The 456082-nt window shown below is 66.2% G+C and carries 415 protein-coding genes, 5 tRNA genes, 1 other RNA gene and 1 pseudogene (1 of these 422 only partly in view); 226 read left to right on the top strand and 196 right to left on the bottom strand.

The window, feature by feature from the left end:
- The 8 genes from RRU_RS19190 to RRU_RS19155 all read right to left on the bottom strand — a co-directional run.
- Positions 1 to 430, bottom strand: the 5' end (the start) of a protein-coding gene (locus tag RRU_RS19190) for a hypothetical protein (protein WP_011391465.1). Its footprint begins 959 nt before the window's first position; only the first 430 of its 1389 coding nucleotides appear in the window; the start codon lies at positions 428 to 430; its stop codon lies beyond the left edge, outside the window.
- Positions 427 to 1212, bottom strand: coding sequence for a WecB/TagA/CpsF family glycosyltransferase (locus tag RRU_RS19185; protein ID WP_011391464.1), 786 nt, complete (start codon positions 1210 to 1212; stop codon positions 427 to 429). The genes RRU_RS19190 and RRU_RS19185 overlap by 4 nt, the downstream gene beginning before the upstream one ends.
- Complete coding sequence (locus RRU_RS19180) at positions 1209 to 1934, bottom strand: polysaccharide biosynthesis/export family protein (protein ID WP_011391463.1); 726 nt, start codon at positions 1932 to 1934, stop codon at positions 1209 to 1211. Before RRU_RS19180 ends, RRU_RS19185 begins: the two co-directional genes overlap by 4 nt.
- The gene (locus RRU_RS19175) at positions 1925 to 3940 is read right to left on the bottom strand and encodes a GumC family protein (protein ID WP_242601292.1); all 2016 of its coding nucleotides are present in this window, start codon (positions 3938 to 3940) and stop codon (positions 1925 to 1927) included. The genes RRU_RS19180 and RRU_RS19175 overlap by 10 nt, the downstream gene beginning before the upstream one ends.
- Before the next feature lie 199 nt (positions 3941 to 4139).
- Positions 4140 to 4517: a hypothetical protein gene (locus tag RRU_RS19170; RefSeq protein ID WP_011391461.1), complete on the bottom strand. Its 378-nt coding sequence runs from the start codon at positions 4515 to 4517 to the stop codon at positions 4140 to 4142.
- A gap of 166 nt (positions 4518 to 4683) precedes the next feature.
- Entirely contained in the window at positions 4684 to 5358 is a 675-nt protein-coding gene (locus tag RRU_RS19165; protein ID WP_011391460.1) for an SOS response-associated peptidase, read from the bottom strand.
- Positions 5359 to 5446: 88 nt separating this feature from the next.
- Positions 5447 to 6082: a LysE family translocator gene (locus RRU_RS19160; protein WP_011391459.1), complete on the bottom strand. Its 636-nt coding sequence runs from the start codon at positions 6080 to 6082 to the stop codon at positions 5447 to 5449.
- 118 nt (positions 6083 to 6200) lie between these two features.
- A tRNA-Gly gene (locus RRU_RS19155) sits at positions 6201 to 6275 on the bottom strand.
- 269 nt (positions 6276 to 6544) lie between these two features.
- Between RRU_RS19155 and RRU_RS19150 the strand changes: the two genes are divergently transcribed.
- The 4 genes from RRU_RS19150 (at position 6545) to RRU_RS19135 (ending at position 9795) form a co-directional block, all read left to right on the top strand.
- Positions 6545 to 7483 (top strand): thioredoxin family protein, encoded by a 939-nt coding sequence (locus RRU_RS19150; protein WP_011391458.1) that lies wholly within the window; start codon positions 6545 to 6547, stop codon positions 7481 to 7483.
- Between the two features lie 58 nt (positions 7484 to 7541).
- On the top strand, positions 7542 to 8198 hold the full coding sequence (locus RRU_RS19145) for an LON peptidase substrate-binding domain-containing protein (protein ID WP_011391457.1): 657 nt from the start codon (positions 7542 to 7544) through the stop codon (positions 8196 to 8198).
- A gap of 55 nt (positions 8199 to 8253) precedes the next feature.
- The gene (locus RRU_RS19140; RefSeq protein WP_011391456.1) at positions 8254 to 8448 is read left to right on the top strand and encodes a Trm112 family protein; all 195 of its coding nucleotides are present in this window, start codon (positions 8254 to 8256) and stop codon (positions 8446 to 8448) included.
- A gap of 189 nt (positions 8449 to 8637) precedes the next feature.
- On the top strand, positions 8638 to 9795 hold the full coding sequence (locus tag RRU_RS19135) for an acyltransferase family protein (protein ID WP_011391455.1): 1158 nt from the start codon (positions 8638 to 8640) through the stop codon (positions 9793 to 9795).
- A gap of 61 nt (positions 9796 to 9856) precedes the next feature.
- On the opposite strand, the gene RRU_RS19130 is transcribed toward RRU_RS19135, so the two are convergent.
- Positions 9857 to 11146, bottom strand: a complete 1290-nt coding sequence (locus RRU_RS19130; RefSeq protein ID WP_011391454.1) for a UbiH/UbiF/VisC/COQ6 family ubiquinone biosynthesis hydroxylase — start codon at positions 11144 to 11146, stop codon at positions 9857 to 9859.
- Positions 11147 to 11410: 264 nt separating this feature from the next.
- Between RRU_RS19130 and RRU_RS19125 the strand changes: the two genes are divergently transcribed.
- Both RRU_RS19125 and RRU_RS19120 read left to right on the top strand, forming a co-directional pair.
- A complete protein-coding gene (locus tag RRU_RS19125) occupies positions 11411 to 12613 on the top strand; it encodes an aminotransferase class I/II-fold pyridoxal phosphate-dependent enzyme (protein WP_014626642.1) in 1203 nt (400 codons plus the stop codon).
- Between the two features lie 23 nt (positions 12614 to 12636).
- A complete protein-coding gene (locus tag RRU_RS19120; protein ID WP_011391452.1) occupies positions 12637 to 15186 on the top strand; it encodes an FtsK/SpoIIIE family DNA translocase in 2550 nt (849 codons plus the stop codon).
- Positions 15187 to 15246: 60 nt separating this feature from the next.
- Here the strand turns inward: RRU_RS19120 and RRU_RS19115 are convergent, their stop codons facing one another.
- From RRU_RS19115 to RRU_RS19100, 4 genes are all read right to left on the bottom strand, one after another.
- Entirely contained in the window at positions 15247 to 16197 is a 951-nt protein-coding gene (locus RRU_RS19115) for a metal ABC transporter substrate-binding protein (RefSeq protein WP_011391451.1), read from the bottom strand.
- 64 nt (positions 16198 to 16261) lie between these two features.
- Positions 16262 to 17134: a metal ABC transporter permease gene (locus RRU_RS19110; protein ID WP_011391450.1), complete on the bottom strand. Its 873-nt coding sequence runs from the start codon at positions 17132 to 17134 to the stop codon at positions 16262 to 16264.
- Positions 17131 to 17907, bottom strand: coding sequence for a metal ABC transporter ATP-binding protein (locus RRU_RS19105; protein WP_011391449.1), 777 nt, complete (start codon positions 17905 to 17907; stop codon positions 17131 to 17133). Before RRU_RS19105 ends, RRU_RS19110 begins: the two co-directional genes overlap by 4 nt.
- Positions 17904 to 18047: a hypothetical protein gene (locus RRU_RS19100; RefSeq protein WP_014626640.1), complete on the bottom strand. Its 144-nt coding sequence runs from the start codon at positions 18045 to 18047 to the stop codon at positions 17904 to 17906. Before RRU_RS19100 ends, RRU_RS19105 begins: the two co-directional genes overlap by 4 nt.
- 189 nt (positions 18048 to 18236) lie before the next feature.
- Between RRU_RS19100 and RRU_RS19095 the strand changes: the two genes are divergently transcribed.
- The 6 genes from RRU_RS19095 to RRU_RS19070 all read left to right on the top strand — a co-directional run bounded on the left by RRU_RS19095 (position 18237) and on the right by RRU_RS19070 (position 25839).
- Positions 18237 to 18773, top strand: coding sequence for a TetR/AcrR family transcriptional regulator (locus tag RRU_RS19095; RefSeq protein WP_011391448.1), 537 nt, complete (start codon positions 18237 to 18239; stop codon positions 18771 to 18773).
- A gap of 34 nt (positions 18774 to 18807) precedes the next feature.
- Entirely contained in the window at positions 18808 to 19953 is a 1146-nt protein-coding gene (locus tag RRU_RS19090; protein ID WP_011391447.1) for an efflux RND transporter periplasmic adaptor subunit, read from the top strand.
- Complete coding sequence (locus RRU_RS19085; RefSeq protein WP_011391446.1) at positions 19950 to 23039, top strand: efflux RND transporter permease subunit; 3090 nt, start codon at positions 19950 to 19952, stop codon at positions 23037 to 23039. The genes RRU_RS19090 and RRU_RS19085 overlap by 4 nt, the downstream gene beginning before the upstream one ends.
- Positions 23040 to 23259: 220 nt before the next feature.
- Positions 23260 to 23925: a LolA family protein gene (locus RRU_RS19080; protein ID WP_011391445.1), complete on the top strand. Its 666-nt coding sequence runs from the start codon at positions 23260 to 23262 to the stop codon at positions 23923 to 23925.
- 388 nt (positions 23926 to 24313) lie between these two features.
- Positions 24314 to 25015: a fumarylacetoacetate hydrolase family protein gene (locus RRU_RS19075; protein WP_011391444.1), complete on the top strand. Its 702-nt coding sequence runs from the start codon at positions 24314 to 24316 to the stop codon at positions 25013 to 25015.
- Positions 25016 to 25038: 23 nt separating this feature from the next.
- Positions 25039 to 25839: an exodeoxyribonuclease III gene (locus RRU_RS19070; protein ID WP_042440290.1), complete on the top strand. Its 801-nt coding sequence runs from the start codon at positions 25039 to 25041 to the stop codon at positions 25837 to 25839.
- 3 nt (positions 25840 to 25842) lie between these two features.
- Here RRU_RS19070 and RRU_RS19065 read toward each other — a convergent pair whose 3' ends face one another.
- Both RRU_RS19065 and RRU_RS19060 read right to left on the bottom strand, forming a co-directional pair.
- On the bottom strand, positions 25843 to 27849 hold the full coding sequence (locus RRU_RS19065) for an acetoacetate--CoA ligase (protein WP_011391442.1): 2007 nt from the start codon (positions 27847 to 27849) through the stop codon (positions 25843 to 25845).
- A gap of 114 nt (positions 27850 to 27963) precedes the next feature.
- Entirely contained in the window at positions 27964 to 29061 is a 1098-nt protein-coding gene (locus RRU_RS19060; protein ID WP_014626639.1) for a penicillin-binding protein activator, read from the bottom strand.
- A gap of 212 nt (positions 29062 to 29273) precedes the next feature.
- On the opposite strand from RRU_RS19060, the gene rsmI reads away from it, so the two are divergent.
- From rsmI to RRU_RS19025, 7 genes are all read left to right on the top strand, one after another.
- Positions 29274 to 30143: a 16S rRNA (cytidine(1402)-2'-O)-methyltransferase gene (gene rsmI, locus RRU_RS19055; RefSeq protein WP_014626638.1), complete on the top strand. Its 870-nt coding sequence runs from the start codon at positions 29274 to 29276 to the stop codon at positions 30141 to 30143.
- The gene (locus RRU_RS19050; protein WP_011391439.1) at positions 30140 to 30517 is read left to right on the top strand and encodes a YraN family protein; all 378 of its coding nucleotides are present in this window, start codon (positions 30140 to 30142) and stop codon (positions 30515 to 30517) included. The genes rsmI and RRU_RS19050 overlap by 4 nt, the downstream gene beginning before the upstream one ends.
- 143 nt (positions 30518 to 30660) lie before the next feature.
- Positions 30661 to 31182, top strand: a complete 522-nt coding sequence (locus RRU_RS19045; RefSeq protein ID WP_162470637.1) for a BON domain-containing protein — start codon at positions 30661 to 30663, stop codon at positions 31180 to 31182.
- Positions 31183 to 31365: 183 nt separating this feature from the next.
- Positions 31366 to 32322: a glutathione synthase gene (gene gshB / locus RRU_RS19040; RefSeq protein WP_011391437.1), complete on the top strand. Its 957-nt coding sequence runs from the start codon at positions 31366 to 31368 to the stop codon at positions 32320 to 32322.
- Positions 32319 to 32771: a MaoC family dehydratase gene (locus RRU_RS19035; protein WP_011391436.1), complete on the top strand. Its 453-nt coding sequence runs from the start codon at positions 32319 to 32321 to the stop codon at positions 32769 to 32771. Before gshB ends, RRU_RS19035 begins: the two co-directional genes overlap by 4 nt.
- A complete protein-coding gene (locus RRU_RS19030; RefSeq protein WP_011391435.1) occupies positions 32768 to 33469 on the top strand; it encodes an energy-coupling factor ABC transporter ATP-binding protein in 702 nt (233 codons plus the stop codon). Before RRU_RS19035 ends, RRU_RS19030 begins: the two co-directional genes overlap by 4 nt.
- Entirely contained in the window at positions 33466 to 34098 is a 633-nt protein-coding gene (locus RRU_RS19025) for an energy-coupling factor transporter transmembrane component T family protein (RefSeq protein ID WP_011391434.1), read from the top strand. Before RRU_RS19030 ends, RRU_RS19025 begins: the two co-directional genes overlap by 4 nt.
- Positions 34099 to 34147: 49 nt before the next feature.
- On the opposite strand, the gene ald is transcribed toward RRU_RS19025, so the two are convergent.
- Positions 34148 to 35266, bottom strand: coding sequence for an alanine dehydrogenase (ald, locus tag RRU_RS19020; protein WP_011391433.1), 1119 nt, complete (start codon positions 35264 to 35266; stop codon positions 34148 to 34150).
- A 156-nt stretch (positions 35267 to 35422) separates the two neighbouring features.
- Between ald and RRU_RS19015 the strand changes: the two genes are divergently transcribed.
- Both RRU_RS19015 and RRU_RS19010 read left to right on the top strand, forming a co-directional pair.
- Positions 35423 to 35890, top strand: a complete 468-nt coding sequence (locus RRU_RS19015) for an Lrp/AsnC family transcriptional regulator (protein ID WP_014626636.1) — start codon at positions 35423 to 35425, stop codon at positions 35888 to 35890.
- 46 nt (positions 35891 to 35936) lie between these two features.
- On the top strand, positions 35937 to 37565 hold the full coding sequence (locus tag RRU_RS19010) for a tetratricopeptide repeat-containing sulfotransferase family protein (RefSeq protein ID WP_011391431.1): 1629 nt from the start codon (positions 35937 to 35939) through the stop codon (positions 37563 to 37565).
- A 7-nt stretch (positions 37566 to 37572) separates the two neighbouring features.
- Here RRU_RS19010 and RRU_RS19005 read toward each other — a convergent pair whose 3' ends face one another.
- The 3 genes from RRU_RS19005 to RRU_RS18995 are packed head-to-tail and all read right to left on the bottom strand — an operon-like array spanning position 37573 to position 39363.
- Entirely contained in the window at positions 37573 to 38151 is a 579-nt protein-coding gene (locus RRU_RS19005; RefSeq protein ID WP_011391430.1) for a YceI family protein, read from the bottom strand.
- A 12-nt stretch (positions 38152 to 38163) separates the two neighbouring features.
- Positions 38164 to 38730: a cytochrome b gene (locus RRU_RS19000; RefSeq protein WP_011391429.1), complete on the bottom strand. Its 567-nt coding sequence runs from the start codon at positions 38728 to 38730 to the stop codon at positions 38164 to 38166.
- Positions 38731 to 38757: 27 nt separating this feature from the next.
- Positions 38758 to 39363, bottom strand: coding sequence for a YceI family protein (locus tag RRU_RS18995; protein ID WP_011391428.1), 606 nt, complete (start codon positions 39361 to 39363; stop codon positions 38758 to 38760).
- 326 nt (positions 39364 to 39689) lie between these two features.
- On the opposite strand from RRU_RS18995, the gene RRU_RS18990 reads away from it, so the two are divergent.
- The 10 genes from RRU_RS18990 to secD all read left to right on the top strand — a co-directional run bounded on the left by RRU_RS18990 (position 39690) and on the right by secD (position 50776).
- Positions 39690 to 40682 (top strand): TerC family protein, encoded by a 993-nt coding sequence (locus RRU_RS18990; RefSeq protein WP_011391427.1) that lies wholly within the window; start codon positions 39690 to 39692, stop codon positions 40680 to 40682.
- A 61-nt stretch (positions 40683 to 40743) separates the two neighbouring features.
- Entirely contained in the window at positions 40744 to 41874 is a 1131-nt protein-coding gene (gene rodA, locus RRU_RS18985; RefSeq protein WP_011391426.1) for a rod shape-determining protein RodA, read from the top strand.
- Between the two features lie 206 nt (positions 41875 to 42080).
- Positions 42081 to 43058: a TRAP transporter substrate-binding protein gene (locus tag RRU_RS18980; protein ID WP_014626635.1), complete on the top strand. Its 978-nt coding sequence runs from the start codon at positions 42081 to 42083 to the stop codon at positions 43056 to 43058.
- Positions 43059 to 43187: 129 nt separating this feature from the next.
- Complete coding sequence (locus RRU_RS18975; protein ID WP_011391424.1) at positions 43188 to 43913, top strand: TRAP transporter small permease; 726 nt, start codon at positions 43188 to 43190, stop codon at positions 43911 to 43913.
- Positions 43910 to 45193: a TRAP transporter large permease gene (locus RRU_RS18970; RefSeq protein ID WP_011391423.1), complete on the top strand. Its 1284-nt coding sequence runs from the start codon at positions 43910 to 43912 to the stop codon at positions 45191 to 45193. Before RRU_RS18975 ends, RRU_RS18970 begins: the two co-directional genes overlap by 4 nt.
- Before the next feature lie 128 nt (positions 45194 to 45321).
- Positions 45322 to 45984, top strand: coding sequence for a glutathione S-transferase family protein (locus RRU_RS18965; protein WP_011391422.1), 663 nt, complete (start codon positions 45322 to 45324; stop codon positions 45982 to 45984).
- A 189-nt stretch (positions 45985 to 46173) separates the two neighbouring features.
- Positions 46174 to 46335 (top strand): hypothetical protein, encoded by a 162-nt coding sequence (locus tag RRU_RS19875; protein WP_011391421.1) that lies wholly within the window; start codon positions 46174 to 46176, stop codon positions 46333 to 46335.
- A gap of 190 nt (positions 46336 to 46525) precedes the next feature.
- Complete coding sequence (locus RRU_RS18960; RefSeq protein ID WP_011391420.1) at positions 46526 to 47656, top strand: sodium ion-translocating decarboxylase subunit beta; 1131 nt, start codon at positions 46526 to 46528, stop codon at positions 47654 to 47656.
- A gap of 89 nt (positions 47657 to 47745) precedes the next feature.
- A complete protein-coding gene (locus RRU_RS18955) occupies positions 47746 to 48105 on the top strand; it encodes a hypothetical protein (protein WP_011391419.1) in 360 nt (119 codons plus the stop codon).
- Between the two features lie 109 nt (positions 48106 to 48214).
- Entirely contained in the window at positions 48215 to 50776 is a 2562-nt protein-coding gene (secD, locus tag RRU_RS18950) for a protein translocase subunit SecD (protein ID WP_011391418.1), read from the top strand.
- 68 nt (positions 50777 to 50844) lie between these two features.
- On the opposite strand, the gene ybaL is transcribed toward secD, so the two are convergent.
- A complete protein-coding gene (gene ybaL, locus RRU_RS18945) occupies positions 50845 to 52575 on the bottom strand; it encodes a YbaL family putative K(+) efflux transporter (RefSeq protein ID WP_011391417.1) in 1731 nt (576 codons plus the stop codon).
- A 209-nt stretch (positions 52576 to 52784) separates the two neighbouring features.
- Here ybaL and RRU_RS18940 point away from each other — a divergent pair, with 209 nt between their 5' ends.
- Positions 52785 to 53285 carry a TIGR00645 family protein gene (locus tag RRU_RS18940; RefSeq protein ID WP_011391416.1) on the top strand — a complete coding sequence of 167 codons (501 nt, stop codon included), beginning with the start codon at positions 52785 to 52787 and terminating at the stop codon, positions 53283 to 53285.
- A 59-nt stretch (positions 53286 to 53344) separates the two neighbouring features.
- Here RRU_RS18940 and ybaK read toward each other — a convergent pair whose 3' ends face one another.
- Together ybaK and RRU_RS18930 are read right to left on the bottom strand one after the other, a co-directional pair.
- The gene (ybaK, locus tag RRU_RS18935) at positions 53345 to 53818 is read right to left on the bottom strand and encodes a Cys-tRNA(Pro) deacylase (RefSeq protein WP_011391415.1); all 474 of its coding nucleotides are present in this window, start codon (positions 53816 to 53818) and stop codon (positions 53345 to 53347) included.
- Positions 53819 to 53904: 86 nt separating this feature from the next.
- Positions 53905 to 54759, bottom strand: coding sequence for an SDR family oxidoreductase (locus RRU_RS18930; protein WP_011391414.1), 855 nt, complete (start codon positions 54757 to 54759; stop codon positions 53905 to 53907).
- 178 nt (positions 54760 to 54937) lie between these two features.
- Here RRU_RS18930 and RRU_RS18925 point away from each other — a divergent pair, with 178 nt between their 5' ends.
- Positions 54938 to 56137: a cache domain-containing protein gene (locus RRU_RS18925; RefSeq protein WP_014626634.1), complete on the top strand. Its 1200-nt coding sequence runs from the start codon at positions 54938 to 54940 to the stop codon at positions 56135 to 56137.
- On the opposite strand, the gene RRU_RS18920 is transcribed toward RRU_RS18925, so the two are convergent.
- On the bottom strand, positions 56128 to 57810 hold the full coding sequence (locus tag RRU_RS18920) for a methyl-accepting chemotaxis protein (RefSeq protein ID WP_014626633.1): 1683 nt from the start codon (positions 57808 to 57810) through the stop codon (positions 56128 to 56130). The two genes, RRU_RS18925 and RRU_RS18920, sit on opposite strands and share 10 nt — an antisense overlap.
- A gap of 166 nt (positions 57811 to 57976) precedes the next feature.
- Positions 57977 to 58669: an ABC transporter ATP-binding protein gene (locus RRU_RS18915; protein ID WP_011391411.1), complete on the bottom strand. Its 693-nt coding sequence runs from the start codon at positions 58667 to 58669 to the stop codon at positions 57977 to 57979.
- A gap of 125 nt (positions 58670 to 58794) precedes the next feature.
- On the opposite strand from RRU_RS18915, the gene RRU_RS18910 reads away from it, so the two are divergent.
- From RRU_RS18910 to RRU_RS18865, 10 genes are all read left to right on the top strand, one after another.
- Positions 58795 to 63672 carry an NAD-glutamate dehydrogenase gene (locus RRU_RS18910; protein WP_011391410.1) on the top strand — a complete coding sequence of 1626 codons (4878 nt, stop codon included), beginning with the start codon at positions 58795 to 58797 and terminating at the stop codon, positions 63670 to 63672.
- Positions 63673 to 63676: 4 nt separating this feature from the next.
- Positions 63677 to 64036: a hypothetical protein gene (locus RRU_RS18905; protein ID WP_011391409.1), complete on the top strand. Its 360-nt coding sequence runs from the start codon at positions 63677 to 63679 to the stop codon at positions 64034 to 64036.
- 20 nt (positions 64037 to 64056) lie between these two features.
- Positions 64057 to 65337 (top strand): MFS transporter, encoded by a 1281-nt coding sequence (locus RRU_RS18900; protein ID WP_011391408.1) that lies wholly within the window; start codon positions 64057 to 64059, stop codon positions 65335 to 65337.
- Between the two features lie 75 nt (positions 65338 to 65412).
- Positions 65413 to 66729 carry an RsmB/NOP family class I SAM-dependent RNA methyltransferase gene (locus tag RRU_RS18895; protein ID WP_011391407.1) on the top strand — a complete coding sequence of 439 codons (1317 nt, stop codon included), beginning with the start codon at positions 65413 to 65415 and terminating at the stop codon, positions 66727 to 66729.
- On the top strand, positions 66726 to 68330 hold the full coding sequence (locus tag RRU_RS18890; protein ID WP_011391406.1) for a glycosyltransferase family 39 protein: 1605 nt from the start codon (positions 66726 to 66728) through the stop codon (positions 68328 to 68330). Before RRU_RS18895 ends, RRU_RS18890 begins: the two co-directional genes overlap by 4 nt.
- 20 nt (positions 68331 to 68350) lie before the next feature.
- On the top strand, positions 68351 to 69487 hold the full coding sequence (locus RRU_RS18885) for a glycosyltransferase family 4 protein (protein WP_237703806.1): 1137 nt from the start codon (positions 68351 to 68353) through the stop codon (positions 69485 to 69487).
- Positions 69488 to 69548: 61 nt separating this feature from the next.
- Positions 69549 to 70562, top strand: coding sequence for an MraY family glycosyltransferase (locus RRU_RS18880; protein ID WP_011391404.1), 1014 nt, complete (start codon positions 69549 to 69551; stop codon positions 70560 to 70562).
- Positions 70563 to 70564: 2 nt separating this feature from the next.
- The gene (locus tag RRU_RS18875; protein WP_011391403.1) at positions 70565 to 72523 is read left to right on the top strand and encodes a polysaccharide biosynthesis protein; all 1959 of its coding nucleotides are present in this window, start codon (positions 70565 to 70567) and stop codon (positions 72521 to 72523) included.
- Between the two features lie 59 nt (positions 72524 to 72582).
- Positions 72583 to 74163, top strand: coding sequence for a bifunctional phosphoribosylaminoimidazolecarboxamide formyltransferase/IMP cyclohydrolase (purH, locus tag RRU_RS18870; RefSeq protein ID WP_011391402.1), 1581 nt, complete (start codon positions 72583 to 72585; stop codon positions 74161 to 74163).
- A gap of 157 nt (positions 74164 to 74320) precedes the next feature.
- Complete coding sequence (locus RRU_RS18865; protein WP_042440518.1) at positions 74321 to 74644, top strand: heavy metal-binding domain-containing protein; 324 nt, start codon at positions 74321 to 74323, stop codon at positions 74642 to 74644.
- Between the two features lie 141 nt (positions 74645 to 74785).
- On the opposite strand, the gene RRU_RS18860 is transcribed toward RRU_RS18865, so the two are convergent.
- From RRU_RS18860 to RRU_RS18850, 3 genes are read right to left on the bottom strand one after another with little or no spacing between them, the layout of a single operon-like run.
- The gene (locus RRU_RS18860; protein ID WP_011391400.1) at positions 74786 to 77329 is read right to left on the bottom strand and encodes an ABC transporter permease; all 2544 of its coding nucleotides are present in this window, start codon (positions 77327 to 77329) and stop codon (positions 74786 to 74788) included.
- A complete protein-coding gene (locus RRU_RS18855) occupies positions 77326 to 78057 on the bottom strand; it encodes a class I SAM-dependent methyltransferase (protein WP_011391399.1) in 732 nt (243 codons plus the stop codon). The genes RRU_RS18860 and RRU_RS18855 overlap by 4 nt, the downstream gene beginning before the upstream one ends.
- The gene (locus RRU_RS18850) at positions 78054 to 78794 is read right to left on the bottom strand and encodes an ABC transporter ATP-binding protein (RefSeq protein WP_014626632.1); all 741 of its coding nucleotides are present in this window, start codon (positions 78792 to 78794) and stop codon (positions 78054 to 78056) included. Before RRU_RS18850 ends, RRU_RS18855 begins: the two co-directional genes overlap by 4 nt.
- Between RRU_RS18850 and RRU_RS18845 the strand changes: the two genes are divergently transcribed.
- Both RRU_RS18845 and thpR read left to right on the top strand, forming a co-directional pair.
- Positions 78793 to 79488: an arylesterase gene (locus tag RRU_RS18845; protein WP_014626631.1), complete on the top strand. Its 696-nt coding sequence runs from the start codon at positions 78793 to 78795 to the stop codon at positions 79486 to 79488. The genes RRU_RS18850 and RRU_RS18845 overlap by 2 nt on opposite strands.
- Before the next feature lie 27 nt (positions 79489 to 79515).
- Complete coding sequence (thpR, locus tag RRU_RS18840) at positions 79516 to 80115, top strand: RNA 2',3'-cyclic phosphodiesterase (RefSeq protein WP_011391396.1); 600 nt, start codon at positions 79516 to 79518, stop codon at positions 80113 to 80115.
- A 76-nt stretch (positions 80116 to 80191) separates the two neighbouring features.
- Here thpR and RRU_RS18835 read toward each other — a convergent pair whose 3' ends face one another.
- On the bottom strand, positions 80192 to 81046 hold the full coding sequence (locus RRU_RS18835; protein ID WP_011391395.1) for a fructosamine kinase family protein: 855 nt from the start codon (positions 81044 to 81046) through the stop codon (positions 80192 to 80194).
- Between the two features lie 101 nt (positions 81047 to 81147).
- On the opposite strand from RRU_RS18835, the gene RRU_RS18830 reads away from it, so the two are divergent.
- Positions 81148 to 81762, top strand: a complete 615-nt coding sequence (locus RRU_RS18830) for a tetratricopeptide repeat protein (RefSeq protein WP_011391394.1) — start codon at positions 81148 to 81150, stop codon at positions 81760 to 81762.
- Between the two features lie 13 nt (positions 81763 to 81775).
- On the opposite strand, the gene RRU_RS18825 is transcribed toward RRU_RS18830, so the two are convergent.
- A complete protein-coding gene (locus RRU_RS18825) occupies positions 81776 to 82267 on the bottom strand; it encodes a low molecular weight protein-tyrosine-phosphatase (RefSeq protein WP_011391393.1) in 492 nt (163 codons plus the stop codon).
- Positions 82268 to 82352: 85 nt separating this feature from the next.
- On the opposite strand from RRU_RS18825, the gene cobB reads away from it, so the two are divergent.
- Entirely contained in the window at positions 82353 to 83084 is a 732-nt protein-coding gene (gene cobB / locus RRU_RS18820) for a Sir2 family NAD+-dependent deacetylase (RefSeq protein WP_011391392.1), read from the top strand.
- A complete protein-coding gene (locus tag RRU_RS18815) occupies positions 83081 to 83680 on the top strand; it encodes a uracil-DNA glycosylase family protein (RefSeq protein ID WP_011391391.1) in 600 nt (199 codons plus the stop codon). Before cobB ends, RRU_RS18815 begins: the two co-directional genes overlap by 4 nt.
- Before the next feature lie 128 nt (positions 83681 to 83808).
- Here the strand turns inward: RRU_RS18815 and RRU_RS18810 are convergent, their stop codons facing one another.
- Positions 83809 to 84474, bottom strand: a complete 666-nt coding sequence (locus tag RRU_RS18810) for a nucleotide exchange factor GrpE (RefSeq protein ID WP_011391390.1) — start codon at positions 84472 to 84474, stop codon at positions 83809 to 83811.
- Between the two features lie 48 nt (positions 84475 to 84522).
- Positions 84523 to 85581, bottom strand: coding sequence for a heat-inducible transcriptional repressor HrcA (hrcA, locus tag RRU_RS18805; protein ID WP_011391389.1), 1059 nt, complete (start codon positions 85579 to 85581; stop codon positions 84523 to 84525).
- 201 nt (positions 85582 to 85782) lie between these two features.
- Here hrcA and rph point away from each other — a divergent pair, with 201 nt between their 5' ends.
- Genes rph through hemW form a run of 3 tightly spaced genes read left to right on the top strand, consistent with a single transcriptional unit; the run spans position 85783 to position 88370 of the window.
- The gene (rph, locus tag RRU_RS18800; protein WP_011391388.1) at positions 85783 to 86505 is read left to right on the top strand and encodes a ribonuclease PH; all 723 of its coding nucleotides are present in this window, start codon (positions 85783 to 85785) and stop codon (positions 86503 to 86505) included.
- A 30-nt stretch (positions 86506 to 86535) separates the two neighbouring features.
- Complete coding sequence (rdgB, locus tag RRU_RS18795; protein ID WP_011391387.1) at positions 86536 to 87141, top strand: RdgB/HAM1 family non-canonical purine NTP pyrophosphatase; 606 nt, start codon at positions 86536 to 86538, stop codon at positions 87139 to 87141.
- The gene (hemW, locus tag RRU_RS18790; protein WP_011391386.1) at positions 87126 to 88370 is read left to right on the top strand and encodes a radical SAM family heme chaperone HemW; all 1245 of its coding nucleotides are present in this window, start codon (positions 87126 to 87128) and stop codon (positions 88368 to 88370) included. The genes rdgB and hemW overlap by 16 nt, the downstream gene beginning before the upstream one ends.
- Here hemW and RRU_RS18785 read toward each other — a convergent pair.
- The gene (locus RRU_RS18785; protein ID WP_014626630.1) at positions 88352 to 89041 is read right to left on the bottom strand and encodes a winged helix-turn-helix domain-containing protein; all 690 of its coding nucleotides are present in this window, start codon (positions 89039 to 89041) and stop codon (positions 88352 to 88354) included. The two genes, hemW and RRU_RS18785, sit on opposite strands and share 19 nt — an antisense overlap.
- Before the next feature lie 212 nt (positions 89042 to 89253).
- Between RRU_RS18785 and ribA the strand changes: the two genes are divergently transcribed.
- From ribA to RRU_RS18770, 3 genes are all read left to right on the top strand, one after another.
- Entirely contained in the window at positions 89254 to 90408 is a 1155-nt protein-coding gene (gene ribA, locus RRU_RS18780; protein ID WP_011391384.1) for a GTP cyclohydrolase II, read from the top strand.
- A 264-nt stretch (positions 90409 to 90672) separates the two neighbouring features.
- Positions 90673 to 92067 carry a hypothetical protein gene (locus tag RRU_RS18775; RefSeq protein ID WP_011391383.1) on the top strand — a complete coding sequence of 465 codons (1395 nt, stop codon included), beginning with the start codon at positions 90673 to 90675 and terminating at the stop codon, positions 92065 to 92067.
- A 25-nt stretch (positions 92068 to 92092) separates the two neighbouring features.
- Positions 92093 to 92596: a L,D-transpeptidase family protein gene (locus tag RRU_RS18770; RefSeq protein WP_011391382.1), complete on the top strand. Its 504-nt coding sequence runs from the start codon at positions 92093 to 92095 to the stop codon at positions 92594 to 92596.
- Here the strand turns inward: RRU_RS18770 and RRU_RS18765 are convergent.
- Entirely contained in the window at positions 92593 to 93309 is a 717-nt protein-coding gene (locus RRU_RS18765) for a YggS family pyridoxal phosphate-dependent enzyme (RefSeq protein ID WP_014626629.1), read from the bottom strand. The genes RRU_RS18770 and RRU_RS18765 overlap by 4 nt on opposite strands.
- A 122-nt stretch (positions 93310 to 93431) precedes the next feature.
- Between RRU_RS18765 and RRU_RS18760 the strand changes: the two genes are divergently transcribed.
- The 5 genes from RRU_RS18760 to holA all read left to right on the top strand — a co-directional run bounded on the left by RRU_RS18760 (position 93432) and on the right by holA (position 99138).
- Complete coding sequence (locus RRU_RS18760; protein WP_014626628.1) at positions 93432 to 94211, top strand: thiamine phosphate synthase; 780 nt, start codon at positions 93432 to 93434, stop codon at positions 94209 to 94211.
- A gap of 51 nt (positions 94212 to 94262) precedes the next feature.
- On the top strand, positions 94263 to 94868 hold the full coding sequence (locus RRU_RS18755) for a DUF3576 domain-containing protein (protein WP_011391379.1): 606 nt from the start codon (positions 94263 to 94265) through the stop codon (positions 94866 to 94868).
- A gap of 94 nt (positions 94869 to 94962) precedes the next feature.
- Positions 94963 to 97551, top strand: coding sequence for a leucine--tRNA ligase (leuS, locus tag RRU_RS18750; RefSeq protein ID WP_011391378.1), 2589 nt, complete (start codon positions 94963 to 94965; stop codon positions 97549 to 97551).
- The gene (gene lptE, locus RRU_RS18745) at positions 97538 to 98101 is read left to right on the top strand and encodes an LPS assembly lipoprotein LptE (RefSeq protein WP_011391377.1); all 564 of its coding nucleotides are present in this window, start codon (positions 97538 to 97540) and stop codon (positions 98099 to 98101) included. The genes leuS and lptE overlap by 14 nt, the downstream gene beginning before the upstream one ends.
- Positions 98102 to 98109: 8 nt before the next feature.
- Positions 98110 to 99138 carry a DNA polymerase III subunit delta gene (gene holA / locus RRU_RS18740; RefSeq protein WP_011391376.1) on the top strand — a complete coding sequence of 343 codons (1029 nt, stop codon included), beginning with the start codon at positions 98110 to 98112 and terminating at the stop codon, positions 99136 to 99138.
- A 314-nt stretch (positions 99139 to 99452) separates the two neighbouring features.
- Here the strand turns inward: holA and RRU_RS18735 are convergent, their stop codons facing one another.
- The 6 genes from RRU_RS18735 to RRU_RS18710 form a co-directional block, all read right to left on the bottom strand.
- The gene (locus tag RRU_RS18735; protein ID WP_011391375.1) at positions 99453 to 100433 is read right to left on the bottom strand and encodes a ParB/RepB/Spo0J family partition protein; all 981 of its coding nucleotides are present in this window, start codon (positions 100431 to 100433) and stop codon (positions 99453 to 99455) included.
- Entirely contained in the window at positions 100430 to 101260 is an 831-nt protein-coding gene (locus RRU_RS18730; RefSeq protein ID WP_011391374.1) for a ParA family protein, read from the bottom strand. The genes RRU_RS18735 and RRU_RS18730 overlap by 4 nt, the downstream gene beginning before the upstream one ends.
- Entirely contained in the window at positions 101253 to 101858 is a 606-nt protein-coding gene (gene rsmG / locus RRU_RS18725; protein WP_011391373.1) for a 16S rRNA (guanine(527)-N(7))-methyltransferase RsmG, read from the bottom strand. Before rsmG ends, RRU_RS18730 begins: the two co-directional genes overlap by 8 nt.
- A 63-nt stretch (positions 101859 to 101921) precedes the next feature.
- Positions 101922 to 103811 (bottom strand): tRNA uridine-5-carboxymethylaminomethyl(34) synthesis enzyme MnmG, encoded by a 1890-nt coding sequence (gene mnmG, locus RRU_RS18720; protein ID WP_011391372.1) that lies wholly within the window; start codon positions 103809 to 103811, stop codon positions 101922 to 101924.
- A gap of 59 nt (positions 103812 to 103870) precedes the next feature.
- Positions 103871 to 105238 carry a tRNA uridine-5-carboxymethylaminomethyl(34) synthesis GTPase MnmE gene (gene mnmE / locus RRU_RS18715; RefSeq protein ID WP_011391371.1) on the bottom strand — a complete coding sequence of 456 codons (1368 nt, stop codon included), beginning with the start codon at positions 105236 to 105238 and terminating at the stop codon, positions 103871 to 103873.
- A gap of 29 nt (positions 105239 to 105267) precedes the next feature.
- Positions 105268 to 105543: a DUF6489 family protein gene (locus RRU_RS18710; protein ID WP_011391370.1), complete on the bottom strand. Its 276-nt coding sequence runs from the start codon at positions 105541 to 105543 to the stop codon at positions 105268 to 105270.
- Between the two features lie 200 nt (positions 105544 to 105743).
- On the opposite strand from RRU_RS18710, the gene RRU_RS18705 reads away from it, so the two are divergent.
- The 3 genes from RRU_RS18705 to RRU_RS18695 are packed head-to-tail and all read left to right on the top strand — an operon-like array spanning position 105744 to position 109312.
- On the top strand, positions 105744 to 107786 hold the full coding sequence (locus RRU_RS18705) for a thioredoxin domain-containing protein (RefSeq protein ID WP_011391369.1): 2043 nt from the start codon (positions 105744 to 105746) through the stop codon (positions 107784 to 107786).
- 30 nt (positions 107787 to 107816) lie between these two features.
- Positions 107817 to 108314 (top strand): methylated-DNA--[protein]-cysteine S-methyltransferase, encoded by a 498-nt coding sequence (locus tag RRU_RS18700; RefSeq protein WP_011391368.1) that lies wholly within the window; start codon positions 107817 to 107819, stop codon positions 108312 to 108314.
- Between the two features lie 23 nt (positions 108315 to 108337).
- Positions 108338 to 109312: a quinone oxidoreductase family protein gene (locus RRU_RS18695; RefSeq protein ID WP_011391367.1), complete on the top strand. Its 975-nt coding sequence runs from the start codon at positions 108338 to 108340 to the stop codon at positions 109310 to 109312.
- 102 nt (positions 109313 to 109414) lie between these two features.
- On the opposite strand, the gene rho is transcribed toward RRU_RS18695, so the two are convergent.
- The 4 genes from rho to hemE form a co-directional block, all read right to left on the bottom strand.
- A complete protein-coding gene (gene rho, locus RRU_RS18690; RefSeq protein ID WP_011391366.1) occupies positions 109415 to 110671 on the bottom strand; it encodes a transcription termination factor Rho in 1257 nt (418 codons plus the stop codon).
- Between the two features lie 382 nt (positions 110672 to 111053).
- Positions 111054 to 111500 (bottom strand): protoporphyrinogen oxidase HemJ, encoded by a 447-nt coding sequence (gene hemJ, locus RRU_RS18685; protein WP_011391365.1) that lies wholly within the window; start codon positions 111498 to 111500, stop codon positions 111054 to 111056.
- 141 nt (positions 111501 to 111641) lie between these two features.
- Positions 111642 to 112730 carry a ferrochelatase gene (hemH, locus tag RRU_RS18680; protein ID WP_011391364.1) on the bottom strand — a complete coding sequence of 363 codons (1089 nt, stop codon included), beginning with the start codon at positions 112728 to 112730 and terminating at the stop codon, positions 111642 to 111644.
- Positions 112731 to 112855: 125 nt separating this feature from the next.
- Entirely contained in the window at positions 112856 to 113902 is a 1047-nt protein-coding gene (gene hemE, locus RRU_RS18675; RefSeq protein ID WP_011391363.1) for a uroporphyrinogen decarboxylase, read from the bottom strand.
- A gap of 491 nt (positions 113903 to 114393) precedes the next feature.
- Between hemE and RRU_RS18670 the strand changes: the two genes are divergently transcribed.
- The 5 genes from RRU_RS18670 to dnaQ are packed head-to-tail and all read left to right on the top strand — an operon-like array spanning position 114394 to position 118066.
- Positions 114394 to 115221: a pyruvate, water dikinase regulatory protein gene (locus tag RRU_RS18670; RefSeq protein WP_011391362.1), complete on the top strand. Its 828-nt coding sequence runs from the start codon at positions 114394 to 114396 to the stop codon at positions 115219 to 115221.
- Positions 115218 to 115826, top strand: a complete 609-nt coding sequence (locus RRU_RS18665) for a Maf family protein (protein ID WP_011391361.1) — start codon at positions 115218 to 115220, stop codon at positions 115824 to 115826. Before RRU_RS18670 ends, RRU_RS18665 begins: the two co-directional genes overlap by 4 nt.
- The gene (locus RRU_RS18660; protein ID WP_011391360.1) at positions 115823 to 116674 is read left to right on the top strand and encodes a shikimate dehydrogenase; all 852 of its coding nucleotides are present in this window, start codon (positions 115823 to 115825) and stop codon (positions 116672 to 116674) included. The genes RRU_RS18665 and RRU_RS18660 overlap by 4 nt, the downstream gene beginning before the upstream one ends.
- A 17-nt stretch (positions 116675 to 116691) precedes the next feature.
- Complete coding sequence (gene coaE / locus RRU_RS18655; protein WP_011391359.1) at positions 116692 to 117381, top strand: dephospho-CoA kinase; 690 nt, start codon at positions 116692 to 116694, stop codon at positions 117379 to 117381.
- The gene (gene dnaQ / locus RRU_RS18650; RefSeq protein ID WP_011391358.1) at positions 117374 to 118066 is read left to right on the top strand and encodes a DNA polymerase III subunit epsilon; all 693 of its coding nucleotides are present in this window, start codon (positions 117374 to 117376) and stop codon (positions 118064 to 118066) included. The genes coaE and dnaQ overlap by 8 nt, the downstream gene beginning before the upstream one ends.
- A gap of 154 nt (positions 118067 to 118220) precedes the next feature.
- Here dnaQ and secB read toward each other — a convergent pair whose 3' ends face one another.
- Together secB and RRU_RS18640 are read right to left on the bottom strand one after the other, a co-directional pair.
- A complete protein-coding gene (secB, locus tag RRU_RS18645) occupies positions 118221 to 118703 on the bottom strand; it encodes a protein-export chaperone SecB (RefSeq protein WP_011391357.1) in 483 nt (160 codons plus the stop codon).
- A gap of 115 nt (positions 118704 to 118818) precedes the next feature.
- Positions 118819 to 119382, bottom strand: a complete 564-nt coding sequence (locus RRU_RS18640; RefSeq protein ID WP_011391356.1) for an FxsA family protein — start codon at positions 119380 to 119382, stop codon at positions 118819 to 118821.
- Positions 119383 to 119591: 209 nt separating this feature from the next.
- On the opposite strand from RRU_RS18640, the gene RRU_RS18635 reads away from it, so the two are divergent.
- The 8 genes from RRU_RS18635 to RRU_RS18600 all read left to right on the top strand — a co-directional run bounded on the left by RRU_RS18635 (position 119592) and on the right by RRU_RS18600 (position 126218).
- Complete coding sequence (locus tag RRU_RS18635; protein WP_011391355.1) at positions 119592 to 120251, top strand: Tim44/TimA family putative adaptor protein; 660 nt, start codon at positions 119592 to 119594, stop codon at positions 120249 to 120251.
- A 19-nt stretch (positions 120252 to 120270) separates the two neighbouring features.
- Positions 120271 to 121458, top strand: a complete 1188-nt coding sequence (locus RRU_RS18630) for a murein transglycosylase A (protein ID WP_237703804.1) — start codon at positions 120271 to 120273, stop codon at positions 121456 to 121458.
- 233 nt (positions 121459 to 121691) lie between these two features.
- Positions 121692 to 122450 carry a (Fe-S)-binding protein gene (locus tag RRU_RS18625; RefSeq protein WP_414153048.1) on the top strand — a complete coding sequence of 253 codons (759 nt, stop codon included), beginning with the start codon at positions 121692 to 121694 and terminating at the stop codon, positions 122448 to 122450.
- A 12-nt stretch (positions 122451 to 122462) separates the two neighbouring features.
- Entirely contained in the window at positions 122463 to 123881 is a 1419-nt protein-coding gene (locus RRU_RS18620; RefSeq protein WP_011391352.1) for a LutB/LldF family L-lactate oxidation iron-sulfur protein, read from the top strand.
- Positions 123878 to 124489, top strand: a complete 612-nt coding sequence (locus RRU_RS18615; protein WP_011391351.1) for a hypothetical protein — start codon at positions 123878 to 123880, stop codon at positions 124487 to 124489. The genes RRU_RS18620 and RRU_RS18615 overlap by 4 nt, the downstream gene beginning before the upstream one ends.
- Before the next feature lie 106 nt (positions 124490 to 124595).
- Positions 124596 to 125270 (top strand): LutC/YkgG family protein, encoded by a 675-nt coding sequence (locus tag RRU_RS18610; protein WP_011391350.1) that lies wholly within the window; start codon positions 124596 to 124598, stop codon positions 125268 to 125270.
- The gene (locus RRU_RS20155; RefSeq protein ID WP_011391349.1) at positions 125257 to 125847 is read left to right on the top strand and encodes a Smr/MutS family protein; all 591 of its coding nucleotides are present in this window, start codon (positions 125257 to 125259) and stop codon (positions 125845 to 125847) included. Before RRU_RS18610 ends, RRU_RS20155 begins: the two co-directional genes overlap by 14 nt.
- Positions 125844 to 126218 (top strand): helix-turn-helix domain-containing protein, encoded by a 375-nt coding sequence (locus tag RRU_RS18600; protein ID WP_011391348.1) that lies wholly within the window; start codon positions 125844 to 125846, stop codon positions 126216 to 126218. Before RRU_RS20155 ends, RRU_RS18600 begins: the two co-directional genes overlap by 4 nt.
- A 22-nt stretch (positions 126219 to 126240) precedes the next feature.
- On the opposite strand, the gene hslU is transcribed toward RRU_RS18600, so the two are convergent.
- From hslU to RRU_RS18585, 3 genes are all read right to left on the bottom strand, one after another.
- Positions 126241 to 127548, bottom strand: a complete 1308-nt coding sequence (gene hslU / locus RRU_RS18595) for an ATP-dependent protease ATPase subunit HslU (RefSeq protein WP_011391347.1) — start codon at positions 127546 to 127548, stop codon at positions 126241 to 126243.
- The gene (gene hslV, locus RRU_RS18590; RefSeq protein ID WP_011391346.1) at positions 127545 to 128108 is read right to left on the bottom strand and encodes an ATP-dependent protease subunit HslV; all 564 of its coding nucleotides are present in this window, start codon (positions 128106 to 128108) and stop codon (positions 127545 to 127547) included. Before hslV ends, hslU begins: the two co-directional genes overlap by 4 nt.
- Before the next feature lie 293 nt (positions 128109 to 128401).
- Positions 128402 to 128872, bottom strand: coding sequence for a helix-turn-helix domain-containing protein (locus tag RRU_RS18585; RefSeq protein ID WP_011391345.1), 471 nt, complete (start codon positions 128870 to 128872; stop codon positions 128402 to 128404).
- Positions 128873 to 129051: 179 nt separating this feature from the next.
- Here RRU_RS18585 and hisB point away from each other — a divergent pair, with 179 nt between their 5' ends.
- The 7 genes from hisB to RRU_RS18550 all read left to right on the top strand — a co-directional run bounded on the left by hisB (position 129052) and on the right by RRU_RS18550 (position 133807).
- Positions 129052 to 129651, top strand: coding sequence for an imidazoleglycerol-phosphate dehydratase HisB (hisB, locus tag RRU_RS18580; RefSeq protein WP_011391344.1), 600 nt, complete (start codon positions 129052 to 129054; stop codon positions 129649 to 129651).
- 308 nt (positions 129652 to 129959) lie between these two features.
- Positions 129960 to 130604, top strand: coding sequence for an imidazole glycerol phosphate synthase subunit HisH (gene hisH / locus RRU_RS18575; protein WP_011391343.1), 645 nt, complete (start codon positions 129960 to 129962; stop codon positions 130602 to 130604).
- A gap of 61 nt (positions 130605 to 130665) precedes the next feature.
- Positions 130666 to 131391, top strand: coding sequence for a 1-(5-phosphoribosyl)-5-[(5-phosphoribosylamino)methylideneamino]imidazole-4-carboxamide isomerase (gene hisA, locus RRU_RS18570; protein ID WP_011391342.1), 726 nt, complete (start codon positions 130666 to 130668; stop codon positions 131389 to 131391).
- A 16-nt stretch (positions 131392 to 131407) separates the two neighbouring features.
- On the top strand, positions 131408 to 132166 hold the full coding sequence (hisF, locus tag RRU_RS18565; RefSeq protein ID WP_011391341.1) for an imidazole glycerol phosphate synthase subunit HisF: 759 nt from the start codon (positions 131408 to 131410) through the stop codon (positions 132164 to 132166).
- Positions 132167 to 132239: 73 nt separating this feature from the next.
- The gene (locus RRU_RS18560) at positions 132240 to 132593 is read left to right on the top strand and encodes a phosphoribosyl-ATP diphosphatase (protein ID WP_011391340.1); all 354 of its coding nucleotides are present in this window, start codon (positions 132240 to 132242) and stop codon (positions 132591 to 132593) included.
- 24 nt (positions 132594 to 132617) lie between these two features.
- Complete coding sequence (locus RRU_RS18555; RefSeq protein ID WP_011391339.1) at positions 132618 to 132980, top strand: histidine triad nucleotide-binding protein; 363 nt, start codon at positions 132618 to 132620, stop codon at positions 132978 to 132980.
- Positions 132981 to 133168: 188 nt separating this feature from the next.
- Positions 133169 to 133807 carry a class I SAM-dependent methyltransferase gene (locus RRU_RS18550; RefSeq protein WP_014626622.1) on the top strand — a complete coding sequence of 213 codons (639 nt, stop codon included), beginning with the start codon at positions 133169 to 133171 and terminating at the stop codon, positions 133805 to 133807.
- 10 nt (positions 133808 to 133817) lie between these two features.
- On the opposite strand, the gene RRU_RS18545 is transcribed toward RRU_RS18550, so the two are convergent.
- The 3 genes from RRU_RS18545 to RRU_RS18535 all read right to left on the bottom strand — a co-directional run bounded on the left by RRU_RS18545 (position 133818) and on the right by RRU_RS18535 (position 136869).
- Positions 133818 to 134462: a hypothetical protein gene (locus RRU_RS18545; protein ID WP_011391337.1), complete on the bottom strand. Its 645-nt coding sequence runs from the start codon at positions 134460 to 134462 to the stop codon at positions 133818 to 133820.
- Between the two features lie 56 nt (positions 134463 to 134518).
- A complete protein-coding gene (locus RRU_RS18540) occupies positions 134519 to 136039 on the bottom strand; it encodes a YifB family Mg chelatase-like AAA ATPase (protein WP_011391336.1) in 1521 nt (506 codons plus the stop codon).
- Positions 136040 to 136119: 80 nt separating this feature from the next.
- Positions 136120 to 136869 carry a cytochrome b/b6 domain-containing protein gene (locus RRU_RS18535; RefSeq protein ID WP_011391335.1) on the bottom strand — a complete coding sequence of 250 codons (750 nt, stop codon included), beginning with the start codon at positions 136867 to 136869 and terminating at the stop codon, positions 136120 to 136122.
- A gap of 464 nt (positions 136870 to 137333) precedes the next feature.
- Between RRU_RS18535 and RRU_RS18530 the strand changes: the two genes are divergently transcribed.
- From RRU_RS18530 to pssA, 4 genes are all read left to right on the top strand, one after another.
- Complete coding sequence (locus tag RRU_RS18530; RefSeq protein ID WP_011391334.1) at positions 137334 to 138176, top strand: hypothetical protein; 843 nt, start codon at positions 137334 to 137336, stop codon at positions 138174 to 138176.
- Between the two features lie 114 nt (positions 138177 to 138290).
- Positions 138291 to 139349, top strand: a complete 1059-nt coding sequence (locus tag RRU_RS18525) for a LysM peptidoglycan-binding domain-containing protein (protein WP_011391333.1) — start codon at positions 138291 to 138293, stop codon at positions 139347 to 139349.
- A 153-nt stretch (positions 139350 to 139502) separates the two neighbouring features.
- Positions 139503 to 140213 (top strand): phosphatidylserine decarboxylase, encoded by a 711-nt coding sequence (locus tag RRU_RS18520; protein ID WP_011391332.1) that lies wholly within the window; start codon positions 139503 to 139505, stop codon positions 140211 to 140213.
- Entirely contained in the window at positions 140213 to 141040 is an 828-nt protein-coding gene (gene pssA, locus RRU_RS18515) for a CDP-diacylglycerol--serine O-phosphatidyltransferase (protein ID WP_011391331.1), read from the top strand. The genes RRU_RS18520 and pssA overlap by 1 nt, the downstream gene beginning before the upstream one ends.
- Positions 141041 to 141057: 17 nt before the next feature.
- Here pssA and RRU_RS18510 read toward each other — a convergent pair whose 3' ends face one another.
- Both RRU_RS18510 and RRU_RS18505 read right to left on the bottom strand, forming a co-directional pair.
- Complete coding sequence (locus RRU_RS18510; RefSeq protein ID WP_011391330.1) at positions 141058 to 143040, bottom strand: Lon protease family protein; 1983 nt, start codon at positions 143038 to 143040, stop codon at positions 141058 to 141060.
- Positions 143041 to 143099: 59 nt separating this feature from the next.
- The gene (locus RRU_RS18505) at positions 143100 to 143507 is read right to left on the bottom strand and encodes a metallopeptidase family protein (RefSeq protein WP_011391329.1); all 408 of its coding nucleotides are present in this window, start codon (positions 143505 to 143507) and stop codon (positions 143100 to 143102) included.
- Positions 143508 to 143606: 99 nt separating this feature from the next.
- Between RRU_RS18505 and RRU_RS18500 the strand changes: the two genes are divergently transcribed.
- Entirely contained in the window at positions 143607 to 143897 is a 291-nt protein-coding gene (locus tag RRU_RS18500; protein ID WP_011391328.1) for a 4a-hydroxytetrahydrobiopterin dehydratase, read from the top strand.
- A 110-nt stretch (positions 143898 to 144007) separates the two neighbouring features.
- A complete protein-coding gene (locus RRU_RS18495; protein ID WP_011391327.1) occupies positions 144008 to 144892 on the top strand; it encodes an aromatic amino acid exporter YddG in 885 nt (294 codons plus the stop codon).
- 13 nt (positions 144893 to 144905) lie between these two features.
- On the opposite strand, the gene htpX is transcribed toward RRU_RS18495, so the two are convergent.
- Positions 144906 to 145787 carry a zinc metalloprotease HtpX gene (gene htpX, locus RRU_RS18490; protein ID WP_011391326.1) on the bottom strand — a complete coding sequence of 294 codons (882 nt, stop codon included), beginning with the start codon at positions 145785 to 145787 and terminating at the stop codon, positions 144906 to 144908.
- Between the two features lie 120 nt (positions 145788 to 145907).
- Here htpX and RRU_RS18485 point away from each other — a divergent pair, with 120 nt between their 5' ends.
- Positions 145908 to 146105: a DUF1674 domain-containing protein gene (locus tag RRU_RS18485; RefSeq protein ID WP_011391325.1), complete on the top strand. Its 198-nt coding sequence runs from the start codon at positions 145908 to 145910 to the stop codon at positions 146103 to 146105.
- 12 nt (positions 146106 to 146117) lie between these two features.
- Positions 146118 to 146972 (top strand): EamA family transporter, encoded by an 855-nt coding sequence (locus RRU_RS18480; protein ID WP_011391324.1) that lies wholly within the window; start codon positions 146118 to 146120, stop codon positions 146970 to 146972.
- 4 nt (positions 146973 to 146976) lie between these two features.
- On the opposite strand, the gene RRU_RS18475 is transcribed toward RRU_RS18480, so the two are convergent.
- From RRU_RS18475 to tsaD, 8 genes are all read right to left on the bottom strand, one after another.
- A complete protein-coding gene (locus RRU_RS18475) occupies positions 146977 to 147984 on the bottom strand; it encodes an NAD-dependent epimerase (protein ID WP_011391323.1) in 1008 nt (335 codons plus the stop codon).
- 150 nt (positions 147985 to 148134) lie between these two features.
- Complete coding sequence (gene acs, locus RRU_RS18470; RefSeq protein ID WP_011391322.1) at positions 148135 to 150075, bottom strand: acetate--CoA ligase; 1941 nt, start codon at positions 150073 to 150075, stop codon at positions 148135 to 148137.
- Positions 150076 to 150162: 87 nt separating this feature from the next.
- Positions 150163 to 150516, bottom strand: coding sequence for a Rieske (2Fe-2S) protein (locus RRU_RS18465; RefSeq protein ID WP_011391321.1), 354 nt, complete (start codon positions 150514 to 150516; stop codon positions 150163 to 150165).
- 3 nt (positions 150517 to 150519) lie between these two features.
- Entirely contained in the window at positions 150520 to 150927 is a 408-nt protein-coding gene (locus tag RRU_RS18460; RefSeq protein ID WP_011391320.1) for an EVE domain-containing protein, read from the bottom strand.
- 24 nt (positions 150928 to 150951) lie between these two features.
- Positions 150952 to 151242: a YciI family protein gene (locus RRU_RS18455; RefSeq protein WP_011391319.1), complete on the bottom strand. Its 291-nt coding sequence runs from the start codon at positions 151240 to 151242 to the stop codon at positions 150952 to 150954.
- A gap of 263 nt (positions 151243 to 151505) precedes the next feature.
- The gene (locus tag RRU_RS18450; protein WP_011391318.1) at positions 151506 to 152555 is read right to left on the bottom strand and encodes an NAD(P)H-dependent glycerol-3-phosphate dehydrogenase; all 1050 of its coding nucleotides are present in this window, start codon (positions 152553 to 152555) and stop codon (positions 151506 to 151508) included.
- A 66-nt stretch (positions 152556 to 152621) separates the two neighbouring features.
- Positions 152622 to 153065 carry a DUF29 domain-containing protein gene (locus tag RRU_RS18445; protein WP_011391317.1) on the bottom strand — a complete coding sequence of 148 codons (444 nt, stop codon included), beginning with the start codon at positions 153063 to 153065 and terminating at the stop codon, positions 152622 to 152624.
- Between the two features lie 63 nt (positions 153066 to 153128).
- Complete coding sequence (gene tsaD, locus RRU_RS18440) at positions 153129 to 154217, bottom strand: tRNA (adenosine(37)-N6)-threonylcarbamoyltransferase complex transferase subunit TsaD (RefSeq protein WP_014626621.1); 1089 nt, start codon at positions 154215 to 154217, stop codon at positions 153129 to 153131.
- A 55-nt stretch (positions 154218 to 154272) separates the two neighbouring features.
- Between tsaD and hemC the strand changes: the two genes are divergently transcribed.
- From hemC to RRU_RS18420, 4 genes are all read left to right on the top strand, one after another.
- Positions 154273 to 155238: a hydroxymethylbilane synthase gene (gene hemC, locus RRU_RS18435; RefSeq protein ID WP_011391315.1), complete on the top strand. Its 966-nt coding sequence runs from the start codon at positions 154273 to 154275 to the stop codon at positions 155236 to 155238.
- A gap of 34 nt (positions 155239 to 155272) precedes the next feature.
- On the top strand, positions 155273 to 157477 hold the full coding sequence (locus RRU_RS18430) for a uroporphyrinogen-III synthase (RefSeq protein WP_011391314.1): 2205 nt from the start codon (positions 155273 to 155275) through the stop codon (positions 157475 to 157477).
- A 4-nt stretch (positions 157478 to 157481) separates the two neighbouring features.
- Complete coding sequence (locus RRU_RS18425; RefSeq protein ID WP_011391313.1) at positions 157482 to 158783, top strand: heme biosynthesis protein HemY; 1302 nt, start codon at positions 157482 to 157484, stop codon at positions 158781 to 158783.
- Positions 158784 to 158878: 95 nt separating this feature from the next.
- On the top strand, positions 158879 to 159637 hold the full coding sequence (locus tag RRU_RS18420; RefSeq protein WP_011391312.1) for a rhomboid family intramembrane serine protease: 759 nt from the start codon (positions 158879 to 158881) through the stop codon (positions 159635 to 159637).
- 102 nt (positions 159638 to 159739) lie between these two features.
- Here RRU_RS18420 and RRU_RS18415 read toward each other — a convergent pair whose 3' ends face one another.
- The gene (locus RRU_RS18415) at positions 159740 to 160321 is read right to left on the bottom strand and encodes a D-glycero-alpha-D-manno-heptose-1,7-bisphosphate 7-phosphatase (protein ID WP_011391311.1); all 582 of its coding nucleotides are present in this window, start codon (positions 160319 to 160321) and stop codon (positions 159740 to 159742) included.
- Between the two features lie 148 nt (positions 160322 to 160469).
- Between RRU_RS18415 and RRU_RS18410 the strand changes: the two genes are divergently transcribed.
- Both RRU_RS18410 and RRU_RS18405 read left to right on the top strand, forming a co-directional pair.
- Positions 160470 to 160544, top strand: a tRNA-Thr gene (locus RRU_RS18410).
- A 721-nt stretch (positions 160545 to 161265) separates the two neighbouring features.
- Positions 161266 to 162957, top strand: a complete 1692-nt coding sequence (locus RRU_RS18405; protein WP_011391310.1) for a methyl-accepting chemotaxis protein — start codon at positions 161266 to 161268, stop codon at positions 162955 to 162957.
- Between the two features lie 96 nt (positions 162958 to 163053).
- Here RRU_RS18405 and RRU_RS18400 read toward each other — a convergent pair whose 3' ends face one another.
- On the bottom strand, positions 163054 to 164103 hold the full coding sequence (locus tag RRU_RS18400) for a hypothetical protein (RefSeq protein WP_011391309.1): 1050 nt from the start codon (positions 164101 to 164103) through the stop codon (positions 163054 to 163056).
- 196 nt (positions 164104 to 164299) lie between these two features.
- Here RRU_RS18400 and RRU_RS18395 point away from each other — a divergent pair, with 196 nt between their 5' ends.
- The 3 genes from RRU_RS18395 (at position 164300) to RRU_RS18385 (ending at position 169974) form a co-directional block, all read left to right on the top strand.
- Positions 164300 to 166117 (top strand): ABC transporter ATP-binding protein, encoded by a 1818-nt coding sequence (locus RRU_RS18395; protein ID WP_237703803.1) that lies wholly within the window; start codon positions 164300 to 164302, stop codon positions 166115 to 166117.
- 139 nt (positions 166118 to 166256) lie between these two features.
- Positions 166257 to 169112 carry a sensor domain-containing protein gene (locus tag RRU_RS18390; RefSeq protein ID WP_011391307.1) on the top strand — a complete coding sequence of 952 codons (2856 nt, stop codon included), beginning with the start codon at positions 166257 to 166259 and terminating at the stop codon, positions 169110 to 169112.
- Positions 169113 to 169263: 151 nt separating this feature from the next.
- Positions 169264 to 169974 carry a J domain-containing protein gene (locus RRU_RS18385; protein ID WP_011391306.1) on the top strand — a complete coding sequence of 237 codons (711 nt, stop codon included), beginning with the start codon at positions 169264 to 169266 and terminating at the stop codon, positions 169972 to 169974.
- 70 nt (positions 169975 to 170044) lie between these two features.
- On the opposite strand, the gene RRU_RS18380 is transcribed toward RRU_RS18385, so the two are convergent.
- From RRU_RS18380 to RRU_RS18370, 3 genes are all read right to left on the bottom strand, one after another.
- A complete protein-coding gene (locus RRU_RS18380; protein WP_011391305.1) occupies positions 170045 to 170797 on the bottom strand; it encodes a Bax inhibitor-1/YccA family protein in 753 nt (250 codons plus the stop codon).
- Positions 170798 to 171022: 225 nt separating this feature from the next.
- Positions 171023 to 171928, bottom strand: coding sequence for a DUF1848 domain-containing protein (locus tag RRU_RS18375; RefSeq protein ID WP_011391304.1), 906 nt, complete (start codon positions 171926 to 171928; stop codon positions 171023 to 171025).
- A 60-nt stretch (positions 171929 to 171988) separates the two neighbouring features.
- Positions 171989 to 172240, bottom strand: a complete 252-nt coding sequence (locus tag RRU_RS18370) for a DUF1178 family protein (RefSeq protein ID WP_011391303.1) — start codon at positions 172238 to 172240, stop codon at positions 171989 to 171991.
- 347 nt (positions 172241 to 172587) lie between these two features.
- Between RRU_RS18370 and dnaK the strand changes: the two genes are divergently transcribed.
- The 4 genes from dnaK to RRU_RS18350 all read left to right on the top strand — a co-directional run bounded on the left by dnaK (position 172588) and on the right by RRU_RS18350 (position 176394).
- Positions 172588 to 174507: a molecular chaperone DnaK gene (dnaK, locus tag RRU_RS18365; protein ID WP_011391302.1), complete on the top strand. Its 1920-nt coding sequence runs from the start codon at positions 172588 to 172590 to the stop codon at positions 174505 to 174507.
- A 147-nt stretch (positions 174508 to 174654) separates the two neighbouring features.
- Positions 174655 to 175791 (top strand): molecular chaperone DnaJ, encoded by a 1137-nt coding sequence (gene dnaJ, locus RRU_RS18360; RefSeq protein WP_014626618.1) that lies wholly within the window; start codon positions 174655 to 174657, stop codon positions 175789 to 175791.
- Between the two features lie 217 nt (positions 175792 to 176008).
- Positions 176009 to 176257: a type II toxin-antitoxin system CcdA family antitoxin gene (locus RRU_RS18355; protein WP_014626617.1), complete on the top strand. Its 249-nt coding sequence runs from the start codon at positions 176009 to 176011 to the stop codon at positions 176255 to 176257.
- The gene (locus RRU_RS18350; protein ID WP_011391299.1) at positions 176257 to 176394 is read left to right on the top strand and encodes a CcdB family protein; all 138 of its coding nucleotides are present in this window, start codon (positions 176257 to 176259) and stop codon (positions 176392 to 176394) included. The genes RRU_RS18355 and RRU_RS18350 overlap by 1 nt, the downstream gene beginning before the upstream one ends.
- Before the next feature lie 43 nt (positions 176395 to 176437).
- On the opposite strand, the gene RRU_RS18345 is transcribed toward RRU_RS18350, so the two are convergent.
- The 10 genes from RRU_RS18345 to RRU_RS18300 form a co-directional block, all read right to left on the bottom strand.
- Positions 176438 to 177340, bottom strand: a complete 903-nt coding sequence (locus RRU_RS18345) for an aldo/keto reductase (RefSeq protein WP_011391298.1) — start codon at positions 177338 to 177340, stop codon at positions 176438 to 176440.
- A gap of 64 nt (positions 177341 to 177404) precedes the next feature.
- Complete coding sequence (locus tag RRU_RS18340) at positions 177405 to 178946, bottom strand: cobyric acid synthase (protein WP_011391297.1); 1542 nt, start codon at positions 178944 to 178946, stop codon at positions 177405 to 177407.
- A 12-nt stretch (positions 178947 to 178958) separates the two neighbouring features.
- On the bottom strand, positions 178959 to 180509 hold the full coding sequence (locus RRU_RS18335) for a cobyric acid synthase (protein ID WP_011391296.1): 1551 nt from the start codon (positions 180507 to 180509) through the stop codon (positions 178959 to 178961).
- 170 nt (positions 180510 to 180679) lie between these two features.
- Positions 180680 to 182287: a magnesium-protoporphyrin IX monomethyl ester anaerobic oxidative cyclase gene (gene bchE, locus RRU_RS18330; protein ID WP_011391295.1), complete on the bottom strand. Its 1608-nt coding sequence runs from the start codon at positions 182285 to 182287 to the stop codon at positions 180680 to 180682.
- A 218-nt stretch (positions 182288 to 182505) separates the two neighbouring features.
- A complete protein-coding gene (locus RRU_RS18325; RefSeq protein WP_011391294.1) occupies positions 182506 to 182853 on the bottom strand; it encodes a cysteine-rich small domain-containing protein in 348 nt (115 codons plus the stop codon).
- An 87-nt stretch (positions 182854 to 182940) separates the two neighbouring features.
- A complete protein-coding gene (locus RRU_RS18320; protein WP_011391293.1) occupies positions 182941 to 185127 on the bottom strand; it encodes an anthranilate synthase component I in 2187 nt (728 codons plus the stop codon).
- Positions 185128 to 185404: 277 nt separating this feature from the next.
- Positions 185405 to 187045, bottom strand: a complete 1641-nt coding sequence (locus tag RRU_RS18315; protein ID WP_011391292.1) for a Na+/H+ antiporter — start codon at positions 187043 to 187045, stop codon at positions 185405 to 185407.
- Between the two features lie 51 nt (positions 187046 to 187096).
- Entirely contained in the window at positions 187097 to 187828 is a 732-nt protein-coding gene (gene phoU / locus RRU_RS18310; RefSeq protein ID WP_014626616.1) for a phosphate signaling complex protein PhoU, read from the bottom strand.
- A gap of 83 nt (positions 187829 to 187911) precedes the next feature.
- Positions 187912 to 189348, bottom strand: a complete 1437-nt coding sequence (locus tag RRU_RS18305) for an ATP-binding protein (protein ID WP_011391290.1) — start codon at positions 189346 to 189348, stop codon at positions 187912 to 187914.
- Positions 189349 to 189415: 67 nt separating this feature from the next.
- Positions 189416 to 191677 carry an NADP-dependent malic enzyme gene (locus RRU_RS18300; RefSeq protein WP_011391289.1) on the bottom strand — a complete coding sequence of 754 codons (2262 nt, stop codon included), beginning with the start codon at positions 191675 to 191677 and terminating at the stop codon, positions 189416 to 189418.
- Between the two features lie 359 nt (positions 191678 to 192036).
- On the opposite strand from RRU_RS18300, the gene mutS reads away from it, so the two are divergent.
- Positions 192037 to 194826, top strand: coding sequence for a DNA mismatch repair protein MutS (gene mutS / locus RRU_RS18295; RefSeq protein ID WP_011391288.1), 2790 nt, complete (start codon positions 192037 to 192039; stop codon positions 194824 to 194826).
- A 105-nt stretch (positions 194827 to 194931) separates the two neighbouring features.
- On the opposite strand, the gene RRU_RS18290 is transcribed toward mutS, so the two are convergent.
- Positions 194932 to 195372, bottom strand: coding sequence for an antitoxin Xre/MbcA/ParS toxin-binding domain-containing protein (locus RRU_RS18290; protein WP_011391287.1), 441 nt, complete (start codon positions 195370 to 195372; stop codon positions 194932 to 194934).
- Between the two features lie 207 nt (positions 195373 to 195579).
- Between RRU_RS18290 and RRU_RS18285 the strand changes: the two genes are divergently transcribed.
- Together RRU_RS18285 and murJ are read left to right on the top strand one after the other, a co-directional pair.
- A complete protein-coding gene (locus RRU_RS18285) occupies positions 195580 to 198390 on the top strand; it encodes a [protein-PII] uridylyltransferase (RefSeq protein ID WP_011391286.1) in 2811 nt (936 codons plus the stop codon).
- 94 nt (positions 198391 to 198484) lie between these two features.
- Complete coding sequence (gene murJ / locus RRU_RS18280) at positions 198485 to 200026, top strand: murein biosynthesis integral membrane protein MurJ (protein ID WP_011391285.1); 1542 nt, start codon at positions 198485 to 198487, stop codon at positions 200024 to 200026.
- Here murJ and RRU_RS18275 read toward each other — a convergent pair.
- Positions 200023 to 200319, bottom strand: coding sequence for a type II toxin-antitoxin system ParD family antitoxin (locus tag RRU_RS18275; protein WP_011391284.1), 297 nt, complete (start codon positions 200317 to 200319; stop codon positions 200023 to 200025). The two genes, murJ and RRU_RS18275, sit on opposite strands and share 4 nt — an antisense overlap.
- A gap of 251 nt (positions 200320 to 200570) precedes the next feature.
- Positions 200571 to 201206 carry a 5,6-dimethylbenzimidazole synthase gene (gene bluB / locus RRU_RS18270; protein ID WP_011391283.1) on the bottom strand — a complete coding sequence of 212 codons (636 nt, stop codon included), beginning with the start codon at positions 201204 to 201206 and terminating at the stop codon, positions 200571 to 200573.
- A 107-nt stretch (positions 201207 to 201313) separates the two neighbouring features.
- Here bluB and trpS point away from each other — a divergent pair, with 107 nt between their 5' ends.
- The 5 genes from trpS (at position 201314) to RRU_RS18245 (ending at position 205590) form a co-directional block, all read left to right on the top strand.
- Complete coding sequence (gene trpS / locus RRU_RS18265; RefSeq protein WP_011391282.1) at positions 201314 to 202312, top strand: tryptophan--tRNA ligase; 999 nt, start codon at positions 201314 to 201316, stop codon at positions 202310 to 202312.
- Positions 202313 to 202408: 96 nt separating this feature from the next.
- The gene (locus RRU_RS18260) at positions 202409 to 203362 is read left to right on the top strand and encodes a hypothetical protein (protein WP_011391281.1); all 954 of its coding nucleotides are present in this window, start codon (positions 202409 to 202411) and stop codon (positions 203360 to 203362) included.
- Positions 203363 to 203507: 145 nt separating this feature from the next.
- Positions 203508 to 204341 carry a TIGR02186 family protein gene (locus RRU_RS18255; RefSeq protein ID WP_042440275.1) on the top strand — a complete coding sequence of 278 codons (834 nt, stop codon included), beginning with the start codon at positions 203508 to 203510 and terminating at the stop codon, positions 204339 to 204341.
- 36 nt (positions 204342 to 204377) lie between these two features.
- On the top strand, positions 204378 to 204935 hold the full coding sequence (locus RRU_RS18250) for a universal stress protein (RefSeq protein ID WP_011391279.1): 558 nt from the start codon (positions 204378 to 204380) through the stop codon (positions 204933 to 204935).
- A 103-nt stretch (positions 204936 to 205038) separates the two neighbouring features.
- Positions 205039 to 205590, top strand: coding sequence for a NifU family protein (locus RRU_RS18245; protein WP_011391278.1), 552 nt, complete (start codon positions 205039 to 205041; stop codon positions 205588 to 205590).
- Here RRU_RS18245 and RRU_RS18240 read toward each other — a convergent pair.
- On the bottom strand, positions 205551 to 206816 hold the full coding sequence (locus RRU_RS18240; protein WP_011391277.1) for a DNA polymerase IV: 1266 nt from the start codon (positions 206814 to 206816) through the stop codon (positions 205551 to 205553). The genes RRU_RS18245 and RRU_RS18240 overlap by 40 nt on opposite strands.
- Before the next feature lie 145 nt (positions 206817 to 206961).
- Here RRU_RS18240 and RRU_RS18235 point away from each other — a divergent pair, with 145 nt between their 5' ends.
- Both RRU_RS18235 and RRU_RS18230 read left to right on the top strand, forming a co-directional pair.
- The gene (locus RRU_RS18235) at positions 206962 to 208326 is read left to right on the top strand and encodes a branched-chain amino acid ABC transporter permease (protein WP_011391276.1); all 1365 of its coding nucleotides are present in this window, start codon (positions 206962 to 206964) and stop codon (positions 208324 to 208326) included.
- A 130-nt stretch (positions 208327 to 208456) separates the two neighbouring features.
- Positions 208457 to 209023 (top strand): hypothetical protein, encoded by a 567-nt coding sequence (locus RRU_RS18230; protein ID WP_011391275.1) that lies wholly within the window; start codon positions 208457 to 208459, stop codon positions 209021 to 209023.
- A 179-nt stretch (positions 209024 to 209202) separates the two neighbouring features.
- Here the strand turns inward: RRU_RS18230 and RRU_RS18225 are convergent.
- Positions 209203 to 209278, bottom strand: a tRNA-Ala gene (locus RRU_RS18225).
- Between the two features lie 187 nt (positions 209279 to 209465).
- Between RRU_RS18225 and RRU_RS18220 the strand changes: the two genes are divergently transcribed.
- The 3 genes from RRU_RS18220 to RRU_RS18210 are packed head-to-tail and all read left to right on the top strand — an operon-like array spanning position 209466 to position 210763.
- Positions 209466 to 209765: a YggT family protein gene (locus RRU_RS18220; protein WP_011391274.1), complete on the top strand. Its 300-nt coding sequence runs from the start codon at positions 209466 to 209468 to the stop codon at positions 209763 to 209765.
- Between the two features lie 10 nt (positions 209766 to 209775).
- On the top strand, positions 209776 to 210117 hold the full coding sequence (locus tag RRU_RS18215; protein WP_011391273.1) for a DUF167 domain-containing protein: 342 nt from the start codon (positions 209776 to 209778) through the stop codon (positions 210115 to 210117).
- Positions 210118 to 210124: 7 nt separating this feature from the next.
- Positions 210125 to 210763 carry a hypothetical protein gene (locus tag RRU_RS18210; protein ID WP_011391272.1) on the top strand — a complete coding sequence of 213 codons (639 nt, stop codon included), beginning with the start codon at positions 210125 to 210127 and terminating at the stop codon, positions 210761 to 210763.
- Positions 210764 to 210872: 109 nt separating this feature from the next.
- Here RRU_RS18210 and pheT read toward each other — a convergent pair whose 3' ends face one another.
- The 4 genes from pheT to rpmI form a co-directional block, all read right to left on the bottom strand.
- On the bottom strand, positions 210873 to 213275 hold the full coding sequence (pheT, locus tag RRU_RS18205; protein ID WP_011391271.1) for a phenylalanine--tRNA ligase subunit beta: 2403 nt from the start codon (positions 213273 to 213275) through the stop codon (positions 210873 to 210875).
- Positions 213272 to 214348, bottom strand: coding sequence for a phenylalanine--tRNA ligase subunit alpha (gene pheS / locus RRU_RS18200; RefSeq protein ID WP_011391270.1), 1077 nt, complete (start codon positions 214346 to 214348; stop codon positions 213272 to 213274). The genes pheT and pheS overlap by 4 nt, the downstream gene beginning before the upstream one ends.
- Positions 214349 to 214512: 164 nt before the next feature.
- Positions 214513 to 214890 (bottom strand): 50S ribosomal protein L20, encoded by a 378-nt coding sequence (rplT, locus tag RRU_RS18195; protein WP_011391269.1) that lies wholly within the window; start codon positions 214888 to 214890, stop codon positions 214513 to 214515.
- 54 nt (positions 214891 to 214944) lie between these two features.
- Positions 214945 to 215142, bottom strand: coding sequence for a 50S ribosomal protein L35 (gene rpmI / locus RRU_RS18190; protein ID WP_011391268.1), 198 nt, complete (start codon positions 215140 to 215142; stop codon positions 214945 to 214947).
- Positions 215143 to 215428: 286 nt separating this feature from the next.
- Here rpmI and RRU_RS18185 point away from each other — a divergent pair, with 286 nt between their 5' ends.
- The 4 genes from RRU_RS18185 (at position 215429) to RRU_RS18170 (ending at position 219396) form a co-directional block, all read left to right on the top strand.
- On the top strand, positions 215429 to 216520 hold the full coding sequence (locus tag RRU_RS18185) for an AI-2E family transporter (RefSeq protein ID WP_014626611.1): 1092 nt from the start codon (positions 215429 to 215431) through the stop codon (positions 216518 to 216520).
- A gap of 104 nt (positions 216521 to 216624) precedes the next feature.
- Positions 216625 to 217116 carry a MarR family winged helix-turn-helix transcriptional regulator gene (locus RRU_RS18180; protein ID WP_011391266.1) on the top strand — a complete coding sequence of 164 codons (492 nt, stop codon included), beginning with the start codon at positions 216625 to 216627 and terminating at the stop codon, positions 217114 to 217116.
- 32 nt (positions 217117 to 217148) lie between these two features.
- Entirely contained in the window at positions 217149 to 218066 is a 918-nt protein-coding gene (gene panE, locus RRU_RS18175; RefSeq protein WP_011391265.1) for a 2-dehydropantoate 2-reductase, read from the top strand.
- Positions 218067 to 218109: 43 nt separating this feature from the next.
- On the top strand, positions 218110 to 219396 hold the full coding sequence (locus tag RRU_RS18170; protein WP_011391264.1) for an MFS transporter: 1287 nt from the start codon (positions 218110 to 218112) through the stop codon (positions 219394 to 219396).
- Between the two features lie 16 nt (positions 219397 to 219412).
- On the opposite strand, the gene cowN is transcribed toward RRU_RS18170, so the two are convergent.
- From cowN to polA, 3 genes are all read right to left on the bottom strand, one after another.
- Positions 219413 to 219718, bottom strand: a complete 306-nt coding sequence (cowN, locus tag RRU_RS18165; RefSeq protein WP_011391263.1) for a N(2)-fixation sustaining protein CowN — start codon at positions 219716 to 219718, stop codon at positions 219413 to 219415.
- Between the two features lie 122 nt (positions 219719 to 219840).
- Positions 219841 to 220551, bottom strand: a complete 711-nt coding sequence (gene rcoM, locus RRU_RS18160; RefSeq protein WP_011391262.1) for a CO-responsive transcriptional regulator RcoM — start codon at positions 220549 to 220551, stop codon at positions 219841 to 219843.
- Positions 220552 to 220571: 20 nt separating this feature from the next.
- On the bottom strand, positions 220572 to 223346 hold the full coding sequence (polA, locus tag RRU_RS18155) for a DNA polymerase I (protein ID WP_011391261.1): 2775 nt from the start codon (positions 223344 to 223346) through the stop codon (positions 220572 to 220574).
- Positions 223347 to 223563: 217 nt separating this feature from the next.
- Here polA and RRU_RS18150 point away from each other — a divergent pair, with 217 nt between their 5' ends.
- Positions 223564 to 225243: a methyl-accepting chemotaxis protein gene (locus tag RRU_RS18150; protein WP_014626608.1), complete on the top strand. Its 1680-nt coding sequence runs from the start codon at positions 223564 to 223566 to the stop codon at positions 225241 to 225243.
- Positions 225244 to 225269: 26 nt separating this feature from the next.
- Here RRU_RS18150 and RRU_RS18145 read toward each other — a convergent pair whose 3' ends face one another.
- Positions 225270 to 225995, bottom strand: a complete 726-nt coding sequence (locus RRU_RS18145; RefSeq protein ID WP_011391259.1) for a glutamine amidotransferase — start codon at positions 225993 to 225995, stop codon at positions 225270 to 225272.
- Positions 225996 to 226104: 109 nt separating this feature from the next.
- Positions 226105 to 228780: an aconitate hydratase AcnA gene (gene acnA, locus RRU_RS18140; RefSeq protein WP_011391258.1), complete on the bottom strand. Its 2676-nt coding sequence runs from the start codon at positions 228778 to 228780 to the stop codon at positions 226105 to 226107.
- A gap of 378 nt (positions 228781 to 229158) precedes the next feature.
- Between acnA and RRU_RS18135 the strand changes: the two genes are divergently transcribed.
- The 7 genes from RRU_RS18135 (at position 229159) to RRU_RS18105 (ending at position 237564) form a co-directional block, all read left to right on the top strand.
- On the top strand, positions 229159 to 229983 hold the full coding sequence (locus tag RRU_RS18135; RefSeq protein ID WP_011391257.1) for an ABC transporter ATP-binding protein: 825 nt from the start codon (positions 229159 to 229161) through the stop codon (positions 229981 to 229983).
- Positions 229983 to 231950, top strand: coding sequence for a long-chain fatty acid--CoA ligase (locus RRU_RS18130; protein ID WP_011391256.1), 1968 nt, complete (start codon positions 229983 to 229985; stop codon positions 231948 to 231950). The genes RRU_RS18135 and RRU_RS18130 overlap by 1 nt, the downstream gene beginning before the upstream one ends.
- Positions 231951 to 232036: 86 nt before the next feature.
- The gene (locus RRU_RS18125; protein ID WP_011391255.1) at positions 232037 to 232930 is read left to right on the top strand and encodes a branched-chain amino acid ABC transporter permease; all 894 of its coding nucleotides are present in this window, start codon (positions 232037 to 232039) and stop codon (positions 232928 to 232930) included.
- 4 nt (positions 232931 to 232934) lie between these two features.
- Positions 232935 to 234056: a branched-chain amino acid ABC transporter permease gene (locus RRU_RS18120; protein WP_011391254.1), complete on the top strand. Its 1122-nt coding sequence runs from the start codon at positions 232935 to 232937 to the stop codon at positions 234054 to 234056.
- 75 nt (positions 234057 to 234131) lie between these two features.
- Entirely contained in the window at positions 234132 to 235358 is a 1227-nt protein-coding gene (locus RRU_RS18115) for an ABC transporter substrate-binding protein (RefSeq protein ID WP_011391253.1), read from the top strand.
- Between the two features lie 75 nt (positions 235359 to 235433).
- Complete coding sequence (locus RRU_RS18110; protein ID WP_011391252.1) at positions 235434 to 236279, top strand: ABC transporter ATP-binding protein; 846 nt, start codon at positions 235434 to 235436, stop codon at positions 236277 to 236279.
- A 43-nt stretch (positions 236280 to 236322) separates the two neighbouring features.
- A complete protein-coding gene (locus RRU_RS18105) occupies positions 236323 to 237564 on the top strand; it encodes a phenylacetate--CoA ligase family protein (protein WP_011391251.1) in 1242 nt (413 codons plus the stop codon).
- A gap of 8 nt (positions 237565 to 237572) precedes the next feature.
- On the opposite strand, the gene RRU_RS18100 is transcribed toward RRU_RS18105, so the two are convergent.
- Entirely contained in the window at positions 237573 to 237953 is a 381-nt protein-coding gene (locus RRU_RS18100) for a bleomycin resistance protein (RefSeq protein WP_014626607.1), read from the bottom strand.
- Between the two features lie 141 nt (positions 237954 to 238094).
- The gene (locus RRU_RS18095) at positions 238095 to 238550 is read right to left on the bottom strand and encodes a cytochrome c (RefSeq protein WP_011391249.1); all 456 of its coding nucleotides are present in this window, start codon (positions 238548 to 238550) and stop codon (positions 238095 to 238097) included.
- A 264-nt stretch (positions 238551 to 238814) separates the two neighbouring features.
- Between RRU_RS18095 and RRU_RS18090 the strand changes: the two genes are divergently transcribed.
- From RRU_RS18090 to RRU_RS18080, 3 genes are read left to right on the top strand one after another with little or no spacing between them, the layout of a single operon-like run.
- Entirely contained in the window at positions 238815 to 239612 is a 798-nt protein-coding gene (locus RRU_RS18090; RefSeq protein WP_011391248.1) for a DUF4198 domain-containing protein, read from the top strand.
- Between the two features lie 39 nt (positions 239613 to 239651).
- The gene (cbiM, locus tag RRU_RS18085; RefSeq protein ID WP_011391247.1) at positions 239652 to 240287 is read left to right on the top strand and encodes a cobalt transporter CbiM; all 636 of its coding nucleotides are present in this window, start codon (positions 239652 to 239654) and stop codon (positions 240285 to 240287) included.
- On the top strand, positions 240263 to 240883 hold the full coding sequence (locus tag RRU_RS18080; RefSeq protein ID WP_014626606.1) for a hypothetical protein: 621 nt from the start codon (positions 240263 to 240265) through the stop codon (positions 240881 to 240883). The genes cbiM and RRU_RS18080 overlap by 25 nt, the downstream gene beginning before the upstream one ends.
- An 18-nt stretch (positions 240884 to 240901) precedes the next feature.
- Here RRU_RS18080 and RRU_RS18075 read toward each other — a convergent pair whose 3' ends face one another.
- On the bottom strand, positions 240902 to 241540 hold the full coding sequence (locus RRU_RS18075) for a demethoxyubiquinone hydroxylase family protein (RefSeq protein ID WP_011391245.1): 639 nt from the start codon (positions 241538 to 241540) through the stop codon (positions 240902 to 240904).
- A 34-nt stretch (positions 241541 to 241574) separates the two neighbouring features.
- On the bottom strand, positions 241575 to 242108 hold the full coding sequence (locus RRU_RS18070; RefSeq protein WP_011391244.1) for a disulfide bond formation protein B: 534 nt from the start codon (positions 242106 to 242108) through the stop codon (positions 241575 to 241577).
- A gap of 260 nt (positions 242109 to 242368) precedes the next feature.
- Here RRU_RS18070 and RRU_RS20150 point away from each other — a divergent pair, with 260 nt between their 5' ends.
- Entirely contained in the window at positions 242369 to 244474 is a 2106-nt protein-coding gene (locus tag RRU_RS20150; RefSeq protein WP_011391243.1) for a methyl-accepting chemotaxis protein, read from the top strand.
- A 253-nt stretch (positions 244475 to 244727) separates the two neighbouring features.
- On the opposite strand, the gene RRU_RS18060 is transcribed toward RRU_RS20150, so the two are convergent.
- Positions 244728 to 245081: a hypothetical protein gene (locus RRU_RS18060; RefSeq protein ID WP_011391242.1), complete on the bottom strand. Its 354-nt coding sequence runs from the start codon at positions 245079 to 245081 to the stop codon at positions 244728 to 244730.
- Between the two features lie 224 nt (positions 245082 to 245305).
- Here RRU_RS18060 and RRU_RS18055 point away from each other — a divergent pair.
- Positions 245306 to 245392: transfer RNA gene (locus tag RRU_RS18055), tRNA-Leu, on the top strand.
- A gap of 27 nt (positions 245393 to 245419) precedes the next feature.
- On the opposite strand, the gene RRU_RS18050 is transcribed toward RRU_RS18055, so the two are convergent.
- Together RRU_RS18050 and RRU_RS18045 are read right to left on the bottom strand one after the other, a co-directional pair.
- Positions 245420 to 246601 (bottom strand): GGDEF/EAL domain-containing response regulator, encoded by a 1182-nt coding sequence (locus tag RRU_RS18050; protein WP_011391241.1) that lies wholly within the window; start codon positions 246599 to 246601, stop codon positions 245420 to 245422.
- 77 nt (positions 246602 to 246678) lie between these two features.
- Entirely contained in the window at positions 246679 to 247038 is a 360-nt protein-coding gene (locus RRU_RS18045) for an Hpt domain-containing protein (RefSeq protein WP_011391240.1), read from the bottom strand.
- A gap of 286 nt (positions 247039 to 247324) precedes the next feature.
- On the opposite strand from RRU_RS18045, the gene RRU_RS18040 reads away from it, so the two are divergent.
- From RRU_RS18040 to RRU_RS18025, 4 genes are all read left to right on the top strand, one after another.
- Positions 247325 to 250450 (top strand): hybrid sensor histidine kinase/response regulator, encoded by a 3126-nt coding sequence (locus tag RRU_RS18040; protein WP_011391239.1) that lies wholly within the window; start codon positions 247325 to 247327, stop codon positions 250448 to 250450.
- A 145-nt stretch (positions 250451 to 250595) separates the two neighbouring features.
- A complete protein-coding gene (locus RRU_RS18035; RefSeq protein ID WP_011391238.1) occupies positions 250596 to 250814 on the top strand; it encodes a hypothetical protein in 219 nt (72 codons plus the stop codon).
- Between the two features lie 336 nt (positions 250815 to 251150).
- Positions 251151 to 252002, top strand: a complete 852-nt coding sequence (locus RRU_RS18030) for a phosphodiesterase (RefSeq protein WP_011391237.1) — start codon at positions 251151 to 251153, stop codon at positions 252000 to 252002.
- Positions 252003 to 252053: 51 nt separating this feature from the next.
- A complete protein-coding gene (locus tag RRU_RS18025; protein ID WP_011391236.1) occupies positions 252054 to 253496 on the top strand; it encodes a hypothetical protein in 1443 nt (480 codons plus the stop codon).
- 128 nt (positions 253497 to 253624) lie between these two features.
- Here RRU_RS18025 and infC read toward each other — a convergent pair whose 3' ends face one another.
- From infC to RRU_RS18010, 3 genes are all read right to left on the bottom strand, one after another.
- Positions 253625 to 254146, bottom strand: coding sequence for a translation initiation factor IF-3 (gene infC, locus RRU_RS18020; protein WP_011391235.1), 522 nt, complete (start codon positions 254144 to 254146; stop codon positions 253625 to 253627).
- Positions 254147 to 254290: 144 nt separating this feature from the next.
- A complete protein-coding gene (gene thrS, locus RRU_RS18015; RefSeq protein WP_011391234.1) occupies positions 254291 to 256222 on the bottom strand; it encodes a threonine--tRNA ligase in 1932 nt (643 codons plus the stop codon).
- A gap of 153 nt (positions 256223 to 256375) precedes the next feature.
- Positions 256376 to 256663 carry a TMEM165/GDT1 family protein gene (locus tag RRU_RS18010; protein ID WP_237703802.1) on the bottom strand — a complete coding sequence of 96 codons (288 nt, stop codon included), beginning with the start codon at positions 256661 to 256663 and terminating at the stop codon, positions 256376 to 256378.
- Between the two features lie 388 nt (positions 256664 to 257051).
- Between RRU_RS18010 and RRU_RS18005 the strand changes: the two genes are divergently transcribed.
- Positions 257052 to 258401, top strand: a complete 1350-nt coding sequence (locus RRU_RS18005) for a hypothetical protein (RefSeq protein WP_014626604.1) — start codon at positions 257052 to 257054, stop codon at positions 258399 to 258401.
- A gap of 42 nt (positions 258402 to 258443) precedes the next feature.
- Here the strand turns inward: RRU_RS18005 and RRU_RS18000 are convergent, their stop codons facing one another.
- The 6 genes from RRU_RS18000 to dapD form a co-directional block, all read right to left on the bottom strand.
- Complete coding sequence (locus tag RRU_RS18000) at positions 258444 to 259508, bottom strand: HlyD family secretion protein (protein ID WP_011391231.1); 1065 nt, start codon at positions 259506 to 259508, stop codon at positions 258444 to 258446.
- Between the two features lie 3 nt (positions 259509 to 259511).
- A complete protein-coding gene (locus RRU_RS17995) occupies positions 259512 to 261146 on the bottom strand; it encodes an MFS transporter (RefSeq protein WP_011391230.1) in 1635 nt (544 codons plus the stop codon).
- Positions 261130 to 261645, bottom strand: a complete 516-nt coding sequence (locus tag RRU_RS17990; protein ID WP_011391229.1) for a MarR family winged helix-turn-helix transcriptional regulator — start codon at positions 261643 to 261645, stop codon at positions 261130 to 261132. The genes RRU_RS17995 and RRU_RS17990 overlap by 17 nt, the downstream gene beginning before the upstream one ends.
- A gap of 157 nt (positions 261646 to 261802) precedes the next feature.
- Positions 261803 to 262402, bottom strand: coding sequence for a hypothetical protein (locus tag RRU_RS17985; protein ID WP_011391228.1), 600 nt, complete (start codon positions 262400 to 262402; stop codon positions 261803 to 261805).
- Positions 262396 to 263610 carry a succinyl-diaminopimelate desuccinylase gene (gene dapE, locus RRU_RS17980; protein ID WP_011391227.1) on the bottom strand — a complete coding sequence of 405 codons (1215 nt, stop codon included), beginning with the start codon at positions 263608 to 263610 and terminating at the stop codon, positions 262396 to 262398. Before dapE ends, RRU_RS17985 begins: the two co-directional genes overlap by 7 nt.
- A gap of 27 nt (positions 263611 to 263637) precedes the next feature.
- Positions 263638 to 264489 (bottom strand): 2,3,4,5-tetrahydropyridine-2,6-dicarboxylate N-succinyltransferase, encoded by an 852-nt coding sequence (gene dapD / locus RRU_RS17975; RefSeq protein ID WP_011391226.1) that lies wholly within the window; start codon positions 264487 to 264489, stop codon positions 263638 to 263640.
- A gap of 245 nt (positions 264490 to 264734) precedes the next feature.
- Between dapD and RRU_RS17970 the strand changes: the two genes are divergently transcribed.
- Positions 264735 to 266492 carry a sensor domain-containing diguanylate cyclase gene (locus RRU_RS17970; protein WP_011391225.1) on the top strand — a complete coding sequence of 586 codons (1758 nt, stop codon included), beginning with the start codon at positions 264735 to 264737 and terminating at the stop codon, positions 266490 to 266492.
- Here the strand turns inward: RRU_RS17970 and RRU_RS17965 are convergent.
- Positions 266455 to 267672 carry an MFS transporter gene (locus RRU_RS17965; RefSeq protein WP_011391224.1) on the bottom strand — a complete coding sequence of 406 codons (1218 nt, stop codon included), beginning with the start codon at positions 267670 to 267672 and terminating at the stop codon, positions 266455 to 266457. The genes RRU_RS17970 and RRU_RS17965 overlap by 38 nt on opposite strands.
- 107 nt (positions 267673 to 267779) lie before the next feature.
- On the opposite strand from RRU_RS17965, the gene RRU_RS17960 reads away from it, so the two are divergent.
- Complete coding sequence (locus RRU_RS17960) at positions 267780 to 268661, top strand: LysR family transcriptional regulator (protein WP_011391223.1); 882 nt, start codon at positions 267780 to 267782, stop codon at positions 268659 to 268661.
- 11 nt (positions 268662 to 268672) lie between these two features.
- On the opposite strand, the gene RRU_RS17955 is transcribed toward RRU_RS17960, so the two are convergent.
- A complete protein-coding gene (locus tag RRU_RS17955) occupies positions 268673 to 269089 on the bottom strand; it encodes a SufE family protein (protein WP_014626602.1) in 417 nt (138 codons plus the stop codon).
- Positions 269090 to 269295: 206 nt separating this feature from the next.
- Between RRU_RS17955 and bfr the strand changes: the two genes are divergently transcribed.
- The 7 genes from bfr (at position 269296) to RRU_RS17920 (ending at position 274518) form a co-directional block, all read left to right on the top strand.
- The gene (gene bfr, locus RRU_RS17950) at positions 269296 to 269781 is read left to right on the top strand and encodes a bacterioferritin (RefSeq protein WP_011391221.1); all 486 of its coding nucleotides are present in this window, start codon (positions 269296 to 269298) and stop codon (positions 269779 to 269781) included.
- A gap of 106 nt (positions 269782 to 269887) precedes the next feature.
- An RNA gene (gene ffs / locus RRU_RS17945) (signal recognition particle sRNA small type) lies at positions 269888 to 269985 on the top strand.
- Positions 269986 to 270043: 58 nt separating this feature from the next.
- On the top strand, positions 270044 to 272023 hold the full coding sequence (locus RRU_RS17940) for a DNA polymerase III subunit gamma/tau (protein ID WP_011391220.1): 1980 nt from the start codon (positions 270044 to 270046) through the stop codon (positions 272021 to 272023).
- Entirely contained in the window at positions 272020 to 272343 is a 324-nt protein-coding gene (locus tag RRU_RS17935; RefSeq protein WP_011391219.1) for a YbaB/EbfC family nucleoid-associated protein, read from the top strand. Before RRU_RS17940 ends, RRU_RS17935 begins: the two co-directional genes overlap by 4 nt.
- Before the next feature lie 28 nt (positions 272344 to 272371).
- Positions 272372 to 272965, top strand: a complete 594-nt coding sequence (gene recR / locus RRU_RS17930) for a recombination mediator RecR (protein ID WP_011391218.1) — start codon at positions 272372 to 272374, stop codon at positions 272963 to 272965.
- An 87-nt stretch (positions 272966 to 273052) separates the two neighbouring features.
- Entirely contained in the window at positions 273053 to 273670 is a 618-nt protein-coding gene (locus tag RRU_RS17925) for a hypothetical protein (RefSeq protein ID WP_011391217.1), read from the top strand.
- Between the two features lie 137 nt (positions 273671 to 273807).
- Positions 273808 to 274518 carry a hypothetical protein gene (locus RRU_RS17920; RefSeq protein WP_011391216.1) on the top strand — a complete coding sequence of 237 codons (711 nt, stop codon included), beginning with the start codon at positions 273808 to 273810 and terminating at the stop codon, positions 274516 to 274518.
- 118 nt (positions 274519 to 274636) lie between these two features.
- Here RRU_RS17920 and RRU_RS17915 read toward each other — a convergent pair whose 3' ends face one another.
- Positions 274637 to 275062, bottom strand: a complete 426-nt coding sequence (locus tag RRU_RS17915; RefSeq protein ID WP_011391215.1) for an Lrp/AsnC family transcriptional regulator — start codon at positions 275060 to 275062, stop codon at positions 274637 to 274639.
- A 178-nt stretch (positions 275063 to 275240) separates the two neighbouring features.
- Here RRU_RS17915 and RRU_RS17910 point away from each other — a divergent pair, with 178 nt between their 5' ends.
- Both RRU_RS17910 and rocD read left to right on the top strand, forming a co-directional pair.
- The gene (locus RRU_RS17910) at positions 275241 to 276125 is read left to right on the top strand and encodes a dimethylarginine dimethylaminohydrolase family protein (protein ID WP_011391214.1); all 885 of its coding nucleotides are present in this window, start codon (positions 275241 to 275243) and stop codon (positions 276123 to 276125) included.
- A 13-nt stretch (positions 276126 to 276138) separates the two neighbouring features.
- Positions 276139 to 277386, top strand: coding sequence for an ornithine--oxo-acid transaminase (gene rocD, locus RRU_RS17905; protein ID WP_011391213.1), 1248 nt, complete (start codon positions 276139 to 276141; stop codon positions 277384 to 277386).
- A gap of 94 nt (positions 277387 to 277480) precedes the next feature.
- Here rocD and RRU_RS20145 read toward each other — a convergent pair whose 3' ends face one another.
- The 16 genes from RRU_RS20145 to RRU_RS17825 form a co-directional block, all read right to left on the bottom strand.
- Positions 277481 to 278782 (bottom strand): methyl-accepting chemotaxis protein, encoded by a 1302-nt coding sequence (locus RRU_RS20145; RefSeq protein ID WP_042440266.1) that lies wholly within the window; start codon positions 278780 to 278782, stop codon positions 277481 to 277483.
- Positions 278757 to 279281: a PAS domain-containing protein gene (locus tag RRU_RS17895; protein WP_011391211.1), complete on the bottom strand. Its 525-nt coding sequence runs from the start codon at positions 279279 to 279281 to the stop codon at positions 278757 to 278759. Before RRU_RS17895 ends, RRU_RS20145 begins: the two co-directional genes overlap by 26 nt.
- A gap of 286 nt (positions 279282 to 279567) precedes the next feature.
- Positions 279568 to 279810, bottom strand: coding sequence for an Lrp/AsnC ligand binding domain-containing protein (locus RRU_RS17890; protein WP_014626599.1), 243 nt, complete (start codon positions 279808 to 279810; stop codon positions 279568 to 279570).
- 446 nt (positions 279811 to 280256) lie between these two features.
- Entirely contained in the window at positions 280257 to 280889 is a 633-nt protein-coding gene (locus RRU_RS17885) for a cold-shock protein (RefSeq protein WP_011391209.1), read from the bottom strand.
- Between the two features lie 253 nt (positions 280890 to 281142).
- Positions 281143 to 282660, bottom strand: a complete 1518-nt coding sequence (locus RRU_RS17880) for a glycerol kinase (protein WP_011391208.1) — start codon at positions 282658 to 282660, stop codon at positions 281143 to 281145.
- On the bottom strand, positions 282657 to 284591 hold the full coding sequence (locus RRU_RS17875; RefSeq protein ID WP_011391207.1) for a cyclic nucleotide-binding domain-containing protein: 1935 nt from the start codon (positions 284589 to 284591) through the stop codon (positions 282657 to 282659). The genes RRU_RS17880 and RRU_RS17875 overlap by 4 nt, the downstream gene beginning before the upstream one ends.
- A 112-nt stretch (positions 284592 to 284703) precedes the next feature.
- Positions 284704 to 284967 (bottom strand): hypothetical protein, encoded by a 264-nt coding sequence (locus tag RRU_RS17870; protein WP_011391206.1) that lies wholly within the window; start codon positions 284965 to 284967, stop codon positions 284704 to 284706.
- Between the two features lie 63 nt (positions 284968 to 285030).
- The gene (locus RRU_RS17865; protein ID WP_011391205.1) at positions 285031 to 285492 is read right to left on the bottom strand and encodes a GNAT family N-acetyltransferase; all 462 of its coding nucleotides are present in this window, start codon (positions 285490 to 285492) and stop codon (positions 285031 to 285033) included.
- On the bottom strand, positions 285489 to 286952 hold the full coding sequence (locus RRU_RS17860) for a hypothetical protein (protein ID WP_011391204.1): 1464 nt from the start codon (positions 286950 to 286952) through the stop codon (positions 285489 to 285491). The genes RRU_RS17865 and RRU_RS17860 overlap by 4 nt, the downstream gene beginning before the upstream one ends.
- 84 nt (positions 286953 to 287036) lie before the next feature.
- Entirely contained in the window at positions 287037 to 288047 is a 1011-nt protein-coding gene (locus tag RRU_RS17855; protein ID WP_011391203.1) for an ABC transporter substrate-binding protein, read from the bottom strand.
- An 89-nt stretch (positions 288048 to 288136) separates the two neighbouring features.
- The gene (locus RRU_RS17850; RefSeq protein WP_011391202.1) at positions 288137 to 289105 is read right to left on the bottom strand and encodes an ABC transporter permease; all 969 of its coding nucleotides are present in this window, start codon (positions 289103 to 289105) and stop codon (positions 288137 to 288139) included.
- Positions 289102 to 289998, bottom strand: a complete 897-nt coding sequence (locus tag RRU_RS17845; protein ID WP_011391201.1) for an ABC transporter permease — start codon at positions 289996 to 289998, stop codon at positions 289102 to 289104. Before RRU_RS17845 ends, RRU_RS17850 begins: the two co-directional genes overlap by 4 nt.
- On the bottom strand, positions 289988 to 290815 hold the full coding sequence (locus tag RRU_RS17840) for an ABC transporter ATP-binding protein (RefSeq protein WP_011391200.1): 828 nt from the start codon (positions 290813 to 290815) through the stop codon (positions 289988 to 289990). Before RRU_RS17840 ends, RRU_RS17845 begins: the two co-directional genes overlap by 11 nt.
- Before the next feature lie 415 nt (positions 290816 to 291230).
- Positions 291231 to 293330 (bottom strand): TonB-dependent receptor domain-containing protein, encoded by a 2100-nt coding sequence (locus tag RRU_RS17835; RefSeq protein ID WP_011391199.1) that lies wholly within the window; start codon positions 293328 to 293330, stop codon positions 291231 to 291233.
- An 88-nt stretch (positions 293331 to 293418) separates the two neighbouring features.
- Positions 293419 to 293787, bottom strand: a complete 369-nt coding sequence (locus RRU_RS17830) for a hypothetical protein (protein ID WP_162470635.1) — start codon at positions 293785 to 293787, stop codon at positions 293419 to 293421.
- A gap of 206 nt (positions 293788 to 293993) precedes the next feature.
- Positions 293994 to 295067 carry a ribonuclease T2 family protein gene (locus RRU_RS17825; RefSeq protein WP_014626596.1) on the bottom strand — a complete coding sequence of 358 codons (1074 nt, stop codon included), beginning with the start codon at positions 295065 to 295067 and terminating at the stop codon, positions 293994 to 293996.
- A gap of 123 nt (positions 295068 to 295190) precedes the next feature.
- On the opposite strand from RRU_RS17825, the gene RRU_RS17820 reads away from it, so the two are divergent.
- From RRU_RS17820 to RRU_RS17775, 10 genes are all read left to right on the top strand, one after another.
- Positions 295191 to 295640, top strand: coding sequence for an HPr kinase/phosphorylase (locus tag RRU_RS17820; protein WP_042440508.1), 450 nt, complete (start codon positions 295191 to 295193; stop codon positions 295638 to 295640).
- Positions 295641 to 295798: 158 nt separating this feature from the next.
- Complete coding sequence (gene rapZ, locus RRU_RS17815) at positions 295799 to 296713, top strand: RNase adapter RapZ (protein ID WP_014626595.1); 915 nt, start codon at positions 295799 to 295801, stop codon at positions 296711 to 296713.
- A 40-nt stretch (positions 296714 to 296753) separates the two neighbouring features.
- Positions 296754 to 297158: a PTS sugar transporter subunit IIA gene (locus RRU_RS17810; RefSeq protein ID WP_011391194.1), complete on the top strand. Its 405-nt coding sequence runs from the start codon at positions 296754 to 296756 to the stop codon at positions 297156 to 297158.
- Positions 297159 to 297449: 291 nt separating this feature from the next.
- Positions 297450 to 297755: an HPr family phosphocarrier protein gene (locus RRU_RS17805; RefSeq protein ID WP_014626594.1), complete on the top strand. Its 306-nt coding sequence runs from the start codon at positions 297450 to 297452 to the stop codon at positions 297753 to 297755.
- The gene (ptsP, locus tag RRU_RS17800) at positions 297745 to 299568 is read left to right on the top strand and encodes a phosphoenolpyruvate--protein phosphotransferase (RefSeq protein WP_011391192.1); all 1824 of its coding nucleotides are present in this window, start codon (positions 297745 to 297747) and stop codon (positions 299566 to 299568) included. Before RRU_RS17805 ends, ptsP begins: the two co-directional genes overlap by 11 nt.
- A 109-nt stretch (positions 299569 to 299677) precedes the next feature.
- Positions 299678 to 301081, top strand: coding sequence for an adenosylhomocysteinase (gene ahcY, locus RRU_RS17795; RefSeq protein ID WP_011391191.1), 1404 nt, complete (start codon positions 299678 to 299680; stop codon positions 301079 to 301081).
- A 198-nt stretch (positions 301082 to 301279) separates the two neighbouring features.
- Positions 301280 to 303685 carry a PAS domain-containing sensor histidine kinase gene (locus RRU_RS17790; RefSeq protein ID WP_011391190.1) on the top strand — a complete coding sequence of 802 codons (2406 nt, stop codon included), beginning with the start codon at positions 301280 to 301282 and terminating at the stop codon, positions 303683 to 303685.
- A 169-nt stretch (positions 303686 to 303854) separates the two neighbouring features.
- Complete coding sequence (locus RRU_RS17785) at positions 303855 to 304886, top strand: IS110-like element ISRhru3 family transposase (protein ID WP_011391189.1); 1032 nt, start codon at positions 303855 to 303857, stop codon at positions 304884 to 304886.
- Positions 304887 to 305255: 369 nt separating this feature from the next.
- Positions 305256 to 305870, top strand: coding sequence for a PadR family transcriptional regulator (locus tag RRU_RS17780; RefSeq protein ID WP_011391188.1), 615 nt, complete (start codon positions 305256 to 305258; stop codon positions 305868 to 305870).
- Between the two features lie 14 nt (positions 305871 to 305884).
- The gene (locus tag RRU_RS17775; RefSeq protein ID WP_011391187.1) at positions 305885 to 306067 is read left to right on the top strand and encodes a hypothetical protein; all 183 of its coding nucleotides are present in this window, start codon (positions 305885 to 305887) and stop codon (positions 306065 to 306067) included.
- A 25-nt stretch (positions 306068 to 306092) separates the two neighbouring features.
- On the opposite strand, the gene RRU_RS17770 is transcribed toward RRU_RS17775, so the two are convergent.
- On the bottom strand, positions 306093 to 307130 hold the full coding sequence (locus RRU_RS17770; protein ID WP_011391186.1) for an NAD(P)/FAD-dependent oxidoreductase: 1038 nt from the start codon (positions 307128 to 307130) through the stop codon (positions 306093 to 306095).
- Positions 307131 to 307253: 123 nt separating this feature from the next.
- Here RRU_RS17770 and tsaE point away from each other — a divergent pair, with 123 nt between their 5' ends.
- The 7 genes from tsaE to RRU_RS17735 all read left to right on the top strand — a co-directional run bounded on the left by tsaE (position 307254) and on the right by RRU_RS17735 (position 318490).
- On the top strand, positions 307254 to 307751 hold the full coding sequence (gene tsaE, locus RRU_RS17765) for a tRNA (adenosine(37)-N6)-threonylcarbamoyltransferase complex ATPase subunit type 1 TsaE (RefSeq protein WP_011391185.1): 498 nt from the start codon (positions 307254 to 307256) through the stop codon (positions 307749 to 307751).
- Complete coding sequence (locus tag RRU_RS17760) at positions 307748 to 308830, top strand: aminoglycoside phosphotransferase family protein (RefSeq protein WP_011391184.1); 1083 nt, start codon at positions 307748 to 307750, stop codon at positions 308828 to 308830. Before tsaE ends, RRU_RS17760 begins: the two co-directional genes overlap by 4 nt.
- Before the next feature lie 38 nt (positions 308831 to 308868).
- Positions 308869 to 309630 (top strand): nucleotidyltransferase family protein, encoded by a 762-nt coding sequence (locus tag RRU_RS17755; protein WP_011391183.1) that lies wholly within the window; start codon positions 308869 to 308871, stop codon positions 309628 to 309630.
- A 64-nt stretch (positions 309631 to 309694) separates the two neighbouring features.
- A complete protein-coding gene (addB, locus tag RRU_RS17750; protein ID WP_011391182.1) occupies positions 309695 to 312751 on the top strand; it encodes a double-strand break repair protein AddB in 3057 nt (1018 codons plus the stop codon).
- Complete coding sequence (addA, locus tag RRU_RS17745) at positions 312748 to 316311, top strand: double-strand break repair helicase AddA (protein ID WP_011391181.1); 3564 nt, start codon at positions 312748 to 312750, stop codon at positions 316309 to 316311. Before addB ends, addA begins: the two co-directional genes overlap by 4 nt.
- Before the next feature lie 169 nt (positions 316312 to 316480).
- The gene (trxA, locus tag RRU_RS17740) at positions 316481 to 316795 is read left to right on the top strand and encodes a thioredoxin TrxA (RefSeq protein ID WP_011391180.1); all 315 of its coding nucleotides are present in this window, start codon (positions 316481 to 316483) and stop codon (positions 316793 to 316795) included.
- Positions 316796 to 316966: 171 nt separating this feature from the next.
- Positions 316967 to 318490, top strand: coding sequence for a methyltransferase (locus RRU_RS17735; protein WP_011391179.1), 1524 nt, complete (start codon positions 316967 to 316969; stop codon positions 318488 to 318490).
- Positions 318491 to 318494: 4 nt separating this feature from the next.
- On the opposite strand, the gene RRU_RS17730 is transcribed toward RRU_RS17735, so the two are convergent.
- Positions 318495 to 319802 (bottom strand): bifunctional folylpolyglutamate synthase/dihydrofolate synthase, encoded by a 1308-nt coding sequence (locus RRU_RS17730; protein WP_011391178.1) that lies wholly within the window; start codon positions 319800 to 319802, stop codon positions 318495 to 318497.
- 13 nt (positions 319803 to 319815) lie between these two features.
- Positions 319816 to 320856, bottom strand: coding sequence for an acetyl-CoA carboxylase, carboxyltransferase subunit beta (accD, locus tag RRU_RS17725; protein ID WP_014626593.1), 1041 nt, complete (start codon positions 320854 to 320856; stop codon positions 319816 to 319818).
- A 300-nt stretch (positions 320857 to 321156) separates the two neighbouring features.
- Between accD and RRU_RS17720 the strand changes: the two genes are divergently transcribed.
- On the top strand, positions 321157 to 321684 hold the full coding sequence (locus RRU_RS17720; RefSeq protein ID WP_237703801.1) for a hypothetical protein: 528 nt from the start codon (positions 321157 to 321159) through the stop codon (positions 321682 to 321684).
- A gap of 172 nt (positions 321685 to 321856) precedes the next feature.
- On the opposite strand, the gene trpA is transcribed toward RRU_RS17720, so the two are convergent.
- From trpA to RRU_RS17680, 8 genes are all read right to left on the bottom strand, one after another.
- Entirely contained in the window at positions 321857 to 322672 is an 816-nt protein-coding gene (gene trpA / locus RRU_RS17715; protein WP_011391175.1) for a tryptophan synthase subunit alpha, read from the bottom strand.
- Positions 322669 to 323895 carry a tryptophan synthase subunit beta gene (gene trpB / locus RRU_RS17710; protein ID WP_011391174.1) on the bottom strand — a complete coding sequence of 409 codons (1227 nt, stop codon included), beginning with the start codon at positions 323893 to 323895 and terminating at the stop codon, positions 322669 to 322671. The genes trpA and trpB overlap by 4 nt, the downstream gene beginning before the upstream one ends.
- Before the next feature lie 174 nt (positions 323896 to 324069).
- A complete protein-coding gene (locus RRU_RS17705; protein ID WP_011391173.1) occupies positions 324070 to 325362 on the bottom strand; it encodes a DUF3422 family protein in 1293 nt (430 codons plus the stop codon).
- 6 nt (positions 325363 to 325368) lie between these two features.
- Positions 325369 to 326025, bottom strand: a complete 657-nt coding sequence (locus RRU_RS17700; protein WP_011391172.1) for a phosphoribosylanthranilate isomerase — start codon at positions 326023 to 326025, stop codon at positions 325369 to 325371.
- Positions 326022 to 326765, bottom strand: coding sequence for an orotidine-5'-phosphate decarboxylase (gene pyrF, locus RRU_RS17695; RefSeq protein ID WP_011391171.1), 744 nt, complete (start codon positions 326763 to 326765; stop codon positions 326022 to 326024). Before pyrF ends, RRU_RS17700 begins: the two co-directional genes overlap by 4 nt.
- Before the next feature lie 99 nt (positions 326766 to 326864).
- The gene (locus RRU_RS17690; RefSeq protein WP_011391170.1) at positions 326865 to 328559 is read right to left on the bottom strand and encodes a stimulus-sensing domain-containing protein; all 1695 of its coding nucleotides are present in this window, start codon (positions 328557 to 328559) and stop codon (positions 326865 to 326867) included.
- A gap of 24 nt (positions 328560 to 328583) precedes the next feature.
- On the bottom strand, positions 328584 to 329309 hold the full coding sequence (locus tag RRU_RS17685; protein WP_011391169.1) for a response regulator transcription factor: 726 nt from the start codon (positions 329307 to 329309) through the stop codon (positions 328584 to 328586).
- A gap of 138 nt (positions 329310 to 329447) precedes the next feature.
- Positions 329448 to 330023: a copper chaperone PCu(A)C gene (locus RRU_RS17680; RefSeq protein ID WP_011391168.1), complete on the bottom strand. Its 576-nt coding sequence runs from the start codon at positions 330021 to 330023 to the stop codon at positions 329448 to 329450.
- Between the two features lie 712 nt (positions 330024 to 330735).
- Between RRU_RS17680 and RRU_RS17675 the strand changes: the two genes are divergently transcribed.
- From RRU_RS17675 to RRU_RS17635, 9 genes are all read left to right on the top strand, one after another.
- Complete coding sequence (locus RRU_RS17675) at positions 330736 to 331533, top strand: HugZ family protein (RefSeq protein WP_237703800.1); 798 nt, start codon at positions 330736 to 330738, stop codon at positions 331531 to 331533.
- A gap of 109 nt (positions 331534 to 331642) precedes the next feature.
- Positions 331643 to 333490, top strand: coding sequence for a phosphoenolpyruvate carboxykinase (GTP) (locus tag RRU_RS17670; protein ID WP_237703799.1), 1848 nt, complete (start codon positions 331643 to 331645; stop codon positions 333488 to 333490).
- A 186-nt stretch (positions 333491 to 333676) separates the two neighbouring features.
- Positions 333677 to 334381, top strand: a complete 705-nt coding sequence (locus tag RRU_RS17665) for a TetR/AcrR family transcriptional regulator (RefSeq protein WP_011391165.1) — start codon at positions 333677 to 333679, stop codon at positions 334379 to 334381.
- A complete protein-coding gene (locus RRU_RS17660; protein WP_011391164.1) occupies positions 334378 to 335607 on the top strand; it encodes an ABC transporter substrate-binding protein in 1230 nt (409 codons plus the stop codon). Before RRU_RS17665 ends, RRU_RS17660 begins: the two co-directional genes overlap by 4 nt.
- A gap of 83 nt (positions 335608 to 335690) precedes the next feature.
- A complete protein-coding gene (locus RRU_RS17655) occupies positions 335691 to 336563 on the top strand; it encodes a branched-chain amino acid ABC transporter permease (RefSeq protein ID WP_011391163.1) in 873 nt (290 codons plus the stop codon).
- A gap of 21 nt (positions 336564 to 336584) precedes the next feature.
- Positions 336585 to 337472, top strand: coding sequence for a branched-chain amino acid ABC transporter permease (locus RRU_RS17650; RefSeq protein ID WP_011391162.1), 888 nt, complete (start codon positions 336585 to 336587; stop codon positions 337470 to 337472).
- A complete protein-coding gene (locus tag RRU_RS17645; protein ID WP_011391161.1) occupies positions 337469 to 338236 on the top strand; it encodes an ABC transporter ATP-binding protein in 768 nt (255 codons plus the stop codon). The genes RRU_RS17650 and RRU_RS17645 overlap by 4 nt, the downstream gene beginning before the upstream one ends.
- Positions 338233 to 338934 (top strand): ABC transporter ATP-binding protein, encoded by a 702-nt coding sequence (locus tag RRU_RS17640; RefSeq protein ID WP_011391160.1) that lies wholly within the window; start codon positions 338233 to 338235, stop codon positions 338932 to 338934. The genes RRU_RS17645 and RRU_RS17640 overlap by 4 nt, the downstream gene beginning before the upstream one ends.
- A gap of 42 nt (positions 338935 to 338976) precedes the next feature.
- Positions 338977 to 340206, top strand: a complete 1230-nt coding sequence (locus tag RRU_RS17635; protein WP_011391159.1) for a metal-dependent hydrolase family protein — start codon at positions 338977 to 338979, stop codon at positions 340204 to 340206.
- A 158-nt stretch (positions 340207 to 340364) separates the two neighbouring features.
- Here the strand turns inward: RRU_RS17635 and RRU_RS17630 are convergent, their stop codons facing one another.
- From RRU_RS17630 to RRU_RS17620, 3 genes are all read right to left on the bottom strand, one after another.
- Complete coding sequence (locus RRU_RS17630; protein ID WP_011391158.1) at positions 340365 to 340658, bottom strand: helix-turn-helix domain-containing protein; 294 nt, start codon at positions 340656 to 340658, stop codon at positions 340365 to 340367.
- On the bottom strand, positions 340655 to 341011 hold the full coding sequence (locus RRU_RS17625) for a type II toxin-antitoxin system RelE/ParE family toxin (protein ID WP_242520109.1): 357 nt from the start codon (positions 341009 to 341011) through the stop codon (positions 340655 to 340657). Before RRU_RS17625 ends, RRU_RS17630 begins: the two co-directional genes overlap by 4 nt.
- Before the next feature lie 223 nt (positions 341012 to 341234).
- Positions 341235 to 342113: a hypothetical protein gene (locus RRU_RS17620; protein WP_011391156.1), complete on the bottom strand. Its 879-nt coding sequence runs from the start codon at positions 342111 to 342113 to the stop codon at positions 341235 to 341237.
- A gap of 189 nt (positions 342114 to 342302) precedes the next feature.
- On the opposite strand from RRU_RS17620, the gene RRU_RS17615 reads away from it, so the two are divergent.
- Positions 342303 to 343361, top strand: a complete 1059-nt coding sequence (locus tag RRU_RS17615) for a glycosyltransferase family 2 protein (protein WP_011391155.1) — start codon at positions 342303 to 342305, stop codon at positions 343359 to 343361.
- Here the strand turns inward: RRU_RS17615 and RRU_RS17610 are convergent.
- From RRU_RS17610 to RRU_RS17570, 9 genes are all read right to left on the bottom strand, one after another.
- Positions 343351 to 344565, bottom strand: coding sequence for a 6-phosphofructokinase (locus RRU_RS17610; protein WP_011391154.1), 1215 nt, complete (start codon positions 344563 to 344565; stop codon positions 343351 to 343353). The two genes, RRU_RS17615 and RRU_RS17610, sit on opposite strands and share 11 nt — an antisense overlap.
- Positions 344566 to 344807: 242 nt before the next feature.
- On the bottom strand, positions 344808 to 345656 hold the full coding sequence (gene fghA, locus RRU_RS17605; protein ID WP_011391153.1) for an S-formylglutathione hydrolase: 849 nt from the start codon (positions 345654 to 345656) through the stop codon (positions 344808 to 344810).
- A gap of 24 nt (positions 345657 to 345680) precedes the next feature.
- Positions 345681 to 346799 (bottom strand): S-(hydroxymethyl)glutathione dehydrogenase/class III alcohol dehydrogenase, encoded by a 1119-nt coding sequence (locus RRU_RS17600; RefSeq protein WP_011391152.1) that lies wholly within the window; start codon positions 346797 to 346799, stop codon positions 345681 to 345683.
- Between the two features lie 103 nt (positions 346800 to 346902).
- Positions 346903 to 348657 (bottom strand): SLC13 family permease, encoded by a 1755-nt coding sequence (locus RRU_RS17595; protein WP_011391151.1) that lies wholly within the window; start codon positions 348655 to 348657, stop codon positions 346903 to 346905.
- 30 nt (positions 348658 to 348687) lie between these two features.
- On the bottom strand, positions 348688 to 349758 hold the full coding sequence (locus RRU_RS17590) for a sulfate/molybdate ABC transporter ATP-binding protein (protein WP_011391150.1): 1071 nt from the start codon (positions 349756 to 349758) through the stop codon (positions 348688 to 348690).
- Positions 349759 to 349775: 17 nt separating this feature from the next.
- Entirely contained in the window at positions 349776 to 350669 is an 894-nt protein-coding gene (cysW, locus tag RRU_RS17585) for a sulfate ABC transporter permease subunit CysW (protein ID WP_011391149.1), read from the bottom strand.
- 3 nt (positions 350670 to 350672) lie between these two features.
- Positions 350673 to 351524 (bottom strand): sulfate ABC transporter permease subunit CysT, encoded by an 852-nt coding sequence (gene cysT / locus RRU_RS17580; RefSeq protein WP_011391148.1) that lies wholly within the window; start codon positions 351522 to 351524, stop codon positions 350673 to 350675.
- A gap of 4 nt (positions 351525 to 351528) precedes the next feature.
- Positions 351529 to 352593, bottom strand: a complete 1065-nt coding sequence (locus RRU_RS17575; RefSeq protein WP_011391147.1) for a sulfate ABC transporter substrate-binding protein — start codon at positions 352591 to 352593, stop codon at positions 351529 to 351531.
- Between the two features lie 222 nt (positions 352594 to 352815).
- Positions 352816 to 353298 carry an RrF2 family transcriptional regulator gene (locus tag RRU_RS17570; RefSeq protein WP_011391146.1) on the bottom strand — a complete coding sequence of 161 codons (483 nt, stop codon included), beginning with the start codon at positions 353296 to 353298 and terminating at the stop codon, positions 352816 to 352818.
- 244 nt (positions 353299 to 353542) lie between these two features.
- On the opposite strand from RRU_RS17570, the gene RRU_RS17565 reads away from it, so the two are divergent.
- Entirely contained in the window at positions 353543 to 354085 is a 543-nt protein-coding gene (locus RRU_RS17565; RefSeq protein WP_011391145.1) for a helix-turn-helix domain-containing protein, read from the top strand.
- Between the two features lie 98 nt (positions 354086 to 354183).
- Here RRU_RS17565 and RRU_RS17560 read toward each other — a convergent pair whose 3' ends face one another.
- From RRU_RS17560 to RRU_RS17550, 3 genes are all read right to left on the bottom strand, one after another.
- Complete coding sequence (locus RRU_RS17560) at positions 354184 to 354435, bottom strand: hypothetical protein (protein ID WP_011391144.1); 252 nt, start codon at positions 354433 to 354435, stop codon at positions 354184 to 354186.
- On the bottom strand, positions 354435 to 355055 hold the full coding sequence (locus RRU_RS17555) for an acyl-homoserine-lactone synthase (protein ID WP_011391143.1): 621 nt from the start codon (positions 355053 to 355055) through the stop codon (positions 354435 to 354437). Before RRU_RS17555 ends, RRU_RS17560 begins: the two co-directional genes overlap by 1 nt.
- 153 nt (positions 355056 to 355208) lie before the next feature.
- Entirely contained in the window at positions 355209 to 355991 is a 783-nt protein-coding gene (locus RRU_RS17550; protein ID WP_011391142.1) for a helix-turn-helix transcriptional regulator, read from the bottom strand.
- Positions 355992 to 356238: 247 nt separating this feature from the next.
- Here RRU_RS17550 and RRU_RS17545 point away from each other — a divergent pair, with 247 nt between their 5' ends.
- Positions 356239 to 356400 (top strand): hypothetical protein, encoded by a 162-nt coding sequence (locus tag RRU_RS17545; RefSeq protein ID WP_162470634.1) that lies wholly within the window; start codon positions 356239 to 356241, stop codon positions 356398 to 356400.
- Between the two features lie 21 nt (positions 356401 to 356421).
- Here RRU_RS17545 and RRU_RS17540 read toward each other — a convergent pair whose 3' ends face one another.
- A complete protein-coding gene (locus RRU_RS17540; RefSeq protein ID WP_011391140.1) occupies positions 356422 to 358377 on the bottom strand; it encodes a transglycosylase domain-containing protein in 1956 nt (651 codons plus the stop codon).
- A gap of 217 nt (positions 358378 to 358594) precedes the next feature.
- On the opposite strand from RRU_RS17540, the gene RRU_RS17535 reads away from it, so the two are divergent.
- The 4 genes from RRU_RS17535 to RRU_RS17520 all read left to right on the top strand — a co-directional run bounded on the left by RRU_RS17535 (position 358595) and on the right by RRU_RS17520 (position 362620).
- Entirely contained in the window at positions 358595 to 358789 is a 195-nt protein-coding gene (locus RRU_RS17535) for a ribbon-helix-helix protein, CopG family (protein WP_162470633.1), read from the top strand.
- Positions 358790 to 358925: 136 nt separating this feature from the next.
- Positions 358926 to 359951 carry a GGDEF domain-containing protein gene (locus RRU_RS17530; protein ID WP_014626585.1) on the top strand — a complete coding sequence of 342 codons (1026 nt, stop codon included), beginning with the start codon at positions 358926 to 358928 and terminating at the stop codon, positions 359949 to 359951.
- Between the two features lie 211 nt (positions 359952 to 360162).
- The gene (locus RRU_RS17525; RefSeq protein ID WP_011391137.1) at positions 360163 to 361578 is read left to right on the top strand and encodes a circularly permuted type 2 ATP-grasp protein; all 1416 of its coding nucleotides are present in this window, start codon (positions 360163 to 360165) and stop codon (positions 361576 to 361578) included.
- 4 nt (positions 361579 to 361582) lie between these two features.
- Positions 361583 to 362620, top strand: a complete 1038-nt coding sequence (locus RRU_RS17520; RefSeq protein ID WP_011391136.1) for an alpha-E domain-containing protein — start codon at positions 361583 to 361585, stop codon at positions 362618 to 362620.
- Between the two features lie 24 nt (positions 362621 to 362644).
- On the opposite strand, the gene menA is transcribed toward RRU_RS17520, so the two are convergent.
- The 6 genes from menA to RRU_RS17490 all read right to left on the bottom strand — a co-directional run bounded on the left by menA (position 362645) and on the right by RRU_RS17490 (position 368563).
- A complete protein-coding gene (gene menA / locus RRU_RS17515) occupies positions 362645 to 363568 on the bottom strand; it encodes a 1,4-dihydroxy-2-naphthoate octaprenyltransferase (protein ID WP_011391135.1) in 924 nt (307 codons plus the stop codon).
- Positions 363565 to 364725 carry a thiolase family protein gene (locus RRU_RS17510; protein ID WP_011391134.1) on the bottom strand — a complete coding sequence of 387 codons (1161 nt, stop codon included), beginning with the start codon at positions 364723 to 364725 and terminating at the stop codon, positions 363565 to 363567. The genes menA and RRU_RS17510 overlap by 4 nt, the downstream gene beginning before the upstream one ends.
- Before the next feature lie 34 nt (positions 364726 to 364759).
- Complete coding sequence (locus RRU_RS17505) at positions 364760 to 365308, bottom strand: biotin transporter BioY (RefSeq protein ID WP_011391133.1); 549 nt, start codon at positions 365306 to 365308, stop codon at positions 364760 to 364762.
- 253 nt (positions 365309 to 365561) lie between these two features.
- Positions 365562 to 366290, bottom strand: coding sequence for an OmpA family protein (locus RRU_RS17500; protein ID WP_011391132.1), 729 nt, complete (start codon positions 366288 to 366290; stop codon positions 365562 to 365564).
- Between the two features lie 120 nt (positions 366291 to 366410).
- Positions 366411 to 367172, bottom strand: a complete 762-nt coding sequence (cobM, locus tag RRU_RS17495) for a precorrin-4 C(11)-methyltransferase (protein ID WP_011391131.1) — start codon at positions 367170 to 367172, stop codon at positions 366411 to 366413.
- A complete protein-coding gene (locus tag RRU_RS17490) occupies positions 367169 to 368563 on the bottom strand; it encodes a cobalamin biosynthesis protein (protein ID WP_011391130.1) in 1395 nt (464 codons plus the stop codon). The genes cobM and RRU_RS17490 overlap by 4 nt, the downstream gene beginning before the upstream one ends.
- A gap of 158 nt (positions 368564 to 368721) precedes the next feature.
- Here RRU_RS17490 and cbiB point away from each other — a divergent pair, with 158 nt between their 5' ends.
- Positions 368722 to 369732, top strand: coding sequence for an adenosylcobinamide-phosphate synthase CbiB (gene cbiB, locus RRU_RS17485; protein WP_011391129.1), 1011 nt, complete (start codon positions 368722 to 368724; stop codon positions 369730 to 369732).
- Between the two features lie 18 nt (positions 369733 to 369750).
- On the opposite strand, the gene RRU_RS17480 is transcribed toward cbiB, so the two are convergent.
- The 3 genes from RRU_RS17480 to RRU_RS17470 form a co-directional block, all read right to left on the bottom strand.
- Entirely contained in the window at positions 369751 to 371196 is a 1446-nt protein-coding gene (locus RRU_RS17480) for a cobyric acid synthase (protein ID WP_193384995.1), read from the bottom strand.
- 41 nt (positions 371197 to 371237) lie between these two features.
- Entirely contained in the window at positions 371238 to 372221 is a 984-nt protein-coding gene (locus RRU_RS17475) for a lipid-binding SYLF domain-containing protein (protein WP_011391127.1), read from the bottom strand.
- Between the two features lie 208 nt (positions 372222 to 372429).
- Complete coding sequence (locus RRU_RS17470; protein WP_011391126.1) at positions 372430 to 373284, bottom strand: tetratricopeptide repeat protein; 855 nt, start codon at positions 373282 to 373284, stop codon at positions 372430 to 372432.
- Between the two features lie 152 nt (positions 373285 to 373436).
- Here RRU_RS17470 and RRU_RS17465 point away from each other — a divergent pair, with 152 nt between their 5' ends.
- On the top strand, positions 373437 to 374357 hold the full coding sequence (locus tag RRU_RS17465; RefSeq protein ID WP_014626584.1) for an SDR family oxidoreductase: 921 nt from the start codon (positions 373437 to 373439) through the stop codon (positions 374355 to 374357).
- 101 nt (positions 374358 to 374458) lie between these two features.
- Here the strand turns inward: RRU_RS17465 and RRU_RS17460 are convergent, their stop codons facing one another.
- A complete protein-coding gene (locus tag RRU_RS17460; protein WP_011391124.1) occupies positions 374459 to 375229 on the bottom strand; it encodes an alpha/beta hydrolase family protein in 771 nt (256 codons plus the stop codon).
- Between the two features lie 32 nt (positions 375230 to 375261).
- Between RRU_RS17460 and RRU_RS17455 the strand changes: the two genes are divergently transcribed.
- From RRU_RS17455 to RRU_RS17445, 3 genes are all read left to right on the top strand, one after another.
- Entirely contained in the window at positions 375262 to 376560 is a 1299-nt protein-coding gene (locus RRU_RS17455) for a glycosyltransferase family 4 protein (protein ID WP_011391123.1), read from the top strand.
- Positions 376561 to 376573: 13 nt separating this feature from the next.
- Positions 376574 to 377527, top strand: a complete 954-nt coding sequence (locus tag RRU_RS17450; RefSeq protein ID WP_011391122.1) for a glycosyltransferase family 9 protein — start codon at positions 376574 to 376576, stop codon at positions 377525 to 377527.
- A gap of 189 nt (positions 377528 to 377716) precedes the next feature.
- Complete coding sequence (locus RRU_RS17445) at positions 377717 to 379063, top strand: sensor domain-containing diguanylate cyclase (RefSeq protein ID WP_014626582.1); 1347 nt, start codon at positions 377717 to 377719, stop codon at positions 379061 to 379063.
- 83 nt (positions 379064 to 379146) lie between these two features.
- On the opposite strand, the gene RRU_RS17440 is transcribed toward RRU_RS17445, so the two are convergent.
- Positions 379147 to 379632, bottom strand: a complete 486-nt coding sequence (locus tag RRU_RS17440; RefSeq protein WP_237703796.1) for an invasion associated locus B family protein — start codon at positions 379630 to 379632, stop codon at positions 379147 to 379149.
- A gap of 169 nt (positions 379633 to 379801) precedes the next feature.
- Positions 379802 to 380413, bottom strand: a complete 612-nt coding sequence (locus RRU_RS17435) for an RNA methyltransferase (RefSeq protein WP_011391119.1) — start codon at positions 380411 to 380413, stop codon at positions 379802 to 379804.
- A gap of 125 nt (positions 380414 to 380538) precedes the next feature.
- Between RRU_RS17435 and RRU_RS17430 the strand changes: the two genes are divergently transcribed.
- Positions 380539 to 381516, top strand: a complete 978-nt coding sequence (locus RRU_RS17430; RefSeq protein ID WP_011391118.1) for an NADPH:quinone oxidoreductase family protein — start codon at positions 380539 to 380541, stop codon at positions 381514 to 381516.
- A gap of 9 nt (positions 381517 to 381525) precedes the next feature.
- On the opposite strand, the gene RRU_RS17425 is transcribed toward RRU_RS17430, so the two are convergent.
- Together RRU_RS17425 and RRU_RS17420 are read right to left on the bottom strand one after the other, a co-directional pair.
- The gene (locus tag RRU_RS17425; protein ID WP_269147149.1) at positions 381526 to 382449 is read right to left on the bottom strand and encodes a DMT family transporter; all 924 of its coding nucleotides are present in this window, start codon (positions 382447 to 382449) and stop codon (positions 381526 to 381528) included.
- Between the two features lie 108 nt (positions 382450 to 382557).
- Positions 382558 to 382764 carry a DUF1127 domain-containing protein gene (locus RRU_RS17420; RefSeq protein WP_011391116.1) on the bottom strand — a complete coding sequence of 69 codons (207 nt, stop codon included), beginning with the start codon at positions 382762 to 382764 and terminating at the stop codon, positions 382558 to 382560.
- Between the two features lie 132 nt (positions 382765 to 382896).
- On the opposite strand from RRU_RS17420, the gene RRU_RS17415 reads away from it, so the two are divergent.
- On the top strand, positions 382897 to 383820 hold the full coding sequence (locus RRU_RS17415) for a transcriptional regulator GcvA (RefSeq protein WP_011391115.1): 924 nt from the start codon (positions 382897 to 382899) through the stop codon (positions 383818 to 383820).
- On the opposite strand, the gene cobO is transcribed toward RRU_RS17415, so the two are convergent.
- The 3 genes from cobO to lepA all read right to left on the bottom strand — a co-directional run bounded on the left by cobO (position 383817) and on the right by lepA (position 390124).
- Positions 383817 to 384464, bottom strand: coding sequence for a cob(I)yrinic acid a,c-diamide adenosyltransferase (gene cobO / locus RRU_RS17410; RefSeq protein ID WP_011391114.1), 648 nt, complete (start codon positions 384462 to 384464; stop codon positions 383817 to 383819). The two genes, RRU_RS17415 and cobO, sit on opposite strands and share 4 nt — an antisense overlap.
- Before the next feature lie 33 nt (positions 384465 to 384497).
- The gene (cobN, locus tag RRU_RS17405) at positions 384498 to 388220 is read right to left on the bottom strand and encodes a cobaltochelatase subunit CobN (protein ID WP_011391113.1); all 3723 of its coding nucleotides are present in this window, start codon (positions 388218 to 388220) and stop codon (positions 384498 to 384500) included.
- 98 nt (positions 388221 to 388318) lie between these two features.
- Positions 388319 to 390124, bottom strand: a complete 1806-nt coding sequence (gene lepA, locus RRU_RS17400; protein WP_014626581.1) for a translation elongation factor 4 — start codon at positions 390122 to 390124, stop codon at positions 388319 to 388321.
- 259 nt (positions 390125 to 390383) lie between these two features.
- Here lepA and RRU_RS17395 point away from each other — a divergent pair, with 259 nt between their 5' ends.
- Genes RRU_RS17395 through RRU_RS17370 form a run of 6 tightly spaced genes read left to right on the top strand, consistent with a single transcriptional unit; the run spans position 390384 to position 396927 of the window.
- Complete coding sequence (locus RRU_RS17395; protein WP_011391111.1) at positions 390384 to 391613, top strand: DUF2336 domain-containing protein; 1230 nt, start codon at positions 390384 to 390386, stop codon at positions 391611 to 391613.
- Between the two features lie 3 nt (positions 391614 to 391616).
- On the top strand, positions 391617 to 393164 hold the full coding sequence (locus RRU_RS17390; protein ID WP_011391110.1) for a sensor histidine kinase: 1548 nt from the start codon (positions 391617 to 391619) through the stop codon (positions 393162 to 393164).
- Positions 393165 to 393219: 55 nt separating this feature from the next.
- Complete coding sequence (cobA, locus tag RRU_RS17385) at positions 393220 to 394095, top strand: uroporphyrinogen-III C-methyltransferase (RefSeq protein WP_011391109.1); 876 nt, start codon at positions 393220 to 393222, stop codon at positions 394093 to 394095.
- Positions 394096 to 394113: 18 nt separating this feature from the next.
- Positions 394114 to 394881 (top strand): sulfite exporter TauE/SafE family protein, encoded by a 768-nt coding sequence (locus RRU_RS17380; protein WP_011391108.1) that lies wholly within the window; start codon positions 394114 to 394116, stop codon positions 394879 to 394881.
- 34 nt (positions 394882 to 394915) lie between these two features.
- Positions 394916 to 395548, top strand: coding sequence for an SCO family protein (locus tag RRU_RS17375; RefSeq protein WP_011391107.1), 633 nt, complete (start codon positions 394916 to 394918; stop codon positions 395546 to 395548).
- Positions 395545 to 396927 (top strand): cobyrinate a,c-diamide synthase, encoded by a 1383-nt coding sequence (locus tag RRU_RS17370; protein ID WP_011391106.1) that lies wholly within the window; start codon positions 395545 to 395547, stop codon positions 396925 to 396927. The genes RRU_RS17375 and RRU_RS17370 overlap by 4 nt, the downstream gene beginning before the upstream one ends.
- Here the strand turns inward: RRU_RS17370 and RRU_RS17365 are convergent.
- Both RRU_RS17365 and RRU_RS17360 read right to left on the bottom strand, forming a co-directional pair.
- Positions 396824 to 397432: a methylated-DNA--[protein]-cysteine S-methyltransferase gene (locus RRU_RS17365; RefSeq protein WP_011391105.1), complete on the bottom strand. Its 609-nt coding sequence runs from the start codon at positions 397430 to 397432 to the stop codon at positions 396824 to 396826. The genes RRU_RS17370 and RRU_RS17365 overlap by 104 nt on opposite strands.
- The gene (locus RRU_RS17360) at positions 397432 to 398910 is read right to left on the bottom strand and encodes a DNA-3-methyladenine glycosylase 2 family protein (RefSeq protein ID WP_237703795.1); all 1479 of its coding nucleotides are present in this window, start codon (positions 398908 to 398910) and stop codon (positions 397432 to 397434) included. The genes RRU_RS17365 and RRU_RS17360 overlap by 1 nt, the downstream gene beginning before the upstream one ends.
- Before the next feature lie 200 nt (positions 398911 to 399110).
- On the opposite strand from RRU_RS17360, the gene RRU_RS17355 reads away from it, so the two are divergent.
- The 3 genes from RRU_RS17355 to RRU_RS17345 are packed head-to-tail and all read left to right on the top strand — an operon-like array spanning position 399111 to position 401612.
- Positions 399111 to 400367, top strand: coding sequence for an intracellular poly(3-hydroxybutyrate) depolymerase PhaZ2 (locus RRU_RS17355; RefSeq protein ID WP_011391103.1), 1257 nt, complete (start codon positions 399111 to 399113; stop codon positions 400365 to 400367).
- 52 nt (positions 400368 to 400419) lie between these two features.
- Positions 400420 to 400818 carry a YcgN family cysteine cluster protein gene (locus RRU_RS17350; RefSeq protein WP_011391102.1) on the top strand — a complete coding sequence of 133 codons (399 nt, stop codon included), beginning with the start codon at positions 400420 to 400422 and terminating at the stop codon, positions 400816 to 400818.
- The gene (locus RRU_RS17345) at positions 400815 to 401612 is read left to right on the top strand and encodes a M48 family metallopeptidase (protein WP_011391101.1); all 798 of its coding nucleotides are present in this window, start codon (positions 400815 to 400817) and stop codon (positions 401610 to 401612) included. Before RRU_RS17350 ends, RRU_RS17345 begins: the two co-directional genes overlap by 4 nt.
- Positions 401613 to 401658: 46 nt before the next feature.
- On the opposite strand, the gene RRU_RS17340 is transcribed toward RRU_RS17345, so the two are convergent.
- From RRU_RS17340 to RRU_RS17320, 5 genes are all read right to left on the bottom strand, one after another.
- Positions 401659 to 401979 (bottom strand): DMT family transporter, encoded by a 321-nt coding sequence (locus RRU_RS17340; RefSeq protein WP_011391100.1) that lies wholly within the window; start codon positions 401977 to 401979, stop codon positions 401659 to 401661.
- Entirely contained in the window at positions 401976 to 402812 is an 837-nt protein-coding gene (gene truA / locus RRU_RS17335; protein WP_011391099.1) for a tRNA pseudouridine(38-40) synthase TruA, read from the bottom strand. The genes RRU_RS17340 and truA overlap by 4 nt, the downstream gene beginning before the upstream one ends.
- Before the next feature lie 3 nt (positions 402813 to 402815).
- The gene (fmt, locus tag RRU_RS17330; protein ID WP_011391098.1) at positions 402816 to 403745 is read right to left on the bottom strand and encodes a methionyl-tRNA formyltransferase; all 930 of its coding nucleotides are present in this window, start codon (positions 403743 to 403745) and stop codon (positions 402816 to 402818) included.
- Positions 403742 to 404260, bottom strand: coding sequence for a peptide deformylase (def, locus tag RRU_RS17325; RefSeq protein WP_011391097.1), 519 nt, complete (start codon positions 404258 to 404260; stop codon positions 403742 to 403744). Before def ends, fmt begins: the two co-directional genes overlap by 4 nt.
- A gap of 142 nt (positions 404261 to 404402) precedes the next feature.
- The gene (locus RRU_RS17320; protein ID WP_011391096.1) at positions 404403 to 404885 is read right to left on the bottom strand and encodes an AraC family transcriptional regulator; all 483 of its coding nucleotides are present in this window, start codon (positions 404883 to 404885) and stop codon (positions 404403 to 404405) included.
- 163 nt (positions 404886 to 405048) lie between these two features.
- Between RRU_RS17320 and RRU_RS17315 the strand changes: the two genes are divergently transcribed.
- Positions 405049 to 406227 (top strand): DNA recombination protein RmuC, encoded by a 1179-nt coding sequence (locus tag RRU_RS17315; RefSeq protein WP_011391095.1) that lies wholly within the window; start codon positions 405049 to 405051, stop codon positions 406225 to 406227.
- Here the strand turns inward: RRU_RS17315 and RRU_RS17310 are convergent.
- The 3 genes from RRU_RS17310 to RRU_RS17300 form a co-directional block, all read right to left on the bottom strand.
- Positions 406224 to 407426 carry a glycosyltransferase family 4 protein gene (locus RRU_RS17310; RefSeq protein ID WP_011391094.1) on the bottom strand — a complete coding sequence of 401 codons (1203 nt, stop codon included), beginning with the start codon at positions 407424 to 407426 and terminating at the stop codon, positions 406224 to 406226. The genes RRU_RS17315 and RRU_RS17310 overlap by 4 nt on opposite strands.
- Before the next feature lie 29 nt (positions 407427 to 407455).
- Positions 407456 to 408907 carry a lipopolysaccharide biosynthesis protein gene (locus tag RRU_RS17305; RefSeq protein ID WP_014626578.1) on the bottom strand — a complete coding sequence of 484 codons (1452 nt, stop codon included), beginning with the start codon at positions 408905 to 408907 and terminating at the stop codon, positions 407456 to 407458.
- Between the two features lie 309 nt (positions 408908 to 409216).
- Positions 409217 to 411256 (bottom strand): putative bifunctional diguanylate cyclase/phosphodiesterase, encoded by a 2040-nt coding sequence (locus tag RRU_RS17300; protein WP_014626577.1) that lies wholly within the window; start codon positions 411254 to 411256, stop codon positions 409217 to 409219.
- Between the two features lie 878 nt (positions 411257 to 412134).
- On the opposite strand from RRU_RS17300, the gene RRU_RS17295 reads away from it, so the two are divergent.
- Entirely contained in the window at positions 412135 to 412518 is a 384-nt protein-coding gene (locus tag RRU_RS17295) for a helix-turn-helix domain-containing protein (RefSeq protein WP_313388167.1), read from the top strand.
- Between the two features lie 44 nt (positions 412519 to 412562).
- On the opposite strand, the gene RRU_RS17290 is transcribed toward RRU_RS17295, so the two are convergent.
- The 8 genes from RRU_RS17290 to rpmH all read right to left on the bottom strand — a co-directional run bounded on the left by RRU_RS17290 (position 412563) and on the right by rpmH (position 419121).
- Positions 412563 to 413279: a pyrimidine 5'-nucleotidase gene (locus RRU_RS17290; RefSeq protein ID WP_011391090.1), complete on the bottom strand. Its 717-nt coding sequence runs from the start codon at positions 413277 to 413279 to the stop codon at positions 412563 to 412565.
- Positions 413280 to 413417: 138 nt separating this feature from the next.
- Complete coding sequence (gene dapA, locus RRU_RS17285) at positions 413418 to 414296, bottom strand: 4-hydroxy-tetrahydrodipicolinate synthase (protein WP_011391089.1); 879 nt, start codon at positions 414294 to 414296, stop codon at positions 413418 to 413420.
- A gap of 199 nt (positions 414297 to 414495) precedes the next feature.
- Entirely contained in the window at positions 414496 to 415428 is a 933-nt protein-coding gene (gene argB, locus RRU_RS17280) for an acetylglutamate kinase (protein ID WP_011391088.1), read from the bottom strand.
- A gap of 93 nt (positions 415429 to 415521) precedes the next feature.
- Positions 415522 to 416217 (bottom strand): ribosome biogenesis GTP-binding protein YihA/YsxC, encoded by a 696-nt coding sequence (gene yihA, locus RRU_RS17275; RefSeq protein WP_011391087.1) that lies wholly within the window; start codon positions 416215 to 416217, stop codon positions 415522 to 415524.
- A gap of 4 nt (positions 416218 to 416221) precedes the next feature.
- Complete coding sequence (gene yidC / locus RRU_RS17270) at positions 416222 to 418009, bottom strand: membrane protein insertase YidC (protein WP_011391086.1); 1788 nt, start codon at positions 418007 to 418009, stop codon at positions 416222 to 416224.
- Between the two features lie 77 nt (positions 418010 to 418086).
- On the bottom strand, positions 418087 to 418434 hold the full coding sequence (gene yidD / locus RRU_RS17265) for a membrane protein insertion efficiency factor YidD (RefSeq protein ID WP_011391085.1): 348 nt from the start codon (positions 418432 to 418434) through the stop codon (positions 418087 to 418089).
- Positions 418431 to 418955 carry a ribonuclease P protein component gene (rnpA, locus tag RRU_RS17260; RefSeq protein ID WP_011391084.1) on the bottom strand — a complete coding sequence of 175 codons (525 nt, stop codon included), beginning with the start codon at positions 418953 to 418955 and terminating at the stop codon, positions 418431 to 418433. Before rnpA ends, yidD begins: the two co-directional genes overlap by 4 nt.
- Before the next feature lie 31 nt (positions 418956 to 418986).
- A complete protein-coding gene (gene rpmH / locus RRU_RS17255; RefSeq protein ID WP_011391083.1) occupies positions 418987 to 419121 on the bottom strand; it encodes a 50S ribosomal protein L34 in 135 nt (44 codons plus the stop codon).
- Positions 419122 to 419419: 298 nt separating this feature from the next.
- Between rpmH and RRU_RS17250 the strand changes: the two genes are divergently transcribed.
- A complete protein-coding gene (locus tag RRU_RS17250; RefSeq protein ID WP_011391082.1) occupies positions 419420 to 420460 on the top strand; it encodes a sensor histidine kinase in 1041 nt (346 codons plus the stop codon).
- Here RRU_RS17250 and RRU_RS17245 read toward each other — a convergent pair.
- Both RRU_RS17245 and RRU_RS17240 read right to left on the bottom strand, forming a co-directional pair.
- Complete coding sequence (locus RRU_RS17245; RefSeq protein ID WP_011391081.1) at positions 420457 to 421545, bottom strand: AbrB family transcriptional regulator; 1089 nt, start codon at positions 421543 to 421545, stop codon at positions 420457 to 420459. The genes RRU_RS17250 and RRU_RS17245 overlap by 4 nt on opposite strands.
- Before the next feature lie 107 nt (positions 421546 to 421652).
- Entirely contained in the window at positions 421653 to 422855 is a 1203-nt protein-coding gene (locus RRU_RS17240) for a class I SAM-dependent rRNA methyltransferase (protein WP_014626572.1), read from the bottom strand.
- Positions 422856 to 423297: 442 nt separating this feature from the next.
- On the opposite strand from RRU_RS17240, the gene ccoN reads away from it, so the two are divergent.
- From ccoN to ccoP, 4 genes are all read left to right on the top strand, one after another.
- Positions 423298 to 424788 carry a cytochrome-c oxidase, cbb3-type subunit I gene (gene ccoN / locus RRU_RS17235; RefSeq protein ID WP_011391079.1) on the top strand — a complete coding sequence of 497 codons (1491 nt, stop codon included), beginning with the start codon at positions 423298 to 423300 and terminating at the stop codon, positions 424786 to 424788.
- A 14-nt stretch (positions 424789 to 424802) separates the two neighbouring features.
- Positions 424803 to 425546: a cytochrome-c oxidase, cbb3-type subunit II gene (gene ccoO, locus RRU_RS17230; RefSeq protein ID WP_011391078.1), complete on the top strand. Its 744-nt coding sequence runs from the start codon at positions 424803 to 424805 to the stop codon at positions 425544 to 425546.
- A gap of 66 nt (positions 425547 to 425612) precedes the next feature.
- Positions 425613 to 425798, top strand: coding sequence for a cbb3-type cytochrome c oxidase subunit 3 (locus tag RRU_RS17225; RefSeq protein ID WP_148265484.1), 186 nt, complete (start codon positions 425613 to 425615; stop codon positions 425796 to 425798).
- On the top strand, positions 425782 to 426657 hold the full coding sequence (gene ccoP, locus RRU_RS17220; RefSeq protein WP_011391077.1) for a cytochrome-c oxidase, cbb3-type subunit III: 876 nt from the start codon (positions 425782 to 425784) through the stop codon (positions 426655 to 426657). The genes RRU_RS17225 and ccoP overlap by 17 nt, the downstream gene beginning before the upstream one ends.
- Before the next feature lie 99 nt (positions 426658 to 426756).
- Here the strand turns inward: ccoP and rlmN are convergent, their stop codons facing one another.
- Positions 426757 to 428043 (bottom strand): 23S rRNA (adenine(2503)-C(2))-methyltransferase RlmN, encoded by a 1287-nt coding sequence (rlmN, locus tag RRU_RS17215; RefSeq protein WP_011391076.1) that lies wholly within the window; start codon positions 428041 to 428043, stop codon positions 426757 to 426759.
- Positions 428044 to 428205: 162 nt separating this feature from the next.
- Here rlmN and RRU_RS17210 point away from each other — a divergent pair, with 162 nt between their 5' ends.
- A complete protein-coding gene (locus RRU_RS17210; protein ID WP_011391075.1) occupies positions 428206 to 429027 on the top strand; it encodes an OmpA family protein in 822 nt (273 codons plus the stop codon).
- Between the two features lie 111 nt (positions 429028 to 429138).
- Here RRU_RS17210 and RRU_RS17205 read toward each other — a convergent pair whose 3' ends face one another.
- Positions 429139 to 430329 carry a hypothetical protein gene (locus RRU_RS17205; protein WP_011391074.1) on the bottom strand — a complete coding sequence of 397 codons (1191 nt, stop codon included), beginning with the start codon at positions 430327 to 430329 and terminating at the stop codon, positions 429139 to 429141.
- Positions 430330 to 430860: 531 nt separating this feature from the next.
- Between RRU_RS17205 and ccoG the strand changes: the two genes are divergently transcribed.
- From ccoG to panC, 7 genes are all read left to right on the top strand, one after another.
- Complete coding sequence (gene ccoG / locus RRU_RS17200; RefSeq protein ID WP_014626568.1) at positions 430861 to 432348, top strand: cytochrome c oxidase accessory protein CcoG; 1488 nt, start codon at positions 430861 to 430863, stop codon at positions 432346 to 432348.
- Positions 432349 to 432504: 156 nt separating this feature from the next.
- A complete protein-coding gene (locus RRU_RS17195) occupies positions 432505 to 433008 on the top strand; it encodes a FixH family protein (RefSeq protein WP_237703792.1) in 504 nt (167 codons plus the stop codon).
- A 10-nt stretch (positions 433009 to 433018) separates the two neighbouring features.
- On the top strand, positions 433019 to 435448 hold the full coding sequence (locus RRU_RS17190) for a heavy metal translocating P-type ATPase (protein ID WP_011391071.1): 2430 nt from the start codon (positions 433019 to 433021) through the stop codon (positions 435446 to 435448).
- A gap of 29 nt (positions 435449 to 435477) precedes the next feature.
- Positions 435478 to 435693 (top strand): cbb3-type cytochrome oxidase assembly protein CcoS, encoded by a 216-nt coding sequence (gene ccoS / locus RRU_RS17185; RefSeq protein ID WP_011391070.1) that lies wholly within the window; start codon positions 435478 to 435480, stop codon positions 435691 to 435693.
- 154 nt (positions 435694 to 435847) lie between these two features.
- A complete protein-coding gene (locus RRU_RS17180; RefSeq protein ID WP_011391069.1) occupies positions 435848 to 436636 on the top strand; it encodes a Crp/Fnr family transcriptional regulator in 789 nt (262 codons plus the stop codon).
- A gap of 166 nt (positions 436637 to 436802) precedes the next feature.
- Entirely contained in the window at positions 436803 to 437639 is an 837-nt protein-coding gene (gene panB / locus RRU_RS17175) for a 3-methyl-2-oxobutanoate hydroxymethyltransferase (protein ID WP_011391068.1), read from the top strand.
- A 19-nt stretch (positions 437640 to 437658) separates the two neighbouring features.
- Complete coding sequence (gene panC / locus RRU_RS17170) at positions 437659 to 438531, top strand: pantoate--beta-alanine ligase (RefSeq protein WP_011391067.1); 873 nt, start codon at positions 437659 to 437661, stop codon at positions 438529 to 438531.
- A gap of 115 nt (positions 438532 to 438646) precedes the next feature.
- On the opposite strand, the gene gpt is transcribed toward panC, so the two are convergent.
- Positions 438647 to 439204 carry a xanthine phosphoribosyltransferase gene (gene gpt, locus RRU_RS17165; RefSeq protein ID WP_011391066.1) on the bottom strand — a complete coding sequence of 186 codons (558 nt, stop codon included), beginning with the start codon at positions 439202 to 439204 and terminating at the stop codon, positions 438647 to 438649.
- Positions 439205 to 439353: 149 nt separating this feature from the next.
- Between gpt and RRU_RS17160 the strand changes: the two genes are divergently transcribed.
- A complete protein-coding gene (locus RRU_RS17160; protein ID WP_011391065.1) occupies positions 439354 to 440958 on the top strand; it encodes a gamma-glutamyltransferase family protein in 1605 nt (534 codons plus the stop codon).
- 93 nt (positions 440959 to 441051) lie between these two features.
- On the opposite strand, the gene RRU_RS17155 is transcribed toward RRU_RS17160, so the two are convergent.
- On the bottom strand, positions 441052 to 442152 hold the full coding sequence (locus RRU_RS17155) for a hypothetical protein (protein WP_014626565.1): 1101 nt from the start codon (positions 442150 to 442152) through the stop codon (positions 441052 to 441054).
- 423 nt (positions 442153 to 442575) lie between these two features.
- Here RRU_RS17155 and RRU_RS17150 point away from each other — a divergent pair.
- The 11 genes from RRU_RS17150 (at position 442576) to RRU_RS20245 (ending at position 453565) form a co-directional block, all read left to right on the top strand.
- Positions 442576 to 442652, top strand: a tRNA-Arg gene (locus RRU_RS17150).
- 103 nt (positions 442653 to 442755) lie between these two features.
- Positions 442756 to 444429 carry a DUF6538 domain-containing protein gene (locus RRU_RS17145; protein ID WP_162470631.1) on the top strand — a complete coding sequence of 558 codons (1674 nt, stop codon included), beginning with the start codon at positions 442756 to 442758 and terminating at the stop codon, positions 444427 to 444429.
- A gap of 305 nt (positions 444430 to 444734) precedes the next feature.
- Entirely contained in the window at positions 444735 to 445550 is an 816-nt protein-coding gene (locus tag RRU_RS17140; protein ID WP_148265483.1) for an AbiJ-NTD4 domain-containing protein, read from the top strand.
- Between the two features lie 82 nt (positions 445551 to 445632).
- The gene (locus RRU_RS17135) at positions 445633 to 446445 is read left to right on the top strand and encodes a Rha family transcriptional regulator (RefSeq protein WP_014626563.1); all 813 of its coding nucleotides are present in this window, start codon (positions 445633 to 445635) and stop codon (positions 446443 to 446445) included.
- Entirely contained in the window at positions 446411 to 446737 is a 327-nt protein-coding gene (locus RRU_RS17130) for a hypothetical protein (RefSeq protein WP_148265482.1), read from the top strand. The genes RRU_RS17135 and RRU_RS17130 overlap by 35 nt, the downstream gene beginning before the upstream one ends.
- A gap of 446 nt (positions 446738 to 447183) precedes the next feature.
- Positions 447184 to 447609, top strand: a complete 426-nt coding sequence (locus RRU_RS17125) for a hypothetical protein (protein ID WP_014626561.1) — start codon at positions 447184 to 447186, stop codon at positions 447607 to 447609.
- A 1469-nt stretch (positions 447610 to 449078) separates the two neighbouring features.
- Positions 449079 to 450008: a phage capsid protein gene (locus RRU_RS17120; RefSeq protein WP_011391061.1), complete on the top strand. Its 930-nt coding sequence runs from the start codon at positions 449079 to 449081 to the stop codon at positions 450006 to 450008.
- A 990-nt stretch (positions 450009 to 450998) separates the two neighbouring features.
- Positions 450999 to 451682: a recombinase family protein gene (locus RRU_RS17115; protein ID WP_237703791.1), complete on the top strand. Its 684-nt coding sequence runs from the start codon at positions 450999 to 451001 to the stop codon at positions 451680 to 451682.
- Between the two features lie 282 nt (positions 451683 to 451964).
- A complete protein-coding gene (locus tag RRU_RS17110; protein ID WP_011391059.1) occupies positions 451965 to 452300 on the top strand; it encodes a HigA family addiction module antitoxin in 336 nt (111 codons plus the stop codon).
- A gap of 479 nt (positions 452301 to 452779) precedes the next feature.
- On the top strand, positions 452780 to 453349 hold the full coding sequence (locus RRU_RS17105; RefSeq protein WP_081467706.1) for a transposase family protein: 570 nt from the start codon (positions 452780 to 452782) through the stop codon (positions 453347 to 453349).
- A gap of 51 nt (positions 453350 to 453400) precedes the next feature.
- The gene (locus tag RRU_RS20245) at positions 453401 to 453565 is read left to right on the top strand and encodes a sugar transferase (RefSeq protein ID WP_081467717.1); all 165 of its coding nucleotides are present in this window, start codon (positions 453401 to 453403) and stop codon (positions 453563 to 453565) included.
- 85 nt (positions 453566 to 453650) lie between these two features.
- On the opposite strand, the gene RRU_RS17095 is transcribed toward RRU_RS20245, so the two are convergent.
- Both RRU_RS17095 and RRU_RS17090 read right to left on the bottom strand, forming a co-directional pair.
- Complete coding sequence (locus RRU_RS17095; protein WP_011391057.1) at positions 453651 to 454412, bottom strand: sulfotransferase domain-containing protein; 762 nt, start codon at positions 454410 to 454412, stop codon at positions 453651 to 453653.
- 52 nt (positions 454413 to 454464) lie between these two features.
- Positions 454465 to 455391 (bottom strand): annotated as a pseudogene (locus RRU_RS17090) (IS1595-like element ISRhru1 family transposase).
- Positions 455392 to 456082 lie beyond the last annotated feature (691 nt).

Raw genomic sequence — 456082 nt, 5'->3', positions numbered from 1 at the left:
TCAGCGGCCAGACTTTTACCGTCGTCGCCAAAGCGTCCACGACGTTGTTGTCGAAGTGGATCATCGACATGATCGGCGTGACGCCGGTCAGATAGACGATGGCGAACCCGTAGATCACCTTTTCGCCGGAAAACTCGCGAAAGACCTTCAGGCCCAGCGGCAGCAGGGCCAAAGGCCAGATTTTGGACAGGTAATAGACCGGTCCGACGTCGATCATATAGTGAAAGACCTGCAGGACCATCGGCAGCGAGACAAAGACCAGCACGGTCTTCCAATGGAGACTCCCGAAGACCTCGCCCACCCCGCCTGCAGCCTCGACGCCGTCGCCGACCATCGGCCGGGGAAGGGGTGGCGCGTCAGTGCCGGCAAGCGGGCGAATGCGTCCGCCGCCCGCCTTGAGGGCCAGAACCCGCCCGCGCCCGCCGCTCACTTGGCCGACCGCCTTGTTTTGAAGCGATCGGCCAGAACCAAGCCGACCAGCGGCAGCGAGTCGACGAAAACCCGGCGGAAATGGCCGCGCGGATTGGCCAACAGCCGATAGAGCCATTCCAGGGCCAGCCGACGCATCCACAAGGGCGCGCGCTTGACCTGACCGGTCAGGAACAACAAGGCCCCGCCGATGCACAACCCACTGCCGGTCGCCCGGCCACTGGCGAAGGCATGCTGGGCGATCACCTCGGACTGGGGCGAGCCGACGGCGAAGAAGACGAAGCGGGCGGGATGGGCGGCGATGAACTCCACGCAGGCGGCGATGGCCTGGGGATTGCGCAAGACGCCCATCGGCGGGCGGTGGCTGACCAGATGGCGCAGGCCGAACATGGCGCGCAGGCGCTCATCGGTCTCGGCGGTTCCGCCGATCACCACCAAAGGGTCATCGGCGGTGATGACGCTCTGAAACAACAGGGCCGTCAAATCGCTGCCGGTGGCCACCGGCAGGCGGGGGCCGCCAATCAGCTTGGTCAACGCCGCCAGCACCCGGCTGTCGGACAGCCGCAGCCAGGCGTCGCGATAGGCCAGGGTGAAAAACGGCTCGCCGCGGTTGAGATGGACGACATGCTGGGCGTTGGGCGTCACCACATAGGCGAAGGCGGCCCCGGCCGGGCGGGCGGCCAGCGCCGCCGCCGCCTGCTCCAGGGTCAGCCCCGAATAGGCGATGCCCAGATAAGACACGCCCGGCGGCAGATCCCCGGTCCTGGTGTCCGCCGTCGTCATGGCAAGGTATAGGTCAGGGCCCGACTGAACGGGATCGCCCGGTTGAGATACTGATCGACCCACAGGTCAAGCTCGGCGATCGAACTGCGCGGCACGAAAACGATGTCGCCGACATAAAGCGGCACATCGGCGGTCTCGGCGCTGGTGCCGCCCTCGAGGAAGCCCTGCAGATCGACCAGCCGCAGCATCGGCTTGTTGGCGGGATTACGCCGGATCAGCGCCACCTTGCTCAGCAGCGCCTCGTCGCGGAAGCCGCCGGCCTGGGCGACCGCCTCCATGATGCCGGCGCGGCCGGTCAAGGGATAGGCGCCGGGCTTTTCAACGGCGCCGGCGACACTGACCTTGGCGGTGGCCGCCTCGACCACGGCGACGGTGACCAGAGGATCGCGCAGCATCTTTCGCGCCGCCTGGGTAAGCTTGGCCGTCGTCTCGGCCACCGACAGGTCCAGCACATCGACCACCCCGGCGGTCTTCACCGACACCGCGCCGTCGGGCAGCACGAGAACGGTTTCATCAAGTTCGGGGGTGCGCGGATAGGAGATCGCCAAGCGATCGCCCGGGCCGATCAGATAGGGCGGGATCGCCTCGCTCCACGGGGCGAACGCCTGGGCGTTGCGCGCCTTGGGCGACACCGCCGACCCGGTGCAGCCGGCCACGAGCAGGGTCAGGGCCAACAACCCGCCGGCGGTGAGCCCGCGCCAGAAAACCGCCGTCAGAGCCATCGCAGAATTCCCTTTGGAATGTAGTAGCGGCGTTCGGTGAGAACCGCCCCCAGAATGTCGCCGCCCGCCGACAGGATGGTTTCCTTGAGGTTGAGGGCGGCGGGCAGACGCGTCGCCGCGGCCCGGACAATGGTCAGGCTGCCATCGGTCAGCGGCGCATAGCGCAGGCCGATGCGATGGACATCGAAGGGCGGCAGATCGAGGATGATGACATCATAGCTCGCACCCAGGCTATCGAGGATTTCGGCCAGCCTCTGCCGATTGACCCGGGGATCGCCCAGCACCGAGACGCTGGCGTTTTCGGTCAGGAACAGATTGGGCAGAACGGTGGGCAGAACGTCGGGCGTGATCTCGTCGGCCAGCCCCTCGCCGTCATCGGTGAGCAAAGGCGCCGCCTCGGCATCGGGCCGGACCAGGGTTTTCCTGTGCGCCGACATCTTTTCATTGAGATCGATGATCAGGGTCTTTTCGCCATAGCCGCGAACAACCTCGACGGCCAGTTGCCGAACGAATTTCGATTGGTTTTCGAGCTTCGACGACGATACGACCTGCAGGGTCTTCAGCGTCGTGTTCTCGGGCCCGGCTTCGCGCAGGCGGGCCACCAGATAGATCATCTCGGCGGCGTTCTTGCCCTTGGCGCGCGGCTGATGCTCGTCGGAGAAGGAGCTGACCACGGGCAGGCCCAAACGCTTCTCGACCTCGACCGGCGTCAGCATGACCTGACGACCATAGGCGGCGATGATGCCCGATACGGCGCCCAGCAACAGGCCGAGGAACACGCCGCCGGCCAGCAGGCTGGGAACCATGCTATGGCCGGTCGGCGAGGCATAGGCCGAGGCGATGACGCGGACATTGGCGCTGCGCAGGCGGGCGGTGGCCTCCTCGATGCGCGCCGCCTCGGCCCGGCGATTGTATTCGCGATAGGTCTCTTCCTGGATCGACCGCCGGCGGTCCAGGTCGTTGATCTTTTCGGCGACAAGGGTCAGTTCGGCCACGCGCTTTTCGGCGATGGCCTTTTGGGCGGCCAATTGGGCGACCTGATGAGTGACCGCCTCGCCTTCGATCTTCAGGGTCAGATAGTGATTGGTCAGGAATTCGATGGTCGGATTGCGAACCTGACGATCGGTCTTATAGATGGGCTGGTTTTTCTTCAGAAAATTCGTGATGGCGTCGAGCTGCTTGTCGATATCCTGGATGCGCGGATAATCGGCCTGATAGCGCTCGGAAAGCTGGCGTCGTTCAAGCTGAAGGGCAAGGCGCTCGTTGCGCACCGCGTCGTTATCGGTGTGATTGGTGGTTTCCTGGAAACTGGGAACGCTGATCGGCAGGGCGTCCAAGGACTTGGCCGCCTCTTCGATCTCGGCGCGGACGGCGGCCTGACGCTCGTCCATCTGCCGGCTGCGCTGGACGATGCTATCGACCTGATTGACCGCGAGCAGGATATCCTGGTCGATATCGATGATCTTATAGCGGGCCTTGGTCTGGGTCAGCTCGCGCTCGGTCTCTTGCAAAAGCTGAAGATCGCGCTCCGCCTCTTTCAGCAAAAAAGGCGAGCGCGGGTTTTCAAAGACCTTGGCGCGGTGATCAAGATAAACGTCAAGAAGAACCTGAACAACGCTAAGGGCGATTTCCCGGTTTTCGTGATCAAAGGACACCGTAACGATATTGGAATCGGTCGGAATATCGATATGGATGCGTTCTTGCGCCAGATCGATGGCCCGTTGCGTGCGTTCTTCCGGGGAATAGGCAGGCAGCAGGCCGAAAAGGCGCGGACGCAGCAGTTCGGGAAACAACGCCTCCTCGCCGATATCGGCGATCACCTTTTGCAGAACCTCGCTTGAGCGCAGGATGCCAACCTCGGTGGCGGTGGCGCGCAGGCCATCGACGGACACCACCGTCGGCGCCCCCATCAGATCCTGGGCGCCGGATTGTTCGCGGCTGAACAAAACCATCAGCCGGGCTTCGGCTTTATAGAACAAGGGAAACTGCGTGGCGAAAATGGACATCAAAACAATAGGAATAAAAAATCCTATGAGGATGATTTTCTTATGGAAAAAAACATAGAGCAGCCCATCACGCAGGGTAAACGTCTGGTTTTGACTGGTGATCGCGGCTTTGCTTTTGTTCATTATAAGTCCAGATTCTTAAATGAGCGCGTTTCGAAAACCACTCTCTACCCGGGTAAAGAGCCCCGTTCAATTCATGTCATCGCTTCAGGCACTGATAGCTTGCCCAAGGCGCGGTCTTCCAGATGGGATGGATCGATAAACTTTCGATGACCAGCCACACGTCGCTTTCGGGGGGCGGACACTGGGCCATCGCCGCGGACGCGGGATTACCCCGCCAGTCGACGGGGATGTGAAGGTCGACGCTCCACCCCCAGGGATCGCGCATGGGATCGGTCGCCCACCAGCCCTGGGGAAGAGCCTGCTGAAAATACTCGCGCACGACATAGCGGGGATCGCCCTGATCCTTTTGCATGAGTTGGGCGGCGAGGGGAGGGGCGATGGCGAGTTGGACAACGGCGAATAACCAGAGCCCACAAAGTGTTTTTTTCTTCGCCCCAAAGTTGATTGACGCCATTTGTATATAACTACCCCCGACAAAAGTCTTATCTCTTTCTAAGACTCGGGCAGATCGTACCGTCGATAGTACTTAATTTCTATAAACAAATACCAAAAATTTATCGGCATTTTTCGTAAAATGCTACCTCTTTTGGCGAATCCGCAAGACTGCCGCGGCCCCCACCTCAGGCCAGGGCGACAGCCACCTCGGGCCCCTCCCTGGCCACCGAATTGACCGCGGGGCCGACCGCAACCAGGGTGATGGCCTCCGCCGGCGGCGGCTGAAGCAGCGCCGCCAGATCGGCGGGAGCGGCGGGCGCTTCGCCCAGCCAGAGCGGCCAGAACCCAGGGGGGATGATCACCGGCATGCGGTCATGAACGGCGGCCATCGCGGCGTTGGCGGTGGTGGTGATGATGGTCACCGTGCGCAGCCACGTTCCATCGGCGGCCCGCCAGTTTTCCCAAAGCCCGGCGAAGGAAAAGAGGCCGCCGGCGCTCGGCTTGATAAGATAGGGCTGGCGCGGCTTGGCGCCCGGGGCCCATTCATAGAAATGATCGGCGGGAATCAGGCAGCGCCGGCGCTGGAACGCTTGGCGAAATGACGGCTTTTCAAGCAGGGTTTCGGCGCGGGCGTTGATCAGCTTGGCGGCGATCCCCGGATCCTTGGCCCAATGGGGGATCAACCCCCAGCGCAGCAGATCAAGCGCGCGTTGGCCGTTTTCGGGATTGAAGCGGACGACGGCGATATCCTGGCTGGGCGCGATATTCCAGCGCGGCGGAAAAGTCCGTCGGTCCGTCGTCGTCTCGAAAAGCCGTTGCAGCGCCTCGGGCGCCGTCACGCAGGCGAACCGACCACACATCCCCTCGCTCCGGCAATGTCCTTGCTGACGGCGGAGGATAACACGGAAAAAGCGATCCGGGGCGCGTGACCGCGCGCCTTCGGCGCATTTATCGCGGCGAGACCGCCTCGGCGACCAGCCTTGCCCCCAAGGCGCCCATGACGGCGCCGGCGCAGCGGTCGATCCGCCGTTTCGAGCTTAGATAAAGGGCGCGCGGCCGGTTGGCCGAGAAGGCCAGGGCCACCAGAACATACCACGAGGCCTCGACCACGCAGATCAAGGGGGGCAGGGCCGCCAGCATCCAGAACGGCGGATGGGCCGGCAGAAGGGCGGCGAAGATGCCGGCGTAGACGACGGCGGTTTTCGGATTGCTGATCTGGGTGACGAAGGCCAGGACGAAGGAGCGGCCGGGGGCGGAGACCACGGCGGCTCCCGCCGCCGGAATGGCAAGCGGCTGCGCCGCCCCACGCCAGATACGCAGGGCGAGGATCAGAAGATAGCCGCCGCCGATCAGCTTCAGCGCGCCATTGAGCCAGGGAACCTCGACCAGCAGGGCGTTGAGGCCGAGCAGGGCGATGGTACCGAACAGCGCGCCGCCCAGCCCCATCCCCAGGGCGGCGGCGATGCCGTCGCGCCGCGAGCGCGCCAGCGCGAGGCGCGAGACCAGAACGAAACTGGGACCGGGACTGATCGCCCCGATCAGCAAGGCGCCAAGAATACCGATAAGCGCCACGACCTCGGGCATCGCACGCTCTCCTGAAACGGCCCGGCCATCCGGACAAGACGTTGACCTAAGATAAGCCCAAAAGCAAAAGGCGCCCCGGAGGGCGCCTTTTGGTATTCTTTGGTATCGCTACCGAAACTGGAGCGGGTGATGAGATTCGAACTCACGACCCCAACCTTGGCAAGGTTGTGCTCTACCCCTGAGCTACACCCGCATCCTGCGCCCCTGAAGAAGGGACGGGGGTACCGGCTGTGGTGGAGGCCGAGGTGGCCGCCGCCGTGGCGCGGTGGAGGCGGATAATACGGATCCAGATCGGGATCGCAAGCACTATTTTCGGGGGCTTGTCGTTTTTTTTTGAGGGCTTGGTTTTTTTCGTCCCCGGCCCGCTTGCGCGCGCCCCTTGCTTCGGCGCGGCGGACCCGTCACATAAGGGGCACCGAAATTTTCCGGTCTTTCAACACCCCAGGCGAGGCGAGATACCCCATGTCCCTGATCTTCGATGGCAGCGGCACCCCGATCAAGGCGACCACCGCCCCCAAAAGCGGTAGCGGTTCGGGCGCGCTGGTCAAGGACAGCGATACCCCGCGCTTCGCCGCCGACGTGATCGAGGCCAGCCGCGAGGTTCCGGTGATCGTCGATTTCTGGTCGCCGTCGTCGCCGGCCTGCGCCACGCTGACCGCCCTGCTCGAACGCCTGGTCACCCAGCGCGCCGGCGCCGTCCGCCTGGTCAAGATCAACATCGACTCCAACCGCGAGTTGGCCGCCCAGTTGCGCCTGCAGTCGGTGCCGACCATTTACGCCTTCGCCGACGGCCGACCGGTCGATGGCTTCATGGGCGCCCTGCCCGAAGCCGAGGTCAAAGCCTTCATCGACCGCCTGACCGGCAATGCCGGCGACGTTATCGACGAGGCCCTGGCCCAGGCCGACGCCCTGCGCGATCAGGGCGACATCGACAGCGCCTTCGACATCTATCAGCAGGTCCTCGAGCAAGATCAGGCCAATCCCCGGGCGATGGCCGGCGCCCTGCGCTGCCGGCTGGCCCAGGGCGCGAACGACGAGGTCCGCGAGGTTCTGAACCGTTTGCCGCCCGCCCTGGCCGGCCATGCCGAGATTATCGCCCTGAAAAGCGTCCTCGATCTGGCCGAACAGGCCGAGAAGGCCGGGCCGACCGCCGAGTTGCGCGCGCGGATCGCTGCCGATCCCGCCGACCATCAGGCGTCGATCGATCTGGCCGTGGCGCTGTTCGCCGCTGGCGATACCGAGGCGGCGATGGATCTGCTGCTCGAGTCCATCCGCCGCGACCGCGCCTGGAACGAGGAGGCCGCCCGCAAGCAGCTTCTGAAGTTCTGGGAAGCCCTTGGCCATACCCACCCTTTGACCGTCGGCGGTCGGCGCAAGCTAAGCTCCATCTTGTTTTCCTGATCAGAAATCCGGGGCGACCGGCGGCTGGGCCGCCGGACCCCGGTTGGAGGGGTATGCGATGAGTGCCAGCGTCTTCCAGCCGCGTTTTGCCGCCCTGCCACGCGAGGTGGCGGTCTTTCCCCTGCCCGGAGCCCTTTTGCTTCCCGGCGGGCATCTGCCGCTCAATATTTTCGAGCCGCGCTATCTGGAAATGACCTTCGACGCCCTGGGCGCCGGACGGATGTTCGCCATGATCCAGCCCCGCGATCCCGAGGAGGACCCCTCGCCGCTCTATTCGGTGGCTTGCCTGGGGCGCATCGTCCGCTTCGCCGAAACCGATGACGGCCGGCTGCTGGTCACCCTGGAAGGGGTGAGCCGCTTCCTGGTCGGGGAGGAATTGCCCCTCTATAAGGGCTATCGCCGGGTCGAGGCCGATTACGGCCCCTATGCCGACGACCTTACTCCGCCGCCGGCCACCCTGGGTCTTGATCGCCCCGGGCTGTTCGAGGCGCTGAAGGCCTATGCCGCCCGCCACGAACTGAGTTTCAACTGGAAAGCCATCGAAGAGGTGCCCGAACCGGCCCTGGTCAATTCGCTGGCCATGGCCTGCCCCTTCGAGCCCAGCGAGAAGCAGGCGCTGCTGGAAGCCGAAACCCCGTCGCAACGGGCCGAACTGCTGACCGGCCTGCTGCGCATCGGCGCGGCTTCCTCTTTAATGGGCGGCACAACCCAGTAGAATGGCCCGCCCCGCTTTCCCCACTCCCCGCGTTCTCGCCAAAGGATCGATGCCGATGACCACCACCCGCCCGACCGACCCCAAGCTGCTGGAGCTTCTGGTGGCTCCGGGATCGCAAAATCCCCTGCGCTACGATGCCCAAGCCCAGGAACTGATCGATGATATCGCCGGTCTGGCCTTCCCGATCCGCGACGGCATTCCCATCATGCTGATCGACGAGGCCCGCCGCTTCGACGACGCCAAGGGCTGAGCTCTCCGCCCTGTCGGGATCATCGCCGCCCTGGTCCTGGGCGATTACGCCGCGCGGCCAAGCGTCGATGATCTCCAGGACGGCGGCCTCCACACCTGGGCCTACTCTAAGCGAGCCAGATAAAACCGCGTTCAATGAAAACCCTTTAACATAGAAATTTTTATCCAAATTCAATAAGTTAGAGCAGCGATGGCACCGCACGACCTCCCTATTCCTAGGCTTAGCGGAAGCAGCCCATCACCAAGCGACTCTAAGCGCAACGTTGGCATTGATCGCATCCGCATCGCCCTGACGACGCTGGTGATCTTGCATCACACCGCGATCGTCTATGGCGGTTCGGACGGATGGTTCTGGCGTCAGGAGCCCAATGCGTCGAATGTCTTCTTCGTGATTTTCAACACCATCAACCAAGCCTACTTCATGGGCTTGTTCTTTTTGCTCGCGGGCTATTACACGCCTCGGTCCTATGAGCGAAAGGGCGCCGTGCGCTATCTGGCTGATCGTCTGTTGCGGCTCGGAGCGCCGCTTCTGGCGTTCTTTTTTGTGTTGTATCCGCTGACCGTCGCCATTGCGCGAACCAGCCAAGGACATCCGTTCTGGCGCGGATGGGGAGAGATGATCGTAGCGCGCGCATTCGGGCCGGGGCCACTGTGGTTTGCGGAAGCGTTGTTGATATGCGCGGTGGGCTATGCGGCTTGGCGGGGAGTTCGGCGCGGGCATGAAGCGCCCACTTCCCCGCTCCCCGCGCTGCCTTCGACCCGCGCGCTGGCATTGACCGCCGTCGGGCTGGGCGTCGCCTCTTTTGCCGTGCGCCTCGCCGTGCCTGTGGGCAAGGACGTGCTGTGGCTACAACTCGGCTACGTCCCTTGCTACCTCTATCTGTTCGCCGCCGGATGCAGGACGGCGCGCTCGCGGCTGTTGGAGCGCATTACGGCGCAAGACGCGCGACCGTGGATGATTGTCTCGGCCATCGCGATTTTCCTGCTGCCGATCGTGATGCTGACACGCAGCGACGCGGGAGCGTTTGAAGGCGGGTGGACTCTCAACGCGTTCTTCTATGCGCTTTGGGACCCCTTTGTCGCGTGGGGAGTGATTCTTGGCCTGCTGTGGGCCGCGCGACGAAGGGAGGCGCAGCGGCGGACGCCGCTGACGGACTGGCTTGGGCGCGGCGCGTTTGGCGCGTTCATCGTCCACCCGCCCGTGGTCGTGGCGTTGAGCGTCTGGGCGGCGACCTGGAGCACATCGCCGTGGGCGAAATTCGCCCTCGTTGGCGCGGGGGCGTGCGCGGGGAGCTACGCGATCTCGGCGGCTTTACGCCTCGTTCCCGGAGTGCGGCGCGTAATCTAAAAAACGGCGCTAACGGCTTTTCTGGAAGAACCGGCGACCACGGATCTCGGCCGGCCCGACCTTACAAGGGAACCCCACGCATCAGGCGCGGCGGCTCGGGCCCCAGCTTCAAGGTGCCCATGGCGTGGCGCATGAACAACCGCTTGAGCGGCCCCATGCGCTCGACGGCGCCGATGCCCAGGCGGCGGGCGAGGGCGACGGGGGCGATATCATTGGAAAACAGCCGAACCAGGGCGTCGGTGATCGCCAGCATCAGCAAATTATCGGGGCGGCGCAGCGCCTCGTACTCGGCCAGCAGAGCGGGGGCGCCGGGGTCAAGGCCAAGGCGCTGGGCGGCGACCAGCCGTTCGGCCAGCACCGCCACGTCGCGCAGGCCATAGTTCATGCCCTGACCGGCCACCGGATGCATGCCGTGGGCAGCATCGCCAACCAGGGCCAGCCGGTGGTCGACATAGCGGTTGGCCGCCTGCAGGGTCAGCCGATAGGAAAAGCGCGGCCCGACCGGACGCACCCAGCCCAGATGATCGCCAAAGCGCCGCTCTAATTCGGCCTGGAAGTGTTCAGCCGGCAGGGCGAGCAGGCCGGGCACCAGATCGCTCCGCTCGGTCCAGACCAGCGAGGAGCGGTTGCCGGGCATCGGCAGGATGGCGAAGGGACCGGCGGGCAGGAAATGCTCCACCGCGCAGCCGCGATGGGAACGCTCGTGCTCGACCGTCAGCACGATGGCGGTTTGGCCATAGCCCAGGGTGCGGATGCCGATCCCGGCGCTCTCGCGCACCTGGGACCGCCGGCCATCGGCGCCGACCACCAGCCGGGCGCGCACCGTTTGGCCATCCGACAAGGTGGCGCTGACGCCGTCGAGGTCGCGGCGCAGGGCGGTCATGCGCGCCGGAGCGAGCAAGGTGGCGGCGGGCAGCCGGCCAAGCCGGGTCAGGATGGCTTGGCGCAGCAACCGGTTCTCGACCATATAGCCCATCGGGCCCTGGGCCTCGGCCTGGGCGTAATGGAGAAACAGCGGCGAGCCGCCATCGACGACGCGGATGTCGAGGATCGGTTGGCTTTCACCGCCCAGCAGATCCCACAGGCCGATGGTGTCAAGCAACCGCTGGCAGGCCAGGGCGATGGCCGAGCAGCGGCCGTCATAGCCGGCGGCGAGCAGGGCCTCGGGATCCTCGCCATCGATCACCACCACCGAGACGCCTTTTTCGGCGAGGGCGCAGGCCAGGGTTCCGCCGACCAGTCCACCGCCGACGATCAAAACATCGGCGACCTTATCGGCGGACCCAGTGACCGGCCCAGTGGCCGAAGGGGGATCGCCGGCGGCAAGGCCGCGCAACAGGGGTTCGCTCACACCGTACTCCATCGAAATCGGGGGATCGGCCGGGGGAAAGCGGGGCCGGACAGGCGCGAAGCGCCGGGAAACGATACTTCAGACATGGCGTTCGCCGCCGGATTTGTCCAGGGAGTCCGCCCTTTTTGGCCAAAGGGATCGCCCACCGATGGCACCGGAGCTTGCCCCTTTCCGGGTGGCCGCGTACTCTTTCGGCCACACCCCCCGGGGAGGGCCCGTCCCTTGTTCGGGGTCTCGCGCCCCCGATCCGTAGCGGACCACCCCATGATCAATCCCCGGCTCATCGCCCTGCCCGATTATCCGTTCCAGCGTCTGGCCACCTTGCTGGCCGGGGTCGCCCCCGGAGCCGATCCCCTGGCGCTGTCGGTGGGCGAGCCCCAACACCCGACCCCGGCGCTGGCCGGCCTGGAACTGGCCCGTCACGGCGACCAATGGCGGCGCTATCCGCCCGCCGCCGGCAATGAGCGCTGGAAGGCGGCGGTCACCGCTTGGCTGACCCGGCGCTATGGCCTGCCCGCCGCGATGATCGATCCGCACGCGGTGATCCCGGCCTCGGGCACCCGCGAGGCGTTGTACATGCTGGGCCAGGTGCTGACCGATGGCCGGGGCGAGGCTGGCGAGCGGCCGCTCGTGGTCATGCCCGATCCGCTTTATCTGCCCTATCTGGGCGCGGCCAGGATGAACGGCGCGACCATTCTGGCCGTTCCCGGGTCGGAAGAGGGGGATTTCCTGCCCGATATCGCCGGCCTGCCCGCCGCCACCCTGGAGCGCGCCGCCGCCGTCTTCGTTTGCTCGCCGGCCAATCCGCAAGGCTCGATCGTCAGCCTGGAGTCGTGGAAAACCCTGGTCGGGCTGGCGCGCCGCCACGGCTTCGTGCTGGTCGCCGATGAATGCTATAGCGAGATCTACGACGACCAGCCGCCGCCCGGCGTCCTTGAGGCCTGCCGCGACCTTGGCGGGTCGCTGAAGAACGTGCTGGTGCTTAACAGCCTGTCGAAGCGCTCCAATGGCGCCGGGCTGCGCTCGGGGTTGATCGCCGGCGATCGGGCGCTGATCGACGCCTTCTTGCGCCTGCGCGCCTACGCCTCGGCGGGGATGCCCTTGCCGATCATGGAGGCCAGCGCCGCCCTGTGGGACGACGAGACCCATGTCGAGGCCAACCGCGCCCTCTATCGCGAGAAGATCGATCTGGCCGCGGCGCGGCTGAAGGGCATGCTGGGGTTTCGCCGGCCGCCCGGCGGGTTCTTCCTGTGGCTGGACACCACGCCGTGGGGCGAGACCGGCGAGCAGGCGACGCTGCGGCTGTGGCGTGACCATGGACTGAAGGTGCTGCCCGGCGCCTATATGACCGCCAATCCCGATGCCGGCGACAATCCCGCCCGCAACCGGCTGCGGCTGGCCCTGGTCCATGACGGCCCGGTGGTCGCCCGGGCCCTGGACCGGCTGGTCGCGGCAAGCCCCCACTGATCCCAACCCTTCGCGGAGCCTTCATGGCCGATCGTACCGCCCGTTCGCGACTGCTGCCCCCGGCCGCCATCATCGCCCTTCGCTCGGCCCTGCTGCGGGTCGGCGGCGCGCTGGTGGTGCTGGCCTGCACCGCCCTTGCCGCCGCGCTGATCACCTATAGCCCGTCCGACGCCTCGTTCAACACGGCGAGCGGCGCCCCGGTGGGCAATGCCCTGGGCGCGGGCGGCGCCGTGGTCGCCGATCTGGCGCTGCAATGGGGCGGACTGGCGGTGATCGCGCCGCTGCTCGCGGTTATTCTTTGGGGCCTGCGGCTGCTGGCCGGCCAAACCTTGCCCGGGGCCTGGGCCCGCACCCTGGGCCTGATCCTGGGCACGCTGCTGGTCGCCGTGGCCATCGATCCAATCACGCCGCCCAGCGAATGGCCGGTGACCGCCGGTCTGGGCGGCTTCGCCGGTTATCTGTTGCGCGAGCGCGTTTCGATCGGCTTGGCCGTGATCGGCATCGAGATCGACCTCGGCTGGCTGATCGGCGGGCTGGCCGGCTTGCTGGCCTTTTTGTGCTTCCAGTGGGTCACCGCCATCCGCTGGCGCGATTACGCCGCCACCGCCGGTATTTTACTGCGGACAAGCGGAGAGGCCGGCACCGCGGCGGCACCCGCCGCTTCGGCCAAGGCCCGCGCAGCCGCAGCAGCAGCGGGGCAGGGCAAACGGCCGGGCGCGCGGAAATCGCCCGCCGAGGGCGCCAAGCCCGCCAAGGCCGAAGCGCAGGCCGGCCGGCGCGAGCCGCGCATGGGCGAGGCCCCGGACCGCGCCACGGCGGCGGTCACCGCCGGCCGCCCCGAGGACGGACGCCTCGCCCCCAGCTTTGGCGGCGAAGGCGATCGGCGGAGCGGGGACGCCCCGCTGGCGGCGGCACCGGCCTCGCGCCCCTTGACCATCGACACCGCCCCGGCCGTCGCCTTGGCCGAACCGCCGTCGCGCCCGGCGCCGTCGCGTCCGGGAACGCCCGAGCGCGGCCGGCCGATGGGCGCAAGCATCGACGCCCCGCCCTTCGCCCTGCCCGCCCTTGACCTTCTGGCCAGCGCCGAGACCAGCCGGCCGCTGCGCGTCGATGAGGACGCCCTGGCGGAAAACGCCCGCATGCTGGAAGGGGTGTTGAGCGATTTTGGCGTGCGCGGCCAAATCGTCAAGGTTCGCCCCGGACCGGTGGTGACGCTGTATGAGCTTGATCCGGCGCCGGGCACCAAAACCTCGCGCGTTGTCGGTCTGGCCGATGACATCGCCCGCTCGATGAGCGCGATCTCGGTGCGCATCGCCGTGGTTCCCGGACGCAGCGTCATCGGCATCGAGCTTCCCAACGCCAAGCGCGAGATGGTGCTGCTGCGCGAATTGCTCTCCACCCCCGATTTCATCCGCCACCCGGGATCGCTGATCCTGGCCCTGGGCAAGGATATCGGCGGCACGGGGGTTACGGTCGATCTGGCGCGCATGCCCCATCTGCTGATCGCCGGCACCACCGGCTCGGGCAAGTCGGTGGCGGTCAACACCATGATCTTGTCGCTGCTCTACCGGCTGTCGCCCCAGCAGGTCCGCTTCATCATGATCGACCCCAAGATGCTGGAGCTGTCGGTCTATGACGGCATTCCCCATCTGCTGACCCCCGTCGTCACCGATCCGCACAAGGCGGTGGTCGCCCTGAAATGGGCGGTGCGCGAGATGGAGGAACGCTATCGGGCGATGAGCCAGCTCGGCGTGCGCAATATCGCCGGCTATAACCAGAAGGTCGGGGAAACCGCCGCCAAGGGCGGCAAGCTGACCCGCACGGTGCAAACCGGGTTTGATGCGGAAACCGGCAAGCCGATCTATGTCGAACAGGACATGGACCTTCAGCCGCTGCCCTTCATCGTCGTCATCGTCGATGAAATGGCCGATCTGATGCTGGTCGCGGGCAAGGACGTGGAAGGGGCGATCCAGCGTTTGGCCCAGATGGCCCGCGCCGCCGGCATCCATCTGATCATGGCCACCCAACGCCCCTCGGTCGATGTCATCACCGGCACGATCAAGGCCAATTTCCCCACCCGCATCAGCTTCCAGGTGACCAGCCGCATCGATAGCCGCACCATCCTCGGCGAATCCGGGGCCGAGCAGTTGCTCGGCCAGGGCGATATGCTGTCGATGGCGGCGGGCGGGCGCATTACCCGCGTTCATGGGCCCTTCGTCGCCGATCTCGAGGTTGAAAAGATCTGCGCCCACCTGCGGGCCCAGGCCCAGCCCGACTACCTTGACGCCATCATCGAGGACGAGGAGGCGAGCGCCCCCGCCCCGGTCGCCGGAGGAGTGGGCGAGGGCGAGAGCGATGGTCTGTACGATCAGGCCGTCGCCCTGGTGGCCCGCGAACGCAAGGCCTCGACCAGCTTCGTCCAGCGCCACCTGCAGATCGGCTATAACCGCGCCGCCCGCATCATCGAGCGCATGGAGGCCGAGGGCATGGTCAGCCGGGCCAATCACGTCGGCAAGCGCGAGGTTCTGCTGCCCGCCAGCGCCGACGCCTATGACGATGGCGCCGATCTGTAAGAAAAACCCCGCGCCCGGAGGCTTGCCAGACGCGGGGGAAAACGCACCGTCCGGGCCTGTTTACGGGGCGAGGGCGGCCTTCAGGGTGCGGATGTTGGACTCCATCATCTTGAGATAGGTTGGGGCCGGACCGGTCGGACCCGAGAGCGAATCCGAGTAAAGCGTGCCGCCGATCACCGCGCCGGTTTCGGCGGTGATGCGCTTGAGCAGGCGCGGATCGCTGATGTTCTCCATGAACACGGCCGGGATCTTTTCGTCGCGGATCTGGCGGATCAGCGCCGCGACATCGCTGGCCGAGGCCTCGGCATCGGTGCTGACCCCTTGGGGGGCGATGAAGCTAAGACCATAGGCGCTGGCGAAATAGCCAAAGGCGTCATGCGAGGTCACCACCTTGCGGTTGGCGCTCGGGATGGCGGCGACGGTCCGCTTGACCTCGGTCTCCAGGGCGTCGACGGCCTCGATCATCCGCGAAAGATTGGCCTGATAGGTCGGGGCTCCGGCGGGATCGACGGCGATCAGGCCATCGGCGATGGCCTTCAGATACAGCCGGCCGTTGGCCAGGCTTTGCCAAGCATGGGGGTCGAGACCCTCGTGGTGGGGATCGCCGGCCCCGTGGTCGTGGTCGGCCTCATGATCATGGCCGTCCTCCTCTTCCATCGGGCGGGGGCTTACCGCCTGACTGGCGATGACGACCGGGCCCTTGTAGCCCGAGGAGTCGATCAGCCGGTCCATCCAGCCCTCGAACCCCAGGCCGTTGATGACCAGCAGATCGGCCGCGCCGACCGCCCGGGCGTTCGACGGGGTGGGCTGGTAGACATGGGCGTCGCCATCGGCCCCGACCAGGGTGGTCAGGCTGACCCGCTCGCCCCCGATCTCATGAACCATATCGCCGAGGATACTAAACGACGCCACGACCTTGACCGGATCGGCGGCCAGGGAGGGGCCAGCGCCCAAAGCCAAGGCCAGCCCAAGGGCCGGAACGGCGGCAAGCAGACAACGACGTGCGATCATCGAGGAGATCTCCTTCGAAGGGAAGCCGAAGACGGGAAGACAACGAAAGGGGCGCGCAAAAAACCTAGGGTGAGCGCGGCTGGCGGGCGCCTGAGCGGTTTCGCAGACCGCCCTGAAGCCCGACCACCAGCGACACCACATGGACGACGCCGGCGGTCAGGATGATGGCCGGGCCCGAGGGCAGGTCGTGGTAATAGGAGATCAGCAGACCGGCGACGCCACTGAAGGCGGCGATCGCCACAGCGACGGCCAGCAGCCCGCCGATGGTGGTGGCCCACAGCCGGGCGGTGGCGGCGGGCAAGACCATGATGCCAACGGCCATCAAGGTGCCCAGGGCATGAAAGCCGCCAACCAGATTGAGCACGGCCAGACACAGGAACCCGTAATGGGCCCAGGCGCCGGCCCTGCCGACCGAGCGCAAGAAGGCCGGATCCAGGCATTCCAGAACCAGCGGCCGATAGAGTAGGGCGAGCGCGGCCAGGGTGAGGGTGGTGATCGAGGCGATCAGCACCAGCGCATTGTCATCAAGGGCCAGCACCGAGCCAAAAAGCACATGCAAAAGATCGATGTTGCTGCCGCGCAGCGAGACGATCAGCACGCCCAACGACAGGGAAATCAGATAGAAGGCGGCCAGACTGGCGTCTTCGCGCAAGATAGTCGAGCGGGTGACATAGCCGGCAAGCAGGGCCACGGTCATCCCGGCGATCAAGCCGCCCACCGTCATCGCCCCCAGCGACAGGCCGGCCACCAGATAGCCGACCGCCGCCCCGGGCAAAATGGCATGGGCCATGGCATCGCCGGTCAGGCTCATCCGCCGCAGCATCAAGAACACGCCGACCGGCGTCGCGCCAAGGGCCAGGGCCAGACAGCCGACCAGGGCCCGGCGCATGAAGGCGAATTCCTGGAAGGGGCCGATCAGGGTCTCAACGAGCATCATCGCCCCTCCGCCCCCTCGCATAAAAGCCGGGCCCGTTCAAGATTGGCCTCGCTCAGCACCTCGGCGGTCGGGCCGACCGCCACCACGCGGCGGGCGACCAGCAGGGTTTCGGGAAAGGCCCGGCGCACCTGATCGAGATCGTGGAGCACGGCGATGATGGTGCGGCCCTCGCGATGCCAAACCCCGATCAACGCCAGCAGATCGGCCGCCGTTCGGGCGTCGATGGCGGTGAAGGGTTCGTCAAGCAAAAGGACGCGGGCGTCCTGGAGCAGCAGGCGGGCGAACAGCAGGCGCTGCATCTGCCCCCCCGACAGCGCGCCGATCGGCCGATTGGCCAGATCGCCCAGGCCGACGGCGGCCAGGGCGGCCTCGATGCGCGGGGCGAGGTCGCGGCCGATCGCCCCGAAAGGGCCAACCCGTCGCCACAGCCCCATGGCCGCCATATCGCGCACGGCGATGGGAAACGAGCGGTCGATCTCGGCCTGCTGGGGCAGATAGCCGATGGCCGCCCGCCCCTCGCCGCCGATCTCGATCGAGCCGCCAAGCGGCGCCAGTACGCCGACCATGCCCTTGAGCAGGGTCGACTTGCCCGCGCCATTGGGGCCGACCACGGCGGTCAGACTGCCCGGACGCACCGTCCAATCCAGGTCGCGCAGGGCCGGACGTCGGTCGTAGCCCAGGCAGAGATTCCGGCAGCGAATGGCCGCGCCCGCCGCTTCGACGGCGACCGGCGGCGGATCGGGGACGACGACGAGATGGGGCTTGCCGCTCATCCCAGGCTCCAGGCGACCAGACCCCATAGCCCGGCCGAGAGCACGGCCGCGCCGAGCAGCCGGGCCGGCGCGCCGAGCAGCAGCAGGGAAAACGACCCACCCGAAGGCGATGAGAGCGGAACCACCAAGCGCGACGACATGGGCAAGCGACAGCCTGTAGAGGGGAGCGAAGGGCAAAAACGTTATAACATCACATTTTGCCCTTCGGCAATCGCCCTGCGGACCTTCCTTGGCGATTTTTTGATCCTTGTCAATGAACCGTCCGGTTGGCACAGTACCGTCCGGCCGGTATAAACAGCCAACAGCAAACGAAGGAGGCGAGAAAGCCAATGGGTCGGTCCACCACCAGGGAAAAGATCGTCGACGCCGCCATGGAGATCGTCCGCACCCAGGGCGCCGCCCGCCTGACCCTTGACGAGGCGGCCCGCGTCGCCGGCGTCTCGAAAGGCGGCGTTCTGTACCATTTCAAGTGCAAGGATGATTTAATCCGTGCGATGGTGAGTCGACTCATTGAGCAGAATGAATCCCTGTGCCAGAGGTATTATCATCTGGAGCCCGAAGGTCCCTACCGGTGGGCCCGAACCATTGTCCGCGCTGCCTTCGACCCGCAGGGGGCGGGAAACGATCCTGCCGGCGCGGCCATTTTGGCCGCCACGGCCCTCAACCCGAACCTTCTGGAACCGATTCGCGGCCAGTTTTTTATGTGGAACGAGCGCCTGCGCTCCGACAGTCCCGACCCCGATCGGGCCCTGCTGATCGGCATGGCGATGGATGGCTTATTCCTCGATCGGGTGACCGGAATGCTGCAATACGACGCGGCGCAGCTCAACCGGCTTCAAGCCTCCTCCCTGGCGCTCTTGACCTGAACCGTCCCCAAGACACCCACCTTCGGAGCTTAGAATGAAAAAGAAACGTCTGGCGATCATGCTGGTGGGCAGCGTCGTCCTGTTTGGCGGCGTGATCGGCTTTACGGTCTTTCGCGATCACATGATCGCCCAGTATTTCGCCAACCAACCCGAACCGGTGATCACCGTCACCGTCGAGGACGCGCGCGCCGAAGACTGGCAAGACACCATCCCCGCCGTGGGCACGCTGCGCGCCATCAACGGCGTGACGGTGGGGGCGGCCGTGGCCGGCATCGTCGAGACGATTTCGTTTGAGTCGGGGCAGCGGGTGAAAAAGGGCGATCTGCTGGTCCGCCTGGATGACGGCGAGGAGCGCGGCGAGCTTGACGCCGTGCGCGCCCAGGCCGAACTGTCGCGCATCACCGCCGGCCGCGCCCGCCGACTGGTGCAATCGGCCGCCGGAACCCGGGCCAATCTGGACGACGCCGAGGCGCAGTTGCGGGTTAATCTGGCCACCATCGGCCAACTCGAGGCCCGCGTCGCCAAAAAGACCGTGACGGCGCCGTTTGATGGCGTGCTTGGCGTGCGCGCGGTCGATCTGGGCGAATACGTCACCGCCGGCCAGACCCTGGTCGACCTTCAGGACCTGTCGGTGATCCTCGCCGATTTCTCGGTTTCCCAAAAAGACCTGGGCCGGGTGGCCGTTGGCGCCAAGCTGACGCTGACCACCGACGCCTGGCCCGGGCGCGCCTTCGAAGGCACCATCAAGGCTATCGCCCCCAAGGTCGACGCCAATACGGGCATGGCCGTGGTCGAAGGCCGCTTCGACAACCCCGATGGCGCCCTGCGCCCGGGCATGTTCGCCAAGCTGGCCGTGCTGCGCGCCGAACGCCAGAGCGTGGTGACGGTTCCGGCCACCGCCGTGACCTACAGCCTGCATGGCGACGCCCTTTATGTGCTGAAGGAGGCCGGCGAAGACGGCAAGGTCCGCGTCGACCGCATCACCGTCACCACCGGCGTGCGCCGGGGCGACCGGGTGGTCGTGACCGCGGGCTTGAGCGCCGGCCAGCGGGTCGTCACCTCCGGTCAGGTCAAGCTCAACGACGGCAGCGCCGTGGCCGTCGCCCAGGCGCCCCTGAACACCGCCGCCCGCGCCGAAAGCGGCGCCAAGGGTGACTCGACCAAGGACACCCTGCGATGAAGGCCTTCGATCTTTTCATCCGCCGGCCGGTGCTGGCCACGGTCATCAGCCTGCTGATCCTGGTGGTCGGCTTCCAGGCGCTGATGCGCCTGCCCATCCGCCAATATCCGGAGATGAGCAATACGGTCATCACCGTCACCACCACCTATCCGGGGGCGAATTCCGATCTGATCCAGGGCTTCGTCACCCAGCCGATCCAGAAGGCGGTCTCGACCTCCAAGGGTCTGGATTATCTGACCTCGAGCTCGTCGCAGGGCGTCAGCACCGTCAAGGCCTTCGTCCGCCTGAACGAGGATCCCGACGCGGCGATGACCGAGGTGACGGCCAAGGTCAACGAGGTCCGCTCGCTGCTGCCGCGCAACGTCGATAATCCGGTGATCTCCAAGGAGACCGGCGAGACCTTCCCCGCCGCCTTCATCGCCTTTTCCTCGAAAAGCCATTCCCAAGAACAGATCACCGATTACGTCAACCGGGTGATCCAGCCCAAGCTGGCCGCGGTCAGCGGCGTTTCCAATCCCGAGGTCTTCGGCGCCAAGAACTTCTCGATCCGCGTCTGGCTCGATCCCGAAAAGATGGCCCAGCAGGGGCTGACGGCCAGCGATGTCCAGACCGCCCTGACGGCGAACAACTTCTCCTCGGCCGCCGGGTCGATCAAGGGCAGCCTGGATATCATCAACACCAAGGCCGAAACCGATCTGACCGATATCGCCGAGTTCCGCAAGCTGGTGGTCCGCAATGACGGGGCGCGGCTGATCCGCCTTCAAGATATCGGCGAGGTGTCGCTGGCCGCCGAAAGCAGCGACATGAGCGTGTTCGCCAGCGGTCAGGCGGCGATCTTCGTCGGCGTCTTCACCACCCCGGAAGCCAATCCGCTGTCGGTGATCGCCGAGATCCGCGAGACCGCCCTGCCGGCGATCATCGACCAGTTGCCCGAGGGCATGACCGCCTTGATGGCCTATGATTCGACGGTGTTCATCACCGAATCGATCCGCGAGGTGGTCAAGACCATCGTCGAAGCCGCGATCATCGTCATGGTGGTGATCTTCCTGTTCATGGGATCGGTGCGGTCGGTGGTCATTCCCCTGGTCACCGTGCCGCTGTCGCTGGTTGGCGTCGCCATCTTGCTGATGGTCTTGGGTTTTTCGATCAATCTTCTGACCTTGCTGGCCATGGTTCTGGCGATCGGGTTGGTGGTCGACGACGCCATCGTCGTCGTCGAGAACGTCCATCGCCATATCGAGGAGGGATCCACCCCCTTCCAGGCGGCGATCGACGGCACCCGCGAAATCGCCCTGCCGGTGATTTCGATGACCATCACCCTGGCCGCCGTCTATGCCCCGATCGCCTTTATGGGCGGGCTGACCGGCGCGCTGTTTCGTGAATTCGCCCTCGCCCTGGCCGGCTCGGTGGTGGTGTCGGGGGTGGTGGCGCTGACGCTGTCGCCGATGATGTGTTCAAAGATCCTGCGCCACGAGGTGACCAAGAAAGGCTTCGCCGCCAAGCTCGATTCGTTGTTCGAGCGCCTTCAGGGACGCTATGGGCGCCTGCTGGACGCCTCGCTGGCCGACCGCCCGACCACGGTGGTCTTCGCCCTGATCGTCATGGGATCGCTGTACTTCCTGTTCTCGGCCATCCCCAGCGAACTGGCCCCCGACGAGGACCAGGGCGCGGTGCTGACCGCCTTCAACGGCCCGGCCTCGGCCAGCAACGACTATATGAACGTCTTCGTGCACCAGATCGATGACGCGCTGCGCGCCTATCCCGAAACCGAGCATACCTTCCTGATCGCCGGCATCGGCACCCCCAACAGCGGCTTCGGCGGCGCCTCGCTCAAGCCCTGGGCCGAGCGCGAGCGCGATGCCAAGGCGTTGATCGGCGCGGTGCAAACGACGATGAACGGCATCGCCGGGGTCAAGGCCTCGGTGTTCTCGCCCGCCGCCCTGCCCGGTGCCGATGGCCTGCCCGTGCAGTTCGTCATCTCCTCGACCACCCCCTATGAGGCGATTTCCGACATCCAGGACGAGATGATGAAGCGGGCCCAGGCCTCGGGGCGCTTCATCTTCACCGATACGGATCTGAAATTCGAAAGCCCGCAGACCGTGGTGTCGGTCGACCGCGACAAGGCGGCGGCCTATGGCATCACCATGGATCAGATCGGTGGCGCCCTGGCGACGATGACCGGCGGCAACTACGTCAATCTGGTCAATATCCAGGGCCGCTCCTACAAGGTGATCCCCCAGGTTCCCGACAGCGCCCGCATGGATCCCGACTCCCTGGGGCGCTTCTATATCCGCACCCATAGCGGCACCGCCATTCCGCTGTCGTCGCTGGTGACCCTGGAGCGGCGCGTGCTGCCGCAATCGCTCAACCAGTTCAACCAGCTTAACGCCTTCACCATCTCGGGCTTCCCGATGCCCGGGGTGACCCTGGGTCAGGCCCTGGCCGTTCTGGAGCAAAGCGCGGCCGAGGTGCTGCCCTCGGGCTACACCATCGATTACGCCGGCCAGTCGCGGCAGTTCATCCAGGAAGGCAGCAGCCTGATCGGCACCTTCGTGTTCGCCCTGATCATCATCTTCCTGGTGCTGGCCGCCCAGTTCGAAAGCTTCCGCGATCCGCTGGTCATCATGATCTCGGTGCCGTTGTCGATTTGCGGCGCCTTGCTGCCCCTGGCGCTCGGCGCCACCACCATGAACATCTATACCCAGGTCGGTCTGGTGACGTTGATCGGGCTGATCACCAAGCACGGCATCTTGATGTGCGAGGTGGCCCGTGAACGCCAGGAAGAGCAGGGCCTGACCCGCGCCCAGGCGATCGAGGTCGCGGCCAAGCTGCGACTGCGGCCGATCCTGATGACGACGGCGGCGATGGTCGCTGGGTTGATTCCCCTGATGTTCGCCAGCGGCGCCGGCGCCAACAGCCGGTTTTCCATCGCCGTGGTCATCGTCGCGGGGATGAGCATCGGCACGCTGTTCACCCTGTTCGTGCTGCCGGTGATCTATACCTTCCTTGCCGAGGATCGCAGCAAGGGGCGCGACGGCTCCTCGGGCGCCGAGGGCGGCGTGTCGCTTTCGAAGGCGGCCGAATAGGGCAACCCTTCGCCGCCGGGATCGTTTAAGGGGTGGCCCGCTCCGCCGGCCCTGCCGGGATCTTCCCCGGGAGGGCCCCGCCAGGGCCGGTTGGCGGCGGGTCTTCTTTATTACGCCACCTTCTTTTCCTATCTGTGGTTCTCGCGCCCGTCCGTCCTTCCCCAAACGGGGGAGGGGATGGCCCGCCCTTCCGATCCTCTTCTCCCGCCAAGGACTCCCCATGGCTCCGAAATCGCTGTTTGCCGCCCTTGCCTTGTTCGTCGCCCTCGCTGTCGGTCTGCCGGCCGGGCCGGCCTCGGCCCAGGAGGCGCGGAGCATTCTTCCCCAGTTGACCCAGGACCAGCGGGCCTTCGTCGCCCGGGTCGAAGGCTATCTCAATGGCGTCCGCCGGGTGCAGGCCCGCTTTCTGCAGGTCTCTTCGACGGGCAATTACGCCGAGGGAACGGTGTCGATCAGCCGCCCCAACCGCATGCGTCTGCAATATGATCCGCCCGCCGATCTTCTGATGGTCGCCAATGGCAGCCAGCTGGTCTATTACGACCGCGAGCTTGATCAGGTGTCCTATATCGGTCTCGACTCGACGCCGCTTGGCGTGTTGCTGCGCGACAAGATCGAGCTCAGCGATCCCAATATCACCGTGACCGCCTACCGCGAGGCCAAGGGCGTGGTGGAGATCGCCCTGGTTCAGACCAATGACCCGGGGCAGGGCACCCTGACCCTGGTTTTCACCACCGATCCCTTGGAATTGCGCCAGTGGCGGGTGCTCGACGCCCAGAACGTCGAGGTTTCCGTCTCGTTGTTCAATCCCCAGGTCGGCCTCGCCCTCGACCCCAAGCTGTTCGTCTTCAGCGAAAAGGCCGAGCGTCCCCAGCGCGACTCCCGATAAGTTTGCGGCCCCAAGGGGCGAAGGGGTAGGCATCTTAAAAACGCATATCTGCTATGCGTCGATTGCATTGGAATTTTTCCAAGTCAAACCTATCTAGTCTGGTATCCGGTGCGGATCATCGATCCCCGCCGTTGGAGGGTTCGGTTTCCCCTGCCGCCCTCTGGCTCCGACAGGAGTATCCGCCGATTGGTTACCCCCCTAACCGATCGGTGAAGACAAGACGCCCGGCAGCCCCCCCTGCCGGGCGTCACGTTTTTTAAGGGGCCGGCTTCCGCGCTTTCCCCCATCCGTCCTATAGTCGGCCCCCCTGACGGCCGCCGATCCCCCGGGATCTCGCCGGGCCGATCCGCCCTCCCTCAAGGAGAGCCCTCCCTCAAGGAGAGATCGCGTGCGCTTCGTTCTTCCTCCCTTGCCCCGCACGGCCATTCCGGTAAGCGGAACCGACGGTTTCTTCCCGGTGGGCCGGGTGTTCTGCGTCGGCCGCAACTACGCCGACCACGCCCGCGAGATGGGCGGCGATCCGCATAAGGAGCCGCCGTTCTTCTTTTCCAAGCCGGGGGACGCGGTGGTGCCGCTGGGCGGCGCCGTGCCCTATCCCCAGGCGACCTCGAACCTCCATCACGAGGTCGAACTGGTGGTGGCCCTGGGCGGCGGCGGCCATGACATCGCCCCCGATAAGGCCCTCGATCTGGTCTGGGGCTATGCGGTGGGGATCGATCTGACGCGGCGCGACCTGCAAGACAGCGCCAAGAGGGCCGGCCGCCCCTGGGATATGGCCAAGGGCTTCGAAGCCAGCGGCCCGGTCGGGGCGATCACCCCGGCGGCGACCACCGGCGCGCTGACCTCGGGCGCCATCAGCCTTTCGGTCAATGGCGTTCCCCGCCAGACGGGCGATCTGAAGGATATGATCTGGCCGGTCAGCGATGTCATTTCCTTCCTGTCCCGGCTGATGGTGCTGCGCCCGGGCGACCTGATCTTCACCGGCACGCCGGCCGGCGTCGGCCCGGTGGAGGAAGGCGACGAGCTGAGGGCCGAAATCGCTGGCCTCGACCCGCTCACCCTCACCCTCGTCGCCGGACCGGTCCTCTGAGCCCCCCGGCTTCGCTCCGACCGCTGGCGATCGCCACCTGGAACATCAACTCGCTGCGCCTGCGCCTGGATCAGGTGGCGCGGCTGGTTGAAAGCCGGGCGATCGACGTGTTGTGTCTCCAGGAGATCAAGGCGCGGCCCGACCATGTGCCGACCGCCGCCCTGGCCGAGATGGGGCTGGTCCATCAGGCCCTTCACACCATGCCCGGCTATAACGGCGTCGGCATCTTCTCGCGCCTACCCCTGGAAGACAGCACGCCCTTTGACTGGTGCGACCGCGTCGATTGCCGCCACCTGCGCACCCGGGTCGCCGGCTTCACCCTCCACTGCCTTTATATCCCGGCCGGCGGCGATATCCCCGATCCCGAGGAAAATCCCCGCTTCCGCCACAAGCTGGCGTTCTTCGACGCCCTTACCGACTGGTTCGACCGCACCCTTGATCCCGACATGCCGGCGATGGTGGTGGGCGATTTCAATGTCGCCCCGCTCGAGACCGATGTCTGGGATCACCGCAAGATGCGCGGCGTGGTCAGCCATACGCCGGTCGAGGTCGCCAAGCTGGGCGCCCTGCAGGCCAGCGGGCCGTGGATCGACGCCATGCGCCGCTTCGTGCCGCCCGAGGAAAAGCTGTTCACCTGGTGGAGCTACCGGGCCAAGGACTGGCGGCTGACCAATCGCGGCCGGCGGCTTGATCACATCTGGGTCACCCCCGCCCTGGTCGATCGCCTGCGCGGCCTGGAGGTGATGGACGACACCCGCGACTGGACCCCGCCCTCGGACCATGTGCCGGTGATCGTGCATATCGACCCGCCAACAAAGGGCTAAGCCCTATCCCGCCAGTTCGGGGCGTCCGGCGAAGTCGTCGAGCGCCTCGGGGTTGGCCAGGGCCTCGCGGTTGCGCACCGGCCGGCCGTGGACGACCTCGCGCACCGCCAGTTCCACGATCTTGTTGGATTTGGTGCGGGGAATATCGTTGACCTGAACCACCTTGGCCGGCACGTGGCGCGGCGTGCAGGATTGACGGATCCGCGCCTTGATTTTGTCCTCAAGCTCGGGCGTCAGCGTCAGTCCGTCGCGCAGCACGACGAACAGCACCACCCGCACATCGCCTTGCCAGTCCTGGCCGATGACGATGGCCTCGCGCACCTCGTCAAGGGTTTCAACCTGCCGATAGATCTCGGCGGTGCCGATGCGCACGCCGCCGGGATTGAGCGTCGCATCCGAGCGGCCATAAACGACGATGCCGCCGTGGGGGGTCAATTCCACCCAGTCGCCATGGGTCCAGACCCCGGGGAAGCGCTCGAAATAGGCGGCCTTGAACTTCGCCCCGTCGGCATCGTTCCAGAACCCAATGGGGCTGGAGGGAAAGGCCCGGGTGCAGACCAGTTCGCCCTTCTGGCCGACCAGCGGCCGGCCCTCGTCGTCGAAAACCGCCACCGCCATGCCAAGGCCGCGCTTCTGGATCTCGCCGCGAAACACCGAATCAATTGGGCTGCCCAGCATGAAACACGACAAGATATCGGTGCCGCCCGAGATCGAGGCCAGTTGCACATCGCCTTTGATGGCGTCGTAGACGTAATCGAAGCTTTCCGGGGCGAGCGGCGAGCCGGTGGAGGCGATCACCCGCACCGTCGACAGATCATGGGTATCGCTAGGCCGCAACCTGGCCTTGCGCTGGGCGTCGATCCATTTGGCCGAGGTGCCAAAGAAGGTGCAGCCCTCGGCCTGGGCGTAATCCCACAGCACGGCGCCATCGGGATAAAACGGCGATCCGTCATAAAGCAGCACGGTGCAGCCCGCCCCCAAGGCCGCGGCCAGCCAGTTCCACATCATCCAGCCGCAGGTGGTGAAATAGAACACCCGGTCGCCGGGGTGGGCATCGGCATGCAGCACATGCTCCTTCAGTTGCTGAAGCAAGGTGCCGCCATGGCCGTGAACGATGCATTTTGGCACGCCGGTGGTGCCGCTGGAATACAGGATATACAGCGGATGATCGAAGGGCAGCCGCAGGAAGTCCGGCTCGCCGGCGGTGAAATCGCCGATGAACGCCGCCCATGACGTGGCGCGGGGGATGGCAGCGGGCGCATCGCCCTTGCCGGCGAAGGCCACTTCCACCACCTGGGTGATCGACGGCACCGCCTTGACCAGGGTGGCGACCTTCTCGCGGCAGTCATGGACCTTGCCGTTGTAAAAATAGCCATCGACCGTGAACAGCACCTTGGGCTCGATCTGGCCGAAGCGGTCGATCACCCCCTGGGCGCCGAAATCCGGCGAGGCCGAAGACCACACCGCCCCCAGGCCGGCGGTCGCCAGCATGGCGATCAGGGCCTCGGGCATATTGGGCAGATAGCCCGCCACCCGGTCGCCAACCCCGACGCCAGCGCGGCGCAAGCCTTGTTGAACCAGCGACACCCGGGCGCGCAGCGTCGGCAGATCAAGGCGTTGGGTCGGATGGTTCTCGACGCGGAAGACCACGGCGTCGCCCGGGCGCTGGGCATGGGGGGCGAGCAGGGTTTCGGCGGCGTTGAGCCGGGCGCCGGCGAACCAGCGCGCGCCGGGAAGCTTGCCCGGATCATCGACCACCGGCCCGTCGCCCTTATCGCCGATGACCCCGCAAAAATCCCAGACCTCGGTCCAGAAGGCGGCCGGGGCATCGATCGACCATTGCCACAGGGCATCGTAATCGGCCAGGACGACGCCGTGGCGCTCTTCGATGCGGCGGCGGAAGGCGTCAAGCCGGGTGGCGGCGATGCGCTCGGCCGAGGGAGTCCACAGCGGCGGCGCCGGCTCGCCCTTGGCAAAACCCGAAATCACCGCCTGCTCGCTTTCTGTCACGTTCGCTCCTCCCTGACGGTGGGGGGCGGCCCGACCCGCGCCATCCCCGTCAGGGAGATTGTATCGCCCCGTCGTGAATGCAATACAGCCTGGGGTTTTATCCCCAGGGCTTTTTTAGTATCCGACGGTGGCGAAATTGGTCGGCGCCGGTTCAACCTGCACCGTGCCGTCGCGGGTGACCTCGCGGATGGCCAGCCCGCGTTCCACCGTGCCGTCGGGGCGGAAGCGGAAAATGCCATCGACTCCGGCGAAGCCGTTGGGATTGCGCACGCCATCGACGGTGAGGGCGCCAGCCCCCCCCCGGGCGAGGACGGCGGCCAGGGCCGTCGCGTCATAGCCCAGGCCGGCGATGCTCGGCGGCACGGCGCCATAGGTCGCCTGATACTGGGCCTTGAAGGCGGCGGCGCCGCTTTCATCGGGGGCGGCGAAGCGGGCGCCGACCAGCAGCGGCTCGCGGCCCAGGCCGGGTTCGTCGTTCCACAGCATGGTGCCCAGAACCATCGCCTGCCCGGGGTTCAGGCCCGAATAGGCGAGTTGGGCGGCCACCGCCTGCAGCCCCAGGCCCTTATCCGACAGCAAAAGCGTATCGAAGCCGCCGGCGGCCAGAACGCGTCCGGCCGGCTGGGCGACGCCTTTGCCCGTCGGATCGTAGTATTCGATGGCGGCGACGCGCAATCCGGCCTCGGCGGCGACCCGGCGGGCGGCCTCGGCGGTGGCCTGACCGAGCGGCGTCGCCGGCAGCAGGGCGGCCAGCGTCGTCCGCCCCTGGCCTCTGGCGTGGCGCAGCACCCGGCGCACCTGTTCTTCGACCAGGAAGCCGATCAGATGGACCGAGCCGCCGGCCACCGTCTGATCGGTGGAAAAGGCCACCACCGGCACCCCGGCCTGTTGGGCGAGCGGGCCGATGGCGCGCACCGAGTCGGCAAACAGCGGGCCGATGATCATCCCCGCGCCCTGCGACAGGGCGGTGCGCGCCGCCTGGGCGGCGCCGCCGGCGCTGCCGGCGGTGTCATAGGGCTGGAGGACGAAATCCTGGGGTCCGACCTCGATGGCGGCGATCTGGGCGGCGTTGAGCAGCGCCTGACCGGTCTGCGCGGCCTGACCGGTCAAAGGCGCGAGGAAAGCGACACGGGCGGCCTGACCCCGCCCCTGGTCAAGCAAACCGGGGCCGCCCATCGGCGCGCTTTGCACCGGCGGGCTGGGCTGGGCCATCGGCGGCGGTTCATAGCTTGACGGCGAGGGGGGTGCCGGCTCACGATTCGCCGCGCAAGCGGCAAGGCCAAGACCGAGGGCCGCGATTATCGCCATGCGGACGGAGCGCCAGCCCCGGTTCCGCGTCATTTCACAGCCATCCACCGGTGACCCTCCCCTTGTCAGACACCATATCCGATCAACAGCCTACTCATGCTCCCCCCGGAAGGCAATTGGCGCCCGGCCTTCATCTGGTGGGAACGCCGATTGGCAACATGGGCGACATCTCGGCCCGGGCCATCGACGCCCTGGCCGGAGCCGATCTGGTGGCCTGCGAGGATACCCGGGTGACCGGCGGCTTGCTCCATCGCTTGGGGGTGTCGGCCAAGCTGACGCCCTATCACGAGCATAACGCCGATGCCGCCCGCCCGGCCCTGCTGGCGAAATTGGCCGAGGGCGCGGCGATCGTTCTGGTTTCGGATGCCGGCATGCCGCTGGTCTCCGATCCCGGCTATCGGCTGGTGCGGGCCTGCCACGAGGCGGGAATCCGCGTCACCGCCGTTCCCGGCCCCTCGGCGGTGCTGACGGCCCTCGCCCTGGCCGGCCTGCCCACCGACCGCTTCCAGTTCGTCGGCTTCCCGCCGCCCAAGCCCGGCAAACTTGGCACCTTCTGCGCCGAGTTGGCCGAGGTGCGGGCGACCCTGGTGCTGTTCGAGGGGGTATCGCGCCTTGATCGCACCCTGGCCGCCCTGGCCAAGGCCTTGGGCGACCGCGAGGCCGCCGTCTGCCGCGAATTGACCAAGCTGCACGAGGAGGTACGGCGCGGCACCCTTGATACCCTCGCCGCCCATTACGCCGAGGCCGGCCCGCCCAAGGGCGAGGCGGTGATCGTCATCGCCCCGCCCGATGCCGCCGCCCCGCCCTCGGCCGGGGTTCTGGACGACCGCCTGCGCCAGTTGCTGGATGCCGGCGAAAGCGTGCGCTCGGCCGCCGAGCGTCTGGCGGCGGAAAGCGGCGTCGCCCGCCGCGCGCTCTATCGACGCGCCCTGGAGCTGGCCGGCAAGGCCGATGCCGAAGATCGCGAAAGGCCGGGGGAGCGGTGAGGCGGTCGCGGCGCCAGGGGGAACGCCGGGGGCGCTGGGCCGAAAGCCTGTGCGTATGGTGGCTGCGCCTGCACGGCTGGCGCATCCTTGCCCGCCGCTTCCGCAGCGGCCGGGGAACCGGGGCCGGCGAGGTTGATATCATCGCCCGCCGGGGCCGGTTGGTCGCCTTCATCGAGGTCAAGGCCCGGGCCGAGGCGGCCCGCGCCCTGGAGGCGATCACCCCGCGCCAAAGGATCCGCATCACCCGGGGCGCCGAGGCCTTCCTTGGCCGCTTTCCCTTGCCAGAGAAGGGGCAGGCGCGGTTTGATGTGATGGTGATCGCGCCCTGGGCTTGGCCCAGACATCTCAAGGACGCCTGGCGACTCGGCTTGTAAACCCTCCCTCCCCGAACGAAAGGCCAGGAATGGTCCCATGCGCCGCGTCTGACGCAAGGGTTTGCCCAGCCCGCCGCCGGCCCTGGCCGTGGGCGGTTCTTCTCCTTCTGGCGGGGTTGCCCGGCGCCTGCTCGCCTGTGGGCATGGCCATCGGCGCCGGGGCCAAGGTGGCGACCATGGCCACCGAGGAGCGCGGCTTTTCCCAGGCGGTCGATGACACCGCCATCGCGCTGGCGATCAACGCCAAATTCGGTCAAGCCGGCCCGGCGGTTTACCGAAATGTCTATACCACCGTACGCGAGGGCAAGGTGCTGCTGACCGGCGAGGTCGCCAAGCCCGCAGACAGGATCGAGGCCGTCCGCCTGACCTGGACGGTCAAGGGCGTGCGCGCCGTCGTCAACGATCTGACCATGCCCACCGGCCAGGATGGCGTCGATTTGGCCCGCGACGTTTGGCTGGCCAACCGCATGGACACCGATTTGCTGTTGGACAGCGAGATCCAGGCGGTGAACTACACCGTCGATGTCGTCGGCGACACCCTTCACATCATGGGCATCGCCCAGGACGCCCGCGAACGCGACCGGGTTCTGGCCTATGCCCGCGCCCTGCCCCACATCCGCAAAATCGCCGACCACACCCGCCTGAAAGCCGACCCTTCGCCGTGAAACTCCGGCGGCCTTGCCGATGGTGAATATCAACGTGAATGACATCACAGGAAAAAAGATGTGCCCTGCGTCGGTTGATCAAGCAGCCCCGCCTTGGGCTCTTTTGCGCTGGGGGATGGCGCGGGCGTGGGGTTGTGCCTATCTTCGGCTGACTTTTCTTCCTCCCCGGGGCCAGGAACGCCTATGACCCAGTCTTCGACTACCCTCCGCGTGGCGATCCAGATGGATCCCATGGCGGCGATTGATATCAACGGCGACAGCACCTTCGCCCTTGCCCTGGAAGCCCAGGCGCGCGGCCATCGGCTGTGGCATTATCTGGCCCAGGATCTGGTGTTCCGCGATGGCAGGGTGACGGCGAAGGCCCATCCTTTGAGCGTGCGCCGCGAGGCGGGCCACCACTTTTCCTTTGGCGCGCCCGAAACCATCGACCTGGGGTCCGATGTCGAAGTGGTGCTGATGCGCCAGGATCCGCCTTTTGATATGGCCTATATCACCGCCACCCATCTGCTTGATCACATCCACCCCAAAACCCTGGTGGTCAATGATCCGACCGAGGTGCGCAACGCCCCGGAAAAGCTGTTCGTCACCCGCTTCCCCGAGTTGATGCCGCCAACCCTGATCACCCTTGATCGGGCCGCGATCGCCGCCTTCCGCGCCGAATGGGGCGATATCATCGTCAAACCCCTGTATGGTAACGGCGGCGCCGGGGTGTTCCACATCGCTCCGGGCGACGAAAACCTCAATGCCTTGCTTGAAATGTTCGCCCAACGCTCGCGCGAGCCGGTCATGGTCCAGCGCTACCTGCCCGAAATCCGCCAGGGCGACAAGCGGGTGATCCTGATCGACGGCAAGGCGGCCGGCGCCGTCAACCGCGTGCCCGCCGCCGGCGAGGCGCGGTCGAACATGCATATCGGCGGTCGTCCGGAAAAAACGCCGCTGACCGCCCGCGATCTGGAAATCTGTGAAGCCATCGGCCCGATTCTGCGCGAAAAGGGCCTGCTGTTCGTCGGTATCGACGTTATCGGCGACTGGCTGACCGAAATCAACGTCACCTCTCCCACGGGCATCCAGGAAATCGACCGTTTCGACGGGGTTTGCCTGGAAGCCGACCTTTGGAATGCGATCGAGGCCAAACTGTGACCCTTTCTTCGACCACCGCCCCCCTTGACCAGCCGATCCCCCAGGCCACCGCCGACGCCTTTTGCGCGCTGACCGGCGATGACCAGTGGATCCACATCGACCCCGCCCGCGCCGAGGCCGAGGGGCTGGCCGGCGGCGATACCGTCTTGCCCGGCGCCCTGCTGCTCAGTCTGGCGGTTGGCGGCCTGGGCAAGGCCCTGGGCTATCCCGAGGGCACGCGCAGCTGGCAGCGTTCCTATGAGCGGGTGCGCTTCCTGCGCCCGGCGCCGGTGGGCAGCCGCCTGCGCCTGGAAGCCCGCGAGAGCCGCCGCCGCCCCGCCGGCACCGGGCGCGAGGTCGTTGTCGCCAATGTCAGCCTTTACAGCGATCTGGTCGAGGCCGGCCCGGTGATGGAAGGCTGCTTCACCAGCCTGCTTGAGGTCGCGGTCCAGCCAGACACCGCGGAATGACCCAGACCATCGTCTTCACCGGCGTGCGGGTCGAGGCCGAGGACGGCCGGCCGATCCTGCACGATCTGACCCTGACCCTGAAGGAAGCCCGGGTCGGGATCATCGGCGCCAACGGCGCGGGCAAAAGCACGCTGATCCGCCTGATCAACGGCCTTGCCAAGCCCGCCGCCGGCACGGTGGAGGTCGATGGGATGAGTGTCGCCAAAGAGGTGCGGGCGGTGCGGCGCAAGGTCGGCTTCCTGTTCCAGCACCCCGACGCCCAGATCGTCATGCCGACCCCGGCCGAGGACATCGCCTTTGGCCTCAAGGGCCTGAAGCTCGACAAGGCCGAGGTCGCCCGCCGGGTGGCCGCCGCCCTGGCCCGCTTCGGTCTGGCCGGCTTTGACGACCGCCCGGCCTATATGCTCTCGGGCGGCGAGAAGCAGCGCCTCGCCCTGGCCGGGGTGATGGCGCTTGATCCCGAGATCCTGGTGATGGACGAGCCGACGACCATGCTTGATCTCGCCGGTCGCAGGATGTTCGCCCGCCTGGTCGCCGGACTGGCGCAGCGGGTGGTGCTGGCCACCCACGACCTCGACCTGCTGGCCGCCTATGACCGGGTGCTGGTCATCGATGGCGGCCGGATCGTCCATGACGGCCCGCCGGCCCAGGCCCGCGCCTTCTATGAAACCCTGATCAGCGCGCGGGACGGCGGATGATCGCCGCCCTTTATGTTCCCGGGCGATCGATCCTTCATCGCCTGCCCGCCGGGGCGAAGCTGCTGGGGCTGGCGGTGCTCGGCACCGTGCTGTTTCCCGTGAACAATCCCTGGGCGCTGTGCGGGCTGGCCCTGGCGATCTTTCTGGTCTATCCGGCCTGCGGCCTGGGCTGGCGGCGGGCGGTCGGTCAACTGCGCGCCCTGGCTTTCTTCCTGGTGCTGATCGCCGCCAGCCAATGGTGGCTGGCCGGCTGGGCCGAGGCGGTGGCGGTTTCGGCCCGGCTGGTCGCCCTGGTGCTGGCCGCCTCGCTGGTCACCTATACCACCTCGCTTTCGGCGATGATGGCGGCGCTCGAAGGACCGCTCAAACCCTTCGCCCGCTTCGGCCTGCGTCCCGAGGTCGTGTCCTTCGCCCTAACCCTGGCCATCCGCTTCATCCCGGTGCTGATGGGGCTGGCCAAGGAGACCCGCGAGGCGATGGCGGCGCGCGGCCGCGAAAGGGCGTGGTTCGCCCTGGCAGTGCCGATGATCATCCGCGCCCTGCGGTTGGCCGATCAGGTCACCGAGGCGGTGGAGGCGCGGGGGATGGACGTGGCGCTTGACCAAACGGCGCCCGGCAAAACGCCCTGAGGGCCGCCGTCCCAGGCGCGCCCATCCCCCCGCCCGGATCTTAGCCGGGTTACGCGCCCAGCACCGACGCCGCCGGGGTGTGCTCATAACCCAATTCGGCGGCGACCGGGGCGCAGGTGACCTTGCCGGCGTGGACGTTCAGCCCTTCGAGCAAGCCGGGATCATCGGCCAGCGCCGCCTTCCAGCCCTTGGTGGCGATCGCCAGACCATAGGGCAGGGTGGCGTTGGTGAGCGCATAGGTCGAGGTGCGGGCGACGGCGCCGGGCATATTGGCCACGCAGTAATGAACCACGCCATCGACGACATAGGTCGGCGCGTCGTGGGTGGTCGCCTTTGATGTCTCGAAGCAGCCGCCCTGATCGATCGCCACATCGACCAGCACCGCGCCGGGGCGCATGCGGCCCAGCATGGCGCGAGTCACCAGCTTGGGGGTAGCGGCGCCCTTCACCAGCACCGCGCCGATCACCAGATCGGACTCGAGCACCGTTTGCTCCAGCGCCGCCCGGGTTGAATAGACGGTCTTGAGGCCGGCGCCAAAGCGCGCCGACAGCCGGGCGAGGGCGTCGAGCGAGCGATCAAGCACCGTGACCTCGGCGCCGATGCCCAGGGCGATCTGCGCGGCGTTCTCGCCGACCACGCCGCCGCCGATGATCGCCACCTTGGCCGGGGCGACCCCGGGCACGCCGCCCAACAGCACGCCTTCGCCGCCATGGGCCTTTTCCAGGCAATGGGCGCCGGCCTGGATCGCCATGCGACCGGCCACCTGGGACATCGGCGCCAGCAGCGGCAGGCCGCCCTTGGCGTCGGTCACCGTCTCATAGGCGATGCAGGTGGCGCCCGAGGCGATCAGGGCGCGGGTCTGCTCGGGATCGGGGGCGAGGTGCAGATAGGTGTAAAGGATCTGGCCGGGGCGCAGCATGGCGCATTCAACCGCCTGGGGCTCCTTGACCTTGATCACCATCTCGGCGCCGGCGAACACCTCGGCCGCCGTCGCAGCGATGGTGGCGCCGGCCTTGATGTAATCGGCGTCGGTCGAGCCGATGCCCAGGCCAGCGCCGCTTTCCACCACCACGGCGTGACCGTGGTCGACGAATTCATGAACGCTATTGGGGGTCAGGCCGACCCGGTATTCGTGATTCTTGATTTCCTTGGGAACACCGATACGCATGCGACAATCCTTCAAGGCCCGCGCGGCGGGGGATGGTGACGAGAGATCAAAACTCTGCGCCGGATTCGGTGAAATGTGCTTGCGAAACGACCAGGGCCTATGCGCCTATGCACAACATTCAGGCGGAAATCGTCCGAATTTTCGTGGATCGTGCCAATGGTCGCCCTCGATACGCTAGATCGTAAGATTCTGCGGGCCTTACAATGCGACGGCCGCATCACCAACACCGAGCTTGCCGAGCGCATCGGCCTATCGGCTTCGGCCTGCCTGCGGCGGGTGAAGCGGCTGGAAGACGAGGGGGTGATCGGCGGTTATACGGCGGTGCTCGATCAGATCGCCCTTGGCAAACCGGCCTCGATTTTCGTTGAGATCACCCTGGCCAGCCAGTCGGAGGCCAGTTTATCGGCCTTCGAGGCGGCGGTCCGAGTCTGCCCGGAGGTCATGGAATGCCACCTGATGTCGGGCAGCGCCGATTACCTGCTGCGCTTCGTCGCCGCCGACACCCTTGATTTCGAACGCATCCACAAGATCTATCTCACCCGCCTGCCCGGCGTCGCCCGCATCCGCTCGGCCTTCAGCCTGCGCACCGTCTCGCGGCGCGCCGGCTTTCCCCTGGGGGATTAACCCATGCTATAGACGGGGGCGAAATTGGCGGAAAAAGGACCCATCCATGCAGGGCCATCACGCGGCGGCGCGCGCCTTGCGCCGTCAGGGGCGCCTAGGCGAGGCGATCGCCCGCTATCGCGCGGCCCTGGCCGCCACCCCGGGCGCGGCCGTTCTCCAAGCCGAAATGGCCGAATGCCTGTTCGCCGCCGGTCAGGCCGAAGCGGCGGTGAAGGCGCTGGGTCAGGCGGTCCGGCTCGACCCCGATAACGCCACCCACCGCGGCAATCTGGCGATGCTGCTGGCCCGCAAGGGCGATCTGGCCGGCGCCATTGATCATGCCCGGGCGGCGGTGCGCCTCGCCCCCAAGGACGGCGCCTTGCGCCTGCGTCTGGCCCGTCTGCTGATCGCGGCCGGCCATCCCCGCGAGGCCGAGGCCGAGGCCCTGGACGCCACCCGCCGTCTGCCGCGCGAGGCCGCCAGTTGGATTGCCCTGGCCGGAGCCCGGCTGCTTGACCAGCGCCCCAATGACGCCGAAGCGCCCAGCGCCCGCGCCCTAGCCCTGGCCCCCAATGACGCCGAGGCGCTCAGCCTGCGCACCGATCTGCTGCTCAGCCTCGGCCGTCTGGCCGAGGCCGAGGCGACGGCCCGCCTTGCCTTGAAGCGGCAACCCACGTCGCTGGCCGCCCTGGTCGCGCTGTCGAAAGCCAAGACCTTCCGCCCCGACGACCCGGACTGGCCGGCCCTGGCGGCCCTGCTGCCCAGCCTGGGCGAGAGGAGCGCCGAAGAGGCGGTAAAGCTGCATTTCGCCAGCGCCAAGGCGCTGGAGGACATGGGCCGCGACGACGAGGCCTTCGCCCATTATCAGGCGGGCAACAGCCTGAAGGGCAGGGGCCTGCCCGATGAACTGCCGGCGCTGAGCGCCATGGTCGACAGCCTGGAACGCTGGACGCCCAAGCTGCGGCCGGTCGGCGAGGGCGATCCTTTGCCGGTGTTCATCGTCGGCATGCCGCGCTCGGGCACCACGCTGGTCGAACAGATCCTTGACCGCCACCGGGCGATCCATGGCGCCGGCGAGATCTTGCTGTTTGGCGAAAGGGTGGTCGCCAACGGCCTGGGCGGCTATAGCGCCGATCCGCAAGGCCTTGATCCCGAGCGGCTAGCGGCTTTGGGGGCGGATTATCGCGACCGCCTGCGCGGCCTCGCCCCCCGGGCCGGGCGCATCATCAACAAGACCCCGGGTAACTGGCTGCATCTGGGGCTGATCGCCGCCGCCCTGCCCGGCGCCAGGATCATCTGGTGCCGGCGCGATCCCGTCGATTGCTGCCTGTCGTGCTTTCGCAATCTGTTCGGCCAGGGCCACGCCTGGACCACCGATCTGGGGCGGGCCGGGCGCTACTATCGCCTTCAAGAGCGGCTGACCGGCCACTGGCAGGCCGTGCTGGGCGATGAGCGCATGACCGCCGTTGATTACGAGGCCCTGGTCGCCGACCCGGAGGCCGAGGCCCGCCGGCTGGTCGCCCACCTTGGCCTGGAGTGGGACGAGGCCTGCCTTGACCATACCCGGGGCGGGCGGGCGGTCACCACCTTGTCCCAGGTCCAGGTCCGCCAGCCGATCACCGACGCCTCCGTCGGTCGCGGCCGGCGGTTCCAGACCCACCTCGGGCCGCTTCTCACCGCCCTGGACGGGCGCTGAGAACCCCTCAGCGCGTGGCTTCGATGTGGAAGGCGATGGTCACCTTGCGCCCGACGGCGCCGTCGCCGGCCCATTCGCCGGTGCCGACGCTGAAATCGGTGCGGTCGACGGTCACTTGGCCCTCGGCCACCGCCTTGGCGCCGTCGATGGTCACGGTGAAGGGAACCTCCACCGCCTTGGTGATGCCGCGAATGGTCAGATCAGCCTTGCCGACATAGCCCTTGCCCTCGGCGGCCGGGGTGATGGCGGTGGTGACGAAGCCAGCGGTGGGATGGGCCGCCACATCGAACCACGCCGGCTTGCCGATCTCGCCATCGCGATCGGGGCTGCCGGTCACCGCCGAGGCCATGTCGATGGTGACGGCCACGGCGCTGCCCGCCAGATCATCGGGCGAGAAGGTGATCTGCGGGGTGAAGGCCTGGAAGCGGCCGTCAAAGGCCGCCCCCATCTGGGTACCCTGGAAAGTCAGACGGCTGGCCGCCGCATCGGCGGTCCAAGGATCGGCGGCGAAGCCGGGCTTGGGCAGGGCGCCGAGGGAGGCGAAAAGCGCCAGGGCGAACAGCCGGGAAACGGAACGGGGGATCATTCTGGCAAGTCCTTATCGGGAAGGGCGGCGGGCGAGGGGAAGCATGCGCCGCAGCGTATCGTCGCGGTCGATCAGGTGATGTTTCACCGCCCCGGCGGCGTGAAGAACGATCAGCCCAACCACCCCCCAGGCCAGGGCGCCATGAAGCGTGGCGGCGGCTTCGCGCAGGGCCTGATCGGGAGCGACAAGATTGGGCAGGGTGAACAGCCCAAAGACGCTGACCGGGAAATTGGCCGCCGAACTGGCGATCCAACCGGTCAGCGGCATGGCCAGCAGGCCGGCATAAAGGCCGACATGGGCGGCCTTGGCCATCACCCGTTCCCAGGGCGCATGCTCGGCATGGCCGCTTGGACCGCGTTGCGCCAAGCGCCAGCCCAGGCGGGCCAGGGTCACCATCAGCACCAGGGCGCCGATCGATTTATGCAGGGCGTAAAGCTCGAGCTTTTGGGCACCCAAAGGCAGGTCGGCCATGACCCAGCCCAGGCCGATCAATGCGATAACCGCAAGGGCGGTAAGCCAATGGGCGATCCGGCTGACCGCGCCGTAGCGCGCGGCCTCGTCGCCGAAGGGAAGGGCCATGACCGATCCTCCTAAAAGAACGAAACCTTAGGACCGCTGGCCTTCCAACTGGATCTCGATCACCACGTCCTCGCCGATGTTGGGCGAATAGGTGGTGATGCCGAAATCGCTGCGCTTGAGGGTGGTCGTCGCGCCAAAGCCGGCGGATTGGGCGTTGGACACCGGATTGGCGCCGATTTTGTTGAGGACGACATCAAGGGTGACGGGCTTGGTCACGCCATGCAGGGTCAGATCGCCAACGACCTTGGCGGTCTTGTCGCCGGTCAGGGTCACGGCGGTGCTTTTGAAGGTGGCGGTGGGGAATTTGGCGACATCGAAGAAATCGGCCGACTTCAGGTGCTCGTCGAGCTTGGCGACATCGGTCGACACCCCGGCCAAATCGATGGTGAAAGCGACCTTGCTGTCAGCGGGCTTGGCCTCGTCAAGAACGACGCTGCCCTCGAAGGTTTTGAACTTGCCGACGAAGGTGGAGAAGCCGAAATGGCTGACCTTGAACAGCACATGGGTGTGGGCGGGATCGACCTTATAGGTCTCGGGCGCCGCCAGGGCCGGGTGGATGGCGAACAGCCCAAGGCCGGCGGCCAGGGCGAGCGGGGCGAAGGCGCGGGTCGCGCGGGAACGGATCGCAGTCATTGAACGGATCTCCAGTCTTGGGTTCCTGCACGGCTTAAGGCCCCTTCAGGCCGCCGTACCCCAACAAGGTGGGGGTTGCGGAGCGCCGGGGGAACCGGGAAACGGAGAACATCACTGTTCATGATTCATGAACAATCACCCGCCCCGCCCAAAAAACGCCCAAAAAAGAAGCCGCGCCGCCTCCCTTGCCGAAAAGACCACGGCGCCCCCATATCACGCCACACCCGGGTCCGGGCCCCTCTGGCGGTGACGGCGGTCACCGCGATGTCGGACCTTTCCGCCGTCTTCGCGCTGACGCGGCGCCTCGAAGACCCCGGAGGTTCCCCGTGGAACTCCTCGATTTTTTATTCATCCCGGTGATGGGGAAACCCGCCTGGGCATGGCTGGCCTTTATCGCCGTCGTTCTTGTCCTGCTGATTCTCGACCTCGGCGTTCTCAACCGCAAATCCCACGACATTTCGATCGCCCAAAGCCTGCGGCTGTCGGTTTTCTATATCGCCGTCGCCCTGGCCTATGGCGGCTGGGTTTGGTGGTATCTGGGTGAAACCGCTGGGATGGACTATCTGACGGGCTATGTCGTCGAAAAAAGCCTGTCGCTAGACAACATCTTCGTCATTTCGCTGGTTTTCAGCTATTTCGCCATTCCCCGCGCCTATCAGCACCGGGTTCTGTTCTGGGGTATCCTGGGCGTCATCGTGCTGCGTGGCATCATGATTGGCCTGGGTGCCGCCCTGATCTCGGAATTCCACTGGATCCTTTATCTGTTCGGCGCCTTCCTGATCCTGACCGGCGTCAAGATGATGGTCTCGCGCAACGAGGATGACGCGGCGTCGCTGGCCGACAACAAGCTGATCGGCTTCCTGCGCCGCCATCTGCGGGTGACCGAGGAACTGGACGGCGAGCGCTTCTGGGTGCGTCGCCCCCATCCCGAAACCGGAAAGAGCGTCGCCTGGGCGACGCCGCTGTTCCTGGCCCTGGTGGTGGTCGAAGCCACCGACGTGCTGTTCGCCGTGGACAGCGTGCCGGCGGTGTTCGCCATCACCACCGATCCCTTCATCGTCTACACCAGCAACATCTTTGCCATCCTCGGCCTGCGCGCCCTCTATTTTGCTCTGGCGGCGATGGTCCATCGCTTCGTATACCTGCACTACGCCTTGGCGGCGGTGCTGATCTTCATCGGATCGAAGATCTTCTATGCCGAGTTCATCGGCAAAATGCCGGCTTCGGTCTCGCTGGGCGTAACCTTCGCCCTGCTGGCTTTGGGCGTCATCGTGTCGCTGCTGCGGCCGGCGGACAAAACACCAGACAGCCGTTCCTAGACGGAGCGGCGCCATCATCAAGCGCCCCGCCCTCCGGGGCGGGGTAGCGGAGTAAAGACGCGTGGCGAAAAAAGAGCTGCTCGACGAGCCGCTGGTTACGCCCTGGCATGTGGTAGCCTCGCTGCGCATCCACGATATCTTGTTCCTGCTGGCGCTGGCCTTTCTATCGCTGGTGGGGGCCCTGGCCCTGTTCTCGGCCGCCGGCGGGCGGGCCGATCCCTGGGCGGACAGCCATCTGATCCGCTTCGGCATCGGTCTCGTCGCCGCCCTGGCCTTGGCCTGCGTCAACGTGCGGCTGATCATGCACGCGGCCTATGCCATTTATGGCTTCTTCCTGCTGGCCCTGGTCGGCGTGGCGGTTTTTGGCCATGTCGGCATGGGGGCCCAGCGCTGGTTGAACCTGGGGGTGGTCGCCGTTCAGCCCTCGGAGTTCATGAAGGTCGGGCTGATCGTGGCTTTGGCGCGCTATTACCACCACCTGCCCAACGACCGCTGCACCACCTTGCTGGCCGCCTTGCCCGCCGCCTTCCTGACCCTGCTGCCGGTGGGGCTAGTGTTCTTGCAGCCCAATCTCGGCACCAGCATCCTGCTTGCCGCCACCGGCGGCATCATCGCCCTGCTCGGCGGTCTGCCGTTATGGACGCTGGTCGTCGCCTTCACCGCCGCCGGTGTCTCGCTGCCGGTGCTGTGGAGCCACATGCACGACTACCAGAAGGCCCGGGTTCTGACCTTCCTCAACCCCGAGCGCGATCCCTTGGGGGCGGGCTATAACATCATTCAATCGAAGATCGCCCTGGGGTCGGGGGGGATCTGGGGCAAGGGCCTGCTCAACGGCTCGCAAAGCCAGCTTGGCTTCCTGCCCGAAAAGCACACGGATTTCATCTTCGTGGTCATCGCCGAGGAACTGGGCATGTTCGGCGGCATGCTGATCCTTGGCGCCTGCTGCGCCATCGTCATTTACGGATACATCGTGGCGGCGCGCACCAAATACGTCTTTGGCCGCCTGTGCGCCGTTGGCGTGGCCTCGTCGTTCTTTCTGTATGTCTTCGTCAATCTGGCGATGGTCATGGGATTGATCCCGGTGGTCGGCATTCCGCTGCCTTTGGTATCCTATGGCGGAACGGTGATGATCGCGGTGATGGTTTCGGCGGGTTTGCTGCTGAATATTTCCATTCGGCCGCGCCTGCGCTGACCATCGCCCGTCCCCCCAGGCGATTTAGCCCCTAATAATTGAGTTCTTGAGAAGAGGCGCGCCCTCCCCTTATACTTCGGCGCACCAGGCCCGCGATCATTGATTGCGGCATTCCATGGGGATGGGATGGGTTCTGGCTGTCAAGAATGATGTACTGGAAACTTAATTTCAGTACCGGGAGGACACTTATGAAACTTTCCGTATTTATGGGACTGATTCTGGGGGGGGTGATGATCGCCGGGGGCGCTCAGGCCGCCGATGAACCGATCGTCATTAAATTCAGCCATGTCGTGGCGCCCGATACCCCCAAGGGCAAGGCCGCCGAGATGTTCAAGAAGCTGGCCGAGGAAGGCACGGCCGGCCGCGTCAAGGTCGAGGTCTATCCCAACTCGCAGCTTTACAAGGACAAAGAGGAACTCGAAGCCCTCCAGCTTGGCGCCGTGCAGATGCTGGCGCCGTCCCTGGCCAAATTCGGGCCGCTGGGCGTCAAGGAATTCGAGGTTTTCGACCTGCCCTACATCTTCCCGACCAAGGACGTGCTGCGCGCCGTCACCGACGGGCCGATCGGCGCCTCGCTGCTCAAGAAGCTGGAAGGCCGCGGCATCAAAGGCTTGGCCTATTGGGATAACGGCTTCAAGATTTTCAGCGCCAACAAGCCGCTGCTCAAGCCCGACGACCTCAAGGGCGTGAAGATGCGCATCCAGTCATCGAAGGTGCTCGATGCCGAAATGCGCGCGCTGGGCGCCCTGCCGCAGGTGATGGCCTTCTCGGAAGTCTATCAGGCCCTGCAGACCGGCGTTGTCGACGGCACCGAAAACCCGCCGTCGAACATGTATACCCAGAAGATGCACGAAGTGCAGAAGCATGCCACGCTGACCAATCACGGCTATCTGGGCTATGCGGTCATCGTGAACAAGAAGTTCTGGGAAGGCCTGCCCGCCGATATCCGCGCACCGCTGGAAACGGCGATGGCGGACTCCACCAAGTTCGCCAATGCCATCGCCCAGCAGGAAAACGACGATTCGCTCGCGGCGATGAAGGCTTCGGGCAAGACCGAATTCCACATGCCCTCCGAGGATGAACTGAAGGCCTGGCAAGACGCCCTGCTGCCCGTTCACAAGGAGATGGAAGGCCGCGTCGGCAAGGATCTGATCGAGTCGATTTACGCCGTTTCCAAGCAGTAGGTCGGTTTTCCCCAACCCGATCCGGTAATCCTTCCCGGGACGCGATTCCTCATCGTCGCTTCCCGGGGCCTTGCCCGCAGGGCCGGCGCGTGGTTTCGCGACCGGCCCGTTCGTCGGTGGAGCCCGCCCGTGAAAGTCCTCGACCACCTCGAGGAGGCGCTCATCGCCTTCCTCATGGCCGCCGCGACGTTGATCATCTTCGTCGCCGTGGTCCATCGCTACGCCTCCGGCGTGGCTTTCCTTTACCCCTACGTCGGCCATCTGCATTTCGCCTGGGCCCAGGAACTCTGCATCATCTTGTTCGTCTGGATGGCGAAATTCGGCGCGGCCTATGGCGTGCGCACCGGCATCCACGTTGGCGTCGACGTCGTCATCAACCGCCTGAAACCCCGGGCGCGCGGCGTGTTCATCGTTTTCGGCCTGTTGGCCGGGGCGGCGTTCACCGGCTGCGTCGCCGTGCTGGGCGGCTCGTTCGTTTGGGATAACGGCGCCCATTACGCCTTCGTCACCGCCCTGGGGCTGGAGATCGGCGACCTTTACGAAGGGCCGATCACCGCCGACCTCGAGTGGCCGACCTGGATCGTCTACAGCGCCATTCCGCTGGGATCGTCCTTGATGTGCTTTCGCTTCCTGCAGGTCTGCGTCGGCTTCCTGCGCACGGGCGAGTTGCCCCACCACGACCATGGCCATGTGGAGGGCCTGGACGAGGACAAGACCGATGCCCAGCGCGCCGCCCAGGACATCAACTGGTTCACCATGAACGACGGCCTCCATCCCAAGGACATCGCCCACGACGACGACACCGGGGACAAGCCAGATGATGGCACCGGAACCGGCAAGGGAGACGGCCGATGAGCGCCCTCATCATCTTCACCCTGCTGCTCTGCCTGATGCTGACGGGCATGCCGATCTCGATCTCGCTCGGCCTGACGGTTCTGACCTTCCTGTTCACCATGACCACGGTGCCGATCGAATCGGTGGCCTTGAAGCTGTTCACCGGCATCGAGAAGTTCGAGATCATGGCGATCCCGTTCTTCATTCTGGCGGGCAACTTCCTGACCCACGGCGGGGTCGCCAAGCGCATGATCAATTTCGCCACGGCGATGGTCGGCCATTGGTATGGCGGCCTGGGGCTGGGCGGCGTGGTCGCCTGCGCGCTGTTCGCCGCCATTTCGGGCTCGTCGCCGGCCACCGTCGTCGCCATCGGCTCGATCTTGCTGCCGGCGATGGTCAAGCAGGGCTTTCCCCGGCGCTTCGGCGCCGGCGTCATCACCACCTCGGGCGCGCTTGGCATCCTGATCCCGCCGTCGCTGGTCATGGTGATGTACGCGGTGGCGACCAACACCTCGGTCGGCGCCCTGTTCATGGCCGGCGTCGTCCCCGGGCTGGTGCTGGCCACCTTGCTGGGCGTCACCACCTCGGTCATCGCCCGCAAGAACAACTATCCGCGCCTGCCCAAGGCGAGTTGGGCGACCCGGGCCAAGGCCTTCCGCGAGGCGATCTGGGGCCTGATGCTGGTCGTCATCGTCATCGGCGGCATCTATTCCGGGATCTTCACCCCGACCGAAGCCGCGGCGATGAGCGCCGTCTACGCCTTTCTGATCGCCGTCTTCGTCTATAAGGACATGCCGCTGCGCGGCGTGGTGAAGATCTTGCTGTCCTCGGCCTCGATGTCGGCGATGCTGCTCTACATCATCACCAACGCGGTGCTGTTCAGCTTCGTTCTGGCCAATGAGAACATTCCCCAGGCCATCGCCGACTGGATCGTCGGCAAGGAACTGGGCATCGTCGCCTTCTTGCTGGTGGTCAACGTCCTGCTGCTGGCGGCGGGCAATTTCATGGAGCCGTCATCGATCGTTCTGATCATGGCGCCTATTCTTTTCCCGGTGGCGATGAAGCTGGGCATCGATCCGGTGCATTTCGGCATCCTGATCATCGTCAACATGGAGGTCGGCATGTGCCATCCGCCGGTCGGGCTGAACCTCTATGTCGCCTCGGGCATTACCAAGATGGGAATATCCGAGCTGACGGTGGCGGTGATGCCCTGGCTGCTGACCATGCTGGGCTTCCTGATCGTCGTCACCTATTGGCCGGGCCTGTCGCTGTGGCTGCCCCGGGCCCTGGGCATGATGTAGGGCCGTCGCGCCAAGAACCGCCACCATCAGGGGGACACGGGCGAAGGCCGGTGTCCCCTTTTTTCCGCCCGCCCCATCGGCCCACCGTCCTGATCGTCGTCTCCCTCCCCCGTTCAAGGAGCACGCCCATGATCACCCTGCACCACCTCAACAACTCGCGGTCCCAACGCGTCCTCTGGCTGCTGGAGGAACTGGAGATCCCCTATGGGCTGGAACGCTACCAGCGTGATCCCAAAACGATGCTGGCGCCCGAGGCCCTGCGCGCCATTCATCCTTTGGGCAAAGCGCCGATCATCACCGACGAGGGCCATACGGTGGCCGAGACCGGCGCCATCGTGGAGTATATCCTGTCGCGCCATGGCGGCGGCCGGATGATCCCGCCGGCCGGTTCGGATGACCATCTGGCTTATACTTATTGGCTGCATTTCGCCGAAGGGTCGGCCATGCCGCCGCTGGTGATGGATATCGTCCTTCAGGAAATGCCCAAGCGGATCACCCCGCTGATCCGTCCGCTGGCCAAGCTGATCGGCCAGGGCATGCGCAAGGGCTATCTGAAGCCGATGATCGACAGCCACCTTGATCTGATGGAAACCACCCTGACCGGCGGTGGCTGGTTCGCCGGCGCGGCGCTGACGGCGGCCGATGTGATGATGAGCTTTCCCGTGGAAGCCGCGGCGGCGCGCGTCGGCCTGGGATCGCGCCGCGCCCTGGCGGCCTGGCTGGCCAAGATTCACGCCCGCCCGGCCTTCACCCGCGCCCTGGAGAAAGGCGGGCCCTACGCCTATGCCTGAGAACAGGCCGCGTCGCCGGGCCCGATCAACCGAGGGTCGGAGATCGGGCCTTATGCGCCGGGCCCTTGCGGCGCGATCCTTGACAGAAAACCCTATAGCCCCTAACCCTTAACCCATCCGCCCCGCCGGTTGGCTCCGCCCCGGACCCAGGCCGCGCCGGAGCCCGCCCCAGAGAAAGGATCAGGCCCCATGATCCCGGACACCCTGCACGGCGCCCTGTTGCTGAGTCTGATCGACTTCGTCCTCAGCATCGCCATCATTTCCGCCATCGGCATTCTTCTGGCCCTGTTCCCGCTGCTCAACAAGCTGGGCGCGGCCGACGAGGCGAAGATGCGCGAGGGTGGCCACTAGATCAAACCGCGTTGAACGATCCCCCTGTAACCCAGGGATTGTGATCGAGAGTCAATAGATTGGAGCGGCAGAAAACCGCTCTCGCCTTCTCCACGCGCCGCTTGTGCCGGCCGCTTTCCCCAAGCGGCCATCCCCCGCCGCCCGACCTCCGTCGGGATCGCCTTCGCCCCCAGCCCGAGGGACCCCCACCGTGCTCGACCAACTGATCGCCTTCGCCCAGGCGCTGGAATCCCAGACGGGCCTCTCGCATTTCTGGTGGGGCAACGCGGTGATGATCGCCATCGGCGCGACGATGATCTATCTGGCGGTGTCGAAGAAATACGAGCCGCTGTTGCTGGTCGGCATCGGTTTTTCGTGCATCATCGCCAATGTGCCGGGCTCGGATCTGATCTTGCCGGGCGGCTTGTTCAACTACGCCTATCAGGGGGTGGCGCTGCTGATCATCCCGCCGCTGATCTTCTTTGGCGTCGGCGCCATGACCGATTTCGGCCCGATGATCGCCAACCCCAAGCTGGTGATCCTGGGGGCGGCGGCCCATCTGGGGATCTTCGTCGCCCTGATCCTGGCCAAGCTGCTGGGCTTCACCCTGGCCGAGGCCGGGGCGATCGGCATCATCGGCGGGGCCGACGGACCGATGGCGATCTTCGTGACGATGAAACTGGCCCCCCATCTGCTGCCGCAGGTGTCGGTGGCGGCCTATTCCTATATGGCGCTGATGCCGCTGATCCAGCCGCCGGTGATGCGCCTGCTGACCACGCGCAAGGAACGGCTGATCACCATGCGCCAGTCGCGGCCGGTCAGCCGCCTGGAAAAGATCGCCTTTCCCATCGTCATCGGTATCGTCGTCAATCTGTTCCTGCCGCCGGTGGCGCCGCTGATCACCATGCTGATGCTGGGCAATCTGTTCCGCGAGGTGCTGGTGGTCGACCGACTGGTCAAGACGGCGGCCAATGATCTGATGAACGTCATCATCATCATCCTGACCGTCGCCATCGGCTCGACGATGAACGCCGACAGCTTCCTGACCATTCAGACGGTGCAGATCGTCGTGCTCGGACTGGTCGCCTTCATCTTCGGCACCGCCTCGGGGGTGATCGGGGCGAAGATCATGAACCTGTTCCTCAAGGAAAAGATCAATCCGCTGCTCGGGTCGGCGGGCATCGCCTCGGTGCCGATCGCCGCCCGCGTCTCCCATATCGTCGCCCTGCGCGAGAACCCGACCAACTATCTGATCTATCACGCCATGGGTCCCAATCTGGCCGGCGTCTTCGGCACCGCCATCTCGGGCGGCATCATGCTGGCGCTGATCGGGGTCAAATAAGCGATCCCGATCGGCCGGGCTTTCCCTTATAGTCCGCCGATCGGCTTTTCCGGCCGCCGCTCCAAGGCCCGCCACCAAGGATCGTTCGCGTGACCCATCGGCTTCTTCTCGCCCCCCTGACCGCCCTGGCCGCCCTGGCTTGGCTGGCCTCGGCTTTGGGCGTGACGCCGAGCGGCCCGCCCGGTCCAAGCGAAAGCGGCTTCGCCCGCGATACGATCGACGCGGCGGCGCTGTGCCGGTCGATGCTGGTCAAGGCCTTGCCCGGCGATCGCCGCGACGAGTCGAGCGACCACCCGGGGCAGGGGGCCCTGGCCCCCCCGTCCTTCCCGACACCACCCCGGCCGGTGTTTTCCCTGGCCGTCCCGCAGCCCATGGCCCAAGACGCCGTGGCGGCGGAGGCTCTGGCGCCGCTACCGCCGGCGACCGGCCCCCCCGGCCGGACCGCCTGATCCCCAAATCCGCCCTCCCGGCCTTTCGCGTCGCCCGAGGTCTGTTTCCACCCCGCCCGCCCGTCGCCCCGCACCCCCTGCGACCCGACGCGGCGGATGGAGATCACGAATGCTGTATTTTTCCAAAGCCAAGACGATCGCGATCATCGCGGTCTGTCTGATCGGCCTTCTGCTTGCCCTGCCCAACGCCTTCAAGCACGGCTCGCTGCCCGACTGGTTGCCGCAGAACCGCATCACCCTGGGCCTCGACCTCCAGGGCGGCTCGCATCTGCTGCTTGCCGTCGATATGCCGGCGGTCATCCACGACCGACTGGAAACCATGCTTGAAAGCGTGCGCACCAATCTGCGCAAGGACTCGCTGCGCTATACCGGTCTGGCGGTGCGCGACCGCTCGGTGGTTTTCACCCTGGCCTCGGCTGACGACATCGAAACCGCGCGCGGCGCCCTGGCGCCGCTGGTCCAGCCCGACGAGCCGGGCAAGCCGGCCGATTACGGCCTGACCTTCGATGGCCTGACCGGGCGCATCGCCCTGGCCGATTCGGGCGTTCAGGCCTGGGCCGACAAGGCCGCCCAACAGTCGATCGAAATCGTCCGCCGCCGCATCGACGAGACCGGCGTCAACGAGCCGATGATCGCCCGCCAGGGCGCCGACCGCATCCTGGTCCAGCTTCCCGGCGTTTCCGATCCCGGCCGCATCAAGCGCCTGCTCGGCCAGACCGCCAAGATGACCTTCCATATGGTCGGCGACCGGGCCTTGGGCGATGGCAGCGTTCCCGCCGGCTACCGGCTGCTGCCCTCGGCCGATCCCGCCCGTCCGGGCGAAAAGATCCTGGTGTCGCGCAAGGTCGAGGTCGACGGCAGTCATCTGACCGACGCCAAGCCCAGCTTCGACCAGCAGAACGGCCAGTGGGTGGTCAGCTTCTCCTTCGACGGCCAGGGCGCCCGCCGCTTCGCCGATGTCACCAAGATGGCCGTCGGCAAGCCCTTCGCCATCGTGCTTGACGACAAGGTGGTCAGCGCCCCGGTCATCCGCGAGCCGATCACCGGCGGACGCGGGCAGATTTCGGGCAGCTTCACCGCCGCCAGCGCCAATGATCTGGCGGTGCTGCTGCGCGCCGGCGCCCTGCCGGCCCCCCTGACCGTGGTCGAGGAACGCACCGTCGGCCCCGATCTCGGCGCCGATTCGATCCGCGCCGGCATGATCGCCATCAGCGTCGGCTTCGTGCTGGTGGTCGCCTATATGGGCATCTTCTACGGCCTGTTCGGCTGGTTCGCCAATGTCGCCCTGGTCTTCAATCTGGCGATCACCCTTGGCGCCTTGTCGTTGATGCAGGCCACCTTGACCCTGCCCGGCATCGCCGGCCTGCTGCTGTCGCTGGGCATGGCGGTCGATGCCAATATCCTGATCAACGAGCGCATCCGCGAAGAGGCCAAAAAGGGGCGGGGCGTCGCCGCGTCGATGGAAACCGGCTTCAAGCGCGCCTTCGCCACCATCTTCGATTCCAACATCACCACCCTGATCAAGATGGCGATCTTGTTCTCGATCGGCGTCGGCACCATCCGCGGCTTCGCCGTGACCATCTCGCTGGGCATCATCGTCAGCATGTTCACCGCGATCACCGTCACCCGCTTGCTGATGGTGATCTGGTTCCGCCGCACCAAGCCCAAGAGCCTGCCGATGGCCAACCATTTCCGGCTGGTTCCCGATCACACCAAGATCGCCTTCATGCGCGGCCGCCTGCTTGGGCTGGGCGGATCGGTGGTGCTGTCGGTCGCCTCGGTGGTGCTGTTCTTCCACCCCGGCCTGAATTACGGCGTCGATTTCGCCGGCGGCACGGTGATGGAGGTGCGCTCGCAGAACGCCGTCGATTTCCCGGCCTTGCGCACCGATCTTCAGTCGCTGCCGATCGGCCCGGTCCAGCTTCAGGCTTTTGGCTCGCCCAATGACGTGCTGATCCGCCTGGAACGCCAGGAAGGCGGCGACGCCGCCCAGGCCGAGGTGGTCAAGCAGGTCCAGGGCATGCTGGAGCGCGACTATGCCGGCAGCGAGATCCGCCGGGTCGACAGCGTCGGCGCCTCGGTCTCGGCCGAGTTGTTCCAAGACGGCATGATGGCCCTTGGTTTGGCCGCCATCGCCATGCTGATCTATATCTGGTTCCGCTTCGAATGGCAGTTCGGCGTCGGCGCCGTGGTCACCATGCTGCTCGACGTGACCAAGACGGTGGGCTTCTTCGCCATCACCGGCATGCAGTTCAACCTAACGGCCATCGCCGCCATCCTGACCATCATGGGCTATTCGATCAACGACAAGGTCGTGGTCTATGACCGGGTGCGCGAGAACCTGCGGCTGTACCGCACCATGCCCCTGCGGCAGTTGATCGACAAATCGATCAATGAAACCCTGGGACGGACGGTGGGCACCTCGCTTGCCACCTTCCTCGCCATCATCCCGCTGGCCGTCTTCGGCGGCGAGGCCCTGCGCGAATTCGCCCTGGTGCTGCTGTTTGGCGTGGTGCTGGCGACCAGTTCGTCGGTGTTCATCGCCGCGCCGCTGCTTCTGCTGCTGGGCGAGCACCGGCTGCGTCCGGGGCTGTCGGCCAAGGCGCTGGCCAAGACCGAGGGCGAGACCGAGACCGATGACACCGGCGAGGCGCCGACCCCGGCGCGGTGACCCCCGCCTTCCTTGAACAGAAAACGGCCGGTGGGGCATCCCGCCGGCCGTTTTCTTGTGGGGGACCCTTACAAGCGCGGCAGCAGGGCCTCGGCGATCATGCCGCGCGCCGTTTCGCGTTCGGCCATCACCACCCGCGACGCACCGCGTGCTTTCAGGTGTTCGACCTCGGCGTCGGAATGGGCGCGGGCGATGATCTGCAGATCGGGGTTCGACTTGCGCGCCTGTTCAACCACCTGGCCAGCCTCGAAGGCGTTGGGAATGGCCACGAACAGCCAGCGCGCCTCGATGGTGTCGGCCAGGGCCAGGGTCTCGGGGTCGGCGGCATTGCCCAGGTGGCACGAGACGCCCTTGCCGCGCAGCGCCTCGATCACGCTTTCGGATTCCTCGATGACCACCCGCCTGACCTCGCGTTCGGCCAGCATCTCGCCGATCAGCGCCCCGACCCGTCCGGAACCGACGACCACCGCATGACCGCTGGCCGGAGCCACCGGCGCCGGCTTGGCCACCGCGATCGCCGCCTCGTCCTCGTCGTCCGCCGCCCCGGAGGAGGGAGCGGGTTCGGGCGGGTCAGCCGCCGCCGAAGCGGAAGCGGAAGCGTCATGCAAGAAATAGCGGTCGAGCAACATGAACAAAAACGGATTGAGCAGGATCGATACGATCGCCGCCGCCAGGATCAGATCCTGACCCTGCTGGGGCATTAAGCCGAGCGACACGCCAAGCGGGGCGAGGATGAACGAGAATTCGCCGATCTGGGCAAGGCTGGCGGCGATGGTCAAAGCCGTGGCCTTGCTGTGGCCGAACATCAGCACCAGACCGAAGGCCGCGACCGATTTGCCAAAAACGATGACCAGCAAGGTGGCGACGAACAGCAGCGGGCTTTCGATCACCGAGGATGGATTGAACAGCATGCCGACCGACACGAAGAACAGCACGGCGAAGGCATCGCGCAGGGGCAGGGTGTCCTGGGCGGCCTGACCGCTCAGTTCGGATTCATTCATGACCATGCCGGCGAAGAAGGCTCCCAGGGCGAAGGACACCCCAAACAACGTGGCCGAGCCGAAGGCGACGCCAAGGGCGATCACCAACACCGCCAACCGGAACAACTCGCGCGAGCCGGTCGAGGCCATGCGGTGGAGCAGCCAGGGAATGACCCGCCGACCAACCACCAGCATCAGCACGATGAAGGCCGCCACCTTGGCCAGAGTGACGCCTAAGGATATCCCGACATCGACCAGCGATAGGCTGGGCGTGCCGTTCGCGGTGCCCACCCCCAAGGCTCCGGCGACGGCGGGCAGCAACACCAGCGCCATCACCATCGCCAGATCCTCGACGATCAGCCAGCCGACGGCGATGCGCCCGCGCAGGGTATCGATCAGCCGGCGATCTTGCATGGCGCGCAGCAAAACCACCGTGCTCGCCACCGAAAGCGCTAGGCCGAACACGATACCGCCGCCCAGACCCCAACCGGCGAAATGGGCGATGCCTATGCCGAGAACGGTCGCGAAAGCGATCTGAACAATGGCGCCGGGAACGGCGATCGCCCGCACCGACAGCAGATCCTTGAGGGAAAAGTGTAAGCCGACGCCAAACATCAACAAGATCACGCCGATCTCGGAGAGTTCCGAAGCCAGATTTTGATCGGCGACATAACCTGGGGTTGCTGGCCCAATAACGATACCGGCTAAAAGATAGCCGACCAGCGGCGAGACTTTAAGACGATGGGCGATGGCACCGAAAATGAAGGCGATGCCGAGACCGGCGACGAGAATGGTAATCAGGGGAGTCGCGTGGATCATGCGCGGTCCTGGCAAAACACGGATTGGGAGGAAAGGCGGCGGGACCCCTGACATGGGGCGAAGGCCCAAGGAGCTCAACGTATTTGACCGTATGAGCGGAATTTTCCCAAGACCTTTAGGCGGTATCGGAGGAGCTTCTTGACAGAGGGGCCCTCTCGGCCCTTGAGTCCGACTCGAAACAGATCCTCTCAACCTGAAAGAGATAGCTTGTGAAGCCGCTCGAACTGCTCATCGAACGCATAATCCTCGCCAGCCGCTGGATGCTGGTGATCTTCTATCTTGGCCTGGGAGCGGCCCTAGCCGTCTATGCGGTGTCGTTTCTCTATAAGTTCGCCAAGATCGCTGGCGATGTCTTCGTGCTGGGCGAAGCCGAGATGATCCTGGCGATGCTCAGCCTGATCGACGCCGCCCTGGTCGCCAGCCTGATCGTCATGGTGATGATCTCAAGCTACGAGAATTTCGTTGGCCGCTTCGATGACCATCAGGTCGAAGTGTCGTGGCTGGGTAAGCTTGACGCCGGCAGCCTGAAGATCAAGGTGGCGTCGTCGATCGTCGCCATCTCCTCGATCCACCTGCTGCAGATCTTCCTCAACGCCAGTCAATACGACAACGGCAAGATCATGTGGTTCACCCTCATGCATCTCACCTTCGTCGTCTCGGCCCTGATGCTCGGCTTCCTCGAGAAGATCTTGCACAAGGAAAAAATCTAGGACGACTCGCGAGTGCGCCGGACCAGCACGCGACGACGAGTCGCCCTCCTATCGGGATATTAGGCCACGATCGAGGCCACCCGGGCGCCAAGGGCGGCGACGGCATCGGCCGGCGCCAAGCGCACCTGAAGGCCGCGCTGGCCGCCGTTCATATAGACCCGCTCCTCGGCCAGGGCGCTTTCCTCGACCACCGTCGGCACGGTGCGCTTCTGGCCAAAGGGGCTGATGCCGCCCACATGAAAGCCGGTCAGCCGTTCGGCGTCGGCGGGCTTCATCATATGGGCCGCCTTGCCGCCGAACACGGCGGCCAGCTTTTTCATGCTGACCTCGCGGTCGGAGGGCACGACGGCGCAGACCGCCTTGCCGTCGACCTCGGCCATCAGGGTTTTCAGCACCCGGCGGGGGTGTTCGCCGATGGCCTGGGCGGCCTGAAGCCCGATGCTCGGCGCATCGGGATCGTACTCATAGCTCACCACCTCGTGAACGACATGGGCGCGATCAAGCGCCTGGGTGGCGCGGGTGGTCTTGGACATGGGACGGCTCGCTTGACAGTCTGGCGTGAGGCCGAGTCTAGCGCCGCGACGGCGGACGGCAAAGTCCTTCCCCGCTCCATCTGCCCTCAAGACCCGATGATCGCCCCGCCATTGGGGTGGATCACCTGACCGCTGATATAGGAGGCGTCGTCGCTGGCCAGGAACACATAGGCCGGGGCGACCTCATTGGGCTGGCCGGCGCGGCCCATTGGCACCGAGGCGCCATGACTGGCGACGTGATCGGGGCTGAAGCTGGCCGGGATCAGCGGGGTCCAGATCGGCCCGGGGGCCACCGCGTTGACCCGGATGCCGCGATCGAGCAACGATTGCGACAGGCTGCGGGTGAGGGCGACGATCGCCCCCTTGGTGGCGCTGTAGTCGATCAGCGTGCGGTGGCCCTGATAGGCGGTGATCGAGGTGGTATTGATGATCGACCCGCCCTTGGGCAGGTGGGGAAGGGCGGCCTTGGCCAGATAGATGTAGCCGAAGACATTGGTGCGGAAGGTCTTTTCCAGTTGTCCGGCCGTCAGGTCGCTCAGGTCCTCGACCTCGTGTTGTTCGGCGGCGTTGTTGACCAGGATATCGAGAGCGCCGAAATTGCCGATCACTTGGGCGACCGCGTCGATGCAGATCGCCTCGTCGCCGACATCGCCCGGCATCACCAGACATTCGCGTCCCTCGGCCATCACCAAGCGCTCGGTTTCCCGGGCGTCGTCGTGTTCGTCGAGATAGAGCAGGGCGATCTTGGCGCCTTCGCGGGCGAAGGCGAGGGCGACGGCGCGGCCGATGCCGCTGTCGCCGCCCGAAATCAAGGCGACCTTGCCGGCCAGCCGGTCCGAACCGGGGTGGCGGGGCTGGCAGTCGGGTTGGGGCGTCATCTCCAGTTCATGACCGGGCTGGCTGTCTTGGTCCTGGGGCGGTTGTAGCACGTCATCGCTCATCGCGACCTCCAACGAAACGGGGGAAGGGGGGAGGGGCCGGTTTGGCGCCCGTCCCCCCTTGCAAACCCGGACCGCGCGGCGGGGTTCCCCGGCCGGTCCAACTGTGTCACCCTTGCCCCGACGTTTCCCGTAAGGGTCCGCGCGCCCAGTGGTCCCTTGTCCGATGAGCCCCGATGGTATGAGCCGTTCCCCCGACTCGCCCGATCCTCCCCATCATCTGTCGCCGATCCTGGTTCTTCTGGCGACCGTGGTCTTGGGCTTGGCCATCGCCGCCGCCCTGATCGGCGTTCAGCGCCATGGCGAGGCGAGGGCGCTGATCCTGGGCGCGGCGCGCACCCGGCTGGAAGGGGTGGACTCGGCGGTCGGCAAACGGGTTCAGGCGATGCTGGACGAGGCCCGCGGCGGGGCGTTGATGCTGACCAGCCTGCCAGCGCTGCGCCAGGAACCGCGCGGGGAAACCCATCCGGCCTTGCCGGCCCTGCATCGGCTGCTGGACGGCTCGCGCGAGTTGCAACGCGCCTTCGCCCTGTTTCCCAACGGCACCACCTTGCGGCTGATCCGCCTTGATCCCCGCCAACCCGCCGAAAGCAAGGCCCTGGGCGCCCCGGCGGAGGCGCATTGGGGGATCCATATCCGCATGCGCGACCGCGACAATCGCTTCTGGACCCTGTGGCGCTTCGAGGATGGGGAGGGGGCCATCATCGATGCCCGGCTGGAAGAGGGCGACGATCCGGCGACGAAGGACGATCCGGCCTGGATCGACTCGCTGCGGGCGACAAAGGGGATGGGGCCGCCGATCGTTCGCCGCTCGCCCCCCGACGACCTGCCGACCCTGACCGTGGCCGGCAGGATCAGGGGGGCGCCGCGCGCCGTCGCCGGGGTCGAGATCGCCATGCCCCGGCTGACCCGGCTGCTGGGCGCCCTGGCCCCCTCCCCTTCCGCCCGGTTGATGCTGGTCGCCAACGACGGTACCCCGCTCGCCAGCCATGCCGGCGGCGGGACGGCGCCCCCCCCAGAAGACGACGCCGTCCTCGGCGCGCTTGCCGCCCAGCTCGCCGCCAGCCAGGAGGCGCGATCCTTCGATCTGGACGTCGAGGGTCAGGAGTGGCTTGTCCGGCTATCGGCGCCGCTCGGCGCCACGGCGGGAATGCCCGGAACCCGCATCGCCATCGCCGTTCCGGCCGCCGAGGCGGTGGCGTCGCTGGTTTCGGCGACCCAGCGCGGCCTATGGCTGGCCGCGCCCTTCTTGGCCCTCGCCCTTTTGATCGGCCTGATCGCCGTCGCCTTGCGCCACCGGCAAAAGGCCAAGCTGGCGTCCCAATCGGCTGCCATACCCGCCGCCGAACCGGAAGCCGAGCCCCCGCCCCCTCACAGCTGACGCACGCCGCCGACGAAGCGGTCGATTTCGCCGCCAAGCTCGCCACTGACCGTTGTCAGGTCTCCCGAGGCGCGCAGCACATCGGCGGCGGCGCTATCGGTGGCCTTGGCGGTGCGGCTGACACCATCGACATTGGTCGTCACCTCGTCGGTATTGGTCGAGACCCTTTGAACGGTGCGGGCGATTTCGGCGGTGGCGGCGCTTTGCTCCTCGACCGCCGAGGCCACCGACATGACGATGCCGTTGATTTCGCCGATGGTCCCCGAGATTTCCTTGATGGCCTGGATGGTCTCGCGGGTCGCCTCTTGAATCCGGCCGATTTGCGCGCCGATTTCCTCGGTCGCCCGGGCGGTTTGATTGGCCAGGGTCTTGACCTCGCCGGCGACCACGGCGAAGCCCTTGCCGGCGTCACCGGCCCGTGCCGCCTCGATCGTGGCGTTGAGCGCCAGAAGATTGGTCTGGCTGGCGATGGCGTTGATCAGCGAGACGACTTCGCCGATGCGATCGGCGCCCTCGGCGAGGCGCCCCACCATCTTGTCGGTTTCGGCGGCGCGGGCCATGGCTTTTTGCGTCACCTCGCTTGATTGCTGAACCTTGCCGCTGATTTCGCTGATCGAGGCGCTGAGTTCCTCGGCCGCCGCCGCCACGGTTCTCACACCCATGCTGGCGCTGCCCACCGCGTCGCTGGCCGTCGCCGCCTGGGTATCGGTGGCGCGGGCCGCCTCGGACATGGCGCGCGCGGTGGTCTCCAGCCCCGAAGAAGACTCCGTCAACTTGCCGACCAGACCTCCGATGCGATCTTGAAAACCGCCGACCAGAGTTTCCAAGGCCGTCACCCGGCTTTCGCGGGCCGCCCTCTGGGTCGCCTCCTCGGCGGCCAGTCGATCAGCTTCGATCAATCCCGCCTTGAAGATTTCCACCGCCTTGGCCATCTGGCCGATCTCGTCGCCGCGATCGGTCTCGGGGATGGCGACCCCACGCCCCCCCGCCGATAGTTCACCCATCACCCCGGTCAGCAGGCGCACCGGCTGCACGATACCGCGCGTCAACTGCCAGCCCAGCAGAACGGCCAGAACCACCGAGACGACGCCGCCGACGATCATGGTGTTGCGCCCCAAAGCCAGGGCCTCCTCCATCTCGGCGGTCCGCTGCTTGAGCAAGGCCTCCTCGGCGCCGGCGATTTCCCCGCTCAGGCGGCGAATCGCGTCCATCGGCACCTTGCCCGCGCCGCTGGCTTCCAGGGCGCGGGCCGCCTCGATGGTCTCGGCGTTGTTCATCAGGGCGATTTCGCGCTCGGCGACCCGTGTCCGCCAAATCTCCGCCTGGGCGGCGATGTCATCGAAGCGACGCTGCTGCTCGGGATTATCCGCCGTCAGGGTCTTAGCCCGCTGCAAAAGCTCGCGGAAAACCGCCTGATTAGCGCGATAGGGCTCAAGGAAGGACTCTTCGCCGGAAATCAGGAAGCCGCGCACGCCGGTTTCCTGATCGATTTGCGACAACCGCATCTTTTCAACAGCGGTTTGAACCTCGCGGGTGTGGTTGGTCCAATTATTGGTTTGAACGACCGTGGCGAAGGTTCCCAAAGTCGCCCAGGCGACGATGATCGTACCGATGATCAACACCAAAAAAGCGCCGCGCAGGCGGATCGAGATCGACAGGTCTTTTATGCGCACCGCAGAGCATCCTTCCGTCACCGTCCATCCTTGAGTCCAGACCCCGGATGAATACCTAACGCTAGGGAGATATCCCTCCGGTTCTAGGATGTGTCGGTGAAGCTTGCGGAAAACAACCCGGGCCATGGTTCTTTGTCAAAAAACCCGCGCCAGCGTTCCTTCTCCGTCACACCGCGAGGTGACGGGTCTGAAGAGCGGACTCCTTGGCCAGATCGGCCATCGCCCCGCTCCACACCCCACGACCGCGATCGATCAGACAGGCGCGATCGGCGAGGCCGCGCGCCAGAGTCATGTTCTGTTCGCTCAGCAACAGGGCCACGCCTTCGGCCTTGATCGCCGCCACCGCCCGGCCGAGATCGGCGACCACCAGCGGCGCCAGCCCCTCGGAGGGCTCGTCGAGCAGCAACACCCGGGGATTGCCCGCCAGGGTGCGGGCAATGGTCAGCATCTGCTGCTCGCCCCCCGACAGCGTGCCCGCCCGCCGCGTCCACAGCTCGTCAAGCTTGGGAAACAGCGCTTTCAGCCGCGCCGTCGTCCACGGCCCGGCGGCGTTGCGGGTGCCGACGGCGATGTTTTCGGCGACGCTCAACCCGGCGAAGACCCGGCGATCCTCGGGAACCCAGCCCAGGCCGGCGCGGATGCGGGCATGGAGCGGCCAATCGATCAGCGACCGGCCGCCCAGGGCGATCTCGCCGGCGGTCACCCGCATCAACCCGAGGATGGCGCGCAGGATCGAGCTTTTGCCCGCGCCATTGCGTCCGAGCAGGGCCAGCCCCTCGCCCGCGCCCAGGCGCAGACTGACGCCAAACAGCGCCGGAACCGTGCCATGGCTCGCCTTCACATCGTGCAGTTCCAGCATTTCGCGCCCTTTCGCCTACCCGCCCCCTCGCCATGGGTGCGCTGCAAACATATGTAATTTCAAGGAACTTTGCCACCGCCTGTGCTATATCCAAGCTCACTTATCGGAAACTGGAGACATCCCCCATGGACCAGCAGGGCGACGCTCGGAAGGACGATTTGATTGACAAGGTGGTCGCTCTGGCGAACGACAGGCTGGACCCGGCCGCCGCAGAACCGGCGGCGCGCTTCATCCGCCTCTATCTCGCCAACGTCCCCCCCGACGACCTGCTTCCCCGCCCGGCCGAAGTGCTCTACGCCCAGGCGCTGTCGCTGTGGGCCTTCGCCCGCCGGCGAACCATCGGCCGGCCCAAGGTGCGCGTTTTCAATCCGACGCTGGAAGAACATGGCTGGCGCTGCGACCATACGGTGGTCGAGGTCATCAATGACGACATGCCCTTTTTGGTTGATTCCCTGACCGCCGAGCTGGGACGTCTCGATCTCGGCGTTCGTCTGGCCATCCACCCGATCATGCGCTTCGTGCGCGACGAGGACGGCCTATTGTCCGATGTCGGCCCGATGACCCATCCGACCGGCCTTGCCGAATCGGTGATGCATATCGAGGTGACCGAGCAATCCGATCCGGCCCGCCTGACCAGGGCCGCCCAGGGGGCCGAAGCGGTGCTGGCGGCGGTGCGGGCGGCGGTGGAAGACTGGCTGGCGATGCGCGAGACCTGCCGGACGATCGCCGGCGCGTTGGAGACCCTGCCCGTCGGTGACCAGCAGATGGCGCAAGACCTGGGCGAGGCGCGGGATTTCCTGCGTTGGCTGCAAGACGACCATTTCACCTTCCTCGGCTATCGCACCTATGCCTTCCCCCCCGGCCAGTCCACCGGGGTGGCCGTTCCCGAGCCGGGGCTTGGCATCTTGCGCTCACCCGAGGCCAAGGCCTTTGGCGAATTGCGCAATCTCGCCAGCTTGCCCGAGGAGGTGCGGGCCTTCGTCGACCAGCGTACGACGCTGATCATCACCAAAAGCAGCGAACGCGCCCGCGTCCACCGGCCGGTGGCGATGGACGCCATCGGCATCAAGGATTTCGACGAGGAGGGAACGCGGGTGATCGGCCTGCGGCTGTTCGTCGGCCTGTTCACCGCCGATGTCTACACCAGTTCCCCCTCGGTCGTGCCGATGCTGCGCACCAAGATCGAGCGGGTGGTCGGTCGCTCCGCCCTGCCGTCGCATAGTCACGACGGCAAGAAGCTGATGAACATCCTGGAGAACCTGCCGCGCGACGAGTTGTTCCAGATGAGCGAGGATCAGCTTCTGGCCACCGCGCTGGGCATCTTGCATCTGCAAGAACGTCAGCGCACCGCCCTGTTCCTGCGCCAGGACGAGTTCCAGCGCTTCATCTCGTGTCTGGTCTTCGTGCCGCGCGATCGCCACGACACGGCGCTGCGGCTGGCCATTCAGGATATCCTCGAACGCGCCCTGAACGGCAGGGTCGACTCGTTCTCCACCCTGGTTTCCGACGCGCCGCTGGCGCGCATTCATTTCATCGTCGGCACCACCCCGGGCCAGTTGCCCCAGTATGAATCGAGCGAAATCGAGCGGCGGGTGGCCGAGGCGGCGCGCAGTTGGTCGGACCACCTGCACGACGCCCTGGTCGCCGCGCGCGGCGAGGAAACCGGGCTGCGCCAGTTCACCCGCTATGCCAAGGCCTTCCCCGCCGGCTACCGCGAGCGGGTGACCGCCGTTCAGGCCGTGGGCGATATCGCCCGCATCGACGAGGCCCTGGGCGAGAGCGGCTTCGCCATGACGCTCTACCGTTCGATCGAGGACGCCGACCACGAGGTGCGCTTCAAGGTCTTCACTCCGGGCAAGGCGCTGCCCTTGTCGGACGTGCTGCCGATGCTTGAGAACATGGGCTTCAAGGTCATGGGCGAGGTGCCCTTCAAGGTCCGCCCCCAGGGTGAGAGCGGACCCCAGGCGGCGTGGGTCCATGATTTCCTGATGACGCTACGCGGCGGCGGCGGGCTGGACATCGGCAAGGTCCGCCAGTCGTTCCAAGACAGCTTCGCCCGGCTGTGGCGCGGCGACATCGAGAACGACGGCTTCAACAAGCTGGTGGTTCTGGCCGGCCTGACCTGGCGTCAGGTGGTGATCTTGCGCGCCTATTCGCGCTTCCTGCGTCAGGCCGCCTTCCCGTCGAGCCAAGCCGCCATCGAGGAGACGATGGCCGCCCATCCCGATATCGCCGCCCTGCTTGTCGCCTTGTTCGAGGCCCGCTTCGATCCCGACAGCCCCAACGGCGCGGCGCGGGCGAGCGGCGACGCCACCGTGGACCGCGCACCCGAAGAGGCGAGGATCGTCGAGGCGATCCGTCAGGCCCTCGATGGGGTGGACAGCCCCGACGAGGACCGCATTTTACGACGATACCTCAACCTCGTGACCTCGAGCCTGCGCACCAATCACTACCAGCTTGGCGCCGACGGGGCCGCCAAGCCCTATCTGTCGATCAAGCTCGACAGCCGCGCCATCGATGAGCTGCCGGCGCCGCGCCCCTGGGTCGAGGTTTTCGTCTATAGTCCGCGCGTCGAGGCCATCCATTTGCGCGGCGGCAAGGTGGCGCGCGGCGGCATCCGCTGGTCGGACCGCCGCGAGGATTTCCGCACCGAGGTCCTGGGGCTGATGAAGGCCCAGATGGTCAAGAACGCGGTGATCGTTCCCGTTGGCTCCAAGGGCGGCTTCGTCGTCAAGAAGCCGCCGGTCGACGCCGGCCGCGAGGCCCTGCTGGCCGAGGGCATCGCCTGCTATAAGATCCTGATGGCCGGGCTGCTTGACCTGACCGACAATCTGGATGGCGACCACGTGGTGCCGCCGCCCCGCGTCGTCCGCCACGATGGCGACGATCCCTATCTGGTGGTCGCCGCCGACAAGGGAACCGCCACCTTCTCCGATATCGCCAATGGCGTTTCGGCCGATTACGGCTTCTGGCTGTCTGACGCCTTCGCCTCGGGCGGCTCCAACGGCTATGACCACAAGGCCATGGGCATCACGGCGCGCGGCGCCTGGGAGGCGGTCAAGCGCCACTTCCGCGAACAGGGCCGCGACATCCAAAGCGAGCCAACGACGGTGATCGGCGTTGGCGACATGAGCGGCGATGTGTTCGGCAACGCCTTGCAGCTTTCCCCCGCCCTGCGCCTGATCGGCGCCTTCAACCATCAGCACATCTTCGTCGATCCGGCGCCCGATCCGGCGGTCGCCTTCGCCGAACGCGAGCGGCTGTTCCGCCTGCCGCGCTCGGCCTGGAGCGATTACGACGCGAGCAAGCTTTCCGCCGGCGGGGCGATCTATGAGCGCCGGGCCAAGCAGATCACCCTGACCCCGGAAATCCGCGCCCTCTTCGGCTTCACCCGCGATCGGGTGACGCCGACCGAACTGATCCGCGCCCTGCTGACCGCCGAGGTCGATCTTTTGTGGTTCGGCGGCATCGGCACCTACATCAAGGCGCGCGGCGAGACCGATATCCAGGTCGGCGACCGCGCCAATGACGCGCTGCGCGTCGATGGCGCCGATATCCGGGCCAAAGTGGTGGGAGAAGGCGCCAATCTGGGCGTCACCCAGCGCGGGCGCATCGAATACGCCCTGAAAGGCGGGCGAATCAACACCGACGCCATCGATAATTCGGCCGGGGTCGATTGCTCCGATCACGAGGTCAATATCAAGATCCTGCTCGACGGCGTGCTACGCGCCGGCGATATGACGGCCAAGCAACGCAACGCCCTGCTCGGCGCCATGACCGACGACGTCGCCGCCCTGGTGCTGCGCCACAACACCTTGCAGACCCAGGCGATCAGCCTGACCGTCGCCCAAGACAGCGAGGTGCTTGATCACCAGGGCCGCTTCATGCGCCTGCTCGAGCGGGCCGGCCGCCTGGACCGCGCCCTGGAATTCCTGCCCGACGACGACACCCTGGCCGAACGCGCCGCCCAGGGGCGCGGCCTGACCCGGCCCGAGGTGGCGGTGCTGATGCCCTATGCCAAGCTGTGGCTGTTTGACGAGATCGTCGACAGCGACCTGCCCGACGATCCCGCCCTTCAGGGCGATCTGGTGCGCTACTTCCCCGCCGTCCTCGGCGAACGCTTCCCCGAGGCCCTGCAGAACCACCGCCTGAAACGCGAGATCATCGCCACCGTCGCCACCAATTCGATGATCAATCGCGTTGGCGGCACCTTCGTCACCCAGATGATCGAGCGCACCGGCATGAACCCGTCGGATGTGGCGCGGGCCTATATCGTCACCCGCGACGCCTATGGCCTGCGCGGCCTGTGGGCGGCGATCGAGGCGCTTGATGGCAAAGTGCCGGCGGCCGTTCAGCTGACCCTGCTCAAGGACATCAACCGGCTGATCGCCCATTCGACGCTGTGGCTGCTGCGCAATGGCGTCTGGCCGCTCGATCTGGCCGCCGCCGGGGCGCCTTTGGCCGAAGCCGCCGGCGTGCTGGCCGACCATTTGCCCGATATCCTGGCCGAGGATCAGCGTCCGATCGCCGATCAGCGCATCGCCACCCTGGTCGAAGCCGGGGTTCCGATCGCCCTCGCCCGCGTCGTCGCCGGGGTCGATGGTCTGGCCGCGGCCAATGATATCGCCCGCATCGCCAGCTTGCGGTCCTTGCCGATCGACCGGGTCGCCGCCCTTTATTTCCGCGTCGGCGCCGAATTCGGCATGGCCTGGATGCGCGGCAAGGCCGAAGAGCTCGACCACGGCAGCCACTGGACCAAGCTCGCGGTTTCGGCCATCGTGGAGGACCTGTTCGTCCAGCAACGCCATCTGGCCCTGGCCGCCCTGGATTGCTCCGGCGAGGTCGATGATCCGGCCGGGGCGGTGGCCTGCTGGAAGGGCACCAATCCCAAGGTGGTCGAGCGCACCGCCCAGCTTCTGTCTGAACTGCGGGGCGCGCCGAGTGTTGATCTGGCGATGTTGACCGTGGCCGCGCGGCAATTCCGCGCCCTTTCCGGACTATGACCCGATGCAGATGAAACGCAACCCGCAGAAACTGAACCCTTTGCAGCTCAAAACCCTGGCCCTGTTCCAGGCTTTGGCCGAGGATTCGGGACGAGCCACCCCCGATGGCGAAACCGGCGAGGTGACGATCGGCTCGCTGCCCCACGCCCATGGCGACCACATGCACGTCGGGTCCTATATGATGAGCACGGCGGATGCGACGGGGATGACCAACCCCGCCGTCTGGGCGGCGCTCGAGCGCAAGGGCCTGATCAAGGGCGCCTATCCGGCGGCCCTGACCCTGACCCCCTCGGGCCTGACCTATGAGACCGGCGTGCGCGACAAGGTGCTGCACAACGCCGCCCACGGCGCCGAGTCCCATTGACGACAGCCCGACCGCGGCCCGTGACCGGGGGCGCCGCCGCTGCGCCGCCCGGTCGCGGCGCGGCTTTTTCGTGGTGCCTGTTCGATTTCGCCAATTCGGGCTATCCCACCGTCGTCGCCACCTTCGTTTTTTCGGCCTATGTGACCAAGGCGGTGGCGGCGACGCCCGAAGCGGGAACGGCGGCCTGGGGTTATGCCATGGGCGCTTCGGGGCTGCTGATCGCCCTGCTCGCCCCGATCTTCGGCGCCGTGGCCGACCACAGCGGCCGGCGCAAGCCTTGGCTTGGCCTGTTCAGTCTGCTGTGCGTCGCCTCCACCGCCTTGATGTGGACGATCCGCCCCGACCCGGCCTTCCTGTTGGCCGCCCTGGTGCTGGCGGCGCTGTCGAACGCCGCCTTCGAGATCGGCGGCGTCTTCTACAACGCCATGTTGCCCGATGTGACGACGCCCGAGCGCATGGGCCGCCTTTCGGGCTGGGCCTGGGGGTTGGGCTATGCCGGCGGGCTGGCCTGTCTGGTCATCGCCCTGCTCGCCCTGGTTCAGGCCGATCCGCCGCCCTTCGGCCTGGACAAGGCCGCCGCCGAGCCGGTGCGCGCCACCCTGGTGCTGGTCGCCCTGTGGTTCGTGGTTTTCGGCTGGCCGCTGTTCGCCTTCGTGCCCGAGCGGCCGACCGGGCGGGTTCTGGCCTTGGGCGCGGCGGCGCGCGGGGCGATTGACAGCCTGAAGGGCCTGCCGGCGCTGTTTCGCGGCGATCCCCGGCTGGGCTGGTTTCTGCTGGCGCGCATGCTCTACACCGAAGGGCTGAACACCCTGTTCGCCTTTGGCGGCATCTATGCCGCCGGCACCTTCGACATGGGCTTTGATCAGATCATCGTGTTTGGCATCGGGCTGAACATCACCGCCGGGCTGGGGGCCTTCGCCTTTGGCTGGATCGACGACTGGCTGGGCTCGCCGCGCACCATCGTTGTCGGCCTGATCGGCCTGATCGGTTTTTGCGTCGCCGTTCTTCTGGTCGAAGACACCGCATGGTTCGTCGGTCTGGCTTTGACCATGGGGATTTTCTTCGGCCCGGTGCAGGCAGCCAGCCGCACCCATATCGCCCGCGTCGCCCCGCCCGACAGGCGCGGCGAATTATTCGGGCTTTTCGCCCTGACCGGCAAGATCAGCGCCTTCGCCGGACCGCTGGCCGTCGGTCTGGCGACCGATCTAAGCGGCAGTCAGCGCCTCGGCATGGCCACCGTGGTGGTTTTCCTGGTCGCCGGCCTCGGCCTGCTGGTCAAGACCCGCGCCCCCCGGGGCTGACCCCGGCCCTTTCCCCCCGTCCTTTCCCGCCCATTTCCATTGCCTACCCCCGAAGGGCGGCGTACAAACCGCCCCATGAAGGATACCGCCACCGCCACGCGGGCCGCCGCGCTCGACCTCCTCTCGGCCGTTCTCGATCACGGCCGGCCCCTGGACGACGTTTTCGACGCGGCGACGCGCAAGCTGGAGCCGCGCGACCGGGCCTTCGCCCGCCTGCTCGCCGCCACCACGCTGCGACGGATGGGTCGCCTGGAAAAGGTCATCAAGACTTTCCTCGACCGGCCGCTGCCGCGCCGGGCGGTCGGCGCCAAGCATATCCTGCGCCTGGGCGCCGCCCAGATGCTGTTCCTTGACACGCCCCCCCATGCCGCCGTCGCCACCTCGGTCGATGTCGCCCGCGTGCGCCGGCTCGCCCCCTATGCCGGGCTGATCAACGCGGTTTTGCGCAAGGTCGCCGATCACGGCGCCGCCCGGCTGGCCGGCTTTGACGATCCCTTGGCCGATCTGCCGCGCTGGCTGGGTCAAAGCTGGATCGCCGCCTATGGGGCCGAGACGGCGGCCCGTCTGGCCGAGGCCTGCGGCCGCGAGGCGCCCCTTGATCTGACGCCGCGCGACGGCGATGGCGGGGCGTTGGCCGAGCTGGTCGGCGGGCTGGCCCTGCCCGGCGGTTCGGTCCGCCTGCCCACCGCCACCGCCGTGCGCGAGTTGGCGGGCTTCACCGAGGGCCAATGGTGGGTGCAAGACGCCGCCGCCGCCCTGCCGGTGCTGCTGGCCGGGGTGCCGCTCAAGGGCGCCCGCGTCGTTGATTTCTGCGCCGCCCCCGGTGGCAAGACCCTTCAACTGGCCGCCGCCGGCGCCCAAGTCTGGGCGGTCGACCGCTCGGCGACCCGCCTCGCCCGCCTGCGCGAGAACCTGGAACGCACCGGCCTGGGCGACGCGGTGAACGTGGTCGAGGGCGACGCCCTGACCTTCACCCTTACGGACGGCCAGCAAGCCGATGTGGTGTTGGTCGATGCGCCCTGCACGGCCACCGGCACCTTCCGCCGCCATCCCGACGCGCCCTGGCTCAAGCGGCCGGGCGACGCCGCGGCGCTGGCCGCCCTTCAGGACTCGCTGCTTGACGCCGCCGTGCGGCTGGTACGTCCGGGCGGCGTGATCGTTTACTGCGTCTGCTCGCTTCAACCCGAGGAGGCCGCCCCGCGCATCGAAGCCCTGCTCGCCCGCAGCCCCGAGATCAGCCGCAAGCCGATCACCGCCGGCGAAGGCGGGGTGAGCGACGAGATGATCACCGCCGAGGGCGATGTCCGGCTGTTTCCCTTTCACCTCGACGCCGTGGGCGGCCTTGATGGCTTCTTCATCGCCCGGCTGGTTCGCGGGGACGCGCCGCGGTGAGCCGCCGCCGTCGCGGGCCCGGGTTTACCGGCGCGCTGGCGCGTCCGGCTTTGGCCGTCGACAGGGGGCTGCTTGGCCATCCCTGGCGGCTGCTGGTCTTGCTTGGGGTCTATCTGGCGCTCATCGCCGCTTTCCAGGCGGTCTTTTGGACCGGCGGACGCAACGATGACGCCGAACTGCTGCTCCACGGCCAGACCCTGGCCCTGGTCTATGACGCGCTGAACCCGCCGCTGATGGGGTGGCTGGCCTGGGCCGCCGAAACGCTGTTTGGTCCGAGTCTGGCCAGCCTGCGCGGGCTGATCGCCGTCATCGTGCTGCTGGCCTATGGCGCGACGCTGCTGGTCGCCCGCCAGATCACCGCCGATCCCCGGGTTCAGGCCCTGTGCCTGCTGGCCCCGGCCACCTTGCTGCACACGGCGTTTTACGTGTTCATCAACCTCAGCCATAGCCTGCTGCTGCTGCTGGTGGCGATCGCTACGGTCTGGGCCGCGCTGGAAACCGCAAGACAGCCGACGGCGCGGCGCTATCTGGTACTGGGCGGCATCGTCGGCCTGGGGCTTCTGACCAAATACAACTACGCCCTGGTGCTGGTCGCGGTGATCGGCGCCGGACTGATGGTCGAACCGACGCGCCGCGCCCTGCTTGACCGCCGCCTGCTGCTTAGCGCCCTGGCCGCCCTGGCGGTGGCCGGGCCGGCGACCGCCGCCCATTTCCTTGATCCCCAGGGGTTCCTCGCCCTCTACCGCGCCAAGATGGGGGTGGAGACGCCGACCCTTTGGATAAGCGGCGTGCTGTCGGGTTTCGGCGGATTGGCCCAGCACGGCTTTGACATGCTGATGCCCGGCGCCGTCCTCGCCCTGATGGTGTTCCACCGCCGTTTCGTCAGACGGTCGGGCCCCACCCTGGCGGCGCAAACGCCCGAGCGCTGGCCGCTGGCCTTCGCCGCGCTGTGCCCGCTGCTGTATGTCGGGCTGTTCGCCGCTCTCGTGCTGCTTGGCCTCGCCACCCGCATCGATGCCCATCACCTGTTCTTCCTGGCCTTCGCCCTGGTGCCGTTGATCGCTTGGCTGGCCGATTCGCCCCAAGTCGGCGGCGGCGCGCGCGGGCTGTTCGGCCTGATCGCCCTGGGGCTTTGCGTCGTCAGCGCCCTGGCTTTGGGCCAGTTCACCTGGAAGACGGCGACGACCTGCACCGGCAAATGCGGCATCGTCCTGCCCTATGAGACCTGGGCCAAGGATCTGAAGGCGGCCGGCTTCACCCGGGGCACGGTGCTTCAGCTCAGCCCGGTCCATAGCCTGCCGCTGGTCAATCTGCGGCCGTGGCTGGCCGATAGCCGCTTCTTGCGGCCGCTCGACGCCCAGGCCGGCGGCTTCGTGCCGCCCCTTCACAGCGAGGGCGGCGACTGCCTGATCCTGGACGCGGCCGATGCCCCCAGCCTTGCCGATCCGGGCGCCTTGTTCGCCCGCCTGGGGCTGCCGGCCGCCGCCCCAGAGGGCTGGCACGGCGGCCGACTGGAGGGCGCCACCCTTGCCCTGTCGGGCCGCCCGGCCCCGCCTTTGGGCTATTTGCTGATCCCCGGTGGCCTGGGATCGTGTCGTTGATCAATGAGCCGTTGCCCGCCATGACATCCCATCCGCGTAAGGTTTTGTTCCTGGTCACCGAAGACTGGGCCTTCTGGCGTCACCGTCTGCCGATGGCGCGCGCCGCCCGCGACGCCGGGTTCGCCGTGACCGTCGCCTGCCGGGTGAACGCCCACCGCGACCGCATCGAGGCCGAGGGCTTTCGCGTCGTCGCCCTGCCGTGGAACCGCCGGGGGGTCAATCCTCTCACCGAAATCGCCCTGCTGTGGAAAGTGATCGCCCTGCTGCGCGCCGAACGGCCGGCCCTGATCCACAATGTGGCGATCAAGCCGGCCATTCATGGCGCGTTGGCCGCCGGTTTCGCCGGCTCTCCGCCGGTGGTGACGACGGTGGCCGGCATGGGCTGGGTCTATGCCTCGGAAAGCCTCAAGGCCCGGCTGATCCGCCCGGTGGTCACCGCCCTGTTCCGCCTGCTGCTCAATCGCCCGGAACGCCGGCTGATCGTGCAAAACCCCGATGACCAAGCCTTTTTCGTCGATAAATCCATCGTCCAGGCCGATCGCATCGTGCTGATCGAAGGATCGGGCGTCGATACCGAGCAGTTCGTTCCCGCCCCCGAACCCGCCGGCCGCCCCAGCTTTTTCTATGTCGGGCGCATGCTGCGCGACAAGGGACTGGCCGATCTGATCGCCGCCACCCGCCTGCTGCGCGACCGCTCGATTCCGCTGCGCGTCGTGCTGGTCGGCGAGCCCGATCCCGGCAATCCGGCCAGCCTCAGCGCCGATGATCTGCGCGCCTGGGAAGCCGCCGGTCTGGTGGAATGGTGGGGACATCGCGACGACGTGGCGGCGGTCTGGCGCGAGGCCCATGTGGCCGTTCTGCCCACCCTTTACCGCGAGGGCGTGCCCAAGGCGCTGCTCGAGGCCGGGGCCACCGGCCGGCCGTCGATCGCCACCGATATGCCGGGCTGCCGCGATCTGGTGGTCGATGGCCAGACCGGCCTGCTGGTTCCCCCCGGCGACGCCGGCGCCCTGGCGGCGGCGATGCTGGCCCTGGCCGAGGATCCGCCGCGGCGGGTCGCCCTGGGCGCCGCGGCGCGCGAGCGGGTGGTCGCCCGCTTCTCCTCGCGCGTCGTCGGTCGGCAGACGGCGGCGGTCTATCGCGCCCTGTTGCCTTGACCGTTGCCCCGACCGGCGTTCCGGGCCTATACCCCTGGCGATGGACAATGGCATGGCATGGATGGTCGGGCTGGCGCTGCTGGCGGTCCCGTTAAGCGCGGTGGCCACCGGTTGGCTGCGCCGTGTTCTGCAGGCCCGCAAGGTTCTTGACACCCCCAACGCCCGCTCCAGCCATTCCGTGCCGACGCCGCGCGGCGGCGGGCTGGCGGTTCTCGCCGTCGCGCTGGCGCTCTGCGCTGTTGGCTGGCTGGCCGGCGCGCCGGTCGGCTGGCGGCCCTGGGCGCTGCTCGCCGGAGCCATCGTCCTCGCCGCCCTGTCCTTCGCCGATGACCTGGGCGGACTGGGGGCGGGCAAACGCTTCGCCGTTCAGGCGCTGTGCGTCGGCCTGGGGCTAGCCGCCCTCCCGGCCGGCGCGCTTGGCCTGGGTGGGCTGCTGCCCGAGGTCCTTGGCGGGCCGCTGGTCTTCCTGGGCTGGCTATGGTTCGTCAATCTCTATAATTTCATGGATGGCATCGACGGGCTGACCGGGGTGGAAACCCTCTCGTTGGGCCTGGGAACGGCTTTGGTCGCCGGCTCTGCCGGGATGGCGATGGACCAGATGATGGCCGGGCCGATCCTGGCCGGGGCGGCGCTCGGCTTTTTGTGGTGGAACTGGCATCCGGCGCGCATCTTCCTCGGCGATGTCGGCAGCGTGCCGCTGGGCTATCTGCTCGGCGCCCTGCTGGCGGCTTTGGCGGCCGAGGGCCATTTGGCGGCGGCGCTGCTGCTACCGGGCTATTATCTGGCCGACGCCACCTTGACCCTTGGCCGGCGGGCGCTGCGCGGGGCCAAGGTGTGGCAGGCCCACCGCGAGCATTTCTACCAGCGCGCCACCCAGGGCGGCTGGCCCCACGACCGGGTCAGCCTGTGGGTCGGCGGCTTGAACGGCGTTCTGGCCGGTCTTGCCCTGTGGTCGACCTTTGATGGCTATGCCCTGCCGGCCCTGGCCGCGGGCATCGTGGCGATCGCCCTGGTGCTGGGAACCTTCGCCCGCGCCGGACGCGGCCGGACGCAAGCAAGGGAATACGAGGCGTGAGAATGCGGTCGCTGTTTACCCCGATGCCGCCCCGGGCGCGCATCGTCTTCGCCCACGACGTGGTGATGGCGGCGCTGTCCTTCGTGATCTCGCTGTATCTGCGCCTGGGTGACGGCCTGATCCGCTATGTGCCGCTACCCGATCTGGGGCGCGAGGCCGCCCTGTTCGCCGCTTGCGCGGCGGTCGCCTTTTACACCCAGCGCATGTATGTGGGCATCTGGCGCTATGCCTCGGTCGATGACCTGATCGCCCTGTTGCGCGGCGCCACCCTGACCCTGGTGCTGTTCCTGCCCGCCGCCTTTCTCATCACCCGCATGGAATACGTGCCCCGGTCGGTGCTGGTCATCAATTGGGTGGTGCTGATGGCCCTGCTGGGCGGCCCGCGCTTTTTGTACCGGCTGTTCAAGGACCGCAAATTCCAGCTGCGGCGCGCCCGCTCGCGCTCGGCGATCCCGGTCTTGCTGGTCGGGGCCGGTGACGGCTGCGAGATGTTCTTGCGCTCGGTCGCCCGCGAGACCGACAGCCCCTATCTGCCCGTCGGCATCCTGTCCGAGCAGGAAACCCGAGTCGGGCGCAATCTGCGCGGCGTCGAGGTTCTGGGCACCTTGGATCGTCTGGCCGAGATCGTCGTCCGGCTTGAACGCTGGGGCGAGCGGCCGCGCAAGCTGATCTTGACCTCCGAGACCCTCGATCCCGCCCAGGTGCGCGGCCTGCTTGACGCCTGCGACGCCTTGGGGCTGTCGCTGGCCCGGTTGCCCCGGCTGATGGAGCTGCGCGACGGCGGCGCCGATAGCCTGGAGGTGCGCCCGGTGGCCATCGAGGATCTGCTGGGCCGGCCCCAGGCCGTGCTTGACCGCGCCCCCGTCGTCGCCCTGGTCGGCGGTCGCCGGGTGCTGGTCACCGGCGCCGGCGGCTCGATCGGCTCGGAGCTGGTGCGCCAGATCGCCGCCCTCGACCCGGCCCGCCTGATCCTGGCCGACAGCAGCGAATTTGCCCTCTACACCATCGATATGGAGATCAACGAGCGCTATCCGACGCTGTCGCGCCGGCCGGTGATCGCCGATGTCCGCGATGGCGACCGCGTCGATCGGGTGATGGCCGAGGAAAAGCCCGAGCTGGTGTTCCACGCCGCCGCCCTCAAGCATGTGCCGATGGTCGAATTCAATCCGCTTGAGGGCCTGCGCACCAATGCCCTGGGCACGCGCACGGTGGCCGAGGCCTGCCGCCGTCACGGCGTTGGCACCATGGTGCTGATCTCGACCGACAAGGCGGTCAACCCGACCAATGTGATGGGCGCCTCCAAGCGCATGGCCGAAAGCTGGTGTCAGGCCCTTGACCTCGCCGAGCGAACGAGCGCGGCGGCCACCCATTTCGTCACCGTGCGCTTTGGCAATGTGCTGGGATCGACCGGCTCGGTGGTGCCCTTGTTCCAGCGCCAATTGGCCGCCGGCGGTCCGCTGACCGTGACCCATCCCGAAATCACCCGCTTCTTCATGACCATCCGCGAAGCCGTGGAGCTGGTCTTGCAGGCCGCCGCCCTGGGGTCGCGCGAGGAAAGCTATCGCGGCTCGCTGTTCGTGCTGGATATGGGCGAGCCGGTGAAGATCGCCGATCTCGCCCGCCAGATGATCCGTCTGGCTGGCCTCAAGCCCGAGGTCGATGTCCAGATCGCCTATACGGGCCTGCGTCCGGGCGAGAAGCTGTTCGAAGAGATCTTCCACGGCAAGGAAACCTCGCTGCCCACGCCGACCGACGGCGTGTTGGTGGCCGCGCCGCGCGTGCCCGATCCGGTGTTCCTGGGCATCCAGTTCGACGCCCTGGCCAGGGCCTGCGCGGCGGGCGACGAGGCGCAGGCCCGCGCCGTGATCGCCGCCCTGGTCCCCGAATTCCACAATCCCCCGGCCGAGACCACGCCCCAACCCTTTGAGGGCGAGTGCGCCCAGGCGCGCGCCGTGCTATAGCCAGACTCAGCGATCTCCCCGCCGACCAAGCCTTTCCGCCTCCGCCAAGGATCCCGACCGTGCTCCATTCCCTGCCCATCCGCCGCGCCCTGATCAGCGTTTCCGACAAGGGCGGGCTTGTGCCCTTCGCCCGTTTCCTCGCCGATCACGACATCGAGATCTTGTCGACCGGAGGCAGCGCCAAGGCGCTGGCCGATGCCGGCATTCCGGTGACCGAGGTCGCCGATTTCACCGGTTTCCCGGAAATGCTCGATGGCCGGGTCAAGACCCTGCATCCGAAGATCCACGGCGGCATCCTGGGCATCCGCGACAATCCCGAGCACCAGCGGGCGATGGCCGCCCATGAGATCTTGCCGATCGATCTGGTGGTGGTGAACCTCTATCCCTTCGAAGCCACGGTGGCCAAGGGCGCCGCCTTCGAGGACTGCGTCGAGAACATCGACATCGGTGGGCCGGCCCTGATCCGCGCCGCCGCCAAGAACCACGAGGCGGTCACCGTCGTCGTCGATCCCGAGGATTACCAGCCGGTGATGGACGCCATGACCGCCGAGGGCGGCGCCACCACGCTGGAGCTGCGGCGCAAGCTGGCTTCGGCCGCCTTCGCCCGCTGCGGCGCCTATGACGGCGCCATCAGCCGCTGGTTCCAGGGGCAGGTCGGCGACGAGACTCCGCGTCATATCGTTTTCGCCGGCCGCCTGCGCCAGACCCTGCGCTATGGCGAGAACCCCCATCAGAAGGCGGCGTTCTATGGTCACGGCATCGCCCGCCCGGGGGTGGCCAGCGCCGAGCAGCTTCAGGGCAAGGAGCTGAGCTACAACAACATCAATGATACCGACGCCGCCTTTGATCTGGTCTGCGAATTCGCCGAGCCGGCGGTGGCGATCATCAAGCACGCCAACCCCTGCGGCGTCGCCCAGGGCGCCAGCGTCGTCGAAGCCTATAAGGCCGCCCTCGCCTGCGATCCGGTCAGCGCCTTTGGCGGCATCGTCGCCCTCAACCGGCCGATCGATCGCGACTCGGCGGTGGAAATCACCAAGATCTTCACCGAGGTGGTCATCGCCCCCGATGCCGACGCCGAGGCGCGGGCGATTTTCGCGGCCAAGAAAAACCTGCGCCTGCTGCTGACCGGCGTGGTCGCCGATACCACGGCGCCCGGGCTGACCGTGCGCTCGGTCGCCGGCGGCATGCTGGTCCAGGACCGCGACGCCGCCGATCTGCTGTCGGCCGATCTCAAGGTGGTCAGCAAGCGCACGCCGACCGAACGCGAACTGGCCGACATGCTGATCGCCTTCAAGGTCTGCAAGCACGTCAAATCCAACGCCATCGTCTATGTCAAGGATGGCGCCACGGTGGGCATCGGCGCCGGCCAGATGAGCCGGGTCGACAGCGCCCGCATCGCCTCGTGGAAGGCCGATGAGGCCGCCGAGGCGGCCGGGCTCGCCCAATCGCCGACCCAGGGGTCGGTCGTCGCCTCCGACGCCTTCTTCCCCTTCGCCGATGGCCTGCTGGCCGCGGCCAAGGCCGGGGCAACGGCGGTGATCCAGCCCGGCGGCAGCATGCGCGACGACGAGGTCATCAAAGCCGCCGACGAGGCCGGCTTGGCGATGGTCTTCACCGGTTTGCGCCACTTCCGCCATTAGGCCCGTGTGCGGGAACCATAGTCCCCGCACACTGGCCTAACCTAGTGATATCGAAGCAAATCGTCGTCACAGTCTGGTCCAGACTGCTCGGGATTTGCTTTAAGGGCGGTCATCCTCGGCCGTTCCATCCAACCAGGAGAGCGCCATGGCGAGCGACATGATCATCACCACCACGCCGACGATCGAGGGCTATGCGATCGTCGGGTACCTGGGCATCGTCTCGGGCGAGGCGATCATGGGCACCAATTTCATCAAGGACTTCTTCGGATCGGTCCGCGATGTGGTTGGCGGCCGCTCGGCCACCTATGAGCGCGATTTCGCCAGCGCCAAGGAAGACGCCCTGGCCGAGCTGGAAAAACGCGCCCTTAAGCTTGGCGCCGACGCCGTGGTCGGCGTCGATCTCGACTATCAGGTTCTGGGCGGCGACGAGAAAATGATGCTGATGGTCGCGGCCAACGGCACCGCCGTAAAGATCCGCTAAGGCAAATCCCGAGCACTCTGGACAGAGTGCGACGACGCTTTGCTTACCGATCAAGATCCCAGAGCGGCGTGCCTGAGGCAGATTTCACCCACGCCGCTCGAAGAGAATGCGCTTCGCCCCCCCGGGTCTCCCCCGGGGGGGTTATTCGTTGCGCAGAAAGGGCGCGGCCTTGGCGCCCAGCGCCCGCCATGTTCCGGCCAGACCAGCGGCCATCGTCGCCAGAACGCAGCCCACCGCCGTCGTCGCCACCACCCCGGGCAGCAGCACCCAGTCGGCGCGCAGCGCGAAGACCAGCACCCCCCAGGCGGCGACCGAGCCGACCAGGGCGGCGATCAGCCCGGTGGCGAGGCCAAGGATGCCGTATTCGGTGAGATAGGCGCGCAGGATCTGGCCGCGCGTCGCCCCCAGAACCTTCAAGGTGACGGCTTCGCGCAGCCGCCGGCCATGATTGGCGGCAAAGGCCCCGCCCAGCACCACCGCCCCGGCGATCAGGGTCAGAAGGGCGCTGATGCGCACCGCGTTGCCCGCCCCTTCCATGATCGCCGTCACCGTATCCAGGGCATCGCGCACGCGGATCGCCGACACATTGGGCAATACGGCGGCCACCGCCTTGTCGACATCCGAAGCCAGGGCCTCGCTGGCGCGCACGGTGGCGATATAGCTGCGCGGCGCCCCGGCGAAGGCCCCGGGCGAGACGACGAAGGCGAAGTTCATCGTCAGGCTGCCCCAATCGACCTTGCGGGTATTGGCGAGGGTGCCGGTCAGATCGCGGCCCAGGATATTGACCGTCACCGCGTCGCCCGGCGCCAGCCCCATGCCCTCGGCCAGATCGCTGGTCAGCGAGAACAGCGGCGGCCCCTGGTAATCGGCCGGCCACCACGCGCCGGCCTGCAGGGTCGATCCCTCGGGCAGGGTCTCGGCGGTGCTGAAGCCGCGATCGCCGCGCACCGCCCAGCGCGCCTCGGGGGCGATGCGCTCTTCGGCGACCGGCACGCCGTTGAAGGCGCGGATGCGGCCGCGAATCATATCGGCCAGCACCACCTTGGCCCCGGGATCGGCGCCGTGGACCGCGGCTTCGAACGTCGCGGTCTGCTGGGGCTGGATGTCGATGAAGAAAAAGGTCGGCGCCTGGGCCGGGATCCCCTCGCGGATCTGGCGATCAAGATTGCCCTGGATCAGGGCGATGGCGACCAGCACCGACAGCCCAAGCCCCAGCGACAGCACGACGCTGGTCGTCGCCGCCCCCGGCCGGTGCAGATTGGTCAGGGCCAAACGCAGCGCCGGCAGACCCGAAGGGCGCCCGGCGGCCTTGGCCAGCAGGCCGACAAGGGCCGCCGCCCCGCGAAACAGCAGCAGGGCCAGCCCGGCACCGGCGACGAACCACGCCGCCAGCGGCTTGTCATCGGCCGTCGCCACGGCCAAGGCCGCAAGGGTCAGGGCGCCGGCGGCGATCATCAGCCGGTCACGCCAGCGCCCGCCCCGTCCCTTGGCGCTTTCGCCGCGAAACAGCGCCGTCGCCGGAATATCGCGGGCCCGCGACAGGGCGCCCAGACTGAAGACCAGGGCGGTCAGCAGGCCAAAGGCGGCGGCCAGCAACAGCGGACCGGCGAAGACCCCGGCCTCGGCCGGCACCGGCAAGAGATCGGCGAGAAGGGCGATCGCCAGCGGCGGCAGGGCGGCGCCGATCAGAAGGCCGATGCCCACGCCAGCCAGCGAGATCAAGCCGATCTGAATCATATAGACGCGAAAGATCAACCCGGCCGGGGCGCCCAGGCATTTCAGCACGGCGATGGTGCGGATCCGCCCATCCAGGTAAGCCTTCACCGCATTGGCGACACCGATGCCGCCAACCAGCAGCGAGGTCAGGCCGACCAGCACCAAAAACAGCGTCAGGCGATCCAGGAAGCGCTGGGCCCCCGCCCCGGCCTCTTCCGGGCCGCGCAAACGCCAACCGGCCTGCGGATGCTCGGCGGCGAGAATGTCCTTGGCCCGGGCCAGATCGCTACCGCCCTCCAGGCGCAGCAGCCCGTGATATTCCACCAGGCTGCCCGGCTGGATCAGCCCGGTTTTCGCCACCGTCGGCGCCGCCACCATCAGCCGGGGGCCAAAGGAGAAGGCGCCGCCGATGGCATCGGGTTCGCGGGCGATCACCCCGCGCAATTCGACGACCGCGTCGCCGACGCGCAGGCGGTCGCCAACTTTGATCCCCAGGCGGTCGGCCAGGGCCGGCGCCGCCACCGCCCCGGCAAGGCCGTCGCGCTCGGCCAAAGCCCCGGCCAGCGGCTGACCATCGGTCAGCTCGACCGCGCCATACAAGGGATAGCCGGGTTCGACACCCTTCATCTCGACGAGCAGGCGCCGGCCCTCGGCATTGGTCTCGGGCCGGACCATCGCCCGCATCTCGGTATAGCGGGTCAGGGTCCCCAGGCGCTCGAGGGTGGCGATTTCGGCCGCCGAGAGGTCCCGGTACATCAGCCGCAGTTCAAGATCACCGCCCAGCAACTGGCGGGCATTGGCGCTCAGCCCCTCGTCGATGGCGCGATTGACCGAGCCGGCGGCGGCGATGGCGGCGACGCCGATGGCCAGACAGGCGATCAGCACGCGAAAGCCGGAAAGCCCGGCGCGCAATTCGCGCAGGGCGAAGCGCAGGGCCACCGGTCCGCTGGTCAGGCCCGGGGATCTCATCGGTCGTCCTTCCGAAAACTCAGCCAGCCGCGCACCTGCAAGGCCTGGAACACCCCGGCGGGCGGGGTGAAGCCGGCGGCGCCTAGCAAGGCGCCCAGGCGGGCCGGATCGATGGGGTGAATGGCCCGCCGGGCATGGGCAAGGCCGCGATCGATGGCCTCGGCGGCGATGCCGCGCTCGTGCTGCCACAGCGTCCAGGCGTCCTCGATCAGCCCGGCGGGCAAGACCTCGGTGGGCGGCGGCAGGGCGAAATCGGCGATCAGCAAAGGCGCGCCGGGGCGCAGCAGGGCGGCCACCCCGGCCAGCAAGGCCGCCTTGCCATAGGCGGCTTCAGCGGTAGCGGGGCTATCGGGCAAGAAATGGCCGACCAGCAGGCACAGCGCCCCATCGAAGCCGCCAGCGGGCGGCGGCTCGACGGCCTCGACCCGGCCTTCGACCAGGGTGGTTCGCCCCTCCAGCCCGGCCTCGGCCAAACGAAGGCGGGCGAGCGCCAGCATCTCGGCCGCGGGATCGACGCCCACGAACGACCAGCCGGGCTGATGGGGGGCCAGACGCAAGATATCGGTGCCGGTGCCGCAGCCGACCACCAGCAGCCGGGCCTGAGGCGGCACCAGGGCGGCCATGGTGACGGCGGCGATATCGTGAAGCAGGCCGTAGCCGGGGATCGCCCGGCTCACCCGGTCGTCGTAACCCTTCGCCCGCTCGGCGTCGAACCGGGCCGGCGTCATTCCACCGCCGCCAGCAGGCTGTGGGCCGAGCCTTCGCCGCGACCGCTTTCCTCACCGGTGATGCGGCCGTCACGCACATGAACGATGCGGTCGCAGCGCCGCGCCAGATCCATATCATGGGTGATCAGCACCAAGGTGGTGCCGGCGCGCGCCCGCAAATCAAACAGCAGGGCCATGATCTTCTCGCCGGTCTCGCCATCGAGATTACCGGTCGGCTCGTCGGCCAGCAGCAGCCGGGGCTCAGGGGCGAAGGCGCGGGCCAGGGCGACGCGCTGTTGCTCTCCGCCCGACAGCTGACCGGGATAATGACCAAGGCGATGGCCCAGGCCAACGGTTTCCAGGTGATGGCGGGCGCGCTCGAAAGCGTCGCGCCGCCCGGCGAATTCCAGGGGAACGGCGACGTTTTCGAGCGCCGTCATCGTCGGAATCAGGTGGAAGGCCTGAAAGACGATGCCGATGCTGTCGCGGCGAAACAGCGCCAGGGCGTCTTCCGACAGCGCCGTCAGATCCTGGCCGGCCACCACCACCCGGCCGGCGGTGGCGCGCTCCAGCCCGCAGGCGACCATCAGCAGCGAGGTCTTTCCCGACCCCGACGGACCGACGACGCCCAGGGTTTCCCCGGCCGCCACCCGCAGGTCGAGACCGCGCAGAATGTTGACCTCGCCGGCCGGGCCCCTCAGCTTAAGCTGGAGATCCGTGATATCGATCACCGGGGAACCGTCGCGGGAGCCGTCCATGACCATCCTTTCCACACCGATACGCAAGCTCTGGCGATATGGGGCGCGGCCGCGCCTGATCCAAGCGGTTGGCATTGCCCTCAGTCTTATGATCCCTTTGGCCGGGCCGGCCTCGGCCGCCGACCCCATCGTCGTCAGCGCCCTTGGCGACAGCTTGACGGCGGGCTACAACCTGCCCCCCGAGACCGCCTTTCCGGTGCAGCTTGAAGCCGCGCTGCGCGCCAGGGGCCATGACGTGCGGGTGATCAACGCCGGCGTCTCGGGCGACACCTCGGCCGGCGGGCTGGCCCGGCTGGATTGGATGCTGGGCGACCATCCCCAGGCGGTGATCGTCGAACTGGGGGCCAATGACGGATTGCGCGGCCTGGATCCGGCGCGCACCCGCGAGAACCTTGATAGCCTGCTTGGCCGTCTCAAGGCCGAGGGACTGCCGGTGTTGCTGACCGGCATGCTGGCCCCGCCCAATCTGGGCCGCGACTATGGTGCCGCCTTCAACGGGCTGTTTCCCGACCTGGCCGAAAAATACGACACCCTGTTCTATCCGTTTTTCCTCGATGGCGTCGCCCGCGACCCGGCCTTGACCCAGCCCGACGGCCTGCATCCCACCGCCGAGGGCGTGGCGGTGATCGTGGCCAGGATCTTGCCCCAGGCCGAGGCCCTGATCGCCCGGGCCCGCAAGGCCGCCTCGCCCTAAGCCCGCTTAGCATAAGGATAAAAGCCGATGGTGCGTTTGTTCATCGCCCTGACCCTTGACGACTCGCTGCGCGCCCGCTTGAGCGGTCTGGAAGCCGGCATCCCCGGCGCGCGCTGGGCGCCCGCCCAGAACCTTCATGTGACCTTGCGCTTTCTTGGCGAGACCGAGGAGGGACTGGCGCGCGAGATTGATGCCGCCCTGCTGTCGGTGCGGGCCGAGCCCTTCACCCTGCCGATTGCCGGCCTGGGGGTGTTCGGCGGCGAGCGCCGGCCGCGCCTGCTGTGGGCGGGGGTGGAAAAAACACCGGCCCTGACCTTGCTCAAAGGGCGGATCGACGCCGCGCTGCGCGGGCTGGGCGTCGGGCCCGACGAGCATGTTTATTCCCCGCACATCAGCCTCGCCCGCCTCAAGACTCCCGACCCCGAGCGGTTGCGGCGCTTCGTCGAGGCCAATAATCTGTCGGTGCGCGGCTCTTTGACGGTGACAAGCTTCTCGCTGTTTTCCAGCCTGCTGACCGGCGAGGGCCCGCTCTATCGCGAAGAGGCGGTCTATCCCTTGGCCGCTTACCGCCCCGAGGCCCTAGATCAAACTGCGTTAAAGGAGTCTCCTTTAACGCAGAAACTTTGATCTAGAGTCTATAATTTGGAGCGGCGATAACGCGGAAAACCGGTACCCACTTTTCCGCTCGCCGCTCTGGGGCCGCTCACAGGCCAAAACGGCTGAGCAGGCGGTCGACCTGGGAACCATAGCCGCCGCCAAACAGCCGGACATGGACAAGCAGCGGATACAGCGTGTACAGCACCCGCCTTTCCTCGAAAAATCCCGGCTCTATCGGCAAAAATCGCTGATAGTGGTCGAAAAAAACGTCATCAAGCGTGGAAAACAGCGTGCCAAAGGCCAGTTCCACCGGATGGCTATAAGACGGCGCCGGATCGATCAGGGCGGCCACTTTACCGCCCCGGCACAACACATTGCCGCCCCACAGATCGCCATGGATCAGACTGGGGTGGGGCGGTTCGATCAGCCAGCGCTCAAGGCGGCCGGCCAGGGTTTCCACCCGTTTGGCCAGCGCGATGGGCAGCCGCCCCGCCGCCACCCCTTGCGCCGCCATCGCCAGCAGCCGGTGCTCGGCGAAAAAGGCGATCCAGCGCGGCCCTTGCGGATTGGGCTGAACCAGCCCCCCCACCGCCGTGGCGCATTCAAAGCCGAAAAACGGCTGGGGCTGGGCATGGAGGGCGGCCAGCACCCGGGCGAGATCTTCTTGGGCCGGCCCCGCCAAGGCCTCGCCCGCCTCGACCTGGGCCATCACCAGCACCGCGTCCTCGGCCAGCCACACCTTGGGCACCGGCACCCCGGCGGCGGCCAATCGGCCGAGTTGGGCGCCTTCAGAGGCCAGATCGGCCCCTTTCGCGCCCAGCTTGATCACCAGCCGTCGCCCATCGGCGCAGCGCGCGGCGCGCACCTCGGCGATGTCTCCGCCGGACAAGGCGTGATCCTCGAGCAGGGGCGTTCCCAGCAAGGCGGCAAGGCGCTCGCGCAGGGCGGGGGTCAGGGGCATCGGCACTCTCTCCCGGACGTCTTCCGGCTTGGCCCTTGGCGGGGGGCGGCGGTCGCGGTAGGCTTGGCCCGCCGCCCGGATCACAGTCCCAGGATATGCCCATGCCCGCTCGTCACAAAGGCCGCCCAGGCCTCCTGTCGATCCCTTTCGCCTTGGGATTGGCTCTGACGACCGCCGGGCTTGGCGGCTGTTCCGCCTTCAAGCCGGTTGAGCCCCCCGCCGCCGAGGCCGGTGCCTTTGATATCGACGCCTCGCGCGACGCCCTGGCCCGGGCGGAAGCCGCCGAACGGGCCGGCGATCCCCGGGGCGCGGCCGCGCTCTATCGCAGCGCCGCCGAGCGCTGGCCGACCACCCAGGCCGCCTGGTCGGGGCTGGCCCGGGTGTCGGAGGCGACCGGCGATGAGGCCAGCTTGCATACCGCCCGCTTCTTCGAGGAACGGGTGGTCGATTACGACACCATGCATCCCCGTCAGGCGCGCATGGCCTTCGTCACCCTGCGCGACAGCCCCCCCGCCGATCAGCCCGAGCTTGGCCTATGGGCCGGGCGGATGGTCGCCTTCTATGAATACAAGGACGCCTACCAGATCCGCTCGGCCTTCGACTCCCGCACCCCGCGCTCGTGGATCGAGCGCAACGCCATCTATCCGGTGGCGGTGGGCAGCGTTGGCGGCATCCTTTACGGCGTGGGCAAATCCTTCAAGACCCTGAGCGACTGACGACCGGCGGTTTTTAGGATTTTCCGGAGACGAGAGGGGCGGCGTTCAGCCGGGTGACCAGCCCGTCGCAGGCGTCTTCGATACGATCGAGCACGTCATCAAAACCGCCGGCCCCGCCATAATAGGGATCGGGCACATCCGTGCCGACCCAGGGCGACGAGGCGTGATCCATCAGCAGCGCCAGCCGATCGCGCCGCGCCGGCGGACATAGGCGGCGCAAGGCCGCCAGATGGCCGGCATCGAGCGCCAGGATCAGGTCGAAGGTTTCGAAGTCATCGGCCCGCACCTGACGGGCGATCTGGCCCTCGAAGCGATAGCCGCGCCGCCGCGCCGCCTCCGCCGACCGGCCGTCGGCGGGCTCGCCCACGTGATAGCCGGCGGTCCCGGCGCTATCGACAAAAACCCGCTCCCCCAAACCGGCGGCCTGGGCCTTGGCCCGGAACACAACCTCGGCGGTGGGCGAGCGGCAGATATTGCCGGTGCAGACGAAAAGAATACGATGCATCGGTTCCCTCTCCGGGCCGTTTCCCTGGCCCGCCCTGTTTTACCACGGCGCCCAAGGGATGGCGAAAAAAGGAAAGATGATAGTCATGACCGGTCTGCTGCCTTGCCCCATCGTCATCCTGACCGGGGCCGGTGTTTCCAAGGAATCGGGACTGGACACCTTCCGCGATCGCGATGGCGTCTGGGCGCGGGTGCGGCTGGAGGACGTGGCGACCCCCGAAGGCTTCGCCCGCGACCCCGCCCTGGTCCAGGCCTTTTATAACGACCGCCGGCGCGGCCTGCTTGATCCGAGTTGCCTGCCCAATCCCGCCCACGAGGCCCTGGCCCGCCTGGAGCGCGAGTGGCCCGACGAGGTGCTGATCGTCACCCAGAACATCGACGATCTGCACGAGCGAGCCGGATCGCGCCAGCTTATCCACATGCACGGCGAATTGACCAAGGCGCGCTGCCTGGACTGCGGCGCGGTGCTCGACTGGCGGGCCGATCTGGGCGAAAGCGACGGCTGCCCGGCCTGCGCCACGGTCGGGACCTTACGGCCCCATATCGTGTGGTTCGGGGAAATTCCCCTCGAAATGGAGCGCATTCAAGACGCCCTCTCGACCTGCGGGCTGTTCCTCTCGATCGGCACCTCCGGCAACGTCTATCCGGCCGCCGGCTTCGTCCGTCAGGCCCGCTTCGAGGGCGCGGCCCATACGGTCGAACTGAACCTGGAACCCAGCCTGGGGGCGACGCTGTTCGAGGAAAGCCTGTATGGCCCGGCCAGCGAGGTGGTTCCGGCCTATGTGGAGCGCTTGCTGGGCGCCGTGGCCGGGCGATGACGCCTCCGGACGCGGAGGCCGAGGCGGCGCTGGCGGCCGTCGTCGCCCGGGCCGAGGCCTGCACCCTCTGCGCCGCCCATCTGCCGCTCGGCCCCCGGCCGGTGTTTCGCGTCTCGGTAACGGCGCGGCTGCTGATCGTCGGTCAGGCGCCCGGCACCCGCGTCCATGCCACCGGCATCCCGTGGAACGACGCCAGCGGCGACCGGCTGCGCGCCTGGATGGGGGTGGATCGCGAGACCTTCTATGACGCGCGCCGCATCGCCGTGGTGCCGACCGGGCTGTGTTACCCCGGGCGGCTGGCCAAGGGCGGCGACGCCCCGCCCCGGCCCGACTGCGCCCCCTTGTGGCAGCCGGCCTTCCGCGCCGTCCTTCCAGGGATCGCCCTGACCCTGCTGGTCGGCGGCTATGCCCAGGGTTTTTACCTGGGGCGGCGCGACAGCATGACCGAGCGCGTCCACCGCTTCGACCAGGGCGACCCCGCCTTCTTCCCGCTTCCCCATCCAAGCTGGCGCAACACCGCCTGGATCAATCGCCATCCCTGGTTCGAAGCCGAGGTGTTGCCCGCCCTGCGCGAGCGGGTCGCCGCCCTGCTCTGAGGGCGAAAAAAGCGGCGGACGCTGGTTTGCGCCCGCCGCTGTCGATCAAGCCGATAAAGGCTCGCAAATAGAGGGATGGTGAAGAAAATCGTCGTCGCACTCTGGTCCAGAGCGCTCGGAGATTTTTTCTAGACGGTGGTGTTGACGCCGCCGTCGGCGCTGTCGGCGGCGGGCTTGGGCTCGCGCTTGGGGCCGCCCCGCGACACCACGACCATCGCCGGACGCAGCAGGCGGTCATGGATGACATAGCCGTCCTGCAGCACCGAGACGATGGTGGCATTGGGCACCGCCGTGTTTTCGACTTCCTGCACCGCCTGATGGAAATGCGGATCGAAGGCCTCGTTCAGCGCCTCGACCCGGCGGATTTGATATTGGGCCAGGGCGTTTTCCAGTTCCTTGGCCGTCAGTTCCACGCCGAAGGCGAGGTTCTTGACCATCTCGTTGCCGCCGCGCGCCTCCTCCGGAACGGACAGCAGGGCGCGGCCGAGGTTATCGGCGACGCCAAGAACGGCCTTGGCGAAGTTCGATACCGCGTAGCGGCTGTTATCCTCGATGCGCTTGTCGGCCATCCGCTTGGCGTTCTGAGCCTCGGCCAGGGCGCGCAGATACTCTTCCTTCAAGCGACGATTATCGTCTTCCAGGGCGGTGATCCGCTCCTCGAGGTCGGCCCGGGCGATCGCCTCGGCCGCCTCGGCGACCGCCGCGGTGGTGTCATCGGCGGCGGCGGCGGGAGAGGCGGGAGCGGACGAGTCCTGAGGGGTCCGGCTTTCGGGCGTGTCGTTGTGCTGCGGCATGGCGCGTTCCGTCTTCCAGTCGTCTTCAGGGTTTCAAGGAAAGCCGCTTCAGCCGATCATCCGGCTGATCACCTTGGAGGTGTAATCCACCAAGGGAATGATGCGGCGGTAATTGATGCGGGTGGGACCGATAACGCCAATGGCGCCAACGATCTCTTCCCGGCTGTTCTGATAAGGGGCGACGATCATGGAGCAGCCCGAGACGGAAAACAACTCGTTCTCCGCTCCGATAAAGATCTGAACGCCCTCGGCCAGATTGACCATATCAAGGATTCTCAGAACCTGTTCCTTGGTTTCCAGGGTATCGAACAGATCGCGGATGCGTTCCAGATCCTCCAGGGCGGTGACATCGGCCAAAAGATGGCTTTGGCCGCGCACGATCAGCTCGCCGCCGCGCGTCCCCCCCGACCATGTCGCCATGCCGGTTTCGACCACGCGCTGGGCGAGATCGTCCAGGGCGCTGCGATGGCTGTCGAGTTCCTCTTGAATCTCCGAGCGCGCCTCTTCCAGGGTGCGTCCGGTCAGCCGGGCGTTCAGGTAATTGGTGGCCTCGGCCAGGGCGCTGGGCGGCAGGCCCTGGGGCACCTCAAGCACGCGGTTTTCGACAAGGCCGTTTTCGGTGATCATGATCACCATCGCCCGCCCGGGGCCGAGCGGCACGAATTCGATGTGCTTGAGGGCGCTGTCGGTCTTGGGGGCGAGCACCAGCCCGGCGCAGCGCGCCAGCCCCGACAGCAGCGAGGTCGCGTCGCTCAGCATGTCGTCAAGGTTCTTGCCGGCGGCCTGAACCCGGCCATCGATATGGCGGCGCTCTTCCGAGGTCAGCCCGCCCAATTCCATCAGGCCGTTGACGAACAGGCGCAGCCCGGCATCGGTGGGCAGGCGCCCGGCCGAGGTATGGGGGGCATAAAGCAGCCCCAAGTCCTCAAGGTCGGCCATGACATTGCGGATGGTGGCGGGCGACAGGGCCACCGTCAGGCGCCGCGACAAGGTGCGCGAGCCGACCGGCTCGCCGGTTTCCACATAGGTTTCCACGATCTGGCCGAAGATCTGGCGGGAGCGCTCATCCAGTTCGGTCACGATGCCGCCGCGACCCGTCACCACCATCGGTCCCAACCTCCTGCCGTCGATCTTAAAGGGACGCCCTTTAAGGACCCTGTCGTCAAGGTAGGGCGCTCCCGACCCCCGGTCAACGGGGCGAGCGCCGCCGCTTCTCCCCATCGGCCGGGCGAAACCCTTGCGGCGGCCGGCGCGGACCTCTAGCTTGCCGGCAAACATCCCCCTTTCCTCCTCGTAAGGACCATCTCCATGAGACCCTCCGGTCGCGCCGTCGACAGCCTGCGCTCCATCGTTCTCGAGCCGGGCTATTCCAAGCATGCCGAAGGATCGTGCATGGCCCGCTTCGGCGATACCCATGTGCTGTGCACCGCCTCGATCGAGGAGCGGGTGCCGGGCTGGATGCGCGGCGGCGGCAAGGGCTGGGTGACCGCCGAATACGGCATGCTGCCGCGCTCGACCCATACCCGCACCGACCGCGAGGCGGCGCGCGGGCGCCAAAGCGGCCGCACCCAGGAAATTCAGCGCCTGATCGGCCGCTCGCTGCGCTCAGTCACCGACCTGAAAAAGATCGGCGAAATCCAGATCCGCCTGGATTGCGATGTCATCCAGGCCGATGGCGGCACCCGCACCGCCGCCATCACCGGATCGTGGGTGGCGCTTTATCAGGCGCTGGCGCGCTTCGAGAAGCTGGGCCTTGGCGCCCTGCCGCCGCTGACCGACCATGTGGCGGCGGTGTCTTGCGGCCTGTGCGATGGCGTGGCCGTGCTCGATCTTGATTACGCCGAGGACAGCACGGCCCAGGCCGATGCCAATTTCGTTTTGACCGGTACCGGCGGCATCGTCGAGATCCAGGGCACGGCCGAAACCTCGCCCTTCGCCCAGGCCCAGTTCATGGAGTTGCTGGCCCTGGCGCAAAAAGGCATCACCGAGTTGGTCGCCCTGCAGAAGGCGGCCCTCGCCAGCTTGCGCTAATTCTTTTCCGTTTCCCCCGATCAGGACCTGATGGCCATGTCGCGTCGCCTTGTTGAAAGTCCGCTGGTCGTTGCCAGCCATAACGCCGGAAAGGTCCGCGAGATCGCCGAGTTGATCGCGCCCTTCGGCCTGGAAGCGCGATCGGCGGCCAGCCTCGATCTGCCCGAACCCGAGGAAACCGGATCGAGCTTCGTCGAAAACGCCCTGCTCAAGGCCCATGCGGCGGCCCGGGCCACCGGTCTGCCCGCCCTGGCCGATGATTCCGGGCTGGCCGTCAGCGCCCTGGGCGGCGATCCCGGCATCTACTCGGCGCGATGGGCCGGTCCGACCAAGGACTTCGCCTTGGCCATGGCGACGATTAATCATCTCCTAGGAGACAATCCCGACCGCAGCGCCCATTTCGTCTGCGCCCTCGCCCTGGCTTGGCCCGATGGTCATGCCGAGACCTTCGAGGGCCGGGTCGACGGCGTGCTGGTCTGGCCACCGCGCGGCGATCAGGGCTTTGGCTATGATCCGATGTTCCTGGGCGAGGGCGCGGCCGAAACCTTTGGCGAGATGGACCCGGCGGCCAAACACGCCATCAGCCACCGCGCCCGCGCCTTCGCCTTGCTGGTGGCGGCATGCCTGGGCGGCTGAGCCCCCCTGCCACCGCCGTCGCCACCGCCGTCGGGGCCCAGGGGGACGAGGGCTTCGGCGTTTATGTCCATTGGCCGTTCTGCCTGTCGAAATGCCCCTATTGCGACTTCAACAGCCATGTCGCCGCCGCCCCCCTTGATCAGGCGGCGTGGCGCCAGGGGCTGCTTCGCGATCTGGAAACCCAGGCCGGAGCCCTGCCGCCCCGGCAACGCCGTCTGACCAGCGTCTTCTTTGGCGGCGGCACGCCCTCGCTGATGGACCCGGCGACGGTGGGCGCGGTGATCGACAAGGCGCTCGCGCTGTGGCCGGTGGCCGATGATCTGGAAATCACCCTGGAAGCCAATCCGGGCACGGTGGAGCGCGGGCGCTTCGCCGATTTCCGCCAAGCCGGCGTCACCCGCCTCTCCCTTGGCGTCCAGTCGCTCGAGGACGAGGCCCTGCGCTTCCTTGGGCGCCGCCATGACGCCGCCGGCGCCCTGGCCGCCCTGGAGACGGCGCGCGCCCTGTTCGAGCGCTTCTCGTTCGATCTGATCTATGCCCGCCCCGGTCAGACCCTGGACGCCTGGGAGGATGAACTGGCCCGGGCCGTAGCCCTCGGCCCCAGCCATCTGTCGGTCTATCAATTAACCATCGAGGCCGGCACCCGGTTTTTCGCCGAACACGCCCGGGGCGCCTTCGTTCTGCCCGACGAGGACCTGGGGGCGGCGCTGTTCGAGCTGACCCGCCAACGCCTGACCGAGGCCGGCCTGCCGGCCTATGAGGTTTCCAACCACGCCCGCCCCGGCGAGGAATCGCGCCACAACCTGATCTATTGGCGCGGCGGCGAGTATCTGGGCGTCGGCCCGGGGGCCCATGGCCGCCTGACCAGCGCCACGGACGAAGGCGCCTTTCAGGCCACCGTCGCCCACCGCGCCCCCGAGGTCTGGCTGCGCCACGTAAGCCAGCAGGGTCACGGCCTGAAAAGCACCACGGCGATTGACCGCCGCCAGCGCGCCGAGGAAATGGTGATGATGGGCCTGCGCCTCGAGGAGGGGCTGGTGGAAGAGCGCCTTCTGCGCCTGACCGGCCTGGGCTTCGCCGAGGTGCTTGATGCCGGCGGGCTGGCGATGGCCAGCGAAGAAGGCCTGCTCCACCGCCCCGCCCCGGGCGTTCTGCGGGCGACCGGCGCCGGGATGGCGGTGCTCAACGCCCTGACCGCCGCCCTTCTCGCTTACGATCCCAACCGATAGCCGCCGTCTTCGGTCAGCAGCACGCGGGCTTTGACCGGATCGGCCTCCATCTTGCGCCGCAGGCGATAGATGTGGGTTTCCAGGGTGTGGGTGGTGATGCCGGCGCCATAGCCCCATACCTCGTGAAGCAGGGTCTCGCGGTCAACCGCCTTGCCGCCGGCCCGGCATAGGAAGGCCAGGATGCCGGTTTCCTTTTCGGTCAGGCGCAGGCTGCGCCCCTCCCCGGGGCCGACCAGCATCTTGTCGGCGGGCTGGAAACGGTAAGGGCCAACGATGAAGCTTTCCTCGCCTCCGCCCTCCTTCGCCTTCATCCGCGCCCGCAGCAGGGCAAGCAGCGCGCCCAGGCGCACCGGCTTGTCGACCCTTTCGACCGGTCCCAGATCGGTAGGCGGCGGCGGGGCTCCGGGGCCGGCCAGAAGGACCAGCGGCGCTTCGATCCCGGCCTCGCGCAGGGCCCGGCACACCGTTTCTCCGCCCCCGGCGCCCTCCCCGGCCCCCAGATCGACCAGCAGCAGATCGAAGACCGCGGTCGCCGCTCGCTCCAGGGCCTGGGCCAGCGAGGTCACCTCGTCGACGGGGCCGAAATCCTCCTGGGCGCGCAGTTGCTCCCCCAGCGCGCGACGAAAACTGTCGTCTTCGACAACCAGGAGCAGGCGCTTGCCGGACGTCATGGTTTGTTGCACTCTCCGTTCTTTCCGCAGGGTCCTTGATACCATCGCCGAGGTGTTTTTGGTACATAAGCTGGCGCGGGCGGCGCGGCCCCCGGGGCCCTCGCAAGGACGCGGCCTTTCCATAGCCCCCCTCCCCGCCCTATCTATGAGCCGGCCCCCGACCCGGCGCCTTTTTCCGGCGCGGCTTTTCGCACCCAAGTTGGACAGGTTCCGTGACCGATAACGCCCCTTGCGTCCCCTTCGCCTCCGCCGCCGCCGATCCGCTCGCCGACACCGGCCGATTGCTCGCCCGCGTCGACCGGGGATTGGCCGAATTGCGCCTGGGCGCGGCGGTGACGATTACCGGCGATGACGGCCGATTGATGGCGCTGGCGGCGGAATCCGCCTCGGCGCAGACCCTGGCCGATCTGGCCGCCCTCGGCCCTTCGCCCAGGGTGATTCTGACCGGCCGGCGGGCCTCGGTGCTCGGTCTGGCGCCGGCGGCGACAACGCCGGTGGCCGTCACCCTGAAGGGCGGGCTGGACGTTGGAGCGATTTGCCGGCTGGCCGATCCCTGCCTTGATCTGGACGGGCCCTTGCCGGCGATCGCCGCCGTCGACCCGATCGCCGGCGATGGATCGGCCGGAGCGGCGGTGGTTCTGGCCAAGCTGGCCCGCCTGTTGCCCGCCGCCGTGGTGGTCGCCCTGGAGGGCGCCGGCCCGCCGGCGACCGACCCCGCCGCCCCCCTCGCCTTCGCTCTGGCCGCCACGGATATCTTGCGTTACCAGACCGCCGCCGCCCGGTCGCTGCGCAAGGTGAGCGAGGCGCGGGTTCCCTTGGCCGGGGCCGAGCACACCCGCATCCTGGCCTTCCGCCCTTCGGACGGCGGAACCGAGCATCTGGCGATCATCGTCGGCGAGCCCGATTCCTTGCAGCCGGTTCTCACCCGCCTGCATTCCGAATGTTTCACCGGCGATCTTCTGGGGTCGCTGCGCTGCGATTGCGGCGACCAGCTGCGCGGTGCCCTTGACGCCATCGCCGCGGAGGGCAGCGGCGTGCTGCTGTATCTGGCCCAGGAAGGCCGGGGCATCGGGCTGGTCAACAAGCTGCGCGCCTATCAGCTGCAAGACCAGGGCTTTGATACCCTTGATGCCAATGGCCAGCTTGGCTTCGATGACGACGAGCGCATCTATCTGCCCGCCGCCGAGATCCTGCGCCAGCTTGGCATTTCGCGGGTCCGGCTTCTGACCAATAATCCGCTGAAGGTCGAGGCGCTTGGCCGCCACGCCATCACCGTGGTCGAGCGCGTTCCCCATATCTATGAACCCAACCCCTATAACCTGCGCTACCTGCAGACCAAGGCCCGGCGCAGCGGTCATCTGTTTTAGGGGGGTGTTTTAGGGCGGATGTTTTGGGGTGGGCGCCGGTCGTTCCTGCCCCTTGCGCCGGCCCGGATCGGCATATCCTGCCCACCTCGGGGTTTTTTCCGCCCGTGATCCGGCGCCGAACGCCCTGCCGAAAGCCCGGCAACCCGGGGGCGACTCGGCGCTGAAAGGCCGATCGGGGAGCAAATTGGTGATGGCACAAAGTTTGCTTTGATATGGGTGACTTAGAGGGTCCCTCGGGACCGCCCCCGCTTCAAGGAACCGACCATGGCCGTCGACGCGACAGTTTCCGCCGCACCGACTCCGGCAAAGGACCAAGCGACCCCCGGCTATCGGATCGAGGGCGACAAGGTCATCAACGACGGTTTCCTGGACGGCTTCACGTTCTGGGACGCCCTTGATGTGGTCAACCCCTTGCAGCACATTCCCATCGTTGGCCCGATCTACCGGGAACTCACCGGCGATGAACTGAAAGCGGGCCCCCGGTTGGCCGGCGGAACGCTGTTTGGCGGGGTGCTGGGTCTGGTCGATGCCGCCGTCAACGTCGCCGTTCAAAAGATGACCGGCAAGGACATCGGCGGCCATGTGATCGCCTTGGCCAAATCGGCCGCCGGCTATGACGAGGAGCCGGTGCTGACCGCCAAGGTCGCCGCGCCGAGCGGTACCGCCGCCGCGCTTGATCCCCATGCCCCGATCAGTTTGCTGCCGCCCAAATGGCAGGCCACGGCCAGCGCCGCGTCGACCGCCGGCGCGGGCACTGGTGCGGGCGGGCCGGCGGACAAGACCATGCCCCTTGGCTATGACGCCCTGACCCCGGCCGGGGCGGCGAGCGGCGCCACCGGCGCCGGGTCGGGCAAGGCCAAACCGGGCAAGGTCGATCTGATCCTGCCCCAGCAGAAGGCCGACCGGACCAGCGGCAGCGAACCCCAGGGCCTGCCCCTGGGCTATGACGCCCTGGCGGCGACCGGGGCCAAGACCAGCGCCGTCCCCTCGGCCCAGGTGGCGAAGCTGCAGGCCCAGACCGGCGACGCCAAGGCCGCCCTGGCCCGCACCATCGCCGCCCAGGAAGGCGGCCAATTGGGCACCATCGGCCAGCAGGGGGGCCAGCAGGGAAGCCAGCAAAGCGCCTCCGCCCGCCGGCCCGGCCCCACCAGCCTTACCCAGCAAGAAGGCCCGCAACGCACCTTCTCGGGCAAGACCCTGGCCCAGTATCAGGCCCAGGCCCCGGGCGTGGTGACGGCGCGCATGCCGACCACGCTGACCGGTTCGCGCGTTGGCTCGGCGCAGACCGTGGCCCCCGGCCGCTCGCCGCGCGAGTTGACCGATCCGGCGACCATGGCCGGCCTGCTTACCATGCAGGCCGAGGCCAACCGCCTGCCCAAAACCTCGAACGGCCAGTCCCAAGGTGGGGACAGCGGGGCGACCGATGTGGGCGATACCCTGAGCATTCCCGAAAAAGGCCGACCGACGGCTTCGGCGACGCCGCCAAACGGCTTGACGACCTCCCCCGGCGTGGCGTCTTCTGCCGCCGCGGCCCCGGCCGCAGCCGTTACTGGGGATCAAACCAGCCCCTGGTTCAACCAGCAGATGATGCGCGGGCTGGAAAAGTACCAGAAATCCCGGGGTGGCCTTCCGACCAGCGGCACCGACATCAACGCCTGATAAGCCTTTTGGCGGAGGTTAAGCGATGGCTGCGCTGCTGCGCGTGGGTCCCGACGCCCTGTTGCGGGTGAACGATCTGGTTTTCCCCTGCCGCCTGGGCCGCGCCGGCCGACGGGCCGACAAAGTGGAAGGCGATGGGGCGACGCCGATCGGCCGCTTCCCCTTGCGCACCGTTTTCTACCGCCCCGACCGGGGCGAAGCGCCGGCCGGCGGCCTGCCGGTCCGCGCGCTTGATCCCTCGATGGGCTGGTGCGACGATCCCGCCGACCCCGCCTATAACCAGCCGGTCACCCTGCCCTATCGGGCAAGCGCCGAAACCCTGTGGCGCGACGACGACCTGTACGACATCGTCGTCGTGCTTGGTCATAACGACGACCCGGTGGTTGTCGGCGCCGGCAGCGCCATTTTCCTGCACGTCGCGGCCGCCGATGGCCGGCCCACCGCCGGCTGCGTCGCCCTGGCCGTCGCCGACCTGCGCCGCGTGCTGGCGCTCTGCGACGAAAACGCCGAGATCGAGATCAGCCCCTAACCCCCGATCGGCGTGCCGAGCAGGGCGCGGCGGTCGCCGAAAATCGCCGTTCCCAGGCGCACATGGGTAGCGCCAAAGGCCACGGCCACCCCGTAATCGGCGCTCATCCCCATGCTCAGCACCCCCAGCCCGTGACGGCGGGCGATTTCGCGCAGCAGGGCGAAATGGGGAGACGGTTCGTCGTCGACCGGGGGAATGCACATCAAGCCGCGCACATCGAGCCCCAAATCCTCGCGGCATTCACGCAAAAAACCATCGGCGTCGCGCGGCAGGATCCCGGCTTTCTGCGGCTCCTCACCCGTATTGACCTGGATGAGCACCGGCAGGCGCCGTCCCTGATGGTCCATCTCCTCGGCCAGGGCGCGGGCGAGGCGCGGGCGATCGACCGAATCGATGGCGTCAAACAGCGCAACGGCCTCGCGCACCTTGTTGGTTTGCAAGGGCCCGATCAGATGCAGATCGATATCGGCGTGATCGGCCTTGAAGGCCGGCCATTTGCCCTGGGCCTCCTGAACCCGGTTCTCGCCGAACAAGCGGTGGCCGGCGCGCAGGGCGGCGCGCACCCGTTCGGGCCCGTTGTTCTTGCTGACGGCGACCAGGGCGACCCCGGCGGCGTCGCGGCCCACCGGCTTGCAGGCGTCGGCGATGGCGCCGCGCACGGCGCGCAGGTTTTCGACCACGTCGAGACAGGGGGCGGGAAGCGGTTCGATCATCTCACAGTCCATTCGCGGCGGTGGGGTCCCGGCGGGCGAGGACGCTTTCGCGCCGCTCCCGGCCGCCATTCCGCGCATAACGGGTGCGGCCGGGGGCGCGCGGGGGTAAGCTCGCCCGTATCATGCCCCGTACCCTAGTGCATTTCATCGCCAAGGGGAGCCCGCTTTCACGCCTAGGCTCCCGCCGCTCCGCCGCCGCCCCGCCGCGACTGCTGCTGATGACCGATGACCAGCGCTTGGCCGATCCGCTGGGCGCGGCCGACCGTCTGCCGCCCAAGGCCGGGGTGATCGTGCGCCATTACGCCTGCGCCGGCGCCGTCCGTCATGGGTTGGCCCGGGCGCTGATCGCCCGGCTGCGGGCGCGGCGCATCGCCGTCATCCTGGCCGCGCCGTCGCCCGCCCACGCCTTGCCGGCGGGCTTGGCCGGCCTGCATCTGCCCGACAAGCTGGCCGCCCATGGCTTGCTTGCCCGCCTGTTGCTGTGGCGCCGGGCGGCGCGGGGTCGTTGGCTTTGCGCCGCCGCCCATGACGCCCCGGCGATGATCCGCGCCCGCCGCCTGGGCTGCGCCCTGATCGTGCTGTCGCCGCTGTTCCCCACGGCCAGCCATCCCGGCGCCCGGGGGCTTGGCGCGCGGCGCGCCGCCTTGCTGATCCACCGGCTGGCCGCCCGCCGCGCGCCGGCGGGCTCACGCGCCGGCAAAGCGCCGGCGGTGATCGCCCTTGGCGGCATCTCGACGCTCAGTTTTCGCCGGCTTGCCGGCTGCGGCTTTGGCGGAATCGCCGGAATTTCCGCCCTTCCGGGGATGAAATGGCGGCGATCGGGCCGCGAAAAGCCAAAGCCGCGTACCGGGGATGGAAAAAGCCGGCGGCCACCGGTATGTTTGTCGCCGCTTTCGGCGTGACCGGCACCCCGCCCCTTCGCCCTTCCGCCTCATCGACGGGTAACAACAACCATGACCTCCTGGCATCACCCCACCCTGCCGCAGCCTGTTTCCCCTGCGCGATCGAAGCGAACCGCCCGCGGGGCGGCCACGGTGCTCGCCGTCGCCTTCACCCTTGGGCTGACGGCTTGCGAAGGCTCGCAGGCCGTCTTCCCCGAGCAGGACAAGGCCACCAAACAGCGCGTCTACCGCGATCCGTCCAAGCCCGATGAAACCCCGGGGCTGTTCGGGCCGAGCGGCCTGAACATCCTGGGCGGCAAAGGCGGTTCGTCCGAGCCGGGCGCCAGCGGCGTCGGGGTCAATAGTTTCCTGTGGCGGGCCTCGCTCGACACCATGGGCTTCATGCCGCTGACCTCGGCCGATCCCTTCGGCGGGGTGATCATCACCGATTGGTACGCCCCCCCCGAAAGCCCCAACGAACGCTTCAAGGCCAATGTCTATATCCTGTCCAAGGGCCTGCGCGCCGATGGCGTGAAGGTCTCGGTGTTCAAGCAGCAGCGCAGCGCCGGGGGAACCTGGAGCGACGCGCCGGTGGCGACCGAGGTGGCGACCGATATGGAAAACGCCATCCTGACCCGGGCCCGCCAATTGCGGCTTTCGGTGATGAACGCCCAGTAACCCTTTCCCCGCGGGGCGCGCGCGCCTCCGCGCCGGCCTCCCCGCTGTCCGGCCCGCCCCGCTTCCTGTTTGGCTAAAGAAAGACTGTCGAGAAATGGCGTCCGAGGATCGTTACAACGTTAAGGAAACCGAGGCCAAGTGGCAGACCGCCTGGGCCGAAGGCGGATGTTTCACCGCCCGCGAGGATCGGACGCGGCCGAAGTATTATGTTCTTGAAATGTTCCCCTATCCGTCGGGGCGCATCCACATGGGCCATGTGCGCAATTACACGCTGGGCGACGTCGTCGCCCGCTTCAAGCGGGCCCAGGGCTTCAATGTGCTTCATCCGATGGGCTGGGACGCCTTTGGCCTGCCGGCGGAAAACGCCGCCATCCAGCGCGGCGTCCATCCGGCGACATGGACCCGTCAGAACATCGCGATCATGCGCGAGCAGTTCAAGCCGATGGGGCTGTCGATCGACTGGAGCCGCGAGGTCAGCACCTGCGAGCCGGCCTATTATCGCCACGAACAGAAGATGTTCCTGGATTTCCTCAAGGCCGGTCTGGCCTATCGCCGTGAATCCTGGGTCAATTGGGACCCGGTGGAGCATACGGTGCTGGCCAACGAGCAGGTGATCGACGGCAAGGGCTGGCGCTCGGGCGCCCCGGTCGAGCGTCGCAAGCTGTCGCAGTGGTTCTTGCGCATCACCCGCTACGCCGAGGATCTGCTGGCCGCCATCGGCGATCTTGATCGCTGGCCCGATAAGGTCCGGCTGATGCAGACCAATTGGATCGGCCGTTCGGAAGGCGCCCGGGTGCGCTTTGGGCTGGTCGGCCGCGATCAGGCGCTGGAGGTCTATACCACCCGCCCCGATACGCTGTTTGGCGCGTCGTTCTGCGCCATTTCGGCCAATCATCCGCTGGCGGCTGAAATCGCCGCCACCAATCCCGATCTCGCCGCCTTCATCGCCGAGTGCGGGCGCATGGGCACCAGCGAGGTCGAGATCGAGACGGCCGAGAAAAAGGGCTTCGATACCGGCCTCAAGGTGCGTCATCCCTTCGATCCGGCCTGGGAACTGCCGGTCTATGTCGCCAATTTCGTGCTGATGGAATACGGCACCGGGGCGATTTTCGGCTGCCCGGCCCATGATCAGCGCGACATGGACTTCGCCCGCAAATACGGCCTGCCCGTGCGCGCCGTCGTCGCCCCGGCCGGGGTCGACGCCGAGGCTTTCGCCAAGGATCTGGAAGCCTCCGACACCGCCTTCTCCGAAGATGGCGTGGCGATCGCTTCGGGCTTCCTCGATGGCCTTCCGGTCAGCGAGGCCAAGGCCCGGGCGATCGCCCATATCGCCGAGCTGGGCGCCGGCGAAGGCGTGGTCCAGTTCCGCCTGCGCGACTGGGGCGTTTCCCGCCAGCGCTATTGGGGCTGCCCGATCCCGATCATCCATTGCGACGACTGCGGCCCGGTCCCCGTGCCCGAGGATCAGCTGCCGGTGCTGCTGCCCGAGGATGTGACCTTCGACAAGCCGGGCAATCCGCTTGATCACCACCCAACCTGGAAGCATGTGGCCTGCCCGCAGTGCGGCAAGCCGGCGCGGCGTGAAACCGATACCTTCGACACCTTCTTCGAAAGCTCGTGGTATTTCGCCCGCTTCTGCGCCCCCCACGACACCGACAGGGCCTTCGAGCGCGAGGCGGTCGATTACTGGCTGCCCGTCGACCAATATGTCGGCGGTGTCGAGCATGCGGTTTTGCACCTGCTGTATTCGCGCTTTTTCACCCGGGCGCTGCGCGATTGCGGCTATCTGGGGGTGAGCGAGCCCTTCACCGGGTTGTTCACCCAGGGCATGATCTGCCACGAGACCTATCGCGACACGGATGGCGCTTGGCTGTCGCCCGATCAGATCGACAAGGCCGCCGATGGCACGGCGACCCTGCTGTCCGACGGCTCGCCCGTCAGCGTCGGCCGGTCGGAAAAGATGTCGAAATCGAAGATGAACACGGTCGATCCGACCGCCATCCTCGAGTCGTACGGCGCCGATGCCGCCCGGCTGTTCATGTTGTCGGACAGCCCGCCCGACCGCGATATGGATTGGACCGATTCCGGCATCGAAGGCGCTTGGCGCTATATCGGCCGGCTGTGGCGGATGGCCCTTCAGCCGCAGATCGACCCCGGCGCCGTCGGCGCGCCGCTTCCCGCCGATCTTGGCCCCGGGGCCGCTGCCCTGGTTCGCCACGTCCACAAGGCGGTGGCCGGCGTCACCGATGATCTGGAGAAATTCCGCTTCAACGCCGCCGTCGCCCGCCTGCGCGAGCTGACCAACGCCATCGCCGCCCTTGACGGCAAGGAGGCCGGGGCCGGCGCCGTTTATCGCTTCGCCCTGGAAACCGCCGCCCGGCTGGCGGCGCCGATGATCCCCCATATCGCCGAGGAGATGTGGAGCCATCTGGGCCGGGACGGGCTGCTGGCCGAAACGCCCTGGCCGACCTGGGACCCCTTGATGCTGATCGACGATCAGGTGACCATCGCCGTGCAGGTGAACGGCAAGATGCGCGGCACCGTCGATCTGCCCAAGGACGCCAAGCGGGAAGATGCCGAGGCCGCCGCCCTGGCCCTGCCCACCGTTCTTGCCCAGCTTGCCGGGGCCGCGCCGCGCAAGGTTATCGTCGTGCCCAACAGGATCATCAATGTCGTGGTCTAGACGCCAGGCCCTTGTCCTTCTCGCCGGGGCCCTGGTCCCGGCGGGCTGCGGCTTCCGGCCGATGCTGGCCGATCGCCCCGGCGCCGCCGGCCGTGGCGGGGCCTCGGGCGCCTTGGCCGGGATCTATGTCCATTCCGTGACCTATTCCAAGGAAGAGGATGCGCGCTTCGGTCAGGAAATCCGCAATGCCCTGATCGATCGCCTTGGCCTTCCCGATCAACCGACCTATGGGCTGACCCTGGTGGGCAGCTTGATCCGGCGCAGCTCGGGCATCACCAAGAGGGACCGGACCACCCGCTACACCATGAGCGCCTCGATCACCTTCCAGCTGCGCGCCCTTGATCGCGCCGGCGTGCAGCCGCCCAAGCCGCTGCTGTCGGGAACCGAGACCTCATGGGCGGCCTATGACGTGATCGGCTCGCCCTTCGCCAACGAGATGAACGAGCGCGACGCGGTCAGCCGCACCGCCGAACAGATCGCCGATCAGCTTTACACCCGCCTTGGCGCCTATTTCTCGCAAGCCCCGGCTCCGGCCGGCCGGGTTCTTTAGCCGCGCCCGTGAAACTGACCGGCCAAGCCATCGACGGCTTCCTGCGCAAGCCCGATCCGAAAATCCGCTGCGTGCTGGTTTATGGCCCCGACGAGGGGCTGGTGCGCGAGCGGCTGGAGCAGCTGGCGCGCACGGTGGTCGCCGATCCCAAGGACCCCTTCCGCATCACCGACCTGTCGGGCGACGATCTGCGCGCCGATCCGGCGCGGCTGGCCGACGAGGCGGCGGCCCTGGCCTTTGGCGGCGGGCGGCGGCTGGTGCGTCTGCGTCAGATGACCGACCAGCACGCCCCGCGCCTTAAGGCCTTCGTCGAAGCCCCGGTTGGCGAGGCCCTGGTGCTGGTCCAGGGCGGCGATCTCACGGCCCGCTCCGCCCTGCGCAAGCTGTTCGAAGGGGCTAGCGCCGCCGCCGCCCTGCCCTGCTACGCCGATGAGGGGCGGTCGCTTGAGACCCTGGTGCGCGCCACCCTGGCCGAGGCCCGGCTGGCCGCCGCCCCCGAGGTGATCGACTATCTGGTGGCCAATCTGGGCGGCGATCGCGGGGTCAGCCGCTCGGAACTGGCCAAGCTGGTGACCTATTGCGGCAAGGCCACCAGCGTGTCCCTGGACGACGCCCTGGCCTGCGTGGGCGATAGCGCCCAGATCGGCCTTGATATGCTGACCAACGCCGTGGCCGAGGGCGATAGCGCCACCGCCTTGCGCGCCCTTGACCGCCTGGGTCAGGAAGGCATGGCGACGGTCGCCCTTCTGCGGGGCCTGACCCGCCACTTCACCCGGCTGCATCTGGTCGCCGGACTGATCGCCGGGGGAACGAGCGTGGATCAGGCCCTGGCCGCGCTCAAGCCGCCGGTGATGTTCAAACTGGCCCCGCGATTCCGCAGCCAAGTTCAGCGCTGGTCAGCCGAGCGCCTTGCCCAGGCCCTGGATCTGTTGCTTGACGCCGAAATCGACGCGAAGAGCAGCGGCCTGCCCGAGCGCGCCCTGGTGGAACGTCTGTTGCTGCGTCTGGCCCGGGGGGCAAAAACCGCCAGCCGCTGAAGAGGACGCCCTTGGCCTCGATCCGCGGGACGGATGTCCGCCCCCTTGCTTTCGTGAATGGGTATTTCTTTGTTTTTTCAACAGGTTCCGCAGGTCCAAGACTCGCGGCCGCAGGGCGATCGATCCCCCCCCAATCGCCCCGCGTCCCCCCTGTCATAGGAATTTTGGCGGCATTGGGGCGGCCGTGGATCAAAATTCGCTCAAACTCTTCCCGGGGGTGGCGACGGACCGGTGACCGATCCCCCCCTCTTGTCGTAACCGGGTCGGCGGCAAGGATCGCTCCGCCCCATCCCCGTGAATGGGATTTCCGCCAATTACCCGTTGGCGAGGGGGGGCTCTTCACCGGCCAAGCGCTGCAGGGGGCCCTGATGGCCACGGGTCAGGCGATGGAGGATGTCGTCAAGCTGGGAGAGACTATCGTAGTCGATGGTCAGCCGGCCACCGCGCGCCTTGGCCGAAATCTCGACCGCCAGACCCAGAACATTGGAAATATCGCGCTCAAGGGCCAGGGTATCGGCATCTTTGTCTGTCGGCGCCGCCGTCGCCGGCCGACGCGGCTTATTGGCCGCCGCCGCCGCCTGCTGCACCAGCTTTTCGGTCTGCCGCACATTCAAGCCGCGCGACACGACAAGACGGGCGAGATCGGAGATCGCCTCGGTCGTCAACAAGGCCCGGGCATGGCCGGCCGAAAGCGCCCCCTTCTCCACCATCTCGCGCACGTCATCGGGAAGCTGCAGCAATCGCATGGTATTGGCGACGTGACTGCGGCTTTTGCCGACGACCTTGGCCAGATCTTCCTGGGTATGGGCGAAATCCTCCAGCAGGCGGCGATAGCCCTCGGCTTCTTCCAGCGGCGAAAGATCCTGGCGCTGCAGGTTTTCGATCAGCGCGACTTCCAGGGTTTCCTGGTCGGAGAAGCTGCGGACCAGCACCGGCACTTCATGGAGCTGCGCCCGCTGGGCGGCGCGCCAGCGCCGTTCACCAGCGATGATCTGGAAGGTGCCGGGTTGATTGGGATCGGGCCGGGCGAGAATCGGCGACAAGATTCCCTTGGCGCGGATCGATTCCGTCAGATCGGCGATCGCCTCTTCATCGAAATGGCGGCGCGGCTGATCGGGGTTGGGAACGAGGGCGCCGACCGGCAGCACCTGAATCGCCCGTCCCGAGGCGACAGCGGCGGCGGCGGCGGCGGCGGATTCCTGAACGACGGTGTCGTTGGGATCATCGCCAAGCAGGGCCGATAACCCCCGGCCCAGACCGCGCCGCCGACCGGGTGCTGCTGTGTCTCCGTTCATGCCGCCAATCCGCCTTCCTGCTTGATTATCTCGCCGGCCAAATGCAGATAGGCCTGCGACCCGGCACATTTAAGGTCATAGAGCAGCACGGGCTTGCCATGGGAGGGCGCCTCGGAAATCCGCACATTGCGCGGAATCACCGTCTTGTAGACCTTGGCGCCGAAATAGTCGCGCACATCGGCCGCCACCATCTCCGACAGGTTATTGCGGCGATCGAACATGGTCAGAACGATGCCTTGAATTTCCAGGCGCGGATTGAAGGCCTTGCGGACACGATCGATGGTCTTGACCAGATGGCTCACCCCTTCCAGGGCGAAGAATTCGCACTGCAGCGGCACCATCACCGCATCGGCGGCGATCAGGGCGTTAAGGGTCAGCAGGCCCAAGGCCGGCGGGCAATCGACCAGCACATAATCAAAATCGATCAGTTCATCGGCCAAGGCCATGCGCAGGCGGAATTCGCGCTGCGTCCGCTCGACCAGCTCCAACTCGGCGCCGGCCAGATCGACGCCGGCCGGAATCACCGCCAAGCGCGGAATGCCGGTGGGGGTGACGGCGGCGCGCGCCTTGGCGTCGCCCATCAAGATATCATAGGTGGTGACTTTGCGGGCGGCGGACGACAGGCCGAGGCCGGTTGAGGCATTGCCCTGCGGATCCATATCGATGATCAGCACCCGCTTGCCGGTGGCCGCCAGGGCGGTGGCGAGATTGATCGCCGTGGTGGTCTTGCCCACCCCGCCCTTCTGATTGGCGATGGCGATGATCCGCGGGGTGTTGAGAACGAGCTTGGCCGACAACGCGGGGGCCGCGATGGCTTGATCAGGCACGGTGTATCTCTCCGATGCGCAGGATATGTCCGGTGGGATCGCTGCGGCTGGCAAACCGCTCCACCGACATTGTCCATTGGCTCTGGGCCTCGGTCAATTCGTCATCAACCGATTGGCCCTTCAGGAACACCCCTTGTGCACCCGCGAGAAGGAAGGGGGCGGCACCCTCGAGGATCCGTGCGAGGGGCGCAAAGGCTCGGGCCGTGACCACATCCACCGGGAAGACCGGCAGGGCTTCGAGCCGCAGCGTATGGAGGACGATTCGGGTGTTGGTGATCCGCGCCGCCTCGATGAGAAAGGCGCTCTTGCGACCATCGGCTTCCACCAGATGAACCTCGGGCACGCCGAGGATGGCCAGAACCAGCCCGGGAAATCCGGCGCCGCTGCCCAGATCAAGCAGCACCCGCGTCGGGGTCGGCAGCAACGCCAGCAGTTGGGCGGAGTCCAAAAAATGCCGGCGCCAGGGATCGTCCAGGGTGGTTTTGCCCACCAGATTGATCCGCCGTTGCCACTTTTCGAGCACCGCAAGATAGGCCTCCAGCCGCTCGACTGTTTCACGTGAAACAGGAACGTCAGCGGCGAAGGCCTCGGGCGTCATCGGCGGCACCGGGTTCTCCTTATCCAAACCAGGAAAAAAGCGCAACGTCGGCGGCCAACTGTTTCACGTGAAACACTCTTCCACCGAGTCTCTCTCCCTTCTCTTCACATGTCGGAGCAGAGCCGTCAAGGCCGCCGGGGTCATACCGGGAATGCGCGCCGCCGCGCCAAGGGTCGCCGGCCGGGCCAAAGTCAGCTTGCCGCGCAGTTCCGCCGACAGATTGGCTAGGCCGTCATAGGCCAGATCGGCGGGCAGAACCAGGGCCTCATCGCGGCGAAAGGCGGCGACATCGCCATGCATACGCTCCAGATAGCCGGCATAGCGGGCGCCGATTTCCAGTTGCTCGGCGACATCGGGGCGGATCGCCCCGAGCTCGGGCCACAGGGCCACCAGCCGCGCCCAGTCGATATCGGCATGGCAGAGCAGATCCAGCGGCGTCCGCCGCTGACCGTCCTGATTGACGGCGATGCCGCGCCGGGCCAGGTCCGGCGGGGTCAGCGCCAAGCCGTCGATCATCGTCCGCGCCGCCGTCAACGCCGCCCGCTTGTCCTCGAAGGCGGCGGTGCGCGCGGCGCCGACGCAGCCCAAAGCGATGCCCTTGGCGGTCAGCCGCAGATCGGCGTTATCGGCGCGCAGCAGCAAGCGGTATTCCGCCCGCGAGGTGAACATGCGGTAAGGCTCGGTGGTGCCCAGGGTAATCAGGTCGTCGACCAGAACCCCCAGATAGCCCTCGGCCCGGTCGAAGGTGATCGGCGCGGCCCGCTCCCCCGCCCCGGCGACGCGGGCGGCGTTGAGGCCGGCGATCAGCCCTTGGGCGGCGGCTTCCTCATAGCCGGTGGTGCCATTGATCTGGCCGGCGAGGAACAGACCGGGCAAACGGTCGGTCTCCAGCGTCGGGCCCAGGCAGCGCGGATCGACGAAGTCGTATTCGATGGCATAGCCCGGCCGCATCATCTCGGCCTTTTCCAGACCGGGAATGGTGGCGAGCAAGGCCAGTTGAACATCGATCGGCAGGCTGGTGGAAATGCCATTGGGATAGACCGTCGGATCATCCAGCCCCTCGGGCTCGAGGAAGATTTGATGGCGGTCGCGGTCGGCGAAGCGCACCACCTTGTCCTCGATGCTCGGACAATAGCGCGGCCCCACCCCCTGGATCTGCCCGGAATAAAGCGGCGCCCGATGGAGATTTTCGCGAATCACGCGATGGGTCTCGGCGGTGGTTTCGGTGATGGCGCAGGAAATTTGCGGCGTGGTGATCGCCGTGGTCAGGAAGGAAAACGGCGGCGGCGGCTCATCGCCGGGCTGGCTTTCCAGGGTCGCCCAGGCGATGGTCCGGCCATCCAGGCGCGGCGGCGTCCCGGTCTTCAGCCGGCCCAAGGGAAAGCCCAGACGGGCCAAGGTCGCCGATAGCCCAAGGGCCGGCGCCTCGCCGATGCGCCCGGCTGGGGTGGTCTGGGTGCCGATATGAATAACGCCGCGCAGGAAGGTGCCGGTGGTCAGCACCACCGCCCCGGCGCGGTGCACCCCGCCCTCGGCGTCGATCACCCCGGCGCAGCGGCCGTCGTTCCCGATCAACAGATCCTCGATCGCCAGGGCGGCCAGGGTCAGCCCCGGCTGATCGGCCAGGATCGCCCGCACCGCCTGGGCGTAAAGCGCCCGATCGGCCTGGGCGCGCGGACCGCGCACCGCCGGTCCCTTGGAGCGGTTGAGGATGCGAAACTGGATGCCGCCGCGATCGATGGCCCGGCCCATCACCCCATCCAGGGCGTCGATCTCGCGCACCAGATGGCCCTTGGCCAGACCGCCGATCGCCGGATTGCACGACATGGTGCCGACGGTTTCCAGCTTATGGGTGGCCAGCAGGGTCTTCGCCCCCAGCCGCGCCGCCGCCGCCGCCGCCTCGGTGCCGGCGTGGCCGCCGCCAACCACGATCACATCCCAATGGTTCGTCATGGGGTCCCGTCCCTCTCTCGGGCCTGCCCCCTTCAGCGGGGGCGGCCGGGCTGTGCTCTTTATTTGCCGATGCAGAAATCGCGGAAGATGACATCAAGAACGTCATCCACCGTCACCCGTCCGGTGATGCGGCCGATGGCGCGCAGGGCGAGGCGCAGGTCCTCGGCCACCAGTTCGGCCAGAGGCGCTTCGGCCGCCCGCCGCAGCGCGGCGCGCGCCTCCATCAGGGCCGAGCGGTGGCGCTGGCGGGTCAGGGCCGGGGTGCCATCGCCCTCGAAAAAAGCCCGGGCCCGGCTTTCCAGGGCCGCCTCCAAAGCGTCCAGCCCCTCGCCGGTTAGCGTCGAAACCGGCAGGGCACCCCGGGCCAGCCAGCGCTCGACGGCGCGCGGATCGAGTAGATCGCGCTTGGTCACCACCCGCAAAACCGCTTCTCCGGTCAAATCGGCGGCCGGATCATCGGCCCCGTTTTCCACCGTGCCATCGCTGACCGCCAGGGTCAGATCGGCGGCGGCCAGCCGGGCCCGGGCCCGGCGCACGCCTTCGGCCTCGATGCCGTCGCTGGTCTCGCGCAAACCGGCGGTATCGGCGACCACCAGCGGATAGCCACCCAGATCGAGGGCGACCTCGACGATATCGCGGGTGGTGCCGGCGATATCGGAGACGATCGCCGCCTCGCGCCGGGCCAGCCGATTGACCAGACTGGACTTGCCGACATTGGGGGCGCCGACCACCGCGACCTGCAGACCGTCGCGCAGGCGCTCGCCCCGGTGACGGTCATCGAGATGACCGGCCAGGGCGTCGGCCAGGGCGCCGATGCCCCCGCGCACCGCCGTTTCCACTTCGGGCGGCAGGTCCTCATCGGGGAAATCAAGCACCGCTTCAAGATGGGCAAGCAGGCCGATGCCGGTCTTCCGCCAGCCCTCATAGAGCCGGACCAGGGCGCCATCGGCTTGGCGCAGGGCCTGACGGCGCTGGGCCTGGGTCTCGGCATCGACCAGATCGGCCAGGGCCTCGGCCGCCGTCAGATCAAGCCGGCCATTGAGGAAAGCCCGCCGCGAAAACTCGCCGGCCTCGGCCGGACGCAGGCCGGGCAGATCGCCCAAGGCCCCCAGCACCGCGGCAAGAACCGCCCGCCCGCCATGGATATGAAGCTCGGCCACATCCTCGCCGGTGAAGCTGGCCGGCGCCGGAAACCACAGCACCAGGGCGTCATCAAGAACCTCGCCCCCCTCCTCCGGCCCCGGGCCGGTGGGCCCTGGGCCGCTGGGGGGGGAGCGCAGCGCCGCGCGGGTCGCCCGGCGGGCTTCGGGCAGCCGGCCGGCCAAAAGCGTCAGGGCGGTTGCGGCCCGGGGTCCGGACAAGCGAACGATCGCGACCCCCGCCCGACCACGGGCGGTGGCGGGGGCAAAAATGGTATCGACGGTCATAGAACCAATGTCGCGGCCGCGGGGCCGCCCTATTCCTGAGGTTTGCGGGGGTCGCTTTTGCCGGTGGCGCCGCTGGCGGCCTTGGCGAATTGCGACCAGAAAAAGTCCTGCAGCGCCCCGATATTGCTGACCTGGGTTGGTAACCAGGTCTTGAGCAACGCTTCGGGCTCCATGGCGCCGAGATTGGCGCTCAGGCGATCTTGCATCTGCTTGAGCAGCGCCTGCTGCATCGGCTGTACATCGGGTAAACCAAGAAAGGCCCGGGCCTCTTCGGGCGTACAGTCCACATCAACCGTGACCTTCATCGCTCGACCCCTTCCCGGTATGTCGGCGCCTGTTGCAAAGCCCACGCCGTAACCCGAAGTTAGGGCATGGAACCGGGTTAGGCAATCGTCGCGCCCGGTTCTTTTCGCCGCCGCCCGCGCGGTGCTGGTCCTGACCGCCCTCCCCTTAGCCCGTACCCCTTTAAGCCCGCGCCCCCTCAAGCCCGCGAAGGATCCGTCCGATGAGCCGCAACCGCCTTGGCGAGGAAACCTCCCCTTATCTGCTGCAGCACAAGGACAACCCGGTTCACTGGCTGCCCTGGGGCGAGGAGGCCTTCGCCGAAGCCCGGGCGCTCAATCGGCCGGTGCTGCTGAGCATTGGCTATTCGGCCTGCCACTGGTGCCATGTCATGGCCCACGAAAGCTTCGAACACCCCCAGGTCGCCGAGGTGATGAACGCCCTGTTCGTTTCGGTCAAGGTCGACCGCGAGGAGCACCCCGATGTCGATGCCCTCTATCAGGGGGCCCTGGCCTTGATGGGGGAACAGGGCGGTTGGCCGCTGACCTTGTTCCTGACACCGGAGGGCGAACCGGTCACCGGCGGCACCTATTTCCCGCGCGAGCCGCGTTATGGCCGCCCGGGCTTCGTCCAGGTGCTGCGCCAGGTTTCCGAGATCTTCCGCAGCGCCCCCGATAAGGTCGCCGAGACCGCGGCGCGCCTGCGCGAGGCCCTGGCCGAGATGAACGCCGGCGATCGCGCGGGCGGCGTCGCTCTTAGCCTGCCCCAGCTCGATGACGCCGCCCGCGCCTTGCTCAGTCATATCGACGGGGTGGCCGGCGGCCTGAGCGGGGCGCCGAAATTCCCCATGCCCTTCGTTTTCGATTTCCTGTGGCGGGCCTATCTGCGCACCGGCGACGCCAAGCTGAGGGCCGCCGTCACCCTGACCCTGGAGCGCATGGCCCAGGGCGGCATCTACGATCATCTGGCCGGCGGCTTCGCCCGCTATTCCACCGACAGCCTGTGGCTGGCCCCGCATTTCGAAAAGATGCTCTATGACAACGCCCAGCTCATCGCCCTGATGACCCTGGTGTGGAAGACCACCCGCAGCCCGCTGCTGGCCCGGCGCATCGCCCAGACCGTGGCCTGGGCGCAGAGCGAGATGATCGGCGACAATGGCGCCTTCGCCGCCAGCCTGGACGCCGATAGCGAGGGCGGCGAAGGTCGCTTCTATGTGTGGGACGAGGCCGAGATCGACGCCGCGCTGGGCGAACAGGCGGCGCTGTTCAAGCAGGCCTATGACGTCACCCCCCAGGGCAATTGGGAGGGGCGGACGATTCTGAACCGCGCCACCCTCAGCCAGCCGCCGACCCATGCCAGCGGCCTTTTGGACGAGGGCAAGGAAGACGCCATCGACGCCGCCTTGGCCCCCGCCCGCGCCCTATTGCTCGACCGGCGCGGCCAGCGGCCGCGCCCCGGCCGCGATGACAAGGTTCTGGCCGATTGGAATGGCCTGATGATCGCCGCCCTGGCCGAAGCCGGCGAAGCCCTGTCCCGCCCCGAGTGGGTCGCCCTTGGCCGCAGCGCCTTTGACGCCGTCGTCGCCACCATGAGCCGCGAGGACGGTCGCCTCGGCCATGCCTGGTGCGCCGGCCGGCTGGGCGAGACCGCCTTGCTTGAAGACTACGCCGGAATGATCCACGCCGCCCTCGCCCTCCATGGCATCAGCGGCGAAGCGGCCTTTTTAACGCAGGCGCAGGTCTGGGCCGAAACCGTCGAGCGCCAGTACCGCGATCCGCGCGGCGGCTACTTCCAAAGCGCGGCCGATGCCTCGGCCCTGATCGTGCGCACCCGCGGACTGATCGACAGCGCCCAGCCGTCGGGCAACGGCCTGCTCGCCCAGGGTCTGGCCCGGCTGTTCCTGCTGACCGGCAAGGAGCTGTATCGCCAGAGGGCCGAGGATATCCTAGCCTCCTATGGCGCAAGTCTGTCCGAGCGCTTTCCCCATACGGTGTCGGTGCTGGCGGCTTTTGAGCTGCTCGCCGCCGGGATTCAGGTGGTGCTGGTCAATGATGACGGCCGCCTGGGCCGCGTCCTTGCCGAGGCGCCGAGCGCCACTTTGGTGGTTACCCGCCTGAGCGAGGGCACCCCCCTGCCCCGCGACCATCCGGCTTTCGGCAAGACGGCTTTGGGGGGGCGACCGACCGCCTATGTCTGCAGGGGCCCGGTGTGCGGTCGGCCGCTGACCCAGCCCGACGACCTGCGCCAGGACCTTCTCGGCCGCTGACCACCCCGCTTCGCCAAAGGAGGCGCCGCCATGCCCCGCATAACCCTTGCCAGCCCTGTGGGGCCCCTGTGGCTAGAGGAGCGGCACGACGCCCTGGTGGCGCTGGGGTGGGGCGAGGACGAGACCATCCCCCCGCCCGGGGCCGGCGCTCTCGCCGCCACGCCGCTGTTGGCCGAGGCCGCCCTGCAGCTGGCCGCCTATTTCGCCGGCGCCCGGCAAGGCTTCGATCTGCCGCTGGCCCCGGGCGGCACCGACCATCAGGCGCGGGTCTGGGCGGCGCTCCGCGAGATCCCCTTCGGACGCACCGAAAGCTATGGCGCCCTCGCCGCCCGGGTCGGTTCTTCGGCGCGCAGCGTCGGCACCGCCTGCGGGCGCAACCCCTTACCCATCCTTATCCCCTGCCATCGCGTTTTGGCGGCGGCGGGCGCCGCGGGCGGTTACTCTGGGCGCGGCGGTCTTGAAACCAAGCGCCGCTTGCTCGCCCTTGAAGGGGTGCCTTTGCCCGGAGAAACCCTCTCGCTGTTTTAAGCCTGTAAAAAAGGAGACTGCTCTTGGCCAAAGCCATTCGCTTTCGCGAGGTCGGCGGACCCGAGGTCCTGACCTTGGAAACCGTCGATCTGCCCGATCTCGGTCCCGGCGACGTTCTGCTGCGCCAGACCGCCGTCGGCGTCAATTATATCGACACCTATCAGCGCAGCGGCCTTTATGCCCTGCCTTTGCCCAGCGGTTTGGGGTTGGAAGCGGCGGGGGTGGTCGAAGCGGTGGGCCCCGGGGTCTCGCTGGTCGCCGTCGGCCAAAGGGTGTGCTATGGCACCGGACCGCTGGGCGCCTATGCCGACCGCCGGGTGATGCCCGAGAACACCTTGCTGGCGATCCCCGATACCATCACCGACACCCAGGCCGCCGGCATGATGCTGCGCGGCATGACCGTGCGCTATCTGATCCGCCAGACCTTCCCGGTTCAGTCCGGGATGACCGTGCTGCTCCATGCGGCGGCCGGCGGCGTCGGGCTGATCGCCTGCCAGTGGCTGAAGCATCTGGGCGTCACCACCATCGGCACGGTTGGCAGCGACGAAAAGGCCGCCCTCGCCCGCGCCCACGGCTGCAGCCACGTCATCAACTACAGCACCGAGAACTTCGTCGAGCGGGTACGCGAGATCACCGGCGGCCAGGGCGTACCCGTGGTTTACGACGGGGTCGGCGCCGCCGTGTTCGAGGGCTCGCTGGATTGCCTGCAGCGGCGCGGCATGATGGTGACCTTTGGCAATGCCTCGGGACCGGTGCCGCCGATCGCCCCCGCCCTGCTCAGCCAAAAGGGCTCGCTGTTCCTGACCCGGCCGACCCTGGCCCATTACACCGCCGATCGCCGCGAGTTGGTCGACACCGCGAATGATCTGTTCGCCGTCGTCGGCAATGGCGCGGTGAAGATCGATATCGGCCAGACCTATGCCCTGGCCGATGCGGTCAAAGCCCATCAGGATCTGGCCGGCCGCCGCACCACCGGCTCGACGGTGCTAATTCCCTGACGGCTTCGCGCCTGCAGCGCTGTTTCACGTGAAACAAAAAAAGGGGCCCCCTGCAGACAGTCTGCAGGGAGCCCCAAATTTTAAAAGCGATAAGCGCCTGAATCAGGAATTCATCGCGTCGAAGAAATCGTCGTTGTTCTTGGTTTCCTTCATCTTGCCAAGAAGGAATTCCATGGCGTCCTGAACGCCCATCGGCGAGAGGATCCGGCGCAGCACCCACATCTTCGACAGCACATCCTTGCGGACGAGAAGTTCTTCCTTCCGGGTGCCCGAGCGGGCGATATCGATCGACGGGAAGACGCGGCGGTCGGCGAGCTTGCGGTCCAGGATGATTTCCGAGTTACCGGTCCCCTTGAACTCTTCGAAGATCACCTCGTCCATGCGCGATCCGGTATCGATCAGCGCCGTGGCGATGATGGTCAGCGATCCGCCCTCTTCGATATTACGGGCGGCGCCGAAGAAGCGCTTGGGGCGCTGCAGGGCATTGGCGTCGACACCACCGGTCAGCACCTTGCCCGAACTGGGCACCACGGTGTTATAGGCGCGGGCGAGACGGGTGATCGAATCAAGAAGGATGACGACGTCGCGTTTGTGCTCGACCAGGCGCTTGGCCTTTTCGATCACCATCTCGGCGACCTGAACGTGGCGCGAGGCCGGTTCGTCGAAGGTGGAACTGACCACCTCGCCGTTCACCGAGCGAGCCATGTCGGTCACTTCCTCGGGCCGCTCGTCGATGAGCAGCACGATCAGATAGACTTCCGGATTATTGGCCGAAATCGCATGGGCGACGTTCTGCAGCATCACCGTTTTACCGGTGCGCGGCGGCGCCACGATCAGGGCGCGCTGGCCCTTGCCCAGCGGCGTGATGAGATCGATGATCCGGGTGGTGAATTCCTTGCGGGTCGGATCGTCGATTTCCAGCTTCAACCGCTCATCGGGATAGAGCGGCGTCAGATTGTCGAAATTGATGCGGTGACGGACGGATTCCGGCGCCTCAAAGTTGATCTTATTGACCTTGAGCAGGGCGAAATAGCGCTCGCCATCCTTGGGGGCGCGGATCTGGCCCTCGACCGTATCGCCGGTGCGCAGACCGAAGCGACGGACCTGACTGGGCGAGACATAAATATCATCGGGCCCGGGCAGGTAATTGGACTCGGGCGCCCGCAGGAAGCCGAAGCCGTCCTGAAGAATTTCCAGAACCCCCTCGCCAAAGATTGCGGTATCATTTTCGGCGAGTTGCTTCAAGATCGCGAACATCATGTCCTGCTTGCGCAGGTTGCTCGCGTTCTCGATCTCCAGTTCTTCGGCGAAAGCCAAAAGATCGGCCGGAGATTTGCTTTTCAGTTCCTGAAGGTGCATGGAGTCGTCTCGAACAGAGAGGATATCGTGGAAGAGCGAGCGGAAGGCCGATGATGCCCGGCTTGCGGAGCCGGTCGAGAACCCGGTCAAATAGCCAGAAAAGGCGGACTGGATCCGGCCCGAGGCGGAGCGGTCGAACGAACCCCGTTCGGGGAGCACAAACAAAGGCGTTATCGGGGAAAGACACCGTGCCGCCTGCAGGGAAACCCGCGAGGGAAAGCCTTCGTTGCAGGCAGGAAGGACGATGTCGAAGAAGATTGGGCCCAATGGCCCCGTCAGACGCTCCGAAACATGTAGCGGTTGCGACGGGGCCAGTCAACGGCAATGACACCGCAAGAGCCGGATTTCTTTTGGTAACGAAAAACCCTGTGAAACCCCGGGGTTAAAACGGCTTTAGAATCACCATCGGGATGATGATCAGCATCATGACCGTCGGAATCTCGTTCGCGTATCGGTAGAAGACATGGCTGCGGGTGTTACGATCGGCTTCAAAGTCGCGCCGCCAGCGGGCATTAAACATATGCATGGTGATCAAACCGGCGACCATCAGCAGCTTCACATGAAGCCAGCCGCTAGACAGCCAGCCTTCGATCATCAGCAGGCCGGTCACCAGAACGATGATCATCGACGGGTTCATGATGGCGCGCAGCAAGCGGCGCTCCATGATCTTGAATTTTTCCGAAGCGGCCGAGCCCGGGGTTTCCATGGCGTGATAGACGAACAGGCGCGGCAGATAAAACAACCCGGCCATCCAGGTGATGACGGCGATCACATGCAGCGTCTTCACCCAGGCATAGGGGTCGGTGTACTCAACTCCATAGGAGAGCATGACGATCCTCTTTCTCTCTTAAGCCCCGTCGGCATCCACCAGCCGTTGATCCCCTCTGGCGGCGCCAACCCTCGTCAAGGTGTCCGCGACACCACGACAGGTCGTCAAGCCTTTTGGCGGACCCCCGGCCAGGAACCGCGTCTATTTTGTGTCGCCGCCGCGCGACTGGGCCTCGGCTTTGCGCGAGGAAAGGTGCAGACACCGCCCCCAGCGTCCTTCGCAAACCCGGCGATTGAGGTGGGAACAGGGCCGGCCATCGCTGCGCATGGCCCGTTCGACCAGCCCGGCCAGACCGCCGATGAAGGCCGGATGCTCGCGCACCGTGGGTACGCGCACGTATTTGGGCACGCCCCGCTCCTCGGCCAGCTCGCCGTATTCGATATCAAGCTCGACCAGGGTTTCCGAATGCTCCGAAACAAAGGCCACCGGCACCACCACCAGCGGCCGCCCCTCGCGTCCGGCCTTGGCGATCTCGTCTTCGGTGCTGGGGCCGATCCATTCCAGCGGCCCCACCCGGCTTTGATAGCAGACCTGGTAATCCAGGCCCTCCACGGCCATGGCGGCCACCACGGCGTTCACGGTCGCCTCGACGTGGGATTGGTAGGGGTCACCGGCATCCACCACCTTGCGGGGCAGCCCATGGGCGGAGAACAGCACCCGGGGCGCCGGCAGACCAACGGTGCTTTCGCGCACCTGCTCCAGACCCCCCAGGGTGCGTTCGGCCAGGGCGGTGATCAAGCCGACCTCGGTGGCGTAACAACATACCGTATGGGTCTGCGCCGTCAGCCCGGCCTTCTCGGCCTCGACCGTCCATTGGTTCAACGACGATCCCGAGGTGGTGCCCGAAAACTGCGGATAGAGCGGCAATAACACCACCTGATCGGGGTTCCACGCCTTGGCCGCCTTGACCGCTTCGCGGGTCAAAGGCTTCCAGTAGCGCATGGCGATCAGGCAACGGGCGTCATGTCCGCGCTCGCTCAGGGCCTTTTCCAGGGCTCTCGCCTGGCCCTCGGTCTGTTCGAGCAGGGGCGAGCGTCCGCCGAGATGACCGTAGATCTCGCGGGCGATCGGCGCTCGCCGCCAGGAAATCAGCCGGGCGAGCACCCAACGGGTCAGGCTCGGCCCCTCGATGATCGCGGGGTCGTTGAAAAGATTGAACAGAAACGGCCGCACGGCTTCAGGACTGTCCGGTCCGCCCAGATTGAACAGGACGACGGCGATACGGGCCATGCCAAACCTTTCAAGGCCAAAAGCGAAAAGGGTCCAAGACGGCCGCCTTCCAGCCCCCCAGGGGCTGGAAAACGACCGATATACCTCTCGGACCCGAGGCCCTACCGGGCTTGATCAGAAATGTTCTAACGCGGCGCGCGAACCAAGTCGATCAGGCGAGCAACATTCTCGGGAGGGGTCTGCGGCACAATGCCATGCCCGAGATTGAAGATAAAGGGTCCATGGCCAAGGGTATCAAGAAGGCGCTTGACCGCCTGTTCCATCAGCGGACCGCCCTCGACCAGCAGCAAGGGATCCATGTTGCCCTGCACGGTGCACAGCGGCTGCAGGGTCTTGGCCGCCCAGGCCAAAGGAACCGAGGCGTCGAGCCCAACGCCGTCCACGCCGGTTTCCCGGATGAAGGTCTCGTAAAGAACCCCGGCGCCTTTGGGAAAACCGATCACCGGAACCCCGGGGCGCTGTTCGTGAAGGGCGCGGGTGATCCGGCCGATCGGCTCGATCACCCAGCGATGGAATTCCGTTTCCGGCAGAACGCCGGCCCAGGTGTCGAAAATCTGGATGGCTTCGGCGCCGGCGTCGATCTGGGCGATCAGATAATCGGTGGTGGCGCTGATCAGCACCTCCATCAGGGCGGCGAAATCATCGGGACGGCTGTAGATCCACGATTTGGCCACCGAGAAATCCTTACTCGACCCGCCTTCGAGCATATAGGTCGCCACCGTCCACGGCGCGCCGGCGAAACCGATCAGCGCCGTCGTCGACGGAATGGCGCTCGCCAGACCCCGCACGGTCTCAAACACCGGCCCCAGACGCTCGCGCAGTTTTCCGGGCTCAAGCGCCTCGACATCGGCACGGCTGGTCAGCGGATCAAGAACCGGTCCCTCGCCTTGCTTGAAAGCGACCTGCCGACCGATGGCGTTGGGCACCACCAGAATATCGGAAAACAAGATCGCCGCGTCGAAGGCGTAACGGCGCAGCGGCTGCAGGGTGACCTCCACCGCCAACTTCGGGGTGTAGCACAGATCGAGGAACCCACCGGCCTCTTCCCGGGTCGCCCGATACTCGGGAAGGTAGCGTCCAGCCTGACGCATCAACCATACCGGCGGCGGACTCAGGGTTTCGCCGGCCAGGGCTTGGAGAAAGGGCTTTTGGGTCTTGGACGGCACGCTCACGGGTTCACTCCCCTGTTGGCATTGTCGGTTCCCCGGCGGCTGGCGCCATCCGGTTCAGTCGGTCCTGCATAATATAAAAGGAAAAGAAAAGAAAAGGTGGTGGTTGTTGATGGTCCTGTGGACAACGGGGATTACCGATTCCCCCGATTCCATCCACGACTCTTCAAACGGCCGCGAACCCTGTGGATAACTCTGGGGGCGAAACTTTAAGCGAGCCCGGCAAACTCGCCGGAATGCGGGGAAAAAAGCGGGATCCCGAAAATGGGGATAACGGGACTCGTTGAACGGTTTTCCCGGGATTCACGTTATCCACAGGGCGGAAAAACGCTGACTCACAAGGGGGCGGAATTCCGTGTCGTTTTGCGCTCTCCGTGAACGGTTTTCCGTTCCTCCAAACGCATCGCGGAGTCTTCCCCGTTATCCCGTGTTTTCCACAGGCCGCCGATCGGCTAAAACGAGCGTCTTGAGTTCTGGGGAGGCCGGGTCCGCCGATGTCGATGCAATCCCACCACGTCCATCTGGTCTCCGACGCCACCGGAGAGACCGTCAGCAACGTTGTCCGGGCCTGTCTGGCCCAGTTCGAGGATGTTCGCGTCGTCCAGCACCGCTGGTGGCTGCTGCGCAGCCCCAGTCAGGTCGGCCGGGTGATCGAGGGCATTCAGCGCGATCCGGGAACCGTGGTCTTTACCGTGGTCGATCCGGAAATCCGCCGGGCCCTGGAAGAGGCCTGCCGCCTGATCAATATTCCCTGCGTCGCCCTGCTCGATCCGGTGATGGACGCCCTGGCCTTGGTCCTTGAAACCAAGGGAAACCAACAGCCCGGACGCCAATACACCCTTGATGAGGGCTATTTTTCGCGGATCGAGGCGATGCATTTCGCCCTCGCCCTCGATGATGGCCAGTCCCTTGATCGCCTGAAGCAGGCCGAGGTGGTGGTGGTCGGCGTCTCGCGCACGTCAAAAACGCCAACCTGTATGTTTCTCGCCAACAAGGGGATCCGTGCGGCCAATGTGCCGCTGGTGCCCGGCATCGATCCGCCGGCCGAATTGATGGATCTGGCCGGGCCGCTGGTCGTCGGCCTGACCCGCGATCCCAAAAGCCTGTCGGACATGCGGCGATCGCGCTTGCGGCTGATGCGCGAGGATGGCGACAGCCCCTATGCCGAAGAGGATTCCGTTGCCCGCGAGGTGCGCGAGGCGCGGCGCCTTTATGCCCGCATGGGCTGGACGGTGATCGACGTCACCCGCAAATCGATTGAAGAGGTGGCCGCCACCATCATGCAAAAGCTTGGCACCGCGCCCTGGGGCGAGGGGCTGTGAGCGCCCTGGTTCCCCCTGTTCTGCTGGCCTCGTCCAGCCCGTCGCGCGGACGGCTGCTCAGCGAGGCCGGGGTGCCCTTCACCGCCGCCGCCCCCGGTGTCGATGAACAGGCGATCAAGGCGTCCTTGAAGGCCGAGGGGGTGAGCGCGCGGGACGCGGCGATCCATCTTGGCGAATGGAAGGCCCGCCGTTTATCGCTTGCCCATCCCCAAGCCCTGGTCATCGGCGGCGACCAGATCGCCGCGATCGATGATCTGTGGCTTGATAAGCCCGGCAGTCTGGCGACCGCCCGCCAGCATCTGCTGCTGTTGCGCGGGCGGACCCATGTTCTGGAAACCGCCGTGGTCGTTCTGCGCGACGGCCAACGCCTCTGGCACCATCTGGCGCGGCCGAAAATGACCATGCGGTCCTTTTCCGACGCCTTTTTGGAAGATTACCTCGATCGCGCCGGCGCCGGCATCACCGCCTGTGCCGGAGCCTATCAGATCGAGGGACTCGGCTTGCAGTTGTTCGCCGCGATCGAGGGCGATCTGTTCTCGATCCAGGGATTACCCCTGTTGCCGCTGCTTGATTTCCTGCGCCCCCATGGAGTTCTGCTGTCATGATCACCGGCAAGGCCCGGGTCGCCGGGGTGATCGGCTGGCCGGTCGGTCATTCGCGCTCGCCCCGTCTGCATGGCTTCTGGCTGGCCCGCCACGGCATCGATGGCGCCTATGTGCCCTTGGCCGTCGCCCCCGAGGCGCTGGAGCGCGCCCTCGCCGCTCTGCCCGCCCTGGGGCTGGCCGGGGTCAATGTCACCGTTCCCCATAAGGAGCACGCGCTGGCGCGCATGGACGCCCTGACCGAACGGGCGCGGCGGATCGGCGCGGTCAATACCATCGTCTGCCAGAGCGATGGCCGGCTGCTTGGTGACAACACCGATGGCTTCGGCTTTCTTGAGAACCTGCGCCAGCGGCGGCCGGACTGGCGGGCCGGGCACGGTCCGGCGGTGGTGCTGGGCGCCGGCGGCGCGGCGCGGGCGGTCTGCGCCAGCCTGCTCGAGGCGGGCTGTCCGGCCCTGACCCTGGTCAATCGCGATCAGGGGCGGGCCCGCGCCCTGGCCGAGGCCCTGGCCGCTTGGTCGCCGGTGCCGATCACCCTGGCGACCTGGGACGAGGCGCCCCGGACCCTGGGCGGCGCGGCGCTGCTGGTCAATACCACCTCGTTGGGCATGGTCGGCCAGCCGCCCCTGGATCTGGACCTACGGGGCCTCGCGCCGAGCGCCCTGGTCACCGATATCGTCTATGCCCCCCTGGAAACTCCCCTGCTGGCGCGGGCCCGGGCTTTGGGCCTGGCCACCGTCGATGGCCTGGGCATGCTTCTCCACCAGGGGCGGCCGGGGTTCGAGGCGTGGTTCGGCGTCGCCCCCGAGGTTGACGACGCGCTGCGCGCCGCGGTTTTGGGTAAACCTTAGCAAAGGGCTGCCCAGCGATGGCGGCGAAAAGCCTGGGCGATCGCCTGCGGCGGCGGGCGGCACGATGGCCGGTGATCATCGGGCTGACCGGGTCGATCGGCATGGGGAAAAGCACCCTGGCCCGCATGGCGCGGCGCCTTGGCGTGGCCGTCCATGACGCCGATGCCACCGTTCACGCCCTGCTTGGCCGACGCGGGGCGGCGGTGGCGGCGGTGCTGGCGGCCTTTCCCGGGGTTGGCACCCTGACAGAGGGCATCGACCGCAAGGCCCTTGGCGCCCGGGTCTTTGGCCGGCCGCCGGCCCTGGCCCGGCTGGAAGCGATCCTTCATCCGCTGGTGCGCCGTCGCGAGGCAGCCTTCCTGCGGTGCTGCGGTTTGGGACGGCGCAAGGTGGTGATCTTGGACGTGCCGCTGCTTTTTGAAACCGGCGGCGAGCATCGCTGCGACCGGGTGATGGTGGTCAGCGCGCCGGCTTTCCTGCAAAGCCAGCGGGTTCTGCGGCGCCCGGGGATGACGGCGGCGCTTCTGGCCGATATCCGCGCCCGCCAAACCCCCGAGGTGGTGAAACGGCTCAACGCCGAGGCGGTGGTGCCGACCGGCCTGGGGCCACGGCCGGCCTTGCGGGCCCTGCGCGCAAACCTCACAATGGCCCGATCGGGCGTGCGCCGCTGGCGCCGCGGCAAGAGGACCTATCGACCCCATGCGTGAAATCGTTCTGGATACGGAAACCACCGGGCTGGATCCGGCGACCGGCGACCGGCTGGTGGAAATCGGCTGCATCGAGCTGATCAACCACATGCCGAGCGGCAATGACCTGCATCTTTACGTCAATCCCGAGCGCGACATGCCGCCCGAAGCCTTCCGCGTTCATGGCCTGTCCGAGGCGTTTCTCGCCGATAAGCCGCTGTTTGCCGAGGTCGTCGACGAATTCCTGGCCTTTATCGGCGAGGATCGGCTGATCATCCATAACGCCGCCTTCGACATGAAATTCCTCAATGCCGAATTGGCCCGCCTGAAGCGGCCGCCGCTGCCGATGAGCCGAGCGCTCGATACCCTGCGCATGGCCCAGGCGCGCTTTCCCGGGGCTCAGGCCAGTCTGGACGCCCTCTGTCGGCGTTTTGGCGTCGATACCTCGTCGCGCACCAAGCATGGCGCCCTGATCGACTGCGTGCTGCTGGCCGAGGTTTATCTGGAACTGATCGGCGGGCGTGAGCCCGGGCTCGCCCTGTCGGCCGACAAGCGCCGCGACGGGGCGGCGGTGCAGGTGGCCCGCCCGTTCCGCGCGCCACGGCCCCATGCCGCCAGCCCCGAAGAACTGGCCGCCCACGAGGAGTTTCTGAAAAAGGTCAAGGATCCGATCTGGCGGCGCGACGCGCCCAATCCCCCGTCGTAACAACGGCGGCAGGAGAAAGTTTCCCGGCGTTTTGAGCAAATCCCAAGCGATCTGGACCGGATCGCGGCGACGATTTGCTTGACGATCAAGATGGTGGAGCGGTGTGGGGGAACCAGATGTCCCACGCACCGCTCCAACCCGGGAGAGGAGAAGATCAGTTTGCCGCGGCGTTCTCGGCGGCGGCCTGGGACTGGGCGGCCTGAACGCGGTTGCGATACATGGCGGCGAAATCCAGGGGCTGGATCATCAACGGCAGGAAGCCGCCGTCGCGGGTGAGGTCGGCCAGGATGTTGCGGGCGAAGGGGAACATCAGGCGCGGCACTTCGATCAGCAGCACCGGATGGATATGCTCGTCGGGCAGGTTGACGGTGGCCACGGCGCAATAATCAAGCTCGGCGATGAAGGCCACCTTGCCCTTGATACGGCCTTCGATGCGGAATTTGAGGCTGACTTCGAAGAAGCGCTCGCCAACCGGGGTGGCCGTGACATCGACATTGATCGGCACTTCGGGCTGACCGTCGAGTTCGGCGAAGATCCGCGGGGCGTTGGGCACCTCGAAGGACAGATCCTTGATGTACTGGCCGTTGATGATCAGGGGGGCCTGGTCGGCACCCGGGGTAGCGGTTTCGTCGCTCATGGTCTCTCTCTAATCGGCTTTGACGGGCTGTGCCGGGATTGTCGGGCGGGCACAGGCGTATCACGATGGACCCGGGGGCTCAACCGCCCGCCGGGGGGAAGCTGTCGGGCCCCTTTTAGGACTTCTTTGCCCAGGGATTGGTGTCTTTCGTCTTGGTAAGATCGACCGGCGGGGTTTTTTCCGCAGACGCCTCGACCTCGACCTCGACGAAATCGCCATCGATCACCGGACCCTTGCCGCCGCCCGGTTGCGGACCAAGGCCCGATCCGGGACCGAAGGGGGCCTGGGCGCCACCCTGCAGGTCAAGGCCGTGGAGCGAGACCGAGGTTTGCAGCCGCTTGGCCAGGACGCCGCGCAACGCGTCGCGGATCGGCGCGATCAGCAAAAGCAGGGCGGCGACATCGGTGACGAAGCCGGGAATGGCCAGCAGAAAGCCGCTAGCCAGCAGGCAGGCGCCATCGAAGATCTCCTTGACCGGCAGCGTCCCGGCGTCGAGGGCGGCCCGCGCCCGGGTCAGGGTGATCAGACCCTGAAAGCGGATCAGGGCGATACCCGCCAGGGCCGACAGAATGACCAGACCAACCGTCGGTCCCGCCCCGATCGCCTCGCCCACCTTGATGAAAGTGGCGATCTCGGCGATCGGCAATCCGACGAACAATGCGAACAGCGCGATACCCATACTTGCTGACCTCCCCGGAGCGCCTTATTTTTGGAACAGTCATCATAGCACCCTCCCCGGGTCGGGGTTCAACCGGTAGGTTAGGACCCTGGTGCGGGGAGAAGCGCTTTTCGACGATTGCCTAAGGCCAAAAAAACACGGATGGCCGGTGGTACGCGGCGGATAGTTGCGTTAGGGTGCCCCACGCCAAACCTCCAGACCGGGCCGCCATGAACGAAGGCTTTCAGTATATCGATATCATCTTTTTCGCTATGATCGCGGCTTTTCTCGTCTTGCGGTTGCGAAGCGTGCTGGGTCGTCGCACCGGAGAGGAGCAACGCCGCCCCGATCCCTTTGCCCAGCCCGAAAGCGCCCAAGACAACGTGATCGACCTGTCGGGCCGCAAGGCCGTGGCCGGGCGACCGGGGGATGGCACGCTGGCCGGGGGATTGACCCAGATCCAGTTGACCGATCCGTCGTTTTCGCCCGAGGGCTTTCTGATCGGGGCCAAAGCGGCCTTCGAGATGATTCTGATGGCCTATGCCAAGGGTGACAAGGCGGTGCTCAAGCCCCTGCTCGCCGGCGAGGTCTTTCAGAATTTCAGCCGGGCGATCGACGAGCGCGAGCAGGCCGATGAAACCATGGAGACCGATCTGGTCGGTTTCAAAAGCGTCGAGATCCTGCGCGCCGGCATGGATGGCCAGGATGCCCTGGTCACCGTCAAATTCGTCACCGAACAGGTCAATTCCGTGCGCGACAAAAGCGACACGGTGGTCGACGGCAATCCCAATCAGGTGGAAGAGGTCACTGATATCTGGACCTTCCGCCGCGATACCGTGTCGAACGATCCCAATTGGGACCTGATCGCCACCCAAGTCCCCGAGGAATGAGTTCCCGGGCATGGGCGCGATGAACGGCACGTCCGGGCGGCGGCTGTCGACGGCAACCCGGGTCGCCGCGATGGCCGGGGTTCTGCTGCTGGCGGCCTGCGGCGGTCCGTCGTCGCGTCCGGGCCTGGTCAGCCGGCCGGCGGGCGTTGCCGGACCGGTCTCCTATCAGCGCGTCGCCATCGAAGGGCTGCCCGGCTGGTCGACCGACCGCGTCGCCGATGCCCTACCGGTGTTCCGGCGGTCGTGCGAGCGGCTGCGCGCGGTTTCCCCGAATTCCATGGTCGGACCCTCGGTCTGGGGATCGCGGGCAAGCGATTGGCAGGCGGCCTGTGCCGTCGCCGCCCGCCTTCCGGCCTTCGATGACGACGCGGCCCGGCGGTTCTTCGCCGAGCGCTTCCAGGCTTGGCAGGTGACCGGGGCGGGCGATCCCACCGGTTTGTTCACCGGCTATTACGAAGCCGCCCTTGATGGCTCGCTTTCGCCCAGCGCCGTCTATTCCACCCCGATCTACGGCGTGCCGCTTGATCTACGCATGGAAGGCGGCAAGGGCATGCGGGTATCGGGGGGGCGCAGTCTGCCCTATCCCGATCGCGCCGCCATCGAGGAGGGCGCCATTTCCGGTGTCGCCCCGGTGATCATGTGGGCGCGCGATCCGGTGGACGTGTTCATGCTCCATATCCAGGGCTCGGGACAGGTCCGCCTGCCCGATGGCCGGATCCAACGCATCGGCTATGCCGCCAACAACGGTCATCCCTTTGTCGGCATCGGCGCCATCATGCGCGATCGCGGCCTGGGCGACGGGTCGTCGATGATCGCCATCCGCGCTTGGTTGCGCGCCAATCCGGCCGAGGGCCGCGCCCTGATGCGCGAAAACCCGCGCTTCATCTTTTTCCGCCCGATCGAGGGCGAAGGACCGATCGGCGCCCAGGGTCTGCCTTTGACCGGCGGGCGCAGTCTGGCCGTTGATCCGTCCAGCGTTCCCTTGGGCGCCCCGGTGTGGCTGGCGACCTCGGATGCCCACGGCGAAACCGTCAACCGCCTGATGGTCGCCCAGGATACGGGCAGCGCCATCAAGGGCGCGGTGCGCGGCGATTTCTTCTGGGGAAGCGGCGAGGAGGCGCTTTACCACGCCGGCGGCATGAAGTCGGCCGGGCGGTACTGGGTGCTTGTCCCGCGCGGCGGGCGCAACGCGGTTGCGCAAAACTAGGGCTTGGATTTCTTGTCAAAGGCCCGCCATCGGGCCATTCTGCCCAATGGGAGTGGCCAGGACCCTGGCGGGGAAGGCTCCATGAGCCCCCGCCGCTGGCCGCCCGCTCGTTGCTCTAAGAGATCCTCACCCTCCTTAGCCAGACGCCCCGCGCGTCCAGGAAGACAGTCAGACCGACCATGACCGACGACAGTCCACTCGGGGGCCCGCGCGTCGGGTTCTTCATCACTTGCATGACAGACCTGTTCCGCCCGACGGTGGGATTCGCCGCCATCCGCCTGCTGACCCGCGCCGGCTGCCGGGTCGAGGTTCCCGCCGATCAAACCTGCTGCGGCCAGCCCGCCTTCAATTCGGGGGCGCGCGATCTGGCCATCACCCAGGCCAAGCGGGTGATCGAAACCTTCGAAGGCTTCGATTATCTGGTCGGCCCCTCGGGAAGCTGCCTGGGGATGATCCGCGTCCATTACCCGGCCCTGCTCGCCGAGGATGCGGCCTGGGCCGGGCGGGCCCGCGCCCTGGCGGAGCGCAGCTTCGAAGTGATGTCGTTTCTGACCGATGTGCTCGATTGGGATGATATCGACGCCCGCTTCGATGGCGTTGTCACCTATCACGACACCTGTTCGGGGGTGCGCGAGGTCGGGATTAAGGCCCAGCCCCGGCGTCTGCTGGCCAAGGTTCGCGGGCTCGAACTGCGCGAACTGGCCGCTCCCGAGGAATGCTGCGGCTTTGGCGGAACCTTCTGCGTGAAGTATCCCGAGATTTCCGGGCGCATGGTTGACGAAAAACTGCGCGATGCCGAGGCGACCGGCGCCACCACCCTGCTTGGCGGCGATACCAGCTGCCTGCTCAATATCGCCGGTCGCGCCCGGCAAATCGGCTCGCCTTTGGCGGTGCGCCACGCTCTCGAGGTTCTGGCCGGAATGGCCGAGGGCCCCGGATTGGGGGATGGCGCCGAGACCCCGCCAAGCCCTCGCGTCCCCCATCCGGTCTGAAGGACGCGCCCCATGGATCCCAAAAGCCGCGCATTCAAGGACAACGCCCGCAAGGCGCTGACCGACGACACCCTGGCCTCGGCCTTGGGCACGATGAAGGCCGGTTTCCGCCGCGCCCGGGCCGAGGCGATCGGGCGATTGCCCGAATTCGACGCCCTGCGCGATGCCGGCCGCGACCTGAAAAACCATGTTCTGGACAATCTCGATTTCTATCTGGAGACCTTCGAAGCCAAGGTGATCGCCCAGGGCGGCCACGTTCATTGGTGCCGCGACGCCGCCGAGGCCCGCGAGACCATTTTGGCCATCTGCCGCGACTCGGGCGCGAAAACGGTGACCAAGGGCAAGTCGATGATCACCGAGGAGATCGGCCTCAACGCCTATCTCGAGGCCAATGGCGTCACGCCGATCGAAACCGATCTGGGCGAATACATCATCCAGCTGCGCGGCGAGACCCCCAGCCACATCGTCGCCCCGGCCATCCACCTGCGCCGTCCCCATGTCGCCGAGGCCTTCCGCAAGGCCCATACCCAGTTCGCTGCCGATCGCCGGCTGGAAGAGCACCGCGATTTCCTCGACGAGGCCCGCGCGGTGATGCGGGGGAATTTCCTGGCCGCCGATGTCGGCATCACCGGCGCCAATATGATGATCGCCGAGACCGGATCGACGGTGATCGTCACCAACGAGGGCAATGGCGATCTGACCCAGTTGCTGCCGCGCGTGCATGTCGTGGTCGCCAGCCTGGAAAAGATCGTGCCGACCCTTGATGACGCCGCCCTGGTGCTGCGCCTGCTCGCCCGTTCGGCCTCGGGTCAGGACATGAGCGCCTATACCACCTTCTCCACCGGCCCGCGCCGGCCGGACGACGTCGATGGCCCCGACGCCTTTCATGTCGTGCTGCTCGACAACGGCCGTTCCGACATGCTGGGCACGGGTTTTCAGGAGATGCTGCGCTGCATCCGCTGCGCCGCCTGCATGAACCACTGTCCGGTCTATGGCGCCATCGGCGGCCACGCCTATGGCTGGGTCTATCCCGGGCCGATGGGCTCGGTGCTGACCCCGGCGTTGATCGGGCTGGAGCAGGCGGCCGATCTGCCCAACGCCTCGACGCTGTGCGGGCGCTGCGAAGAGGTTTGCCCGATGCGCATCCCCTTGCCGCGCATGCTGCGCCACTGGCGCGAAAAGGAATTCGAGCGCCATCTGACGCCAAAGCCGGCGCGCTTCGGCCTTGGCGCCTGGGCCTTCGTCGCCGCCCGCCCAGGGCTTTACCGGCTGACGACGCGGTTGATCGCCGGGGCGCTGTCGCGCCTTGGCGGAAAACGCGGCCATCTGCGCTCGCTGGGGCTGGCCAATGGCTGGACGGCGGTGCGCGCCATGCCCGCCCCCGAAGGCCGCACCTTCATGGACCGCTGGCGGCAGGGGGAGCGGCCATGACGTCTCCTCCGCCCGAGCGGCCGCCGGAAAACCCCTCCGAGCCGCCGCGGATCGAGCCCGATCTGCCGCAGCCGCCCTCGGCGGCCGAATTGCGGGCGCGCGCCCTGGCCAAGGCCAAGCACCTTGAACGCGATCGGGCGCTGCATGAAAGAATGCGGATAGCTCACGAGAATGGCCTGATCACTTTTTACACGAACTTCCGCCACCTTAATCGGGGGGGGTCGCCGGTGTTCAGCGTCACCGATAATATGGTGCCGTTGCTGTCTTTGCTGCTGATCAGCGTCGGCTTGCTGTTCGTGTCGATTTTCGCCGGTCTTGGGGCTTTGATCTTCACGTCGATAGCCTATCTTTTCCTTTTGCGGCCCTGGATCGCCCGGCGCCTGCGCGAGCGGACCATTCGCAAGATGATGGAAAGCGCCCATAACTGGACGGTGCTTTGGCAGTTTGGCGGCATTGTCATCACCTTGGCGTCCAATCCCCGTATCGGCTGCGCCGCGCCGGGATCGGACTGGCGGGCGATCGCGCGCAGCTTCGTCGCCCACGCGCAAGGGCCGGGTCTGGGGGTCGGTGAACACGACGCCCGACCGTTCACCGACGGACCGCGGTGAGTCGGGGAGCGGCGAGCGGCGACCAGGGTTCCCGCACACCGCTCTAAATCTTGATCTGGCGGCCTGCGGCCGATTACGAAAAAATCTTATGGAGACTCCAGTGGCTATGACCAGCGCCCGCGATAGCGTTCTCGGCTCGATCCGCCGCGGGCTGCGCCGTGGCCCCCTGACGGGGGCGGCGGCCGAGGCTTTGCGCGCCCGTTTGGCCAATCCCCCCCCCGGTCCGCTGCCCGAACGGGCCAAGGGCGCCGGCGAGGATCGGCTTGCCCGGTTCATCGACATGGCCGAGCGGGTCTCGGCCAGCGTCGCCCGCGTCCAGGGCCTTGATCAGCTCGCCCCCGCCCTCGCCGAGTATCTGAAGGCCCATAATCTGCCGACCACCGTGGTCGCCAGCGACGATGCCATCCTTGATGGGCTGGCCGATCATCCAATGCTCACCGTGCGGCGCGGTCTGCCGACGCCGGGCGATACGGTCGCCGTGGTTCCCGCCTTTGGCGCCATCGCCGAAACCGGCACCCTGGCTTTGCGCTCGGGGTCCGAACGGGCCTCGACGCTGAATTTCCTGCCCGATACCCATGTCGTCGTTCTGCGCGCGGCCGATTTGGTCGGCGGCCTAGAAGAGATCTGGGCGCGGCTTAGGGCCGAGGGCCAAGGCGCTCTGCCGCGCACGATCAATTTCATCACCGGTCCGTCGCGAACCGGCGATATCGAACAGACCATTCAGCTGGGGGCGCATGGCCCCTTGCGCCTGCATATTCTGATCGTCGATGAGTCGGCGTAAGTATGGCCTGACGCCCGAGGATCTTCAGGCCTGGGAGCAGCTTGCCCGGACGACGCGGCCTTTTGATCGCGCGGGGCGCGGCGCCCCGCCGGCCCCGCCGCTTCCCCCCGAAGCCGCCGCCGGGCGGCCGGCCGATCCCTCCCCGTCCCCTCCGCCCCCGGTCCCGCCTGCGGGGCCGGCCGGTGCCCGTATGCGCCCGCCGGCGCTCGGCGATTTGCGTTCCGGTCACCTTGTCGATATGGATGGCCGCACCGCCGGTCGCCTCAAGCGCGGCCGGCTCGACATCGATGGCCGCATTGATCTGCATGGCATGACCCAGGAAAGCGCCCATGCGGCCCTGCGCGGCTTCCTGCGGCGCGGCCGCGAGCAGGGCTGGCGCTGCGTGCTGGTCATCACCGGCAAGGGCGGCAGGTCGGGGGACAGCGGCACCGGGGTTCTGCGCCGCGCCGTGCCGATGTGGTTGAACGGTGTCGATCTGCGGCCGCTGGTCGTGGGCTTCATCAACGCCACCCCGCGCCATGGCGGCGAAGGGGCGCTGTATGTCATGCTGCGCCGTCGCCGCGAGTCCGGGCCATGACGCCCTTTGGCGCCCGCCTGCGCGCCCTGCGCGCGGCGCGCGGCCTGACGCTAAAGGCGATGGCCGAAGACCTCGGCTTGTCGGCGGCCTATCTTTCGGCCCTCGAACACGGCCGGCGCGGGCGCCCCGCCCCCGGTCTGGTGATGCAGATCTGTGGATTGTTGGGCTTGATCTGGGATGACGCCGAGGACCTGAAACGTCTGGCCCTGGTCTCCCATCCCAAGGTGACTCTCGATACCGGCGGCTTGGAGCCGACGGCGACCTTGCTGGTCCATGAACTGGCCGAGGTCCTCGAGACCCTGGACCCGGGCGAGATCGAGTCCTTGCGCGCCCTGCTGCGGGCGGCCCGTCGATCGGCCCGCCCGCGATAGGGGTTCCCCGGTCTACACCGGTTTACAGGATGAACCGCGACAGATCGGCCTTGGCGGCCAGGGCGCCGACGCGCTCCTTGACCATGTCGCGGGTGACGACGATGGTTTCGCCCGAACGGTCGGTGGCGGTGAAGCTGATCTCCTCGAGCAGGCGCTCCAGGACCGTATGCAGGCGCCGCGCCCCGATGTTTTCGACCGAGCCGTTGATTTCGGTGGCAATCTCGGCGATGGCCTCGACCGTGTCGTCGGGAAACTCCAAGGTGACGCCCTCGGTCGCCAGCAGGGCCTTGTACTGGGTGATCAGGCTGGCTTCGGGTTCAAGCAGGATGCGCTTGAAATCGCCGGCGTTGAGCGCGCTCAACTCGACGCGGATCGGCAAACGGCCCTGCAGTTCGGGCAGCAGATCGGCGGGCTTGGCCGTATGGAAGGCGCCCGAGGCGATGAACAGCACGTGGTCGGTCTTCACCGGACCGTATTTGGTTGAAACCGTCGTGCCTTCGATCAGCGGCAGCAGGTCGCGCTGAACGCCCTCGCGGCTGACGTCGCCGCCCCGGCGTTCCGACGCCGTGGCGATCTTGTCGATTTCATCAAGGAAGACGATGCCGTTGTTCTCGACGGCGGCGATGGCGGCTTTGACCACCTGCTCCTCGTCGAGCAGCTTGTCGGCCTCCTCGCGCACCAGAACGGCGTGGGAGTCTTCGACCGTCATCTTGCGCGCCTTGGTGCGGTTGCCAAAGGCCTTGCCGAAGATGTCGTTGAGATTGAGCATGCCCATCTGGGCCCCGGGCATGCCCGGAATATCCATGGTCGGCAGGGCACCGCCGCTGTCTTGGACCTGAACCTCGATCTCCTTGTCGTTGATCTGGCCTTCGCGCAGCATCTTGCGGAACTTCTGGCGGGTTTCGGGCGAGGCGCGATCGCCGACCAGGGCATCGAGCACCCGCTCCTCGGCGTTGGCCTCGGCCTTGGCGTTGACTTGCTTGCGCAGGCGGTCGCGCTCCTGGGTCAGGGCGGTTTCCACCAGATCGCGGATGATGCTTTCCACGTCGCGGCCGACATAGCCGACCTCGGTGAATTTGGTGGCCTCGACCTTGAGGAAGGGGGCCTGGGCCAGTTTGGCCAGACGGCGGGCGATCTCGGTCTTGCCGACGCCGGTGGGCCCGATCATCAGGATGTTCTTGGGCAGCACCTCGTCGCGCAGGGCCTCGGACAGCTGCTGGCGGCGCCAGCGGTTGCGCAGGGCGATGGCGACGGCGCGCTTGGCGTCCTTCTGCCCGACGATGTGGCGATCAAGCTCGGAAACGATCTCGCGGGGGGTGAAGGCGTTCATAGGACTTCCACGGTCAGATTGTGGTTGGTGTAGATGCAGATATCGGCGGCGATCGCCAGCGAGCGCCGGGCGATGACCTCGGGATCGAGATCCTCGCTGACCAGGGCGCGGGCGGCGGCCAGGGCAAAGGGACCGCCCGAGCCGATGCCGATCAGCCCGTCTTCGGGTTCAAGCACGTCGCCCGTGCCCGTCAGCACCAGCGAGACGCCCTTGTCGGCCACGGCCATCATCGCCTCGAGCCGGCGCAGATAGCGATCGGTGCGCCAGTCCTTGGCCATTTCCACGCAAGCCCGGGTCAACTGCCCGGGGTATTGCTCCAGCTTGGTTTCCAGGCGCTCGAACAGGGTGAAGGCGTCGGCGGTGGCTCCGGCGAAGCCGGCGATCACCGAGCCGCCGGCCAGCGGCCGCACCTTGCGGGCATTGGCCTTCATCACCGTATTGCCGAAGGTGACCTGACCGTCGCCGGCGATCACCACCTTACCGTTCTTGCGCACCGACAAAATGGTCGTGCCGTGCCAGACGATGGAATTGTCCGAGGGGGAGGCTGGGGAGGAAGACATGGCGGAGTGGGATCCTCGTCCGGGAAGGGGGCGCGCGGTCGATGGGGGTGGGCGCAAGGCCGCGAAACGGGTGGCGCGCCGCGAAAGCTTTGTTTTAGGCGAAAAGTCACCGACACAACATGGGAAAAACCCCCGTCGCCGGTCAAGGGGCGTCGGAGGGGCGGGTGAAAACACCAGCGGAAAGGTTATCAAGGGGGGGTAACGGTGGCGGGCCGGGGCGGCACCGGGGGGGGGTGCGGCGGCTTATCGGCCGGACCGGGGCTTGGGAGCCCGGGCCGGCCGGCAAGACCGGGTTAGTCCCGCCCGGACAGGCTTTTAAGCAGATCAAGGGCCCGCTTGCGCACCGTATCGGTGGGCAGGCGCCAATAGGCGCGGATCAATTCGAGCGTCTCGTTCTTCTGCAAAGGATCCTGTTCGTAGGCGGGGATCGCCGGCTCGGACAGGCCGGAGCCGGTAATGTCGGGAACAATCGGCGCCAGTCGCGCCGAAGTCACTTCGTCGCCGATATCTTCGAAGAAAAAGGCCACCGGGACGCCCAGAACCTTCGAAATATCGTATAAACGGCTGGCGCTGACACGATTGCTGCCGCGCTCGTACTTCTGGATCTGCTGGAAGGTCACGCCAACGGCGTTGGCGAGCTGTTCCTGACTCATTCCAAGCAGGGTTCGACGCAGTCGCAGACGGCGACCAACATGCACATCAACGGGATCAGGCGACTTATTGATGCCATCTCCCAGGGTCTCTTCGGTTTTTGACCTTCTCACGTTCTTGCCCCATGATCTAGACGGGTTTGACCATGTGAACCCGGTTTTAAAACCTTAGCGTGTCCGGGTTCACGACTCCAGTTCTTTCAAAGGCTGGGCGGCGATGATGGCTTTTTTTATCCTTGCATTCCGCCCATTTACCGCATCCTGACTAGGATGCTTTTGGAGAAATACTCGGCATGCGACAGGCCACCGTCACGCGCGCAACCAAGGAAACAGAGATAACCGTCTGGCTCGACCTGGATGGAACCGGGCAATACGAGGTTTCAACGGGCATCGGCTTCCTTGACCACATGCTGGAGCAAGTATCGCGCCATAGTTTGATGGATCTGCGGGTACATGCCAAAGGTGATACTCACATCGATTTCCACCACACGACCGAGGACACTGGACTGGCGATCGGTCAGGCGGTGACCCAAGCGTTAGGAGATCGCAAGGGAATTCAACGGTATGGCTCGGCTCTCATCCCTATGGACGAGGCGCTGACCCAGGTTGCGGTGGATCTGTCCAATCGGCCCTACCTCATCTGGAAGGTCGATTTTTCCCGGGACAAGCTAGGCGATATGGATACCGAACTCTTCAAGGAATGGTTCCAGGCATTCTCTCAAACAGCCGGCGTAACGTTGCACGTTGCAAATCACTATGGGGAAAACAACCACCACATCGTTGAATCCTGCTACAAAGCCTTGGCACGCGCGCTCCGCCAAGCTTGGGAAATAGATCCCAGGAAAGCGGATGCGGTCCCCTCCACCAAAGGGGTGCTTGGTGGCACCCTCTAGAACACGTTGAGACCGTTTTCCTCATCCTTTGGTCGGATGTTTCGGAAACGGCCGGCGGTAACTGACCATGGAATAATTCAACTCGCAAGTAGATTGAGCATCGATGGGAAACGTTTCCAGGGGTGGCGGGTCACGCCATCCCTTGGCATGACCCTCGCCAACCTGCTAAAACCGCTGCGCGGGCCAGCCGGAAGACGGTCGCTATCGGTGCGATTTTCCACGGTCTTTTGGGTCTTTTCCGCTTTTTTGACAGGCTCCGGGCCCGGGTTGGCGCCCTGCCCGGCGCCCTCATCGGGGTCCAGGCTGTGATGCGTGTCGCGCTTATCGATTATGGCTCGGGCAATCTCCGTTCGGCGGCGAAAGCCCTCGAACGGGCCGCTCGCGACGGTGGAGTCGCCGCCGAAATCGTCGTTACCCGCGATGTCGAGGGGGTCCTGGGGGCCGATCGCGTGGTGCTGCCCGGCGTCGGCGCCTTCGCCAATTGCCGGCGCGGCTTGCAGGGCATCGATGGCATGGTCGAGGCCCTGGCCGAGGTGGCGCTGGTCCGCGCCCGCCCCTTCCTTGGCATCTGCGTCGGCATGCAGCTGCTGGCCGACGAGGGCGTGGAATATGGCCGTCACCCCGGTCTGGGATGGATCGGCGGCACCGTGGAAGCGATCAGCCCGGCCGACCCCGCCCTCAAGATCCCCCACATGGGATGGAACAGCCTGGATTTTCAGGCCGATAGTCATGCCTTGCTCGCCGGCATCGAGCCGGGGACCCATGTCTATTTCGTCCATAGCTACCACTTCCGCCCCGCCGACCCGGCGACGCGCTTGGCCAGCGTTGAATACGGCGGGCCGCTGACCGCGATGATCGGCCGGGAAAATCTGGTCGGAACCCAGTTCCATCCCGAGAAAAGCCAGGCCGCCGGGCTGCGCCTGATCGCCAATTTCCTGCGCTGGGCCCCGTGACCCCCGCCCTGCGCGCGGCCCTTCCGTCCTTTGCCCCCGCCCCTTGTTTTAAGAGACCCCGATGATCTTGTTTCCCGCCATCGACTTGAAGGACGGCCAGTGCGTTCGCCTGCGCAAGGGCGAGATGGATCAGGCGACCGTCTTCAATGACAGCCCGGCCGATCAGGCCGCCGCCTTCGCCCTGGCCGGCTGCCGGTGGATCCATGTCGTCGATCTCAACGGCGCCTTCGCCGGCCGGCCGGTCAACGCCCCGGCGGTCGAAGCCATTCTGGCGGCCGTCGATCTGCCGGTGCAGCTTGGCGGCGGCATCCGTGACTTGGCGGCGATCGATCTGTGGCTCGACAAGGGGGTGCGCCGGGTGATCCTGGGCACCGTGGCCCTGCGCGATCCGCAACTTGTGCGCGAGGCCTGCAAACGCCATCCTGGACGGATCGCCGTTGGCATCGACGCCCGCGGCGGCATGGTCGCCGTCGAGGGCTGGGCCGAAACCAGCGCCGTCAGCGCCCTTGATCTGGCTTTGCGCTTCGAAGACGCCGGGGTGGCGGCCATCGTCCATACCGACATCGACCGCGACGGCCTGCTCGCCGGACCCAATCTCGACGCCACGGCCGCCCTGGCCGAGCGGCTGACCACGCCGGTGATCGTCTCGGGCGGGGTGGCCAGCCTTGACGATCTGCGCGCCATCAGGGCGCGGGCGGCGGCCGGTCTGGAAGGCGTGATCAGCGGTCGGGCGCTCTATGACGGTCGCATCGATCTTGCCGAGGCTCTGGCGGTTCTGGCCGATTAAGCGCGAAGGACGGATCATGTTGAAGATGCGCATCATCCCCTGTCTCGACGTCAAGGACGGCCGGGTGGTCAAAGGGGTTAACTTCGTCGGCCTGCGCGATGCCGGCGATCCGGTGGAACAGGCCCGGCTTTACGACGCGGCCGGGGCCGACGAGTTGTGCTTCCTTGACATCACCGCCAGCCACGAGAACCGCGACACCTTGCTTGATGTCGTCGGCCGCACCGCCGATCAGTGCTTCATGCCGCTGACCGTTGGCGGCGGCGTGCGCACGACCGAGGATATCCGCAAGCTGCTGCTGGCCGGGGCCGACAAGGTGTCGATCAACACCGCCGCCGTCACCCGCCCCGAGTTCGTGCGCGAGGCGGCCGAGACGTTCGGCGCCCAATGCGTGGTGGTGGCCCTGGACGCCAAATCGGTGGGGCCGGGACGGTTCGAGATCTTCACCCATGGCGGCCGCAAGGCCACCGGCCTGGACGCCGTGGACTGGGCCAAGCGCATGGTGGCGCTGGGGGCGGGAGAAATCCTGCTGACCTCGATGGACCGCGACGGCACCCGCCAGGGCTTTAACTTGCCGCTGACCCGGGCGATCGCCGATGCGGTGGCGGTGCCGGTCATCGCCTCGGGCGGGGTGGGTACCTTGGATCATCTGGTCGAAGGCGTGCGCGACGGTCACGCCACCGCCGTGCTTGCCGCCTCGATCTTCCACTTCGGAGAGTATACCATCGCCCAGGCCAAGGCCCATATGGCGGCGGCCGGACTCCCCATGCGGCTTTAGGGCGGCACGCGGAACAGCGGCTTCGCCCGTCGCCGCCATAACGCCGGCTCCCCATTCAAACGGAAGATCGCCGATGACCGATATCCCCCCCGCCGTCTCCCCCCCGCCCGGTCCCGAGATCATCGATGCCCTGGCGGCGGTGATCGCCAGCCGCCAGGGGGCCGATCCCGCCACCTCCTATACCGCCAAGCTGTTTGGCCGGGGCCGGGGCAAGATCGTGCAGAAATTCGGCGAGGAGGCCTTCGAGGTCGGCGTCGCCGCCCTGGTGGAAAGCCCCGAGCAGGTGGTCGCCGAAAGCGCCGATGTGCTTTATCACCTGATGGTGCTGTGGGCCGATGTCGGGGTGACCCCCGATCGGGTCTGGGCCGAATTGGCCCGCCGCTTCGGCACCTCGGGCATCGACGAGAAAGCCGCCCGCAAGAAGTGACCCTGTCTTTCCGGAGCAGTCCCCATGGCCTATGACGACAGCAATATCTTCGCCCGCATCCTGCGCGGGGAAATCCCCTGCGATAAGGTTTTCGAAGACGATCACGTTCTCGCCTTCCGCGACATCAATCCCCAGGCGCCCGTCCATGTTCTGGTGATTCCCAAGGGTCCCTATCGTTCGTGGACCGAGTTCTCGGCCACGGCCTCCGATGGCGAAATCGCCGCCCTGGTGCGCGCCGTCGGCACGGTCGCGGCCGACCTCGGTGTGGTCGAGCAGGGCTACCGGGTGCTCTCCAACATCGGCGCCGATGGCGGCCAGGAAGTGCCCCATCTGCATTTGCACCTGTTCGGCGGCCGACGCCTGGGGCGGATGATCGCCGCCGACTAGCCTCCCACCCTAGAAAACCCCCTCGCCTTCACCATCTTTGGCTGTGTCCTCCCGGAGACTTCCTGTCGGGGGACCGGCCGAAGATGTTCGAGGGGGGACGCGCGGGGATGGCTCTTTTAAAGAAATTAGGCGAAAAATGGACCGTCTTGAATACGGTCTTGTGGCGTTACTATCGAACGACGCCGGCCATGGAAACGATTTATCGGGATTTATTCCTGCGTGATTTGAAGAAATTTCAAATCGAGGATCATTTTTATCCGGTTGGCGGGGCGGCGAACCATGGCTTGTTTTACCTGATCGCCCGGTGCTTCGGCGAATTTGATATTCGCCATGTCCTTGAGCTGGGGGCCGGCCAGACAAGCATCCTGCTCAGCCAGATCAATGCGGTCAAAGGCGATAAAACCACCATTCGCACCGTCGAGCATGACCCGGCCTGGGCCGGGCATGTTCAGCAAAAAGTCTCGCAGGGCATTCATGTGGCCAAGCTGGTCGCCAAAACCATCGAAGGCCAGACGATCTCCCATTACCAAGCCGGATATTTCGACGAAACCCTCAAGTATGATTTCGTTTTGATCGACGGTCCGCCGGCCTATAGCCACGACACCCGGATGAACCGGGTTGGCGCCCTGGAAATCCACGACCATCTGGCCGATGATTTCATCGTGATCATCGATGACGCCGAGCGGCCGGGGGAAGACGCCCTGGTCGGCATGCTGCGCCGTGCTCTGAAACGCCGGGGCGTCGCCTTTCAGGAAACCGCCCTTCTGGCCGGCAAACGCCAGCATGTGTTTTGCGGCGGCGCCTATGCGCGGGCGGCGTATTTCTAAAACAAGCGCCCTATTTGGCGCCCGCGTTGGCCGGGCAGCGGTCGCCGCGCTTGGGATCGCACAGGCGGACGGTCTTGAGCAGGGCGATGGCCTGATCGCGCTCGGGCCCGGTGATCGGCGGCCCCTCATTGCCAAAGGGCGCCGTGCGCCAGATCCGTTGCACCAGATAGGCCCCCTCCCGCCCCTGCAGGAACAGGAAGAACGAGGCCTCGCCAAAGCTCATGTCCTTGCGGCGGTGGCATCCCAGCGTCCAAAAGGCCCGGCCGACGCCGTTCTTGACCTCGGTCTGCGGAACGGCCGCCGTATGGGCCTGACAGGTCTTCTCATAGGCGCCGACCGTGCGCTGATAGGTTTGCTTGATATCGGGCGCGTCGGATCCCCGGGCCATGGTGACGACGACCATGTCCTTCCAGCTATTGCCGTCCTGGGCATTGGGGATGAACACCCCCCGGCTCAGGCTGTCGCCGTCGACGGAATGCAGAACCTTCCAGCCCGGCGGCAGGGTGAACAGCAAGGTCTCGCCGCCGGCCGTTGGCGAGGCCGGGGCGGCGGGGGCCGAAGGTCCCGGCGCCTGGGCGAAGGCCGGAACGGCGGGCGGCGCCAGGACACCGAGGAGAACAAGGGCCGCAAGGGCCAGGGGGCGACGATCAAGCATGGCGCCCAGCCTACCCCGGATGGGCGCCGATGGGGAGGGCCGTCGCGCGCCTCCCCTTACACCGCGCTCTGGCGGCCGGGACCCCGGCGGCGGTAAGACAGCGCCTCGGCGATATGGGTGCGGGTGATGGCGGCCGCGCCTTCCAGATCGGCGATAGTGCGCGCCACCCGCAGCACCCGGTGATAGCCGCGCGCCGAGAGCCGCAGCCGGCCGGTGGCCTCGATCAGCAGGGCCTGCCCCGGGGCGTCGGGAGTGGCGACGCGGTCGAGCAGGGCGCCCGAGGCTTCGCGGTTGGTGGTGATCTTCGTTCCGGCATAGCGTTCGGCCTGCAGGGCGCGGGCCTCGGCGACGCGGGCGGCCACCGTGGCCGTCGCTTCGCCCGGGCGCAGGCGAGCCAGATCGAAGGGGGCGACCGCCGGCACCTCGACATGCAGATCGATGCGGTCGAACAGCGGCCCGGAAATCCGCGCCTGATACTCCTCGGCGCAGCGCGGGGCCCGCGAACAGGCCTGGGCCGGGTCGTCAAGATGGCCGCAGCGGCAGGGGTTCATCGCCGCCACCAATTGGAAGCGCGCCGGATAGGTGACATGCAGATTGGCCCGGCTGACGGCGATGGTGCCGGTTTCCAGGGGCTGGCGCAGGGCTTCCAGGGCGGCGCGCTGGAATTCGGGCAATTCATCAAGGAACAGCACGCCGTTATGGGCAAGGCTGATCTCGCCGGGCCGGGCGCGCAGGCCGCCACCGGCGATGGCGGCGGCCGAGGCGGTGTGGTGGGGATCGCGAAAGGGCCGCCGGCGCAACAGGCGGCCGTTCTCCAGCTTGCCGGCGACGCTGTGGATCATGCTGACCTCCAGCGCCTCGGCCGGGGTCAGCGGCGGCAATAAGCCGGGCAGGCGCTGGGCCAGCATCGATTTGCCCGATCCCGGCGGCCCGACCAGCAGCAGGTTATGGGCGCCGGCGGCGGCGATCTCCAGGGCGCGCCGGGCGGTTTCCTGGCCCTTGACCTCGGACAGATCGGCGATAACCGTGGGGTCGCTGGCGATCTCGGCCCGCGGCCGCCCCAGGATCTGGGTGCCCTTCAGGTGGTTGACCAGTTCAAGCAGCCCGGCCGGGGCCAGAACGTCGCCCGAAGCCGCCCAGGCCGCCTCGCCGCCCTGGGCGGCCGGGCAGACCAGCCCGCGATCGCTGGCCTGGGCGGCCAGGGCGGCGGGCAGAACGCCGGCGACGGCGGCGATCGATCCGTCAAGCCCCAGTTCACCCAGCACCAGATAGCCATCGAGATCGCCGGGATCGAGGATCCCCATGCCGAGCAACAGGCCCAGGGCGATCGGCAGATCGAAGTGGCTGCCTTCCTTTTGCACATCGGCCGGGGCGAGGTTGACGGTGATGCGATTGGGCGGCAGCGACAGGCCGATGGCGGCCAGGGCGCTGCGCACTCGCTCGCGGCTTTCGCCCACCGCCTTATCGGGCAGGCCAACGACGGTGAAGGCGGGAAGGCCGCCGGTGATCGACACCTGAACCTCGATCGCCAGGGTGTCGATTCCCTGGAAGGCCACCGTATGAACCCGCGCCCCCATGCCACTCTACTCCCCACCGCGATCACAACCAGTAGAAGCGGCGCGGCGGGGAAAGAGCAACTTAAAAAAGCACCCGGCGATCAGCCGGCCAGATGGACGATCCACCACACGAAAGCGCCGCTGCCCGCCAACAAGATCAGGGCGAACAGGCTGGCAACCACCGGGCCATAGATCTTGGGGGCTTCGGCGGCCCGCTCGATCGACACCCGGCGCACGCCCAGCACCATCGGACGGATGCGGTTCTCGTGCTTGAACACCAGCGAGCCGACGGCGACCAGGATATGGAGGGCGATCAGGGCGAGAATAACGTTGAACAGCGTCTTATGAACGAAGGTGAAGGTCTTCATCGTCGAACTCGACACCAGCGAGGCCAGCGGCCCGTCGGTGGCGATGTCGTCGGTGGAGAACAGCCCGGTCACCGCCAACAGAGTGAGCAGGGTCAACAGGCCAAGGACCATCAGGGCGCCGACCGGGTTATGGGCGAGGGGCTCCGGCGCTCCCTTGGCCATCGCCTTGAGGTAGCTGATCACGCCCTTGGGCCCGCGCACGAAATGGGTGAAGCGCGAGGTCGGGCTGCCGACCAGTCCCCACAGCACCCGGTAGATGACCAGGGCAAGCACCGCCTCGCCGGCCAGCATATGAACGGAGATGGGCAGCCAGCCCTCGCCGCTGGCGTAGAGCACGATCATCAGCAGCACCAGAACCCAGTGGAAGACCCGCGTCGGCAGATCCCAGACCGCGACCGTGCGGGTCCGCTCGACGGCGATCTTGGGGGGGGGAACGGGGGCGATGGGAGCGGCTTGATCGACGGCCAGGGTATCGTCGTGCATGATAGTCTCCTCGGATGGGCGGCAAGGATCGCGCGCCGCGCGCCCTTGCCCGATCTTCCACCAACGGCGGAAGACAAACACGAAAACAGGGTCTTTCTCGCACCCTGGGGCAAAGGGCGGGGAAAACAGCGATTAAGCGAAAAAGCATCCGGATACACGGCGGGAAGTTTCCCATGAAATGGTCCGGGCGACAAGTGCGGGACCGGAAAGGCGGCCGGCCGGCCCGCCCTGCGCAGCGCCATTGATCGCCCGGGCGAAGTGTGGTGCTCTGCCCGGCGCGCCACCGGAAGGTTTGGACCGGCGAGCGGAAAAACCGGCGGCTGATTTCCGCGCTTTCGCCCGTCCAAACCTTTTGAATCCCGATCGAACCGCGTTGAAGGATCTTGCTTTAACGCGATGTGATCGAGGATGGCCGCCGGTTTTTTACGTATCAGGCTTGCAAGGAGCGTCCCGTCGTCCCGCCCATGAGTGTTTCCCTTCTTCCTTCGCTTCTGCCCTTCGCCCTGGCGGTGGCCGGCGCCGGCCTTGCCGGGTTGGTCGGCCGGCTGCTTGGCCGAGCCGAGCTTGGCGACCGCCTGGCCGGCCTGGGCATCGTTCTGGGGCTGGGGGCGGGCTGGCTGTGGTTGGGCGGGCCGGCGGTGCCGACCATCGCCGCCGATTGGGCGATCGCCGCCGGGGCGCTGGCGACGGCGGGGGGCGTGGTCGCCGATGCCTTGCGGCTTGGCCGGGGGCCGCGTTTGCTGGCCTTGGGCCTGGGGGCGGTGGCCGGCGGCTGGGTGATGGCGGTGGCCGGCGGCGTGGCCGCCGGGCTGTCGGCGCCCACGGCGCTGCTCGCCTGGGGCCTGACGGCGGCGGCGTGGATCGGCGTCCTTCTGCGCCTTGAAGGGCGTGGCGCCTCGGCCCCGGTGGCGGTGCTGGCCGCGGCGCTCGGTCTGGGCGGAGTCGCCTGGGCCCTGGATAACGCCCCGGTGATGGGGTTGGCGCCGGTGTTGATCTGCGCCCTGCTTGGATGGGTCTTGTGGTCGGGCCTGCGCCGTCTGGCGTTCTCGGCCACCGCCTGCGCCGCTTCGGCCGGTTTCACCGTCGCCTTGGCCACTGCCATGGCCTTGGATATGCCCGGCGCCCTGCCCGCCCTGGCGGTCGGCGGCCTGTGCCTGTTCGCCGATGGCACGGCGGCCCGCCTTGTGCCGCCAAGGCGGCGTAAGGTGCCGCGCCATCGTCTGCTGGTCCATGCCGGCCTGTCCCTGGCGCCGCTGCCCATCGCCCTGGCCCTGGCCCTGATCGCCGCCGGCATGCCGGCCCACTAGGCGGTTCGCCGATCCGCCGGGCGCGCCGCGGGGAAAGGACGGTGGACAATCTGTTCTCGCCGCCGTCTGTTGGGGTATAGTGGACGGCCGAACCGATCCAGCGGAGCGCCTGCCGTGACCAACCGCATTCGTCTTGTGGCCGCCATCATCGTGGCGCTGCTGCTGGTCTCTATTGCCGTGCTGGTGATGGGCCCGGCGCCCAACTTCTCCCCCGAAGCCCCCAAACCGAGGTCCGGCGCCCTGGCCCCGGGCCCTGGCGCCACCCCCGGCCCCGCCCCTGGTCCCGCGTCGGGCGCCCTTCCCGCCCCGGCCCCCACCTCCCCGCAATCGGCGGCCAAGCCTTTGGCCTTCGATATCTTGCGCATTGAAAAGGATGGCGCCCTGGTCGCCGCCGGCCGGGCCGAGCCCGGGGCGGCGGTGATCTTGCGCGACGAGCGGGGAATTCTTGCCGAGGGCCGCGCCGGCGCGCGGGGCGACTGGGTGCTGACGCCCAGCCGGCCGCTGGCGGCGGGGGATCATCTGCTGTCGCTTGAAAGCCGTGACGCCAGCGGCCCGCCGCGTGTTCTCGATGAAAAGGTGGCGGTCAGCGTTCCCCAGCCGGCCAGCCCGGCCCCGGTGATCGCCCTGGCCCAGCCTTCGGTCGGGCCTTCGCGCCTGCTGCAGGGGCCGCCGCCGGTCAGCGGAGCGGCGGAGTCGACCGATCTGGTGATCGTCACCGTCGATTACGATGAAAGCGGACGATTGTCGGTGGGCGGCACGGCGGCGCCCGGCGACAGCGTGCGCGCCTATCTTGATAACACGGCGATCGGCGAGGGCGTGGTTGGCGCCGACGGCCGGTGGGCGGTGACCACTCCCTCGCCCCTCGCTCCGGGCCGCTATACCCTGCGCGCCGATGCGATCGGCCCCGGGGGCAAGGTCGGCGGCCGGGTGGAAATTCCCTTCCTGCGTCCCGATGTCCTGCCCAGTCCGGGGGACGGCGGCATGATGTTCGTCGTCCAGCCCGGTAATAATCTGTGGGCGCTCGCCCGCCGGGTCTATGGCGAGGGAACGCGCTATACCGTGATCTATGAAGCCAATCAGGCGCAGATCCGCGATCCCGATCTGATCTATCCCGGCCAGATCTTCGCGGTTCCCGACCAACCCGGGCGCCCCCCGGCCACCTCGTCCCCCTAAAGGGGCGTTTTTGCCGGACCCGGCGGGCGGGCGCAACCCGCCGTCGGCAAAGGGCGTTGAGGGGATTGGGACCCCCCCCCGGCCTGTCCTTCCATCAGAGCGCCCCTCTCGATCGTCGCCCCAGGAACTTTAAAAAAACCGGAGGATATCCCCTTGCGCCGCTTCGACATCGGCTGGAAAACCTACCTGCTTCCCGAGATACATCCCGAGGGCTGGCGGTTCATCAGCATCTTCGCCGCCGTCACCTTTGGACTGTGGCTTTGGCAAGACTGGCTGGTCGTTCCCGGTCTGGTTCTGACCATCTGGTGCGTCTATTTCTTCCGCAATCCCAAGCGCACCGTTCCCGATCGGCTTGGGCTGGTCGTCACCCCGGCCAGCGGCATCGTGCAGATGGTCGGTCTGGTCGATCCGCCGGCCGAACTGGCCCTTGATCCGCCGGGCCCGCGCCAGCGCATCAGCGTGTTCATGAGCGTCTTCGATTGCCATGTGAACCGCTGCCCGGTGGGCGGCACGGTGCGCAAGATCGTTTACGCCCCGGGTAAATTCGTCAACGCCACCCTCGACAAGGCCAGCGCCGACAACGAGCGCAACAGCGTGGTGCTTGATATCGGCCAGAGCCGCGACCTCGCCTTCGTTCAGATCGCCGGGCTGGTGGCGCGGCGCATCCGCTGCGATCTGGTCGAAGGCCAAAGCGTGCTGACCGGCGAGATCATGGGGTTGATCCGTTTTGGCAGCCGTCTTGATATCTATCTGCCGCCCGGCGCCGCGCCGCTGGTCGCCCCCGGGCAAAGCTGTATTTCCGGGGAAACCGTCCTAGCCGATCTGGCTTCGGCCGAACCCGAACGTTTGGGAGTTCTGCGCTGATGGTCCGCCACCCCCACGTCCTGCGCCGGAGCACCCCGCGATTTCAGGGGATGCCGTTCAACAAGATGGTCCCCAATATGCTGACCTTGCTGGCGCTTTGCGCCGGCTTGACGTCCATTCGCTATGGGCTGCATGGGGAATACCAGAAGGCGGTGGTCGCCCTGGTGTTTTCGGCCATCTTCGACGGCCTGGACGGGCGGGTGGCGCGCTTGCTCAAGGGCACCAGCCAGTTCGGCGCCGAACTCGACAGCCTGTCGGATTTCGTCTGCTTCGGCGTCGCCCCGGCGATGCTTTTGTATTTATGGACGATGAGCGGCGCCGGTGGCATCGGCTGGGCCCTGGTCTTGCTCTATGTCGTGTGCTGCGGCCTGCGGCTGGCCCGGTTCAATACCCAGTTGATGGGCGAAAAGGACCTGCCGTCCTGGGCCTATAACTATTTCACCGGGGTGCCCGCCCCGGCGGCGGCCGGTCTGGTGTTGTTGCCGATGATCTTGTCGTTTGAAAGCGGCGCCGATTTCCTGGTCAGCCCGGTGGTTGCCGGGGTGTTCCTGGTTGGTGTGGCGGCGCTGATGGTCAGCAAGCTGCCGACCTTCAGCTTCAAGAAAGCCAAGATCCCCCACGTCTATGTGCTGCCGCTGATGCTGGCCATCGGCGTTTTGGCCGCCTTTCTGGTGACCAATCCCTGGCTGACGCTGGGCGGCCTTGGCCTGTTCTATCTGGCCCTGCTGCCCTTCGGCCTGCGCTCGTTCCGCAAGCTTCAGCGCGAGGCCCAGCAGGTGACGGGCGAAATCGCCGAGGAAACGGTCGGCGCTCCGCCCGAGCCCTGAGTGAAATAACGGGCCGCTTACGGTCGGCCGCGTCGCGGCGGACCATCGAAGGTCTCGCGCGAGCGCCGCGCGAAGCTTTCCAGGCGGCGGGCGACCCGGCGATTAAGCGAGCCCTCGGGGAAGCCGCCGTCGCGGCCGCGCTCGCCCGGGATCAGCCCGGTCAGGATGGCGATGCCCTCGTCGACGGTGGCGATCGGATAAACGTGGAAAAGGCCTGTGTCGCAGGCCTCGACCACCTCGTCGCGCAGCATCAGATTGCGCAGATTGGCGCGCGGAATCAGCACGCCCTGATCGCCGGTCAGGCCACGCGCCGCGCAGACCTCGAAAAAGCCCTCGATCTTTTCATTCACGCCGCCGATCGGCTGGATATTGCCGAACTGGTCGACCGAGCCGGTCACCGCCAGCGACTGGCGGATCGGCGCCTCGGCCAGGGCCGAAAGCAGGGCGTAAAGCTCGGGCGACGAGGCCGAATCGCCGTCGACCTCGCAATAGGATTGCTCGAAGACCAGACTGGCCGCCAGATTGAGCAGGCCGTCGACCGAAAAGCGCGTCGACAGGAAGGCCGACAGGATCAGCACCCCCTTGCTGTGCAGCGGCCCGCCCAGATCGACCTCGCGCTCGATATCGGTGACCTCGCCGCGGCCGACGCGCACGGCGCAGGTGATGCGGCTGGGCCGGCCGAAGCTGGCGCGGCCGTAATCGAGCACGGCCAGCCCGTTGATCTGGCCGACCACCGCGCCGGTGGTCTCGACGCGGATGGTGCCGTCGAGGATCTCTTCGAGCAGCAGGTCGCGGACCCGGCCCTCGCGGCGTTCCTGGGCGGTCAGGGCGCGCTCCACATGGTCGCGGCCGATCACCCCGGCGCCGTCTTGGCGGGCGAAGAACCCGGCCTCGCGCGCCAAATCGATCAGCGGCTCCATGCGCGCGGTCAGCTTGTCCGTATCCTCAGCCAGACGCACGGCGCGATCGACGATGCGGGCGACGGCGCCGCGATCAAGCGGCGGCAGGTCCTCGGCGCGACCGCCCTCGGCCAGAACCCGCGCCAAGCCCAGCACCGCTTCGGGGGTGCGCTTCATCTGGTCGTCGAAATCGGCGGCGACCTTGAACAGGGCGGCGAATTCGGGGTCGCTGTCCCACAGGTCATAGTAGAGATCGGGCTCGCCAAACAGCACGACCTTGAGGGCGAGCGGCAGGGGCGAAGGCTCGGGCGTCGGCGCCGCCACGGCGCCCAAGGCGCGCTCGGCTTCGGTGACAACGCGGATCTGGCCGTGACGCAGGCTGTGCTTGAGGTCTTCCCAGGCGCCCGGCGTCGTCAGCACCTTATGGGCATCGAGCAGTAGAAAGCCGCCATTGGCCCGCTGCAGGGCGCCCGGGCGGATCAGGCTGACCACCGGCGCGCCGGGGGCGGCCACATGTTCCACCCATCCCGAAAGGGCGGCCCGCGTCGGGTTATCCTCGCGAATGATCGGCGCGCCCGCGCCGGGCGCGTGGCTGACCAAAGCTTCGGCCCGCCAGATCTTGCCGGTGGCGCTGTCCTGACTGAGGCGGGCGAAGAGCGGCGCCACATCGGGCAGATCGGCGAAGGCGGCGCCGCCGTCTTCGGCGGCAGGCGCGCTCCATTCGGCCGTCCAATCGGTGGCCAGGGCGTCAACGGCCGCAAGGAACCCCTTGGCCCGCCCGGCGGGCAGGCGCAAGGGGGTCGGGCGCAGGGGATCGGCCGGATCGTGCAGGATCACCCAGTCGTCGGGGGTGGGCTTTTGGCGGGCCGCCTCGGCCAGCAGGGCGCCGGTCAGGGCGCGCTTTCCCGTGCCCTCGGGGCCCATGCAGAACAGATTATACCCCGGCGCCGCCATGGCGAGGGCGAAGGCCACCGCCTCGAGCGCCCGCTCCTGGCCAAGCGGACCCTTGGGCGCGGTCAGATCCGCGGTGGTTTCGAAGGGCAGGCCGGCGGGGTCGCAGGGGCGGCGCAAAGCCGGGGCGCCAAGAGGGGAAACGGTCATGGAAGGCTGCTGATCCTGAAATAAGGAAAAGGGAGGTGACCCTATCACCGCCCAGTCATTTAGTCGTCCTGCGCATCGAGGGCTTCCATATCCGGGTCGGAGAAGCCGAAGTGATGGCCGATCTCGTGGATCAGCACATGGCGGACCAGCAAGGTCAGGTCCTCGCCGGTTTCCACCCAGTAATCGAGCAGCGGCGAGCGATAGAGAAACACCATGTCCGGGGCGAGCGGCTGATCGAGCACGCTTTTGCGATCAAGCGACACCCCCTGATACAGGCCGAGCAGTTCGAAGGGGCTTTCCAGCTCCATTTCGGCGATCACATCGTCATCGGGAAAGTCTTCGACGCGGATGACCAGATCGGCGCAGCGCGAGCGCAGCAGATCGGGAATGGCGTCGAAGGCCTCGCGGGCGATGGCTTCGATATCGGCCAGGGTCGGGGCGAAGGTGAAACGCGGCGTATCGGTCATGGCGGGCCTCGACGAATAAGAGCTTGATCGGGGATCGTTCTGCTCCATGTCACGGAAGTGTTCGCCTTTTCCCCTTCCCGCCGCAAGGGAGAACCGCCGATGACCGACCGTCTTGATGACCCAGCCCTTGACCGCCAGCTTGCCGATCACCCCGATTGGACGATCACCAGCGCCCGCACGGCCCTGACCCGCAGCTTCGGTTTCAAGGATTTCTCCGAAGCCTTCGGCTTCATGGCCCGGGTCGCCCTGGAAGCCCAGGCCCAGGACCACCATCCCGACTGGTCCAACAGCTACAACCGCGTTGATATCACGCTCTCGACCCATGATTCTGGCGGCCTGAGCGCCAAGGACTTCGCCCTGGCCAAGGCGATCGATCGCATCGTCGGGTAGGGGGGGCGCGGGCGGAAGACCCTCTGGACAGCTTGGTCGTTTTACCGGTAGGACAGTCCTGTCCCCCGCCGCCGCCCGTCCCTTGCCCGTCTCCAAGGAACTCCCCTCCGATGTCGTCTTCGCGCGCCACCCTGATCGGGTCCACGGCTGTCTTGATGTGGGGAACCCTTGCCCTGCTGACCACCTGGACCGGGGCGGTGCCGCCCTTCCAGTTGACGGCGATGAGCTTCACCATCGCCTTTTTGCTGATGGCGGCGAAATGGCTGAGTCGCGGCGAGCGGCCGGCCGCCCATCTGCGCCAGCCGGTCGCCGCCTGGATCCTTGGCGTCTTCGGCCTGTTTGGCTATCACTTCTTTTATTTCATGGCCCTGCGCGAGGCGCCGCCGGTCGAGGCCGGCTTGATCGCCTATCTGTGGCCGCTGCTGATCGTCTTGTTCTCGGCCCTGCTGCCGGGCGAGCGGCTGCGCTGGTTCCATGTCGCCGGGGCGCTGATGGGGCTGGCGGGAACCGTGCTGCTGGTCACCCGGGGCGGGGCCATCGCCTTTGATCCGACCCATCTGGTCGGCCATCTGGCGGCCCTAGTCTGCGCCGTGACCTGGGCAACCTATTCGGTGCTGTCACGGCGCTTTGGCACGGTTCCCACCGATGCGGTCGGCTGGTTTTGCGGGGCGACCGCCCTGCTTGCCCTGCCCTGCCACCTGATCTTTGAAACCACCCACTGGCCCGAGGGGGCGGGCCAATGGCTGGCGGTGCTGGCCCTGGGGCTGGGGCCGGTGGGCGCGGCCTTCTTCACCTGGGACCACGGGGTCAAGCATGGGGATATCCAGGTGCTGGGCGCGCTCAGCTATGGCGCGCCGCTGATCTCCACCGCCCTGCTGATCGCCTTTGGCAAGGGCGAGGCGACGGCCCTGGTCGGCGCCGCCTGCCTGTTGATCGTTGGCGGCGCCCTGCTGGCGGGCAAGTCGATGCTCGCCAGATCAAAGCGCGGGGGCTGAGCCCGCCCGCCGCTCAGCCCCAGGGGCCGCGCTGGGGCCGGGGCTGAGCGAGGTCGCCACTGGCCAGGGCGCGCAGCTTGGCCACGCGGTTGGCGGTGCTGGGATGGGTGGTGAACAGATTGTCCATCCGATGGCCGTTCAAGGGATTGATGATGAACAGATGGGCGGTGGCCGGATTCTGTTCGGCCGAGGGGTTTTCGATGCCGCGCGCGGCGCGTTCGATCTTTTCAAGGGCGCTGGCCAGCCACAGCGGCTGACCGCAGATCTCGGCGCCGCCGCGATCGGCGCGGTATTCAGCGGTGCGTGAAATCGCCATCTGCACCATCATCGCCGCCAAAGGCGCCAGGATCATCATCACGATCATGCCGACGGCGCCCAGCGGATTGTTGTTGTCGCGGTTGCCGCCAAAGAAGAAGGCGAAATTCGCCAGCATCGAGATGGCGCCGGCCAGGGTGGCGGTCAGGGTCATGGTCAGGGTGTCATGATGGCGGACATGGGCCAGTTCATGGGCCATCACTCCGGCCAGTTCCTGGGGGGTGAGCGCCCGCATCAGCCCGGTCGTCGCCGCCACGGCGGCGTTTTGCGGATTGCGGCCGGTGGCGAAGGCATTGGGCTGGGGGGTGTCGATCACATAGACCTTGGGCATCGGCAGGCCGCCGCGCTGGGTCAACTGGCGGACGATGCCATACAGGTCGGGCGCGCTGCGTTCGTCGACCTCGCGCGCATTGTGCATGCGCAGCACCATCTTGTCGGAATTCCAATAGGCGAACAGGTTCATGCCGCCGGCGACCAGAAAGGCGATGACCATGCCGCTCTGGCCGCCGATCAGATAGCCGACGGCAAGGAACAGGCCGGTCATGGCGGCCAACATCACGGCGACGCGGAAGAAGCTCATCGCGGGTTCTCCAGGATGGACGGGGCGGCGATCCTGAGATAAGGCAAGGGAAAGCCCCGTCAAGTCACCGATGACGGGTGGCGGCCCTGCGCATGGGGCCCGCCGCCCCGGAGGATCACCATGACATCCAAGGACCCCAGACCCGCCCCCGCCTCCCCCGCCCAAGACGAGGCGGTCCCCGCCCCCCTCGCTCAAGACGAAGCGGTCCCCGCCTCGCCGCCCGCCGACCCCAAGCCGGTGGAACACGGCGGTCCGCGCGGACCCGAGCCCACCCGCTATAACGATTGGGAACGCAACGGCCGCTGCAGCGACTTCTAGGATCTTCCCACGATGGATCCCTTGGTTTTCGCCCTGGTTCTGGGCGCCGCGGCGATGCACGCGGGCTGGAATGCCGTGGTCAAGGTCGGGCTGGACGGTTTCAGCGCCGTGATGCTGATTTCGATGGCGGCGGGGGTTCTGTCGCTGCTCGGCCTGCCCTTCGTGCCCTTTCCCGAGCCGGCGAGCTGGCCGTTCCTGGCGCTTTCGGGCTGTTTGCACATGGGCTATAACGTGGCCTTGATCGGCGCCTATCGCGCCGGCGATTTCGGCCAGATCTATCCGATCGCCCGGGGGGCCGCGCCCTTGATGGTCGCCGTGCTCTCGGCCCTGCTGCTTGACGAGCCGCCCGGGCTGGTCGCCGCCCTTGGCATCGCCCTGCTGGTTGGCGGCGTCTGGCTGATGTCGATCCGCGGCGGGGCGGTCGGCCGAAGCGGCGGTCTGCCCGAACGCCGCGCCCTGCTCGCCGCCCTGATGACCTCGTGCTTCATCGCCGCCTATACCCTGTCAGACGGCTTGGGCGGCCGCGCCGCCGGCTCGGCCCATGCCTATGCCCTGTGGCTTTTCGCCCTTGATGGCGTGCTTGCCCTGTTGGTCACCGTGGTCTTGCGCGGGCGGGCGATCTTCAAGGGCATGGCCCGCGCCCTGCCCGCCGGCATCGGCGGCGGCGCCCTGTCGCTCGGCGCCTATTGGACGGTGATCTGGGCGATGAGCGTCGCGCCCCTTGGTCAAGTGGCGGCCTTGCGCGAAAGCAGCGTGCTGTTCGCCCTGCTGATCTCGGTGGTTTTCCTCGGCGAAAAGGCCAGTCGCTGGCGGCTGGGGGCGGCGGCGCTGATCGCCTGCGGCGCCGGGGTGATCCGGCTGGCCTGAGGGGTTAGGGCTTGTAGTATCCCCGATACCAGTCAACGAAGCGGCGCACCCCTTCTTCGACGCCGATCTTGGGGGCATAGCCGGTATCGGCGGCCAGGGCGCTGACATCGGCCCAGGTGCCCGGCACATCGCCAAGCTGCATGGGCAGCATCTCTTTCTTGGCCGTCACCCCCAGGCAGCCTTCCAGCACCTCGATATAGCGCATCAATTCGACCGGCTGGCTGTTGCCGATGTTATAGACGCGGAAGGGGCCGACCGGGCTGCCCGCCGGATCGGGCTGCGCCGCCCCGCCCGCCATCGCCACCGGGATCTTGGCGCTGGCGCGCAAGATGCCATCGACGATGTCATCGATATAGGTGAAGTCGCGGACCATCTTGCCGTGATTGAACACGCGGATCGGCTCGCCCTTCAGCATCGCCTCGGTGAACAGGAACAAGGCCATGTCGGGCCGGCCCCAGGGGCCATAGACGGTGAAAAAGCGCAGTGCGGTTGACGGCAACTGGTAAATATTGGCGTAGGAATGCGCCATCATCTCGGTTGCCCGCTTGGTCGCGGCATAGAAGGTCAGCGGATGGTCGGCCGGCTGATGCTCGGAAAACGGCTGGGTCTTATTGGCCCCATAGACCGAACTGGTCGAGGCGAAGACCAGATGCTCCACACCGGTTTTGCGGCAGCCTTCCAGCACCGAGAAGGTGCCCATCAGGTTCGATTCCAGATAGGCCCGGGGATTTTCCACGCTGTAGCGCACTCCCGCCTGGGCGGCCAGATGAATGACGCGCCGCGGACGGGCCGCCCGGAAAACCGCATCCACCCCGGCCTCGTCGGCTAGATCAAGGCGATGCTCGGAAAACCCCGGGAAGGCCTTCAGCCGCGCCACCCGCGCTTCCTTCAGCCCGACATCGTAATACGGGGTGTAACAATCGATCCCCACCACCTGCTCGCCCTCTTGCAAAAGACGCAGAGCGACATGGCTGCCGATGAAACCGGCGGTGCCGGTAACGAGAGTGGTCATCCCTTGGGGTCCGTTGCGGCTGAAGAGAGCGGGCGAGGAAAGAAGCCCGGGATGTATAAGCCAAGGGGGGGGCTGTGGAAAGCCGTCAGCGAAAAGGGCCGGACGTTGCCGCCCGGCCCCTCGCCTGCTTGGGTCTTCGCCCGCCGCGTTTTACGCCTGGGGACGATTGGCGATCAGGTCTTCCACCACCGTCGGATCGGCCAGGGTCGAGGTATCGCCAAGGGCGCCGAATTCGTTCTCGGCGATCTTGCGCAGGATGCGGCGCATGATCTTGCCCGAGCGCGTCTTGGGCAGGCCGGGCGCCCACTGGATGATATCGGGGCTGGCGATCGGTCCGATGTCCTTGCGGACCCAGGCCACCAGTTCCTTGCGCAGGGCGTCGGTTTCCTTCTCGCCGGCCACCAGGGTGACATAGGCGTAGATGCCTTGGCCCTTGATGTCGTGGGGGAAGCCGACGACGGCGGCTTCGGCCACCTTGGGATGGGCGACCAGGGCCGATTCGATCTCGGCCGTTCCCATGCGGTGGCCCGACACGTTGATGACGTCATCGACGCGGCCGGTGATCCAGTAATAGCCGTCCTCGTCGCGGCGGCAGCCGTCGCCGGTGAAGTAATAGCCCTTGTAGGTGGAGAAATAGGTCTGCACGAAGCGCTCGTGATCGCCATAGACCGTGCGCATCTGCCCCGGCCACGAGCGGGCGATGCACAGATTGCCCTCGGTCGCCCCGCTCAGTTCGTTGCCCTCGGCATCGACCAGCACCGGCTCGACCCCGAAGAACGGCAAGGTGGCCGATCCGGGCTTGAGCTTGGTCGCCCCGGGCAGCGGCGTGATCAGGATGCCGCCGGTTTCGGTCTGCCACCAAGTATCGACGATCGGGCACCGATCCTCGCCCACCACCCGGTGGTACCAGGTCCAGGCCTCGGGATTGATCGGTTCGCCGACCGAGCCAAGGATGCGCAGCGACGAGCGGTCATGCTTCTTCACCGGCTCCTCGCCCTCGCGCATCAGGGCGCGGATGGCGGTGGGGGCGGTGTAGAAGATGTTGACCTTGTGCTTTTCCACCACCTGCCAGAAACGCGACACGTCGGGATAATTGGGCACGCCTTCGAACATCAGGCTGATGGCGCCATTGGCCAGCGGCCCGTAAACGATATAGCTGTGGCCGGTCACCCAGCCGACATCGGCCGTGCACCAGTAAACCTCGCCGTCCTTGTAGTCGAAGACGTATTCATGGGTCATCGACACATAGACCAGATAGCCGCCTGAGGTATGCAGCACGCCCTTGGGCTTGCCGGTCGAGCCCGAGGTGTACAGGATGAACAGCGGATCCTCGGCGTTCATTTCCTCGGGCTGGCATTCGGCGGGCTGGTTGGCGGTGATCTCGTGGTACCAGACATCGCGGCCTTCGACGGTGTCAATGGCGCCGCCGGTGCGCTTGACCACCACCACCGTCTTGACGCTCGGGCAATGCTCCAAGGCGGTGTCGACGTTCTTTTTCAGCGCCACCTTGCGGCCGCCGCGCAGACCCTCGTCGGAGGTGATGACCAGGGTGCATTCGGAATCCTGGATGCGATTGGCCAGGCTATCGGGCGAGAAACCGCCGAACACGATGGAATGAACGGCGCCGATGCGGGCGCAGGCCAGCATCGCCACCGCCGCCTCGGGGATCATCGGCAGATAAATGCAGACGCGGTCGCCCTTTTTGACGCCCAACTCGCGGAAGGCGTTGGCCAGCTTGCACACCCGCTCGTAAAGATCGCGGTAGGTGATGCGGGCGTCGTCCTTGGGGTCGTCGCCCTCCCACAGGATGGCGGTCTGGTCGCCCCGGGTTTCCAGGTGACGGTCCAGGCAGTTGACCGACACGTTGAGCGTGCCGTCGTGGAACCAGCGGATATGCACGTCGTGGGGATCAAAGGAAACATCCTTCACCGCGGTAAAGGGTTTGATCCAGTCGATGCGCTTGCCATGCTCGGCCCAAAAGGCGTCGGGGTCGGCGATGGAGGACTTGTAAAGATCAAGGTATTGCGCCTCGTTGACCAAGGCGGCTTTGGCGATGGCTTCGGGCACCGGAACCAGAACGGACTCAGACATGTACTCTCTCCCCTTTTTTTCACTAATGTTTCCGCTTTCAGCGGAATTGATCGTTGGCGTAACTCTAAAAGCAACCGGCCTTCGCTGTCATGGGATTTCGCCAAAGACGATGCCGTCGCGCACGGATAGGGCGATCGGCCGCAGGCGATCCCCTTTGCAGGGCCCCTCGACGCAGAGCCCGCTATCGATCAGGAACAGCGCCCCGTGGGTGGCGCATTGAATGTAGCGATGGTCCAGATCGAAAAAATCATCGGGTCTGAAATCAAGCGGGATGTGGTTGTGCGGACAGGAATTGACATAGCCGAAAACCCCCTGGCCCCGGCGAACGACGACAAGGCGCAGCGGCAAGCCGTCGCCATCGCTCACCCTCAGCCCGCGCGCTCCCGGATCGCCCAAATCGGCCAAGGCGCACAGCGCCTGGACGGACCGGGCGGCGGCCATGGGCTAAAGCCCGCCCAGGCCGCGGATCAGCCCCCAGGACGCCTCGTCGACCGATGAGACCGACAGCCGCGACTGGCGCACCAGCCCAAGGTGGGAAAGCCGGGGATCGGCCTTGATCATGGCCAGGGTCACCGGCGTTGGCAGGGTGTGAAGGGCCTTGAAATCGACCATGCCGAAGCGGTGGGCGGGATCGGTCGGGTCGGGGTAGTATTCCTTTACCACCTCGACGATGCCGACGATTCGCTTCTCATTGACCGAATGATAGAAAAAGGCCTGATCGCCCAGCCGCATGGCCTTCATGTGGTTGGAGGCCTGATGGTTGCGCACGCCATCCCAATGTTCGATTCCCTTGTCGAGCTGATTCTGCCACGACCAAGTGGACGGTTCGGATTTCACCAGCCAATAGGCCATTCGCCACCTCTCTTAAGAAGGATGTCAGCCGGCGCGGGTACCCAGAACGATCTTATAGGGGCGGATGATCACCGCCTCGAACAGCCCGGCCTTGCCATAAGGGTCGCCGGCGCAAAAGGCCTCGGCCTCGGCGCGGTCGGCGACATCAAGAACCAGCAGGCTGCCGACCATGCCGGTGCCATCGCCCGAGAGCAGCGGACCGCCAAAGACGATCTTCGCATCCCAGCCATGGGCGTAGTCCAAATGGGCGGCGCGGTTCTCCAGGCGAACGGCGGCGTGGTCGGGCTTATCAACGCAATGCACGGCAAACAACATGGGAAGGGCTCCGCAAGGAAGGGAACGGCCGATCGCCGCCAGGGCGAGGCCGCGGCAAGGCGCAACCATACCAGTCCGCCGGGCGGCGGAACAGCATACCAACCCGCCGGGCGGCGGGAGGGGAGAGCGGCAGGGGGCCCAACACTCACCAAGCAGCCCCCTTCCGGCTTCCCCGGCTAACGGCATGTGAGCCCGCGTGGACCGGGAATCAAGGCGAAGCGAGACGGATCTGTCCCGATGGCGGCTTGATCCCGGGCCTGCTCTCAGGGCGTGGCGGTCTTTGCTGTGGGGTGGATCTGGCTTTCGCTGCCGCCTTCAACCCGCAAGGGGCGCGACAGCAGCGACTCGATGGCCGAGGTCACGTCGTAATCGCCCGACAGCACGCCGTGGATGGCCGCGCAGATCGGCATTTCGATCGCCCAGCGCGCCGCCAGGGCGACCACCGCCGAAGCGGTATGAACGCCCTCGGCGACCGAGCGACGCTCGCCCAGCACCTGATCAAGGGTCCGCCCCTGACCAAGGGCGAAGCCCAGCGAGAAGTTGCGCGACTGCATGCTGGTCGCCGTCAGGATCAGATCGCCCAAACCCGACAGCCCCGACAGGGTTTCCGACCGCGCGCCAAGGGCCCGGCCCAGGCGGGTGATCTCGGCCAGCCCCCGGGTCAGCAGGGCGGCGCGGGCATTGTCGCCCAACCCCAGCCCCTCGACCACGCCGCAGGCGATCGCCAGCACGTTCTTGACCGCCCCGCCAATTTCGGCGCCGACCACATCGGTCGAGGCATAGGGGCGGAAGGTCCGGGTGCCAAGGGCCAACACCAGGGCCTCGGCCAGGGCGCCATCGGCGCAGGCCAGGGTGACCGCCGTCGGCCGGCCCTCGGCCACCTCGCGGGCGAAGGTCGGGCCCGACAGCACGGCCAGGGGTGCTTCGGGAAGAACGGCGGTGGCCACTTCCGACATCCGCGCCCCGCTTCCCTGCTCGACGCCCTTGGCGCAGATCACCATCGGCGCCCGCCCCGGCCAGAGCGGGCGGGCGGTGGTCAGCACCGGGCGCAGGGCCTGGGCCGGGCAGACCACCAGCACGGCCTCGGCGCCGCGCAGGGCCTCGGCCAGATCGGCGGTGGCGTGAAGGCCGGGATCAAGGCTGACGCCGGGCAGGAAGTCCGGGTTCTCGTGGGTGGCGTTGATCGCCCGGGCGACCTCGGGCTCGCGGGCCCACAAGGTTACCCGCCGGCCGGCGCGCCGCGAGGTCTGGGCAAGCGCGGTGCCCCAGGCGCCGCCGCCGATGACGGCGATATGATCGATGATCTGGTTCATGACCCGGGGTTATCACCCATTTGCCCCGGGTCCCGCAAGCGGGACGCGCGGTCGGCGGAGTTTGATCTAGCTTTGGTCGGGCCAGAAATCGCCGTCCATCATCTCCGCCAGCCGATAGGGGCATAGGTCGGGGAAGGCGCTTTCGCCATAGCCCGTCTCGGCGGCGGCCTGACGCCGGGCGCGGCGATAGGCCGACCCAACGGCGGCGTCGATCTGGGCGGTCAGGCTGGGATTGTCCGCCAAAAGATCGGCAAGCTCATCGCGGGTATTGGCGATCGAGAGCCGCCAGGAGGCCCCCCGGTGCGTCGGCTGAAACTGCCATTTTAGCAAATGGAGCAACAAGACCGCCAGACGGGCGACCAGTTCGCGCTTCTCGGCCCGTCCCATGCTTTCGATTTCCTCGGCGATATGGTCGATATCGGCGCTGGAAAGCTGTCCGGAGCGAAGCAAGGCCGCCTGTTCCCGAGTCCAGGCATAGAAATCCCGTTCGTATAAACCGGGCTTGACCATCGCCGCCTCCTTCCCTTCCCCGCCTCCGGCGCGTCTTTACGCCTTCACGCCTCCGGCATGTTATTAAGCTTTTACGCCTCCGGCTCCGGCCGCCTTGGGCGCGTCGGGGTCGAGCGGCCAGCGCGGGCGGGGTTTGAAGTCCATGGTGTCGACCAGCCCCAGGCGCAGGCGCTCGACGCCGACCCAGGCGATCATCGCCGCGTTGTCGGTGCACAGCGCCAAGGGCGGGGCGACGAAGGTCATATCGGCTTGGCGGGCGACCTCGGTCAGGGCGGCGCGCAAGCTGGCGTTGGCCGCCACGCCGCCGGCCACCACCAGCGGCCGGCCACGGCCATGGCGGGCGCTGAAGATCCCGGCGGCCACCCGGCAGCGGTCGGCCAGACAGTCGGCGACGGCGGCCTGGAAACTGGCGCAGAGATCGGCGATATCGCCCTCGCTCAACGGCCCGGGCGGCAGCTTTTCCACGGTCTGGCGCACGGCGGTCTTCAGCCCCGAGAAAGACAGGTCGCAGCCCGGGCGGTCGAGCAGGGGGCGCGGCAGGCGAAAGCGCCGGGGATCGCCGCGCCGGGCCGCCCGCTCCACCGCCGGTCCGCCCGGATAACCCAGGCCCAGCATCTTGGCCACCTTGTCGAAGGCCTCGCCGGCGGCGTCGTCGATGGTGGTGCCCAGGCGCTTGGCCCGCCCCACCCCCTCGACCGCCAGAAGCTGGCAATGCCCGCCCGAGGCCAGAAGCAGCAGATAGGGGAAATCGATGCCGGCGGTCATCCGCACGGTCAGGGCGTGGCCTTCCAGATGGTTGACGGCGATGAACGGCTTGCCCGCCACCTGGGCGATGGCCTTGGCCGTCATCACGCCGACGATCACCCCGCCGATCAGCCCGGGTCCGCCGGTGGCGGCGACGGCGTCGATGTCGTGAACCGTCAGCCCGGCCTCGCCAAGGGCGCGGATCACCAGGGAGTCCACGTGGTCAAGGTGTGAGCGCGCGGCGATTTCGGGCACGACCCCGCCATAGGGGCGGTGCTCCTCAACCTGGGAGAGGAGTGCTTCGGCCATAATTCGCCCACCGCGCCCGTCGGCGGCCGGTTCGACCACCGCGGCGGCGGTTTCGTCACAACTTGTCTCGATTCCGAGAACGCGAAAGGGCATGCTCATTGCCTCTTACACTTGCCTCTTTCAAACGGCGATCCAAGCCCTTACAACAAGCAGCATGATGACCGCTATAGAGAAATCCAAACTCAGAATCGGCACGCGGGGGAGTCCCCTGGCGCTTGCCCAGACCCATCAGGTCCGTGATCTGCTGATCGCGGCCAATCCCGACCTCGGCGAGCCCGGGGCCGTGACCATCGAAGTCATCAAGACAACCGGCGACGCCATCCTTGATCGGCCGCTGTCCGAGCTTGGCGGCAAGGGCCTGTTCACCCGCGAAATCGATGATGCCATGCTTGCCGGCACCATCGATATCGCCGTCCATTCCATGAAGGACGTGCCGACCTATCTGCCCGATGGCATCGTTCTGCCCTGTATGCTGGAACGCGAGGATGTGCGCGACGCCTTCCTCGGCCGCGATCACGCCCGGCTGGCCGATCTGCCCGAAGGGTCGGTGGTCGGTACCGCCTCCCTGCGGCGCGGTGCCCAGATCCTGGCCATGCGTCCCGACATCAAGGTGATATCCTTCCGCGGCAATGTCCAGACCCGGCTGGACAAACTCGCCCGCGGCGAGGCCGATGCCACCATGCTGGCCATCGCCGGCCTCAACCGCCTGGGCATGGCCGATAAGGCCAGCTCGGTGCTCGAGATCGACGAGATGCTGCCCGCCGTCGCCCAGGGCGCCGTCGGCGTCACCTGTCGCGCCGGCGACGAGACCGCCCATCGCTGGCTGGCCCCGCTCAATCACCGGGCCACCCAACTTTGCGTTGAGATCGAACGGGCCTTCCTGACCCGGCTCGATGGCAGTTGCCGGACGCCGATCGGTGGGCTGGCTCGCCTAAAACGCGTGGAGGACCCTAGCGGAACGGTGTTCTTCCGTGGCATGATCATCCGTACCGATGGTAAGGTGATTCACCAAACCACGCGGGAAGGTCTTGCCGCCGACGGAATCGCCCTTGGGGACGATGCCGGGGCGGAGCTTCTTGCGAAAGCCGGCCCGGGGTTCTTCCAGGTCGGCGCTTTGTGACAGTGTCAACGGCTCAAGGCGGACCGGCCCGGGCATGCGCGCACTTATTACACGTCCTTTGGAAGACGCCGATCGCATCGGCGCGCTCTTGCGCGCGCGGGGTGCCGACGTTTTTCTTGAACCCTTACTGATCATTCTGCCGGCCGCGGCTCCCGGCCTTGATCTGACGGACGCCCAGGCGCTGGTTTTCACCAGCGCCAACGGCGTTCGCGCCTTCGCCGATCGCAATGCCCTGCGGCGGCTGCCGGTCTATGCCGTTGGCGAGACCACCGGCACGGTGGCCTCGGCCTATGGCTTTCCCGACGTGCGCATCGCGGGGGGCGATGTGCGGGCTCTGGCCTCGCTGATCCTCGCCCAGGCCAGTCCCGACGCCGGACCGCTGGTTCACATCTCGGGAACCAACGTCGCCGGCGATCTGGCGGGCAGCCTGGGCGCCCACGGGTTTACCGTTCGCCGGGAGCGCCTTTACGAGGCGCGGCCGGCCGCGGCTTTTTCCAAAGAGTTGAAAACCGCTTTCGTCGAACGATCGATGCCGGCGGTTTTCCTGTTTTCTCCACGCACCGCCAGGACCTTCGCCGGGTTGGTCCATAAGGCGGATCTGCTTTCGGCGATGACCGATGTCACCGTCTACGCGCTCAGCCCGGCCGTCGCCGACGCCTTGGAGGGGCTCCCGCTCGGGGCCGTCCGGGTGGCGGCCGAACCGACTCAGGACGCGCTTCTCGGCTTGTTCGACGCCGACCTCTCGGTCGGAAGATCGCCAGCCGCCGCGGTCCGTGCAGAACACCTGGAATCGACCAAAGAAGGGGGACCCCTGGTCATGACCACTGGATCCAAAGAAGATCGTCCCGAGGATGGGGACCGTCCCGAGGATAAGGCGGCCGAAATACGGGCCGGCGACAGCGTAGTGGCGGCGGGGGCTCCGTCCTCCGGGCCCGTGGTTGAACCGGCCGTCGCGGCGGGAACCTCGGCGGATCAGGCTGGGGAGCGGGTCGAGACGGAAAGCCAGCCTTGGGGTGGCTCGAAGGCCGTGGTCGAGACCGACGAAACCGATGCCGCCTATGGCGGATCGGCGGGCGAGGCCGGCGCCTCCGAGGCCGAGGCCGAGGAAGAGCCCCCCAAGAAAAGCCACGCCCTGACCTATTTCGTCTTGCTGCTGCTCGTGGCCGCCGGGGCCGCTGGATCCTACCCCTGGTGGCGGAACGAGGTTCCCGAGGTCGTGCGGGTTTACCTGCCCGAACTGCCCGGCGCTCCGGTCAGCCCGGAAGTCGCCGCCCTCAAGGGCTCGGTCGATGATTTGGGCGGCCGTCTGGCCTCGGTCGAAAGCGCCGTCGCCGATCTGCGGGCCCAGGTCTCCCAGGCCCCCGGCGTTCCGGCCGATATCGCCGACCGCATCAACAGCCTGGAAGCCCGTATTTCCGGCCTTGACGGCCAGCCCGCTCCGGCGCCGGTCAGCGGTGGCGCCAGCGTTGACAGCGGCGCGGTCAGCGCCCTGCAGGGCGATCTCCAGGCCACCAAGGACAGCGTCAGCGGCTTTGACGCCAAGGTCGCCGATCTCGACAAGAAGCTGGCCGAGGTCAAGAACGATCAGGTCGCCCCGTCCACCGTGCTGGCCTTGGCCGGCCGGCTGACCGAGGTCGAGGGCATCGCCCGTCAGGCCAATACCCGGCGCAACACGGCGCTCGCCCTGCTGCTGGCCGTTGGCCAGCTGCGCGAGGCGGCCAACCAGGGTGAAGCCTTCGACGATGAGCTGCGCAGCGTTCACGCCATCGTTCAGGACGGCGCCGATGTCGCCCCCGGCATCGAGACGCTGACCCCGCTGGCCACCACCGGCGTTTCCACCCGCGCCGCCCTCGCCGCCCGCTTCGACGACGTGTCGCGCGCCATTTCCCAGGCCGTGCTGTCGCCCGAAGGCGATACTTGGCTTGAGCGGACCTTTGCGGCCTTGACCAGCGTCGTCACCGTCCGTCGCGTCGATCAGGGCGCGGGCACCGGCGCCGAAGGGCCCTTGGCCATTCTCGCCGAAGCCGAGCGTCTGGTTCTCGAAAACGATCTGGCCGGCGCCGTCGCGGCGCTCAAGGGTCTGGACGGGGCCGCCGCCGAGGCCGCTTCGCCCTGGCTGCAGGCGGCCGAGGACAAGCTGACGGCCGAAGCCGCGCTGTCGGATCTGACGGCCCAGGCCCTCGCCCGCATCGGCGCGGTGAACGCCACCGAGCCGGCCACTCCGGGCACGGAAGGGTAAGCCCATGCTCCGCATCCTGTTGTTCGTCCTGCTTGCGGGACTTCTGGTGATCGGGGCGGTTTGGATCGCCGAGCACCCCGGCATCGTCGCCCTGAACTGGCTGGGGTGGCATATCGAAACCTCGATCATGGTGCTGCTGATCACGTTGGTGGTGCTGATCGGCCTGCTGCTGTTCTTCTCGCGCTTCTTCGGCGGCATTCTGGGGATCCCCCAGTGGTGGCGTCGTCGTCGCAACGAGAAGAAGCTGCGGCGCGGCAGTCTGGCGGTGGGCGAAGGCATCGCCGCCGCCCGTGGGGGTGACGTCCATCTGGCGCGCAAGCTGCTCAAGGACGCCGAGCGTCTGTTGCCCGGCGCCGCCGGAACCCAGCAGTTGACCGCCGATACGGCCGCCGCCGCCGGGGAAACCGACGTCGCCGAAAAAGCGTACGGTCTGATGCTGGAAAATCCCCGCACCCAGGCCAGCGGCCGGCGCGGCCTGCTTGATCTCGCCCTGACGCGCGGTGATCTCGACAAGGCCTATGCCATCGTCCGCGAGGCGGTGGCGACCGGCGTCGATGCCCCCTGGGCGACGGCGACGTTGTTCCGTCTGCAGCTGTTGCGCCGCCAGTGGGCCGATGCCGAATCGACCCTCGCCAAGGCGGGGAATGGCGTTCTCAAGCCCGGCGACGATGCCAAGGTGGTCAAGGCCGCCCTGCTGACCGTCCAGGCCCGCGACGCCGAACTGCCCGGTCGCGGCGGTGACGCCCTGCGGCTGTCCCAGCAGGCGGTCGAGCTTGATCCGACCTCGCGCGAAGCCACCCTGATCGCTGCCCGCCAATTGGCGGCGACCGGACGCCAGCGCAAGGCCGCCCAGCTGCTGATCGCGCTGTGGGCCAAGCATCCCCATCCGTCTCTGGCCCAGGCCTATCTGGCGCTGTGGACGGGCGAGGATTCGCTCAAGATCGTCCGCCACGCCCAGGAACTGACCGGCGCCAATCCCGAGCATCCGATGAGCCGGCGGGTCTTCGCCGAAGCGGCCCTCGATGCCCAGTTGTGGGGGGAAGCCCGGCAGTCGCTGGAGCCGCTGCTGCGCGACGTGCCCTCGGCGACCATCTGCCGCCTGATGGCGCGGCTGGAAGAAGGCGAAAAGGGCGATGTCACGGCCGCCAACCAATGGCTGCGCCGGGCCCTGGAAGCCGGACCGGAGGTCGAGGAGGACGGCGTGACCGCCCTGGCCGTGCTCGAATCCGCCTGCTCGCCCTTCGGGACGATCGCCGCCGCCGAACGCAAGGCGAGCGGCGGACGCGATCTCGCCCTGGCGAGCTGATCGGCTTGGCTCCTCTCCCCTTCTCCCTTCCCCAAGGGAGAAGGGGACGCCCGCGGGTGATGGTTCCCTCCCCCTAAGGGCAAGGAAACGGGCCGATGCTGCCGCTGCACGATGATAATCCGACAACGATCAGGCCGGTGGTCACCATCGGCCTGATTGTTTTATGCCTCGCCGTCTTCGTCTATCAGAGCGGTCTGCCGCCGCGGGCGGCGCGGGCCTTCGTGCTGATGTTCGGGGCGATTCCCGCCGATCTTTTTCACGGCCTTGGCATCCCCCGGCCCTTCGACCTTCCGGCCTGGATCACGCTGTTGACCAGCATGACCCTGCATGGCGGCTGGCAGCATCTGCTGGGCAACATGCTGTTCTTGTGGGTCTTTGGCAATAATGTCGAAGACGCCCTGGGTCATCTGCGCTTTCTGGCGTTTTACGCGGTCTGCGGGCTGATCGCCGCCCTGACCCATGCGCTGATCGATAGTTCATCGACGGTGCCGATGGTCGGTGCCTCGGGGGCAATCTCCGGGGTGATGGGTGCCTATATCCTGCTCCATCCGCGGGCGCGGGTATTGGTCTGGGCCGTCGTCCTGCCCTTGCGCCTGCCCGCCGTCGTCCTGCTTGGCCTGTGGTTCCTGATGCAATTGGCCTCGGCCTTCGGCGCGGCGGACCAAGGCGTGGCCTTTTGGGCCCATATCGGCGGCTTTATCGCCGGCATGGCGCTGCTGGTCCCCTTCCGCCGCCGGGGGGTGGCGCTGTTCCAGCCTCTCCGCGCCGCCTTGCCGGCCAAACGCCGGCGCAGCCGCCTGCCGCCAAGCGGGTCGCCGCCCCCCAAACCGCCGCGACGCGGTCCCTGGGGATAGGCCGATGAGAACAAATCACCGAGCCCTCTGACCCAGAGGGCGACGGCGATTTGCGTGACGATCAGCATCTTAGAGCGGGGGCCAGAGTCCCCGTTCACCGTTTTAGGGGGCGGCGGTGCCTCGGGGTTTTTCGCGCTCCAGCCGGCCGGCGATGAAGGCCGAGGCTTGAAGCAGATCGCTGGCGACGAACGCCGCCCCGGCCGCTCCCGCGCTTTCGGTTTCCAGGCCATAGCCGGTGCGCACCAGGATCGGCAGGGCGCCGACGGCAAGCCCCAGGTCCAGGTCGGACTGCTTGTCGCCGATCATGAAGGCCTCGGCCGGATCGAAACCCAGGGCGTGGCGCGCCGCGTCGACCAGCCCGGGTTTCGGCTTGCGGCACTCGCAGTCGCTATCGGGACCGTGGGGACAAACGAAGATCCCGGCCAGAACGATGCCCTCGGCGGCCAGCATGTCGATCAGTCGGCGGTGAATGGCCTCGAGATCGGCGTTCGAGAAATAGCCGCGCTCCAGACCCGACTGATTGGTGACCACCACCAGGGTCAGTCCCAGGTCGCGAAGCCGGCGCAATCCGGCGACGGCGCCGGGAATCAGCACCAACTGATCGGGGCGGGCCAGATAATGAACCTCCTCGTTGAGCGTTCCGTCGCGGTCAAGCAAGACCACCCGGGGGCGGGTCTGGGGCATCGGCGGAGGTCTCCGGAAAAGGGGGCGAGAGGGGGGCGCGCGTTCTTAAGTGTAGGAGGCGGGCGATCGTCGGGCAACGGGGCGATAAAAAACCGCGTTCCCCCTCTTGCACGGGCGGATTGGAGGGATTAATGTCCGCCGTCCCAAAGCCGTGGTAGCTCAGGGGTAGAGCAACTGATTCGTAATCAGTAGGTCGGGGGTTCAAATCCCTTTCACGGCACCAGTTTCCTAAGCAAAAACAAAGGGCTCTTCCCCACAGGGAAGGGCCCTTCGTCGTTGGTTGGCAAAAAGCGCGACGACGGTTTGCAAAGAGGACCAGGGGGTGGGTGCCTCTTGCCTGCGAATGGCAGCGCCAACGCTTCAAGGGAAGCAAGGGCTAGAGCCGAGAAACCCCGGTGAAAAATACACCTATTAGTGTGTATTTTTTCAAAAACAACCGAACCCAACAAAAAGTATGCGTCCCTATACATTGGGCTCGCTTTTTATGGAATCCATGCTAGTCTTCCATTCTAAGTTAATCAAAGCATAGATTTGTTTCTCTTTCAGAGAAAGTTAACTGTTTTGGGATTTTTGGCAATAGTATTTTTTGAAAAATACAAAACCAAAAAATTCTCTAAGCTTTTATCGTCATGGTTTTCTTGGAATATAGAATGTTTATTCTCCAATAAAGAGAGTTTTTTCTTTTTTAAAGATAAATTCATGGTTTGTCATCTTTCCAGCGACTAACCGTATAAATTTCACCGCCTATTTCTTTGTTAGGAAGAGGGGCTCGCTTAAAGCGAGGGTCGTGTTCGGGCCGGTGGTGACCCCCGTATCAGCGGGTGCTCGGTTAGGCTTCGGTTGGGGTTTCCGCTCCGCGGAGGCAAGGAGAAAGCCTGTCCGCGTTTCCAGAGGGTGGGTTAAGGGCGTTCGTGCATGATCTTTATAGGGTAAGGAGAAGCGTGATGATGTCCGTTATCAATAATATAAAAATCCCCATGAAACTGGCCGGTGCGTTTTTTACGCTCATTTTCATATTTTTGTTCAGTGGCGTGATATCGCTTTACTTGATGAATGATATGGATGATGCAACAGCCGATATAACGGATAATTGGCACCTCACGATTACCAGCTTGGATAATATCGAAAAAACCCTGATTGAATACCGGCGTTGGGAACAAACCTTGGCTGCGGCAAGAACACCAGATCAAAGTGATCGAGCCGATAAGATGCTTACCAAGACTCGTGTGGTGTTGTCGGAAATTTCTAAAAATCATTTGAAGTATCTTGCTAGTAAAAGAGAAGCTGATATTTATAATGAATTCGTTTCATATCTCCAGCCATTCTTTCAAGAAAGCGATAAGGCCCGAGAATTTGCTAAAAAAGGCGATGCAAGCCAAGTAAATACCGTTCTCTTGGGCGAAAGCTATGTGATTATTGGAAAAATGCAAACGGTCCTGGATAGTCTTGTCCAACTGAACGCCGAGGGAATGAAAGCCGCGAACCAGCGGCAAGACGACAGCTATGAAACGGCCAAGATCGTCACTTATTTCGTCTTGACCTTCGCCACCATAATCGCCGTGCTAGCGGGTTTGATTTTACGATCGGCGATCGCCAAGCCGGTGTCGGCGATGACCGAGGCGATGAAGCGCTTGGCCGAGGGCGACAAGAGCATCGATATTCCGGCAAGGGGGCGCCGCGACGAAATCGGCGCCATGGCTGAAGCCGTTCAGGTGTTCAAGGAGAACGCCATCCGCGCCGACCGTTTGGCGGAGGATCAGCGCAAGGAGCAGGCCGCCCGCACGGCGCGCGCCCAAACTATCGAAACGCTGACGACGAATTTCGACGGTAAAATATCAAACCTGCTGACGCTGGTTGAGGGGGCTCTCACCGAACTCAACGCCACCGCCCAGACGATGCAGAGCAATTCGGAACGGGCTAGCCAACAGGCCACGACCGTGGCTGCGGCATCGGAACAGGCCTCGACCAATGTTCAAACCGTGGCCAGCGCCGCCGAGGAGCTTTCCAATGCCATCGTCGAGATCGGTCGTCAGGTCGAACGCTCGAGCGCGACATCGAAGGCGGCCTCCGAAGAGGCGGAACGGACCAACAAGATCGTTCTTAGTCTGGCCGACAGCTCGCTCAAGATCGGTGACGTCATCGGCCTGATCAATGATATCGCCAGCCAGACCAATCTTCTGGCGCTGAACGCCACGATCGAGGCGGCCCGCGCCGGCGACGCCGGGAAAGGCTTCGCCGTGGTCGCCGGCGAGGTGAAATCCCTGGCCAATCAAACGGCCAAAGCCACCGAGGGAATTACCGCCCAGATCGGCAGTGTCCAGTCGGCCACCCAGGAAGCGGTGACCGCCATTAACGGCATTTCAACCCGCATCGGCGAAATCAACGAGATTTCAACGGGGATCGCCGCCGCGGTCGAGGAACAATCGGCGGCGACGGGCGAAATCGCCCGAAATGCCCAGCAGGCGGCCCAGGGAACCCAGGAGATTTCGGCCAATAACGCCGGCATGACCCAGACCTCCAGGGAAACCGGCGCGGCGTCGGGGCGGGTGCTGTCCGCGGCTCAGGCCTTGGAAAAGGAAACCGCCAGTCTCAAGGACGTCGTCGCCAGCTTTTTGGACGGTGTGCGATCGGCCTGAGGTCCTCGCCCGCGGTCTTGGGCGGCACAAACGCAAAAGGGCTCTTTCCTATAAGGGAAGAGCCCCGCCGCCGCGCCCTCCCGGCCAAGCCGGTGGTCAGCTCAATTGGGCGAGCATCGGGGCGCTGTCTTCGATATGGCGGATGTTTTCCAGGCCCTGGCGCATCTCGCTCATGATGAATTCGGCCCGCTTGACCGGGCCGCCCGAGGTTTCCTTGGGGAACAGGCGGATCCAGGCGTTCATCTTCACCGTCAGGCCGCAGAGCACGCCGCCGATGGTGGTATGGTAGTTCTCGATCAGCTGTTTGACCTTCTGGAAGCGCTGGGCGGAGATTTCGTCCCACATCTGCTTGGTCGAGCGGTCGAAATTCTCGAAGCGTCCGGTGATCGCCGAAGACAGCTCGTTGATGGTGCTTTCCATCATGATGATGCTTTTGACCAGATTGGGGTCCTGGCGAAGCTGGTAATTGCCGCGAATCTCGTACATGGCGCTGATGAAGGTTTCCAGCAGCGGCGCCAACCGGTCCAGGCAGTTGCGGTAATAGGACAGCGACAAGAAGATGTCGCCGTAATCCTCGAGGAACTTCGGGACCTCAAGCATGCTGATGCCCAGCTTGTCGGCCATCTGCTGCAGGCGTTGCTTGGCCTTGCGCAGGTCGGGGTCGCGAAACAGCTTGATGACGTCGTCGAAATCATTGATGACCAGATTCTCGTCGCCGTAGATCTGCATGATCAACGGATAGGTGAATTTTGTCATATAGCTGGTAAGCTCTTTGTTCTTTTCATCGGAGAGCTTGAGGGCGTCTTGCTGGCTGACGGCGATGCCATGCTCGCGCAACAGGATGCGCAGCGAAAAGACATCATAGCTTTCCAGCCCGGCCAGCTTGCGCAGCACCGCCAGATCGGGGTGGATGCCCTTGTCGGGGTCCCAGCCAAACAGCCGGGGCAGATCATTGACCTCGACCTGACCGCTGCCGGTCGAGGAATCCTCGAACATCTCGACCACGCTGCGCAGGCGGGTGTTCTTGATCATCCGCGCCCGCGAGAGCGCCGGGGTTTCGAGCGGAATCAGGTGCAAAGGAAGAACGAACAGCGAATCCATATCGCTGTCCTCAATCGGCGTCAGCTTGCGCTCCTCCACGATCATCTCTCCAATAGGCCTCCGCAAGCCACCCGCTCTTTGGTTTCAGTGTAGCGAGCCCCTATCCTTCTGTCTTGGTCAAAAATAGCCGAGGGGCCGGATCCAAACGGTATCGCGATCGACAAGGCGGGCCCATCGCTGGACTTGGGGGGGCGCGCCCTGCTAAGGTCGCGACCGATTTGCCCTCGGACTCCCAGGAAACGTGGCGCTCCCCTCCGTTCTCGACCCGTTGAAACCCACATCCGGCGGCCGGCTTCTCGGCCGGCTGGCCAGGGATTTCGTGCGCCCGCACCTTGGCACCATCGCCCTGGCGGTGATGTGGATGCTGGTGCTGGCCGCCGCCACCGTCGCCGTCGCCCATATGCTCAAGCCGGCGATCGACGGCATCGTCGTTGGCAGCGATCCCCAGGCCCTGTGGGGCATCGGTCTTGGCATTCTGCTGGCTTTCGCCGTCAAGGCGGTATCGAACTTCTTTAGTGTCGTGCTGGTGGCCAAGGCCGGGTTGGCGGCGGTGTCCGACGCCCGCAACCGGCTTTACCGGCATTTGTCCGAAATGGACCTGGGGTTCTTCCTGGCCCATTCGGCCAGCGCCCTGGCCGCCCGTTTCACCGTCGATCTGCATCTGCTGCGTCTGGCGGTTTCCAACGGCCTGACCAGCCTGGGCCGCGATCTGATGACCCTGATCGGTCTGGTCGCCTATACCTTCTGGGTCGATTGGCAGATGGCGCTGCTGGCCTATATCGCCTTGCCGCTGGCGATTTGGCCGGTGGCAAGGCTGGGCCGGCGCATCCGCCGCATCGCCGGGCGAACCCAGCGCGATCTCGGCTCGCTCAACGCCCAATTGACCCAAACCCTGCGCGGTATCCGCATGGTCAAGATCTATGGCGCCGAGGAGATGGAGCGCGCCCGCGTCCACCGGCTGATCGCCGCCGTGCAGACCCAAAGCTTCAAGGCCGAATGGACCCGCGCCTTGGTCACCCCGATCATGGAAGGGGTGGTCGGTCTGGCGGCGGGGGCGGCGCTCTATTACGGCGGCGCCCGCGTTCTGGCCGGCGAGGTGACGCCGGGCGATCTGACCGCCTTCCTTGGCGCGGTGATGCTGGCCTATCAGCCGGCCAAGCGCCTGGCCAATCTGCACACCATCTTGCAAGAAGGCTTGGCGGCGGCCGACCGCATGTACCACCTGCTCGATCTCAAGCCGGCGGTGGCCGAAGCGCCCGGGGCGCCGCCGCTGCGCCCGGGTCCGGGAACCGTGCGCTTTGACGATGTGACCTTCGCCTATGACGGCGGGCCGGGGCCGGAACTGGGGGATGACGCTTCCGGCCCGGCCGCCGCTCCGCCGGCGCTGCGCGGCGTCGATCTGACCCTGGAGGCCGGAACGGTGGTGGCTTTGGTCGGTCCCTCGGGCGCGGGCAAGTCGACGCTGATGAACCTGATCCCCCGCCTGCATGATCCCCAGCGCGGCCGGGTGCTGATCGATGGCCAGGACGTGCGCGCGGTAAGCTTCGCCTCGCTGTGGGCGAGGATCGGTCTGGTCAGCCAGGACGTGGTGGTTTTTGACGACACCGTGCGCGCCAATATCGCCTATGGCCGCCCCGAGGCCAGCGCCGAGGAGGTCGAACGCGCCGCCCGCCGCGCCGCCGCCCATGACTTCATCGCCGCCCTGCCCGATGGCTATGACACCCGGCTGGGCGAACAGGGCGTTCGGTTGTCGGGGGGGCAACGCCAGCGGCTTTGCATCGCCCGGGCCTTTCTCAAGGACGCGCCGATCCTGCTGCTTGACGAACCGACCGCCGCCCTCGATACGGAATCGGAGCGGCTGGTGCAGAGCGCGCTGGCGGCGCTGATGGCCGGGCGGACCTGTCTGATCATCGCCCATCGCCTAAGCACCATCGCCGGGGCCGACGTCATTCATGTCATGGCCGAGGGCGCCGTGGTCGAATCGGGCGATCATGCCGGACTGCTTGCCAAAGACGGACTCTATGCCCGTCTTCACGCCGCCAATCGCCTGGGGGCCTAAAGGCGGCGAGACAGCGGCAAAAGCCTAAAATACCCATCGATTCCGTTTCCGCCATCGCCTATCCTGAGACGTGTAATGCTTAAGAACCGCCGCTTTTGGTGGACAAGTTCCCGTCTGCGACAAGTGTGACCGGATCCCCATGACCTCTGGTGTCGCCCCCTTGCCCGGTATCGTCAGTACTTTGTCGGCGGCGGCGGAAGCCGTATCCGAAGCCTTGATCGCCCTTGATGCCGACGGCGGAATCCTGGTGGTTAACGGCGCCGCCGAGCGGGTGTTTGACCGGCGGCGCGACGATCTGATCGGCCGCTCGCTCGACGTGGTTTTCGGCGGGGATTTCGCCGAGGCGATGGCGTCAAACCTCTCGGCAAAGGTCGACGCCCTGCCCCCCGCCCCCGGCGGCGGACGGCTGCTTCGCCGGCCCGGACTCCCTCCCCTTGCCCTCCATGCCGGATTCTCCGTCACCGGCGACCATGGGCGGCCTTTGGCGACGATCGTCATCCGCGATCTGTCGCCCAGGGCGGACAGTTGGCTGGAGACCGAGGAACGCCTGGGGGGCTTCGCCGCCAGCATGCCCGGGATCATTTTCCAGCGGGTGGCCCATCGCGATGGGTCGTTGTCCTATCCCTTCCTGTCGAGCGGCGTTCATGCCGTTCTTGGTTACCACCCCGCGGAGATGAGCGTGGCCCTTGATGGCTGTCTGAACGCCATCCATTGGGCCGATCGCGAAAGCTATCTGCGCCGACTGCGCCAGTCGGCGCAAACCCTGGCCATCTGTTCGGAGGAATTCCGCGCCATTACCCGTGAGGGCGCCGTGAAATGGTTGTCGGGCGCCTCCCAACCGCGGGCGATGGCCAATGGCGACATCCTGTGGGACGGCGTGCTGGTCGATGTCACCGAACGCAAACGGGCCGAACTGTGGCTTGAAATGATCATGGATCGTGCCGCCGACGGCATCGTCACCATCAACGAGCAGGGGGTGATCGAATCGGCCAATGCCGCCGTCGGCACGTTTTTCGGCTATGCCGATCGCGGCGAGTTGATCGGGCGGCGGGTTGAAATCCTGATGGCCGAGGCCGATCGGCGCCAGCATACCAGACATATGCTGCGCTATAGGGAGACCGGCGACGGCGCCCTGATCGGCGCCGGACCCCGCGAATTGACCGGTCGCCGCCGGGATGGCACCACCTTCGCCCTGGAACTGGCGCTGTCCGAGGTGCGCACCGAGGGGCGGCGGATCTTCATCGCCGTCATCCGCGACATCACCCAGCGCAAGGAGACCGAGGGGGCCCTGGCCGCCACCCGCGCCCGGCTGCAAACCATCGCCGATAATGTGCCCGGGCTGGTCTTCCAGCGCGAATTGACCGCCGAAGGCGTCTTGCGCTTTTTGTTCGTCAGCAACGGCGTGCACGAGGTTCTGGGGATAACCCCCGAGGCCCTTCTCGCCGATGGCGAGTTGTTCCTCGGCGCCATGGATCCCGATGTTCGCGCCGCGTTCCGCGAAACTCTGCGCCAGTCGGCCAGTCGGCTTGAACCGATGGAAGAGGATATCAAGCTGCGCGGCCGCGACGGCGAGGAACGCTGGTTGCGCGGTTGGTCGCGGCCCTCGCGGCGCGAAGACGGCTCGGTGGTGTGGGACGGGGTGACGCTTGATGTCACCGACCGCAAGCGCGCCGAGGACAAGCTGACCTTCCTCGCCTATTACGATCCGCTGACCGGCCTGGGCAATCGCTCCTTGTTTATCGATCGCTTCGATCGCGCCCGCCGCTTCGCCGAAAGCATCCAGGCCTGGGTGGCGGTGCTGTCGATCGGCCTTGATCGCTTCGGCATGGTCAACGCCACCATCGGCCATACCATGGGCGACAAGGTGCTGATCGCCGTGACCCGCCGGCTTCAGCAAAGCCTGGAGGCCGGGTCGATCGTCTGTCGGGCCGGGGGGGACCGTTTTCTGGTGCTGCTCACCGGGCTGACCGATCGGGCCGATTTGCGCGAGGTGGTGGCGACGATCCAGGATGCCTTCGTGCCGCCGATCGAGGTCGAGGGCCAGCAGTTCGATATCGGCCTGACCATCGGCGGCGCCCTCCACCCCGAGGACGGGCGCGAGGCGGAAACCTTGATCATGCACGCCGATGCCGCCCTGCACCGGGCCAAGGGCGGCGGCGGCGCCTTCCAGATGTTCACCCCTGAAATGGGGGCGCGGGCGGCCCATTTGCTGACGATTCAGCACAAGCTGCGCCGGGGGCTGGAGCGCCATGAGTTCGTCGCTTATTTCCAGCCCCAAGTCGACCTGCGCAGCGGCCTGATCACCGGCTGCGAGGCGCTGGCCCGCTGGAACAGTCCCGAGGACGGTCTGGTGCCACCGGGCAAGTTCATTGGCGTGGCCGAGGAATACGGCCTGATCGACGCCATCTGTGGGCAGGTGCTTGATGACTCCTGCCGCTGGTTATCGACGTGGCGGGCGCGCGGACTGCCCCAGGTTCCGGTCGCCGTCAACATCTCCGGCCGCCAGTTCCAGAACGCCCGCCAGCTTGTCGCCATGGTCGATCAGGCCTTGCGCCAAAGCGGCGTCGATCCGCGCCTGCTTGAACTGGAACTGACCGAAAGCTCGGCGATGAGCGATCCGGAAAACGCCATCGCCGTGGTCAATCTGCTGCGCGAGCGCGGCGTCTCCTGCGCCATCGATGATTTCGGCACCGGCTATTCCTCGCTTTCGGTGCTCAAGCGCTTTCCCATCGGCAAGCTCAAGATCGACCGCAGCTTCGTCATGGATGTCACCACCGACCCCAACGATGCCGCCATCGTCCAGGCGATCATCGCCATGGCCCATGCCCTGAACCTGCGGGTGGTCGCCGAAGGGGTGGAAACCCTCGATCATCTGGCCTTCCTGCGCGAGGTTCACTGCGACGCGGTTCAGGGCTTCTTGTTCGCCAGGCCCCTGCCCGGCGAGGATATGGCCCTGATGCTGGCCGGCGGCCCTCCCCAGCCCAATCCCCGTTGACGTCGTCTCGACTTTTGGCTACACGCGCAGTTAAAGCGAACAGGCGCCGTTCCGCCCCCCTCCACGCCTAACTTCACATGAAGGTGGGGCGGCGGTCCTTGGCGGGGTGGGACAGCGCGGGGAGAAGCGTCGGAAGGGGGCGTGGGGGATCATGGTGGCCGAGCTCAAGCAGTCCTATACGATCCCCTGCGCCAGCGTCTTTCGCGACGCGGTCCTGGCCCTCGCCCTGCGGCGGCGGGTCAATGTCGGCGACCTCGCCCGCTCGGTGATGCTGGTGGTCGCCCCGGACGATATCGCCGGCTTTGCCGATCCCGGCGACGCCCCGCCCGGCGACCGGGAAGAGGTGATCTTGAAATCGGGTCCCTCGGCGGGCCGGCCGTGGCGGCGCAAGCCTCGCCTGCAGGTCAGGATGGCCCCCGGTGTCGACTGGCGCATCCTGCGCAAGGCCCTGGCCATGGCTTTGGCCATGGACGAGGGGCGGCTGAAGGTTCGTGTCGATGACAAGACGGAGCTGGCGGCGCGGGTGGCCGAAGCCGTCGCCGTCGAGCGCGACCGCTTGGGAGTGATGCTGGCGGCGGCGCGGGCCAGGGACGAGCGGCCCTTGACCCAGGCGCGCGAGGAGATCGCCCGGCTGCGGGCGGCGATCGATGTTCTGGTGACCGAACCGTTGCCCGGCGGCGTCGGCAGTCGGCTCGATGCCTTGTTCGTGCTGGGGTTTCCGCCGGGGACCACCCCCGATCCGGCGGAGGTGACCGCCCGCTTCCGCCTGCTCGCCACCATCCACCACCCCGACAGCGACCTGGGAAGCCACGCGCGGATGAGCCAGCTCAATCAGGCGGTCGCCTATCTGCGCGGCCGGTGAGCCAAGCGACCAAAGAAAAAGGCCCGGGAGGGTCCCGGGCCTGATCCTTGAAAGGTGGTCGCCGATCCGACTACTCGCGGTTACCCAGGAAGTAGAGCAGGAACTGCAACAGGTTGATGAAGTTCAGATAGAGGGCGAGAGCGCTGAACACCGCCATCTTGGTTTCGCTGTCGCGGCCAAGACCGTCGTAATAACGCTCCTTGATGGCCTGGGTGTCATAGGCGATCAACCCCGAGAACACCAGAACGCCAACCGCGGAAACCACGAACTGCAGCATGCTGCTGCCCAGGAAGATATTGACCACGGCAGCCAGAAGCATGCCGATCAACCCCATGAACAGGAACTTGCCAAAGCCGGCAAGGTCGCGCTTGGTCGTATAGCCATAAAGGCTGAGCGCGGCGAAGGTACCGGCGGTGATGAAGAACACCCGCACGATGCTTTCGCCGGTGTAAACCAGCAGAAGGGTCGACAGGCTGACGCCCTGCAGGGCGACGAAGGCCCAATAGAACATCTGCGAGGCCGCGGCGCTCATTTTCTGAGCGGCGAACATCGCCAGGAACAGCAGGCCGAGCGGCGCGAAGACCGCGATCATGCCCAGCATGTTCAGGCCCATCAGCTGCCCTTCGGGCGAGACCTGATAAAAGGCGGCGCTGAGCGGCGTGTAGACCACCGACATGGCGATGACGCCCGACAAGGCGAGCCCCGATGCCAGGTAGTTGTACACACGCAGCATGTAAGTACGAAGGCCGGCATCCACCTGGGCGTCCGTCGCGACCCCGGCCTGGCCGCGTGACAGATGCTCACGTCTGACGTCGTAGACCATAATTCCCTCATCCACCGTCTATTTTTCCATCGTCTGCGGTCTTGTCGCGGGTGCCATCGGCGATGGGGCGATGGCGGGCGAACTGTCAGCTTAATATGGCATGCCCCTCAGCGGAATCAATGCGGGTTTGAGCGGTTTTATAACTCGTTTTTGTGTGTTGATGAATGTTTGTGTCTGTTCATGTGGGTTGCCCAAAAAAAACCACAGGTCGGTTTGGCGGGGTTTTCACCTGCCGGGAGGGCGTTTGGGATCATCGAACGGGTCCGGCGGCGGCGAGGGGAAGGGCGCATGGCTGGCGACGGCGCGGCGGGCGCGCTCCTGGCTGCCCACCGCATAGCAATAGACGCAGCCATGGGCGCAACTGTCGTAGCCGCCGATGTCGCGCGACTGAACGCAGCCGCAGCACGCCCGGTGGGGACGCGGCTTGGTGGCGATCGCCCGACCCGCCACCGCCGACAGCCGGGCGCCATCGACACAGGCGGCCTCGGCAAGGCCGGGGCCGAGCAGGGCGGGCTGGGCGCAGAGGCTTGGGCGCAGGCGCAGATCGCGGGCGATGGCGGCCAACTCGGTCAGCAGGGCGCGCTTCTCCTCCTCGGCGGGATCGCGCCAGCTTAGATCGGTCAGCCGGTCCAGGCGGCGGACCGCCTTGCGATAGGGTTGAAGAACCGACATCACCACCTCATCGGCCAAGCCGTCCCTGGCCACGGCTTGGGCGAGGGCGGCGAAGGTGGCGCGGTGGTGAGCGGCTTCAGTCAGGCTGGAAAAGACGATGGGATCATAGCGCCAGACCAGCGCCTTGGCGCCATAGCGCCGGCGGATCTGGGCCATCACCGCCAAAGCCTGGGCCGGCGGCGGCGTCGCCCCGTCAAGAACGGCGGGCAACCCGGTCATCGTGTAGTGGATGACGAAGGGGATGCCGAGCGCGGCCACCCGCTCCAGGGCCGGCAGAAACGGCCGGGCGTTGCGCGTCCAGAAAACGAAGCCGTCGACATCGCCCGGGCGCAGGGAGACCCGGCTCGGCCGCCCGCCATAGGGATTGGGTACAACAACCTCGCCCTCGGCCAGACGGGCGAGGAACCACGGGCCGAAGAAAGCCGGAATATCGCAGCGGTAACTCGCCGATAGGATCATCCCGGCTCTCCCGTCTCGTTCGCCGGGGTGGCGAGGCCCGACGCCGGGCCTATTCCCGGGTTACAGGCCGGCCATCGCCGGGCACAGGCCGCCGCCACAGCCTTCGCCGCTGCAAGGGGCGTGGGCCGGCGGGGCGGCGGTCGCCCGGGAGGCGCCGATGCTGGGCGCCATCAGGCTTTTGACCACATGGGTATCGCCGCAGATCGGGCAGACCAGGGCGCCGGCGGCGGCCTTGGCCTCGTAATCGGCGATGTTGTCGAACCATTGTTCGGCGACATGCTCGTTCGCACATTCCAGGCTATAACGGATCATCGGCGGCGCTCCTTGGGCGATATCGCGTCTGAGGGATCTTATAGCCGGCGCCGGGCAGCGAAAAAAGCCTGCACGGCGGTGGTGCGCTGTGGCTTGGCAGTGCTCGGGTGAGAGTGCTATTCTCCGCCCGCCCCAGACCGGCCCGGTTGTTTCGCCCTGGTGTCAATCCCCGATCGCGCGGCGGGATCGCCCCGTTGCGAGGTTTTCCATCGCCCCTTATATAGGCGGGGCGTGCCCATGAGGGGCGCGAACCGTGAGACTACGGGCCTTCCAATCACCGGTCTCCGGGGATCACCGCGATGCCTCAAGTGGTCGCGGAAGGTCTGCCAAATGGGAGAGTGTGACGAATGAGCAAGGTTATCGGCATCGACCTCGGCACGACGAATTCGTGCGTTGCCGTTATGGACGGCAAGGATGTCCGGGTTATCGAGAACGCGGAAGGGGCGCGTACCACGCCCTCGCAGGTCGCTTTCACTGAATCGGGCGAACGTCTGGTCGGCCAGCCGGCCAAGCGCCAGGCGGTGACCAATCCCGAGAATACCCTGTTTGCGATCAAGCGCCTGATCGGACGGCGCTATAGCGACCCCACGGTCGAGAAGGACAAGGGCCTCGTTCCCTACCGGATCGTCAAGGGCGACAATGGCGACGCCTGGGTTCAGACCCGCGACGAGAAATACGCCCCGAGCCAGCTTTCCGCCTTCATCTTGCAAAAGATGAAAGAGACCGCCGAAGCCCATCTGGGCGAGCCGGTGACCCAGGCGGTGATCACCGTTCCGGCCTATTTCAACGATTCCCAGCGTCAGGCGACCAAGGACGCCGGCAAGATCGCCGGTCTTGAGGTGCTGCGCATCATCAACGAGCCGACGGCCGCCGCCCTGGCCTATGGCATGGACAAGAAGAACACCGGAACCATCGCCGTCTTCGACCTTGGCGGCGGTACCTTCGACGTGTCCGTGCTGGAAATCGGCGATGGCGTCTTCGAAGTGAAGTCGACCAACGGCGATACCTTCCTGGGCGGCGAGGACTTCGACGCCCGGATCATCGACTATCTGGCGAGCGAGTTCAAAAAAGAGCAGGGCATCGACTTGCGGACCGATCGTCTGGCCCTTCAGCGTTTGAAGGAAGCCGCCGAAAAGGCCAAGATCGAGCTGTCGAGCTCGATGCAGACCGAGGTCAATCTGCCCTTCATCACCGCCGATCAGGCCGGTCCGAAGCATCTGAACATCAAGCTGACCCGGGCCAAGCTCGAGGCGCTGGTCGATGATCTGGTCCAGCGCACGGTCGAGCCGTGCCGCAAGGCCCTGGCCGACGCTGGCATTAAGGCCAGCGAGATCGACGAGGTGATCCTGGTCGGCGGCATGACCCGCATGCCCAAGGTCCAGCAGGTGGTCAAGGACTTCTTCGGCCGCGAGCCCCACAAGGGCGTCAACCCCGATGAAGTCGTGGCCATGGGCGCGGCCATTCAGGGCGGCGTGCTCAAGGGCGACGTCAAGGACGTGCTGCTGCTCGACGTGACCCCGTTGTCGCTGGGCATCGAGACCCTGGGCGGCGTGTTCACCCGGCTGATCGACCGCAACACCACCATCCCGACCCGCAAGTCCCAGACCTTCTCGACGGCCGAGGATAGTCAGACGGCCGTGACCATCCGGGTCTTCCAGGGCGAGCGCGAGATGGCCGCCGACAACAAGATGCTGGGCCAGTTCGATCTGGTGGGGCTGCCCTCGGCGCCGCGCGGCGTGCCGCAGATCGAGGTGACCTTCGACATCGACGCCAACGGCATCGTCAATGTCAGCGCCAAGGACAAGGCGACGGGCAAGGAGCAGGCGATCCGCATCCAGGCTTCGGGCGGGCTGTCGGACAACGACATCGAGCGCATGGTCAAGGAAGCCGAACTGAACGCCGAGGCCGACCGCAAGCGCAAGGAGGCGGTGGAAGCCCGCAACCACGCCGATGGTCTGATCCATGCCACCGAGAAGAACCTCAAGGAATACGGTGACAAGATTCCGGCCGAGGACAAGGCGAAGGTCGAAGGCGATCTGACGGCTCTCAAGGCCGTTCTCGACTCCGAGGACGCCGAATCGATCAAGGCCAAGACCGATGCCTTGATGCAGTCGGCGATGAAGCTGGGCGAAGCCGCCTATAGCGCCGGCCAGTCGGCCGAGGGCGCCCCCCATGCCGCCGGCGCCGAGGCTTCGGCCCAGAGCCGCACCGACGATGGGGTGGTCGACGCCGACTTCGAGGAAGTCGACGAGAAAAAAGGCCACTAAGGGGATATCAGGCGGGGACCGGAGCTTTCCTCCGGTCCCCGTTTCTCCGCCTTTCTTTGATGCCGTCGGACCCCCCGCCGACTTTTCGTTTTTTCCTTATGATCGTCCCGACGGCCGATGCCGGTAGCGGAGTCCAGTGCGCCAGCCATGACCAAACGCGATTTCTATGAGGTCCTCGGCGTGTCTAAGGGCGCGTCGAACGACGAGATCAAAAAGTCCTACCGCACGCTCGCCATGCGGTATCACCCGGACCGCAATCCCAATGACGCGGAAGCCGAAGCCAATTTCCGCGAAGTCAACACCGCCTATGAGGTTCTGAAGGACGAGCAGAAGCGCGCCGCCTATGACCGCTTCGGTCATGCCGCCTTCGAGCAGGCCGGGGCCGGTCGTGGCGCCGGCGACTTCGGCTTTGGCGCCGGATTCGCCGATATCTTCGACGAGATGTTCGGCGAGTTCATGGGCGGCGGCCGACGCGGCGGCTCGACCGCCATGCGCGGCGCCGATCTGCGCTATAATATGGAGATCTCCCTCGAGGAGGCCTTCGCCGGCAAGAAGACCACCGTCCACGTTCCCACCAGCGTGTCGTGCGAGTCCTGCCGGGGCTCGGGCTCCAAGGGCGGCGCGGCGCCTGATGGCTGTCCGACCTGTCATGGCAGCGGCCGGGTTCGCGCCCAGCAGGGCTTCTTCACTATCGAACGCACCTGTCCGACCTGCCACGGCCAGGGCAAGGTCATCCGTGACCCCTGCCCCGACTGCGCCGGTTCGGGCCGTCAGCGCCGGGAAAAGACCCTTGAGGTCACCATCCCCGCCGGCGTCGAGGAAGGAACCCGCATCCGACTGGCCGGCGAGGGTGAGGCCGGATTGCGTGGCGCCCCTTCGGGCGATCTCTATATTTTCCTGACCATCGCCCCCCATCGCATCTTCCTGCGCGATGGCGCGAATATCGCCTGCAAGGTGCCTATTCCGATGACCACCGCCGCCCTGGGCGGCACCATCGAGGTGCCGACGATCGACGGCGGCCGGGCGGCGGTGACCATTCCCCAGGGCACCCAGACCGGCAATCAGTTCCGTCTGCGGTCCAAGGGCATGAGCGTACTGCGCAGCGCCTCGCGCGGCGACATGTTCGTTCATGCGGTGGTGGAAACCCCGGTCAATCTGACCAAGCGTCAGGAGGAGTTGCTGCGCGAATTCGAGGAGGCCGGCGACAAGGACACCGCCCACAGCCCCGAATCGTCGAGCTTCTTCAAGAAGGTCAAGGAATTCTGGGAAGACATCGCCGGCTGATCCCCGGCCTTTTTGATAAAACCAACCGGCTCTCGCCCGCCCAGGCGAGGGCCGGTCGCGTTTCGATCAGGCGGTCTGGGCGATCTTGGCCAGAGAAAGGGCCGAAAATAGTCCGCCGCTTGATTTGCGCATAACCCATAGGCATTCTTATGGATAAGGCTTGGCTTATGGGCACGGTCTGGAGTCCGTTCGCCGCTCTTGTCAAAGGAAGATGCCCATGGGACATCGCCCGTCCATCATCGGCGGACCGCGTCGGGCCACCAATGTTTCGATCAGCGCCCCGATCCTGGCTGAAGCGCGCGCGCTTGAGGTGAATATCTCGCGGGCGGCCGAGAAAGTGCTTGTTTTGGCGATCGCCGAGCGTCGCGCGGACCTCTGGCTGGCGGAAAACCGGACGGCCCTGGCCAGTTCCAATGCTTTCGTCGAAGAGCATGGTTTGCCTTTGGCCAAATATCAGCGGTTCTGATGGCCCGCTTCGATGTTTACGCCAATCCCGATGGTATGGGCGGCCTTCTCAATATCCAGGCCGATCTGCTGCGTCATCTCAACACGCGGGTCGTCGTTCCTCTGCTGCCCCTGGCCTGGATCAAACCTTTGCGTTAAAGGGGGCGTGCAAGCGGGCCCCCTTTAACACGATTGGCGTTGATCAGGCGGTCTGGGCGATCTTGCGGGCGTAATCGCGGGCCAGTTGGTCGAAGGCGGAGAAATCGTCGTCGGTGAGCACGATGGCGGCGGCGGCGATGTTTTCTTGCAGATGGGCGCGCTTCGAGGTGCCGGGGATCGGCAGGATTACCGGGCTGCGCTTGAGCAACCAGGCGAGCGCGATCTGGCCGGGGGTGATGCTCCAGCGCTTGGCCAGCACGGCCAGCTCCGATCCGGCGTCGAACAGCCCGCCCGCCCCCAGCGGCGACCACGGAATGAAGCCGATGCCCTTGGCCTCGCAATACTCCAGAACCGGCTCGCTGGCGCGATCAAGCATGTTGTAGCGGTTCTGCACGGTGGCCACCGGGAAGTAATCCGAAGCCTCTTCGATGTCGGCGATGGTGACTTCGCTCAATCCGGCATGGGCGATGATGCCGTCGTCGATCAGGGATTTGATGGCGTCGAACTGCTCATCGCGCGGCACCTTGGGATCGATACGGTGCAACTGCCACAGGCCGATCTTTTCGACCTTCAGGGTGCGCCGGCTGACCTGGGCCTGCTGGCGCAGGTATTCGGGGCGGCCAAGCGGGATCCAGACATCGGGAGCCGGGCGCACCAGCCCGCCCTTGGTGGCGATGACGAGGTCGGCATTGGCGCCCTCATAGGGGTACAGCGCCTCGGCGATCATCGCCTCGGAAATGCCCGGGCCATAGGAATCGGCGGTGTCGATCAAGGTGACGCCCACCTCGGGCAGCATCTTCAAGGTCTTCAGGGCTTCGACCGGCTGGGGGCCGGCGCCCCAGACGCCGGGGCCGGTGACCCGCATCGCGCCGAAGCCAAGGCGATTGACCGGCAGGTCGCCGCCGATCAGGAAGGAGCCCGACTGGCTCGCGTTGGGAAATATCATTGCGCAGGGATCCTTTGCTGAGACGGGGCACGTCGAAGAGAGGGGGGAGAAACCTGTGCGTGGTTCATCGGCGGGCCAGCTCCCACAGGCGATCAAGGTCGAGAGCGGCCTCGCAGTGGTCGGCCAGGGCGTCGAGCGCCCCTTCGATGCGGTCTTCAAACAGCAGCGACGAGGGGGGGGCGCCGACCTGACCCAGCCAATGGGCGCGAAAGCCGTCGGCGGCGAAAATCCCGTGGACATAGGCGCCCATCACCCGCCCATCGGCCGAACACGCCCCCTGGGGGCGCGGGGCGCCGTGATCGTCGAAGACCAGCCAGGGGCGGGCGAGACCGGGGCCCCGGGTGGTGCCCATGTGCATCTCGTAGCCGGTCAGGGCGCAGCCGCTCCGGCGCTCGGTCACCGCCAGATCGACCAGCCGCTTTTCGCCGCCGATCACCGTTTCGATATCGAGCAGGCCCAGCCCGGCGCTCTCGCCGGCCGGTCCTTCGATGCCTTGGGGATCACGCACCACCTGGCCCAGCATCTGGAAGCCGGCGCACAGCCCGACGACCCGGCCGCCCTGGCGGACATGGGCCAGGATGTCGATATCCCAGCCCTCGGCTCGCAGCATCGCCAGATCGGCGCGCGTCGCCTTCGAGCCGGGAAGCACGATGACATCGGCGTCGCGCGGGATCGGCTGACCGGGCGCTACCCAGATCACCCGCACCCCGGGTTCGGCGGCCAACGGATCAAGGTCGTCGAAATTGGCGATGCGCGACAGCCGGGGAACGGCGAGCGTCAGCGCTCCGGCGCCGGCGGCGCGGGGGCGCGCCAGGGCCAGCGAATCCTCGGCCGGCAGGCGGCCGGCGGCGTCGAACCAGCCGACCAGCCCCAGATTGGCCCAGCCCGAGCGCGCGGTGATCTCCTCGGCCGCCGGATCGAAAACCCGGGGATCGCCACGGAATTTATTGACGATATAGCCGATCACCCGCTGGCGTTCGCTGGGGTCGAGCAGGCCGTGCATGCCCAGCAGCGCCGCCATCACCCCGCCGCGCGACTCGTCGGCGATGATGCAGACGGCCAAATCGGCGGCCTCGGCCAGCGCCATATTGGTGATGTCCTGGGCGCGCAGATAGCGTTCGGCGCCGCAGCCCGCCCCTTCGACCACCAGCAGATCGGCTTCGGCGCCCAGGCGCTCAAGGCTGTCGAGAACGGCGGGCATCAGTTTGGGCTTTAGCCGCTGATAGGCGCTGGCCGACCAGCGCCCGAGCACCTGACCGCGCAGCACCACCTGACAATCGATGTCGCTTTCGGGCTTGAGCAGCACCGGGTTCATGTGAACCGAGCAGGGCGCCTTGCAGGCGCGGGCCTGCAGGGCCTGGGCCCGGCCGATTTCGCCGCGCTGGCCCGGATGCTCGCCATCAAGGGTCACGGCGGCGTTGTTGCTCATGTTCTGCGCCTTGAACGGGCGCACCACCAGACCGCGCCGCGTATAGGCCCGGCACAGCCCGGCGACCAGCAGCGACTTGCCGACATCGGAGGCCGTGCCCTGCAGCATCAGGCCGCGCGCCCGGAGGGGGTGGGGGTTTTTCAGCCGCTGAAAGGCGATCGTCGGATCATCGGTCATCGCCCCCTCCGCTCAGCGGGCGAAGGCAAGCAGGGCGTCGAGGTCGAGATTGGCCTCCAGATGGTCGGCCAAAGCCTCGAGCGCGGTTTCGGTGCGCGCCTCGAAATCCAGCCCCGAAGCCGCCGCGCCCAGGCCGGTCAGCCAGTGGCTCCGGAAGTCGTCGCCGCCGAACAGGCCGTGGATATAGGCGCCGCTGACCAGACCATCGGCCGAAACCGCGCCTTCGCGGCGCGCCGGCCCGCCCGCGCCGTCGTCGAGCAGGAACCACGGGCGCTCAAGCCCGGGGCCGGTGGTGCGGCCCATGTGCATTTCATAGCCGCGGATCGGCTGGCCGCTGCGTTGGTCGGTCACGGCGATATCGACAAGGCGCTTTTCGCCGCCGATCACCGTTTCGATATCGAGCAGGCCCAGCCCGGCCGTCTCGCCCGGCGGCCCTTCGATGCCTTCGGGATCGCGCACCACCTTGCCCAGCATCTGGAAGCCGGCGCACAGCCCGACCACCCGGCCGCCCCGGCGGACATGGGCCAGGATGTCGATATCCCAGCCCTCGCGGCGCAGCACGTCAAGATCGGCCCGCGTCACCTTCGAGCCGGGCAGGATGACCACATCGGTTTCCGCCGGAATCGGATGGCCGGGGCGGATCCAGCGCACCTCGACGCCCGGCTCGGCGGCCAACGGATCGATATCGTCGAAATTGGCCACCCGCGACAACTGGGGCACCGCCACCCGCAGGCCCTTGCCCGACCCCTCGGCCGGGCGTTCCAGGGCCAGGGCGTCTTCGGCGGGCAGGCGGTCGGCGCTTTCAAACCAGCGCACCACGCCCAGCCACGGCCAGCCGGTGCGCTCGGTCATCACCGCGCAGGCCGGTTCGAACAGCGACAGATCGCCGCGAAATTTGTTGATGATATAACCGACCACCCGCGCCCGCTCGTCCTCGGTCAGCAGGGCGTGGGTGCCGACGATGGCGGCCAGCGCCCCGCCGCGATCGATGTCGCCGACCACCACCACCGGCAGATCGGCGTTCTCGGCCAGCTTCATATTGGTGATGTCCGAGGCCCGCAGATAGACCTCGGCATTGCTGCCCGCCCCCTCGACGATCACCAGATCGGCCAGGGCGGCGGTGCGGTTGAAGCTGTCCATCACCGCCGGCATCAACTGCGGCTTCATCAGGTGGTATTGGCGTGCCGGACAATTGCCAAGAACCCGGCCGCGCAGCACGACCTGGGCGCCGATCAGCGTCTGCGGCTTGAGCAGCACCGGGTTCATATGGATCGACGGCGCCACCTTGCAGGCGCGGGCCTGCAGGGCCTGGGCCCGGCCGATCTCGCCTTTGGTGGTCGAGTCGTCATCGCCATCGGCGGCGACGGCGGCGTTGTTGCTCATGTTCTGCGCCTTGAACGGGCGCACGGACAGCCCTCGGCGCGTATAGGCCCGGCACAGGCCGGCAACCAGCAACGATTTGCCGACATCGGAACTGGTGCCCTGGATCATCAGGGCCTTGGCCCGGCGTGGAGCTTTGGGCGACAGGGCGGGAAAATCGATCGGCGCGGTGGGATCGGTCACGGCGGGGCCCTTGATACGGCTTGGCGGATTGGGGGGGTGGAAAAGAGCGATCTTCCCCGAGGTCTCTCCAGCCCGTCAAGGCGGTCCGCCCGCCCCGGAAAAAGCGATCATGCAAATTCCCGCCCCCCCGGCCCGCTTTTTTGGCGAGGCCGGGGGGGCGGGGACCGTCCTTAGATCTTCACCTTGACCGGCGGCGGGGTCAGGCTTTCGGCAAGCTGCTCGTCGCCGCCACCACAGGCCTTCATCGCCGCGGCCGGACGCTTGTGCTTGGGCGCGTTCTTCCAGTTGTCTTCCTGGGGTTTGACCAGGGTGCGCGAGTGGTCGAAGTGGAAATCGACCTTCTTCTTGGACTGCGGACCCCAATAGCCGGCCCGGCCCAGGTCATAGAATTTGCGCTGGAAGGCGCTGAGCAAGAACGCCTTCAGGCAGCCCAGCAGATAGCGCCGGCGCACCCGGTTGAGCACCCAGGGATAGCCCAGGAACGACTTGCGCATATAGAAGCGGCGATAGTTGTGCATCACCCGGTCAAGCAGCTCGGCGCGATCCATCGCGTTGGGCTTCATGATCGGGGTGACGAAGTTGTACTTCTCAAAGTCGAAAATCTCGACCTTGTCGCCCAGTTCATGGAACAGATCGGAGAAGGGCCAGGGCGTGAACATGGACCAGTTGGCCATGTCCGGGTTCCAGTCCATGCACATCTTGTAGGTTTCTTCGAGGGTCTCGGCGGTCTCGTTTTCCAGACCGACGATGAACTGCGCCTCGGTGACGATGCCGTGCTTGCGCAACAGCTCGATCGCCCTCTTGTTCTGGGCGACCGTGGTTTCCTTGTGGAAGATGTCGAGGTTGAGCTGGGCCGCGGCCTCGGTGCCGAGCGAGATATGGATCAGGCCGGCCTTGCGGTAGAGCGGCAGCAGATCCTCGTCGCGCATGATGTCGGTGACGCGGGTGTTGATGCCCCACATCACGCCCAGATCGCGGCGGATCAGCTCCTCGCAGAACTCGACGAACTTGTTGCGGTTGATCGTCGGTTCCTCGTCGGCGAGGATGAAGAAGCCGACTCCGTGCTGACGCACCAGGATCTCGATCTCGTCGACCACCTTCTTGGGGTCGCGCACCCGGTAATCGCGCCAGAACTTCCATTGCGAACAGAAGCTGCAGGTGAAGGGACAGCCGCGCGCCATATTGGGGGTGGCGACGGGCACGCCGAGCGGAATGTAGATGTACTTCTTCCATTCCAGCACGCCCCAATCGGGAATGATGGAATCGACGTCGCGGATCGGCGGCTCGGCCGGGGTGGCGACGACCTTGGTGTCTTCCAGATAGGCGATGCCCTTGATCGAGGCGCGATCGGCGGGCCAGCGGCCCTCGTCGATGGCGCGGATCAGGTTGAGCGTCACCGCCTCGCCCTCGCCGCGAACCACGGTGTCGATCCACGGCGCTTCGACCAGAACCTGCTGGAACATGAAGGTGGCGTGGATGCCGCCTAGGATGGTGACGGCGTTGGGGCATTCCTCGCGGGCGATTTCCAGCACCCGCTCGGCCTTGTAGATCGCCGGGGTGACCGCCGTGGTGCCGATGACATCGGGCTGTTCGGCGGCGAAGATGGCGCGCAGCTCTTCTTCCGTCATATCGTCGGTCATGGCGTCGACGAAGCGGATGTCGGAATAGCCGCCGGCCTTCAGGTAACCGGCCAGATAGGCGACCCATGCCGGGGACCACTTGCCCGCGACTTCGGCGCCGCCGGAATGATAGTTGGGATGGACGAAGAGAATACGCATAGAGGGCTCCCGCGCAACGGATCTCCCGCCGCGTTCCCGGCGAGGAAAGGGGGCGGGGCAAGCGTTTTTCGTGTCTCCACGGTCGGGCGATTTTGCGCGGGAGTTTCGAGTACTGTCAACCCTGCAAGAGACTCAACTGTCAACATTTCGTGACAGAGGCCTTCGGGGCTAAGAAACCACCGGTTGATATCCCGCCCCGCGAGGCACCTCTCTGGCGTTTACTCCTCGTCCCCATCGCCCGGCGCGCGGCCCGGCCGGCGGGTTGGCGGGGTGGTTTGCGCCGCGCCCGACCAGATCACCGGACGCTCCAGCCATTTCTGGATGAAGTTCCACGAGGCTAGATAGCCGTCATGGGGCAGGGTGCAGTTTGTACAGTCCTTGCGGGTCAGGCCGTTCTTGTCCGTATAGACCTGATAGGGTCCCGGGCATTCATAGGCGATCAGCGGACAGTAGCAAAACAGGCAGTTGAACTCGCGCTTCACCCCCTTGTGACAGGGCAGGAAGGGACAGGCGGTATTGGTAAATCCCTTGAACGCGTCGTTGGTCGTGGTGTCTTTGGGTTCCATGACGTCTCCAGGACGGGCGGGGCGGGCCCGTTGTACCCCCCGCCCCCTCCTCCATGTAAGGGTGCACAAGCGTCCGGGCAAACACTCTTAGGCGGCGTGGCGCGTTCGCGGGACGCTTAGGGTTTCCAGAAGATTGGCGATCAATCGGGGTCCGGCGCCGCCGTCCAGGGTCATCAGGCTTTCGGGGTGGAATTGCACGGCGCTGAAGGGCAGCAGGCGGTGGCGCAGCGCCATGATCACCCCGTCGTCGCTTTCGGCCAGGATCTCCAGGCTGTCGGGCAGGCTGGCGCGCTCGGCGTGCAGGCTGTGGTAGCGGCCCACTCTCATGGTCGTGGGCAGGCCGGCGAACAGCGGGTCCCCGGGGGCGACCAGCCGCAGCGTCGAGGCCATGCCATGGGCGGGAACCGCCAGCCGGGCAAGGCGGCCCCCGGCCTGTTCGACGATGCCCTGCAGCCCCAGGCAGACGCCGAAGACCGGCAAGCCGCGCGCCACCGCCCAGTCCAGGCTGGCCCCCAGGGCGAAGCGCGACGGCGTGCCCGGTCCCGGCGACAGCACCAGCAGATCGGCCTCGACGCCGGCGCGCACCGCCGCCGGCACGTCCCAGCGCAGCACGGTGGTCTCGGCCCCGGCATTGCGCAGATAAGACGCCAGGGTATGGACGAAGCTGTCCTCGTGGTCGATGACCAGCACGCGCGGCGCCCGGCCGCGCAACGGAAGATGCGGGGCATTCGGCTTGGCCGGGGTGGTGGCATCGAGCAGGGCGAGCAGGGCCGAGGCCTTGAGCAGGGTTTCGGCCTCCTCCTCCTCGGGATCGGAACGGTGGAGCAGCGTCGCCCCCACCCGCACCTCGGCGACGCCGTGACGCAGGCGGATGGTGCGCAGCACCAGTCCGGTGTCGAGGGTACCGTCGAAGCCCAGGCGGCCGATGGCGCCGCCATACCAGGCGCGCGGCGCCCGCTCCACGGCTTCGACGGCGGCCATGGCGGCGCGCTTGGGCGCTCCGGTCACCGTCACCGCCCAGCAGTGGCTGAGAAAGGCGTCAAGGGCGTCAAGCTCGGGGCGCAGCCGGCCCTCCACATGGTCGACCGTGTGGATCAGCCGGGAATATAGCTCGATCTGGCGGCGACCGATGACGGTAACGCTGCCGGCCACGCAGACCCGCGCCTTGTCGTTGCGGTCGACATCGGTGCACATGGTCAATTCGGCCTCGTCCTTGGTCGAATTGAGCAGGGTGCGGATGGCCTCGGCATCGCCCAGGGCGTCGGGCCCCCGGGCGATGGTGCCCGAGATCGGGCAGGTTTCCACCCGCCGCGCCCCCGGCGCTCCACCGACGCGCACGAACATTTCGGGCGAGGCGCCGATCAGATGTTCGCCCGCCCCCAGATTGGCCAGGAACAGATAGGGCGCCGGATTGGCCGCGCGCAGCCGCCGGTACAAACGGCTCGGCGCCTCGGCGCAAGGCCGGCGCAGGGCGCGCGAGGGCACCGCCTCGAACAGATCCCCGGCGGCGAAGGCCTCCTTCAGCCCACGGACGATCGCCCCGTAAGCGCCCGGGGGCATATCATCCTCGATCGGCACGCCGCCGGCGGGGTGGTCGGCGGTGTAAGCGGCGGTTTCCCGCGCCAAGCCGGCGGTGCTTGCCCCATCGGCCGCGGTGATGTCGTAAAGGCGTTCGGCAAGGCCGCCGGCTTCGGGATCGTCGATCAGCAGACGGTCGGGCAGGTAAAGCACCAGATCGCGGTGATCGGCCGATCGCGGCCGGGCATGGGGCAGGCGCTCGAAAGCCAAGCCCAGGTCATAGCCAAAGGCGCCGACAAGCCCGAAAAACGGGTCGTTTTCGGCGGCGAACAGCCCGGCGAGGGCGCGCACCACCGACATCAGCGAGGGTTGGCGCGAGCGCTCCTCCTCGGGGAACCAGGGCGCCATGGCCTTGACACGCAAGACCAGCCGGTCGGCCTCGCGGCGCAGGCCCTCCAGCCCGGCCGCCCCCTCCAAGCCAACGGCCAGGGCCGGCAGCAGGGCCCGCCCCCGGCGATTGAGCGCCAGCAGATGGGCCTCGCGCCCCTTGCCCTCCAGCACCAGCGGCGGATCGCAAAACCCCAGGGCGTGGCGGCGATAGCGGCCGGGATACTCATAGGTCGAGGCGATCACCATGCCGCGATGGCGATCGAGTCGGTCGATCAGCGCCTCGAAGGCGCCATCCGCCCCGGCAAGCGGGCGTAGGCAACTGCTGATGGTAAAACCGCCGGCGGTGGTGAAGGTCGATGTTTGCATGGGTCCTCTCCGTTGGATCAACGGCGGACTCTGGCGAGGAGACGGAGGGGGGGCGACCGGTGGGGATCAGGGGAAAGGGCGCGACACCGGGGCTTCGGGGCTCCGCCTTTCGCGAGAGCCCTTGCCGGTCTGCCTGTCCTCAAAGCGTGATTGGATCAGGCGCGCGCCAACAGGTCACCCGCGAAAGGCGGGGACCACCACCAACGGCCGATCAGGGCGGCGAGAGGGGGGCGCGTGCTGTCCATGGCCTAACCATGGCGCCGCGCCGGGCGTGTCGTCAACCCTTGGGTTCGGCCGAATAGCGGGTTTCCAGCAAGTCGAGTTCGCGGATCAGCTTGCGCGCCCTTTCGCTGCCCAGCTGGTATTTGCGCACCCGGCGAAAGATCTCGCTCCGTTCGGCGCGCAGGGCGGCCAGCCGCATTTCGCGTTCGATCCAGTCGACGCGGCGCACCAGCACGGCGGCCTCGCCCTCTTGCGAGCGGCTGCGGACGCGTTCGCGGTAGACATCCATCAGGCTGGCGCCGACGGTCACGAACAGATCGGCGTCCTTGGCTCCCTCGGCCATGCTGTGCTGAACGCGCTCGATCTCGGCGATGGCGACTTCGGCGGCGGCGATGCGGGCGGCCGCCTCCTGATCGTCGGCCGTCGAATCCTGGGACATCTCCAAGCCGTTGAGCAGCAGCGGCAAAAAGACGGTGGCGACGACCATGGTCACGATGATCACCCCCATGGCCAGGAAGATCGCCAGATCGCGGGCGGGAAAGGCCGTGCCGTCGGTCATCGTCAGTGGCAGGGTCAGCACGCCGGCCAGGGTGATGGCGCCGCGCACCCCTGAAAGCGACATGGCGGTGATCAGCCGCCAATGACGGGGGGGGCGTTTCTGGCCGGTGCGGAGCAACGACACCTGCAGCGACGCCCAGACCCACAAAAACCGCAAGGCGGCCAGCCCCAGGCAGATCGCGACCACATAGATCCCCAGCCACCACGGCTCGTGATGGCCGGTTACCCGCACGGTTTCGGCCGCGCTTTCGAGAATCGCCGGCAGTTGTTCGCCGAGGATGACGAAAATCACCCCGTTGGCGGCGAACTGGATGGTATCCCACACCGTATTGCGGCGAATGCGCGTGGCCGCCTGGGCCTGACCCGAGGATTCCTCGATGCTCATGGTCACACCGGCGGCGACGGCGGCGAGAATGCCCGAACAGTCGAGATGCTCGGCGACCAGATAGGACCCGAAGGGGATCAGCAGGCTGATCAGGGTCTGGGTGGCGCTGCTTTCGCCGATGCGGCGCGCCAGCATGTTTTTCGACCGCGTCACCGCCCAGGTCAGGGAAATTCCCACGGCGATGCCGGCCAGGGCCACCCACAGGAACTCCAGCGCCGCGTCCGTCAACGAAAAGCCGCCGGTCAGCGCCGCGGCCACGGCGAAGCGCAGGCAGACCAGACCCGAGGCGTCGTTGAGCAGGGATTCCCCTTCTAGGATGTTCATCATCCGCTTGGGGATCGGCGCGTGCTTGGCGATCGCCGAAACCGCGATCGGATCGGTGGGCGACACCACGGCGGCCAGGGCGAAGGCGACGGCCAGCGGCATGGCCGGGATCATCCAGTGGATGAACAGCCCGGCGCCCAGAACGGTGAGGAAAACCAGACCGAAGGCCAGTTCCAAAATGACGAAGCGGTCCTTGAAAACCTCTTCGCGGGCGATATGCCAGCCGTCAAGAAACAGCAAGGGCGGCAGGAACAGCAGAAAGAAGATATCGGGCTCAAGGACGACCCGCAGATCGGCGAACAGGCCGATCACCCCGCCCAGGGCGATCTGATAAAGCGGGCGGGGCACCGGTATGGGCAGCGTGCGGGCCAGCAGATCGCTGACCACCACGCAAAACAGCAAGAACAGAACGACCGTGATGGTTTCCAAGGTCTCGGTTATCCGTTCTTAGGCTCTCCGGAGCGACCGGGGTGGGCCCGATCAGTGGGGAAGGCCGGGGGAGGCTTCGGTGGTCTGGGTGGTGGTGTCGCTTTTGGGACGCTCGCCGGCCAGGATTCGCCCGGTCGAGCGATAATAGGCGGCTTCGGCGACATTGGTCGCCTGATCGCCCACCCGTTCCAGGTTCTTGGAGACGAACATCAACTGCGAACAGGCCGAAATGCTGCGCGGATCTTCCAGCATATAGGTCAGCAATTCGCGAAACAGGCTTGAATGCAGCTCGTCGACCTCGGCGTCGCGGTCGCGGACCTGGCAGGCGAGGTCGGCGTCGCGGGTCTGGAAGGCCTTGAGGGCGTCGTCGAGCATGGCGATCACCAGATCGCCCATCCGCGACACCGGGCCGCGCACCGGAATCGGCGCCGCGTCCTGCAGGGTCAGCCCCCGCTTGGCGGCATTGGCGGCGTAATCGCCGACCCGTTCAAGCATCCCCGAAACCTTGAGGCCGGTGATCACCGTGCGCAGGTCGTCGGCGACCGGCTGACGCAGGGCGAGCAGGCGGACCACCTGTTCGTTGACCTGGTGCTCCAGACCGTTCATCTCGTCCTCGCGGACGAAAATGCGCGCCGCGACATCGGGGTGGCGGCCGAGAATCACTTCGATGGCATCGCGGGTCTGGGCGATCGCCAGACCGCCCATCTGCTGAATACGGCCATCGAGCTTGCGCAATTCCTCGTCATAGGAACTGACGATATGGGTATCGGGGGTCGGGGTCATGGGGGCTGATCCGGGGCAGTGACAACGGGTCTTTCTCATAGCATCGAACGGCGGGCGACGCAAAAGACGCCAGCCTCGCCCCCTTAAGCCGAAGGGGCCGCCCGCCGCGGCGGGCGCGGGCCATGCAGGGGTAGGAAGACGCTGACCGTGGTGCCAAGGCCGGGGTCGCTTTCAATGGTCATCGCCCCCCGGTGGCGGACGACGACATGTTTGACGATGGCCAGCCCCAAACCGGTGCCGCCGAGCGCGCGCGAGCGCGCCTTGTCGACCCGGTAGAAGCGTTCGGTCAGCCGGGGCAGATGGGCCTTGGCGATGCCCTCGCCATGGTCGATGACGCTGACGCGCAGGCACGGGGCGCGCAAGCCGGCGGGCATCGCCGGCGGTCCGCGCTCGACCACCGCCAGCCGCACCTCGACCGGGGTGCCCGGCCGGCCGTATTTGATGGCGTTGTCGAGCAGGTTCTGGAAAATCTGCGACAGCTGGTCGGCGTCGCCGATCGCCGGCGGCAGGTCGGGCGGCGCTTCGACCGACAGCGTCATGGTTTTCTCGCGGGCCTTGATCTCCAGGAAACGGGTGACGCTGGCGATCAGCCCGGGCAGGACCACCGCCTCGTCGGGGGGGGTATGCTCCTCCATTTCGATCCGCGACAGCGACAGCAGGTCCTCGATCAGCCGCTGCATGCGCCGGCCCTGTTCAAGCATGATTGCCAGGAAGCGCTCGCGGGCTTCGGGATCGTTCTTGGCGCTGGTCGACAGGGTTTCGGTGAAGCCGATCAGGCTTGAGAGCGGCGTGCGCAATTCGTGGCTGGCGTTGGCGACGAAATCGGCGCGCATCTGTTCGAGCCGACGCAGGGCGGTGATGTCGTGCAGGCCCAGCAGGGCGACCGAACCGTCGATGCTGGGCGAGGGCAAGGGCGTGGCCCGCACCTCGAACTCGCGCTCGACCGCCCCGGGCATCACCCAGATGGTCTGGCGCGGCGCCGTGCCGCCGGCCAGCACCCGTTCGACCGAATCCAGAACGCCGGGATCGCGCAGCAAGGTGATGATCTCCTGCCCCGCCGGGTCACGGCCAAACAGGCTGCGCGCCGCCTCGTTGGCCCGGGTGACCACCGCTTCCTTGGCGATCATCAACAAGGGATCGGGCAGGGTGTTGAGCACCTGTTCATCCGAGCGCAACTGGTCGCGCAAGGCTTGGGTGCGCCGGCGCCAGCCGCGATCGAGATGCTGGGCGGCGCCCAGCAGGCCCTGGGCGATCTCCAGGCGCGGCGTCGGCGCGGCACCCTCGCCCGCCTCCGAGCGGCCGCCCAGGCCGCGGATATGGCGCGAGACCACCATGAACTCGCGCAGGATTGAGCGCAGCAGCAAGGCGGTGAGGGTCCAGATCAGAACGCCCGCCACCAGGGCGACGCCGACGCTGAGCCGCCCCCAAAGCGTCAGCCCGAGAAGCACCGCCGTGGCCGGAACGCAGACCAGCATCGCCGCCCCGATCAATCGGCCGAGCGAGGGGGTCAGGCGGTCCATGGCGGTGTCCTTTCGTCTGGGAAGGCCCGCCCCCGGGGCGGGTATCCCCCGGGGGTGGGCCCGCCGCTTAACGCCCGGCCTCGGCGGCGGCGAGGGTGGCCATGTGAACGATGTCCGATACGGTGGCGTCCATCGGCACGATCTGGCAAGGCCGCGACAGCCCCATCAGCACCGGTCCGATGGTGGTCGCCCCGCCCATCTTCTGCATCAGCTTGGAACTGATATTGGCCGAATGCAGCCCCGGCATGATCAGCACATTGGCCGGCGCCGACAGCCGGCAGAAGGGATAGAGCTTGAGCAGATCGGGATCGAGCGCGACATGGACGCCGATCTCGCCGTCGAATTCGAATTCGACCTTGCGGTCCTCGAGCAGGGCGACGGCCTGACGCGGGCGGTCGGGGGTGCGGCCGAGCGGCGCGCCGAAGGTCGAATAGGACAGCAGGGCGACGCGCGGCTCGTGACCCATGCGCCGGGCCAGGGCGGCGGTTTGGATGGCGATATCGGCCAGTTCCTGGGCCGAGGGCGCCTCGTGGACATTGGTATCGGCGATGAACACGGTGCGGCCGCGCGCGATCAGCAAGGTGACCGAGAACACCAACTCGCCCGGGGTCTGATCGATGACCTTGGTGATGTCGGACAGGCAGCTGTGGAAGTGGCGGATGGTGCCCGTCACCATGGCGTCGGCGTCTTGAAGCATCACCATCGACGCGGCGAAGACATTGCGGTCGCTGTTCACCAGCCGCTGGACATCGCGATAAAGGTAGCCATGGCGCTGCAGGCGGCCGTACAGGTAATCGGTGTAAGGCTTGGTCTGGGTCGAGAGCTTGGCGTTCTGGATCTCCATGCCCTCCAGGCCGCCCAGCCCCATCGCGGCCATGGTGGCGGCGATCTTCTCGGCCCGGCCGATCAGGATCGGCGTGCCATAGCCGGCATTGCGGTAAGACAGGGCGGCGCGGATCATCTTTTCCTCTTCGCCCTCGGCGAAGGCCACCCGTTTGGGATTGTTGATGACCTGGGCCGACAGCGCCTGCAGGCTGGCCGCCGTCGGATCGAGGCGGGCCGACAGCTCGCGCCGGTAGCCGATGATGTCGATGATCGGCTTGCGGGCGACGCCCGAGCGCATCGCCGCCTCGGCCACCGCCGGGGAGATGGCGGCGATCAGCCGGGGATCGAAGGGCACGGGGATGATATAGTCGCGGCCATAGCGCAGGCGCCGGCCCGAATAGGCGGCGGCCACCTCGTCGGGCACGTCCTCGCGGGCCAGGGCGGCGATGGCGCGGGCGGCGGCGATCTTCATCTCGTCGTTGATGGTGCGGGCCCGCACGTCAAGCGCGCCGCGGAAGATATAGGGGAAGCCGAGAACATTGTTGATCTGGTTGGGATAATCCGACCGGCCGGTGGCGATGATGGCGTCGTCGCGCACCGAAAGCACGTCTTCGGGGGTGATTTCCGGGTCGGGGTTGGCCATGGCGAAGATGATCGGCTGGGGCGCCATCGTCGCCACCATCTCGGCCGTGACCGCGCCCTTGACCGACAGGCCCAAGAACACGTCGGCGCCGCGCATGGCGTCTTGCAGGCTGCGGGCTTCGGTATCGATGGCGTGGGCGGATTTCCACTGGTTGAGATCGCTGCGCCCGCGATGGACGACGCCCTTGGAATCGCACAGCGTGACATTGGCCGAGCGCATGCCCATCGCCTTGACCAGCTCGACGCAGGCGATGGCGGCGGCGCCGGCGCCATTGACCACCATCTTGGCGTCGCCGATATCGCGGCCCGACAGGTCAAGGGCGTTGATCAGCCCGGCGGCGGCGATGATCGCCGTGCCATGCTGGTCGTCATGGAAGACGGGGATGTCCATCAGGGCGCGCAGGCGCTGCTCGATGATGAAGCATTCGGGGGCCTTGATGTCTTCCAGGTTGATGCCGCCGAAGGTCGGCCCCAGGTAGCGCACGCAATTGACGAATTCATCGACGTCGCGGGTATCGACTTCAAGATCAATGCCGTCGACATCGGCGAACTTCTTGAACAGAACCGCCTTGCCCTCCATCACCGGCTTGCTGGCCAGGGCGCCCAGATCGCCCAGCCCGAGCACGGCGGTGCCATTGGAGATGACGGCGACCATATTGCCCTTGGCGGTATAATCATAAGCGGTGGTGGGATCGCGCTGGATGGCGAGGCAGGGCGCGGCCACCCCCGGCGAATAGGCCAACGACAGATCGCGCTGGGTGGTCAGCGGCTTGGTGGCGGCGATCTCGATCTTGCCCGGACGGCCGGTGATGTGGAACAGAAGGGCCTCACGATCGAGATTGCGGTTGGTTTCGTCGGCCATGGTGGACGGTTTCCCCGATTGTTATCGACGGACGGTCCGTTGCGGAGCGCCCTGATGGCGGCAATGATATGGAACCTGGTACCGGGCGGCCGGCCGGCTCCGGTGGAATGAGGCTGGCGAAAGGAAGGCCGTTTCAACCGTCGACCCGGGGGTGATTTCCCCCTCGGCGGATCTCGATGCCATGCGCCAGAAGGGCCATACTGCCCCACCCGGTTGCGGCTGCCTAGATTAAACGATGTTAAATGACAGTCATTTAACGCGGAATGTCTGATTTGGATTCAACACGATGACGCGCCGGAACCCCGGATGGCCGGCCTGCGGTTTTCCCCCCGCCCCCCTGGACCGCGCCGGGGCGGATCGTGTTATTTTTCGCTGATCGAAGCCCCTTCGTCCGTCCTCTGTCAGGATATGCGCCTGTGACGCCCGCCGCTCCCCGTTCCACCGGTTCCGCCGCCGCCCCGCCGCCCTCCCCCGCCGTCCTTGATGACCGGAGCGGAACGGAGGGCGATGTCACGCCGATGATGGCCCAGTATCTGGCCGTCAAGGCCGCCCACCCCGATTGCTTGCTATTCTATCGCATGGGCGACTTCTACGAGATGTTTTTCGAGGACGCGGTCAAGGCCGCCGAGACGCTGGATATCGCCCTGACCAAGCGCGGCCGGCACGCCGGGGCGGATATTCCCATGTGCGGCGTGCCCATCCACTCCCACGAGGGCTATCTGTCGCGGCTGATCCGCGCCGGCATCAAGGTGGCGATCTGCGAGCAGATGGAAGATCCCGCCGAGGCCCGGCGCCAGCGCGGCTATAAGGCGGTGGTGCGCCGCGACGTGATCCGCGTGGTGACCGCCGGCACCCTGACCGAAGACGAACTGCTTGATGCCCGCGCCCATAATTATCTGGCCGCCGTCGTCCGTTTGCGCGACGCGGTCGGCATGGCCTGGGTCGATGTCTCGACCGGCGATCTGGTGGCCCAGCCGCTGGCCGAGGCCGATATCGGACCGGCCCTGGCCCGCCTCGCCCCGGGCGAGGTGCTGATGCCCGAAAAGCTGGCGGGCGATCCGGCGCTGCGCGAGATCCTGGCGCCCTTGGCCGGGCGGATCAGCCCGCTGCCGGCCAGCCGCTTCGATAGCGAAAACGCCCGCAAGCGGGTGGAGGGCCTGTTCGGGGTCAAGGCGCTCGATGGCTTCGGTGGCTTCGGCCGGGCCGAGGTGGCGGCGATCGGCGCCTTGATCGATTACGTCGAACTGACCCAGGTCGGCCGCCTGCCCCGGCTGTCGCCGCCGCGCCGGCTGTCGCTTGGCGCCATCCTTGAAATCGACGGGGCGACCCGGCGCAATCTGGAACTGACCGAAACCCTGGGCGGCGGCCGCAAGGGCAGTCTGCTCGCCCGCATCGATTGCACGGTGACCGGGGCCGGGGCGCGGCTGCTGGCCGAGCGCTTGGCCGCGCCGCTGACCGATCCCGCGCAGATCGGCGCCCGCCTTGATGGCGTCGGCTTCCTGGTCAGCGCCGAGCGGGTGCGCGGCGATCTGCGCGACACCTTGCGCGGTTGTCCCGATATCGCGCGCGCCCTGTCGCGGCTGTCGTTGGGGCGCGGCGGTCCGCGCGATCTCGCCGCCATCGGCGAGGCGCTGTCGCGCATTCCGGCGCTGCGCGTGCTGGTGGTCGGCGCCGGCCTGGGCGAGCCGCCGACCGAACTGACCGCCGCCTTGATCGATCTGGGCAGCCACGAGGGGCTGGTCGATCTGCTGGGCCGGGCCCTTGATGCCGACCTGCCGCTGCTGGCGCGCGATGGCGGTTTCATCCGCCCGGGCTATGACGCCGGGCTTGATGAACTGCGGGCGCTGCGCGACGAGGGCCGGCGGCTGATCGCCGGTCTGCAGGCGCGCTATGCCAGCGAAACCGCCATCCCGGCGCTGAAGATCAAGCATAACAACGTGCTGGGCTATTTCATCGAGGTCGCCGCCGGTCGCGCCGACAAGCTGATGGCCGCCGGCGGCCCCTTCCTCCACCGCCAGACCCTGGCCTCGCAGGTGCGCTTCACCACGGTGGAATTGTCCGAACTGGAAGACAAGATCCGCGGCGCCGCCGATAAGGCCCTGGCCCTGGAACAGGCGCTGTTCGCCACGTTGTGCGCCGAGGTTCTGGGCTGCGCCGCCGACATCGCCCGCGCCGCCAACGGGCTGGCCTGCCTGGATGTCGCCGCCGCCCTGGCCGATCTGGCGGCGCGCGAGCGCTATGCCCGGCCGGTGGTCGATAACTCCACCGCCTTTCGCATCCACAAGGGCCGCCATCCGGTGGTCGAGGCGGCTTTGGCCGATCAGGCCGGCCCGGCCTTCGTCGCCAATGATTGCGACCTCGCCCCCGACCAGCGGCTGTGGCTGCTGACCGGCCCCAATATGGCCGGTAAATCCACCTTCCTGCGCCAGAACGCCCTGATCGCCGTGCTGGCGCAGATGGGATCTTTCGTGCCCGCCGAATCGGCCGAGATCGGCGTGATCGACCGGTTGTTCTCGCGGGTGGGGGCGGCCGACGATCTGGCGCGCGGGCGCTCGACCTTCATGGTCGAAATGGTGGAGACCGCCGCCATCCTCAATCAGGCCACCGAACGCTCGCTGGTGATCCTTGACGAGATCGGTCGCGGCACCGCCACCTATGACGGGCTGTCGATCGCCTGGGCCACGGTCGAGTCGCTCCACGACGCCACCCGCTGCCGGGCGCTGTTTGCCACCCATTACCACGAACTGACGGCGCTGGCCTCGCGCCTTGACCGGCTGTCGTGCCACACCTTGCGCATCAAGGAGTGGAAGGATCAGGTGGTCTTCCTGCACGAGGTCGGGCCCGGGGCGGCCGACCGCTCCTATGGCATCCATGTCGCCAAGCTGGCCGGGCTGCCCGCCGCGGTGATCGCCCGGGCCGAACAAGTGCTGGCGATCTTGGAAAAGGGCGATGCGTCGAGCGCGGCGACGCGGCTGGCCGATGACCTGCCGTTGTTCGCCGCCGCCCGCCCGCGTGCCGGCCTTCCCACCCCGCCGCCCGGCCCCCACCCCCTGGCCGAGGCCCTCAACGCGATCAACCCCGACGAAATGACCCCGCGCGAGGCCCTTGACGCCCTTTACCGGCTGAAGGCGGTGATGAAGCGGGAGTAGGGAAACGGGATGGGCAAGCCCGTTTTAGAACAGGCGGGCTTCCCACCATACCGGCCGGGTCGCCGATCCGATAGCAGGTCAAGACGCGATCAAGGATCTGCCCGCTCACGCGGCGGTGCCATAGGCGAGCCGGCCAAGGATGTCGCCGACCAATTCGGCCCCCATGGCGCTGGCAAGAACGACGTCGATGGGGGGGCGACCATCAAGAAGCGGATGGGGACGAAAGAAGAAGTCGCGGGCGGCCTTCTCGTCGCCCCAAACCGCCGTGGCGAAAGTCCACACGCGAGCCAGCCGGACCAGACGGTCGCTTTCATCGCCGTGAAGCCGGTCCTGTCCCGGCTTGCGACGACGCGCCAGCCTGGCGCGCGAGACGATACGGTATTTGAAAGTCGCGTCCTCGGGCGCCACGGAGCGGGAGACGCGGTCGAGCGCCGATATGGAAAGGCCCTCTTCGATCAAGGTGATCAGATGGAGCTGCGACAGCGCTCGGCTTTCTCCTTCGCCGAAGCCAAGAACACGACCGACGTCCGAAAGCGATGGGGGCATGGCGGTGTCTCCGGTTCGTAGGGGATCTATCATGGTTCCTTCTGATGTGGGGAGCAAGACGGCTTCCCACCCCAAAACCTTCGTCCGCACCCGCCCCTAAACCAAGCCAACCGCCCGATCCCTGTGGAACCTTGGGGGCGGGGGTTTTATATGTGGGGGGTGCCGGGCGGTTGATCCGGCGAGGCCCCCGTTTCGGAACGTCAGCCCATGACCATACCCCGCATCCGGCAGCCCCGGGCCGTTATCGACCGCAAGGCGCTGACCGTCGTTCTCGAGGATCTGGCGGCGACGGTGACCGATAACCGCGAGCGCCGCGCCCGGTTGCTGGCGGTGCTCAAGGGCGCCCTGGGCGATGGGCGGGCCGAGGTGCGACGGCGTTTCCTCGAGGAAAAGGGCACGGGCGCGGCGGTCTTCGCCGAAAACAGCCATCTGATGGACCAGATCATCCGGCTGCTGTTTGATTTCACCACCACCCATGTCTATCCCCGGGCCAACCGCACTATCGGCGAGCAGATGACCGTGCTCGCCGTCGGCGGCTATGGGCGCGGCGAGATGTCGCCGCAGTCCGATGTCGATCTGCTGTTCCTGCTGCCCTACAAGGCGACGCCGCTGCATGAACAGGTCGTGGAATACATGCTCTATACCCTATGGGACATGGGGCTGAAGGTCGGTCATGCCACGCGCTCGATCGAGGAATGCATCCGTCAGGCGCGCGGCGATCTGACCATCCGCACCGCCATGCTCGAAACCCGCTATCTGTGGGGCGACCGGGCGTTGTACGGCCAGCTTAAAACCAAATTCTGGACCGGCGTCGTCACCGGCACCGGCCCCGATTTCGTCGAGGCCAAGCTGGCCGAGCGCGACGAGCGCCACCTGCGCATGGGCGACAGCCGTTATGTGCTGGAACCCAACATCAAGGACGGCAAGGGGGGCTTGCGCGATCTTCATACCTTGCTGTGGATCGCCCGCTATATCTACGGCGTCTCCGACATGCGCGAACTGGTGGAACTGGGCGTGCTCAGCGCCGACGCTGCGACCAAATTCGGCCGGGCCCGGGCCTTCTTGTGGACGGTGCGCTGCCATCTGCACTATCTGGCCGACCGCCCGGAAGAGCGTCTGACCTTCGATGTCCAGCCGGCGATCGCTGCGCGCATGGGCTATACCGACCGCAACAGCGGCCGCGGCGTCGAACGCTTCATGAAGCATTATTTCCTGATGGCCAAGACCGTGGGCGATTTGACCCGCATCTTCTGCGCCGTGCTCGAAGACCAGCAAAAGCGCCGGCCGATCCTGTCGATCGCCACCTTGCTGATGCGCAAGCGCAATCTGGGGGATTTCGTGCTTGATGGCGGGCGGCTGGCGGTGGCCGGGCGCGGCGCCTTTCGCGAGCATCCCTTGCAATTGATCAGCCTGTTCAAGGTCGCCCATGACCACGGCCTGGATATCCACCCCGATACCCTGCGTCTGGTCACCGAGCATCTGCCCACCGTGACGCTGCTGCGCAACGACGCGAAGGCCAATGCCCTGTTCATGGAGATCCTGACCTCGCGCAAGGACCCGGAACTGGCGCTGCGCCAGCTGTCGGAATCGGGGGTGCTCGCCCGCTTCATTCCCGATTTCGGGCGGGTCACCGCCCAGATGCAGTTCGACATGTACCATGTCTATACCACCGACGAGCATACCATCCGCGCCATCGGCCTGCTCCATCGCCTGGAGACCGGGGCGCTGCGCGACCGCATGCCCGCCGCCGCCGATGCCGTTCACAAGGTGCAGTCGCGCCGGGCGCTGTATCTGGCGGTGCTGCTCCACGATATCGCCAAGGGCCGGGGCGGCGATCACTCGATTTTGGGCGCCGAGGTGGCGATGCGCCTGGGTCCGCGCCTGGGGATGAGCGAAGAGGAAACCGAAACCGTCGCTTGGCTGGTGCGCCATCACCTTGATATGTCGCGCACCGCCTTCAAGCGCGACCTTGACGACATCAAGACCATCCTTGATTTCACCGGCTTGGTGCAATCGGTCGAACGCCTGCATCTGCTGCTCGCCCTGACCACGGTCGATATCCTGGCCGTTGGTCCGGCGGTCTGGAACAACTGGAAATCCTCGCTGCTGCGCGAGTTGTACACCCACTCCAAGGACGTGCTGACCAGCGGCTTCCAGGCCGAGGCCCGCGACAAGCGCGTCGCCCATAAGCGCGAGGAGCTGGCCGCGGCGCTGGCCGATTGGCCGCAGGCCTCGCGCGAGCGCTACCTTGATCTGCATTATCCGGCCTATTGGCTGACCTTCGACAGCGCCACCCATCTGCGTCACGCCCGCATGCTGCGCCGCGCCCGCGACGCCGGCTTGACCGTGGCCGTCGAGGTGCTGCCCGATCCCGAGCGCGCGGTTTCCGAGGTGCTGGTCGCCACCGACGACCATCCGGGGCTGTTTTCCAAGATCGCCGGGGCGATGGCCCTGGCCGGGGTCAATATTCTAGATGCCAAGATCACCACCATGTCCGATGGCGGGGCGCTTGATATCTTCACCGTCCAAACCCTTGAAGGGCACGCCATCGAAAAGGAAGAGCGCATCGCCCGGCTGGCCAAAACCGTGCGCGATGTACTGACGGGCGATCTGCCCTTGGAAAAGGCCCTGCGCCGCCAGCCGCCGCGCCTGCCCGAACGCACCCGCCACCTGACCGTGCCGCCGCGCGTCATCGTCGACAATCAGGCCTCCAAGACCCATACGGTGATCGAGATCAACGGCCGCGACCGCCCCGGATTCCTCTACGCGGTCACCCGGGCGCTGACCGATGTGGCGGTGCAGATCTCCTCGGCCCGGGTCTCGACCTATGGCGAGCGCGTGGTCGACAGCTTCTATGTCAAGGATGTGTTCGGCATGAAGATCGTCCACCGCGCCAAGCTGGCCCAGATCCGCGAGGCTTTGGAGGCGGCGATCACCCAGACCGTGCCGCGCAAAGTCGAAGAGGGGGCCGAGCAGGGGGCCGAAAAGGCCGACGCCGGGGAGATCGTCGCCGCCTGAGGCCTTCGCCCGTCTCGCGCCTTGCAAACACTCCGTTCCCGGGGCAGGCTCGCCTGCCGCCGCCCCCGTTTCCTTTCAAGGCCGAACCGCCCCCATGTCCCTGCTGCGCTCGATTTCCACCGTGGGCGGTTACACGCTGCTCTCGCGTATCACCGGCTTCGTCCGCGACATCCTGATCGCCCGCTATCTGGGGGCGGGAACGCTGTCGGACGCCTTTTTCGTCGCCTTCCGCTTCCCCAATCTGTTCCGCCAGATGTTCGCCGAAGGGGCCTTCACCGCCGCCTTCGTGCCGATCTTCGCCGGAGTCTCGGAAACCGAGGGCCGCGAGGCCGCCCATCGCTTCGCCGAGCAGGCCTATACGGTGCTGGCGCTGATCCTGGTGGTGCTGGTCGCGGGCATGGAGGTGGTGATGCCCTGGGCGATGTATGTGCTAGCGCCCGGCTTCGATGACATCGCCGGCAAGATGGAGCTGACCACCGAGCTGTCGCGGCTGGCCTTCCCCTATCTTTTCTTCATTTCGCTGACGGCGCTGCAGGCCGGCGTGCTGAATTCCATGGGGCGCTTCGCCGTCGCCGCCGCCGCGCCGATCCTGCTCAATCTCACCCAGATCGTCGCCCTGCTCGGCTTCGCCGATCTTGGCGAGACCCCGGGCCACGTTCTGGCCTGGAGCGTGTCGCTGGCCGGCGTGCTGCAGTTCCTGTGGCTTTATGTTCATTGCCGGCGGGCGGGGATGCCGATCCATTTCACCCGCCCCCGGCTGTCGCCCAAGGTCCGCCAGCTGGGCCGGCGGGTGCTGCCGGTGGTGTTCGGTTCGGGGCTTTATCAGGTCAATCTGCTGGTCGGCACCGTTCTCGCCTCGATGGTCAGCGATGGCGCGCTCAGTTACCTCTATTACGCCGACCGCCTGACCCAACTGCCGTTGGGCGTGGTTGGCGTGGCGGTGGGAACGGTGCTGCTGCCCTTGTTGTCGCGCCAGATCAAGGCCGGCAATGAAGAGGCGGCGCGGTGGAATCAGAACCGCGCCCTGGAGTTCTCGCTGCTGCTGACCCTGCCGGCGGCCGCCGCCCTGATCGCCATCGCCCATCCGATCATCACCGTCTTGTTCGAGCGCGGCGCCTTCACCGCCAGCGACAGCCATGCGACGTCCCAGGCGATGATCGCCTTCGCCGCCGGATTGCCGGCCTATGTGCTGATCAAGGTGTTCTCGCCGGCCTTCTACGCCCGCGACGATACGGCGACCCCGGTCAAGGTGGCGGCGGCGTCGATGCTGACCAATATCGTGCTCAATCTGTCGCTGATCTGGACGCTTGGCTATCTGGGCATCGCCATCGGCGCGGCGCTTTCAAGCTGGATGAACGCCCTGCTGCTTGGCGTCATCCTCCATCGGCGCGGCAAGCTCAATCTTGATCAGCGCATGATCTCGCGCCTGCCGCGCATGGTGCTGGCGACGGCGGCGATGGTCGGGGTGCTGCTGGTGCTGGCGGCCCGGTTTGACGGACCCTTGGCCGATGGTCAGGTGCTGCGCTCGCTGACCCTGGCCGGCATCGTCGTCGCCGGCGCCACCACCTATGGCCTAGCCGTTTTCCTCTTCCGCGCGGCGCGGATCGCCGACTTCCGGGGGATGGGGCGGCGCTAGATGTTTCGTCGGTGCCGCACCCGTGCCACGGCTTGGCGCCCCAGGTCGCCGATTACAGCGTCAAGATCGCCATCGGCGACATCACGGAACCGCCCCTCGTCCAAGTCGGAAAGTCCGATTTGCGCGGCCTCCCGCAACGCCTTCAGCTTGGCGGCTTCCCGGGCGGCCCGCTCTTCGATCAGCCGCAGCCCGTCGCGCAAAACCTCGCTGGCGTTCTGGTAACGGCCGGAGCCGACCAACTCGGCGATAAGCTTCTCATGGCGCTCGGTGAGCACGACAGTGCGCGTCGGCATCTCCGCCCTCCCTTTTCACATCACCACCGAAAAGAGCATCGCATATTGGCATAATCGGCCAATAACGCATTGGGGGGATGCCGCATGGCGCGGCCGTCATGGTGACCGGTGACGTCGAGGCCAAAGGATGGGGGCGCGCCAGGATGTCAGCGACAGCCACGCCAGAAAAGATAACGATACGTCGCTCTGAAACAGCCTGTAGGCCGGAAATTACCCATTCCAGACCCTCGGGATTTGCCCTCTGAAGGGCCTTAACGCCGCACCACCGGATGGGGGCGGCGGGACTGCCAGCCCAGGCGTTCGAGTTCGGGGATCGGATGTTCCTCGCGCGGCCAGCCGATGCACAGATAGGCCACGAAAGCCCACTCGGCGGGCACGTCCAGGGCGGCGGTGACGGTTTGGGGATCAAGCACCGACACCCAGCCCACCCCCAGGCCCCTGGCGCGCGCCGCCAGCCACAGGGTATGGATCGCCATCACCACCGAATAGCGCCGGGTTTCGGGCATGGTCGCCTGACCCAGGCCGTGGCCCTGGTCGGTCGCCTCGTCGCAGAACACCGCAAGCTGCAACGGCGCCTCGCGCAGGCCTTCGAGCTTGAGCCGGGCATAGGCGTCCTGGCGCTCTTCGGGCTGCAGGGCGCGGGCGGCGGCGTTGCAGCGGGTGAAGTCATCGATGATCACCCCGCGTCGGGCGCCATCGTCGACGCGCACGAAGCGCCAGGGCTGGCTGTTGCCGACGCTGGGCGCCAGATCGGCGCAGGCGAGCAGCCTTGCCACCGTCTCCTCGTCGATCGGGTCCTTGCGGAAATGCCTGACGTCGCGCCGCCACTGGAACAGGGCGTCGAGGCCGTCGCGGAAACTGGGATCGAAAAGGGGACCGGTGCGCATGGGCCGAAACTTACCCGTAAGGCCTGCAGAATTCCAGAGGCTTGACCGATGGGGGGGAATCGTCTACGCCGCGCCGATCCCTTTCCCAGGACTCGAGGCGCCGTCGCATGGCTCGTATCTTCTCGGGCGTTCAGCCCACCGGTAATCTGCATCTGGGCAACTATCTGGGGGCCATCCGTAATTGGGTGAAGCTCCAGACCGAATACGACTGCCTGTTCTGCATGGCCGATCAGCATGCGATCACCGTTTGGCAGGACCCCGAAACCCTGCGCCGCCACACCCGCGAGGTCACCGCCGGGCTTTTAGCGGCCGGCATCGATCCCAAGCGCAACATCGTGTTCAACCAGTCGACCGTACCCGCCCATGCCCAGCTCGCCTGGGTGTTCAATTGCGTGGCGCGCATGGGCTGGCTGAGCCGGATGACCCAGTTCAAGGACAAGGCGGGCAAGCACAAGGAGAACGCCTCGGTCGGGCTGTTCGCCTATCCCGACCTGATGGCCGCCGATATCTTGCTCTATAAGGCCACCCATGTGCCGGTCGGCGAGGATCAGAAGCAGCATCTGGAGTTGACCCGCGACATCGCCCAGAAGTTCAACAACGACTTCGGCGTCGAGCTGTTCCCGCTGCCCGAGCCGCTGACCCTGGGCGAGGCGACGCGGGTGATGTCCCTGCGCGACGGCACCAAGAAGATGAGCAAGTCCGACGAGTCGGATTATTCGCGCATCAATATGACCGACGACGCCGATGCCATCGCCCAGAAGCTGCGCAAGGCCAAGACCGATCCCGAGCCGCTGCCCGAAAGCGTCGAGGGCCTGAGCGGCCGGCCCGAGGCCGCCAATCTGGTCGGCATCTATGCCGCGCTGTCGGATCTGTCGAAGGCCGATGTTTTGGCCAAGGTCGGCGGTCAGCCGTTCAGCACCTTCAAGCAGGATCTGACCGATCTGGCGGTTTCGGTTTTGCAGCCGATCAACACGGAAATGGCCCGGCTGCTTGCCGATCCGGCTTCGGTTGACGCCGTGCTGCGCGACGGCGCCGAACGCGCCGGGGCGATCGCCGAGCCGATCCTGGCCGAGGTTTATGACACCGTCGGCTTCCTGCGCCCCTGAGGCCTTGCGCCAACGCCCCCCGCTCTCCGGAACCGATGAAGTCTGGCCGACGTTGCTTCGCCAGACTTCATCGCTTCCAGCGGGGGCTTGCGCGTCATGTCATCCACGACCTCATCGACCACGGGGATTTTCTTCGACCGCCTGATCGTCGGTGTCGATCGGCTGGTTACCGGCGGCCTTCTTCTCAAGATCGTCGTCGTGTTCGCTGTCGCCGCCGCCCTTTACTACCCGGTGGGCATGGCGATCACCCACCGCATCAACGATGACTTGGCTTATCAACCCGCCCCGACCGAGGCGTCGCAAACGGTGGCGATGGCGGCCGGGCTGATCGACCGCGAGGTGGCGCGCACGCCCTGGGTTGCCGACAGCCCGTGGTTCTTCGCCACCTCCGCCCTTGATGACATGGCCAATTTCCAGCAAGGGGTGATCAGCGGTCTGCACGGGGTGGTCGGCGCCTTCGGTGGCGCCCTGGCCGGGAATGATGGCGATCTCACCGCGGCGGTCGGCGGTCTGGCCTATCCCGGCGATCGCTGGCGGGCCTTTTTCGAAACCACCCCGACCACCCAACCGCCGAGCGAAGAGGTCTATCTGGAGGCGCGCAAGGCCCTTCTTTCCTATGACCGGCGGGCGAGCGCCGGCGAGGCGGTTTTTGATCCGAGCGCCCCGGCCCTGGCCGCCTTCCTGGTCCAGATCAGGGCGGAGGTCGCCGCCACCCTTCTGGGTATCGATCGCCAGATCGCCAGCGCCGGCGCCTTCAACCGCGCCAATGACGACGTCTATATGACCGCCAAGGGCCAAGCCTATGCCTGGGCGATGAGCCTTGCCGCCCTCGGCCGGGACGGCGCCGCCACCCTGGAGGCCGGCGCCGTCCCGGTGGCCTGGAGTCGCATGGTCGAGACCCTGAACAGGGTGGCGACCCTGCGGCCCTGGGTGGTGACCAACGGCGCGGCCGATGCCCTGATCGTGCCCAACCATTTGGCCAGCCAGGGCTTCTTGCTGGCGCGCGCCCAGGCCGACATCGACGCGGTGATCGCCGCCCTGGGTGGCTGATCCCGCCTCGCGGTGGCGATCGGGCGATCGCGGCTCGCGGTGGGGACCCGGCAATCGCGGGCTTGCGATTTGGCGCGCGGCCCTGTTCACTGGGGGTGATCGGGGCCGCCGTCAGGGTCGCCCGTCTCCCGGCCTGGAAGGTTCGATGCCTAACCCCGTGCTGGCCTTGTTTCCCGTGCCCTCTCCCGGCCGTCGCCGCCTTGCCCGCCGCGCCGCCGGGGTCTGCGCCCTGGCGACTTTTCTGCTGGGGGGGCTTGCCGCCCAGGCCCAGGTGCAGCCGCTGGTCGCCGATTTGTCCAAGCATCTGGTGGCGATCACCACCGCCTTTTCGGGCACCGATGTTTTGCTGTTCGGCGCCACCGATGGCCCGGGCGACGTGGTGATGGTGGTGCGCGGCCCGCGCGATAGCCATGTGGTCCGCCGCAAGGATAAGCTGGGCATCATCTGGGCCAATCAGGAAAGCGTCGTCTTCGACGAGGTGCCGACCTTTTATCGGGTGGCCTCGAACCGGCCCTTGGAAAGCTTCACCACCCCGGCGGTGTTGTCGCGCCATCAGATCGGCACCGCCTATCTGGCCTTGCCGGTGCGCGACGCCGATTTCTATGACGCGCCGACGCGGGCGGTGTTCCGCGACGCCTTTTTGCGGCTGAAGCGCCAGCAGGGGCTGTATGGCGGCATGGGCGAGGACTCGGCCGCTCCGGGCGACGATCGCATCGCCCTTCTCGACAACCGGTTGTTCCGGGCCAATCTATATTTCCCGGCCAATGTCCCGGTTGGCAGCTATATCGTTGAAGTCTATCTGTTTCGTGATGGCGAGGTGGTCAGCGCCGAAATCACGCCGCTGGTCATCAGCAAGATCGGCATCGGCGCCGAGATCTTCGATTTCGCCAAGCATCGGGCGCTGGCCTATGGTGTGGCGGCGGTGATCGTCGCCATCGCCGCCGGCTGGCTGGCTGGCGTCGCCTTTCGCAAGGCCTGATCGGCCCGCCCCCAGAGCTTTGATCGGAACCACCCTATGGATGCTGATGATCTGCCCGACGACTCCGCCCCCCTTGCCTCCCCCCCCTCCGTCGCCGAGGGGGTTCATGATGGCGTCGATGAGACCCATCCCCATGGCCGGACCTTTCTGGTGGTGGTCGATGACAGCGAGGAAATGAACGCCGCCCTGGCCTATGCCTGCCTGCGGGCGCGCGTCACCGGCGGCCGGGTCGCCCTGCTCCGCGTCATCGAACCCGCCGAGTTCCAGCACTTCGCCTTTATCGATTCCATCATGGAGCACGAGGCCCGCGAACGGGCCGAACAGCTGCTCCAGCGCATGGCCGCCGAGGTCAACCGCCGTTCGGGCCAACTGCCGATGCTCTATGTGCGCGAGGGCAAGGCGGTCGACGAACTGCTGTCGTTGATCGACGAAGAGCCGGGGTTGTCGATCCTGGTGCTGGCGGCGGGCAAGGGCAAGGACGGGCCGGGGCCGCTGGTCACCGCCTGCGGCAGTGGCCTGATGGCGCGGCTGCGCGTGCCCGTCACCATCGTGCCGGCCGGTTTGACCCCCGAGGATATTGAACGCCTCGCTTGACAGCCCGCCTGCTTCGGCCCAATTCGGAGGCGGGAGCGGCCCGCCGGCGCGGTCCCTTTCCCCCGGCCTTCCTCCTTTGTCGTCTTTCTAGAAAGCGCCCCTGATGTTTATTCAGACCGAACGCACTCCCAATCCCGCCAGCCTCAAGTTCCTGCCCGGCAAGGCGGTTCTACCCGGTGGCGGGCGCGATTTCGCCGATGTCGGCGCGGCCGGGCCCTCGCCGCTCGCCCGTCGGCTGTTTGCCATCGACGGGGTGACCGGCATCTACCTTGGCGCCGATTTCATCACCGTCAGCAAGGCCGAGGCCGAGGATTGGCAGGTGATCAAGCCGCTGGTCCTGGGCGCGATCATGGAGCATTTCACCTCGGGCGAGCCGGTGCTGATCGCCGGCACCGCCGCCGAGAGCGCGGGAAGCGCCGAGGACGACGAGGTCGTCCGCCAGATCCGCGATCTGCTGGAAACCCGGGTGCGCCCGGCGGTGGCCCAGGATGGCGGCGATATCGTGTTCGATCGCTTCCAGGATGGCGTCGTCTATCTGCACCTGCGCGGCTCGTGCTCGGGCTGCCCCAGTTCCACCGCCACCCTCAAGCACGGCATCGAAAACATGCTGCGCCACTACATTCCCGAGGTCGAGGCGGTCGAAGCGGTCCTCTGAGGGCTTTCCGACCCGCCATCGCCCGTCTCCTTGCCGGCCGGTGCGTCGCGTGCCGTCGGCGGGGAGCGGGCGAATAGATCGGGGGGATCGGCCTCGCTGCCCGGGCGCAGGTCGGCCATGCCCACCCCGATTAGGCGAAAGCGCCGGCCATCGGTTTCGCGTTCAAGCAAACGCCGGGCGGCGCCGGCGATCACCTCGGCCCGGGCGGTCGGGTCGCCCAAGCGGGCGTGACGGGTCAGGATGCGGAAGTCATGGGTCTTGAGCTTCAGCACCACCGTCGCCCCGGCCAGGGCGTTGCGGGTCAGGGCGCGGGCCACGCGCTCGCTTAACGGGCCCAGGGCGCGGGCGAGATCGGGCAGGCGCGACAGATCGCGCTCGAAGGTGGTTTCGGCCGAGATGCTTTTGGTTTCGCGATCGGGGCTGATCGTCCGGCCGCCCCGCCCCCAGGCGTGGGCGTGCAGCGCCCGGCCGATCTTACCAAAGCGGGCGAGCAAATCGGCCTCGGGCCGGCCCTGAAGATCGCCGATGGTGTGCAGGCCCAATTCGGCCAACCGGCGTTCGGTCGCCGCTCCCACCCCATGCAGGCGTTTGACCGGCATCGGCGCCAGCAGGGCCGGGGCCTCGGCCTCGTCGATCACGGTGAACCCCTGGGGCTTGTTCATGTCGCTGGCCAGCTTGGCCAGGAAACGGTTCGAGGACAGCCCGATCGACACGGTGATGCCGATCTCGCGCTCGACCCGGCGGGCGATCGTCGCCAAACTGACCGCCGGCGGCCGGGCGAAACGGTGTTCGCCTTCGGAAAGATCCAGATAGGCCTCGTCAAGCGACAGCGGCTCCAGCCTATGCGTCGCCTCGAGCATGATCGCCCGCACCTGGGCGCTGACGGCCTTGTATTTCGCCATATCGGGGGGGATGACCACGGCCTCGGGGCAGAGCTCCAGGCATTTGAACATCGGCATCGCCGAGCGCGCGCCAAAGCGCCGGGCGATGTAACAGGCCGTCGTCGCCACGCCGCGGCCGCCGGGATGGCCAACGATCAGCGGTCGGTCGCGCAGGCTGGGATTGTCGCGCTTTTCCACCGAGGCGTAAAAGGCGTCGCAGTCGATATGGGCGATATCCAGAAGGGCGAGCCCGGGATGGCGAACCACCCGCGCCGATCCGCAGCCCGGACAGCATCCGCTGGGTGTCAGCACCTCGCATAGACAGTCGCGACAGAGGCCGGTCATGGGGAAATCCGCTGGTTTTCCGGGGCGGGGTCCGCCAATGTACCCTAAATGTTCTTATGGCGGAAGAGCGGGCCGCCCGGCGATGATTCCGTGACCCGCCCGGGCGGGGCGAAGGGCCCGGAGAGGGGAGACAGAGGGGGAAGCAATGGCCTGGATGCGGGCTTTGGCGGTTTTGGTGTCGTGGCTGGTCGTGTCTCTGGTCGGCGCCTGCGCCCCCATCGACAGCTTTCAGGCCGGTTTATGCGAGCGCGCCCTGCTCGCCCTGGTGCCGGCCGAGGCGCCGGTGGCGATCCTCGACCGCGCCAGCTTTTCCACCGCCGATGGCGGAGCCGGTTTGCGCCTGACCTATCAACTGGGATCGGGGGAATCCACGGGGGCGCTGACCTGCCTGTTCGCCGGCCAAGGCCTTGATGCCAACCGCCTGGAGCTGCGTGCCGTGGTCGACGAGGGGCGTGGGCCCTTATCGGCGGCCCGGCTGCATATGCTCAAACGCTTCTGGCTTGATCGGCCCGAGGCCGGGGCCGAGCGCACGGCGCGGCTGGCCGACGGCGCCCTGGCGGTGGTGGCCGAGATCCCGATCGATCTCGCCTATTTCCTCCAGCAAACCCTTAACGCCCTGCCGGTGATCGCGCTTTATGGCCTGCTGGCCGCCAGTTACACCCTGATCTATGCCCTGGGCCGGACGATCCTGCTGGTGTTTGGTGAACTGGCGATGATCGGCGCCATGGCCTGTTTCGCCGGGGTGGCGCTTTTCTCGGGGCTGGGCGGGCTGGGGACCGCCGGGGTGGTGGGCGGCGCTGTGGTCTTCGCCCTGCTCGCCAGCGCCGTTCACGGCGACGCCCTGCGCCGTCTGGTGCTTCAGCCCGCCGCCGGGCGCACGCCGCTTGCCCTTCTCGTCGCCTCCTTCGCCCTGGCCATCGTTGTTCAGGACTATGTCCGCTTGTCGCAAGACGCCGGCGACCGGCTGTTGCCCACCCTTCCCGGGCGGACCCATGTGCTGGCCCGCGCCGGCGAGTTTGTCGTCGCCGTTACCGATTTCCAACTTGTTCTGGTTGGCGGCGCCGGCATTGTGCTTGGCGCCCTGGTTTGGGGGATGGGGCGCGGGCGCTTTGGCCGATGCTGGCGGGCGATGGCCGAGGATCCGCAGATGGCAACCCTGTGCGGGGTGTCGAAAACCCGGCTGTGGGCGATCTGCTTCGCCCTGGCGGCTACCCTCGCCGGGCTGGCCGGCGTGGTGGTGCTGCTGCGCTTTGGTTTGGCCAATGCCTTCATGGGCGCCATGCTCGGCTTCAAGGCGCTGACGGCCGCCGTGGTCGGCGGGATCGGCCGCATCCAGGGCGCCATCCTGGGAGCGGTGGTGATCGGCGGCCTGGAGACCTATTGGGCCGCCTATTTCGACATGGCCTGGCGCGATGTCGCCGTTTTCGCCCTGCTCGCCGCCGCCCTGGTGCTGCGTCCCCAGGGGCTGGTCGGACTTGCCGAGCGGCCCGACCGGGTGCTCCGGCCCTGATGTTGCGGCAAACGCACTTCATGTTCTGTCAATGAAAAAATAAAATTTAGGATCTTTTTCCTCGGGGGGGCGTTAAAATAGCAACAGACGGTCCCACATCTCAGAGGCGTCGCAACGCCGGAGGAAAACGATGATGAAGACGGTTCGCTCCCTTGTCCCCACAGCGGTGTTTTTGTCCTTGGCTCTGACGGCGTGCCAGACCTCCACGCCCGGTGCCGGGCGGAGTCTGGCGTCGGTCAACGACAGCGGTGATCAGGGGGCGATGGCGCGGACGGCGGCGGTTTCGCCGGCATCGGCCGACTCGTCCGCCAGCGATCCCTCGGCGACGGACTCGACGCCGATCCAGGATTCCCAGGAGGCCAAGGCCGAGGAAAAGGGCTTCCATCAGATCCGGGGCGAGCAGCTCAAGACCCTGGTGTCGGGCAAAAGCTACTCTTTCACCCATCCCCGGGGCGCCGAGATCACCATGACCTTCCGCCCCAATGGGCAGACCGAGGCCAATTGGAAGCATCCAACCGGGATGACCGGTCAGTTCCAGGAAAAATGGACGATCGCCAATAACGAGCAGCTTTGCGGGACCGGCGACGAAGGCACCAAATGCGGCACGATGTTCCAGCGCGACGACAAGCTGGTGAAGATCTTCACCAGCGGGCGGGTCGATGAATGGACCCCGGTGCAGAACGTTGCCGCCCGATAGGGATTTCTTTCGCCACGGCGCCGCCTCCGCCCCCTGGCGAGAGACCGCCCGGCGGCCCACCCCCGGCTCCCCCAGGGGGGTGGACGGTCGGATAAAAACGGAAAACCCGCCACCGGATCCCGGGGCGGGTTTTCTTTAATTATCGGAACACAGCGCCTTGATGGCGCGTCCCGGAAAAGTGGTGGAGCCGAGGGGAATCGAACCCCTGACCTCAGCAGTGCGATTGCTGCGCTCTCCCAACTGAGCTACGGCCCCCCATGGGAACAGGGCGCGGATATTGGCGGCGACGACGGCGGCTGTCAAGGTCAAAGCGACGCGAGGCTTCCGCTGCAGCGAAGACGGGCCGGGCGGGGGGCCGGGCCGGGCGGTTGACGCGCTTGCGCCGGCCCCCTGCGGGCATTAAGGTCGAAAGCTTCATCAACGACCACAACCGGGAACCTCCATGGACGTCGTTATCATTCCGCTGGTTCAGGTTATCTCCATCGCCATTGATATTTTCATCTGGTTTCTCATCGCTTCGGCGGTGCTAAGCTGGTTGGTCGCCTTCAATGTGGTCAACACCAGCAACCGCTTCGTCTATACGGTGGGGGATTTCCTCTATCGCCTGACCGAACCGGTGCTGCGGCCGATCCGGCGCATCCTGCCCGATATGGGGGGCATCGACCTGTCGCCGATCGTGCTGATCCTTCTTCTTTATTTCATTCAGAGCGTCATCGCCGGCCTCGCCATCCGTATGCTCTAGGACCCGACCCGTGTCCGAGGCCCTGGCCCAGGGACCGCTGACGCCCTGCGCCGGCGGTCTGCGCCTCGCCCTGCGTCTGACCCCCAAGGCCGGGCGCGACGGGGTGAGCGGCGTGGTCGCCGAGGCCGACGGGTCGCTGGTGGTCAAGGCCTCGGTCACCGCCGTACCCGAGGACGGCAAGGCCAATGCCGCCCTTCTCAAGCTGCTCTCCCGCCAATGGAAGCTGCCCAGAAGCAGCCTCGCCGTGGTTCACGGCCAGACCGACCGCCGCAAGGTGATCGAGATCAGCGGCGAGCCCGCCCTGCTCACCCCCAGGCTGGTCGCCTGGGTCGATAGCCTGCCCCGGCTGTAGGCCCGGCATGGGCGGCGGTCGCGGCGGCTTCGCCACTGTGCCGCTCGCCCTGCTGATGGTCACCCTGGCCGGCGTTATCGTGCTGGCCCGTCTGGCGCCGGGGTCCCCCGATGATCTGCGTCAGGCCAAGCTGACCCACGCCAAGATGGCGGCGCTGGAGCGCGCCCTTGTCACCTTCGCCGCCCTTCAGGGCCGCCTGCCCTGCCCCGCCGCCCTCGCCCAGGGCGACGAGGCGCCTTGCGCAGACGCCGTCGTCAGCCTGGGCGGCGTGCCGACGGCAAGTCTCGGCCTCGATCCCACGGCCGGCCGCGACGCCTGGGGGCGGTTGTTCACCTATGGGGTTACCACGGCCCTGGCCCGCCCCGGCGGCTGGACCGGCGGCGCGGCCGGCGCGGTGATCGTTCGGCCACGCCCGGGCATCACCAAGCCCAAGGCCTGGGTGCTGGTCAGCCACGGCGAGAATGGGCGCGGCGCGCGGCGGGCCAACGCCACGCTGGTCGATGATCCGGCCGGTCCGCGCGAAAGGGATAACCTGGGACGTCCCCCCGATGGCGATATGCCGGGCTTTGCCGCCGGTCCCCATGATGGGGCCGAGCCGGGCGGGGAGGGCTATGACGACCTGCTGCGCGCCGGCGATCCGCCCTGAAAAGGCCGCTTCGGGATTTGCTCCCCTGTGAAAATCCAAGAGGGGTGTGAGCGACATAGGTCACCCACACCCCTCTAAGGGCCTCTCCGATCCGGGTGCTTCCTTGGTTTTAGCTGCGCAGGCTGCCGCCGGTCAGCTTGGTGACGGCGCCGACGATGCGCGCCGAGACCGCCTCGATCTCCTCGTCCGACAGGGTATGGTCGGTGGGCTGCAAGGTGACCGACAGGGCCAGGGATTTGCGCCCGGCTTCCAGGCGATCGCCTTGGTAGACGTCGAAGATCACCACGTCGGTGATCAAGGCCTTATCGGCGCCGCGCGCCGCCTTGATCACCGCGTCACCGGCGACCCCGGCCTCGACGACGAAGGCGAAGTCGCGGGCGACGGGCTGGAAGGGCGACAGCGTCAGCGGCGGCCGGGTCTTGCTCGGCCGGCCCTTGGGCAAGGGCAGGGCATCAAGATCAAGCTCGAAGCCGACCATCGGCCCCTTGACGTCGAGCAGGGCCAAGGCCGCCGGATGGATCTCGCCGAAGGCCGCGAGCACGGTGCGGCCCAGGCGGATCTGCCCCGACCGTCCGGGATGGAACCACGCCGGGGCGTCGGCGCTGACTTGAAGCGAAGCCGTCGGCGCGCCGGCGGCCTCGATCGCGGCCAGCACATCGGCCTTGATGTCATACAGATCGGCATCGCGCGCCGGCCGCGACCAATGGCGGGGGGCGATCTTGCCGGCGCGCAGGCCGGCGGCCACCAGGGTCTGCTGGCCGGGCTCGCCGCCATGGAAGCGCGGACCAACCTCGAACAGCCCGAGGTCGCCATAGCCGCGCGCGGCGTTGCGGCCGGCGGCGGCAATCAGATTGGGCAGGATCGACGGCCGCATGGCGTCGAGATCGCTGCTGATCGGATTGGCCAGCACCAAGGCGTCCTGGCCACCGCCAAAGCCTTTGGCCACGGCGCGCGGCAGGAACGACCAGGTCACCGCTTCAAGCATGCCGCGCGTCGCCAGGGTGCGCTTCACGGTGATCATCCGCCGTTGGCCGGGGGTGAGCACGGCCTTGGGCATCGGATCGCGGGGCAACGGCACGGCCGGGACCAGATCGAAGCCGTGCAGGCGCACGACTTCCTCGATCAGATCATGTTCGGCGCCGATATCGACCCGCCACGACGGCGGGTCGACCCGCAGGGCCTCGGCGCCGTCGTCTTCGACCGTGCAGCCCAGGGCGCGCAGTTTCGCCACCATCTCGGCGCGCTCGACGGCGACGCCGCCCAGGCGGGCGACGCGGGCCGGACGCAGGGCGATGGTGCGCCGCCAAACCGGCGGGGCGCCGGCGATCACCAGCTCGCTAGCCTCGCCGCCGCACAGATCAAGGATCATCCGCGTCGCCAACTCGGCGCCCAGCAGGCAGCTTTCGGGATCGACGCCGCGCTCGAACCGATAGCGGGCGTCGGAGTCGATGCCGAGGAAGCGCCCGGCGGCGGCGGTATTGGCCGGATCGAACAGGGCGGATTCCAGGAAAACATTGACGGTGTTTTCGTCAACGCCCGTGTCCTCGCCGCCCATGATGCCGCCCAACCCCTGGGGACCGGCGCCATCGGCGATGGCGACCACCGGGGCGTCAAGCGTGTAGCTGCGGCCATCAAGGGCGCGCAGGATTTCGCCCTGGCGCGCCGGCCGGGCGGTGATCGTCGTACCGGTCAGCTTGTCGGCATCGAAGACATGCAGCGGCCGGGCGCGGTCGAAGGTGACGTAATTGGTGATATCGACCAGCAGGCTGATCGGCCGCACGCCGATGGCGTTCAGCCGGTCCTTGAGCCAAGCCGGGCTTTCGCCGTTGCGCACGCCCCGGAAGTACCGCCCGACATAGTGGCTACAGGCGCCGCTGGCCAGAGTTTCCGGGTCGATCGCCACGCCGATCGGGCTGGGGAAGCGGCCGGGGATCGCCGTGAGCGTGTCGGCGATCACCCCGCCCAGGCCGCCGGCGGCCAGATCGCGGGCGATGCCGCGCACGCCCAGGGCGTCGGCGCGGTTGGGGGTGATGGCGATGTCGATCACCGGATCAAGGGCCAGCACATCGACCAGCGGCACGCCGACGGGGGTGTCGGCGGGCAGTTCGATGATGCCGTCGTGATCCTCGCCCAGGCCCAATTCGCGGGTCGAGCACATCATGCCCTGGCTTTCGATGCCGCGGATCTTGCCCTTCTTCAGCACATCGCCGGTGGCCGGGATGACGGCGCCGGGCAGGGCCAGGGCCACCTTCAGGCCGGTGCGGGCGTTGGGGGCGCCGCAGACGATCTGCAAAATATCCGTCCCGCTATCGACCCGGCAGAGCTTCAGCCGGTCGGCATCGGGATGGGGGCCGGCTTCGATGACATGGCCGACGACAAAGGGCGCCAGCGCCGCTGTCGGGTCTTCGATGGCGTCGACCTCCAGGCCGAGCGCCGTCAGCTTTTCGGCGATATCGGCCACGCTGGCCTGGGTGTCGAGGTGGTCCTTGAGCCAGCCGATGGTGAACTTCATCGCGACAGCCCTCCGTGCAGGGTGGGAAGATCAAGCGCGGCGAAGCCGTAATGGCGCAGCCAGCGCAGATCGGACTCGAAGAAGGTCCGCAGATCGGGGATGCCGTATTTCAGCATGGCGATGCGCTCCAGGCCCATGCCGAAGGCGAAGCCCTGATACTCCTCGGGATCAAGGCCGCAGGCGGTCAGCACATTGGGATGGACCATGCCGCAGCCGAGAATCTCCAGCCACGAGTCGCCCGCGCCGATCTTCAACGCGCCGCCCTTGCGCGAACAGCCGATATCGACCTCGGCCGAGGGCTCGGTGAAGGGGAAGAAGCTGGGGCGGAAGCGCATCGGCAGATCGTCGACCTCGAAATAGGCGCGGACGAATTCGTGCAGACAGCCTTTCAAATGGCCGAAATGGGTCGCCTTGTCGATGACCAGCCCTTCGAACTGGTGGAACATCGGCGTGTGCGTCATGTCGGAATCGCAGCGGTAGGTACGGCCGGGCGCCAGGATGCGGATCGGCGGCTTGCGGCCCATCATCGTGCGGATCTGCACCGGCGAGGTATGGGTGCGCAGCAGGTGGCGGCTGCCGTCTTCGCGGGTCGGCAGGAAAAAGGTGTCGTGCATGGCGCGCGCCGGATGGCCGGGCGGAAAATTCAGCGCCGTGAAATTATGGAAATCATCCTCGATCTCGGGGCCCTCGGCCACCTCGAAGCCCATCTGGGCGAAGATAGCGACCACCTCTTCCCAGGTCTGGCTGATCGGATGGATGGCGCCGGTCGCCTCGGGGGCCGGGGCCAGCGAGACATCAAGGCGCTCGCGGGCCAGCTTGGCTTCAAGGGCGGCGGCGGCGAGATCGGCCTTGCGGGCGTCAAGGGCGGCGGCGATCTCGTCCTTGACCAGATTGAGCGCCTGACCGGCGGCCTTGCGGGCCTCGGGATCCATGGCGCCCAGGGTTTTCATCAGCCCGGTGATCTGGCCCTTCTTGCCCAGGGCGGAAACCCGGATGGCGTCGAGCGCGTCCAGATCCCCGGCCTCGGCGACGGCGGAAAGCAGGGTGCCGCGCAGGTCTTCCACATTATCCATGACGTCTGTCCTGGTCCTGTCCTGGTGCCGTCCCACCCCCGATGGTCCGCTCCCGGGGAACGGCCGCCGGACGCGGGCGCAAGAAAAACGGGGGCCGCCCCGTGGCGACCCCCGTTTGGTCCGTTAGCGTAACTGATCCATTCCCGGAACGATCCGGGATCGAATCAAGCCGCCTGTTCGGCCGTCGTGTCGAGCGCCGCCTTGGCCTGGGCCACGAGGCTGGCGAAAGCCGCCGGCTCGGTGACCGCGAGGTCGGCCAGGATCTTGCGATCGAGTTCGATGCCGGCGCGGATCAGGCCGTTGATGAACTGGCTGTAGGTCAGGCCCTGTTCGCGGGCGCCGGCGTTGATGCGCTGGATCCACAACGAGCGGAAATTGCGCTTCTTGGCGCGACGGTCGCGATAGGCGTACTGAAGGCCCTTCTCGACCTTTTCGATCGCGATGCGGAAGTTCGTGGAATTACGGCCACGGTAGCCCTTCGCAAGGTCGAGGACCTTCTTATGGCGGGCGTGGTTGGTCTTGGCGTTTGTTGCGCGGGACATGGGAAAGCCTCTCGGGTCGTGCTATCGTCGGTGTTTATGCCAGAAGAACGGCGATCAGCCGTAAGGCATGAACTTCTTCACGATGCGCTGATCCGCGTCGCAGAGGATGAAGGTGCCGCGCGCCTGGCGCTTCATCTTCGTTCCCTTGTTGGAAAGCAGATGGCTCTTGTAAGCGACCTTGACCTTGATCTTGCCGGTACCGGTCAGGCTGAAGCGCTTCTTCACCGCGCTCTTGGTTTTCAACTTGGGCATTTCGGGTTCCTTTGTCCGCCGAAGAGCGCCCGCAAGCGGGCGAACGGCTGGTTGTCTTGAAGGGCGACTGGGCATGCCCGGGGCCGAAAAGGGCCCACAGCCGCGCCGCCCGGATTTCACGGAAGCAGGGGTTATACAGAACCGCGCCGCGGGGCGCAACAGGAGTCCTGATCCTTCGCCGGACGGGGCGCAAGCAAGACGCCGGAGCTGGCGCAACCAAGGGGCTTGGCTATCGTTTGTGGCGTGGCCGCACCGCAGGGGTTCGGCCACAGTGGAGCCCCCCCCTTTGACCCTTCGCCAACAACTGACAACGGTCCGCTGGCTGTTGACCGGCCTGTTCGCCATGATGCTGCTGGTCTTTTTGTACTTCGGCCGCGACGTGCTGATGCCGATCGTTCTCGCCTTGCTGCTCGCCCTGATGCTGAGTCCGATCGTCCGCCTGCTGCGCCGGCGCAAGGTGCCCGAGGGGGTGGCGGCGGTGGTGGTCACCCTGGGCTTCGCCGCCGGCATGCTGCTGATCGGCTTCACGATCAGCGGTCCGGTGGCGACGTGGCTCGAGGATGCGCCCTCGATCGGCAAGCGCATCGCCCACAAGCTGTCGTCTTTGCGCGAATCCTTCGATGTGGTGCTCGATGCCAGCCGTCAGGTCGAAGAGGCGGCCGATACCTCGTCCAAGGACAATACCGATCGCGTGGTGATGGCCCAGCCCGGTCTGCTGGTCAAAGCCGCCGATAGTCTGGCCTCGGGCTTCACCACCTTTGGCGTGACCATCGTCATCACCCTGTTCTTCCTGGCCTCGGGCAGCATGTTCACCGAGAAGATCGTTCACGTGATGCCGCTGTTTCGCGACAAGCTGCGCGTGCTCCGCGTCGTGCGCGATATCGAGACCGAGGTGTCGTCCTATCTGCTGACCGTGGCGATGATCAACGCCGGTCTGGGCGTGGCCGTCGGCTGCGCCCTGTGGCTGGCGGGGATGCCCAACGCCTTCCTGTGGGGCGGCATGGCCATGGTGCTTAACTTCCTGCCCTATATCGGCTCGATGATCGGTATTTCCCTGGTCGCCCTGGTGTCCTTCGTCACCTTCGATTCCCTGGGCCAAGCCCTGATCCCGCCGCTTAGCTATCTGGCGGTGACCTCGGTCGAGGGGCAGTTCCTTACCCCAGCGATCGTCGGCCGCCGGCTGGAGCTCAACGCCTTGTCGGTGATGCTGGCCGTGTTGTTCTGGGCGTGGCTCTGGGGGATCGTCGGCGCCCTGATCGCCGTGCCGCTGCTGGTCGTCGTCAAGGTCGTGTGTTCCCATTTCGAAGGACTGGCCGTGGTCGGCGAGTTCCTCTCGGCCCGCCGGCCGTTTTCCGATCAGGTCAAGGACGGCGCATAGGCCCCAGTGCCGCCCCCTCCCCCCTCCTCAGCGAGCGCTGGACATTAGGGGCAATTGCCCCTAATGCTGGACTCTCGCCTTGGGAGAGGAAATGGGGAGGGGGAATGGCTATGGCTATGGCGGGGGCATCGGAAAGCGTCTGTACCTGCGCGTCGTTGCGTCAGGCGACCCGCCACGTCAGCCGCTTCTATGACGCCATGCTCGCCCCCTCGGGATTGGGCGTCAATCAATACGCCCTGCTCGCCCGTCTCGCCCGTCTGGCGCCCTGTCCCCAACACGTTCTGGCCGACGCCCTGGTCATGGACCGGTCGACCCTCGGCCATCTGCTGCGGCCGCTCGAGCGTCGGGAACTGATCGGGGTGAGCATTTCCAAAAGCGATCGCCGCTCCCGTCTGCTGGCCTTGACCCCGGCCGGCGCCGCCTTGTTGGCCCAGGCCCGGCCGCTCTGGCAAGAAGCCCAGACCCGGATCGAGGCGGTCTTTGGCGCCGAGGCGCTGGCGACCCTGCGCGCCCTGCTGACAGGCTTGGCGCAAACCGATCTCGGCCCCTGTCCTCGGCCCCCTCCTGCGGCCCCGTCCTCGGCGGCCGTTTCCTAACCATGGCTTTTTTTTCACAAACGGAGACCGTGATGCGCTGTCTTATTCTGGGTGCGGGGGGCATTGGTGGCTATTTCGGCGGACGGCTGCTGGCCGCCGGCCGCGATGTCACTTTTCTGGTTCGCCCGGCCCGCGCCGCCCGGCTGGCCCAAGGGCTGAGGATCATCAGCCCGCGCGGTGATCTCGCCCTGCCGGCGCCGCCGCTGGTCACCAGCCAAACCCTGACCGGGACCTATGATGTGGTCATGGTGTCGTGCAAGGCCTATGACCTGGAGAACGCCATCGACACCATCGCCCCGGCGGTCGGGCGCGAAACCGTCATCGTGCCGCTGCTCAACGGCTTTGGTCATCTTGATACTTTACGCGCCCGCTTCGGGGCGGAACGGGTGCTGGGTGGCTATTGCCTGATTTCGGTCACCCTTGATGGCGAGGGCGGCATCGCTCACTTCAATCAGGCCGATGTTCTGCGCCTGGGCGAGATCGCCGGCGGCCCGTCCGAACGCGTGCGGGCGATCGGCGCGATGCTGGGCGGGGCCGGCTTCGACTTCGCGGTCAGCGACGATATCGTTCAGGAAATGTGGGAGAAATGGGTGTTCATCGCCACGACGGCCAGCGCCACCTGCCTGATGCGCGCCGCCATCGGCGATATCATCGGCGCCGGCGCCGGCGATGTGACGCTTGGCCTGTTGGCGGAATGCGAGGCGATCGCCAGCGATAACGGTCATCCGCCGGGCGAGGCGGCGCGCAAGCGGGCCCGCGACCAACTTACCGACGCGACCTCGCCGATCATGGCCTCGATGCTGCGTGATATCGAGCGCGGCGGGCCGGTGGAGGCCGACGCCATCCAGGGCGAGATGCTGCGCCGGGCCGGCGATCGTCCAGCGCCGCTGCTTCGTCTCGCCCATGCCCATCTGCGCGCCTATGAAGCGCGCCGCGCCCGCCAATCCTGATCCCCCCCTATGCCCAGCCAAAGCGGCCGGGCGGAGAGCGCCGATGCCGACCAAACGCCCGCCCGCCGGTCTGCACTACGCCTGGATCGTCGCCGCCGTCACCTTTCTCGTCTTGCTAGTCGGCGCGGGGATCCGGGCGACGCCGGGCATCCTGATCGTGCCGCTCGAGCGGGACTTCGGCTGGTCGACGGCGACGATCAGCACCGCCATCGCCGTCAATATCTTCCTGTTTGGCATGATCGGCCCCTTCGCCGTGGCGGTGATGGAGCGCTTCGGTCTGCGTCGCAGCGTGGTTGGCGCCCTGCTGGTTCTGGCCGGCGGGGTGGCGCTGACGACGCTGATGAGCAAGCCCTGGCATATGGTCGTGTTGTGGGGGCTGGTGGTCGGATCGGGAAGCGGGATGATCGCCCTGGTGCTGGGCGCTACGGTGGCCGGACGCTGGTTTGGCAAGCGGCGCGGTTTGGTGCTTGGCCTGCTGACCGCGTCCAGCGCCACCGGCCAGCTTATCTTCCTGCCCATTCTCGCCCATATCAGCGTCGATCAGGGCTGGCGGACGATGGCGCTGGTGGTGGCCGGCGCCGCCCTGCTGTTGGTGCCGTTGGCCGGGCTTTTGCTGCGCGATCGGCCCGGCGATCTGGGTCTGCCCCGCTACGGCGAAACCACCCTGGAGCCGCCGCCCGGCGTGCCGATCAATCCGCTGCGCCGGGCGACCAGCGCCCTGGCCTTGGGCTTGCGCTCGCGGGATTTCTGGCTGCTCTCAGGCACCTTCTTTATTTGCGGCGCCTCGACCAATGGTCTGGTCGGCACCCATATGATCGCCGCCTGTTTTGATCAGGGCATTCCCGAGGTCGCCGCCGCCGGCCTGCTCGCCCTGATGGGGCTCTGCGATCTGGTGGGCACCACCGCCTCGGGCTGGCTGACCGATCGCTATGACAGCCGCGTGCTGCTGATCTGGTATTATGGCCTGCGCGGGGTGTCGTTGCTGTTCCTGCCCTATGCCTTCGACCTGGATGTCTATGGCCTGTCGCTGTTCGCGGTGTTCTACGGCCTGGATTGGATCGCCACCGTTCCGCCCACCGTGCGGCTGGCCGGACAGGCCTTCGGCGAAGGCAACGCCGCCTTGATGTTCGGCTGGATCGCCGCCGCCCACCAGATCGGCGCCGCCACCGCCGCCTGGGCGGCCGGCGCCCTGCGCACGGCGAGCGGCGTCTATGACGGCGCCTTCTTCTCGGCCGGTCTGCTCTGTCTGATTGCCGTGGTGCTGGTCGTCTTCATCGGTCGCGGACCGCGCCAGACGCCGATCGGCCGGGTGGCGATGGAAAAACCCTAAGCCGACAAGGTGCGGGTCAGCAGAGTTCGTCTTCCAGGCGACGCAGGATGGTCAGCCCCTCCTCGTCGTCATTGTCTTCGAACAACTCGTCGATATAGCCGATGGCGCCGCACAGCAGGCATAGGCTGTCGGCGGTGCGCGCCAGGGTCTTGTCGGCATCGGCGAGCTTGGCCTTGAAGTGCTCCCAAAAGGCGTTGCTTTTGGCCGGATCGGCGACATGGAACAAGATGCGCGCGATCAATTGCTGGCTGAGGCCTTCCACATTGACGCCCTGGAAGGTCACATAGCGCCGGGGCATGTGGGCCGGTCCGTCCATGGTCATGATATCCCCCGAAATCGCTGAAGAGAAACTGGGTGCGAGGATGAGAATGACCATCCTCCCCGCCGCCGTCAGCGGCCATTCACCAACCGCCGCCGTTTTGCGTGAAGGGTGGTCTGCGGGCCCTAGATGGCCAGAAGGCCGCGCAGTCTGGTGACCTGGGCGCGGCCGATTGGCACCAGATCGCCAGCACCCGTATCCATCACCAGCAGCCCGCCGCTCTCGCGCTTGCGGAAGGCGCGGACATGGGCAAGGGCGACGATATAGGAGCGATGGACGCGCAGGAACTGGTCGGGATCCAGGCGGCGCTCAAGCTCGGCCAGGGCCAGCGGACAGAAGCTATGGCCAAAAGCGGTGTGGACCCTGCTGTAATGGCCATCGGCCTCAAGGTAAATCACGCCGGCCGTATCGACGAATTCGGTGGTCTCGCCCAGGCCCAGCGGCACCTTGCGCAGATACCCCGGCGGGGCCGGCCGCGCGCTTGGCCCCTCTTTGGTCTCGCGGCTCTCGCCGACCGCCGTCAGCACCAGGGCGAAGGCGGTTTCGCCCTGGCCGGTCAGGGCGCTGGCGCGGATCAGCACCGGGCCGCCGCGCAGCGACAGCACCGCCGTCGCCGCCGGGCCGGAGGGGCCGCGCGCGGTTTTGAGCAGCACCGCCACCTTGGGGCGCAGCGGTGGCGGATGGAGATCAAGGATCGGCCGGCCGAGCAGCGCCCCGGGCTTGTCGAGGCCAAGCAGGCTCAAGGCGCCCGGCGATACCGCCGTGACCGTCAGATCATCGGCGAGCAGCAGAACCCCGGTTTCGGCCCGGCGCAAGTTATAGGCAAAATCGTCCATCGCCCCTCCGCCCCGGGTGATTAATGGGCCTCGGCCCACGAGGCGGCGATGCCGGTGTCGACCTCCAGGGGGACGGTTCTTTCCCCTTGGTCGTCGGTCAGGGTGACCGCGGTTTCCATCACCCGCTTGACCAGGGCGGCGGCGGTTTCGGCCTCGGCCTCGGGCGCTTCGAAAATCAGCTCATCGTGGACCTGAAGCAGCATGCGGGTGGCAAGGCCGGCCTGTTCCAAGGCAGGGGGCAAGGCGATCATCGCCCGCTTGATGATATCGGCCGCTCCGCCCTGGATCGGGGCGTTGATCGCCTGACGCTCGGCGAAGGCGCGGGCCGCCGGGTTCTTGTCCTGGATGCCGGGGATGGGGATGCGCCGGCCAAAGGGGGTGGCGACCCAACCCACTGTGCGCGCCTCCTCCTTCACGGTTTCCATATAGCTGCGGATCTCGGGGAAGCGGGCGAAATAGGCGGTGATGAAGGCCGCCGCCTCGGGTCGGCCGACGCCCAACTGCTGGGCCAGACCATGGGCGCTGATGCCGTAGATGATGCCGAAATTGATGGCCTTGGCCTGACGGCGCACCATCGGGTCCATCCCCTCCACCGGCACCCCGAAGACCTGCGAGGCGGTGATGGCGTGGATGTCCTTGCCCTCGGCGAAGGCTTGGCGCAACGCGGTGATGCCGGCGACATGGGCGACAAGGCGCAATTCGATCTGGGAATAATCGGCGCTGATCAGCAGGTGGCCGGGGGCGGCGATGAAGGCCTCGCGGATCTTGCGGCCGGCTTCCGAGCGCACCGGGATGTTTTGCAGATTGGGGTCGTTGGACGACAAGCGGCCGGTCGCCGTCACCGTCAGCCCATAGGTGGTATGAACGCGGCCGGTGCGCTCGTCGATCTCGGCGACCAGGGCGTCGGTATAGGTGCCCTTGAGCTTGGCGTATTGGCGCCAGTCAAGCACGCGGGCGGGCAGGTCGTGGCCCTCGGCGGCCAATTGGTCCAGCACCTGGGCGTCGGTCGACCACGCCCCGGTCTTGCGGCTTTTCTTGCCCCCGGTCAGGCTCATTTCCTCGAATAAAACCTCGCCAAGCTGTTTGGGGCTGGCGACATTGAAGGCATGGCCGGCCAGGGCGTGGATCTGGTCTTCCAGATCGCCCATGCGCTTGGCGAAATCCCCCGACAGCGCCTTCAGCCGGAGCGCGTCGACGCGCACGCCGGCCGCCTCCATATCGGTGAGGATCCGCACCATGGGCCGGTCGAGGGTTTCATGGACGCGGACCATATGCTCCTTGAGCAGACGGTCGCGCAGCAGCAGGTAAAGCCGCAAGGTGACGTCGGCATCCTCGGCGGCGTAAGCGACGGCCTTGTCGAGCGGCACCTGATCGAAGGTGATCTGGCCCTTGCCCTTGCCGCAGACCTCTTCAAAGGTGATGGTCCGGCGCCCCAGATGCAGCCCGGCCAGTTCATCCATGCCATGACCGTGCAAGGTGCCGTCCAGCACATAGGACAGCACCATGGTGTCATCGACCGGCGCCACGTCGCTCAGCCCGGCATTGGCCAGAACGTGCAGGTCGAACTTCAGGTTATGGCCGACCTTGAGCACGCCGGGGTCGCGCAGCAGATCGCCGAGCAGCGCCAGGGCGGCGGCCTTGTCTTCGATATTGGCGACCGGCGGGGCGGCGCCGTCGAAGTCCAGCCCCTCGGCCTTGCGCAGGCCATGGGCGAAGGGGATATAGCAGGCCCGCCCAGGGGTGATAGCCAACGAAACGCCGACCAGGGTAGCGCGCCGCGCCTTGAGCGAATCGGTCTCGGTATCGATGGCAACCAGCCCGGCGGCCCGCGCCTTGGCGATCCACACCCCAAGCTCGGCAAGGGTATTGACCAGGACATAGTCGTCGTCGGCGGGGGCGGCGGCCGGCTGGGGGGTGGTGCCGGCCTTGGCATGGGCCACGGCGGTGACGCGGGCGAGCAGCGAGCGGAAGCCGTTCTCGGCCAGGAAGCCGGCCAGAACCTCGGCATCGGGCTCGGCGGTGGCGAAATCGGCCAGGGTCTCGCTCACCTCGACATCGTCGCGTAGGCGCACCAGCTGAAGCGAAATGCGGGCGGCCTCGGCATGATCAAGCAGCGACTGACGGCGCTTGGGCTGTTTGATCTCGGCCGCCCGCGCCAGCAGGGTTTCCAGATCGCCATACTCGCCGATCAACTGGGCGGCGGTTTTCACGCCGATGCCCGGCACCCCGGGCACATTATCGACGGCGTCGCCGGCCAGAGCCTGAACGTCGATCACCTTGTCGGGCGCCACGCCGAACTTCTCGAACACCTCGGCCGGACCGATGGCGCGGTTCTTCATCGGATCGAACAGGGCGACGCCCTCGCCCACCAACTGCATCAGATCCTTGTCCGACGAGACGACAGTCACGATCGCCCCCTCGGCCCGGGCCCGCTTGGCATAGGTGGCGATCAGATCATCGGCCTCGAAGCCGTCGCGCTCGATGCAGGGCACGTTGAAGGCGCGCACCGCCTCGCGGATCAGCGGAAACTGCGGGATCAGGTCTTCGGGGGGCGGCGGCCGCTGCGCCTTGTAAAGCGGGTAGATCTCGTTGCGGAAGGAGACCCGCGCCTTGTCGAAGATCACCGCCAGATGGTCGGCGTCCATATCGGCCAGCAGCTTCATCAGCATGGCGGTGAAGCCGTAAACGGCGTTGACCGGCGTGCCGTCGGTCCGCGTCATCGGCGGCAGGCTGTGATAGGCGCGGAAAATATACCCCGAACCGTCGACAAGATAGAGGTGCTTCGGCTCGGTCATCGGGTGCTCCAGGCGTCAGGACGGAAAGCCGCAGAATAGGCAGCCCCCCCGGGCGAGGCAATGTCGGCGTGGGATTTGGGTCCCCTCCCGGCCATCAAGCGCCTTTTTGCGCCTTGTCCCTCGGGAATTTGGGGGTATCGTGGGGTCGGGGCGATCAGTCCAGCGGGGCGATCGCCTGGGGGAGGAGACTCCCGGAGCCGGCGAAAAGGGCACGATCATGTTGCGCGATATTTCCATCCGGGCCCGGTTGTTTGGCGTTACCGGGGCGCTGCTGCTTTTGCTGCTTGGGGTCGGCGGGCTGGGCCTGTGGGGGATGGCAAGCGGTCAAGGCGCGCTTGATGACATCCACGAAAACCGCGTGATCCCGCTGGCTGAGCTTAAGCAGCTTTCCGATCTTTATGCCCGCGACGTCGTTGACAACACCCATCGGATCCTTGGCGGCACGGTGTCCTATGCCGAAGGGATCGCCCGGCTTGACGGCGCCCTGGCCGAGGCCGGGCGGCTTTGGCGAGGCTATCAGGCCAAGCCGCAGGCACTGGGCGAACGCGAGGCGAGCGAGCGGCTGACGCCACTGCTGGCCGAAGCCGACGCGGCGGCGGCCAAGCTGCGCGGCCTTCTGCAAAAGAAGGACAAGATTTCGCTGCTCGGCTTTGCCAACCGCGAGCTGCCCAAGGCGATCGATCCGGTGACCGAGGGCCTGCGCGCCCTGATCTCGCTTCAGCTTGATTTGGCCCAAAGCGACTATGCCGAGAGCGCCGTCCGCCAGAAGACCACCACCCTGGCGATGCTGGCCCTGATCGCCCTCGCCGTCGCCGTCGGCGCGGTGCTCAGCCTTGCCGTGCTGCGCTCGATCACCCGGCCGCTCGGCGCCCTCAACGCCGCCGTCGCCCGCTTGTCGGCCGGCGAGACGGCGACGCCGGTGCCCGGGACCGAGGCGCGCACCGAAATCGCCCCTTTGGCCGGGGCGATCGAGCAGTGGCGGACCACCCTGGTCGAGGAAAGCCGGCGGCGCGCCGCCGAAGCGCGCGAGCGTCAGGCCCGCGACGCCCGTCAGCAGCGGGTGATGGCGGCGACGGCCCGCTTCGAGGACCGGGTGGCCGGTCTGGTCACCGCCATGGCCGAGGGGGTCAGCGGTCTGCATCGGGCGGCTGATACCCTGGGGGCGACCGCCGAGCAGACCCGGGTCCGCGCCGCCACGGTGTCGGGGGCGACGGCGACCACCTCGGAAAATGTCGAAACCGTCTCGGCCGCGACCAGCCAGTTGACCGCCTCGATCAGCGAAATCGCCCGGCAGGTTGAAACCTCAAGCGAAAGCGCCCGCGGCGCCGTGCGTCAGGCCGAGCAGACCAATCAGCGGGTGAAGACCCTTACCGAGGCGGCGGGGCGGATCGGCGACGTCGTCGGGCTGATTACCGATATCGCCAGCCAGACCAATCTTCTGGCGCTCAACGCCACCATCGAAAGCGCGCGCGCCGGCGAGGCCGGCAAGGGCTTCGCCGTGGTCGCCGGCGAGGTGAAAACCCTGGCCGGACAAACGACGCGGGCGACCGGCGACATCGCCGCCCATATCGCCACCGTCCAGGCCGAAACCCGCGAGGCGGTCGACGCCCTCGCCGGCATTGGTCAAGCCATTACCCGGGTCGAGGATCTGGTCGCCGGCGTGGCGGCGGCGGTCGCCCAGCAAGATGTCGCCACCCGCGAAATCGCCCGCAGCATCGCCCAGACCGCCGACAGCGCCCGGGCGGTGTCGCGCACCATCGCCGAAGTCAATGGCGGGGCCGAGGAAACCGGGGCTTTGGCCGGCGCCGTCGCCCGGTCGGCCACTCGCCTGCAGGCCGATGGCGCCGCCCTGGACGCCGCCGTGCGCGATTTCCTGGGCGAGGTCAAACAGGCCTGAGGCCACCCCGTTTTACGGCCTCCGTCTTACAGGCCGGCGATCGGCAGAGTGCTGGCCTCGGCGACCACCAGCCCGTCGAGCCACAGCGCCAGGGTGCGGGCGGCCTTGGCCTCCAACGCCGCGCCATGGCGGGCCATATCGGCGCGCAGCGCCGGAACCGACAGCCCGGCGCTGGCGATTTCCAGCCCATGGCCGATCAGCCAGCGCTCGAAGCCGCGCGCCCCGGCTTCCGGATGGAACTGGAAGGCGATGATCGAGCGGCCTAGGGAAAAGGCCTGATGGGCGCAGGCCGGGGTCGAGGCCAGCAAGGTGGCTCCGGCCGGCAGATCAAAGGTATCGCCATGCCAATGCAGGGCCAAGGGATCTTCGGCGAAGGGCGCCAAGCAGGATTTCTGCCCGGCGGCGCTTAAGGAAATCGGCAAGACGCCGATTTCCTTGATCCCGGAGGGATACACCCGCGCGCCAAGGGCGCGGGCGATCAACTGAGCCCCCAGGCAGATGCCCATCGTCGGCCGGCGGGCCTTGAGCCGATCGGTGAGCAGGGCGATCTCCTCGCTCAAAACCGGATAGATCGCCTCGTCGTAAACGCCGATCGGTCCGCCCAGAACGATCAGAAGGTCGGGATCGAGGTCCTTGAGGGAATCGACGCCGGCGTCGCGGTAGCTCACCTGATAGCCCGCGCGTTTGAGCGGCTCGGCGAAGGCGCCCAGGTCCTCGAAGGCCACATGGCGCAGTGCCACACAGGATTTCATCACGGTCTCCTCCCTTTCATACCCGGTCTGGCATACCCGGTCCGGCCAGCGGGAAAAAAAGAGCGAAGGGCCCCGCGCTCAGGGGGCCCTTCGTTAGCGGGTCGTCGTCTCAGGCGCTGGCGAGATTGCGCAGCACGTATTGCAAGATACCGCCGTTGCGGAAGTAATCGAGTTCATCGAGGGTATCGATTCGGCAGAGCGCGTCGAAGGAAAGCCGGGTGCCATCGGCCCGCGTCACCTCGACGCTCACGTCCTGGCGCGGCTTGAGAGCGGCCACGCCGCGGATTTCGAAGGTCTCCGTGCCATCCAAGCCCAGGGTCTTGCGATCCGTTCCCTCTTTGAACTGCAGGGGCAAGACGCCCATGCCGACCAGATTGGAACGGTGGATGCGCTCGAAGCTTTCGACGATGACCGCCTTGACGCCCAGCAGGTTGGTACCCTTGGCCGCCCAGTCGCGCGACGATCCGGTGCCGTATTCCTTGCCGCCCAGAATGACCAGCGGCGTGGCGGTGGCGGCGTATTTCATCGCCGCGTCATAGATCGCCATCACCTCGTCCGAGGGCTGATGCTTGGTCACGCCGCCTTCGGTGCCCGGGGCCATTTCGTTGCGGATGCGGATATTGGCGAAGGTGCCGCGCATCATCACTTCATGGTTGCCCCGGCGGGCGCCGTAGGAATTGAAGTCCTTCTGGTCGACGCCATGCTCGCTCAGATAGGCCCCAGCCGGGCTTGTGGCCTTGATCGATCCGGCCGGCGAGATGTGGTCGGTGGTGACCGAATCGCCAAGGATCGCCAAGGGCCGGGCGGCCAGGATGTCCTGGGGCGGCTTCGGCGTCGCGTCCATGCCCTGGAAATAGGGCGGATGCTGGACATAGGTCGAGCGGCTGTCCCAGGCGTAGGTCTCGCCCTCGGCCACCGCCACCGCCTGCCATTCCGCCGGACCGTCAAAGACGTTGGCGTAGCGGGCCCGGTACATGTCGGGGCTGATGAAGGCGCTGATGGCGTCGGCGACCTCCTTGGCGGTCGGCCAGATATCGCGCAGGAAGACCTCGACGCCCTCGGCGTCCTTGCCGAGCGGCGCGGTGGTGATATCGGCCTTGAGACTGCCGGCGATGGCATAGGCGACGACCAGCGGCGGGCTGGCCAGATAGTTGGCCTTGACCTGCGGGCTGATGCGGCCCTCGAAGTTGCGGTTGCCCGACAGAACGGCGGTGACCACCAGACCGTTATCGTCGACCGCATCGATGATGCCATCGGCCAGCGGCCCGGAATTGCCGATGCAGGTGGTGCAGCCATAGCCGGCGACGTTGAAGCCAAGCTGGTCGAGATAGGTCTGCAGCCCGGCCTTGTTCAGGTAATCCGACACCACCTGCGACCCCGGGGCGAGCGAGGTCTTGACCCAGGGCTTGCTGGTCAGCCCGCGTTCGACGGCCTTTTTGGCCACCAGACCGGCGGCCATCAGCACCGAGGGGTTGGAGGTATTGGTGCACGAGGTGATGGCGGCGATGACCACGTCGCCGTCGTTCAGCGTGTAATCGGTGCCGGCGACCGGGATGGAGCGGTCGGCCGGAGCCTCGGGCGCCAGGGTTTTCAGCGCCTGCTTGAAGGCGGGGGCGGCGGCCGACAGGGCCACGCGGTCCTGGGGACGCTTGGGACCGGCGAGCGAGGGCTCGACCGTGCCCATGTCGAGAGCCAGGGTATCGGTGAACAGCGGTTCGGCCGATCCGGTCTGGCGCCACATCCCCTGGGCCTTGGCATAGGCTTCGACCAGGGCGACGGAGTCTTCGTCGCGGCCGGTGAAGCGCAGATAGCGCAGGGTTTCGGCATCGATCGGGAAGATGCCGCAGGTGGCGCCGTATTCGGGCACCATATTGGCGATGGTCGCCCGGTCGGCCAGCGGCAGGTTATCCAAGCCGTCGCCGAAGAATTCGACGAACTTGCCGACGACGCCCTTTTTGCGCAGCATCTCGACGACCGTGAGCACCAGATCGGTGGCGGTGGTGCCTTCCTTCAGGCTGCCGGTCAGCTTGAAGCCGATGACCTCGGGGATGAGCATGGAGATCGGCTGGCCCAGCATCGCCGCCTCGGCCTCGATGCCGCCGACGCCCCAGCCCAGAACGCCCAGGCCATTGACCATGGTGGTGTGCGAATCCGTTCCCACCAGGGTATCGGGATAGGCCAGGGTGCGATCGCCCTCGCGGCCGGTCCACACGCCCTTGGCCAGATATTCCAGATTGACCTGATGGCAGATGCCGACCCCGGGGGGCACGACCCGGAAGTTGTTGAAGGCCTTCTGACCCCAGCGCAGGAAGGCGTAGCGTTCGCCGTTGCGCTCGAACTCCAGGTCCATGTTGCGCTTCATCGAATCGGCGGCGCCGAAGTGATCGATCATCACCGAATGATCGATGACCAGATCGACGGGCGACAGCGGATTGATGGTTTTGGGGTCGCCGCCCAGGGCGACCACCGCCTCGCGCATGGCGGCCAGATCGACGACGGCGGGAACGCCGGTGAAGTCCTGCATCAGCACGCGGGCCGGACGGAAGGCGATTTCGCGGTCGGACCGGCGGTCCTTTTGCCAGTCGACAACGGCCTTGGCGTCGTCGGTGGAGACGCTGCGGCCGTCTTCGTAGCGCAGCAGGTTTTCAAGCAGGACCTTCAGGGAATAGGGCAGGCGCGAAATGTCGCCCAGGCCGGACGCTTCCAGGCTGAAATAGTCGTAGTCCTTTCCATTGACGGAAAGGGTCTTGCGGGTTTTGAGGGTATCGTGACCGCACAAGGGCATGGATGGACTCCTTGGCTGCGTTGATTGGGGCCCCGCCGACTGGTGAGCCGGGGTCGTTTTCCGTCAAGGATCGAGCCCGGGGCGCGGTCGCCATACACCACATCCGCGCCCCGCTGTCCAGAATTCTCGCCGGTTTTGACCCTCTGGCACCCTCCACCACCAATCTTTCTCATAGCACGGAACCGCCGTCACAACCCGACGAAATCGGCGCCGGTACCCCAGGAAGGTTGGCGGCCGAAGGTCTTGGGGTGGGGTGGCGGCTTGACCGGTCTTTACGTTTGCGTTAAGTCGGTAGTCGAGAAAGCCGCTCAACCACCAAAACCGGTCCGGTCTAACGAGTCCGGGGGGAAGAGCGGCCGACAAGGGAGGCCGCTGTTGATGTCCAAGGATTCGCCGATCCTGGAAGTGCGCGACGTGTCCCTTCATTTCGGGGGGGTACGGGCCTTGACCATGGTCTCGACCACGGTCGCCGCCGGCGCCTTGTTCGCCATCATCGGCCCCAATGGGGCGGGCAAGACCTCGATGATGAACTGCATCTCGGGGCGCTACCGGCCGACCCAGGGCAAGGTGCTGTTCAAGGGGCGCGACGTCACCGCCCTGCCGCCCGATCGCCGCACCGGGCTTGGCCTGGGCCGGACCTTCCAGAACCTCGCGCTGTTTGGCCATATGAGCGTGCTCGACAACATCATGGTCGGGCGCCATCACCTGCTGCGCAACGGCTTCGTCGGCGGGGCGCTCTATTGGCTGGGCGGGACCCAGGCCGAGGAGCTGGAGCACCGCCGCGCCGTCGAGGACATCATCGATTTCCTGGAGATCGGCGCCATCCGCAAGGCCACCGCCGGCACGCTGTCCTATGGGTTGCGCAAGCGGGTCGAACTGGCCCGGGCGATCGCGCTTAAACCCGACCTGATCTTGCTCGACGAGCCGATGGCCGGCATGAACCAGGAGGAAAAGGAGGACATGGCCCGCTTCATCGTCGATCTCAACGAGGAATGGGGGATGACGGTGATCATGATCGAGCACGACATGGGCGTGGTCATGGATATCAGCCATACGGTGATGGTGCTCGATTTCGGCCAGAAGATCGCCGAGGGGCCGCCAGCGGCGATCATGGCCCATCCCCAGGTGCGCCGGGCCTATCTCGGCGAGAACGACGACGACGCGGCGGTGCCACCCGCCAAGACCGCCGGGGAGACCGCCTGATGGCATCCAGACGTTCCCGCCGCGCCCCCGAGTATGCCGATGTCCACCGGCTCGACACCTTTCCCAAGGTTCTGGCCGACAACGCCAAACGCTTCCCCCAGGATATCGCACTGCGGGAAAAGGATCTGGGGATCTGGAAAGAGGTCACCTGGGCCGAGTACGGGCTCATGGTGCGGCTTTACGCCCTGGGGCTGAAGGATCTGGGGGTAGAGCGCGGGCAGGTGATCGCCCTGCTTGGCGCCAACCGCCCCGAATGGCTTTGGGGCGAGATCGCCGCCCATGCCCTGGGCTGCGCCTCGCTTGGCATCTACAAGGACGTGCTCGACGACGAGGCGGACTACCTGCTGGCCCATTCCGGCGCCGTGGCGGTGATCGCCGAGGACGAGGAGCAGGTTGACAAGCTGCTGACCCTGGCGGCGCGGGTGCCCAGCCTGCGCCATATCGTTTATTGCGATCCCCGGGGCTTGCGCAAATACAGCGATCCCCGGCTGATTTCGCAAGACGACCTCAAGGCCCGGGGCCGCGCCCTCGACGCCCGCGACCCCGGGCTTTACGAGCGCGAGGTGGCGGCGGGCCATGGCGACGACGTGGCGGTGCTGTGCACCACCTCGGGCACCACGGCGCGGCCCAAGCTGGCGATGCTCCAGGCCGGGGCCTTCCTGCGCCATTGCCTTGATTACCTCGAGGCCGATCCGCGCCATCCCGGCGATGATTACGTCTCGGTGCTGCCGCTGCCCTGGATCATGGAGCAGGTCTATGCGGTCGGTCAGGCGCTGATTGCGCGCGGCATCGTCAACTTCGTCGAGGAGGAGGCGACCACCATGGCCGATCTGCGCGAGATCGGCCCGCGCTTCGTTCTGCTCGCCCCCCGCGTTTGGGAGGGGATCGCCGCCGATGTGCGGGCGCGGATGATGGACGCCAGCCCCTTCAAGCGGGCGATGTTCGAGATCGGCATGGGCCTTGGCAAACGGGCGCTGGCGCGCAACCGCCGCTCCTGGCTGGCCGAGGCGCTGCTGTTTCGCGCCTTGCGCGACCGCTTGGGCTTTTCCTTCCTGACCAGCGCCGCCACCGGCGGCGCGGCGATGGGGCCGGAGACCTTTTCGTTTTTCCATGCCATGGGGGTGCCGCTCAAGCAGCTCTATGGCCAGACCGAACTGGCCGGGGCCTATGTCATCCACCGCGCCGGCGACATCGATCCCGAAACCGTCGGCCTGCCCTTCGCCAAATCGGCGGTGCGCATCGACAACCCCGATGCCGAGGGGGTGGGCGAGATCCTCGGCCGCGACCAGGGGCTGTTCGCCGGGTATTTCGGAGCGGGCGACGCCACGGCGATCGATGACCTGCGCGATGGCTGGCTCCATACCGGCGACGCCGGCTTCCTGAAAAAAGAAAACGGCCATCTGGTGGTGATCGACCGGGTGAAGGATCTGGCGGTGATGAGCAATGGCGTGCGCTTCAGCCCGCAGTTCATCGAAAACAAGCTGAAATTCTCGGCCTTCATCGCCGAGGCGGTGATCCTGGGGCGCGACCGGCCCTATCTGGCCGCCATCATCTGCATCCGCTGGTCAATCCTGGCCAAATGGGCCGAACAGCGGGCGATTTCCTTTACCGGCTATTCCAGCCTCGCCGCCCGGCCCGAGGTGTATGCCCTGCTGCGCGCCGAGGTCGAGCGGGTCAACGCCAGCCTGCCCGCCGCCCAGCGCGTGCGCAAGTTCTTGCTGCTCTACAAGGAGCTTGATCCCGACGACGGCGAGCTGACGCGCACGCGCAAGGTGCGGCGCGGCGTGGTCGCCGAGAAATACGCCAAGGAGATCACCGCCCTTTACCAGGGGGACGACGCCGTCGACATCGATACCCATATCACCTTCCAGGATGGCACGACGGCGCGCATCCAGACCCGTCTTAAGGTGGAAACCCTGATTTCGGCCGATGAGAACGGCCCGATTGCGTCAAAGGCCGCGGAATGACCGGATAGTCACCTCAAAATCCGCCCAGGAAGCCGAAAAAAGGCTCCGGGCGCCGCCGCAAGGCGCGCAGACAGGGAGGACGACGCATGAACGGGGAGCTTCTGTTCCAGCTTCTGCTGAACGGGGTGATCGTCGGCACGCTCTATGGCGTGGTGGCGATGTGCTTCGTGCTCATCTACAAGTCGACGCAGGTGGTGAACTTCGCCCAGGGGGAATTCCTGCTGATCGGCGCCTGGGTCTGTTTTTCGCTGCTGACCGATTTCCAGCTTCCCTTCGTTCTCGGCTTTCTGTTCACCCTGGTTTTCATGATGGCCTTTGGCGTCTTGCTCCAGGTCGTGGTGCTGCGGCCGATGATCGGCGAGCCGATCATCTCGGTGATCATGGTGACCATCGGGCTGTCGATCTTCCTGCGCGCCCTGGTCAACTGGGTCTTCGGCCAAAGTGCCCGCAGCTTCCCCAAGATCTTCGAGGCCGAGTCCGTCACTATCGCCGGCCTGAATGTCGAGCCGGCCTATCTGATGAGCTTCGCCATCTCGATCATTATCATGATCGGCTTTTACTATTTCTTCCGCTATTCGCGCCACGGGCTGGCGATGCGGGCCACCGCCTTCGACCAGCAGGCCGCCCAATCCCTGGGGATCTCGGTCAAGCGCGTCTTCGCCATGGCCTGGGCGATCTCGGCCATGGTCAGCGCCTTGGCCGGGGTGGTGATGGGCATGGTCAACGGCGTGTCCTCGGCCTTGTCGTTCGTCGGCATCAAGGTGTTTCCGGCGGTGATCCTGGGCGGGCTAGACAGCATCATCGGCGCCATTGTCGGCGGGCTGATCATCGGCGTTCTGGAAAACGGCGCGGAATTCGTCGACGGCCAGTATCTGCACTGGGGCAATATGCTGACCATCGCGCCGTTCTGGGTGCTGATCGCCATCCTGGTCATCAAGCCCTATGGCTTGTTCGGCACCAAGAAAATCGAGCGGGTGTAAGGCCATGGCGACCCTGTCCTTGCGGCCTTGCGGTGACTTCCGCACCAGCTACCGCGCCGATACCAAGATCTTCGACACTCCCACCAGCCGCTGGGCGATGGTTGGGTTCCTGTGCGCGCTCTATGGGCTGGTCATCCTGCCCCAGGCCTTTCCGCCTTTGGCAAGCCTGCCGGTCTTGCGCCTTTTCGCCGATGGCTATGCCCTCTCGCTGGGTATTCAGGTCTGCTACTACGCCATCGCCGCCCTTGGCCTGAACATCCTGGTCGGCTTCACCGGCCAGATCTCGCTGGGCCATGCCGCCTTCTTCGGGGTCGGTGCTTTTTCCTCGGCCTGGCTCAACACCCGCGTCGGCTTGCCGGTCCTGGTCTGCATTCCCCTGGCCGGTCTGATGAGCGCCGCCGCCGGCCTGCTGTTCGGGGCGCCGGCGGCGCGGATCAAGGGGCTTTATCTGGCGATCGCCACCCTGGCCGCCCAGTTCATCATCGAAGACCTGTTCGTTCGCATGGACTGGTTCACCGGCGGCTCGTCGGGGGCGATGGCCGATACGCCGATGCTGGGATCCTTCGCCTTCGATAACGACGCCCGCTATTTCCTGCTGTCGCTCAGCTTCACCATCGTCTTGTTCGTCATGGCGGCGAACCTGATGCGCTCGCGCGACGGCCGGGCCTTCGTCGCCCTGCGCGACCATTATCTATCGGCCGAGGTGATGGGCATCGCCCTGACCCGCTACCGGGTGATGTCGTTTGGCATCGCCGCCTTTTATGCCGGCATCGGCGGGGCGCTTTACGGCCATTACCTGATGTTCGTCTCGGCCGAGGCCTTCACCATTCTGCTGTCGATCCAGTTCCTGGGCATGATCATCATCGGCGGCCTGGGCAGCGTGATGGGGGCGATGCTGGGAACGATCTTCATGGTCGCCCTGCCCGAGGTCATGGGGGCGGTGATCGCCGCCTTGCAGACCACCCAATGGGGCAACCGGCCGGCGGTGATCAACGGCCTGCCGTTCTTCCGCGAAATGGCCATCGGCGCGGCGATCATCTTGTTCCTGATCTTTGAACCCGATGGCCTCGCCCACCGCTGGCGGCTGATCAAGACCTATTGGAAGCTCTACCCCTTCTCTCACTAACCTTTTTTATCCCCTCGCTTTTTTTTAAAAAAACCAAAGGGCCCGAAGGGTCCGTTCCGGGAGGTTACACAAACCATGAAGACGGTGCTAAGCGCGACCCTGGCCGGCGCCTTGCTGGCGATGCTCTCCCCCTTTGGCGGGGCCCAGGCCGACGACAGCGTGTTCGTTGGCCATCTCAAGGATGTGACCGGAGCCACCGGCTTTGTCGGCAAGCTCTATGGCGAGGGGGTCAACGACGCCCTTGTCTGGATCAACGCCCATGGCGGCATCGACGGCACCCGGCTTGATTTCGAATCGGTCGATTACGCCTATGAGGTGCCGCGCGCCATCGCCCTTTACAAGAAATGGACCAGCCAGAACAAGATGGTCGCCCTGCAGGGCTGGGGTACGGGCGATACGGAGGCGCTGATCAGTTTCGTCGCCAAGGACAAGATCCCGGTGCTCTCGGGCTCCTATTCCGGCCATCTCACCGATCCCACCGGCAAGAACCCGAAAACCCAGAAGCCCGCCCCCTATAATTTCTTCTATGGTCCCAGCTATTCCGACGCCTGCCGCGCCCTGGTGCAATGGGCCGAGGGCGATTGGAAGGCCAAGGGCAAGGAGGGCAAACCGAAGTTCATCCATGCCGGCGACAACCACCCCTATCCCAACGCCCCCAAGGAGGCCTGCGCCGATTTCGCTACGGAACTGGGCTTCGAGGTGCTGCCGCCGGTGGTGGTGTCGCTCAAGCCCGGCGACTTCAAGGCCCAATGCCTGACCATCAAGCAAAGCGGGGCCAATTACGTTTATGTCGCCAATCTCGGTCCCTCGGTCGTCTCGTTGGTCAAATCGTGCAAGACGGTGGGCACCGATGCCCAATACATGGCCAATATCTGGGGCGGAGATTCGGAAACCCAGAAGACCCTGGGCGCCGATGGCGATGGCTATGTCTTCGTCGCCGCCAATGCCTTTTGGGGCGATGATGCGCCGGGGCTGGCGCTGGTGCGCGAGATCGCCGGCTCGGAGACGCCGCGCACCCATCACTACATTCGCGGCGTCTGTTCCACCTTCTATATGAAAGAGGCGATGGAATGGGCCAAGGCCCATGGCGGGTTGACCGGCGAGTCCATCCGCAACGCCATGTACGCCCGCAAGGACTGGGTGCCCAAGGGCCTGGAAGGGGTGTGCATTCCCTCGACCTGGACGCCCGAGGACCATCGCGGCATGACCAAGGTCTTCATCTACCAGATGCAGAACGGCAGCGAGATCCACAAGATCGCCGAAACCGACCTGCCCCGGCGCGACGACTGGCTGGGTTATTAGAAACAACGGCCGCGACCCGGCGGGGGCGCTTTTATCCCCCGCCGGCCTCCCCCGCTTGGCGACGAGGAGACGATCATGGGTGATGCGACGGCGGCCTTGCCGGGTGAGCCGCTTGCTTCCGCGGCCGAGCCGATTCTGTCGGTCAATAACATCGAGGTGGTCTACGACGACGTCATCTTGGTGCTGCGCGGCGTCAGCCTTGATGTTCCGGCCGGCGGGATCGTCACCCTGCTTGGCCCCAATGGCGCGGGCAAATCAACCACCCTCAAGGCGATCTCGGGATTGCTGCGCACCGAAAACGGTTTGGTGACGCGCGGCGAGGTCCGCTTCATGGGCGAGGTCATCACCAACCTCGATCCCGAAAAGATCGTGCGCCGGGGCATCTTCCAGGTGATGGAGGGGCGCCGGATCATCGAGGATATGACGGTGATCGAAAACCTGCGGCTGGGCGCCTTCACCCGCCGCGACGGGGCGCCCGCCGTGCGTCGTGATCTGGAGATGGTGCTTGATTACTTCCCGCGCCTGCGCGAACGCACCGGGCTTGCCGGTTATCTTTCGGGGGGTGAACAGCAGATGCTGGCGATCGGCCGGGCGATGATGGCGCGCCCCAAGTTGATACTGCTTGATGAGCCCTCGATGGGGCTGTCGCCGCTGCTGGTCAAAGAGGTGTTCTCGATCATCCGCAGCCTCAATCAGGCCCTGGGCATCACCTTGCTGGTCGTCGAACAAAACGCCCGCATGGCGCTGGGGGCGGCCTCTTACGGCTATATCCTTGAATCGGGCAAGGTCGTGCTTGACGGCCCGGCCGATCAGATGATGTCCAACGAGGACGTCAAGGAATTCTACCTTGGCGGCGGCGGCGACCACCGCAAGTCTTTCAAGAACCTGAAATCCTACAAACGCCGCAAGCGTTGGTTATAATGGTGTTTCCCTATCGCCTTCCCTCTCGCCAAAAGGAGTGGCCATGGTTCGCTTCTTCGACGCCCTGGAAACCCGTGAGCCCGAGGTCAGGGACCGCGAGCAGGCGGCCGCCCTTCCCGGGCTGATCCAACATGCCAAGGACCATGCCCCGGCCTATGCCCGGCTGCTGGCCGATATCGATCCGCCCGCCATCACCAGCCGCGAGGCCCTGGCCGCCTTGCCGGTGACCCGCAAATCGGCGCTGATCAGCCTTCAGGCCGAAGCCCCGCCCTTCGGCGGCTTCGCCACCAGCCGCGGCGCCTTCAGCCGGGTGCTGCAATCCCCCGGCCCGATCTATGAGCCCGAGGGCAAGCGCAGCGATTACTGGCGGCTGTCGCGCGCCCTGTTCGCCGCCGGCTTCCGTCCGGGCGATCTGGTTCATAACTGCTTCGCCTATCACTTCACCCCCGGCGGCTGGATCTTCGACGATGGTGCCCAGGCCCTGGGGTGCCCGGTGTTTCCCGCCGGCACCGGCCAGACCGAACAGCAGCTGCAGGCGATCGCCGCCCTGCGGCCGACCGCTTATGTCGGCACGCCGTCGTTCCTGGCGATCCTGCTCGACAAGGCCGATTACCTTGGCGCCGATATTTCGTCGCTGAAAAAGGGCCTGGTCTCGGCCGAAGCCTATCTGCCGCCCCAGCGCACCCTGTTCGCCGAGCGCGGCATTCCCACCTATCAGTGCTATTCGACCGCCGATCTGGGGCTGATCGCCTATGAATCCCCCGACGACTCGGGGGCGGTGGAAGGCATGGTGGTGGATGAGGGGGTGATATTGGAAATCGTCCGCCCGGGGACCGGCGATCTTGTGGCGCCGGGCGAGGTGGGCGAGGTGCTGGTCACCACCTTCACCCCCGAATATCCGCTGATCCGCTTCGCCACCGGCGATCTTTCGGCCACCCTGCCCGGCCCCAGCCCCTGCGGACGGACCAACATGCGGATCAAGGGGTGGATGGGGCGGGCCGATCAGACCACCAAGGTCAAGGGCATGTTCGTCCATCCCCAGCAGGTGGCCGACGTGGTCCGCCGCCATGACGCCTTGGCCAAGGCCCGGCTGATCGTGACGCGGATCGAGGGCGGCGACGTCATGACCCTGGTCTGCGAAACCACCGAGACCCTGGATCTGGCCGATCAGGTGGCCGAAAGCCTGCGGGTGGTGACCAAATTGCGCGGCGAGGTGCGGTTCGTCACCCCGGGATCCCTGCCCAACGACGGCAAAGTGATCGAAGACGCCCGCGACTACGGCTGAGGGCCCCCTCAGCCGGCTTCCTCGCCGAAACGCAACAGGCAGCCGTCGGGATCTTGAACGTGGAACTCGCGCATGCCCCAGGGATGGGTTTCCAGGCTGCGCACCGGGGTGGGCGGCGCCGCCTGATAGACGCGGTTCCACAGCGGCTCGATATGATCGACCCGGATATAGATGGCGGTGCGCCCCCGCGTCGCCCGCAGCGCCGCCTTGTCTTCGCTGCGGGTGAAATGCACGGCGTGGCTATCAAACGCCACCACCCCATAAGACAGATCCTCCATGACGAAGACCTTGCGGAAGCCAAGATAGCGCACATAAAAGGCCACGCTGACGGCGACGTCGCGCACGGCGAGAATCGGGCTGATGGCGATGACGCGCGGGGTAGTCGGCAAGGGAACGCTCGGCCCTGAAGAGACTGCCCGAAGGCGGGAACTGCTCCGCGCACAGTGCCCCGGCCGGCCCTTTGGCGCAATCATCCAAAGAACGGCGCGGCGGCTGGCCCAGGGCCGGCCCAGGGCTGGCCGGACGGGGGGTCAGAAGCCGGGGTCGATGCGGAAGGACGTGTGGCAGCCCTGGCAGACCGCCACCAGCTCCTGGTAGCGCGCCCGCATTTCCGGGCTTCCCGGAGAGGCGCGCGCGGCTTCGCCGAAGCGGTCGGCGGCGTTATGGAGGGCGCGCTCGGTCTCGCGGAAAGCCGGGGTATCGGGACCGGGAAGGATGATGTCGGACAGGTGATGCGCCCTTTGACCGGCGCTGTCCATGCGGTCCGAGGCGATGGTCGCCGCCGTGTCGTAATCGCCCTTGGCCATCGCCGTCAGAATCTCGTCGAGATCGATGACATGGCTGCGCATGGCCAAACGAAAACTGGTTCGTTCCGCCGCCTCCAAAGACAACGTCGTTCGCCTGTCGGCTTCCGACAGGGCGATGATCAAGCACAGCGGAATCGCCAGGAAGGCGAAAACCGCGAGTCCCTTGGTCAGTGTTGGCATGACGGGTTGTCCCGTTCGTTTCCTCCGACCGGAAAGGGAACGTCAGCGCCGGTCGGCGCGCATTGATGTGTGTCACTTATGTGGTCCGTCGCCGCCCGGGACCGGGCTCCCCCGCTTATTTCTTACCGCCCGAGTGGTTTTGAACAGTGGACAAGGGTCGAGCGCCGCCTTAGGGTCGCTGCCGCAAAACATTATGCGACGCGGTATATAGCTGAGCCAACCCTGATCCCTTTCCGCTCCTCGCGCTCAAAGGACTCGAGACCAATGCCCGACGTCTCGCTTCGTTCCCACTTTTTACGCGCTTGCGCCCTTGCCGCCCTGTCGGTCTTCGCCGCCCTGCCCGCCCAGGCCCATTTCCAGGAACTGATCCCCGATCCGCCGCTGGTCGGCGAGGTGACGGGCGGCAAGGTCACGCTGTCGGCGACCTTCACCCATCCGATGCAGAACGGCCCGGTGATGGCGATGGGCAAACCGGCGCGCTTCGCGGTGACGGTCGACGGTCAGACCACTTCGTTGCTCAACAGCCTCTCGCCGGTCGTCATCGACGGCAAGGCGGCCTATCGCGCCGAGTTCACCGCCAAGAAGCCGGGCGATTACATTTTCTGGATCGAGCCCGCCCCCTATTGGGAGCCGGCGGAAGGCGTGATGATCGTCCATTACACCAAGGTGGTGGTCGATGCCTTCGGCGCCGATGAGGGGTGGGACGCCGCCGTCGGCCTGCCCGTCGAGATCCTGCCGCTGACCCGCCCCTATGGGCTTTATACCGGCAACGTCTTTTCGGGCGTCGTCACCCGCGACGGCAAGCCGGTGCCCGGGGCCGTCGTCGAAGTAGAATACCGCAGCCAAGGCACGATCACCGCGCCCGACGATGTCTTCGTCACCCAGGTGGTCAAGGCCGATGGCGGCGGAACCTTCCATTTCGCCATGCCTAAGGCCGGCTGGTGGGGCTTTGCCGCCCTGCTTGAAGGGCCCAAGCCGATGACCAGTCCGACGGGCGAAAGCGTGCCGGTGGAGGAAGGCGCCCTGCTCTGGGTCCATACGGTCGATATGCCCGCCAAATAAGGCCGGCGAGACTCTTGTTTTAGCCAAAGGATCAAGGCCATGCATATCGCCGAGGGGATCGTCCCGCTCTCCGTGGCGGCGCCGCTGACGGTCGTCGCCGTCGCCGGCGTCGCCAAGGGCCTGCGCGCCATCGATGCCGAGCGTCTGCCGACCTGTGGCCTGTTTTCGGCGGTGTTCTTCGTCGCCAGTCTGATCCATGTGCCGCTGGGACCGACAAGCACCCATCTCGTGCTCAGCGGGCTGATCGGCCTGATGTTGGGTTGGGCGGCCTTTCCGGCCATTCTGGTCGGACTGGCCCTGCAGGCGGTGTTCTTCGGCTTCGGCGGCCTTCTGGTGCTTGGCGTCAACACCCTGACCATGGCCGCCCCGGCGGTGCTGGCCTGGGCGCTCTTCCGGGGGTTGGCCGATCGGCTGGCGCCGTCGCGGGCGCCGGTGCTGGCGGCGATCTGCGGCGGGCTGGCGGTGCTGGTTTCCGCCCTGCTGGTCGCCGGAGTTTTGGCCCTGTCCGATCAGGCCTTCCTGCCGGCGGCCGGGTTGGTGGTGCTGGGCAATCTGCCGGTGATCGGCCTGGAATCGCTGATTACCGGCGCCGCCGTCGCCCTGCTCCACCGTGTCCGTCCCGAGATGCTTCCGCGACAGGGAGGTCGCCCATGGTCGGGATCCTTCGTCTCCTGATCCTCTGCCTGGGGATCGGCCTTCTGGCAAGCGCCGCGCCGCCGCTGGCCTTCGCCCATAAGCTCAAGATGTTCGCCACCGTCGAAGGCGCCGAGATCGTCGGCAGCGCCTATTTCGGCGGCGGCCGCTATCCCCAGGGAGTGACGGTGCGTTTCAGCGCCCCCGATGGCCGCGAGCTGGGAACGGCGGTGACCGGCGCCGATGGCGGCTTCCGGTTCCTGGCCCGCGAAGGCGTCGATCACGTTATTGTCGTCAATTCCGGCGATGGTCACCGCGCCGAGATGACGGTTCCCGCCCGCGATCTGCCCCCCGGCCTGCCCGGCGGCGCGCCGAATTCCGCCCCCGCCGTCCCGGTCGCGATGGCTTCCGTGGTGGCGACTGGCGAAGGGGGGACGGGCAATGATCTCGCCGCCCTCGCGGGCAGGGATCTCGCCGCCCTGGATGCCCTGCTCTCGCGCAAGCTGCGACCGATCGAGGACCAGCTTGACGCCCAGGATGACCGCATCGCCTTCCACGATATCCTGGGCGGCATCGGCTATATCCTGGGCCTTGTCGGTCTGGCGTCGCTGCTGCTCGCCCGCCGCGCCAAAAACTAATCTCGGTCGCCGGGGGCGTCAGACCCGTTCGGAGACCCAGATCGCCAGCTTGGCTCCGGCCTTGATCGCCCCGCTCAGCACCGGAAAGGCCGGGGCTTGGCGGGCGCCATTGGCATAGCCGATATCGCGGTGTTCCAGTTCCTCGCGGCGGAAGGTGTCGATGGTGGCCTTCAGCGGCAGTTCGTCATCGCCCAGGCGGTCGTATTGATCTTTGTAATGGCCGTCGATCGCCTCTTCGATGGCGGTGGTGCAGGCCATCGCCGCCTTTTCGCCAAGCAGGGCGGTTCCCGCCCCCAAGGCGAAGCCGGCGACATGCCACAGCGGGCCAAGCAGGGTCGGGCGGGCCCGGCGGTCGGCGACCAGCTTGTCAAAGGTGGCGAGGTGAACCTCTTCCTGGGCCAACATGTGGCGCAAGACCCCGACATTGGCCGAACGTCGGCCGAGCACGGCCAATTGCCCCTGGTAGATGCGCACGGCGCCATGCTCGCCGGCCTGATCGACGCGCAGGAAGCGGTCTATCAGCGCGGCGGGCGACGGATCGCCGGGCAGGCGGTCCTCGGCGGTCTTGCGGCCGCTGGCGTGAAGAACCAGCTCGTCGGCCGAGGGTTCGAAGGGCGGAGTGGACCCCCGGGGGGTGCGCGAGGACGGCGAGGTCATGGCGGGAAGGCTCCTAGAAAACGCGGACCGGCGTTTATATGGGGTGGCTATCGTCGCGGCGCAGCACCCGCCAACCCGTCACCCCGCCCAGGATCAGCGATAAAATCAGGTTGAGTCCGGCCAGGGTCAGCCCATGGAAGGTCCAAGACGGCGTGTCGCAGCGCGCCGTGGCCGGGGCCGGGGCGCTCATCGCCGCCCGCAGATCGCCCAAGGACCCGACGCCCGGTCCGGCCGCCGTCGGCCCGCAGGCATCCGTGCCCGCCCACCAATGCTGTTCGACGCCGATATGAAAGCCCGCGAGCAGCGCATTGCCAAAAAAGGCCAGGGCGCAGAGGCCGAGCAGGCGGCGACGCCACGACGCGTCAAGCCCGGGCTGAAAGGCGATGGCGCAGAGCAGGGCGGCCAAAACCCAGGGACCGCGTTCGTAAAGACACAGAACGCAAGGCTCCAAGCCAAGGGCGAACTCGGCATAGAGCGCGGCCATCAACGCTCCGCCACTGACCAGCAGCAGGGCCAGGGCCAGCAGACGCAGCCCCCGGAAGGGACAGGCGGCGGGCATCGGCGGCATGGGGGTTCTCCTTGGGAGCTTGGACCGGCCTTGATCTAGCAAGGCGCTTGCGCCCTGGCAACCATCGCCGTCGCCGGCCACCGGTCCCGCTCTCGGCAAGCGGGTATGGCCTTTTTGCCAGAAGGGACACCCGGGACGGGGCATTTTCACGGAACTGTCCCATTACCCTCCGAACCCCGGTGCTACGGTCCGCGCCAACCCGATGGCCAGCGTATCGCTGGGCGCGTCGTTTCATTTTCCCGTTGCCCCATAGGGTGCCCATGAAAGCCTCGTTCGCCACGGCCTATTCGCCTTCCGGGGGGATGGAGCGGTCCTTCGCTTCTCCCCCCTCCCCCTCGGCCGCCTCTTCCGGTCGTGGCCGGTTTCTGGCACGGCTGAACCGCTCACCCTTGGCCGGGTTTTCCATCCCGATCGGCGCGCGGATGGTGATTTTGGTGCTGCTTGGGCTTTTGGCTTTCGGCGGCGCCGTCGCCATCCATTTCGTCAGCGAGGCGGCCAGCCGCGAGATCGAGGACCGCCGCGCCGTGCTGCGCGACATCGATCTTGGGGTCAAGGATATCGCCCTCAACGTCGCCGGCCTGCGGCTGGCCCATCAGTCCTACGCCACCGAACGCGCCGAGGCGGTGGCCCGCTTCCGCGCGCTGGCCGAAGCCGCGCGGGGCGATCTCGGCCGGGTCGGCGTTCTGGCGGCGGCCGCCGGGATCGGCGAGGCGGGTAAGCCGACGCTCGATCGCCTGATGACCGGGGCCGCCGCCTTGGAGGCCAAGATGGCCACGGCCGCCGCCGCCCAGGAAACCCTGGGCGTGGGCGAAGGCGAAGGGCTGCGCGGTCACTTGTCCGGGGTGATCGCCGGCATCGAGGGCGAGCTTGCCCAATGGCCCAATGTCGGCCAGATCGCCGTCAAGCTGGCCCAGGTCAAGCGCTTTGAACAGGGCTTTCTGATCGCCCCCGGGCCGGACGCCTTGGGCCGCTTGCGCAAGGCCGCCAATGAATTCGACTTCGCCCTGATGGGCGGGCCTTTTGACGCCGATACGGCGACGCGGCTGTCCTCGGCGGTGGGCGCCTATACCAAGGGGCTGACCGGCTATATCGCCGCCGTCGAAACCAGCAAGGCCGCCGGCGCCACCCTGACCGCCGCCCTTGACGCTTTTGAGCGCGATCTGGCCGAGATCGTCGCCCTCGCCGATCAGGAAACCACCCTGGCCCGCCAGCGCTTCGTGGAAACCCGCGCCCATATGCTGACCTTGCTGTCGTGGGGCGGGGGCGGCTTGCTGGTGCTGTTCGTTCTGGCCTCCGCTTTGGTCGGCCAGTCGATCTATCGCCCTCTCGGGCGGATCGAACGGACGATGCTGGCCCTGGCCGCCGGGGAAAGCGACGTCGAGGTGCCCGGACTCGGGCGTCGCGATGAAATCGGCCGCATGGCCGAGGCGGTCGCCGTTTTCAAGCGCAACGCCGCCGAGGTTGATCGCTTGCATGCCGAGCGCCGGCGCGAGGGGGAAGAGGCCGAACGCCACCGGCGCGCCGCCCTGCTTGATCTGGCCGATGGCTTCGAGCGCAGCGTCCGCCACCTCGCCACCGATCTTGACCGCGCGGCCCATCTGATCACCGACAAGGGGCGGCGCATGGCCGACGAGGCCGGCGAAACCGACGAGGCCGGACGCGGCGTCGCCGATCTGATCGCCGCCGCCGCCCAAACCCTGGCCGAGGTGGTGACGAGCGCCCATGAACTGGTGCGCTCGGCCGGGCTGGCGCGCGATCATCTGGCCCAATCGCAAAGCGCCATCACCGGCGCCCTTGCCGAAACCACCGAGGCCGAAAGCCGCGTCGCCGCCCTGTCGGCGGCGGCCGAGCGCATCGGTCAGGTGGTCGATCTGATCACCAGCGTCGCCGCCCAGACCAATCTTCTGGCGCTCAACGCCACCATCGAAGCCGCCCGCGCCGGCGCGGCGGGCAAGGGCTTCGCCGTGGTCGCCGGCGAGGTCAAGACCCTTGCCCAGCAGACCAACCGGGCAACCGAGGAAATCGCCGGCCATGTCGAGGATATCCGCCAAGCCATCGCCGGAACGGTCGAGGGTATCGGTCATATCTCCAGCGAGGTCGGCCGGGTCTCGGGTTTGACCGAGGCCCTGTCGGCGGCGGTCGGCGCCCAGGAGGTGGCCATCGGCGGCATCGGCCAGGCCCTGGACGGCACGGCGGCGACGATGACGACGGTTACGGGCAATCTGGAGCGCATGGGCGCAGTGATGGCGCGCTCGGCCCGCTCGGCGCTGGAACTGCGCGAAACCGCCGAGGGGTTGGCCGATCAGAGCGCCGGCCTGGAACGCGAGCTCGATGGCTTTCTCGAACGGATTCGCGGAACAAGTTGAGAATTAGCGTCACTTCGCAACCCGTTTGCAAAACAAGATGCATTTTGCAACAAGGGGTTCAGGCACCCGGACGGGTGCAAACGAAAAGGGAAATATGCGATTAAAGCCGTGGCGTCAAAGGGTGGTCCCGTGAGCGCCAGGATTGTGATCAAGAGCAGCGAGCGGGAAGCTTGGTTCCCGCTCGGCGCGCCACCGTCTTGATAGGGGGGCAAATCGGTGTCTGGACTCCGGTCCAGATCGCTCGGGATTTTCTTTAGCGCCTGGCCGAGAGCGTGACCGGCGCGGTGCCGGCGGCCAGGGCTGAGAGGGCGTCGAGCGCGCCCTGATGGCCGCGGCTGGCGGCCCGGGTCAGCCAATGGGCGCCTTCGATGCGTTCGGCGGTGGAGGCCGGTCCCCGGGTCAGGTGTTGGCCCAACTGATATTCGGCTTCGTCATCGCCCTTGTCGGCCAGGGATCGCCAGATCGCCAAGGCCTGGGATTGGTCGCCCCGGTCTTCGGCGGCGATGGCCTCGCGGCGGGCGTCCTCGACGGGAACGGTCATGGCGAAAAGGGCGAAGGCGGGAGTCGTCACCGCGAGCAACGCGAGAAGGGACAGCAAACGTGTCATCGGAAAACTCTGTGGGATGAAGGCGGGGAGGAAAGGGCGGGAACCATACACCCCAGGACGCCGGCCAAGGGAGGGGAAAATTGTGATTTCCTTGTGGCAAAGCCCCCCGCCCGGCCAGGGATCGGGCGCTTTTGATGCAGATAGGACGAAATCTCCCCTTTAACCCCGTTGACGGCGGCGCCGACCGACGGCATGATCCCCCCCCGCCTACCCAGACCCACGGTGCCCCTGTGGCGGAACTGGTAGACGCGGCAGACTCAAAATCTGTTTCCCGTAAGGGAGTGGGAGTTCGACTCTCCCCGGGGGCACCATTATCGCCGATCCACAGGTCGCCGATTCTAGGGCGAGATCACCCGATCGGCGAAGGCGGGTTCGCGGCTTTCCAGAAAAGCGATGAACTTGTCATAGGGTACCGCTCGGCAGAAGTGGTAGCCCTGGGCGGCATCGCACTCCATATCGGCCAGAATGCGCAGCTGTTCGGCGGTTTCCACCCCTTCGGCGACCACGCGCAGGCCCATGGCGTGGGCCATGCGGATGATGGCGTCGACGATGATGCGGGAATCCTTGTCGTGGTGGATCTCCATGGTGAAGGAGCGGTCGATCTTCAGCTCCGTGAAGGGCAGGCGGTGGAGTTCGGCCAGCGAGGAATAGCCGGTGCCGAAGTCATCGATCGAAACCCCCGCCCCCTTGATGCGCAGGCGCGTCAGCACATCCATGCTTGATCGGGTGTCGCGCATGGCGCTGGCCTCGGTCACTTCCAAGATCAGGGCGCTGGCCGGTACCCCGTGCTTATGAAGGCTGGCGCCGACCCGGTCGGGCAGATCAAGGTCGACCAGGGCCGAAGCCGACAGATTGACCGCGACCGCCGGCGAAAAGCCAAGGGCTCCCCAGGCGGCGCGGTCGAAGAGGGCTTGATCAAGCACCATATCGGTCATCGTCGACATCAGGCCGGAAGTCTCGGCCAAAGGAATGAAGCTGCCGGGAAAGATCAACCCGCGCCGACCGTTGTTCCAGCGCACTAGGGCCTCGGCGCTGCTGACCGCCCCCGTCGCCACCTCGATTTTGGGCTGGTAGAAAAGAACCAGTTCCCGGGCCTCGATGCCGAGGGCCAGTTCTTCGCGGGCGATCGCGCTTTGCGGGCGCGGGCGATTGGCCAGCATTTCGCGCAGATCGACGGGCTTGACCGGTTTGCGCAGGCACTTCAGCATCGAAAGCCCATAGGATTGCCCGACCTTGAGGGCGGTGGCCAGCAGGCGCTCGTCGAAACTCGACACCAGGGCGATTCCGGCCGGACAACGCCGATCGGCCAGCCAGCGCAGCACCTCCACCCCATCATCCTCGCCCAGCGATAGATCCAGGATGATGACGTCGGCGTCATTGACCTCCGTGCGGTCGCGCAAGGCGCCAAAGCCGTCGAATTCCTCGCAGAAGAAATCCATCGGCGTGAGGACGGCGCGGATGAAGGCCCGTATTTCCGGATCGTCATCGATGAGCAAGGCGATGGGTTTTCTTCCGGGCATGCCTGCTTGTTCCTCGGATCAGCCACTGGGGAAGCCGTCACGGCCGCGCCCCTTGCGGAGCGGGGCCGGGCTGTGGGTCAGGATCGGTTTGGCAAGGTGTAATGGTCCCCCAGGCTGACGACCGTCCGCTCCAAAAGCTCGGGAAGCCCGTGCGCTTGTGCCCGGGCGGAGTCCAGATCTCCGGTACGGCAAGTCTCTTCGATAACTCCGGCGAAGGCGGCAAGATCGGGCATTCCCAACGACGCGGCGATACCTTTCAGGGAATGGGCTTCGCGTCCCGCCTCCCGCAAGGCTCCGCTCTCCAATGCCGCGGCGAGGCGGGTGAGGCGGGCCTTGGAATTCCCGATGAAGTGGGCGAGCAGGCCGGCAAGGACCTCCTCGCCGAGGTCCTCTTTCAATTCGTTCAAAAGCCCCATATCAAGCATGGTCATGGTCATGGTTGGGAGGCGTCCTCCCTGCGCGGGAACAAGGGGGAAAGACCAGGCGCCGATCACCGGCTTTGTTGCAGATCGCCTTGCCAGTTGCGTTCCGCGGCGGAGAGGGCGTCAAATCAAAAGATCTAGCTTTCGGTATGCACCCTTTTAGGTCCTTTTGGCAAGCCCGCCGCCAAGGGGGGCGCGGCATGAGTCTTGCTCACACATCTCAGCATCAAGCCTTTGACTAGGGGGAGGCCTGGGGGCTCCGTCGACCCCGAGGGGTCGTTCGGCGAGGCGGATAGGGCAAATGAATATGGACCGCTCCAATGATCTGGCTGGAACCCTTCCCGCTCCGCCTTCGGTGCCGGGGCCGGCCGAGGATGGCCAATCCATGCCGATCTTTCGCTGGATCTGGCGGTCCTATCTGCGCAGCGCCCTGATTCCGCTGGTCTTCATCGAACTGGTGTTTCTAGCCATCTATTTGCTTTCCCATCAGATCTCGACAAGTCGCACGCTTGAGAGCTTTGGGTCGGCCGTCGAGAACGAGTTCTACGGCGCCGCCGAGCGCGAAGCCGCCTTGCTGTCGGAGCGCCTTGCCGCCCTTGGGACCACGGCCAGCGTCTTCGCCCACCAGGCGGCCCGTGTCTTGTCTACCCCGTGCCAGCCCGCGCCCAGGGAACGGGCCCGTCTCGCGCTGGGGGCCAATGGCGTGTTGTACAGCACCGGTGCGCCCGAGGGGTCCGCCGCGCTTTTCTATTCCGGAATCATTCCGGTGGGACCGGCCCAGATCGACAAGGCGGTGTGCTCGGCCGCGCTCGATCCCCTGATGCGCGACATCAGCGCCGTGGAGCCGTTGGTCGATCAGATCTATGTCAACACCTGGGATTCGATGAACCGCATCTATCCCCCGATCGATGTGCTCAGCCAATACGCGCCGCACATGGATATTCCGTCGTTCAATTTCTTCTATGAGGCCGACCAGGAGCATAACCCGGAACGCAAGGTGGTGTGGACCGACGTCTATCTCGATCCGGCCGGCAGGGGGTGGATCGCTTCGGCCATCGCGCCCGCCTATCGTGGCACGATCCTGGAAGGGGTGGTCGGGCTGGACGTGACCGTCGGCACCTTTATCGATCGGGTTCTGGCGGCCGAATTGCCGTTCGACGCCTATGGTCTGCTGCTTGATCGGAACGGCGGGATTCTGGGCGCGCCGAAGGTCGCGGGCGAGGATTGGGGGGCCAAGCCGCTGACCGAGGCGACCTATGGCGGCGCGATCACCAAAGACACCTTCGTCGATCCCGCCTTCAATCTGTTCGCCCGCGCCGAGCCGGCCGATCTGCTGGCCGCCCTGCAAAGCCAAAGCAACGGCGTACGCCCGGTGACTCTGGCGGGAAAGCAAAAGGTCGTGGCCTGGGCCAAGGTGGCGAGCACCGGTTGGACGTATTTGATGGTCGCCGATCGCGACACGGTTTTTGGCGATATCCTGCGGCTTGACCGGCTCTTCACCGTCATCGGCTATCTGATGGCGGGCGGTTTGCTGGTCTTCTATCTGGGGTTCCTCGCCTTTCTCTACATCCGGGTCAGGGAGATGAGCGTCAGGCTGTCGGGGCCGCTGTCGGCGCTGAACGCCATGATCCGGCGCATCGCCTCCGGGTCTTATTTTCAGACCGCTCCGGCCTTCGACGTGCGCGAACTCGACGAGACCGGTCGCGAGGTGGCGGCCATGGGCGATCGTCTGGGCCGGGCCAACGAGGAGCTGATCGCCAATCGCGAGGAACTGGTGCGCGCCCGCGACGCCGCCCAGGCCGCCGCCCGCGCTAAGGCCGAATTCCTGGCGACGATGAGCCACGAGATCAGAACGCCGATGAACGCGGTGATCGGGATGACCGGCCTGCTGCTCGACGGCCCCCTCGAGCCCCGGCAGATCGATTACGCCCGCACCATTCAGCGCTCGGGCGAGCATCTTCTGGGGTTGATCAACGATATTCTCGACTTCAGCCGCATCGATACCGGGCGGCTGGTCCTTGTGGACCGGGATTTCTCGCTGTCCCACGAAGTTCAGGCGGTGGTCAGCCTGTGCGGGGTGGCGGCCAGCGCCAAGCGACTGAGCGTGCGAATCGATCTTGATCGCGCTCTGGCGCCGGGGTATCGCGGCGATTCCCAGCGCTTGCGTCAGATTCTGGTCAATCTGGTCGGCAATGCCGTCAAGTTCACCGATAAGGGCATGGTCACCGTGCAAGGGGACGTTCTGAAGATCGAGAACGATATCCATTGGCTGCGCCTGCGTGTCGTCGATACCGGCTGCGGTATCCCGCGCGAGCGCTTCAACGACTTGTTCGCCGCCTTTCAGCAGCTTGATGGGTCGGCGACGCGGACCCACGGCGGAACCGGCCTTGGCCTTGCCATCTCGCGCAAGCTCGCCCGGCTGATGGGGGGGGATATCACCGTCTCGAGCACCCCGGGCGAAGGCAGTGTCTTTAGCGTCGTCGTGCCGATGGTGCCGCTGTCGCGGACGCCGGCGCCCGATGGCACCCTGGGCGATGGGGACGCCGAGAGGGGGGAGGAGCCGCCGGCCGCCGATGTCCCGACGGAGGCGGCGGCCTCGAGGGCACTGGTCGTTCTGGTCGCCGAGGATATTTTGGAAAACCAGATCCTGGTCCAGGCCGTGCTGGAAAAGCAAGGGCACCGCGTCATCCTCGCCGCCAACGGCCGCGAAGCCCTGGCCAAGCTGCGCGGTGCCGATCCGGTCGATGTGGTGCTGATGGATATCCAGATGCCGGTGATGGATGGGCTGGACGCCTGCCGGGCCATCCGCGGCCTGCCCCCCGAGGTCCATTTTTCCGATGGCCGGCCGATCGCCGGGGTTCCCATCATCGCCTTTACCGCCGATGCCTTGCCCGGGGATCGCGAAAGGTTCCTTTCGGCGGGAATGAACGAGCATCTGGCCAAGCCGCTGAATGCCCGGCGGCTGCGCGCCCTGCTTGGCGATATCGCCGCCGGTCGGCCCCTCACCCCCCGGTCCTCCGCCGCGCCGTCGCCGCGCAAAAGCCTTGAGGCGCCGCGCCGGCTGCTCGATCCCGAGGCGCTGGCCCAACTGCGCACCTCGCTTGGCGAGGATTATCCGATCTATTTGCGGGCCGCCGAGGAGGCGCTGCGCCACCGCGCCCGCGCCCTGCCCGAGGCGCTGGCGCGCGGCGCCTTCGAAGAGGCCTCGCAGCTTTTGCACGGGTTGCGCGGAACCCTGGCGGCTTTTGGCATGGAGGCCGAGGCGACCCTCTGTCAGCGCCTGCGCGGCGATCTCGCCGGGGGGGCGGGCATCGCCATCCGCGTCGAGGCCAGGAAGTTGGCCGATCAGGCCCTGGCCGCGGCCGACGAGGTGCGCGGTCATCGCGGTCTGCCCTCCATCGATCCCCGGGCGCCCACGCCGCTTTGACCGCGAGACGCGGGCGGACGCGTCTTCTTGGCGAAAACCGCCTTTGCCGGCTTGGCGGGTCTAGAGTATTCAAAAGATGACCGCGTCGCCGAAGGGCGGCGACCTCCCCCCGGTCTTCCATCGGACCCAGCAGAGGAGGACGCTTATGGCGTCGTTCATGATCAAGGTTGCCGGCGAGGGCCTCGTCGACAAGGCGCACCGCCTTGCCGAAACCGGCCCCACCACCGGTTCTTCGGTGATTTACGAGGTGTTGAACGTGCCCGAGTCCGTCGGGTTGGACGAGGTCATCGCCCTGGTCAAGAAAACCGGGGGCAAGCCACCCCATAAGGGCTACGAAGTTGATTACGCCGTTCTGGCCGGATGACGCTCTTCGCAAGAAATCGCCTTAAAGAAGTCGCCTCTAACGCGAAGACTTTGATATAAATCCAATAGATTAGAACGGCGATGGCGGTGAAAGCCAACCCTCCCTTTCGGGTCGCGGATCTAGACTAATGGATGAGGTATTTTGGGGGATCGCCTCTGCGATCCCCTTTTAATTGTAGAGACCGTACGGTGCGATTATCGTTTTTGTTACGGGATCGATCACAGTTGTGGATTTTTTCTTCCCACCAGGAATTATCCTTTGTCTGGGCTTTGTTCCGCCGGACCGAATGGTCTATGTAGGCGAGGCCGATTCCCCGCGCCGTTCGGAGCCCCGTCCATGCTGATCGCCCAAACCTCCGATCTTCATATCCGCCCGCCGGGCATGCTCGTTGGCGGCGTGGTCGATACCGCCGCGGCGCTTGAGGCCTGCGTCGCCCATCTTCAGGCCCTGGCCCACCGCCCCGATCTGCTGCTGATCACCGGGGATCTGACTCAGCAAGGTCGGCCCGAGGAATACGCCCATTTGCGCCGGTTGCTGGCGCCCTTGGATCTGCCGCTGCTGGTTTGCCCGGGCAATCACGACGACCGCGCCGCCCTGCGCGCCGGACTCGATGGCCTGTGTCCTTGGCCCGAGCCGCCGGGCGCCGGGATCCCCGATGGGGCGACGCTTGATCTCACCTTCGATCTGGGACCGCTGCGGCTGATCGGTCTTGATAGCCTGCGGTCCGGCCACTCGGGCGGCGCGCTTTCCGCGTCGCAGGAGGCGTGGCTGGATTCGGCGCTGAGCGAGGCCGCCTTCCTCGACAAACCGGTGGTGCTGTTTCTCCACCACCCGCCCTTTCCCATGGGCATCGATCATTTGGACGCGGCGCGGCTTGATCAAAGCGAAACCCTTGGTCTTTTGCTCGATCGTCATCCCGGAAGGGTTGTCCGTCTGTTATGTGGCCATGCCCATCGCCATGTTACCACCGTCTGGCATGGTGTGGCGGTGACGGTCTGTCCAGCGCCGGCTTTCGCCTTCGCCCTGGATTTCGCCCACAAGGCGCCGGCGGCGATCACCCTGGAGCCCCCGGCTCTGCTACTCCACCGATGGGATGGGCGGGCGCGATTGCTGGTGACCCATGTCTCGCCGATCGGCGCGGGGGAGCGCCGGTCCTATGGTGGCGAGCGGCCGACGGTCGGGGTATAGGCCGCGCCGGCGGGCGGGGGGCGCGAGACGGTTTGGTTGGGAAAGGGAGGGATGCTTACCGTGGAGAAGGCGCGCAACAAGGCGGCGCGACGCCGGCCAAGCCGCTTCGGCCTGTGGGTGGCCGAGGCTTTGCGCCGCCTTGCCGATCGGCTGGCCCCGGCGGGATCGGGACGCCTGGGCAAGAGCGGGCAAGGATCCGAGCCCCGCTTGTCGGATGCTCCCCAGGCGACGCTGGATGGCATGTTGCGGGCCTATCTTGGCGAGCGCAAGGATTCGGCGATCTCCAAGGTTCACCTTCTGACCCTGGAAGAAATAAAAACCGCCTTCGGCGACGAGTGGCCCAAGTTATCGCGCAAGGCGATGATGCTAACCGAAGGGATCATTCGCCAGCATATGGCCGATGGCGATTACTACTGGCAGCAAAACGACGAATCCTATTTGTTGTTGCTCTCGGGCCTGGAGGCGGAGGAGGCGGCGGCCAAGGTGATGATGATCGCCGATCTGGTGCGCAAGCGCCTGCTGGGCAACCGGGCGGTCGGCCTGCCCGATTTCGGGGTCAAGGCCTCGGCGATCACCGTTTCGGACCTGCTTGAAAGCGGCGCCCCGCCCACCCTGGAGGCGATCAGCCGGATTCTGGACGAGCGTCTGGCCGAGGAGGTCGGGGTGCGCAGTCTGGTTGCCCGATCAAACGCCCGCGCCCTGTTGGCGCAAAACCGCATCCACGACAGCCTGACCGTCGGCTTCCGCCCGGTGTGGAATCCCTCGACCCGTCTGGTCTTCGCCTATCAAGGCCAACCCTATCGCACCACCGATTATGGCTGGTTCGCCGGGCAGTGGACCTTGTATGGCGGCTATCTTGATCCTTTGGGCATCGAGGTCGATAAGAAGGTGATCGAAGTGGCGCTCAAGCCCCTGCGCGCCGCCCGCGACGCCAAGGCGCCGCCGGTGATCATCCTGCCGCTGCATTTTCGCTCGTTCACCGGCCAGAACCGCAACGAGATGTTCAGCCTGATCGCCACCCTGGTCGAGGATTGCCGCAAGGATGGTCTGGCTTTTGAACTGGTCGGGCTGTTCGATGGCCTGCCTTTGAACCGCCTGCCCCAGGTGGTGGCCGGGCTGGCCAAGCTGTCGCGCTTCGTCGCCGTGCGCGCCGCCCCCGACCAGCTTGAACCGATCCGCGGCTTTCTTGATGGGGTGCGCCTGCTCGGCATCGATCTCAACGATATCGGCCGTCATGGCAGCGACCCGGCCAATCGGGCGCGGGTGATGACCGATCTCGCCCGCTTCGCCAAGGAACGCGGCATCGCCAGCTATGTCTGGGATCTCAGGACCATGGAAGAGGTCCGCCTCGCCCTTGATCTGGGCTATTCCAATCTCTGCGGTCAGGCGGTGGGCAGCGATACCGCCGATCCCCACCACGTTTACGAACGGGCCATTCATTCCCTGCTCGACCCCGCCCCCTCCTCCCGGGGAGGGGTTGGCTCGGCGGGGTGACGGCGGTCGCTGCCGATACACCAAGGGGCCGTCCTGGCGGGACGGCCCCTCGTGTATTTTAGGCACGTGTATTTTTAGCGCGGTCACATCGGGTGGCTTCCCGCGAGGAGAAGCCGGAGACGGTGCCCTTATTTGGGCGCCATCACCATGATCATCTGCCGGCCTTCGAGCTTGGGATGCTGCTCCACCTTGGCGAGATCGGCGACATCCTCGCTGACCCGCTTCAGCACGTTCATGCCCAGATCCTGGTGGGCCATTTCACGGCCCCGGAAGCGCATGGTCACTTTGACCTTGTCGCCCTCCTCCAGGAAACGCTTGGCGGCGCGCATCTTGACGTCGTAGTCATGCTCGTCGATATTCGGACGAAGCTTGATTTCCTTGATCTCGATGACTTTCTGCTTCTTCTTCGCCTCGTTCTTCTTCTTCTGGGCTTCGTACTTAAACTTACCTAGATCGAGAATCTTGCAGACGGGCGGCTCGGCGTTGGGCGAAATCTCGACCAGATCGAGACCGGCCGCTTCGGCACGGGCCAAGGCATCCCGCGTGGACACGACGCCCACGTTGTCGCCATTTTCGTCGATGAGACGGACTTCGGGGATTCTGATTTCCCGGTTGGCGCGCGGTCCATCCTTGGACGGCGGAGCCTGCATCGGTGGCCTGGCTATGTTTCCAATCTCCCAATGGTTTCAAAAACAGGGATGACCGCGGCGGCTCCGGCCCCCGGGAGAGATCTCCCGAAGGGGCCCGGGCCGTCCAGCGGCACCCTGGTCGAGTCCGTCTCCGGCCTTTGCGCCTTACCCCTGGGGGGCGGCGCGCAGATCGGGAGCAACCGACTCGTTGGCAAGTGTAGCAATGGCTTCATCAAGCGCAAGGACTTCCTGGCTCTGACCGCCCAGGCGACGCAAGGCCACGCCGCCGGTTTCGGCCTCCTTGCGTCCGACCACCAGCATGACCGGCACCTTGGCCAGCGAATGCTCGCGCACCTTGTAGTTGATTTTTTCATTGCGCAGATCGGCGACCGCGCGCAAGCCCTTGGCCTTGAGGGCGGCGAGCACCGTGCGGGCGTAATCGTCGGCATCCGAGGTGATGGTCGCGACCACGACCTGCACCGGCGCCAGCCAGAAGGGGAAACGGCCGGCGCAGTTCTCGATCAGGATGCCCATGAAGCGCTCGAAGGTGCCAAGGATGGCGCGGTGGAGCATGACCGGGCGATGCTTGTCGCCATCCTCGCCGACATAATCGGCGCCCAGGCGTTCGGGAAGCACGAAATCGACCTGCAAGGTGCCGCACTGCCAGTCGCGGCCGATGGCGTCGCGCAGGACGAATTCCAGCTTGGGACCATAGAAGGCGCCCTCGCCCGGGTTGAGGGTCCACTCCAGGCCGGCGGCGTCGGTGGCTTCGCGCAGGGCGGCTTCGGCCTTGTCCCAGGTCTCGTCGCTGCCGGCGCGAACCTCGGGGCGGTCGGAGAACTTCACCTTGATCTCGGTGAAGCCCAGGTCCCGGTAGACGCTTTTCAGAAGATCGCAGAAGGCCTGGGTTTCCGAAACGATCTGATCTTCGGTGCAGAAGATATGGGCGTCATCTTGAACGAAGGCGCGCACCCGCATCAGGCCATGCAGGGCGCCCGAGGCCTCGTTGCGGTGACAGGCGCCGAATTCGGCCATGCGCAGCGGCAGGTCGCGATAGCTTTTGATGCCCTGCTTGAAGATCTGGATATGGCAGGGGCAGTTCATCGGCTTCATCGCCAGCAGCTTGTCCTCGGCCTCGCTGATGAACATGTTCTGGCGGAATTTCTCCCAATGCCCGGATTTTTCCCAAAGGGCGCGGTCGACCAGCATCGGGGTGTTGACCTCGACGTAGCCGGCCAGATCCAGGCGACGGCGCATATAGTTTTGCAAGGTGCGATAGACCGTCCAGCCCTTGGGATGCCAGAAGACCGCGCCCTGGGCCTCTTCCTGAAGGTGGAACAGGTCCATTTCCTGGCCGACGCGGCGGTGGTCGCGCTTTTCGGCCTCGGCCAGCATGGTCAGATAGGCGTCAAGCTGCTTGCGATCGGGCCAAGCGGTGCCATAGATGCGCTGAAGCATCGGATTGCGCGAATCGCCCCGCCAATAGGCGCCGGCCAGCTTCATCAGCTTGAAGGCGGTGCCGAGCTTGCCCGTCGACGGCAGATGGGGGCCGCGGCACAGGTCAAGCCAGTCGCCCTGGCGATAGACGCTGACATCCTCGTTCGCCGGCAGGCCGGTGATCAGCTCGGCCTTATAGGTTTCACCAAGCTTGGTGAAATAGGCGATGGCCTCGTCGCGCTCCCAGACCTCGCGGACGATCGGCAAATCGCGGCCGACGATCTCGCGCATGCGCTCTTCGATGCGCTCCAGATCCTCGGGCGTGAACGGCTCGGCCCGGGCGAAGTCGTAATAAAAGCCGTTCTCGATCGCCGGACCGATGGTCACCTGGGTGCCGGGATACAATTCTTGCACCGCCTGGGCCATCACATGGGCGGCGTCGTGGCGCAGCAGCTCCAGGGCGGCGGCGTCGCGCGCCGTGATCAGGCTGACGCTGGCGTCCGTAGTGATGGGAACGCTCAGATCCTTCATAGTCCCGTCGATAGTGACCGCCAGCGCTGCCTTGGCCAAGCCGGGACCAATGTCCTCGGCGATCTGGCGACCCGTCACCGGGCCTTCATAGCTGCGAACGCTGCCGTCGGGCAGGGAAATGGCGACCATCGTCTTACGGTCCTTTGTCGGAAACAGGGAAAATCGAATTGGGCACTCTAGAGCGGGATAACGAAAAGTGTTAGGGATTTTCGGTCAAAATCGCCCCCTACGGGCCGAAGGCCAGGGATGTCGGCGGCGCGGGGCGCGGGGCGCGCGGCCCGGTCAGGCGCCGCGGTAGTGTTGGAAGACGGTCCACGAGCCGATGACGATGAAGCCGACGCCGGCGATCAGCTTGAGGGGCAGGGCCTCGACATAGCGGGTCATCATCGCGCCGACGAAAACCGCCAGGGCCGTCGACAGCACCAGGGCGGCCGAGGCGGCGATGAAGATCGCCAAAGGGCGCGACTGGCCACCCGAGGCGTAGAGCATGGTGGCAAGCTGGGTCTTGTCGCCAAGTTCGGCCAGGAAGACGGTGAGGAAAATAGGCAGAAGGGCGCTCAGGGTCTGCATGGCGGTATCCGAAGGCGTGAGAAAGAAAGCGATGACGATGCGTGTCGGCGCGGCGACCGCGTTCGGGAACGCCTGGAGAAGGGGGCTTTCCAAGGGCCCGACGCCGGCGAACCTTACAGTCAGCCCCCGGGGGGGCGCAAGCCAAGCGGTTGCGCCACGGGGGCCGGCGGGCGGGTCGCGTGACGCTTATCCATACTATTTGCGGTATCGGCTGAAATCAGCTAAAAAAGGGTCTGACCCGGTCAGTAAAATTTTATCTTTTTGACTGTCATAGGTTAAGACAAACCAGACAATGAAGACAGTCGCCGACATACATGCCGACATCTTGAAGCGGCACGCCAAGTCCCCATCGCGATTCGGATACTTTTTCCTTCAATGGATCAAGTTCATGGATCACAATGATCGGCTTTATGCGGCCCGTGGGGAGGCCGGCGAAAACTATTTGCAGTACCGCCTCGGATTGAATCACGTGGACGAGTCGGCGGCGATCTTCGAGACCCTGCTCAGCTTCTGGAAAGAACGCGAGCAGGAGGACCGGATCTTTTCCTATCTGACCCACGAAGACACCGACGGCAACGGCATCTGGCATTATCTGGCCGATACCCTGCGCGAGCACGAGGGAACCTCGACCCTGCGCATGGCCCGCACCCTGCTGGCCATGGACATCGATTTCTCCAAGCGCAATCGCAGCGGCCAGTCGCCGCTGAACAAGATGCTGGTGCCGCTGCCGCGCTGGCAGTCGATCAACGCCCTGATCCAGACCAAGCATCTGTCGATCGAGAACATCGAGGCGGCCATCGCCGAGCGGGCGAAGGACGAGGACCAGCGCAACGCCTTGATGTCGATGATTTTTTCCAGCGATATCGAGCAAAATCAGGCCATGTTGTCGCAGCATGTGCTGCGTCAGGCGCTCCAGCCCCAGGCCGATGTCACCCTGCGGGCGGCGACCTGCCGGCTGTTCTTCGATTACGTCGACACCAAGACCGGCGGCACCGCGTTCTTCAAGCTGGTGACCATCGCCAACCACGCCATGTTCGATGATCTGATGCGGCTGCTGATGCGCAACACCAGCGAAACGGTGGTGGCGATGGGCGTGCCCGATATCGCCACGCGCAAGGCCTATGCCCAGGCCTATCTGGCGCGCAAGCTGCTGCGCCGCGAGCATAGCGGCGGCGGGGTGCTGTTCAGCGCCCTGAAGGCGGGCAAGCATACCCATCTGCGCAAGATCACCAGCCTGCTGCGCAACGATGATCTGGTGATCCGCACCACCGTGCGCGGCGAATTGGTGCGCAAGGACCTGCCGGTCGACAAAAACTCGCCGGCGCCGACCAATCCCTTGCTGTCGCTGCTGCTCCAGCGCGACAAGGAAGGCAATACGGTGATGCACCGGGCGGTGCTGACGGGCGATCTCCAGGCGCTCAAGGGCTTCTTTTCCGGCCTGACCCCCAATGACACCTATGCCATCATCCGCCTGATTCCCAATATCTGGGGGCTGACCCTGGCCACCGCCTGCCGCCCCGAACTGGTCCAGGCCGCCCTGGCCCAGGCGGTGAAAAGCGGCAAGTTGCCGATGGACCGGGCCAAGGCGCTGTTTTCGGCCTATCCCAAGGATACCCGCGACATCGTTCACTTCATCGAGGAGACGGTGAACGAAATCGAATCCCTGGCCAAGGCCGTCGGCCGCAAGGAACCCCTGCCCCCCACCTTCCGCCTGGAAACCCTGCGCGCCAATAAATAGCGCCTGGATCAGCACTCCCCCTAGATCGCCCGGGGATCTGCTTTAAGACGGGTGCTTTCCGTCCCTCTCGGATGGGGCGGTATCGATGCGCACCACCACCGACATTCCCGGCGCCAACAGGGCGGCCTGCGCCTGATCGGGATCGATGGCGATGCGAACGGGAAGCCGCTGGGTGACCTTGGTGAAGTTGCCCGTGGCGTTGTCGGATTTCAGCACGGTAAACTCTGAGCCCGTGGCGGGCGAAAAGGCTTCGACATGCCCGGCCAGGGCCGTCCCCTGCAGGGCATCGACGCGAAAGCTCACCGCCTGACCGATCTGGATGCCGGCCAACTGGGTTTCCTTGAAATTGGCGATGACCCAGCGTCTTGCGGGCACCAGGGCGGCGAGCTGGGTTCCGGCCGAAACATACTGCCCCAACCGCACCCCGATCTCGCCCAGCGTGCCATCGATTGGCGCGACGATGCTGGTGTTGTGCAAATCAATCGTCGCCAGTTCGACCGCCGCCTGGGCATTGGCGATATCGGCCTGAAGCGAGTCCCGATTAACGCGGATCGAGCGCAGATCCTCGCGGGAAACGTCAAGGGCGGCTTGGCTTTTGTGTACCAGGGCTTCGGCCTGGGCCAGGGTGGAGCGGGCCTGATCGGCGGAGCTTTGCGTCGAGACGCCGCGCGCCAGCAAAGCCTCGGTGCGGCGGGCGGTGGACCGGGCGACATCCAGGGCGGCGATGGCGCTGGCGATCTCGGCCTCGCTGGAGCGGATCCGCGCCTGCGCCGCCCGCTCGCTCTGCTCGGAATTCTCCAGGGCGGCGCGTTTCATTTCTAAGGTCGCCTGGGCCTGCTTCAGCTTTTGCGCATAGATCCGGTCATCGATCTGAAACAGCGGCGTGCCGGCCTTGACCGTCTGGAAATCATGGACGGTGACCGCGGTCACATAGCCGGCGCTTTGCGGACTGATCATGGTGACCTGAGCGCGCACATAGGCGTTGTCGGTCGTTTCGACGGCGCTGCGGAAGGGCGGCAGGTGCCACGCATAGAGAACGAGCAGGGCACCGATGAGGCCGATGGACAGCGCGAGCCCGGCAGGGAAAAAATGTTTGACCTTTGACATGGTTCAGGTGGGTCTCGATTGGGGGATCAGGGCGTCCGGGCCGCGTGAACGGTCCAGACGGCCGCGCAGGCGGCGATAGGCCATATGCAGACCAAGGGCCGCCAGGAAGGCGCTGGCGATGGCGGCAAGCAGAAGGAAGGCATCGTTATAGGCAAGAACGGTGGCCTCACGCGTGACCTGCTGGGACAACAGGGCCATGCCTTCGGTCATAAGCTGCTGCGGATCGCTCAGGAGGGGATGATAGGCCCCGGCCAAGGTATGAAGACGATCGGCAACGATCGGATTGGTCAGTTGGATCTGCTCGACCAGATGGGCGGAATGGACCTTCTCACGCAGGGTAACCAGGCTGCCAAACAACGCCGAGCCCATCAGCCCGCCGATGCTTTGGGTAAACAAAAAGACGGCGATGAAACTGGTGATGAACATCGGCCCTTGCTTGAAAGTCTTGACCAGCCCCGAATGCATGGCCGGGGGCAGGAACAGGGCACCGCCGAAGGCGATCAGGGCCTGACTGAAATACATGGTCTCGGGCCGGGTGAGCGCGGTGGCATGGCCATCCATGACCGCGCCGCCGGCGATACAGATCAAAGCGATCCCATGAAACAGCGGCACGCGGGCCAGGGTCAGGGTGAGGCCGCAGATCAGTCCACCCGCCAGGGTCGCCGCCAGAAGGATGAGATAAAGAGTCCTGCTTTGCTCGTTGAGCAGACCAAGGGTCTGGAACAGGCCGATGGCGCCCGATGTCTGTTCGGCCAGCACGATGCGAAAGATCAGCAAGGTCAGGGCGAGGGTGGCGATTTCGGGGCTGGTCAACCAACGGATATTCAGCAGCGGCGTGTCGCGGTGCAGTTCCACGGCCGCCGCGCCGCCGATGCACAGCGCGGCGATAGCCAAGCAGATGCCAATCCACGGCGCCTCGAACCACCAGTAAAAGCGCCCCAAAGCCAGCACCACCGCCAGCAGGCCAAAGCCGATGGCAACCAAGGGATAAGTAATAAAGTCGCGCCAATGCAGGACCTTGGCATAAGGCAAGGGGGTTAGGGGCAGCAGGAAAACGACGGAGAAGGCAAGCAGGGCCAGACCGAGTTCCAGGGTGTAAAGCTGTTGCCATTGGCCGAGATCAAGCAGAACCGGCGAGATCACCCGGGCCACCATCGGCGTCGCCGCCGAACAGGTCAGCGACAGGCTAACCGCCCAGGTCAGTTTCTTGGCCGGGGGAAAGGCCTCCAGCATGTAAAGAAAGCCCAAGGTGGAAACCGGCGCGGCCGCCATGCCGGCCAGAAACCGAATGGGCAGGGCCGTCCACAAATCAAAGATGACCAGATGAAGCAGCGAGGTGACGGCGAAAATAATCAAGCTGAGTTCGGCAAACCGGCGCAGGCCGAATTGAATGCGGATCTTGGTCAGCAAGATCGTCAAGCTGACATTGGGCGCCATATAGGCCGCGATCAGCCAGGATGTTTCCGTCAAGGTCGCCCCCAGAGACCCCTGGATCTGCAAGGTATTCACGGCGATCAGGTTCATGCCGAGGCCCTGGGTCATCCAGAGCAGGACCGAAGCCGCGATATAAATGGTTGACCGCCCCGTCGACATCGGCGGAGCGGCGGGCGGAGCGGGAGGACTACTGGGCCCGGACATGGTCTTTGCCATCCGCCGGGGGCGCGGTGAGGTCGGCGTCATCGGAGCGGGCCGCTTCCGCGTTGCTGACCACCTGACGCAGCACCGCCAGCGCGATCTTCAGATCCTCGGGATCGATTCCCTCAAGCAGCCGGCTGCGGACCGTGGCGCTGATCTCTTCCATATGGCCGATCTGCACCCGGGCCGGCTCAGTCAATTCGATATGCTTGGCCCGGCGATCGCCCTCCACCGCGCTGCGGCTGATCATGCCCTGGCGTTCCAGGCCATCGAGCAGGCGCACCACCGACGGCGGCTCGACGTCAAGGGCGTCGGCCAGTTCGGCCTGGGTCCAGGTGCGGTGTCCCGACAGCAACAGCAAGGCGCGGGCCCGCGACAGGGTCAAGCCGTGCTCGCGCACCACCCCATCGAAAAGCCGCCGCATTTTCCGCCCCGCCGTCGACAGCTCGAAGGTGAAGGCGGCATTGAGGCCGGGTACGGAATCGGAAAGACGCTTGGACATGGCACCGATCTAGATAGCTAGCTAACAGATGTGTAGCTATATAACCCGATCGATCCCCGGCACAAGGGCAGGGCGATGATTTTCCCCGGGGCCCGCCCGGGAAACGCCGTGGTCATAATCGTTGAAAAAGGATGGGGGAGTCGCGCCAAGCGGCGGTTTAGGCCGGTTCGGGACCCAGGCCGCCCAGAACCCCCATGGCCAGAGCGTGCAGAACCTCGCTGAGGATGAGGTCGAGAAGGACCAGTCCGATGGCCGAGGACAGCGGCAGATCCAGCCCGTGGCGGGCGATGAAGCCGAGATAGAGCACCATGGCCAGGAAGGCGATGACATTGAGGAACAGGGCCGCCCGGGGATCGCCGCCGCTCAGGGTCAGCAGGGCCATGGGGACGAAGGCGATCATGATCGGCACTTGCATCCAGTTATAGGCGGCAAGCCACCCATACAGCCGGTCATGGCGGCCGAGCAGCCGACTGACCCCATCCATCACCACCGGAAACAGGCACCAGCCGATCACGTAATGCAGCGTCCTGACCAGCAGCAGGGTGCCAAGACCGATATCGGCCAGGGCTTCGTCGGTTTCGCCCAGGCGATCGGCGATGACGAAGAACCCGAACAACGGCAGCAGATAGAGCGCCGCCCAGAAGCTGCGCAGGGCGTCCTGGGGGGAGCCGTCAAAGGCCTTCAGTCCCTGGGGATCGAACCGCAACAGGCGGCCCACCCCCCAAAGCACCTTCGCCGCCTGGGGGGCGCTCAGCATGGGGCCTCGAAGAAACCGACCAGAACCCGGCGGTAGATCTCGCTTAAGGCTTCGAGATCGGCCACCGCCACCCGTTCATCGGGCTTGTGCATGGTTCGCCCGACCAGACCGAATTCGGCCACCGGGCAATGGCTGCGAATGAAACGGGCATCGGAGGTGCCGCCCGAGGTCGACAGCTCCGGCCGCCGGCCGGTGACCGCCTGACAGGCCGTGGCGATCAGATCCGACAGCGGGCCGGGCGGCGTCAGGAAGGCATCGCCGCTATGCTCCAAAACCAGGGAAAAGCCGCTTTCGTCGCCATCGCAGGCCGCCAGACAGCGGGCGCGGATCCAGGCCGACAGCGACTCGCCGCTATGGCGATCGTTGAAGCGGATATTGAAGCGCAAGGTGGCCTTGGCGGGAATGACATTGGCGGCCGGATTGCCGACATCGATGCTGGTCAGCTGCAGGCTAGAAGGCTGGAAATGCGCCGTGCCGTCGTCCAGGGTCTCGGCCAGCAGCAGGCCGGTCAACGTCGAGAGCCGATGAAGGGGGTTATCGGCGAGATGGGGATAGGCGACATGGCCGGCGCGGCCGAGAAGGGTGACGGTGGCGGTCAGGCTGCCCCTCCGACCGATCTTGATCATGTCGCCCAGGCCTTCGGGATTGGTCGGCTCGCCAACCAAACACAGATCCATCCTTTCGCCAGCCCCCTCCATCCACTCCAGCACCTTGCGGGTGCCGTGAAGGGCGGGGCCCTCCTCGTCGCCGGTGATCAGCAGGGCGATCGATCCCGTGGGATCGTGTCTGGAAATCGATCCCGTGGAATCGGGTCCGGAAATCAACCGGGCGACGGCGGCGACGAAACAGGCGATGCCGCCTTTCATATCGGCCGCTCCCCGGCCGACCAGGGCACCATCGACCACTTCGGCGCCAAAGGGCGGCCGGCTCCAGCCGTCGCCGGCGGGCACGACATCCGTATGGCCGGCGAATCCGAAACAGGGGCCGGCGCCGCCGCGGCGGGCATACAGATTATCCACCCTCTCGCCGCCCTCGGCGCCAAAGGGCAGGCGAACGCAGCGGAAGCCCAAGGCGATCAGGGCGGATTCAAGAACATCAAGGGCCCCGGCATCACGCGGGGTGACGCTGGGGCAAGCCACCAGCGCCCGGGCCAAAGCCAAGGGATCGGCCAATTCGGCCGCAGTCCAGCGAAGGGGAAGCGCAGACAAGGGCGGACGTTCCTTCAACGCGGGCCTTCAGCGCGGGGTATCGCGCAGCAGATCGTTGATCGAGACCTTGGAGCGGGTGCGCTCGTCGACCCGCTTGACGATCACCGCGCAGGCCAGACCGGGGCCCGGCGTGCCATCGGGCAGCGGCTTACCGGGCAGCGATCCCGGCACCACCACCGAATAGGCCGGAACCCGGCCCATGAAGACCTCGCCGGTCTCACGATCGATGACGCGGGTCGAGGCGCCGATGAACACGCCCATCGACAGCACGGCGCCGGTTTCCACCAGCACCCCCTCGGCGACCTCGGAGCGGGCGCCGATGAAGCAGTTGTCTTCGATGATCACCGGACCGGCCTGAAGGGGTTCCAGCACGCCGCCGATCCCCGCCCCGCCCGACAGATGAACGTTGCGCCCGATCTGGGCGCAAGACCCCACGGTCGCCCAGGTGTCGATCATCGCCCCGGATTCGACGCGGGCGCCGAGGTTGACGAAGCTGGGCATCAGCACGACGCCCGGCGCGATATGGGCCGAGCGGCGGACGATGGCGCCGGGAACGGCGCGGAATCCGGCGGCGCGGAAGCGGTCTTCCCCCCAGCCGGCGAATTTGGAGGGAACCTTGTCCCACCAGGTGGCGCCGCCCGGCGCGCCGGAAACCGGTGTCATGTCGTTGAGGCGGAAGGACAGCAGCACCGCCATCTTCAGCCACTGATGGACAACCCAGGTCTCGCCGATCTTTTCGGCGACGCGATAGATCCCGGCGTCCAGGCCGTCGAGCACGGCCTCGACCGCGTCGCGCACGGCTCCCCGCGTCTCCAGGGTCACGCCCTCGCGGCTCTCCCAGGCGGCCTCGATGGTGGTCTGCAAGCTCGGCGTGGTCATGGCGCGCGGGTGTCCCTGGGCGAAGCCCCGGTCGGGGCGGTTGAAAAGGATCCGATAGTCGTGGATGGTGGTCAACCATAGCCGGCCGGTTGTCCAAGTCAATCGCCCTGCCGGCCGGAAACGCGCCGGACCGCCCTTCCGTTGACGCGACGGGCGCCCCTTCGTAAGGTGCGACCGCATCCCGTTTCGACTCCGACCCTTCCAACAAGGGGCGCGGTCGGGAGCCTTACAGGAGAGAGGTCAGGGTGGCCGAGGTCAAGACACGCGACGAGCACGACGAGGAGCCTCCGCGGTTCGACGCCCAGGCCGCCACCATCGCGCCGGAGACGATCCTTCTGCACCCCGGCCCGGCGGCCATCGTCGCGCTGGGCGGCGGCGAGGCCCTGTGCAACGCCCTGGGCGAACCCCTGCGCCCGCTGTTTTCGCCGGAAGCCGCCGACAGCCTGTTGCCGGAGATCCGCAGCGCCCTGGAAACCGGCGTTCCCCAGCAAAAGGTCGTGGATGTCGGGCGCGACGGCCTGCCCGCCCAATTCGACCTGATCATCCTGCCCACCGCCGAGCCGGGCCGGGTGGTGGTGATCGGCCGCGACGTCACCTTGGAAAGAACCCTGCGCAAGGCGCTGACCGACAGCCGCCAGCGCTATAAGGATTTCGTCGATCTGTCGATCGACTTCACCTGGGAAACCGGACCGGACGGCCGCTTCGTTTTCGTTTCCCCCGATGGCGCCCTTGGCTATGCCGCCCGCGATCTGGTGGGCGCCCTGCCCTGGACCTTGATGGACATCACCGATGCCCAATCGGGGGCGACGGTCTTCAACTCGCCGGTCCGGGTCAAGGATGTCGATATCTGGGTCCGCCGCCGCGACGGCACTCTGGCTTGTCTCAAGACCTCCTCGATGCCGGTTTTCGACGCCAGCGGCGAATGGAGCGGCGGCCGGGGCGTCTGCCACGACATCACCGAACAGCACGACCGCGACAAGGCGCTGGCCCGGGCGCTCAACCGCCAACGCGTCGTCGCCAATGTCGAGCGCACCTTCCGCGACGAGATTGACCCCTCCAATATGCTCAATGTCGCCGCTGAAGCCCTGGCCCGCAGCGTAGGCGGTGATGGTTGCCTAATTTATCGGGCGGCGCTTGATGATGGCCCCGACCGGCCGTTCCTGCCGCGCGGACGTTTCGGCGAAGGCGGTGACGAAAAGGTCGTCCTTACCCTTGAGGCCCTAGGCGAGGGAGCCCACGCCCAGACCACCCCCGATGGGAAGTGGACCGTGCTGGTCGCGGCGTCGCGCTATCGCCGCCAGATCAACGGCGCGGTGGTGCTGTGGCGGCGCATCGAACGCGGCGCGTGGAGCGAGGATGATCATCTGCTGATCGTCGATGTCGCCAATCAGATCGGCAGCGCCAATGAACAGATCGGTCAGCACGACCGCATCATCTCCATGTCGCGCACCGACGGGTTGACCGGCCTGCTCAACCGCCGGGCGTTTTTCGACGACATGGACCGCCGGCTGAAAGGGCCTCCCGGGCTGGTCGAGCGCCGCGCCGGCGAGGAGGCGGCCCGCCGCTCCGAGCGGCCGGCGCGCTCGGCCCTGCTGTATATCGATCTGGACAACTTCAAATGGGTCAATGACGCCCATGGCCATCTGCGCGGTGACGAGGCGTTGATGACGGTGCGCAAGATCCTGACCGATCATACCCGGGCCACCGATATCGTCGCCCGCCTGGGCGGTGACGAATTCGCCATTTGGCTCGAGGGGGCCGACGCCGAGGCGGCCAGCGCTAAGGCCGCCGAGATCTTGGCCGAAGACGCCCTCTTGCGCCCCTTCGACGGCTCGCCCGACCGACCGCTGTCGTTGTCGATCGGGCTGGCCATCCATGATCCGGCCTCGGGCGAGGGAGTGGAGGATCTGACGGCGCGGGCCGATATGGCCATGTATGCCGCCAAACACGGCGGCAAGGGGCGCTTCAGTCTGTCGCTGCCGCCGCCGCACACTCCGACCTGATCGGCCGGCCAAGGCGCAAGATCCCCAGGGCGAGGATCGCCAGCCCGGCGCCATAGCCGCTGACCGCCGCCCAGCCGCCCAAGCTCCAGGCCAGGGTCGCCCCGGCCGATCCGCCGGCGCCTCCCAGGAACATACCGCTCATGAATACGGTGTTGAGGCGGCTGCGCGCCTCGGGGCGCAGCGCATAGACCACATGCTGATTGGACACCAGGGCGCTTTGAGTGCCGAGATCAAGGGCGATGACGCCGACCACCAGCCCAAGGACGCTTGCCCACAGGGCGACAATCGCCCAGGACACCAGAACCAGCGACGCGCCGAGGACGATCACCGGCCCCGGTCCGCGATGATCGGCCAGCCGCCCGGCCAGCGGCGCCGCCACCACCCCGACCGCGCCGATAACCCCGAACAGGCCGGCGACATCGGCGCCCAGCCCCAGGGCGGGCTCTTGCAGATGAAGCGCCAGAACCGTCCAGAAGACCGAGAACGAGCCAAAGAGGGCGGCCTGCGTCAGCGTCGCCCGCCGCAGGGCCGGTTCGTCGCGCCAGAGATGGGCGAGCGAACGCAAGGCTTGGCCGTAGCGCAGGCCCTGCGGCGGAACGACCCGGCGCGGCAGCACGGCGGCCATCAACCCGGCGGCGGCCAGGACCAGCGGCACGCCCAGCCAGAACATCTCGCGCCATCCCAGATGGGTGGCGACGACGCCGGCCAGGGTCCGGCTGAGCAAGATCCCGCAAAGCAGCCCGCCCATCACCGTGCCGATGATCCGCCCGCGCTGGCCGTCGGGCGCCAGGGCGGCGGCAAACGGCACGATATGCTGGGCCACCGTCGCCCCGGCGCCAACCAGTAGCGAGGCGCCGACCAGCACCCCGGCCGTTGGCGCCAGCGCCGTCAGACAAAGCGTCGCGGCCAAAGCCAGGAACTGGCCGATGATCAGACGCCGCCGGTCGACAAGATCCCCCAGCGGCACCAGCAGAAACAAACCCAGGGCATAGCCCAATTGGGTCACCGTCGGGATCAGGCCCGGGCTGGCCGAGCCGGGGAAGGCGTCTTCGATGAGGCCGAGCATCGGCTGATTATAGTAGATGTTGGCGACGGCCAGCCCAGCGGCGGCGGCCATGGCGAAGGTCGCCCCGCGACCAAGGGCGGGCCGGGGAGAGGGGAATACGGCGGGTTCGGACATGGGGCGCGACCTTTTTGGCGGGATCTGGGATGCCGAAGTGATAGCCCCCTCAACGGTTTTCGTGTAGGTGGTGGAAGTGAGCAGCCTGTATATCGGAAAGTGATAGAATGGATACGGAGGCCGTCACCGTTTTCGTCACCGCCGCCGCGGCCGGCAGCCTGTCCGCCGCCGCCCGCCGGCTGGCGATCACACCGATGACGGCGACGCGCCGTCTTGCCGGGTTGGAGCGGGTGCTTGGCCTGCGGCTGATGCAGCGCACCACGCGCGCGGTGTCGCTTACCCCCGAGGGTGAGGCTTTCCTGCCCTATGCCCAGGCCATGGTGGAAAGCGAAGCCGCCGGGCGGGCGATGCTGCGTTCGGCGGCCATCGGTGTTTCGGGACTGCTGCGCGTCACCACCCCGGCGGCCTTTGGCCGCAAGATCATCGCCCCGCTGATTCCCGGCTTGCTGCGCGCCCATCCCGAGCTGCGCATCGATCTTGATCTCAATGACGCGGTTGTCGATATCGTCGCCACCGGCGCCGATCTGGCGATCCGCATCGCCGTTTTGCGCGATAGCGCCCTGATCGCCCACAAGGTGGCGGCCAGCCCCCGGGTGTTATGCGCCGCCCCCGCCTACCTCGCCGAACGCGGCACCCCGCGCCTGCTCGCCGATCTGGCCGGCCACGACTGCCTGACCCAAACCGGCACCACCCATTGGCCCTTCCAGGCCGACCGCCGCGATCTCAAGGCGCGGGTCAACGGACGGTTTTCGGCGAACGGCATCGAAGCCCTGCACGGCGCCTGCCTGGGTGGCGCCGGCATCGCCCTGCTTGCTTTGTGGAACGTCGGCGACGATCTGGCGGCGGGTCGGCTGGTGCGGATCACCCTGGAGGACGCCGCCGCCCTTGATCTGTCGATCTGGGCCGTCTATCCCAGCGCCCGGTTCGTCCTGCCCAAGCTGCGGGTTTTCATCCAGGCCCTGGAAGGGGCCTTGCGCCCGGCGGCTTAGGCCAATCCGCTTTATGCGGCGCGGGCCATCGCCTGGATGGTGGCGATCATGCTGGCCACGCCGTTGCGGCGGTTGGGGCTGATGTGGCTGTCCAGGCCAAGCCGGGCGAAGATGCCGTCGGCGTCGATCGCCAGGATTTCTTCCGGGGTGCGGCCCGAAAAGATGATCATCATCACCGCCGCCAATCCGCGCACGATGTGGGCGTCGGAATCGACATGGAAGGTTAGCCGCTTGGGCGGGCCGGGATCGGGGAGGACGACCAGCCACACTTGGCTCATGCAGCCCCGTACCTTCGAGGCCTCGGTCTTTTCCGCTTCGGGCATCGGCGGCAGTTTCTTGCCCAGATCGATGATGTAGCGGTAGCGGTCTTCCCAATCGTCGAACAGGGCGAAATTTTCGGCCAGATCGTCCAGGGTCATCTGCGGCATGTCGCTCAAGGATCTTGTATCCCACACCGGACCGCGCCAAAGCGGCGGTCGTTGGTTTCCTTTTCCTTATACCCGCTCCCCGGACCCCGGCCAGGATTTTTGACCCGAAAAGGCGATGGTTTCCGCCTGGGCCCTGTAAGCCCGGGCCGCCGTCGCCCACTTAAGGATCCTGGCCCTGTTTTCACCCTAAGCCCACCGGAGGGGACATGAAAGGCAACGCCGCGATCCTGGCCGAGCTCAACACCCTGCTCGCCTATGAAATGACCGCATCCGATCAGTATTTCGTCCATGCCCATGTCTATAAGGACCTGGGCCTGCCCCGGCTCCATGCCCGGATCAAGCACGAGCAGGAAGAGGAACTCGAGCATGCCCGGGTGCTGATCGAGCGCATCTTGTTCCTGGAGGGCACCCCCGATCTTGGCCAGCGCCCGCCGACCTCGACCAGCCGCCATGTCCCCGAGATGCTCGCCCTTGATCTCGATACCGAACGCACGGTGGTCACCAACCTGCGCCGGGTCATCAAGCTGTGCGAGGCCGAAAAGGATTACGTGACCCGTCAGGCGCTGCTGCCTTTGCTGAACGACACCGAGGAGGATCACCTGTATTGGCTGGAACAGCAGCTGCGGCTGATCGAGCTGACCGGTCTGCAAAACTATCTGCAGGCCCAAATGGATCCGGCCGTCGCCGCCTGATCGGGCGGGTGAGGGCATGGCGCTCCCCTGGGGCGGCCGCGGGAATGTCGTCTTTCTTGCTCAAGCCCCCTTGCGCGCCGAGGGGAAAGACGGTTTATAGTGTCCTTGGAAGGCTGGCGTGGGCGTGGCTCTCGCCAACCCGGTCAGGTCCGGAAGGAAGCAGCCGTAACGAGTTCGTCGCGGGTCGCGTCCAGTCTTCCACCTTTTCTTCCCCTGTTTTCCGGGGTCGCCCGTCGGCCCCCTTGTGTTTCCGGGGTCTCCCATGCGCCCCGTTGACCCGGCCCCCGGTATGAGCGATCAGGTGACACCCGACTCCGAGGCCCCCTCCTCCGAGAAGCCTGCCGGTTCAAAAGCCACCCCGGCGTCCGCGCCCTACCGTGTTCTCGCCCGCAAATATCGCCCGGCGTCCTTTGACGCCCTGATCGGCCAGGAAGCCCTGGTCCGCACCCTGACCAACGCCATCGACAGCGGGCGACTGGCCCAGGCCTGGATGCTGACGGGCGTGCGCGGGGTGGGCAAGACCACCACCGCCCGGCTGATCGCCCGCGCCCTGAATTGCGTCGGCGCCGATGGCAAGGGGGGCGTGACCATCACGCCCTGCGGCGTCTGCGAGCATTGCAAGGCGATCGCCGAAGACCGCCATGTCGATGTGCTGGAGATGGACGCCGCCAGCCGCACCGGCGTTGGCGATATCCGCGAGATCCTTGATGGCGTGCGCTACCGCCCGGCGGTGGCCCGCACCAAGGTTTACATCATCGACGAAGTCCACATGCTCTCGACCGCCGCCTTCAACGCCCTGTTGAAGACGCTCGAAGAGCCGCCCGAGCATGTGAAATTCATTTTCGCCACCACCGAGATCCGCAAGGTCCCGGTCACCGTTCTGTCGCGCTGCCAACGCTTCGACCTGCGCCGGGTCAGCGCCGCCGAGCTTTCGGGCCATTTCCTGCGTATCGCCGGGCTGGAAGGCGCCGAGATCGCCCCAAGCGCCCTGACCCTGATCGCCCGCGCCGCCGATGGATCGGTGCGCGACGGCTTGTCGCTGCTTGATCAGGCGATCGCCCATGGCGGCGGCACGGTTTCCGAAGCCCAGGTCGCCGAGATGCTGGGACTGGCCGACCGCGCCCGCATCTTCGACCTGCTCGACGCCCTGCTCGCCGGCCGCATCGCCGAAAGCCTCGACCTCCTTGATCGGCAATACGCCCTGGGCGCCGATCCGCTGGTCATCGTTCAAGATCTGCTTGATCTCGTCCATTGGATGACGCGGGTGAAGGTGGTGCCGGTCTCGGCCGAGGATGCCGCCGTTCCCGAGGCCGAGCGCACCCGTGGCCGGGCGATGGCCGAGCGCTTGTCGATGGCGGTGCTGAACCGCTGCTGGCAGATCCTGCTCAAAGGCCTGGGCGAGGCGCGCGGCGCCCCGGTGCCGCTTCAGGCCGTCGAAATGGTGCTGATCCGTCTGGCCTATGCCAGCGACCTGCCCACCCCCGAGGAGGCCTTGAAGATGATCGCCGGCGGTGCCCAGCCCGCCGCCCCCCGCCCGCCGGCCCCCCACTCGCCCGCCGGTCCCCCCCCCGCCGCGCCGCCTCCCCCTTCGCCGCCGTCCCGGGCCGACGAGCCGCCGCGCCCGTCCCGCCCGTCGCAATCGAACGCCGGCGGCGGCGCCCTGGCCGTAGCGCCGGTGGAGGTCGCCCCCGATCCCCCGCCCCCGCCCCCGCCCCCGCCGGCCCCACCGGCCGCCGATCCGGCCGGCGCCTTCGACCCGGTGCCGCGCAGCTTCGCCCTGCTCGTCGATCTGTTCCGGCGCAAGCGCGAAGCCGTGGTCACCGGCCATCTGTATCGCGATGTCGAACTGGTGGGCTATGATCCCGAGGCTGGGCTGCTGGAGATCCATCCCCTGCCCGCCGCGCCGGCCAAACTGGCCGGCCAGATCACCCGCCTGCTCGGCGAATGGACCGGCCGGCGGTGGATGGTGACGCTGACCGACCGTCCCGGACAGCCGACCTTGCATGATGCCACCCAGGCCGATATCCATGCCCATCCGCTGGTCAAGGCGGTGCTGGACCGCTTTCCCGGGGCGGTGATCGGAACCATTCGCGAGCATCCCGGAGCCGTCGCGGCCGAGGCCGATTCGCCCGACCTCCTCGGCGATCCTGGCGAGGCTTATGGCGCGCCCGGCTTCGACACCCCGGCGGGCGCCGATCCAGACGATCTGTTCGACCCATTCATCGGAGACGACGAGACATGAAAAACATCGGGCAAATGCTCAAGCAGGCCCAGCAGCTGCAAACCCGCATGGCCGAAGTTCAAGAAGAGCTGAAGGCGATGGACGTCAGCGGCCAGTCGGCGGCCGGCATGTGCGTGGTAACCCTGGACGGCAAGGGCGGCGTGCGCTCGATCAAGATCGATCCCTCGCTGGTCGATCCCAAGGAAACCGAGGTCATGGAAGACCTGATCGTCGCCGCCTTCAACGACGCCAAGGCCAAGGTCGACGAGATGGTGAAGGAAAAGATGTCGGAACTGACCGGCGGGCTGAAGCTGCCGCCGGGCATGAGCCTGCCCTTCTGATCCCACGTCTTTTGTCCGGAGGGTCCCGGTGTCCGCGGGAGAGATCGACCGTCTGATCGGCCTGCTGGCCCGACTGCCCGGATTGGGTCCCCGTTCGGCCCGGCGCGCCGCTTTGCATCTGCTCAAGCGGCGCGAGAGCCTGATGGACCCCTTGATGGAGGCCCTGGGCGCGGTCGCCGCCTCGGTCCGCCTCTGCCCGGTCTGCGGCACTCTCGACACCCGCGCGCCCTGTTCGATCTGCGCCGATCCGCGCCGCGACGGAACGCTGATCTGCGTGGTGCGTGATGTCGCCGACCTCTGGGCCCTTGAACGCGGCGGGGTGTTTTCCGGGCGCTACCATGTTCTGGGCGGGCTGCTCTCGGCGATCGATGGCGTCGGTCCCGAGGATCTTGGTCTTGATCGCTTGGCAGCCCGCGTCGCCGAAGGCCCGGTGGTCGAGGTCATCCTGGCCCTGCCGGCCACCGTCGAGGGGCAGACCACCGCCCATGTCATCGCCGATCTTATCGAGCCAAAGGGAATAACCGTATCGGGATTGGCCCAGGGGGTTCCCGTGGGCGGCGAGTTGGACTATCTGGACGATGGCACCCTGACCGCCGCCCTGCGCGCCCGTCGCCCGGTTTGACCGCGCCGTCCGATCGCGCCCCCTGAGCGCGCCGCCGGGACGCGGCAGAGCCGATCCCTCCCCCGACCATCGCCAAAAGAGCCCGCCATGCGCCGTTTCCCCTTTCTTCCCCTTGTCGCGGCCTTGCTGGTGTCCCTGGTGACCGCCTGCGCCGGCTCTGCCCCGTCCACGCCCAAGCAGGCCGCCGTGCGCGTCGAGCGCACCCATCAATTGCCCCCCGCCCCCGCCCCTACCACCTTCGCTATCACGCCGCGCGACCGCGCCCAGGCCGCCGATCCGGCTTTCCAGGCGGCGGCCAATGTGGTCGCGCCGCTGCTCACCCGCCATGGCCATCGCTGGATCACCGGGACCGAGGCCCGTCGCGCCGTTTGGCGGGTGGGGCTGGAAACCACCATGTCCTCGTATAGCGACATGGCGCCGGCGGCGGGGGTCAGCTATCGCTTCGGCTGGAGCACCCCGGGCGGGCTGGCGATGGGCAAGGCTCCGGCGGGCGATATCGGCCCAGGCGCCCCGCCGACGATGATCGAGAAGCGGCTTTCGGTCACCATCACCGCCGAGGGCCGCACCGTCTACGAGGGGCGGGCCCTGCTGGTCGATGACGGCCGCGACCTGATGGATGCCCTGGTGCCGCTGGCCCGCGCCCTGTTCCTGCGCTTCCCCGGCCCCCAGGGCATCGATATGGGCGAGGCGCCCACCAAACCCTGATTCTTCGCCCCGCGCCGCGCCGGGACAGCGCAACAAATCCGACGATCGCGCGTTGGGCAACCGGGAGCCCTTTCGTTCGCACCGCGAGGAACAGACGTGGCTCCGCAAGAAGCCGTTCCAAGGAAGGACCGACCCCCATGCATAGCCTGACCAAAGCGACCCTGGCCGCGACCCTGATAACGACGCTGGGTTGGCAGGCCCACGCCCAAAGCTCCAGCGAGATTCTGGTGCCGCCCATGCGCGAGAGCAGCACGCCCTATAGCGCCATGTCGCCCTATAGCCCCACCGCCCCGGCGACGACCGCACCCGGCTATGGGGCCCCGACGAGCCCGGCGGCCCCGACCACCGCCGAGGGTGTTCATTACCGCTCGGTGACGGTGCCGTCCGCGACGCCGGGCTATTCGACGACAACGACGACGATCACCCCTTTGCCGTCAAACCCGAGCTATGCGCCTCCCCCCACGGTGGGGACCGGGTATTCCGCTCCGACGGGGAGCATGGGCTACTCGACGACGACCACCACCATCGCTCCCGCCCCCGCCCCCACCGGGGCGAACCCGACCGTGACCTACGCGCCGCTGCCCTCGACGCCGACCCCGGCGATTTCCCAGGTAGACGCGGCCAATGCCGCGACGCCTTTGGAAGCCAGCAGCCAGGGCATCCGTCCGTCGCTTCAGCATCGTCAACCCGGCGCCTCGGCCCAGGATGAATTGAACCGCCTGGACCCGACCATCCGCACCGATAGCGGCAGCCTCTGGGTGCGCAGCCCCAATGGCGGCTATGTCCAGAAGGGCGGCTCGGTCGGCGGAAGCGCCGGCGAATGGTACGGCGACACCAAGGCCCGCTAAGGGTTTAGGGACAGTCCCGAGCGATCGGAACCAAAGTGCGACGACGATTTGCCCGACGATCAAGATCGTAGAGCGGCGATGGCGCGGAAGGCCGGTGTCTGCCTTTCCGCCCGCCGCTCTACCCCTTGTGCGGCGTCAGCAGAACCAGGGTTTCCGTATCGGTGACGCCGCCCAGGGCGCGGATCTGGCCGATCGCCCGGTCAAGGTCTTCCAGGGTATCGGCGGCCAGATCGACCATGATGTCCCAGCGGCCGTTGGTGGTATGCACGCCGCGCGCTTCGGGAATGCGCTTGAGCGCGGCGAGGATGGCCGAAGCGTCGCGGGTTTGTTCCGAGACTAGGCACACCGCGCGCACCCCCGATCCGGCTTCCGAGCGCAGCCGCAGCGTAAACCCCAGAACCTCGCCGCTGTCGCGCAGACGATCGATGCGGTTTTGCACGGTGCCGCGCGATACCCCCAGGGCATGGGCGAGCGAGGACACCGGCAGCCGCGCATCCTCGCGCAGCAGGCCGATCAGCCGACGATCAAGATCATCAAGGGTCATGGGCGCTCCTTATCGGCCAACCCCACAGCGCCCATCTTCGCGGCGGCTCTGACAGTTTGCGCGGGATGCCTAGCATACTGCTTTATTTCTGGCATTTCGCTGACGAGTTTTAGTCTTTTCGTTGGGTCCCTCGTTTCGCATCTTCTGCCTATCGACACCCCCCGCGAACGAGGCCCCCATGCCCACCGCCCCCCGTATCCTGATGACCCGCCCCGACCATTACGGGGTCACCTATGCGATTAATCCGTGGATGACTCCCGAAAGCTGGGCCGGCAACCAGACGGTGGCGCTGGCCGAGGCCGCCACCCAGTGGCAGGCCCTGGCCGATGCCCTGGGCGCCGTCGGCTTCGCTTTGGAAATCCTCCCCGGCCAGCCCGGTCTGCCCGATATGGTGTTTCCGGCCAATGCGGCCATCGTGTTTGATGGCATCGCCCTGGTCGCGCGCTTCCGCCATCCCGAGCGTCAGGGCGAGGAAGCCCATTTCCACGCCGCCTTCGAGGCCCTGCGCCAGCGCGGCCTGCTGAGCGCCGTTCATTCCCTGCCCGAGGGCGTGTTCCAGGAAGGGGCCGGCGATTGCCTGTGGGACGCCAGCCGCCAGCTGTTCTTCGCCGCCCACGGCCCGCGCTCCAGCCGCGCCTCGATCGAGGTGATCGCCGAGACCTTCGGCCAGGAGATCGTCCGCCTGGAACTGGTCGATCCGCGCTTCTATCATCTTGATACCTGCTTTTGCGTGCTGCCCGGCGGCGAGGTTCTGACCTTCACCCCGGCGCTGTCGACCGCCTCGCTGGAGCGCCTGCGCGCCGTCGTCGCCCCCGAGATGCTGATCGAAGCCGATTTCGCCGCCGCCAGCGCCTTTAGCATCAATGCCGTGGCCCATGGCCGCGAGGTGGTGATGGCCAATCCGCCGGCCTCGTTGCGCGCCCTCCTCGAAGAGCGCGGCTACCATGTCCATGGTCTTGAGCTTGGCCGCTTCATGCAGTCGGGGGGCGGGTCCTATTGCATGACCCTGCGCCTTGATCGCCGGGCCCGGGCCGCCGTCCGCGCCACCGCCGCCGCCGAATAAAGGAGTCCACCCCATGACCTCCCTCGCCCCGCCCCTCGCCGCCGGCCTCGCCTCGCCCACCCCCGAGGATCTCCGCGACTATCTGGAGGTCGAGCATCGCCTGGGCGCGCATAACTACAAGCCGCTTGATGTCGTGCTGACCCGGGGCCAGGGGGTTTGGGTGTGGGATGTCGCTGGACGGCGTTACCTGGATTGCCTGTCGGCCTATTCGGCGGTCAACCAGGGTCATTGCCATCCGCGCATCCTCGAGGCGCTGATCGCCCAGGCCGGACGGCTGACCCTGACCAGCCGGGCCTTCCATAACGACCAGTTGGCCCCCTTCTACGAGGAAATCTGCGCGCTGACGGGCAGCCACAAGGTGCTGCCGATGAACAGCGGCGCCGAGGCCGTCGAATCGGCGCTGAAATGCGTGCGCAAATGGGGCTATCGCGAAAAGGGGGTGGCCGAGGATCAGGCCGAGATCATCGTCTGTTCCGACAACTTCCACGGCCGGACCATCGCCATCGTCGGCTTTTCCAGCGATCCCGACGCCCGGCGCGATTTTGGCCCCTTCGCGCCGGGCTTCCGCTGCGTGCCGTTTGGCGACGGCGACGCCCTTGAAGCGGCCATCACGCCCAGAACCGTCGCCGTGCTGATCGAACCGATCCAGGGCGAGGCCGGGGTGATCATTCCGCCGCCGGGCTACCTGAAACGGGTTCGTGATCTGTGTACGGCCCAAGGCGTCATGCTGATCCTCGACGAGATCCAGACCGGGCTTGGCCGCACCGGCGCCCTTCTGGCCGAGGAGCACGAGGGGATCGAGGCCGATCTGACCCTGGTCGGCAAGGCGCTGTCGGGCGGCTTCTATCCGGTGTCGGCGGTGCTGTCGAATTCCGAGGTTCTGGGCGTGCTGCGCCCGGGCGAACACGGCAGCACCTTCGGCGGCAATCCCTTGGCCTGCGCCGTGGCGCGGATGGCGCTCAAGGTGCTGGTCGACGAGGATATGATCGGCAACGCCGCCCGCCAGGGCGCCTATTTCCTTGAGAAGCTGCGCGGCCTGGGCAATCCGCTGATCCGCGCGGTGCGGGGCCGCGGCCTGATGCTGGCCGTGGAATTCGCCCCCGAAGCCGGCGGCGCCCGGCCGTTTTGCGAAAAGCTCAAGGACAAGGGCATCCTTTGCAAGGAGACCCACCGCGACATCATCCGCTTCGCTCCGCCTTTGGTCATCACCGAAAAAGAAATCGACTGGGCGATGGAACGGATCGCCGAGGTCATCGGTTAACCAAGCGCTTTTCCTGATCTTCTAGACCAAAGACTCCTTACCCCCCGGCCCCCCATGCCGGGGGGTTTTTCGCTGTGCGAGCGGGGGGCGCCGATCAGCGCGAGGCGGAAACCTGCGTGATGAAGCGGGCGACATCGCCGCTCAAGCCTTCGCTGTTGCACGACAGGTCGTTGGCCGCGCCGGTGATCTCCTCGACGGCGCCGGTGGCCTCGCGAACGCTGCCGGCCACGGTGGCGATGCCCTCGGCGACGATGCGCACGCCATCGACCGCCCGGTGGACATTGCCGGCGATCTCGCCAACCACCGCGCGCTGCTCGCTGATGGCGTGGTGAATGGCCTGGGCGGCCTCGCTGATTTCGCGGATGGTTTCGCCGATGCCCTGGATGGCGAGAACCGCTTCATGGGTGGCGGTCCGCATGCCCTCGATCTGGCCGACGATCTCGTCGGTGGCCCGCGCCGTTTGCTGGGCCAGGGTCTTGACCTCGCCGGCGACCACGGCGAAGCCCTTGCCCGCCTCGCCGGCCCGCGCCGCCTCGATGGTGGCGTTAAGCGCCAGCAGATTGGTCTGGCTGGCGATATCGTTGATCAGGCCGACGACCTCGCCGATGCGGGCCGAAGCCTGGGCCAGGGTATTGATCGTGCTTTCGGCCTTGCCCGCCGTCACCACCGCGTTATGGGCGACTTGCGAGGTGCGTTCCACCTGATGGGCGACATCGGTGATCGAGGCCGAGAATTCCTCGGTGGCGGCGGCGACGCCGGAGACATTGGCCGAGGCGTCGCGGGCGGCATCGGCCACGCGGACCGACTGGTCATCGGTCGAGCGCGCCATATCGCCCAGGCTCGACGCCGAGGCCTGAAGCTGGGCGGCGGCGCTGGCGACGGAATGGACGACATGCATGATCTTGTCGCCCATCTCGCTAGCCGACTCGTGGAAGCCCCGGGTCTTGCGGTCCATGGCCTCCAGCCCGGCATTGACCGTGTCGCCATAGCGACCGAAATCGCCGACCATGCCGCGCCGCAAGATCTTGCGGTAGTATTCGCCCCGGCTGGCAAAGGACAAGGCCGCGCCCGATTCCCGGGCGAAAGCCTCGGTCACATCCAACAGATGATTGATATTGTAGTGCATCCGGGGGATTTCCCCGGTGCCGCCGATCCCCATGATGCGGGCGCCGAGGTCACCCCGCGCCGCCGCCGCCACATCCGAGGCCTTGGCGATCTGAGCCTTCAGACTACGCAGAAGGATCAGCGCCATTCCGCCGGCCAAAACAAGCCCGCCGGCCAGCCCAAGATCAAGCCAGTCGTTCGAGGCCACGGCGAGGCTCGCCACCGCCCCGCCCAAAACCACGGTAAGCACCCCGCACAGGGTGAGCTTAGAGACTGTGGATAAAGCGATCATAACTCACCCCCCTTTGACCGAGCATGCGATCGATGAAGTTCATTCCGGCGAAGATACGATTCTTGGGGGATCCAGCGGTTTCTTCTTCCGTCAACAGACGGTTGTAGAGATCCTTTATTTCAGGAAGGATTCGCGTCTCGGGCGCCCGGCGGTTGGAATGGTAACCGGTGATCGCGCCATCGGCGCTAAAAGACGGGGTGATATGGGCCAGAACCCAGTAGTGATCGCCGTTTTTTGCCATGTTACAAACATAAGCGAAGACCTCATTTCCCGCTTGGATGCGATCCCACATCAGCTTGAAAATGGATGACGGCGTGCCCGGATGGCGCAGTATATTATGAGGCTGACCGACGACCTCTTTCTCGCAATATCCGGCGATATCGAGAAAGATCTTGTTGGCGTAAACGATCACCCCACGAGGATCGGTTTTGGAGACGATAATCTCGTCTTCTCCAAAAAACCGCTCTACTCCGGTGGGAACAATAACGGGACGGGCCATGAAGCCTCCGGTCAAGGGACGAGGGCCCTCGAGACGAAGGACACCCTTTCAGCCCTATGCGCAGGAACCGCACAGAGGCTTAATCCTGTCAACATTACGGATAGAGATCCTGAAAGGATCACCGGCAGGCCTGGACCGACCCGCTTTTTCTTGGGGTGTCCACGGCGACCTTACGCCTCCACTATCCGCCCCGATCATAGCAGATGAGCTATCAACTGCAATGCTTATTGGGGTACCGATACAAAAGGAGGACTACCGACCGATAAATTGCAGAGCCTTTACTTTGTTACCCAAAGGCGTTGAAAGCAACGATCGTGAAGGTGTCTTTGATACCGCCGATAGTCTGTACTTTTTCTGTAACGAAATGACCAATATCGGCGCCCTTGGCGATATAGAATTTCGCCATCAGATCGTACTGTCCTGAAATACTATCTACTTCAGAGACTTCTTCGACTGTTTCAATGATCGTCGAGGCCACGTCATAGGCTTGACCAAGATCGCATTTGATCATCACGAAGATCTTTTGCATCGGACTACCTTTTTGGATCGTCTGGGGAGGGGGAAAAAGGGACATGGCCGAGTCGTTCGGCGTGGTCGGCGAGAGCGGCGGGCGGAGAAGGGAACTTCGGGTTTTCGTGTCCTAACCGCCCAACCTATTGAATAAAAAGCGAATCTCCAGCGCCCCGGACCATATCGCGATGACGATTCGCTTGCCTATCAAGACCCGAGAGCGGCGGCGCCGAACCAGATTTCACGCACGACGTTCCCGCTCAAAGCTCCGGCGTTAAAGGATCGCCCTTTAATCTGGTGTGATCTCGGGCGGACCGGCCCGCCGGCCCGGGATAGCCCAGAGTCGACGCTGATGTCGCCACCGTCAAGACCGTCAGATCGCAAGACAGCCGTGATCAAAATTGGACAACCCTATGGGTGGCGCGCGCCGGCACCACCCATAGGGTCAAAAACCAGGGGAAAGCGTCAGATCAGTTCGAGACTACCGGCCATCGGCCCTTTTTTGCCCATGCGGATGCTCATGCGCACCCGCTGGCCCTGCTCAAGAACCGAGACCCCGCAATCTTGCAAGGTGCGCGATCCGACATAGACATCCTTGCCGCCGCCGTCGGGGACGACGAAGCCAAAGCCCTTGTCGGCGCTGAAGAACTTGACCACCCCATCGATCTCGGTCTCGCCCTGGAAGCCGCCCCTGTCGGCTCCCCCGGCGTAACCGCCGCGATCGGCGGCGCCCCCGGCATAGCCACCCCGGTCGGTGGCGCCGGCATAGCCGCCCCGATCGGCGGCCCCGCGATCGAAGCCGCCGTTGTACCCGCCCCGGTCGAAGCCGCCGCTATAACCGCCCCGGTCATAGCCGCCACCGCCGAAGCCACCGGGCGATCCGCCTTCGACTTCGTAGATTTCGCTGACCTGCATACCCTTCTGGCCAGGCGCGAGATCGCAGACGATCGTCGCGCCTTCCGGCAACTCCGAATAGCCGGCCCGTTGAAGGACAGAGATGTGAAGAAACGCATCGGGTTCACCGTCGCTGACGCGAACGAATCCGAAACCCTTGGTCGCGTTGAACCACTTAACCGTGGCAGTGCTACGAGACAGCATGATCCGCAACTAACCCCAAGAGGACCCACCTATACCACCGGTGATACCCCTTTCCCGGCACAGGGCCAAGCGGGAACCACGGGCGGCTGGCGTCAAATCTGAGGCTCATCGGCGGGCGAATACCAGCGATTTCTGCAAGCATTTGGTTTGTAATGAAAAACCCTACTGCGCGCCGGGGTAGCCAACCTCTGGATGGTTGAAAATTTTTTTGCAATCATCTTCTAGGTAGAGATCTCCCACGCCACCTTGGCCCTCATGGCGCCGACTCCTGAACCCGTCCGACGGCTTTGCGCCAGCCGTCAAGCAGTTGACGGCGATAGGCCGGATCGATCGCCGGGTCAAAACGCCCATTGCCCTCCCAGGCGTTGCCGGCCGCGTCGAGCGAGCCATACAGCCCAAGGTGGACCCCCGCCAGCAGGGCGGCGCCCATGGCCGCCGTCTCGGCGATGGCCGGTCGTTCAACCGGCACCTCAAGGATATTGGCCAGAAACGACAGCAGCCAGTCATTGGCGCTCATCGCCCCTTCGACCCGCAGCACCGCTGGCCTGGGCAGGCCATCGGCGATCATCGCCTCGAGCAGGTCGTAGGCCTGATAGGCGACGCTTTCCAGGGCGGCGCGCGCCAGTTCGGGAACCCCCGTGTCATGGGACAGGCCGAAAATGGCCCCCCGAGCCCCCGGATCCCAATAGGGGGCGCCCAGGCCGCTGAAGGCCGGAACCATGTACACCCCGCGATTGCCTTTCATCCCGCGGGCCAGAAGCTCGGTGATCTCGGGGCGTTCGATCACCCCCAGGCTTTCGCTCAGCCAGCCGATCGCCGCCCCGGCGCTGAAGACCGTCCCTTCCAGCGCATAGGTGACCTCGCCGTCGAGCCGATAGGCGATCGAGGTCAGCAGGCCGTGGCGGGAGGCCAGCGCCGTCGGTCCGGTATTGGCGATCATCACGCAACTCGCCCCCATTCCGGCCTTGATCATGCCCGGCGTCAGGCAGCCCTGGCCGATCAGGGCGGCGCTTTGATCGCCGATCATCGCGGCGATCGGAATCGGCCGGCCGAAGCCGGCGCGGTCCGTATGGCCAAAAACGCAGGCGCTGTCGCGCACCTCGGGCATCATCTGCCAGGGAACGCCAAACAACGCCAGCAGATCGGCGTCCCAGCGCTGGCTATGGATGTTGAACAGCATCGTCCGGCTGGCGTTCGACGCGTCGGTGGCGTGAACGGCGCCGCCGGTCAATCGCCACAGCAGAAAGCTGTCGACGGTGCCGAAGGCGAGATGGCCGGCTTCGGCCGCCGCCCGGGCGCCCTCGACGTTCTCAAGGATCCAGGCCACCTTGGTGGCGGCAAAGGCGCTGTCGACGACCAGACCGCTGCGCACCCGCACCAAGCTTTCATAGCCGGTCTCCACCAACTCCCGGCAGCGCGCCGCGCCCCGCCGATCAAGCCAGGAAATGGCGTTATAGACCGGCTTGCCGGTACGCCGGTCCCAGACGATGGTGGTGTCGCGCTGGGTGGCCAGGGCGATGGCGGTGACGTGATCGGCGCCGCTGCCTTCGAGGACCTGACGCCAAGCGGTCAGCACGTCGAGCCAGATATCCTCGGGATCGATCTCGACCCAACCGTCGCGCGGATGGGTGGGCGCCAGCGCCAGCCGGCCGCCGCTATGGACCGGCCCGTGCTGGTCGAACAACAAGGCGCGCGTTCCCGATGTGCCCTGGTCGATGGCCAGGATCAGGTCATCGCGGATAATCATTTTCTTGCGCGCTTTCGCGTTCATCCGCTTCGCGAGGCCGTGCCCCGTCCCTTGCCTTCGGTTTCGTTATCGGGCCAGTCGTCTTCCTCGCCGACCGTCGCCGGACGCTCGACCCACAGCGGATCGACCAGCGGGCGCGGCCCGCCGATCCGGCGCAGCATCTCTTCGGCCCGTTTCAGGTTCTTGTCGGGAATTTCGGCCAGCAGGTCCATGCCATGCATGCGATAGGTGCCTAAAGCCGAGCGAAAGCTTTCGGCGGCGGCTTCCAGAACGTCGCGGTGCTGGGAATGCTTGGCCAGCAGGAACAACGCCGACCCCAGGTTGTTCTGCCCACCCGCCCACAGCAAGGGCGCGGCTTCGAAGGTGCGCACCTCCAGCGCCTGACGGCAGGCTTCGACGGCGCGCTCCAGGATATCGACCGAGCGGGCATGGTCGCCATAGACCTGCAGAACCTGCCCCAGGGTGTTCATGATCTCGGCCCATTTGGCGGGATAATCGCTCCGCCCGAAAATCTGCATCGCCGCCTGCAGGCAGCCCAAAGCCTCTTTCAGGCTCTCAAGCTTGCCTTCAAGCAAGTCGACCTTATAGAGCATCAAGCCCAGGCGGTTTTGCACGCTGGCCCATTCGCGCGGACAATCGGGACGGCGCAGCGCTTCCAGCGCCGCCCGATAGGCCTCGATCGCCTGGGCGAGAAAGGCCGGATCGCCGCTGCGCTCGCCGATGGCCTGCAAGACGATGCCGATCGAGCGGTGCAGCAAGCCCCATTCCAGATCGGCCTCGCGCGGCAACAGGCCGATGGCGCCGCCATAGGCCTCGACCGCCACCTTGTGCCAGCCGACATCGCGGGTGTAATAGCCCAAAGCCGCCGCCGCATTGCCATAGCAGGCGAGAATGGCCGCCTGTTCCATCGCCCCCAGGCTGACCGGCGGATCAAGCCCCAATCCGCGCGCGGCCTCGACCATTGGCGCCAAAAGCGCAGCCAGGGTCTGGGCGTGGGCCTCGGTGCGCGGCTCCAGCGAGGCCAGGGCCACGGCGCGCAGCAGGTGGCCCCAATCCTCACCGAACCCCAGCGGCAGGCCAAGCCAGGTCATCATCGTCGGCAGGCCGGGGCGTTCGTCTTCAACGAAGGCGGCATTGGTGAAGCGCAATTCGACGATGCCGGCCGGACCGTCGACCAGCCCCCAGATCAGCAGATCGGCATCCTCGCGCTGAACGATCTGGCGGGCCTGGGTACCAGCCTGGGCCAGGGCGGCCAGCGGTCCATCGCCCCCGGCCACCTCGATCGCCCGGCCGACCGTGCGCACCACCACCCCGGGCAGGTTCTGGAAGCAGGCGGCGACGCCGGCGCGCTGGGCATCGCCGCTATCGTGGGGCAGGGCGGCGACGACGACCAGCAGGGGCCGGGCCGGGGCCGGGGGAGCGGCCGGGGCCGGGCCGGGGGCGGCGTCGCGCCCCTCCGACCAGCCGCGCCGGCGCATCAACCCAAGCAGCCGGCCGATCATTCCCGGCCCCTCGGGCTCGCTGTCAAGCGCCTCGGGCAGGCCGGTGACCACGGGAACGGGCAGGGCGATCGCCGGGGCGGGCAGGGCTTCGCTTTGCCCAAGACCGGCGACGCGGCTTTCCATCTCGCCCAGGCGCTGGGCCAGCCGGGCCATGATTTTCAGGGCGACCTGGGGATCATTGGCGATGCGCTTGAGCAGGGCGCCGCGCGCCAAAGGCTTCAGCGTCACCGCTCCCCGGGCGATGGCGGTCACCGCGCGGGGCGCCGCCCGGTCAAGAATGGCCGATTCGCCAAAGAACGCGCCACGGCCCAGCGTCGCCAGCCGCACCACGCCGTGCTCGCCCGTCTTGTAAAGGGCAACGTCCCCTTCAACGATGAAGAAGGCGCTGTCGGCCCGGTCGCCCTCGCGGAAGATCACGGCGCCGTCGCTATATGTGCTGGACCCGGGTTTCATCTGCTCCCGTCGGCATCGGGGTCGCGGAGAGGACTACCCTTCAGGGTGTAAGCCATCCGGCCCTGCAGACAAAGGGATTTTCCGCCGAAAGGGTCCGCGCGGTGCGTCCCGATCAGACGGCGCCCCCGCCCGTTTCCCCCTCCGTTCCCTCGCCCTCATGGTGGATGGCGTCCTTGAAGATGCGGGCGGTGCGGCGGCTGCCGTCACGCTCCAGGGTGGCGGCGACGAAGCGGTTGCCGTCTTGATCCTCGCCGCGCTCAAGGGTCATCGAGCCGTCTTCCAGGGCGCGGGCCAGGGCCTCGCCCTCCAGGCCGAAGGCCTCGGCGATGGTGCCGAACAAGGTGTTGATTTCGTCGAAGTAGCTGGGCTGGGACATGCTTGGCCTTTCAGGATCGCGGGCATTGGACGGGGAGGGGGGCGCGGGACGGGGGGCGAGCGGTCAGCGCGGATTGAGCTGCAGCTCATAGCGCACCCAGTCGGTCCGCGTCGCCACCCGATCATACAGTGCCTGGGCGGCGACATTGTCGCGGCCGGTCTGCCAGTACAGCCGCAGCCAGCCCTCCTCGCGTCCCAACTCGGCGCAGCCGGCGATCAGGGCGCGGCCAAGGCCTTGCCCCCGGGTCGCCCCGTCGACGAACAGATCTTCCAGATAGCCCACCGGCCGGTCGCTCCAGGTTCCGGGATGGGTGACCAGGGTGGCAAAGCCCAGTGGCGCGTCCCCGACGCAGGCGATCAAGCCGCGCAGGCCGGTATCGGCCGGATCAAGCACGCGCCGCCACAGGGTTTGGGTTGCCCGCTCGGGCACCTCGGCCTGATAGAAGGCGCAATAGCCCCGCCACAGTGCCAGGAAGGCCTCGCGGTCGCCGGCTAAGGGCTGGCGGACGATGACCCCCGCCGTCACGGTCCGACCGTGATGTCATAGGCGGCGACAACGCGCTGGGGAACCAGCGCCAGCCCCATGCCCAACTGGGTCAGGTTCATCGGCCCCTGCTTGGCCTTGACCGACAGGGAAAACGCCTTGGGGTTTTCGATGAAGGCGGTCAGCGCGCCCACCAGCCGGCCGCCGAGATCGGGGCCAAGAATAGTGCCAAGCTCCTGGCCGCCCTGGGCGTTGACCATCGCCGCCAGATCGGCCCGCGTCAGCCCCTGTTGGGCCAGCAGCAGATCGGCATAGGCCGCCGTCAGCGGGCCGGCGGTGGAGGCGATCGAAAAACCGTCGAGCCGGGCCGAATCAAGCAGCGCCTCGGGCCGCCGCGCCGCGGCCAGCAGCATCGGCGCGTCGAGCCCGGTCAGGGACAGACTGGCCGAAGCCTTGCCCAACGGCCCGCCATTGATGGCCAGCGGCCCCAGGGACAAAGACTGGGTGGCGCCATCAAGCCGATGGGCGAAGGCTAGATCGACGGCCAGACGGTCGAGCCCCTGGCCCTCGAGAAAGCTCCGCGTCGGCTCGGCGACCTGGGCGGCGGGAACCTGGAAGCCTTCGACCGCCAGGGTGGCGCGCACCAGCATGCCCCGGTCGCTTTCCAGATCGGCCAAAGCGAAGCGATCAAGAGCGACGCTGCGCTCGCGGCTGGTCAAGGCCAGCCCCTTGGCCTCGATCGAACGCAGGCCAAGAACGTCGAAGGTCGGCGGCTCGCCGCGCGCCTGCTGGGCCTGGGTCTGCTGGGCCCAGCGCAGGGCGCGCGACAGATCTAGGCCATCAAGGGCCAAAGAGCCCATATGGAGCATCCCGTCACTGGTCCGCAGGTCGTAATCCTCATAGGCCAGCTTGCCCATCCGCCCGGCGGTGATGCCCTCAAGGGTCATTTTGCCAAGGGTGGCGTTCACCCCGGTCGCCGGCACGCTCAGGCTGAAGTCGCGCAGATCGACCGGTCCGGCATCGAGGGCGGAAAAAGCCGCCGGCTCGATATCGGCCAGGGTCGCAGCCCCCTTCATCCGTTTGGCGAAGGCGATGGAATTGGCGATATCGACATCGTCGAACGAGGCCTGACGCACGGTGGTGGTCAGGGTGGCGTCGGGGCGGGTCAAAGCCAGATCAAGCTTGGAAAAGCCGATATCGATGGTTTGGACCTTGGTGCCGCTGAACCCCGGGTTGGAAAGCGCCAAGCTGGCGAGGCTGGCCGTCATCTGCTCGGCCGGATTGGCGAAGGTGACATCCGACAGGGTCAGCGACAGCCCCGTCGGGCTGACCACCAGATCGCGGTACTCAAACGTGGTTCCCGGCGGCAGCGACGACTGGAAGGCGGCGATCATCTGCCGCGCCTTGCTTTCGCCGGCCGAGCGGATGCCGTAATACCCCGCCGCGCCGACCGCGCCGAGGGCGAGGGCGGCGGAAACGGCGATCACACCCATGCGCTTCATAACGGCATCCTTGATCGTGATAAAAAACGGACCGGCATCGTCGAGCCGGTCCGTGGCGAAGTCAAGGCGGCGGCGGGCCGTGGCCTATTTCGCCGCGCCGAAAGCCTTGTCGGTGACGACGCTGGTCCAGGCGCCGACCGGCCGGGTGGTGATGACCGGGGTCGAGGCGCCGGCCAGCAGGATATCGACGGTGCGCTCGGCATCGGCCGGGTCAAGCACGCCGGGCTGGCGTCCGTCCTTGTCGATCAAGCGCGAAACCTCGCCCAGCATGCGGGCCTGATGCTGTTCGGTCTGGGCGCCCGAGGTGTCGTTATCAAGAACGATGCCCACCGAGTCCTCCTGGTTTTCCAGGGCGTAGCGCCAGCCCTTCATCGTCGCGCGGACAAGGCGGGCCAGTTTGTCGACCTTGGCCGGATCCTCAAGATCCTTGGCCAGCACCCAGAAGCCGTCTTCCAAGGTGGCGACGCCCTGATCCTCGTATTTGAAGTTCAGCAGATCATCGACCGGAATGCCGCCATCCACCACCTGCCAGTATTCGTTATAGGTGGTCGTCGAGATGCAGGGCGCCTGATTTTGCAAGATCGGGTCGACGTTGAAACCCTGCTTGAGGATGGTCACATCGGGATGGGCGCCGCTGGTCGAATAGCCCAGCTTGCTCATCCAGGCGAAGAACGGATGCTCGTTGCCGCCGTACCAGACGCCCAGGGTGCGGCCCTTGAAATCCTCGGGCTTGGTGATGCCGGCATCCTTGCGGCAGGTCAGCATCATGCCCGACTTCTGGAAGATCTGGGCGATATTGACCAGCGGCACGCCCTTTTCGCGGGTCGCCAGGGCGCTTGGCATCCAGTCGAGCACCACATCGGCGCCGCCGCCGGCGATCACCTGACTGGGATTGATGTCGGGACCGCCTGAGCGGATGGTGACATCAAGGCCCTCATCCTTATAGAAGCCCTTGGCCTCGGCCACGTAATAGCCGGCGAACTGGGCCTGGGTCACCCATTTGAGCTGGAGCGTCAGCTTATCGAGCGCCGAGGCGGGGCCGGCGCCAAGGGCGGCAAGGGTCAGACCGACGGCAAGCGAACGACGGAACAGCATGGAAGACTCCCTCCCGGAGAACGTTGGGCTGCGTTAGAGCGGCGAGCGTAAAAGTGGCTCCCGGTTGATCTGGGAAAACCGGCGCGGCGTCAGCGCCCGCCGGCCGATGGATGCCAATGGGTCAGGCGCTTTTCCAAAAGGGCGAGCAGGCCATAGAACCCCGATCCGGCGACGGCGGCGACGGCGATGCTCGCCCAGACGATATCGGTGTTCATCCGCGACACCTCGGTCGAGATGCGAAAGCCCATGCCGACGATCGGCGTGCCGAAGAACTCGGCGACGATGGCGCCGATCAGCGCCAGGGTGGCGTTGATCTTCAGGCCGTTGAACAGAAACGGCAGGGCCGCGGGCAGGCGCAGCAGCACCAGGGTCCGCCCCCAGCCCGCCGCATAGCTGCGCATCAGATCAAGCTGCTCGGGCTCGGCGGCGCGCAGGCCGGCCAGGGTGTTGACCAGCATGGGAAACAGCGTCATCACGACGACGACGGCGGCCTTCGACGGCCAGTCGAAGCCGAACCACATCACCATGATCGGGGCGATGCCGATGATCGGCACGGCTCCGGCCAAGCTGGCGATCGGCAAAAGGCCGCGCGCCAGGAACGGCACGCGATCACAGGCCAGGGCCAGCAGGGCGCCAAGCAGCGAGCCCAGCACATAGCCGGCCAGCGCGCCGCGCAGCACGGTTTGGACGAAATCGGCCCACAGGGTGGGGGCATGGGTGGCCAGGGCCAGCGCCACCGCCGAAGGGGCAGGCAACAGCACCTTGGGCACATCGAAAACCCGAACGGCCATTTCCCAGCAAAACAGCAGCCACAGACCAAACAGCAGCGGCACGGCCAGCCGGGCGGCGCGCTGTCCGGCGCCAACGGGCAGGCCGGCCAGACGGTCCATGCCATGCCAAGCGAGGAAGGTGGTGATGGCGCTCCACAGCCCGACCTCGCCGAGATCGCCGCCTTCAAGGGCGCGGAAGGCGGCGGTCATCGCCAGCAGGGCGCCCAGGGCGAGCAGCCAGGGGGTGCGCGTCGGTCCGCCGGGGCGGGCGAGGGTGGTGTGGATCATACGAAGCCCCCCGTCAGCCGGCGCACCAGCCATTCCGCCCGTCCAACCAGGAAAACCAGGAACAGCGACAGCGCGGCGGCCATCACCAGGGCCGCCCACATCTGCACGGTCTGACCATAATAACTGCCCGCCAGCAGCCGGGCGCCCAGACCCATCGCCGCCCCCGTCGGCAATTCGCCGACGATGGCGCCAACCAGGGCGGCGGCGATCGCCACCTTCATGCTGGCGAACAGATAGGGCAGGGCGGCGGGCAGGCGCAGCCGCCAGAACACCTGGGAGGGCCGGGCGGCATAGGTGCGCATCAGATCCATCGACAGCGCGTCGGCCGAGCGCAGGCCCTTGACCATGCCGACGGTGACGGGGAAGAAGCACAGATACATGCTGATGATCGCCTTGGGCACCAACCCGGTCAGGCCGATGGCGCCCAGCACCACCACCACCATCGGCGCGATCGCCAGGATGGGGATGGTTTGGCTGGCGATCACCCAGGGCAGCAGGCTGGCTTCGAGCACGCGGAAGCGAACGATGCCCACGGCGATCACCAAGCCCAGCAGCGTGCCAAGCACGAAGCCGACCAGGGTCGACGCCCCGGTCACCCCGGTATGGAGCAGCAGGCCGCGTGGGCTGGTCGGCTTGGTCATCACCACGCTTTTCCACAGTTCGGCCCCGACCTGAACCGGGGTCGGCAGGATCGGCCGCTGGTGGGTGGCGGCGGCTTCCAGGCGCTGGCCGATCGACCACTGCTGGCCCGAGCGCACCATCGCCTGGTCGACCAGCCCTTGATTGAGCAAAAGGGCCGCCGCGTACCACAGGCACAGCAAGACCGCGCCGACGACGAGAACGGGAAAGGCCCGTCCGACCCAAGCGGCCGGTCCCTTGGCGTTAGTGGCCATCATGGCCTTCCCGCAGACCCAGGCGCACCCGGGCGGCCAGGGCGCGAAACTCCGGCGCGTCGCGCAGGGCCGCCGTGCGCACGCGGGGCAGCCCGGAGCAATCGACGACATCGATCACCCGGCCGGGGCGCGGGGTCATGACGATCACCTTGGTCGACAGGAAGATCGCCTCCGAGATCGAATGGGTGACGAAAACGCAGGTTTTGCCGGTTTCGCGCCACAGATCGGTGAGTTGCTGGTTGAGATCGTGACGGGTGATCTCGTCGAGGGCGCCGAAGGGTTCGTCCATCAGCAGCAGATCGGGCGCCAGGGCCAGGGCGCGGGCGATCGACACCCTTTGGCGCATGCCCCCCGACAGTTGGAAGGGGAACTTGCCCTCGAAGCCGGTCAGGCCAACGCGGGCCAGATTGTCGCGGGCCCGCGCCTCGCGCTCGTCCTTGGGCAGGCCGATGATTTCCAGCGGCAAGGTGACGTTGCGCAAGACCGTGCGCCAGGGAAACAGCGCTGGAGCCTGGAAGACATAGCCGTAAAGCCGGCGTTCGCGGGCCTCGTGGGGCGAGACGCCCTCAACGGTGATGCTGCCGCCGGTCGGCTGTTCAAGATCGGCGATGACGCGCAGCAGCGTTGTCTTGCCGCAGCCCGAAGGCCCGATCAGCGAGACGAAATCCCCCGCTTCGATCGTCAGATCAACGTCCTTCAGGGCGTGAACCGGGGCATCGGTGCCGGAATAACTCAGACAAAGACCATCCGCGCGCACCATGTGCGGGCGCGATCCGGCGACGGGCTCCGGGTGGCGGAACGGATTATGGGGCGTCATGCTCGCGCCTTGGGCGGATTGGGGAAAAGAGGGCGTATCGCCCAAATTAACGGCAGTGGGGCGACCAAGGCCGCACCCTAGAGCATTTTTCGCCAAAGGGAAAGCGCGGGAAAAGACCGGCGCGCGACGTTTTCGGGCGAAGGGAGCGACGCTCCCCGAGGAGGCGGGGAGCGCGCCCACGCGGGCGGGAAAGCCGTTTCAAGCAGGCAAGGGGGGCGGATCCGGGAAACGCCGGAGGATCGGGCGTTTTCCGGCCCCCTTGGCCTTCTTTTGCGCGGGGAGGCGCGAGGATCCCGGGCCCTCCCGCCGCGACGGTGGAGCGGTGCGCGTAAACCCTGCTTCGCGCATACCGCTAATAAACTGATAGGGGAGCAAATCGTCGTCGCACTCTGGAACAGGGTGCTCGGGATTTGCTTTAGAAAGCGGCGCTGACGGTCAGATAGAAGGACCGTCCGGGTTCGTTCACCTGCACCGCCATCGGATCGAAGGTATTGGCCTTGTTGAGGTGCTCGGCATAAGTGGCGTCCAGCAGGTTGGTCACGCCGACGCCGATCTCGAAGGGCTGAAAGCTGGTCAGGGTGGCGTGGAGATCGACGGTCGCCCAGCCCGGGGTGTCATCGACATCGCGCCCCGATCCGGTCAGGGTGCTGGTATCGGCCCGGCCCTGGGCGAGGGCGCCGCGCAACCGCCCGCCCACCGTCCAGCCGCCACCGTCATAGGTCAGACCAAGACCCATGGCCACCGGCGGGATCTGGGCCAGCGGCCGGTCGTGATCGAGATCTTGACCGACAGTCACGGCGAGGCTGGTATCGATGATCCAGTCCTTGAGCACGCGGATATCGCCGCCGGCCTCGATGCCGCCGATCACCGCCGTGGTGTTGGTATAGACCCGCGCCCCATCGGCGCGCAGAACCCCATCCTTGCCGCGCGCCCGGGTATCTAGGATATAGTCCTCGACCATATCGCCATAGGCGCTGATGAAGGCGGTGCCATCCTGGCCTTTCCAGGCGGCGCCGACATCGATCTGATGGTGTTTTTCGGGATCGAGGCCGGGATTGCCCACCCATCCCATCGATCCCGAGCCGCTGGCGATCGAGCGTTCAGTGGTATCGGCGGTGCGCACCGCCCGGCTCAGCCCGCTATTGAGCGTGATCCCGCCGCCAATGTCGTGTTCAAGGCGCAGAACGCCGCCCAGATTGACCTCGACGCTGTCGTCGAAGTCTTCGCCGTAATAGGCGCGATAGAGATCATTGGCGCTGCGGGCCATCCCCATCGAGGAAACGGCCGGAACCCGGTCGGCCAAGCCGGCGCTGGCATAGACCACATCCAGGCGGCCACCGGCGACGACGCGGGTGGTGGCGTCGACCGGTAGCGTCGATTCGGCGAACAGGCCGATATCGGAAATCGTCACATCGGGCCACATGTAGCTGCGCAGGCGGTTCACCGTGGTCGAACTGCCGCCCATATAGCCGATGGCCGTGCGGTTGTTGCTCAGCACATCGAAGCCGATCTGGGTGGCGCTGCCCCACAGCGCCAGATCGGCCATCGCCTTGCCGCCGACGGTGGTCGAATCGGTGATCGTTTCGGAAAACGACGTGACGTTGGAGCGCAGGGAATAGGTGTCCATCACATGGTCCACCCGGTTGCCATAGGCCGAGAGGCTGATCTTGCGCAGGATCTCGCCATCGACCTCGACGCCGGCGCGCATCCGTCCGCCGACCGTCGTCGCCTCGGGACTGTCCATCATGCCGTTGAATTCGGCGTCGAGAACCTTGTCGAGCGAGATGGCGCTTTCCAGGAAGCTGCCGTCCTTGCTCTGATAGCCGCCCGTCAGACTGCCGCCAACCTGGGTGAAGCCCGAACGGACCTCGTTGCCCGAGCCGTCCTCATAGCCGTCGGCGCGGCTGATCCCGCCCTCGGCCCGCACGAAGGCGCCGTTCAGCGCCGCCGAAGCCTCGGCGCCCGAGGTCACCCCCAGGCCGTTCGAGTCGACGGTGGTGAAGGCCCGCCCCGAAACCGGCTGATCCCAGGCCGGCAGCTCCTTGTCCAGGCGGATGGTGCCGCCGCTCGCTCCCGGGCCGTTGGTCACCGTGCGATAGCCGCGCGTCACGGTGAGGGTGTCATAGGACCCCGGACGGGCAAACGAGGTCGGCGGATCCATCCGCCCCGGGCAGCCGCCCAGGGTCATCGTGTCATCGGCGATGACGGCGATGGCGCCTTGCTGCTGACCGCGGATCACCGGCTCGAAGCCATGGCCGCCGGCGCGGCCGACGGCGACGCCGGGCACCGAGCGCAACATCTCGCCGGTTTCCTGAACCGGGGACCGCGCCGGATCATCGGCGTCGATCCGCGTGACCTGGGGGCTGGCGAGGTCTTTAAGAAATTCGCTGGTGATGACCAGCGGCGCGGTAACCGGGTCATCGGCGCGGGCGTTGGCGGGCGGCAGGGTCAGAACCAACAGGGCGCAGAGCCCCGTCTGGCCCAGAAGCCGGGGCCGTAACTGGGAACACGACATGGGAAAGAGTCTCCCGATCCTTAAGATCATGGCGAAGCCGGGTGAGCGGGGGAAAAACTCCCGCGCTCACGCTCAAAGCGAAGAGGGATCAGACGGATCGGGTCGGCGGATCGCGGGCGCGTGGCGGCAGGAAGCCGGACGCTTGCAGGGCCGCCTCGCCAGCGAGGCGCAGCGCCAGGGCCTGGGCGGCGGGCGCCGGCAGGGTGGGGAGCGAGGGGGCGAGCAGCCCGGCCGCGCCATTGGTGGCGGGATAGCAAAAGAAGCAATGGGGATCGCCCGCCCCATCGGGACGGTCTTGGGGTCCCTCCCCGGCGGCAAAGGCGCGATCAAGGGGCAGGCAATGGACGGCCAGGGCATCGCCGAGCAGCGGATCGGCGGGCACGCCCAAGGATACCCCGGCCAGCGTGGGCATCAAAATGCCCAGCCAGACGACGGCCATCATTAGGATACCGCGCATCCCCCGCCGGTCCGCCATTCCCGCGATCGTCCCCCTAAGCCTTATAAAAAATGCAAGTTAATCTTAGTCCATTTTCGCCGCCGGTCCAGACCCGCCGCAGCTTGGACGGCTTTTTAGGGGATGGGCGGTTTTCCGGGTGGGCAAGCAAACCGTCCACAGCGTCGTCGCCTTGGGGTCCGCGGCGCCCGGGATCGGCCGCAAGCCGCTCACTGCTGCCCCACCGCATCGACGATGCCGCCGGGGCAGCCCGGATCGACCGGGGGAACGGCGGCGATGCGCGCCGCCAAAACTCCGGCCACCTCCGGGCCAAGGGGACCGGCCAGGGCTAGCTTGATCTCGCCGATCAGCGATCGCCCGCCATCGCGGACGCAAGACACGCTGACCCGCTGACCGGCCCCGGCTCCGAAAGCGGCGTCGAAGGCCTGACGCAAGTCCGCCGTCTCCAGCCGGCCGCCGATCCGCCCGGCGACCAGGGCGCGCACCGGCGAGGCGTTAATCGCCTCAAGCAGGGCGAGGGAGGCGGCGTAATAGGCCTCGGCCCCCGGCCCGGCCCCGGCGTCGGCGCAGGTGCCATGCTTGATCCATTCGTGGCGATCGAGGAACGAGGCGGTGCCGGGCATCGCCCGGACAAGGGCCCGGCGCGTCGGCTCGCTCAGCGCTACGGCGGGCAGGCGGTCCCAGGCGCCCTCCTTATCCAGGGCGACCGCCGCCGCATCGACACCGCAATAGGCCCGGCCGCGCGGCTGGGGCCATAGGCCGTGCAGGGCGAAGTGATCGGCATCAAGGCGATCGGCGGTCTGGCTGGCGCATTCGGGCTTGGTCGGCCGGCCTTCGCAAAAGGCCGGTTGCCAGCTCAGGGCCAGAACGAAGGCCGAGGTCGAAGACGCGGCCGAAGACGGGGTCGAAGAGGGGGCCGAAGAGGGGGCCGAAGACGGGGCCGCGCCGGCTTCCACCGCCAATTGTCCGCAGTCCAGGGCCGCCCAGCGCCGCGTCGGGGTGGCTTCGGCGACGGTGAGCAGAACATGGGTGGCTGCCGCGCGATTGGCCGCCGTCACCGGGTAGGCCCGCCCGACCTCAAGGCGGACCTCGCCGGGATTGGTTTGCTTGCGCAAGGAGACAAAGGCCGGGCAGGCGCGTTCGGCAAGGAAGCTCCCCACAAGCGGCTCTTCGGCCAGGGCGGGAGAGAGGGCGGGCGCGGCCAGCAGCCACCCCGCCCCAAGAAAACGGCCAAGAAAACCCCGGCCGAGCAAACCCCTGCCAAGCAATCCCATGATCATCATTCCCCTCGCTCGCTTCGCCGGTGCCGGCGCGATCTTAGCCTCCCCCAATACCCGTCGCCGGGGATCTTTTCAAAGACTTCCCGTCCCTTGACCCCGGGCTTGCCTTCGTCCATCCTGGGGGACATGGACAAGCCCCCTCCCACGGTTCATGGAACCGCCATCGCCCGCGATGGCTGGGCGGTGTTATTGCGCGGTCCGTCAGGCTCGGGAAAATCCGATCTGGCCCTGCGTATGATCGACCGGGGCGCCGTGCTGGTCGGCGATGATCAATTGATCGTGCTGGCCGGCCCCGCCGGTCCGGCCCTGGCCCCGCCCGATCCGTTGCGCGGCCTGATCGAGGTGCGCGGCCTGGGGCTGGTGGAAATGCCCGCCGCCATTGATCCCGTGCCGCTGGCCCTGGTCGTCGATCTGGTGCCCGGCGGACCGATTGAGCGCCTGCCCGATCCGGCGCAAGCCGATATTGGCGGCGCATCGGTGGCTTTGGTGCGACTCGACCCCTTCGAGGCCTCGGCCCCGGTGAAACTTGACCTTGCCCTGGCGGTGGCGCGGGGGGATAGTAAGCTCGCCTGTTGATCAGGCTCTCCCGATAGCGTGTTTTTCGCCCGCCGGTCGTCCGGGAACGCGGACCGTTGAAGCCCCGCGCCTTGCGTCCCCCCCTTGGGCGACAGACACCTCGGGACGGCCCTTTGGGCCGATCCGCAAGCCTCCTTCGCCTCAGGGATCCCGCTCCTTTGCCCACAGACATCGCTCCCGACCCCGCCGAGGCCCCCCCGTCCCCCGCCGCCGACCGCAGGGTGATCGTCGTCACCGGCATGTCGGGAGCGGGGCGGACAACGGTGCTGCGCGCCCTTGAGGACATCGGCTATGAGGCGGTCGACAATCTGCCGCTGTCGTTGTTCGAGGCCCTGACCCAGGGCCGTTGGGATCAGCCGCGGCCGCTGGTCCTGGGGATCGACACCCGCACCCGCGGCTTCCACGCGGCCACCGTTCTGGCGGCGATCGAGCGGCTGGTGGCGGCGACCGGCTTTGACGTGCGGCTTTTGTTCATCGATTGCGACGACGAGGTGCTGGTCCGGCGCTATACGGAAACCCGCCGCCGCCACCCGCTGGCCGTCGATCGGCCGCTGGCCGACGGCATCGCCCTGGAACGCGCCCTGGTGGCGCCGCTCAAGGAACGGGCCTCGCGCTGCCTTGATACCAGCATTCTGCCCCCGGCCAAGCTGCGCGCCGTCATCGAAGCCGAATTCTCCCTCGACCACCGGCCCGAGTTGGCGATTTTCGTCTCGTCCTTCGGCTTCCGCAATGGCCTGCCGCGCGAGGCCGATCTGGTGTTCGACGTGCGTTTCCTGGCCAATCCCCATTACGAGCCCCATCTTAGGGAAATGACCGGCCTTGATCCGGCGGTGGCGGCCTATGTCGCGGCCGATCCCGATTTCGCCCCCCTCATCGATCGGGTGACGGCGCTTCTGGCTCTTTTGGTGCCGCGCTATGAAAAGGAGGGGAAGAGTTACCTGACCATCGCCATAGGCTGCACCGGTGGCAAACACAGGTCGGTTTACACGGCCGAGCGTTTGGCGGCATGGTTGAACGAAACGGGGCGGCGGGCCCATGTCCGCCACCGTGACCTCAAGGAGACCCCCCGATGACGCAGGCCGTCCGGGACCTCGTACCACAGGGATCGACCTCATGATTGGCATGGTTCTGGTGACCCACGGACGTTTGGCGGTGGAATTGATCAACGCCACGGAACACGTCATGGGAAAGCAGGAGAACATCGCCGCGGTCTGTATCGGCCCGGAGGACGACATGGAGGAGCGGCGCCAGGACATCTTGCGCTGCATCGACAAGGTCGATACCGGCGACGGGACCATCCTGCTGACCGACATGTTCGGCGGCACCCCGTCCAATCTGGCGATTTCGGTCATGGAAAAGGCCAAGATCGAAGTGATCGCCGGGGTCAATCTGCCGATGCTGATCCGCTTGGCCACCGTGCGCGACACCCAGTCGCTGCAAGACGCCGCGACCAGCGCCCAGGAGGCCGGCCGCAAATACATCAACGTCGCCTCGCGGCTGCTGACCCAGAATCCCTAAGCGGACGCCTTATCGGCGAGGATGGGGCTGATCCCCCGCGCCTCCGCGACCATATATCCAAAGGACGCGATGGGAATCGCGACCAAAAGGGCTTGCGGGGAAAACCGTCACTCGCCTTTGCGCTCGCCCAGGACCCTGATCGCGAAGCGAATCATCATGGCGCTCTCTTCCAGAGTGCCGGGGGATTTGCTCTAAAAGAACGCGCCAAAAGGGGCGACTTCCCGCTAGAACGGAAGCGCCGGCCCCCCCCTTCCGATCATGCGGGGCCCTTCTCGAGGAAACTTTGGGAGCATGACTTTGCCCACGACCGTCCAGGAGTCCGTCGACGGCGCCATCGCCCGCGACGCCACCATCGTCAATCGGCGCGGCCTGCACGCCCGGGCGGCGGCGAAATTCGTCAAGACCGCCGAAACCTTCAAGGCCGAGGTCACCGTCACCAATCGCGGACAAGCGGTGTCGGGGCGCTCGATCATGGGGCTGATGATGTTGGCCGCCGGACCGGGGACCACCATCTCGCTCTCCGCGATTGGCGAGGACGCCGATACCGCGCTGGAGGCGCTGTGCGCCCTGATCGCGGACGGGTTCCATGAAGAGTGACGCGCCAAGCGACCGTCCGTCCGTCGATCGCCCGCCGACCCTGCCGCCGCGGGCCTTGCGGCTGAGCGGTTTGGGCGTCGGGCCGGGGATCTGCGTCGGCACCGTCCATCTCCATGAAATCGGCTCGGTTCCCGTTCCCGAATACAAAATCCCCGCCGCCCGCGTCGAAGACGAATGCGCCCGGCTGGCCGAAGCGGCCGAACAGGGCAGCCGTCAGCTTGGCATGCTGCGCGGCCGGGCCCGCGAGTTGCCGGGCGGCGCCGGCGAGGAACTGGGCTATCTGCTTGACGCCTATCAGAACATGCTCAAGGGCTCGCGGCTGCTGCGCGGCGTCGAGTCCCGCATCATCAACGAAAAGATCAATGCCGAAGCGGCCATCCGCAACGAGATGGACGCCATGGCCGACGTCTTCTCGGCCATGCAAGACAGCTATCTGGCCTCGCGCATCGAGGATGTGAAGGATGTCGGCTGGCGGCTGATCCGGGTGCTGACCAAGGCCGCCTATCGCCCCTTCACCTTGCTGCCGCGCAACGCCGTGATCGTCGCGGGCGAACTCAGCCCGGCCGACACCGCCCTGCTTGATCCCAAGCAGGTGGCCGGCATGGCGCTGTCAAGCGGCGGCGCCGATTCCCACACCGCGATCATGGCCCGTTCCCTGGGCCTGCCCGCCGTGCTCGCCATCGCCGATCTGATGCGCCATGTGCGCTCGGGCGATATCATCTGCCTGGACGGTCGCACCGGCGAGGTGGTGATCGATCCCGACCGCGAGACCCTGGCCGATTTTCGCAAGCGCCGCGCCGATTTCCTGCGCGGCCGGCGCAATCTGGGGCGGCTGCGCGATTTGCCGGCCGAAACCCGCGATGGCGCCCGGGTGCGGCTGATGGCCAATGTCGAGCTTCCCGCCGAGGTTGAAAGCGCCCGCCAGTCGGGGGCCGAGGGCATCGGCCTGCTGCGCAGCGAATTCATGTTCATGAACCGCACCGTCCTGCCCGACGAGGAGGAGCAGTATCATTTCCTGCGGGGCATGGTCGCGGGCATGGCCGGTCGGCCGGTCACCGTGCGCACGCTCGATGTCGGCGGCGACAAGTTGAGCGATGCCCTGGGCCTGCGCGACTGCGCCAATCCGGCGCTTGGCCTGCGCGCCATCCGCCTGTCGCTCAGCCGCCCCGAATTGCTCGAGATCCAGCTCGCCGCCATCTTGCGGGCCGGCGTCCACGGGCCGGTGCGTATTTTGCTGCCGATGATCAGCACGGTCGAGGAGCTTGACGCGGTGCGGGAGATCCACGCCAAGGTGGTGGCGCGGCTGCGCCAGCGCGGCGTTCCCTTGCCCGAGCCCCTGCCGCCGCTTGGCGTGATGATCGAGGTTCCGGGCGCGGCGCTGTCGGCCGACGCCCTGGCGTGGCGCTGCGATTTCTTCGCCATCGGCACCAACGACCTGACCCAATACACCCTGGCCATCGACCGCTCCGACGAATCGGTCGCCCATCTTTACAACCCCCTGCATCCCGCCGTGCTGCGGCTGATCCAATTCACCGTGGAAGCCGCCGAGCGCGCCGGCATTCCGGTCTCGGTCTGTGGCGAGATGGCCGGCGATCCGCGGCTGGCGGCGGTTCTGGTCGGCCTGGGCGTGACCGAGTTGTCGATGTCGGCGGCCAATATCCCGCGGGTCAAACAAAACATCCGCCGGCTGTCGATGATCGATGTCGCCCGCCAGATCCAGGCGATCATGGCGATCAACGACGCGCCGCGAATCGCCGCCCTGGCCGATGCCCTGCTGATCGAAAGCGACCGCGTCAGCGAAAAATTGGCCTGAGGGAGACTTTCGCCCTCGGCTAAAATCTACTTGATAAGGATATAAAGATATCTTTATATTCCCGCCGCCGCCCTCGCATGCGGCCCCTTCCCTATTGCGGAGAGCAGCAATGAGCTTCACCGATTATGTGGTCACGGACATTTCCCTGGCGGACTGGGGTCGCAAGGAGATCGACATCGCCGAAAGCGAAATGCCCGGGCTGATGGCGACGCGGGCCGAATACGCCAAGGCCCAGCCGCTCAAGGGCGCGCGGGTCGCCGGCTCGCTGCATATGACCATCCAGACGGCGGTGCTGATCGAGACCCTGGTGGCGCTGGGCGCCGATGTCCGCTGGGCCTCGTGTAACATCTATTCGACCCAGGACCACGCCGCCGCCGCCATCGCCGCCGCCGGCATCCCGGTTTTCGCCCGCAAGGGGGAAGGCCTGGAGGATTATTGGGACTACACCCATAAGATCTTCGAATGGGCCGATGGCGGCACGCCGAACATGATCCTTGATGACGGCGGCGACGCCACCTTGCTCATCCACCTCGGCGCCCGCGCCGAAAAGGACGCTTCGCTGCTCGACAATCCGACCAGCGAAGAAGAGGAAGTGCTTTACGCCGCGATCAAGGCCCGTTTGGCGGCCAAGCCCGGCTGGTATTCCACCGTTCTCGCCGCGATCAAGGGCGTGACCGAGGAGACCACCACCGGCGTTCACCGGCTTTACGAGATGGAGAAGGCCGGGACCCTGCCGTTCCCGGCGATCAACGTCAACGACTCGGTGACCAAGTCGAAGTTCGACAACAAATACGGCTGCCGCGAATCCCTGGTCGACGGCATCCGCCGCGCCACCGACGTGATGATGGCGGGCAAGGTCGCCGTGGTCGCCGGCTATGGCGATGTCGGCAAGGGCTCGTCGGAATCGCTGCGCAGCTCCGGCTGCCGGGTGCTGGTGACCGAGGTCGATCCGATCTGCGCCCTGCAGGCGGCCATGGAGGGCTTCGAGGTGGTGACCATGGAGGACGCCGCGCCGCGCGGCGATATCTTCGTGACCACCACCGGCAATATCGACGTCATCACCCTTGATCACATGCGGGCGATGAAGGATCGGGCGATCGTTTGCAACATCGGCCATTTCGATAACGAGATCCAGGTCGCCGCCCTCAAGAACCTCACCTGGAACAACGTCAAGCCGCAGGTCGACGAGATCACCTTCCCCGATGGTCACCGCATCATCCTGCTCGCCCAGGGCCGGCTGGTGAACCTGGGGTGCGCCACCGGCCACCCCAGCTTCGTCATGAGCGCCTCGTTCACCAATCAGACCCTGGCCCAGATCGAGCTGTTCGCCAATAACGCCGATGGCAAATACGCCAACCGCGTTTACGTGCTGCCCAAGCATCTCGATGAGAAGGTGGCCCGCCTGCATCTGGAAAAGCTTGGCGTGCGCTTGTCCACCCTGTCGCCCAAGCAGGCCGCCTATATCGGCGTGACGCCCCAGGGCCCGTTCAAGGGCGAGGCCTACCGCTACTAGGACCTCATACGGCTCCGGGCCTTTTTTCGCCCGACTCCGCTTGGCTGACGGCCCCTTCCGCAAGGAAGGGGCCGTTGGCGCTTTCGCCGGCGGGGGAGATCGGCGGGGCGCCGCGCCCTCGTCCGAAGCCGCTTGCATTTTCCGTAACGCCCGGCCACGCTTCCCGCCCTTTTCCCGCTTCGGCGATGGCCCCTTCCCATGTTTTCGGACCCCTCCTTCGCCGATTCCGTTCTGCCGACCCAGATCGGAACCCTCATCGTCCTGGTCGCCGGGACGGTCGCCGTCCTGATGGGCGGGCTGGCCCTGCGCTGGCGCTCGGCTTGGCTGCGCAGCCTGGAGAGCCGCCATCAGGCCGAATACGAAGCCGAGGCCCTGCGCGAGATCCTGGCCACCGCCAGCGATGGCTATTACCTGTGGGCGCTTGACGGGCCGTTGCGTGGACGCGAGTTCTGTTCGCGCCGGCTGGCGGTGCTGTTGCGCCTGCCCTCGGGCGTCAATGCCGAGCTGAAGGAAATCATCGGCGTTTTCGCCGAAGGCGACGCCCAGGCCCTCGAAGGCATGATCGCCGTGCTGCGCCGCGAGGGCCGGGGCTTCGTTCTTGACCTTTTGCTCGCCGCCAGCGGTCGGCGGGTGCGCACCGTCGGCATCCGCGCCAACGCCGGCGACGGCCACGCCCTGGCCGATCTGCTGTGGATGCGCGACGTGACCGAGGAAACCCGGGTTGGCGATGTGCAAGGCCGCCGCGCCCAGGCCCTGCAGGCCGAACGCGACCGCCTGCGCGCCGTGGTCGACGCCCTGCCGGCGCCGATCTGGACCCGCGACGACAGTCTGGCCATTGGCGATGGCAATACGGCGCTGGCCCGGGCCCTTGACCTGGGGTCGGCCGGCGATGCCTTGACGGCGCGCCGCGAACTCGCCCCCGGGGCCACCGGTCAGGAAATGCGCGCCCTGGCGGCGCGTAGCCGGGCGGCCGGACGCCCGGCCCGCGCCCGCTTCCACGCCGTGCTCGACGGCGAGCGCAAGCTGCTGGAAATCACCGAGACGCCCTTGTCCGAGGGACCCTTGCGCGGTCACACGGTTGGCATCGCCCAGGACATCACGCCGATCGAAGAGGTTGAAAGCCGCCTGGAGCGCGAGACCGAGGCCCATGCCGAGGTGCTTGAGCGCCTGGGCTCGGCCATCGCCATCTTCGGCGGCGATACCCGCTTGTCGTTCCACAACGCCGCCTTCGCCAGCCTGTGGGGGCTCGAGTCCGATTGGCTCAACGGCGAGCCGTCCTATGGCGATTTCCTTGAACGCCAGCGCGAAAACCGCCGCCTGCCCGAGGTCGCCGATTTCCCGGCCTATAAGGCCGGCGAACTGGGCTATTTCACCAAGCTTCTGCGCCCGCGCGAAGACATCTTGCACCTGCCCGACGGCGCCACTCTGCGCCGGGTGATCGCCCCCCATCCGCTGGGCGGGCTGATCACCACCTTCGAGGATGTCACCGACAGTCTGGCCCTGGAACGCTCCTACAACCAGCTGACCGCCGTGCAGCGCGAGACCATCGACCACCTGCACGAGGCGGTCGCCGTCTTTGGCGCCAATGGCCGGCTGCGCCTGTCCAATCCGGCCTTCTCCCAGCTGTGGAGCGGCGCCGGTACCGACAGCGAGCCCCAGGCCGCCGCCCTGCTTGACGACATGGAGGCGGCGATGATCGCCGATGGCGCCTGGGAAACCTTCCGCCGCCGGCTCTGCGTTCGCGACGAAAGCGCCGGTCCGCGCAACGGCCGGCTGGTGCGCCGCGACGGCCGCCATCTTGATTACGCCACCGTGCCGCTGCCCGATGGCGGGTTGTTGCTGTCGATCCTCGACATCACCGACCGGGTGCGGGTGGAACAGGCCTTGAGCGAACGCACCGAGGCCCTGCGCGCCGCCGATATGATGAAAAGCGAATTCATCGCCAATGTGTCTTATGAATTGCGCACGCCGCTGACCACCATCTCGGGCTTTTCCGAGATCCTGTCGGGGGCCTATTACGGCGAGCTCAATACCCGTCAGCGCGAATACGCCGAGGTGATCACCGAAACCTCGCGCCAAGTGGTGCGGTTGATCGACGAGATCACCGATCTGGTCAGCATGCAGGCCGGCAAGCTGGCCCTGGAACTTGACGCCTTCGACATCCACGCCGCCCTGGCCGCCGTGCTGGCCCTGGGCCGCGAATCGGCGCGGCGCCGGGGCGTCACCTTGAATTTCGACTGCCCGCCCGATGCCGGCTGGATGGTCGCTGACGAAACCCGCATCAAGCAGATCCTCTTCCACCTGATGTCGAACGCCATCACCGGCACCGACGCCGGCGGTCAGGTGACCCTGGCCGTGCAACGCGAGGACACCCCCGACGGCGGCACCATGGTGTTCACCGTCGCCGATACCGGACGCGGCATGGACGAGATCTTGCAAACCCGCGCCTTTGAAAGCTTCGCCAAGGGCCCGCGCGCCGATGGCGCCGGCCTGGGGCTGGCCCTGGTGCGCCGCTTCGTCGAACTCCACGGCGGCGCCGTCGATTTGGTCAGCGTGCCCGGCGAAGGCACCACCGTCACCGTCCGCATCCCCACCTCGGGCTGAGGGCGGCGGCGTGAAGCGGCGGCGGCCGCCGCCCTCCTTTTAAAAGGGGTCAGATGCGGTAATGGGCCTTGGCCAGGAGTCTAGCCAGGCAAGGTGGCCATCCCCGAAGATGGTGTTGAAGAACCACGGGGTCCGAAGCGATCGGCCCCAAGCATCGACGGGGATAGCCATGGACTACTATGCCGGCATCGACGTTTCATTGGAACTGAGCAGCGTGTGCATCGTGAACCAGGATGGCAAGATCTTTCGGGAAGTGAAGGTGGCGAGCGATCCGGAAGCGCTGATTGGCCTGTTCGGCGGGCTTGGTGTGACGCTGAGCCGGATCGGCCTGGAAGCCGGACCGTTATCGCAGTGGCTGCACGCCGGACTGACGGCTGGCGGATACGATGTGGTTCTTTTGGAAACCCGTCATGTCAAAGCCGGACTGTCGGCGATGACGGTGAAGACCGACCGCAAGGATGCGCGTGGCATCGCCCATTTGCTGCGGATGGGGTGGTTCCGTCCGGTGCATTGCAAAACCAACTCGGCCCAGGAAATCCGGGTGCTGCTGGTGGGGCGCAAGCTTCTGCAAAGCAAGATGGGAGACCTCGAGCAAGGCATTCGCGGCCTGCTGCGCGGCTTCGGCCTCAAAGTCGGGGTCATTAGCAAGGGGCGGTTCGCCGCCCGCATCCGCGAATTGGTGGCCGGGCAAGCCATGTTGGAAACGGTCGCCGAGCCGATGCTGCGCGCCCGCGATGCCTTGCGTGCGGAATTCACCCTTCTGCATCGCCAGATTTTGGCGATTGTGCGAAGGGACGACCTCTGCCGCCGCCTGATGACGGTGCCGGGCGTCGGCCCCCTGGTGGCGCTTACCTTCAAAAGCGGGATTGATGATCCCAGTCGCTTTACCTCGTCAAAGACGGTCGGCGCCCATTTCGGGTTGACCCCGAAGAAATATCAATCGGGCGAAACCGACATTACCGGAGGCATCACCCGCACCGGCGATGCCATGGTACGGATGGCGCTCTATGAGGCGGCGCAGGTGCTGCTAACCAGATCCCAGCGCTTCTCAAGCTTGAAGCGCTGGGCCTTGGAGGTCGCCAAGCGACGCGGCATGAAGCGGGCCAAGGTGGCCCTGGCCCGCAAGTTGGCCACGGTGCTCCATCGCATGTGGATCGATGGCAGCGACTTCCGTTGGGGGAAGGAGATCACCTCGGCGTAAAAGGAAATAGCTTTCAGGTGGGACTGAACGGTTCCGCCTTCCGAGGTCCCGTCGCCGGGACGCGGAGTCCGTTGAAGCCGCAAAGGGAGTTGTGCCCTGGAGCACGCGGGTCAGATCGGCTCACGGATTCCCTCTGATAGCATGGTGTGGCGGCCACGTGCCGACCACGGACGGAAGCGTGAGACGGCGACGAGACAACTCTCGGGGGTTGACACCAGAAGGCCCATTACGGAAGACCCCCTTTTCTCCGCGCCCCGCTAACTTCCCCGCCCCTTCCCCGCGAAAAAATCTCCCCGTCGGCCTTGCATCAGACTGTGTTTCGATATATCTATAATTTCGTTATATCGAAACACTATCGAGGACATCACTATGAGACATCTTTTCACCCATCCCCTGGGCCAACGCTTTGGCCGGGGGCCGATCGGGCGGGCTTTTGAGGGGTTGGCCCGGCATGGCCATGGCTTTGGCCATGGCGGCGAGGGCGGGCATCGCGGCGGTGGGCGGGGCGGACGGGGCGGCTCGATGGGGCGCTTCTTTGATCACGGCGATCTGCGCTTCGTCATTCTCGGCCTGATTGCCGACAAGCCCAGCCATGGCTATGAACTGATCAAAGCCATCGAAGACCGGGTCGGCGGCGCCTATAGCCCAAGCCCCGGGGTGATCTACCCCACCCTGACCCTGCTTGACGAATTGGGTTATGTGACGGTCAGCACCGAAACCGGCCCGCGCAAGCTTTATGCGATCACCGATGAGGGCTTGGCCTTCCTCGAGGCCAATCGTGATACCGTCACCGCGGTTTTCGCCCGCATGGACGAGGCCGGCGAACGCCGGGGCGGCGGGACGGCGCCGCAGATCGTCCGCGCCATAGAAAACCTCAAGCTGACCGTTCGCCTGCGCTTGGATCGCGGGCCGCTGTCCGAAGCCGAGACTGAGACCATCGCCAAGGCCCTGGACGACGCGGCGGCGACCATCGAACGGAGCTGAAGGGACACGGCGCGATGGAAACACCCGACGAGATCACCGCGCTCCGGACCCTGCTGGCCGAAGCGCTTGATCGCCTTGCCGGCCCGCCGCCGCCCGCCGCCGAAGCCGCCCCGGCGACGGCGAGCTTTCGCTGGCGCCAAAACCGCCGGGGCCCCTGGCGCAGCGAGGGGGACGACGGCTCGGCCGCCGGCCCTTGAGCGACGCCCCCCTTAAGCGCCGCCGTTACGCGGGAATGCCGGGTACGCCAGTCGTGGTCGAATGCTCGAAATGCAGGGCCTCGCCGGGGCGGCAGTCATGGAAGGCGTTGTGGGCGGCGGCCGAGGCTTCGGCGAAACCGGTCAAGATCAGCTTGAGCTTGCCCGGATAGCTCGCCACATCGCCCACCGCATAGATCCCCGGGCGGGCGGTGCGGCAGGTCGCCTGGGTCACCGGGATGGTCTGGCGCTCCACCCCCAGGCCCCACTCGGCGATCGGCCCCAGATTGGCCGCCAGCCCGAAGAAGGGCAGCAGAACATCGGCGTCCAGCTGGCGCTCCGCGCCATCGAGATCGGCCACGGTCACCGACTCCAAACGCCCCTCGGTGCCGCCAAGCGCCTTCAACTGATACGGAATGACCAGATCGATCTTGCCCTCGGCCGCCAGTTGGTCAAGGCGGGCGGCGCTTTCCGGGGCGCAGCGGAATTTGGGGCGGCGATGGACGACATGAACCCGCTCGGCCACATCCGAGAGCGAGATCGCCCAATCCACCGCCGAATCGCCGCCGCCGGCGATCACCACCTTGCGGCCACGGAAGGCCTCGCGTTTGGACACCATATAAAAGACGCTGGTGCCTTCGAAGGCTTCCAGCCGATCAAGCGGCGGCCGGTTGGGACCAAAGGCCCCGGCCCCGGCGGCGATGATCACCGCCGCCGCTTCGAGCACCACGCCGCGCGAGGTGGTCAGGCGCCACGCCGCCGGCTCGGCGCCCGCCACCGCCTCCAGGGCGATCACCTGCTGAGAAAGGTGGAACTCGGGCGTGAACGGCGCGACTTGTTCAAGCAGGCGGTCGATCAACTCGCCGGCCGGAATCGAGGGAAACCCCGGAACGTCGTAGATCGGCTTTTCGGGATAAAGCGCCGTCAACTGGCCGCCCGGCGCCTCCAGCGCATCGACCACATGGCAGCGCAGCTTCAGCATGCCACATTGGAAGACCGCCGAAAGCCCGACCGGGCCGGCGCCGATGACGACGACATCGGTACGAAGGGGAGTGCTCTGCGACATGGCGGGAAATCCGGCTGGGGGGAGGAAAAAACCATCGGCCGAGGTGTACGGCGAGCGACCCCACCGGCGCAAGCCCGCAGCGATCCGTTGCGGGCCGGCGGTTGGGCGAGTAAAACCGCCCCCATGAGCGAGCTGAGCCTTTTCCTGCCCGACCCCTCCGCCACCGATCGCCTGGGCGCCGCCCTGGCGCGGCTGGTGCGGGGCGGCGATGTTCTGGCACTGATCGGCGATCTGGGGGCGGGTAAATCCGCCCTGGCTCGCGCCCTGATCCGCGCCCTGACCACGCCCGACGAAGAGGTGCCCAGCCCGACCTTCACCCTGGTCCAGACCTATGATCCGGCCGATGGGGCGAAGCCGATGATCTGGCATTTCGATCTGTATCGCCTGGACGACCCCGAGGAGGCCCTGGCCCTGGCCATCGAGGACGCCTTCGCCGAAGGCATCAGCCTGATCGAATGGCCCGACCGCTTGGGCGCCCTGCTGCCCGCCGATCGCCTGGATATCCGCCTTGGCCCGGACGCCAGCGGAGCGGGGCGGATCGCCACTTTGAGCGAACGCGGCCGATGGGCCGGACGCTTGCCCGCCGAACCCGCCTTTTTTCTGGATCCGCCGCCGCGATGACCTCCCTTATACCGCTTCGTTCCCCCGCCCCTTCCGCCCCCGGCCTTTCCGCCAGCGACCGCGCCGCCGCCCTGGAGCGGTTGCTGGCCGCCAGCGGCTGGGATAAGGCCGGGCGCCGCCTGCTGGCCGGGGATGCCAGCTTCCGCCGCTATGACCGCCTGACGCGCGATAGCGGCGCAACCGCCGTGCTGATGGACGCGCCGCCGCCGCTGGAAGATGTCCGCCCCTTCCTTGGCATCGCCCGCCACCTCACAAACCTTGGCTTCTCGGCCCCCGAGGTGCTGGCCGCCGACGAGACCGCCGGCTTCGTGCTGCTTGAAGACCTCGGCGAGGGCACCTATACCCGCCTGCTCGGCCAGGGCCACGACGAGACGGCCCTTTATGCCCTGGCGATCGATGTTCTGGCCGAGCTTCACACCAAAACCCGGGCGCGGGGCCTGCCCGCCGACCTGCCGGCCTATGACGACGCCAGGATGCTGGCCGAACCGCTGCTGTTCGCCCAATGGACCGTGCCGGCGTTGCTGGGCCAAGCCCTGGACGGCGCGACGCTCGAGGCCTTCCGCTGCCATCTGGCCGAGGTTCTGCCGGTGGCGCGTGGGGTTGACCAAACGCTGGTCCTGCGTGATTTCCATGTGGACAACCTGCTGCTGCTGCCCGGGCGGACGGGACAAGCGCGTTGCGGTCTGCTGGATTTCCAAGACGCGGTGGCCGGGCCGCTGACCTATGATCTGATGAGCCTGCTTGAGGACGCCCGCCGCGATATCGATCCTACGTTGATGACGGCGATGACCGGGCGTTATCTCGACCATTTCCCTGGGCTTGACCGCGAGGCCTTCGCCGCCAGTTGGGCGGTGCTCGCCGCCTTGCGCCATCTCAAGGTCATCGGCATCTTCACCCGCCTTGCCCATCGCGATGGCAAACCCGGCTATCTGGTCCATATTCCCCGGCTGTGGCGGCTGCTCGAGCGCTCCCTGGCCCATCCGGCCCTGGCCCCGCTCGCCCGGTGGCTTGATCACGCCGTTCCCAAGGACGCGCGCCGCGTGCCCGATCCCCACCCGCTTTCCCGCCCGCTCGCCTGAGGGCGCGGGCTTTTTTAAGATAACGAAGGTACCTCAAGATGGCAGCCGATCCGGCTTCTGCCCCCGTTCTCCTCCATCCCCGACGCGCCATGGTCCTGGCCGCCGGTCTTGGCCTGCGCATGCGTCCGCTGACCGAAACCATGCCCAAGCCGCTGGTGGCGATCCACGACAAGCCGCTGATCGACTGGGCCCTTGACCATCTGGCCACCGCCGGGGTCGAGGAGGCGGTGGTCAACCTCCACCACCTGCCCGAAATGCTCGAAGCCCATCTGCAAGGCCGAGCCACGCCGCGCATCCACTTCAGCGACGAGACCGGTCAGCGCCTGGAAACCGGCGGCGGCGTGCGCAAGGCCCTGCCCCATCTGGGCGACGACCCTTTCTATGTGCTGAATTCCGATGTTCTGTGGCTGAACGGCACCATTCCGGCCCTTGACCGGCTGGCCGCCGCCTGGGACCCCGAGACCATGGACGCCTTGCTGCTGCTCCATCCGCTGGCCGCCGCCCATGGCTATGAGGGCCTGGGCGATTTCGACCTTGATCCCTTGGGTCGGCCGACGCGCCGCGCCGAGATGCACATGGCGCCGTTCATTTTCACCGGCGTGCAGATCCTCCACCCCCGGCTGTTTGACGATGCGCCCGAGGGCCCGTTCTCGCTGAACGTCCTTTATGACCGGGCGCTGTCGGAAGACCGGCTGGCCGCCATCGTTCACGATGGGGAATGGTACCATGTCGGTACCCCCCAGGCCCTGGTCCATACCGAAACCATCCTGGGTCAGCACAGCTCGATGAGCGACCAGTAACATCCTGGGCGGGTGGCCGACGCGGCGCGCCTCTGCTATCGTTCGCCCCCGCCCAGGAGATCCCATGCGCCCCGACGCCGTCCAAACCATTCCCGCCGGACTGCCCTTCCTCGACACCCTGGCGGCGGGCATCGTGGACCGACTGGGCGACCGGACGGCCGATCCGCTGGCCGCCACCCGCGTCACCGTGCTGTTGCCGACGCGGCGCGCCTGCCGGGCCCTGCGCGAGGCCTTCCTGAGGATCGAGGGCGGCAAGGCCGCCCTGCTGCCGCGCATCCTGCCTTTGGGCGATCTTGAAGAAGACGAATCGGCCGGGGCCGGACTGGCCGATGGCGCTCTCCGCCCAACCCTCGACTTCGCGCCGCCCATCGCGCCGCTCGAACGTCAGGTGCTGCTGGCGCGGCTGATCCTCGCCCGCGATAGCGCCAAGGCCACGGCGGGCGGCGATAGCGCCATGACCCCGGCCCAGGCGCTGCGCCTCGCCCAGGATCTGGCCGGGCTGCTCGATCTGGCGCAGACCGAACACATCGACCTGTCCACCGTCGCCGCCCTGGTTCCCCAAACCTCGCCGCTGGCCGAGCACTGGCAACTCACCCTTGATTTCCTCGCCCTGCTGACCTCGGTTTGGCCGGGATTGCTGGCCGCCCACCACGCCCTTGATCCCGCCGACCATCGCAACAAGGTGCTCGACGCCCAAGCCGCCGCCTGGGCCGCCCATCCGCCGGCCGGCCCGGTGATCGCCGCCGGCTCCACCGGATCGGTCCCGGCCACCGCCGCCCTGCTCGCCACCATCGCCCATCTGCCCCAGGGGCTGGTGGTGTTGCCCGGCCTTGACATCGGGCTTGATGACGAAAGCTGGGAGGCCTTGGAAGACAGCCATCCCCAGGCCGGCATGAAACGCCTGCTCGACACCCTGGGCCTGTCGCGCCAGGCCGTGAGGTTTTTTTCCGAAACCCCGCCCCGGGGCGCGATCGCCGCGCCACCGGCCCGTGCGCTTTTGGTGCGCGAGGCCCTGCGCCCGGCCGCCACCACCGATCGCTGGCGACGGCTGCGCGAGAGCGGTCCCTCGGGCGGGGAGGCCTTCGCCCGGGCACTTGACGGGGTCACCCTGGTGCGCGCCGCCGGCCCGCGCGAGGAAGCCGCCGCCATCGCCGTGATGATGCGCGGCGCCTTGGAAACCCCTGGGCGCACCGCCGCCCTGATCACCCCCGATCGCGCCCTGGCCCGCCGGGTCGCCGCCGCCCTTGGCCGCTGGGGATTGCGCGTCGATGACAGCGCCGGCCGGCCGCTGTCGCAAACCCCCGTCGGCGCCTTCCTGCGGCTGGCCGCCCAGGCGGTGGCCGATGGCCTGGGGCCGGTCGCCCTGTTGTCGCTGCTTCAGCATCCCTTGGCGGCTGGCGGCGAGGATCCGGTGGTCTTTCGCGCCCGCCTGCGCCTGCTCGACCGCGAGGTCCTGCGCGGCCCGCGTCCCGACCCCGGGGTGGCTGGGCTCGCTCAGGCGATCAAGGCCGCCGATGATCCGGACATGGAGCGCCACCTTGGCGGTTGGCTGGAGCGGCTTGAAGCTTTGGCCGGGCCGTTCTGCACCCTGATGGACAGCGACGAGCCGGTCGACGTCGCCGCGCTCATCGATGCCCATATGCGCTTTTGCGAAGGGCTGGCCGAGGCCCGCGAGGGTGGCGTGGAAAAGCCCGGCGCCACCCGGCTGTGGGCTGGTGACGATGGCGAGGCCGCCGCCCTGCTTGGCGCCGATCTGACCGAAGCCGCCCCCTCGCTGGGCGCCATCGCGCCCCGCCACTACCCGGCCCTGCTTGATGCCCTGATGGACGGGCGGGCGGTGCGGCCCAAGCGCGATCTTCATTCGCGGCTGTTCCTGTGGGGACCGCTGGAAGCCCGCTTGCAGCGCGCCGATCTGCTGATCCTGGGCGGGCTGAACGAGGGCGGTTGGCCGGCCGCCGTCGATACCGGCCCGTGGATGAGCCGGCCGATGCTCGATCAGATCGGCCTGCCCCAGCCCGAGCGCCGCATCGGCTTAGCCGCCCACGACGTTTCCCAGGCGCTCTGCGCCCCCGAGGTGGCGATCACCCGGGCCCTGCGCGTCGAGGGCACGCCGACCGTGCCTTCGCGCTGGCTGACCCGCCTTGACGCGGTGATCGGCGCCACCGGATTGGACAAGGAGTGGGCGAAGGCCCGCCAGCGCGGCGACCGCCTGCTCGCCCTGGCCCGCAGCCTGGAACAGCCCCAGGGTGAACGCAAACCCTGCCCCGCCCCCGAGCCGCGCCCGCCGCTGGCCGACCGGCCGCGCCGGCTGTCGGTCACCCGCATCGAAACCTGGATGCGCGACCCTTACGCCCTCTATGCCCAGTTCATCCTGGGGCTGAGCGAGCTTGATCCCCTGGAGGCCGACCCCGGGGTGTCCGATTACGGCACCCTGGTCCACGGCGCCCTTGAGGATTTCGTCGGCCTTTATCCCAAGGACCTGCCCGGCGACCCCGAGGCCGAGATCATTCGCCTGGGAACCCTGCGTTTCGCCCCGCATATGACGCGGCCGGGCGTGCGCGCCTTCTGGTGGCCGCGCTTCCTGCGCATCGCGCATTGGATCGCCGAGCGTGAGATCGAACGCCGCCCCGAGATCCTTGAGGTCTTCGCCGAACGCCGCGCCGAAATGACCCTGACCGGTCCGGCCGGCCCCTTCATCCTGACCGCCAAGGCCGATCGCATCGATCTGCGCCGCGATGGCACCCTGGCGGTGATCGACTATAAAACCGGCATGCTGCCCTCGAAAAAGGAAGTCGAGTCGGGGTTGTCGCCGCAGTTGCCCCTGGAAGCGCTTCTCGCCTCGCGAGGCTGCTTTCCTGGCATTGCCGGCAAGCCGGTCAGCGATCTTGGCTTCTGGAAGCTGCGCGGCGATCGCCTGGGCGGCGAGATACGCCAGGCCGCCGATGATCCCGAGGGGGTGGCCGAAGCGGCCCATAAGGGCTTGAGCGATCTGATCACCGCCTTTGATAATCCCGACACCCCCTATTTCGCCCGCCCCCATCCCGACCACGCCCCGCGCTTCAATCCCTATCAGCATCTGGCCCGGGTCAAGGAATGGGCCGAGAAAGGCGACGCCGAATGACCCGCCCGCCGTCGGAGCCCGCCCCCCTCCTCGCCGAGGCCGATCCCCTCGATCCGGCCAAGCCACAGCGCCGCGCCGCCGATCCCCTGGCTTCGGCCTGGGTGGCGGCGAGCGCGGGCACGGGCAAGACCAAGGTGCTGACCGATCGCGTGCTGCGCCTGCTGCTGGCCGGTACCCCGCCGCAGCGCCTGCTGTGCCTGACCTTCACCAAGGCGGCGGCGGCGGAAATGGCCAACCGGGTGTCGGCCGTGCTCGCCGGCTGGGCCACCCTGCCCGAAGAGGCCTTGCGCGGCCGCCTTGCCAGTCTGCTGGGGAGCCTGCCCGAGGGCGAAGAGGCCATCGAAGCCCTAAGCGGCCGGGCGCGGCGGCTGTTCGCCCAGGTGCTGGATTGCCCGGGCGGCTTGCGCATCCAGACCATCCATGGCTTTTGCCAAACCCTGCTGCGCCGTTTCCCGCTGGAAGCCGGGGTGGCGCCGCATTTCGAGGTGCTCGACGACCGCGAGGCCCAGGCCCTGCACCAAAGCGCCCGCGACGCCGTGCTGCGGGCGGCGCGCCAAGCCGAGGACGGCGAGGGCGGCGATCCGGCCCTGGCCGCCGCCCTGGCGGTGGTCACCGGCCATCTGTCGGAAAGCCGCTTCGACGAGGTGATGGCGGCCCTGGGCGGGCAGCGCGGCCGGCTGCTGGCCGCGCTCGACCATTTTGGCGGCGCCGAAGCCTTGGGCAAGGCGATTCGCGATAGCCTGGGGCTGGCGGCCGACGATACCCCCGAAACCGTTCTGGCCGACGGCTGCGCCGAGGGCGCTTTCGATGGGCCGTCGTTACGCGCCGCCGCCGCCGCCCTGATCGCGGGCGGCAAGACCGATCAGGAACGCGGCCTGCGCATCGCCGCTTTTGTCAGCGAAACCGATCCGGCGATCCGAGAAGGGCTGTTTTGGACCTATATCGGCGCCTTTTTGACCAAAACCGACGAAAAACCGGTCAAGACACTGTGCACCAAGCCGGTGGAAAAGGCCCATCCCGGGACCCTTGAGAGTCTGGAGGCCGAGCAACAGCGCATCTGGACCCTGCGCGAGCGCCTGCGCGCCGCCACCACCGCCCAGGCCAGCGAGGCCTTGCTAACTTTGGTCGGGGCGATGCTGAAGGATTACCAGCGGCGCAAGCGGGCCCTGGGGCGGATGGATTACGAGGATCTGATCCTGGCGGCCCGCCGCCTGCTGGCCGGCGATGGCGCGGCGGCCTGGGTGCTGTTCAAGCTCGACGGCGGCCTTGACCATCTGCTGGTCGACGAGGCCCAGGACACCAGCCCCGACCAATGGGCGATCGCCAGCGCCCTGGCCGGCGAGTTCTTCACCGACAGCGCCCGCTGGGATGGCACGCGCCCGCGCACGGTTTTCGCCGTCGGCGACCGCAAGCAGTCGATCTATGGCTTCCAAGGCGCCGATCCCAAGGCCTTCGAGGATATGCGCCGGCATTTTCACGACGCGGTGAGCGACATCGGCGGCCACTTCGCCGAGGTGCCGCTTAATATCTCCTTCCGCTCGACCCGCGCCGTGCTCGAGGCCGTCAACGCCGTGTTCGCCCGCCAACCGGCCCGCGACGGCGTGGCCCAGGACGACGCCGACAGCGGTGTGGCCGAGGACATCACCCACCACGCCTTCCGCAAGGACGCCGGCGGACTGGTCGAGCTTTGGCCGGCGATGGAACCGGCCCCCCGGGTCGTCGGCGATCCCTGGAAGCCGCCGGTCGAACGCATCGGCCTTGAATCCGCCCGCGCCCGGCTGGCCAAGCGCGTCGCCCAGCGCATCAAAACGATGACGAGCGGCGGCGAACTGCTGGAAAGCCAGGGCCGGCCGATTCGTCCCGGTGATATCCTGGTGCTGGTGCGCCGGCGCGGCGGCTTTGAAGAGGAGTTGGTCAGCGCCCTTAAAAGCGCCAAGGTCGAGGTGGCCGGCGTCGATCGCATGACCCTGACCGATCAGCTCGCGGTCATGGATCTGATCGCCCTTGGCAAGGCGCTGCTGCTGCCCGAGGACGATCTGACCCTGGCCAGCGTGCTCAAGGGGCCGCTGATCGGCCTGGACGAAGACGCGCTGTTCACCCTCGCCCGCGACCGTGGCCGCGACGAACGCCTCTGGGACCGCCTGCGCCCCCATGCCGGGGCCGAGAACGCCTATGGCAAGGCGATGGAAATCATCGAGCCGCTGCGCGACCGCGCCGGCCGTCTCGCCCCCCATGAATTCTACGCCCATGTCCTGGATGGTCCGCTCAACGGTCGGCGGCTGCTGCTCGGCCGCCTTGGCCCGGAGGCCGAGGACCCGATCGACGAATTCCTCGCCCTGACCCTCGCCCATGAACGCGTCGGTCCGCCCGCCCTGCAGGGTTTTTTGTCGTGGCTGGAAAAGGGCACCGTCGAGATCAAGCGCGACCTTGACCAGGGCGCCCTTGACGCGGTGCGGATCATGACCGTTCACGGCTCCAAGGGTCTGCAGGCGCCGGTGGTCTTCCTGCCCGACACCCTGGCCAAACCCACGGGCAATGATCTGTTGCTGTGGACCGCCGACAAGGGCGTCGCCGACGCCCTGCCGTTCTGGTGCCCAAGCAAGGCCGATCGCGGCGCCGCCATCGAGGCGATGATCGACGCCCTCAAGGTCGAGCGCGACCGCGAATACCGCCGGCTGCTCTATGTGGCGATGACCCGGGCGGCCGACCGGCTTTACATCTGCGGCTGGGAGACCCTGAAGCGCCCGGCCGAGGATTGCTGGTACGCCCTGATCCACGATGCCCTCGCCGCCTCGGCCCAGACGGTCGAGGTGCCCTTGCTGGACGCGACCGGCGCCCTTAAGGACACCGAGGTTCTGCGCCTGACCTGCCCCCAGGAAGGATCGCCGTCCCCCTCCGACTCCGCGGCCCCCGCCGACGAGGAGGGCGAAGCCCCGGCCGCCTGGGCCGCCCTGCCGCCGCCGCTCGAACCGACTCCCAGCCGCCCCCTCGCCCCCTCCCATGTCGGCGACGAGGGCGCGGCGCGCTCGCCCCTGGATGGCCGGGGCGATCCCAGGCGATTCCTGCGCGGCCGGCTGATCCACAAGCTGCTGCAGCTTCTGCCCGAACTGCCCGACGAGGACCGCGGCCCGGCGGCGCGGCGTTGGCTGTCGCGCCCGGCCTGGGCCCTGGAGGCCGAGGAAATCGGGGCTTTGAGCGCCGAGGTTCTGGCGGTGCTCGATGACCCGGCCTTTCGCGCCGTCTTCGCCCCGGGCTCGCGGGCCGAGGTGCCGCTGGTCGGGCTGGTGGGAAATCACGTGGTCAGCGGTCAGGTCGACCGGCTGGCGGTGACCGACGACGAGGTTCTGATCGTCGATTACAAGACCAACCGCCCGCCGCCGCGCGCGGTGGATCTGGTCGACATCGCCTATATCCGCCAGATGGCGGCCTACCGCGCCCTGCTCGCCCAGGTCTTCCCAAGCCGCGTGGCGCGTTGTGTGCTGTTGTGGACCGATGGCCCCTTCGCCATGGAGATTCCCGCCGAGCGTTTGGCCGAGGAAGCCCGGAAACTGGGTTGGTAAGGCTGGCCGAAAGCGGGATGGGTGCGGCGCAGCATCCGGGTTTTCGCCAAAATGGTTAACGCCGTCGTCTTGACGGGGCCGCTCAGGCGCCCCTACATTTGGCTCGGAGAACCGGCCGGGCGACCCTTTCCCCTTGGTCTCCTCGCCGCGATATCAAAGGATAGTGATCATGAAGCAGGTTTCCGACGCCTCTTTCGAAGAGGATGTCCTGAAGGCCGATGGTCCCGTGCTGGTGGACTTCTGGGCGGAATGGTGCGGCCCCTGCCGCCAGATCGCCCCGGCTCTCGAAGAGCTGGCCACCGCGCTTGGCGACAAAGTGACCGTGGCCAAGATCAACATCGATGAAAACCCGCAAACCCCGTCGAAATACGGCGTGCGCGGCATTCCGACGCTGATGATCTTCAAGGACGGTCAAGTCGCCGCGACCAAGATCGGCGCCCTGCCCAAGACCAAGCTGTTTGAGTGGGTCGAAGCCTCGGTCTGAGGTTTGGCGTCCTCCCCGCCTGACGAACGGCCCTTTGCGAAGGGCCGTTTTCGTTTGGGCAAAGCCCGCCTTGACGGGCTCCCGTCCACGGGATCGAATGACGTCGGAGAAGCCTTCCCTTCTTGGGGAGCCTTGATCGCGACTGCGGAAAGACGAAGCGGAGAGGCTGTCATGCACGAGATCGCGCCGCTGTCGCCGGCCGCCGCCGCCCTGGCCGATTTCCAGCCCGATCGCGGACCGGCGGCCCTCAATGGCGCGGCGGTCTTCTGCGGCTTCGCCCCGCGCCCCCTGGACGACGGGTTCACCTGGGCCGATTTCGGCTGCGGCTTGGGCATCACCGCCAGCATCCTAGCCGCCGCCAACCCGCAGGGCCGCTTCTTCGCCATCGATGCCGATGGCCAAGCCCTGGCCGCCGGGCGCGCGCTGGCCAAGGCCGCCTTCCTCGATAATCTGACGTTTCTGCAAGCCGATTACACCAAGCCCCACGACCTCGACCTGCCGCCGCTGGATTTCGCGGTTCTGGGCAATGTTCTGTGCTGGCTTGATGGCCAGGAGCGTCAGGCCTTGTTGTCGCGTCTGGGCACCTTGCTCAAGCCCGGGGGCATCGTGCTGGCCACCTATGACGCCCTGCCCGGCGCCGCCGCCCTGGTGCCCTTGCGCGACCTGCTTTTCAGCGTCACCGCCGGGCAAGCGGCCAATCCCGTGGCGCGGGCGCGGGCGGCGATCGACTGGCTGGGCGCGATGCGCGCCGCTGGCATCGATTTCTTCCGCGACAATCCCGCCCTTGGCCCCCGCCTCGACGCTCTGATCGAACGCGGCCCCCAGGCCCTGGCCGGGCGGTTCTTCGGCGGCACCCTGCGGCCCTTGCACTTCGCCCAGGTCAACGCCGAGATGGCCGCCCAGGGGCTGACCTTCGCCGGGCGGGCCGAAGCCTTCCTCAATCTGATCGATCTGGCGGTTCCGGCCGCCTTGCGACCCAGGCTGCGCGCCGCCACCAGCCGGGCCGAGGTCGAGGCCACCCGCGATTTCATCCGCAACGAGGATCACCGCCGCGACCTTTACATCAAGGGTGCGGCGCCGAGCGACGGCGCGGCCCTGACAGCCTTCGACGACGGCCGCATCCTTGGTCCGGCCGCCGCTCCGGGACAAGCTAACCCCGAAGTGAGCTTCGGCGCGGTTTCCCTGTCGTTTCGCGGGGCGCTGTTTGAAAGCTTGCTTGCCGCCCTGGATCTTGGCCCGCGACCGGTTGGCGAGCTCTGCGCCAGCGCCGCCCTGGAAGGCGTGCCGCCCGGGCTGATCCGCGACGGCCTGCGCCTGCTGACCGCCGGCGGGCTGGCCCGCCCCTATGCCCGGGCGGCCGATGTGGCGCCGGCCGCGCCGCCGGTCTGGCCCCTGCGCCTGCCCCATCCGCTCAACCGCGCCCTGGCCCTGACCCTGGGCCTAGGCGGACCGACCGTCGCCCTGGCCAGCAAGGTGCTGGGCGATGGCGTGGTGATGGATAACCGCGACGCCCTGCTGCTGGTGGCGCTGTGCGATGCCGGCCCGGAAGGGGCGGTGGAGAGGGCGCTGGCGATCCTCGCCGATCAGGCCATCCCTTGCGGCCCGGCCACCACCCAGGCCCTGACCGACCGCCTTTCCCCCCTGATCACCGATATCCTGCCCTGGCTGCGAGTCTTGGGCGTGGTCGAGGGATGACCCCTCAGCGCGGCGGAGTGCCGTTTTCGGCGAGCACGGTGCCGGCCAGATAGAGCGAGCCGCAAATCAGGATGCGGGCGGCGGGGGGCGGTGTCGTGCCCGCGCCGAGGTCGGTCAGCGCCTCCGCTACCGAGGCGCAGGAACGGGCATCGGCGATGCCGGCGGCGCGGGCGTGGCCGGCCAGGGCATCGGGGGCCAGGCCGGCGCCGGTCTGGCCATCGGGAACGGCCACGCACCGCAAACGCCGCACCAGCGGCGCCAGGGCGCCAAGGAAGCCCCCGGCGTCCTTGGTGTCCAGCATGCCGCAAATCACGTCAAGCGGGCCGCTGGCATCGTCGCCCAGGGCGGCGGCCAGGGCGCGGCCGGCATGGGGATTATGGCCACCGTCCAGCCACAAGGTGGTTCCCGGGGCCAGTCTCTCGACCAAGGGGCCGCTGTCTAACCGTTGCAGGCGGGCCGGCCAGTCGACGGCGCGCAGCCCCCTGGCCCGCGCCACGCCCTCGACCCGCAGGCCGGTCCGTGCCTCCAGGGCGTCGATCACCGCCAGGGCCTGGGCGGCGTTGCCCAGTTGATGGGGACCGGCAAGCACGGGGAGCGGCAGATCGAGCCCGGCGAAACGCCAGCCCGTCGTCGTGCGCTCCCACGACCAGTCGCGCCCGGCCCAGAGGGTCGGCGCGCCGACGGCGGTGGCGCGGGCGGCGAGGGTTTGGGCGGCCTCGGGCGGTTGGGGGGCGATGACGGCGGGGGCTCCGGCCTTGAGAATCCCGGCCTTTTCCCCGGCGATGGCCGTCAGCGTTGATCCCAGATACTGCTGATGATCAAGATCGATCGGCGTCACCGCGCAAACGGCGGGATCGGCGATGACATTGGTGGCGTCAAGGCGCCCGCCCAGGCCGACCTCGAGCAAGGTCACATCGGCGGGGCTTCGCGAAAAGGCCAGGAAGGCCGCCGCCGTCGTCACCTCGAAAAAGGTGATCGGCGCCTTGGCATTGGCGCTTTCCACCTCTTCAAGCAGCCGACGGAGCGCCTCGTCGGCGATCAGGGTGCCGGCCAGCCGGATGCGTTCGCCAAAGCGCACCAAATGGGGGCTGGTATAGACATGGACCCGGTAGCCCGCCGCCTCCAGAAGGGCCCGGCAGGTGGCGACCACCGATCCCTTGCCATTGGTGCCCGCGACATGGATGACCGGCGGCAGGGCCCGTTCGGGGTGGCCCAGGGCGGCCAGCAACCGCTCGACGCGGCCGAGCGACAGGTCGATCACCTTGGGGTGCAGGCCCATCAAGCGGGCGAGCACCCCATCGGGAGCGTTCATGCCAACGGTCCGCCTAAGGCTTCGCCGGCTTGGGCGCGGGCGGTGGCGGGGCGTCCGCCCCGTCGAAGTCGGCGTCATCGACCTTGCGGGCCACCGCCTCCAAATCCTCGACCGGCGGCCGGGGCTTGGGCTTGGGCGCCTCGCGCGGCGTCTCGACCACGGCGGGGCGGTGGTCCGGCGACAGGGTCACCACCTCGGCGGCTGGCGGGCGGCGCATCAGCAGCGCCATCAAGCGGGCCAAGGTCTCCTTCAGCTCGGAACGCGGCACCACCATGTCGACCATGCCGTGTTCCAGCAGGTATTCGGAACGCTGGAAGCCTTCGGGCAGTTTTTCGCGGATCGTCGTCTCGATCACCCGGGCGCCGGCGAAACCGATCACCGCCCCGGGTTCGGCCAGGGCGATATCGCCCAGCATGGCGAAGGAGGCGGTGACGCCGCCGGTGGTCGGATCGGTGAGCAGCACAATATAGGGCAGGCCGGCTTCCTTCACCCGATCGACGGCGACGGTCGAGCGCGCCATCTGCATCAGCGACAGGATGCCTTCCTGCATGCGCGCCCCCCCCGACGACGGGATGGCGATCAGCGGCACCTTTTGCAGCAAGGCCAGTTCGGCGGCGGCGACCAGCCCCTCGCCCACGGCCATGCCCATCGAGCCGCCCATGAAGTCGAAATTGAAGGCGGCGACGACCACGCCCTGGCCCATCAGCTTGCCATGACCGACGATGATCGCGTCTTTTTCGCCGGTTTTGGCCTGGGCTTCCTTCAAGCGGTCGGAATAGCGCTTGATGTCCTTGAAGCGCAGCGGATCAAGCGGCGGCTTGGGCAGCTCGATCGCCGTATAGGCGCCGTCATCGAACAACAGCTCCAGGCGCTGCTTGATCGGCAGGCGCATGTGATGGCCGCAATGGGTGCAGACCTGAAGGGCCTTTTCCAACTCTTTGTGGAAGATCATATGCCCGCAAGCCGGGCACTTCCGCCAGAGGTTCTCGGGGACCTCCCGGGGGCCGACGAGGCTGCGGATCTTGGGCCGGACGTAGGTTGTCAGCCAGTTCATGGGTCGCGTGCTCTCTAGACCGTTGCGCGAAGGTGGGGGTCTATCACGTCGGCGGGGCGTGGGAAAGCCCGAGCCGCGCCCCATCGATCGTCATCAACGGGCTGACCGGGCAAAAACTGCCCGCACCGGGCAGTTTCGGCCCCCCTTACCTCCGCCGATCCCCGGCGATCCCCGGCAAATCCGCCGACCCCCGTCGCCGCAACCCGGCATGGTTCTTGCCTGCCATCACCCACCAGACGATCAGGAGGATTTGCGATGACGATCGAGGTGATAGGATCGGGAAATTCCCCGTCGTCGTCCTTGACGACGAGCAGCAAGGATAAGGACAAGGAGAAAGACAAGGTACAGGGGCTGTTTTCGACTTTCCTCAACTCGCCTGGCGCCGCCGGGGTCGAAGAGGACGCGGAGTCGGAGGGGACCAAGGCCAAGAACGAGTTCCTCGCCTTCGTGAACCTGAGCCCGGCGGAGAAGATGCGCTACAGCTTACTGGCCGCCAAGGGCCTGGACGAGGCAAGTCTCGCCGCCCTGCCGGCCGACGAACGCGAAAAGATCGAGGCGGAGATCCGCGAAATGATCAAGGCGCAGTTCGAAGAAAAAACCAATGGAACGCCGATCGCGGCCGCCACCGCGACGACCACCGCCACCGCCACCGCGACGACCGCCGCTACCGCCGCTACCGCCACAGCCGGTCAGGCGGTGATCGCCCTTCAGGAAAAGGCGGCCTCGGTGGATGTGAACAAAAGCCTGCTGGCCTATACGTCCAATCCCACCGCCGCGGAGGTCGCCGATGAGCCGGCCGAGCGCGAACGGCACTCGCTGTTAAGCTAGAGCAAATCCCCTAGCAATCTGAACCAGAGTGCGACGACGATTTGCTTGACTATCAAAATCGTAGGACGGGGAGCGTGAATCTGATTGCACGCTCCCCGCCCTAGATCAGGCATCGCGCCCGGCGCCCGGGGACGAGCCAAAACAGCCGCTCTCCGGGCGCGGGTGATTTGATTTACCCCGCCGCGTCGACCTTGCGCAGGGCGCCGGCCAATTCGCCAACGAAGCCCAGCACGTCCCCGCCCTCGGCCAGCCGGCGGACAATGGCCGAACCGACCACGGCGGCATCACCGACCCGCGCCATCGTCGCCGCCTGGGCCGGGGTGGATACGCCAAAGCCGATGGCGATCGGCAGATCGGTTTTCCGGCGGATGCGGGCGACCGCCTGGGCGACGCCCCCGGCATCGGCGGCGGCCGTTCCGGTGATGCCGGCGATCGAAACATAATAAAGAAACCCGCTCGCCCGCTCGAGAATCGCCGGCAGCCGCGCCTCATCGGTGGTCGGCGTCGCCAGCATGATCAGATGCAGACCCTGGGCGCGCAGGAAGGGTAGAAGCTCGTCGGCCTCCTCGGGCGGCAGGTCGACGATGATCAGGCCGTCGGCGCCGGCCAGGGCGGCGTCGCGGGCGAAGGCCTCGGCCCCGTAATAATGGATGGGATTGTAATAGCCCATCAGAACCACCGGGGTGTCATCATCGGTGGCGCGGAACGCCTTCAGGGTTTCCAAGGTCCCCGTCAGGGTCATCCCGGCGGCCAGGGCGCGCAGGGCGGCGGCCTGGATCGCCGGGCCATCGGCCATCGGATCGGAAAACGGCATTCCCAATTCGATGATATCGGCCCCGGCGCCGGGCAGGCCGCGCATCAGGGCGAGGGCCGTTTCCTGGTCGGGATCGCCGGCCATGACATAGGTGACAAGGCCCCCCCGGCCTTCGGCCTTGAGGGCGGCGAAGCGGCGGGAGAGGCGATCGGTGGTCGGCGTGGTGGCGCTCACGGCATCATTCCCTTGAAATCACTGCCCAGAACCTTGGCGATCGTCCCCACGTCCTTGTCGCCGCGCCCCGACAGGCTGACCACCATCAGATGATCGGCCGGCAGGGTGGGGGCGATCTTCATGGCATGGGCGATGGCGTGGCTGCTTTCCAGGGCCGGAATGATCCCTTCGAGCTTGGTGGTTTCCTGGAAGGCGTGAACCGCCTCGTCGTCGGTGATCGGCACATACTCGACCCGGCCGCTGTCCTTGAGCCAGGCGTGCTCGGGGCCGACGCCGGGATAATCCAGGCCGGCGGAAATCGAATGGGCCTCGGTGATCTGGCCGGCGCCGTCCTGAAGCAGATAGGTGCGGTTGCCATGCAGCACGCCCAGACGCCCCCCGGCCATTGAGGCGGCATGGCGCTTGTCCAAGCCCTCGCCGGCGGCCTCGACACCGATGATGCGCACGTCGGGATCGTCCAGGAAGGGGTGGAACAGGCCGATGGCGTTGGAGCCGCCGCCGATGCAGGCGATCAGGGTGTCGGGCAGCCGACCCTCGGCCTCGAGCACCTGGGCGCGGGCTTCCTCGCCGATGACCTTCTGCAGGTCGCGGACCATCGCCGGATAGGGATGGGGGCCGGCCGCCGTGCCGATCAGGTAATAGGTGTCGGCGACATTGGCGACCCAGTCGCGCATGGCGTCGTTCATCGCGTCCTTGAGGGTGCCCGCGCCGCTGGTCACCGGGCGGACCTCGGCGCCAAGCAGCTTCATGCGGAACACATTGGGCGCCTGACGCTCGATATCGGTGGCGCCCATGTAAATCACGCAGGGCATGCCAAACAGGGCGCAGACGGTGGCGGTGGCCACCCCATGCTGGCCGGCGCCGGTTTCGGCGATGATCCGCGTCTTGCCCATGCGCCTGGCGAGCAGGATCTGCCCCATGCAATTGTTGATCTTATGGGCGCCCGTATGGTTGAGGTCTTCGCGCTTGAAATAGATCTTTGCCCCGCCCAGGGCCTCGGTCAGACGGCGGGCGAAGTACAGCGGGCTCGGCCGGCCGACATAGGTGGCGAGATAGCCGCCCAGCTCGGCCTTGAACGCCGGATCATCGCGGGTCGCTTCCCAAGCCTTTTCCAGATCGAGGATCAGCGGCATCAGGGTTTCGGCGACATAGCGCCCGCCGTGCAGTCCGAAATGACCGCGATCATCGGGGCCGGAGCGGTAGGTGTTTGGCATGGTGGTCATCGGAGATCCCTTCCTGGCGGGTGCTGGTTATAGCGCAGCCCATCACCCGGCGCCAAGAGCGCCGCTCTTTTATGCGGCCCCGTCGGGCCGGCGCCAAGAGCGCCGCGATCTTATGCGACCCCACCGGGCCGGCGCCAAGGGCGCGGCGATCTTATGCGGTCCGCCTTGAAGGGATTAATCGGCGCGATTGAGCATGGCGCGTTTGGCCCGGCGCAACACCAGCCAGACGCTGGCGACGATCACCGGTACGGCGATGGCGGTGACGACGCTTTCCTTGACCTCCACCCCGGCGCCGGACACGCCCTTGGCCATATAGCCGACAAGCCCGACCAGATAATAACTGATGGCCACCACCGACAGCCCTTCAACCGCCTCTTGCAGACGCAGCTGGATGCGGGCCCGGCGGTTCATGCTTTCAAGCAGGCGCTTGTTCTGGGCCTGAAGATCGACCTCGACCCGGGCGCGCAGCAGACTGGCGACCCGCGCCCCGCGTTCGGACAGCGACTCGATGCGTTCGGAAACCGAGTCCACCGTGGCCATCGCCGGGGTCAATCGGCGGTCCATGAAGGCGCCGAAGGTAACGACGCCATCAAGACGCACCTCGCGCAATTCCTCCAGCCGGCGCTGGACCAGGGCGTGATAGGCCCGGGTGGCGGCGATGCGATAGGAATTGGCCGCCGCCAGGGATTCGACCTCGGCGGTCAGATTGGACAGCTCCGATAACAATTCGGCATCGGAATCCACGCCGTTGGGATCGGCCATCCGCGCCGCTACATGGGCCAGGACCATATCGATCCGTCGCAGGCCCGGGCTCGATTCCCGGGCCATCGGTAGGGCGAGCAGCGCCAGGGCCCGATAGGTGTTGAGCTCGAGCAGCCGCTGCACCAGACGTCCGGCATGACGGGGATTGAGATCGACGTCGCGGATCAGCATGCGCAGGCAGCGGTCATCGTGCAATCGCAGATCGGAATAGGCGAAGGCGGCGCCGCCTCCGACCGCCGACCCGACCACCGGATTGCCGGCGAAATGGCGAATGCTGAGTTCCTCGATCGAATACTCGGGCGTGTCCTTGGGCTCGACCACCAGATGCACCGCCGACAGCACCTGACCGGGCAGGGTGGCCAGCCAGTCGGGTGGCACCATATCAAGCGCCGGCTGGTCGAAGGGCAGATCCCCCGTTCGCCCGCGGCGCTGGAAAGTATAGGTGCAGAACTCGGTATGACGTTCGAACTGCAGGCCCAGCCCGCCCAGATTGGCGTTGAAGCGGGTCGCCCCCTTGGCCGGCACCGTTTCGCCCATGCGCGCGCAGAGCAGCCCCAGGTGGTCCAGGCTGGGATCGGTGATCTCGCCCGTCAGCACCGCCAAATGGCTCAGCCGGACCGGCGCCTCGATGGTTTCCGAGGGCCGGGCGTGCAACTCGTTAATCAACACCTCGCGCAGCGGGTGCTCGCGATAGGGCGGGATCATGGCGCTTCAGCCTTCGCGAACGGCTTTGACGAAGGCGCTGACGCGCTCGGGATCCTTGATCCCGCGCACCGTCTCCACGCCGCTCGACACATCCACGGCGGTGGCGCCGCTGACCTTGATGGCTTCGGCGACGTTCTCGGGCGTCAGGCCGCCGGCCAGCAACCAGGGCACCGGCGCCGAGAAACCGGCCAGCAGCGACCAGTCGAAGGTCTGGGCATGGCCGCCCGGGCGGTCGGCGCCGGCCGGGGGGCGGGCGTCAAACAGCAGGTAATCGGCGACCTCGGCATAAAGCGCCGCCCGCTCCAGATCGGCGGCGCTGGCGATCGGCAGGGCCTTGATCACCGGCAGGCCGTATTCCAGGCGCGCCCATTCCACCCGCTCGGGGCTTTCCTCGCCATGGAACTGCAAAACGTCCAGGCGCACCCCGGCGAAAACCGCCTCCAGGGTCGCATCATCGGCATCGACGAACAAACCGACGCGCAGCGGCCCGCCCTCTTCGGCATGGGGCACGCCGTCCAGCAGTTCGGCCGCCCGCGCCGGATCGAGATCGCGCGGCGAGGGCTCGAAGAAAACGAAGCCGATCATGTCGACCCCGGCTTCGACGGCGGCATCGACGCCGTCCTCGTCGGTCAATCCACAGATCTTGATCAGGGTCTCGCTCATATCCCGACGTCCCATCCCACGATTTCCCCGGCGATCAGCCGCGCCGCCTGGGCGGGATCGGTCGCCCCGGTGATCGGCCGGCCGATCACCAGCACATCGGCCCCCTCGGCCATCGCCTCTTGCGGGGTGACCACCCGCTTCTGGTCGTTGGTGGTCGACCACAGCGGCCGCACCCCCGGCGTCACCAGCAAGAAATCATCGCCCAAATCGGCGCGCAGCACCCGGGCCTCGCGGGCCGAGCAGACCACGCCATCAAGCCCGGCGTCGCGGGTCAGGGCGGCCAAACGCCGCACCTGATCAAGCACGCCGCCGGCGACGCCGGTTCCGCCCAGATCGTCGTCGTCCATGCTGGTCAGCACGGTCACGGCGATCATCTTGGGCGGCGCGATCCCCAGGGCCAGGGCCTCGCTTTGCGCGGCCTCGCGCGCGGCGATCATCATCGCCCGCCCGCCACAGGCGTGGACATTGAGCAAGGCCGGCGCCAGCGGCATCACCGCGCGCACCGCCCCGGCCACCGTATTGGGGATGTCATGGAACTTGAGATCAAGGAACAGCGGCAGGGCGCCGGCCCTGCACACCTCCTTGACGCCCTTGTGCCCATTGCGGGCGAAAAACTCGAGTCCAAGCTTGATGCCGCCGACCTCGTCATGGAGGCGGGCGGCAAGGGTGGTCGCATCGCCGACAACGGTGGTGTCGATCGCGACGAAAACCGGATTTTGCGTCATCTGTGCCATGGGCATGCCTTACACGAAAACCCCACGTCCGAAAAGGCCGGGGAGAGACTTGTCTTGAAGCTTTCTTTCTCGGCGGACGGGCAAGGGCGACCGGGGGCCCGCGGCTTACTTCCCCGGGGTTGGGCTGGGCAGTTCCACGGTGAACATCGCGCCGACGATCTTTCCCTCGCCATCGCGGCGATTCTCGGCGCGGATGGTGCCGCGATGGGTTTCAACGATCTGCTGGGAAATCGACAGCCCCAGGCCGGAATGGGTGCCGAATTTCTCCTCGCGCGGCCGCTCGGAATAGAAGCGCTTGAAGATATCGGCCTCCTTGCCCGGCGGAATGCCCGGGCCGTCATCGGCCACGGTGATCACCACCTTGCCCTTGGTTCGCCAAGCGCGCAGCGTGATGGTGCCACCGGGCGGGCTGAAGGACACCGCGTTGCCGATCAGATTGCGGAAGACCTGGACCAGGCGGCCTTCCAGACCTTCGATGCCCAGCGCGTCGCCGGCATCGCCCATCACCTTGATCGTCACCCCGCGCTGTTCGGCCTCGGCGGCGTGAACCTCGGCCAGCATTTCCAGCATCGGCCGGATCTCGACCGATTCCATCTCGGCCCGCGACAGCTCGGCATCCAGGCGCGAGGCGTCGGAGATATCGGTGATCAGCCGGTTTAGGCGCTGAACGTCATCGACGATCACCGCCATCAGGCGTTTTTGCTGATTGGGATCATCGATGCGGGCGACGGTTTCAACGGCGCTGCGCAACGAGGTCAGCGGATTCTTGATCTCATGGGCGACATCGGCGGCGAAGCGTTCGATCGCGTCCATGCGCGCCCACAGCACCTCGGTCATCTCGCGCAGGGCGGCCGACAGGTCGCCCAGTTCGTCGCGGCGGTTGGAGAAATCGGGGATCGCCTCGTGGCGACCGGCCTTGCCGTGGCGAACGCGATCGGCGGCGCCGGCCAGCCGCAGCAGCGGCCGCACGATGGTGCCGGCGATATAGAACGACAGCAAGATGGTCAGGGCCAGGGTGAAGGCGAAGATCTCGATCACCCCCAGGCGCATCTCGAACAGGGTTTCGTCGATCTCCTCGGCGCCCCGGCTGACCATGACGGCGCCAACCACCTGCTTGTAATATTGCACCGGCACGGCGACCGACAGCACCCGGTCGCGGGTTGGCCGCACCCGCATGAAAAAGCCGCTTTCCCCCTCGGTCAGGGCGCGCAGAACTTCGGGATAGTCCTCGGCCGACTGATTGGGCCGCTCGATATAGGGCTGAAGCTTCGCCAGATCGCTCGAAGGATGGATGATCGCGTCATAGAACCGCCGCAACAGCCCGACTCCGTTGTCGGGAAGCACGGGCGGCGGCAGATCCATCACCTGGACCATGCCGCCATAGCCGACCAGCCGGCGGCTATCGGCGACCAGGGTGCCCGAGGTGTCGAACAGCCGAGCCCGCACCTCGGCGAGATTGGCCAGTCGGCGCACCATCTGGCGCGACATTTCCGGATTGATGCCGTGGGTGGCGCGCACCACCGGGCCTTCGACGCTGACCTCCAGATTGATCGCCCCCTCGCCGATGGCCGCGGCGATCAGATCGGCCTCGGTGCGCATCGCCTGGAAGGTGCTGGCGGTCAGGGCGTCTTCATAGGTGTCAAGATAAAGGAAGCCGCCCGCCAGCAGGATCGGGGCGATCAGATTGACCGCCAGGATCCGCCGCGACAAGGGCGAGCGTAAAAGTCCGCGCGGCCGCCGATGCCGGCGCCGCTTGGGCTCCTGGGTGGAATCGGGCCTGTCGCCCGGATCGGCACGCATTCCCCTGCTTCCACCCCTTAACGCTTAAGCTCCGGCCTTGACGGTGATCGGGTCGCGGTAGCGATAGCCGACGCCATAAAGGGTTTCGATCTCCGAGAACTCGCGATCGACCTCGCGGAACTTCTTGCGCAGTCGTTTGATATGGCTGTCGATGGTGCGGTCATCGACATAGATGTTTTCCCCATAGGCCGCGTCGATCAGCTGGTCGCGGCTTTTGACATGGCCGGGGCGTTGCGCCAGGGCCTGGATGATCAGGAATTCGGTCACCGTCAGATCGACCGGCCGTTCAAGCCAAGTGCAGAGGTGGCGATCGGGATCAAGGGTCAGATCGCCGCGCACCAAAGCCGCCGCCGACAGCTCTGGCCCCCCCGGCGAGGCTTTCTGCAGATCGAGCCGGCGCAAGATGGCGCGGATGCGCTCGATCAGCAAGCGTTGGGAAAACGGCTTCTTGATATAGTCGTCGGCGCCCATGCGCAGACCGAGAAGCTCGTCGACCTCGTCATCCTTCGAAGTCAGGAAGATCACCGGCATGGCGGTGCGCTCGCGCAGCTTCTGAAGCAGTTCCATGCCATCCATGCGCGGCATCTTGATATCGAGGACGGCCAGATCGACCGGTTCGATACTCAGCCCGCGCAAAGCCTCCGCCCCGTCCGTATAGGTCACCACCCGAAATCCTTCGGCTTCGAGCGTCATCGACACGGAGGTCAGGATATTGCGGTCGTCATCCACCAAGGCGATGCTGTGGGTCACGGGTGTCCTCTCCTCTAGCTGCCACCGGACGGGGACGGGAACGCGGTCGCCATCATAGCAGCGACCGCGAAACGGTCCCGTCCCTTTCTTCACCTGACGCCGGTTTGTGGCAAAAGTAGCGGTGGGCGGATGCCTAGATCATTTGGCGGCGGCGCCGTCGCCGTGGCCGGGCATCGTCATGCCGGGCATCGCCCCATGGTCGGGCTTGGGGGCAGCCCCGCCCATCGCCCCGGCGCCCTTGACCGTCACGTCGATCGTCGCCTTGCCCGCCTTCTCGAAGGTCAGGGTCAGGGGGAAGCTCTGTCCCTCGCTCAGCGGCGCCTTGAGGCCGATCAACATCACATGGAAGCTGCCCGGGCGCAGGGCGACGCTGCCCTTGGCCGGCAGATCGATGGCGTCGACCTGGCGCATCCTCATCACGGTGCCATCCATGATGTGGGTGTGAAGCTCGACGGTTTCCGAGACATCGGCCGAGGCCGAGAGCAAACGATCGGCATCGCCCGTATTGGTCAGGGTCAGGAAGGCGCCGCCGACCTTGGCCGCGCCGGGGGTGGCGCGCGCCCAGGCGTCGGAAACGGTGATCGTTCCGGCGGTGGCTTCGGCGCGGGCGCCATCGTCATTGGCCAAGGCGGGCGCCGGGGCGAGGGGCAGGGCGAAGGCCCCGCCCAGGCAAAGAACGGCGCAGGCGGACAGCAGGGACCGGCGAACGGACATGGTCGCGTACTCCAAAAGAGCGATAAACGAAGAGAAAGCGGGATCGGCGGGGCGCCAAGCGGGGGCCGGGGGGCCGGCTCAGGCGCGCGGGTTCCCCGCCGGTGGTCCCCGGGGCCAGGGCCGCGGCCGCTGATGGGCCGCCCGCCGGCCAAGGACCGGCAAGGCCATTTGGGGAGGGGCCGGTTGGGCGCAAGGACGCGGCGCCGCTAAATCCGCGGGCGGGGTGCCGACCAATCCCAGGGCCGAACAGACCGGACAGGTCTGCGGGTCGCCATCGGCTGTCGCGCGACCCCAAGGACCCTCTTCACGGGGAGCGCCCGGAACGAGGCCGAGGGCGCCGCTGCACACCACCAGGGGCTGACCGCCCGGTCCCCTGGGCAAGCTTATCCCTTGCCCCAGCGGCACCATGATCTGGACGCAAAGCGCCAGCACCATCATCCGCAGCCCAAAGGCGGCCGGGCCGGATGTCGCCAAACGGAAGGGGGGGCGAAGGCGCCGTCGGATCACCAGAAAGTCCCGTCTGTTCAACCGGAAGGAAGCCGATCACCCAGACTAAGCGATTTCCCGGGAACGGCAATCCGCTTTGACCCCGAAAGCAGACGGCTCGAAACAAAATTACAAAAACCGTTACAACCGGGGACACCCCCTCGGGTTACCCTACCAACCAGCCGCGTGCAGGCCTATAGTGGATCGCCTTATGAAAGATCTCGCGTTGATAAAGCCGTCCAACACCGATCGTCGCGCCGTCAGGGTGATGGCGCGTGCCGCCCGGAAAGCCACCCTGGCGACGACGATGGCGGGGACGGGCCATCCTTATGCGTCGCTGGTTACCGTTGCCACGGACCATGCCGGCTCGCCGCTTCTTCTGCTCTCCACCCTGGCCGAGCACACCCGGGGGCTGCTGGCCGATTCGCGCGCCGCGCTGTTCCTTGAGGATGGCGAGGGGGAGAGCGATCCCCAAGCCAACCCCCAGGAGGCTGCGCGCGTTACGCTGCTCGGCCGGGTCGAGCGTCATGACGACGCCCTGGACCTGGGGCGTTTCCTGGCCCGCCACCCCAAGGCGGCGCGCTATGCCTCGTTTGGTGATTTTGGCCTCTATCGCCTGACCATCGAGCGCGCCCAGTACGTGGCCGGTTTTGGCCGGGCGCTGTGGATCGACGAGGGGCTGACGGTTCCGGTTTCGGCCGCCGCCGCGTTGCGCGCCGAGTCGCCAGCCCTGATCGCCGAGATGAACGCCGATCACGCCGACGCCCTGGCCCGACTGGCCGAGGCCGCCCTCACCGGTCGGCAAGCCCCCTTGAATCCCACCGACGAACGCCAAGCGAAAGGCTGGCGCCTCGTCGCCTGCGATACCGACGGCTGCGACCTGCTTAGGGGCGATCAGCCGCTGCGGTTGACCTTTCCCGCCCCGGCGGGCGATGCGCGAAGTGCAAAAGAGACGCTTTTGCAATGGGATGCCGCGCTGCGTGCCGAGAACGCTCCCAACCCTGGGTTCGGGGGAAGGGACTAAGAAAAAGGGCGAGCCATGCCGCCCGATGCAAATCCCGCTTACGGGATATTGCTCCAATCGCCGGAGCCCGCTAGGGTTTCGAAAAATACGACAAATGCTGGAGGAAGAGATGAGCGTCAAGCCAACCCGCAACAAGAAACTTCTCGACTGGGTCGAGGACATGACGGCCCTGTGTAAACCCGATCGGGTTTACTGGTGCGATGGATCCCAGGAAGAATACGACCGTCTTTGTCAGGCCATGGTCGATGATGGGACCTTCATCCGTCTCAACCCCGAGCTGCGCCCCAACAGCTTTCTGGCCCGCTCCGATCCGGCCGACGTCGCCCGGGTCGAAGACCGCACCTTCATTTGCGCCGCCACCGCCGACGAGGCCGGCCCGACCAACAACTGGATGGCGCCCGACGAGATGCGCGCCAAGCTGGCCGGGTTGTTCGACGGCTGCATGAAGGGCCGCACCCTTTACGTCATCCCCTTCTCGATGGGCCCGCTGGGCAGCCATATCGCCCAGATCGGCGTCGAGATCTCCGACAGCCCCTATGTCGCGGCCAATATGCGCATCATGACGCGCATGGGCTCGAAGGTGCTTGACGTTCTGGGCGAGGACGGCGATTTCGTGCCGGCCATGCATTCCGTCGGCAAGCCTTTGGCCCCGGGCGAGGTCGACAAGGGCTGGCCCTGCAATCCCGAGAACCGCTACATCGTCCACTTCCCCGACACCCGGGAAATCTGGTCCTTCGGCTCCGGGTACGGCGGCAACGCCCTGCTGGGCAAGAAGTGCTTCGCGCTGCGCATCGCCTCGGTGATGGCGCGCGACGAAGGCTGGCTGGCCGAACACATGCTGATCCTTGGCGTGAAAAGCCCGACGGGCGAGAAGCGCTATGTCGGCGGCGCCTTCCCCAGCGCCTGCGGCAAGACCAACTTCGCCATGCTGATTCCGCCCGAGGCCTATAAGGGTTGGGAAGTCACCACCATCGGCGACGATATCGCCTGGATCAAGCCGGGCGCCGACGGGCGGCTTTACGCCATCAATCCCGAGGCCGGCTATTTCGGCGTGGCGCCGGGCACCGGGGTTCATACCAACCCCAACGCCATGATCGCCTGCGCCAAGAACTCGATCTTCACCAATGTCGCGCTGACCGATGACGGCGACGTGTGGTGGGAAGGCATGACCGAGAAAAAGCCGGCCCATGCCATCGACTGGAAGGGCCAGGACTGGACCCCCGATTGCGGCCGCCCCGCCGCCCATCCCAACGCCCGCTTCACCGCTCCGGCCAATCAGGCGCCCTCGATCGACCCCGATTGGGAGAACCCCGACGGCGTGCCGATCAGCGCCTTCATCTTCGGCGGCCGGGTGGCGACCAACTTCCCGCTGGCCTTCCAAAGCTTTGACTGGACCCACGGCGTTTACCTCGCCGCCACCATGGGCTCGGAAGCCACCGCCGCCGCCGATGGCCAGTCGGGCATCCGCCGCGATCCGATGGCGATGCTGCCGTTCTGCGGCTACAACATGGCCGACTACTGGCAGCATTGGCTCGACATGGAAGACAAGGTCGGCGCCGACAAGCTGCCGCGCATCTTCCGCGTGAACTGGTTCCGCAAGGACGAGAACGGCAAGTTCATCTGGCCGGGCTTTGGCGAGAACATGCGCGCCCTGGAATGGATCATCGGTCGTTGCGAAGGGACGGCGGGCGCGGTGGAAAGCCCGATCGGCTTCGTGCCGCGCCGCGAGGATCTGCGGTGGGACGGCATCGTCGGCTTCGATGTCAGTCGCTTCTATCAGATCATGGCCATCCACAAGGATGTCGCCCGCAAGGAAGCCGAGACCCAGGACGTGTTCTTCGCCAAGTTCGGTGATCGCATGCCCAAGGCTCTGCTCGACCAGCGGACCGCCCTGCTCAAGCGCCTGGAAGACGCTCCCGAGGTGTGGGACCTGCCCCGCGCCGAGGCCGCCCAGTAACACGGGCCCTTTCTCTCTTCCTTCATCGCCTGCCGGCCGGCTCCCCCAAGGAGCCGGCCTTTTCTTTGACCGGAAGCTGGGCTGGGGGTGGCGCGCCCCCCAATACCCCCAAAAACAATACGTCTTGACTGTTTGTTTTTGTCGAACCAGACTAATTTTCAGACAATTTCGCGAGGGGGTCGGGCTATGCCTAATAATGAAGCAGACCACCCGCGCCGGCCGCGCCGTTCGCAGGAGGCGCGCAGCGCCGAGACCCGGGGCAAGCTGATCGCCGCCACCCTCGATGTGCTGTTGGCCGAAGGCTATCACGCCCTGACCACCCAGCGGATCTGTGACGTGGCCGGGGTGTCGCGCGGCGCCATGCTCCATCATTTTCCAAGCAAGGTTTCGCTGGTCGTCACCGCCATCGACCATCTGCTGACCACCGCCACCGAGGAGATCCGCGATCAGGCCAAGCGGGTTCACGGCGGTGAGATCAGCCTGGAGGCCTTTCTCGATTATTTGTGGCGCGAGCAGTTTTCCGGCCGGCTGTTCTATCTGACCTTGGAGCACGTCACCCTGGCGCGGACCCATGACGAGATCCGCGCCCCGCTGATCCCGGTGGTCAAACGCTTCCACGCGGCGCTGGACGAGACCTGGACCGAGGTCTTTCCGACCACCAGCCTCGCCCCCGGCGGCATCGCCACCGTTTTGAACCTGACGCTTTGCTTGATGCGCGGCATGGGTTTGCAAACCGTGCTGCGCCCGAACGACGACGCCTATTACCAAAGCCTGCTCTCCGCCTGGAAGGCCTTGTTGCCCGGCGTCGTCGAGGGCCGCTTCCCGCTGTCGCCGTCCGCGCTTTCCCCGCTCTCCCCCGTCCCGTCCCCGACCCCAAGGAGTGCCCGATGACCGCCCAAGTCCGTCCCCTCGCGCTGCCGCTCGTCCTCGCCGCCGGTTGCCTGCTCGGCGCCTCCGCCCAAGCCGCCGACAAAACCATGGTGATCGGCGCCCTGACCCCGATCTCGGGGGCGGGCAGCCCCTATGGCTCGGGCATGCAAAAGGCCCTTCAGGTCGGCGTCGACGACATCAACGCCGCCGGTGGCGCCTGCGGCACCTCCTTGTCGGTGGTGGGCGAGGATACCCAGACCAGCCCCGAGGCGGCGGTTCTCGCCGTCAAAAAGCTGGTCGAGGTCAATAAGGTTCAGGCGGTGATGGGCACCTGGTCGTCGGGCGTCACCCTGGCGGTGATGCCGATCACCACGGCGGCGGGCATTCCGCTGTTGAACACCTCGGGGGCTCCGGCCATTTCCACCGACGACAAGGCCGATCTGGTCTGGCGCTTCCAGGCGACCAACGGCCGTTTCGGGCGCGCCTTCGCCGAGATCGCCGATCAGGGCGGTTTCACGCGGCCGGCGACCATGGCCTTCAACAACGCTTCGGGCATCGGCAATACGCAAGGCTTCGTCGAGGCTTGGAAGAAAAAGGGCAAGGATATCGTCGCCTCGGTGGTCTATGAGCCCAAGCAGGCCAGCTACCGCTCGGAGCTGCAAAAGATCCTGGCCGCCAAGCCCGATGTCGTGGTGATGGGGTCCTATCTGCCCGATACCACCATCATCCTGCGCGAATGGTTCCAAAGCGGCGAGAACCCCGATCTCAAGTGGATCATTCCCGGCTGGGCGGCCAATGAAAAGCTGGTCGAGGCGCTTGGGCCGGAGGTGACCGAGGGCCTTTTGTCGGTCGACAGCATCAGCAACGAGAAGGCCGCCTCGCTCGACCATTTCAACACCGCCTTTCAGAAGGCCACCGGCGCTTCGACCGGCGGCAATGTCTATGCGGCGATGACCTATGACATGGCCGTGGTCTGGGGATTGGCCATGCAGGCCTCCTGCCCCGATCTGTCGCCCAAGGCGATCAACGCCAAGATCCGCGCCGTCGATGATGCGGCCGGCGAGAAGGTCTTCACCTTCGCCGAAGGCAAGGCCGCCCTGGAAGCGGGCAAGACCATCAACTACGAGGGGGCGTCAAGCCAGCTCGCCCTTGATGCCTATGGCGATGTCACCCCCGATTTCAGCCTGTCGACGATCGCCAAGGGCAAGCTTGTGCGCAAGGGCGTGGTGTCTCTGCCCATCGAGTGACGCCGCCGGCTTTGATCCTTTAGTTGGGGCGGCCGCCGAGCGGGCCGCCCCGCCTCTTCCACCTTTGGGAAGCGAGACCGACCGTGGATTCCGCCTATCTCCTTAATCTGGCCTTCAACGGCGCGGTCATCGGGCTGATCACCGCCCTGGCCGCCCTGTCGATCACCCTGGTCTTCGGCATCGCCCGCTTTCCCAACGCCGCCACCGGCGATGTCGCCACCGCCGGCGCCTTCGCCGGTCTGCTTGGCCCGGTGCTGGGCAGCGGAGCTTTGCCGATCATCCTGGTTGGCATGGCGACTTCAGCGGCTGTGTCGCTGCTGTTCTATGTCGTGCTGTTTCGCGCCCTGGCCAAACGCTCGCCGGTGGCCTCGCTGATCGCCTCGATCGGCATGGCCTTTTTCCTGCGCGCCGTTCTCACCTATTTCATCGGCCATGATCAGCGGGTCTATCCGCTGCCGCTGGTCCGCGCCGTGCCCTTTGGTCCCTTGCGGGTTCAGGCCGCCGATATCCAGGTGATCGTCTGGGCCGGCGCCGCCCTGGCCGTGACCTTTGCCCTGATCCATCTGACGCCGATCGGCAAACGCATGCGCGCCGTCGCCGATAACCCCGATCTGGCGCGCAGCAGCGGCATCAACGCCAATAAGGTGATGGTGGTGATGTGGGTGGTCGCCGGCTTGCTCGCCGGGCTGGCCGGAACCCTGCTGGGCGTCAAGACCGTGGTCTCGCCGGAAATGGGCTGGGATCTGCTGATGCCGGCCTTCGCCGCCACCATCCTTGGCACCATCGGCAATCCCTTGGGCGCGGTGCTGGGCGGCCTGCTGATCGGTCTCGCCCAAGAGCTTTCCACGCCGCTGGTCGGCTTCACCTACAAGATCGGCGTCGGTTTTCTGGTGTTGCTGCTGACCTTGCTGATCCGACCCCAGGGCCTGTTCGCCAAGAACAGCCTCGTCCGCTGATCCCCGACCGGAGCGACGGCCATGCTCTCTTATCTTCTCGCGGTGACGGTGATCGCGCTGATCTATTCGTTGATGACGCTGGGGCTGAACCTGCAATACGGCTTCACCGGCCTGATCAATTTCGGCGTCGTCGGCTTTTTCGCCATCGGCGCCTATACCTCGGCCCTGCTGGTGGTCGCCGGTTGGCCGATCCTGCTCGCCCTGCCCTGCGCCGTGGCGGCGAGCGCCCTGGTCTCCTGGCCGGTCGCCCTGCTGTCTTTGCGCCTGCGCATCGAATATTTTGCCATCGTCATGCTGGGCTTTGCCGAAACCATCCGGCTGGTGGTGACCAGCGAAGGCTGGCTGACCGGCGGCGTGCAGGGGGTGACGGGTATTCCGTCGCTGGCCGCCGCCCTCGGCCTATCCATGGAATCGACCCTGCTGACCGCCCTGGTCGCCCTCGGCGCCGTTATCGGCGTGGTCTGGCTGTCCCGGCGTCTGGTCGCCAGCCCCTTTGGCCGGATCATCCGCGCCATTCGCGACGATGAAGACGCCGTTCAGGCCCTGGGCAAGGCTCCGGGGCGCTTCAAGGTGGCGGTTTTCGTGCTGGGCAGCGCCTCGGCCGGCCTCGCCGGCGCGCTTTATGCCCATTACATCACCTATATCTCCCCCGATCAGTTCATGTCGTTGCTGACCTTCTATATCTGGGTGGCGATGATTTTGGGCGGAGTCGGGCGGGTTGGCGGGGCGGTTTTGGGAACGGCCGTGCTGATCGGCCTGATGGAGGGCTCGCGGTTCCTGCGCGATATCCTGCCCGGAGTCGCCGAGGTTGAAATGGCCTCGATCCGCCTAGGCGTCATCGGTCTGGCCCTGATGGTGTTGATGCGCTTCCGTCCGGAAGGATTGCTTGGCAAGGGGCGCGGCGCATGAACAGCGATCGTCTGGTCATTCAGGACATCTATAAGGCCTTTGGCGGCGCCACCGTGCTTGAAGGCGTGACCCTGTCGGCCGCCGCCGGCGGGCTATCGGGGTTGATCGGCCCCAATGGCGCGGGCAAAAGCACGCTGTTTTCCATCGTCAGCGGCTTTCAGAAAGCCGATGCCGGCGAGATCTTTTTCGAAGGCCACGATGTCACCCGCCTCGACGTCGTCGACCGTGTGCGCCTGGGCATGGGCCGAACCTTCCAGGTGCCGCGCGAATTCGGCTCGCTCAGCGTGCGCGAGAACCTGATGGCCGCCGCCCCCGACCAAAGCGGCGAAAGCCTGCTTTCGGTCTTCCTGCGCCCCGGCGCCATCCGCGCCCAGGAAGCCGCGATCGCCGAGGAGGCCGACGGCTGGCTGGACTTCCTTAACCTGAGCGCCGTCGCCGATCTTCGCGCCGCCAGCCTGTCGGGCGGTCAGCGCAAGCTGCTCGAACTAGGGCGGGTGCTGATGTTAAGGCCGCGCATGATCCTGCTCGACGAACCCTTCGCCGGGGTCAATCCGGTGCTGATCGGCGAAATCGCCCAAAAGATCCGCACCCTTTCGGCGCGCGGCATCGGTTTTCTGATCGTCGAGCATAATCTGGCCTCGCTGTCGGCCCTGGTCGATCACCTGTTCGTCATCGACCGCGGCACCCTGCTGGCCGAGGGCCATCCGGCCGCCGTTCTGGCCGACCCCCGCGTGCGCGAAGCCTATATGGGAGGCGTGGTATGAGCGTTCTGGTCGTTGAGGGCATGGCGGCGGGCTATGGCGATGTCGATATCCTGTCCGATATCGCGCTGCGCGTCGATCCGCTGGAGATCGTCACCATCGCCGGCACCAATGGCGCGGGCAAGTCGACCCTGGTCAAGGGGTTGATGGGCCTGCTCACCCGCATCCGGGGCAAGGTGGAGTTCGAAGGAACCTCGCTGCTGGGCGTCGCCGCCGAACGGCGTATCCACCTGGGTATTTCCTATGTGCCCCAGGTCAACAACGTCTTCCCGTCGCTGACCGTTCTGGAAAACCTTGAAGTGGTCGAAGGGGTGGGGAACCGCGCCCGGCAGATCGCCAAGATGATCGAGCGTTTCCCCGCCCTCGCCGCCCGCCGCGCCACCCGCGCCGGGGCGCTGTCGGGCGGTGAGCGCCAGCAACTGGCCTTCGCCCGCGCCCTGATGCCCGCCCCCCGGCTGGTCATCCTCGATGAACCGACGGCGGCCCTTTCCCCCGCCCTGGTCACCGGCGTTCTCGAGACCATTCGCGGCCTGCCGGGGCTGGGCGTTTCGGTGCTGCTGGTCGAACAGCGCGCCCGTCAGGCCCTGGCGATCAGCGATCAGGGCTGCATCCTTGATAGCGGCAAGGTGGTGATCGCCGATCGCGCCAGCGCCTTGCTGGCCGACGAGCGCATGGCCGAATTGTACCTGGGCGAGCATTGACCCGATGCCCGCTCCTTCGTCTCCATAAGGAAGCAGACCATTATGCGTGAGACCGTTTTCCGCAATGCCCGTGTTCTTGACGTCGCCCGTGGAGCCTATGACGACGGCCAATCCGTGGTGGTGCGCGATGGCGTGATCGTCGCCGTGGCGACGGATGCCCACCGGCTGGCCGGGGCCGATGCCCGCGAGATCGACGTGGCCGGTCGGGTGCTGATGCCCGGGCTGTGCGATGCCCATGTCCATGTCACCGCCTTTACCCCCGATTTCGCCCTGCTTGGCCGCACCGCGCCAAGCTATGTCACCGTGCGGGCCCAGGACATTCTGCAGGGCATGATCGGGCGGGGCTTCACCACCGTGCGCGATGCCGGCGGCGCCGATTGGGGCTTGGCCAAGGCCCTGGCCGAAGGGGCGATCGTCGGCCCGCGCCTGCTTTATTGCGGACACGCGCTGTCGCAAACCGGCGGTCACGCCGATATGCGCGGCCCCGGCCAGCATAATCTTGACCAATGCCTGTGCTGCGCCGGCCTGGGTCAAGTCTGCGACGGCGTGCCCGAAATGCGCCGGGCCTGCCGCGAGGAGATCCGCAAGGGCGCCACCCATCTCAAGCTGATGGTCTCGGGGGGCGTCGCCTCGCCCACCGACCGCATCGATTCCACCCAATTCGCCCTGGACGAACTGCGCGCCGCCTGCGAAGAGGCCGAGGCCGCCAATATTCCGGTGATGGCCCACGCCTATACCGGCCGCGCCGCCGTGCGGGCCCTTGAAGCCGGCGTCAGTTCCATCGAGCACGGCAATCTGATCGATCAGGCGGCGATCGATACCTTGCTGCGCCTTGACCGCTGGCTGGTGCCGACCCTGGCCACCTATCACGCCCTGGCCGCCGAAGGGGTCGAGGCGGGGATGCCGGCCGAGCTTAACAAAAAGGTCTATACCGTGCTCGAGGCTGGCACCGAGGCCCTGCGCATGGCCGCCAAAGCCGGGGTCAAGCTGGTCTATGGCTCGGATCTGCTGGGCACCATGCAGCGCCACCAGCTGACGGAATTCGCCATCCGCGCCGTCGTTCAGGACCCCATCGACATCCTGCGCGCCGCCACCACGCAAGCCGCCGCCCTGTTCCGCATGGAGGATCGCATCGGCGCCGTGCGCGCGGGCTATCTGGCCGATCTGTTGATCGTCGACGGCGACGTTCTCCACAGCGTCGCCCCGTGGTCGGCCCCCGAAGAGACGATCAAGATGGTGATGAAGGACGGCGAGATCCTGGTCTCGCGCTAGAGCAAATCCCGAGCAATCTGAATCAGATTGCGACGACGATTTGCTTAAATACCAAAAGCTTAGAGCATCGAGCGTGAACCCGATTTCACGCTCGATGCTCTAATAAACCGATACGGATGCCCTGGTTTGGGCGGGGGTGCGGGCTCCCGCCCCGTTCGTCAGATGGCGGTCCCGGCGGAGTCGACCAGCTTGAAAACGACGCGGGTTCCCGTCGCCGCGGCAAGGCGTTCCAGGGTGCGCCGGCTGGGCCAGTGGCGGCCGCCTTCCAGGCGGGCGATGGCGCTTTGCGTCGTTCCCATGCGCTCGGCCAGTTCCGCCTGGGACAAACCCGCCCGGGCTCGCGCCGCGATCAAGGCGGTCGCCAGTTCGAACTCGGGGCGCAGCTCTTCATGGGCCGCCCGATAGGCCGGGTCTTGGCTCCATTCCTGGTGCAATGTGTCAATATCGGTCATAGCAGTCCGGCTTCCTCGGCCCGGCGCATGGCGGTTTCAAGCGCCGCGCGCGGTGTCTTCTGGGTTTTCTTCACAAAGACATGCACGACGACCAACCGTTTGCCGATCGCGGCAAGATAGATCGCGCGGGCGATCCCATCCTTGCCTTTCATCCGCATCTCCCAAAGCTTTCCACCCAATGGCTTTACATAGGGCTCTCGAACTTTCTGGGGACCGGCCTCGCGCAAGAGAGTCGCGATCCAGACGAACCGCGCCCTCTGATCAGCGGGCAACATCGCCAATTCCGCGTCGACGCGGTGATCGAGCGTCTCGATAATCCAACCACATATAGCATCTTTGCTATTAACGGACAAGGGACACCTGCTTCTGACAGGAGGAACCAAGACCGTGGTCGGGGGAAAACCACCGTGGATTTAAGGCTGATCGCGGTGACTTGAAGAGCCCCACCCACCCGGGCGGGGGCGCGGGTTCCCGCCTGGGTGGCTGGTCCCGTCTTAGCGCGGCGTGCCGGAAATTTGGGTCGGGCACGCCGCTCTAAGCTATTGATAGTCAAGCAAATCGTTGTCGGGATTGGCTCTAGTCGCGGCTTTCGATCTGGCGGATGATGCTGGCCAGCAGCTGGCCCCAGAGAAGCTGGGCGGGGCTGCCGTTGCTGGTGTCGCCCAGGGTGGTGAACAGGGCGTGGCCGGCGATATCGGGGGTGATCTCCTGGGCCGTCGCCTCCTGGATCGCGGCGTGATCCTCTTCGGTCAGGCAGCCAAGCAGCATCAGGGCCGGCCGCTCGATGGCGGTGGTGTTGAGCACGAAAAAGCCGACCACCCCCGCCTGCACGGTGATCTCGGTCTTATCGGCGTCATAGCTGGCCTTCAGCGCCGCCAGCATGCTGGTGCCCACATCGTCGTCGGCCTCGTCGCCGAGGACGATGGCGCTCACCAGCTCGTCGGGCATGCCCTCCAGGCTGTACATGGTGGCATAAATCAGGAACAGCGCCAGTTCGCGCTTCCAGGCCTCGTGCAGCCCGTCGAAATACTCGGTATCGCCGGTGAAATGGCTGGCGTGCTGAAGCAACGACAGGGCGTAGAGCATTTTGATGAAGAATTCGGGATCGGCGGCGACCGGCTTGCCTTCGAAGCAGTCGCGCAGATAGTGGGCCAGGGAGTCGGCGCGCAGGCCAACGCCGTGGAAAGTCGGCATCGCCGGGTCGCCCAAAGCCATCTCCAGATAGAACAGGCGGACGGCGGTGGCGTTGAAGGCATTGCCAGCGTCGTTCTCCACCTCCATCACCGCCGCCGAGCGCACCGCCTCGGTCAGGGCGACATCACCGACGGTTTCAACGGCGCTTAGCAAGTCGCCGCTGTCTAAGGCCCGGTGGGCGAGCAGCCAGTCGGACCTCAGCAGATCGAGGACGTCCTGGGCGGTTTTCAGACGCGCCGCATCCAGCGCTTGATCGGCCATCGTCGGGATCTCCTGTAGCCGGTGAAGGAACATCCCCGAAGCCGCCAACGCCCTTTGCGTCGGCGCCCCCCCTGGGGACGGCCCGGCCATGCTAGCATGGCAGCCCGCCGCCAACGCCAGTCAGAAAATGCCCGCGCCCGATCCCACCCTGCCCATAGGCCCGATTCCATCCTGCCCATAGGAGCGACCATGACCCTGGTTTCCGTCGTCCTTCCCGTCTACCAGGGCGCCCCTTGGATCCGTGGGGCGCTCGATTGCCTGGCCGCCCAGACCCACCGCCCCCTGGAAATCCTGGTGGTCGATGACGCTTCAAGCGACGGCACGCCCGCCGTGGTCGAAGACTGGCGGGCCCGGCATCCCGATCTTTCCGTACGGCTGATCGTGCGCCCGGAGAATGGCGGCCCGGGAGTGGCGCGCAATGACGCCCTCGCCCTGGCGCGGGGGGCCTATGTCGCCTTCCTTGACGCCGATGACCGCTGCGTGCCCTGGCGCCTCGCCCGTCAGCTCGCCCGGCTGGAGGCCGAGCCCGGGCTGGGATCGGTGGGGGCGTGGTATGACATGGTCGATGCGGACGGCACCCCGGTCGCCGCTCGGCGCCTGAGCGTCACCGCTGGCGAAATGGCCTGGGCGGCCTTGATCCATCCGCCTTTTCTGTTGAGCACCCTGATGACCCGGCGGGCGCTCTGTCGGCCGGGGATCTTCGCCCCCCGCCATCAGGGCGAGGACGCGCCGGCCCAGCGCCGCTTGCTGTGGCAGGCCCCGGCGGCGATGATCGAGGAGGTCTTGGTCACTTATCGCACCGATCCCCACCGCCCGCAGGATCCGCGCATGGGCGTGGCGATGGCCGAGGATCTGGCGCCGCTGACCGGTCCGCTGAGCGCGGCCGAGGCCTGGGCCCTGCATGACGCCCTGCTGGCCTTTCCAAACAGGGTTACTCCGGCCGCGATCGCCGCCGTAAGCGGGCTGTTCACCCTGCTCGGGGTGTTTCGCGGGCTGCGTCCGGCCTGGATGACGAGGCCCGAGTATAATCGGCTGTTCGAGGGCTATCTGGACTTGGCCGCGCCCTTCCTGGCCGCCCACGGCGAGTCCCTGCTCGCTCCGCCATCGCCCCAGGCGCCCAGGGTCGCGCCGTGGATGGGACCTTGGGAGGCGGAGTGGCGGGCCGGCGAGGCGCGATCGGATCGCCCCCGGCCAAAGGAGATCTTTCCTCCGGTCGGGGGCGATTCGCCAAGCAAGCTTAGCGGTTGAGAACCTTGGCAACCCGATTGTCGCGCAGGCGATAGGCGTCGGGCATGCCACGGCCCAGCAACGGCCGCAGGTACATCAGGAAATCGGTGGTCACGTCATGGCCGTTCGCGGCGATGAACGAATCGGGCATGGTCCGCGTCTTGCCGGCGACATCAAGCAGCGGCGTCAGCTGATAATCGACCGAATAGAAGCCGGTGCGATGGATGGTGACCGACCCGTTGGTCTGACCCCACATGGCGTATTGCACGGCCTTTTCGCCGACTTCGCGGGCTTCGCGCTGGTCGACGTCGGAGACGCAGCCGACGAAGCTGCGCTGCAGATAGCCCAAGGTATCGCCGCGCACCCGCTTGATGCCGCTCTTCTTCTTGACGACGCTGACCAGCAGGTCGGCCAGGGCGCCGGTGCCCGAAAGCTGGACGTTGCCATGGGCGTCGCGTTCGACCTCCTCGGCCAGCTTGGTGATGATCGGCTCGCCCGAGGCGTCGTGGATGCCCTCGCTGACCGCCACGATGCAGCGCCCAGTCCGGTCATAGACCTCCTTGACGTCAGAGACGAAGGTGTCGACATCGAAGGTGCGTTCGGGCAGGTAGATCAGATGCGGGCCGTCGTCCTGGAACTTCTTGCCAAGTGCGCTGGCCGCCGTCAGGAAGCCGGCATGACGGCCCATCACCACGCCGATATAAACGCCGGGCAGGGCCTGATTGTCGAGATTGACGCCGCTGAAGGCCTGGGCGACGAAGCGCGCCGCCGAGGGGAAGCCCGGCGTATGGTCGTTGACCACCAGATCGTTGTCGATCGTCTTGGGGATATGAATGCAGCGCAGACCGTAATCGGCCTTGGCCGCCTCTTCCGAGACGATGCGCACGGTATCGGAGGAATCATTGCCGCCGATATAGAAGAAATAGCCGATCTCATGGGCCTTGAGGACCTTGAAGATCTCCTGGCAGTATTTGAGATCGGGCTTCTCGCGGGTCGATCCCAAAGCCGAAGACGGCGTTTCGGCGACCATTTCCAGGTTATGGGTGGTTTCCTGGGTCAGGTCGAGGAAATGCTCGTCGACGATGCCGCGCACACCATGAACGGCGCCATAAACCAGCTCAACATTGCGGAACTTACGCGATTCCAAAACCGCGCCAACCATCGACTGGTTGATGACGGCCGTGGGGCCGCCGCCTTGGGCGACAACGACCTTGCCCTTGAACATTTTTCTCACCCTCTCCGTGGATCGTCGGGAAGACCGTCGACGGGGGACGCGGCTTCCTTACCTAGAAAGCCGGCACCCTACTCCAAATCCCTTGCTCGGGGGAGGGGAAACAACCAGGGCGGCGAGCGGAAAGGTGGATCGCGGTTTTCCACGGCCGCGCCGCCCTATCTTATTGAATCCATATCGAAGCGCACCAAACCAAGCGGCTTTGGCGCGGGTCGGCGGAGCGCGGAGATTCTGCCCTATTCGGCCAGGGCGCGGGCGTGGAAGCGCAGGTGATCCTCGATGAAGGAGGCGATGAAGAAATAGCTGTGATCATAGCCTTGGCGCAGGCGCAGCGTTAACGGATGACCAGCCGCCCTGCAGGCCGCTTCCAGGGCCCGGGGGCGCAACTGGGTCTCAAGGAACGCGTCGGCCGTGCCCTGATCGACCAGCAGCGGCAGGCGCTCGGGCGCGCTTTCGATCAGCGCGCAGGCGTCCCACGGCCGCCACAAGGCGCGGTCCTCCCCCAGATAGCCGGTGAAGGCCTTTTCGCCCCAGGGACAGGCCATCGGATTGGTGATCGGGGCGAAAGCCGAGACCGAACGATAGCGCCCGGGGTGACGCAGCGCCGTGACCAAGGCGCCATGGCCGCCCATGGAATGCCCAAAAACCGCCCGGCGCCCATCGATCGGGAAATGGGCCTCGATCAGGGCGGGAAGCTCGGCGGCCACGTAGTCGCCCATGCGGTAGTGGCGGGCGAAGGGCTCGCGGCTGGCGTCCAGATAGAACCCGGCCCCCAAGCCGAAGTCATAGGCGCCCTCGGGATCATCGGCAACGCCCGGACCACGCGGGCTGGTGTCGGGCACGACCAGGGCGATCCCCAACTCGGCGGCGACCCGCTGGGCCCCGGCCTTCTGGACGAAATTCTCGTCGGTGCAGGTCAGCCCCGACAGCCAATAGGCCGCCGGCACCGATTGGTCCGCCGCCCGGGGCGGCAGGAACAGCGAAAACACCATCTCGCAGCCAAGGACCGCCGAGGAATGGCGATAACGCGCCTGGGTGCCGCCAAAGCAGCACGCGGCCGAGACAAGCTGGGGGGCCCCGGTCATTGCCGGTCCTCCGACCGGCGGAGATCACAGGTCATAATGGATCACCGAGCGGATGCTTTTGCCCTCGTGCATCAGCTCGAAGGCGTGGTTGATGTCGGCCAGCCCCATGGTATGGGTGATGAAGGTATCGAGTTCGAAATCGCCCGCCAGATAGCGTTCGACCAGGGCGGGCAGTTCCGAGCGGCCCTTGACCCCGCCAAAGGCCGAGCCCCGCCACACCCGGCCGGTGACCAGTTGGAAGGGCCGGGTGGAAATCTCCTGGCCGGCGCCGGCGACGCCGATGATCACCGACTGGCCCCAGCCCTTGTGGCAGCATTCCAGGGCCGAGCGCATGACCCCGACATTGCCGATGCATTCGAACGAATAATCGACGCCGCCATCGGTCATGTCGATCAGCACCTCCTGGATCGGCCGGTCGTAATCGCGCGAATTGATCACATCGGTGGCGCCAAGCTGGCGGGCGATCTCGAATTTATCGGGATTGATGTCAACGCCGATGATCCGCCCGGCCCCGGCCATGACACAGCCGATGATCGCCGACAGGCCGATGCCGCCCAGGCCGAAGATCGCCACCGTCGCCCCCGGCTCGACCTTGGCCGTATTGAGCACCGCTCCCATGCCGGTGGTGACGCCGCAGCCCAGCAGGCAGATCTTTTCCAAAGGGGCCGCCTTGTTGACCTTGGCCAGGGCGATCTCGGGCAGCACGGTGTATTCGGAGAAGGTCGAGGTGCCCATGTAATGGCGGATCTCGCGGCCCTTGATCGAAAACCGGCTGGTGCCATCGGGCATCAGGCCCTGGCCCTGGGTGGCGCGGATGGCCTGACACAGATTGGTCTTGCCCGAGCGGCAGAATTTGCAGGTGCCGCATTCCGGGGTGTAAAGCGGGATGACGTGATCGCCGACGGCCACCGAGGTGACGCCGGGGCCGATCTCTTCGACGATGCCGCCGCCCTCGTGCCCCAGGATCGCCGGAAACACCCCCTCGGGGTCGCTGCCCGACAGGGTATAAGCATCCGTATGGCAAACACCGGTGGCGATGATGCGCACCAGAACCTCGCCTTGGCGCGGCGGCGCCACCTCGACCTCTTCGACGGACAGGGGTTTGCCAGCTTCCCAGGCGATAGCGGCGCGCGAGACGATCATGAAGGACCTCTTGGGGGAAAGGGGGAGGGGAAACACAGGTCAGACCCCGCATATGGCATGCGAGGACGCCGATGAAAACCCTTCGCGCCCTCCGCCGCTCGGCTCAGAAGGGCCAGACCTGGGGGATCACCGCCAGGGCGACGCCAAGAACGATCAGCGCCAGCGGCAATCCGGCCCGACCGTAATCGAGAAAGCGATAGCCGCCCGGCCCGAGGATCAGGGCGTTGTTGTGATGGCCAAAGGGCGTGAAAAAATCGGCCGAGGCGCCGATGGCCACGGCGATCAGGAAGGGATCGGCCGAGACCGAGGCCTGGGCGGCCAAGCTTAGCACCACCGGCGCCAGCATCAGCGTCGTTGCCACCCCGCCCAGCAGTGGCGACAGTCCCATCGCCGCCGCCAGGGTCATCGCCAGCAGGGCATGGGGCCCGATATCGCCGGCCAGTTTCAGCACGCCGCCGGCCAGCCCGGCCGCCGCGCCGCTCTCGGCCAGGGCGTCGCCGATCGGGATCAAGGCGGCGAGGAAAACCACCACCGGCCAATCGATCCGCCGGTAAACCTCGCTGAGCGGCAAGGCGCCGCTGACCACCATGCCAAAGAGGGCGGCGACGAAGGCGACCGGTGGGGGAACCAGCCCGAGCACGGCCAAGGCTAGCGCCAGGGCGAACAGCACCAGCGGTACCGCGCCGCCGCGCCCGGCCAAACGGATGCCGCGATCGCGCAAAGGCAGGCAGTCCAGGGCGGCCAGCGCCTCTTGCAGGTGATCGGGGCGGCCGCGCAGCAGCAGCAGATCGCCGACCATCAGGCTCAACTCGCCCAGCCCGCCTTCGAAGCGCCGGCCATTGCGCGCCACCGCCATGATCTCGACCCGCCAGCGCCCCGGGGCGTCAAGGGTCAGCGGACAACTGCCCAGAGCGATCGAAGCCGGGGTGATGACCGCTTCCAGGATCTCCTCGCCGCCCCGCGCCTCGGGCAGGGCCGGGCGGATGCCCTCGCGCGCCGCCAGGGCTTGGAGAACCGGCAGGGCGGCTTCCAGCAGCAAGACATCGCCGGCCCGCAGATCGATATCGGCGGGACGGGCGAAGACCCGCAGACCGCCGCGGATCACCCCATGAACGCGCACCGCCCGGCTTCGCTCGAAAGCCGGCACCCGCAGGCCGATTAACGGCGAGTCGCCACCAACCCGGCCCTCGGTCTGATAGGGACCGACCTCCAGCCCCTCGGGCAGGCCGCTCGCCGTGGTCGCCGGTCCGCGTTCGGGCAGCAGCCGCCAGCTGGCCAGCCCCAGCCAAAGCAGCCCGGCCACCGCTACCGGCAGGCCGGCGGCGGCGAAATCGAACAGGGCGAAGGGCCGCCCCAGGGCGTCCTGGCGGGCCTGGGCGATCAGCAGATTGACCGGCGAGCCGATCAGCGTCGTCATGCCGCCCAGCAGGGTGGAGAACGAGAGGGGAAGCAATAGGCGCGAGGCGGCGATCCCCCGCCTTGTGCCGGCGACCAGGGCGACCGGCATCATCAGGGCCAGGGCGCCAAAGCTCGATAGGCAGGCTCCGGCCAGGGCGCCAAGTCCGCAGAGCGGCACGATCAGTCCCAAAGGCGTGCGCCCGCCATCGGCCAGACGGCGGGCCAACCCCTCCAGCAGGCCAAGGGCCACCAGGGTTCTGCCGATCACCAGCAAGGCGGCGACGGTGACCACCACCGGGCTGGCGAAGCCGGCGAAGGCGTGCTCGATCGGCACCAGCCCCAGACCCACCGCGCCCAGCAGCGCGCCGACCGCCACCACATCATAGCGCAGGCGATCGCTGGCCAGCACGACCAGGGTGGTCGCCATCAGGGCGAGAAGCGCAAGCTGATCGAGGCTCATTCCCCCCGTCCCCGGCCGGCGCGGCGCCGGTTACCGGGGAAACAGATCGAAGCGGGCGGGCACCAGGGCAACCGGGCTTCCCGTTTTCCAGGCCCGCCAGCGCTCATCGCCGGCCGACACCTCGACCTCGACCAGATGGTCAAGACCGGCGACCCGCACATCAAGGCGCACCACGGCGCCGGCCTGACGCACGGCGGCGACGATGCCGGGCAGGGCGTCGCCCGCCGGCAATGTCTGATCGGCGATGCCCAGGTCATGGGGGCGGGCATACAGGGTGAAAAGCCCGGTGCTGTCGACGGCCTGACCATTGGCCAAAGGCTGGGCGTGGCCTTCAAGCCAGACGTGGCCGTCGCGGACCTCGACGGGCAGGCGGTTGACCGACCCCAGGAAGTCGTAAACGAAGGGCGTGGCCGGGCGGTCATAAACCTCGACCGGGCTGCCGGCCTGTTCGATCCGCCCCTGGCTGAACACCACCACCCGATCGGCCAGTTCCAGGGCCTCTTCCTGATCGTGGGTGACGAAGACCGTGGTATGGCCGGTGCGATCGTGCAGGTCGCGCAGCCAGCGCCGCAAGTCCTTGCGCACCCGGGCGTCAAGGGCGCCGAAGGGCTCGTCGAGCAGCAGCACGCCGGGCTCGATCGCCAGGGCGCGGGCCAGGGCGACGCGCTGGCGCTGTCCGCCCGAAAGCTGGGCCGGATAGCGCCCCTCCAGCCCCTCAAGCTGAACCAGGGTCAGCAGATCGCGAACCCGGCGATCGATCTCCCCATCCGAGGGCCGGGTGCCGCGCGGCCGCACCCGCAGGCCGAAGGCGACGTTCTCAAGCACCGTCATATGGCGAAACAGGGCGTATTGCTGGAAAACGAAGCCGACATGGCGGTCGCGCACCGGCAGGGCCGAGGCGTCCTCGCCATCGAACAACACCCGCCCGCCATCGGGGAATTCCAGGCCGGCGATGATCCGCAGCAAGGTGGTCTTGCCCGAGCCCGAGGGGCCGAGCAGGGCGACCAGTTCACCCGAAGCCACCGCCAGATCGACGCCGGCCAGGGCGGCCGCGGTTCCATGGCGGAAGGTCTTGCGTATGTTTTCGATATCGATCCGCATGGCGGGATCCCCTTTCGTCAATGGCGGCCCGAGCCGCGGGCGAGATCCGCGCCGTGACGACTTTCCAATGCCGTCTTGAGCACGAGGGTCACGAGCGCCAGCACGGCGAGCAGCGAGGCCACGGCGAAGGCGGCCGCGAAACTGTATTCGTTGTAAAGAATTTCAACATGCAAAGGCATGGTGTTGGTCAGGCCCCGGATATGGCCGCTGACCACCGAAACCGCGCCGAATTCGCCCATCGCCCGGGCGTTGCACAGCAAGACGCCATAAAGCAGTCCCCATTTTATATTGGGCAGAGTCACGCGCATAAAAGTCTGCCAGCCGGTCGCGCCCAAAGAAAGCGCCGCCTCCTCGTCGTCGCTGCCCTGTTCTTCCATCAAGGGGATCAATTCCCGGGCGATGAAGGGCAGGGTGACGAAGACCGTGGCCAACACGATGCCGGGAACGGCGAAGACGATGCGCACCCCGTGATCGACCAGCCAGGGGCCGAACCAGCCCTGGGCGCCAAAGACCAGCACGTAACACAGACCCGAGATCACCGGCGAGACCGAGAACGGCAGGTCGATCAACGTGACCAGTAGGCTGCGCCCGGGAAAATCATGCTTGGCCACCGCCCAGGCCGCCGCCACGCCGAACACCAGATTGAGCGGCACCGAGATCGCCGCCACCATCAGGGTCAGGCGGATCGACGACATGGCGTCGGGATCGGTCAGCGCCCGGAAATAGGTGGCGACGCCATCGGACAGCGCCTCGACGAAAACGGCGACCAGCGGCAGCAGCAAGAAAAGGCACAGGAACAGCACGGCGGCCAGGATCAGCAGGCCGCGCGCCACCGGCCGCTCGGAAACCGCCGCGCGGGCCACCGAACGGTCGGTCGGCAGAACGGCCGAAGAGGAAGGGGAAGCAGCCATCGCCTACCTCGTCGTCATGCGTGCGCGGCTCCAGGACTGGAGCAGATTGATCGCCAGAAGCAGGGCGAAGGACAGGGCCAGCATCACCGCCGCCACCGCCGTGGCCCCCCGGTAGTCGAATTCCTCGAGCTTGATGACGATCAGCAGCGGGGCGATTTCCGAGACCATCGGAATATTGCCGGCGATGAAGATCACCGAGCCGTATTCGCCGACACCGCGGGCGAAGGACAGGGCGAAGCCGGTCAGCAAGGCCGGCGCCAGGGCCGGCATCAGCACCCGGCGAAAGGTGTCCCAGCGGCCCGCCCCCAGGGTGGCGGCCACCTCCTCGGCCTCGCGCTCCAGATCGGCCAGAACCGGCTGAACGGTGCGCACGACAAAGGGCAGGCCGACGAAGGTCAGCGCCACCACCACCCCGGCCGGGGCGAAGGCGACCTTGAGGCCCAGGGGCTCCAAGTATTGGCCAATCCAGCCGTTGTTGGCGTAAAGCCCGGTCAGGGCGATGCCGGCCACGGCGGTGGGCAGGGCGAAGGGCAGATCGACCAGGGCGTCAAGAATGCGCCGGCCGGGAAAATCATAGCGCACCAGCACCCAGGCGACGAGCAGGCCGAAGACCATGTTGATCGCCGCCGCCAGCAAGGCCGCGCCGAAGCTCAACCGCAAGGCGGCGAGGGTGCGCGGCGCGGTGGCGATCGCCCAGAAATCGGCCGGCCCCAGGCTGGCGGCCTTGATCACCACGGCCGCCAACGGCAGCAGCACCAGAAGGCCAAGGTAGGCCAGTGTGAACCCCAGGGTCATGCCGAAACCGGGAATGGCCCTGGGACCGCCCAACAGCTTGGGGCCGATCGATCGCGTCACCGGGTCAGCCACCGGGCTGATAGATCTGATCGAACAGACCGCCCTCGTCGAAATGCTCCTTCTGCGCCTTGGTCCAGCCGCCGAACACCGGATCGTCGATGGTCAGCAGCTTGACCTCGGGGAAGCGGGCGATATCGGCCGGATCGGCGGCCTCGCGGTTGACCGGACGATAGAAGTTATGGGCGATGATCTTCTGGGCCGCCGGGGTGTAGAGGAATTCGAGATAGGCCTGGGCGACCTCGCGGGTGCCGTGGCGATCGACCTCGCCGTCAACCAGGGCGACCGGGGGCTGGGCCAGGATCGACAGCGAGGGAACGACGATGTCGAACTGGTTGGGCCCCAATTCCTCGATGGCCAGGAAGGCCTCGTTCTCCCAGGCGAGCAACACGTCGCCCAGGCCGCGCTTGACGAAGGTGGTGGTCGAGCCGCGCGCCCCCGTATCAAGCACCGGCACGTTCTTATAAAGCGTCTTGATGAAATCCTTCACCTTGGCCTGATCGCCGCCGAACTTCTGCTCGGCATAGCCCCAGGCCGCCAGATGATTCCACCGGGCGCCGCCCGAGGTCTTGGGATTGGGGGTGATGACCTGAACGCCCTCGCGCACCAGATCGTCCCAGTCGTGGATGCCCTTGGGATTGCCCTTGCGCACCAGGAAAACGATCGTGCTGGTATAGGGCGACGAGGCGTCGGGCAGGCGTTTTTGCCAATCGGGGGACAGCCGTTTGGTATGGGTGGCGATGGCGTCGATGTCCGAGGCCAGGGCCAGGGTCACCACATCGGCTTCCAGGCCATCGATCACGGCGCGGGCCTGCTTGCCCGACCCGCCATGCGAGGTGTTGATGATCACCGTGTCGCCGGTCTTGGCCTTCCAGCTTTCGGCGAAGGCGGCGTTCACCGCCTTGTAAAGCTCGCGGGTCGGATCATAGGAGACGTTGAGCAGGGTTACGTCCTTGGCCTCGGCCTGGGCGATCAATCCCGGCACCGGCGCGCTCGCCAGAAGCCCGGCGACGATCAGGGGAATCAGCCGACGGCCCGATACGCGGGAACGGCTCACTAGCTGTCGCGTCATCGCACTCTCCCTTTTTATCAATCTACAAAATCTGTAGTGTTTAGGAGCTAAGCGTGCTTCCGCCTCGCCTGTCAAGGGTATTTGAGGAAAAGGGTGCCGGGAGAAGGGCGCTTTGTCCAGCAACTCGCGCGTTTTTTCGCCAGACGTTTGTCGGTCCATCCGGCCAGGACACGGACGATCCGGTGTCTGAATAAGGCACGCACTTCCAGGGCGGGGCGGGTTTCAGGCGTTGAGGGCGCGGGGGGCGGCGGGGGTGTCGGTGTCGTCGATCAGCGGCGACAGACCGCCGCCAAGGCGGCCGTTCATCGCATCGCCCAGGCTGGTGGTTTCCAGAACCTCGAGCATGCGGTCGTAAGCCGCCCCGAACACCAGGCGCATCCGGCAGGCCGTCTCGCCCTCGCAATCCTCGCAGGCGCGATAGGCGGTGCGGCTGAGGCAGGGCAGGGGGGCGATCGGTCCGTCGATCAGGCGAAGGACCTCGGTGAAGGAAATATCCTTGGGATCGCGGCGCAGGGCATAGCCGCCATTCTTGCCACGGAAGCTGACGACCAGCCCATGGTGTTTCAGGTCAAGCAGGATCTGTTCGAGGAACTTGCGCGGAATACGCTGGCGCTCGGCGATATCCTCGATCCTCAACTGGCCGCCCTCTGCATCGGCCAAAGCGAAGAGAGCCCGAAACCCGTATTTGGCTTTTTGCGATATCACGACGGCCCCGAAATCCCCATGTGATTTATAGACAATAAAAATGGGCCGCTTTCAGATCGGCGTCAAGGCGGGTGTCACCCGGCGCCCGGTGCCAAACACCTTGGATCCGGCAACCCGGAATGGTTGGGCTGGCGGAGCACTCTTGAAGGTATTTCAATTACTTATTGGCTAGACACGGGGATGGATTTGGAGTCAAATTGTCGTTCAAAGTGAAATCCTGCTGTTTTTATTACGGGAACGAACCATGCGTAAAGGCAAGCAAGCGGACGTGCGGCCCTACTCCAGCGACAACCCCGACCCCCTCGACAAGGAAGTCGGGCGGCGGTTGCGACTGCGCCGTAAGCTTCTCGGGTTGAGCCAGCAGCAGTTGGCCGATGCGGTCGGCATCACGTTTCAGCAGGTGCAGAAGTACGAGCGCGGCGTCAACCGCCTGAGTTCCAGCCGTCTGTGGGATTTCGCGACGATTCTTGGCGTCAGCGTCTCGTTCTTCTTCGAAGATCTGGAAGCCGCCGATGTCGATCGGACGATTCCGCGCGCCCGCCGCGACGCCCAGGATGAAACGATCACCCAGACCACCGCCGAAGATCCGCTGGTCCGCACCGAAACCCTGGAACTGTGTTACGCCTTCTGGGCGACGACGCCGCGAGTGCGCAAGCGCTATCTTGATTTCCTGAAGACCGCCGCCACCCTGGAAAAGCCCCTCTACGAAGCCCCCGAGGGCACCCAGGTTCCCACGCCCCAGGAAATCGCGGCCGAGCGCGTCATTCTTCCCGGCGCCGCGACCTGATTCTTTCGCCGGCGGCGTCGACGTTGTGTAAGGCCCGACCTCTTGCGAGGCCGGGCCTTTTCTTTACCCGATAATCCGGGACCCGCCCGCCGATGGCCTCAATGAAGCAGGTCGGGGCGACCGGGTTCGGGGGGCGGATAGCCGCCACAGCGTTTTTCCAGGGCGATGCGGGTGCATCCCACCAGAACGCCCACCTCGGCCCCGCCGACCGATTGGGCCTCCTGTTCGAGATAAGCCAAAGCCTCCCACAACCCGCGAAGGCGGTCGGGGGTGTCGTCGCAAATCTCGTCTCCCTCGTCGACTTCGGGATCTTGCACCATCAGATCGACGGTTTCATCGTATCCGTTCATCACGCTGCGCTCCTCAAACGCTCATCCACCAGCACCCGCTCGCTCACACCCGCCCGCCGCCGGGCGATCGCCCGCACCTCGGGGGAAATCTCCACCTCCAGGGCCACCACCCCGGTGCCGTCCATCTCGATCATGCCGCCCATGCGGCGGAAGCGGTAACCGCCGCGCCGCAGGATCGGCTCCATCCGCACGTCCGAGACCGAGACATAGCCGGTCAACCCCCGGGCCAAGCCGTAATCTTGCAAGGCGCACAGCAGCAGTCCGCACAGATTGCCCGTTCCCTCCACGTATTCCGGCCGGTGATCCACGGCGAAACGGGTCACATCCATCACCTTGGGGTCGCGGGGCAGCGGCCCGTCGACCAACATCGGAAAAACCTCGTTCAACAGGCTGCGTTTGACGGTATCAAGCAGCCGCAATCCGGCGACCACCCGGCCCCCGACGCCGGAAATCGTCATATAGACGGCATCCTGATCATCAAAACGGTCGATTTCCCGGCCCGGGGGACATTGCAAAGGCCATTTCAGGCGATTAACAAAAACCTCGTGGCGCAATTCGGAGAAAGAATGGAGCAGAAACGCGTTGCAAATCGCGTTTTCCCGATCCGTCAAGATGACCATGGGCGATCTCCTTTGCGAATAATCGCGTAGATCACACCCTATTTGGCAGGCGAAGAAATCCTGGGCAGGACGTCCGGGGATTGTCCCCCCCGGGGTTTTCCCAGGGGTACGATGATAGACCGTCCCCCTCCCGCCCGGAAAAAACGGGGTTTATTATCCGCGCGAAGAAGGCTCGGCAAGGCCATCCATGGTGACCAGCCCCAGGGTCAGGGCCTTGACCACGGCGTGGGTCTTGGAATAGGTCCCCAGCTTCTTTTTGGCGTTATCCAGGTGAAACTCGACGCTTTTCGTCGAAATTCCGGCGATTTCGGCGATTTCCCACGAGGTCTTGCCGAGCGCCGCCCAGCGCAGCATCTCCTGCTCGCGTGGGGACAGCACGGTCTTGCGCCGACGTGACGACAGCCGGGCGTTGATCACCGTGCTGCGGGCATGGCGGTCGAAATAAAGCGCCAACAGATGCACAAGGTGCTTTTGCTCGCCGATCAGCCGGCGGGCGGCGTCGCCGCCTTGTTCGGGGATCACCGTCACCGTGGCGAATTCGCCGTGACTGCCGCGAATCGGCACCGAATAGCCGTCGTGCAATCCGGCATCCCGGGCGTCGGAAAACATCCGGCGTTGATCGTGGCTGAGGGACTCGGGTGCGATCGCCTCGGACCACAGGAAGGGAAGCTGACGGTCGGGACAGGTGGCCAAGACGGGATCGATCTCAAGGAAGCCCTCGCGGAAGTAGTGTTCGCTCCACGAGTCCTTGTAGTTGTGCAGAACATAGGGCAGGCGGGCGCCCGCGCCTTCAAGGCGGACCACGTGATAACAGGAATGGGGAAAGCCCAGCCTGGCGAAGGTACCGGTCAGTAACGTCGTCAGATCGGCGCTGTCGGAGGTGCCATTGAGAGCTTCTAGAAAAGACCCAAGAATATCGTCGCCGCCAGACATCATCTCTCCCGCCCCCTTTCATGATATCTCGCTTGTTTGTTTTTAGATCATGCGCCTTTGATGCGGGGAACGCCAGATCCCGGTGTTTTTACTAGGTGGAAGAAAACACCAAGGACTGTTAAATTATTCAACTAACGACTTTAGATCATGCCGCGTCGAAGGCCCCCTGCAAGCGCCGAAGCCTTTGATTGGGAGATCACCGATGAGAACCAGCGCCGCGATCGAAGGATTCGCGCGAAAGGGGATCGCCATGGACCACCCATCGCCCAATGACAGCGATTCTATGGATGACGCGATCGCCTTGCGGGTCTGCCTTGATTTCCTAAGGCGGCGCGCCGAATCCCTGGATCTTCCCGAGGTCGCCTTCCTTTTGGAACGGGCGCGCCAAAGTCTTCTTGATCGCGGCCTGTAATCCCATCCCTCGGGAGGGGCTTTACGGGGCGTTCAGCATGAAGGCATGCCAGATCTGCGTGGGCAGAATACCGCCGGTGACATCGCGCATCGGCGTGCCATCGTCATTGCCGACCCAGACTCCGGCCAGGGTTTTGCCGGCATAGCCGACGAACCAAGCGTCGCGGTATCCCTGGCTGGTTCCGGTCTTGCCGCGCGCCGTGCGATCGGGCAGCCCCGCCGCCCGTCCGGTTCCCCAGGACACCACGGCGCCTAGCATCGTATCCATCGACCGGGCGAGTTCGGGCGCCACAACCCGGCGCGGCCCGCTGTCCTGGCGTTCATAGAGCAGGCCGCCATCGCGATCGGCGATGCTCAGAATGCCGTGGGGCACCACCGCATAACCGCCGTTGGCGAAGGGGGCATAGGCCGCCGTCAGATCCAGCGGCGAGACCTCGAAGACGCCGAGCGCGATCGAGGGCAGGGGCGAGAGCGATCCGATAACCCCCAGGCGATGGGCGACCTTGACCACGGCGCCGCGCCCGGCGGTTTCGCTCACCCGCACCGCCACCGTATTGAGCGACTGGGCGAAGGCCTGGGTCAGGCTGACCCGCCCCTTGTATTTGTCCTTGTAATTGCCCGGCGACCAGCCGTTCACCGTGATCGGCGCGTCGTCCATCATCGTCGAGGGCGTCAGCCCAGCTTCCAGCCCCGCCAGAAAGACGAAGGGCTTGAAGGCGCTGCCCGGCTGGCGGCGGGCCTGGGCCGCCCGGTTGAACGGGCTGGTCGCGTGATCGCGCCCCCCCACCATCGCCGTCACCGCGCCATCGGGGGCGAGGGCGACCAGGGCGGCCTGACTGGCCTTCATCGCCGCGCCTTTTTCGGCGAGCAGCCCGGCCACCGCCGCCTCGGCCGAGCGCTGCTGCACCGGATCAAGGGTGGTTCGCACGATCAGATCGCGGTCGCGGGGGCCGGCGAAATCATCGACGCGCTCAAGGATCCAATCGGCGAAATAACTGCCCATGCCGCCGCGCCGGGCGCCGGGAATCGCCCCGTCGGCCAAGGCCGCGGCCTGTTTGGCCAGGGCCGGGGTGATCATCTTGGCCTCGACCATGTTTTGCAGCACCTGAAGGGTGCGAACCCGCGATCCGTCGGGATTGGTCACCGGGTTCAGGCGCGAGGGCGCCTTGGGCAGCCCGGCCAGCAACGCCGCTTGGTAAAGATTGATCTGCCCCACCGGCTGGTCGAAGTAGCGCCGCGCCGCCGCATCGACGCCGTGGGTGCCCGCGCCCAGATAAACGCGGTTGAGATAAAGGCTGAGAATCTGGTCCTTGGTGAAGGTTTGTTCCAGCCACAGCGCCAGCAAGACCTCCTGGATCTTGCGTTTGAAGGTGCGGTCGTGGGTCAGGAACAGGTTCTTGGCGACCTGCTGGGTGAGCGTCGATCCGCCCTGGACCACCCGCCCCGCCCGCAGGTTGACCACGCTGGCGCGGGCGATACCCACCAGATCCAGGCCGAAATGCTTGAAGAACCGCCGGTCCTCGGTGGCGAGAATCGCCAGAACCAGGGCGCGGGGCACGTCGCTCGTGCGCACGGTATCGCCCTGGATATCGCCAAAGGAGGCCAATTGGCTGCCATCGGCGGCAAGCAGCGTCACCGAGGGCCGCCGCGTCACATTGGCCGACGTCACCGGGTCGGGCAGGTCATGGCCGAACCATACGACCACCCCGGCCAGACCGATCACCATCCAGATCACCCCGACCAGCATCAGGCGGATCAGCGGCCAAACCCACCGCCGCCGCGGCCGGCGCGGCGCCTTGCGCGCCGGTGAGCGACCGGGCTTGCGGCGACGGGGCGGCGGGCGCGGCGAGGGGGCGGCGCGTCGGGGCGCGTCGTCGCTTAGCTCCGGCACCACCCGCTCGGCGATCAGCGGCGGGCGGGAGGGGGCGGAGGCCTCGAAAACGGGCGCCATGCGGTCTGTTTGGGGTCTGCGAGCCATGCCGATTCTTGGCGGAAACCGTCGTTGGGGGGGGACGTCGATGAGGGCGACGGTCCCCTTGAAGCGCCTGCCGCTTGTCTCTATCCTGTGGGTTCAAGGAGTTTGGCGTGCTTCCTGGATTAAGGAGATTCTTGCGCGCCGGGGTCCAAGGAGTAGGGAAAGTGCCGGAAGAGAGCCTCCGGCGCAAGAGGCGCCGAAGGCCGAAAGGGTTTGCCCCATGAGACTACCCCCCTTGCCCGAAGATCTTCGGGTCCGGCTGGATGCCCTGGCCAAAAGGGCAGGAAAGTCCACCGAGGACTGCGTCGCCCAGGCGATCGCCGAATATGTCGAGAATTGGGAGGCCTATCACCGGGCGGTGGATGCGCTGCGCGAGGACGAACCCCGGCCGATTCTGACGGAGGCGCCCCTGTGATCATCGCCCGCCGATCGGGCGAGACCGGTAATTTCCGCCGATCGGGCGAGACCGATAGACCGCTGAGAGCCGGTGTGCGGTGAGCCCTCCTCGGCTCGAGGATCCCATCACGAAATCAGAGGCCGGCGTTTCCCCCATGCTTTCCCCCCATGAGGCCAGGGACCGCCATCGCCACGATGTCATCACTCGCAGCCTCCTTGTCGGCGCCTTGCTCTGCGCGATCTTCGCGCCTTTCGATTTCTTTCTCACCGGCTATTGGGTCGACGCGACGGTCGAGGCGCTGGGAGCGGCGACGCTGCTTGCGCTGGGGGTCTTTCTGCGCCGGGGCGGCGATCGGCTGGTCGCCGCCCTGATCGGCCATATCATCGGCGGGGCGGTGATTCTGACCGTGGTGTTGGGGGGGAAGGCCCAAGACGCGGTTTTTTCCTGGGCCGTGCTGTTTCCGGTGCTTCCCTTCTTCGTTCTCGGCCAACGGCTGGGGCTGTTGGTCTCCATCGTGTTCGCGACCACGGCGACGGTCGGCGTCACCATCCTGGCCGTCCTTGACGGAGCGCAAGGCTTCTCGTGGATCGCGCCCTTCAATCTGGCCGGTGCCCTGGCCGGCTGCACGGTGCTGGCTTATTTCTATGAAGGAACCCGCGCCAAAGCGGCGCGGCAGCTTGAAACCCTGGCGAAATCCGATCCGCTGACCGGTCTTGCCAACCGCCGGGGCCTGCTTGACGCCTTCGGCGGCGCCGTTCTGACGCGCTCCCGGGCGCCGCACCGGCTTTCGCTGCTGGTCCTTGATCTCGATCATTTCAAAAGCATCAATGACCGCTACGGCCACGAGGCCGGCGATGGGGTGCTTTGTCATGTGGCGCATGTGATCAAGGGGATGATACGCGCCAACGACCTGATCGCACGCATCGGCGGCGAGGAATTCGCCCTTTTGCTGCCCGATACGGATTTGGCCGGGGCCCGCGAGGTGGCCGAAAAGATCCGCAAGGCCATCGAAAGCACCGCCCTGATCGGCCCTGGCGGCTCCTTGTCCGTCACCGTTAGCATCGGCGTCGCCGAACTCGATCCCCAATACCCGGACTTCGCCGCGCTTTTCTCTTCCGCCGACCACCGGCTGTATCAGGCCAAGAAGGCCGGCCGCAATCGGGTGAGCGCCGCCACCTGACCCGCCGGCACCGTCGTTGCGAAACGCTCCTAAAAGGGGATTCTCCACCTCGACGACACCCGGAGAGGTGGTCGGGGGCGACACGTGAAACGAGAATGCCTTTCCGTTGGGCGCATTCTTGGATTGACGGCAAATTGACCACGGCCGTAGCGTGACGAAGGCCTTTCCTTTCGAAAGCGTAAAAAGGCCGTTCCTCCATTCGGAGTCCGCCATGCCGCCGAGGCCTTTTGACGAGATGACCAATCCGGACGGGGGCATCCGCTCCCCTTACGGGCTTTATAGCGACTGGGTCAACCAGACTCCGCTTGATGTCCTGCGGCAAAAACACGCCCAGGCCGATGTGCTGTTTCGCCGCATCGGCATCACCTTCGCGGTTTATGGGGACAATCAGGGTGGCGAGCGGCTGATCCCCTTCGACGTGGTGCCGCGCATCATCAGCAAAAAGGAATGGGACATCCTGTCGCGCGGTGTCTGCCAGCGGGTCGACGCCTTGAACCGCTTCATTTACGACGTCTATCACGATCAGGAGATCCTGAAGGCCGGCAAGGTGCCTAAGGGGCTGGTGCGCAACAACGGCCAGTTCCGCAAGGAGATGGTCGGCTTCACGCCGCCGCGAAACCTCTATGTGCAGATCGCCGGCATCGACATCGTGCGCACCGCCGAGAACGAGTTCCATGTGCTCGAGGATAATCTGCGCACGCCCTCGGGGGTGTCCTACATGCTGGAGAACCGCGATGTGATGACGCGGCTGTTTCCCGAGCTGTTCAACCGTCACCCGGTGGCCCCGGTCAATCATTACGCCCAGGAACTGTTGAAAACGCTCCAGTACAGCGCTCCCGACCATGCCGATAATCCCACCGTTGTTGTGCTGACCCCGGGCCAGTACAACAGCGCCTATTTCGAGCACGCCTTCCTCGCCGACGAGATGGGGATCGAACTGGTTCAGGGGCAGGATCTGTTCGTCGAAGGCGGCCATGTTTACATGCGCACCATCGCCGGGCCCCAGCGCGTCGATGTGATCTATCGGCGGATCGACGACGATTTCCTTGATCCGCTGGCCTTCCGCAAGGACTCGATGCTGGGCGTGCCCGGCTTGTTCGAGGCCTATCGCAGCGGCGCCGTCACCCTGGCCAACGCCATCGGCACCGGCATCGCCGATGACAAGGCGATCTATGACTTCGTCCCGGGGATGATCGAATTCTACCTGGGCGAAAAGCCGATCCTGCGCAACGTGCCGACCTACCACCTCGATGACGACGACGACCGCGCCTATGTGCTTGAGCATCTGGCGGAGTTGGTGGTCAAGGAGGTCCATGGCTCGGGCGGCTATGGCATGCTGGTCGGCCCGAGGGCCAGCCGTCAGCAGATCAGCGATTATCGGGATCGGATCCTGGCCGATCCGGCCAATTTCATCGCCCAGCCGACACTCGCCCTCTCAACCTGCCCGACCTTTGTCGATCAGGGGCTGGCGCCCCGCCACGTCGATTTGCGGCCCTTCGTGCTGGCGGGCAAGACCACCCAGGTGGTGCCCGGCGGGCTGACCCGGGTGGCGCTTGAAAAAGACTCGCTGGTGGTCAATTCCTCGCAAGGGGGTGGCACCAAGGACACCTGGGTATTGGAGCGCTGATCCCATGCTGAGTCGCACCGCCGACAATCTTTACTGGATGACCCGTTACGTCGAACGGGCCGAGAACATGGCGCGCATCCTGGATGTGTCCTATCGGATGAGCCAGCTTCCGCGCAATGGCACGGATGCGGCGGTGGAATGGGAACCCGCCCTGATCATCTCGGGCCAGAAACCCGATTTCGAGACGCGCTTCGAGGAGATCACGGCGGGCAATGTCATCGCCTATATGGCGCTCGATCCCGAAAACCCGTCGAGCATCGTCTCCACCCTGCACGCCGCGCGCGAAAACGCCCGGGCCGAGCGCTTCGTGCTGCCCCAGGAGATGTTCGAAGGGCTGAACGCCACCTGGCTGGAACTACAGTCGCTCAGCTATGCGAGGCTGGTTGATTGGGGCTTCCGCGAGTTCTTCGAATGGGTCAAGGAGCGGTCCCACCAGTTCCTCGGCACCACCATCGGCACCATGCTTCAGACCGATGGCTTCCATTTCACCCGGCTGGGCACCTTTATCGAGCGCGCCGACAACACCGCCCGCCTGCTCGATGTGAAATACCACGTGCTGATGCCCGACGAGAACCGCCTGGACGAGGCGGTGGATTACTACCAATGGGGGGCGGTGTTGCGCGCCATGTCGGCGCTGAAGGCCTATCGCATGGTCTACCGCGACACCATCAAGCCCCGTCAGGTCATCGACCTTCTGACCCTGAAGCGCGAATTCCCGCGTTCGCTGCATCTGTGCTACGAGAACCTGCACGATTTGCTCGAACATCTGGCCCCCGGCGCCGAATGCACGCGGCTGACCGGCGAGATGCACGCCAAGCTGCGCTATGGCCGGATCCAGGACATCACCCGGCGCGGCCTGCACCGCTTCCTGACCGATTTCATCACCCATAACGCCGCCGTCAGCGCCGAAATCGGCCGCACCTTCCATTTGGTCGCCGATATCGGGGTTCAAACGCCGGTTAAGGAGGCCAAAGAGGCCAAACGCGCCGATGACGGCGGCGAAGCTGAAGAGGCCGGCTCCGTGCAGCAGCAAAGACAATAGCGGGAAAAAGGATCGACTTCCCTCTCAGGACAGCATCGCCAGCCCGAGGCCGATGGTCAGGGCGAGGGCGGTTTCCAGCCCCGCCGTCCGCCCCAGGCAGTCGGCGAAGTCGGCCGCCGTGGTGGCTTGGGCGAAGCGCCGCGCCGCCCGCCAAGCCAGCGGCAGGCAGGTCAGCCCGAGCAGGGCCCCGGCCATCGGCGGCGCCACGAAGCCAAGGGTGACAAGCAGGGCGAAGGCCAGCCCCAGCATCCCGGCGTAAAGGGTCCGCGCTTTCCCCGGGCCCAGGCGGATCGCCAGGGTGCGCCGACCGGCAAGACGATCGTCGTCATGATCGCGGGTGTTGTTGACCAGCAAGACCCCGGCGGCGGGCAGGCCGAGCACCGCGCCCAGGATCACCGCCGGCAGGCTCCAGCCACCGCCGCACAGGAAAGCGGTTCCGGCGACGGCGGCGATGCCGAAGAAGGCGATGACCATGACCTCGCCCCAGGGCCCGCGCGAAATCGGCCAGGGCCCATCCGAATAGCCGTAGCCGGCGAGCAGGGCGAGCAGACCAATGCCAAGGATGGGCGGGCCGCCAAGTCCGACCAGATAGATCCCGCCCAAGGCGGCGAGCAGGAAGGCGGCAAAGGCGGCGCGGCGGACGGCGGCGGCCGACAGCCAGCCGCGCTGGGTCACCCGGGGCGGTCCGATGCGGCCGGCCCGATCGGTGCCATTGAGAAAATCGGCGGCGTCGTTGAACAGATTGGTGCCGATCTGAATGGCCATCGCCGCCAGCCCGGCAATCAAAGCGGCATCAAGGCGCAGGCTTGCCGTTTGGGCCCAGGCGAGGGCGGCGCCGACCAGAACCGGCGCAAGCGACAGCCCCAGGGTGCGTGGGCGCGCGGCCGCCCACCACACCAAAGGTGACGGCGGGCGCTGGGGCGTCGGCGGGGGGCGATCGTCCTTCATCGCGGGAAGGTCACGGTTTCGACCGTGGCCGCCAACCCCAGGCCACCGGCGATCGACAGCAAGGCCATGCCCCGGCGCTGCTCCCCCGTCGGCAGGGCGCCCGTCAGGTCATGGAACAGCCGGGTCATCAAGATCGCCCCGGAGGCGCCATAGGGATGACCAAGGGCCAAAGCCCCACCCCCCGGGCAGACCAGGGCCTCGGGGATCGAAAGCTGGGCCAGACAGGCCAGGGTCTGGGCGGCGAAGGCCTCGTTGAATTCGATCTGATCAAGCGTGGCGAAGACCAGCCCCCCCGCCCGCCGGGCCAGATGGCGGGCCGCCGGCACCGCGCCAAGCCCGGGAAAGGCCGGATCGCCGCCGCCCGCCGCGCCATCAACGATGCGCAAGGCGTGGGTTACCCCCAAGCGGCGGGCGAAGCCGGCCTCGACCACCATCAGCAGGGCGGCGCAGTCATTGGTGGCGCAGGAATTGCCCACGGTGACGGTGCCCCCCGCCCGCAGCGGCTTCAAGCGGCCAAGCCGGGCGGCGGTCAGCCCGGGGCGCGGGCCCTCGTCGGCCTCGGGTGGGCCATAGACCGACACCAATTCCCCGGCGAAGCGGCCGGCCGCCTGGGCGGCCAGGGCGCGGGCATGGCTGCCGGCGGCATAGGCGTCCTGGGCGGCGCGGCCGATGCCGCAGGTCTCGGCCACCGCATCGGCGCCTTCGATCATCGACGGATCGCGGTGCCCGCCGCCCGAAAACGGCGCCTGGGCGACGAAGCGCGGCAAATCGGTGGGCGAGGACGGCCGTTCCACCCGCCAGGGCGCGCAACTGGTGCTTTCCACCCCCCCGGCCAGGATAACCCTGGCCGCCCCGGCGCGGATCTTCCAGGCCGCTTGCAAGATCGCTTCAAGCCCCGAGCCGCATTGGCGATCGACGCTGAGCGCCGGCACCGCCGGCGGCAGACCGGCCTCGAGGGCGCAGGAGCGCGCGACATTGCCCCCCTGCAGAACATTGCCCAAGATCACCTCGTCGATATCGGCGCCATCAAGCTGGCAATCGGCGAGCAGGGCGTTGATGACCGGCGCGGCCAATTGGGGGGCGCTGCGCGCCCGGAACAGGCCCGCCGTCCGCCCCACGGCGGTTCGGCGGGCGGCGATGATCACCGCATCGGTCATGGAGGGATCCTGGAGAGCCAAGGGAGGAGGGGGGTCAGCGCGACGACAGCGCCGGATAGCCCCGACGCACGGTCACCGCCACCAGACCGGCGACAACGGCCTTGATCGCGTCACCGGGCAGGAAGTTCACGGCGATCGCCAGGACCGCCGACAGGGAATTGCCGGTGACCGCCACCCAATAGGGGATGCCCACGGCGTAGAGCACGCCGACGCCCCCCAAAACGCAGGCGAGGATGGTCAGCGGCACCGAGGTCGGACGGCGGAACAGGCCGACCAGCAGGCCCACCGCCCAGGCGGCGATCGGAAAGCCGATGACGAAGCCGCCGCTCGGCCCGGCGAAAACGCCAAGCCCGCCCCGGCCCCCGGCGAGCAGCGGCAGGCCAAGGGCTACCAGGGCGACAAAGATGGCCATTGCCCCGAAACCCCGGCGGGCGCCAAGGATCGCCCCGGCCAGCATCACCCCCATCGATTGGGCGGTGACCGGCACGCCAAGCGGCAAAACGAATTGCGGCAGCAGGCCAAGGGCCGCCATCACGGCGGCGAACAGGCCCATCAGCACGAGATCGCGGGTCGTCAGGGTCATGGTCTCACTCTCCGGCGGCGGCAGGAAAAAGAAAAGCGGCGCCCGGCATCATGGTCCGTCGAGGTGTGCCGCGTCCAGACCGGAGCAACGCGTGCCGCGTCCAGACCGAACCGACGCGTGCCGCGTCCAGACCGAACCGACGCGTGCCGCGTCCAGACCGAACCGACGCGTGCCGCGTCCAGACCGAACCGACGCGTGCCGCGTCCAGACCGAACCGACGCGTGCCGCGTCCAGGCCGCGCAAACGGGCGGTCTCATATCTCGGCCAGATCGACCCGGCGGTTGAGGGCCCGCCCGGCCTGGGTGCGGTTCGACGCCACGGGCGCCAGCCAACCGGCCCCCCGGGGGACAAGGCGCCCGCGCTCGACACCGTGGTCCTCGACCAGGGCGGCGACCACCGCCTCGGCCCGCCGCGCCGACAGGTCGAGGGCCTCATCCAGGGCGTGGCGGTCGTCCGTATGGCCCATCACCATCAGCGACAGCCGGGGATCTTGTTTCAGCACGCGGGCCGCCTCGGCCAGCAAAGGGCCGGCGTCGTCGTCAAGATCGGCCTGATCGCTGGCGAAATGAAGACTGGGGCGCGGCGAGGGTGGGGTGACCGTGCCCCCCACCGTCACGGCATCGGTCGGCGCCGCCGTCAGCGAGACATGAAGGGGTGTTCCGGCGCTTTCGGAGTCTTGGGTAAGGGTCAGCACCGCCCGCAAGGGGCCATCGGGGCCGTCAAGATGGGCGCGCAGGCGGGGGGGCGCCTGATGAGTGGGCGAAATCTCGAATCCGGCCCGCCGCAAGGCCGCGCCATAGGCGTCAAACAGCGCCGTGCCGGGTTTTCCGGTTTCGACCACGGCATAGCGCAGCCGCACCTCGCCGCCGTCGCCGGTCAAGGCGGTCGGATGAAGCCTGTCGGGACCGAAGCCAAGGGAGGCGATGCCGCCGCCAGCCAACCAGGCGCCGGCCAGAATCGTCCACAGCGAATTGCCCTTCATCGACCTCACGCTCCCGCGAAACCAGACGGCCAAGCCCCTTGGCCGCCGACCTCACCCCGCCGCCTAACTGGAGCGCCGGGCGTCGCGGATCCAGAGCGCCAAAGGGCGGTAGCGCATCGATCAGGCCGAGGCCGACCGAAAGGCGTGGCCGCAGTCGGCGGCATACAGTCGGCTATTGGCGAAATCCTCGCTGCCCAGGCCGCGCCCAACCAGGATCAGCGCGGTGCGGGTGATGCCGACGCCAGCGATCTTGCCGGCGATATCGGCCAGGGTGCCGCGTACCACCGTCTGATCGGGCCAGCTTGCCCGATAGACCACCGCCACCGGGCAATCGGCGCCATAAAGCGGGGTCAGTTTGGCTTCGACCTCGGCCAGATTGGCGATCGATAGATGGATGGCGAGCAGGGCGCCGCTCCGCCCCAGGCTTTCCAGATCCTCGCCGGCGGGCATCGGCGAGGCGCGGACCGAGGTACGGGTGAGGATCACCGTCTGGCAGACCTCGGGCAGGGTCAGCTCATTGCCAAGGGCCGCCGCCGCCGCCGCATAGGACGGCACGCCCGGGCAGATGTCATAGGCGATCCCCAGGCCGCGCAAGCGGCGGATCTGCTCGGCGATCGCCCCATACAGGCTGGGATCGCCCGAATGCAGGCGGGCGATATCCTCGCCGCGCGCCGTGGCCTCGGCCATCACCGCGATGATCTCATCAAGATGTAGGGCCGAGGAATCGATCACCCGCGCCTCCGCCCCGGCCTCGGCCACCACCTCGCGCGGGATCAAGCTACCGGCGAACAGCACCACGGGGCAGGACTGGATCAGCCTCAGCCCGCGCAGGGTGATCAGATCGGGGGCGCCGGGACCGGCGCCGATGAAATGGACGGTCATGGGGTCATCTCCTTGGCGGGCGTCCCCGAAAAAGACGGGGCGTCGAGCGGCGTGCGGGCCAACGCGCAGGTGGCGCGCTGGGAGCGGGTTTTGGCGACGATCAGAATGGCGGACTCGCCCGCCGCCGCCAGGGCCGCCGCCTCGGCGACGCCATGACAGCCGACGGCCCGGAACACGGCCGGCGAGGGCGAGGCGAGGCGGGGGGTCTCGCGCTCCAGCACCTGGGCCGGGAACAGCCGCAGCGGCCGATCCAGGCGGCGCGCCAAAGCCCGCACCGCGGGCGCTCCGGCCTTGCGGTCCAGGGTGGCGACACACGACAACGCCTCGGCCGACAGGCCATGGGCGCCCAGCGTCGTCCACACCAGATCTTCCAGTTCCTCGGCCGGGCAACCGCTTTCACAGCCCACCCCCAGGGTCAGCACCCGGGGGACCGGGCGGGCGAAGGGATCGCCCGGCGCAAGGCCGGTCTCGATGCCAAGGATCCAACCTTCTTCGCGTTCCACAAGCTGGCGGTCGCCGGCCGACAGATCGGCCGGACCGCAAAACAGCGGCGCCAGACGCCCGGCGCCATCCAGATCCCACAGGCGGCGGGCCAGGGCCTTGACCTGGGTTTCATCGACCACCTCGCCCTCGGCCGCCCGGCGGGCGACCAGCGAGGGATAGACTTCGGCCACGACGACGCGGGCCGAAGGGTCGGGGAGGCGAAGGCCGGTTTCAAAGGGCCAGATGCGTAAGGACCCGGCCAGCCAGGGGTGGTTGCGCAAACGCCACAGCCGGGGAAGGCCGACCAGGGTCTGGCCGCCGACGCTGCCCGGGGCGCAAAGCTTCCATACCGAGTGCGGCCCGGAGGTCCGGCGCTCGGTCAGCCGCAGGGCGGCCAGCCCGCCGGGCGGGGGGACCGGACGGCGCGCCGGCAGTCCCGCACCCGGCCAGCCCCGGGGGCCGGCCCAGAACGGACCGTTACCGTCGAGCAGGGCGTTCAGCCCTTCGGCGACGGCAAAGCGGTTGTTGGCGTTATCGGCGCCATCGCGGATACGCGCCGCCAGCAGCTTCCACACGCCGCGCCAGTCCGGGTCGCCCGGGACCAGCCGGGGGGCGGTTCCGGCCGGATAGCCAAACGCGAAATCCACGCCAAGCAACACCCGCCGGCCGCGCGCCAGCCGGTCCGACAAGCGGTCGGCAAGCAGCGCCATCGCCGCCTCGCGGGTTGGCGGATTGGCGGTGAAAGACCCGTCGTCGCCGTCCAGGCCGTGGATCCACAGGCTGTTGGCCCCCTGGCGAGGCTGGGCCGCCGCGCTCCAGTCGACGACGAGAACGGCGTCGAACAGGCGGCCCAGGGGAGGGGTCGCGGGAGGGGCCGGGGGTAAGGACGACTCGTCGCCCACGCGCATGATCCCTTCGTCTCCGCCCATCCGGGCCCGTAAAAAAGGGGGGGAAAAGGCCCGACTATAAGGGCTGCCGCCAAGCCGGGGCAAATCTTAAGGTCGGCCTTGGGCCGTAGGGCGAAACGGCCCTTGCCCGCAGGGAGGCGCCGGGGCAGGATCGCACCATGGTCAGCCTGTTCTCCGTCGCCCCCATGGGCCTTACCGATCCGCTTGTTTTGGTCCTGCTCGCCCTGGTGTTTGACGCCTATCTGGGGGGAATGGGGCCGTTGTTTCGCCTGATCCCCCACCCGGTGGTGGTGATGGGCGGGGCGATCGACGCCCTGGAACAACGCCTGAACCGCGCCGAGCGCGACGACGCCACCCGCAAGCGCCGGGGCGTCTTCACCGTGATCGTTCTCGTCGGCGCGGCGATCGGCCTGGGCGTCGCCTTGCAGGCCCTGGCCAGCGTTCTGGCGGTCGGCTGGGTTCTGGAACTGCTCCTGGCCGTCGCCCTGCTCGCCCAGCGCGAACTCCACGATCACGTGGCCGCCGTCGCCGACGGGTTGGAGACGGGGGGCATCGACGCCGGCCGCGAGGCGGTCTCCCATATCGTCGGCCGCGATCCGGCCTTGCTTGATCATGCCGGCGTCGGGCGCGGGGCGCTGGAAAGTTTGGCCGAGAATTTCTCCGATGGCGTGGTCGCCCCGGTCTTCTGGTTCGTGCTCTTCGGCCTGCCCGGCCTGCTCGCCTATAAGATGATCAACACCATGGACAGCATGATCGGCCACCGCACCCCGCGGCTGCGCGCCTTCGGCTGGGCGGCGGCGCGGCTGGACGATGGCGTCAATCTGATCCCGGCGCGGCTGTCGGGCCTGCTGCTGATCGCCGCCGCCCTGACCAAGCCCTGGGCCGACGCGCGCGCCGCCTTTGTCGTCATGCTACGCGATGCCGGCAAGCACCGCTCGCCCAATGCCGGCTGGCCGGAAGGGGCGATGGCCGGGGCCCTTGGCCTGCGGCTGTCGGGACCGCGCGTTTATAAGGGCGAGGCGCCGCGCGACGAACCCTATGTCGGCGACGGCCGGGCGGGGGTGACGCCCAAGGACATCCGTCGCGGTCTGGCGCTGTTTCGGAGCGCCTGCCTGATCGAAGGCGCGCTGATCGCCCTGCTGGCCATCGCCCTCGCCGTCTTGCGCTGACCTGCTTTTCAAGCCCGTTCAGGGCGCGGCCAGGGCGAGCAGGCGGTCGAGGGCGACATGGCGTTCCAGGTGATCGGCCAGGGCGTCGAGGGTCGCCTCGACCGTGTCGTCATAGGCGATGCCGGCGGTTCGGCCGGGGCGCAGCCAGCCCAGGAAGGCCCGGCGGAAGGCGTCGCTGGCGAACAGGCCGTGGACATAGGCGCCCAGGACGCGGCCATCGGCCGAGCGGGCGCTGCCGTCGTGCAGCCAGGGGGTACGCGTATCGGGTCCTTGCGTTCGCCCGACATGCATTTCATAGCCCCAGCCCTCGGCCCCCCACAGGTGATCGCGGAAACGCACCGCCGTCAGCGTCTTTTCCCCGCCCATCACGGTGTCGACATCCAGGAAGCCAAGGCCGGGGCGCTCCTCGGCGGGGCCTTCCACCCCTTGCGGATCGGCCACCCGCCGGCCCAGCATTTGATAGCCGGCGCAAAGGCCGAGGATGCGCCCGCCGCGCCGGTGATGGCCCAGCAGATCGCCGTCCCAACCCTGGGCGCGCAGGAAGGCGAGATCGGCAAGGGTGGCCTTCGAGCCGGGCAGGATCACCAGATCGGCATCGCCGGGTAGGGCCTCGCCGGCGCCGATGAAGCGCAGATCGACATCGGGCTCGGCGATCAGCGGATCGAAATCATCGAAATTGGCGATGCGCGACAGCCGGGGCACGACGATGCGCAGCCGTCCGTCCCCGGCCCTTGCCGCCGCCGCCGGCCGCGACTCCAGCGATTGGGCATCCTCGGCCGGCAGGGCGCTGGCGCGCGGGAACCAGGGGATCACCCCCAGCGGCGCCCAGCCCGTATGGCCCTCGATCACCGCCAGGGCCGGTTCGAACAGCCCGACATCGCCGCGAAACTTGTTGATAAGGAAGCCGGCGATCCGCCGCCGCTCGGCCTCGGGCAGCAGCACATGGGTGCCGACAAGGGCGGCGATCACCCCGCCGCGATCGATATCGCCCACGATGACCACCGGCACATCGGCGGCCTCGGCGAATCCCATATTGGCGATATCGCCGGCCCGCAGATTGACCTCGGCGGGGCTGCCCGCCCCTTCGACCAGGACGATATCGGCCGCCGCGCGTAGGCGGGCGAAGCTTTCCAGCACCGTGGGCATCAGCGTGGCGGTCATCGCCCGGTATCGCCCGGCCATCACCGTTCCGGCCACCCGCCCCTGAACAATCAACTGGCTGCCGGTCTCGCTTTGTGGCTTGAGCAGCACCGGGTTCATATCGACGCTGGGGACCAGCCCGCAAGCCCGCGCCTGCAAGGCCTGGGCGCGGCCGATCTCGCCGCCATCGGCGGTGACGGCGGCGTTGTTGCTCATGTTCTGCGCCTTGAAGGGCGCCACCCGCAGACCGCGCCGGGTCAGGGCGCGGGCCAGACCGGAGACCAGCAACGACTTGCCGACATCGGACCCCGTGCCCTGGATCATCAGGGCACGGGCGCGATGATGCGGGGAAGGGCCGGTCGCGCTCACTGTTTGGCGAGCAGGTGCTTCAGATTGGCCGCCAGCGGCGTGGAGACGCGGCGGTCGAACAGAACGTTGCGCACGGTGGTTCCCGCCCCATAAACGGCCATGTTCCAGCTTTGGCGCGGCTCGATCTTGGTGCCTTCCAGCCCGGCGCCGCCGAACAGCCCGACCGACTGCGAGAAGGCGTAGATATCCTCGCCGACATCGGTGGTGGTCGAGGCCTCGGCCCCCGCCCCGACCATGAAGAAGCTGACGCTGGCGGTGGCGCCGCCCTTGAACTGGTCTTCCATCACCGCCTTGAGGCCGGCCTCGGTCATGATCGCCATCACCACCTGATTATCCTGCACGCCGAACTGGAAACCGAAGGATCCGGCGGTCAGGCGATAGAAGGCCGGGTCGGAGAAGCTGCCGTCGCTGGAGCGCACCAGCAGCACGCCATGGCCATAGGCGCCGCCGACGAGAAAACCGGCCTTATAGAAGCTGGGAATGATCAGCACGGCGCGCGAGCGCCTGATCAGGGTTTTAAGCTGGTCCTTGAAACCGGTGGTCGAGGTCATCCGCGTCAGGGTGGCTTCGGCCGACAGAATGGTCGCCCGGGCGTCAGCGGCCGATTCCGAGGCGTCGGGCGCCACCATCCGCGTCTGATCGGTTACCGGCGCCGGCCCTTCGGGCGGCGGCGTATTGACCGCCGGGGTGCCGATCTCGCGCACCGGCATGTCTTCGATCGGCTGGGCCATCCCGCCCGGCGGAGCGGCATAGGACGGCGTGCCCGTCGGGGCGTTATAAGACGGGGTGGTCGGCGTGGCATAGGTGCCGCCCTGGGGGGTCTGGAATTCCTGGCCATAGGCCGGGGCGCTCAACGATTGCGGGGAGCCGCTTTGGGCGAACAGCGGGGCGATCGGGGCGCAGGCGAGAAACCCTGCCGCCGCAAGACAAGCGACCGGTCGCCGGAGCGCCGGAGAGACGGAAGGGAACGAGCGCGGCATGGAGCCTCCAGGATTTTAAGGACGGGGTGGAGCGGGTGCGGGGAGGGTCAGACCATCGCATGGCGGCCCGGCCGAGGGAAAGCCCTTGGCAAAACGAAAAGTCCGAGGGAAAGCCCTGGGCAAAAGGAAAAGCCCGAGGGAAGGTCCATAAGTCTATGGCCGGCGGTCGTGGCGGCATCATGGCGACGACGATATCGGGCCGCAGGGATCAGCGAACCTTGAGGTCAAGGGTCTCGATGCGGGCGCGGGCGGCATCGGCCGCCCCCTCGCGCGGGGCGAGTTCTAGCACCTTCAACCAGTCGGCGCGCGCGCCGTCACGATCGCCGAGGGCAAGGCGAACGTCGCCGCGCTCCAGCCGCGCTTCGGCGTCATTGGGGGCGCGCTTCACCGCCGCCTCGGCATCGGCGCGGGCGGCGGTCAGCCGCCCCTGGCGGCGCTGGGCGCTGGCGCGCAGAACCAAAGCCGTCACCGAAGCGGGCTGAAGGGCCAGCGCCTTGGTCAGATCGGTGGTCGCCTCGTCATCGCGCCCGGCCTGGGCCAGAGTGACGGCGCGGTCGATATAGAGATCGGGCAGAACCGAGGACAGCGCCGGCGCCCCCGATTGGGCGCGTGCCCCGGCAAGCTGAAGCGCCGTGGTCTGATTGGCATAGGCCCGCGACAGATCGCCGACCGCCAGCCAAGCCTGACCGGCCTGGGTCAGCAGATCGACGCGCAGGCCCCGCGCCAGTTTGACATCCTCGGCCAGGGCTTCGAGCCGCCGCGCCGCCTCGCCATATTCCTTGAGGCCGAGCAGGGCGACCGCCTCGCAGTGGCGGGCCGGCACGCCGCCGCCCAGGGCCTTCCATTGCCCGGCCTTTTCAAAAGCCTGATCGGGGCGCGAGCGCGCCAAGGCCATGCAGGCGCAATATTGGCGCTCGGCCGTCGCCCCGGCCCCCTCGGCGGCGTTCCCCGGCCCGGCGGTCAGCCCTCCGGCGAGAAAGGCCAGCGCCAGCATCGCCCCAAGGCGGGCCCGGGGTCGCGCCCCCCGGCCGGTGCGTCGGGGGGACAGGGAAAAATGAAACATTGCGGACGACTTTCATGGCGGTTGTCGGCGGCAACCTCGAACCGCTAAAGTCGCCCGCCGAAGCCCCCCGCGCAAGAGGGGTTATCGCAGAGGTCTTGGCAGAGACTTTGCTTCGGCAGGCGGCACAAGGGGGTTTGGGGGACGTCATGGTTATGTTCAGGGGACATTTGCTGTGTTTCGGGCTGGGCTATTCCGCCTTGCGGTTGGCCCGCGGCCTGTTGCGCGATGGCTGGCGGGTCAGCGGCACCTGCCGGTCCGAGGAGAAGCGCCAAGCGTTGAGCGCCCAGGGGATCACCGCCTTCGTCTTCGACGAGACCACGCCGCTGCCGGCCGAGGCCTGGACCGGGGTCACCCATGTGCTGGTCTCCATCCCGCCGGGGCCCGACGGCGATCCGGTTCTCGCCTTGCACCGCGCCGATCTTCTGGCCCTGCGGCCGGAATGGCTGGGGTATTTCTCAACCACCGGCGTTTACGGCGATACCGGTGGCGCCTGGGTTGACGAGGGCAAGCCGGTGCGACCGACCCAGGAGCGCTCCAAGCGCCGGGTCGCCGCCGAGGAAGACTGGCTTGATCTGTGGCGCGACGAGGATCTGCCCGTTCACCTGTTGCGGCTGGCCGGCATCTATGGCCCCGGCCGCAGCGTTTTCGATCAGCTGCGAGCGGGCACCGCCAAGCGCATTATCCGGCCCGGCCACGCCTTTTCGCGCATCCATGTCGATGATATCGGGCTGATCACCCGGGCCAGCATGGCAGATCCCGACCCCGGCGCCATCTATAATCTGGTCGATGACGAACCGGCTGAACCCTCCGAGGTGATGGACCACGCCTGCGCCCTGCTCGGCATCGATCCGCCGCCGGCCCAAAGCTTTGACGAGGTGGCGCCCGGCCTGTCGCCGATGGCCCTGTCGTTCTGGGCCGACAATCGCAAGGTGTCCAACGAACGTCTGTGGGACGATCTGCGCCTGCGCCTGCTCTACCCGACCTTCCGCCAGGGGCTTGAAGCCATCCTGGCCGAAGAGACCGGCCGGGTTGCCGAAGGCCCGCCGGTCTATAAGGAAGCCTCGGACTGCTAAAGAAAATCCCGAGCGATCTGGACCAGATCGCGACGACGATTTTCTTGACTATCAAGCTCTTAGAGCGGTGCGCGGGGATCAGATTTCACGTATGCCGACGGCTAAAGCTGGGCGAGCAGCGCCTCCAGGGTCCGGCCAAGGCGGTCCAGGTCCTGGGGGCGTGACAGCCGGTGCTCGCCGTCCTTGACCAGGGTGACGCTCACATCGCTCGCCCGCAGGGCTTTTTGCAGGCGCAGCGCGGTTTCCCAGGGCACGCTTTGATCGCCCAGGCCGTGGATCAGCCGCACCGGGCACTCGATGGCCAGGGGAGCGCGCAGCAGCAGGTGGCGCCGGCCATCCTCGATCAGCAGCTTGGTGAACACCGTCGGCCCCTCGTCGCCGCTGCCGGCCTCTTCCACGCGGCCCTCGCGCAGCAGGGTCTCGCGGATCTCGGGCGAGGCTTGATCCCAGATGAGGTCTTCGGTGAAATCGGGGGCGGCGGCCAAGCCGATCAACCCGGCCACCCTGTCGGGGCGGGCGAGGGCGGCCAACAACATCAGCCAGCCGCCCATCGACGAGCCGATCAGCACCTGGGGGCCGCTGGTCAGGGCATCGAGCACGGCGATGGTATCGGCGGCCCAGCGGCCGATCGAACCCTCTTCGAAGGCGCCCGACGATAGCCCGTGGCCGGTCTGATCGAAGCGGAGGAAGGCGCGGCCATGGTTGCGGCACCAGTTTTCAACGAAAAGCGCCTTGCCGCCGTCCATATTCGACATGAACCCGTGAATGAAAACCACCCCGGGGCTCTTGCCGGGCGTGCGGTGATAGGCGATGGTTGCGCCATCTAAGTCCGTGAGTATGCTGGGCGCGCGTTCCGCCAGATCGGTGGACATGGCCTTTTTCCCTGACAGGTTCCGAAATAACAGTGCTCACTCAAAGTAACAGCCTCGGGCGCCCCGACCAACCGGGGACCTCGGAGGGCGCCGCGGATTGGCGTCGCACCGGTATTCCGACCGTGCTTCAAGTCCTTCCCGAACTGGTGACGGGGGGGGTGGAGCGCGGCACGGTGGATATGGCCGCCGCCCTGGTCGCCGCCGGCTGGCGGGCGGTGGTCGCCTCGGCCGGCGGGCCGATGGTGCGCGAACTTGAACGTGTCGGCGCCGATCACATCACCTTGCCGCTCAAGACCAAGAACCCCTTGGCGATCCGGCGCAACGCCCGCACCCTGACCAAGCTGATCGAGCGCGAAGGGGTGTGGCTGGTCCATGCACGCTCGCGCGCCCCGGCGTGGAGCGCCCTGTGGGCGGCGCGGCGGGCGGGGGTGCCCTTCGTCACCACCTTCCATGGCACCTATACCCCCGGCCCCTTCGGCGCCAAACTGGCCTATAACAAGGTCATGACCCAGGGCGACCGGGTGATCGCCATTTCCCATTTCATCGCCGATCACATCCGCGCCACCTATGAGATGGACGACAGCCTGATCCGCGTCGTCCATCGCGGCATCGATATCGATGTCTTCAATCCCGACCGGGTCAGCGCCGAACGGATGATCCGCCTGTGTACGCGCTGGCGGCTGGCCGATGGCGCCCCGGTGGTGATGCTGCCCGGTCGCTTGACCCGCTGGAAGGGCCAGTCGGTGCTGATCGAGGCCCTGGCCCGCCTGAAGCGCCGCGATGTGCGCTGTTTGCTGGTCGGTTCGGATCAGGGGCGCGTGGGCTATCGCGATTCGCTGATCGCCCTGGCCCGCAAGCGCGGCGTCGCCGATCAGGTGCATATCGTCGACGACTGCGACGACATGGCGGCGGCCTATATGGTCACCGATGTCGTGGTCTCGGCCTCGACCGACCCCGAAGCCTTCGGCCGGGTGGTGGCCGAGGGGCAGGCGATGGGCCGGCCGGTGATCGCCCCCGCCCATGGCGCCGCCCCCGAGATCCTAAAGACCGGGGCCACCGGCTGGCTGGTGCCGCCGGGCGATGCCGAGGCCCTGGCCGAGGCCCTGGATCAGGCGCTGTCGATGGACGAGGCCAGTCGGCAATCGGTGGCCGAAGCCGCCATCGATCACGTTCGCCGCTGTTTTTCCAAGCAGTCGATGACCGAACGCACCCTGGCGGTCTATGGGGAATTGCTGTTCGATCTGCCGCCGCTCGATCCGCCGCCCCTGCGAGCGGTGACGGAAGGCCAAGCCGAGGGCGCCGGAGTCGATGATCGGTGGGAGGGGGCATGACGCTCTTTTGGCGATGAGCGCCCGGCGCGCCATCCTGATCATCAAGCTTTCGGCCCTGGGCGATTTCGTCCAGGCCCTGGCCGCCTGCGCCATGATCCGGCGCGCCCATGCCGGTGATACCCTCACCGTGCTGACCACCGCGCCCTACCGGTCGCTGGCCGAGGCCTGCCCCTATTTCGACGAGGTGATGATCGACGAGCGGCCGAAGCTGACCAATCCCTTGGCCGTTCTGCGCTTGGCGCGCCGCCTGCGCGCCCCGCGCTTCGACCGGGTCTATGATTTGCAGACGGCCGATCGCAGCGCCTTTTATTTCCGGCTGATGCGCCGGTGGGATGGGGGGCCGCAATGGTCGGGAATCGCCCCAGGCTGTTCCCACCCCCATGCCAATCCCCACCGCGACTCGATGCACACCCTGGAGCGTCAGGCCGAGCAATTGGATATGGCCGGGATCACCCCGCCAGATCCCCTGCTTCCGCCCGATCTTTCCTGGGTGCCGTCGCCTGATCGGGCGCTTCTTGACGCCCTTCCCGACCGTTTTGCCCTGCTGGTTCCCGGTGGCGCCCCCCATCGGCCGCGCAAGCGCTGGCCGGCGGCGTCCTTTGGCGCCCTGGCCGGGCGCCTGGCGGCCTCCGGGGTCACGCCGGTTCTTCTCGGCACGGCGGCGGAAGCGGCCGAAGCGGCGCAAATCCGCCAATCATGCCCCTTGGCGATCGATCTTCTCAACCGCACCAGCTTGCTTGATATCGCCGGTCTCGGACGGCGGGCGGTCTGCGCCGTGGGCAATGATACCGGCCCGATGCATCTGCTGGCCGCCGCCGGCTGCCCCTCGGTCGTGCTGTTTTCCGACTCGTCGGATCCGGCGCTCTGCGCCCCGCGCGGCCGCGCCGTCACCGTGCTGCGCCGCGATGATCTGGCCCGGCTTCCGGTGGATCAAGTCTGGGAAACCATCGACCAAAGGCTGCTTTAGAGAAAGACCTCGGTGGGAAGTCCACGCCCCGGGATGACGGCCGGGGAGCGCCATGTTATGAGGCGACTGGTACGGAGTCGCAACGGGACGGTGGGAAGAGTGAGCGAGGGGGTCCGGGGAGGACACAAACGGCTGCGCGGCGCGAACCGTCCTTGGCCGGGGGTCAGGCGAACCAGGGCTGCCGATGCCATGGGCGAGCTGATCGATCGCCTGCTCAATGGCGTGCTGATCGTCGATTCGACGCTGCGCCCGCTCTATGCCAATCGTGAATTCCTGCGCCTGCTTGGCCTGCCCGACGCCGACACCTTGCTGCGGCCGGCGGGGCTGGAACGCTTCCTGCCCGAGGACAACCGCCAAGTCCTGCTCGACATGACCCATCGGCTGTTCTCCCATCAAAGCCAGCGCGCTTCGCAGCGCCTTGAGGTGGTGCGCGCCGACAACGCCACCCTGTGGCTTGATTTCAGCGCCGCCCTTGGCCGTTGGGCGGAGCGCGACGTGGTGCAGATCGCCGTTGTGGACGCCACCGAGCGGGTAACCCACGAAAGCGAGTTGGAGTTCAACCGGGCGCAATTGGAAAATCAGGCCGTTGAGCTGGTGGCCCTGGCCGAGGATCTGAACGCCGAACGCGAACAGCTTGAAACAGCGCGCCTGGACGCCGACGAGGGCCGGCGCTTCTTGCAGACGCTGATCGCCACCATTCCCAATCCGTTTTTCCACCAGGACCTCGAGGGCAGGATTCGCGGCTGCAACGCCGCTTTCGCCGCCCTTCACGGCCGCGACCATCGCACCGACATGTTCGGCCTGACGGTTGCCGATCTAACCGACGCGGCCTTCTCCAGCCGCACCGAACGGCTCGACGCGGAGCTTATGGCCAAGGGTGGGAACGTTTCCTATGAAGCGGTCTTCGCCGATGCCGAGGGCCGGGCGCGGACGATGATCTACAACAAGGCCGTGCTGACCGACGCCGCCGGCCAAGCCGTCGGGCTGGTGGCGGTCATCACCGACATCACCGAGCAAAAGCGCATGGAAGAGGCGCTGCGCCGACTGGCCACCACCGATCCCTTGACCGGAGCGCTCAATCGCCGGGCCTTCATGGAGGCGGCGCGGCGCGATCTCGCCCTCGCCCAGCGCCATGGCGAACCGGTGACCGTGGCCCTGGCCGACATCGACCACTTCAAGCGGGTCAACGACCAGCATGGCCATGCCACCGGCGACGAGGCGCTCAAAACCTTTGTCGCCACCGTCCACGGCGCGCTGCGCGCCTCCGATGTCCTGGGACGGATGGGCGGCGAGGAATTCGCCCTGATCCTGCCCCATACCGCCCTGGCTTCGGCGATGCTTCTGGCCGACCGTCTGCGCCAGACCCTGGCCAACTTGCGGGTTCCCTGCCCGTCGGGCGAGGTTGAATTCACCGTCAGCATCGGCTTGGCCGAACTGGGGACCCACGGCACCACCATCGATACGCTGCTGCAGGCGGCCGACGAAGCCCTGTATCGGGCCAAATCCGCCGGCCGCAACCGGGTGATCGCCGCCTAGCGGGATCCGCTGGCTTTATCGCCGCTTAGCGGGATTCGCAGGCTTTATCACCGCCTAGCGGGATTCGCAGGCTTTATCACCGCCTAGCGGGACCCGCAGGCTTTATCAATGGTGCCGAGGGCGGCGGTGATGCCACGCAGGGAATAGGTATCGCGCGTCGCCGTGCCCTTTGACGAGGTGCCCTTGACCACCATCGAGGTGCCGCGCTTCATCGCCGCGACGATCTTCTTGTCCATCTCGTCGCTGGCCCAGGCGGTTTCGCCCTCGGTGAAAAGCTGGAACCCGGTCTTATCGATTTCCAGATCAACCGATGACCCGGATTTATAGGGATAGCCGGCGTAAATGGTGACAACGCCGAATTGTCCGCGGGCCGGACGATGGGTGATCAGCGCGTAGATATCGCCGCGCGCGGTGTAATTGCCCTCGTCCTTCTTGGGCTGAGAGGCGACGTAGCACACTTTCTGGCCGTTTTCAGTCATCGTATAGGCCGTCCAATCCTGGGACGTGCCAAGGGTGTTTACCTGCTGGGCCAGGGCGGGGGCGGTGGTGCCAAGGGTGAGGAACCCCATCAGAAGCCCGAGACGGACTGTTTTGCGTGCCAACATGGCGTGCCTGTTCTCCACTGTTATGTCCGGGAGGTCGCGGACGTGACCGAGCCCGCAGCCTGGGCCAGGACTATGTTCAGGATATGGCTGAGGCGCCATGCAAACAGGCGAGAGGGCCCGCGTCAACCCGTGGTTAATCTTTTTCACGGGCCTCCGCCACCTCGTTCAGCGGCGGCGCCGCCCGCCAGCGCTCCAGATGGGCCGCCCCCGAGGCCCGGAAAAACGGTCCGCCATGCACCGGGGTATCCAGGGCCTCGGTCGGTCCGCCCGACCGAACCGGGCGCGGGGCGAAGCGTCCCACGGTGATCAGCCGGTCATAAAGAACGATCGCCCCGGCCATACCGAGATTGATCGAGAAGCGCATGGGAATTTTAACCACATGGTCGCAGCGCGCCAGCATCGCCGGCGACAGGCCGTGGCGTTCGGCGCCCAGCACATAGGCGGCGCAGGACGGATGGCGGAAACTGGGCAGGTCGATCGACTCGGGCACGATCTCCAGCCCGACCAGTTTGCAGCCCTTGGGCAGCATCATGTCGTCGACCTCGCCGAAGCGATAGAACGGCAAGGAGGCCAGGGCGTCGGAGGTGTCGACCTTCGCCCCCTCCTCCTGGCGGTAATTGGCCGCGACGGTGAAGACGAAGCTGGCGCCGAAGGCATGGGCGGTGCGAAAGACATTGCCGACGTTATAGGGCTTGCTTACCCCTTCGACGCCAAGTCCAAAATAGCCGCGAAGCGCGGTGGTCATCGTTAAAGTCCCCGATTGAAGAAGCCGAACAGCGGGTTGCGGCGCGCGCGGGTTATCCGCATCATGGAAGGACAGGGGGAGCCCCGTCCGGGCGTTTCTCGATCCTTACTTAACGGAGACCGCCGATGCGCGCCATGGTCTGCGATGCTTTCGGACCGCCCGACGTCTTGCGGGTGGCGGATCTGCCCGATCCGCCGCTGCCGCCCGATGGCGTGCGCATCCGGGTTCGCGCCGCCGGGATCAATTTCGCCGATGGGCTTTTCATCGCCGGACAGTATCAGATCCGTCCCCGTCCGCCGTTCATTCCCGGGTTCGAGGTCGCCGGGGATATCCTGGAGGTCGGCCCCGAGGTGCTTGACCTGCGGCCGGGACAACGGGTGATGGCCATCCTTGATCAGGGCGGCTATGCCGATCAGGTGGTGGCGCCGGCCCGCGACGTCCACGCCTTGACCGACCGCATGGACCTTTTGGCCGCCGGCGGCTTTCCCATCGCCTATGGCACCTCGCATTTCGGTCTGACCGACCGCTGCCGGCTGCGGCCGGGCGAAATCGTCCTGATCCACGGCGCGGCCGGCGGCGTTGGGCTGACGGCGGTGGAATGCGCCAAGGCTTTGGGGGCGACGGTGATCGCCACCGCCGGCGGCGCCGATCGCCTGGAGATCGCCCGCCAGCACGGCGCCGATTACGGCATCGATCATCGGAACGAGAACATCAAGGCCCGGGTGCGCGAACTGACCGGTGGGCGCGGCGTCGATGTCGTCTATGATCCGGTGGGCGGCGATGTCTTCGACGCCTCGCTGCGCTGCACGGCGCCCGACGGTCGCATCCTGGTGGTCGGTTTCGCCAGCGGCGCCATTCCGACGCCCCCGGCCAATCTGTTGCTGGTCAAGAACATCACGGTCATCGGCTTCAATTGGGGCGGCTATCGCCAGATCGCCGAGCAGCGGGTTCGCGAATCGATGGAAGACGTGGTGTCGTGGTGGGATCGCGGGCTGGTCACCCCCCATGTCGGGGCGCGCTTCGCGCTGTCCCAGGCCGCCGAGGCCCTGGCCGCCCTCCGGGAGCGCAAGATCATCGGCAAGGCCGTGCTGATCCCCGATTGACCGCCGGTGTTATCGGCCACCGCCCCGGGGGGATAGGCTTGTGGTAAGCGAGCCCGCCCCCGGCGCGGCGGCGCCGGGGCGGCGCAGGATCAACAGATTGCCCGCCAGCACCAGCGCCAGCCCGGCCGCTCCGGCCGCGCTCCACCGATAGCCCTCAAACGCCGTCGACAGCCCCAGGGCGACCACCGGATAGACCACCGCGCAATAAGAGGCGCGATCGGCGCCGATCCGTCCAAGCAGGGTCAGATAGCAGCCAAAGGCGATGACCGAGCCGAAGACCGCCAGATAGAGCAGCGACCCCAGGTAAGGCAGCGACAGATCAATGAGGAAGGCCTTGCCCGAGAGCGCGGCGAACAGCGCCATCGCCAGCGCGCCATAACCCATGCCCAGGCCGGAGCCGGCGAGCACGCCGATGCCGGTACGCTGGTTGCGGCCCGCAAGCAAATTCCCCAGCGAAGCGAAGGCGGTGCCGATCAGGCAGAAGACAAAGCCGCGCAAGGCTTCGTCGCCCAAGGACAGATGGGAGAATTCCGGCGAGAAGACCAGGGTGATCCCCACCAGCCCCAGGCCGGCCCCGGCGGCCACCCGGGGGCGGATCGGCTGGCCGAAGAACGCCGCGCCGAGCACGATGTTCATCGCCACGATGGTCGAACAGGCAACGGCGACCAGTCCGCTTCGCAGCAGGCCGGTGGCCGTATAGATCAGCAGATAATTGGCGCAAAACAGGCTGATGCCCTGAAGGGCGAGCCAAGCGTGATCGCGCAGGGAAAAGCGCAAGGACTGCCCGCGCGCCAGCGCCCAGGCAACCATGATCAGAGAGGCCAAGCCGAATCGCCAGACCAGCGACACCGCCGGATCGACCACGCCAAGCTGGAAAACGATGCCCAGCCACGTGGTTCCCCAGATAAGGATGGTGGCGAGGTAAAGAAGCAGATTGCCCAGAATGGAACGCCTTACCGAAACAGGCCCGGGGCCAAGCCGAAGAACGGGCCTTGTCGGGGCGAACGGCGGCTTGTCCCAAGCCGTTCGCCCATCTGTTTTTTAGCCGCGCGTGGTGCGGTAATCGTCTTCGATGCCATAGCCGATATCGGCCAGCATACGGTCGTCGAGGCCGCCAAGCAGGGCGGCGGTTTCATGACGCTCGCGGCGATCGGCAAGGCGGTCGAACTGGCGGACCAGCCACCATTCCGCCTGACTGAACAGCGATCCGGACCAGACACTCTGATAAGCAGAGTTGGGGGCAAACATGTGTTCTCTCCTCGTGGGGGAAAGGTCTCGAGGACCATTTGTTGACCGGATACTGCGCTTTTCCCCTTGACTCGACAAACGAGTAATTCTCCCATAGTGCATGAGAAAAAGTAATCTGAAGGAAGGTGGGCCATGCCCCGGGATCTGCCGCCGCTCAACGCCTTGCGCGCCTTCACCGCGGCGGCCAAACGGCTGTCGTTCACCCAGGCGGCCGAGGATCTGGGGGTCACCCAGGCCGCCGTCAGCCATCAGATCCGCGGGTTGGAAGATTGGCTGGGCGTGGCGCTTTTCCGCCGCCGCAACAAGCAGGTGGTGATGACCGAGGCCGGTCAGGTCTATGCCCTGGCCATCGGTCAGGCCCTTGATGAAATCGCCGAGGCGACGGCGGCGCTGGTGCGCAATGATCCGCGTGCCGGCATGCTGACGATCTCGACCATGCCGAGCTTCGCCATCAAATGGCTGGTCCAGCGCCTGGGCGGCTTCATCAACGCCAATCCCGATATCGAGGTCCGGCTGCACACCACCCGCGAGTTGGTCAATTTCGCCACCGAGGGCATCGATGTCGCCATCCGCATGACCCGCGAGGTCGGCGACGATCTCCATGCCGATCTGTTGCTGGAAGAGGAACTGTTTCCGGTGTGCAGCCCGGCGCTGATGCGCGGCATCCGGCCGCTGCGCCAGCCCTCCGACCTCAGCCAGCACCTGTTGCTCCAGGACGTGGGGATTTCCTGGGTCTCCTGGCTCGACCCCGCCGGAGCCCTCGACGTGCGGCCGGCCCGGGGCCCGGGCTATCTCGATTCGGCCCTGGCCATCCAGGCCTGCATCGAAAGCCAGGGGGTGATGCTGGGGCGCACGGTGATGGTTGAAGACGACCTCAAGGCCGGGCGGCTGGTCGAACCCTTCACCCTGCGCGTGCCCAGCCCGATGAAATACTGGCTGGTCTGCCCCCCCGGCCACCTCGCCCGCCCCGGTGTGCGGGCCTTCCGCGAATGGATCCTGGCCGAAGCCAGCAAATGGACCAAGGCCCGTTCCAGCGCCCACGGCGTGGAAGATTAAAACTCCACCCCCGGCTGGGGGCCGATGCCGGCGCGGAAGGGGTGTTTGATCATCTTCATCTCGGTCACCAGATCGGCGGCCTCGATCAGCGCCTCGGGAGCGTTGCGCCCGGTCAGCACCGCGTGCTGGCCGGCGGGGCGGGCGGTGACGGCGTCGATCACCTCGGCGACCTCCAGATAGCCATAGCGCAGCACGATATTGATCTCGTCGAGCACCACCATATGCAGGGTCGGGTCGGCGAGGAAGCCCTTGGCGACCTCCCAGGCCTTGCGGGCGCTGGCGATATCGCGCTCGCGGTCCTGGGTTTCCCAGGTGAAGCCCTCGCCCATGGCGCGGATGGTGACCAGATCGGGGAAGCCTTCCAGAAAATCGCGCTCGGCGGTGGTCTTGGCGCCTTTGACGAACTGGACGATGGCGACGGGAAAGCCGTGGCCGATGCAGCGCAGGACCATGCCGAAGGCGGCGGTCGATTTGCCCTTGCCGGTGCCGGTATGAACGACCAGCAATCCCTTGGCGGTCGCCTTGCTCGCCAGCATGCGGTCGCGGACGACCTTCTTCTTGGCCATGCGCTCGCGGTGGCGGGCATCGTCGCTCTCGGCGGCATCGAAGGGCGGGTCGGCAAGCGGGATCTGATCGTCGGACATCGGCAGCCTTTCCAGAGAAGGATCGGTAATATCCTAGCTGGGCTCTTGGCCTTCGGCCAGGGCCGCTAGCACCGCGCCCATGTCATTGCGCCGACTGCGCCACAGCCCGCGATCGAGGGCCTCGCGCAGGCGCCGGGCCATCTCGGCCAGGGCGTCGGGATTGACGGCGCGCAGGAACCCCCGCACCTCGGGATCAAGCAGATAGGCCTCGGCGACCAGATCGAACTGGTGGTCCTTGACCACGCGGGCGGTGGCGGCGAAGGCGAACAGGTAATCGACCGTCGCCGCCATTTCGAAGGCGCCCTTATAGCCATGGCGCATGGCGCCGCGGATCCATTTGGGATTGACCACCCGGGCGCGGACGACGCGGGCGATCTCCTCGGTCAGGGTGCGGATGCGCGGGCTGTCGGTGCGCGAGGTGTCGCCGTGATAGATCGCCGGCTGGTTGCCCGACAGCACCCGCACCGCCGCCGCCGCGCCGCCTTCGAACTGGTAATAATCATCGGAATCGAGCAGGTCGTGCTCGCGGTTGTCCTGGTTCTGCACCACCGCCTCGGCGGCGGCCAAGCGGCGCTGGAACTGGCCATGGGCGGCGTCGCCGGCGGCGCCGTCACCATAGGCGTAGCCGCCCCAGGCGATATAGGCGCGCGCCAGATCCGCATCGGTTTCCCAGCCGCGTTCGTCGATCAGCGCCTGCAGCCCGGCGCCATAGGCCCCCGGCCGGGCGCCAAACACCCGATGGCCGGCGCGGCGCCGGGCTAAGGCGGGCTCGATCCCTGAGCGCACCATCTGCTGGGTCTCTTCGCGCACCCGTTGGGCCAAGGGATTGAGATCGGCGGGCTCGTCATCCTGGGCGGCGACGGCGCGGGCGGCCGAATCGACCAGATCGACCAGACCGGGAAAGGCGTCGCGGAAAAAGCCGCTGATGCGCAAGGTGACATCGACGCGCGGGCGGTCAAGCACCGATAGCGGCATGATTTCAAAGCCGGTGACCCGGCGCGTCATCGGATCCCAGGTGGTCTGCACCCCCATCAGGGCCAGGGTCTGGGCGATGTCATCGCCGCCGGTGCGCATGGTCGAGGTGCCCCAGGCGGTCAGCACCAGCGAGCGCGGCCAATCGCCGTGATCTTGCAAATGACGCTCGAGCAGCAGATTGGCCGCCTTCCAGCCCAGCGTCCAAGCCGCCGGAGTCGGCACCGTGCGGTTGTCGACCGAATAGAAATTGCGCCCCGTCGGCAGCACATCGGGGCGGCCGCGCGACGGCGCCCCCGAGGGGCCGGGGTCAACGAAGCGGCCATCCAGACCGCTGAGCAAGCCGGCGATCTCGGCCGGGCCGCAGGCGTCGACCGCCGGGCCCAGGGTGGTAAACACCGTATCAAGCACGGCGGCGGTGCGTGGCCACGCCGGATCGGCCGGACGGGCGCCGCTGACCAGGGCGCTGGCCAGATATTCCAGCCGCTCCACCGTATCGCCGGCGGTGCGCCAGGGATCCTCGACCTGATCGGCCAGGGCGTCGGGGCGCGGTCCCTGCCAGGGCTCGGCCAGGGTGGCGGCCAAGGGATCGAAGGCGCCAAGCCCGAGATCGCGGGCCAGGGCCCGGGTCAGGCTTTCGTTGGCAGCCCCGGCGCCGCGCGGACCGCGGGCCAGGGCGACCAGCAGATCGGTGCGCAGGCGGCCGACCGGCGAGTCGCCAAAAACATGCAATCCGTCGCGGATCTGCATTTCCTTGAGATCGCACAGGTGGTTATCAAGGGCGCTCAGCGCATCCTCGTCGTTGATGCCCTTGCCCAGACCAAGATCGGCAAGCAGCCCGGCGTTTTCCGCCAGATCAAGGATGGCGCGCTTGAGCACGCCCAGGCGCCGGGGATCGATGCTGGCGGCCTCGTAGAACTCATCGACAAGGCGTTCAAGGTCGCGCAGCACGCCATAGGTTTCCGCCCGGGTCAGCGGCGGCGTCAGGTGATCGATGATAACGGCCTGCGAGCGCCGCTTGGCCTGGGTGCCTTCGCCCGGATCATTGACGATGAAGGGATAGAGATGGGGCAAGGGCCCGAGGGCGGCTTCGGGGAAGCAGTCCTGCGACAGGGCCACCGCCTTGCCGGGCAGCCATTCCAGATTGCCGTGCTTGCCCATATGGACGATGGCATGGACATCGAAACTGGCGCGCAGCCAGGCATGGAAGGCCAGATAGCCGTGGGGCGGCGGCAGCGCCGGATCGTGATAGCTGGCGACCGGATCAAGGTTATAGCCGCGCGCCGGCTGGATGCCGACCACCACCCGCCCCATCACCGCCAGCGGCAAAACGAAGCCGCCGCGCCCGGCGACATAGAAGGGATCCTCCTCGGGACGGCCCCAGCGCTCGGTGACCTTGTGGCCGGCCTGTCCGGGAAGGGCGGCGAGAAAGGCCTGATAGGCAGCCAAAGGCAGCAGGACTCCCCCTCCGCTGCGGCCGGCGCTGCCCAGGGCATTGGTCGGTCCCTGGCGCAGCAGCCGCTCCATCAGCCCCGCGCCATCGCCCGGAGCGCCTTCGACCCCATAGCCGGCGGCCTCCAGGGCGCGCAGCACCCGCACGGTGGCCGCTGGGGTATCAAGGCCCACCCCATTGCCGACCCGTCCGTCGCGATTGGGATAATTGGCCAGGATCAGGGCAACCCGCCGCTCGCCCGGTGCCGTGGCGCGCAGCCGCGCCCAATTGGCGGCCAGGGCGGCGACGAAATCGACGCGGTCGGCGACCGGACGATGGCGGGTGAGGGTGGTTTGCAGCGCCTCGTCGCGCTCGTCCAGGGCCTTGAAGGAAATCGCCCGCGACAGGATCCGGCCATCGACCTCGGGCAGGGCGACGTTCATGGCGATATCGCGGGCGATCAGCCCGTTGGCGAGCTGGCGCCAGCCGATCTCGTCGCTGGCGGCCAAGATCGCCTGCAGCACCGGGGCATCGGGTCCGGCCAGCGGCGAGACGCGCGGCGCCCCGGGGGCCGAGACGGCGAAGCCGGTGAAATTGATGATCACGGCCGGGCTCTGGCGCAGCAGCACGGTTTCCACGGTCGCCGCCGCCAGCGGATCTTTCAAGCTGGTGCAATAGAGCGCGACCACCCGCAGCCCGCGCGCCTCCAGCGCCGCCCGCAGCGCGGTGATCGGCGCCAGATCCCCCGCCTGAACCAGGGCGCGGTAAAAAACCAGGGCGACCCCGCTCCGCCCATCGGCGGCATCGGGCTCGTCGCCCAGAAGGCCGGCCACCGGCAAGGGAACCGGGTCGCGCCAGGGGGTGGGGCGGCCGATCAACTCGGCGCAGCAGCGCAGGAACTGCCCGGCGTTGTCGATGCCGCCTTCCACCCAATAGCGCCACAGGCGGTGCAGGGTCTCGCGCGGCAGGGTCGACAGCCGGGCCAGTTCGACATCGGGATTGGCATCGCCGGGCAGCAGGGCCAGGGTCAGCCCGCGCGTGCGCGCCAGATCGGCCAGACTATCGACACCATGGGGCCAATAGCCGCGGCCGCCAAGCAGCCGCACCACCACCAGCTTGGCCCGCGAGGCCAGATCGTCGATCCACAGATCGACGCTCATCGGATGACCAAGGCGGGTGAGATTGGCCGCGCGCAGGCTTGGCGCCTCCGCCCAGGCCGCGCGGGCGGCGGCGAGGCAGGCTATCTCCGTGTCGGCGGCGGAAAGGAACAGGATATCGGCGGGATCCTGCCCCAGGTCCACCGCATCCGAGCCATCGGAAACCCGACCGGGCTGTGCGGCGAGAAGGTGCATGGCCTACCCTCGGCGTTTCCGGTGGCGCTGTCCAGAGGGGGACGGCGGACGTGGGGCCGGCGGGGCCTTGCGGAGGGGCTCCGCCCGGCCCCGGCTCCTCAATCGTCGCTCATGCGCAAGGCGTTGATGAAGGCGGATTGGGGAATTTCCACCTTGCCGAACTGGCGCATCTTCTTCTTGCCCTCTTTCTGCTTCTCCAGCAGCTTTTTCTTGCGGGTGATGTCGCCGCCATAACACTTGGCGGTGACGTCCTTGCGCATGGCGGCGATGGTCTCGCGGGCGATGACCCGGCCGCCGATGGCCGCCTGGATCGGCACCTTGAACAGGTGACGGGGGATCAGGTCCTTGAGACGGCCGCAGATCTGGCGCCCGCGGAAATCGGCCTGGGTGCGGTGGGCGATGAAGGCCAGGGCGTCGACCGGCTCGTTGTTGACCAGGATCGACACCTTGACCAGATCGCTTTCGGCATAATCGGCCACCTCGTAATCGAAGCTGGCATAGCCCCGGCTGATCGATTTCAGCCGGTCATAGAAATCAAAGACGATCTCGTTGAGCGGCAGCTTGTAAACGGCCATCGCCCGCGACCCGGCATAGGTCAGATCCATCTGGATGCCGCGCCGCTCGGTGCACAGGGCCAGGATCTGGCCCAGATATTCATCGGGCACCATGATCGTCGCCTTGACCCAGGGCTCCTCGACGAAATCCAGGCGCACCGGATCGGGCATATCGGCGGGATTGTGCAGTTCCAGCAAGGTGCCGTCGGTCATATGCATGCGATAGACGACGCTGGGCGCGGTGGTGATCAGATCAAGGCCGAATTCGCGTTCCAGCCGCTCCTGGATGATCTCCATATGGAGCAGCCCCAGGAACCCGCAGCGGAAGCCGAAGCCAAGGGCGGCGCTGCTTTCGGCCTGGAACTCGAAACTGCTGTCATTGAGGCGCAATTTGGCCAGGCTTTCGCGCAGCACCTCGAAATCGCTGCTGTCGACGGGGAACAGGCCGCACCACACCACCGGAATCGACGCCTTGAAGCCGGGCAGGGCCTCGGCGGCGGGGGCCCGGTCATCGGTGATGGTGTCGCCGATCTGGCAGTCGGCCACGCTTTTGATGCCGGCCATGACGAAGCCCATTTCGCCGGCTGACAGCGAGTCGGTTTCCAGCATCTTCGGGGTGAAAACGCCGACCTTGTCGATGGGATGGACGGCCCCGGTGGCCATCATCAGCATCTTCATGCCCTTGCGCAGCACGCCGTGGCGCACGCGCACCAGGATGACGACGCCCAGATAGGAATCGTACCACGAATCAACCAGAAGTGCCTGGGTCGGGGCGTCGACATCGCCGGTCGGCGGCGGCAGGCGCAACACCAGGGCTTCCAGCACCTGATCGATATTGAGGCCGGTCTTGGCCGAAATGCCGACGGCGTCCGAGGTATCAAGACCGATCACGTCCTCGATCTGCTGCTTGATCCGCTCGGGTTCGGCGGCGGGCAGGTCGATCTTGTTCAGAACCGGGATGATCTCGTGGCCGGCGTCGATCGCCTGATAGACATTGGCCAGGGTCTGGGCCTCGACCCCCTGGCTGGCGTCGACGACCAGCAGCGAGCCTTCGCAGGCCGCGAGCGAGCGCGAAACCTCATAGGCGAAGTCGACATGGCCCGGCGTGTCCATCAGATTGAGCTGATAGGTGCGGCCATCGCTTTTGGCGGTGTAATGCAGGCGCACGGTCTGCGCCTTGATGGTGATGCCGCGTTCGCGCTCCAGATCCATCGAATCGAGGAGCTGCTCCTTCATGTCGCGCGCCTCGACTCCGCCACAGGTCTGGATCAGACGGTCGGCAAGGGTGGATTTGCCGTGGTCGATGTGCGCGATGATCGCGAAATTGCGGATGTGGGACAGATCGCTCATCTCTCGCCTGGGGCTGGAACGGCGCGGCAGGCGCCCGGAAGGGCGAGACCATAGGGCCAAACCGCCCCCGGTTCAACAGAACCAAAAAGCCGGTGTCGCCGAGGCCTCTCCCAACCCGCGTCGAAGAACTTGGCCTCGGGTGGGTGGCGCGCTTGACTGGAAAGCTTATACTTCCGAAAACATCGAGCCAATCAGGTCGTCAAGGCCAGCGGTTCCCTCCCGCCGTTCGGGAAGGATCGGACCCGGGGATAACACCGAAATGAGTGACAACGGCGAACCAAAGCCGGAAGAAGACGGCGCTCCAAGCCAGCCGATCGATGCCGAGGCGTTGCTTAAGATGGCCCGCGAAAAGACGGTCAGCAGCCGCAACCGTCTCGCCGAGGCGATGGTCGACCTTTTTTCGGCCCGGGGCCGGGTGCTGACCGAGCGCGAGCGGACGCTGATGGTCGATATCCTCAAGCGGGTTTTGCGCGAGATCGAGCATTCGGTCCGCAAACGGATCAGCAGCGAGCTGGCCGAACGCACCGACGCGCCCCACGCGCTGATCAGCTTCCTGGCCAATGAAGATATCGATATCTCGTTTCCCATTCTCAGCCAAAGCCGGGTTCTTCAGGATGCCGATCTGATCGAGGTCATCCGCAACCGCACCTTCGAGCATCAATTGGCCATCGCCGTGCGCTTCGAGGTCAGCCCCCAGGTTTCCGCCGCCCTGGTGCAAAGCGGCGACGCCACCGTCATCACCGAACTTTTGCGCAACCCCGACGCCCGCATTTCGGCGGCGACCATGGATTATCTGGTCGAGCAATCGCGCCGGGTCGACACCTTTCAGGAGCCGATCCTGCGCCGGCGCGATCTGCCGCCCGATGTGGCCAAGCGCATGTTCATGTGGGTCTCGGCCGCCTTGCGCAAATATATCGTCACCCAGTTCGATCTCGACCCCGACAGCGTCGATGATCTTCTGGAAAAAGCCGCCCATGACGGCATCGAGACCACGCTCGATGAACGCGGCCCCCAACCCGCCGCCGTTCTGGCCGATACGCTGTTCCGCAAGGGCGATATCAATGTCGAACTGCTGATCAGCAGTCTGCACGACGGCGAGGTCGCCCTGTTCATCGAACTTTTCGCCCGGATGAGCGGCATGCGTCCGGCCCTGGTCCAGCGCATGTTGTTCGAGCCGGGCGGCGAAGGGCTGGCGATCGCCTGCAAGGCCCTGGATTTCGCGCGCGAGGATTTCTCGGTGCTGTTCTTGCTGTCGCGTCAGGCCCGGCCGACCGGGGTCAGCAGCCTGCGCGAGACTCACGTCCAGGTGATGGAGATCTTCGATCGCATCGCCCTTGAGGATGCCCGGCGCGTGCTTCGTCGCTGGCAGCGCGACCAGGATTATCTCAAGGCCCTGCTGTCGCTTGAAAGCGAGGCCAGCGCCCCCACCCTGGTCTTCGGCCGCCCGGCCTCTTCCCGTCCTTTTCGGCGGCAACCCAAGGAAAGCTAGGCGATGAGCGGCGAGCCCGTCGGTCTGGCCCTGCAACGTCTCTACGACTTGACCCGTCTGGTTTCCGACTGGATCTGGGAGACCGATTCCGCCGGCCTTCTGACCTACGCTTCCGACCGGGTTTTTGAAATCCTCGGATATCCGGCCCGGGCCCTGATCGGCCACCCCTTCGCCGAACTTGCGGCCTCGGGCGACCCGCCGTTCTTCAAAAGCGATCCGCGGCCCTTCCGCGAGCAGCGCTTCGAGGCCCGCCACAGCGACGGCTCGCCGCGCGTTCTGCTGATCAGCGCCGTTCCGCTGTTCGATGCGCAAAGCGGCGACCGCCAGGGCTGGCGCGGCGCGGCCAAGGATATCACCCAAAGCGAGCGGGCCGACGCCGAGATGGACCGCCAGCGCCGTTTCCAGCAGACCCTGCTTGACGCCATCCCCCTGCCGGTTTTCCTGAAAGACCGCGAGGACCGCTATCAGGGCTGCAATCTGGCTTTCGAAACCGCCTCGGGCCGCAGCCGCGCCGAAATCCTCGGTCAGCGGATGGAGCAGGTTCTGCGCAGCGAGAATTACGACCGCCACCGCGCCGAAGAGGCCCTTGTGCTGCGCGAGGGGCGGACGCGGGTGTGGGAGGCGATGGAACACGACGTCTCGGGGCGCCACAAGCTGATCTCGATCACCGCCTCGCCCTATCGCGAACCGGGCGATCCCACGGTGCGCGGCTTGATCGGCGTCGTCTCCGATATCACCCGGCGCCAGCGCGCCGAGGACGCTTTGCGGGCCTCGGTGGTCGAATTGACCGCCTCGAACCGCGAGCTGCAGCATTTCGCCGAGATCGCCGCCCATGACCTTCAAGAACCGGTGCGCGCCGTGGTCAGCCATTGTCAGCTTCTTGAACGCCATCTGGGCGACGCCCTGGACGGGCCGGCCCGCGACCATATGATCTTCGCCATCACCGGCGCCCGGCGGATGCGCGATCTTATCCAGGATCTGTTGATCTATGCCCGGGCCGGTCGCGATGGCCAGTTCCACGAGGTCGTCGACACCGCCGATCTGGCGCGCGAGGTCGTTTCCGCCCTGGCCGACGAGATCGCCGCCAGCGGCGCGACCATCCGCATCGACCCGCTTCCCAGCGTTCTCGGGCGGCGGCGCGATTTGTTCGACGTGATGGTCAACCTGTTTGACAACGCCTTGAAGTTCCGCCGCCCCGATGTCGTTCCCGAGGTCACCCTGAAGGCCGCCGAAACCCTGGATGCCTCGGGTCTGTGGTGCTTCACCCTGAGCGATAATGGCATCGGCCTCGACCCCGTCCACGGTGCCCAGATCTTCGCCCTGTTCCGCCGGCTCCATGGCGCCGACCGCTATCCGGGCACCGGGGTTGGGCTGGCGATCTGTCGGCGAATCGTTGAACAGCACGGCGGCACCATCTTCGTCGAAAGCGCCCCCGGGGTCGGCACGCGCTTCCATTTCACCCTTCCCGCCGCCCCCTCCGAGGAGCCGGATCGGCTGGTCGGCCGAGGAACCCGCTCCGCGCCCCGACCTGTTATCGACGGGGGCGGGTGAAAAAGCCGTCACCCGCCACTGGAAATTCACCATCGCGTCGGTGTAGCGTGCCGCCATGAAACAGTCTTTCGCCTTTTCCCGACTCGGGTTGGCCCTTCCTCCCGTCGAACCCGGCTGGGTGTGGCTGGTTGGCGCCGGTCCGGGCGATCCCGGCCTGCTGACCGTGCTGGCCGCCCATGCCCTGGCCGAGGCCGATGTGGTGGTCCACGACGCCCTGATCGACGGCCGGGTCCTTGGCTTGGCGCGCGAGGAGGCCGTGTTGATCCCGGCGGGCAAACGCGGCGGCCGCCCCTCGCATAGCCAGCCCGATATTTCGGCCCGGCTGGTCGATCTGGCACGGGCCGGCAAGCGGGTCGTCCGTCTCAAGGGCGGAGATCCCTTTGTCTTCGGGCGCGGCGCCGAGGAGGCGCGGACCCTGGTCGCCGCCGGCGTGCCCTTTCGCATCGTCCCCGGGGTGACGGCCGGGGTGGGCGGGCTGGCCTATGCCGGCATTCCCGCCACCACCCGCGACACCAATGCCACCGTGACCTTCGTCACCGGCCATGCGGCGACCGGCGAGGTTCCCGATACCTTCGATTGGGAAGCCCTGGCCCGCTTGCCGGTGCTGGTTTTCTACATGGCGCTCAAAACCCTTGATGTGATCGCCGCCCGGCTGATGGAGCATGGCCGGTCGGGCGAAACGCCGGTCGCCTTCGTCTCCGACGCCACCACCGCCGCCCAAAGGGTCCATATCACCACCCTGGCCCAGGCGGTGACGGAGCGCGATCGCCTGGGCATCGCGCCGCCGGCCCTGGTGGTTCTGGGCGATGTGGTGCCGCTGGCCCGCGATCTGGCCTGGTGGAGCCCGCCCAAGCAGGGGTGCGGTGGCGAGGTCTGGCCCGATCCCATGCAATCGATTCCCGGATCGGCGACCCCGCTGATTGGCGATTAGAGCGAAAAGGCGCGCCCCATGGACCAGCAGGCCGTTCTTCTGGCCATCCTCGAGTCCGGGATCGCCCATTGTCAGGCCGTCGTCGTCTCCGAGGGCGGGATTCTGTCGGCCCTGTTCCTGGCCGGGTTGACCGGCAGCCTGCTGCACTGCACGGGGATGTGCGGTCCCTTCGTGCTCTCGCAGGTGAACGCCCGCATGGCGACGATTCCGGCGGCGCGCATGCGCGAATGGCACCGGCTGACCGGCGCGGCCCTGCTGCCCTATCATCTTGGGCGCGGCACCACCTACAGCCTGCTTGGCGCCTCGGTCGGGCTGCTTGCCGGCTCGCTCGACGGCTTCGCCGTCCTCAAGGATCTTTCGGCGGTGCTGCTCGGTCTCGCCGCCCTGCTGTTCCTCGGGCAGGCCCTGCCCCGGCTGCACCTGCCGATGCCGGGTCTCGGCCGGCTGGAGCGCTGGTGGTCGGGTGCTCTTGGCAAACGGGCGCGCGGCCTGTTCGCCGCCCCCACCGGCTGGCGCGGCTACGGCCTGGGCCTGCTGCTCGGCTTCATTCCCTGCGGTTTGCTCTATGGCGCCTTGGCCGCCGCGGCGGCGACGGGCAACGCCTTGGCCGGGGCGATGGGCATGGCGGCCTTCACCCTGGGCACGATTCCGGCGCTTTTGGGCGTGGGGGTTCTGGGGCAGATCGCCACCGCGCGCTGGCGCGGCGTTATGGACACGGTCGCGCCGGTGTTGTTGATTATCAACGCCGGGATTCTCGCCCTACTGGCGGTCCGGCTGGTCGTCTGATCCCGTCCGCTTTTCGTCAGGAGCCCGCCGTCCCATGAGCAAGTCGTCGTCTCCCGCCCCGACCGGCAAACCCCTGAAGGTCTTCGGTCCGCTGCTCGCCGTGCTGGTGATCGCCATCGTCGCCATCGGCGCCCGCTTCGCCCTGATGCCAACCGGGACCGGCAGGGCGGCGGCCATCGGCGGTCCCTTCGCCCTGGTCGATGACCGGGGCGAGACGCTTACCAACGACACTTTTGCCGGGCGCTTCATGCTGATTTATTTCGGCTATACCTATTGCCCCGATGTCTGCCCGACCAGCCTGGGCGAAATGGCCGCCGCCCTTGACCAGCTTCCCGAGGATCAGTTGGCCCGCATCGCCCCGATCTTCATCTCGGTCGATCCCGAGCGCGACACCCCCGCCCTGATCGGCGATTACGCCCGGGCCTTTCACCCGCTGCTGATCGGCCTGACCGGCAGCCCGGCGCAGATCGCGACGGTCACCAAGGCCTATAAGGTCTATTTCAAGAAGGTCGAGCAAGAGGCCGGCGCGCCCTATCTGGTCGATCACTCCTCGGTCACCTATCTGATGGGGCCCGATGGCCGCTTCATCACCCATTTCTCCCACGGCACTCCGTCCGATGAGATGGCGGCGCGGCTGAGCAAGATCCTGGCCGATACCCCCTCATGACCCTCCCTTTCGCCGCGCCTCCGCCGATCGCCCCCGGACTGATCCTGTCGGCCCCGGCTTCGGGATCGGGCAAGACAGTGCTTACCTTGGCGATCCTGCGCGCCCTGCGCCAGCGCGGCGTGGCGGTGGCCGGGATCAAGACCGGCCCCGATTACATCGACCCCGCCTTCCATGCCGCCGCTTCGGGGCGGCCTTGCGTCAATCTTGATAGCTGGGCGATGGCGCCCTCCCTACTGCGCGGCCTTGCCCGCGCCCAGGGGACGGGGGCCGATCTGCTGCTGGCCGAAGGGGTGATGGGGTTGTTCGACGGCGCGCTGGGCCTGCCGGCCGGGTGCGACACCGCCGATGGATCGACCGCCGCCCTGGCCCGGCTGCTGGGCTGGCCGGTGGTGCTGATCGTCGATGTCAAAGGCATGGCGACCAGCGTCGCCGCCCTGATCGCCGGCTTCGTCCGCCATCGCCCCGACGTGGCGGTGCGCGGCGTCATCCTCAACCGCGTCGGCTCGGCCCGCCACGTGGCGGCGATGACCGCCGCCATCGCGAGCGAGCTTCCCGAGCTGTGTATTCTGGGCGGCCTGCCGCGACAGGGCGATCTGGCTTTGCCCGAACGCCACCTTGGGCTGGTCCAGGCCCGCGAGCATCCCGACCTGGAGCGTTTTCTTGACGCCAGCGCCCGGCTGCTGACCGAGCATATCGACCTTGATCGCCTGATCGCCCTGGCCCAACCGCTCAAAAACGGCCCGACCGATGCGGCCCCCCGGCCCTTGCCGCCGCCCGGCCAGCGCATCGCCCTGGCCCGCGACGACGCCTTCGCCTTCACCTATCCGGCGGTTCTGCAGGGTTGGCGGGACGCCGGGGCGGAGATCACTTTTTTCTCGCCCCTGGCCGACGAGGGCCCCGACGCCACCGCCGACGCCATCCATTTGCCCGGCGGCTATCCCGAGCTTCATGCCGGGCGTCTGGCCGCCGGTCGGACTTTCCTGCCCAGCCTGCGCGCCGCCGCCGGGCGGGGCGTGGCGATCTTTGGCGAATGCGGCGGCTATATGGTTCTGGGGCGCGGCCTGACCGCCGCCGACGGCACCCTCCACGCCATGGCCGGGCTGCTGCCCGTCGATACCAGCTTCGCCGCCCGCCGCCGCCATCTTGGCTATCGGCGGGCGCGGCAGCTGTCGGCGGGCTGGCCGGGGGCGGTGGGAGAGGGGTTTTCCGCCCATGAATTCCACTACGCCTCGATCATCGCCGAGGCGGGGGACGAGGCGGGGCGGTTGTTCGCCGTTACGGATGCCGGCGGAACGGCGCTGGGGTCGGTCGGCCAGCGCCGGGGATCGGTGGCCGGCAGTTTTCTACATCTGATAAGCGCGGCGCCGGGGCCAGCCTGAACCCCTCGATCGCCAGCCCCTCGTGGCGGAGCAGCCAGGCCTTGCGGGCAAGGCCGCCGGCATAGCCGGTCAGGGCGCCCGAGCCGCCGATTACCCGGTGGCAGGGTAAAACCAGCGACAGCGGATTGAGGCCATTGGCCCGCCCGACCGCCCGGCAGGCCCCGGGCGCGCCGATGCGCTCGGCCAGGGCGGCATAGCTCAGCGTTTGGCCAAAGGCGATGGTGCGCAGGGCCTTCCACACCCGGTTCTGGAAGGGGGTGCCGCCGTAATGAACGGGCAAAGCGTCAAGGGCGGTTAAATCGCCGGCGAAATAGGCCGCCAAAGCCGAGGACGCCCCCAAAGGATCGTCCTTGGGGATAAGCGCCGCCCCGTCGCCAACCTCGAGCAAACGCATCAAACGGGCTTCGTTATCGGCGAAATCCACGCCACGCAGGCTCTGGTCGTCGGCGACCACCAGCAAGCGGCCGAGCGGGCTGTCGGGGCGATCGATAAACAGCGGTGTCATCAGGGCATGCTCCACAGGTGTAAAACGGCATAGGACCGCCAGGGACGCCAGTCTTCGGCGCGGGCCAGCAGGGCGGCCGGGGTGGGGCGCACCCCGTCTTCGGCCAGGGCGCGCAGCACTCCGATATCGCCGACCGGCAAGGCGTCGGCCTCGCCCAGGGCGCGCAGGGCGATATACTGGGCGGTCCAGGGACCGATGCCGGGCAGCCGACAAAGCCGGGCGACGGCGGAGTCAAGATCGGGACCGGGATCAAGAAGGCCCGGGGTCTCGACCACCGCCCGGGCCAGCCCGCTGATCGCCTTGGCCCGGGCGGTGGTCAGCCCCAGGCCGCCCAAATCGGCCTCGGCCAGCCGCGCCGCCGTGGGGAACAGCCGCGACGGCCCGGCCGGCGGGGCGTTGGTCAAGGGCTCGCCAAACGCGCCGACCAGCCGGCCGGCCAGGGTGGTGGCGGCGGCGACGCTGACCTGCTGGCCGAGGATCGCCCGCACCGCCAGTTCGAACCCGTCCCAGGCCCCGGGCACCCGCAGGCCGGGACGGGCGGCGACCAGGGGGGCCAGCAGCGGGTCGGCCCCAAGATGGGCGCCGATCGCGCCGATATCGGCATCGAGATCGAACACCCGGCGCAGGCGGGCGACCAGCGCCGCCAGCCCCTCGGGCCGGTCGAGGGAGGGGGTGACGACCAGCCCCTCGGCCGACCCGCGAATGGTGACGACGCCGCGCGCCGCGCCGATGGCGATGGCGCGGACATAGGTGTCGCCCTCGACGCGCTCCAACCCGGGAACGGCGCGCTGGCGGAAGAAGGCCAAAAGCCCCGGCCAATCGAAGGGTTGGCGGGCGGCCAGACGCAGCACCGGCCCGCCCTCGCCGACGATCGCGGCGCCTTTGGCCCGGCGCAGGGCGGTGGGTGGGCAGCCATAGGCGGTGCGCAGGGCGTGATTGAAGCGGCGCAGGCTGCCATAGCCCGCCGCCAGGGCGATCTCGGTCATCGGCAGCGCCGTATCGCTGATCAGCGTCTTGGCAAACAGCAGTCGTTGCGCCTGGGCCACCGCCCCGGGCGAGATCCCCAGGTGATGAAGGAACAGGCGGCGCAGATGGCGCTCGCCCAGCCCCAGGCGCTCGGCCAGGGCGGCGACGCTGCCCTCGTCAAGGGCGCCCTCGCCGATCAGCGCCAGGGCGCGGTTGACGCTGGCCGCCGTTCCCAGCCAGCCGCCAAGGCCGGGCGCGGCTTCGGGGCGACAGCGCAGGCAGGGGCGGAAGCCGGCGGCCAGGGCCTGGGCGGCGGTGGCGACGAACAGGCAGTTCTCCATGGCCGGGGTGCGCGCCGGGCAGATCGGCCGGCAGAAGATGCCGGTGGTGCGCACGCAGGTGAAGAAGCGGCCGTCGAAGCGCTTGTCGCGGGCGGCGACGGCGCGGTGGCAAAGCGACGGATCGCTGGGCGGGTTCGGATCGTGTTGGGTCATGGCGCCAGTGTGGAACACCCGGAAGGCGCCGTCTCGCCGTTTTCGGACGTGACCGCGGCGGGTTTCCCTAAAGGGAAAGTCCCTGGAAAATTATGGAAGGATCTTGCGCTTAACCGGGTAAGCCATAACATATCCATACAATGTATCGACTGGGAACGAATTTTTATGACCCCTTGACGATCATAAACGCGGAACGCGGCTAACGAAAAGGACGAGGAATGCTCTATAATCTTCATGAAATCCAGCATGCCGCGCTGATGCCCTGGCGCGTGGCCGCACACTCGGTCCATACCCTTTACACCTGTCCGTGGGTGCCGGCCTCTTATACCAAGATGGGGCGCTCGATCGCCGCCGGGGCGGCCGTTTTCGAGCGGGTGACGCGGCGCTATGGCAAGCCGCGCTTCGGTCTCGATCACACCGTCGTGGCCGGCGAAAGGGTGTGGGTCGAGGAGATCACCGTCCACGACCTGCCGTTCTGCGATCTGGTCCATTTCACGCGCGGCTGCCCCGAGTCGGTCAAACAGCCCCGCCTGCTTGTCGTCGCCCCGCTTTCGGGCCATTACGCCACCTTGCTGCGTGGCACGGTCGAGGCCTTGCTGCCCGATCACGATGTTTATATCACCGATTGGATCAACGCCCGCGAGGTGCCGATCGAAGAGGGCGCCTTCGGCTTTGACACCTATGTCGACTACCTGCGGGCCTTCCTCACCTTCCTCGGCCCCGATACCCACCTGTTGGCGGTTTGCCAACCCAGCGTGCCGGTGCTGACCACGGCGGCGCTGATGGCCGAGGACGGCGACGCCTGCCGGCCGCTGTCGATGACGCTGATGGGCGGCCCGCTCGATACCCGGATCAATCCGACCGAGGTCAACCGCTTCGCCGACAGCCACGACATGGCATGGTTCGAAAAGAAGCTGATCCACACGGTTCCCGCCCCCTATCTGGGGCGTGGCCGTAAGGTCTATCCGGGATTTCTGCAGCTTTCGGGCTTCATGGCGATGAACTTCGATCGCCATGTGAACGCCCATCTCGACTACTTCACCCATTTGATCGAGGGCGATGGCGACAGCGCCGACCAGCATCGGGATTTCTACGACGAATATCTGTCGGTCATGGATCTGCCGGCGGAATTCTACCTTGAGACGGTCGAGCGCATCTTCAAGAACCACGAATTGGCCGAGGGCAAGCTGGTGGTGAACGGCCGGCGGGTGGATACGGGGGCGATTACCGATATCAGGCTCTTGACCATCGAGGGGGAACGCGACGATATCACCGGCAAGGGCCAGACCGCAGCGGCCCACACTTTATGCGCCAATCTGCCCCAGGCCTTGCGTGACCATCGCCTTCAGCCCAAGGTGGGGCATTATGGCATCTTCAACGGGCGCCGTTGGCGCGAGGAGATCCTCCCCCATGTCCGTGCGTTCATTCTTGAAGCGGAGCGCGGCGGTGCCAGCCGCGGCGCCGCTGTCGCCTGACCCGTCGCTCCCGGCCTCGGAGCGGTTTTGGGAAACCAAGACGCTGAAGGAGATGACCGAGGCCGAATGGGAGAGTCTGTGCGACGGATGCGGCAAGTGCTGCCTTCACAAGCTTCAGGAGGAGGACACCGGCCGCATCCACCACACCAATGTCGCCTGCCTGCTGCTTGATCTTCATAGCTGCCGCTGTTCGTCCTATGAAACCCGCTGGGACACGGTTCCCGATTGCGTGAAACTGATCCCCAAGCTGGTCAGCCGGCTGAAGTGGATGCCCGAGACCTGCGCCTATCGCCTGCTCGCCGCCGGCCAACCGCTGCCGCCCTGGCATCCGCTGGAAACCGGCGACCCGGAAAGCGTCCACCGCGCCGGCATGAGCGCGCGCGGCCGCTCGATTTCGGAAGTGGAGGCCGGCCCCATCGAGGATTACATCGTCGAGTGGGGCGATCTGTGAGGCAAGGGGCGGGCGGCCCCCTGGAGCGGCTGGTCGGCCGACTGCGTCAGGCGCTTTCGCCCCCTTCGCCCGCCGCCTCCGCCAAGGCCGCCAAGCCTACGGCGCCGGTCATCGCGCTGTGCATCGACGGGGAAAGCCTTCCGGTCACCTTGCGCCGCAACCCGCGCGCCAAGCGGCTGACCCTGCGTCTTGATCCCCAAAGGGACGGCGTGGTGGTGGTGGCGCCGCCCCATGTGGGGCTTGCCGTTCTCAAACGCTTCGTCGCCGATAAATCCGACTGGGTGCGGACGCAAAGAACCCGCCAGCCGGCCGGCGTCGCCTTCACCGATGGGGCGACGGTGCCGCTGCTCGGCGTGCCCCATGTGCTCCGCCACCAGCCCGAGGGGCGGCGTGGTGTGTGGGTGGAAGACGGCGCGCTGCGGGTGTCCGGTCAGGCCGATCATCTGGCGCGGCGGACCACCGATTGGCTGAAGCGCCGCGCCCGCACGGAAATCCTCGCCCGCGCCCATCGCCACGCCGGCCACCTGGGGGTGACGCCGGCGCGCATCACCTTGCGCGATACCCGGTCGCGCTGGGGAAGCTGTTCCTCAAGCGGCGCCCTGTCGTTTTCCTGGCGGCTGATCCTCGCCCCGGAAGCCGTGCTCGACTATGTGGTGGCCCATGAGGTCGCCCATCTGGTTGAATTCAACCATTCCCCGCGCTTTTGGGCGGTGGTCGGCCAATTGGTCGATGATCCGGCGGCCGCGCGCCAATGGCTGCGCCAAAACGGCCCCGGCCTGCACCGCTACGGCTAGAGCAAACCTCCGAGCCCTCTGGATCGGAGTGCGACGACGAGGGGCTTTACTGCTTGCTCAGCAGGTTGAGGCCGACCACCCCGGCGACGATCAGGGCGATGCACAGCACCTTGAGCAAGGTCGCGGGTTCCTTGAACACCAGAATGCCGATTACCGTGATCAGCACCGTGCCCGCCCCCGACCAGATCGCATAGGCGATCGAGACATCCATCTTCTTCAGGGTCAGGGTTAGCAAGGTGAAGCTGATGGCATAGCAGACCACCAGCGCCACCGAGGGCAGCAGCCGGGTGAAGCCCTCCGAGAGCTTCATCGCCGTAGTCCCGGCCAGTTCGAACAGGATCGCGCCGGTCAGGGTCAGCCAGGTCATCGCCAGTCTTCTTTCAGGGTGGCTTCTTTCAGGGGGGCTTCTCCCAGGGGGGCTGCTTCCAAAGGACCAGCCTTCGCCGGGGCCGCCGTTTCGCCGGGGAAGCGCACGCGCAGGAAATAAAGGCCATCGGGCGGCGCCGTGGGGCCGGCGGCCGAGCGGTCGCAAGCCTCGAGGGCGGCGCGCAGGCGATCGGCCGTCCACCGGCCATCGCCGACCAGGGCCAGGGTTCCCACCATATTGCGAACTTGATGGTGAAGGAAGGAGCGGGCGCGGGCGAAGACGTGGATTTCGTCGCCAACCCGGGTGACGCGCAATTCGCTCAGGGTTTTGACCGGACTGTCGGCCTGACATTCGGCGGCGCGGAAGCTGCTGAAGTCGTGGCGTCCGACCAGAACCTGGGCGGCCTCGTCCATGATCGCCGCCTCCATCGGCCGCGCCACCCACCACACCCGTCCCTGGTCAAGGGTCGGCGGGGCGATGCGGTTGAGGATGCGATAGCGATAGGAGCGTTCCTCGGCCGAAAAGCGGGCATGGAAGTCCTCGGCCACTTCCGCGGCATCGATCACGGCGATCGGCTGGGGCCGCAGATGGGCGTTGAGCGCCTTCATCACCGTCGCCGCGCCATAGGCCCTGGGCAGATCGAGATGGGCGACCTGCCCCAGGGCATGGACGCCCGAATCGGTGCGGCCCGAGCCGTGAACCCGGGTGGCCACCCCGCACAGGCGGAAGGCCGCCTCTTCCAGGGATTGCTGAATGGTTGGGCCGTTGTCCTGGCGCTGCCAGCCGCAATAGCCGCGCCCGTCGTATTCGACGGTCAAGCGATAGCGAACCATCGCCTAGGTCAGCGATAGGCCGGCGGGAAAGGCATAGCCCCGCAGGAAGTCGTCGGCGGCCAAAGGGCCGCGCCCCGGGCGTTGCAGGCACAGCAGGCGGACCGCCCCTTCGCCGCAGGCTACCGTCAGCTGGTTGTCAAGCAGTTGTCCGGGGGGGGCGGCGGGGACGCCCTCCTCCACCCGGCTCATCAGAACCTTGATCCGTTCGCCGTCGCGCTCGAACCACGCGCCGGGAAAGGGCGACAGGGCGCGGATCTGGCGATCAAGGACGGCGGCGGAGGTTCGCCACTCCAGCCGGGCCTCGGCCTTGTCGATCTTGGCGGCATAGGTGACGCCCTCGGTCGGCTGGGCTTGTCCGCTCAAGGTTCCGGCCGCCAGATCACGCAGGGCCGGGCCGATCATCTCGGCCCCCAGGGCGGACAAGGTGTCGTGCAGGCTGGCGGTGGTGGTCTGCTCGGTGATGGCGACGCGGCCGATGCGCAGCATCGCCCCGGTATCAAGCCCCTCGTCCATCTGCATCAGGGTCACCCCGGTTTCCCGGTCGCCGGCCATGATCGCCCGGTGGATGGGTGCTGCGCCCCGCCAGCGCGGCAGCAGCGAGGCATGGACATTGACGCAGCCCAGGCGCGGGGCGTCGAGCACCGCCTTGGGCAGGATCAGCCCATAGGCCGCGACCACCGCCACATCGGCGGCCAGTTCGGCGAAGGCTTGCTGGTCGGCGGCATCGCGCAAGCGGGCGGGGGTGAAAACGGGGATCCCCAAGGCCTCGGCTGCGGCGTGAACCGGCGTCGGCCTTGGCTTCTTGCCCCGTCCGGCGGCGCGCGGCGGCTGGCAATAGACGGCGCGCAGCGTCAGGTCGGGGTTGTTATGCAAGGCGTGAAGAATGGGGACCGAAAACGCCGGGGTCCCCATGAAAACCACCGAAAGGGTCACGCCTCGGCTCCCGTCCGCTTCATTTTCCGCAATTTGCGCAGCATCATATTGCGTTTGAGCGACGACAGGTAATCGACGAACAAAATACCATCGAGATGGTCGATCTCGTGCTGCAAGATGACGGCCAGCAAACCATCGGCGTCGATCTCGCGGATTTCATTGTCGGGATCGAGGTAGCGCACCCGCACGCGGTCGGGGCGCACCACCGTATCGTATTGTTCGGGCACCGACAGGCAGCCCTCTTCATAGGGCTTGGTATCCTCGGAGCTCCAGATGATCTCGGGATTGGCCAGACGCATGGGGCGCGGCGCCTCGTCCTCGCGCGCCGGATCGAGAACGATCACCCGCTTGAGTACCCCGACCTGGGGGGCGGCAAGGCCGATGCCGGGGGCGAGGTACATGGTTTCAAGCATGTCGTCCATCAGCTTGCGGATGGAGACATCCACCGTTTCCACCGGCAGAGCCTTTTTGGTCAGGCGCGGATCAGGCGCCGTCAGGATGGGAAGCAACGCCATTGCGCCCGGTCTTTCCGTCTTGCCGTTGGAGGGAGTTTGTCACTGAGTCGGAAATAAGCCGGCCGCGCCCATCCGTCAAGAATGGTCGGCAAAGCCGCGGCCGTCGGATCGCGCCGTTGGGCCGCCCCGATGGGCCACGATGTCAGAAGCCGTCGGCCCCCTCCAGAACGGCGACGCCCAGTTCGGTGATCAGATCGGCCGGCGCGGTGGTGGCGGGATCATTGACATAGATTTCGATGGCGCCGGTGGCGATCGGCACCAGGGTGGGGTGCTCGGCCAGGGCGGCATACAGCTTGGTGAAGGTCTCGCCCATCGTTTCATAGGGACCCTTGTGGGTCATCATCACCCACGAACAGGCGGGCAAGGCCATCAACTGCATGCCGGGGGGCAGGGCGACGGGGGTTTTCAACGTCACGCAGGCGTCATAGCGCAGGATTTCGGCCGGGGTCGTCTTCGGATCGTCGTAAGACAGGCCGAGGATTTGGGTTTCCGGGGTCATCACCCCTTCGCTGACCGCCCAGTCGGTGATCTTGCGAAAGGTCTCTCCGGCCTCGCCGTAGGGTCCGATATGGCGCAGGCTGGCGAAAATCATGGCGGGCAGGGGCCGAACGTCAAGAGCGGGCATCGAAGCCTCCGATCAGGGAACACCAAGGGGATAGTTTAACGCGAAGAGGGGGCAAGCGCCCACCCGGAATCCCGCAAGGGGGTCTTTGGTTCCCCGCCCGGGTTTGACGCGCCCCGCCGGAGCGTCGATAAGAGAGGGAATCAACCCCCAAGGATGCCCGCCCGTGACCGATCTTTCCACGATGTTCCAGGCGCTCGGCGCCCGTCTGGCCGCCCCCCAGGGTCTGGCCCTGCTCATCGCCCTGATGGCGGCGGTGGCCGGGATCATCGCCCTGATCCTGGTGCTGCGCCGCCCGGGCGGTGGTGACGGCCGGCTATCCTCCCTGGCCGCCGCCCAGGTCGAAATGGCCGGGCGTCTGGGTCAGATGGCCAAAAGTCAGGCCGCGGCCACCGCCTTGCTCGCCGATCGCCTGCAATCCCAGGAGCGTCAGGTGAGCCGGGTTCTTGACGAGCGCATCACCGATCTGACGCGACGGGTGGGCGAGGGACTGCAGCGTTCGACCGAAAAGACCGCCGAAAGCATGCAGGATCTGCGCGCCCGGCTGGCGACCATCGACGCCGCCCAGAAGAACATCGCCGAGATGTCGGAAAAGATGACCAGCCTGCAGGACATCTTGTCCAACAAGCAGGCGCGCGGCGCTATGGGCCAGACCCAGATGGAGGATCTGGTGCGCGATCTGTTGCCGCCCAGCGCCTATCGCTTCCAGGCCAAAATGGGCAACGGCCGTATCGCCGATTGCCTGCTGACCCTGCCCAATCCGCCCGGGGCGATCGCCATCGACGCCAAATATCCCCTTGAATCCTATCGGGCCTTGCGGGCGGCGGGCAGCGATGCCGAGCGTCTGCAGGCGGGGCGGGCCTTCGCCGCCGATGTGCTGCGCCATGTCCGCGATATCGCCGAACGCTATATCATTGCCGACGAAACGGCGGAATCGGCCTTGATGTTCCTGCCGGCGGAAGCGGTCTATGCCGAGCTTCACGCCAATTATCCCCAGGTGGTCGAACAGGCCTTTCGCCGCCGGGTGTGGATCGTCTCGCCAACCACGCTGATGGCGACGCTCAACACCGTGCGGGCCATCCTCAAGGACGCGCGGATGAACGATATGGCGGTTCTGATCCGCCGCGAGGTTCGCGCCCTGATCGACGACGTGAACCGCCTGGATGACCGGGTGGGCAAGCTGGCCCGCCACTTCGGCCAGACCGGCGAGGATCTGCGCCAGATCCAGATCTCGACCGAAAAGATCATGCGTCGCGGCGACCGCATCGAGGAGGTTCAGTTCGGCCAGGACGAACCGGAAAGCCTGCCGCCGCCCACCGGCGAGATCAAGATCCCGCTGGCTTAATAGGGTGCTCCAGCGCCGTCCTTCAGGAAGGGGCGCAGCAGGTCGGCGAATTCCTGGGCCTGACGGGTGATCGAAAACAGAGCGACGCAGCGCGCCCGTCCGGCCAGACCATGGGTTCGGCGAAGCTCGGCGTCATCAAGATACTCGATCACCGCCTTGCCCAGGCCCTCCCAGTCGTCGCGGCCGACCAGCCGCCCGGTCTCGCCCTCGGCGATGATCTCGGCCGGGCCATGGGCATGGGTCGCCACCACCGGCAGGCCGCTGGCCATGGCCTCGGCGATCACCAGCCCGAAGCTTTCGCGAAAGGCGCCATGGATGAAGACCGAGGCCGCCTGATAATAGGGCCGCAGATCGTTTTGCCGGCCAAAGAAGCGATAAGTCTCGGCATCGGGCAGGCCAAGGGCGATCTGCCGCCACTCCGCCAGATTTTCCCCCTCGCCGACAAAGAAAAAGCCGATCGGCAAGGCCGGGCGGGCGTCTTTGACGGCGCGGATAACCTCCAGCACCCGCTCGAGGCGCTTTTCCGGCCGGGCCTGCGAGGCCGCCATGATCCACAGGCGATCGGGGTCGAGGCCAAGCGTGGAGCAGGCGCCCGTCCGCTCGCCCGGCTGGAAATGATCGGTGTCGACGCCATTGCGCACCGCCCGCAGGCGCGAGGCCGGCAATTGGGCGAAGCCGCGCAGGAAATCATATTGCGCCTGGGAATTGGCGATGTGCAGATCGAAGACCTGACGCTTGAGAACCCGGCGGATCAGGGCTTTGGCCAGACGCTTCATAAACGGCTGGCGCAGCGAGTGGTCATAGCTGTTGTTTTCGCTGGTCACCGTGCGCAAGCCCAAACCGCGCAGGAAGCCAAGATCGACATCGGCCGGCTGGGCGCTCATGAAAACCACCAGACGAATGGCCTCGTCGGTGATCACCCGTTCAAGGCGTTGGCGGTTTTCGGCGGAATAGTCGTAGAAATCAGCCTGGATCGCCGTCGACCAGCGCGGCTGGTAGGCCGACGTTGGGCTGAGTTGGGGATAGGCGAGGATGCACCGGGCTTCCCCCCCGAACGCGCGGGCGATCAGGTCGCGATGCAGGGCGATGGTCTTCCAAACAAAGCCGACATCGCTGGGATAGCGCATGGTGAAGATCACCCCGGGCGGGCGGGGGCCGGCGGCGTGATCGGCTTGCCCCAGGCGCGTTCCGTCATCCATCGCCGAGTTCCTTTTCCAGTCCCGGGGGGTTAGCCGATAAACGAGCGGCGGCGCAGTTTGCGCAACAGGGCGTCGATTTCGCCGGCCATCGGATGGGAAACCGTATAATAGCCGATCACCGCGCCGAGGATCGCCCCAAAGCCGGCCACCCATAGCCAGGGCTCGCCCAGTCGGGGTTCGGGATGGCAAAAGACCAGCACCAGCAGCGGCACGACGCAGATGCCCAGGGTGGCGGGAACGCTGCGCAGGGTGGCGAACCACACGTCAAGCGCGGCCAATCCCAGGATCCTGCGGGTATAGATGCCCAGCATCCCCGCCATCACCAGCCCGGTCAGAACGCTGACCAGCGGCACCCAGATCAAGCCCAGATGCGAGAGCAAGATCAGGGCGGGGATCTGCACGGCGACCATGACGACGCTCAGGCGCAACTGCAAATTGACGTGGCCGGTGGCCAGCAACAAAGTGCCGCCGGGAAACCACGGCACCGAGATCATCGCCGCGCCGGCGAGCAAACGGACCAAGGGCACCGAGTCGTCCCAGTTCAGGCCGAACAGGATGCGCACCACCGGCAGGGCCATTAGGGCGAGCAGGGCGAAGAGCGGCCAGAAGATCCCCGTCACCATCACCGAAGCCCGCAGGAAGGATCCCTTCACATCGCCGTCCTCGCGATGCAAACGGGCGAATTCCGACATCAGCACGGCATGGCCGCCACCCCAGATGCGATCGCGAAACAGCGAGATCAGGCCGGTCGCCCGGCTGTAGAAGCCGGAATTGACAAAGCCCAGGGTGCGGCCAAGCACCAGATCGCTGGCATAGGTGTTGAGCGAGCCGATCAGCGAGATCCCCGCCATCGACAGCCCGAAGACCCCAACGCGCCGCCATTCGCGCAGGCTTGGCCACATCCAGGTTTCCTTGGGGCGCAGGATGGTGGTCAGCAGAACCGAAACCGCGACCTCGGCGACGACGGCCCAGGCCAAGCCGTAATAGCTGTATCCCAAATAGACCAGGATCACCGCCACCGTCGGTTGGGCGAGGGCTGTGGCCATGCCGATGAACGTCAGGGTCTTGAAGCGCATGTCCCGGCGCAGCAGCGACAGGATCGGCGAGCCGAAGGGCCAGAGCACCAGGGTCAGGCAGATGATGCGCAGAACCGTGGCCAGTTCGGGCTGGCCATAGAAGGCGGCAATGGTGTCGGCAAGCAGGAAGATCGTGCCGCCCAGCGTCCATCCGGTCAGCAAGGTGACGCCGAAGGCCGAACGGATGCGCTGGGGCGTCAGCTCCTTTTCCTGGATCAGATAGCTTGAGGTGCCGAAATCGCGCAGCGTCTGGCTAAGGCCGACGACGGAATAGGCGACGCCGAACACCCCGACCTCGGCCGGGGTCAACAGGCGGGCGAGAATGGTGACCGAAGCAAACCCCATCGCCACGGTGAAGATCCGGTCGAGCATCGACCAGACCAGAGCAATTCTGATGTTGCTCACGGCCGTGTTCTTTCGTTAGCGGGCATGGTGATTGCCGAGCCTCTCAGAGGGCGCTTTGCCCCGAGGATCGGGAAGGGACGGAAAAGGCGCCGACAAGGGTGTCTTTGTCCTGATCGCGGGCAATCCGGGAAAGGGGAGCCGGGAAAGGGGAGACGATCGTCCGAGGGTAGATCAACCAACGATACGCTCCCTTGATCGGGCGTTCAAGGGAGCGTGGAAGGTCGTATCGAAAGCGAAAGGAGCGCCCTCGCTCCCCGATCCTTTCCCCCGCCCGGCCAAAAGGCGACCCCGGGGGGGCGCCTCCGGCGGTCAGGCGGGGGTGGGGAATTCGCCGGGGTTTTTCTTCACCCGGGCCAGGAATTGGATGAAATCGGCCAAGGGCATCGGCCGGCCGAAAAAATACCCTTGACCCTCGTCGCATCCCTGGCCAAGCAGCAGCTTTTCCTGTTCCTCTTCTTCGATCCCCTCGGCGGTGACCGACAGGCCGAAGGTATTGCCCAGCGACAACACGGCGCGGACGATGGCACCGTCCTTGGGTGACTCGGCCAGATGTTGGACGAAGGCCCGGTCGATCTTCAGGCGGGTCAGCGGATAGCGCTTGAGCATGCTGAGCGAGGCGTAGCCGGTGCCGTAGTCATCGAAGGCGACGCCGCAGCCCAGGTCGCGCAAGCCCTTGAGGCAGGTAAGAATGCCCTCGTCGCGGTCGAGGGTGACTTTTTCGGTGATTTCGAGTTCCAGCAACTCGGCGGGCAGGCCGCTTTCAAGAAGCGAGCGGCGCACCGTGGCGTCGACGGTGCCGGCCTTGAACTGGGCCGAGAATAAATTGACTGCCATGCGTATTCGCGAGCCGGCGTTGAGTAGACCGGCGGCATCGGCACAGGCCTTGGCGACCACCCATTCGCCGACCTCGCCGGCCAAGGGGCCGCGTTTGAGGACATGAAGGAAGGCGGCGGGCGGCATCACGCCGCGCGTCGGATGCCGCCAGCGCAACAACGCCTCGGCGCCGACGACGGCCCGGTCGCTCAGGCGGATCTGCGGCTGATAGAACAGCTCGAACTCGCCGTTGTCGGTGGCGCGGCGCAATTCAAGTCCCATGTCCTGGCGTTCGCGCGCCTCGTCGTGCAGGCGCGGCGAAAAGAACCGGGTGACGCAGCCCGAGATGGTCTTGGTTTCCTGCAAGGCCAGTTCGGCATGGGTCATCAGATCCTGGGCCGAGGTGCCATCGCGGGGCGCCAAGGCGATGCCGATGCGGCCGCTTAACGGAATGCGCCGATCGCCGATAACGAAGGGAACGGTCAGCACGTCGTAAAGGCCGTCGGCGATCCGCGTCGCCGTCCATTGCTCGGCCACCCCGGGAACAACCACCAGGAATTCGTCGCCGCCGACCCGGCCGATCAGGCTGTCGGCGGGAAGACTGGAAACCAGACGATGGGCGATGCGCTTGAGCAGGGCATCGCCTGTCGCCTGCCCCAGGGTGTCGTTGGCTTCCTTGAAGCCGTCGAGATCGAGCAGCAAGATCGCTCCGGCACCGCCGGCGGCGCCGCCGCTCGCCAGGGTGGCCTGGGTGCGGGTGATCATCTCATGGCGATTGGGCAAGCCGGTCAGCGGATCGAAATGGGCGAGGTGATAGAGCTTCTCGCGCTGAAGACGGGTCTTGGTGATATCGCGGAGCGTGCCCAGCATGCGGGTAACGGCCTTGCCGTCATCGGCGACCAATCGGGCCGAACAGGCGATCCAGCCGAGCCTGCCGCCGCCGCGTTGAATGCGGAACTCCCCTTCCATCCGGTCGCGGGCACGGCCGGTGCGGGCGGCATGCCAACGGGCGCGCAGGCCGTCGAGATCATCGGAATGGATCGCCCCCATGACCGTTTCAATGGACGTTTCGGCGTCGGGGGGACAGCCAAGGATCCGCAGCGCCGCTTCGGAAAACCACCATTGATTGGTGGCGATGGTGCATTCCCAAACCCCCAGATCGGCGCTGTCGAGGGCGAGGCGCAGGCGTTCCTCGCTCAGGGCGATGGTTCGTTCGGCCTCCATGTGGTCGTGAATATCCACGACGGTGCCGATCCATTCGCGCACTTCGCCATCGTCGCCGCGCAAGGGGCGGCCCTGGCCCAGGGCCCAGCGGTATCCCGAAAGCCCGCGATGCAGTCGGTAGCGGGCTTCGAACTCTTCGCCTTCGCGCAGCGCCCGGCGCCAGAGCAGCAAGACCGCCTCGCGCTCTTCGGGATGGACAAGGTTCAACCAGGCCTCGGCCCCGCCCCCATCGCCGTCGCGCCGCGCCGGGGGATCCTGGGGGAATTGGCTGGGGTCAAGGGGGCGACCGTCGGGGCCCGCCCGCCAGACCATAAGGGCTTTGGCGGATGGGACCGCGCGGTTGCGCTTATCGGACGAGGAACATGGGGAAGAGGATGCCGGAGGGGTCATGTGCCGGGCCCCCCTTCAAAAATAGCGCCGCCTCCGGGGCGGGTTTTGCCGGAGTCTCGCGGGGCCCCCTGACCGATTAGTCCTTGAAGGTCCGCCTCCCTGGCTGAAAAGGCCCGGATTTCGGGTTGACCATCCCGCGCGGGGCATCCCTGGGCCGCGGGGTCGGCGACTTTATGGAGGGCGGGCGGGGGGGTGAGGGCCCTCAAGACCCCTTCCAGGCGCCAGAAATCGATGATTTTCAAAACACCTGTCACGAACGCGGCAATGGAGGGGGGGGGGCGATGGGCGACAGCCCGCCGCGCCCAGGTCATCGTTGTCAGAAAGCTGATTGAGAGAGCACGGCTTATCACGAATGGGAAGGGATAAGTCGCAGAGGAGGGATTAAACATTCGTGAGGTCGGCAGATCATCTATGAAAACCATATTATTCCTCATGGGTACTTTTTTCTTCTGTCGGGCATTAATAGACAGACGTTTCTGTATTTATTTTTGTCTTTTTTGCCGGACTGCCGAGTTCCGGTGAAATCCTCTGCGTAATCAAAAAGCAAGAAAATAGATCAAAAACGCGGTTTTTCACTGTGTTTGAGTAAATTTTGTCAAATTCTATGTTTCGATAAATGGCCCTCTTTCTTAAGACTCTAATGATATTCTGTCGAACACGCAGCAAAGTCTATTCTTTTGGGTTGGGTTCCAGCGTTGGGCCCAACTTGCGGTGGCTATTATAGAAAAATTGAATCAACTGACTAGGACGAAAAATCGCACCAATAGCCAGTCCCTCCACTGATACGCACAGTCGAGGGTATGGTGATGGAACTTGGACAACAAATAGGACGTAAGATTCGCACTTTGCGGGAAAGGCGAGGACTGACTCAAAGTCAACTCGCGAGCCTTTTAGGCAAAAGCGGCGAGACGATTTCAAATTTCGAGCGTGGAAAGGTTGTGACGAGCATCCAGACGCTCGATCAGATGGCAAAGGTGCTCAATGTTAGACTGATGGATTTCTTTGACGGAGTCGCCGTTGGCGCCGCCGATCGCCAACACCGGGCCGAACGGGCCCGCTCATCCCATGCCCAGACGGTGCGCAACGCCGCCGATCTTCTTCCCGAGGAGGATCTGGAGATCCTTGCCGGATTGGCGACCCTGTTGGAGAGCCGGCGACGGCGCGAGGGCGGCAAGGGGGAATAGATCAAAGTCTCTGCGTTAAAGGCGATCCCTTTAACGCAGGGACTTTAATCTAAGCAGACTTCCGGATGGGGGGCCTGGTGGGCCAGCCAGTCGGCCAGCCAGATCCGCAGATCGTCGGTCACATGATGGCAATAAGCCATGGGGGCGCCCCCGTCCTCGACGGCAGCCCAATGGAGGGTATTGCGCACGAGAAGGGTGGTCATGCCCAGCGCCGCCGCCGGTTGGAGATTCTTATGGGAATCCTCGACCATGATCGTCGTCGCCGGATCAAGGCCATAGCGGGCGATAAGATCGTCGTAACAGGCGGGCTGCGGCTTGGGAATGAAGCCGCTGGCGGCGATATCATGGATCGCTTCGAAGTGATCGGTGATGCCGAGTCGGTCGAGAACCGCCAGGGCATGGCGGGTGCTGCCATTGGTGAAGACGATCTTGCGCCCGGGAAGGCGGGCGAGAAGCCCGCCCAGGACCGGATCGGCGGCGAGGACGGTATGGTCGATATCGTGGACGAAGGCCAGGAAGTCGGCCGGATCGATGGCGTGTTCGTCCATCAAGCCGCGCAGCGAGGTCCCATAGGTGTGGTAGTAATGCTTTTGCAGGCGAAACGCCTCTTCGGGCGGCAGGCCAAGCAGCCGCCCGATATAGGCCTTCATCCGCAGATCGATCTGGGCGAACAGATCGGCGGAGGCGGGATAGAGGGTATTATCAAGATCGAAGAGCCAAGTCTCAAAGCCCTCGGCCGGTCTTGTCATCTTGTCCTCCATCACAGATTTCACCACGGGTCGCCAAGTCCTCTTGGCTGTTCACAGGCGGAAAGATCTCTCAACGGACCTGTTCAGAGGCGCGAAGCCAGATCTCATCCCCTTGGTCGAGTTTTAATCCGCAGCTCGCAAGCGGCACCATCACGTGAGTCCGTAATCCTTCAGAGCCCGGACCAAGAGCTCTGTCTCACGGTTCCCCATATCCACCAAAGGTAACCGACACGGTCCGACATTCATCCCCATCAGGTTCATAGCCGTCTTCAAAGGAATCGGATTCACATCCACAAACAGCGCACTTATCAAATCCAGCGCACGGAGTTGAGCCCGCCTTGCCCCCTCAATGTCGCCCCGCATAAAGTAGGAAACAATATCATGCGTCTCTTCGGGAATGATGTTGGCCATGGTGGAAATAACGCCTTTACCACCATACGCCAGTACCGGGAGGATGGTACTGTCATCCCCTGAGTATATGGAGAATTCTGGGCCGCATAATTTTACTATTTCGCCAACTTGATAGAGATTACATTCCTTAATTCCGACTACAGTCTCATTCTCCGCTATCTCGCGAATAGTTTCCGGAGTCATATTGAAGCTTGTCCGGGACGGAATGTTATACAGTATAATAGGTATTGCGACAGCTCGTGCGATTGTACTGAAATGGGTCACCAAACCGCGTTGTGATGTCTTATTGTAATAGGGCACAACGGAAAGCAACGCATCTGCACCCACTTTTTCCAGTTCAACAGAAAGATCGACAGCGTGTTGAGTATTGTTGCTTCCGGCTCCCGCTATGACCGGCACCCGTCTTTTGACAGTCTCAACTACAAACCGCACCACGGAAATATGCTCATCGTGGGATAGCGCGGAAGATTCACCGGTTGTCCCGCAGACAACGACAGCATCGATCTTGTGAGCAATCTGGAACTCGATCAACTCACGTAGCTTTTGGTAATCAACCTTCCCGTCTCGGAAAGGGGTTACGATTGCAACTGCGGCCCCCATAAAAACCTGCTTCTTCATAACACGCTCTCCCCCGCGCTTAAGCAGCCTTCATGTAATCGCGTGGCCATAACCACAGTTATTAAATGAACTTAAACACAACTAATTCGAGTAAATTCCGAGCAATCTGGACCAGAGTGCGGCGACGATTTGATCGAGAGTCTATAAATTAGAGCGGCGACGGCGCGGAAAAGCGGGACCCACTTTTCCGCTCGCCGCTCTAGCGGCTCGCCCGGATCAGGGTGCCGGCGCCGCGTGGGGTGAAGATCTCCAGCAGCACGGCATGGGGCACCCGGCCATCGACGATCACCGCGGCCTCGACCCCCCGTTCGACGGCGTCGATGCAGGTCTCCACCTTGGGGATCATGCCGCCGCTGATGGTGCCCTCTTGCTTGAGCAGGCGGGCGCGATCGACCGACAGCTCTTGGATCAGCTGCTTGTCCTTGTCGAGAACGCCTTTGACGTCGGTCAGCATCAACAGCCGCGCCGCCTTCATCTGGGCGGCCAACGCCCCGGCGGCGGTATCGGCGTTGATGTTGAAAGTCTCGCCGGCCTCGCCGATGCCGATCGGGGCGATCACCGGGATGATATCGGAGTCGCGGAACTGGATCAGCACATGGGGATCGATCACCACCGGCTCGCCGACGAAGCCAAGATCAAGGACGCGCTCGATATTGGATTCGGGATCGTGGCGCTTGCGCACCATCTTGCGGGCCTGGATCAGCCGGCCGTCCTTGCCCGACAGCCCGACGGCGCAGCCCCCGGCCTGATTGATCTCGGTGACGATGGCCTTATTGATCGAGCCGGCCAGGACCATCTCGACCACATCGACGGTGGCGGCGTCGGTGACGCGCAGGCCGTCGATGAAGGTGCTCTGGATGCGCAGGGTATCAAGCATGCGCCCGATCTGCGGGCCGCCGCCATGGACGACGACCGGGTTCATGCCGACTTGCTTGAGCAGCACGACATCGCGGGCGAAGGTCTTGGCCAGTTCGGGGTCGCCCATGGCATGACCGCCGTATTTGATGACGATGGTCAACCCGGCGAAGCGCCGCATATAGGGCAAGGCCTCGGACAGGGTCTTGGCCTTATGAAGCCATCCTTCGGGGATTTCCGCGTGGATCGGCTCCGGGGGCGCAGAATCGGTCATCATCCGGGTCCTTTGCGTCGTCCGGGACGGGAGCCCGGACTTTCGGAGAAAACGGCCGGGCATCCGCCGGCCGCTGGGCGGAGGGGCGGGGGCCGCTTACGGCGAGGCCAGGGCGGCCAATTGGGCGCGCAAGAGGTCGATGCCGGCGCCGCTCTGGCTGCTGGTGACGATCACGTCGGGATGGGCGGCGACATGCTTGGCGGTCTCGGCCACGACCCGGGCCAGGACATCGGTGATCTCGGCCGCCTTCAACTTGTCGGCCTTGGTCAGGACGATCTGATAGCTGACCGCCGCCTCGTCGAGCATGCGCATGACGTCGCGGTCGTTTTCCTTGATGCCATGGCGGGAATCGATGAGCAGGCAGACCCGGCGCAGGGCCGGACGGCCGCGCAGGTAGGCCATGATCAGCCGTGTCCAGCGCTTGACCGCGTCCTTGGGCGCCTCGGCGAAGCCATAGCCCGGCAGGTCGACCATCATCAGCGCCGGATCCTGGGCCTCGGGGCCGAGGCGGAAATAGTTCAGTTCCTGGGTGCGGCCGGGGGTGTTGGAGGTTCGCGCCAGGGTCTTGCGCCCGGTAAGGGCGTTGACCAGGCTCGACTTGCCAACATTGGAACGGCCGGCGAAGGCGATCTCGGACAGATCGTGGTCGGGCAGGGTGTCGAGCGACACGCAGCCCATGACGAACGAACAGGTCTGGGAGAACAGCCAGCGCCCGGCCTCTAGGGCGCGGGCGGCCTCTTCCTCATCGGAAAAGGCCGCGCCAAAAGCGGGTGTTTCGGGCAAATCCGCCATGTCTTTAGGTCTTAGCCCCCATCCGCTTCATGATGACCCACTGCTGGGTGATCGAGAGCAAGTTGTTCCAGGTCCAGTAGATCACCAGTCCGGCGGCGAAATGGGCCAGCATGAAGGTGAACATGATGGGCAGGAACATCATGATCTTGGCCTGGGTCGGATCGGCCGGAGTCGGGTTCAGCTTCTGCTGCATCCACATGGTCACGCCCATGATCAGCGGCCAAGCGCCCAGCATCAGCATGTTCGGCGGATCCCAGGGGATCAGCCCGAACAGGTTGAAGACGGTGGTCGGATCGGGGGCGGCGAGATCGCGGATCCAGCCATAGAACGGCTCGTGGCGCATCTCGATGGAAACGAACAGAACCTTATAGAGGGCGAAGAACACCGGGATCTGAATGACGATCGGCAGACAGCCCGACAAGGGATTGACCTGCTCTTTTTTATAAAGAGACATCATCTCCTGATTAAGGCGGGCGCGATCGTCCTTGAAGCGCTCCTGAAGCTTCTTCAGCTCGGGCTGGAGCAGCTTCATCTTCGACATCGACCGATAGGACTTATTGGCCAGCGGGAAGAAGACCAGCTTCAGCACCACGGTGAAGGCGAGGATCGCCAGACCCATGTTGCCCAGGATGCCATGCAGGAACTGGATGCTGAGGAAGAACGGCTTGGTCATGAAGTAGAACCAGCCGAAATCGATCGCCAGATCGAAATTCTTGATGCCCAGCTCGTCCGTATAGCGGTCGAGCAGCTTCACTTCCTTGGCGCCCGAGAACAGATGGTTCGAGGTCTCGATGCGGCCGCCGGGCTCGACGGTGAAGGCGGCGCCCAGGAAATCGGCCTGATAACCATCGCGGCCATCGCGCGGCTGATAGAGGAAGCGGCCGGTGACCGGCATCGACTGGTCGGTGACCAGGGCGGTCAGCCAATACTTGTCGGTGATGCCCATCCAGCCGCCGGTCGAGGTGTGCTTGACCTCGCCATCGTCCTTCAGGGCGCTGTACTTGACCTCCTTCAAGGTGCCGTCGAAGACGCCGAGCGGGCCCTCGTGAAGGATGTAGTAGTTGAGCAGGGCCGGGGTGTTGATCCGCGAAACCAGACCATAGGGGAACAGGGTGACGGCCCCCGCCCCGGTGTTTTCCACCGCCTGGGTGATCGAGAACATGAAATCGTGGTCGATGGCGATCTTGCGGATGAAGCGCAGGCCCTCGCCGTTGTCCCAGGTCAGGGTGACGGGGGCGTCGACGCCCAGCGCGCCGCGGTCGGCCTGCCACAGGGTGTCGGCATCGGGGACCTTGACGCCCGGGGTGCCGGCGACCCAGCCGAATTCGGCATAATAGGGCAAAGGCGCGCCCGGGGGCGAAAGCAGGGAGATTTCCGGGCTCTGCGGATCAACGGTCTCGCGGTAATCGACCAAGCTAAGGTCGTCGATACGGGCGCCGCGCAGGCGGATCGAGCCATGCAGGCGGGCGGTATCGATGCCGATTCGCGGGCTGATATCGGCGGCCAGGGCCTCTTCACGCGACAGGCTTGCCGCGCCGGGGGTCATGCCGCCGGGCGTGGGAACCGCCGCGCCCGGCTGGGCGGGCACCTGCGGTGCCGCGACCGGGCTTTGTCCCGGCGCCTGGACGCTTGATGGCGCCGCCATCTGACCGTTTGATGGCGCCGCCATCTGGGCGCTGTCCTGCTGCTGCGCCGTCATCGGGGGTTGCTTGGCTCCGAAGAAGTATTCGAAGCCGAACAGGACCGCCATGGACAGCACGATGGCGAGGATAAGGTTACGCTGTTGCAGCATTACTCTGCCTTCCCACTTCAGCAGTTGTGCGCCGTTCGGCCCAGCTGAGGAGGGCACGTCGGGCAGTCGGCGAGGGTCTAATCCGGATCTGTCCCGTCGGTCCGCCGACCGGGGTTGCCCTCGGTCGATCCGGCGCTCACGGCTGGTCCGGCGTCCTTGCAGCCGCACCGGCCCGGCCGGGGGTCGTCAGGGACGGGATCGTATCCCATGCCTCCCCACGGATGGCAACGCGAAATCCTGCGCACCGCCAGCCACAGCCCCCAGAAAGGACCGTGGCGGGTGATCGCTTCCAGGGCATAGCGGCTGCACGAGGGATCGAACCGGCAGTTCTGGCCGAGCAGCGGCGACAGAAACAGGCGGTAAAGCCAGATCAGCCCGCGCATCAGCAGGCCGATCCCCTGGGACAGGGCGGCCAAAGGCCTCACCGGCGCATCCCTAAGCGCTTAAGAGCGGCGCGCAGATCGGCGACCAGCAGATCGAAGGGGCGTCCAAGGGTGGCGGCGCGACCGATCACCACGTAATCATGGCCGCCCTTGGCCTCGGTGGCGATCACCAGATCGACGGCCGCGCGCAAGCGGCGCCGGGCGCGGTTGCGCTCGACGGCATTGCCCACCTTTTTGCTGGTGGTGAAGCCGACGCGGATCGGAGGCGGCAGGGGCAAGGCCGGGTGGCGTCCCGCCCGCGGGGCGGGCTGGACGGCGGCCTGAAGGACCAGCCCGGGGGCGGCCCATTTACAGCGCTTACCGGCGACGCGCAAAAAATCGGCCCGCTGTTTAAGGCGGCCGACGGCAAGCGCGCTGCGATCCTTGTGCGATCCCGGGGAGGGTCCCTGCGACTCGGTCCCCGAGAGCGGACCGGGCGAAAGGGGGTGGCCGGGATCGTCCTGCTGGCTTTCCCCGTCGCGCCGTGGGGCGTTCTCGGGTGGGGCCGACGGACATGATCCCATGGCCGAACCTCCGGGCGCGGGAAACGAAACCTTAAGCCGACAGGCGCTTGCGGCCCTTGGCCCGACGGTTGGCCAGAACGCGACGGCCGCCGACGGTGGCGAGGCGGCTACGGAAGCCGTGACGGCGCTTGCGCACCAGATTGCTCGGTTGATACGTGCGTTTCACCGGTTCTACTCCGACTGGGGGCGCCGCCGAGGCGCTCCTGGAATTCAGAAAGGGGCTGTGTATAGCGGCGGGAAAGGCCCAGGTCAACGGTCCGTTGCCCGGGTTTTTCCACCCTTGGCCTTCCCGCTCATGTCCAGGGCGGGTCCGGGGCGGGGGGAAGCCCTCTCCTTATCATAGTCCAAGGCGGCGCCGGGGGCGTCCTTTGTTCCTGCCGCCTGCGGGGGAAATTTGCTAGGATCGCCGCCATCCCGTCGGCGGACGTCTCCGCCGCGACAGCACCATCGCATAAGGGGGCGCCGTGTCCGGCCCGACCACCTCATCTGTTTCTTCCGCCCGCCCGATCGCCGATCGGTCCCCCTCGTCCCTCGGCTTCGCCATCCGCCTGCTGGCGCTCTGCGCCGTTCTTGTGGCGCTGGCCCAAGCGCCGGTGCTGGTGGCGGCGACGGCCGGACGGCTTGGGGGGACTCCGCTCGCTCCGCCGCCCTCCTGGGCTGAAATCGGCCGAACGGCGCTGGCCTTGACCGCCTCGGGCGATGCGGGCGAAGCGGCGCGCGCCGATCTGCTGGATACGGCGCGCGGGATTTTGCCGCTTTCGCTGCCCTTGGCGGCGGGAACCGGGGTTTTGGTTTTTCTGGTGCTCTTGCGCCAGGGCCGGGCGCCGGCCCGCCGGGTTCTGGCCTTTTCCGCCGAGTCGCCCCAATCTTCGCCGGGCGCGGAGGGGGCGGTTCTCGACCGGGCCCTGGCGCGGATCGGCCATGACCTGCAGGCGGGCTTGGCCGGGGCCGTCGCCGCGGGGGAAACGCCGCCGCCCGCCGTGGTGCGCGCCGTCGAGGATGCGCTGCTGCTGGTGGCCAGCGCCCGCCGCTTCGCCGGTGCCCCGGCGCCCAGCCCGCGACTGGCCCGGGTTCGGGTGGCCGATCTGCTGGGGCGGGTGGTCGACCATCTGGCGGCGGCCCATCCGGGGGTGACCTGGCGTCTTGATACCCCCGAGTCGCTCGTGCTCAAGGGCGATGAGGCCCATCTGTTTCGTATTCTGGTCTCGCTGGGACGCAATGCCGCCCAGGTCGGGTCGCGCAGCGTGGCGCTGCGGGCCGAGCGCGGCGAGGGCTGGGTTTTCCTTGATGTCATCGACGATGGCCCGGGGGTCGATCCGCTGACCCGCGACAGCCTGTTCCAGGCCTTCGCCGGCCCCTCGCGCCCCGGCGCCGCCGGTGTTGGTCTGGCGGTCGCCCGCGATCTGGCCCGCGCCCAGGGCGGCGATCTAGCCTTGGTCGACGGAACCATCGAAGGGGCGACCTTCCGCCTCAGTCTGCCGGCGGCCGGGAAGCCCTCGTCCTAGGCCAAGGGCTTGTCGCCGATGCGCCCGGCGATGAAGCGGGCGAGCGGCGGGCCCAAGCAGATGACGATGATGAAGCGGGCGGTTTGCAGGGCCATGACGAAGGACAGATCGACCCGGGCCGAGGAAGCGGCGATGATCGCCACCGAATCGAGGCCGCCCGGGCTGGTCGCCAGATAGGCGGTGACCGGATCGACGCCAAGCAGAGAGGTCAGCAGCCAGGCGGTGCCGCCGCAAAACGCCATGAGGGCGGCGATCGAGGCGAGGATCTGGGGCAGGGCGCGGGCGGCATGGGCCAGCACCGCGCGGGTGAAGCCCAGCCCAATGGTCCAGCCGAGTGCCGCATAGGCCAGGGCGAGCAGCCAGGGCGGCAGATGGATGGCCAGCAGGCCGAAGGACGAAAGAACCGCCGCCGCCACCATCGGCACGACCATGGCGCCCGAGGGTACGCGCAGGAAAACGCCGAGCGTCGCGCCGATTCCGGCCAGGGCCAGGGTCTGGCCGAAGACGAGGCCATCGAGCGCGGGAAACCACGGGGTCGGCGGCGGCGGGGCGCCTTCCACCCACAGGTGGGCGATCAGGGCGGCGGCCGAGGCGACGCAAACCACCCTTAGATATTGCATGAAGGCCACCAGCCGGACATCGGCGCCGAAGGCCTCGGCCATCACCACCATGGCCGAAGCCGCGCCGGGCGAGGAACCCCAGACGCTGGTGGTGCCGGGCAGCGACCCCCAGCGGCTCATCATCCAGCCAAGCAGGCTGCTCGCCGCCACCGTCGCCAGAACGATCGCCAGAAACAGCGCCCAATCATCAAGGAACGAGGCGATCAGCCCCGGCGAGATCGATCCGCCGATCATGCAGCCGATCATCGCCTGGGCGCCGAGATAGGGGGCGCGCGGCAGGTGGATGCGCGTCCCGGCCAGGGCGCAGCAAATGGCGGCGATCATCGGACCAAGCAGCAGGGCGGCGGGCAGGCCGGTGGTGTGCAGTCCCCAGCCGACAGCGGCCGAGGTGGCGCCAAGCGCCAGCCATTGCAGGGGGATCGGCAGAGATCCGAGGCGGGACGACGGCGAGACGGGAAGGGGCATGGGGGGAACGCCACTTGCGGGACAAGAAGAAAAGCGCGCTCCCGCCGGCCCCCCTTTGAAAGAGGGAGCCGGCGGAAGGATCGGCGAGGCCGATCAGACGCTCAGGCTTAGTCGATCGCCCAGGTCAGGGTCTTGAGATAGGCCGATTCGGCCAGATCGGGATGGACCGGATGGTCGGGACCGGCGCCGCCCGAGCGCAAGATCCGCCCCGTCCGCCCGGCCTGGGCGATGCCATGGGCGGTTTCGTCCTGGAAGCGGTCGATCGGCATGTGATGGCTGCACGAGGCGACGAACAGAAAGCCGCCGGGTTCGACCAGGGCGGCGGCGAGGCGGGCGACCTTGCGATAGCCCTTGGCGCCCGAGGCCTGATCCTTGCGGGTCTTGGCGAAGGCCGGCGGATCGCAGACGACGACGCCAAAACGCTTGCCCTCATGCTCTGCTTGCTCGAGGTAGGCGAAACCCTCGGCCTTGTGGGTGGTCAGCGCCCCGCCGAGTCCGGCGGTGGCGGCGGCCTGTTGGGCCAGCAGCAGGCCCTGGTCGGAGCGGTCGACCAGGGTGGCCGAGGTGGCGCCGCGCGCCAGCGCCAGCAGCCCGAAGCCCCCGGCATAGCTATAGACATCAAGCACCGAGCGGCCGCGGGCGAGGTCGGCGACGAAGGCGCGATTGGGCCGCTGATCGAAGAACCAGCCGGTCTTCTGGCCTTCCTGCAGGTCGGCCAGATAGGAAAAGCCGTTTTCGATCACCGGCACCGGGCCGTCGATCTGGCCCCGGGCCAGGGCGGTTTCCTGGGTCAGCCCTTCGAGTAGGCGCACCGGCGCGTCGTTGATCAGCACGATGGCGCGCGGCGCCAGCAGGTTTTCGATGGCGTCGAGAATCAGTGGCGTCAGCAGATCCATCCCGGCGCTGTTGGCCTGGACGGCGATGACATCGCCCAAACGGTCGACGACCAGCCCGGGCAGGCCGTCGGCCTCGCCATGGACGAGCCGGTAATAGGGTTGGTCAAACAGCGTGTCGCGCAGGCGCAAGGCCCGCTGAAGCCGGACGAAGACCCATTCCTTGGTGATGCTGGCGCCAAGATCGCGATCAAGAACCCGCGCGGCGATCAGCGAATGCGGATTAAACGTGGCGATGGCCAGCGGCTCATCCCCGGCATCGCGCAAGGTGACAAGCGCTCCCGGAGTCATGGCCTTGGCCTCCGGGGTCATGGCGATCTCGTTGGAGAAAACCCAGGGATGGCCCTGGCGGAGCCGCTTCGAGTGGCCGGCGAGAAGGCGGATTTCGGGGAGAGACGGCGAATTTGGCTCTGTCATGACGATTCCGAAAGGGGGAGGAGGCCCCAGGATAGGGCATTTTCTCATGTTGGAACTGGTCGGGAAATGCGCGGACGTGATTGGTTTTGCGAAATTCTTGGGTCGCAATTGTGATCTGGATTTGATCTAAATCAATGGCGGACGGGAAGGTGCGGAGCATAGTTTCGCCACTTTTCGATCCCTTGGCGAGCCGTTCGTTGAAGGGGGCCCGTCGCACCGCTTCTGGCCGCCGGGCGTCACCAGGATCGGGAGCAAGGGGGGACCGCGCGGCGGCCGGGGTCGGACGGGTCCAGAGACAGACTTACCGCGATCGCTTCATACAGCGGACCATCATAGACCGACGGCGGGCCTTTTGGCCAAACGGAACCGTCGGTCGCGATCGAGCAAATGGGCAGGGGCATGGTGCGTCCTGTCCCTCTAGAGGTCGATACAGGAGGCGGCATTGACGCAGGCGACCATAGCGCGCGGCGCGCGGGCGGATACCGAGCCCTACGTCGAGGGCGTGATCAAGAAGTTCGTCATCGCAGCGGTTCTGTGGGGCGTGGTTGGATTTATCGCCGGCGACGTCATCGCCTGGCAGCTGGCGTTCCCGTCGCTGAACATGGACCTGGAATGGACCAGTTTCGGTCGCTTGCGTCCCCTTCACACCTCCGCGGTGGTTTTCGCCTTCGGTGGCAACGTCCTGCTTGGCACGTCGCTCTATGTTGTCCAGCGAACCTCGCGCGCCAGCCTGTATGGCGGCGCCGCGCTTGGCAATATCATCTTCTGGGGCTACCAGCTGTTCATCGTCATGGCCGCTCTCGGCTATGTGCTGGGCGTCACCCAGGGCAAGGAATATGCCGAGCCCGAATGGTTCGTCGACCTGTTCCTGACCGTGGTCTGGGTGCTTTATCTGGCGGCTTTCCTCGGCACCCTTCTCAAGCGCCGCGAGCCCCATATCTATGTCGCCAACTGGTTCTTCCTGGCGATGATCATCACCATCGCCCTGCTGCACCTGGGCAACAACATGGCCATTCCCGTCGCCCTGATGGGCGGCGACTCGTGGGTCAAAAGCTACGGCTTCTATTCGGGCGTCCAGGACGCCATGACCCAATGGTGGTATGGGCATAACGCCGTCGGCTTCTTCCTGACCGCCGGTTTCCTCGGCATCATGTATTATTTCGTGCCCAAGCAGGCGCAGCGCCCGGTCTATTCCTACCGGTTGTCGATCGTGCACTTCTGGGCGCTGATCTTCCTTTATATCTGGGCCGGTCCCCATCACCTGCATTACACCGCCCTGCCCGATTGGGCGCAGACGGTGGGCATGGTGTTCTCGGTGATGTTGTGGATGCCCTCCTGGGGAGGGATGATCAACGGCCTGATGACGCTGTCGGGGGCCTGGGACAAGCTGCGCACCGATCCGGTCTTGCGCTTCCTGGTGGTCTCCGTCGGCTTCTATGGCATGTCGACCTTCGAAGGGCCGATGATGTCGATCAAGGCCGTCAACTCGCTGTCCCACTACACCGATTGGACCATCGGCCACGTGCATTCCGGGGCCCTGGGCTGGGTGGCCTTCGTGTCCTTCGGCGCGCTCTATTACCTGGTTCCGGCCCTGTGGAAGCGCCGCTCGCTGTATTCCCTGAAACTCGTCAGCCTGCACTTCTGGATCGCTACCCTGGGCATTGTGCTCTACATCACCTCGATGTGGGTCTCGGGCATCATGCAGGGCCTGATGTGGCGCGCTTACGACGAGTTGGGGTTCTTGCAGTACTCGTTCATCGAATCCGTGGCCGCCATGCATCCCTATTACATCATCCGGGCGACCGGCGGGGTGCTGTTCGTCATCGGCTCGGTGGTGATGGTCTACAACATGTATCGCACCATCAAGGGTGACATCCGCGAGGACGCGCCCCAGGCGGCCTATCTCGGGTCCGCCGCCGGTGTCCGACGGTAAGGGGGGGCGGGACAATGAGTCTGCTCAAGCATCACGCCAAGATCGAAACCAACGCCCTGTTCCTCACCGTGGGGATTTTCCTCACGGTGATCATCGGCGGCATCGTCGAGATCGTGCCGCTGTTCACGATCGAAAGCACCATCGAGAAGGTGGAGGGCGTGCGTCCCTACACCCCGCTCGAACTGGCCGGACGCAACATCTACGTCCGCGAAGGCTGCTACAACTGCCATAGCCAGATGGTGCGGCCGTTCCGCGACGAGATGGAGCGCTACGGCCATTACTCGCTCGCGGCCGAAAGCATGTACGACCATCCCTTCCAGTGGGCGTCCAAGCGCACCGGGCCCGATCTGGCCCGGGTGGGCGGCAAGTATTCCAACGACTGGCATCGCCGCCATCTGATCAATCCCCGCGACGTGGTTCCCGAATCGATCATGCCGGGCTATCCGCATCTGCTGCGCGACGCACTCGCCTTCCCCGACGCGGCGGCGCATATGAAAACCCTCGAGCTGGTGGGCGTGCCCTATTCGAAGATCGACGGCGCCTATGACAACGCCGTGGCCGATTTCGAAGCCCAGGCCAATCCCGACGCCGATCACACCGCCCTTCTCGCCCGCTATCCCAAGGCGGTGGTCGGTGATTTCGACGGTCAGCCGGGGACGATCACCGAAATGGACGCCCTGATCGCCTATCTTCAGGTTCTTGGCACCATGGTGGACTTCACCCAGTTCGATCCGGCCAAAGCCAACGCGATCCGCTGATCGTGGCAAGACCGCACCAGCGATCGTTTGAAGGGTCGCGCGAAGTATCAGGAGAAGGGAGCCGTCATGGCTATGCTTGAACACCTAGCCGATGCTCTGCGGCATCTGTGGGGTCTATGGCTGATGCTGATCTTCGCGGGGATCATTTTCTGGGCCTTCCGGCCGCGGAATAAGGATCGCTTTGAGAAATATGGCGCAATCCCCTTGCGGGACGACCAAGACGAGGAGCGAAACAATGGCGGGCATTCCTGAAAAGGACGCCATTTCCGGCCAGTCCACCACTGGCCACGAGTGGGATGGAATCACCGAGCTCAATACTCCCCTGCCGGCGTGGTGGGTGTGGGTGTTCTATGCGACGATCGTTTGGGCGTTGGCCTATGTGGTGGTCTATCCGGCCATCCCGCTGGGCGCCAGCGCGACCCCGGGTCTGTTCGGCTGGCACAGCCGCACGGAGCTGCAAAAGGACATGAATCAGGCCTATCAGGCCTTTCATGCCGATAAGGTCGCGCGGATCGAAAGCATGGATGTCGATGCCATCATCGCCGATGATCCCTTGCGTCAATACGCGACGCGGGCCGGCGAGGTGATCTTCAAGGAAAACTGCGCCCCCTGCCATCAGTCCGGCGGAGCGGGCAACTACGGTTATCCGACGCTGGCCGACGACGAATGGCTGTGGGGCGGCACCGCCGATGCCATCTACACCACCGTTCGCCACGGCATCCGCGACACCAACACCTTCGACGACACCCGCTTCAACGAAATGCCGTCCTTCGCCGAACTGCCCGAAGAAGACCTGAACGCCTTGGCCGACTATGTGGTCGCGGCGTCGGCCGGGTCGCTTCCCGCCGGCCATGGTCAGCAGCTGTTTGAAGAGAACTGCGCCGTCTGCCACGCCTCGGAAAGCAGCGGGCCGGTGCCCGATGGCAATCAGGCGATGGGCGCTCCGGCGCTCAACAACCAGATCTGGCTTTACAAGGGCGACAAGGAGTCGATCCTCGCCCAGTTGCGCGCCCCCAAACAGGGCATGATGCCGGGCTGGGCCAATCGCCTGAAGGATAGCGATATCAAATCGGCGACCGTCTACGTCCACAGCCTGGGCGGTGGCCAGTAAGGCGGTCTTCCCGCTCTTGGCGATCCCGATAAAAAAACCGCCCGGTTCCTTGCGAAGGAGCCGGGCGGTTTTTCGTGGAGGCGGGGCGGGGGCGGAGGGTTAGGCCACGGCGCCCGGAGTATCCGCCAAGGGAGCGGCGGCCGGGGCGTGATCGTCGGCCACTCCGGCCGCCAGCCGGGCCTTATGCAGGCTGGCGCGTTCGCGCAAGGAGTCGCTGCGCAGCTGACCGCAGGCGGCCAGGATGTCGCGGCCGCGCGGCATGCGGATCGGCGCCGTGTAGCCGGCCTCGAACAAGATGTTGGCGAAGCGCTCGATATGGCGGATCGGCGGGCATTCGAAGCCCGAGCCCGGCCAGGGATTGAAGGGGATCAGGTTGAACTTGCAGGGAACCCCCTCGACCAGCTTGATCAGGGCGCGGGCGTCGGCTTCGGAATCGTTCACGCCCTTGAGCATGACGTATTCAAAGGTGATGCGCCGGGCGTTGCTGGCGCCCGGATACTCGCGGCAGGCCGCCATCAACTCGGCCAGCGGATATTTGCGGTTGATCGGCATGATCTCGTCGCGGATCTCGTCGCGCGCCGCATGCAGGCTGACCGCCAGATTGACGCCCAGCTCGGCGCCGCAGCGCCGGATCATCGGCACCACCCCCGAGGTCGAAAGCGTGATCCGCCGCCGCGAGACGGCGATCCCCTCGTTATCAAGCAGGATGCCGATCGCCTTGGCGACGTTGTCGTAGTTGTAGAGCGGTTCGCCCATGCCCATCAGCACGATGTTGGACAGTTGGCGCGACTCGTCGGTCGGCGACGGCCATTCGCCATAGGCGTCGCGCGCGGCCATGAACTGGCCGACGATCTCGTGGGCGGTCAGGTTGCGGACCAGCAACTGGGTGCCCGTATGACAGAACCGGCAGGTCAGCGTGCAGCCGACCTGCGAGGACACACAGAGAGCGCCCCGATCGTCTTCAGGAATATAAACGGTTTCGGCCTCGTTTCCGTCAGGGAACCGAAGTAGCCACTTACGCGTTCCATCCTCGGAGCGCTGTTCTCGAACAACGTGCGGGCGGGCGACCACGCAGGTTTCCGCCAGCTTCGCCCGCAAGGGCGTTCCAAGGGTGGTCATGGCCGAAAAGTCGGTTTCGCCGCGGTGGTAGACCCAGTGCCAGAGCTGCTTTGCTCTGAAGGGTTTTTCGCCCATATCGCGTAGAAGGGCGGCAATCTCTTCTCTTGAGAGGCCGACAAGGTTCACCGGCGCGGGGTTTTGCGGTATAGACATGCGTCGCTCTGTATCCGTTAAGGGACTTGATATAGGTCCGTTCGTTCTGCCGGAAAAGGTTTTTCCGGTCCTGTCCTGGGGTTCTCCCAATGCTTCCACCCGGTGTAAGGGCATTTTTTGCAATGAATCGATCGATCAGGCAAAAAACAGCGCTTTCTTTGCTCCGGGACCTGGAGGAGTTGGAAGTGCGGACTTAATTACCAAGACATTCGTCGGGATTGCCGCAGTTTCCCAGAATTTAAACCGCCAACAGTGGTGATGGAGGAGTTTTGAATCATGATGCATAAGGTGCTGATCAGCGTTGCCGCCGCCGGGCTACTTACTGCCTGCGCCGACGTATGGAACTACGAGGAAGTGGCTACGCAGAGCAATGCGGGCACCGCCTTCGACGCCGCGCTCCAGAAAGATTACGTCGCTCTGGCCGCTCACGAAGCGAACTATGGCGATTGGGACGATACCGCCTATTACACCAACAAGGCGAAGCTGGCCGCCGCCGGCCAGACCCCTGCCCCCACGGCGATGGCCGAGCGTGAGCTGGGCTCTTACACCGGCGAGCTGACCGCCGCCCGTTCGGCCCTGGTGACCGCCCTGGGCGCCGGCGCCCCGTCGTCCAATCCGACCGTCGCCGCCAAGGCGCAGACCAGCTTTGATTGCTGGGCCGAGGAAGCCGAAGAGGATCGCCAGCCCGAGCATATCCGCGAGTGCAAGCAGAACTTCGAGATCGCCATGAACGCCCTTGGCGGCGCTCCGGCCCCGGCCGTGGTTTCCGAAGGCTTCAAGGTGTTCTTCGCCCTTGATAGCGCCCGCCTGTCGCCCGAATCCGAGGCCACCCTTGATCGCGTGTCGCAGGCCTTCTTGTCCGGCTCGCCCGCGTCCGTGATGGTCGTTGGCTATGCCGACACCTCGGGCCCGGCCGACTATAACATCTTGTTGTCGCAGCGTCGCGCCGAAGCCGTCGCCCGCGGTCTGGCCCAGCGCGGTATCGCTTCCGAGGTTCTGACCCTCGAGGCTTACGGCGAAGAGCGTTTGGCCGTCCCCACCGCCGATGGTGTGGTCGAGCAGCAGAACCGTCGTGTCGAAGTGGTCTTCGGCGGCTAAGGCTCCGCGTTTTCCTTCACCGGTGGTTTATGAATCAGCGGCGCGTCTCCCCCAAAGGAGGCGCGCCGTTTTCAATTCGAGCAAATTCCGAGCCCCCTGGGCTTCACCGCCCTATGGGGCCGGCTGGATTGCCGGCGGACAGGGGCCGTTGGCGACGGCGGCGACCCACGACAGGATGACCCGGCCGACGGCCGCATCCGTATTGGCGACCGGCCGCGCCATCCCGCTTTCGAAGCCGCTGACCGGGGCGTCGGCGAAGCTGGCGTAATACAGCGTATCGGGTCCGCCGGCATCGCGGCCCAGCACCCCGGGCATGAACTCCAGCCTTGGGCGCAGCGGTTCGGAATCTTCTCCCGCCGGTCCATAGACGATGGCGAAGCCGCCGGGCAGATCATAAAGACTGTCGACGCGGCGGGCCCGGCTGCCGTTATAGCAAACCGCCTGATCGGCCATCTGACCAAGCACGGCCGCGCCTCCGGCGCCGGCGGGCGGGCCGGCATCGGCTGATGCCGACACGGTGGACCCGGGGCCGATGCCGCCCGTCATCGGGTCTCCTGCGGGGGCTCCCGGGGTCATGCCTTCGATGCCCATCGCCGTTCCGCCGGTCGGCGGCGGCGCTTGGCCTTCTCCCGCCGGGGCCGAGATCGGCGGAGCGACCAGCTTGCGCGCCAGGGTCATCTTGCCCTCGGTCGGGTGATCGACCACGGTCTTTTCCTTCATCGCCGTCACCTTGGTGACCGGCGGGGCGTCGCGGACGGCGGCCGGCTTGGGCGGCTCGGGCGTCAGGCTGGAGAAATCGACGAAATCGCGGACCAGCCAGCCGCCGCCGCCCAGAAGCACGGCGATCGCCACGAAGATCAGGCACCCCTTCAACTCGCGGCTCGCCCCTTCCTTAACCACCGGCTGTGGCCGCGTCCGTCGGCGCACGGGGCGAAAGGTCGGATCGGAAAGTGGCAGGGGATTGCGTGGGCGCGTGGGGATGCCTTCACCCGGCGCAATCGGCGAGGCGCCGCTTTCGGGGCGGGGCGGGGTCGGACCCTGCCGTTCCTCGGCCTGGGGATCGGCCCCTTCCTGCGTCTGATCGTCGGCGGGCTCGTCAAAGGCGAAGCCGCGCGGCGGCGGGGCCGTCCCGGCCGGATCGCCCCGGCTTGGCCCATCGCCCGCGCCCGGTGGCGGGGTCGATCCAGAGGCGGGGCGAGCGGCGCCCGCCCCCCGTGGGCCGGCCTCGCGTCCCGCCGGGGGCCGTTCGGTGGGTGGCGTTGGGCGCGGCGGCCGCCGCGGGCCGCTGTCGGCCGGGCTCATCGAGAAAAGCCGGACAGAACGGTTCGATCGGGACGTCGGGTCCTTGCGGCGGCGTTATCGGGGCGGGGCGGGCGAAGGACCGGCCGCTGATAGGATTTGGTCATTTCTGGTATTCCCACTGCGCATGGCGGCGATCGCTTTTTTGCGAAGTATGGCTGGGACGTCTTGAAACACAAGACGGCAACAGGGCCACCCCCGCTTGCCCAGGGGGCTCGACTATGGTCGAGAACAGTCCGGTCCGCCCTTGTGTCCGGCCGCTCCGGGAGTCTATATCCGACCCTGACAATTATCATTGTCAGGTCCCGCCTCGGAACTTAAGAGGCATTATAAAACGTCCGTCACCGGTGGCGGTTGCCGACCCCGGATTTCCGGCAGTTCGGCCCGCGGTCGACTCGGAAACAGGACCTGCGGCATAGCGACCCAATCGACGCTTCGCTTAAGGGGCCCTTCGGGGTTATCCTACGGGAAGCGCCGGTTTTTTATCGCCTTGCCGGCAAAATGCGAACGATTCCAAGAAAGGCTGGCGTCACTATGGCTGTAGCAAACGAAGGACCGGGTTCCCAAGCGGGTCAAAGCCGCACCGCCCAGGCCATCAAGCCGATCCCCGGTGGAAATTCCCTTTACGAGAGTTATCAAAAGGTCCATCCGCGCCGGATCAGCGGCACCTATCGCTCGATCAAATGGTGGATGATGGGCCTGCTGCTGACCATCTTCTGGGTCGGCCCCTGGCTGCGCTGGGATCGTGGACCAAGCGTGTCCGATCAGGCCATCTTCATCGACATGCCCGGGCGCCGGGCCTATTTCTTCTTTATCGAGATCTGGCCCCAAGAGGTTTATTACCTGACGGGCCTGCTGATCATCGCCGCCGTCGGCCTGTTCTTCGCCACCGCTCTGCTCGGGCGGGTATGGTGTGGCTTCGCCTGCTTCCAGACGGTTTTCACCGATCTGTTCGTCGCCGTCGAACGGCTGCTCGAAGGCGATCGCAACAGCCGCATCAAGCGCGACAGTTCGCCGATGACCGTCGATACCCTGATGCGCAAGACCCTGAAAACCGTCATTTGGGTTCTGATCTCGCTGGCCGTGGGCATCGGCTTCATCCTGTATTTCTATCCCGCGCCCTGGCCGGCCATCGTCGATATCGTCACCTTCAATGCCGGGGCCGCCGCCTATGGCACGCTGGCGGTGGTTGGCGGCGGCTGCCTGATCATGGCCGGTTACGCCCGCGAGCAGGTCTGCATGTACATGTGCCCCTATGCCCGCTTCCAGTCGGCGATGGTCGATGAGGACTCGATGATCGTCACCTATGAGAAGTGGCGGGGCGAGCCGCGGGGCAAATACAGCCGCGACGCCGATTTTTCCCAGCGCGGCGATTGCGTTGACTGCGGCCTCTGCGTTCAGGTCTGCCCGACCGGCGTCGATATCCGCGAAGGCACGCAATTGGGCTGCATCGGCTGTGGATTGTGCGTTGACGCCTGTAATTCGGTGATGACCCGCTTCGGTCTGCCGCCCAATCTGATCGCCTATGATTCGATCACCAATCAGAACGCCCGGGCCGAGGGCAGTTCGCGGCGCATCCGTCTGATCCGTCCGCGCACCCTGGTCTATTCGGCTTTGCTGCTGGTGGTCATCGGGGCGATGGCGGCCAGTCTGGCGACCCGCTCGCGGCTTGACATCAGCGTTCTTCACGAGCGCAGCCCGCTGTTCGTCACCATGTCCGACGGATCGGTGCGCAACGGCTATACCTTCAAGGTCCTCAATATGGAGCGCATCGACAACGCCTTCTCGTTGACGACCACCGGCATCGCCGGGGCGACGATCGAGATCGTCGGGGTGACCAAGGGTCCGGTGACCGAAGCCAATCTGCCGGTCGCCGGTGACAAGGTCGGCACCTTCCGCCTCTATGTCTCGGCTCCCCGGGCTTCGCTTCCCGCTCCGACCAATGATATCAGCTTCGTGCTGATCAATTCCGCCACCGGGCAAACCCAGACCTATAAATCGCTGTTCGCCGGTCCCCGGTGATCGGCTAGTCTCGGGCCGCTTTCCCTGCGATCTGGAAGCGGCCCAAGGTCGTCCGGGATCGCCCGGAATGTTTGGGCGAGGGCCGGCCGGCCCGATGCCCAAGGGGGCCCCAAGCAAGGGCCCTTCAACAAGAAGAACCTGTGAGGCGCTATGTCCATGGCTAAAGCCCGTCCGCGGGGGTGGTGGTACCCTTACATCTTCGTCGGCGCCTTCGGCGTCGTTCTGGCGGTCAATCTGACCTTGCTGTATTTCGCCACCAGCACCTTCAACGGTCTGGTGACGACCACCGCCTTCGAAGAGGGCGTGGCCTATAACCGCGAAATCGCCGCCGCCCGCGCCCAGGAGACCCTGGGGTGGACGGCCAAGGCGGCCCTGGAGCCCAGGGCCGGCGGGGTGGAGGGCTCTTGGCCCGCCGATCTCGTCGTCAGCTTGACCTCGGCCGAAAACCAGCCGCTGCTGCGCGATCTGGCCGTGACCGCCCAGATCCGCCGACCGACCCAGGCCGGGTTCGATCAGGCGCTGACCCTGACGGCGGGGACGGACGGGCGCTGGCATGCGCCGCTGGTCCTGCCCTTCGCCGGGCAATGGGAGGTGCGGGTGGTGGCGACGCGCGGTCAGGCGGTGTTCCGCATGCGCGATCGTTTCGTTCTTACCCCGTAAGGGACCGGTGATGGACGGACTCTCCGAGACACGGCCGGCGGACTCGGCGGACGGGGGGACGGCGTGCAGGCACTGCGGCTTGCCCGTTCCGGCCAACGGTCCGGCGGGAGCGGAGTTTTGCTGCGTCGGCTGCCGGGGCGCCTATGGGCTGATCCGCGACAGCGGGCTTGACCAGTATTACCAACGGCGCTGTCTTGATCCCGATACGCCGCCGCCCCGTCCCGAGGATCTGGGACCCATCGATTTTTCCGCCCATATCCTGCGTCAGCCGACGGCGGATGGCGGCGAGGAGGCGGTTCTCCATTTGATGGTCGAGGGCATCCACTGCGCCGCTTGCGTCTGGCTGATCGAAACCCTGTTGGGGCGCCAGCCCGGCGTATCCCAGGCCCGGCTCAATATGACCACCCGGCGTCTCACCTTGCGCTTTCGTCCGGCCAAAGGGGAAACCGCCGCCGATCTTGGCGCCAATACCCTGCTCGCCCCGGTGGCGCGCGTCGGCTATCGGCTGGTGCCCTATGATCCGGCGCTGCTTGATCAGGAAACCCGGCGCACCGAGAAAGCCCTGGTTCAGGCGATGGCGGTGGCCGGTTTCGCCAGCGCCAATGTCATGCTGCTGTCGGTTTCGGTCTGGGCCGGGGTCGATATGGGGCCGCGAACCCGCGACCTCATGCACTGGATTTCGGCACTGATCGCCGTTCCCGCCGTGATCTACGCCGTGCGCCCCTTCGCCCATTCCGCCTTCGCCGCGCTGCGCGCCGGCCGGGCGAGCATGGATATGCCCATTACCCTGGCCGTCACCCTGGCCACCGGCGTCAGCCTGTGGGAAACCGCCAATGGCGGCGCCCACGCCTATTTCGACGCGGCGGTAACGCTGCTGTTCTTCCTGTTGATCGGCCGCTTTCTTGATCACCGGGCGCGTGGCCGCGCCCGCTCGACGGCCGAGCACCTGCTGGCCCTGGGCGCCACCGCCGTCACCGTGCTGCGCGACGACGGAACATTGGAGCATCGCCCGCCCCGGCAGGTGACCCCGGGGGCGACCGTGCTGGTGGCCACGGGCGAGCGCATCGGCGTTGATGGCACGGTCAGCCAGGGCTGCTCCGATGTCGATACCAGCCTGCTGACCGGCGAGACCCTGCCCGAGCCGGTGCATCCGGGCAGCGCGGTCTTCGCCGGCACCCTCAATCTGACCGGACCGCTGCGCCTGAGCGCCGGCGCGGTTGGCGAGGGAACGCTGCTGGCCGAGATCGTGCGCATGATGGAGGTCGCCGAACAGGGGCGGGCGCGCTATGTGGCGATCGCCGACCGGGTGGCGCGCGCCTATGTTCCCGTCGTCCACGCCCTGGCTTTGGCCAGTTTCCTCGGCTGGCTCACGCTGATGGGCGCGCCCTGGCAGCAAGCCCTGATGGTGGCGGCGGCCGTGTTGATCGTGACCTGTCCCTGCGCCCTGGCCCTGGCGGTGCCGGTGGTTCAGGTGGTGGCGACCGGCCGGCTGTTGCGCCAGGGCATTCTGGTGAAATCGCCCACCGCCCTGGAACGTCTGACCGGCGTCGACCACGTGGTTTTCGACAAGACCGGAACCCTGACCCTGGGGCGCCCCGATCTGCGGCCGGCCGATCCGGCGCGCGCCGATGCCTGGAGCGCCGAGGATCTCGCCGCCGCCGCCCAACTGGCCGCTGCCAGCCACCATCCCCTGGCCCGCGCCCTGGCTTTGGCCGCGCCCGAGGCCAAGCCCGCCGCCCTGGCCCGCGAATGGCCGGGGCAGGGCATGAGCCTGCCTTTGGCCGAGGGCGAGGCGCGACTGGGACGCGCCGTCTTCTGCGGCCTTGAGGACACCCCGGCCGAGGATGGCGGCGGGCCGGAGCTGTGGTTCACCCGTCCGGGCCATGCGCCGGTGCGCTTTGGCTTTATCGACCGGCCGCGCCCAGACGCGGCCGAGGTGGTGGCGGCGTTGCGCGCCCAGGGCATCGGCGTGGAATTGCTGTCGGGGGACCGGCCGGCGGTGGCCGCCGCCCTCGCCGCGCGGATCGGGCTGAACGACTGGCGGGCGGGTTGCTCCCCCGCCGACAAGGTGGCGCGGTTGGCCGAACTGGCGGCGGCGGGCAAGACCGTGCTGATGGTCGGCGACGGCCTGAACGACGCCCCGGCCCTGGCGGCCGCCCATGTCTCGCTGTCGCCGGCCTCGGCGGTGGATGTGACGCAGACCGCCGCCGATGTGGTTTTCCAGGGCGAGCGTCTGACCCCGGTGATCGAGGCGCTGGGCGTCGCCCGCCGCGCCGACCGGCTGGTCCGCCAGAATTTCGTCTTGTCCTTCGCCTATAATATCGTGACGGTGCCTTTGGCGATCTGTGGTCTGGTAACGCCGCTGATCGCCGCGGTGGCGATGAGCAGTTCCTCGGTGGTCGTTATCCTCAACGCCCTGCGCCTGTCGCGTCGCCGTTAATCAATTGACTATGGACAAGGGAGGCGTCGATGGAAGCCTTGCTCTATCTGATTCCGATCGCCCTGTTCCTTGGCGCGACCGGACTTGCCGCTTTTGTCTGGGCCTTGCGCAGCGGACAGTTCGAAGACCTTGACGGCGCCGCCCATCGCATCTTGTTTGACGACGACGACCCGCTCCCCGATCCGGCCAAAGGCGCCGGGGAGGCGGAGGAGCCGGTGAAGACTGCCAAAAAAAACGGCAAATAGCACTGGTATCCAGGATCGCCAGACCTTAAAATTGAGGTTTGACCTGGATCAAAATCAGATGCGGTCCAATCAAGAAAGCAGACAAAACCAAAGAGCGGGCCGTCCTTATCTTTCCTAAGGGCCGAAGCCCGATCAGACAGGGATCGGAGAGACCGTGACGTTGACCAACCATGGTGCCGCCACCGCCGTTTTCTCCGGCCGCCCCTTCGACAAGCGCGGGCGGGAGGGATGTGCGCGCGACACGCGGACCGATCCCCTCGATCCTTGTCTTCAGTGCACCCTGGGCGATCTCGCCTTTTGCAATCCCCTGCCGCCCGACGAGTTGGAACGGCTGATGGCGATCCAAAGCAGCGTGCGGTTCGCCCCGCCCGAAACCCTGTTCAACGAGGGCGATCCGGCGCTTTATCTACTGTCGCCGGTTTCGGGCACCGTGAAGACCTACAAGCTGATGGCCGATGGCCGCCGCCAGATCACCGGATTTTTCTTCCGCGGCGATCTGTTCGGCTTTTCGGCCAATGGGGCTTACGGCTATACGGCCGAGGCGGTGACGCCGGTGACGCTGTGCCGTTTTCCCTTGGTCAAGCTCGAGCAGCTTTTCCCGGGCGCCCCGGTGCTGGCGCGCTCGGTTCTTCAGCGGACCCTGGCCAAACTGGCCAATTTCCACGAACAGATGTTGCTGCTTGGTCGCAAGAGCGCGCCCGAGAAGCTGGCCTCCTTCCTGCTCTCGCTCTCGATGCGGGCCCAGGAGCGCGGCGATCCGGCCAGCCCGGTGCTGATCCCGATGGGGCGGGCCGATGTGGCCGATTATCTGGGGCTGACCATCGAAACGGTCAGCCGGACGCTGAGCAAGTTCCGCGTTCAGGGGCTGGTCGAACTGCCCAATCCCAGCACGATCACCCTGTGCGACCGCGGCGCCCTGCGCGCCATCGCCGACGGTCTTTGACGCGAGGAGGGCCGCCGCCGCGCCCTTGGCGGGTGCGGCGATAGATCTTCCCCTTCCGCACGCCGCGCGCTACAAGACTTCCGCCGGGCCGGCGTCTCCTGGAGGGGATCGCCGTTCCCCGCCCGGCCATCGGGTCCATTTTTGACCGCAAGGGAGGGCCTTCCCCATGAGTGTCGTCCAGCCTGCCGGCCGACGTCTGACCGTTCGCGACATCGCCAGTCGCAAATCCCCCGCCGCCGAGCCGGTGGTCTGCCTTACCGCCTATACGGCGCCGATGGCCCGTCTGCTCGACCCCCATGTCGACCTGCTGCTGGTTGGCGATTCCCTTGGCATGGTCATCTATGGCTTGCCGACCACCCATGGCGTGACCGTCGAGATGATGATCGCCCATGGTCAGGCCGTGGTGCGGGGCTCGTCCCATGCCCTGGTGGTGGTCGATATGCCCTTTGGTAGCTATCAGGAAAGCCCGGCCCAGGCCTTCCGCAACGCCGCGCGCATCCTCAGCGAGACCGGCGCCGCCGCCGTCAAGCTTGAAGGCGGCCGCGAGATGGCCGAAACCGTCGCCTTCCTGGTGCAGCGCGGCGTGCCGGTGATGGGCCATGTCGGTCTCAAGCCGCAGATGGTCCATGCGATGGGCGGGTTCCGCGCCCAGGGCCGCGACGAGGCCGAGGCCGAGGCGGTGGTCGCCGAAACCCGGGCCATCGCCGAGGCCGGGGCCTTCTCGATCGTCGTCGAAGGCACCTTTGAGCAGGTGGCGGCGCGGGCGACTCGCGAGGTTTCCGTGCCGACGATCGGCATCGGCGCCTCGGCCGATTGCGATGGCCAGGTTCTGGTGATCGACGACGCGCTCGGTTTGTTCACCGATTTCACCCCCAAATTCGTCAAGCGCTATGCCGATCTGGCGAGCACGGTTTCGGCGGCCGCCGAAGCCTATGCCGCCGATGTCAGGGCCCGGCGCTTTCCCGCCCCCGAGCATTGCTTTGGCATCCGCAAGGTCGGCTGAGTTCAGGAAGCCTTCATCGATGATCTCCGATTCTCTGGAGGGCGTGCGCGCCCTGCCCATCGCCCGCTCGGTCAGCGAGTTGCGCGCCGTCGTCGACGGTTGGAAGGCCGAGGGCCTGCGCGTCGGTCTGGTGCCGACCATGGGCGCCTTGCACGCCGGCCATCTGTCGTTGGTCCGCCTCGCGCTCTCCAAGGTCGATCGGGTGGTCGCCTCGGTTTTCGTCAATCCCACCCAGTTCGGGCCGAACGAGGACTTCGCCGCCTATCCCCGCGATGAAGCCGCCGATGCGGCCAAGCTGGGCGGGGCCGGCGCCCATCTGCTTTACGCCCCCGATGTCGCGGGCATGTATCCTCCGGGCTTTTCGACGACGATCACCGTTTCGGGGGTTTCCTCGGGGCTGTGCGGCGACCTGCGCCCCGGGCATTTCCAGGGGGTGGCGACGGTGGTCGCCAAGCTGTTCTTGCGCGTGCGGCCCGATGTCGCGGTCTTTGGCGAAAAGGACTATCAGCAGCTTCTGGTCTTGAAGCGGCTGGTCAACGATCTGGATCTGGCGATCGAGGTCATCGGCGCGCCGATCGTGCGCGAGACCGACGGCTTGGCGCTGTCGTCGCGCAACGCCTATCTCAGCGCCGAGCAGCGCGCCCTCGCCCCCGGGCTTTATCGCACGCTGCGCCGGGTGGGCGCCGATATCCTGGGCGGTGGCCGGGTCGATGATTGCTTGGCCTGGGGCATCGACGAACTGAAGGCCCTTGGCTTCGGGCCGGTCGATTACCTGGATCTGCGCGACGGCGCGACCCTGGAGCGCCTTGACGATGCCCCCGAGGGTCCCGGGCGCCTGCTCTGCGCCGCCTATCTGGGCAAGACCCGCTTGATCGATAACATCGGGGTTTGACCCCCGAAAGCCAATCCCCGGACCCTCTCGACCAGGGTGCGACGACGATTGGCTTCACGCTCACGAGATGGTGGGGCGGCCGCCCTTTCCCGGTGGAAGGGGCGGCCGGAAACGATCACCCCTGGCTTGGCATGTCGTCGGGGCGGCCGATGCTGACGTCATCGACCTCCAGGTCGCGCTGACGGCGGACCAGCGGCTCGTTGGGCTGCAGATCGGCGTCCCAGGGGAAAAGCAGCCAGACGTCCTGGCGCACGGCGACGACGAAGGTGTCGGTTTCCTTCTGACCCTCGGGCTTGGCGTAAACGGTCGCCATATGGGCCTTGGGCAGCATCGCCTTGACGGCGCGGGCGGTGACGCCGCTGTCGACCAGATCGTCGACCACCAGCCAGCCTTCGCCATCGCCGACCAGATCGCGGTTGAGCTCTTTCAGAATCTGCACGCCGGTGCTTTGGGTGCGATCGTCATAGGTGGCGACGCCGACGCTTTCGATCACCCGGATATCGAGTTCGCGGGCGATGATCGAACTGGGAATCAACCCGCCCCGGGTGATGGCGACGATTCCCTTGAACGGGCCCTTGGCCATCAGCTTGTGGGCGAGGCTGCGGGTGTCGCGGTGAAACAATTCCCAGGCGATGGGAATGTAGACCGCGCTGGCGTAATCCTTGGTTTCCATGGGGGGCCCTTTAATTTGCCCAAGGGGGCGAAAAACAGGATGCGGTTTTATCCCTGCGGCGATTTCCGATCAAGAAGGCTGGACGCGCCCCCCGGCGGTCGGGGATTATAAGGATCGTTCAAGGATTTGCCGGGGAGTTTATCCAACCGATGCTGACCTCCAGGCTGGCCCGGCGCGGCATGGTGAGCGCGCCCCATCATCTGGCGGCCCAGGCGGGGCTTGACATCCTGCGCGAGGGTGGGAACGCCATCGAGGCGATGATCGCCGCCGCCAGCGCCTGCGCGGTTCTTTATCCCCATATGACCGGCATCGGCGGCGATGGCTTCTGGATCATCCACGAGCCCGGGCGCCCGCCGCTGTCGATCGATGCCAGCGGCGCCGCCGGGGCCGGGGCCAGCCTTGCCGTCTATCGCGAGCGCGGCCTTGCCCGGGTTCCCATCCATGGCGCCCTGGCCGCCTGCACGGTGGCCGGCGCGCTGTCGGGCTGGCAATCGGCGCTTGATGTCTCCAGCCGCTGGGGCGGGCGCCTGCCCTTGTCGCGGCTGCTGGGCGAGGCGGTGGGCTATGCCCGCGACGGCTTCGCCGTCTCCCATTCCCAGGAACGGGCCCTGCGCCGGCTGCTGGGCGGGCTGAAGGATCAGCCGGGCTTCGCCGCCCAGTTCCTTGAAGCCGATGGCCGGGTTCCCCGCGCCGGGGCGCTCCAGCGCAATCGCCCCCTGGCCGAGACCCTGGAAACCCTGGCGGCGGACGGACTTGACAGCTTTTATCGCGGCGAGGTCGGCCAAAAGGTCGCCGCCGCCCTCAAGGCGGTGGGCGCGCCGGTGACCGCGGGCGATCTCGCCCGCCACCGCTCGATCCGCCGGCGGCCCTTGACCCTGGCCCTGGAAAGCGCCGTTCTCCATACCACGCCGCCGCCGACCCAGGGGCTGACGACGCTGATGCTGATCGGCCTGTTCCAACGCGCCGGCTTGCGCGATGCCGAGGGCGCGGCCTTTGTTCACGCCATGGTCGAGGCCGCCAAGGTCGCCTATCGGGTGCGCGACGCCAAGATCTGCGATCCCCGCCATATGGGCGTTCATCCCGCCACCTATCTCTCGGCCCAGGTCCTTGACGGCCTCGCCGGCGAGATCGCCCAGGGCGGGGGGACGCCGACCCCGGCGCTGAGCGCGGCGGGGGATACGGTGTGGATGGGCGCCGTGGATGGCGAGGGGCGGGCGGTCAGTTTCAGCCAAAGCCTGTGCCACGCCTTCGGCTCGGGGGTGATGCTCGGCGACACCGGCATCCTGTGGCACAATCGGGGCGTGGCGTTCGCGCTGGGCGACCAGGCGGTCAATCCGCTGGTCCCCGGGCGCAAGCCGATCCACGCCCTCAATCCGCTGCTGGCGCGGCTGCGCGATGGCAGGACCCTGGTGTTCGGCACCATGGGGGGGGATGGCCAGCCGCAAACCCTGGCGGCGATCTTCGCCCGCCATGTGCTGTTTGGCCAGGACCCGCAGGCGGCGATCTCGGCGCCGCGCTGGCTATTGACCGGTGGGCCGGGGGGGCGCGACGGCTTGCCGCTGGCCGCCCTGCGTCTGGAATCGCGCTTCGATCCCCGGGTGGTCGAAGGCCTGCGCGCCCTTGGGCATTGCGTCACCCTGACCGATGCCTTCGACGAGGCGATGGGCCATGCCGGGGCGCTGATCCGCCATCCCGACGGCACCATCGAAGGCGCCTTCGATCCGCGCTCCGACGGCGGTCTCGCCGGCTGGTGACGGCTCCTTGCCGGGCGGCATAAAAAAATCCCCGGACGCGGGTCCGGGGAGGCTCATGGCGGCAAAACGGCAGAGGCGTCGCGAAACGGCCTCTCAGCGGACGTAGACGCGAACCTCGTCGCTGCCGGCGCTGCTCGCCGCCGACAGGTTCACCCGATTCGAAGGCACGCCCATTTGGGTCAGGCTGCGCACCACCCGTTCGGCGCCGCGCGCCGCGCCGCTGGCCGAGCCGCCCGAAACGGCGACCACATCGAAGCTGGCGTCGGGCTTGCGGGCCAGGGCCGCTTGAACGGCGTTGGACAACGGCCCCTCGTAAGCGACATTGGGGCTGTCGAAGCGGATGACGACCAGCGGCGCGCCCGAGGGCAGACCGGCCGAGCGGGTGGCCATCGCCGTCCCCGTGCTGGTCATCGGCGCATAGCTCATGCCGCCGCCGGCGCCCGCGCCATAGGATCCCGGAGCGCTATAGCCATCGGGACCGGTGGTGCCAAACAGCTGGCCATTTTTGACGGCACCGGCCAGGGATCCCAGGTTGCCCTTTTCATTGGCGACATAGGCGGTCTGGCGGCGGATGTCGCTGGCCAGCTCGTTGAGCAGGCGATCGACCAGCACGACGGTCTGCTGGGTCTCGTCCTCAAGGATGCGCAACTGGCGATGATCCTCGTCGACGGCGCCGGGGACCGAGTAGGCGGCCCGCTCGCTGTCGAGCAGATAGGCGGTGGTCGACTGGTTGACCGAGATCATCTGCGCCAGCTGGTCCATCAACACCACATCCTGGTTGATGGTGTTGAGCTGGCCCTGGGCGGTTTCCCAGCGGTTCATCAAGATCGGGTTGCCCGGCGTCGTGCCCACCTGCAGGCGGGCCCGCATGCTGCCGACATTCTCGTGATAGGCGTTGCTGTCTTGAATGGTCTTGTTGCGCAGGGCCTGAAGCTGGGCGTTCTGCGAGCGGATGGTTTCCTGCAAGGCCGTCAGCTCGCTGCGAAAGGCCTGAACCTTTTGACCGACGAAGGTGCCGGTGGGCTGACCGGGCGAGACGCCATCGGGCTCGAAATAGGTGCTGCCCAGTTGCGGCGGACCATCGCCATTTCCACTATTGAATAAGCCACCATCGCTGCTGCTTGACGATCCGCCCAAAGATGGAAACAGGGCATTGGTCGCCGAGTTGCACGCCGCCAGGGACGCGGCGACCATGAAAATTGCCAAATTTCTTGTCTTCAAGAGCGCCATTGACTATAGCCTTTATTCCTCGAGCCCGTTCGCGATCCGGGTTCGAATATGTTCCGCTTCACGTGCTCCGTCATCTCCCGATGGTGCTGGGCTTATTACTTGAGCTTTATTTTATGCCCAAGAAACGATGATGCGGCGCGGGATAATTTGCGGCAGTGTACTCAAAGCCCCAAGCCCTAACAAGCGGGTTTTACCCTCTTTTCCCCAGGGATTTCCTTTGTCTCGCCAGTCGATGGCCGAGGGCTGGCGGCGGCGCCGCGACCGCGTCCGGCGAAAAGATATCGAAGCCAGACGAGAAAAATGAATTTTCCGCTTGCAAGGCCTGTGGGGTTCGGATAAACATCCGGCCTCGCAATTGACCGGCCGGTCCGGCGGTTGTCGAAAAAAGCGCCCGTAGCTCAACTGGATAGAGCATCTGACTACGGATCAGAAGGCTAGGAGTTCGAATCTCTTCGGGCGCACCACTCCCCTCTCTAAGTCCCTGTTACGGCAGGGAAATCGCGGAAATCAAGGGTTTCCATCTTCCTGACTGTTACACCGTTGTGTTACACCGGGGACATGGAAGACGTGAAACACCCTCGCTTGACCCGCCGTGGACGCATCTACTGGTTCAGAGCCAAAGTGCCTGCCGATTTGCGATCCCACTATGCCCCCAAGACGGAAATCATCTACAGCCTGAAGACCAGCGACCCTAGGGAAGCTCTGGTAAGGGTTCGTATTGCCTCGGTTAAGGCTGACCAGGAATTTGAAGTTGCTCGCCGTATCCCTAAAGAGGAAGTTCGCACCTCTCTAAGTGACGATGAAGCGGAGCGTCTGGTAGCTATCTATTACCAAGTACGTCTGGAAGAAGATGAGGAAATACGGATAGGGGGCAAGCAAGAGGCCGATCTTTATCTAGGTGTAAAGGCGCAGTTGGAAGCATTGGGCATAGGCCATGCCAATTATACAAATGAAGAAGCTGTAGCGGAATATGGCCTTAGTCAGAGAGAATATCAGAAAAACCAAGAGACATTAGAATTTATGGAGCCCCTCTATAGAGAGGCTTTGTCTACGGGAAATACCGAGATTATCCATGATGAACTTGATGATATTCTAGAGGCGAATAGCATTAAGCTTGATAGGACTTCTTCGCAGTACCGAAAGTTGGCTTTTTCCATCTTAAAAGCTACGGTAAAGGTGTTGGATGTTGAGAAGCGTAGGAATTCCGGTGAGCCTATCGACACCCCGCCAGAGCCTCCGCCCCTGTTCAAGCCCGCTGTAACGGCTGTCCCTGCAAATTCCTTGAGACTGTCAGAGGTCTTTGAGCGCTGGAAGGTGGAGCGTAAGCCCGCTAAGCGGTCGCTGATGGAATGGGATACGGCTATCAGGCGGTTCACGGCCTTGTATGGTGACAAGCCTGTTGAGAGCATCACCAAAGCGGAGGTGGTGGAATTCAAGGATAGCCTTCTTCAGCAAGGCAAGGCCGCTGCTACGGTCCTAAAGCAGGTGGGAGCTATCAAATCAACGCTTCAGTATGCGGTCGATAACGGTAAGCTAAGCGTTAATCCTGCAACTGGCGTGAAGGTGGCTGGTAAGCGTGCTTCAGAGGTCAGGCGCTTGCCCTATGATGCTGAAGACCTGAAGGCTATCTTCTCTTCCCCTGTCTTTACTTGCGGTGATAGACCCCTTGCCGGTTCCGGTGAAGCTTCCTTCTGGCTACCGCTGTTGGCTCTCTTCACTGGCGCAAGGCTGAACGAGATTGGACAGATCCTTGTCTCTGATGTCAGGGAGCTTGACGGGATCCATTACCTTGACCTCAACACGGAAGGTGAAGGCAAGAGCCTGAAGAATGAGGGAAGCCGCCGTAAGGTGCCTCTCCATCCTGAAATCATCCGTCTTGGCTTTCTAGATTATGTCCGTAAGCAAGGGGAAAGCTTGGGATCTGATAGCAGGGTCTTTGATAAGCTGGAACCAAATTCCAACGGTGTCCTTACCGCAAACTTCTCTAAATGGTGGGGAAGATATGCGCGAGAGAATGGCATAGCCAAGGGGCAGAAGGTCTTTCACTCTTTCCGCCATTCCTTCAAGGACGCTTGCCGGGAAAGCTCATTGCCCCAGGATATCCACGATGCTTTAACCGGGCATTCACCCAATAATGTGGGAGGTCGATACGGTCAGGGCTTCACGGTTAGGCGCTTGGGTGAGGAAATGGCGAAGCTGTCCTATCCTGGCTTGGATCTGTCCGGCTTGATGAAGCCTTAGGGGAACCGGCCAGGGGACCAATAGGGGATCGTGGTGGGAACGCTAGGGTCTATGGCTGCTTTGAAGATTAAGAAAGCTCATAGGAAGGCCCGTGGATAGCCTTCTTGCCGCTGTCCCTAATCCTATGTCAACCATAGCGATACGCACCACAGGCCAGGAAAACAGGCTTAGCGTTGATTGGACGGTGAATGTGTCGGCGCTATACAATGCTGATAGATAACGGTCACTTGAAGTTATCTTTGAATTTAGTCGACTGTAATTTTGCGAGAAGATGAATATCTTTATTCAACCTTATGGGGAAAGACATGAAATTTTCAGAGATTAATGGTTTTTCTCAAAAAAGATTAGAACTTCAAATTGATTCTATGGATTGCGCTTTACGCAATGCATTGTGGAATGTTTTATTTTTGTATTTATTCAATAATCCTTATAGGTATAATTCCACTGTATATCTAAAAACAGATTTTAACTCTGCTCTATGGATTTATTTTTTCAAGGAGAGAATTGACGAATTTCCATCTAATGTCGAATTCGTTCAATACGTTAAAAATAGTTTATTGCATGGAGAGTTTTATCTATTTTACGATCTAATTGATTTTGTCCTTGAAGGAGGCTATTTCTGTAAGGGAAGTGATTTATTTATTGGTGCGTGCAATAAAGCATTAAAAAAAGAAATGTCTGGCTGGAGAATTGTTGGTCAAAAAATTACCAAGATAACTTCAGAAGAAGAAATAGATTGCGTGAACTCTTCAATAGAGGCTTTTCCTAAAGATCCCGTGGCAATTCATCTTCAAACGGCTATAGGTTTTTTATCTGATAGAGAGTCTCCGGATTATAGAAATTCCATGAAGGAATCTATATCAGCAGTGGAATCTGTGTGTAGATGTATTTCAGGAAAGAAAACTTTTCAATCTGCATTAAATGAAATTCAGAACATGGGGATTATACGTCATAGTGCTTTGAGGGATGGTCTTAATAAAATTTACGCCTACACTAGCGATGAGAATGGAGTGAGGCACAATTTGACGGATAATCCAAACGTAGATTTCGATGATGCGAAATTTATGTTGGTTATGTGTTCGGCGTTCATCAATTTTATTCGAGCGCACCAGCCTACTTGAAGCAGCCGTTCCCTCTTGTGATCTGGCTATCAAGCCCTTTGTCGGGGAACCGCGCGTTCGGGATCTGGACCTTGCGGAGGAATTGGGGTTCTCCGAACCTCGTTGGATCCGCAAGCTCATTAAGCGATATGAGGCGGATTTGGAGCGTTTGGGAGTTTGTGCCACCGTGTCACAAACCTCTGGCTCCTTGGGGGGCCGTCCCGCTACCGAATTTTGGCTGAACAAAAAGCAGGCCCTTTTCATTATCGCCAAATCGGAAACGTCCCTGGCCGTCGATATCACCATCAAGGTTATCGAGAAGTTTGACGCTTACGAACGTGGCCTGATTTCCAACGCTCCCGCCGTTGCCGCTCTCCCGGACTTCAACGATCCGGCCGAAGCCGCTCTCCCTATCGTTCACGTCAAGGATGGGACGGTGTTCGCCAATAGCCGGGACGTGGCTGCCTATTTCGGGAAGCGCCACGATCATGTACTGGACAAGATCAATAAGATCTGGCTGCGCGCGCCTCATAGGGGTCTCCCTAATTTTCGGGAAACCCCTATGACCAATTTTCAGAATGGGCAAGAGTATCGCACCTTCGATATGACCAAGGATGGTTTCACGTTCCTGGTTATGGGTTTCACAGGAGCGGAGGCCGAAGGCTTCAAGTGGAAGTACATTGACCGCTTCAATGAAATGGAAGAGTGCCTTCGCAATCCTCCCGCCGTTCCCGCTCTCCCTGCCGTTCCCTCTGCCGCTCTCCCCGTCGTTCACATTAAGGATGGGAAGGTGTTCGCCAATAGCCGGGACGTTGCTGCCTATTCCGGGAAGCTTCACAAAGACGTGCTGCGTGATATCGACCAAACGCTTGAAAACATTCATGACGCAAATCTGCGTTCTGGCCCTTATTGCTGAAATCTCAGCCCAATGGTTTCGTCCCATCAAAGTCGAGACCAAGGTCGGCTTCGGTACTCGCAGGGATGATGCCTTCAGCATGACCCGCGACGGGTTCACGCTTCTGGTCGGTCCCATGGTCATGGGCTTTACCGGGCAGAGGGGTATCAATGGGGTTTGCTTCGCGGTGAAGCGAACCCTGATGCCTTGGGAGTTTGCCCCACGGTGGGGCAAAATCAGGAAGACAGAAACGCGCTCCATGGTGGAGCGGGTTATCCATGGGAATTTTCTCCACGGTGAAGAGAAATCATGAAGGTGGCCGTGGTGGTGGTCTTCCCTGGTTTCTTCAGCTAAACAGAAATTTAATCGCTGTCAGGCTTATACAAAAACCATAGAAAGCCGTTACCGTGAAAGTATCCGCTATCTTGTGCAGTCTATAGCCGCTGCCTACCAAGGCCGTATGACTTTTATTTATTTGTCAGGTAGCCTTTTTATTTGAGCCATATATTAGGGATCCGCTCAACCAACGATAAAACAGAGCGGTCATCGTCCTTTGCGGCTTTCTCTAAGTCTCATGCAAATTCGCATTAGTTGCCATATTGCATGTATATTTGAGCCGTATCTTAAGGATACTTTAACAAGCGCCGTTGATGGCGGTTATCTTCTGTGATATGGAAATATTGTCTTGAGAAAGACAAGCGGCCGGACAAGGTGCTGTAACACCCAATCCGGCCTAACCCCAGGCAAAGGAATGCCCCTATGTCCAAGGCTACCGAACACGATATCACGGCTGTTTCCCGTCAATCCACGTCGATGGGAGCCGCTGCTACCAACCTCGTTGCCACCTATGCCAAGTTCGTTGAGTGTGATCGTGATTGGCGAGTCGCTGAAGTGACTGCCGATGAAGACGATGAAGAGATTGATGCCCGCTATGAACAGTGGTCAGACCTCTTCAGCACCTTTGAAGGAACCAAGGCGACTAACCTTGAGGAGCTGGCTGTACTGGCCCTTGCGGCTCTACGGCTTGGTAGGGTCGATGAAGGTAAGGGGCCGTTCTCATGGGACTATTATAGCCGTCCTGACTGTCTTGATAGTAAGCCGGGGATGGATGTTGAATTGATTCTCTGGAATATCGTTGAGAGTGCCAGGGCTATGGCGAATGGAGCGACTGCAAAGGCTGTATAGTCAGGGCAATTGCCGTTCCCTTTGGTGTTATATAGGAAACCTCGTAGGAAGGCCCGTGAATAGCCTTCTCTCTGTTCTCTCTCACAATCCCCTATTCAGAACAGACTTACGCACCACGGACCAGGAAAACAGCCTTAGCGTTGATTTAACCTTCAAGGTCTGTTGTGTGTTGTCTGAAAAGGTTGAGTGTCTGGAATATGGGACGCTATCACTTCCAGCGATGAAGGCGATAAGACCATCATCATCTATTGAGGTCTTGGCCGTAAGGATCCTATAACTTCAACGCCAAGGCCGTTTTAAGGGCCCGTGGTGCGTATCTCTTTGTATCTTGGTAGATTATACCTGGAAGCATAGGGAAGCGTACCACGGGCTTTCTTTTGTGCCTCTATGATGATTGCGGTCTTTCTTGTCGGGACAGCTATAGGGGCAATGATCGTGGTCATGGACGTTCATAAGACCTCCATGGTTCACCGGGAATGGATCCTGGAAGACAGAACAGGGCTATGGGGATGAGGGATGGTGGTGGTTATCCGTGGTCTAAGCTTCCCTTCAATGGGCGCGATAGGGTCCCTTATCTTGGATCCAATTGATTTTGTACCCTACAGGAAAGGAAGAAATAAATTAAAGTAATAAATTAAAGTAAGAACTATAGTAAGATCTTAAAGAGTAAGGTAAAGAGATAATTATAAAGATAGTGAAATTAGATAACTATGATAGGAATAAAAAGAAAGAGATAATTAAAGTAAGAACTTAAAGAGAGAATTAAAGAGAGAATTAAAGAGAGAATTTAAGCGTCTCTTAAAGCCATGACCATCATAGATGATGATGATAATAAGAAGGTCTGATAAAGAGGCCTCTTAAAGAGAGCTATCATCATAGATGGATATCAGAGTTTCTATGGAAATGCCTATGTCATAGACCTCCCTGATTTAGGTCATTCATGGTGGTTGATGAAGTTTTCACTTAAACAGACAATCAACGTTCCCTCTTCAATACCACGATCATCATAGATGGATATGGAGGTCTATAGGGAAGACTCTCATTAACGCTATCATTCATGGTGTTTGATGAAGCTGTCATTGATAGTCTCACTATAGAGACCCCTTAGATACCACCATCATCATAGATAGATATGAGAGTGTCTTTCAAAGATCCCTCTCAATGAGAAAGTTCAAGTCAGATTTAAGTTATAAGAGTGTCTTTGGCTTTGGTTGTAAGCCACGTTATGGACATTGCTATAACTTAAATAGACAGTTCATTCATAATCACCCATTCATTCTCTGAATTTCATTGTCTGAAAACACACAAGTTCTCTCTCTGTTTTCCATGAAAGCGGCGCATTTGGTAAAGCTACAGAACGCTACACCTTAAACCTGACCGTCTGCGGACGATAATCTTGCTTATAGGTGGGTTGTTCTTAGGGAAACCATAACCTTCCTTAAAAACACACTCACAGGATTTCTTTCAAAATGTCTAATGCTAATCCGTCCCGTTTGGGCATGGTTAACGGTACCGGTGCTGATGATGCCTTGTTCCTCAAGGTCTTTGGCGGTGAGGTACTGACCACCTTTGCCGAGAATAACGTCTTTCTGCCGCTCACCATGTCCCGAACTATTACATCGGGCAAGTCCGCGCAGTTCCCCGTACTCGGTAAGAATACCGCCTATTACCACGTTCCCGGTGCTGAACTGAACGGCAATAATATCCTCAATGCCGAACGTGTGATTACCGTTGATGGTTTGCTTGTCTCGCCGGTCTTCATTGCGAAGATTGATGAGGCCAAGACCCACTATGACGTTCGCAGTCAATACACTTCGGAGTGTGGCGCTAGCCTGTCCAATCAGGCTGACCGTACCATTTCGCAGGTGCTTATCAATGCCGCCCGCTCTACCGCGACCATCACCGGTGGCTTTGGCGGTACCAAGCTCGTTGATGCCGCTTTCGGTACCGATGGGGATAAGCTTGCCGCTGGCATCTTCGGGATTGCCCAGACCTTCGACGAGAAGGACGTTCCCGAGACTGACCGTTATGCCGCCGTCCGTCCCGCACAGTATTACCTGATGGTGGCCGGTACGAAGGTTCTCAATCGTGATTGGGGCGGTTCCGGTAGCTACATGGACGGCAAGGTTCTCAAGGTCGCTGGCGTGTCCATCGTCAAGAGCAACCACATTCCCAAGTCCGTTATCACGGGATCCGCCCAGGCTGCCTATGATGGCGACTTTACCAAGACCGTTGCGGTTGGCTTCCATAAGTCTGCCGTTGGTACCGTCAAGCTCTTGGACCTACAGACCGAAGGTGAATATCAGATCCAGCGCCAGGGCACTTTGATCGTTGCCAAGTACGCTATGGGTCATGGTGTTCTACGGCCGGAAGCTGCGGTTGAACTGGCGTCGGCTTAAGTCGGTTATCATATCCATGAAGAATGCAGTCATGGGAAACATTGGGGGATGCCTTCGGGTGTTCCCCTTTTTTTATCTATAAGAACAAAATAGGAACACATAGAAATGCCCTTGAGTGTTCCTCTTGCCGTTCACCTGAACGTGTCTCTTTAGGGAAGCCATAACCGGGAAATATTTCTGGAACAAAATTTTTGGAGAAAACTTATTTCGGGTTTTGCCTATGGTCGCAATATGAGAGGGCATTTGATAGATAAAACAGCGCGCAATTCCCCCCTTACCCCGGGTTCAAATCCAACAGAAGGGGGGCCAGGAAGACGGTATCAAGGTATTCCGGAACCGGGGCAATTGGGGATGGCCGTAGGGGCACTTCCTAGGGCCGTGGAGAAGCATTGACGTGTATCCGCTACCGCGACCAGGACGGTAGGGTAGGGCTATCCAGAAGCTTCCTAGGGCCAGCAAGAGGTATTGAGGTTCCAGGCCAGTCCCGATGAAGTCCGTCCACCATCAACCATCCTCCCTGACTGTCCTCTTTCCCGGTCATAGGGTGATGGAACTGGCGTTGATAGCCTGACCATGGACACGGATAGTGGTGGATGGCCGTAGAGGCACTTTACAGGGCCGTACAGAAGCTTCCCGATAGTTTGGGTAATTCGTACCAGGGCAATGGGGTAGGGGCATACAGAGCCTTCCTAGACTCGGCAACGGGCATGATGGTGTGAAGGCTGACCAAGGACCGGCCAGGGCTACCCTACAGACTGACCAGGGCATGGGATCGTGGTGGCTGTCAGGGAACTGACCGGCAAGGCATCCTCATTATTTTTTCAATCACGACCAAATCTATCGTGATTAAGATGGTGTGACCCTCTCATTCCTCCATGGCCTTCCCGTGAGCCATCACGCTTGACACTCCCAAGGCTTTTCTGTACCTAATTCTCAGGAATAGAGAACACAAATATGGTGTTTTCTCAAATGAGACAAAGGGTTGAGGCTATGAAAGGCGTTGGCGCATCGGTTCAGGCAATCGCCTATCTCCGCACCTCTTCCGCCGCGAATGTGGGGGGAGACAGCGACCAGCGCCAGCGGCAAGCCATTCATGCCTATGCCCAAGGCAACGGGCTTGAGGTGGTCAAAGAGTTTTACGACGCCGCTGTAAGTGGAGCCGATGCCATTGACCAGCGAGAGGGGTTCACGGACCTTCTTGGATGGGCTGCAACGTCAGAGGTCAAGACTATCATCGTTGAGAACGCCAGCCGCTTTGCCCGTGATTTGATCGTTCAGGAAACTGGTTACGCCTTATTGACCGCTCAAGGCTTCACGCTCATTGCTGCCGATGATCCCGACGCCTTCACCGCTGACACGCCAACCGCCCGGATGGTTCGCCAGATCCTGGGGGCTGTTAGCGAGTTTGAGAAAGCGAACCTTGTAGCCAAGCTGAAGGGGGCAAGGGATCGTGCCTCTATCAGCGCTGGCAAGCGTGTGGAAGGCCGTAAGGGCTATGACGATACAAACCCCAAGCTGGTTCAGGATGCCAAGCGTCTGGCCCGTAAAAGCCCGAAGACAGGGAAGAGCCGATCCTTACGCCAGATAGCGGAGGAATTGACGGTGTTGGGCCATACCACGGCCACCGGGAAAGCCTTCAGTGCCTCACAGGTGCAACGGCTGTTGGCCTACTGACCTCGGCTAAGCGCCGCTTCAGTCGCTCTCTCTATGTCCGTCTAGGTGGTGGGGTGTATCGGTTGCTTTTGCCGTTCTCTTACCGTTCTCTTGCCATTCCCCTGATAGCCACACGTACCATTCCCTTTGCTTCGCCTCTTTCAAGGCCCGTACAGCCACCATCCGCGAGTCTCCGATGGGATTGTCAGAAAGCGGTAGCCTAGGCATCCAGGGGGCTTTAAGTCGGTTTTATCGCCTGTATCTGTGATGATTGAATGATCCACGATTGAAGGGGGCAAAGAAATGTCGATACCAGCCGGAAAAAGTAGCGTGCTTGTCCATCCCGGTCGGTTGCTGCGCCGTGAAATGGAGGCCCGTGGTCTATCCGCGACTGCCCTTGCTGGCGCGCTACATGTCTCACCTGAACGGATCCGGGGCATTATTAACGGCAAGCGCCCTATCACTTACGATACCGCTCTCCGCCTCGGGCGGTACCTCGGGACTGGTCCAGAGCTTTGGGCAGGGATGCAGCGTGATTACAACCTCCTTGCCGCTCAACTGGCACATGGTGCGCAGATAGAGCGTGAGGTACAGCCTGCCCCCCGTGATTGGGACCTTCTGGAACCCTTGGCCGAATGAGCTTCCGGTAGCCTCTGCGTCCTTGCCAATCCTACCTCAAACTGTTACACCAGGGACCAGTCAGGACTGAAGAAAGTCTAAGGTTTCTGCGGGGTTAGGGTGGTACCAGTGCCTTCTCTTCGGGCGCACCACTGGAAGGCCGGAGCAACAAAGCTCCGGCCTTTCTGCTATCTGCGGCCCGCCTTCCATGCCGCCCTGGCCCACCTGCGGGCAAGCCTCCCCCTCCCGATCGTCCGCCCATGCCTTGGCGCCTCTCGGCGCCCCTGGGCGGGTTTTGTCCGTCACCCCTTATAAAGGCCGCGGCGTGATCGGCTGGCTTTGCGGTTGCCGGCGGGCGCCCTCTCGCCGTGATCGGGGCTGTTCGGTTCTGTTTTCATCTCTGATATTCTGTCGCAAGACGAGTTGCCTGCCCGGTCGCTGCCGGGAAACGAGTCTACCGAGGATGGATAAGTTATGGATTTATAGAGGGCACCTTATCGATGGAGGGTGCCGTGGTTCCATTTCCCCTCCTTCTGGCGGCCTTGAACGAGATCCCTGATCCCCGGCGGGCCCAGGGTAAGCGCTATCCGCTGGCGTATCTGCTGCTGTTCACGGTGCTGGCCCTGTTGAGCGGGGCACGATCCTATCGGGGCATCATCACCTTCCTTGAGCAGCGCCGAGACCACCGACCGAGGTCGCCATGGCCGCCAGGAACACCGCTGGGTCGAGGTCTTCGACGTCTCCGGTCGCCTCGGTCCCACTTGGGACGGCCTGATCGCCGCCGTCGCCCGGGTCACCCGCCTGACTTGGCACAAGGACACCAAATCCGGCCTTTGGCACAAAACGCAAGAAACCGCCCTCTACGCCTGCCAGATCAACCTGCCCGCTGCCGTCGCCGGCACCGCAATCCGACAACATTGGGGCGTCGAAAAGCGAAGCCACTACGTCCGCGACGTTACCTTCTTCGAAGACCAAAGCCGTATCCGGACCAAGCCCGGCCACTTCGCCCGCCTTCGCTCCTTCGCCCTCAACATCCTTCGGGCCAACGGGACCAACAACATCAGCCGTGAACTCTTCATCAACGCTCTGAACCCAAACCATGCCCTGGGCCATAGGGTAACCTGAAAAAAGAACGGAACAGCCCTGGCGGCGAGACCGACACGGAAGAAAAAATACGATGCCGCGTTGAGTGTGACCTTTATTATATAAAAAATTGGTCGGTCTTTCTCGATATCGAAATCCTTTTCCGCACACTCATGGTTATCTCTCACAAAAATGCGTACTAAGCGCTCAGCACTTTTTCAAAAAAACGCTCGATTATTTTAGGGGGGATGGGGGGCGCTGAGAGGAGGGCGGCCCTCATCGCTCTCTTTACAGTGACCAGTCTAGCGAACGCCCCACAAGTGCATCGACACGCGTCGTGAGGTCCCCAAAATAGCGTTCCATCAGTGCCGCGCACTGTGGAGTGAAGGTTTCGTAGATCGGACCAGCATTGGCGACGGGGACCTCCTGGCCAAAGCCAGCGACGTCAAGATCAAGGAACTGGGCAATCTCGCTGAGCGTGTCTTCCGGCTGGTGGTGCAAATTAGCAAGCGTAATAAATAAAAACTGCTTCATTGGAAACAGCTTTAAATATCGCAAAAGCTGTTCATCGTAAAAAGATGAGCGAATATACATGAAATTCCAGAAGTAATGCCGGCAGGTCGCGGCAAATTTAGGGGAGGAAAACCGTTCGTTCTCGACGATGAGCGCCTCTAGGAAGCTTTCGATCGGTTCTATGGGCAGACCATCGCTGTGCAGGGCGCGGCGCATGTGCTGGTAAAGCGAATGGGCACGGGCCTTCGGTTCACGCAATATCAGCAGAAACTTTGCCGATGGGAAGAGATCGTGCAAAAGGGGAGGCGTTTCAGGATTGGAAAAATAGACGTGCGACGCATCAACTCTGTAGCGCCGCTCTGAATCGAATAGCCGAAAATACGCGACCGGGTTCTGAATAACTTGAAAGTGACTGCAAAAAAAGCTGGGTTCTTTGGGGTCGCAGACATGGATGTCTGGGTGTCGTTGCAAGATCTGGTAAAGCGTCGTGGTGCCGCTTTTGCCTGCGCCAAGAAGGAATAAATTCGGAACCCCCACGTCAAGCCATCCTCTTTTTTCTGTGATTATACGAGGATATCCCTCGAATGGCTTATCCCTGTGCTTCCGGGGCGATCAGCATGTTGTAGGTGACGGGCTGGATGGCGAGGCCGATGCCGAGCAGGGTTCGGAAAGCGGCATGAGGCGTTCTGCGGCAGTTGAAGCGGAAGACGAACTCGTTCAGGTAGGACTGTAGGTGCTGGCGCCGCAGGCCGTGATAGACGCCGAGCGCCCAGGTCTTGAGGTTAGAAATGACGCGGTGGACCCAGGGCAGGACGATGTGAGCAGCCATCTTGCCGACGACATGGGGTTCGTGCTTGTAGCCGGGGGCACCGGGGTAGGCGCTCCAGCCATCGGTCTTCAGGGTGGCGCCGGACGCGACGCTGGCCTTGATGAACGGGTGCAGGCTGGCCGACGATGCATCATCGATCACGCCGAGGCGCAGGCGGCCCGGGGCGTTGTCGATGACTTCGACGGCGACAACGACCTGCATCTTGCCCTCCGGGCTGCGCCCGCCGCCACCCGCTACCGGATTATCCTTGGTGCGGTAGGAAATTTGGGTCTCGTCGATCTCGACGAGGCCGGACAGCAGGGCGCGGGCAAGATTGACCATGGCCCCGCGCAGCTTGGCGCACAGCAGCCAAGCGCTCTTGTAGGAGCCTAGCCCCAGGTGCCGCCCCATCTGGCGGGCTGAAATGCCGTTGGAGTGGGTGGCCATCAAATAGGCCGCCCAGAACCACACAGTCAGCGGCAGTTTCGAGCCGTGCATCACCGTCCCCGCCGCGACCGAAGTCTGCCGATGGCATTTGGTGCATTCATAGGTCCACGCCTTGGTGTCGCGTTTCCAGGCGTGATCGTGGCCACCGGCCGGGCAGCGGAAGCCATCCGGCCATCGCGCCGCCGCCAGTCATGCCGCGCACGCGGCCTCGTCGGGGAACCGGCGTTGGAACTCCAGAACAGAGCGGGGAAAGTCAGGCATGGCGCCCCTCCGGTGGCTGCATGTTCATGTTGTATTCTACAGAACTCGCGCGATCCGCACACCAGATATCGTGCCCTCGGAGGCTGAGGGATAAGCCATAGAGACGGATACATAAGAGACAGGCGGGCCTCGCCTTGAGGGGGCTCTTTGGGGGCGTGCGCGCAAGCTGCGGCGGGCCCGCGCTTGGGGACTCCGTTTTTTGGTTCTTCCCGTCTGGGGGTGTTGCGGGGGCTGGTTTGCGGACTTTGCGGCGATCTATGCGGGCCCATACCCGTCTAAGGGGTGTTCTGGTAAAAAAGCGGGGTGGTTTGTCGAAAGCGGTTGACGTTGTGGGTCCAGGGGCCTAGAACCCGCCTCCCGACGGCGCCGGTGGTGCTTCGGGGAGTTGGCTCCGGGTTTGGCCGGTCCTGAAAACGCGATATCCCGCAAGGGGTTAGCGGTCTCCTGAGAGGGGGATGGGCTGGTGGAAAAAAGAAAAACGCGGTGTTGACAACGGTGCTGGGGCGGGAGTAGAAACCGCCCTCCCGACGAACCGGGCGGCGGTGCCGCGGACTGGTTTGACGGGGTCCGGGGATACCTGGACGGGTTAGGGAAAGACAGGGCTTTTCAAGCCTTTCGGAGTTGGTTTGGCTCCGGCGTCTGTCTCTGAAACGTCGAAAAAAACAGGTTGACACGGACGAGGCGCAGGGGT

It is taken from the genome of Rhodospirillum rubrum ATCC 11170 (assembly GCF_000013085.1).
Taxonomy (GTDB): domain Bacteria; phylum Pseudomonadota; class Alphaproteobacteria; order Rhodospirillales; family Rhodospirillaceae; genus Rhodospirillum; species Rhodospirillum rubrum.
This window is presented reverse-complemented; position numbering and strand designations above follow the sequence as displayed.

Excerpts from the sequence above, each read along its gene's own strand:
- RRU_RS19185 (WP_011391464.1), bottom strand. The coding sequence starts at position 1,212 with ATGACGACGGCGGACACCAGGACCGGGGATCTGCCGCCGGGCGTGTCT.
- RRU_RS19180 (WP_011391463.1), bottom strand. The coding sequence starts at position 1,934 with ATGGCTCTGACGGCGGTTTTCTGGCGCGGGCTCACCGCCGGCGGGTTG.
- RRU_RS19175 (WP_242601292.1), bottom strand. The coding sequence starts at position 3,940 with ATGTCCATTTTCGCCACGCAGTTTCCCTTGTTCTATAAAGCCGAAGCC.
- RRU_RS19170 (WP_011391461.1), bottom strand. The coding sequence starts at position 4,517 with ATGGCGTCAATCAACTTTGGGGCGAAGAAAAAAACACTTTGTGGGCTC.
- RRU_RS19165 (WP_011391460.1), bottom strand. The coding sequence starts at position 5,358 with ATGTGTGGTCGGTTCGCCTGCGTGACGGCGCCCGAGGCGCTGCAACGG.
- RRU_RS19160 (WP_011391459.1), bottom strand. The coding sequence starts at position 6,082 with ATGCCCGAGGTCGTGGCGCTTATCGGTATTCTTGGCGCCTTGCTGATC.
- RRU_RS19150 (WP_011391458.1), top strand. The coding sequence starts at position 6,545 with ATGTCCCTGATCTTCGATGGCAGCGGCACCCCGATCAAGGCGACCACC.
- RRU_RS19145 (WP_011391457.1), top strand. The coding sequence starts at position 7,542 with ATGAGTGCCAGCGTCTTCCAGCCGCGTTTTGCCGCCCTGCCACGCGAG.
- RRU_RS19140 (WP_011391456.1), top strand. The coding sequence starts at position 8,254 with ATGACCACCACCCGCCCGACCGACCCCAAGCTGCTGGAGCTTCTGGTG.
- RRU_RS19135 (WP_011391455.1), top strand. The coding sequence starts at position 8,638 with ATGGCACCGCACGACCTCCCTATTCCTAGGCTTAGCGGAAGCAGCCCA.
- RRU_RS19125 (WP_014626642.1), top strand. The coding sequence starts at position 11,411 with ATGATCAATCCCCGGCTCATCGCCCTGCCCGATTATCCGTTCCAGCGT.
- RRU_RS19120 (WP_011391452.1), top strand. The coding sequence starts at position 12,637 with ATGGCCGATCGTACCGCCCGTTCGCGACTGCTGCCCCCGGCCGCCATC.
- RRU_RS19115 (WP_011391451.1), bottom strand. The coding sequence starts at position 16,197 with ATGATCGCACGTCGTTGTCTGCTTGCCGCCGTTCCGGCCCTTGGGCTG.
- RRU_RS19110 (WP_011391450.1), bottom strand. The coding sequence starts at position 17,134 with ATGATGCTCGTTGAGACCCTGATCGGCCCCTTCCAGGAATTCGCCTTC.
- RRU_RS19105 (WP_011391449.1), bottom strand. The coding sequence starts at position 17,907 with ATGAGCGGCAAGCCCCATCTCGTCGTCGTCCCCGATCCGCCGCCGGTC.
- RRU_RS19100 (WP_014626640.1), bottom strand. The coding sequence starts at position 18,047 with ATGTCGTCGCGCTTGGTGGTTCCGCTCTCATCGCCTTCGGGTGGGTCG.
- RRU_RS19095 (WP_011391448.1), top strand. The coding sequence starts at position 18,237 with ATGGGTCGGTCCACCACCAGGGAAAAGATCGTCGACGCCGCCATGGAG.
- RRU_RS19090 (WP_011391447.1), top strand. The coding sequence starts at position 18,808 with ATGAAAAAGAAACGTCTGGCGATCATGCTGGTGGGCAGCGTCGTCCTG.
- RRU_RS19085 (WP_011391446.1), top strand. The coding sequence starts at position 19,950 with ATGAAGGCCTTCGATCTTTTCATCCGCCGGCCGGTGCTGGCCACGGTC.
- RRU_RS19080 (WP_011391445.1), top strand. The coding sequence starts at position 23,260 with ATGGCTCCGAAATCGCTGTTTGCCGCCCTTGCCTTGTTCGTCGCCCTC.
- RRU_RS19060 (WP_014626639.1), bottom strand. The coding sequence starts at position 29,061 with ATGGCCCAGCCCAGCCCGCCGGTGCAAAGCGCGCCGATGGGCGGCCCC.
- RRU_RS19045 (WP_162470637.1), top strand. The coding sequence starts at position 30,661 with ATGGCCATCGGCGCCGGGGCCAAGGTGGCGACCATGGCCACCGAGGAG.
- gshB (WP_011391437.1), top strand. The coding sequence starts at position 31,366 with ATGACCCAGTCTTCGACTACCCTCCGCGTGGCGATCCAGATGGATCCC.
- RRU_RS19030 (WP_011391435.1), top strand. The coding sequence starts at position 32,768 with ATGACCCAGACCATCGTCTTCACCGGCGTGCGGGTCGAGGCCGAGGAC.
- RRU_RS19025 (WP_011391434.1), top strand. The coding sequence starts at position 33,466 with ATGATCGCCGCCCTTTATGTTCCCGGGCGATCGATCCTTCATCGCCTG.
- ald (WP_011391433.1), bottom strand. The coding sequence starts at position 35,266 with ATGCGTATCGGTGTTCCCAAGGAAATCAAGAATCACGAATACCGGGTC.
- RRU_RS19015 (WP_014626636.1), top strand. The coding sequence starts at position 35,423 with ATGGTCGCCCTCGATACGCTAGATCGTAAGATTCTGCGGGCCTTACAA.
- RRU_RS19010 (WP_011391431.1), top strand. The coding sequence starts at position 35,937 with ATGCAGGGCCATCACGCGGCGGCGCGCGCCTTGCGCCGTCAGGGGCGC.
- RRU_RS19005 (WP_011391430.1), bottom strand. The coding sequence starts at position 38,151 with ATGATCCCCCGTTCCGTTTCCCGGCTGTTCGCCCTGGCGCTTTTCGCC.
- RRU_RS19000 (WP_011391429.1), bottom strand. The coding sequence starts at position 38,730 with ATGGCCCTTCCCTTCGGCGACGAGGCCGCGCGCTACGGCGCGGTCAGC.
- RRU_RS18995 (WP_011391428.1), bottom strand. The coding sequence starts at position 39,363 with ATGACTGCGATCCGTTCCCGCGCGACCCGCGCCTTCGCCCCGCTCGCC.
- RRU_RS18980 (WP_014626635.1), top strand. The coding sequence starts at position 42,081 with ATGGGACTGATTCTGGGGGGGGTGATGATCGCCGGGGGCGCTCAGGCC.
- RRU_RS18970 (WP_011391423.1), top strand. The coding sequence starts at position 43,910 with ATGAGCGCCCTCATCATCTTCACCCTGCTGCTCTGCCTGATGCTGACG.
- RRU_RS18965 (WP_011391422.1), top strand. The coding sequence starts at position 45,322 with ATGATCACCCTGCACCACCTCAACAACTCGCGGTCCCAACGCGTCCTC.
- RRU_RS19875 (WP_011391421.1), top strand. The coding sequence starts at position 46,174 with ATGATCCCGGACACCCTGCACGGCGCCCTGTTGCTGAGTCTGATCGAC.
- secD (WP_011391418.1), top strand. The coding sequence starts at position 48,215 with ATGCTGTATTTTTCCAAAGCCAAGACGATCGCGATCATCGCGGTCTGT.
- ybaL (WP_011391417.1), bottom strand. The coding sequence starts at position 52,575 with ATGATCCACGCGACTCCCCTGATTACCATTCTCGTCGCCGGTCTCGGC.
- ybaK (WP_011391415.1), bottom strand. The coding sequence starts at position 53,818 with ATGTCCAAGACCACCCGCGCCACCCAGGCGCTTGATCGCGCCCATGTC.
- RRU_RS18930 (WP_011391414.1), bottom strand. The coding sequence starts at position 54,759 with ATGAGCGATGACGTGCTACAACCGCCCCAGGACCAAGACAGCCAGCCC.
- RRU_RS18925 (WP_014626634.1), top strand. The coding sequence starts at position 54,938 with ATGAGCCGTTCCCCCGACTCGCCCGATCCTCCCCATCATCTGTCGCCG.
- RRU_RS18915 (WP_011391411.1), bottom strand. The coding sequence starts at position 58,669 with ATGCTGGAACTGCACGATGTGAAGGCGAGCCATGGCACGGTTCCGGCG.
- RRU_RS18910 (WP_011391410.1), top strand. The coding sequence starts at position 58,795 with ATGGACCAGCAGGGCGACGCTCGGAAGGACGATTTGATTGACAAGGTG.
- RRU_RS18905 (WP_011391409.1), top strand. The coding sequence starts at position 63,677 with ATGCAGATGAAACGCAACCCGCAGAAACTGAACCCTTTGCAGCTCAAA.
- RRU_RS18895 (WP_011391407.1), top strand. The coding sequence starts at position 65,413 with ATGAAGGATACCGCCACCGCCACGCGGGCCGCCGCGCTCGACCTCCTC.
- RRU_RS18885 (WP_237703806.1), top strand. The coding sequence starts at position 68,351 with ATGACATCCCATCCGCGTAAGGTTTTGTTCCTGGTCACCGAAGACTGG.
- RRU_RS18880 (WP_011391404.1), top strand. The coding sequence starts at position 69,549 with ATGGTCGGGCTGGCGCTGCTGGCGGTCCCGTTAAGCGCGGTGGCCACC.
- RRU_RS18875 (WP_011391403.1), top strand. The coding sequence starts at position 70,565 with ATGCGGTCGCTGTTTACCCCGATGCCGCCCCGGGCGCGCATCGTCTTC.
- RRU_RS18865 (WP_042440518.1), top strand. The coding sequence starts at position 74,321 with ATGATCATCACCACCACGCCGACGATCGAGGGCTATGCGATCGTCGGG.
- RRU_RS18860 (WP_011391400.1), bottom strand. The coding sequence starts at position 77,329 with ATGAGATCCCCGGGCCTGACCAGCGGACCGGTGGCCCTGCGCTTCGCC.
- RRU_RS18855 (WP_011391399.1), bottom strand. The coding sequence starts at position 78,057 with ATGACGCCGGCCCGGTTCGACGCCGAGCGGGCGAAGGGTTACGACGAC.
- RRU_RS18845 (WP_014626631.1), top strand. The coding sequence starts at position 78,793 with ATGACCATCCTTTCCACACCGATACGCAAGCTCTGGCGATATGGGGCG.
- RRU_RS18850 (WP_014626632.1), bottom strand. The coding sequence starts at position 78,794 with ATGGACGGCTCCCGCGACGGTTCCCCGGTGATCGATATCACGGATCTC.
- thpR (WP_011391396.1), top strand. The coding sequence starts at position 79,516 with ATGGTGCGTTTGTTCATCGCCCTGACCCTTGACGACTCGCTGCGCGCC.
- RRU_RS18835 (WP_011391395.1), bottom strand. The coding sequence starts at position 81,046 with ATGCCCCTGACCCCCGCCCTGCGCGAGCGCCTTGCCGCCTTGCTGGGA.
- RRU_RS18830 (WP_011391394.1), top strand. The coding sequence starts at position 81,148 with ATGCCCGCTCGTCACAAAGGCCGCCCAGGCCTCCTGTCGATCCCTTTC.
- RRU_RS18825 (WP_011391393.1), bottom strand. The coding sequence starts at position 82,267 with ATGCATCGTATTCTTTTCGTCTGCACCGGCAATATCTGCCGCTCGCCC.
- cobB (WP_011391392.1), top strand. The coding sequence starts at position 82,353 with ATGACCGGTCTGCTGCCTTGCCCCATCGTCATCCTGACCGGGGCCGGT.
- RRU_RS18815 (WP_011391391.1), top strand. The coding sequence starts at position 83,081 with ATGACGCCTCCGGACGCGGAGGCCGAGGCGGCGCTGGCGGCCGTCGTC.
- RRU_RS18810 (WP_011391390.1), bottom strand. The coding sequence starts at position 84,474 with ATGCCGCAGCACAACGACACGCCCGAAAGCCGGACCCCTCAGGACTCG.
- hrcA (WP_011391389.1), bottom strand. The coding sequence starts at position 85,581 with ATGGTGGTGACGGGTCGCGGCGGCATCGTGACCGAACTGGATGAGCGC.
- rph (WP_011391388.1), top strand. The coding sequence starts at position 85,783 with ATGAGACCCTCCGGTCGCGCCGTCGACAGCCTGCGCTCCATCGTTCTC.
- rdgB (WP_011391387.1), top strand. The coding sequence starts at position 86,536 with ATGGCCATGTCGCGTCGCCTTGTTGAAAGTCCGCTGGTCGTTGCCAGC.
- hemW (WP_011391386.1), top strand. The coding sequence starts at position 87,126 with ATGCCTGGGCGGCTGAGCCCCCCTGCCACCGCCGTCGCCACCGCCGTC.
- RRU_RS18785 (WP_014626630.1), bottom strand. The coding sequence starts at position 89,041 with ATGACGTCCGGCAAGCGCCTGCTCCTGGTTGTCGAAGACGACAGTTTT.
- RRU_RS18775 (WP_011391383.1), top strand. The coding sequence starts at position 90,673 with ATGGCCGTCGACGCGACAGTTTCCGCCGCACCGACTCCGGCAAAGGAC.
- RRU_RS18770 (WP_011391382.1), top strand. The coding sequence starts at position 92,093 with ATGGCTGCGCTGCTGCGCGTGGGTCCCGACGCCCTGTTGCGGGTGAAC.
- RRU_RS18765 (WP_014626629.1), bottom strand. The coding sequence starts at position 93,309 with ATGATCGAACCGCTTCCCGCCCCCTGTCTCGACGTGGTCGAAAACCTG.
- RRU_RS18760 (WP_014626628.1), top strand. The coding sequence starts at position 93,432 with ATGCCCCGTACCCTAGTGCATTTCATCGCCAAGGGGAGCCCGCTTTCA.
- RRU_RS18755 (WP_011391379.1), top strand. The coding sequence starts at position 94,263 with ATGACCTCCTGGCATCACCCCACCCTGCCGCAGCCTGTTTCCCCTGCG.
- leuS (WP_011391378.1), top strand. The coding sequence starts at position 94,963 with ATGGCGTCCGAGGATCGTTACAACGTTAAGGAAACCGAGGCCAAGTGG.
- lptE (WP_011391377.1), top strand. The coding sequence starts at position 97,538 with ATGTCGTGGTCTAGACGCCAGGCCCTTGTCCTTCTCGCCGGGGCCCTG.
- RRU_RS18735 (WP_011391375.1), bottom strand. The coding sequence starts at position 100,433 with ATGAACGGAGACACAGCAGCACCCGGTCGGCGGCGCGGTCTGGGCCGG.
- rsmG (WP_011391373.1), bottom strand. The coding sequence starts at position 101,858 with ATGACGCCCGAGGCCTTCGCCGCTGACGTTCCTGTTTCACGTGAAACA.
- mnmG (WP_011391372.1), bottom strand. The coding sequence starts at position 103,811 with ATGACGAACCATTGGGATGTGATCGTGGTTGGCGGCGGCCACGCCGGC.
- mnmE (WP_011391371.1), bottom strand. The coding sequence starts at position 105,238 with ATGACCGTCGATACCATTTTTGCCCCCGCCACCGCCCGTGGTCGGGCG.
- RRU_RS18710 (WP_011391370.1), bottom strand. The coding sequence starts at position 105,543 with ATGAAGGTCACGGTTGATGTGGACTGTACGCCCGAAGAGGCCCGGGCC.
- RRU_RS18705 (WP_011391369.1), top strand. The coding sequence starts at position 105,744 with ATGAGCCGCAACCGCCTTGGCGAGGAAACCTCCCCTTATCTGCTGCAG.
- RRU_RS18700 (WP_011391368.1), top strand. The coding sequence starts at position 107,817 with ATGCCCCGCATAACCCTTGCCAGCCCTGTGGGGCCCCTGTGGCTAGAG.
- rho (WP_011391366.1), bottom strand. The coding sequence starts at position 110,671 with ATGCACCTTCAGGAACTGAAAAGCAAATCTCCGGCCGATCTTTTGGCT.
- hemJ (WP_011391365.1), bottom strand. The coding sequence starts at position 111,500 with ATGCTCTCCTATGGAGTTGAGTACACCGACCCCTATGCCTGGGTGAAG.
- hemH (WP_011391364.1), bottom strand. The coding sequence starts at position 112,730 with ATGGCCCGTATCGCCGTCGTCCTGTTCAATCTGGGCGGACCGGACAGT.
- RRU_RS18670 (WP_011391362.1), top strand. The coding sequence starts at position 114,394 with ATGTCGATGCAATCCCACCACGTCCATCTGGTCTCCGACGCCACCGGA.
- RRU_RS18660 (WP_011391360.1), top strand. The coding sequence starts at position 115,823 with ATGATCACCGGCAAGGCCCGGGTCGCCGGGGTGATCGGCTGGCCGGTC.
- coaE (WP_011391359.1), top strand. The coding sequence starts at position 116,692 with ATGGCGGCGAAAAGCCTGGGCGATCGCCTGCGGCGGCGGGCGGCACGA.
- dnaQ (WP_011391358.1), top strand. The coding sequence starts at position 117,374 with ATGCGTGAAATCGTTCTGGATACGGAAACCACCGGGCTGGATCCGGCG.
- secB (WP_011391357.1), bottom strand. The coding sequence starts at position 118,703 with ATGAGCGACGAAACCGCTACCCCGGGTGCCGACCAGGCCCCCCTGATC.
- RRU_RS18640 (WP_011391356.1), bottom strand. The coding sequence starts at position 119,382 with ATGGGTATCGCGCTGTTCGCATTGTTCGTCGGATTGCCGATCGCCGAG.
- RRU_RS18635 (WP_011391355.1), top strand. The coding sequence starts at position 119,592 with ATGAACGAAGGCTTTCAGTATATCGATATCATCTTTTTCGCTATGATC.
- RRU_RS18630 (WP_237703804.1), top strand. The coding sequence starts at position 120,271 with ATGAACGGCACGTCCGGGCGGCGGCTGTCGACGGCAACCCGGGTCGCC.
- RRU_RS18625 (WP_414153048.1), top strand. The coding sequence starts at position 121,692 with ATGACAGACCTGTTCCGCCCGACGGTGGGATTCGCCGCCATCCGCCTG.
- RRU_RS18620 (WP_011391352.1), top strand. The coding sequence starts at position 122,463 with ATGGATCCCAAAAGCCGCGCATTCAAGGACAACGCCCGCAAGGCGCTG.
- RRU_RS18615 (WP_011391351.1), top strand. The coding sequence starts at position 123,878 with ATGACGTCTCCTCCGCCCGAGCGGCCGCCGGAAAACCCCTCCGAGCCG.
- RRU_RS18610 (WP_011391350.1), top strand. The coding sequence starts at position 124,596 with ATGACCAGCGCCCGCGATAGCGTTCTCGGCTCGATCCGCCGCGGGCTG.
- RRU_RS20155 (WP_011391349.1), top strand. The coding sequence starts at position 125,257 with ATGAGTCGGCGTAAGTATGGCCTGACGCCCGAGGATCTTCAGGCCTGG.
- RRU_RS18600 (WP_011391348.1), top strand. The coding sequence starts at position 125,844 with ATGACGCCCTTTGGCGCCCGCCTGCGCGCCCTGCGCGCGGCGCGCGGC.
- hslU (WP_011391347.1), bottom strand. The coding sequence starts at position 127,548 with ATGAACGCCTTCACCCCCCGCGAGATCGTTTCCGAGCTTGATCGCCAC.
- hslV (WP_011391346.1), bottom strand. The coding sequence starts at position 128,108 with ATGTCTTCCTCCCCAGCCTCCCCCTCGGACAATTCCATCGTCTGGCAC.
- hisB (WP_011391344.1), top strand. The coding sequence starts at position 129,052 with ATGCGACAGGCCACCGTCACGCGCGCAACCAAGGAAACAGAGATAACC.
- hisH (WP_011391343.1), top strand. The coding sequence starts at position 129,960 with ATGCGTGTCGCGCTTATCGATTATGGCTCGGGCAATCTCCGTTCGGCG.
- hisA (WP_011391342.1), top strand. The coding sequence starts at position 130,666 with ATGATCTTGTTTCCCGCCATCGACTTGAAGGACGGCCAGTGCGTTCGC.
- hisF (WP_011391341.1), top strand. The coding sequence starts at position 131,408 with ATGTTGAAGATGCGCATCATCCCCTGTCTCGACGTCAAGGACGGCCGG.
- RRU_RS18560 (WP_011391340.1), top strand. The coding sequence starts at position 132,240 with ATGACCGATATCCCCCCCGCCGTCTCCCCCCCGCCCGGTCCCGAGATC.
- RRU_RS18555 (WP_011391339.1), top strand. The coding sequence starts at position 132,618 with ATGGCCTATGACGACAGCAATATCTTCGCCCGCATCCTGCGCGGGGAA.
- RRU_RS18550 (WP_014626622.1), top strand. The coding sequence starts at position 133,169 with ATGGAAACGATTTATCGGGATTTATTCCTGCGTGATTTGAAGAAATTT.
- RRU_RS18545 (WP_011391337.1), bottom strand. The coding sequence starts at position 134,462 with ATGCTTGATCGTCGCCCCCTGGCCCTTGCGGCCCTTGTTCTCCTCGGT.
- RRU_RS18540 (WP_011391336.1), bottom strand. The coding sequence starts at position 136,039 with ATGGGGGCGCGGGTTCATACGGTGGCCTTCCAGGGAATCGACACCCTG.
- RRU_RS18535 (WP_011391335.1), bottom strand. The coding sequence starts at position 136,869 with ATGCACGACGATACCCTGGCCGTCGATCAAGCCGCTCCCATCGCCCCC.
- RRU_RS18530 (WP_011391334.1), top strand. The coding sequence starts at position 137,334 with ATGAGTGTTTCCCTTCTTCCTTCGCTTCTGCCCTTCGCCCTGGCGGTG.
- pssA (WP_011391331.1), top strand. The coding sequence starts at position 140,213 with ATGGTCCGCCACCCCCACGTCCTGCGCCGGAGCACCCCGCGATTTCAG.
- RRU_RS18510 (WP_011391330.1), bottom strand. The coding sequence starts at position 143,040 with ATGACCGTTTCCCCTCTTGGCGCCCCGGCTTTGCGCCGCCCCTGCGAC.
- RRU_RS18505 (WP_011391329.1), bottom strand. The coding sequence starts at position 143,507 with ATGACCGATACGCCGCGTTTCACCTTCGCCCCGACCCTGGCCGATATC.
- RRU_RS18500 (WP_011391328.1), top strand. The coding sequence starts at position 143,607 with ATGACCGACCGTCTTGATGACCCAGCCCTTGACCGCCAGCTTGCCGAT.
- RRU_RS18495 (WP_011391327.1), top strand. The coding sequence starts at position 144,008 with ATGTCGTCTTCGCGCGCCACCCTGATCGGGTCCACGGCTGTCTTGATG.
- htpX (WP_011391326.1), bottom strand. The coding sequence starts at position 145,787 with ATGAGCTTCTTCCGCGTCGCCGTGATGTTGGCCGCCATGACCGGCCTG.
- RRU_RS18485 (WP_011391325.1), top strand. The coding sequence starts at position 145,908 with ATGACATCCAAGGACCCCAGACCCGCCCCCGCCTCCCCCGCCCAAGAC.
- RRU_RS18480 (WP_011391324.1), top strand. The coding sequence starts at position 146,118 with ATGGATCCCTTGGTTTTCGCCCTGGTTCTGGGCGCCGCGGCGATGCAC.
- RRU_RS18475 (WP_011391323.1), bottom strand. The coding sequence starts at position 147,984 with ATGACCACTCTCGTTACCGGCACCGCCGGTTTCATCGGCAGCCATGTC.
- acs (WP_011391322.1), bottom strand. The coding sequence starts at position 150,075 with ATGTCTGAGTCCGTTCTGGTTCCGGTGCCCGAAGCCATCGCCAAAGCC.
- RRU_RS18465 (WP_011391321.1), bottom strand. The coding sequence starts at position 150,516 with ATGGCCGCCGCCCGGTCCGTCCAGGCGCTGTGCGCCTTGGCCGATTTG.
- RRU_RS18460 (WP_011391320.1), bottom strand. The coding sequence starts at position 150,927 with ATGGCCTATTGGCTGGTGAAATCCGAACCGTCCACTTGGTCGTGGCAG.
- RRU_RS18455 (WP_011391319.1), bottom strand. The coding sequence starts at position 151,242 with ATGTTGTTTGCCGTGCATTGCGTTGATAAGCCCGACCACGCCGCCGTT.
- RRU_RS18450 (WP_011391318.1), bottom strand. The coding sequence starts at position 152,555 with ATGAACCAGATCATCGATCATATCGCCGTCATCGGCGGCGGCGCCTGG.
- RRU_RS18445 (WP_011391317.1), bottom strand. The coding sequence starts at position 153,065 with ATGGTCAAGCCCGGTTTATACGAACGGGATTTCTATGCCTGGACTCGG.
- tsaD (WP_014626621.1), bottom strand. The coding sequence starts at position 154,217 with ATGAGCATGCCCTTTCGCGTTCTCGGAATCGAGACAAGTTGTGACGAA.
- hemC (WP_011391315.1), top strand. The coding sequence starts at position 154,273 with ATGATGACCGCTATAGAGAAATCCAAACTCAGAATCGGCACGCGGGGG.
- RRU_RS18430 (WP_011391314.1), top strand. The coding sequence starts at position 155,273 with ATGCGCGCACTTATTACACGTCCTTTGGAAGACGCCGATCGCATCGGC.
- RRU_RS18425 (WP_011391313.1), top strand. The coding sequence starts at position 157,482 with ATGCTCCGCATCCTGTTGTTCGTCCTGCTTGCGGGACTTCTGGTGATC.
- RRU_RS18420 (WP_011391312.1), top strand. The coding sequence starts at position 158,879 with ATGCTGCCGCTGCACGATGATAATCCGACAACGATCAGGCCGGTGGTC.
- RRU_RS18415 (WP_011391311.1), bottom strand. The coding sequence starts at position 160,321 with ATGCCCCAGACCCGCCCCCGGGTGGTCTTGCTTGACCGCGACGGAACG.
- RRU_RS18405 (WP_011391310.1), top strand. The coding sequence starts at position 161,266 with ATGATGTCCGTTATCAATAATATAAAAATCCCCATGAAACTGGCCGGT.
- RRU_RS18400 (WP_011391309.1), bottom strand. The coding sequence starts at position 164,103 with ATGATCGTGGAGGAGCGCAAGCTGACGCCGATTGAGGACAGCGATATG.
- RRU_RS18390 (WP_011391307.1), top strand. The coding sequence starts at position 166,257 with ATGACCTCTGGTGTCGCCCCCTTGCCCGGTATCGTCAGTACTTTGTCG.
- RRU_RS18385 (WP_011391306.1), top strand. The coding sequence starts at position 169,264 with ATGGTGGCCGAGCTCAAGCAGTCCTATACGATCCCCTGCGCCAGCGTC.
- RRU_RS18380 (WP_011391305.1), bottom strand. The coding sequence starts at position 170,797 with ATGGTCTACGACGTCAGACGTGAGCATCTGTCACGCGGCCAGGCCGGG.
- RRU_RS18375 (WP_011391304.1), bottom strand. The coding sequence starts at position 171,928 with ATGATCCTATCGGCGAGTTACCGCTGCGATATTCCGGCTTTCTTCGGC.
- RRU_RS18370 (WP_011391303.1), bottom strand. The coding sequence starts at position 172,240 with ATGATCCGTTATAGCCTGGAATGTGCGAACGAGCATGTCGCCGAACAA.
- dnaK (WP_011391302.1), top strand. The coding sequence starts at position 172,588 with ATGAGCAAGGTTATCGGCATCGACCTCGGCACGACGAATTCGTGCGTT.
- dnaJ (WP_014626618.1), top strand. The coding sequence starts at position 174,655 with ATGACCAAACGCGATTTCTATGAGGTCCTCGGCGTGTCTAAGGGCGCG.
- RRU_RS18355 (WP_014626617.1), top strand. The coding sequence starts at position 176,009 with ATGGGACATCGCCCGTCCATCATCGGCGGACCGCGTCGGGCCACCAAT.
- RRU_RS18350 (WP_011391299.1), top strand. The coding sequence starts at position 176,257 with ATGGCCCGCTTCGATGTTTACGCCAATCCCGATGGTATGGGCGGCCTT.
- RRU_RS18345 (WP_011391298.1), bottom strand. The coding sequence starts at position 177,340 with ATGATATTTCCCAACGCGAGCCAGTCGGGCTCCTTCCTGATCGGCGGC.
- RRU_RS18340 (WP_011391297.1), bottom strand. The coding sequence starts at position 178,946 with ATGACCGATGATCCGACGATCGCCTTTCAGCGGCTGAAAAACCCCCAC.
- bchE (WP_011391295.1), bottom strand. The coding sequence starts at position 182,287 with ATGCGTATTCTCTTCGTCCATCCCAACTATCATTCCGGCGGCGCCGAA.
- RRU_RS18325 (WP_011391294.1), bottom strand. The coding sequence starts at position 182,853 with ATGGAACCCAAAGACACCACGACCAACGACGCGTTCAAGGGATTTACC.
- RRU_RS18320 (WP_011391293.1), bottom strand. The coding sequence starts at position 185,127 with ATGCAAACATCGACCTTCACCACCGCCGGCGGTTTTACCATCAGCAGT.
- phoU (WP_014626616.1), bottom strand. The coding sequence starts at position 187,828 with ATGACCCCGACCCCCGATACCCATATCGTCAGTTCCTATGACGAGGAA.
- RRU_RS18305 (WP_011391290.1), bottom strand. The coding sequence starts at position 189,348 with ATGGACCGCCTGACCCCCTCGCTCGGCCGATTGATCGGGGCGGCGATG.
- RRU_RS18300 (WP_011391289.1), bottom strand. The coding sequence starts at position 191,677 with ATGGCCGACGAAACCAACCGCAATCTCGATCGTGAGGCCCTTCTGTTC.
- RRU_RS18290 (WP_011391287.1), bottom strand. The coding sequence starts at position 195,372 with ATGCCCCCATCGCTTTCGGACGTCGGTCGTGTTCTTGGCTTCGGCGAA.
- RRU_RS18285 (WP_011391286.1), top strand. The coding sequence starts at position 195,580 with ATGACCATACCCCGCATCCGGCAGCCCCGGGCCGTTATCGACCGCAAG.
- murJ (WP_011391285.1), top strand. The coding sequence starts at position 198,485 with ATGTCCCTGCTGCGCTCGATTTCCACCGTGGGCGGTTACACGCTGCTC.
- RRU_RS18275 (WP_011391284.1), bottom strand. The coding sequence starts at position 200,319 with ATGCCGACGCGCACTGTCGTGCTCACCGAGCGCCATGAGAAGCTTATC.
- bluB (WP_011391283.1), bottom strand. The coding sequence starts at position 201,206 with ATGCGCACCGGTCCCCTTTTCGATCCCAGTTTCCGCGACGGCCTCGAC.
- trpS (WP_011391282.1), top strand. The coding sequence starts at position 201,314 with ATGGCTCGTATCTTCTCGGGCGTTCAGCCCACCGGTAATCTGCATCTG.
- RRU_RS18260 (WP_011391281.1), top strand. The coding sequence starts at position 202,409 with ATGTCATCCACGACCTCATCGACCACGGGGATTTTCTTCGACCGCCTG.
- RRU_RS18255 (WP_042440275.1), top strand. The coding sequence starts at position 203,508 with ATGCCTAACCCCGTGCTGGCCTTGTTTCCCGTGCCCTCTCCCGGCCGT.
- RRU_RS18250 (WP_011391279.1), top strand. The coding sequence starts at position 204,378 with ATGGATGCTGATGATCTGCCCGACGACTCCGCCCCCCTTGCCTCCCCC.
- RRU_RS18245 (WP_011391278.1), top strand. The coding sequence starts at position 205,039 with ATGTTTATTCAGACCGAACGCACTCCCAATCCCGCCAGCCTCAAGTTC.
- RRU_RS18240 (WP_011391277.1), bottom strand. The coding sequence starts at position 206,816 with ATGACCGGCCTCTGTCGCGACTGTCTATGCGAGGTGCTGACACCCAGC.
- RRU_RS18235 (WP_011391276.1), top strand. The coding sequence starts at position 206,962 with ATGGCCTGGATGCGGGCTTTGGCGGTTTTGGTGTCGTGGCTGGTCGTG.
- RRU_RS18230 (WP_011391275.1), top strand. The coding sequence starts at position 208,457 with ATGATGAAGACGGTTCGCTCCCTTGTCCCCACAGCGGTGTTTTTGTCC.
- RRU_RS18220 (WP_011391274.1), top strand. The coding sequence starts at position 209,466 with ATGGACGTCGTTATCATTCCGCTGGTTCAGGTTATCTCCATCGCCATT.
- RRU_RS18210 (WP_011391272.1), top strand. The coding sequence starts at position 210,125 with ATGGGCGGCGGTCGCGGCGGCTTCGCCACTGTGCCGCTCGCCCTGCTG.
- pheT (WP_011391271.1), bottom strand. The coding sequence starts at position 213,275 with ATGAAGTTCACCATCGGCTGGCTCAAGGACCACCTCGACACCCAGGCC.
- pheS (WP_011391270.1), bottom strand. The coding sequence starts at position 214,348 with ATGGATAATGTGGAAGACCTGCGCGGCACCCTGCTTTCCGCCGTCGCC.
- rplT (WP_011391269.1), bottom strand. The coding sequence starts at position 214,890 with ATGTCCCGCGCAACAAACGCCAAGACCAACCACGCCCGCCATAAGAAG.
- rpmI (WP_011391268.1), bottom strand. The coding sequence starts at position 215,142 with ATGCCCAAGTTGAAAACCAAGAGCGCGGTGAAGAAGCGCTTCAGCCTG.
- RRU_RS18180 (WP_011391266.1), top strand. The coding sequence starts at position 216,625 with ATGGCTATGGCTATGGCGGGGGCATCGGAAAGCGTCTGTACCTGCGCG.
- panE (WP_011391265.1), top strand. The coding sequence starts at position 217,149 with ATGCGCTGTCTTATTCTGGGTGCGGGGGGCATTGGTGGCTATTTCGGC.
- RRU_RS18170 (WP_011391264.1), top strand. The coding sequence starts at position 218,110 with ATGCCGACCAAACGCCCGCCCGCCGGTCTGCACTACGCCTGGATCGTC.
- cowN (WP_011391263.1), bottom strand. The coding sequence starts at position 219,718 with ATGACCATGGACGGACCGGCCCACATGCCCCGGCGCTATGTGACCTTC.
- rcoM (WP_011391262.1), bottom strand. The coding sequence starts at position 220,551 with ATGGACGATTTTGCCTATAACTTGCGCCGGGCCGAAACCGGGGTTCTG.
- polA (WP_011391261.1), bottom strand. The coding sequence starts at position 223,346 with ATGACCGAGCCGAAGCACCTCTATCTTGTCGACGGTTCGGGGTATATT.
- RRU_RS18150 (WP_014626608.1), top strand. The coding sequence starts at position 223,564 with ATGTTGCGCGATATTTCCATCCGGGCCCGGTTGTTTGGCGTTACCGGG.
- RRU_RS18145 (WP_011391259.1), bottom strand. The coding sequence starts at position 225,995 with ATGAAATCCTGTGTGGCACTGCGCCATGTGGCCTTCGAGGACCTGGGC.
- acnA (WP_011391258.1), bottom strand. The coding sequence starts at position 228,780 with ATGCCCTTGTGCGGTCACGATACCCTCAAAACCCGCAAGACCCTTTCC.
- RRU_RS18135 (WP_011391257.1), top strand. The coding sequence starts at position 229,159 with ATGTCCAAGGATTCGCCGATCCTGGAAGTGCGCGACGTGTCCCTTCAT.
- RRU_RS18130 (WP_011391256.1), top strand. The coding sequence starts at position 229,983 with ATGGCATCCAGACGTTCCCGCCGCGCCCCCGAGTATGCCGATGTCCAC.
- RRU_RS18125 (WP_011391255.1), top strand. The coding sequence starts at position 232,037 with ATGAACGGGGAGCTTCTGTTCCAGCTTCTGCTGAACGGGGTGATCGTC.
- RRU_RS18120 (WP_011391254.1), top strand. The coding sequence starts at position 232,935 with ATGGCGACCCTGTCCTTGCGGCCTTGCGGTGACTTCCGCACCAGCTAC.
- RRU_RS18115 (WP_011391253.1), top strand. The coding sequence starts at position 234,132 with ATGAAGACGGTGCTAAGCGCGACCCTGGCCGGCGCCTTGCTGGCGATG.
- RRU_RS18110 (WP_011391252.1), top strand. The coding sequence starts at position 235,434 with ATGGGTGATGCGACGGCGGCCTTGCCGGGTGAGCCGCTTGCTTCCGCG.
- RRU_RS18105 (WP_011391251.1), top strand. The coding sequence starts at position 236,323 with ATGGTTCGCTTCTTCGACGCCCTGGAAACCCGTGAGCCCGAGGTCAGG.
- RRU_RS18095 (WP_011391249.1), bottom strand. The coding sequence starts at position 238,550 with ATGCCAACACTGACCAAGGGACTCGCGGTTTTCGCCTTCCTGGCGATT.
- RRU_RS18090 (WP_011391248.1), top strand. The coding sequence starts at position 238,815 with ATGCCCGACGTCTCGCTTCGTTCCCACTTTTTACGCGCTTGCGCCCTT.
- cbiM (WP_011391247.1), top strand. The coding sequence starts at position 239,652 with ATGCATATCGCCGAGGGGATCGTCCCGCTCTCCGTGGCGGCGCCGCTG.
- RRU_RS18080 (WP_014626606.1), top strand. The coding sequence starts at position 240,263 with ATGGTCGGGATCCTTCGTCTCCTGATCCTCTGCCTGGGGATCGGCCTT.
- RRU_RS18075 (WP_011391245.1), bottom strand. The coding sequence starts at position 241,540 with ATGACCTCGCCGTCCTCGCGCACCCCCCGGGGGTCCACTCCGCCCTTC.
- RRU_RS18070 (WP_011391244.1), bottom strand. The coding sequence starts at position 242,108 with ATGCCGCCGATGCCCGCCGCCTGTCCCTTCCGGGGGCTGCGTCTGCTG.
- RRU_RS20150 (WP_011391243.1), top strand. The coding sequence starts at position 242,369 with ATGAAAGCCTCGTTCGCCACGGCCTATTCGCCTTCCGGGGGGATGGAG.
- RRU_RS18060 (WP_011391242.1), bottom strand. The coding sequence starts at position 245,081 with ATGACACGTTTGCTGTCCCTTCTCGCGTTGCTCGCGGTGACGACTCCC.
- RRU_RS18050 (WP_011391241.1), bottom strand. The coding sequence starts at position 246,601 with ATGCCCGGAAGAAAACCCATCGCCTTGCTCATCGATGACGATCCGGAA.
- RRU_RS18045 (WP_011391240.1), bottom strand. The coding sequence starts at position 247,038 with ATGACCATGACCATGCTTGATATGGGGCTTTTGAACGAATTGAAAGAG.
- RRU_RS18040 (WP_011391239.1), top strand. The coding sequence starts at position 247,325 with ATGAATATGGACCGCTCCAATGATCTGGCTGGAACCCTTCCCGCTCCG.
- RRU_RS18035 (WP_011391238.1), top strand. The coding sequence starts at position 250,596 with ATGGCGTCGTTCATGATCAAGGTTGCCGGCGAGGGCCTCGTCGACAAG.
- RRU_RS18030 (WP_011391237.1), top strand. The coding sequence starts at position 251,151 with ATGCTGATCGCCCAAACCTCCGATCTTCATATCCGCCCGCCGGGCATG.
- RRU_RS18025 (WP_011391236.1), top strand. The coding sequence starts at position 252,054 with ATGCTTACCGTGGAGAAGGCGCGCAACAAGGCGGCGCGACGCCGGCCA.
- infC (WP_011391235.1), bottom strand. The coding sequence starts at position 254,146 with ATGCAGGCTCCGCCGTCCAAGGATGGACCGCGCGCCAACCGGGAAATC.
- thrS (WP_011391234.1), bottom strand. The coding sequence starts at position 256,222 with ATGGTCGCCATTTCCCTGCCCGACGGCAGCGTTCGCAGCTATGAAGGC.
- RRU_RS18010 (WP_237703802.1), bottom strand. The coding sequence starts at position 256,663 with ATGCAGACCCTGAGCGCCCTTCTGCCTATTTTCCTCACCGTCTTCCTG.
- RRU_RS18005 (WP_014626604.1), top strand. The coding sequence starts at position 257,052 with ATGGATCACAATGATCGGCTTTATGCGGCCCGTGGGGAGGCCGGCGAA.
- RRU_RS18000 (WP_011391231.1), bottom strand. The coding sequence starts at position 259,508 with ATGTCAAAGGTCAAACATTTTTTCCCTGCCGGGCTCGCGCTGTCCATC.
- RRU_RS17995 (WP_011391230.1), bottom strand. The coding sequence starts at position 261,146 with ATGTCCGGGCCCAGTAGTCCTCCCGCTCCGCCCGCCGCTCCGCCGATG.
- RRU_RS17990 (WP_011391229.1), bottom strand. The coding sequence starts at position 261,645 with ATGTCCAAGCGTCTTTCCGATTCCGTACCCGGCCTCAATGCCGCCTTC.
- RRU_RS17985 (WP_011391228.1), bottom strand. The coding sequence starts at position 262,402 with ATGCTGAGCGCCCCCCAGGCGGCGAAGGTGCTTTGGGGGGTGGGCCGC.
- dapD (WP_011391226.1), bottom strand. The coding sequence starts at position 264,489 with ATGACCACGCCGAGCTTGCAGACCACCATCGAGGCCGCCTGGGAGAGC.
- RRU_RS17965 (WP_011391224.1), bottom strand. The coding sequence starts at position 267,672 with ATGTCCGAACCCGCCGTATTCCCCTCTCCCCGGCCCGCCCTTGGTCGC.
- RRU_RS17960 (WP_011391223.1), top strand. The coding sequence starts at position 267,780 with ATGGATACGGAGGCCGTCACCGTTTTCGTCACCGCCGCCGCGGCCGGC.
- RRU_RS17955 (WP_014626602.1), bottom strand. The coding sequence starts at position 269,089 with ATGCCGCAGATGACCCTGGACGATCTGGCCGAAAATTTCGCCCTGTTC.
- bfr (WP_011391221.1), top strand. The coding sequence starts at position 269,296 with ATGAAAGGCAACGCCGCGATCCTGGCCGAGCTCAACACCCTGCTCGCC.
- RRU_RS17940 (WP_011391220.1), top strand. The coding sequence starts at position 270,044 with ATGCGCCCCGTTGACCCGGCCCCCGGTATGAGCGATCAGGTGACACCC.
- RRU_RS17935 (WP_011391219.1), top strand. The coding sequence starts at position 272,020 with ATGAAAAACATCGGGCAAATGCTCAAGCAGGCCCAGCAGCTGCAAACC.
- RRU_RS17925 (WP_011391217.1), top strand. The coding sequence starts at position 273,053 with ATGCGCCGTTTCCCCTTTCTTCCCCTTGTCGCGGCCTTGCTGGTGTCC.
- RRU_RS17920 (WP_011391216.1), top strand. The coding sequence starts at position 273,808 with ATGCATAGCCTGACCAAAGCGACCCTGGCCGCGACCCTGATAACGACG.
- RRU_RS17915 (WP_011391215.1), bottom strand. The coding sequence starts at position 275,062 with ATGACCCTTGATGATCTTGATCGTCGGCTGATCGGCCTGCTGCGCGAG.
- RRU_RS17910 (WP_011391214.1), top strand. The coding sequence starts at position 275,241 with ATGCCCACCGCCCCCCGTATCCTGATGACCCGCCCCGACCATTACGGG.
- rocD (WP_011391213.1), top strand. The coding sequence starts at position 276,139 with ATGACCTCCCTCGCCCCGCCCCTCGCCGCCGGCCTCGCCTCGCCCACC.
- RRU_RS20145 (WP_042440266.1), bottom strand. The coding sequence starts at position 278,782 with ATGATCGCTTTATCCACAGTCTCTAAGCTCACCCTGTGCGGGGTGCTT.
- RRU_RS17895 (WP_011391211.1), bottom strand. The coding sequence starts at position 279,281 with ATGGCCCGTCCCGTTATTGTTCCCACCGGAGTAGAGCGGTTTTTTGGA.
- RRU_RS17890 (WP_014626599.1), bottom strand. The coding sequence starts at position 279,810 with ATGCAAAAGATCTTCGTGATGATCAAATGCGATCTTGGTCAAGCCTAT.
- RRU_RS17885 (WP_011391209.1), bottom strand. The coding sequence starts at position 280,889 with ATGCTGTCTCGTAGCACTGCCACGGTTAAGTGGTTCAACGCGACCAAG.
- RRU_RS17880 (WP_011391208.1), bottom strand. The coding sequence starts at position 282,660 with ATGAACGCGAAAGCGCGCAAGAAAATGATTATCCGCGATGACCTGATC.
- RRU_RS17875 (WP_011391207.1), bottom strand. The coding sequence starts at position 284,591 with ATGAAACCCGGGTCCAGCACATATAGCGACGGCGCCGTGATCTTCCGC.
- RRU_RS17870 (WP_011391206.1), bottom strand. The coding sequence starts at position 284,967 with ATGTCCCAGCCCAGCTACTTCGACGAAATCAACACCTTGTTCGGCACC.
- RRU_RS17860 (WP_011391204.1), bottom strand. The coding sequence starts at position 286,952 with ATGAAGCGCATGGGTGTGATCGCCGTTTCCGCCGCCCTCGCCCTCGGC.
- RRU_RS17855 (WP_011391203.1), bottom strand. The coding sequence starts at position 288,047 with ATGCTGTTCCGTCGTTCGCTTGCCGTCGGTCTGACCCTTGCCGCCCTT.
- RRU_RS17850 (WP_011391202.1), bottom strand. The coding sequence starts at position 289,105 with ATGATCCACACCACCCTCGCCCGCCCCGGCGGACCGACGCGCACCCCC.
- RRU_RS17845 (WP_011391201.1), bottom strand. The coding sequence starts at position 289,998 with ATGGCCACTAACGCCAAGGGACCGGCCGCTTGGGTCGGACGGGCCTTT.
- RRU_RS17840 (WP_011391200.1), bottom strand. The coding sequence starts at position 290,815 with ATGACGCCCCATAATCCGTTCCGCCACCCGGAGCCCGTCGCCGGATCG.
- RRU_RS17835 (WP_011391199.1), bottom strand. The coding sequence starts at position 293,330 with ATGTCGTGTTCCCAGTTACGGCCCCGGCTTCTGGGCCAGACGGGGCTC.
- RRU_RS17830 (WP_162470635.1), bottom strand. The coding sequence starts at position 293,787 with ATGCGCGGTATCCTAATGATGGCCGTCGTCTGGCTGGGCATTTTGATG.
- RRU_RS17825 (WP_014626596.1), bottom strand. The coding sequence starts at position 295,067 with ATGATGATCATGGGATTGCTTGGCAGGGGTTTGCTCGGCCGGGGTTTT.
- RRU_RS17820 (WP_042440508.1), top strand. The coding sequence starts at position 295,191 with ATGGACAAGCCCCCTCCCACGGTTCATGGAACCGCCATCGCCCGCGAT.
- RRU_RS17810 (WP_011391194.1), top strand. The coding sequence starts at position 296,754 with ATGATTGGCATGGTTCTGGTGACCCACGGACGTTTGGCGGTGGAATTG.
- RRU_RS17805 (WP_014626594.1), top strand. The coding sequence starts at position 297,450 with ATGACTTTGCCCACGACCGTCCAGGAGTCCGTCGACGGCGCCATCGCC.
- ptsP (WP_011391192.1), top strand. The coding sequence starts at position 297,745 with ATGAAGAGTGACGCGCCAAGCGACCGTCCGTCCGTCGATCGCCCGCCG.
- ahcY (WP_011391191.1), top strand. The coding sequence starts at position 299,678 with ATGAGCTTCACCGATTATGTGGTCACGGACATTTCCCTGGCGGACTGG.
- RRU_RS17790 (WP_011391190.1), top strand. The coding sequence starts at position 301,280 with ATGTTTTCGGACCCCTCCTTCGCCGATTCCGTTCTGCCGACCCAGATC.
- RRU_RS17785 (WP_011391189.1), top strand. The coding sequence starts at position 303,855 with ATGGACTACTATGCCGGCATCGACGTTTCATTGGAACTGAGCAGCGTG.
- RRU_RS17780 (WP_011391188.1), top strand. The coding sequence starts at position 305,256 with ATGAGACATCTTTTCACCCATCCCCTGGGCCAACGCTTTGGCCGGGGG.
- RRU_RS17775 (WP_011391187.1), top strand. The coding sequence starts at position 305,885 with ATGGAAACACCCGACGAGATCACCGCGCTCCGGACCCTGCTGGCCGAA.
- RRU_RS17770 (WP_011391186.1), bottom strand. The coding sequence starts at position 307,130 with ATGTCGCAGAGCACTCCCCTTCGTACCGATGTCGTCGTCATCGGCGCC.
- tsaE (WP_011391185.1), top strand. The coding sequence starts at position 307,254 with ATGAGCGAGCTGAGCCTTTTCCTGCCCGACCCCTCCGCCACCGATCGC.
- RRU_RS17760 (WP_011391184.1), top strand. The coding sequence starts at position 307,748 with ATGACCTCCCTTATACCGCTTCGTTCCCCCGCCCCTTCCGCCCCCGGC.
- RRU_RS17755 (WP_011391183.1), top strand. The coding sequence starts at position 308,869 with ATGGCAGCCGATCCGGCTTCTGCCCCCGTTCTCCTCCATCCCCGACGC.
- addB (WP_011391182.1), top strand. The coding sequence starts at position 309,695 with ATGCGCCCCGACGCCGTCCAAACCATTCCCGCCGGACTGCCCTTCCTC.
- addA (WP_011391181.1), top strand. The coding sequence starts at position 312,748 with ATGACCCGCCCGCCGTCGGAGCCCGCCCCCCTCCTCGCCGAGGCCGAT.
- trxA (WP_011391180.1), top strand. The coding sequence starts at position 316,481 with ATGAAGCAGGTTTCCGACGCCTCTTTCGAAGAGGATGTCCTGAAGGCC.
- RRU_RS17735 (WP_011391179.1), top strand. The coding sequence starts at position 316,967 with ATGCACGAGATCGCGCCGCTGTCGCCGGCCGCCGCCGCCCTGGCCGAT.
- RRU_RS17730 (WP_011391178.1), bottom strand. The coding sequence starts at position 319,802 with ATGAACGCTCCCGATGGGGTGCTCGCCCGCTTGATGGGCCTGCACCCC.
- accD (WP_014626593.1), bottom strand. The coding sequence starts at position 320,856 with ATGAACTGGCTGACAACCTACGTCCGGCCCAAGATCCGCAGCCTCGTC.
- trpB (WP_011391174.1), bottom strand. The coding sequence starts at position 323,895 with ATGACCACCATGCCAAACACCTACCGCTCCGGCCCCGATGATCGCGGT.
- RRU_RS17705 (WP_011391173.1), bottom strand. The coding sequence starts at position 325,362 with ATGATCCCGCCCTATCGCGAGCACCCGCTGCGCGAGGTGTTGATTAAC.
- RRU_RS17700 (WP_011391172.1), bottom strand. The coding sequence starts at position 326,025 with ATGAGCGAGACCCTGATCAAGATCTGTGGATTGACCGACGAGGACGGC.
- pyrF (WP_011391171.1), bottom strand. The coding sequence starts at position 326,765 with ATGCCCATGGCACAGATGACGCAAAATCCGGTTTTCGTCGCGATCGAC.
- RRU_RS17690 (WP_011391170.1), bottom strand. The coding sequence starts at position 328,559 with ATGCGTGCCGATCCGGGCGACAGGCCCGATTCCACCCAGGAGCCCAAG.
- RRU_RS17680 (WP_011391168.1), bottom strand. The coding sequence starts at position 330,023 with ATGTCCGTTCGCCGGTCCCTGCTGTCCGCCTGCGCCGTTCTTTGCCTG.
- RRU_RS17670 (WP_237703799.1), top strand. The coding sequence starts at position 331,643 with ATGAGCGTCAAGCCAACCCGCAACAAGAAACTTCTCGACTGGGTCGAG.
- RRU_RS17665 (WP_011391165.1), top strand. The coding sequence starts at position 333,677 with ATGCCTAATAATGAAGCAGACCACCCGCGCCGGCCGCGCCGTTCGCAG.
- RRU_RS17660 (WP_011391164.1), top strand. The coding sequence starts at position 334,378 with ATGACCGCCCAAGTCCGTCCCCTCGCGCTGCCGCTCGTCCTCGCCGCC.
- RRU_RS17650 (WP_011391162.1), top strand. The coding sequence starts at position 336,585 with ATGCTCTCTTATCTTCTCGCGGTGACGGTGATCGCGCTGATCTATTCG.
- RRU_RS17645 (WP_011391161.1), top strand. The coding sequence starts at position 337,469 with ATGAACAGCGATCGTCTGGTCATTCAGGACATCTATAAGGCCTTTGGC.
- RRU_RS17640 (WP_011391160.1), top strand. The coding sequence starts at position 338,233 with ATGAGCGTTCTGGTCGTTGAGGGCATGGCGGCGGGCTATGGCGATGTC.
- RRU_RS17635 (WP_011391159.1), top strand. The coding sequence starts at position 338,977 with ATGCGTGAGACCGTTTTCCGCAATGCCCGTGTTCTTGACGTCGCCCGT.
- RRU_RS17630 (WP_011391158.1), bottom strand. The coding sequence starts at position 340,658 with ATGACCGATATTGACACATTGCACCAGGAATGGAGCCAAGACCCGGCC.
- RRU_RS17620 (WP_011391156.1), bottom strand. The coding sequence starts at position 342,113 with ATGGCCGATCAAGCGCTGGATGCGGCGCGTCTGAAAACCGCCCAGGAC.
- RRU_RS17615 (WP_011391155.1), top strand. The coding sequence starts at position 342,303 with ATGACCCTGGTTTCCGTCGTCCTTCCCGTCTACCAGGGCGCCCCTTGG.
- RRU_RS17610 (WP_011391154.1), bottom strand. The coding sequence starts at position 344,565 with ATGTTCAAGGGCAAGGTCGTTGTCGCCCAAGGCGGCGGCCCCACGGCC.
- fghA (WP_011391153.1), bottom strand. The coding sequence starts at position 345,656 with ATGACCGGGGCCCCCCAGCTTGTCTCGGCCGCGTGCTGCTTTGGCGGC.
- RRU_RS17600 (WP_011391152.1), bottom strand. The coding sequence starts at position 346,799 with ATGATCGTCTCGCGCGCCGCTATCGCCTGGGAAGCTGGCAAACCCCTG.
- RRU_RS17595 (WP_011391151.1), bottom strand. The coding sequence starts at position 348,657 with ATGAGCCTCGATCAGCTTGCGCTTCTCGCCCTGATGGCGACCACCCTG.
- RRU_RS17590 (WP_011391150.1), bottom strand. The coding sequence starts at position 349,758 with ATGCGGATCGATATCGAAAACATACGCAAGACCTTCCGCCATGGAACC.
- cysW (WP_011391149.1), bottom strand. The coding sequence starts at position 350,669 with ATGGCTGCTTCCCCTTCCTCTTCGGCCGTTCTGCCGACCGACCGTTCG.
- RRU_RS17575 (WP_011391147.1), bottom strand. The coding sequence starts at position 352,593 with ATGACGCGACAGCTAGTGAGCCGTTCCCGCGTATCGGGCCGTCGGCTG.
- RRU_RS17565 (WP_011391145.1), top strand. The coding sequence starts at position 353,543 with ATGCGTAAAGGCAAGCAAGCGGACGTGCGGCCCTACTCCAGCGACAAC.
- RRU_RS17560 (WP_011391144.1), bottom strand. The coding sequence starts at position 354,435 with ATGAACGGATACGATGAAACCGTCGATCTGATGGTGCAAGATCCCGAA.
- RRU_RS17555 (WP_011391143.1), bottom strand. The coding sequence starts at position 355,055 with ATGGTCATCTTGACGGATCGGGAAAACGCGATTTGCAACGCGTTTCTG.
- RRU_RS17550 (WP_011391142.1), bottom strand. The coding sequence starts at position 355,991 with ATGATGTCTGGCGGCGACGATATTCTTGGGTCTTTTCTAGAAGCTCTC.
- RRU_RS17545 (WP_162470634.1), top strand. The coding sequence starts at position 356,239 with ATGGACCACCCATCGCCCAATGACAGCGATTCTATGGATGACGCGATC.
- RRU_RS17540 (WP_011391140.1), bottom strand. The coding sequence starts at position 358,377 with ATGGCTCGCAGACCCCAAACAGACCGCATGGCGCCCGTTTTCGAGGCC.
- RRU_RS17535 (WP_162470633.1), top strand. The coding sequence starts at position 358,595 with ATGAGACTACCCCCCTTGCCCGAAGATCTTCGGGTCCGGCTGGATGCC.
- RRU_RS17530 (WP_014626585.1), top strand. The coding sequence starts at position 358,926 with ATGCTTTCCCCCCATGAGGCCAGGGACCGCCATCGCCACGATGTCATC.
- RRU_RS17525 (WP_011391137.1), top strand. The coding sequence starts at position 360,163 with ATGCCGCCGAGGCCTTTTGACGAGATGACCAATCCGGACGGGGGCATC.
- RRU_RS17520 (WP_011391136.1), top strand. The coding sequence starts at position 361,583 with ATGCTGAGTCGCACCGCCGACAATCTTTACTGGATGACCCGTTACGTC.
- menA (WP_011391135.1), bottom strand. The coding sequence starts at position 363,568 with ATGAAGGACGATCGCCCCCCGCCGACGCCCCAGCGCCCGCCGTCACCT.
- RRU_RS17510 (WP_011391134.1), bottom strand. The coding sequence starts at position 364,725 with ATGACCGATGCGGTGATCATCGCCGCCCGCCGAACCGCCGTGGGGCGG.
- RRU_RS17505 (WP_011391133.1), bottom strand. The coding sequence starts at position 365,308 with ATGACCCTGACGACCCGCGATCTCGTGCTGATGGGCCTGTTCGCCGCC.
- RRU_RS17500 (WP_011391132.1), bottom strand. The coding sequence starts at position 366,290 with ATGAAGGGCAATTCGCTGTGGACGATTCTGGCCGGCGCCTGGTTGGCT.
- cobM (WP_011391131.1), bottom strand. The coding sequence starts at position 367,172 with ATGACCGTCCATTTCATCGGCGCCGGTCCCGGCGCCCCCGATCTGATC.
- RRU_RS17490 (WP_011391130.1), bottom strand. The coding sequence starts at position 368,563 with ATGCGCGTGGGCGACGAGTCGTCCTTACCCCCGGCCCCTCCCGCGACC.
- cbiB (WP_011391129.1), top strand. The coding sequence starts at position 368,722 with ATGGTCAGCCTGTTCTCCGTCGCCCCCATGGGCCTTACCGATCCGCTT.
- RRU_RS17480 (WP_193384995.1), bottom strand. The coding sequence starts at position 371,196 with ATGATCCAGGGCACGGGGTCCGATGTCGGCAAGTCGTTGCTGGTCTCC.
- RRU_RS17475 (WP_011391127.1), bottom strand. The coding sequence starts at position 372,221 with ATGCCGCGCTCGTTCCCTTCCGTCTCTCCGGCGCTCCGGCGACCGGTC.
- RRU_RS17470 (WP_011391126.1), bottom strand. The coding sequence starts at position 373,284 with ATGTTTCATTTTTCCCTGTCCCCCCGACGCACCGGCCGGGGGGCGCGA.
- RRU_RS17465 (WP_014626584.1), top strand. The coding sequence starts at position 373,437 with ATGTTCAGGGGACATTTGCTGTGTTTCGGGCTGGGCTATTCCGCCTTG.
- RRU_RS17460 (WP_011391124.1), bottom strand. The coding sequence starts at position 375,229 with ATGTCCACCGATCTGGCGGAACGCGCGCCCAGCATACTCACGGACTTA.
- RRU_RS17450 (WP_011391122.1), top strand. The coding sequence starts at position 376,574 with ATGAGCGCCCGGCGCGCCATCCTGATCATCAAGCTTTCGGCCCTGGGC.
- RRU_RS17445 (WP_014626582.1), top strand. The coding sequence starts at position 377,717 with ATGGGCGAGCTGATCGATCGCCTGCTCAATGGCGTGCTGATCGTCGAT.
- RRU_RS17440 (WP_237703796.1), bottom strand. The coding sequence starts at position 379,632 with ATGGGGTTCCTCACCCTTGGCACCACCGCCCCCGCCCTGGCCCAGCAG.
- RRU_RS17435 (WP_011391119.1), bottom strand. The coding sequence starts at position 380,413 with ATGACCACCGCGCTTCGCGGCTATTTTGGACTTGGCGTCGAAGGGGTA.
- RRU_RS17430 (WP_011391118.1), top strand. The coding sequence starts at position 380,539 with ATGCGCGCCATGGTCTGCGATGCTTTCGGACCGCCCGACGTCTTGCGG.
- RRU_RS17420 (WP_011391116.1), bottom strand. The coding sequence starts at position 382,764 with ATGTTTGCCCCCAACTCTGCTTATCAGAGTGTCTGGTCCGGATCGCTG.
- RRU_RS17415 (WP_011391115.1), top strand. The coding sequence starts at position 382,897 with ATGCCCCGGGATCTGCCGCCGCTCAACGCCTTGCGCGCCTTCACCGCG.
- cobO (WP_011391114.1), bottom strand. The coding sequence starts at position 384,464 with ATGTCCGACGATCAGATCCCGCTTGCCGACCCGCCCTTCGATGCCGCC.
- cobN (WP_011391113.1), bottom strand. The coding sequence starts at position 388,220 with ATGCACCTTCTCGCCGCACAGCCCGGTCGGGTTTCCGATGGCTCGGAT.
- lepA (WP_014626581.1), bottom strand. The coding sequence starts at position 390,124 with ATGAGCGATCTGTCCCACATCCGCAATTTCGCGATCATCGCGCACATC.
- RRU_RS17395 (WP_011391111.1), top strand. The coding sequence starts at position 390,384 with ATGAGTGACAACGGCGAACCAAAGCCGGAAGAAGACGGCGCTCCAAGC.
- RRU_RS17390 (WP_011391110.1), top strand. The coding sequence starts at position 391,617 with ATGAGCGGCGAGCCCGTCGGTCTGGCCCTGCAACGTCTCTACGACTTG.
- cobA (WP_011391109.1), top strand. The coding sequence starts at position 393,220 with ATGAAACAGTCTTTCGCCTTTTCCCGACTCGGGTTGGCCCTTCCTCCC.
- RRU_RS17380 (WP_011391108.1), top strand. The coding sequence starts at position 394,114 with ATGGACCAGCAGGCCGTTCTTCTGGCCATCCTCGAGTCCGGGATCGCC.
- RRU_RS17375 (WP_011391107.1), top strand. The coding sequence starts at position 394,916 with ATGAGCAAGTCGTCGTCTCCCGCCCCGACCGGCAAACCCCTGAAGGTC.
- RRU_RS17370 (WP_011391106.1), top strand. The coding sequence starts at position 395,545 with ATGACCCTCCCTTTCGCCGCGCCTCCGCCGATCGCCCCCGGACTGATC.
- RRU_RS17365 (WP_011391105.1), bottom strand. The coding sequence starts at position 397,432 with ATGACACCGCTGTTTATCGATCGCCCCGACAGCCCGCTCGGCCGCTTG.
- RRU_RS17355 (WP_011391103.1), top strand. The coding sequence starts at position 399,111 with ATGCTCTATAATCTTCATGAAATCCAGCATGCCGCGCTGATGCCCTGG.
- RRU_RS17350 (WP_011391102.1), top strand. The coding sequence starts at position 400,420 with ATGACCGAGGCCGAATGGGAGAGTCTGTGCGACGGATGCGGCAAGTGC.
- RRU_RS17340 (WP_011391100.1), bottom strand. The coding sequence starts at position 401,979 with ATGACCTGGCTGACCCTGACCGGCGCGATCCTGTTCGAACTGGCCGGG.
- truA (WP_011391099.1), bottom strand. The coding sequence starts at position 402,812 with ATGGTTCGCTATCGCTTGACCGTCGAATACGACGGGCGCGGCTATTGC.
- def (WP_011391097.1), bottom strand. The coding sequence starts at position 404,260 with ATGGCGTTGCTTCCCATCCTGACGGCGCCTGATCCGCGCCTGACCAAA.
- RRU_RS17320 (WP_011391096.1), bottom strand. The coding sequence starts at position 404,885 with ATGCCCGCTCTTGACGTTCGGCCCCTGCCCGCCATGATTTTCGCCAGC.
- RRU_RS17310 (WP_011391094.1), bottom strand. The coding sequence starts at position 407,426 with ATGGATGACGGAACGCGCCTGGGGCAAGCCGATCACGCCGCCGGCCCC.
- RRU_RS17300 (WP_014626577.1), bottom strand. The coding sequence starts at position 411,256 with ATGGTCTGGCGGGCGGGCCCCGACGGTCGCCCCCTTGACCCCAGCCAA.
- RRU_RS17295 (WP_313388167.1), top strand. The coding sequence starts at position 412,135 with ATGGTGATGGAACTTGGACAACAAATAGGACGTAAGATTCGCACTTTG.
- RRU_RS17290 (WP_011391090.1), bottom strand. The coding sequence starts at position 413,279 with ATGGAGGACAAGATGACAAGACCGGCCGAGGGCTTTGAGACTTGGCTC.
- dapA (WP_011391089.1), bottom strand. The coding sequence starts at position 414,296 with ATGAAGAAGCAGGTTTTTATGGGGGCCGCAGTTGCAATCGTAACCCCT.
- argB (WP_011391088.1), bottom strand. The coding sequence starts at position 415,428 with ATGATGACCGATTCTGCGCCCCCGGAGCCGATCCACGCGGAAATCCCC.
- yihA (WP_011391087.1), bottom strand. The coding sequence starts at position 416,217 with ATGGCGGATTTGCCCGAAACACCCGCTTTTGGCGCGGCCTTTTCCGAT.
- yidC (WP_011391086.1), bottom strand. The coding sequence starts at position 418,009 with ATGCTGCAACAGCGTAACCTTATCCTCGCCATCGTGCTGTCCATGGCG.
- rnpA (WP_011391084.1), bottom strand. The coding sequence starts at position 418,955 with ATGGGATCATGTCCGTCGGCCCCACCCGAGAACGCCCCACGGCGCGAC.
- RRU_RS17245 (WP_011391081.1), bottom strand. The coding sequence starts at position 421,545 with ATGCCCCTTCCCGTCTCGCCGTCGTCCCGCCTCGGATCTCTGCCGATC.
- RRU_RS17240 (WP_014626572.1), bottom strand. The coding sequence starts at position 422,855 with ATGACAGAGCCAAATTCGCCGTCTCTCCCCGAAATCCGCCTTCTCGCC.
- ccoO (WP_011391078.1), top strand. The coding sequence starts at position 424,803 with ATGAGTCTGCTCAAGCATCACGCCAAGATCGAAACCAACGCCCTGTTC.
- RRU_RS17225 (WP_148265484.1), top strand. The coding sequence starts at position 425,613 with ATGGCTATGCTTGAACACCTAGCCGATGCTCTGCGGCATCTGTGGGGT.
- ccoP (WP_011391077.1), top strand. The coding sequence starts at position 425,782 with ATGGCGGGCATTCCTGAAAAGGACGCCATTTCCGGCCAGTCCACCACT.
- rlmN (WP_011391076.1), bottom strand. The coding sequence starts at position 428,043 with ATGCCCTTACACCGGGTGGAAGCATTGGGAGAACCCCAGGACAGGACC.
- RRU_RS17210 (WP_011391075.1), top strand. The coding sequence starts at position 428,206 with ATGATGCATAAGGTGCTGATCAGCGTTGCCGCCGCCGGGCTACTTACT.
- RRU_RS17205 (WP_011391074.1), bottom strand. The coding sequence starts at position 430,329 with ATGAGCCCGGCCGACAGCGGCCCGCGGCGGCCGCCGCGCCCAACGCCA.
- ccoG (WP_014626568.1), top strand. The coding sequence starts at position 430,861 with ATGGCTGTAGCAAACGAAGGACCGGGTTCCCAAGCGGGTCAAAGCCGC.
- RRU_RS17195 (WP_237703792.1), top strand. The coding sequence starts at position 432,505 with ATGGCTAAAGCCCGTCCGCGGGGGTGGTGGTACCCTTACATCTTCGTC.
- RRU_RS17190 (WP_011391071.1), top strand. The coding sequence starts at position 433,019 with ATGGACGGACTCTCCGAGACACGGCCGGCGGACTCGGCGGACGGGGGG.
- ccoS (WP_011391070.1), top strand. The coding sequence starts at position 435,478 with ATGGAAGCCTTGCTCTATCTGATTCCGATCGCCCTGTTCCTTGGCGCG.
- panB (WP_011391068.1), top strand. The coding sequence starts at position 436,803 with ATGAGTGTCGTCCAGCCTGCCGGCCGACGTCTGACCGTTCGCGACATC.
- panC (WP_011391067.1), top strand. The coding sequence starts at position 437,659 with ATGATCTCCGATTCTCTGGAGGGCGTGCGCGCCCTGCCCATCGCCCGC.
- gpt (WP_011391066.1), bottom strand. The coding sequence starts at position 439,204 with ATGGAAACCAAGGATTACGCCAGCGCGGTCTACATTCCCATCGCCTGG.
- RRU_RS17160 (WP_011391065.1), top strand. The coding sequence starts at position 439,354 with ATGCTGACCTCCAGGCTGGCCCGGCGCGGCATGGTGAGCGCGCCCCAT.
- RRU_RS17155 (WP_014626565.1), bottom strand. The coding sequence starts at position 442,152 with ATGGTCGCCGCGTCCCTGGCGGCGTGCAACTCGGCGACCAATGCCCTG.
- RRU_RS17140 (WP_148265483.1), top strand. The coding sequence starts at position 444,735 with ATGAAATTTTCAGAGATTAATGGTTTTTCTCAAAAAAGATTAGAACTT.
- RRU_RS17130 (WP_148265482.1), top strand. The coding sequence starts at position 446,411 with ATGACGCAAATCTGCGTTCTGGCCCTTATTGCTGAAATCTCAGCCCAA.
- RRU_RS17125 (WP_014626561.1), top strand. The coding sequence starts at position 447,184 with ATGTCCAAGGCTACCGAACACGATATCACGGCTGTTTCCCGTCAATCC.
- RRU_RS17120 (WP_011391061.1), top strand. The coding sequence starts at position 449,079 with ATGTCTAATGCTAATCCGTCCCGTTTGGGCATGGTTAACGGTACCGGT.
- RRU_RS17115 (WP_237703791.1), top strand. The coding sequence starts at position 450,999 with ATGAAAGGCGTTGGCGCATCGGTTCAGGCAATCGCCTATCTCCGCACC.
- RRU_RS17110 (WP_011391059.1), top strand. The coding sequence starts at position 451,965 with ATGTCGATACCAGCCGGAAAAAGTAGCGTGCTTGTCCATCCCGGTCGG.
- RRU_RS17105 (WP_081467706.1), top strand. The coding sequence starts at position 452,780 with ATGGAGGGTGCCGTGGTTCCATTTCCCCTCCTTCTGGCGGCCTTGAAC.